Origin of the sequence: Alloalcanivorax dieselolei B5 (assembly GCF_000300005.1) — a bacterium.
In the GTDB taxonomy this organism is placed as follows: Bacteria; Pseudomonadota; Gammaproteobacteria; order Pseudomonadales; family Alcanivoracaceae; genus Alloalcanivorax; species Alloalcanivorax dieselolei.
The window spans coordinates 2579144-3040516 of record NC_018691.1 but is presented as its reverse complement, the minus strand read 5'-3'; the positions used below and the strand labels follow the sequence as shown (position 1 = coordinate 3040516).

Annotated in this window: 385 protein-coding genes, 7 tRNA genes and 1 pseudogene (2 of these 393 only partly in view); 233 read left to right on the top strand and 160 right to left on the bottom strand. The window is 62.2% G+C overall.

Annotated elements, in window-relative coordinates:
- Positions 1-213, bottom strand: the beginning of a protein-coding gene (locus tag B5T_RS13520; RefSeq protein WP_014995071.1) for a Maf family protein. 381 nt of this gene lie to the left of the window's left edge; 213 of the gene's 594 nt are visible here — the first part of the coding sequence; its start codon is at positions 211-213; its stop codon lies off the left edge, out of view.
- Between the two features lie 148 nt (positions 214-361).
- On the opposite strand from B5T_RS13520, the gene B5T_RS13515 reads away from it, so the two are divergent.
- The 15 genes from B5T_RS13515 (at position 362) to B5T_RS13445 (ending at position 14158) form a co-directional block, all read left to right on the top strand.
- Positions 362-892, top strand: coding sequence for a YceD family protein (locus B5T_RS13515; RefSeq protein WP_014995070.1), 531 nt, complete (start codon positions 362-364; stop codon positions 890-892).
- Positions 893-911: 19 nt separating this feature from the next.
- The gene (gene rpmF / locus B5T_RS13510) at positions 912-1103 is read left to right on the top strand and encodes a 50S ribosomal protein L32 (protein ID WP_014995069.1); all 192 of its coding nucleotides are present in this window, start codon (positions 912-914) and stop codon (positions 1101-1103) included.
- 141 nt (positions 1104-1244) lie between these two features.
- Positions 1245-2279: a phosphate acyltransferase PlsX gene (gene plsX, locus B5T_RS13505; RefSeq protein WP_014995068.1), complete on the top strand. Its 1035-nt coding sequence runs from the start codon at positions 1245-1247 to the stop codon at positions 2277-2279.
- Between the two features lie 154 nt (positions 2280-2433).
- Positions 2434-3360 (top strand): ACP S-malonyltransferase, encoded by a 927-nt coding sequence (gene fabD, locus B5T_RS13500; RefSeq protein WP_014995067.1) that lies wholly within the window; start codon positions 2434-2436, stop codon positions 3358-3360.
- A 9-nt stretch (positions 3361-3369) separates the two neighbouring features.
- On the top strand, positions 3370-4104 hold the full coding sequence (gene fabG / locus B5T_RS13495; protein ID WP_014995066.1) for a 3-oxoacyl-ACP reductase FabG: 735 nt from the start codon (positions 3370-3372) through the stop codon (positions 4102-4104).
- Between the two features lie 275 nt (positions 4105-4379).
- A complete protein-coding gene (gene acpP, locus B5T_RS13490; protein WP_014995065.1) occupies positions 4380-4613 on the top strand; it encodes an acyl carrier protein in 234 nt (77 codons plus the stop codon).
- Positions 4614-4896: 283 nt separating this feature from the next.
- Positions 4897-6135, top strand: a complete 1239-nt coding sequence (gene fabF, locus B5T_RS13485; protein ID WP_014995064.1) for a beta-ketoacyl-ACP synthase II — start codon at positions 4897-4899, stop codon at positions 6133-6135.
- Between the two features lie 10 nt (positions 6136-6145).
- Positions 6146-6934 carry an aminodeoxychorismate lyase gene (gene pabC, locus B5T_RS13480; protein ID WP_014995063.1) on the top strand — a complete coding sequence of 263 codons (789 nt, stop codon included), beginning with the start codon at positions 6146-6148 and terminating at the stop codon, positions 6932-6934.
- A gap of 67 nt (positions 6935-7001) precedes the next feature.
- Positions 7002-8060 carry an endolytic transglycosylase MltG gene (gene mltG / locus B5T_RS13475; RefSeq protein WP_014995062.1) on the top strand — a complete coding sequence of 353 codons (1059 nt, stop codon included), beginning with the start codon at positions 7002-7004 and terminating at the stop codon, positions 8058-8060.
- Entirely contained in the window at positions 8057-8683 is a 627-nt protein-coding gene (gene tmk, locus B5T_RS13470; protein ID WP_014995061.1) for a dTMP kinase, read from the top strand. Before mltG ends, tmk begins: the two co-directional genes overlap by 4 nt.
- Complete coding sequence (locus tag B5T_RS13465; protein ID WP_014995060.1) at positions 8680-9690, top strand: DNA polymerase III subunit delta'; 1011 nt, start codon at positions 8680-8682, stop codon at positions 9688-9690. The genes tmk and B5T_RS13465 overlap by 4 nt, the downstream gene beginning before the upstream one ends.
- A 58-nt stretch (positions 9691-9748) precedes the next feature.
- Complete coding sequence (locus tag B5T_RS13460) at positions 9749-10096, top strand: PilZ domain-containing protein (RefSeq protein ID WP_014995059.1); 348 nt, start codon at positions 9749-9751, stop codon at positions 10094-10096.
- A 67-nt stretch (positions 10097-10163) separates the two neighbouring features.
- Positions 10164-10961, top strand: coding sequence for a TatD family hydrolase (locus tag B5T_RS13455; protein ID WP_014995058.1), 798 nt, complete (start codon positions 10164-10166; stop codon positions 10959-10961).
- Positions 10961-12295, top strand: a complete 1335-nt coding sequence (gene rmuC, locus B5T_RS13450; RefSeq protein ID WP_014995057.1) for a DNA recombination protein RmuC — start codon at positions 10961-10963, stop codon at positions 12293-12295. The genes B5T_RS13455 and rmuC overlap by 1 nt, the downstream gene beginning before the upstream one ends.
- A 294-nt stretch (positions 12296-12589) precedes the next feature.
- Positions 12590-14158 carry a S1 family peptidase gene (locus tag B5T_RS13445; protein ID WP_167321217.1) on the top strand — a complete coding sequence of 523 codons (1569 nt, stop codon included), beginning with the start codon at positions 12590-12592 and terminating at the stop codon, positions 14156-14158.
- Here the strand turns inward: B5T_RS13445 and B5T_RS13440 are convergent.
- Positions 14131-14961, bottom strand: a complete 831-nt coding sequence (locus B5T_RS13440) for a hypothetical protein (protein WP_014995055.1) — start codon at positions 14959-14961, stop codon at positions 14131-14133. The two genes, B5T_RS13445 and B5T_RS13440, sit on opposite strands and share 28 nt — an antisense overlap.
- A gap of 11 nt (positions 14962-14972) precedes the next feature.
- Positions 14973-16094: an aminotransferase class V-fold PLP-dependent enzyme gene (locus B5T_RS13435; RefSeq protein ID WP_014995054.1), complete on the bottom strand. Its 1122-nt coding sequence runs from the start codon at positions 16092-16094 to the stop codon at positions 14973-14975.
- Positions 16095-16294: 200 nt separating this feature from the next.
- On the opposite strand from B5T_RS13435, the gene B5T_RS13430 reads away from it, so the two are divergent.
- The 4 genes from B5T_RS13430 (at position 16295) to nirD (ending at position 20753) form a co-directional block, all read left to right on the top strand.
- On the top strand, positions 16295-16927 hold the full coding sequence (locus B5T_RS13430; protein WP_014995053.1) for a TetR/AcrR family transcriptional regulator: 633 nt from the start codon (positions 16295-16297) through the stop codon (positions 16925-16927).
- Positions 16924-17484 (top strand): DUF1285 domain-containing protein, encoded by a 561-nt coding sequence (locus tag B5T_RS13425; protein ID WP_014995052.1) that lies wholly within the window; start codon positions 16924-16926, stop codon positions 17482-17484. Before B5T_RS13430 ends, B5T_RS13425 begins: the two co-directional genes overlap by 4 nt.
- Positions 17485-17876: 392 nt before the next feature.
- Positions 17877-20408, top strand: coding sequence for a nitrite reductase large subunit NirB (gene nirB / locus B5T_RS13420; RefSeq protein WP_041717576.1), 2532 nt, complete (start codon positions 17877-17879; stop codon positions 20406-20408).
- Positions 20409-20411: 3 nt separating this feature from the next.
- On the top strand, positions 20412-20753 hold the full coding sequence (gene nirD / locus B5T_RS13415; protein ID WP_014995050.1) for a nitrite reductase small subunit NirD: 342 nt from the start codon (positions 20412-20414) through the stop codon (positions 20751-20753).
- Here nirD and B5T_RS13410 read toward each other — a convergent pair whose 3' ends face one another.
- Complete coding sequence (locus tag B5T_RS13410) at positions 20754-21590, bottom strand: ion transporter (RefSeq protein ID WP_014995049.1); 837 nt, start codon at positions 21588-21590, stop codon at positions 20754-20756. It abuts the gene before it with no gap.
- A 211-nt stretch (positions 21591-21801) separates the two neighbouring features.
- Here B5T_RS13410 and B5T_RS22335 point away from each other — a divergent pair, with 211 nt between their 5' ends.
- Entirely contained in the window at positions 21802-22797 is a 996-nt protein-coding gene (locus B5T_RS22335; RefSeq protein WP_081586878.1) for a redoxin domain-containing protein, read from the top strand.
- Positions 22798-22919: 122 nt separating this feature from the next.
- Here the strand turns inward: B5T_RS22335 and B5T_RS13400 are convergent, their stop codons facing one another.
- Together B5T_RS13400 and cobB are read right to left on the bottom strand one after the other, a co-directional pair.
- Entirely contained in the window at positions 22920-23996 is a 1077-nt protein-coding gene (locus B5T_RS13400) for a 3-deoxy-7-phosphoheptulonate synthase (RefSeq protein WP_014995047.1), read from the bottom strand.
- Between the two features lie 281 nt (positions 23997-24277).
- Positions 24278-24988 carry a Sir2 family NAD+-dependent deacetylase gene (gene cobB / locus B5T_RS13395; protein ID WP_014995046.1) on the bottom strand — a complete coding sequence of 237 codons (711 nt, stop codon included), beginning with the start codon at positions 24986-24988 and terminating at the stop codon, positions 24278-24280.
- A 21-nt stretch (positions 24989-25009) separates the two neighbouring features.
- Here cobB and B5T_RS13390 point away from each other — a divergent pair, with 21 nt between their 5' ends.
- Complete coding sequence (locus B5T_RS13390) at positions 25010-25381, top strand: hypothetical protein (RefSeq protein ID WP_014995045.1); 372 nt, start codon at positions 25010-25012, stop codon at positions 25379-25381.
- Between the two features lie 12 nt (positions 25382-25393).
- Positions 25394-26932, top strand: coding sequence for a bifunctional GNAT family N-acetyltransferase/carbon-nitrogen hydrolase family protein (locus tag B5T_RS13385; RefSeq protein WP_014995044.1), 1539 nt, complete (start codon positions 25394-25396; stop codon positions 26930-26932).
- Between the two features lie 30 nt (positions 26933-26962).
- On the opposite strand, the gene B5T_RS13380 is transcribed toward B5T_RS13385, so the two are convergent.
- Positions 26963-27829: a LysR family transcriptional regulator gene (locus tag B5T_RS13380; RefSeq protein WP_014995043.1), complete on the bottom strand. Its 867-nt coding sequence runs from the start codon at positions 27827-27829 to the stop codon at positions 26963-26965.
- 151 nt (positions 27830-27980) lie between these two features.
- On the opposite strand from B5T_RS13380, the gene B5T_RS23405 reads away from it, so the two are divergent.
- Positions 27981-28154, top strand: coding sequence for a hypothetical protein (locus tag B5T_RS23405; RefSeq protein WP_167321216.1), 174 nt, complete (start codon positions 27981-27983; stop codon positions 28152-28154).
- A gap of 310 nt (positions 28155-28464) precedes the next feature.
- On the opposite strand, the gene B5T_RS13375 is transcribed toward B5T_RS23405, so the two are convergent.
- Positions 28465-30120, bottom strand: coding sequence for an electron transfer flavoprotein-ubiquinone oxidoreductase (locus B5T_RS13375; RefSeq protein ID WP_041717028.1), 1656 nt, complete (start codon positions 30118-30120; stop codon positions 28465-28467).
- A 573-nt stretch (positions 30121-30693) separates the two neighbouring features.
- On the opposite strand from B5T_RS13375, the gene B5T_RS13370 reads away from it, so the two are divergent.
- From B5T_RS13370 to B5T_RS13345, 6 genes are all read left to right on the top strand, one after another.
- Positions 30694-31443, top strand: a complete 750-nt coding sequence (locus tag B5T_RS13370) for an electron transfer flavoprotein subunit beta/FixA family protein (RefSeq protein WP_014995041.1) — start codon at positions 30694-30696, stop codon at positions 31441-31443.
- Positions 31443-32372, top strand: a complete 930-nt coding sequence (locus B5T_RS13365; protein ID WP_014995040.1) for an electron transfer flavoprotein subunit alpha/FixB family protein — start codon at positions 31443-31445, stop codon at positions 32370-32372. Before B5T_RS13370 ends, B5T_RS13365 begins: the two co-directional genes overlap by 1 nt.
- 265 nt (positions 32373-32637) lie before the next feature.
- Positions 32638-34077 (top strand): circularly permuted type 2 ATP-grasp protein, encoded by a 1440-nt coding sequence (locus B5T_RS13360; protein WP_014995039.1) that lies wholly within the window; start codon positions 32638-32640, stop codon positions 34075-34077.
- Positions 34071-35024: an alpha-E domain-containing protein gene (locus B5T_RS13355; protein WP_014995038.1), complete on the top strand. Its 954-nt coding sequence runs from the start codon at positions 34071-34073 to the stop codon at positions 35022-35024. The genes B5T_RS13360 and B5T_RS13355 overlap by 7 nt, the downstream gene beginning before the upstream one ends.
- On the top strand, positions 35021-35818 hold the full coding sequence (locus tag B5T_RS13350) for a transglutaminase family protein (RefSeq protein ID WP_014995037.1): 798 nt from the start codon (positions 35021-35023) through the stop codon (positions 35816-35818). Before B5T_RS13355 ends, B5T_RS13350 begins: the two co-directional genes overlap by 4 nt.
- A 16-nt stretch (positions 35819-35834) precedes the next feature.
- A complete protein-coding gene (locus B5T_RS13345; RefSeq protein WP_014995036.1) occupies positions 35835-36554 on the top strand; it encodes a proteasome-type protease in 720 nt (239 codons plus the stop codon).
- A gap of 13 nt (positions 36555-36567) precedes the next feature.
- On the opposite strand, the gene B5T_RS13340 is transcribed toward B5T_RS13345, so the two are convergent.
- On the bottom strand, positions 36568-39726 hold the full coding sequence (locus B5T_RS13340) for an efflux RND transporter permease subunit (protein WP_014995035.1): 3159 nt from the start codon (positions 39724-39726) through the stop codon (positions 36568-36570).
- A gap of 3 nt (positions 39727-39729) precedes the next feature.
- A complete protein-coding gene (locus tag B5T_RS13335) occupies positions 39730-40839 on the bottom strand; it encodes an efflux RND transporter periplasmic adaptor subunit (RefSeq protein ID WP_229682977.1) in 1110 nt (369 codons plus the stop codon).
- Between the two features lie 107 nt (positions 40840-40946).
- Between B5T_RS13335 and B5T_RS13330 the strand changes: the two genes are divergently transcribed.
- Positions 40947-41897, top strand: a complete 951-nt coding sequence (locus B5T_RS13330; RefSeq protein ID WP_014995033.1) for an AraC family transcriptional regulator — start codon at positions 40947-40949, stop codon at positions 41895-41897.
- 8 nt (positions 41898-41905) lie between these two features.
- Here the strand turns inward: B5T_RS13330 and B5T_RS13325 are convergent, their stop codons facing one another.
- The 3 genes from B5T_RS13325 to B5T_RS13315 are packed head-to-tail and all read right to left on the bottom strand — an operon-like array spanning position 41906 to position 44117.
- Entirely contained in the window at positions 41906-43000 is a 1095-nt protein-coding gene (locus B5T_RS13325; protein ID WP_014995032.1) for an NAD(P)/FAD-dependent oxidoreductase, read from the bottom strand.
- Between the two features lie 5 nt (positions 43001-43005).
- Positions 43006-43713: an RES family NAD+ phosphorylase gene (locus tag B5T_RS13320; protein WP_014995031.1), complete on the bottom strand. Its 708-nt coding sequence runs from the start codon at positions 43711-43713 to the stop codon at positions 43006-43008.
- Positions 43710-44117 carry an MbcA/ParS/Xre antitoxin family protein gene (locus B5T_RS13315; protein ID WP_014995030.1) on the bottom strand — a complete coding sequence of 136 codons (408 nt, stop codon included), beginning with the start codon at positions 44115-44117 and terminating at the stop codon, positions 43710-43712. The genes B5T_RS13320 and B5T_RS13315 overlap by 4 nt, the downstream gene beginning before the upstream one ends.
- A 149-nt stretch (positions 44118-44266) precedes the next feature.
- On the opposite strand from B5T_RS13315, the gene B5T_RS13310 reads away from it, so the two are divergent.
- On the top strand, positions 44267-45280 hold the full coding sequence (locus B5T_RS13310; protein WP_014995029.1) for an amidohydrolase family protein: 1014 nt from the start codon (positions 44267-44269) through the stop codon (positions 45278-45280).
- Positions 45281-45334: 54 nt separating this feature from the next.
- Here B5T_RS13310 and B5T_RS13305 read toward each other — a convergent pair whose 3' ends face one another.
- Both B5T_RS13305 and B5T_RS13300 read right to left on the bottom strand, forming a co-directional pair.
- Positions 45335-46207 (bottom strand): NAD(P)-dependent oxidoreductase, encoded by an 873-nt coding sequence (locus tag B5T_RS13305; protein WP_014995028.1) that lies wholly within the window; start codon positions 46205-46207, stop codon positions 45335-45337.
- Positions 46204-47277 carry an SMP-30/gluconolactonase/LRE family protein gene (locus B5T_RS13300; protein WP_014995027.1) on the bottom strand — a complete coding sequence of 358 codons (1074 nt, stop codon included), beginning with the start codon at positions 47275-47277 and terminating at the stop codon, positions 46204-46206. Before B5T_RS13300 ends, B5T_RS13305 begins: the two co-directional genes overlap by 4 nt.
- Positions 47278-47452: 175 nt before the next feature.
- Here B5T_RS13300 and B5T_RS13295 point away from each other — a divergent pair, with 175 nt between their 5' ends.
- The gene (locus B5T_RS13295) at positions 47453-48640 is read left to right on the top strand and encodes a toxic anion resistance protein (protein ID WP_041717027.1); all 1188 of its coding nucleotides are present in this window, start codon (positions 47453-47455) and stop codon (positions 48638-48640) included.
- Between the two features lie 28 nt (positions 48641-48668).
- A complete protein-coding gene (locus B5T_RS13290) occupies positions 48669-51734 on the top strand; it encodes an AAA domain-containing protein (protein ID WP_041717026.1) in 3066 nt (1021 codons plus the stop codon).
- Between the two features lie 80 nt (positions 51735-51814).
- Here B5T_RS13290 and gltA read toward each other — a convergent pair whose 3' ends face one another.
- Positions 51815-53101: a citrate synthase gene (gene gltA, locus B5T_RS13285; RefSeq protein ID WP_014995024.1), complete on the bottom strand. Its 1287-nt coding sequence runs from the start codon at positions 53099-53101 to the stop codon at positions 51815-51817.
- A gap of 682 nt (positions 53102-53783) precedes the next feature.
- On the opposite strand from gltA, the gene sdhC reads away from it, so the two are divergent.
- The 9 genes from sdhC to sucD all read left to right on the top strand — a co-directional run bounded on the left by sdhC (position 53784) and on the right by sucD (position 65372).
- Entirely contained in the window at positions 53784-54158 is a 375-nt protein-coding gene (sdhC, locus tag B5T_RS13280) for a succinate dehydrogenase, cytochrome b556 subunit (RefSeq protein ID WP_014995023.1), read from the top strand.
- Entirely contained in the window at positions 54152-54532 is a 381-nt protein-coding gene (gene sdhD, locus B5T_RS13275; RefSeq protein WP_014995022.1) for a succinate dehydrogenase, hydrophobic membrane anchor protein, read from the top strand. Before sdhC ends, sdhD begins: the two co-directional genes overlap by 7 nt.
- Before the next feature lie 3 nt (positions 54533-54535).
- Positions 54536-56311: a succinate dehydrogenase flavoprotein subunit gene (gene sdhA / locus B5T_RS13270; protein WP_014995021.1), complete on the top strand. Its 1776-nt coding sequence runs from the start codon at positions 54536-54538 to the stop codon at positions 56309-56311.
- Between the two features lie 12 nt (positions 56312-56323).
- A complete protein-coding gene (locus B5T_RS13265) occupies positions 56324-57040 on the top strand; it encodes a succinate dehydrogenase iron-sulfur subunit (RefSeq protein ID WP_014995020.1) in 717 nt (238 codons plus the stop codon).
- A 534-nt stretch (positions 57041-57574) separates the two neighbouring features.
- A complete protein-coding gene (locus B5T_RS13260) occupies positions 57575-60412 on the top strand; it encodes a 2-oxoglutarate dehydrogenase E1 component (RefSeq protein ID WP_014995019.1) in 2838 nt (945 codons plus the stop codon).
- A 31-nt stretch (positions 60413-60443) separates the two neighbouring features.
- The gene (gene odhB, locus B5T_RS13255) at positions 60444-61664 is read left to right on the top strand and encodes a 2-oxoglutarate dehydrogenase complex dihydrolipoyllysine-residue succinyltransferase (RefSeq protein WP_014995018.1); all 1221 of its coding nucleotides are present in this window, start codon (positions 60444-60446) and stop codon (positions 61662-61664) included.
- A gap of 65 nt (positions 61665-61729) precedes the next feature.
- Positions 61730-63169 (top strand): dihydrolipoyl dehydrogenase, encoded by a 1440-nt coding sequence (gene lpdA, locus B5T_RS13250; RefSeq protein WP_014995017.1) that lies wholly within the window; start codon positions 61730-61732, stop codon positions 63167-63169.
- 161 nt (positions 63170-63330) lie between these two features.
- Positions 63331-64500, top strand: coding sequence for an ADP-forming succinate--CoA ligase subunit beta (sucC, locus tag B5T_RS13245; RefSeq protein WP_014995016.1), 1170 nt, complete (start codon positions 63331-63333; stop codon positions 64498-64500).
- Positions 64497-65372, top strand: a complete 876-nt coding sequence (gene sucD, locus B5T_RS13240; RefSeq protein WP_014995015.1) for a succinate--CoA ligase subunit alpha — start codon at positions 64497-64499, stop codon at positions 65370-65372. Before sucC ends, sucD begins: the two co-directional genes overlap by 4 nt.
- A 126-nt stretch (positions 65373-65498) precedes the next feature.
- Here the strand turns inward: sucD and B5T_RS13235 are convergent, their stop codons facing one another.
- Positions 65499-66770, bottom strand: a complete 1272-nt coding sequence (locus B5T_RS13235; protein ID WP_014995014.1) for a serine hydrolase domain-containing protein — start codon at positions 66768-66770, stop codon at positions 65499-65501.
- 225 nt (positions 66771-66995) lie between these two features.
- Here B5T_RS13235 and panB point away from each other — a divergent pair, with 225 nt between their 5' ends.
- The 6 genes from panB to B5T_RS13205 all read left to right on the top strand — a co-directional run bounded on the left by panB (position 66996) and on the right by B5T_RS13205 (position 71780).
- Positions 66996-67781: a 3-methyl-2-oxobutanoate hydroxymethyltransferase gene (gene panB / locus B5T_RS13230; protein ID WP_022996014.1), complete on the top strand. Its 786-nt coding sequence runs from the start codon at positions 66996-66998 to the stop codon at positions 67779-67781.
- A gap of 129 nt (positions 67782-67910) precedes the next feature.
- The gene (locus B5T_RS13225; RefSeq protein WP_041717025.1) at positions 67911-68762 is read left to right on the top strand and encodes a hypothetical protein; all 852 of its coding nucleotides are present in this window, start codon (positions 67911-67913) and stop codon (positions 68760-68762) included.
- Positions 68763-69136: 374 nt separating this feature from the next.
- Positions 69137-69928 carry an enhanced serine sensitivity protein SseB C-terminal domain-containing protein gene (locus B5T_RS13220; protein ID WP_014995011.1) on the top strand — a complete coding sequence of 264 codons (792 nt, stop codon included), beginning with the start codon at positions 69137-69139 and terminating at the stop codon, positions 69926-69928.
- Between the two features lie 26 nt (positions 69929-69954).
- Positions 69955-70515, top strand: coding sequence for a GNAT family N-acetyltransferase (locus tag B5T_RS13215; protein WP_014995010.1), 561 nt, complete (start codon positions 69955-69957; stop codon positions 70513-70515).
- Positions 70516-70546: 31 nt separating this feature from the next.
- On the top strand, positions 70547-71299 hold the full coding sequence (locus tag B5T_RS22330; protein ID WP_014995009.1) for a DUF4328 domain-containing protein: 753 nt from the start codon (positions 70547-70549) through the stop codon (positions 71297-71299).
- A gap of 73 nt (positions 71300-71372) precedes the next feature.
- Positions 71373-71780 carry a DCC1-like thiol-disulfide oxidoreductase family protein gene (locus tag B5T_RS13205; protein ID WP_014995008.1) on the top strand — a complete coding sequence of 136 codons (408 nt, stop codon included), beginning with the start codon at positions 71373-71375 and terminating at the stop codon, positions 71778-71780.
- A gap of 112 nt (positions 71781-71892) precedes the next feature.
- Here the strand turns inward: B5T_RS13205 and B5T_RS13200 are convergent, their stop codons facing one another.
- Entirely contained in the window at positions 71893-72132 is a 240-nt protein-coding gene (locus tag B5T_RS13200; protein ID WP_014995007.1) for a PA3496 family putative envelope integrity protein, read from the bottom strand.
- A gap of 352 nt (positions 72133-72484) precedes the next feature.
- Here B5T_RS13200 and B5T_RS13195 point away from each other — a divergent pair, with 352 nt between their 5' ends.
- The 5 genes from B5T_RS13195 to sixA all read left to right on the top strand — a co-directional run bounded on the left by B5T_RS13195 (position 72485) and on the right by sixA (position 78758).
- Complete coding sequence (locus B5T_RS13195) at positions 72485-74014, top strand: LSm family protein (protein WP_014995006.1); 1530 nt, start codon at positions 72485-72487, stop codon at positions 74012-74014.
- Positions 74011-74910, top strand: coding sequence for a TIGR01777 family oxidoreductase (locus B5T_RS13190; RefSeq protein WP_014995005.1), 900 nt, complete (start codon positions 74011-74013; stop codon positions 74908-74910). The genes B5T_RS13195 and B5T_RS13190 overlap by 4 nt, the downstream gene beginning before the upstream one ends.
- Before the next feature lie 349 nt (positions 74911-75259).
- Positions 75260-77137, top strand: coding sequence for a molecular chaperone HtpG (htpG, locus tag B5T_RS13185; protein WP_014995004.1), 1878 nt, complete (start codon positions 75260-75262; stop codon positions 77135-77137).
- Between the two features lie 128 nt (positions 77138-77265).
- Positions 77266-78291: an NAD(P)H-dependent glycerol-3-phosphate dehydrogenase gene (locus tag B5T_RS13180; RefSeq protein WP_014995003.1), complete on the top strand. Its 1026-nt coding sequence runs from the start codon at positions 77266-77268 to the stop codon at positions 78289-78291.
- A gap of 2 nt (positions 78292-78293) precedes the next feature.
- Positions 78294-78758, top strand: coding sequence for a phosphohistidine phosphatase SixA (gene sixA / locus B5T_RS13175; RefSeq protein ID WP_014995002.1), 465 nt, complete (start codon positions 78294-78296; stop codon positions 78756-78758).
- Between the two features lie 268 nt (positions 78759-79026).
- Here sixA and B5T_RS13170 read toward each other — a convergent pair whose 3' ends face one another.
- Positions 79027-80118, bottom strand: coding sequence for an ion transporter (locus B5T_RS13170; RefSeq protein WP_014995001.1), 1092 nt, complete (start codon positions 80116-80118; stop codon positions 79027-79029).
- A complete protein-coding gene (gene xthA / locus B5T_RS13165; RefSeq protein ID WP_014995000.1) occupies positions 80115-80936 on the bottom strand; it encodes an exodeoxyribonuclease III in 822 nt (273 codons plus the stop codon). The genes B5T_RS13170 and xthA overlap by 4 nt, the downstream gene beginning before the upstream one ends.
- 192 nt (positions 80937-81128) lie before the next feature.
- Here xthA and B5T_RS13160 point away from each other — a divergent pair, with 192 nt between their 5' ends.
- The 6 genes from B5T_RS13160 to B5T_RS13135 all read left to right on the top strand — a co-directional run bounded on the left by B5T_RS13160 (position 81129) and on the right by B5T_RS13135 (position 86630).
- Complete coding sequence (locus B5T_RS13160) at positions 81129-81980, top strand: alpha/beta fold hydrolase (RefSeq protein ID WP_014994999.1); 852 nt, start codon at positions 81129-81131, stop codon at positions 81978-81980.
- A complete protein-coding gene (locus B5T_RS13155) occupies positions 81949-82824 on the top strand; it encodes an alpha/beta fold hydrolase (protein WP_014994998.1) in 876 nt (291 codons plus the stop codon). The genes B5T_RS13160 and B5T_RS13155 overlap by 32 nt, the downstream gene beginning before the upstream one ends.
- A 63-nt stretch (positions 82825-82887) precedes the next feature.
- On the top strand, positions 82888-83334 hold the full coding sequence (locus tag B5T_RS13150) for an Lrp/AsnC family transcriptional regulator (RefSeq protein ID WP_014994997.1): 447 nt from the start codon (positions 82888-82890) through the stop codon (positions 83332-83334).
- A 337-nt stretch (positions 83335-83671) separates the two neighbouring features.
- Complete coding sequence (locus B5T_RS13145) at positions 83672-84760, top strand: TRAP transporter substrate-binding protein (RefSeq protein WP_014994996.1); 1089 nt, start codon at positions 83672-83674, stop codon at positions 84758-84760.
- Between the two features lie 11 nt (positions 84761-84771).
- Entirely contained in the window at positions 84772-85314 is a 543-nt protein-coding gene (locus tag B5T_RS13140; RefSeq protein WP_041717023.1) for a TRAP transporter small permease subunit, read from the top strand.
- Positions 85311-86630, top strand: a complete 1320-nt coding sequence (locus B5T_RS13135; RefSeq protein ID WP_014994994.1) for a TRAP transporter large permease — start codon at positions 85311-85313, stop codon at positions 86628-86630. The genes B5T_RS13140 and B5T_RS13135 overlap by 4 nt, the downstream gene beginning before the upstream one ends.
- Before the next feature lie 256 nt (positions 86631-86886).
- Here the strand turns inward: B5T_RS13135 and B5T_RS13130 are convergent, their stop codons facing one another.
- The 6 genes from B5T_RS13130 to B5T_RS13105 all read right to left on the bottom strand — a co-directional run bounded on the left by B5T_RS13130 (position 86887) and on the right by B5T_RS13105 (position 93536).
- Positions 86887-87078, bottom strand: coding sequence for a hypothetical protein (locus B5T_RS13130; RefSeq protein WP_014994993.1), 192 nt, complete (start codon positions 87076-87078; stop codon positions 86887-86889).
- The gene (locus tag B5T_RS13125) at positions 87075-88211 is read right to left on the bottom strand and encodes a PepSY-associated TM helix domain-containing protein (RefSeq protein ID WP_014994992.1); all 1137 of its coding nucleotides are present in this window, start codon (positions 88209-88211) and stop codon (positions 87075-87077) included. The genes B5T_RS13130 and B5T_RS13125 overlap by 4 nt, the downstream gene beginning before the upstream one ends.
- 23 nt (positions 88212-88234) lie before the next feature.
- Positions 88235-90655, bottom strand: coding sequence for a TonB-dependent receptor (locus B5T_RS13120; RefSeq protein WP_014994991.1), 2421 nt, complete (start codon positions 90653-90655; stop codon positions 88235-88237).
- A gap of 69 nt (positions 90656-90724) precedes the next feature.
- Positions 90725-91741, bottom strand: coding sequence for a FecR domain-containing protein (locus B5T_RS13115; protein ID WP_014994990.1), 1017 nt, complete (start codon positions 91739-91741; stop codon positions 90725-90727).
- Positions 91738-92247 (bottom strand): sigma-70 family RNA polymerase sigma factor, encoded by a 510-nt coding sequence (locus B5T_RS13110; RefSeq protein ID WP_014994989.1) that lies wholly within the window; start codon positions 92245-92247, stop codon positions 91738-91740. Before B5T_RS13110 ends, B5T_RS13115 begins: the two co-directional genes overlap by 4 nt.
- A 95-nt stretch (positions 92248-92342) precedes the next feature.
- Positions 92343-93536, bottom strand: coding sequence for a saccharopine dehydrogenase family protein (locus B5T_RS13105; RefSeq protein WP_014994988.1), 1194 nt, complete (start codon positions 93534-93536; stop codon positions 92343-92345).
- A gap of 123 nt (positions 93537-93659) precedes the next feature.
- Here B5T_RS13105 and B5T_RS13100 point away from each other — a divergent pair, with 123 nt between their 5' ends.
- Positions 93660-94181: a DUF2505 domain-containing protein gene (locus B5T_RS13100; RefSeq protein ID WP_014994987.1), complete on the top strand. Its 522-nt coding sequence runs from the start codon at positions 93660-93662 to the stop codon at positions 94179-94181.
- Between the two features lie 95 nt (positions 94182-94276).
- Here B5T_RS13100 and B5T_RS13095 read toward each other — a convergent pair whose 3' ends face one another.
- The 4 genes from B5T_RS13095 to B5T_RS13080 form a co-directional block, all read right to left on the bottom strand.
- On the bottom strand, positions 94277-95065 hold the full coding sequence (locus B5T_RS13095; RefSeq protein ID WP_081586877.1) for an SDR family NAD(P)-dependent oxidoreductase: 789 nt from the start codon (positions 95063-95065) through the stop codon (positions 94277-94279).
- Between the two features lie 27 nt (positions 95066-95092).
- A complete protein-coding gene (locus tag B5T_RS13090) occupies positions 95093-96388 on the bottom strand; it encodes a dicarboxylate/amino acid:cation symporter (RefSeq protein WP_014994985.1) in 1296 nt (431 codons plus the stop codon).
- A 78-nt stretch (positions 96389-96466) separates the two neighbouring features.
- Positions 96467-96958: an EVE domain-containing protein gene (locus tag B5T_RS13085; RefSeq protein ID WP_014994984.1), complete on the bottom strand. Its 492-nt coding sequence runs from the start codon at positions 96956-96958 to the stop codon at positions 96467-96469.
- A 70-nt stretch (positions 96959-97028) separates the two neighbouring features.
- Complete coding sequence (locus B5T_RS13080) at positions 97029-97442, bottom strand: hypothetical protein (protein ID WP_014994983.1); 414 nt, start codon at positions 97440-97442, stop codon at positions 97029-97031.
- A gap of 165 nt (positions 97443-97607) precedes the next feature.
- Between B5T_RS13080 and prmB the strand changes: the two genes are divergently transcribed.
- The 3 genes from prmB (at position 97608) to B5T_RS13060 (ending at position 100913) form a co-directional block, all read left to right on the top strand.
- Positions 97608-98534 carry a 50S ribosomal protein L3 N(5)-glutamine methyltransferase gene (prmB, locus tag B5T_RS13075; RefSeq protein ID WP_014994982.1) on the top strand — a complete coding sequence of 309 codons (927 nt, stop codon included), beginning with the start codon at positions 97608-97610 and terminating at the stop codon, positions 98532-98534.
- Between the two features lie 27 nt (positions 98535-98561).
- The gene (gene aroC, locus B5T_RS13070; protein ID WP_014994981.1) at positions 98562-99665 is read left to right on the top strand and encodes a chorismate synthase; all 1104 of its coding nucleotides are present in this window, start codon (positions 98562-98564) and stop codon (positions 99663-99665) included.
- A 73-nt stretch (positions 99666-99738) separates the two neighbouring features.
- Positions 99739-100913 (top strand): IS3 family transposase gene (locus tag B5T_RS13060; protein WP_085942833.1). Its coding sequence is split into 2 segments (ribosomal slippage): positions 99739-100030 and positions 100030-100913, totalling 1176 coding nucleotides; the frame shifts between segments, so codons are not numbered across the junction.
- A gap of 183 nt (positions 100914-101096) precedes the next feature.
- Here B5T_RS13060 and B5T_RS13055 read toward each other — a convergent pair.
- Positions 101097-101969, bottom strand: a complete 873-nt coding sequence (locus tag B5T_RS13055) for a LysR family transcriptional regulator (RefSeq protein ID WP_014994980.1) — start codon at positions 101967-101969, stop codon at positions 101097-101099.
- 253 nt (positions 101970-102222) lie between these two features.
- On the opposite strand from B5T_RS13055, the gene leuC reads away from it, so the two are divergent.
- The 20 genes from leuC (at position 102223) to B5T_RS12955 (ending at position 126691) form a co-directional block, all read left to right on the top strand.
- The gene (gene leuC / locus B5T_RS13050) at positions 102223-103635 is read left to right on the top strand and encodes a 3-isopropylmalate dehydratase large subunit (protein WP_014994979.1); all 1413 of its coding nucleotides are present in this window, start codon (positions 102223-102225) and stop codon (positions 103633-103635) included.
- A 6-nt stretch (positions 103636-103641) separates the two neighbouring features.
- Positions 103642-104295 carry a 3-isopropylmalate dehydratase small subunit gene (gene leuD, locus B5T_RS13045; RefSeq protein WP_014994978.1) on the top strand — a complete coding sequence of 218 codons (654 nt, stop codon included), beginning with the start codon at positions 103642-103644 and terminating at the stop codon, positions 104293-104295.
- Between the two features lie 26 nt (positions 104296-104321).
- Positions 104322-105398, top strand: a complete 1077-nt coding sequence (gene leuB, locus B5T_RS13040) for a 3-isopropylmalate dehydrogenase (RefSeq protein WP_014994977.1) — start codon at positions 104322-104324, stop codon at positions 105396-105398.
- A gap of 56 nt (positions 105399-105454) precedes the next feature.
- Positions 105455-106567: an aspartate-semialdehyde dehydrogenase gene (gene asd, locus B5T_RS13035; RefSeq protein ID WP_014994976.1), complete on the top strand. Its 1113-nt coding sequence runs from the start codon at positions 105455-105457 to the stop codon at positions 106565-106567.
- A 160-nt stretch (positions 106568-106727) separates the two neighbouring features.
- A complete protein-coding gene (locus B5T_RS13030) occupies positions 106728-107741 on the top strand; it encodes an aspartate-semialdehyde dehydrogenase (protein ID WP_014994975.1) in 1014 nt (337 codons plus the stop codon).
- Positions 107742-108269: 528 nt separating this feature from the next.
- Positions 108270-111374 carry a FimV/HubP family polar landmark protein gene (locus B5T_RS13025; protein WP_014994974.1) on the top strand — a complete coding sequence of 1035 codons (3105 nt, stop codon included), beginning with the start codon at positions 108270-108272 and terminating at the stop codon, positions 111372-111374.
- A gap of 98 nt (positions 111375-111472) precedes the next feature.
- A complete protein-coding gene (truA, locus tag B5T_RS13020; protein ID WP_014994973.1) occupies positions 111473-112261 on the top strand; it encodes a tRNA pseudouridine(38-40) synthase TruA in 789 nt (262 codons plus the stop codon).
- A 262-nt stretch (positions 112262-112523) separates the two neighbouring features.
- Positions 112524-113168, top strand: a complete 645-nt coding sequence (locus tag B5T_RS13015) for a phosphoribosylanthranilate isomerase (protein WP_014994972.1) — start codon at positions 112524-112526, stop codon at positions 113166-113168.
- Positions 113169-113239: 71 nt separating this feature from the next.
- Positions 113240-114451: a tryptophan synthase subunit beta gene (trpB, locus tag B5T_RS13010; RefSeq protein WP_014994971.1), complete on the top strand. Its 1212-nt coding sequence runs from the start codon at positions 113240-113242 to the stop codon at positions 114449-114451.
- Between the two features lie 11 nt (positions 114452-114462).
- A complete protein-coding gene (gene trpA, locus B5T_RS13005) occupies positions 114463-115266 on the top strand; it encodes a tryptophan synthase subunit alpha (RefSeq protein WP_014994970.1) in 804 nt (267 codons plus the stop codon).
- A 67-nt stretch (positions 115267-115333) separates the two neighbouring features.
- Positions 115334-116206: an acetyl-CoA carboxylase, carboxyltransferase subunit beta gene (accD, locus tag B5T_RS13000; protein WP_014994969.1), complete on the top strand. Its 873-nt coding sequence runs from the start codon at positions 115334-115336 to the stop codon at positions 116204-116206.
- Complete coding sequence (locus B5T_RS12995; protein WP_014994968.1) at positions 116203-117459, top strand: bifunctional folylpolyglutamate synthase/dihydrofolate synthase; 1257 nt, start codon at positions 116203-116205, stop codon at positions 117457-117459. Before accD ends, B5T_RS12995 begins: the two co-directional genes overlap by 4 nt.
- A 98-nt stretch (positions 117460-117557) precedes the next feature.
- Positions 117558-118187, top strand: a complete 630-nt coding sequence (locus tag B5T_RS12990; protein WP_014994967.1) for an SPOR domain-containing protein — start codon at positions 117558-117560, stop codon at positions 118185-118187.
- A 249-nt stretch (positions 118188-118436) separates the two neighbouring features.
- Complete coding sequence (locus B5T_RS12985; RefSeq protein WP_026949739.1) at positions 118437-118937, top strand: CvpA family protein; 501 nt, start codon at positions 118437-118439, stop codon at positions 118935-118937.
- Between the two features lie 15 nt (positions 118938-118952).
- Entirely contained in the window at positions 118953-120476 is a 1524-nt protein-coding gene (purF, locus tag B5T_RS12980) for an amidophosphoribosyltransferase (RefSeq protein ID WP_014994965.1), read from the top strand.
- Between the two features lie 17 nt (positions 120477-120493).
- Positions 120494-121705, top strand: a complete 1212-nt coding sequence (locus B5T_RS12975; protein ID WP_014994964.1) for an O-succinylhomoserine sulfhydrylase — start codon at positions 120494-120496, stop codon at positions 121703-121705.
- A 93-nt stretch (positions 121706-121798) separates the two neighbouring features.
- Positions 121799-122707, top strand: coding sequence for an AAA family ATPase (locus tag B5T_RS12970; RefSeq protein ID WP_014994963.1), 909 nt, complete (start codon positions 121799-121801; stop codon positions 122705-122707).
- Between the two features lie 25 nt (positions 122708-122732).
- Entirely contained in the window at positions 122733-123677 is a 945-nt protein-coding gene (locus B5T_RS12965; RefSeq protein ID WP_014994962.1) for a DUF58 domain-containing protein, read from the top strand.
- Positions 123677-125701 carry a transglutaminase family protein gene (locus B5T_RS12960; protein WP_014994961.1) on the top strand — a complete coding sequence of 675 codons (2025 nt, stop codon included), beginning with the start codon at positions 123677-123679 and terminating at the stop codon, positions 125699-125701. Before B5T_RS12965 ends, B5T_RS12960 begins: the two co-directional genes overlap by 1 nt.
- 222 nt (positions 125702-125923) lie before the next feature.
- The gene (locus B5T_RS12955) at positions 125924-126691 is read left to right on the top strand and encodes a TenA family transcriptional regulator (protein ID WP_041717021.1); all 768 of its coding nucleotides are present in this window, start codon (positions 125924-125926) and stop codon (positions 126689-126691) included.
- An 82-nt stretch (positions 126692-126773) separates the two neighbouring features.
- On the opposite strand, the gene B5T_RS12950 is transcribed toward B5T_RS12955, so the two are convergent.
- The 3 genes from B5T_RS12950 to htpX all read right to left on the bottom strand — a co-directional run bounded on the left by B5T_RS12950 (position 126774) and on the right by htpX (position 129648).
- Positions 126774-127319: a YecA/YgfB family protein gene (locus B5T_RS12950; protein ID WP_014994959.1), complete on the bottom strand. Its 546-nt coding sequence runs from the start codon at positions 127317-127319 to the stop codon at positions 126774-126776.
- A 60-nt stretch (positions 127320-127379) separates the two neighbouring features.
- Entirely contained in the window at positions 127380-128471 is a 1092-nt protein-coding gene (locus tag B5T_RS12945; protein ID WP_229683008.1) for a GGDEF domain-containing protein, read from the bottom strand.
- Positions 128472-128751: 280 nt separating this feature from the next.
- On the bottom strand, positions 128752-129648 hold the full coding sequence (gene htpX / locus B5T_RS12940) for a protease HtpX (protein WP_014994957.1): 897 nt from the start codon (positions 129646-129648) through the stop codon (positions 128752-128754).
- 188 nt (positions 129649-129836) lie between these two features.
- Between htpX and B5T_RS12935 the strand changes: the two genes are divergently transcribed.
- Positions 129837-130763: a class I SAM-dependent methyltransferase gene (locus B5T_RS12935; protein WP_014994956.1), complete on the top strand. Its 927-nt coding sequence runs from the start codon at positions 129837-129839 to the stop codon at positions 130761-130763.
- Positions 130764-130866: 103 nt separating this feature from the next.
- Here B5T_RS12935 and B5T_RS12930 read toward each other — a convergent pair whose 3' ends face one another.
- Positions 130867-132096 (bottom strand): pyridoxal phosphate-dependent aminotransferase, encoded by a 1230-nt coding sequence (locus B5T_RS12930; RefSeq protein WP_014994955.1) that lies wholly within the window; start codon positions 132094-132096, stop codon positions 130867-130869.
- Positions 132097-132203: 107 nt separating this feature from the next.
- Here B5T_RS12930 and B5T_RS12925 point away from each other — a divergent pair, with 107 nt between their 5' ends.
- The 11 genes from B5T_RS12925 to tnpC all read left to right on the top strand — a co-directional run bounded on the left by B5T_RS12925 (position 132204) and on the right by tnpC (position 143070).
- Positions 132204-132872, top strand: a complete 669-nt coding sequence (locus tag B5T_RS12925) for a DNA-3-methyladenine glycosylase I (RefSeq protein WP_014994954.1) — start codon at positions 132204-132206, stop codon at positions 132870-132872.
- Positions 132873-132976: 104 nt separating this feature from the next.
- Entirely contained in the window at positions 132977-134890 is a 1914-nt protein-coding gene (locus tag B5T_RS12920; protein ID WP_014994953.1) for an FTR1 family protein, read from the top strand.
- Between the two features lie 146 nt (positions 134891-135036).
- On the top strand, positions 135037-135810 hold the full coding sequence (gene hyi / locus B5T_RS12915) for a hydroxypyruvate isomerase (RefSeq protein WP_014994952.1): 774 nt from the start codon (positions 135037-135039) through the stop codon (positions 135808-135810).
- A gap of 39 nt (positions 135811-135849) precedes the next feature.
- Complete coding sequence (gene djlA / locus B5T_RS12910; RefSeq protein ID WP_014994951.1) at positions 135850-136683, top strand: co-chaperone DjlA; 834 nt, start codon at positions 135850-135852, stop codon at positions 136681-136683.
- Positions 136684-136765: 82 nt separating this feature from the next.
- On the top strand, positions 136766-137008 hold the full coding sequence (locus tag B5T_RS12905) for a YdcH family protein (RefSeq protein ID WP_014994950.1): 243 nt from the start codon (positions 136766-136768) through the stop codon (positions 137006-137008).
- A 321-nt stretch (positions 137009-137329) separates the two neighbouring features.
- Positions 137330-138322, top strand: coding sequence for an LLM class flavin-dependent oxidoreductase (locus B5T_RS12900; protein WP_014994949.1), 993 nt, complete (start codon positions 137330-137332; stop codon positions 138320-138322).
- A gap of 247 nt (positions 138323-138569) precedes the next feature.
- Positions 138570-139265 carry a transposase gene (locus B5T_RS12895; RefSeq protein WP_081586876.1) on the top strand — a complete coding sequence of 232 codons (696 nt, stop codon included), beginning with the start codon at positions 138570-138572 and terminating at the stop codon, positions 139263-139265.
- Positions 139266-139738: 473 nt separating this feature from the next.
- Positions 139739-140287, top strand: coding sequence for a hypothetical protein (locus B5T_RS12890; protein ID WP_041717020.1), 549 nt, complete (start codon positions 139739-139741; stop codon positions 140285-140287).
- A 415-nt stretch (positions 140288-140702) separates the two neighbouring features.
- Positions 140703-141086 carry an IS66-like element accessory protein TnpA gene (gene tnpA / locus B5T_RS12885; protein ID WP_041716686.1) on the top strand — a complete coding sequence of 128 codons (384 nt, stop codon included), beginning with the start codon at positions 140703-140705 and terminating at the stop codon, positions 141084-141086.
- Entirely contained in the window at positions 141083-141418 is a 336-nt protein-coding gene (tnpB, locus tag B5T_RS12880; protein ID WP_014992698.1) for an IS66 family insertion sequence element accessory protein TnpB, read from the top strand. Before tnpA ends, tnpB begins: the two co-directional genes overlap by 4 nt.
- A gap of 74 nt (positions 141419-141492) precedes the next feature.
- Complete coding sequence (gene tnpC / locus B5T_RS12875; protein ID WP_014992699.1) at positions 141493-143070, top strand: IS66 family transposase; 1578 nt, start codon at positions 141493-141495, stop codon at positions 143068-143070.
- 338 nt (positions 143071-143408) lie between these two features.
- On the opposite strand, the gene B5T_RS12870 is transcribed toward tnpC, so the two are convergent.
- The 3 genes from B5T_RS12870 to B5T_RS12860 form a co-directional block, all read right to left on the bottom strand.
- Positions 143409-146909, bottom strand: coding sequence for an Ig-like domain-containing protein (locus B5T_RS12870; protein ID WP_014994946.1), 3501 nt, complete (start codon positions 146907-146909; stop codon positions 143409-143411).
- A gap of 9 nt (positions 146910-146918) precedes the next feature.
- Complete coding sequence (locus tag B5T_RS12865) at positions 146919-148235, bottom strand: outer membrane protein transport protein (protein WP_014994945.1); 1317 nt, start codon at positions 148233-148235, stop codon at positions 146919-146921.
- A 763-nt stretch (positions 148236-148998) separates the two neighbouring features.
- Positions 148999-149241, bottom strand: a complete 243-nt coding sequence (locus B5T_RS12860; RefSeq protein ID WP_014994944.1) for a hypothetical protein — start codon at positions 149239-149241, stop codon at positions 148999-149001.
- 284 nt (positions 149242-149525) lie between these two features.
- Between B5T_RS12860 and eco the strand changes: the two genes are divergently transcribed.
- The 5 genes from eco (at position 149526) to B5T_RS12835 (ending at position 152967) form a co-directional block, all read left to right on the top strand.
- Positions 149526-150035 carry a serine protease inhibitor ecotin gene (gene eco / locus B5T_RS12855; RefSeq protein ID WP_014994943.1) on the top strand — a complete coding sequence of 170 codons (510 nt, stop codon included), beginning with the start codon at positions 149526-149528 and terminating at the stop codon, positions 150033-150035.
- 105 nt (positions 150036-150140) lie between these two features.
- Positions 150141-150755, top strand: a complete 615-nt coding sequence (locus B5T_RS22320) for a hypothetical protein (protein WP_014994942.1) — start codon at positions 150141-150143, stop codon at positions 150753-150755.
- 388 nt (positions 150756-151143) lie between these two features.
- Entirely contained in the window at positions 151144-151833 is a 690-nt protein-coding gene (locus B5T_RS12845; protein ID WP_014994941.1) for a transposase, read from the top strand.
- 110 nt (positions 151834-151943) lie between these two features.
- A complete protein-coding gene (locus B5T_RS12840; RefSeq protein WP_014994940.1) occupies positions 151944-152606 on the top strand; it encodes an ArsR/SmtB family transcription factor in 663 nt (220 codons plus the stop codon).
- Between the two features lie 97 nt (positions 152607-152703).
- Positions 152704-152967 carry a DUF4351 domain-containing protein gene (locus B5T_RS12835; RefSeq protein WP_041717019.1) on the top strand — a complete coding sequence of 88 codons (264 nt, stop codon included), beginning with the start codon at positions 152704-152706 and terminating at the stop codon, positions 152965-152967.
- Here the strand turns inward: B5T_RS12835 and B5T_RS22315 are convergent.
- The 3 genes from B5T_RS22315 to B5T_RS12820 all read right to left on the bottom strand — a co-directional run bounded on the left by B5T_RS22315 (position 152913) and on the right by B5T_RS12820 (position 155536).
- Positions 152913-154106: a low temperature requirement protein A gene (locus B5T_RS22315; protein WP_051015480.1), complete on the bottom strand. Its 1194-nt coding sequence runs from the start codon at positions 154104-154106 to the stop codon at positions 152913-152915. The two genes, B5T_RS12835 and B5T_RS22315, sit on opposite strands and share 55 nt — an antisense overlap.
- Before the next feature lie 382 nt (positions 154107-154488).
- Positions 154489-154746, bottom strand: a complete 258-nt coding sequence (locus B5T_RS12825; RefSeq protein ID WP_014994936.1) for a hypothetical protein — start codon at positions 154744-154746, stop codon at positions 154489-154491.
- Between the two features lie 34 nt (positions 154747-154780).
- Positions 154781-155536 carry an SDR family oxidoreductase gene (locus tag B5T_RS12820; protein WP_041717018.1) on the bottom strand — a complete coding sequence of 252 codons (756 nt, stop codon included), beginning with the start codon at positions 155534-155536 and terminating at the stop codon, positions 154781-154783.
- A 407-nt stretch (positions 155537-155943) separates the two neighbouring features.
- Here B5T_RS12820 and B5T_RS12815 point away from each other — a divergent pair, with 407 nt between their 5' ends.
- From B5T_RS12815 to B5T_RS12790, 6 genes are all read left to right on the top strand, one after another.
- Positions 155944-157038, top strand: coding sequence for a DUF2855 family protein (locus B5T_RS12815; RefSeq protein WP_014994934.1), 1095 nt, complete (start codon positions 155944-155946; stop codon positions 157036-157038).
- Between the two features lie 24 nt (positions 157039-157062).
- Positions 157063-157962: a LysR substrate-binding domain-containing protein gene (locus tag B5T_RS12810; protein ID WP_014994933.1), complete on the top strand. Its 900-nt coding sequence runs from the start codon at positions 157063-157065 to the stop codon at positions 157960-157962.
- 210 nt (positions 157963-158172) lie between these two features.
- A complete protein-coding gene (locus B5T_RS12805; protein WP_202803005.1) occupies positions 158173-158994 on the top strand; it encodes an MBL fold metallo-hydrolase in 822 nt (273 codons plus the stop codon).
- A gap of 375 nt (positions 158995-159369) precedes the next feature.
- On the top strand, positions 159370-160062 hold the full coding sequence (locus B5T_RS12800; RefSeq protein WP_014994931.1) for a transposase: 693 nt from the start codon (positions 159370-159372) through the stop codon (positions 160060-160062).
- Positions 160063-160360: 298 nt separating this feature from the next.
- Positions 160361-160636, top strand: a complete 276-nt coding sequence (locus tag B5T_RS12795; RefSeq protein WP_014994930.1) for an RpnC/YadD family protein — start codon at positions 160361-160363, stop codon at positions 160634-160636.
- A 71-nt stretch (positions 160637-160707) separates the two neighbouring features.
- A complete protein-coding gene (locus B5T_RS12790; RefSeq protein ID WP_041717017.1) occupies positions 160708-161010 on the top strand; it encodes a hypothetical protein in 303 nt (100 codons plus the stop codon).
- A 99-nt stretch (positions 161011-161109) separates the two neighbouring features.
- On the opposite strand, the gene B5T_RS12785 is transcribed toward B5T_RS12790, so the two are convergent.
- Positions 161110-161343, bottom strand: a complete 234-nt coding sequence (locus tag B5T_RS12785; RefSeq protein WP_014994928.1) for an HVO_A0114 family putative DNA-binding protein — start codon at positions 161341-161343, stop codon at positions 161110-161112.
- 337 nt (positions 161344-161680) lie between these two features.
- Between B5T_RS12785 and B5T_RS23625 the strand changes: the two genes are divergently transcribed.
- Positions 161681-162133 carry a DUF4351 domain-containing protein gene (locus B5T_RS23625; RefSeq protein ID WP_229682966.1) on the top strand — a complete coding sequence of 151 codons (453 nt, stop codon included), beginning with the start codon at positions 161681-161683 and terminating at the stop codon, positions 162131-162133.
- Between the two features lie 108 nt (positions 162134-162241).
- Here B5T_RS23625 and B5T_RS12775 read toward each other — a convergent pair whose 3' ends face one another.
- Positions 162242-162544, bottom strand: coding sequence for a helix-turn-helix domain-containing protein (locus B5T_RS12775; RefSeq protein WP_014994926.1), 303 nt, complete (start codon positions 162542-162544; stop codon positions 162242-162244).
- Position 162545: 1 nt separating this feature from the next.
- Positions 162546-162899, bottom strand: coding sequence for a type II toxin-antitoxin system RelE/ParE family toxin (locus B5T_RS12770; protein ID WP_014994925.1), 354 nt, complete (start codon positions 162897-162899; stop codon positions 162546-162548).
- Between the two features lie 203 nt (positions 162900-163102).
- Between B5T_RS12770 and B5T_RS22730 the strand changes: the two genes are divergently transcribed.
- The 3 genes from B5T_RS22730 to B5T_RS23220 all read left to right on the top strand — a co-directional run bounded on the left by B5T_RS22730 (position 163103) and on the right by B5T_RS23220 (position 165596).
- Positions 163103-163288, top strand: coding sequence for a DUF4351 domain-containing protein (locus B5T_RS22730; protein ID WP_308422523.1), 186 nt, complete (start codon positions 163103-163105; stop codon positions 163286-163288).
- 192 nt (positions 163289-163480) lie between these two features.
- Positions 163481-164488 carry an Rpn family recombination-promoting nuclease/putative transposase gene (locus tag B5T_RS12765; protein ID WP_014994924.1) on the top strand — a complete coding sequence of 336 codons (1008 nt, stop codon included), beginning with the start codon at positions 163481-163483 and terminating at the stop codon, positions 164486-164488.
- Positions 164489-165104: 616 nt separating this feature from the next.
- The gene (locus B5T_RS23220; protein ID WP_148279266.1) at positions 165105-165596 is read left to right on the top strand and encodes a hypothetical protein; all 492 of its coding nucleotides are present in this window, start codon (positions 165105-165107) and stop codon (positions 165594-165596) included.
- 126 nt (positions 165597-165722) lie between these two features.
- Here B5T_RS23220 and B5T_RS22725 read toward each other — a convergent pair whose 3' ends face one another.
- From B5T_RS22725 to B5T_RS12745, 3 genes are all read right to left on the bottom strand, one after another.
- Positions 165723-167825 (bottom strand): Ig-like domain-containing protein, encoded by a 2103-nt coding sequence (locus B5T_RS22725; protein WP_167321215.1) that lies wholly within the window; start codon positions 167823-167825, stop codon positions 165723-165725.
- A 70-nt stretch (positions 167826-167895) separates the two neighbouring features.
- A complete protein-coding gene (locus tag B5T_RS12750; RefSeq protein ID WP_041717014.1) occupies positions 167896-169314 on the bottom strand; it encodes an Ig-like domain-containing protein in 1419 nt (472 codons plus the stop codon).
- A gap of 14 nt (positions 169315-169328) precedes the next feature.
- On the bottom strand, positions 169329-170660 hold the full coding sequence (locus B5T_RS12745; RefSeq protein ID WP_014994923.1) for an outer membrane protein transport protein: 1332 nt from the start codon (positions 170658-170660) through the stop codon (positions 169329-169331).
- An 832-nt stretch (positions 170661-171492) separates the two neighbouring features.
- On the opposite strand from B5T_RS12745, the gene B5T_RS12740 reads away from it, so the two are divergent.
- Positions 171493-173019 (top strand): fumarate hydratase, encoded by a 1527-nt coding sequence (locus B5T_RS12740; RefSeq protein WP_014994922.1) that lies wholly within the window; start codon positions 171493-171495, stop codon positions 173017-173019.
- A 61-nt stretch (positions 173020-173080) separates the two neighbouring features.
- Positions 173081-173917 (top strand): hypothetical protein, encoded by an 837-nt coding sequence (locus B5T_RS12735; protein WP_014994921.1) that lies wholly within the window; start codon positions 173081-173083, stop codon positions 173915-173917.
- 118 nt (positions 173918-174035) lie between these two features.
- Here the strand turns inward: B5T_RS12735 and B5T_RS12730 are convergent, their stop codons facing one another.
- The 5 genes from B5T_RS12730 to B5T_RS12710 are packed head-to-tail and all read right to left on the bottom strand — an operon-like array spanning position 174036 to position 181653.
- Positions 174036-176858 carry an FAD-binding and (Fe-S)-binding domain-containing protein gene (locus B5T_RS12730; RefSeq protein WP_014994920.1) on the bottom strand — a complete coding sequence of 941 codons (2823 nt, stop codon included), beginning with the start codon at positions 176856-176858 and terminating at the stop codon, positions 174036-174038.
- Positions 176855-177694, bottom strand: a complete 840-nt coding sequence (locus B5T_RS12725; protein WP_014994919.1) for a LutC/YkgG family protein — start codon at positions 177692-177694, stop codon at positions 176855-176857. The genes B5T_RS12730 and B5T_RS12725 overlap by 4 nt, the downstream gene beginning before the upstream one ends.
- Positions 177691-179130 (bottom strand): LutB/LldF family L-lactate oxidation iron-sulfur protein, encoded by a 1440-nt coding sequence (locus tag B5T_RS12720; RefSeq protein WP_014994918.1) that lies wholly within the window; start codon positions 179128-179130, stop codon positions 177691-177693. Before B5T_RS12720 ends, B5T_RS12725 begins: the two co-directional genes overlap by 4 nt.
- Positions 179127-179948, bottom strand: coding sequence for a (Fe-S)-binding protein (locus tag B5T_RS12715; protein ID WP_014994917.1), 822 nt, complete (start codon positions 179946-179948; stop codon positions 179127-179129). Before B5T_RS12715 ends, B5T_RS12720 begins: the two co-directional genes overlap by 4 nt.
- Before the next feature lie 13 nt (positions 179949-179961).
- Entirely contained in the window at positions 179962-181653 is a 1692-nt protein-coding gene (locus B5T_RS12710; protein WP_014994916.1) for an L-lactate permease, read from the bottom strand.
- Positions 181654-181876: 223 nt separating this feature from the next.
- Here B5T_RS12710 and B5T_RS12705 point away from each other — a divergent pair, with 223 nt between their 5' ends.
- From B5T_RS12705 to B5T_RS12675, 7 genes are all read left to right on the top strand, one after another.
- Entirely contained in the window at positions 181877-182641 is a 765-nt protein-coding gene (locus tag B5T_RS12705) for a GntR family transcriptional regulator (protein ID WP_014994915.1), read from the top strand.
- Between the two features lie 651 nt (positions 182642-183292).
- The gene (locus B5T_RS12700) at positions 183293-185431 is read left to right on the top strand and encodes a type VI secretion system Vgr family protein (RefSeq protein WP_041717012.1); all 2139 of its coding nucleotides are present in this window, start codon (positions 183293-183295) and stop codon (positions 185429-185431) included.
- 3 nt (positions 185432-185434) lie between these two features.
- Positions 185435-186802: a DUF2169 family type VI secretion system accessory protein gene (locus tag B5T_RS12695; protein ID WP_014994913.1), complete on the top strand. Its 1368-nt coding sequence runs from the start codon at positions 185435-185437 to the stop codon at positions 186800-186802.
- Positions 186792-187790 (top strand): DUF4150 domain-containing protein, encoded by a 999-nt coding sequence (locus tag B5T_RS22720; RefSeq protein WP_014994912.1) that lies wholly within the window; start codon positions 186792-186794, stop codon positions 187788-187790. Before B5T_RS12695 ends, B5T_RS22720 begins: the two co-directional genes overlap by 11 nt.
- Before the next feature lie 128 nt (positions 187791-187918).
- Entirely contained in the window at positions 187919-188269 is a 351-nt protein-coding gene (locus tag B5T_RS12685) for a hypothetical protein (RefSeq protein WP_148279265.1), read from the top strand.
- Between the two features lie 39 nt (positions 188270-188308).
- Positions 188309-189511: a hypothetical protein gene (locus tag B5T_RS23520; RefSeq protein ID WP_014994910.1), complete on the top strand. Its 1203-nt coding sequence runs from the start codon at positions 188309-188311 to the stop codon at positions 189509-189511.
- A 73-nt stretch (positions 189512-189584) separates the two neighbouring features.
- Positions 189585-190547 carry a WD40/YVTN/BNR-like repeat-containing protein gene (locus B5T_RS12675; protein ID WP_041717010.1) on the top strand — a complete coding sequence of 321 codons (963 nt, stop codon included), beginning with the start codon at positions 189585-189587 and terminating at the stop codon, positions 190545-190547.
- A 154-nt stretch (positions 190548-190701) separates the two neighbouring features.
- Here B5T_RS12675 and B5T_RS12670 read toward each other — a convergent pair whose 3' ends face one another.
- The 8 genes from B5T_RS12670 to B5T_RS12635 form a co-directional block, all read right to left on the bottom strand.
- Complete coding sequence (locus tag B5T_RS12670; protein ID WP_014994908.1) at positions 190702-191220, bottom strand: AmiS/UreI family transporter; 519 nt, start codon at positions 191218-191220, stop codon at positions 190702-190704.
- A gap of 45 nt (positions 191221-191265) precedes the next feature.
- Positions 191266-191868: an ANTAR domain-containing response regulator gene (locus tag B5T_RS12665; protein WP_014994907.1), complete on the bottom strand. Its 603-nt coding sequence runs from the start codon at positions 191866-191868 to the stop codon at positions 191266-191268.
- On the bottom strand, positions 191865-193022 hold the full coding sequence (gene amiC, locus B5T_RS12660; RefSeq protein WP_014994906.1) for an aliphatic amidase expression-regulating protein AmiC: 1158 nt from the start codon (positions 193020-193022) through the stop codon (positions 191865-191867). The genes B5T_RS12665 and amiC overlap by 4 nt, the downstream gene beginning before the upstream one ends.
- Positions 193023-193055: 33 nt before the next feature.
- The gene (locus B5T_RS12655) at positions 193056-194177 is read right to left on the bottom strand and encodes an AAA family ATPase (RefSeq protein WP_014994905.1); all 1122 of its coding nucleotides are present in this window, start codon (positions 194175-194177) and stop codon (positions 193056-193058) included.
- A 95-nt stretch (positions 194178-194272) separates the two neighbouring features.
- On the bottom strand, positions 194273-195313 hold the full coding sequence (locus B5T_RS12650; RefSeq protein WP_014994904.1) for an aliphatic amidase: 1041 nt from the start codon (positions 195311-195313) through the stop codon (positions 194273-194275).
- A gap of 306 nt (positions 195314-195619) precedes the next feature.
- Positions 195620-196933: a sensor histidine kinase gene (locus B5T_RS12645; protein WP_014994903.1), complete on the bottom strand. Its 1314-nt coding sequence runs from the start codon at positions 196931-196933 to the stop codon at positions 195620-195622.
- Positions 196926-197633: a response regulator transcription factor gene (locus tag B5T_RS12640; RefSeq protein ID WP_014994902.1), complete on the bottom strand. Its 708-nt coding sequence runs from the start codon at positions 197631-197633 to the stop codon at positions 196926-196928. The genes B5T_RS12645 and B5T_RS12640 overlap by 8 nt, the downstream gene beginning before the upstream one ends.
- 20 nt (positions 197634-197653) lie before the next feature.
- Positions 197654-198481 (bottom strand): MipA/OmpV family protein, encoded by an 828-nt coding sequence (locus B5T_RS12635; RefSeq protein WP_081586871.1) that lies wholly within the window; start codon positions 198479-198481, stop codon positions 197654-197656.
- A gap of 159 nt (positions 198482-198640) precedes the next feature.
- On the opposite strand from B5T_RS12635, the gene B5T_RS12630 reads away from it, so the two are divergent.
- Positions 198641-200797: an IgaA/UmoB family intracellular growth attenuator gene (locus B5T_RS12630; RefSeq protein WP_014994900.1), complete on the top strand. Its 2157-nt coding sequence runs from the start codon at positions 198641-198643 to the stop codon at positions 200795-200797.
- Here B5T_RS12630 and B5T_RS12625 read toward each other — a convergent pair.
- A complete protein-coding gene (locus tag B5T_RS12625) occupies positions 200773-201663 on the bottom strand; it encodes a LysR family transcriptional regulator (protein WP_014994899.1) in 891 nt (296 codons plus the stop codon). The two genes, B5T_RS12630 and B5T_RS12625, sit on opposite strands and share 25 nt — an antisense overlap.
- A gap of 141 nt (positions 201664-201804) precedes the next feature.
- On the opposite strand from B5T_RS12625, the gene B5T_RS12620 reads away from it, so the two are divergent.
- Positions 201805-202272 carry a VOC family protein gene (locus B5T_RS12620; RefSeq protein WP_014994898.1) on the top strand — a complete coding sequence of 156 codons (468 nt, stop codon included), beginning with the start codon at positions 201805-201807 and terminating at the stop codon, positions 202270-202272.
- An 11-nt stretch (positions 202273-202283) separates the two neighbouring features.
- Positions 202284-202880, top strand: a complete 597-nt coding sequence (locus B5T_RS12615) for a glutathione S-transferase family protein (RefSeq protein ID WP_014994897.1) — start codon at positions 202284-202286, stop codon at positions 202878-202880.
- A gap of 116 nt (positions 202881-202996) precedes the next feature.
- Here B5T_RS12615 and B5T_RS12610 read toward each other — a convergent pair whose 3' ends face one another.
- The 7 genes from B5T_RS12610 to pqqA are packed head-to-tail and all read right to left on the bottom strand — an operon-like array spanning position 202997 to position 210554.
- Positions 202997-205501: an insulinase family protein gene (locus B5T_RS12610; RefSeq protein WP_014994896.1), complete on the bottom strand. Its 2505-nt coding sequence runs from the start codon at positions 205499-205501 to the stop codon at positions 202997-202999.
- Positions 205498-207384: an alpha/beta hydrolase family protein gene (locus B5T_RS12605; protein WP_014994895.1), complete on the bottom strand. Its 1887-nt coding sequence runs from the start codon at positions 207382-207384 to the stop codon at positions 205498-205500. The genes B5T_RS12610 and B5T_RS12605 overlap by 4 nt, the downstream gene beginning before the upstream one ends.
- Complete coding sequence (pqqE, locus tag B5T_RS12600; RefSeq protein ID WP_041717008.1) at positions 207359-208507, bottom strand: pyrroloquinoline quinone biosynthesis protein PqqE; 1149 nt, start codon at positions 208505-208507, stop codon at positions 207359-207361. The genes B5T_RS12605 and pqqE overlap by 26 nt, the downstream gene beginning before the upstream one ends.
- On the bottom strand, positions 208479-208757 hold the full coding sequence (pqqD, locus tag B5T_RS12595) for a pyrroloquinoline quinone biosynthesis peptide chaperone PqqD (RefSeq protein ID WP_014994893.1): 279 nt from the start codon (positions 208755-208757) through the stop codon (positions 208479-208481). Before pqqD ends, pqqE begins: the two co-directional genes overlap by 29 nt.
- On the bottom strand, positions 208754-209518 hold the full coding sequence (gene pqqC / locus B5T_RS12590) for a pyrroloquinoline-quinone synthase PqqC (protein WP_014994892.1): 765 nt from the start codon (positions 209516-209518) through the stop codon (positions 208754-208756). Before pqqC ends, pqqD begins: the two co-directional genes overlap by 4 nt.
- Positions 209515-210426, bottom strand: a complete 912-nt coding sequence (pqqB, locus tag B5T_RS12585; RefSeq protein ID WP_014994891.1) for a pyrroloquinoline quinone biosynthesis protein PqqB — start codon at positions 210424-210426, stop codon at positions 209515-209517. The genes pqqC and pqqB overlap by 4 nt, the downstream gene beginning before the upstream one ends.
- 56 nt (positions 210427-210482) lie before the next feature.
- The gene (gene pqqA, locus B5T_RS22710) at positions 210483-210554 is read right to left on the bottom strand and encodes a pyrroloquinoline quinone precursor peptide PqqA (RefSeq protein WP_081586962.1); all 72 of its coding nucleotides are present in this window, start codon (positions 210552-210554) and stop codon (positions 210483-210485) included.
- Positions 210555-210761: 207 nt separating this feature from the next.
- Here pqqA and B5T_RS23620 point away from each other — a divergent pair, with 207 nt between their 5' ends.
- On the top strand, positions 210762-210950 hold the full coding sequence (locus B5T_RS23620; RefSeq protein WP_148279264.1) for a putative solute-binding protein: 189 nt from the start codon (positions 210762-210764) through the stop codon (positions 210948-210950).
- A gap of 130 nt (positions 210951-211080) precedes the next feature.
- Here B5T_RS23620 and B5T_RS12580 read toward each other — a convergent pair whose 3' ends face one another.
- Together B5T_RS12580 and B5T_RS12575 are read right to left on the bottom strand one after the other, a co-directional pair.
- Positions 211081-212073: a putative solute-binding protein gene (locus B5T_RS12580; RefSeq protein WP_014994889.1), complete on the bottom strand. Its 993-nt coding sequence runs from the start codon at positions 212071-212073 to the stop codon at positions 211081-211083.
- A gap of 316 nt (positions 212074-212389) precedes the next feature.
- Positions 212390-213313: a class I SAM-dependent methyltransferase gene (locus tag B5T_RS12575; RefSeq protein ID WP_014994888.1), complete on the bottom strand. Its 924-nt coding sequence runs from the start codon at positions 213311-213313 to the stop codon at positions 212390-212392.
- A gap of 930 nt (positions 213314-214243) precedes the next feature.
- Between B5T_RS12575 and B5T_RS12570 the strand changes: the two genes are divergently transcribed.
- The 3 genes from B5T_RS12570 (at position 214244) to B5T_RS12560 (ending at position 216719) form a co-directional block, all read left to right on the top strand.
- Positions 214244-214975, top strand: a complete 732-nt coding sequence (locus B5T_RS12570) for a transposase (protein ID WP_014994887.1) — start codon at positions 214244-214246, stop codon at positions 214973-214975.
- A gap of 33 nt (positions 214976-215008) precedes the next feature.
- On the top strand, positions 215009-215899 hold the full coding sequence (locus B5T_RS12565) for a type II secretion system protein N (protein WP_014994886.1): 891 nt from the start codon (positions 215009-215011) through the stop codon (positions 215897-215899).
- Between the two features lie 109 nt (positions 215900-216008).
- A complete protein-coding gene (locus tag B5T_RS12560) occupies positions 216009-216719 on the top strand; it encodes a DUF3239 domain-containing protein (RefSeq protein WP_014994885.1) in 711 nt (236 codons plus the stop codon).
- A gap of 107 nt (positions 216720-216826) precedes the next feature.
- Here the strand turns inward: B5T_RS12560 and B5T_RS12555 are convergent, their stop codons facing one another.
- Entirely contained in the window at positions 216827-217768 is a 942-nt protein-coding gene (locus B5T_RS12555; protein ID WP_014994884.1) for an Rpn family recombination-promoting nuclease/putative transposase, read from the bottom strand.
- A gap of 615 nt (positions 217769-218383) precedes the next feature.
- Between B5T_RS12555 and B5T_RS23210 the strand changes: the two genes are divergently transcribed.
- Both B5T_RS23210 and B5T_RS12545 read left to right on the top strand, forming a co-directional pair.
- Positions 218384-219028 (top strand): hypothetical protein, encoded by a 645-nt coding sequence (locus tag B5T_RS23210; RefSeq protein ID WP_148279263.1) that lies wholly within the window; start codon positions 218384-218386, stop codon positions 219026-219028.
- Positions 219029-219238: 210 nt separating this feature from the next.
- Positions 219239-220321: pseudogene (locus B5T_RS12545) on the top strand (IS3 family transposase).
- A gap of 130 nt (positions 220322-220451) precedes the next feature.
- Here B5T_RS12545 and B5T_RS12540 read toward each other — a convergent pair.
- The 5 genes from B5T_RS12540 to B5T_RS12520 all read right to left on the bottom strand — a co-directional run bounded on the left by B5T_RS12540 (position 220452) and on the right by B5T_RS12520 (position 229568).
- On the bottom strand, positions 220452-223868 hold the full coding sequence (locus tag B5T_RS12540) for an Ig-like domain-containing protein (protein ID WP_014994880.1): 3417 nt from the start codon (positions 223866-223868) through the stop codon (positions 220452-220454).
- Positions 223869-223882: 14 nt separating this feature from the next.
- A complete protein-coding gene (locus B5T_RS12535) occupies positions 223883-225199 on the bottom strand; it encodes an outer membrane protein transport protein (protein WP_014994879.1) in 1317 nt (438 codons plus the stop codon).
- Between the two features lie 812 nt (positions 225200-226011).
- Entirely contained in the window at positions 226012-227724 is a 1713-nt protein-coding gene (gene leuA / locus B5T_RS12530) for a 2-isopropylmalate synthase (RefSeq protein WP_014994878.1), read from the bottom strand.
- Positions 227721-228461, bottom strand: a complete 741-nt coding sequence (locus B5T_RS12525) for a GntR family transcriptional regulator (RefSeq protein ID WP_014994877.1) — start codon at positions 228459-228461, stop codon at positions 227721-227723. The genes leuA and B5T_RS12525 overlap by 4 nt, the downstream gene beginning before the upstream one ends.
- A gap of 156 nt (positions 228462-228617) precedes the next feature.
- Positions 228618-229568 carry an endonuclease gene (locus B5T_RS12520; RefSeq protein ID WP_014994876.1) on the bottom strand — a complete coding sequence of 317 codons (951 nt, stop codon included), beginning with the start codon at positions 229566-229568 and terminating at the stop codon, positions 228618-228620.
- Positions 229569-229872: 304 nt separating this feature from the next.
- On the opposite strand from B5T_RS12520, the gene B5T_RS12515 reads away from it, so the two are divergent.
- Entirely contained in the window at positions 229873-230688 is an 816-nt protein-coding gene (locus tag B5T_RS12515) for a DUF6694 family lipoprotein (protein ID WP_014994875.1), read from the top strand.
- A gap of 6 nt (positions 230689-230694) precedes the next feature.
- On the opposite strand, the gene B5T_RS12510 is transcribed toward B5T_RS12515, so the two are convergent.
- From B5T_RS12510 to B5T_RS12495, 4 genes are read right to left on the bottom strand one after another with little or no spacing between them, the layout of a single operon-like run.
- Positions 230695-231003, bottom strand: a complete 309-nt coding sequence (locus B5T_RS12510) for a DUF2149 domain-containing protein (RefSeq protein WP_014994874.1) — start codon at positions 231001-231003, stop codon at positions 230695-230697.
- Positions 231003-231521, bottom strand: a complete 519-nt coding sequence (locus tag B5T_RS12505) for a MotA/TolQ/ExbB proton channel family protein (protein WP_014994873.1) — start codon at positions 231519-231521, stop codon at positions 231003-231005. The genes B5T_RS12510 and B5T_RS12505 overlap by 1 nt, the downstream gene beginning before the upstream one ends.
- 7 nt (positions 231522-231528) lie before the next feature.
- Positions 231529-235446, bottom strand: a complete 3918-nt coding sequence (gene cobN / locus B5T_RS12500; protein ID WP_014994872.1) for a cobaltochelatase subunit CobN — start codon at positions 235444-235446, stop codon at positions 231529-231531.
- Positions 235446-237398 (bottom strand): TonB-dependent receptor domain-containing protein, encoded by a 1953-nt coding sequence (locus B5T_RS12495; protein WP_081586868.1) that lies wholly within the window; start codon positions 237396-237398, stop codon positions 235446-235448. Before B5T_RS12495 ends, cobN begins: the two co-directional genes overlap by 1 nt.
- Positions 237399-237584: 186 nt before the next feature.
- Between B5T_RS12495 and B5T_RS12490 the strand changes: the two genes are divergently transcribed.
- On the top strand, positions 237585-238034 hold the full coding sequence (locus B5T_RS12490; RefSeq protein WP_014994870.1) for a TraR/DksA family transcriptional regulator: 450 nt from the start codon (positions 237585-237587) through the stop codon (positions 238032-238034).
- Between the two features lie 125 nt (positions 238035-238159).
- Here the strand turns inward: B5T_RS12490 and B5T_RS12485 are convergent, their stop codons facing one another.
- Together B5T_RS12485 and B5T_RS12480 are read right to left on the bottom strand one after the other, a co-directional pair.
- Positions 238160-238963: a hypothetical protein gene (locus tag B5T_RS12485; RefSeq protein ID WP_148279262.1), complete on the bottom strand. Its 804-nt coding sequence runs from the start codon at positions 238961-238963 to the stop codon at positions 238160-238162.
- Positions 238964-238991: 28 nt separating this feature from the next.
- On the bottom strand, positions 238992-239570 hold the full coding sequence (locus B5T_RS12480; protein WP_014994868.1) for a TetR/AcrR family transcriptional regulator: 579 nt from the start codon (positions 239568-239570) through the stop codon (positions 238992-238994).
- A 161-nt stretch (positions 239571-239731) separates the two neighbouring features.
- Here B5T_RS12480 and B5T_RS12475 point away from each other — a divergent pair, with 161 nt between their 5' ends.
- The 4 genes from B5T_RS12475 (at position 239732) to B5T_RS12460 (ending at position 244675) form a co-directional block, all read left to right on the top strand.
- Positions 239732-240805, top strand: a complete 1074-nt coding sequence (locus B5T_RS12475; RefSeq protein ID WP_014994867.1) for a DUF418 domain-containing protein — start codon at positions 239732-239734, stop codon at positions 240803-240805.
- A gap of 209 nt (positions 240806-241014) precedes the next feature.
- Positions 241015-241707, top strand: a complete 693-nt coding sequence (locus B5T_RS12470) for a hypothetical protein (RefSeq protein WP_014994866.1) — start codon at positions 241015-241017, stop codon at positions 241705-241707.
- A 651-nt stretch (positions 241708-242358) separates the two neighbouring features.
- Positions 242359-243471 carry a ferredoxin reductase gene (locus tag B5T_RS12465; protein ID WP_014994864.1) on the top strand — a complete coding sequence of 371 codons (1113 nt, stop codon included), beginning with the start codon at positions 242359-242361 and terminating at the stop codon, positions 243469-243471.
- Between the two features lie 10 nt (positions 243472-243481).
- The gene (locus B5T_RS12460) at positions 243482-244675 is read left to right on the top strand and encodes a fatty acid desaturase family protein (RefSeq protein ID WP_014994863.1); all 1194 of its coding nucleotides are present in this window, start codon (positions 243482-243484) and stop codon (positions 244673-244675) included.
- 53 nt (positions 244676-244728) lie between these two features.
- On the opposite strand, the gene B5T_RS12455 is transcribed toward B5T_RS12460, so the two are convergent.
- The 4 genes from B5T_RS12455 to B5T_RS12440 form a co-directional block, all read right to left on the bottom strand.
- Entirely contained in the window at positions 244729-246837 is a 2109-nt protein-coding gene (locus tag B5T_RS12455; protein WP_014994862.1) for a TonB-dependent receptor, read from the bottom strand.
- Positions 246838-246949: 112 nt separating this feature from the next.
- The gene (locus B5T_RS12450) at positions 246950-249070 is read right to left on the bottom strand and encodes a TonB-dependent receptor (RefSeq protein ID WP_014994861.1); all 2121 of its coding nucleotides are present in this window, start codon (positions 249068-249070) and stop codon (positions 246950-246952) included.
- A gap of 23 nt (positions 249071-249093) precedes the next feature.
- On the bottom strand, positions 249094-252384 hold the full coding sequence (locus tag B5T_RS12445; RefSeq protein ID WP_373287358.1) for an ABC transporter permease: 3291 nt from the start codon (positions 252382-252384) through the stop codon (positions 249094-249096).
- A 5-nt stretch (positions 252385-252389) separates the two neighbouring features.
- On the bottom strand, positions 252390-253277 hold the full coding sequence (locus B5T_RS12440; RefSeq protein ID WP_014994859.1) for an ABC transporter ATP-binding protein: 888 nt from the start codon (positions 253275-253277) through the stop codon (positions 252390-252392).
- A 167-nt stretch (positions 253278-253444) separates the two neighbouring features.
- Between B5T_RS12440 and B5T_RS12435 the strand changes: the two genes are divergently transcribed.
- The 15 genes from B5T_RS12435 to B5T_RS12365 all read left to right on the top strand — a co-directional run bounded on the left by B5T_RS12435 (position 253445) and on the right by B5T_RS12365 (position 281690).
- On the top strand, positions 253445-254407 hold the full coding sequence (locus tag B5T_RS12435; protein ID WP_041717004.1) for a helix-turn-helix domain-containing protein: 963 nt from the start codon (positions 253445-253447) through the stop codon (positions 254405-254407).
- A gap of 126 nt (positions 254408-254533) precedes the next feature.
- Positions 254534-261103 (top strand): non-ribosomal peptide synthetase, encoded by a 6570-nt coding sequence (locus B5T_RS12430; RefSeq protein WP_014994857.1) that lies wholly within the window; start codon positions 254534-254536, stop codon positions 261101-261103.
- 49 nt (positions 261104-261152) lie between these two features.
- On the top strand, positions 261153-266642 hold the full coding sequence (locus tag B5T_RS12425) for a non-ribosomal peptide synthetase (RefSeq protein ID WP_014994856.1): 5490 nt from the start codon (positions 261153-261155) through the stop codon (positions 266640-266642).
- Positions 266639-268405, top strand: coding sequence for an ABC transporter ATP-binding protein (locus B5T_RS12420; RefSeq protein WP_014994855.1), 1767 nt, complete (start codon positions 266639-266641; stop codon positions 268403-268405). Before B5T_RS12425 ends, B5T_RS12420 begins: the two co-directional genes overlap by 4 nt.
- Positions 268402-270147, top strand: a complete 1746-nt coding sequence (locus B5T_RS12415; protein WP_014994854.1) for an ABC transporter ATP-binding protein — start codon at positions 268402-268404, stop codon at positions 270145-270147. The genes B5T_RS12420 and B5T_RS12415 overlap by 4 nt, the downstream gene beginning before the upstream one ends.
- Positions 270144-271253 carry a saccharopine dehydrogenase NADP-binding domain-containing protein gene (locus tag B5T_RS12410; protein ID WP_014994853.1) on the top strand — a complete coding sequence of 370 codons (1110 nt, stop codon included), beginning with the start codon at positions 270144-270146 and terminating at the stop codon, positions 271251-271253. Before B5T_RS12415 ends, B5T_RS12410 begins: the two co-directional genes overlap by 4 nt.
- The gene (locus tag B5T_RS12405; protein ID WP_014994852.1) at positions 271253-272425 is read left to right on the top strand and encodes a class I SAM-dependent methyltransferase; all 1173 of its coding nucleotides are present in this window, start codon (positions 271253-271255) and stop codon (positions 272423-272425) included. The genes B5T_RS12410 and B5T_RS12405 overlap by 1 nt, the downstream gene beginning before the upstream one ends.
- Complete coding sequence (locus B5T_RS12400) at positions 272422-274584, top strand: class I SAM-dependent methyltransferase (RefSeq protein ID WP_051015479.1); 2163 nt, start codon at positions 272422-272424, stop codon at positions 274582-274584. The genes B5T_RS12405 and B5T_RS12400 overlap by 4 nt, the downstream gene beginning before the upstream one ends.
- A complete protein-coding gene (locus B5T_RS12395; protein ID WP_041717003.1) occupies positions 274581-275771 on the top strand; it encodes a cytochrome P450 in 1191 nt (396 codons plus the stop codon). Before B5T_RS12400 ends, B5T_RS12395 begins: the two co-directional genes overlap by 4 nt.
- Positions 275717-276877 carry a Gfo/Idh/MocA family oxidoreductase gene (locus tag B5T_RS12390; RefSeq protein ID WP_148279261.1) on the top strand — a complete coding sequence of 387 codons (1161 nt, stop codon included), beginning with the start codon at positions 275717-275719 and terminating at the stop codon, positions 276875-276877. The genes B5T_RS12395 and B5T_RS12390 overlap by 55 nt, the downstream gene beginning before the upstream one ends.
- Position 276878: 1 nt before the next feature.
- Positions 276879-277586 (top strand): VOC family protein, encoded by a 708-nt coding sequence (locus tag B5T_RS12385; protein WP_014994848.1) that lies wholly within the window; start codon positions 276879-276881, stop codon positions 277584-277586.
- A gap of 31 nt (positions 277587-277617) precedes the next feature.
- Entirely contained in the window at positions 277618-279225 is a 1608-nt protein-coding gene (locus tag B5T_RS12380; protein ID WP_014994847.1) for a (2,3-dihydroxybenzoyl)adenylate synthase, read from the top strand.
- Positions 279222-280001, top strand: a complete 780-nt coding sequence (locus B5T_RS12375; protein WP_014994846.1) for a thioesterase II family protein — start codon at positions 279222-279224, stop codon at positions 279999-280001. Before B5T_RS12380 ends, B5T_RS12375 begins: the two co-directional genes overlap by 4 nt.
- The gene (locus B5T_RS12370) at positions 279988-280293 is read left to right on the top strand and encodes an isochorismate lyase (protein ID WP_014994845.1); all 306 of its coding nucleotides are present in this window, start codon (positions 279988-279990) and stop codon (positions 280291-280293) included. Before B5T_RS12375 ends, B5T_RS12370 begins: the two co-directional genes overlap by 14 nt.
- Positions 280290-281690 (top strand): isochorismate synthase, encoded by a 1401-nt coding sequence (locus B5T_RS12365; protein ID WP_014994844.1) that lies wholly within the window; start codon positions 280290-280292, stop codon positions 281688-281690. Before B5T_RS12370 ends, B5T_RS12365 begins: the two co-directional genes overlap by 4 nt.
- Positions 281691-281750: 60 nt before the next feature.
- On the opposite strand, the gene B5T_RS12360 is transcribed toward B5T_RS12365, so the two are convergent.
- The 14 genes from B5T_RS12360 to B5T_RS12300 all read right to left on the bottom strand — a co-directional run bounded on the left by B5T_RS12360 (position 281751) and on the right by B5T_RS12300 (position 296214).
- Positions 281751-281826, bottom strand: a tRNA-Thr gene (locus tag B5T_RS12360).
- Between the two features lie 58 nt (positions 281827-281884).
- A complete protein-coding gene (locus B5T_RS12355; RefSeq protein WP_202803003.1) occupies positions 281885-282586 on the bottom strand; it encodes a response regulator in 702 nt (233 codons plus the stop codon).
- The gene (locus B5T_RS12350) at positions 282579-285221 is read right to left on the bottom strand and encodes a DUF4118 domain-containing protein (RefSeq protein WP_014994842.1); all 2643 of its coding nucleotides are present in this window, start codon (positions 285219-285221) and stop codon (positions 282579-282581) included. Before B5T_RS12350 ends, B5T_RS12355 begins: the two co-directional genes overlap by 8 nt.
- On the bottom strand, positions 285218-285796 hold the full coding sequence (locus B5T_RS22305; RefSeq protein ID WP_014994841.1) for a TorF family putative porin: 579 nt from the start codon (positions 285794-285796) through the stop codon (positions 285218-285220). The genes B5T_RS12350 and B5T_RS22305 overlap by 4 nt, the downstream gene beginning before the upstream one ends.
- Positions 285793-286386 carry a potassium-transporting ATPase subunit KdpC gene (kdpC, locus tag B5T_RS12340; protein WP_014994840.1) on the bottom strand — a complete coding sequence of 198 codons (594 nt, stop codon included), beginning with the start codon at positions 286384-286386 and terminating at the stop codon, positions 285793-285795. The genes B5T_RS22305 and kdpC overlap by 4 nt, the downstream gene beginning before the upstream one ends.
- Before the next feature lie 10 nt (positions 286387-286396).
- Complete coding sequence (gene kdpB, locus B5T_RS12335; protein ID WP_014994839.1) at positions 286397-288412, bottom strand: potassium-transporting ATPase subunit KdpB; 2016 nt, start codon at positions 288410-288412, stop codon at positions 286397-286399.
- A 12-nt stretch (positions 288413-288424) separates the two neighbouring features.
- On the bottom strand, positions 288425-290092 hold the full coding sequence (gene kdpA / locus B5T_RS12330; protein ID WP_014994838.1) for a potassium-transporting ATPase subunit KdpA: 1668 nt from the start codon (positions 290090-290092) through the stop codon (positions 288425-288427).
- 79 nt (positions 290093-290171) lie between these two features.
- On the bottom strand, positions 290172-290243 hold the full coding sequence (gene kdpF, locus B5T_RS23835; RefSeq protein WP_081586961.1) for a K(+)-transporting ATPase subunit F: 72 nt from the start codon (positions 290241-290243) through the stop codon (positions 290172-290174).
- A gap of 282 nt (positions 290244-290525) precedes the next feature.
- Positions 290526-290945, bottom strand: a complete 420-nt coding sequence (locus B5T_RS12325) for a PaaI family thioesterase (RefSeq protein ID WP_014994837.1) — start codon at positions 290943-290945, stop codon at positions 290526-290528.
- Entirely contained in the window at positions 290942-292204 is a 1263-nt protein-coding gene (locus B5T_RS12320) for an MCT family MFS transporter (protein ID WP_014994836.1), read from the bottom strand. The genes B5T_RS12325 and B5T_RS12320 overlap by 4 nt, the downstream gene beginning before the upstream one ends.
- A 168-nt stretch (positions 292205-292372) precedes the next feature.
- Positions 292373-292801, bottom strand: a complete 429-nt coding sequence (gene msrB / locus B5T_RS12315) for a peptide-methionine (R)-S-oxide reductase MsrB (protein WP_014994835.1) — start codon at positions 292799-292801, stop codon at positions 292373-292375.
- A gap of 5 nt (positions 292802-292806) precedes the next feature.
- The gene (gene msrA, locus B5T_RS12310; protein WP_014994834.1) at positions 292807-293439 is read right to left on the bottom strand and encodes a peptide-methionine (S)-S-oxide reductase MsrA; all 633 of its coding nucleotides are present in this window, start codon (positions 293437-293439) and stop codon (positions 292807-292809) included.
- A gap of 74 nt (positions 293440-293513) precedes the next feature.
- Positions 293514-294164 (bottom strand): hypothetical protein, encoded by a 651-nt coding sequence (locus tag B5T_RS12305; RefSeq protein ID WP_014994833.1) that lies wholly within the window; start codon positions 294162-294164, stop codon positions 293514-293516.
- Positions 294165-294213: 49 nt separating this feature from the next.
- Complete coding sequence (locus tag B5T_RS12300) at positions 294214-296214, bottom strand: neutral/alkaline non-lysosomal ceramidase N-terminal domain-containing protein (RefSeq protein ID WP_014994832.1); 2001 nt, start codon at positions 296212-296214, stop codon at positions 294214-294216.
- A gap of 288 nt (positions 296215-296502) precedes the next feature.
- On the opposite strand from B5T_RS12300, the gene B5T_RS12295 reads away from it, so the two are divergent.
- From B5T_RS12295 to B5T_RS12285, 3 genes are all read left to right on the top strand, one after another.
- On the top strand, positions 296503-297588 hold the full coding sequence (locus tag B5T_RS12295) for an OmpA family protein (RefSeq protein WP_081586866.1): 1086 nt from the start codon (positions 296503-296505) through the stop codon (positions 297586-297588).
- Between the two features lie 19 nt (positions 297589-297607).
- Entirely contained in the window at positions 297608-299014 is a 1407-nt protein-coding gene (locus tag B5T_RS12290) for a thrombospondin type 3 repeat-containing protein (protein WP_014994830.1), read from the top strand.
- Between the two features lie 285 nt (positions 299015-299299).
- Complete coding sequence (locus B5T_RS12285; RefSeq protein ID WP_148279260.1) at positions 299300-301369, top strand: MltF family protein; 2070 nt, start codon at positions 299300-299302, stop codon at positions 301367-301369.
- Between the two features lie 213 nt (positions 301370-301582).
- Here the strand turns inward: B5T_RS12285 and B5T_RS12280 are convergent, their stop codons facing one another.
- Complete coding sequence (locus B5T_RS12280) at positions 301583-302491, bottom strand: alpha/beta fold hydrolase (protein WP_014994828.1); 909 nt, start codon at positions 302489-302491, stop codon at positions 301583-301585.
- Between the two features lie 110 nt (positions 302492-302601).
- Between B5T_RS12280 and B5T_RS12275 the strand changes: the two genes are divergently transcribed.
- The 3 genes from B5T_RS12275 (at position 302602) to B5T_RS12265 (ending at position 309665) form a co-directional block, all read left to right on the top strand.
- On the top strand, positions 302602-304395 hold the full coding sequence (locus B5T_RS12275) for a M61 family metallopeptidase (protein WP_051015602.1): 1794 nt from the start codon (positions 302602-302604) through the stop codon (positions 304393-304395).
- A 151-nt stretch (positions 304396-304546) separates the two neighbouring features.
- On the top strand, positions 304547-308410 hold the full coding sequence (gene hrpA, locus B5T_RS12270) for an ATP-dependent RNA helicase HrpA (RefSeq protein WP_014994826.1): 3864 nt from the start codon (positions 304547-304549) through the stop codon (positions 308408-308410).
- Between the two features lie 124 nt (positions 308411-308534).
- Positions 308535-309665 (top strand): beta-ketoacyl-ACP synthase III, encoded by a 1131-nt coding sequence (locus B5T_RS12265; protein WP_014994825.1) that lies wholly within the window; start codon positions 308535-308537, stop codon positions 309663-309665.
- A gap of 50 nt (positions 309666-309715) precedes the next feature.
- Here B5T_RS12265 and B5T_RS12260 read toward each other — a convergent pair whose 3' ends face one another.
- Both B5T_RS12260 and B5T_RS23750 read right to left on the bottom strand, forming a co-directional pair.
- Entirely contained in the window at positions 309716-310798 is a 1083-nt protein-coding gene (locus B5T_RS12260; protein ID WP_014994824.1) for a 6-hydroxyhexanoate dehydrogenase, read from the bottom strand.
- Between the two features lie 127 nt (positions 310799-310925).
- Complete coding sequence (locus B5T_RS23750) at positions 310926-311051, bottom strand: hypothetical protein (RefSeq protein WP_268237315.1); 126 nt, start codon at positions 311049-311051, stop codon at positions 310926-310928.
- A 10-nt stretch (positions 311052-311061) separates the two neighbouring features.
- On the opposite strand from B5T_RS23750, the gene B5T_RS12255 reads away from it, so the two are divergent.
- Entirely contained in the window at positions 311062-312525 is a 1464-nt protein-coding gene (locus B5T_RS12255; protein ID WP_014994823.1) for an NAD-dependent succinate-semialdehyde dehydrogenase, read from the top strand.
- A 102-nt stretch (positions 312526-312627) separates the two neighbouring features.
- Complete coding sequence (locus B5T_RS12250) at positions 312628-313332, top strand: TetR/AcrR family transcriptional regulator (protein ID WP_014994822.1); 705 nt, start codon at positions 312628-312630, stop codon at positions 313330-313332.
- Positions 313333-313407: 75 nt separating this feature from the next.
- Here the strand turns inward: B5T_RS12250 and B5T_RS12245 are convergent, their stop codons facing one another.
- The 4 genes from B5T_RS12245 to B5T_RS12230 all read right to left on the bottom strand — a co-directional run bounded on the left by B5T_RS12245 (position 313408) and on the right by B5T_RS12230 (position 319887).
- On the bottom strand, positions 313408-315333 hold the full coding sequence (locus B5T_RS12245) for a TRAP transporter permease (RefSeq protein WP_014994821.1): 1926 nt from the start codon (positions 315331-315333) through the stop codon (positions 313408-313410).
- Positions 315334-315422: 89 nt separating this feature from the next.
- The gene (locus tag B5T_RS12240; protein WP_014994820.1) at positions 315423-316622 is read right to left on the bottom strand and encodes a TAXI family TRAP transporter solute-binding subunit; all 1200 of its coding nucleotides are present in this window, start codon (positions 316620-316622) and stop codon (positions 315423-315425) included.
- 466 nt (positions 316623-317088) lie between these two features.
- A complete protein-coding gene (locus tag B5T_RS12235; RefSeq protein WP_014994819.1) occupies positions 317089-318285 on the bottom strand; it encodes a TAXI family TRAP transporter solute-binding subunit in 1197 nt (398 codons plus the stop codon).
- Positions 318286-318807: 522 nt separating this feature from the next.
- Entirely contained in the window at positions 318808-319887 is a 1080-nt protein-coding gene (locus B5T_RS12230; RefSeq protein WP_014994818.1) for a phosphotransferase family protein, read from the bottom strand.
- Positions 319888-320204: 317 nt separating this feature from the next.
- Here B5T_RS12230 and B5T_RS12225 point away from each other — a divergent pair, with 317 nt between their 5' ends.
- From B5T_RS12225 to B5T_RS12205, 5 genes are read left to right on the top strand one after another with little or no spacing between them, the layout of a single operon-like run.
- Entirely contained in the window at positions 320205-321992 is a 1788-nt protein-coding gene (locus B5T_RS12225; RefSeq protein WP_014994817.1) for a class I adenylate-forming enzyme family protein, read from the top strand.
- Position 321993: 1 nt separating this feature from the next.
- Positions 321994-322770 carry an enoyl-CoA hydratase-related protein gene (locus tag B5T_RS12220; protein ID WP_014994816.1) on the top strand — a complete coding sequence of 259 codons (777 nt, stop codon included), beginning with the start codon at positions 321994-321996 and terminating at the stop codon, positions 322768-322770.
- A gap of 34 nt (positions 322771-322804) precedes the next feature.
- Complete coding sequence (locus tag B5T_RS12215) at positions 322805-324055, top strand: acyl-CoA dehydrogenase family protein (protein ID WP_014994815.1); 1251 nt, start codon at positions 322805-322807, stop codon at positions 324053-324055.
- Positions 324056-324059: 4 nt separating this feature from the next.
- Complete coding sequence (locus B5T_RS12210; RefSeq protein WP_014994814.1) at positions 324060-324839, top strand: SDR family NAD(P)-dependent oxidoreductase; 780 nt, start codon at positions 324060-324062, stop codon at positions 324837-324839.
- 59 nt (positions 324840-324898) lie between these two features.
- Entirely contained in the window at positions 324899-325669 is a 771-nt protein-coding gene (locus B5T_RS12205; RefSeq protein WP_014994813.1) for an SDR family NAD(P)-dependent oxidoreductase, read from the top strand.
- Between the two features lie 22 nt (positions 325670-325691).
- Here the strand turns inward: B5T_RS12205 and B5T_RS12200 are convergent, their stop codons facing one another.
- Positions 325692-326639, bottom strand: a complete 948-nt coding sequence (locus tag B5T_RS12200) for an SDR family oxidoreductase (RefSeq protein WP_014994812.1) — start codon at positions 326637-326639, stop codon at positions 325692-325694.
- A gap of 87 nt (positions 326640-326726) precedes the next feature.
- On the opposite strand from B5T_RS12200, the gene B5T_RS12195 reads away from it, so the two are divergent.
- The 5 genes from B5T_RS12195 to B5T_RS22300 all read left to right on the top strand — a co-directional run bounded on the left by B5T_RS12195 (position 326727) and on the right by B5T_RS22300 (position 330645).
- Positions 326727-327356 carry a TetR/AcrR family transcriptional regulator gene (locus tag B5T_RS12195; protein WP_014994811.1) on the top strand — a complete coding sequence of 210 codons (630 nt, stop codon included), beginning with the start codon at positions 326727-326729 and terminating at the stop codon, positions 327354-327356.
- Between the two features lie 217 nt (positions 327357-327573).
- A complete protein-coding gene (locus B5T_RS12190) occupies positions 327574-327861 on the top strand; it encodes an HvfA family oxazolone/thioamide-modified RiPP metallophore (protein ID WP_014994810.1) in 288 nt (95 codons plus the stop codon).
- Between the two features lie 27 nt (positions 327862-327888).
- A complete protein-coding gene (locus B5T_RS12185) occupies positions 327889-328755 on the top strand; it encodes an HvfB family MNIO-type RiPP peptide maturase (RefSeq protein ID WP_041717001.1) in 867 nt (288 codons plus the stop codon).
- Positions 328752-329510, top strand: coding sequence for an HvfC family RiPP maturation protein (locus B5T_RS12180; RefSeq protein WP_014994808.1), 759 nt, complete (start codon positions 328752-328754; stop codon positions 329508-329510). Before B5T_RS12185 ends, B5T_RS12180 begins: the two co-directional genes overlap by 4 nt.
- 115 nt (positions 329511-329625) lie before the next feature.
- Positions 329626-330645: an MlaA family lipoprotein gene (locus tag B5T_RS22300; protein WP_014994807.1), complete on the top strand. Its 1020-nt coding sequence runs from the start codon at positions 329626-329628 to the stop codon at positions 330643-330645.
- Positions 330646-330658: 13 nt separating this feature from the next.
- On the opposite strand, the gene B5T_RS12170 is transcribed toward B5T_RS22300, so the two are convergent.
- From B5T_RS12170 to B5T_RS12155, 4 genes are all read right to left on the bottom strand, one after another.
- Positions 330659-331096: a tellurite resistance TerB family protein gene (locus B5T_RS12170; RefSeq protein WP_014994806.1), complete on the bottom strand. Its 438-nt coding sequence runs from the start codon at positions 331094-331096 to the stop codon at positions 330659-330661.
- Entirely contained in the window at positions 331093-332049 is a 957-nt protein-coding gene (locus tag B5T_RS12165) for a transaldolase family protein (protein ID WP_041717000.1), read from the bottom strand. Before B5T_RS12165 ends, B5T_RS12170 begins: the two co-directional genes overlap by 4 nt.
- 78 nt (positions 332050-332127) lie before the next feature.
- Positions 332128-333114: a tRNA dihydrouridine(20/20a) synthase DusA gene (gene dusA / locus B5T_RS12160; protein WP_014994804.1), complete on the bottom strand. Its 987-nt coding sequence runs from the start codon at positions 333112-333114 to the stop codon at positions 332128-332130.
- Positions 333111-333701: a TetR/AcrR family transcriptional regulator gene (locus B5T_RS12155; protein WP_014994803.1), complete on the bottom strand. Its 591-nt coding sequence runs from the start codon at positions 333699-333701 to the stop codon at positions 333111-333113. The genes dusA and B5T_RS12155 overlap by 4 nt, the downstream gene beginning before the upstream one ends.
- 116 nt (positions 333702-333817) lie before the next feature.
- Between B5T_RS12155 and B5T_RS12150 the strand changes: the two genes are divergently transcribed.
- The 3 genes from B5T_RS12150 to B5T_RS12140 all read left to right on the top strand — a co-directional run bounded on the left by B5T_RS12150 (position 333818) and on the right by B5T_RS12140 (position 338005).
- Complete coding sequence (locus tag B5T_RS12150) at positions 333818-335254, top strand: amidase (protein ID WP_014994802.1); 1437 nt, start codon at positions 333818-333820, stop codon at positions 335252-335254.
- A gap of 407 nt (positions 335255-335661) precedes the next feature.
- Complete coding sequence (locus tag B5T_RS12145; RefSeq protein ID WP_014994801.1) at positions 335662-337140, top strand: SulP family inorganic anion transporter; 1479 nt, start codon at positions 335662-335664, stop codon at positions 337138-337140.
- 10 nt (positions 337141-337150) lie between these two features.
- Positions 337151-338005, top strand: a complete 855-nt coding sequence (locus B5T_RS12140) for a universal stress protein (RefSeq protein WP_014994800.1) — start codon at positions 337151-337153, stop codon at positions 338003-338005.
- Positions 338006-338063: 58 nt separating this feature from the next.
- Here B5T_RS12140 and B5T_RS12135 read toward each other — a convergent pair whose 3' ends face one another.
- Entirely contained in the window at positions 338064-338480 is a 417-nt protein-coding gene (locus tag B5T_RS12135; RefSeq protein WP_014994799.1) for a DUF4399 domain-containing protein, read from the bottom strand.
- Between the two features lie 212 nt (positions 338481-338692).
- On the opposite strand from B5T_RS12135, the gene gltX reads away from it, so the two are divergent.
- From gltX to B5T_RS12120, 3 genes are all read left to right on the top strand, one after another.
- Positions 338693-340183, top strand: a complete 1491-nt coding sequence (gene gltX, locus B5T_RS12130; RefSeq protein WP_014994798.1) for a glutamate--tRNA ligase — start codon at positions 338693-338695, stop codon at positions 340181-340183.
- Between the two features lie 137 nt (positions 340184-340320).
- A tRNA-Ala gene (locus B5T_RS12125) sits at positions 340321-340396 on the top strand.
- Between the two features lie 5 nt (positions 340397-340401).
- Positions 340402-340477: transfer RNA gene (locus B5T_RS12120), tRNA-Glu, on the top strand.
- A gap of 64 nt (positions 340478-340541) precedes the next feature.
- Here B5T_RS12120 and B5T_RS12115 read toward each other — a convergent pair.
- Positions 340542-343676, bottom strand: coding sequence for an error-prone DNA polymerase (locus B5T_RS12115; RefSeq protein ID WP_014994797.1), 3135 nt, complete (start codon positions 343674-343676; stop codon positions 340542-340544).
- A gap of 107 nt (positions 343677-343783) precedes the next feature.
- Here B5T_RS12115 and B5T_RS12110 point away from each other — a divergent pair, with 107 nt between their 5' ends.
- Complete coding sequence (locus B5T_RS12110; RefSeq protein WP_014994796.1) at positions 343784-344365, top strand: peroxidase-related enzyme; 582 nt, start codon at positions 343784-343786, stop codon at positions 344363-344365.
- Between the two features lie 202 nt (positions 344366-344567).
- On the opposite strand, the gene B5T_RS12105 is transcribed toward B5T_RS12110, so the two are convergent.
- Together B5T_RS12105 and B5T_RS12100 are read right to left on the bottom strand one after the other, a co-directional pair.
- Positions 344568-345992 (bottom strand): Y-family DNA polymerase, encoded by a 1425-nt coding sequence (locus B5T_RS12105; RefSeq protein WP_014994795.1) that lies wholly within the window; start codon positions 345990-345992, stop codon positions 344568-344570.
- Positions 345989-346735 carry an SOS cell division inhibitor SulA gene (locus B5T_RS12100; RefSeq protein ID WP_014994794.1) on the bottom strand — a complete coding sequence of 249 codons (747 nt, stop codon included), beginning with the start codon at positions 346733-346735 and terminating at the stop codon, positions 345989-345991. The genes B5T_RS12105 and B5T_RS12100 overlap by 4 nt, the downstream gene beginning before the upstream one ends.
- Before the next feature lie 142 nt (positions 346736-346877).
- On the opposite strand from B5T_RS12100, the gene B5T_RS12095 reads away from it, so the two are divergent.
- Positions 346878-347513, top strand: a complete 636-nt coding sequence (locus B5T_RS12095) for a hypothetical protein (protein ID WP_014994793.1) — start codon at positions 346878-346880, stop codon at positions 347511-347513.
- Positions 347510-349057, top strand: coding sequence for an FAD-dependent oxidoreductase (locus B5T_RS12090; protein ID WP_014994792.1), 1548 nt, complete (start codon positions 347510-347512; stop codon positions 349055-349057). Before B5T_RS12095 ends, B5T_RS12090 begins: the two co-directional genes overlap by 4 nt.
- Here the strand turns inward: B5T_RS12090 and B5T_RS12085 are convergent.
- The gene (locus tag B5T_RS12085) at positions 349038-349559 is read right to left on the bottom strand and encodes a hypothetical protein (RefSeq protein ID WP_014994791.1); all 522 of its coding nucleotides are present in this window, start codon (positions 349557-349559) and stop codon (positions 349038-349040) included. The genes B5T_RS12090 and B5T_RS12085 overlap by 20 nt on opposite strands.
- Before the next feature lie 114 nt (positions 349560-349673).
- Between B5T_RS12085 and B5T_RS12080 the strand changes: the two genes are divergently transcribed.
- Entirely contained in the window at positions 349674-350105 is a 432-nt protein-coding gene (locus B5T_RS12080) for an acyl-CoA thioesterase (RefSeq protein WP_014994790.1), read from the top strand.
- A 143-nt stretch (positions 350106-350248) separates the two neighbouring features.
- Here B5T_RS12080 and B5T_RS12075 read toward each other — a convergent pair whose 3' ends face one another.
- The 7 genes from B5T_RS12075 to B5T_RS12045 form a co-directional block, all read right to left on the bottom strand.
- Positions 350249-351403, bottom strand: a complete 1155-nt coding sequence (locus tag B5T_RS12075; RefSeq protein WP_148279258.1) for a hypothetical protein — start codon at positions 351401-351403, stop codon at positions 350249-350251.
- Between the two features lie 76 nt (positions 351404-351479).
- On the bottom strand, positions 351480-353447 hold the full coding sequence (locus B5T_RS12070; protein ID WP_014994788.1) for an acetoacetate--CoA ligase: 1968 nt from the start codon (positions 353445-353447) through the stop codon (positions 351480-351482).
- Positions 353444-355405 carry an ATP-binding protein gene (locus B5T_RS12065; RefSeq protein ID WP_041716998.1) on the bottom strand — a complete coding sequence of 654 codons (1962 nt, stop codon included), beginning with the start codon at positions 355403-355405 and terminating at the stop codon, positions 353444-353446. The genes B5T_RS12070 and B5T_RS12065 overlap by 4 nt, the downstream gene beginning before the upstream one ends.
- 81 nt (positions 355406-355486) lie before the next feature.
- Entirely contained in the window at positions 355487-356266 is a 780-nt protein-coding gene (locus B5T_RS12060; protein WP_014994786.1) for an enoyl-CoA hydratase/isomerase family protein, read from the bottom strand.
- Between the two features lie 2 nt (positions 356267-356268).
- Entirely contained in the window at positions 356269-357879 is a 1611-nt protein-coding gene (locus B5T_RS12055) for a carboxyl transferase domain-containing protein (RefSeq protein WP_014994785.1), read from the bottom strand.
- A 2-nt stretch (positions 357880-357881) separates the two neighbouring features.
- On the bottom strand, positions 357882-359045 hold the full coding sequence (locus B5T_RS12050; RefSeq protein ID WP_014994784.1) for an isovaleryl-CoA dehydrogenase: 1164 nt from the start codon (positions 359043-359045) through the stop codon (positions 357882-357884).
- Positions 359038-359433: a MerR family transcriptional regulator gene (locus B5T_RS12045; RefSeq protein ID WP_014994783.1), complete on the bottom strand. Its 396-nt coding sequence runs from the start codon at positions 359431-359433 to the stop codon at positions 359038-359040. Before B5T_RS12045 ends, B5T_RS12050 begins: the two co-directional genes overlap by 8 nt.
- A gap of 144 nt (positions 359434-359577) precedes the next feature.
- Here B5T_RS12045 and B5T_RS12040 point away from each other — a divergent pair, with 144 nt between their 5' ends.
- Genes B5T_RS12040 through rraA form a run of 3 tightly spaced genes read left to right on the top strand, consistent with a single transcriptional unit; the run spans position 359578 to position 362996 of the window.
- A complete protein-coding gene (locus tag B5T_RS12040) occupies positions 359578-361806 on the top strand; it encodes a response regulator (RefSeq protein ID WP_014994782.1) in 2229 nt (742 codons plus the stop codon).
- Positions 361807-361808: 2 nt separating this feature from the next.
- Complete coding sequence (locus tag B5T_RS12035; protein ID WP_014994781.1) at positions 361809-362501, top strand: NAD(P)H-binding protein; 693 nt, start codon at positions 361809-361811, stop codon at positions 362499-362501.
- 12 nt (positions 362502-362513) lie between these two features.
- Complete coding sequence (gene rraA, locus B5T_RS12030; RefSeq protein WP_014994780.1) at positions 362514-362996, top strand: ribonuclease E activity regulator RraA; 483 nt, start codon at positions 362514-362516, stop codon at positions 362994-362996.
- Between the two features lie 99 nt (positions 362997-363095).
- Here the strand turns inward: rraA and B5T_RS12025 are convergent, their stop codons facing one another.
- Complete coding sequence (locus B5T_RS12025; protein ID WP_014994779.1) at positions 363096-364076, bottom strand: malate dehydrogenase; 981 nt, start codon at positions 364074-364076, stop codon at positions 363096-363098.
- A gap of 110 nt (positions 364077-364186) precedes the next feature.
- Complete coding sequence (locus B5T_RS12020; RefSeq protein WP_014994778.1) at positions 364187-364528, bottom strand: hypothetical protein; 342 nt, start codon at positions 364526-364528, stop codon at positions 364187-364189.
- Between the two features lie 124 nt (positions 364529-364652).
- On the opposite strand from B5T_RS12020, the gene B5T_RS12015 reads away from it, so the two are divergent.
- Genes B5T_RS12015 through modC form a run of 6 tightly spaced genes read left to right on the top strand, consistent with a single transcriptional unit; the run spans position 364653 to position 369967 of the window.
- Positions 364653-366191, top strand: coding sequence for a carboxylesterase/lipase family protein (locus tag B5T_RS12015; RefSeq protein WP_014994777.1), 1539 nt, complete (start codon positions 364653-364655; stop codon positions 366189-366191).
- 51 nt (positions 366192-366242) lie between these two features.
- Positions 366243-366575 (top strand): BolA family protein, encoded by a 333-nt coding sequence (locus B5T_RS12010; RefSeq protein ID WP_014994776.1) that lies wholly within the window; start codon positions 366243-366245, stop codon positions 366573-366575.
- Positions 366572-367507, top strand: a complete 936-nt coding sequence (gene trhO, locus B5T_RS12005; protein ID WP_014994775.1) for an oxygen-dependent tRNA uridine(34) hydroxylase TrhO — start codon at positions 366572-366574, stop codon at positions 367505-367507. Before B5T_RS12010 ends, trhO begins: the two co-directional genes overlap by 4 nt.
- Positions 367508-367518: 11 nt before the next feature.
- Positions 367519-368247: a molybdate ABC transporter substrate-binding protein gene (modA, locus tag B5T_RS12000; RefSeq protein ID WP_014994774.1), complete on the top strand. Its 729-nt coding sequence runs from the start codon at positions 367519-367521 to the stop codon at positions 368245-368247.
- Positions 368247-368924 carry a molybdate ABC transporter permease subunit gene (gene modB / locus B5T_RS11995; protein ID WP_014994773.1) on the top strand — a complete coding sequence of 226 codons (678 nt, stop codon included), beginning with the start codon at positions 368247-368249 and terminating at the stop codon, positions 368922-368924. The genes modA and modB overlap by 1 nt, the downstream gene beginning before the upstream one ends.
- On the top strand, positions 368921-369967 hold the full coding sequence (modC, locus tag B5T_RS11990; RefSeq protein WP_014994772.1) for a molybdenum ABC transporter ATP-binding protein: 1047 nt from the start codon (positions 368921-368923) through the stop codon (positions 369965-369967). Before modB ends, modC begins: the two co-directional genes overlap by 4 nt.
- Here modC and B5T_RS23400 read toward each other — a convergent pair.
- Both B5T_RS23400 and B5T_RS11980 read right to left on the bottom strand, forming a co-directional pair.
- Positions 369945-371057 carry a prolipoprotein diacylglyceryl transferase gene (locus B5T_RS23400; protein WP_014994771.1) on the bottom strand — a complete coding sequence of 371 codons (1113 nt, stop codon included), beginning with the start codon at positions 371055-371057 and terminating at the stop codon, positions 369945-369947. The two genes, modC and B5T_RS23400, sit on opposite strands and share 23 nt — an antisense overlap.
- 97 nt (positions 371058-371154) lie before the next feature.
- Positions 371155-371379 carry a hypothetical protein gene (locus B5T_RS11980; protein WP_014994770.1) on the bottom strand — a complete coding sequence of 75 codons (225 nt, stop codon included), beginning with the start codon at positions 371377-371379 and terminating at the stop codon, positions 371155-371157.
- Between the two features lie 202 nt (positions 371380-371581).
- On the opposite strand from B5T_RS11980, the gene B5T_RS11975 reads away from it, so the two are divergent.
- Entirely contained in the window at positions 371582-373153 is a 1572-nt protein-coding gene (locus B5T_RS11975; RefSeq protein WP_014994769.1) for a GMC oxidoreductase, read from the top strand.
- 37 nt (positions 373154-373190) lie between these two features.
- On the opposite strand, the gene B5T_RS11970 is transcribed toward B5T_RS11975, so the two are convergent.
- A complete protein-coding gene (locus B5T_RS11970) occupies positions 373191-374066 on the bottom strand; it encodes a LysR family transcriptional regulator (protein ID WP_014994768.1) in 876 nt (291 codons plus the stop codon).
- A 243-nt stretch (positions 374067-374309) separates the two neighbouring features.
- On the opposite strand from B5T_RS11970, the gene gstA reads away from it, so the two are divergent.
- The 7 genes from gstA (at position 374310) to B5T_RS11935 (ending at position 382255) form a co-directional block, all read left to right on the top strand.
- Positions 374310-374915, top strand: coding sequence for a glutathione transferase GstA (gene gstA / locus B5T_RS11965; RefSeq protein WP_014994767.1), 606 nt, complete (start codon positions 374310-374312; stop codon positions 374913-374915).
- 130 nt (positions 374916-375045) lie between these two features.
- On the top strand, positions 375046-375882 hold the full coding sequence (locus B5T_RS11960) for a class I SAM-dependent methyltransferase (RefSeq protein WP_014994766.1): 837 nt from the start codon (positions 375046-375048) through the stop codon (positions 375880-375882).
- A gap of 99 nt (positions 375883-375981) precedes the next feature.
- The gene (locus tag B5T_RS11955; RefSeq protein WP_014994765.1) at positions 375982-376860 is read left to right on the top strand and encodes a LysR family transcriptional regulator; all 879 of its coding nucleotides are present in this window, start codon (positions 375982-375984) and stop codon (positions 376858-376860) included.
- A gap of 54 nt (positions 376861-376914) precedes the next feature.
- Positions 376915-379392 (top strand): ATP-dependent helicase HrpB, encoded by a 2478-nt coding sequence (gene hrpB, locus B5T_RS11950; RefSeq protein WP_014994764.1) that lies wholly within the window; start codon positions 376915-376917, stop codon positions 379390-379392.
- A gap of 122 nt (positions 379393-379514) precedes the next feature.
- Complete coding sequence (locus tag B5T_RS11945) at positions 379515-380309, top strand: thioesterase family protein (RefSeq protein ID WP_014994763.1); 795 nt, start codon at positions 379515-379517, stop codon at positions 380307-380309.
- A 4-nt stretch (positions 380310-380313) separates the two neighbouring features.
- Entirely contained in the window at positions 380314-380955 is a 642-nt protein-coding gene (locus tag B5T_RS11940) for a 1-acyl-sn-glycerol-3-phosphate acyltransferase (protein WP_014994762.1), read from the top strand.
- 355 nt (positions 380956-381310) lie between these two features.
- Positions 381311-382255 carry an IS110 family RNA-guided transposase gene (locus B5T_RS11935; protein ID WP_014994761.1) on the top strand — a complete coding sequence of 315 codons (945 nt, stop codon included), beginning with the start codon at positions 381311-381313 and terminating at the stop codon, positions 382253-382255.
- An 88-nt stretch (positions 382256-382343) separates the two neighbouring features.
- Here the strand turns inward: B5T_RS11935 and B5T_RS11930 are convergent, their stop codons facing one another.
- Both B5T_RS11930 and B5T_RS11925 read right to left on the bottom strand, forming a co-directional pair.
- Positions 382344-384560 (bottom strand): TonB-dependent receptor, encoded by a 2217-nt coding sequence (locus tag B5T_RS11930; protein WP_014994760.1) that lies wholly within the window; start codon positions 384558-384560, stop codon positions 382344-382346.
- A gap of 81 nt (positions 384561-384641) precedes the next feature.
- Positions 384642-385877 (bottom strand): GAF domain-containing protein, encoded by a 1236-nt coding sequence (locus B5T_RS11925; RefSeq protein WP_014994759.1) that lies wholly within the window; start codon positions 385875-385877, stop codon positions 384642-384644.
- A gap of 156 nt (positions 385878-386033) precedes the next feature.
- Here B5T_RS11925 and B5T_RS11920 point away from each other — a divergent pair, with 156 nt between their 5' ends.
- Positions 386034-386297: an acyl-CoA-binding protein gene (locus B5T_RS11920; protein ID WP_014994758.1), complete on the top strand. Its 264-nt coding sequence runs from the start codon at positions 386034-386036 to the stop codon at positions 386295-386297.
- Positions 386298-386342: 45 nt separating this feature from the next.
- On the opposite strand, the gene secD is transcribed toward B5T_RS11920, so the two are convergent.
- The 5 genes from secD to B5T_RS11900 all read right to left on the bottom strand — a co-directional run bounded on the left by secD (position 386343) and on the right by B5T_RS11900 (position 391239).
- A complete protein-coding gene (gene secD / locus B5T_RS11915; RefSeq protein WP_014994757.1) occupies positions 386343-388826 on the bottom strand; it encodes a protein translocase subunit SecD in 2484 nt (827 codons plus the stop codon).
- A gap of 74 nt (positions 388827-388900) precedes the next feature.
- Complete coding sequence (locus tag B5T_RS23200) at positions 388901-389284, bottom strand: hypothetical protein (RefSeq protein WP_148279257.1); 384 nt, start codon at positions 389282-389284, stop codon at positions 388901-388903.
- Positions 389285-389443: 159 nt separating this feature from the next.
- The gene (locus B5T_RS11910; protein ID WP_014994755.1) at positions 389444-389689 is read right to left on the bottom strand and encodes a hypothetical protein; all 246 of its coding nucleotides are present in this window, start codon (positions 389687-389689) and stop codon (positions 389444-389446) included.
- The gene (locus B5T_RS11905; protein WP_014994754.1) at positions 389686-390654 is read right to left on the bottom strand and encodes a DMT family transporter; all 969 of its coding nucleotides are present in this window, start codon (positions 390652-390654) and stop codon (positions 389686-389688) included. The genes B5T_RS11910 and B5T_RS11905 overlap by 4 nt, the downstream gene beginning before the upstream one ends.
- 117 nt (positions 390655-390771) lie before the next feature.
- Complete coding sequence (locus B5T_RS11900) at positions 390772-391239, bottom strand: CopD family protein (RefSeq protein ID WP_014994753.1); 468 nt, start codon at positions 391237-391239, stop codon at positions 390772-390774.
- Between the two features lie 204 nt (positions 391240-391443).
- Between B5T_RS11900 and B5T_RS11895 the strand changes: the two genes are divergently transcribed.
- The 5 genes from B5T_RS11895 (at position 391444) to B5T_RS11875 (ending at position 396881) form a co-directional block, all read left to right on the top strand.
- Positions 391444-392205 carry a M90 family metallopeptidase gene (locus B5T_RS11895; protein ID WP_014994752.1) on the top strand — a complete coding sequence of 254 codons (762 nt, stop codon included), beginning with the start codon at positions 391444-391446 and terminating at the stop codon, positions 392203-392205.
- A gap of 185 nt (positions 392206-392390) precedes the next feature.
- Positions 392391-393521 carry a glycosyltransferase gene (locus tag B5T_RS11890; protein WP_014994751.1) on the top strand — a complete coding sequence of 377 codons (1131 nt, stop codon included), beginning with the start codon at positions 392391-392393 and terminating at the stop codon, positions 393519-393521.
- Positions 393505-394278 (top strand): DUF2334 domain-containing protein, encoded by a 774-nt coding sequence (locus B5T_RS11885; RefSeq protein WP_014994750.1) that lies wholly within the window; start codon positions 393505-393507, stop codon positions 394276-394278. The genes B5T_RS11890 and B5T_RS11885 overlap by 17 nt, the downstream gene beginning before the upstream one ends.
- Positions 394275-395270: a lysylphosphatidylglycerol synthase transmembrane domain-containing protein gene (locus tag B5T_RS11880; protein ID WP_014994749.1), complete on the top strand. Its 996-nt coding sequence runs from the start codon at positions 394275-394277 to the stop codon at positions 395268-395270. Before B5T_RS11885 ends, B5T_RS11880 begins: the two co-directional genes overlap by 4 nt.
- Before the next feature lie 87 nt (positions 395271-395357).
- Positions 395358-396881: an alpha/beta hydrolase family protein gene (locus tag B5T_RS11875; RefSeq protein WP_014994748.1), complete on the top strand. Its 1524-nt coding sequence runs from the start codon at positions 395358-395360 to the stop codon at positions 396879-396881.
- Between the two features lie 75 nt (positions 396882-396956).
- Here the strand turns inward: B5T_RS11875 and B5T_RS11870 are convergent, their stop codons facing one another.
- Positions 396957-398663, bottom strand: coding sequence for a sulfatase-like hydrolase/transferase (locus B5T_RS11870; RefSeq protein ID WP_014994747.1), 1707 nt, complete (start codon positions 398661-398663; stop codon positions 396957-396959).
- Between the two features lie 130 nt (positions 398664-398793).
- Here B5T_RS11870 and B5T_RS11865 point away from each other — a divergent pair, with 130 nt between their 5' ends.
- Entirely contained in the window at positions 398794-399726 is a 933-nt protein-coding gene (locus tag B5T_RS11865; RefSeq protein WP_014994746.1) for a LysR family transcriptional regulator, read from the top strand.
- 11 nt (positions 399727-399737) lie between these two features.
- Here B5T_RS11865 and B5T_RS11860 read toward each other — a convergent pair whose 3' ends face one another.
- Positions 399738-400157 (bottom strand): PaaI family thioesterase, encoded by a 420-nt coding sequence (locus tag B5T_RS11860; protein ID WP_014994745.1) that lies wholly within the window; start codon positions 400155-400157, stop codon positions 399738-399740.
- 174 nt (positions 400158-400331) lie between these two features.
- On the opposite strand from B5T_RS11860, the gene B5T_RS11855 reads away from it, so the two are divergent.
- Positions 400332-400913 carry a TetR/AcrR family transcriptional regulator gene (locus tag B5T_RS11855; protein WP_014994744.1) on the top strand — a complete coding sequence of 194 codons (582 nt, stop codon included), beginning with the start codon at positions 400332-400334 and terminating at the stop codon, positions 400911-400913.
- Between the two features lie 4 nt (positions 400914-400917).
- Here B5T_RS11855 and B5T_RS11850 read toward each other — a convergent pair whose 3' ends face one another.
- The 4 genes from B5T_RS11850 to B5T_RS11835 all read right to left on the bottom strand — a co-directional run bounded on the left by B5T_RS11850 (position 400918) and on the right by B5T_RS11835 (position 407323).
- On the bottom strand, positions 400918-402300 hold the full coding sequence (locus B5T_RS11850) for an MFS transporter (protein ID WP_229682927.1): 1383 nt from the start codon (positions 402298-402300) through the stop codon (positions 400918-400920).
- Positions 402301-402457: 157 nt separating this feature from the next.
- On the bottom strand, positions 402458-405058 hold the full coding sequence (gene acnB / locus B5T_RS11845) for a bifunctional aconitate hydratase 2/2-methylisocitrate dehydratase (protein ID WP_014994742.1): 2601 nt from the start codon (positions 405056-405058) through the stop codon (positions 402458-402460).
- Between the two features lie 205 nt (positions 405059-405263).
- Positions 405264-406496, bottom strand: coding sequence for a multidrug effflux MFS transporter (locus tag B5T_RS11840; RefSeq protein ID WP_014994741.1), 1233 nt, complete (start codon positions 406494-406496; stop codon positions 405264-405266).
- Positions 406493-407323 carry an alpha/beta fold hydrolase gene (locus tag B5T_RS11835; RefSeq protein ID WP_014994740.1) on the bottom strand — a complete coding sequence of 277 codons (831 nt, stop codon included), beginning with the start codon at positions 407321-407323 and terminating at the stop codon, positions 406493-406495. The genes B5T_RS11840 and B5T_RS11835 overlap by 4 nt, the downstream gene beginning before the upstream one ends.
- Positions 407324-407471: 148 nt before the next feature.
- On the opposite strand from B5T_RS11835, the gene B5T_RS11830 reads away from it, so the two are divergent.
- On the top strand, positions 407472-408050 hold the full coding sequence (locus B5T_RS11830) for a TetR/AcrR family transcriptional regulator (protein WP_014994739.1): 579 nt from the start codon (positions 407472-407474) through the stop codon (positions 408048-408050).
- Positions 408051-408062: 12 nt separating this feature from the next.
- On the opposite strand, the gene B5T_RS11825 is transcribed toward B5T_RS11830, so the two are convergent.
- Positions 408063-408965 carry a lysophospholipid acyltransferase family protein gene (locus B5T_RS11825; protein ID WP_014994738.1) on the bottom strand — a complete coding sequence of 301 codons (903 nt, stop codon included), beginning with the start codon at positions 408963-408965 and terminating at the stop codon, positions 408063-408065.
- Positions 408966-409090: 125 nt separating this feature from the next.
- Here B5T_RS11825 and miaE point away from each other — a divergent pair, with 125 nt between their 5' ends.
- On the top strand, positions 409091-409693 hold the full coding sequence (miaE, locus tag B5T_RS11820) for a tRNA-(ms[2]io[6]A)-hydroxylase (protein WP_014994737.1): 603 nt from the start codon (positions 409091-409093) through the stop codon (positions 409691-409693).
- 111 nt (positions 409694-409804) lie between these two features.
- On the opposite strand, the gene B5T_RS11815 is transcribed toward miaE, so the two are convergent.
- The 3 genes from B5T_RS11815 to B5T_RS11805 are packed head-to-tail and all read right to left on the bottom strand — an operon-like array spanning position 409805 to position 411639.
- Complete coding sequence (locus B5T_RS11815; protein WP_014994736.1) at positions 409805-410542, bottom strand: UDP-2,3-diacylglucosamine diphosphatase; 738 nt, start codon at positions 410540-410542, stop codon at positions 409805-409807.
- Between the two features lie 5 nt (positions 410543-410547).
- Positions 410548-411138 carry a peptidylprolyl isomerase gene (locus B5T_RS11810; RefSeq protein WP_014994735.1) on the bottom strand — a complete coding sequence of 197 codons (591 nt, stop codon included), beginning with the start codon at positions 411136-411138 and terminating at the stop codon, positions 410548-410550.
- A gap of 3 nt (positions 411139-411141) precedes the next feature.
- A complete protein-coding gene (locus B5T_RS11805; protein WP_014994734.1) occupies positions 411142-411639 on the bottom strand; it encodes a peptidylprolyl isomerase in 498 nt (165 codons plus the stop codon).
- A 129-nt stretch (positions 411640-411768) separates the two neighbouring features.
- On the opposite strand from B5T_RS11805, the gene B5T_RS11800 reads away from it, so the two are divergent.
- A complete protein-coding gene (locus tag B5T_RS11800) occupies positions 411769-413451 on the top strand; it encodes a glutamine--tRNA ligase/YqeY domain fusion protein (RefSeq protein WP_014994733.1) in 1683 nt (560 codons plus the stop codon).
- A 36-nt stretch (positions 413452-413487) separates the two neighbouring features.
- On the opposite strand, the gene B5T_RS11795 is transcribed toward B5T_RS11800, so the two are convergent.
- Positions 413488-413823: a YegP family protein gene (locus B5T_RS11795; protein ID WP_014994732.1), complete on the bottom strand. Its 336-nt coding sequence runs from the start codon at positions 413821-413823 to the stop codon at positions 413488-413490.
- A 168-nt stretch (positions 413824-413991) separates the two neighbouring features.
- Here B5T_RS11795 and B5T_RS11790 point away from each other — a divergent pair, with 168 nt between their 5' ends.
- From B5T_RS11790 to B5T_RS11780, 3 genes are read left to right on the top strand one after another with little or no spacing between them, the layout of a single operon-like run.
- Positions 413992-416097: an FUSC family protein gene (locus tag B5T_RS11790; protein ID WP_014994731.1), complete on the top strand. Its 2106-nt coding sequence runs from the start codon at positions 413992-413994 to the stop codon at positions 416095-416097.
- A complete protein-coding gene (locus tag B5T_RS11785) occupies positions 416087-416305 on the top strand; it encodes a DUF1656 domain-containing protein (RefSeq protein ID WP_014994730.1) in 219 nt (72 codons plus the stop codon). Before B5T_RS11790 ends, B5T_RS11785 begins: the two co-directional genes overlap by 11 nt.
- On the top strand, positions 416298-417185 hold the full coding sequence (locus B5T_RS11780; RefSeq protein WP_014994729.1) for an efflux RND transporter periplasmic adaptor subunit: 888 nt from the start codon (positions 416298-416300) through the stop codon (positions 417183-417185). Before B5T_RS11785 ends, B5T_RS11780 begins: the two co-directional genes overlap by 8 nt.
- Before the next feature lie 118 nt (positions 417186-417303).
- Here the strand turns inward: B5T_RS11780 and folD are convergent, their stop codons facing one another.
- Positions 417304-418152 (bottom strand): bifunctional methylenetetrahydrofolate dehydrogenase/methenyltetrahydrofolate cyclohydrolase FolD, encoded by an 849-nt coding sequence (gene folD / locus B5T_RS11775; RefSeq protein WP_014994728.1) that lies wholly within the window; start codon positions 418150-418152, stop codon positions 417304-417306.
- A gap of 221 nt (positions 418153-418373) precedes the next feature.
- On the opposite strand from folD, the gene B5T_RS11770 reads away from it, so the two are divergent.
- From B5T_RS11770 to B5T_RS11725, 10 genes are all read left to right on the top strand, one after another.
- A tRNA-Pro gene (locus B5T_RS11770) sits at positions 418374-418450 on the top strand.
- Positions 418451-418477: 27 nt separating this feature from the next.
- A tRNA-Arg gene (locus tag B5T_RS11765) sits at positions 418478-418554 on the top strand.
- A gap of 25 nt (positions 418555-418579) precedes the next feature.
- Positions 418580-418655 (top strand) — tRNA-His (locus tag B5T_RS11760).
- Between the two features lie 187 nt (positions 418656-418842).
- Positions 418843-420168: a trigger factor gene (tig, locus tag B5T_RS11755; protein ID WP_014994727.1), complete on the top strand. Its 1326-nt coding sequence runs from the start codon at positions 418843-418845 to the stop codon at positions 420166-420168.
- Between the two features lie 240 nt (positions 420169-420408).
- A complete protein-coding gene (gene clpP / locus B5T_RS11750) occupies positions 420409-421059 on the top strand; it encodes an ATP-dependent Clp endopeptidase proteolytic subunit ClpP (RefSeq protein ID WP_014994726.1) in 651 nt (216 codons plus the stop codon).
- A 101-nt stretch (positions 421060-421160) separates the two neighbouring features.
- Positions 421161-422441, top strand: coding sequence for an ATP-dependent Clp protease ATP-binding subunit ClpX (gene clpX / locus B5T_RS11745; RefSeq protein ID WP_014994725.1), 1281 nt, complete (start codon positions 421161-421163; stop codon positions 422439-422441).
- A gap of 32 nt (positions 422442-422473) precedes the next feature.
- Positions 422474-424870, top strand: a complete 2397-nt coding sequence (gene lon, locus B5T_RS11740; RefSeq protein ID WP_085942840.1) for an endopeptidase La — start codon at positions 422474-422476, stop codon at positions 424868-424870.
- Positions 424871-425056: 186 nt separating this feature from the next.
- Positions 425057-425329 (top strand): HU family DNA-binding protein, encoded by a 273-nt coding sequence (locus B5T_RS11735; protein ID WP_014994723.1) that lies wholly within the window; start codon positions 425057-425059, stop codon positions 425327-425329.
- Between the two features lie 10 nt (positions 425330-425339).
- Positions 425340-425416, top strand: a tRNA-Asp gene (locus B5T_RS11730).
- A gap of 195 nt (positions 425417-425611) precedes the next feature.
- Positions 425612-427528: a SurA N-terminal domain-containing protein gene (locus tag B5T_RS11725; protein WP_014994722.1), complete on the top strand. Its 1917-nt coding sequence runs from the start codon at positions 425612-425614 to the stop codon at positions 427526-427528.
- 180 nt (positions 427529-427708) lie between these two features.
- On the opposite strand, the gene nadN is transcribed toward B5T_RS11725, so the two are convergent.
- The 8 genes from nadN to gloB all read right to left on the bottom strand — a co-directional run bounded on the left by nadN (position 427709) and on the right by gloB (position 438590).
- On the bottom strand, positions 427709-429541 hold the full coding sequence (gene nadN / locus B5T_RS11720) for an NAD nucleotidase (RefSeq protein ID WP_014994721.1): 1833 nt from the start codon (positions 429539-429541) through the stop codon (positions 427709-427711).
- A 79-nt stretch (positions 429542-429620) separates the two neighbouring features.
- Complete coding sequence (locus B5T_RS11715) at positions 429621-430424, bottom strand: enoyl-ACP reductase FabI (protein ID WP_014994720.1); 804 nt, start codon at positions 430422-430424, stop codon at positions 429621-429623.
- Positions 430425-430520: 96 nt separating this feature from the next.
- Positions 430521-432125, bottom strand: a complete 1605-nt coding sequence (locus tag B5T_RS11710) for an ABC transporter ATP-binding protein (RefSeq protein WP_014994719.1) — start codon at positions 432123-432125, stop codon at positions 430521-430523.
- Positions 432122-433156, bottom strand: coding sequence for an ABC transporter permease (locus tag B5T_RS11705; RefSeq protein ID WP_014994718.1), 1035 nt, complete (start codon positions 433154-433156; stop codon positions 432122-432124). Before B5T_RS11705 ends, B5T_RS11710 begins: the two co-directional genes overlap by 4 nt.
- Positions 433156-434244 carry a microcin C ABC transporter permease YejB gene (locus B5T_RS11700; RefSeq protein WP_014994717.1) on the bottom strand — a complete coding sequence of 363 codons (1089 nt, stop codon included), beginning with the start codon at positions 434242-434244 and terminating at the stop codon, positions 433156-433158. The genes B5T_RS11705 and B5T_RS11700 overlap by 1 nt, the downstream gene beginning before the upstream one ends.
- The gene (locus tag B5T_RS11695) at positions 434245-436044 is read right to left on the bottom strand and encodes an extracellular solute-binding protein (protein ID WP_041716996.1); all 1800 of its coding nucleotides are present in this window, start codon (positions 436042-436044) and stop codon (positions 434245-434247) included.
- A gap of 135 nt (positions 436045-436179) precedes the next feature.
- Positions 436180-437736, bottom strand: coding sequence for a LysM peptidoglycan-binding domain-containing protein (locus B5T_RS11690; RefSeq protein ID WP_041716995.1), 1557 nt, complete (start codon positions 437734-437736; stop codon positions 436180-436182).
- 74 nt (positions 437737-437810) lie between these two features.
- Positions 437811-438590 carry a hydroxyacylglutathione hydrolase gene (gene gloB, locus B5T_RS11685; protein ID WP_014994714.1) on the bottom strand — a complete coding sequence of 260 codons (780 nt, stop codon included), beginning with the start codon at positions 438588-438590 and terminating at the stop codon, positions 437811-437813.
- Between the two features lie 92 nt (positions 438591-438682).
- Between gloB and B5T_RS11680 the strand changes: the two genes are divergently transcribed.
- The 3 genes from B5T_RS11680 to dnaQ are packed head-to-tail and all read left to right on the top strand — an operon-like array spanning position 438683 to position 440668.
- Positions 438683-439465 (top strand): class I SAM-dependent methyltransferase, encoded by a 783-nt coding sequence (locus B5T_RS11680; RefSeq protein WP_014994713.1) that lies wholly within the window; start codon positions 438683-438685, stop codon positions 439463-439465.
- 43 nt (positions 439466-439508) lie between these two features.
- Positions 439509-439952: a ribonuclease HI gene (gene rnhA / locus B5T_RS11675; RefSeq protein ID WP_014994712.1), complete on the top strand. Its 444-nt coding sequence runs from the start codon at positions 439509-439511 to the stop codon at positions 439950-439952.
- Positions 439949-440668 carry a DNA polymerase III subunit epsilon gene (dnaQ, locus tag B5T_RS11670; RefSeq protein ID WP_014994711.1) on the top strand — a complete coding sequence of 240 codons (720 nt, stop codon included), beginning with the start codon at positions 439949-439951 and terminating at the stop codon, positions 440666-440668. The genes rnhA and dnaQ overlap by 4 nt, the downstream gene beginning before the upstream one ends.
- A gap of 161 nt (positions 440669-440829) precedes the next feature.
- Here the strand turns inward: dnaQ and B5T_RS11665 are convergent, their stop codons facing one another.
- The gene (locus tag B5T_RS11665; RefSeq protein WP_014994710.1) at positions 440830-441927 is read right to left on the bottom strand and encodes an anthranilate synthase component I family protein; all 1098 of its coding nucleotides are present in this window, start codon (positions 441925-441927) and stop codon (positions 440830-440832) included.
- Positions 441928-442023: 96 nt separating this feature from the next.
- Between B5T_RS11665 and B5T_RS11660 the strand changes: the two genes are divergently transcribed.
- The 8 genes from B5T_RS11660 (at position 442024) to prpD (ending at position 452667) form a co-directional block, all read left to right on the top strand.
- Positions 442024-443796 (top strand): hypothetical protein, encoded by a 1773-nt coding sequence (locus B5T_RS11660; RefSeq protein ID WP_014994709.1) that lies wholly within the window; start codon positions 442024-442026, stop codon positions 443794-443796.
- Between the two features lie 97 nt (positions 443797-443893).
- On the top strand, positions 443894-444580 hold the full coding sequence (locus B5T_RS11655; protein WP_014994708.1) for a GntR family transcriptional regulator: 687 nt from the start codon (positions 443894-443896) through the stop codon (positions 444578-444580).
- 45 nt (positions 444581-444625) lie between these two features.
- Entirely contained in the window at positions 444626-445516 is an 891-nt protein-coding gene (gene prpB / locus B5T_RS11650; RefSeq protein WP_014994707.1) for a methylisocitrate lyase, read from the top strand.
- Positions 445517-445583: 67 nt separating this feature from the next.
- On the top strand, positions 445584-446726 hold the full coding sequence (gene prpC, locus B5T_RS11645) for a bifunctional 2-methylcitrate synthase/citrate synthase (protein ID WP_014994706.1): 1143 nt from the start codon (positions 445584-445586) through the stop codon (positions 446724-446726).
- Positions 446727-446795: 69 nt separating this feature from the next.
- The gene (gene acnD, locus B5T_RS11640) at positions 446796-449402 is read left to right on the top strand and encodes a Fe/S-dependent 2-methylisocitrate dehydratase AcnD (protein ID WP_014994705.1); all 2607 of its coding nucleotides are present in this window, start codon (positions 446796-446798) and stop codon (positions 449400-449402) included.
- 25 nt (positions 449403-449427) lie between these two features.
- The gene (locus B5T_RS11635; RefSeq protein ID WP_014994704.1) at positions 449428-449799 is read left to right on the top strand and encodes an endonuclease domain-containing protein; all 372 of its coding nucleotides are present in this window, start codon (positions 449428-449430) and stop codon (positions 449797-449799) included.
- A 114-nt stretch (positions 449800-449913) separates the two neighbouring features.
- Positions 449914-451101 carry a 2-methylaconitate cis-trans isomerase PrpF gene (gene prpF / locus B5T_RS11630; protein WP_014994703.1) on the top strand — a complete coding sequence of 396 codons (1188 nt, stop codon included), beginning with the start codon at positions 449914-449916 and terminating at the stop codon, positions 451099-451101.
- A gap of 81 nt (positions 451102-451182) precedes the next feature.
- Complete coding sequence (gene prpD, locus B5T_RS11625) at positions 451183-452667, top strand: 2-methylcitrate dehydratase (RefSeq protein ID WP_014994702.1); 1485 nt, start codon at positions 451183-451185, stop codon at positions 452665-452667.
- A 160-nt stretch (positions 452668-452827) separates the two neighbouring features.
- Here prpD and B5T_RS11620 read toward each other — a convergent pair whose 3' ends face one another.
- Together B5T_RS11620 and ppsR are read right to left on the bottom strand one after the other, a co-directional pair.
- On the bottom strand, positions 452828-453646 hold the full coding sequence (locus tag B5T_RS11620) for a thioesterase family protein (protein ID WP_014994701.1): 819 nt from the start codon (positions 453644-453646) through the stop codon (positions 452828-452830).
- A gap of 20 nt (positions 453647-453666) precedes the next feature.
- A complete protein-coding gene (gene ppsR, locus B5T_RS11615; RefSeq protein ID WP_014994700.1) occupies positions 453667-454485 on the bottom strand; it encodes a posphoenolpyruvate synthetase regulatory kinase/phosphorylase PpsR in 819 nt (272 codons plus the stop codon).
- 283 nt (positions 454486-454768) lie between these two features.
- On the opposite strand from ppsR, the gene ppsA reads away from it, so the two are divergent.
- Both ppsA and B5T_RS11605 read left to right on the top strand, forming a co-directional pair.
- A complete protein-coding gene (gene ppsA, locus B5T_RS11610; protein WP_014994699.1) occupies positions 454769-457141 on the top strand; it encodes a phosphoenolpyruvate synthase in 2373 nt (790 codons plus the stop codon).
- Between the two features lie 292 nt (positions 457142-457433).
- On the top strand, positions 457434-457742 hold the full coding sequence (locus tag B5T_RS11605) for a Rieske (2Fe-2S) protein (RefSeq protein ID WP_014994698.1): 309 nt from the start codon (positions 457434-457436) through the stop codon (positions 457740-457742).
- Between the two features lie 9 nt (positions 457743-457751).
- Here the strand turns inward: B5T_RS11605 and B5T_RS11600 are convergent, their stop codons facing one another.
- On the bottom strand, positions 457752-458387 hold the full coding sequence (locus B5T_RS11600) for a lytic transglycosylase domain-containing protein (protein ID WP_014994697.1): 636 nt from the start codon (positions 458385-458387) through the stop codon (positions 457752-457754).
- A 246-nt stretch (positions 458388-458633) separates the two neighbouring features.
- On the opposite strand from B5T_RS11600, the gene B5T_RS11595 reads away from it, so the two are divergent.
- Together B5T_RS11595 and gorA are read left to right on the top strand one after the other, a co-directional pair.
- On the top strand, positions 458634-460199 hold the full coding sequence (locus B5T_RS11595; RefSeq protein ID WP_014994696.1) for an FMN-binding glutamate synthase family protein: 1566 nt from the start codon (positions 458634-458636) through the stop codon (positions 460197-460199).
- A 95-nt stretch (positions 460200-460294) separates the two neighbouring features.
- Positions 460295-461373, top strand: partial view of a glutathione-disulfide reductase gene (gorA, locus tag B5T_RS11590; protein WP_148279394.1) — the 5' portion only. The gene runs 331 nt beyond the window's last position; only the first 1079 of its 1410 coding nucleotides appear in the window; it begins with the start codon at positions 460295-460297; the stop codon falls past the right edge of the window.

Below are 461373 nucleotides of genomic sequence, written 5' to 3'. Positions count from 1 at the left end.
GATGATCAGCGCGTCGGGGTGGTTGGCGGCCAGGGCCCGGGCTTTCAGCCGGGCCAGGCGAAGTACCAGCTCGGTGGCGCTTTCGCCGGGCAGGGCGGATTCGTCGATGTCCGGACTGGCGGCGGTGAAAGGCAGCCCCAGTTTGCCCAGCAGCTCACGGCGAAACGGAGAGGAAGAGGCCAGAATCAGTGTCGGCTGAGTGTCATTCACCATGGTCTCCTCGGTTTTGAAAGCAGCGAGTGTAAAAGAGGTGGGTGTGGCAGTGCACGAAAAATCCAAATTTCTCAGATGGTTAGGTGCCGGCCGCTGGCGTGATTTTCGCTTTGACAGCGCCGCGGCGCGGGCCTAGAATTGCGCGCTTATGTTTTCAGGGCAACTGCCACCGTACCTGGAACCGCGCAAGTTCGCGGACCAGGAGCGCGTCATCGAGGGCGAAGCTCGGGTTGGGGATCTTCCCCGGCTGCGAGAATATCGCGAGAGCCAGGACCAGCCGGTCCGGGTGTCGCTGGCTTTTGGCCGCGACGAGGACGGGCACCGGTGCGTTCGGGGCCAGGTGGAAACCACGTTGGTGTTGATTTGCCAGCGCTGCCTTGAACCCGTGCACCAGCGGATCCTCGCCAATGTGGACCTGACCATGGTCTGGAGCGAGGAGCAGGCAAAGGCATTGCCCGCGCACCTGGATCCTCTGCTGGTCACCGAAGAGCGCCTGCCGTTGGCGGATGTGCTCGAGGAAGAGCTGCTATTGGCAATGCCACTGGTGGCGCTGCATGATCAATGCCCGAATCCGCTGCCGGATACCCGCGACGATGGGGAAGACGGCGAGGGCCGGGACAAAGACAATCCGGATAACCCCTTTGCCGTGCTGGCCCAGCTCAAGGGTCGCCGCAAGTAACACGCCGAGGAGCTCGACAATGGCTGTTCAACAGAATCGCAAAACCCGTTCCAAGCGCGGTATGCGTCGTTCCCACGATGCGCTGTCCGCCGCCACGCTGACCGAAGACAGCAACACCGGTGAAGTGCATCGCCGTCACCACATCTCTCCGGACGGCATGTACCGCGGCCGCCAGGTTCTGCGCACCGCGGACCTGGACGAAGAAGAATAAGTCGAACGGCGCCCGTCACCCGGTTGCATCCGGCGTCTGACGGGCGCCGTTTTTCGTTCTGGGGCACTGGTCTGTGTCCGGCCTTTACCTCGGTCGGATTAGGAGTATTCTGGGTGCCGCCATGCCTCGAAGGAAATGGTCATGTCAGACGTGACTCTGGCGGTGGACGCCATGGGGGGGGATCACGGGGTACCTGTCACCGTTCCCGCCGTCAGCCGTGCGCTTTCCCGTCACTCCAGTCTCCATATCATTCTGGTCGGTAATCCCGACGTTCTGGCGCCGGCGCTGGCCAAGGCCGGTCTCGAGGGCCACGCCCGCGTTTCCATCGAGCCCGCTTCCGAAGTGGTGGCCATGGATGACCCGGTGGCGGTGGCGCTGCGCCAGAAAAAAGATTCCTCCATGCGGGTGGCCATCAATCTGGTCAAGGAAGGCCGTGCCCAGGCCGCGGTCAGCGCCGGCAATACCGGTGCCCTGATGGCGGTCAGCCGCTTCGTACTGAAAACCCTTCCCGGTATCGACCGTCCCGCCATCTGCACCGCCATTCCCTCCGCCAAGGGCCATTGCCACATGCTGGATCTGGGCGCCAATGTGGACTCCCAACCCGAGCATCTGTTGCAGTTCGCGCAAATGGGGCAGGCGGTGGTCCGCGCCGTTGACGGGCTGAGCCAGCCACGGGTGGCGCTGCTCAACATCGGCGAAGAGGACATCAAGGGCAACGAGCAGATCAAGGAGGCCGCCGCCCTGATGCAGGCCGCCGAGGACCTCAACTACGTGGGGTTCGTCGAAGGCAATGGCATCTTCCTCGGTGACGTGGACGTGGTGGTCTGCGATGGCTTCGTCGGTAACGTGTCATTGAAAACCATGGAAGGCGTGGCCACCATGATCGGCGGGATGATCCGTGAGGAGATCGGCCGGTCCTGGTGGCGCAAGCTCAGCGGCCTGTTTTCCCTGCCGGTGTTGAACGGCCTCAAGCGCCGCATGGATCCGGAGCGCTACAATGGCGCCAGTCTGGTGGGGCTTAATGGCGTGGTGGTGAAAAGCCATGGCGGCACCGGCGAAGCCGGCTTTACCAGTGCCCTGGAAGTGGCGCTGCTGGAAGCCCGCCGCAACGTGCCGGCACTGATCCGTGACGCCGTGGCGCCGCTGGTCCAGGCCTCCGAACAGCCCGCATCCTGACGGATGCCGCGCCGACGCCATTCATACTTTGTTGCAGCCCGGAACGGACAAGCCGGGCGGGTAAAGGCATACTGCCGCCAAATCCAATAACCCGACGTCCGGGGCGGGCTCTCGCGGAGTCCCACCGGCCGTCCTTCGCGAATCAGGGAAACGCATGTCAAAAACCGCTTTCGTTTTTCCCGGTCAGGGCTCGCAGAGCCTGGGTATGCTGGCCGATTTCGCCGATCACACCGCCGTGCGCCAGGCCTTCCAGGAAGCTTCCGGCGCCCTCGACATGGACCTCTGGGAACTGGCCCAGAATGGCCCCGAGGCCAACCTCAATCGCACCGAGAATACTCAGCCGTTGTTGCTGACCGCCGGTGTTGCCCTGTGGAAGGAGTGGGAGCAAAGCGGTGGCCCGCGCCCGGCGCTGCTGGCCGGGCACAGCTTGGGTGAATACACCGCGCTGACCTGTGCCGGAGTGATCACCCTGGGTGACGCGGTGCGCCTGGTGCGCACCCGCGGCGAGTTGATGCAACAGGCGGTGGCGGAAGGCGAGGGCGCCATGGCGGCGATCCTCGGTCTGGACGACGATCAGGTGCGCCGGGCCTGTGCCGAGGCCGCTCAAGGCGAAGTGGTGGAGGCGGTCAACCTCAACGCCCCCGGTCAGGTGGTGATCGCCGGCCAGGGTAGCGCCGTGGAGCGCGCCATTGCTGCCTGCAAAGCCGCTGGCGCCAAGCGCGCCATGCCGCTGCCGGTGAGCGTGCCCTCTCACTGTGCGCTGATGAAGCCGGCCGCTGAAGCGCTGGCGGAGCGCCTCGAGCAGGTCCGTTTCCACGCCCCGGAACTGCCGGTGATCAATAACGCGGACGTGGCCCGGGAAACCGACCCGGAGGCGATCCGCAGTGCCCTGATCCGGCAGCTGTACTCCCCGGTGCGCTGGGTGGAAACGGTGCAGGCTCTGGCCGCCGATGGCGTGACCACGCTGTACGAATGCGGCCCCGGCAAGGTACTGTGCGGCCTGACCAAGCGTATTGACCGGGGGTTGGACGCCAAGCCCCTGGAATCCCTGGACGCCTTTCAGGCGGCTTTGAACGGTTGAGGACGCCCCATGAGCGACGAACGTAAAGTGGCCCTGGTCACCGGTGCCAGCCGCGGCATCGGCAAAGCCATCGCCAGGAATCTGGTGGACGCCGGTTTCTTCGTGGTCGGTACCGCCACCAGTGAGAATGGCGCCAAGGCCATTGCCGACACCCTCGCAGAGAACGGTGACGGCGCGGTGCTGAATGTGTCCGATGACGCTTCGGTGGAGACGGCGATCAAGGCCATCGTGGAAAAGCACGGCGCGCCGCTGGTGCTGGTAAACAACGCCGGCATCACCCGTGACAACCTCATGTTGCGGATGAAGAGCGACGAATGGATGGATGTGATCAACACCAACCTCAATTCGCTGTACCGGGTCACCAAGGCTTGCATCAAGGGCATGACCAAGGCCCGCTGGGGCCGGGTGATCAATATCAGTTCCGTGGTGGGAACCATGGGCAACGCCGGCCAGGCCAACTATGCCGCGGCCAAAGGCGGCGTGGAGGGCTTTACCCGGGCTCTTGCCCGCGAGCTGGGCTCGCGTAACATCACGGTGAATTCGGTGGCGCCGGGCTTTATCCAGACCGACATGACCGATGTTCTGCCCGAGGCCCAGCGCGATGCGCTGCTGCGGGAGATCCCCCTGGGCCGCCTCGGCAGTCCCGATGAAGTGGCCAGCGCGGTGGCGTGGCTGGCCGGTGACGGTGGTGGCTATGTAACGGGTACCACGGTCCATGTTAACGGTGGCATGTTCACCGGGTAGGGACAAATCCTCCGGAAACCGCTAAGCTGCCGGTTCCGGTTGGAATGCGCCGGCCTTTCGGGGCTGGTTTATGCAATGGATTCGCCCGGGCCGCTGCTTCAGGGTGGCCCCCGTCGAGATGGCATTTATCGTCTCCACGGTGGGTGGGGTTCAACATATTTGGAAACGTATCCGTGAAAACGGGCACCGGCGGCGGCTTGCAAGCGCAAATCGCGTTCACCTAGAATAGCCGCTCATAGGTGCTTGCACACCATTAATAGGAGAGTAATAGGATCATGAGCAGCATCGAAGAACGGGTCCAGAAGATCATTGTCGAGCAATTGGGCGTTAAGCCGGAAGACGTGAAATCCGAATCTTCCTTCGTGGAAGACCTGGGCGCCGATTCCCTGGACACCGTTGAACTGGTAATGGCCCTCGAGGAAGAATTCGAGACCGAAATCCCCGACGAAGAAGCTGAGAAGATCAGCACCGTACAAGCAGCCGTGGACTACATCAAAGCCCACAGCTGATTTCGGTCGTAACGCTGCGCTAAGGAAAACCGCAGGCTCTGTACGGGCTTGCGGTTTTTTTGTGATCACCCTCCATGGTGATCACCGTCCATGGTGCTCACATTGCGTCTGTTAGCGTTGGAGATATGCAGTCGCGCTGTATTCGCGAGCAGGCTCGCTTCCCACGGAGAGCGCTACGGAGCTGCTGTGGGAGCTGCCCTGGCAGCGAATCGGTACGTTATAATCCGAGGGCGCCGGCGCTGATTGGTCCGGCCCCGGAATCGTCATTTTGGGAGGAATACAGGTGACACGACGTCGAGTAGTGGTAACCGGTCTGGGTATGCTCACGCCCCTGGGCGCCGATGTGAACAGTACCTGGGAGGGCATCAAGGCGGGCCGTAGCGGCATTCGCCCGATTGAGCACTTCGACACCTCGGATTTCTCCACCAAATTCGCCGGCCTGGTACCGGATTTTGAACTGGGTGACTACCTGTCCGCCAAGGAAGGCCGGAAAATGGACCTGTTCGTCCAGTACGGCATGGTGGCGGCGATCCAGGCCATTGGCGATGCCGGCCTGGATATGGACAAGGAAGACGGCGAGCGCATCGGCGCCGCCATCGGTTCCGGTATCGGCGGCCTCACCAATATCGAGGAGAACCACCGCAAGTTACTGGATTCCGGGCCGCGCAAGCTGTCCCCGTTTTTCGTGCCCAGCACCATCATCAATATGATCGCCGGCAACCTGGCCATCATGTACGGCTTCAAGGGCCCGAACTTCGCCACCGTATCCGCCTGCACCACCGGCACCCATAACATCGGTTTCGCCGCCCAGCAGATTCAGTTGGGTCTCGCCGACGTGATGATCGCCGGCGGCGCGGAAAAAGGCTCCACGCCGCTGGGCATGGGCGGTTTTGCCGCGGCGCGGGCGCTGTCTTCCCGCAACGACGATCCCCAGGCGGCCAGCCGGCCCTGGGACCGCGAGCGTGACGGCTTCGTGCTTGGCGACGGCGCCGGTGCCGTGGTGCTGGAAGAATACGAACGGGCCAAGGCCCGGGGTGCCACTATTTACGCCGAACTGGTCGGCTACGGTATGAGCGATGACGCCTACCACATGACCGCGCCTTCCGAGAACGGCGCCGGCGCCGCGTTGTCCATGCGTAACGCCCTGCGTGACGCGGGGATGGACGCCGGTGAAGTGGATTACATCAATGCCCATGCCACCTCCACCAAACTGGGCGACCTGGCCGAACTGAACGCGGTGAAGCAGGCGTTTGGCGAGCACGCCGACAAGCTGGCGGTGAGCTCCACCAAGTCCATGATCGGTCACCTTCTGGGCGCCGCCGGTGCCGTGGAAGCGATCATTTGTCTGCTGGCCATGCGTGACAAGGTGGCTCCGCCGACCATCAACCTGGACGACGCGGATGAGGGCTGCGACCTGAACCTGGTGCCCAATCAGGCCCAGGATCGCCAGATGGACGTGACCTTGTCCAACTCCTTCGGTTTCGGCGGCACCAACGCCACCCTGCTGTTCCGCCGCGTTTGAGCGGAGCGTCATGCTGTCCCGCAGTGACCGTGGTCTGGCCTACGGGGATGGTCTGTTCGAAACCCTGAGGGTTGGCGCGGACGGCCGGGTGCCATTATGGCCCCGGCACCGGGCGAGAATGCTGGCCGGCGCCCGCCGGCTGGCGATTCCGCTGGCGGCGGAAAGTCTGGAACGGACTCTGGCGGCGCAACTGCGTGATCACGACGCGGAGGCCGGCGTGGTCAAACTGGTGTTGACCCGTGGCAGCGGCGGCCGTGGTTATTTGCCGCCGGAGACGCCTGAACCCACCCTGTTTGGCCAATGGTTCCCGCTGACGGAGGAACCGCGCGATCATCTCCGGCACGGGGTCGAAATCGGTCTCTGCGATACCGTGCTGCCGGACGATCCTTTTGCCGGACTCAAGCATCTCAACCGCTTGCCACAAGTGGCGGCGCGCGCCGAGGCCGGCCGCCATGGCTGGCGCGAGGGACTGTTGCTGGACCGTCACCGGTGTCCGCTGGAAGCCACTTCGATGAATCTGTTCGCCGTGTTCGGCAACCTGCTGTGGACGCCCTCCCTGGAGCGCGCCGGAGTCGCCGGTGTGGCACGCGACTGGCTGCTCGACGTCGCCCGCGATCAGGGCTGGTCGGTTGAGGTGAGGGCGAGGCCCCTGTCACATCTGCGCCGGGCGGATGGCATTTTTCTTACCAACAGTATTGTCGGCCTGTTGCCGGTGCGTAAACTGGCGCAGTGGGTGTGGCCGATGAACCCCCATGTTCTACGGTGGCAACAGCTCTGGCGGGCGCAGTTCAACGACTGAGCGCGCGCATAACCCCGATCCCTCTCCGTGGCCAGGGATCGTCAATACAGGCATTGAAATTCAATCCATGCGTCGAAAAATACGAGTTTTTGCTCTGCTACTGGTGTTCGTCATCGTGGCGATTCCGCTGGCGGGCTTTTGGGTAAGTGGCTATTTGCATCGACCCTTGCCGGTGACCGAGGCCCGCCTGGTGCAGGTGCCGGCCGGCACCGGTTTCAGCCATCTGATGAGCAGGCTGCAAGGGGAAGGTCTGCTGGGCGGTGAGCCGGAGTCCACGCTGCGGCGGGTGGCGGGACGTCTTTACAGCCGTTTCACCGGTGTCGAAGGGCGCATGCATGTGGGGGAATATCAATTGTTCCCTGGGGACTCTCTGTTGACGCTGCTGGAGCGTATCGACCGGGGGGAGGTGATGCAGCGCAGTGTCACCCTGGTGGAGGGCTGGACCTTTCGCCAGTTTCGCGCCCGTTTGTCCGAGCTGGAAGGGCTCACCGTCACGCTGGACGGCGTGGACGACCAGGACGTGATGGCACGGCTGGGGATGCCGGATACCCATCCCGAAGGCTGGTTCGCCCCGGACACCTATTTCTACACCGCCGGTACCAGCGACATGGAATTGCTGCGCCGGGCCCTGGAGCGTCAACGCAAGATACTGGACGAAGCCTGGCTCGGCCGTGATGATAAGCTGCCCTATGACGACCCTTACCAGGCATTGATCATGGCCTCTATCGTGGAACGGGAAACCGGTGTAGCCAAGGAACGCGGCCAGATCGCCGGTGTGTTCGTCAATCGTTTGCGCCTGGGAATGCGGCTGCAAACCGACCCCACCGTGATCTATGGCATGGGCGAGCGCTACGCCGGCCGCATTGGCCGGGCTGATTTGCGTGAACCCACCCCTTACAACACCTATGTGATCACCGGATTGCCGCCGACGCCCATCGCCATGCCTGGCCGCGATGCCATTTTCGCCGCCGTGCATCCGCAACAGACCAAGGCGTTGTACTTCGTCGCCCGTGGCGACGGCAGCCACACCTTCTCCAATACGCTGGCGGAGCACCGGCGCGCGGTACGCCAATACCAGCTCAACCGGCGTGATGATTACCGCTCAAGCCCGGGAGCGGCACCGTGAGCGGCCGCTTCATCACGCTTGAGGGCGGTGAGGGCGCCGGCAAAAGCGTCAACCTGGAATGGGTGGCTGAACGCCTGCGTCAGCGCGGCAAGACGGTGCGTGTCACCCGGGAGCCCGGCGGCACCGAACTGGCGGAGCGCATCCGTCAGGTGCTGCTGGCGCCCAGCGAGGAGCCGATGGCCGATACCACCGAATTGCTGTTGGTGTTCGCCGCCCGTGCCCAGCACCTGGACGCTCTGATCCGGCCCGCCCTGGCCCGTGGCGAATGGGTGTTGTGCGATCGTTTCATGGACGCCACCTGGGCTTACCAGGGCGCCGGGCGTGGCCTGGACCACGATGCCATTGCCATCCTTGAACGGCTGGTGCTGGCCGGGGTGGCGCCGGATTACACCCTGCTGTTCGACGTGCCGGTGGAAGTGGGGCTGGCCCGCGCCGGCAAACGGGGAGAGCTGGATCGCATCGAGCAGGAGAGCCGTGACTTTTTCCAGCGGGTGCGTGACTGCTATTTGCAGCGGGCCCGCAATGAACCCGGCCGATTCGTGCAGGTGGACGCCACCCGGCCGCTGGAGCAGGTGCGCCAGCGCCTGGGCGCCTGGGTGGACGCGATTACGGAGGAGGCATGAGCAAAGCGCCGGTACAGGTACCCTGTCCCTGGCATCAGGAGGAGATGGCGCGGCTGCTGGATCAGCACCAGCGTGAGCGTTTACCCCATGCCCTGTTGCTGGCCGGTCCCGAAGGCATCGGCAAATACCGGCTGGCGCAGTCGTTGATGCAGACGCTGTTGTGCCGGCAACCCAGCGCCGGCGTGGCCTGTGGCCAGTGCGAGGCGTGCCATCTGAGTACCGCCGGTACCCACCCGGACATGCACGTGCTGACACCGGAAGGAGGCAGCCGCGCGATCAAGATCGATCAGGTGCGGCGCCTGGTGGAGTTCTGCTCCCGCACCGCCCAGTTCGGCGGCGGGCGGCTGGCGCTGTTGTCCCCGGCGGAAGCGCTCAACCGCAGTGCGCAGAACGCGCTGCTCAAGACTCTGGAAGAGCCGGGACCGGGCATGACCCTGATTCTGGTCAGCCATCAGCCCAGCCTGCTGCTGCCCACCGTGCGCAGCCGTTGCCAGCAACGGTTGTTGCCGGTGCCCGCCGCCGATCAGGCGCTCTCCTGGTTGACGCCACAGGTCGGGGAGGTGGCACCGGCATTACTGGACGCGGCCCAGGGCGCGCCTTTGAAAGCGCTGGTGCTGCAGGACGCGGACTGGTTCAGTGATCGCCGTCGTCTCGCCGAGCAGGTATTGCGAGTGGCCCAGGGGCGTCTGTCTCCGGCCCAGGGGGCGCAGGCCCTGGCGGCGTTCGAGCCGGACACCATGGCGCGGATATTGTATGGTTGGTTGGCCCGGGCGACGCGGTTGGCGGCGCTTGGGGGCGCGGCCATACCCGCCGGCGAAGGCGATGCGCAACTGGAGCCGCTGCTGCGGCAGCTGGCCGATACCGTTCCGGTGGCGCGGTTGATGCGCGCCACCCAACGGATTCAGGAAGGCCGCCGGCAGATCCTGGCCGGCGCCAACCCGAACAAGGAATTGCTCATGGAGCAATGGATGCTGGTGCTGGTGGGCGTGGACGCCGCCTTGCAGTAATCGCCCACGGAATTGGCATGCACAACAATCACAAGCAGTACCGCGACAGGGGGGTGGCATGAAGATGCCGGGGGGCCGTAGTGGCATTCTTTCACTGAGTATCAAGGACAAGGCGGCGCTGTACGCCGCTTACATGCCGTTTATCGGCAACGGCGGTTTGTTCGTGCCGACCGAGAAAGCCTATCAACTGGGGGAGGAGATCTTTCTCCTGCTCAGCATCATGGATGAGCCGGAGAAAATACCGGTTGCCGGCCGGGTGGTCTGGATCACGCCACGAGGCGCCCAGGGCAACCGCAGTGCCGGCATTGGCGTGCAGTTCTCCGACCAGGACGATACCGCCCGGCGCACCATAGAAAATCACCTCGCCGGCTCGCTGCAATCGGACCGGCCCACGCATACGATGTAGCGCCTGTCGTCCGGCACCCGGGATCCCGTTTCATGTAGAATGCCCGCAGTTCAATACGGAGTGTTTCATGTCTACGGAGACCCTTGATCTGGTGGACTCCCATTGCCACCTGGACCGCCTCAATCTGGACGCCTACCAAGGTGATTTTCAGGCCCTCATGGCCGCCACCCGCGCCGACGGCGTGGGCACCATGCTGTGCATCGGTGTCGATCTGGAGACCTTTCCACGGGTGCGGGAGATGGCTGAAACCCAGCCGGAGGTGTTCGCCACCGTCGGTGTGCACCCGCTCTACAAGGACGTGCATGAACCGGACGCGGCGGAACTGATCGGCCTGGCGGACCATCCCAGGGTGGTGGGCATCGGCGAAACCGGTCTGGACTACTTCTACGCCAAGGAGCAACGGGAGTGGCAGCAAAAGCGTTTCGTTGAGCATATCCGCGCCGCCCGCGACACCGGTCTGCCGCTGGTGGTACACACCCGCGGCGCCAAGGACGATACCCTGGCGCTGCTGCGCGAGCATGGGGAAGGGCGGGTGCGGGGCGTCCTGCACTGCTTCACCGAGGACCGCGACATGGCGGAGCAGGCCATCGAGCTGGGTTTTTACATCTCCATTTCCGGTATCGTCACTTTCCGCAACGCGGAAGCGCTGCGTGAAACCGTCGCCGCGTTGCCGGTGGAACGTTTGCTGATCGAGACCGACGCTCCCTGGCTGGCGCCGGTACCCTACCGGGGCAAGCCCAACGAACCCCGCTTCGTCGCCAAAGTGGCGGAGTGCGTGGCGCAACTGAAAGGGCTGCCGGTGGCGGAGCTGGCCCGCATTACCCGCAATAACTTCTTCCAGCTGTTCAATAAGGCGGTACCGTGATGACGGCGATGTTTGGGTGGTGGCTGGCGGCCGCCGCCGTGGCCGCGGCGGTGATCGCCGCGCTGCTGGTCTGGCTGCCGATGCGGCGGCGCCGTGCCCTGTTGGAACAGGAAGCGGAGCGGTTGGCGCTGCGGATCCAGGCACTGGAGCAGGAGCGTGACGAGCAACGCCAGCACTTGGAGCAGCAAGGTCAACAATGGCGCCAGGCGGAGGAGAAGCTGTCCGTGGCCCGCGCCGAGCAGGCCCGTCTGGAGGAGCGTTTGTCCGGCCAGCAGGACAAGCTGCGCTTCGCCGAGGAGAGCCGGGAGCAGCTGCGCAAGGAATTCGAATTGCTGGCCGCGCGCATCTTCGAGCAGCGCAGCCGTCAGTTCGAGGAGAAAAACCGCGAAGGCATCCATACTCTGCTGCAGCCGTTCCGTGAGCAGCTGACCGAATTCCGTCGCCGCGTTGACCAGATCCACGGTGATGATGCCCGTGCCCAGGCGGCGCTGACCGAGCAGCTCCAGCATCTCAAAAGTCTCAATCAGCAAATGCATCAGGACGCCCGGAATCTGACCGACGCCCTGCGCGGCCAGGTGAAGACCCAGGGCAACTGGGGCGAGATGATTCTGGAGCGGGTGCTGGAAAGCTCCGGCTTGACCAAAGGACGGGAATACGACACCCAGGTGGCGTTGCGTGGCGAGGATGGCGGCCGGCGACTGCCGGACGCCATCGTCCATCTGCCCGAGGGCAAGGACGTGGTGATCGACGCCAAGGTCTCCCTGGTGGCCTATGAGCGCTTCACCAGCGCCGAGGACGAGGAGGAACGCCGCCAGGCCCGCGATCAGCACCTGCAATCCGTGCGCGCCCATATCAAGGGGCTGGACATCAAGGATTACAGCCGTCTGGACGGGATTCGCAGTCTCGATTTCGTGTTGCTGTTTATCCCGGTGGAGGGGGCCTTCATGACCGCCATGGAAGCGGAGCCGGGGCTCTATACCGAAGCCTACGAGCGCAACATCGTGCTGGTCAGTCCCACCACCTTGCTGGTGACCCTGCGTACTATTCAGAACATCTGGCGGTACGAGTATCAGAATCGTAATGCCCTGGACATCGCCGACCGCGCCGGCCGTATCTGTGATCAGGTATCCCTGATCAGCGAATCCCTGGAGGATGTGGGAGACAAGCTCGGCAAGGCGCAACAGGCCTGGGAAACGTCCTACAAGCGGCTCACGGAAGGGCGTGGCAACCTGCTGGGGCAGGCCCATAAGTTGCGGGATCTGGGGGCCAAGGCCCGGCGCAATCTGCCGCCTCCGGTGGAGGATGACGGAGACGAGGGCATCAGCGACCAGTAAGCCACTTTTTATAGTGCTATAAATTGTAGATAAAAAACTTAAATAGGCGCCTATCGTGTGGTTAATCTGCACGAAATGGCGCCTTTTTATTGTTTTTGCACATGCCTTTTTGTGATGCGCGTCACAGTGATATATCCTTAAATAAATACTAGGTAGAATTTCTCATTAATCTGGGATTAATGTCCTGTCTCTTTGCGAAATTGCCTTGGTGGGTGTGGTGTGAATTTGCGTATCTTTGCTGCTTTCTCCTGTGTGCTGCTTTGCCTGATGCCCTTGGGGGGCCGGGCACAGAGCATGTCGCCACAGATTATCGGGGGGGAACCGATAGCAACGGCGCCGTCCTGGATGGCGGAACTGGAGGTGAGCCGTTCCGGTGATCCGGAACAGGGCTCGTTTCTGTGTGGCTCGGTCCTGGTGGCGCCCCGTTGGGTGCTGACGGCGGCACACTGCGTGCGTGGCCAGAGTGGTAGTCAATTGAAGCCGGAGCAGCTGTTCGTGGCTCTGGGCAGCGCGGACCGTGACGGGGAGCCGGCGGAGCGCTGGCCGGTGCGGGCGGTGCATGTTCATCCGCACTTCGTCTACGGTGTTTTCTACAACGATCTGGCGTTGCTGCAAATACGGGGAGAATCGGCCCTGGCCGCGCTGGACCTGGCCAAGAACCGGGAAATGCAGGCGTTGATCGACGGCGCCGCCGAGCGGGCCCTGACCGCCTACGGTTGGGGTACCACTGAGAGCGGAAGTGCTCCCCGGATGCTTCATCAGGTGGCGCTGGATTACATCACCCCGGAGCGCTGCGCGCGTCACTGGTCCAACCTTACCGATCAGCAGCTGTGCGCCGGTGAACTGCAAAGACAAGGTGAGCCGGGGCGCGATACCTGCCGGGGAGACAGCGGCGGGCCTCTGGTCTATCGCTATGACGGCCGCTCCTGGCTGGCCGGCATCACCAGCTATGGCCCGCCCCAGTGCGCCACACCGGAGGTGCCGGGCGTCTACACCCGGGTCAGTGATTACCTGGCGTGGCTGGAGAGCACCTCCGGCGATGACCTGGTGGATCTGCACAGCCGTCCGCTGGGAGGGCGCCGCTACTACAGCCCCCCGGGCGAGACTCTGACGCTGTCTTTGAGGCTGGAGAATCAGAGCCGGGTCAATGCGGCGCACCGAGTGGGCGCCCGTATCGATCATGACCAGGGGGTGCGGATCAGTGCCGATGAGCTGGCCTGCAGTGACCATGACGGTTACAGCCTGTGCCGGGGTGATGCTTCGCTGGCGCGCGGGGCCAGCAGCGGCGATTACCGCTTGCGGGTGCAATCCAGCACGGGTGCGACGGTGCAGTCCCGGTTGTGGATCTGGCCGGACAGCGCCGCCCACGATTATTACCGGCTGGAACGGGATGCGGTGACCGCCATTTTCAGCGATCAGCCGGATCTGCTGATGGCCGGAACCCAGCGACTCAACGGCGACACCGTCACCCTGGAAGCCCGGTTGATCAATCGCGCCACCCATTTCCCCGCCCAGGATGCCTGGCTGTCGTTCCGGATTCCGCAAGGCTGGTCCTGGAAGAGCCTGCCCGAGGGGTGCAGTGGTGGCGCTGTGGTTCGGTGTCAATTGGGGGACCTGGCGGAAGGGGCGCAGGCCAGTCGGTTACTGGTGATCGAAGGAGAGGGCGAGGGCCGGGTCTATTTGGATGGTGGCTCTTCCAGCGGCGATTTCCCGGCCGGCGATACCCAATTGTCGTTCCTGCCATCCCAGGCGCGGGCGGAGACGCCTCGTGCCGAAGCTGGCGGCAGCGGTGGTGGTGGCGCCCTGGGACTGGGGTGGTGGCTAATACTGTTGATTTACGGGTTATCCACCAGACTCAAATGAGAGGCGCGCTGTTCCGAGGCCATGGCGCTGGCGTTCCCTTTCCACGGAATAGCCTGAAATCCGGCGGGGACCTGATCCAGCAGATAAGGGGCCTTGATCACGTCGAAATAGGGCGAGTGATCGAAGTCGGCGGCGTGGAACAGGCGCGGCTGCAGCCGCAGCAATCGTGAGCCGTCGTCTTCCGGCCGTTTCACCAGCGGATAAACCGGGAATTGAATGAAAGCGAAGGCTTCGCCCACCAGACTGCCGCTGAGGGTACGCAGCAGCTCGGTGGCCAGGCGATTGGCGAGGCGCCGGCGCCAGCCATTTGGCATTGCGCGCCAGGGAAACAGCCAGAGCAGCATCAGCGTGCTCCAGGAGGTGGTACTGCCGGTGCCGACCCGGCTGATGGCGTAGCGCAGCGCGTCCTGACGCTCGTCCGTGGACAGATTCTGTGCCCGGCAGACGCGCAGATGCAGGCCGCTGAGCGTGCTCAATTCCCGCACCCGTAACCCTCTCTCCAGGCTGGCATCCAGCACCAGTTGGGTGTCCGGTTCGCAAGGCACGTAATCGGCCAGCAGGGCGCGCAGGGACGGGTCGGCGACGTCATGCAGGCGGCCGATATAAAACAGGGCACGGGAGAATCGGCTGCCGGTGAGCCGCCGCAGCCGCCGGTCCAGGGCGCTGTCGCTGTCCACCAGCAACACGTCGCAGGGCTGCAGCAGGACACGCTGATGGTCCAGGCTGCTTTGCGGCCAATCCTTGCTGCCGTCCTGACGTTGCAGGCGCTCGCACAACCATTGATAGAGTCGTTGGGTTCGCATGGGGCGCTATCCTACAACAGCGCCACGGCACGGTCGATGACTGACTGGTCAGTATGGAAGTGGGGCGAGAAGCGCACGCCGCCGCCGCGCTGGGCGCAGACCACGCCGCCCTGACGCAGACGTTCGAAGGTGGATTGCGGTGCCTCGCCGGGCAGCCGGAAGGTGACGATACCGGCGCGGCGGCGTGGCGCTTCCGGGGTCAGCAGTTCCGCGCCGCGCGCCTTGAGGGCGCCGATCAGGCCGGTCACGGTATCGCTCAGGCGCTGTTCCACCGAGGCCATGCCCACCTCTTCCAGTAATGACAGCGAGGCGTTGAGCGCATGGGCGCACAACAGATTGGGACTGCCGCACTCGAAGCGCCGGGCGTCGTCCGCCGGTCGCCAATCCTGGCGATCAAAGTCGCTGCTGTCGGCCACCATGTGCCAGCCGAACTGGCGCAGGCGCAGCCGGTCGCGGGCTTCCGGCCGGGCGTAAAACAGCGCCAGGCCCTCCGGCCCCAGCATCCATTTGTGGCCATCGGCAACGACGAAATCCGCATTGATGCTTTCGGCGTCGAAGACGTGAGCCCCCAGACTCTGGATCGCGTCCACGCAGAACAGCACGCCCCGTTCCCGGCACGCGGCGCCGATCGGCGCCAGATCCAGGCGAATACCACTGGCGTATTGCACCGATGACAGCGACACCAGGCGTACACGGGGGCCAAGCGCATCGATGACGCGCTGCTCGGCGTTGTCCCCGTCCACTGACACCTGGATCACTTCCACACCCTGTTCGGCCAGGGCCTGCCAGGGAATGCGGTTGGAGGGGAACTCCTGGTCGCTGATCAGCACCTGATCGCCGTCCCGCCAGGACAGCCCCTGGGCGATGACGGACAGCCCTTCGGAGGTGTTCTTGAGCAAGGCGATGTCCTCGTGTGGCACACCGCCGATCAGCGCCGCGAGGCGGCCGCGCAGGGTCTGCTCGGTGTCGAGCCAGCGCGGATAGTCCCGCGCGCCCACGGTGATGTTCTGCTCGGCGAAACGCACCACCGCGTCCCGGGTGCGTTTCGGCCAGGGTGCCACGGCGGCGTGATTGAGATAGAGCACGTCGTTTTCAAGAGGGAATTCCGCGGACAGATCCAGAGCGCTGGCCATGTGATGATCGACTCCATTGTCATTGCCGGGCGGGCGGGTATCATCCTGCCCGAAAGGGGCATCGATAATTCGCCGGAACAGATGGCTCACAGCATGACCGATTGCCGTGGCAGGTCAACCTGGCCCGTGATGCACGGTGCCCGGGGGTGGGATAAACTGTGGTGAATCGCGGGATTCACCGGTCTTGGGAGTAAGGATGAATGGCTGATCTGGAAAAAGCGACGCGTAAGGCACAGGAGTTCCGGCAACGAGAGCAACAAATCCTCGATACCGCTCTGGAATTGTTCCTGGAGCAGGGAGAGGATCGTGTCACCGTGGAAATGATCGCCGACCGGGTGGGGATTGGCAAAGGCACCATCTATAAGCACTTCGAAACCAAGAACGAGATCTATCTGCTGCTGATGCTGCGTTACGAAGAGGATCTGGCGGCGGTGTTCAACAGTATTTCCGAGGACGACGACAAGGAAAAACTGACCCGCGAGTATTTTCGTTTCCGCATCAACGATCCGGCCCGCTACCAGCTGTTCGACCGGCTGGAGAACAAGGTGATCAAGGACCACGCGGTGCCGGAACTGGTGGAGAAACTGCACAACATCCGCGAAGCCAATTTCGAACGCCTCAAGAGCATCGTCAAGGCGCGCATCAGCGAGGGGTCTCTGGAAGACGTGCCGCCGATTTATCACATTTGCGCGGCCTGGGCGCTGGCCCACGGCGCCGTGGCGCTGGTGCAGTCGCCGTTCTATATGGGACTGATTGACGAAAAGGAGGATTTCCTCGACTTCCTGATCGAGATCGGTATTCGCATGGGCAATAAAGGACAACGCCGAAAATGACTTCCGCCGATTCCCTGTTGGCCTTGCTGGAAAAGGCCGAACGGGACGAGCAGGGGCTGCCGCCGGTGCATCAGTGGCACCCGGAACATCAGGGCGAAAGCCGTATGCGCATTGCCCGTGACGGCACCTGGTACTACCAGGAATCGCCGATTGAGCGGGAACGCATGGTGCGGTTGTTCTCCACCATTCTGTTGCGTGAAGGCGGCGACTACTTCCTGATTACGCCGGTGGAAAAGTTGCGTATCGAGGTGGACGACGCGCCTTTTGTCGCCACCGACGTACAGCAGGTGAAGGACGGCGGCGTCGACAAGCTGGTGTTCACCACCAATGTGGGGGCTCACGTGGTAGCCGGCGAACGGCATCCATTACGGATAGAGCACGATCCGGACAGCGGTGAGCCGTCCCCTTATCTGCACGTGCGCGATAATCTGGAAGCGCTGATTTCCCGCAACATGTTTTATCAACTGGTGGAATGGGCCGGCCATGAAGAGCGGGACGGCGTGACCCACTTATATATCGACAGCGACGGCACCCGTTTCCCCCTCGGTTCCTTCTGATACACAACCAGACCGGACTACGAAGCCGCTGTGGGCGCTTGCCTTGCAAGCGAATCTTTTGCGCCGGAAGCCGAATTCGCTTGCAGGGCAAGCGCCTACAGCGGCCTGGTAGCGACCTCCGATTTCATGTCTCCCAGGCCAGCAAGCAGACTTTGGGGCTGGCGTTTCAGCGGGCCGCCCCACAACCGGGCCCGTTTTTGTCCCAAGATGGCGCACCATAATCTGCCTCGAAATGGGGCGCCGTTGCCCGCTGCTAAAGCGAGCGTCCCTTCCCCTGATCGTTCTACAGAGTCTTAAACCCCTTTAAATCAAGGGGTTATGCACATGGCATGGGCTTTGCTTTCTCCCTGTTCAACAGTTGGCAAGCTGAAACGGTGAAAGGGGACATTCCCATGACGAAACAAAAGGTGTTGCTGGTAGGCCACGGTATGGTGGGGCAGCGCTTTCTGGAAGCGCTGGCGGACCGTGGTGGTCTTGATCACTACGACGTGACGATCCTGTGCGCGGAGAGCCGGCCGGCCTATGACCGGGTTGGCTTGACCCGTTATTTTACCGAGCGCGATGCCGATGCCCTGTCGCTGGTGCCGGATGGCTTCATGGCACAACCGGGGCTGACCCTGAAGCTGTCCACCCGGGTGCGCGAGATCGATCGGGACGCCAGGGTAGTGATCACCGAGGCGGGAGAGCGGCTGGATTACGACAAGCTGGTGCTGGCCACCGGGTCCTACCCGTTCGTGCCGCCCATTGACGGCAACGACCGCCCAAACTGCTTTGTTTACCGCACCCTTGATGACCTGGACGAGATTATCGCCGCCGCGGATCAGGCCCGTATCGGCACCGTGGTGGGCGGCGGCCTGCTCGGCCTGGAAGCGGCCAAGGCGCTGCACGACCTGGGGCTGGAAACCCACGTGGTGGAATTCGCGCCGCGTCTGATGGCGGTTCAGGTGGACGATCTCGGCGGCGGTTTGTTGAAGGACAAAATCGAAACCCTGGGCGTGACGGTCCACACCAGCACCGGCACCCGGGCCATCGTCGACGGAGAACAACACCGCCATCGCATGGACTTCGGCGAGGACCACCACCTGGAAACCGACATCATCGTGTTTTCCGCCGGCATTCGTCCGGAGGACAGCCTGGCCCGTGCCAGCGGGCTGGAGCTCGGTGAACGGGGCGGGGTGGTAATTGATGATTACTGTCTCACCTCCGACCCGGACATTTTCGCCATTGGCGAGGTGGCGTTATGGCAGGGCCGGATCTTCGGTCTGGTGGCGCCGGGCTATCAAATGGCGGAGACCGCCGCCGCGCGCTTGTGCGCGGATTCCGAGCCCAGCTTCCAGGGTGCCGATATGAGCACCAAGCTGAAACTGATGGGCGTGGACGTGGCCTCGGTGGGGGATGCCCATGGCCAGACGCCGGGCGCCCGCAGCGCGGTGTTCTTCGACCAGAGCACCGGCGTGTACAAGAAAGTGGTGGTCAGCGAGTGTGGCAAGAAACTGTTGGGCGCGGTGCTGGTGGGCGATGCCAACGATTATGGCAACCTGCTGCAACTGTGCCTGAACCAGATTGACCTGCCCGGAGAGGCCGCTGCTCTGATCGCGCCGGCCGCCGGCGATGCGCCCATGCTCGGCGCCGACGCCTTGCCGGACAGCGCCCAGATTTGTTCCTGCAACAATGTTTCCAAGGGCGCGCTGTGCGCCGCCATCGATGATGGCGCCACCACCGTCGGTGACCTGAAAGCCTGCACCAAGGCCTCCGCCACCTGCGGCGGCTGCGCGGCCCTGGTCAAACAGGTGCTGGACAGCGAGCTGGCCAAGCGCGGCGTGGAGGTGAATAACCACGTGTGCGAACACTTCCCGTATTCCCGCCAGGAGATCTACCACCTGGTGCGGGTGGGGGAAATCAAAACCTTCGACGAGCTGTTGGAAAAGCACGGCAGCGGCGACGGCTGTGATATCTGCAAACCGCTGGTCGCTTCGGTGCTGGCGTCCTGCTGGAACGACTATGTGCTGAGCAAGCCCCACGCCGGTTTGCAGGACACCAACGATTATTTTCTCGGCAACATGCAACGTGACGGCACTTACTCCATCGTGCCCCGTGTACCCGGTGGTGAAATTACGCCGGACAAGCTCATCGTGCTGGGCGAAGTGGCGAAGAAATACGATCTGTACACCAAGATCACCGGTGGGCAGCGGGTGGATCTGTTCGGCGCCCGCGTCGAGCAGTTGCCGGAAATCTGGAAGATCCTGGTGGACGCCGGCTTCGAGACCGGCCACGCCTACGGCAAATCCCTGCGCACGGTGAAGTCCTGCGTCGGCTCCACGTGGTGCCGATACGGCGTCAAGGATTCGGTGGGCACCGCCATTCAGGTGGAGGAGCGCTACAAGGGGCTGCGCAGTCCGCACAAGATCAAGATGGCGGTGAGCGGCTGCACCCGTGAATGCGCCGAAGCGCAAAGCAAGGATGTGGGCGTGATCGCCACCGACAAGGGCTGGAACCTTTACGTCTGCGGTAATGGCGGCATGCGTCCCCGTCACGCGGATCTGCTCGCCTCCGATTTGTCCGACGAACAACTGATCAGGACCATCGACCGCTTCCTGATGTTCTACATCCGCACCGCCGACCGCCTGCAGCGCACCAGCGTCTGGCTGGAGAACCTGGAAGGTGGGCTGGATTACCTCAAACAGGTGGTGCTGGAGGATTCACTGGGCATTGGTGATGAGCTGGAAGCACAGATGCTGCAAGTGATCGACACCTACCAATGCGAGTGGAAGACCACCGTGGAAGATCCCGAGGCGGTGAAACGTTTCAAACACTTCGTTAACGACGATGTCGCCGACGACAATCTGCACTACGTCCGTGAGCGCGGTCAGCGTCGTCCGGCCTACGAACATGAACGTATCGATCTGGTGCAACAGGAGGGTTAAGGCATGAACAGTTCCGTTACCCTGGAATGGAAAGCGGTCTGCAAAGTGGACGAGATTCTGCCCGGTACCGGTGTCGGGGTGCGTCTGCCCGAGGGGCAGGCGGCGCTGTTTCGCACCCGTGACGGTCAACTCCATGCGCTGGATAACATGGACCCGTTCAGCCGCGCCAATGTGATCAGCCGTGGCCTGCTGGGCTCCCTGGGCGGCACCAGGGTGGTGGCATCACCGCTGTACAAGCAGCACTTCTGTCTGGAAACCGGGAAGTGCCTGGAGGACGAGACGGTATCCCTGACCGTGTATCCGGTCCGGCAGCGCGGCGAACTGGTGGAAGTCGCCGTCGGCTGATCAGGGCGTGTCGTCGCCGGGCTTGGGCAAACCGGTACCGCATTGCTTGCAGAAGCGGGCGTCCGGATCGTGGTCATGACGGTGGCAGTTGGGGCATTCCCGTTCATAGCGGCGGGCAATGTGCGCGGCGGAGATTTCCGCGGTGACGATGCCGGTGGGCACGGCGATGATGGCGTAGCCGGTGATCATCGCCATGGACGCCACGGCCTGGCCGAGGGGCGTCTGCGGTGAGATATCACCGTAGCCCACCGTGGTCACGGTGACGATGGCCCAATAGATGCTGCGCGGAATACTGGTGAAGCCGTTGCTTGGCCCTTCGACCACGTAGATCAGACTGCCGAAGATGATGATCACCACCAGCACCGAGAACATGAAAATGCCGATCTTGCGGCGTGTGCGGGCCAGCGCCAGGCCAAGCTGGTTGGCTTCGCTCATCAGCGCCGCCAGTTTCATGATGCGGAAGATTCTCAGCACTCGCAGAGCGCGAATGGTAAGCAGATAGTTGGCGCCGGGCACCAACAGGCTGATGTAGGTGGGGACCACGGAAAGCAGATCGACCACGCCGAAGAAACTGCGCGCGTAGCGTAGCGGCCGATCACTTACCCAAAGGCGAATCAGGTACTCGCCAGTGAACAGCAAAGTGAAGAACCATTCCACGCCATACAACCAGTCGCCATAATGCTGATGGATGCTCTGCACGCTGTCCAGCATGACGGCGGCAACGCTGCTGAGAATGGCGATGATCAGCAAGACGTCAAAACGTTGGCCCGCCGGGGTATCCGTACCGAAGATAATGTGGCGCCAACGCTCACGCCGGGATGGGGACTGGGACGACATCCTGTTGATTGCTCCGTTGCTGCCCGTGCCGGACCGGACTGGATGAGGCGATCCGGTCATTCTGATTGGCCAGGTTGCATTCTCTCTTGTTAAACCTTTCGTGACCACCTAACTTATCCCTTGTAACGCATTCTGGAACCTTGGGGAAAACGTTTCAGGGTAGATATGCGATCACCTCCGATGGCGGCGGCCAGGCCCCGCGATCCGCATAATGATAGTCAACAATAGCCAGGGGGCGACAATGATCGGTATGGCATTGGCGCGGCGAGGGCGACGCAAGGGGACGGTGTCGCGGGCTGTGGTGGTGCCCACGGACGGGGTTGGAAATGGGGATGGCAAGCGGCACGTGATGAGACGGATCCGGGCTTTCCTGATTGCCGTGCATCCAGTGGTGGCTGCGGTGATCTGCTGCCATGCTTTCTGGATGGCGGTTTCCCAGCGTCACTGGATTTGGCTTGGCCCTTTGCTGGTCAATGCACCGACCTTGTCGCTGGCGGTGTGGCTGGTGCGGCGCGGCCGTTCCGGCTGTGGTTCGCAACTGCCGGTGGTGTTGCTGTGCGCCTGGCTCGGCAGTGCCTGGACCTTGCTCGGCACCCTGTCGCTGGATGATCCCCAGCCTCTGGCCTGGATTTACACGGCAATTGGCCTGGTCGGACTGGCGGCCTGCCTGCTTTGGTATTTCCCTCAATACCGGGAACGCAACGACGGGCCCCGCCCCGGTCAGCGGTTGCCGGTGCTGACGTTTCAGGATTTGCGCGGCAATGCCGTATCCTCCACCGCATTGCGGGGCGCCCCGGCGGTACTGTTATTTCATCGCAGCGACTGGTGCCCCAAAAGCGTGGAGCTGTTGCGTCTGCTGGCGCGGCATCGTGGTGCCCTGGGGCGCCGCGGTGCCCGTATCGTTCTGATTAGCGCCGACAGCGATGCCCGCTCCTGCCGCATGGCGGACCGGCTCGGTGTACCGCTTGAACGTTGGATCGATCCGGATCTTGCCGCTGCCCGGCAACTGCAATTGCTGGATCCCGGCGGCACCCCTTTGGGGCTGGAACTGCTGGGGCATCAATCCGATACCGTGGACCCCACGGTGATCATCATCGACAGCCTGGGTGATATCCGCTACGTGGACAAGGCCGGGAATTCCCGTTACCGGTCCGAGCCGGTGACCTTTCTCAGGGTGCTGGACAGCGCGGTGCCCGCATCGCGGTAGGACGCCCTCGGCCGATGGCTACGAAGCCGCTGTAGGAGCTTGCCCGCAAGCGAATTCTTTAGACATGGTGCAATTCGCTTGCAGCGGCCCGCCGCCCGGCCAAAGCTCCTACAGTTATGGCTTCAGCGGTCGCGCCGCGGCAGTACGTCACGGACCTTGTTGGCCAGGGCGCGCACGGCGTCCTCGGTGGTCTGCCAGCCGATGCAGCCGTCGGTGACGGAAACGCCGTATTGCAGATCATCCAGGTTCTCGGGGATTTTCTGATTCCCTTCGTTGAGGTGGGACTCGACCATCAGACCGACGATGGAGGTGTTGCCCTCGAGAATCTGGTTGCCGATGTTTTCCATCACCAGCGGCTGCAGGCTCGGATCCTTGTTGGAGTTGGCGTGGGAGCAGTCCACCATGATGTTGGTGGAAACGCCGGCCTTGTGCAGGGCGCCTTCGGCCAGGGCCACGGACACCGAATCGTAATTGGGCTTGCCGCCGCCACCACGCAGCACCACATGGGCGTAGGGGTTGCCACGGGTGGTGGTCAGCGCCACGCGGCCGTCCGGGTCGATGCCCAGGAAGCGGTGCGGGTACTGCACGCTGAGCATGGCGTTCACCGCCACATCCAGGCTGCCGTCGGTGCCGTTCTTAAAGCCCACCGGGCTGGACAGACCGGAGGACATTTCCCGGTGGGTCTGGGACTCGGTGGTGCGGGCGCCAATGGCGGACCAGGCGATCAAATCCTGCAGATACTGCGGCGTGGTCGGGTCCAGTGCCTCGGTGGCCGCCGGCAGGCCCAGTTCGGCCACGTCCAGCAGCAGACGACGGGCAATGTGCAGCCCTTCCTCCACCTTGAAGGAGTCGTTCATGTGCGGGTCGTTGATCAGACCCTTCCAGCCCACGGTGGTGCGGGGCTTCTCGAAATAGACCCGCAATACCAGGAACAGGGCATCGTCGACTTCCTCGGCCAGGGCTTTGAGGCGACTGGCGTATTCCAAAGCCGCTTTCGGATCATGGATGGAGCAGGGCCCGATGACCACGAACAGCCGCGGGTCCTTGCGGTCGAGAATGTCACGAATCACCTGCCGGCCGCCGACCACCGCGTCCCGGGCGGCGTCGCTCAGAGGCAACTTTTCCTTGAGCGCCCGTGGCGTGATCAACACCTGCTGGGACTCGATATTGAGATCGTCTACCTGTCGTATCTGGCTCATGATGCTGGATTAGCCTGTGTTTTCAGTCTCTGCGGATTCGGCAGTCTAGCCGAATCCGGAGCGGTTGATAATAGTTGACAGTGGACAGTTGACAATTGACAGCGAAGATCCAAAAAGCTCAATCTTTAGCCGCTGTGGGAAGCTTGCTTGCAAGCGAATGCTGTTAAACGCCTGAAGGGCCCCATTCGCTTGCAAGCAAGCTTCCCACAGTAGCTAAGGAGCTCCTGTTGTTTTCGTCTTTCGCTGTCAACTGTCCACTATCAACCGTCAACTCGCCTTTCTTACCCGTATTCCTTAATCAACCCCTCCACATACTCCGGCACCTGTTGCGTGGCGGGGCCGTGGTGGTGTTCGTGGAAGGTGCTGAGCTGCTCCGAGGGTTCCAGGTTCAGCTCCACCGTGTGGGCGCCGCTGGCGCGGGCCTCGGCGACGAAGCTGGCGGCGGGGTAGACGTTGCCGCTGGTGCCGATGCTGATGAACCGCTCACAGCCGGCCAGCGCCGCGTAGATCCGGTCCATCTCCAGGGGCATCTCACCGAACCACACCACGTGGGGCCGCAGACAGCCGGGCACCCCGCACAGCGGGCAGGCCAGCCCGGTGCTCAGCTCGTCGTCCACGGTCACCAGGCCATCGGTGGTGCGGCAGCGGGCTTTGCACAGCTCCCCGTGCATATGGATCAGGTTGCGACTGCCGGCGCGTTCGTGCAGGTTGTCCACGTTCTGGGTGACCAGCAGCACCTGATCGGGCAGGGCGGCTTCCAGCCGGGCCAGGGCCTGATGCGCGGGATTGGGGGCAATGGCCGGACCGTGCAGTTGCCGGCGCCGCTGATTGTAGAACTGATGCACTTTCACCGGGTCGCGCTGGAACGCTTCCGGCGTCGCCACCTCCTCGATACGGTGTTCCTCCCATAGGCCGCCGTTGTCGCGAAAGGTGCGGATACCGGACTCCGCGGAGATTCCGGCACCGGTAAGTATTACAATCTTTTCCTGCATGACCCTGACCCATGGAGAATTATGGATACCATTATTGCACAGCAGGAGATTGTGTCCCTGCCGCAGCGCGGCCGGGTCAATCTGCTGCATTTTCACCAGGGCATGGTGCTGCTGGTGGGGGCGGACGCCGTCGGCCTGTACCGTGATCGCGCCTCCGTGGACGACCCGCTGGCCAATGGGCTGATCGGCTACGAGACCATTCCCGATGGGCTGCGGCCGGCTTACCGTGAAGGCGACGGCTATGTGGCGGAACAGATTTCCGGTTACGTGGCCCTGTACTCCGGCGCGGTGCTGTTCATTCGTCCGGACGGCGTGGCCCTGTACCCTGATGGCCAGAATGCCCTGCGTGACCAGCATCGTTGCTGGCTGATTCCTTTTCCCCCTCTCAGTTGAGCGGAGATCGTCATGGCGGAAGAAAGCACCCGTTTGCGGCTGCGGCAGTTGACCGCGGAAGATTACCCGGCGCTGGCCCGGTTGATGAATCAGGTCTACCACGACATTGGTGGCGCCTGGTCGGAAGACACCATCAAGGCCCTGATCCGCGTGTTCCCGGAAGGGCAACTGGTGATCGATGACAATGATGAATTGGTGGCGGCGGCCCTGACCATCAAGGTGGACTACGACCGCTTTTCCAATCCGCACCGCTATGAGGACCTGATCACCGACGACAAGATCCGCTCCCACAGCCGCAAAGGGGATGCGCTGTACGGTCTGGATGTGTTTGTCGATCCGGAATATCGCGGCTACCGGCTCGGCCGTCGTCTTTACGAAGCGCGCAAGGAATTGTGCCGTGACGAAAACCTGCGGGCGATTCTCGCCGGGGGACGGTTACCCGGCTATAACGATCAGGCCGACAAGATGTCGGTGACCGAGTACATCTCCCAGGTGGAAAGCCGGGCCATCTATGACCCGATCCTGACTTTCCAGCTGTCCAACGGTTTCGACGTCAAACGGCTGTTGACCAAGTACCTGCCCGAGGACGAAAGCTCCCGTGGCTACGCCACGTTGCTGGAATGGGACAACATCCTCTATCAGCCGGACGAGGACGGGGAATGGCCGCGACGTTCCACCGTGCGTATCGGTGTGGTGCAGCGCCGTATGCGCGCCGCCCGCTCGGTGGAGGATCTGCTCGGCCAGGTCGAGTTCTTCGTCGACTCGTTGTCCGATTACCGCGCCGATTTCGCCGTCCTGCCGGAATTTTTCAGCGCGCCGCTGATGGGACTGAAACCGGAACTCAACTCGGTGGAGGCGGTGCGTTATCTGGCCAGCTTTACCGATGAAGTCCGCGATGCCATGGCGGACATGGCGGTCAGTTACAACATCAACATCATCGGCGGTTCCATGCCGGTGGAAGAGAATGGCCGCATGTACAATGTGGCCTATCTGATGCGCCGCGACGGTTCCGTGGAAGAGCAGCGCAAAATCCACATTACCCCCCATGAACGCAAGGATTGGGCGATCCAGGGTGGCAATGAACTGCGTATTTTCGACACCGATGCCGGCCGTATCGGCATTCTGATCTGCTATGACGTGGAGTTCCCGGAGCTGGGCCGGTTGCTGGCGGAGCAGGGCATGGAAATTCTGTTCGTGCCGTTCTGGACCGACACCAAGAATGGTTATCTGCGGATACGCCACTGCGCTCAGGCGCGGGCCATCGAGAACGAATGCTACGTGGCCATTTCCGGCAGCATCGGCAATCTGCCCCGGGTGGATAACGTGGACATTCAGTACGCCCAGTCCGCGGTATTCTCCCCCAGCGATTTCTACTTTCCCCACGACGGCATCATCAGTGAGTCCGTGCCGAATACGGAAATGCTGTTGTTCGCCGATGTGGATCTGGAAAAGCTCAAGCTGCTGCACAGTGAAGGCTCGGTGACCAACCTGCGCGACCGCCGTGGAGATCTGTACGATCTGACCTGGAAAGGACTCAGAGCGCTGGACTGAGTGCTGCTGGACTCGAGGTCGGATGTCCGATTAACGATAATCCCGGAACGCCGCTTTCACCTGCTCCGCCAGGGCGTCATGGGCGGGGCCGGCGGCGCCACGCACCAGCGCGATCTGGTAGTGGCCCAGCTCTGGCAACCCGGCTTCATTGTCCAACCGTCGTAACGGCGGCTTCACCAGACTGTGTGGGAACGGTGCCACGGCCAGATCCGCCAGCATGGCGGCCTCCTGGCCGGCGCAATGTTCGCTGCTGTAGGCGATCCGGTAATCAATGCCGGCGTGATCCAGCGCCGCCAAGGCCACACGGCGCCAGGCACACCCCTGATTGGCCAGAGACAACGGCAAGGGCTGGCGCTGCACCGCCAAACCGCCATCGCGACCGGCCCACACCAGCGGCTCGCTGTGCACCACTTCCCCCAGAGTCGGCTCCAGGCCATCGTTCCCCACGGTCACCAACGTCATATCCAGATCGCCGTCATTGAGTCGCTGTACCAGATCCACACTGCGCCCGGCCAACACATCCACCTGCACCGCCGGGTGGGTACGGGCGAAACGCGCCAGCACCCGTGGCAGAATGCGGGTGCCGACATCGTCCGGCGAGCCCAGCCGTACCTGGCCGGTCAGCGCCGGCTTAAGAAAATGTCCGACGGTTTCCTCATTGAGTTTCAGCAGCCGGCGGGCGTAACCGAGCAGCGCCTCGCCCTGGGGCGTGAGCCTCACTTGCCGCGCCTCACGGATGAACAACGGCTGATCCAGCATTTCTTCCAGTCGCTTGATCTGCATGCTCAGGGCGGAGGGGGTGCGATGCACGGTCGCCGCCGCGCGGCTGAAACCGCCACTTTCGGCGATGGCGACGAAACTCCGGATTACATCGATATCGAGCAACGGCAGGTCCATTAGGGGGGGAACTCCGGGATGGATTGGTCACTTTTAATCTTTCAGTTTTATTGAAAGAAAGATGAAGGGTAATTCGTTTGATTGATCGGTGGCAACTCCTCAGTCTGGCGTTGGCCATTCATTGACTGAGCACTCACCAAAGGAGACCGCCATGACCTTCCCTGATCCCGTGGAGCACCCCGCCACCGGACGCGACGACGACGGCCCGGTTCCCGAACCCCGGCTGGCCATGCCGGCAATGCCGCCGTTGCGGCTGATTGCCCGGGTCGAGCGGCTCTGGCGCCGCTGGCGCCAAGGGGTTGAGCGCAGAGCCGGACGGGCATAGGCTGACGAAACCGCCGTCTCACAAGGGAATATCTCCCGGGAGGCACACCATTCTCCCTGCGCGGTGACCTGTTTTCCGACAAGTCCCAGACTGATATCTATTTCGGAGTACGCCGGCTGCTGGCCGGAAGCCCAGTGGGTGCTGCCGGATGCCTACTTCAATGACAAGACCGGCGCCATCACGATCTGGACGAAGTGCCCGGCGACACTCCCCCGCTAGAAAGAAAAATCGTAAGTCCGCTCTTTTAATCCTATGCATCCCAACAAAAAAGGCGCCGTAGAGGCGCCCTTCTTGTCGTTACCAACGACCGTTACATATTGGGATAGTTCGGGCCGCCGGTGCCTTCCGGAGCCACCCAGTTGATGTTCTGGGTCGGGTCCTTGATGTCGCAGGTCTTGCAGTGCACACAGTTCTGCGCGTTGATCTGGAAGCGCTTCTCGCCCGAGTTCTCGTCCTCCACCACTTCGTACACGCCGGCCGGGCAATAGCGTTGCGCCGGTTCGTTGTACTTGGGCAGGTTGTACTCGATCGGGATGCTGGGATCCTTCAACTGCAGGTGGCAGGGCTGATCCTCTTCATGGTTGGTGTTGGAGAGGAACACCGAGTCCAGTTTATTGAAGGTGATCTTGCCGTCCGGTTTCGGGTAGTCGATCTTCTTGCACTGATCCGCCGGTTTCAGGGTGTCGTGATCCGGGGTGGTATCGCGCATGGTGATCGGCAGCTTGCCGTTGAGCAGGTTGATATCCACGAAGGCGAAGGCGGAACCGATCAGATTGCCGAACTTGTGCTGGGCCGGTCCGAAGTTGCGCTGCTGGTGCAGCTCTTCGTGAATCCAGCTGTTCGCGAAGGCGTCCTTGTAAGCCACCAGTTCATCATGGCTCTGACCGTTCTTGATCGCTTCGGCCAGCAGTTCGGCGGCGATCATGCCGGACTTCATGGCGGTGTGGGAGCCCTTGATCTTGGCGAAGTTCAGGGTGCCGGCATCACAGCCCACCAGCAGACCGCCGGGGAAGGTCATCTTCGGCAGGGATTGCAGGCCGCCCTTGGCGATGGCGCGGGCGCCATAGCTGAGACGTTTGCCGCCTTCCAGGAATTTCTTGATTTCCGGATGGGTCTTCCAACGCTGCATCTCATCGAACGGAGAGACGTGCGGGTTGGAGTAGGCCAGATCGGTGATCAGACCCAGGGTGACCTGATTGTTCTCGAGGTGATAGAGGAAACCACCGCCCGGAGATCCGGACTCGGTCAGCGGCCAGCCGGCGGTGTGTATCACCAGGCCCTTACGGTGCTTGGACGGATCAATTTCCCACAGCTCCTTGATGCCGATGCCGTAGTGCTGGGGATCCGTGCCTTCACGCAGATTGAATTTTTCCATCAACTGCTTGCCGAGATGGCCGCGGCAGCCTTCGGAGAAAACGGTGTACTTGGCGTGCAGCTCCATGCCCGGCATGTAGCCGTCTTTTTTCTCGCCGTTGTGGTCGATGCCGAAATCGCCGGTGGCGATGCCTTTTACCGAACCATCTTCGTTATAGAGGATTTCGCTGGCGGCGAACCCCGGGAAGATCTCGATGCCCAGGCCCTCGGCCTGTTCCGCCAGCCAACGGCAGACGTTGCCCAGGGAAACAACGTAGTTGCCCTCGTTGTGCATGGTCTTCGGCACGAACAGGTTGGGCACTTTGGAGCCTTTCTCGGCACCGGTGAGATAGAAGATTTCATCATCGGTGACGGCAGCGTTCAGGGGGGCGCCCAGTTCCTTCCAATTGGGGAACAGTTCATTCAGGGCACGAGGTTCCAGTACCGCACCGGAAAGAATATGTGCGCCGACTTCGGAACCTTTTTCCACTACGACCACACTGAGTTCCTGTCCGCTTTCCTGGGCGATCTGACCCAGGCGGCAGGCGGTTGCGAGACCGGACGGACCGGCGCCGACGATGACAACGTCGACTTCCATAGATTCGCGTTCCACAGCCTGTCTCCTAACTATCGGTTGCGTTACAGCCCTTCTGCTGGGGCCGGTCGGGAACCCCCGAGCCCCGCACCACCTTGTTCGGTGCCGGGTTCGGCGCACATTGTTCCGGGCCCTGGTATGGCCGGCCAGTCGCTGCGGGCCTTATGGGCCGGCAGGACATAGAGCGCTGTTCAGAGGTTCGGGCGCCTGCATCCGCCAATGCGAAAAAAAGGGCGGTACAGGCCTTAGGGTGCGCGGAGTATATAAGCATCGGCTATATTCCACCACTTTCGGAATGGTTTTCCACACCAATTCAAACGAGCGTTTGGATTATCGTCGGATCAGCGGAAATGGGCAAGGGCAGGGGAGACGGAGCAACCCGGTCGTTATTGCCGGGATGACCGCAAGGTCATGAAAAATGGACGAAAATTGATGTCTATTTGCAACAAAATCATCCGGTTACGATTTTCCGGCCTATTGACCTCGTTCCGGCCAGAGTTCAAGATAGCCGCTCTCTCGCGGGGGTGGACCCGGTAACGGCGTCGTCTCGCCTCCTTCTACAAGTCATCAGTGGAACATTCCGAGGATCCTATGAAGGTTCTTGTACCCATCAAGCGAGTCGTTGACTACAACGTTAAGGTTCGCGTGAAGGCAGACAACTCCGGTGTTGATCTCGCCAATGTGAAAATGGCCATGAACCCCTTCTGTGAAATCGCTGTGGAAGAAGCGGTACGGCTGAAGGAAAAAGGCGTGGTTACCGAGATCGTTGCCGTGTCCATCGGTCCCAAGGCCGCCCAGGAACAACTGCGTACCGCCATGGCGCTGGGCGCGGACCGTTCGATTCTGGTGGAAACCGACGAGGAAGTTCAGCCTCTGGGTATCGCCAAGGCCCTCAAAGCCATCGTTGATGAAGAAAAGCCGGAGTTGGTCATCCTCGGCAAACAGGCCATCGACGGTGACAACAACCAGACCGGTCAGATGCTGGCGGCTCTGGCCGGCATGCCGCAAGGCACCTTCGCTTCCGAAGTGAACGTGGCCGACGGCAAGGTGAAAGTGACCCGTGAAATCGACGGCGGTCTGCAAACCGTTGAGCTGAGCCTGCCGGCGGTGGTGACCACCGATCTGCGCCTCAACGAGCCGCGCTACGCTTCCCTGCCGAACATCATGAAAGCCAAGAAGAAGCCGCTGGACGTGAAAGCCCCGGCTGATCTGGGCGTTGACCTGACTCCGCGCGTCACCACCGAGAAGGTGGAAATGCCGCCGGAACGCAGTGCCGGTGTCAAGGTGGGCTCCGTTGATGAGCTGGTGGATAAACTGAAAAACGAAGCGAAGGTGATCTGATGAGTGTTTTAGTCTACGCCGAACACGATAACGCTACGCTCAATAAGGTTACCCTGAGCGTGGTTGCCGCCGCCAAGGAGCTCGGTGGCGACGTCACCGTCCTGGTTGCCGGTAAAGGTTGTGGCGCCGTGGCTGAAGCGGCCGCCAAGGTTGATGGCGTAAGCAAAGTGCTGTGCGCTGACAACGACGCCTACGAGCACCAGCTGGCGGAAAACATCGCCGACCTGGTGGTTGAGCTGGCCGGCGACTACAGCCACATCCTGGCCGCCGCCACCACCACCGGCAAGAACTTCGCGCCGCGCGTGGCCGCTCTGCTGGACGCTCCGCAGATCTCCGAAATCTCCGACGTGGTCGACGGCGACACCTTCAAGCGTCCGATCTACGCCGGTAACGCCATCGCCACCGTGAAATGCGCCGACGCCAAGAAAGTGCTCACCGTGCGTGGCACCTCCTTCGACGGCGTTGCCGAGGAAGGCGGTTCCGCCAGCGTTGAGAACGTTGACGTGGTCAAGGACGCCGGTATCTCCTCCTTCGTGGGTGAGGAACTGGCCAAGTCCGACCGTCCGGAACTGACCAGTGCCGACATCGTGATCTCCGGTGGCCGCGGCATGGGCAACGGCGACAACTTCGAAATCCTCTACAAAGTGGCCGACAAGCTTGGCGCCGCCGTGGGTGCATCCCGCGCCGCCGTTGACGCCGGTTTCGTGCCGAACGACATGCAGGTGGGTCAGACCGGTAAGATCGTTGCCCCGAACCTGTACATCGCCGTCGGTATCTCCGGTGCCATCCAGCACTTGGCGGGCATGAAGGATTCCAAAGTGATCGTGGCCATCAACAAGGACGAAGAAGCCCCCATCTTCCAGGTGGCGGACTACGGTCTGGTGGCGGATCTGTTCGAAGCGGTACCGGAGCTGGACAGCAAGCTCTGAACACTCGCATTCGACGATGTCCTGGAAAGCCCGGCCTAGTGCCGGGCTTTCTGCTTTTGGGGCGGGGGAATCCATTGCCCTGCTGGCGAAGCCTTGTTGTGCCCCGATTTGGTGCCTCAAGGTCGGCCTGCTTCAGCATGGATCGCAGTCTTGCGCCATGCCGGGGCGGATGTCCCTGAATCCTTTGTCTCCGAATTGGCATATCCCTTGCTGAGCCTGTTGGTATCCCCGTCGTTGGGGAAAGGGCCACAGGGAATAACGCGCCATGCAGTCGATTACACCGCCGGCGGTGTCCGGCTTTGATGAGATGTTCGCCAGGGAAGGGGCGGTTCGCCCCCACTATTCCAGTTATCACGGCTGGTTGTTGGGGCAGTCCAATGAGCTCCTGCACCGCAAGCGTCAGGAAGCCGAGCTGTTGTTCCACCGGGTCGGCATCACCTTCAATGTCTACGGTGAGGAGAGTGGCGCGGAGCGGCTGATTCCTTTTGATGTGGTTCCCCGCATTATTCCTGAACAGGAATGGCACCACCTGGAGCAGGGCACGGCCCAGCGGGTGAGGGCATTGAACCAATTCCTCGATGACATTTACCACGGCCAGGAGATTATCCGCGCCGGCCGCATTCCCGCCGATCAGATCTATGGCAACGCCCATTACCAGCCCTGCATGCAGGACGTGGATCTGCCCAATCAGGTGTACAGCCACGTCAGCGGCGTGGACCTGATCCGTGACGGTGAGGGAACCTGGTACGTCCTGGAGGACAATCTGCGTACCCCGTCCGGGGTCAGCTATATGATCGAAAACCGGCGGGTGATGATGCGGTTGTTCCCGGAGTTGTTCGCCGGGCAATCGGTGGCGCCGGTGGAGCACTATCCATCGCTGTTGCTGGATACCTTGCAGCATAGTAGTGCCGTGGCCTATCCCACGGTGGTGCTGCTGACGCCCGGGCGTTTCAACAGCGCCTACTTCGAGCACGCCTTCCTGGCGCAGCAGATGGGGATCGAATTGGTGGAGGGGGCGGATCTGTTCGTCAAGGATGGCTTCGTCTACATGCGCACCACCGCCGGGCCGCAACGGGTGGACGTGATCTATCGCCGCATTGATGACGATTTCCTCGACCCGCTGGCGTTCAACCCGGAATCCATGCTGGGGGTGCCCGGCCTGCTGTCGGTGTACCGGCAGGGTAACGTGGTGCTGGCCAACGCCATTGGCTCCGGGGTCGGCGATGACAAGTCCATTTATCCTTATGTGCCGGAGATGATCCGCTTCTATCTGGGTGAGGAGCCGATTCTGGAAAACGTCCCGACCCGGCTATGCCGCCGTCCGGAGGACCTCCAGTACGTATTGGAGCACCTGCCGGAACTGGTGGTTAAGGAGGTCCACGGCGCCGGCGGTTACGGCATGCTGGTGGGACCGGCGGCCAGCCGCGAGGAGATCGAGGGTTTCCGTCAGCGTCTGCGGGCACGGCCCGACAATTACATCGCCCAGCCGACCCTGTCGCTGTCCACCTGCCCGATCTTCGTCGAGCAGGGCATCGCGCCCCGGCATATCGACTTGCGCCCATTCGTGCTCAGTGACGGCCGTACTACCCGCATGGTGCCCGGCGGTCTCACGCGGGTGGCGATGAATGCCGGTTCGCTGGTGGTGAACTCGTCCCAAGGGGGCGGCACCAAGGACACCTGGGTGGTGGGGGCGCCGTCATGTTGAGTCGCACCGCGTCCGACCTGTACTGGCTGTCCCGTCTGGTTGAGCGGGCCGAGAACACCGCGCGCATGCTCGACGTGGCCTGGAATCTGTCGATGATGCCGTTCGTCGCCAATCCCCGCGATGAGATGATGGCGCCGTTGATGATCTCGGGCACGCATGAGCTGTATATGAGCCGGTACGATGACGTCCAGGTGCGCGAGGTACTGCATTTCTTCACCCTGGATCAGGACAACCCCGGCAGCATTTTCAACTGCCTGCGTCTGGCGCGGGAGAACGGCCACGCGGTGCGCGGCAAGATCACCGCCGAGATGTGGGAAAGCATCAACAGTACCTGGCTGGAGTTGAAGGAGATTCACCGTGGTGGCCTGGATCAATACGGTGCCAGCGCTTTTTTTGATTGGGTGAAAAAACGTTCCCACCTGTTCCGTGGCGCCACTTACGGCACCATCATGCGCAATGACGCCTTCCGTTTTCTGCGCATTGGTACCTTTATCGAGCGGGCCGATAACACGGCCCGTATCCTCGATGTGAAATACCAGATCGGCACTCTCTACGGGAGTCTCTACGGCGTTCCTTCCGGCGGTGACGCCATGGACTTCTATCGCTGGCACGCCTTGCTGCATTCGGTGGGGGCGTATGAATCCTATCGCGAGCTTTACAGCGAGGCTATTAGCGCCGACCGGGTAGCGGAACTGCTGGTTCTCGGCGCCGAGGTGCCACGCTCGCTACGCTCGTGCATGCAAATGCTGTGCGAGTTGCTGCCGGCGATCGAGGGGCGCGCCGGGCAGACCGCCAAGCGCTTGGCGGCGGTGCAGTTCGCGCGGCTGCAGTACGGTGATCTGGAACATGTGCTGGACACCGGCTTGCACGATTACCTGACGGACTTTCTGCGTCGTATCAATGAGCTGGCGGATACCATCCGCGAGGAATATCTGGAGGTCGTATGAAACTGTCGATTCGACACAGCACCGAATACCGCTATTCCGAGCAAGTGCTGCACAGCACGCAGTATTTGCGGCTGACGCCGCGTCCGTCGGCGCGGCAGCGCATTCTGCACTGGCATCTGGACATGCCGGAGCCGGCCAGCGAGGCCTCCGACGGCTTTGGTAATATCCTGCACGTGCTGACCCTGGACCAACCCCACGAGGCCATACACCTCACCGCCACCGGCGAAGTGGAAATCGATGGTGAGGACCGTGAGGATGACGACACCCGGATCTCCCCTCTGGTTTACTGCCGCTATTCTCCGTTTACCCGCCCTGACTCGTTGCTCCATGAACTGGCCCGGAGTCATCAGCGTACCGCCGGGACCTTGACCAATCTTGAGGGGCTGAGCGAAACCATCCTGTCGCGAATGCCGTTTACGCCCGGCATCACCGATGTATCCAGCACCGCCGCCGAGGCTTATCGGTTAAGGAAAGGGGTGTGCCAGGATCATACCCATGTGTTTTTGTCCTGCTGCCGGGCCTTGGGGATTCCCGCCCGTTACGTCAGCGGCTATCTTTACAGCGATGATTCCGAGCACGTCGCCAGCCATGCCTGGGCCGAAGTCTGGTTCGATGAGCGCTGGCACACGTTTGACGTGACCAACCAGACCCGCCGTCCGAGACGCCATCTGAAACTGGCGGTGGGCTTCGACTATCTGGATGCCTGCCCGGTACGCGGCGTCCGTTACGGCGGTGGCGTGGAATCCCTGCGCGCGGCGGCCCTGGTGCGGCAGACCGGCACCGGGGACCAGTGACCGCACGGAGAAACCGATGACCTATTGCGTCGCCATGCGCCTGGAACAAGGGCTGGTGTTCGCCGCGGACTCGCGGACCAACGCCGGCGTGGATCAGATCGCCACGTTTCGCAAACTGCACACCTTCCCGGTGTCCGGGGAGCGTCTGGTGGTTCTGCTCAGCGCCGGCAACCTGGCCACCACTCAGAGCGTGGTCAGCCTGTTGCGCATGCGTCTGGACAGCGACCGGCCCAATCTCAACGGCGTCGGCTCGCTGTACGATGTGGCGGCCATTGTCGGTGCCACCAGCCGTGAAGTGCGTCAGCGCGACGCCGGCCAGACGCAGGGGTCGGTGGATTTCGGCAGCAGCTTCATCGTCGGGGGGCAGATTCGTGGTGAAGCGCCGCGGCTGTTTCTGGTTTACCCGGAAGGTAATTTCATCGAATGCACGGCGGACACGCCGTACTTTCAGATCGGCGAGACCAAGTACGGCAAGCCGATTATCGATCGGGTGGTGGAATACCGCACCTCCCTGGACGATGGCATCAAGTGCGCCTTGCTGAGTATCGATTCCACCCTTCGTTCCAATCTGTCCGTGGGCTTGCCTCTGGATGTTCTCAAGTATCCCCGCGACAGCTTTGACGACCATCTTCATTATGATGTGGATGAGCATCACCAGGGTTTCCGGGCGCTGGGCGAGGCCTGGTCCCAGGCATTGCGCGGTGCCTTTCAGGCGATGCCGGACATGCAATGGTAGGGGCGGTTTTCCCTTACCTTTTCGTGGCAAGGCGACTCCCGCGACGGCGCAGCCGCATACCGAAACGCTCCTTCAGCACCAGCGTCGTCACCATCAGGCTGGGCAGGAAAGTCAGCGTGACCACCGTGGAAAACGCGATACCGAACATCACAATGGCGCCCAGACCGCGATAGAGTTCGGTGCCTGCTCCGGGGATCAACACCAGCGGCGCGATGCCGAAGATGGTGGTCAGGCTGGACATCAGGATCGCCCGCAGGCGTGTGTGCACCGCATCGTCGACCGCCACGGTGATCGACTCGGCGCCTTCCTCCAGGCGCTTGTAGGCTTCCTGCACGATCAGGATCGGGTTGTTGACGACGGCGCCAAGCAGTACCAGGAAGCCCAGTAGCGTGATCATGTCGAACGGCTGGTGAATGCCGAAGGCGGCGCCGACGCTGTTGAGTATCGCCAGCCCGACGATCCCGCCCGCGAGGCCCAGGGGAATCGTGGCCATGACCAACAGCGGCCGGCCCCAGTGGCGAAAGATGGCCACCAACATCAGGTAGCACAGCAGCACGGCGATGATGAAATTGCCCGAGACCGCTTCGCGGGTGGCCTGCAACTGGTCGCTGGCACCGGTGATGCCGACCGAGACGCCGTGGGGAATCTCGCCGGCGACGCGCATGGCCTCGATCAGTTCGGTGCGCACGCGTTCGACACCGGTTTCCAGCGCCACCGAACGCGGCGGCACGATGTTCAGCGTGACCGTGCGGCGGCCATCCAGTCGGCGAATGCTGTCCGTGTCGACGGAATCGTGCAGATCGGCCAGCGCCGAAAGCGGCAGTACCGCACCGTCCGGTGTGGCGATGGGCAGATCGCGCAGGCGGTCCGCCCGCTGCTCGCTGCCGGCGCTGCTGAACAGGTAGATATCGACCCGGCGGTCGTCCAGGATCATCTCGTCGGCGAAGGCGCCATCGCTCAGCGCCGCCACCGAGTAGCCAAAGCGCTCCGCGTCCAGGCCGACCTCAGCCAGGCGTTCCCAGCGCGGCCGCACCTCCAGCAGCGACTGGTCCAGACTGAGCGAGCCGGGCTCGGAACCGATCTGCGCGCCGTCGAACAGCACCCCCGCGCGGGCGTACGCGAGGCCGGCGACCTGATAGATCCGAGCAAGATCGGAACCGGAGATGTTCACGTTGATGCTGCGCGTTCCGCCGTCGTTACTGGAGATGATGGAACCGCGCGAGGCGAACGCGCGCATACCCGGCCAGGCGGTGAAGCGCGCCTCCAGTGCCCCCATCAAGGCTTCCACGTCGGCCGGGTCCTTGGGATCGGTGATCACGTTGATGCCTTGGGCGTCGACGAATAGGGCGAAGAACCGCAGTGCGGGCATGTCCGTCTCGTCACTGTGGAAGCGTGCCGGTTGGTCTTCAAGACGTTGCCGCAGCTCCGGGATCAGCTCCCGCGCAATGCCCTCCATCTCCGTCAGGTTGTAGCCCGGCGGCGCGATCATGCGTGAGAAGATTCGCGCCTCTTCGCCCTCCGGCAGGTATTCCGCTGGTGGTGTCAGCCACACCACGGCCAATACCGACGCGCACAGTGTTCCGACCAGAATCGCCCCGCGGCGCTGCGGACTGCCATGGGCCCTGGCGATCCAGCGACCGATTCGGTCAAGGGCACCGTCGCTGGCGGAGTCGCCGGGCGCCAACGCCGGCAGCAGCCGCGCGGCCATGGTCGGCAGCACCGTCACCGCGACCGCCATCGATGCCAGGATGGAGGTGGAAATGGCAATCGCGATATCCGAGTAGAGTTGCCCGGCTTCCTCCTGGATGAACAGCGTGGGGGCAAACACCAGGACAGAGGTCAGGGTGCTTGCGATCACCGCCGTCCAGACCCGGCGCACCCCGGCCACGGCGGCGTCGAAGGGCTTCAGGCCACGTCGTCGCGCCTGGTCGATGCTTTCCAGTACCACGATGGTGTTGTCCAGTGTCATACCGATGGCAAACGCCACGCCGGCCAATGAGATGACATTCAGCGTGCGCCCCGCCAGCAGCAGACCGATGAAGGCCGCGATGGTACAGATCGGGACGGCGACCACCCCCACCAAGGTGCTGCGCGCCGAGCGCAGAAAGGCGTACATCACCAGGGTCGCCAGCAGCGTGCCGAGCAGAAGATTACGCCAGACGTTGGCGACCGAATCCTCGACGTAGCGTGCGTCCTCGTTGACCAAGGTCATTTCCAGACCCAGCGGCGCCAGGGTTTCGGCGCTGATCGCCTCGACCTCCGGCAGCACGGCGTACTTGGTCTGGATGACATTCGAACCGGTCTCGCGGCGCACCGCCAGGATCAGCGAAGGCTGGCCGTTGTAGAAAGCCCGGGAGCGTAGTTCGTGGTGGCTGAGCTGGATCTCGGCGAGGTCGGACAGCCGCACCAGGGCGCCGTGCCGCTCGGCGACGATCAAGTCGCCCATGTCGGTGGGTGCGCTGAAGCGGCCGAGCGTACGCACCATCACGCTGCGTTTACCGCTGTCCAGATCGCCCGCCGAGCGGTCGACGTTGCGTGCCTGCAGCGCATTGCGTACATCGGTCATGTCCAGCCCGCGTTCGGCCAGACGGTGCGGATCGACCTCCACACGGACCTGCCGTTCCTCCGCGCCCCTGATCTCCACCAGCGACACACCGGCAACGCGCTCCAGGCGTGGCCGCACCTCATCTTCCAGAAAGTTGCGTATCATCGCCAGATCGGGCTGAATCCGGCTGTCCGCCCGCGGCCCGATGCGGAAATACATGAAGGGTTCGTCCGAGGACGAAATCGTCGTCAGGGCGGGGGCATCGACGTTCTCGGGGTAGCCGGACACCTGGCTGAGCGCGTTGTTGGTACGGATCAACGCCTCATTGATGTCGACTCCGAAGGGAAATTCCAGCTCGATGGTTGCCTGTCCGATACTGGCGGTGGAAACCATGCGTCGCAGATTGGGCAGTGTCCGCAGATACTGCTCCTGCTCGATCAGGATCTCCTGCTCCACGTCCCGTGGAGACGCCCCGGGCCAGCGCGTCTCCACGCTGATGGTGCGCACCTCCAGATCGGGAATCATCTGCACCGGCACGCGCAGCGCGGCGCTGCCCCCCAGCACGCACAGGATCAGGACGGCGACGGCGATCAGAGTGCTGTGCTGGAGAACACGATCAAATCCCATGCATCAGCGCTCCACCAGGTCCACGGGCTGGCCGTCGGTCAGGGCCTCGTTGCCGCGAATCACGACCCGGGTGCCTTGTGCTATGTCGTCACCAGCAACGGCGACCCTGCCATCCTGGTCATGGAGAATCCGCACCGTGCGCCTGCGCGCCACCGGCTGGTCACCGTCGTCTTCGACGACGTACACACTGAGGCTGCCATCGGGGTGACGCAGCAAGGCGTCACGACTGATCGTCACGATGCCGGTGCCCGCTTGCGCGAGCGAAATCTCGGCACGGGCCGAGGTCCCGGGTAGCAGATGGCCTTCAGCATCGTCCACCAGCAAACGCAGCAGGAAGGTTCTGGTGCCGGCATCAGTGACGGGAACCCGCGCATCAACGCTGGCCGGCAACGGCGTGCCGCCAAGTGCATCGGCGAAAACGCGGACCCGCGCATCGTTGTCGATCTGCCAGAAGCGCTCCTGTGGCACGCGCAGATCCAGACGCACGCGGTCCGTCGCTATCAGTGACAGTACCGGTGTGCCGCGCTGTACCCATTCGCCGGTCTCGGTAAGCTTTTCGGCCACCACGCCTGAGAATGGGGCGGGCAGAGTGTGCCGCGCGACGATTTCTTCTTGCTCGCGCGTACTGGCCCGGGCGGATTCCGCCGCCGCCCGCGCAAGGTCCAGAGCGGCAGTGCGCGCCCCGAGTTCCGTGGCGGCAATGGCCCGGTGCTCGACCAGCCGCTGTGCTTCGGTGACCAGGCGCTCTGCCTCGCGCACGGCGGCGTCCGCCTCGGCGGCTTCGGCTTGGGCGCGCAGTAAGGTTTGGCGGGCGATGGCGGGATCAAGTTCGAGCAATACCTGCCCGGGTTCAACCTGATCGCCGGCATCGACATGCACCCGCGAGACGAGCCCATCGACACGTGCCGACAGCCATGCCTGACGTTCAGCGGTCAGGGTCCCGGACATGGAGAACCGCTCCGCGAACGCAGCGGATTTTGCCGACGCTACCATGACACGCGCCACCGCGACGGACGCCTCACTGACCTCCGGGGGCGGACCATCATCGCAGGCGGAAAGCAGCAGGAAGGTGAGTACTGAAGCCCAGCGTTGGGCAATTACGGGCATCTTCATAGTCGAGTCGTCATAGGCCGCTAGGCAGATGAGGACCATAGAGCCTTCCGACCATCCGATCTATGCGGTAAAGTCCGGTGTTCCTTTGTAATCGTCCAGGGAAAGGCATGGACCCGCTTTCAGACGTACTCTCGCTGCTGAAACCCCGCAGCTACGTGTCCGCCGGTTTTGATGCCGGAGGCGACTGGTCGATCCAGTTCCCGGATCAGCACAAGCTGATCAAGTGCTATGCGGTGGTGTCCGGTGGATGCTGGCTGGCGGTCGATAGTGTTCCCGACGCCGTGCATCTGAAGGAGGGAGACTGCTTCGTGCTGCCAAGCGGACGCCCCTTCCGTCTTGCCAGCGATATGGCACTGTCGCCGGAACCTTCCAGCCACTATTTACCGCCCCCACGCCCCGGCGCCGTCGTGAGGATCAACGGCGGAGGCGACGTCTTTCTCGTCGGCAGCCGGTTTGGCGTCAACGGCGGGCACGCCGATATGCTGATGAGCATGCTGCCGCCCATCGTGCACATTCACAATGAGACGGAACAGGCGGCGCTGCGCTGGTCGGTGGAAAGGATGATGCAGGAACTGCACGACCCCGAGCCCGGTGGGTTTCTGATCGCCCAGCACCTCGCCCATATGATGCTGGTGCAGGCACTCAGGCTGCACGTGAGAAAAGGAGCAGCGGGCAGCACGGGATGGCTTTTCGGCGTGGCGGACAAACAGTTGGGTCCGGCCATCGGTGCGGTGCATGCCGATCCGGCCTATCGCTGGACGCTGCAGGCATTGGCCGAGCGTGCCCACATGTCGCGTTCGTCATTCGCCCAGAAATTCAGGGAGACGATGGGCACCTCGCCGATGGAGTATGTGACGCGCTGGCGCATGCTGCTGGCGGGAGACAGGCTGGAGAACTCCAAGGATCCGGTTTCCGTTATCTCCCTGTCGCTGGGTTATCAATCCGAAAGCGCGTTCAGCACGGCGTTCAAGCGGGTCATGGGGGCCTCGCCACGACGGTATGGCCGGCGACCGCCAGCCGCGCCGAATGGCCGCGCCGGAAAACCGGCGGCAAGGTGATCGCGTCATCACCCTCGAACCCGTTCCGCCAGCGCCAGGGCGGCGGTCAGCCCCGGTGACTCGATGCCCAGCAATGCGATCAGGCCCGGCAGGCCGTGGTCGTGTTCGTCGAGCAGGCAGAAATCCGTATGGGCTTCGCCATGCAGGTGCAGTTTGGGGCGGATACCGGTGTAGTCCGGCAGCAGTGAGCCGGGAGCAAGGCCCGGCCAATAGGCGCGCACGGCGTCCTCGAAAGCGGGCTCACGTTGGAGATTGACGCGGTAATCCACCTGGTTGATCCATTCCACGTCCGGCCCGAAGCGCGCCTGGCCCGCCAGGTCCACGGTCAGATGCACACCGAGGCCATGGCGCTCCGGCAGCGGGTAGATCAAACGCCGGGTAGGGCTGGCGCCACGCAGGCGGAAATAGTTACCCCGCGCCAGTCCCTGTTGTGGAGCCAGATCCGCTGGCAGCCCGTGCAGACGTTGCAGCAACGGCACGCTGCCCAGGCCGGCGGCGATCACCAGTTGCTCGCAGTGCAACTGAAAGTCGCCATCCGGGCCGGTCACCTGTAACTCGAAGCCGTGCCGGTCTCCGCTCAGGGCGATCACACTGTGCCGCAAGCACAGTAAGGCGCCGGCTTCTTCGGCGTCGGCGGCCAGAGCGGCCATCAGGCCGTGACTGTCGACGATGCCGGTGTGTTCGCTGGCCAGCGCCAGATCCGCCGCCAGCCAGGGCTCCTCACGTTGCAGAGCTGGGCGCCCCAGCCAGTGCAAGCCTTCGGCACCGGCGGCAATGGCGTTGTCGTACAAAGTCTGCAGTTGCCGGGCCTGCTCCCCGCCCCTTGCCACCACCCATTTGCCACAACGGCGATGGGCTACCTGACGGTGTCGGCAGTACTCGTAGAGCAGGGCATTGCCACGCAGGCAGGACATGGCCTTGAGGGAGCCCGGCGGGTAATAAAGGCCGGCATGGATCACTTCGCTGTTGCGCGAGGACAGGTGCTCGCCAAAGTGCGTCTCCGCTTCCAGCAATACCGGTGCGCGGCCGGCCAGAGCCAGTTCCCGGGCAATGGCCAGGCCCACCACGCCGCCGCCGATGATCACCGTTCCCAGGGATTCCATGCTCCTCACCCGGTGACGCGGCGGATGGTCAGCACATGGGCGATGCGCTCGCCATCCCAGATGTATTCGTAGTGGGTGCTGGGAATCACCGATTCCACCAGATGCGGGGAAAACAGGGCAAAACACAGCGCTCCCGGGTCGCGTACCGAGCTGTAGGCGAGGCCATGCTCGTCGGCTTCAAACAAGCATTGGCCGAGGCGGCGGGCACCGCTGTAATCCTCGGGGTGATACCACTGATCGTCGTCGCGCAATGGGTTGTGAATGTCGCGCAGAGCGGCGGAAAAACGCACCCGCAGGCCGCGCATCACCACCCGGTCGTACTTCAACCCAATGACGTGCTGGAAGTAGTGTTGCTGGTGGTAGCGGGTTTCGGCGATGGCGGTGGCCATGCGTTCGGCGCAGTAGAGCACACCGAAGTCGCCGTCGGAGAAGCGCGAGCCGGCGGGGTTGACGTGGACAAAGGGCGCCAGCGCGTAGCTGCAGCCGGGAATGCCCCAGGGGCGGCGTTCCGGCGGTACCCGGTTCAGTTCTCCGATCTGGGTTTGCAGCCTGGGGTTGGTCAGTGCCTGTACCGCGAAAAGGGCGCCGAAATCGCGCTCGTCGGCGACATCGTCGAACAGGTCGATGGGCGGATACTTGCCATTGACCAGACGGTACGCCTCCTGATGCTCGAAGGCGCGCAGCGGCAGTTCGCGATAATCCGCTTCGTTCACCACTGGCCCCCACGCAGGCTGTCCAGATGGCGGAATACTTCGTAGAGGCTGGCGACCCGCCCGGTGCTCATGGCCTCCATGGGGCTGAGGCCGTTGAAATAGGGATTGTGGTTGGGCATGCGCACGAAGCCATAGACGTTCTCCCGGTTGCCGAACAGGGTACGTAACGCCTGATGAATATTGAGCAGATAGCTCAAACGCTCCAGCAAATCATTGGAAATGCGGGCGCTTTCCGGGCGACCCTGGTACTTATGCAGGGTGGAGCGGCCGACTCCGAGCAGGGCGGTCTTCTCCTTCTCCGTGCATTGCCACAAATCGAGCAGCTTGAGCACCGCGCGCAGGGCGGCGTGGCGAGCCTGGTCGTCCAGGGCGGGCAGATTCGGGGTGTCGTGGGCCGGTTGCATGGGGCACCTCCTGACGTTTTGTCCATGATAGGACATTTAATGTTATTTTGTCTACAAATGGATAAAAGGGTAAGACTCTGTATAATCCGTAGAACCCCTGGCGGGCTTGCCGGTCAAGGAAGGCAGGACATCATGGAGGAAAGGAAAGAATGCGATCTCTGGCCGTATTGGCGTTGCTGGCGAGCTCACCGTTGTGGGCAAGGGATGCTCATTACGAGGGGCAGTATGTGGATGCGCACCTGCATTACGTGGATTTCATGCAGGAAAGCGAAGGTATGGACGCCATGTTCAACGCCATGGACAAGGCCAGGGTGGAGCAGGCCTGGGTCTTTGGGCTGCCGGTGGTGAAAAAATGGGAGCAAAGCGCGCCGCGCCGGCCCCGTTACTTTCTTGGCGACGAAGCGCCGTTGTATTACTACAGCGCCACCGACGATCTGTTGGCCCGGGCCATCGCGGCGTTGCCGCAAGAGCACCGGCAGCGGCTGGTGCCCTTTATCAGCGGTATCAATCCCACCGACCTCAATGCCGCCCGGCACGTGGAGGCGCTGATCGAGCGCTATCCGGGCCTGTGGCGCGGCATCGGTGAAGTAATCACCCGCCATGATGATCTCACCGCCCTGACCGAAGGGGAAACGCCACGGGCCAATCACCCGGCGCTGATGAAGGTATACCGGGTGGCCGCACGCCACGGTTTGCCAGTGCTGCTGCACAGCAATCTGACTTCGCTACGCGAGAAAACGCCGATCTATCTTGAGGAGCTGGAAGACGCGCTCAAGGAAAACCCGAAGACCCGCTTTATTCTTGCCCACGCCGGCACCAGTGGCGGGGTGGAAGCGCGGCAGGCGCCTTTGGAAACGCTGCCGGCTATTATCCGCGCGCTGCTGGAACGCTACGACAACCTCTACGTGGATCTGTCCTGGAGTGTGCGGGAGCACTATCTGCTGGATGACGACAAGCCGCGCGAGGTGTGGCTGACGCTGATCAACGACCACCCCGACCGCTTCACCCTGGGCACCGATCTGGTCGGGCATTTCGACAGCATGAAGAAAATCCTCAACAGCTACCGGCCGCTGCTGAATGCCCTGCCGGAAGAGGTGGCGCGACGGTTGGCCAGCGACAACGCCAAGGCGCTGGTGCCGGAAAAGGGCGCGGCGGCGCAGTAGCTACGACGCCGCTGTGGGAAACGGCCAGACGCCTGACCTGTCACTATTCCCTGATCAATCCCGCCGCAACCGCCGCAGCAGACTGGACGTATCCCAACGGCCGCCGCCCATGGCCTGAATGTCCTTATAAAATTCGTTGATCTGCGCGGTCACCGGCAGGGGGGTACCGGTGCGGTTGGCCTCGGCCAGGCAGATCATCAGATCCTTGCGCATCCAGTCCACGGCGAAGCCATGCTCGTACTCATCGGCGATCATGGTCTGGTGGCGGTTCAGCAATTGCCAGGAACTGCCGGCACCGGCACCGATCACCTGCATGGCTTTTTCCGCGTCCAGCCCGGCATCCCGGGCAAAGGCAATGGCCTCGGCCACGCCCTGGATCGCCGCGCCCACGCAAATCTGGTTGGCCATTTTAGTGAGCTGGCCGCTGCCCGCCGGTCCCATCAGCACCACGCTTTTGCCATAGTGATCCAGCACCGGGGCGACACGCTCGAACGCCGCATCCTCGCCGCCGCACATCACCGAAAGCTGGCCGTTCTCGGCGCCTTGCTGGCCACCGGAAACCGGTGCGTCGATAAAATGCGCCCCCTGTTCACGGCAGGCGTCGTCCAGAGTTCGGGCCATGGTGGCGCTGGCGGTGGTGTGATCCACCAGCACCGCGCCGGCGGCCAGGGTACTCACCGCGCCGTCCTCGCCAAGGGTGACCTGATGCAGATCCTGATCATTGCCCACGCACAGGAACACCGCATCGGCGTCCTCGGCGGCCAGTGCCGGAGTGGCGGCATGGCGGCCGCCGTATTCCTTCACCCAGGCTTCGGCTTTGGCGCCGGTGCGGTTGTAGACCGTCACTTCCAGACCGGCACGGGCCAAGTGACCGGCCATGGGGTAGCCCATAACGCCAAGGCCGATAAATGCGACTCGGGAAATCATTGGGACTCCTCAAGGTTGTAGATGGCGAAGCTGTTGGCGGTGAGGCTGCCCAGCAACAAACGCTGGTCGACCTGCTCCACACTGGTGATAGGGGAAAACGCATCGTCACCGAGATACTGCAGGTTATGGGTGACGTTGCCGTCGGTATCCAGACCTAACACAAAGGCGTGATGGGCCGGTTGCGGCTGCATGAACTCGGGCAGACGAAAGACCACCTTGCGCAACAATGGCTTGTCGGCCATGGCATCCAGAGCGGCGTTGCGCGGTGCGAACAGGGCCACCCAGAAAGTATCGGTGCCATTACCGGAGATGCCGTCGGGAATGCCCGGCAGATTATCGATGAACACTTCATTTTCACCGGCGCGTTCGCCGCTGAGCCAATAACGCTGCACCCGGTAGCTGCCGGTTTCCACCACCAGCACATAGGACTCGTCCGGGGCCAGGGCCACGCCGTTGGCGAATTGCAGACCGTCCAGCAGGACCGTGGTGGTGTTGTTTCGCGGATCGTATTGGAGCAGCCGGCCGTGGCCGCCGTGTTCGATGATGTCGTCCCGGGCTTTCATCGCCGGACCGAACTTGCTGGAAGCATCGGTGAAGTAGATGACGCCGTCGCTGGCCACATCCACGTCATCGGTGAATTTGAAGGGCACGCCGCCGGCCTCCGCCACCAGTGCTGTGACCGCGCCGGACTGCGGATTGATACGTAACAATCCTTTGTAGCCATCGGCCACCACCAGAGTGCCGTCCGGGGCGAAATCCAGACCCAGTGGCCGACCGCCGGTATCCGCGATCAGGTCGGCGTCACTGCCGTCACCACGGAAGCGTACGATGCGTCCGTCTTCATAGCCAACATAGAGACGCCCCTCGTTATCCACCGCCACATCTTCCGGGCCATGGCCTTCGCCTTCGGCCAAACGGTGTGCCCGGCTGAGCCGGTCGTTCACGGCGTAGGGACCTTCCAGAGCCGGTGCTTTGGGAACGTCCCAGGCCACCGGCTCCACCGGTACCGGCCAGAACAACAGGTAACTGGCCAGCACCAGAAGGATCAGGATCAAAAGGGTTTTTTTCATTTGTCGTCCTTAAAAACAGGCTTTTGAAACCTCGAATGCGGGGCATAATCCGTCCCGTCGGACATGATAGGCTATCATGCCAGTGGATGGTGGCGATGACCTTCCCTCGGGGATCGCGCAAAGGACAGCGGAACGGGACGCCGGCGCCGGGATAATAGTGGATAAGGACAGCAATATGAGCAACGTAAATCCGGAACAGGGCGGTTTGCAGGTGGCGGTGCCCGACGCGCTGGCGGCGGAACTGAATTCGGCCATGCCGGTGGCGGACGATGAAAGTCAGGCGCTGGCACAACGGGCTGATCAACTGGTGGAACAGTTACTGAGCGCGTCCGCCAGCGGTGACCCGGCCCCGGCGCGCGGCGCCGTGGAAAACATGGGGCGGGACGTTCAGGCGCGCGCCGCCCGTCAAAGCCGGTTGTTGGAGGAGCCGGTGCACCGGCTCGCCAGCCGCGCCGAGGACGGCGGGCCCGTGGCCAACGCCCTGGTCGATCTGAAAGTCCAGGTGGAGTCATTGGACCCGGCGCGGGTGGATCTGTCCCCGGGCTGGTTTTCCCGGCTGGCCGGCTATCTGCCCTTCGTCGGCACGCCCCTGAAACGCTATTTTTCCCGCTATGAATCCGCGTCCACGGTGATCGCCGCCATTGTCGAGTCGCTGGAGCAAGGGCGTGAGCAGTTGCGCCGGGACAACATCACCCTGCAGGCGGATCAGAAAGACATGCGTGAGAACGGTCGGCAGTTGAGCCGGGCCGTTGCCCTCGGCGAGCAGATCGATGCGCGTTTGTCCCGTGCCCTGGAGCGTGAAATCGACCCCCAGGACCCGCGGCACCGGTTCGTCCAGGAGGAGTTGCTGTTTCCATTACGTCAGCGAATGCAGGATATGCAGCAACAGTTGGCGGTGAATCAGCAGGGCGTACTCACCACCGAAGTGATCGTCCGCAATAACCGCGAGCTGATCCGCGGCGTGGACCGTGCCACCCAGGTTACCGTCAATGCGCTGCGGATCGCGGTGACCCTGGCCATGGCCCTGGCCAATCAGCGCATCGTGCTGGACAAGATCGACGCGGTGAACAAAACCACCGATACACTGATCGCCGGTACCGCCCAGCGGCTGCGTCAGCAGGGCGCGGAGATCCATACCCGCGCGGCGTCCACGCAGCTGGATATGGATGTCCTGCGACAGGCGTTCGTTGATATCAATGCTTCCCTGGAAGACATCGCCCGGTTCCGCCGTGAAGCCCTGCCGGGCATGGCCGATTCGATTCAGAAAATGGCGGCGTTGACCCGCAAAGGGGATGACGCGCTGGCACAGTTGGAGCAAGCCGAGGCGTCCCGTTCGGCCCTCGCCATCGACCTCAATCCGTGATTCGCGGGAGGCAGTTATATTGCGTGCCATGACGCGGGGTCTGATCGCTTATTTCCGGGATTGTCTGGCGGAGGACGGCGGTGATCGTCTGATTACCGACCTGTTCGCCCAATCCGAGCGCGGCCATGTTTTCTTTCGTGCCGATGGGGAACAGGCTCCAGGGACCTGCCGGTGGCTGATACCCGAGCAAGAGGCGCAACGACTGCGCCACGAGCAGAGTGCCCAGCGTCAGGAGCGGCGTCTCATGGCGGGGCTGTTCGTGGTGAGCGTGGCGGTGGACGGAGAGGGCTCGCGGCGTGGTTACGTGCGTGCCCCCTTACTGATCGCCGAAGCAATGGTGAGCGACGAGCAAAGTGACACTGCCGCCATCGAAGTGGACGGCCTTCGTTATAACAGTGCCGTGTTGGACGCCTTGGCGGAATCGACGCCATGGGTTGCCGAGTTGGACCCGGAACAGGTGAACGCGGACACTCTGGCGCGTGTTCTGGCGTCGATGGACAACCGAGAATACGCCGATAATGCCCGAGGCTTTCCGCGCCCGCGCAGCGGCGCCCGTCCACGCTATACCCCGGCGGGCGTGGTCTGGTTGTCGGCCCGCTCGCCTTTGCAGCGCAGTGTGCTGTTCGAGCTGGAGCGACTGGCCGGGGGGGAGGTTCCTTTGTCGCCGCCTTTGCGGCAGGTGCTGGGAGAGCCGGTGCCGGCACCGGAACAGGTGCGGGCGGCCGAGCCGGACACCCTGCCGGCCAGTCTCACCCATGCCCAGCAACAGACCCTGCAAAACGCCGCCTCGCAAACGCTCAGCGTGATCAACGGCCCGCCCGGTACCGGCAAGACCTATACGCTGTCCTGCCTCACCGTGGATCGGGTCATGCGTGGCGAATCGGTGCTCATCGTATGCAGTAACGAACATGCCGCCGATGTGGTGCGCGGCAAACTGGATGGTCTGTTCGGCGAGGCCGGGGATCTGATTCTGCGTGCCGGTCGCGGTGACCATCGCAAGCACTTGCTGGAACGGCTGGATTACTGGCTGTCCGGGGAAATGGCGCTGGCGCCGGAGCCGCAACGGCCGGCTCTGTTAAAACGGATGGACTCGGCGACCCGGGCCTACCGGGAGCTGGAACGGCGATTCCGCCGGGATTTGCGCCGGGCGGAACGGGCCGGCGCGCGCACCGGTGGGCTTTGGGCTCAACTGCGGCGTTGGTGGGCGAGCCGGCGCTTACTGGCGCAACCGACGCTGGCGCAACAATGGCAGCAGTTACAGGCGTCGGTGGAGGCGCACCAGGAGCTGGCCCGGCATACCCTGGAAGCCGGTGCCAACGACAATCTGGCGACGCTGTTGCGTCAGCGTCGCAATCAACTGAGCACCTTGTCGCGGGCGCTGCGTTCCCGTAGCGGAGCGTTGCGCCAGGACCGCTTCGATAAACTGGACTGGTCGCTGCTGACCAGCACTTTCCCGGTGTGGGTGGTGTCCGCTCACGCTCTGAGCCGAAGCCTGCCGGTCAATGAAACGGTATTTGATCTGGTGGTGATGGACGAGGCCACCCAATGCAATCTGCCATTGGCGCTGCCGGCGCTGCAACGGGCACGCCGGGCGGTGGTGGTGGGGGACCCGAAACAGCTGCGCCATTTCTCCTTTCTCGCCCGTGACCGTCAGCAGGCATTGTCGATTCAGCACGCTGTCACCGAGGCGCCGCTGGACCTGGATTACCGTGACCGCTCACTGTTGGATTACGCCCTGGACGCGGTGGCCAGCCAGGAGGCGGTGGCGTTCCTCGATGAGCACTTCCGCAGCCATCCGGCGCTGATCCGCTTCAGCAATGCGGAGTTCTATTCAAACCGGCTCAAGGTGCTGACCCGCCTGGATGATCGTGAGTCGGATCAGCCGTTGCGGCTGGAGAGCTGTCCGGTGACGCTGAAGGACACCGTGAATCTGGCCGAAGTGGACCTGGTGATGGCGCGGTTGCAGGGGTTGGTCGAGGCGTGCCGGGATTTGCCGGACGACCGTTGCCCGCGGATCGGCGTGGTGGCGATGTCTCGGGCGCTGGCCACGGTGCTGGAAAACCGGCTGCTGGACCGCTTCGAGCTGGCCACGCTGGGGCGCCACAATCTTCGTGTTGGCACGCCTTACGCCTTCCAGGGGGAAGAGCGGGATTTCATGCTGGTCGCCACCGGCGTTTATCCGGGACGGTCGGCGGCGGCCTGGCGCTACCTGGAACGGCCCGATGTGTTCAATGTGGCGGTGACCCGGGTGCGCCACCGGCAATGGCTGTTCGTCGGCGAGGGGGCTCTGGATGAGCGGCCACAGGGATTGCTGGCCCGCTATGTGGCCACGGTGGCACAGCAAAATGACATTGCCATCAGCGCCTCGCCAGCGGTGGAAGCATTGCGGCGGGAACTGGTCGGGGTGCTGGAAGGGTGGGGGGCTCGTTGCGAGCTGGATTACGTGTTCGCCGGCCAATCCCTGGATCTGCTGGTGCGCCATGCCGGCGGCGCCCTGGCCATCGATGTGATCGGTGTGGGGGAGGCAGGCGAGGCGTGGCAGTGGCAGCGCTATCGACTGTTGGAACGGGCCGGGCTGGCATTGTTTCCGGTCAGTGCCCTGGACTGGAGTCATCGCCGGGACGTGGTGTTGGAACAGTTACAGGGGCGTTTGGCGCTCTGCGATGCCGAGCCGGTGAGTGCTCGTCCTTATCATTCCCTTCGCTGGCGGCTGCAAGTGTTGGAGGCGCCCCGCTTGCAGCAGTTGCTGGGTGAATTGGAGCAAGTGCATGGCCAGGTGCTGCACTGGCTGGATCAGCGCTTCCTGCCCACCGAACTGACCTACCAGCGTTACCATGACGGTGTGGAGCAATTGCAGCGCGCGGCGCTGGCCGAACTGGAAGGCGCCTGCGTGCTGCTGGAAGGGATTCGTGAGTTGGACGAGGACATCGACGCCGATATCGATGCGCGTCTGGCCGCCTGCCGCGCCGCGGTGGAGGCATTGAGCCGGTTGGGGAAAGAGCTGGCGTTGCTGCGACAGGAGGATTCCGGTCTGCAAGGGGCGCTGGATGATGTGCTGAAACTGGCGGACAGGGTGTCGTTGTACCAGCGTTAATAACGTCACTCGCTCCAGCAACAAAAACGCCGGCCCGAGGGCCGGCGTTTTTGATTGACACCGAGGTGTCTGGAGGTGCCTTACTTGCGCTCGTTGACCGGCACGAAGGAGCGCTCGGTCTCGCCGGTGTAGAGCTGGCGGGGACGACCGATCTTGTAGGGATTGGAGATCATTTCGTTCCAGTGCGCGATCCAGCCCACGGTACGGGACAGCGCAAAGATCACGGTGAACATGCTGGTCGGAATGCCAATCGCCTTGAGGATGATCCCGGAGTAGAAGTCCACGTTCGGGAACAGCTTCTTCTCTTTGAAGTACGGGTCGTTGAGGGCGATCTCCTCGAGCTTCATGGCCAGCTCGAGTTGCGGATCGTTGACGCCCAGTTCGGCCAGCACTTCGTGGCAGGATTCGCGCATCACGGTGGCACGCGGGTCGTAGTTCTTGTACACCCGGTGGCCGAAGCCCATCAGCTTGAACGGATCGTTCTTGTCCTTCGCCTTGGCGATGAACGTCTCGATCTGGGAAACGTCGCCGATTTCCTCCAGCATCTTCAGCACCGCTTCGTTGGCACCGCCGTGAGCCGGACCCCACAGGGCGGAAATGCCGGCGGCGATACAGGCGAACGGGTTGGCGCCGGAAGAACCGGCCAGACGCACGGTGGAAGTGGACGCGTTCTGCTCATGATCGGCGTGGAGGATGAAGATGCGATCCATGGCGCGGGCCAGGGTCGGGCTGATCTCGCTGTCCTCGCAGGGGTTGCCGAACATCATGTGCAGGAAGTTTTCCGCATAACCCAGATCGTTGCGCGGGTACATCAGCGGCTGACCGAGACCGTACTTGTAGCACATGGCCGCGATGGTCGGCATCTTGGCGATAAGACGGAACGCGGTGACGTCACGATGGGTGGAGTCATTGATGTCCAGCGAGTCGTGATAGAACGCGGACAGGGCACCCACCACGCCGCACATGATCGCCATCGGATGGGCGTCACGGCGGAAGCCATTGAAGAAGTTGCGAATCTGCTCGTGCACCATGGTGTGGTTCTTCACGGTGCTGACGAATTCCGCTTTCTGCTCGGCGCTCGGCAGCTCGCCGTTGAGCAGCAGGTAGCACACTTCAAGGTAGTCGGACTTGGAAGCCAGTTCCTCGATGGAGTAGCCGCGGTGCAGCAGCTGGCCTTTCTCGCCGTCGATGTAAGTGATCTTGGATTCGCAGGACGCGGTGGACGTAAAGCCCGGGTCGAAGGTAAAGATGCCATTGGCGGTGAGGGAGGACACATCAATGACGTCCTGGCCCAGGGTCGGCGTATGGATCGGCAGTTCCAGATCCTCCCGGCCCTCTACCTTGAGAATGGCTTTCTTCTCGGTCATGGGAATTTCTCCTCGGTGTATAGAGGGAGCAGCAGCGGAACCTGTGGACAGCGTCCGGACGGCGATGCCGAGCAGCGGCTGTTCAAAGGTCCCCCAAGGTCCTCCAGAGCGCGGGGGACGTTAAAGTTTTGGCCTGTCTTTGTCAACGAAGAAGGGGCCATGAGAAAAGGTGTCTTTTGCAGGGTAAACAGCTTGTTACGGCGCGCAATACCGTCATTTGCCCTGGAATGGCAAGGTGGTTGATGTAAAAGTGCCTATATAAAACAAAGCGTTAGCCTGTTTTCCGCCAGTTGGCGTTTGTTTTGCCGTCGGCGCGGCGATATACTGCCGCCCGCAAGGGAGCCTCTGACCGAGTCCCTTGCGGCACAGCAAGGTGGTGGCGTGATGCCGAGCAGTATAAGCGCAATGACAGGCGCCGCCCCTTGATTCGGGAGTTGTCAGGGAATACACAACCGACCACGCCGCCATCCTAACCCGTGGATGACAGCGGTGGTGTCGTTAGTGCATTCCGGCGACCGCCGACCGCAACGGACTTGGTCATGGATTCCCGGAATACGGGCTTCACCCCGGCCCTGGTATCACCGGATTCGCCGCCAGTCTTCATGTTGAGACGACATCGGTGATGCCAAGTTCCCGACAACCGCTCCGGCCTGCCCGGAGCCCGGCAAAAGTGTAGGCTACCGTGAACGACAAAAGACCCGTCAATCTCGATCTATCGACGATCAAGTTCCCGGTCACCGCCATTGCGTCCATCACTCACCGGATTACCGGCGTCGCCATTTTCGTGGCGTTGCCGATATTGCTGTGGATGCTGGATCGTTCCGTGGCGTCCCCGGAGAGCTTTGCGGACCTGAAACAGCTCCTTGATTCCCCCCTGGCCAAACTGGTCGTGTGGGCCATCCTCACTCCGATCCTGTATCACCTGGTGGCCGGTATCCGGCATCTGTTCATGGACGCCGGGATAGGTGAGACCCTGGAAGGCGGACGGCGTGGCGCCAAGTCGGTGTTCATCATCACCGCCGTTCTCGTTGTACTGACAGGAGCTTGGATATGGTAACCCGGGTAACCAGCGTCACCAGTCTGGGCCGTAACGGCCTGTACGACTGGCTGATTCAGCGCGTCAGCGCCGTTGTTATCGGCGTGTACTTCATCGGCATGTTGGGCTATCTGATCGCCCAGCCGAATCTCGACTATGGCACCTGGAAGGCCTTCATCGGCTCCGTGCCAATGCAAATCGCCACCACCTTGCTGGTACTTTCCGTGGCCGCCCACACCTGGGTCGGTCTGTGGGGTGTGACCACCGACTATCTCACCGGCATGACCCTGGGCAAATCCGCCACCTGTGTACGCCTTGTCGTGCAGATGGTGATTGCTCTGCTACTGATGGTCTACGTCCTTTGGGGCCTGGTAACGATTTGGGGAGGCGCTTGATCCATGTCCATTCGCACCATTACCTTTGATGCCATCGTGGTAGGTGGCGGCGGCGCCGGCATGCGCGCGTCCCTGCAAATGGCGCAGTCCGGTTTCAAGACCGCGCTGATTTCCAAAGTCTTTCCCACCCGTTCCCATACGGTGTCCGCCCAGGGCGGTATCACCTGTGCCATTGCCTCCGCCGATCCCAATGACGACTGGCGCTGGCATATGTATGACACGGTCAAGGGCTCCGATTACATCGGTGACCAGGACGCCATCGAATATATGTGCTCGGTCGGCCCGGAAGCGGTGTTCGAACTCGACCACATGGGGCTGCCGTTCTCCCGTACCGAGGAAGGCCGGATCTATCAGCGCCCGTTCGGCGGTCAGTCGAAAAACTTTGGCGAGGGCGGTCAGGCCGCCCGGACCTGTGCCGCCGCCGACCGCACCGGTCACGCGCTGCTGCACACCCTGTATCAGCAGAACCTGAAGAACGGCACCCAGGTGTACAGTGAGTGGTACGCCGCCGAGCTGGTGAAGGATGGTCAGGGCAATGTCTGTGGCGTTATCGCCATCTGCATCGAAACCGGCGAAACGGTATTCTTCAAAGCCAAGGCGACGGTCTTCGCCACCGGCGGTTCCGGCCGTATTTACGCCTCCACCACCAACGCCCTGATCAACACCGGTGACGGTGTCGGCATGGCCCTGCGTGCCGGTCTGCCGGTGCAGGACATCGAGATGTGGCAGTTCCACCCCACCGGTATCGCCGGCGCCGGGGTGCTGGTGACCGAAGGTTGCCGGGGTGAGGGCGGTTACCTCATCAACAAGGACGGCGAGCGCTTCATGGAGCGCTATGCGCCCAACGCCAAGGACCTGGCGTCCCGGGACGTTGTCGCCCGTTCCATGATGATGGAAATCCTGGACGGCCGTGGCGCCGGTCCGGATGGTGACCACGTTTTCCTCAAGCTCGATCATCTGGGCGAGGAAGTGCTGCACAGCCGCCTGCCGGGTATCTGTGAGCTGGCCATCACCTTCGCCCACACCGATCCGGTGAAGGAGCCGATTCCGGTGGTGCCCACCTGTCACTACATGATGGGCGGTATCCCCACCAATGTGCATGGTCAGGCGATCAAACTGAGCGCCGGCCACGAAGGCCAGGAGCAGTTCGTCAACGGCCTGTTCGCGGTGGGCGAGGTGGCCTGTGTGTCCGTGCACGGTGCCAACCGTCTCGGCGGCAACTCGCTGCTCGACCTGGTGGTGTTCGGTCGCGCCGCCGGCCTCTTCATTGAAGATGCCTTGCGCCAGGGCATGACCCAGTACGAGCCGAGCAACGACGATATCGACCAGGCCCTGAGCCGGGTGCGTCGCTGGGACGACTCCCAGGGTGGCGAATCCGTGGCCAGTTTGCGCAAGGAACTGCAAAGCACCATGCAGAATCACTTCGGTGTATTCCGCAAGGGTGATCTCATGCATGAAGGCGTCTCCAAACTGGCCGATCTGCGTGAGCGTGTCGCCAAGGCTCATCTGGAGGACAAGAGTCAGTCCTTCAATACCGCTCGGGTCGAAGCGCTGGAGCTGGACAACCTGCTGGAAGTGGCCGAAGCCACCGCCATCGCTGCCGAAGGCCGCAAGGAAAGCCGTGGGGCTCACGCCCGTTACGACTTCCCGGACCGTGACGATGAGAACTGGCTGTGCCATTCCATCTACGATCCGCTCACCAAGCAATTGGGTAAGCGTGCGGTGAATTTCGAGCCGAAGACCGTGGATACCTTCCAGCCCAAGGCGCGGACCTACTAACGGAGAGCTGCAATGAAAGTCAGTATCTATCGCTACAACCCGGATACCGACCGCGAACCGACCATGAAAGAGTACGACGTGGACACCCAGGGCAAGGACCTGATGGTGCTCGACGTGCTCAACCTGGTGAAGGAGATGGACCCGTCCCTGGGGTTCCGTCGCTCCTGTCGCGAAGGCGTGTGCGGCTCCGACGGTATGAACATCAACGGCAAGAACGGTCTGGCCTGTATCACTTCGCTGTCTTCCGTGGCGCCTGGCGTTAAAGAAGGTAAAAAAGCGTTGGTGCTGCGGCCGCTGCCGGGACTGCCGGTGGTGCGCGATCTGGTGGTGGACATGACCATGTTCTACAACCAGTACGAGAAGGTGCAGCCGTACCTGCAGAACAGCACGCCGGCACCGGCCATCGAGCGCCTGCAGTCCCCCGAGGACCGCGCCAAGCTTGACGGTCTGTACGAGTGCATTCTGTGTGCCTGCTGCTCCACCAGCTGCCCCAGCTTCTGGTGGAACCCGGACAAGTTCCTGGGGCCGGCGGCGCTGTTGCAGGGCTATCGCTTCCTGGCGGACAGCCGTGACACCGCCACCGAAGAGCGCCTGTCCCGGCTGGACGACCCGTTCAGCCTGTTCCGGTGCCACGGCATCATGAACTGCGTCAGCGTGTGCCCGAAAGGGCTCAACCCGACCCGGGCCATCGGCCATATCCGTTCCATGCTGTTGGAACGGGGCATCTGACCCGGACCAGAAAAGGCGGCCACGGCCGCCTTTTTTGTGGGTGTGGTGTCCGGCGATTTTGTGGCCACCGTCCATGGCGGCCACCCTGGCGGGCCATCGCTGGCGCGATGTCAAAAATCGTTCCAGACGATTTTTTGTATCTGAATGCGACCCCCGGGGGCCAATCCGGTGTGCTTCGGATAAGCTTGAAATCGCCGCGACAGCCCCGATAAACAGACTCGACCTTGGTGGCATTGAAGTTCTTCCCCAAAAGGTCGATAAGTCGGACAGCGTTGGGGGCTGAACAGGCCGGTTGGCAGGGTACGGGCCGCCGGGCCGCCCCAAACCGGCTCTAACAAAAGCCTCACAAACGTACTACACTATCGGCCGGTTCCGGAAACCCCGGAATCGGTGTACGCAGCAGGGTGGAGTGGCGCTTAAAAGGCAGCCGCTCCGGACACATTGAAAGCTCGGGAACAGGGTCATCCTCCCTGTGGTCACAGCACCATCTCATGCCACAGGCGTGACAGGCTCCCGGCTAAGGAACGAGCGACGATGCAAGACAGTTCCATGCAGCGCCAATGGCAGTCCTCCCATCTTGGGGGCGCCAACATGGCCTATGTCGATGAACTGTACGAATCCTATCTGACAGATCCCAACTCCGTGCCGGAAGACTGGCGCGCTTACTTTGAAAAACTCCCCAGCGTTAACGGTGCCGTTGAGTCCGATGTTCCCCACGGACCGGTGCGTGAGTACTTTTTGCTGGAAGCCAAGAACCGCTCCCGGGTCCAGAAGATGGGCGCCGGCGCGGTCAGCAGCGAGCACGAACGCCGCCAGGTGCGGGTTCTGCACCTGATCGCCGCTTACCGTAACCGCGGGCATCAGGTCGCCAGGCTGGATCCGCTGGGGTTGATGGAACGGGAACAGGTGGCGGATCTGGAACTGGCCCATCATGGCTTGAGCCAGGCCGACCTGGAAACCGTATTCCAGACCGGCAACCTGTTCATCGGTAAGCCGGAAGCCAAACTCCGTGAAATCGTTGACTGCCTGAAGGAAGCCTATTGCTCCTCGGTCGGTGCCGAATACATGCACATCGTCAACACCTCGGAGAAGCGCTGGATTCAGCAGCGGCTGGAGAGCGTGCGCAGCCATCCGCACTACAATGCCGAGATCAAGCAGCACATCCTGGAACGGCTGACCGCCGCCGAAGGGCTGGAGAAATACCTGGGCAGTCGCTACCCGGGTACCAAGCGTTTCGGCCTGGAAGGCGGTGAATCCCTGATTCCGCTGGTGGATGAGATGATCCAGCGGGTCGGCAGCTACGGCGCCAAGGAAATGGTGCTCGGCATGGCCCACCGGGGCCGGCTGAATGTGCTGGTGAACACCCTGGGCAAGAGCCCGCGGGATCTGTTCGGCGAATTCGAAGGCAAGAGCTTCAATGAGCAGGGCTCCGGTGACGTGAAATATCACCAGGGCTTCTCCTCCAACGTGCAGACCTCCGGCGGTGAAGTGCACCTGGCCATGGCCTTCAACCCCTCTCACCTGGAAATTGTCTCTCCGGTGGTGGAAGGGTCGGTGCGTGCCCGCCAGGACCGCCGCCAGGATCACGGCGGTGACCAGGTGGTGCCGATCCTGGTTCACGGTGACGCCGCCTTCGCTGGTCAGGGCGTGGTCATGGAAACCTTCCAGATGTCCCAGACCCGCGGTTTCAAAACCGGCGGCACCCTGCACGTGATCATCAATAACCAGGTGGGTTTCACCACCAGCCGTCAGGACGACGCCCGCTCCACCGAGTACTGCACCGATGTGGCGAAGATGGTCCAGGCACCGATCTTCCACGTCAACGCGGACGATCCGGAAGCGGTGTACTTCGTTACCCAACTGGCGGTGGATTACCGCATGCAGTTCAAGAAGGACGTGGTGATCGACCTGATCTGTTACCGTCGTCTGGGTCACAACGAGGCGGACGAGCCGTCCTCCACCCAGCCGTTGATGTACAAGAAGATCAAGTCGCACCCGACCACCCGCACCCTCTACGCCGAGGCCCTGATCAACCAGCAGGTGATCAGCGAGCAGGACGCGCAGAAGATGGTGGACGATTACCGCGACGCGCTGGACGAAGGCAACCATGTGGTCAAGGCCCTGGTGCGTGAGCCCAACAAGGCGCTGTTCGTGGACTGGTCTCCCTATATCGGCCATGAAGTGGAAGACGATTGGGATACCGGCTACCCGCTGAAAAAATTGCAGGACCTGGCCAGCCGTCTGGAAACCCTGCCGGAAGGTCTGGTGCTGCAGCGTCAGGTCAAGAAGATCGTGGAAGACCGCCGCAAAATGACCGCCGGTGCCCAGCCGTTGAACTGGGGCTACGGGGAAACCCTGGCCTACGCCACGCTGCTGGATCAGGGCTTCGCGGTGCGTCTTACCGGTCAGGACTGTGGCCGCGGCACCTTCTCCCACCGCCACGCGGTGCTGCACAACCAGAAGAACGGCGAACAGTACGTTCCTCTGCAGCACCTCTATGAAGATCAGCCCGAGTTCGATATCTACGACTCCCTGCTGTCCGAGGAAGCGGTGCTGGGCTTCGAATACGGCTACGCCACCACCACGCCGAAGTCACTGGTGTTGTGGGAAGCGCAGTTTGGCGATTTCGCCAACGGCGCCCAGGTGGTGATCGATCAGTTCATCTCTTCCGGCGAGGCCAAGTGGGGGCGGCTGTGCAGTTTGACGCTGCTGTTGCCGCACGGCTACGAAGGGCAGGGACCGGAACACTCCTCCGCCCGCCTGGAACGCTTCCTGCAGCTCAGCGCCGAGCACAACATGCAGGTTTGCGTACCGTCGACCCCGGCACAAATCTTCCACCTGCTGCGTCGCCAGGCGGTACGGCCGCTGCGCAAACCGCTGGTGGTGATGAGTCCGAAGAGTTTGCTGCGGCATAAACGGGCGATCTCGTCCCTGGAGGATCTCTCCGAGGGGCGTTTCCACACGGTGCTTGAGGATACCGCGGAGCTTGATAGCAAAGCGGTGAAGCGCGTGGTCATGTGTTCCGGCAAGGTCTACTACGACCTGCTGGAAAAACGTGAGTCCGACGACATCAAGGACACCGCTCTGGTCCGCATCGAGCAGCTCTATCCGTTCCCGGAGCAGCGGCTGCGCGAGATTCTGGACAGTTATCCGAATCTCGAGCATGTGGTCTGGTGTCAGGAGGAGCCGATGAACCAGGGCGCCTGGTACTGCTCCCAACACCACATGTTCCGGGTGGCCCGCGCGGTCAATCCGAAACTGTACGTGCAATACGCGGGCCGTGACATGGCGGCGGCTCCAGCGGCGGGTTCGATGTCCCTGCACGTGGAACAGCAGCAGCGTCTGGTCGAAGACGCCTTCAACATCAAGTAGACAGCCTAACGAACTGGTTTAAGGAACAGGCATGGCGACAGATATCAAAGCCCCGCAATTTCCGGAATCCGTGGCCGATGGCACGGTAGCCACCTGGCACAAGAAAGAAGGCGAGGCGGTTAAACGCGACGAGCTGCTGGTGGACATCGAGACCGACAAGGTGGTCCTCGAAGTAGTGGCTCCGATGGACGGTGTGCTGACCAAGATCATCAAGGGCGAAGACACCACCGTGGAAAGTCAGGAAGTGCTCGGACAGTTGGAAGCAGGCGCCAGTGCGTCCGCCTCCGCTGCCGCTGAAGAAAAACCGCAAGCCGAGGCGCCGGCCGCCGAAGCACAAAGCGGTGACGATGATGGCGACGCTCAGGCCGGGCCGGCCGCGCGCAAGCTGATGAGCGAGCACGGTCTCAGTGCCGCGGACGTCAAAGGCACCGGCGCCAAGGGCCGCATCACCAAGGACGACGTGGAAAAGGCGCTGGCCAACAAGCAGCAGAGCCAGCCCGCTTCCGGCGGTGCGCCCGCGCCGGCGGCGGCTCCCGCCCCGGCCGCCGGCGAGCGCGAGGAACGCCGCGTACCGATGACCCGCCTGCGCAAGCGCATCGCCGAACGGCTGGTGGCGGCGCAGCAGGACGCGGCCATGTTGACCACCTTCAACGAGGTCAACATGAAACCGATCATGGACATGCGCAAGCACTATCAAAGCGAGTTCGAGAAGTCCCACGGCGTGCGCCTGGGCTTCATGAGCTTCTTCACCCGCGCCTGCGTGGAAGCGCTGAAACGCTTCCCGGCGGTGAATGCGTCCATCGACGGTGACGACATCGTCTACCACGGTTACTACGACGTGGGCATGGCGGTGTCTTCCGATCGTGGTCTGGTGGTGCCGGTAATGCGCGACGCCGACCAGAAAGGGCTGGCCGAAATCGAATCCCAGATCATCGAGTTCGGTACCAAGGCCCGGGACGGCAAGCTGTCCATCGAGGACATGACCGGCGGTACCTTCACCATCTCCAACGGCGGTGTCTTCGGCTCGCTGCTGTCCACGCCGATCCTCAACCCGCCGCAAACCGCCATCCTGGGTATGCACAAGATCCAGGAAAGACCGATGGCGGTGGATGGCGAAGTGAAGATTCTGCCGATGATGTATCTGGCGTTGTCCTATGACCACCGGATCATCGACGGCAAGGAAGCGGTGCAATTCCTGGTCGCCGTGAAGAACTTCATCGAGGATCCGGCACGGCTGCTGCTGGACATCTGATTCCCGGCGCCGGCCCGGGGCCCCGCGCCCCGCGCCGGTGGCCCCGACGCATATAGGGACTGGTTATGTCAGAGAAATACGATGTCATCGTCATCGGTGGCGGGCCTGGTGGCTATGTCGCCGCGATTCGCGCCGCGCAATTGGGTTACAAGACCGCCTGCATCGAGAAGCGCATCAACAAGCAGGGCGACCCGGCTCTCGGCGGCACCTGCCTGAACGTGGGATGTATCCCCTCCAAGGCGCTGCTGGACTCTTCCTGGAAATACCATGAAGCCGAGGAAGCCTTCGCCGATCACGGTATCGGGGTTGGCAAACTGAACCTGGATCTGGACACCATGCTGCAGCGCAAGGACAAGGTCGTGCTGCAACTGACCGGCGGTGTCGCCCAGTTGTTCAAGGCCAACAAAGTGGATTGGCTGCAAGGTACCGGCCAGCTCAAAGCCAACAAGCAGGTGGTGTTCAAGCCGCTGGAAGGCGACGAGCAGACCCTGGAAGCGGAAAACGTGGTCCTGGCCGCCGGTTCCGTACCGATCGATATCCCGGTGGCGGAAGTGGACCAGCAGATCATCGTCGACTCCACCGGTGCTTTGGAATTCACCAGCGTGCCCAAGAAACTGGGCGTGATCGGCGCCGGCGTGATCGGCCTGGAACTGGGCAGCGTGTGGGCGCGCCTGGGCAGCCAGGTGACCGTGCTGGAAGCCGTGGACACCTTCCTGCCGGCGGTGGATCAGCAAATCGCCAAGGAAGCGATGAAGCAGTTCACCAAGCAGGGCCTGGACATTCACCTCGGTGCCCGGGTCACTGGCAGTAAGAAAAACAAAAATTCCGTTCGCGTTACCTATACCGATGGTGACGGCGAACACGAAGAAACTTTCGATCGTTTGATTGTGGCCGTTGGCCGCCGCCCCTATACCGAAGGCCTGCTCAGCCAGGACGCCGGTGTGACCCTGGATGAGCGTAACTTCATTTACGTGGATAACCAGTGCCGTACCGACGTCCCCGGTGTGTACGCCATCGGTGATCTGGTGCGCGGTCCGGCCCTGGCCCACAAGGCCATTGAAGAAGGGGTCATGGTGGCGGAGGTGATCGCGGGTGAGCATACCCAGGTCAACTACGACGCCGTCCCCGGGGTGATTTATACCCACCCGGAAGTGGCGTGGGTAGGTAAAACCGAGGAAGAAGTGAAGGAATCCGGGGAGCCCTACAAAACCGGGGCAGTTCCCTTCGCCGCCAATGGGCGTGCTCTGGCCGCCGGTGAATCCGCCGGTATGGTGAAGTTCGTGGTGGACGAGAAAAGCGACCGCGTTCTGGGCATGCACGTGCTTGGTCCCCAGGCTTCCGAACTGGTGCAACAGGGCGTTATTTCCCTGGAATTCGGCGCCAGCATCGAGGACCTGCAATTGATGGTGTTCGGTCACCCGAGCCTGTCCGAGACCGTGCACGAGGCGGCTCTGGCCACGGATTACAAGGCCATCCACGTGGCGCAACGGCGCCGCAAGAAATAAGAGTCGGGCCCCGGCGTGCCGCGCTGGCCGATACCGGACTTAGTGTGTTTGCACCGCCGCGCTCCCGCGGGAGCCGTCGGCGCAAACGCGGAACTTGGTCGGTTGTTGGCGTGCCACGCCGTCCCGCCTTTTGATCTTTCATCAACGACGGAATTAATGGCATGAACCTCCACGAGTATCAGTCGAAACAGCTGTTTGCTGATTACGGCCTGCCGGTTTCCAAAGGCTTCGCCTGCGACACCCCCGAAGAGGTAGCCGCCAAAACGAAGGAAATTGGTGGTGACAAATGGGTCGTCAAGGCCCAGGTACACGCCGGCGGCCGTGGTAAGGCCGGTGGTGTGAAATTGGTGGACAGCGCGGAAGAAGCGGCTGAATTCGCCAAAAAATGGCTGGGCCAGCGTCTGGTCACCTTCCAGACCGACGAGCACGGTCAGCCGGTTTCCAAAATTCTGGTGGAAACCTGCACCGACATCGCCCGGGAACTGTACCTGAGCGCGGTACTGGATCGCGCCACCCGCCGGGTGGTGTTCATGGCGTCCACCGAGGGCGGCGTGGAAATCGAGAAAGTCGCCGAGGAAACCCCCGAGAAAATCCTCAAGGCGGAAGTGGATCCGCTGGTCGGCGCGCAGCCGTATCAGGCCCGTCAAATCGCGTTCCAGCTGGGTCTGGAAGGCAAGCAGGTCAACCAGTTCGCCAAGATCTTCACCGGCCTGGCCAAACTGTTCGACGACAAGGACCTGGCGCTGATCGAGGTCAACCCGCTGGTGGTCACCGAGCAGGGTGATCTGCACTGCCTGGACGCCAAGATCAACGTGGACGGCAGCGCGCTGTTCCGCCACCCGGACATCAAGGCGCTGGAAGATCCTTCCCAGGAAGACGAGCGTGAGCGTCGCGCCGCCGAGTGGGAACTCAACTACGTGGCCCTGGAAGGCAACATCGGCTGCATGGTGAACGGCGCCGGTCTGGCCATGGGCACCATGGATCTGGTCAAACTCAAAGGCGGCCAGCCCGCCAACTTCCTGGATGTGGGCGGCGGTGCCACCAAAGAGCGTGTCACCGAAGCGTTCAAGATCATCCTCTCCGACGACCAGGTACAAGCGGTTCTGGTGAACATCTTCGGCGGTATCGTCCGTTGTGACCTGATCGCCGAAGGCATCATTGGTGCCGTGGAAGAAGTGGGCGTCGAGGTGCCGGTGGTGGTGCGTCTGGAAGGCAACAACGCCGAGCTGGGTGCGCAGAAGCTGGCCGACAGCGGCATGAACATCATCGCCGCCAAGAGTTTTGATGACGCCGCCGAGCAGGTGGTGAAAGCGGCGGGAGGTGCCAAATGAGCGTATTGATCGACAAGAACACCAAAGTGATCTGCCAGGGTTTCACCGGCAGTCAGGGCACCTTCCACTCCGAGCAGGCGATCGAGTACGGTACCCAGATGGTCGGCGGCGTGACTCCGGGCAAGGGCGGTCAGACCCATCTGGGCCTGCCGGTCTTCAACACCGTGGCCGACGCGGTCAAGGAAACCGGCGCCACCGCCTCCGTGATCTACGTACCGGCACCGTTCTGCAAGGACTCCATTCTGGAAGCGGCCGACGCGGGTATCGAGCTGATCGTCTGCATCACCGAGGGCATTCCGGCTCTCGATATGCTGTACGTGAAGGAATACATCACCCGCAAGGGCGGTGTGCGTCTGATCGGCCCGAACTGCCCCGGCGTGATCACTCCGGGCGAGTGCAAGATCGGTATCATGCCCGGTCACATTCACAAGCCGGGTAAAGTGGGCATCGTCTCCCGTTCCGGTACCCTGACCTACGAAGCGGTCAACCAGACCACCAAGCTGGGTTACGGTCAGTCCACCTGTATCGGTATTGGTGGTGATCCGATTCCGGGCACCACCTTCATCGATGCGCTGGAAATGTTCCAGAACGATCCGCAGACCGAAGCCATCGTCATGGTGGGTGAGATCGGCGGTACCGCGGAAGATGAAGCCGCTGCCTACATCAAGGAGCACGTGACCAAGCCGGTGGTCAGCTACATCGCCGGTGTCACCGCGCCTCCGGGCAAGCGCATGGGGCACGCCGGTGCGATCATCGCTGGTGGCAAGGGCACCGCGGACGAAAAATTCGCTGCCCTGGAAGCCGCCGGTGTCGTCACCGTGCGCAACCCGGCGGAAATCGGCGAAGGCGTGAAGAAAGCCACTGGCTGGTAAGGCCAGGTGGTGCCGGACCTTGAGTCCGGCCGCCAGCGCCAATGTCATCGCGGCCCGTGGGCCGCTCCCGCAGGAGATTTCGACCTCTCGCGGGAGCGGCCCACGGGCCGCGATGCTTTTTGAGGTTCAGTCAATCAGCGCCTGATAGACCAGTGAGCGCAGGGTTTGCCGGATCGGTACCAGCGTGGACGGCATCATCTGGGCCATCTGGATGACGATCAGGTCTTCACTGGGGTCGATCCAGAACTGGGTATTGGCCATGCCGGTCCAGAAATACTCGCCCACCGAACCCATGGTTTGAGCCAAGGCCGGATTGAGTACCACGCCAAAACCCAGACCGAATCCCAACCCGGCCCCCATGTGAGTATTGTTGAAACGGGGTTCGCCCATGTCGGCCATCGAGCCGGGCAGGTGATTGCTGTGCATCAATTCCACGGTCTTGCGGCCCAGCAGGCGTGCTCCGTTGAAGTTGCCACCATTGCGTAGCATCAGAGCGAAACGCAGGTAGTCGCCGGTGGTGGAGGTCAGACCACCGCCGCCGGAGAAAATTTTGGGTGGCTGAGTGAATTGCCGGCCACCGGACGCACCACTGACTTCCAGCGTGCCCCGCGGGTCAGGGGTGACTTCGGTGGGCTCGCCCTTGATGCGTGGCGGCGTGGCGCCAGCCAGGGTGTACATCTCCGCCAGCCGGTGCAATTTATCTTCGGCGACCCAGAAGGCGGTATCGTTCATGCCCAGAGGAGCAAAGATATGTTCCTCGAAATAGCGATCCAGTGATTGTCCGGAAATCACCTCCACCACCCGCCCCAGCACATCCGTGGAGATGCTGTAGTTCCACTTCGTGCCGGGGTGGAAGAGCAGCGGCATTCGTGCCGCCTGCCGGGTCATTTCCGCCAGTGAACCGTGATGTCGGCTGAAGTTGATGCCGTGCTTGCGATACAGGGCATCCACCGGTGGAATGCTGGTGAAATCGTAGGCCAGCCCGGAAGTGTGTGTCAGCAGTTGCCGCATGGTGATCAGGCTGCGCGCCGGTTCCAGCTTGGGATTCTCCTCGTCCCCGCCCACACAGACCTGCATGTCGGTGAACTCAGGCAAAAATTTTGCTATCGGATCATCGAGCTGAAACAGGCCCTGCTCGTAGAGCATCATAGCGGCGACGCTGGTGATCGGCTTGGTCATCGAGTAGATACGAAAGAGGGTATCTTCGGCGATCTTTTGCTGCTGATCCGTTTTCAGGTGGCCTGCACCGCCAAACCAGGCGCAGTGCCCGCGCCGGTAAACCAGTACGCTGATACCGGCCAGCCGCCGCGATGCCACCAGCGTCCGCATCCAGTCGGCCACGCGCTCCAATCGATTGCTTGAGATTCCCACCAGCTCCGGTGTCACCAGATCGAACATATTGTTTTTCTCCAACTCATGACGACGGCGTGGCCATCGTGGAATTGCTGGCCGCGCTGGGGAATCAGCCGCCATCGTGCAAGCATTTTGCACGATATCGGCGTCGTGAAGATAGGGCGATAAGGCTGTCTCCATGCTTTTCAACGGGCGGTGGCGCACCCGTATTGTCTGTCGCGGCGGAACATGATTAGCTCAAGCTCCGGTTTTCAGGAGGAGTGGTTTGTGATGAAAAAGCACGCACAGGCTTTGATGGAAATGAAAGGGCGGACGCCCATCGCCATGTTGACCGCCTATACCTGCCCGGTGGCCCGGGCGGTGGAACGGGCATCGATTCCGGTGATCCTGGTGGGGGATACCGTGGGCATGGTGGAGATGGGCTTCGAGAGCACCCGTGACGTGACCATCGACCACATGACCTATCACGTCGGTGCCGTACGCCGTGGCGCGCCGGAAACCCACATCATCGGTGACTTGCCCTACCTGACCGACAAGGATCCGGACACCGCGCTGTGGAACGCCCGCCGCCTGATCGCCGCCGGCGCGGACAGCGTAAAACTGGAGGGCGCCAAGACCGAGGTGATCCGGCATCTGGTGGACAACGGTATCGCGGTGGTCGGACACACCGGCCTGACTCCGCAAACCGCCAAGAGCTTCACCAAGGTGGGACGCACGGAACAGGAAGCCAGGCAGGTGCTGGAGGATGCCATCGCCATCCAGGAGGCGGGTGCCTTCATGATCGTGCTGGAACACATTCCCTACGATCTGGGCGCGACGCTCACCGACACCCTGGGGATTCCCACCATCGGTATCGGTGCCGGTCCGGACTGCGACGGCCAGGTGCTGGTGATCAATGATGCCCTGGGACTGGGCGATTACTGGCCGCCGTTCTCCAAGCAGTACGCCCACGTCAGCCGTACCATTTTGCAGGTGGCGGAGGACTTCGCCGGTGAGGTGGCCTCCCGTGAGTTCCCCAACAATATCATTGCCTTCCCCGGCTCAGGGAAAGCCTAAACTTGGGTAAGGTATTTTTATGCATTTTATATCATAAAAATGTAAGTCTAAAGAAAAGTTATAGCAACTGACTGGACTGTACGTTAGGACAGTATTTATAGTGTCCCTTTGGAATTGTGGAGGGACGTTATGATTTTGATTAGCGAGGAAGGAAAGTCACTTGTAAAGATTGAGAGGTGGCAAGAGGTTCTAGAAAGGCCTGGATATGTGGAAACAATCAATGCTGATAAAGTGAAACTGAAAAGTATTATCGGACGATATCACATTGAAACTAAAGAGCCCTGTGGCATTAGTAGTTGCAGGACTCCTCACAGCAAGGGCTATTTGGTTGTATGTGAAGGAGGTGTTGAGACAAATATTGGCAACAAGTGTGGACAAAGAATATTTGGTGTTGAGTTTAAAGAGCTTGAAACAACGTTCAAGAAAGACACTAATGCTCAACGGTTCAGAGAAAATATTGATAAAAAACAGAACGAAATCACCAAGAGGGTCATTGAGGAAATATCAAAGCTAAGAGATGGTGAAGGGAAAGCTGAATATCTATATGAAAGAGTTAACTCATACTTGACAAGGCTATTTGATGAAAAAATTTCATCAGCTCTTATTCAAAGAGCGAAACGGAAAGACCCGTTCCTTTATGAAGAGATATTACTAACGAGTAAGGAAAGGGAGGTCGCACAGGAGCTTGGCGGTAACACCTCAACTAAAAGAGAAATGGTCGGCGTGATTCAAGGCTTGTCAGCAGTTGCAGAATATAAAACCATGCGTCGATATGTTCTTCATGATCTTGGCCAAGACCTGGAAGCCTTTAAAAGTCTAAAGTCCGAGCTTTTGAGTTATGAAGAGTTGCGAAAATGGAATCGCTGGGCGAGTCAGTTTGAGAAAAAAATCAATGAAACAAAGAGGATTATGAGTGAATGTAATCGTTTCTTGGGGAGGAGTAACATTGATTTTGTTAGAGAAAATAAAGTTCTGCTATAAGTGTGCTGTGATGGTTTGTACAGTGATGGTTATTACCTGACAGCCCCCTTCTGACGGGCAGTTTCAGTTGTGCCGTTTGCACGGCGTTTTGCAACGATTTTCTTATTTGGGAAGTCTTTTAAGAACACGGCATTGAGTGTTTGTCCCTTCATGTCGCTCCCTTGATAAGAGCATTTGCTGTTGTGGCGCGTCAGATAGTTGTCGAGAACGGTTTGCGTTTCCTTGATGCTCTCGTACTACTTTTCTCCGCTTGGCGGACGTTTTTCCTTGCCATGCAATGGTCCGGGGAGGCTGGTGCGGGCACCATGAGGCGAGAAACGGACGGTTTATGCTAATGTCCTTCCTTTGTCGGCATGACATACAGGATGTCGTTGATGACGGAAAGGGAAGAAAACGATCTGGAACGCCTGCTGCGGCTGGCAGCCAGCGAACCGGCTCACCGGCCGGAGTTCTACCAGCGGCTGCTGGAATCCACGGTCTATGTGCTGGGCACCGCCAATGGCGGTGGTGGGCAGACCACCCTGGAGGCCGGCAGTCAGGTCAATCTGGCGCAATGGGAGAAGCAGGACGGGAGCTCGGCGATTCCGTTCTTCTCGTCCCTGGAGCTGTTGCAGCAAGCCATTGAGGAGGAGCAATCCTACCTGGCGCTGCCGGCCCGTTCCTTGTTCGAGATGACCGAGGGCGCGACTCTCTATCTCAACCCGCGCCTGCCCCACGGCAAGGAGTTCGTGTCGGCGGAAGTGCGGGGGCTGCTGAACGGCGGTGTTGGCGGTGCGCCGGAGCAACGCACGGTGGAGCAGGATACCGAGGTGCTGTTGGGACAGCCGGCCGAATATCCGGCCAGAATAGTGGATTCCCTGACCCAACTTCTGGTCAAGCACGGCAATGTGAAACGCGCCTTTCTGACACTGATGCATGATCGCTCCGTCAGCGAGCACCCCTCCTTGGTGGTCGGTATCGAGGCGGAAGGCGACATCGAGCCGGTGATGCGCGAATGCGGTCAGGTCATTGGTGACACCGTGAGCGAAGGGAAGGCGGTGGATCTGTATCGGATCGCGGAGAATGACGAACGGCTCAGCCGCTATTTCGTGGAGCAGGTGGAGCCGTTTTATCAGCGTCGCCGGGGATCCCGGCCGCGCATTTTTTTCAAGGCTGGAAACGCCTGAGAGAGACTATTGCCTCGGAGGGAGTGATGAAACAACCGGTTGCCGAACTGAACACCGAGCGTCTGCGTTTGCGCCAGTGGCGGCCCGCGGATCGTGCTCCGTTCGCGGCTATGAACGCGGACCCGGAAGTGATGCAATTCTTCCCCGAGACCATGAACGAGGCGCAGAGCCAGGCCATGGCGGATCATTGCGAGGCATTGATCGCCGAACGCGGCTGGGGCTTCTGGGCGCTGGAGCAACAGCAACAGAAGCGGTTTCTGGGCTTTGTCGGCCTCAATATCCCCAACGTCATGCTGCCGTTCCAGCCCTGCGTGGAAATCGGCTGGCGTCTGCGCCGCGATGCCTGGGGTAACGGCTATGCCACGGAAGCCGCCAGAGCGGTGCTCGAGTTCGGTTTTAACAACCTGGAGCTGGAGGAAATCGTTGCCTTCACCAGCGTACTGAATTACCGCTCCCAGGCAGTGATGGAGCGGCTGGGCATGGAGCGGCAGGAGGAAACCTTCGACCATCCCAGCGTGCCGGAAGGCATGCCAATACGGGAGCACTGTCTTTACCGGCTGTCCGCCGGGCACTGGCGCCGACGCTAGCGAATAGTCGAACCAAAAGGGAAGCGGATAAATGGAACAGGGAAGCCCGAATCAGGGGGAGGGGACGCCTTACGCACCGCCGCGGGCGGATCTGTCGGAAAAACCGCTGCAACCGGAGGCGTTGATTGACACCGGTGGGCTGACCAAATGGGCCATACGCTTGTTGTACGCGGATATGGCCATGGCGGCGGTGGCGGTCATCTCCGGATTGCTGGAATATCGACTGTTGATCCGGATCCGCGACGGCGTGGTGTTAAGCGATCAGGCTATTCAGACCACGGCCATTCGCCAGGGCGTGGTTGGCCTGGTGCAAACCCTCGTTCTGTTCACCGCCGTGATTCTGGTGGCCCGTTGGATCTACCGCGCCAATCAGAACTGCCGCAGGCTGGGGGCGCGGGACATGCGATTCACGCCGGGCTGGGCGGTGGGCTGGTACTTCATTCCCGTGCTCAGTATGTGGAAGCCGTTTCAGGCGATGAAGGAAATCTGGCGCGCCAGTGCCGCCCCCGCCGATTGGCGGCGTCAATCCACGCCAATGCTGATGCCGGTATGGTGGGGGATGTGGCTGCTGTCCCTGATGCTCGGGTCGGCCATCATACAACTGGCTCGTCATGCGGATTCCGTGGATGATTACCTGCTCCTTGGTCAAGTGACGCTGGTGGCCGACTTTCTGGAGATACCGCTGGCTTTCGCGTTGATCGTATTGATCCGGCGTATCCATGCCATGCAGCGGTCCGGCGCCATGTCCGCCGAGCAGGCATGGGGGGTAAATCGTACGGCGTGAAGAACCGGCTCTGCCATTGCCCTGCACGAACGTTGTTTTGACAATGTGAGAAAGACAGACGCTGGAGGGGATTATGGCGGAACCGAATGTGGTGCTGGTCTATGACAAACAATGTCCCGCCTGCGACAACTATTGCCGCTGGGTTCGCCTGCGCGATGCCGTCGGCCCCTTGCAACTGGTGGACGCGCGCGAGGACACTGAGATTCTGAGTGAGATCACCGCCCGTGGCTGGGACATTGATCAGGGCATGGTGTTGAAGGTCGGAGAGCAACTCTATTATGGTGCCGACGCCATCCACGCGCTGGCGTTGATGGGCAGCCGTTCCGGGCTGTTCAACCGCTTGAATTACTGGATGTTCCGTTCTCCCAGGATGGCATCCGTGTTGTACCCGGTGCTGCGTGCCCTGCGTAACTTGTTACTCAAGGCATTACGGAAAAGCAAAATCAATAACCTTGGCAAGGCGGACAACGAGCGTTTTTAGGTCACGGCGCCATGGCAGGGCAACCCTGCGAAAAAACAGAAAAAGATGAACAAAAAATGAAGGATACCGGCGGGCTCCGTCAGCCCCGAAGGGCGACGGAGGCCGGTGAGGTTCAGTGCAGAGTATCGTCGTCTTCAAAATCAAGGAACTCGTACTCGCTAAGCTCCCGTTTCAGACGGCGCTCCTCCAGCCGATCCTCGATACGATGACGCATATCCATGTTGAAACTGCGAGCGCGGGCGCTGCGTTCCTCCTGGAGTTCCTCATCGTTGTCGTCATCGACAAGGTCAAAATCATCATTCATCAGCAGATCTTCCGATTCATAGTCACGGTCAGCGCGGCGGTTACTCATGGGGCCTCCTTTCGGTAACGAAAGCGCCGTAAACAACCGGGTGCCAAGGGGGACTTCGTGAACGGAACTCCCAACCCGACGACCTCAGCGCCTATATAACTTCTGTTTTTCCCCGATACAAGTATTTTTTTTGTTCATCGCGGATCAACCGGGGATGGGTGTCTCCATCGGGGGGACACGGGTCTGTACGGAGGCCTTCCGGTGCCGGCGCTATGTGACCCTGGTCATAAGCCCGGGATCTCCACCCCCCGATGGCGGGGGAAACGCTGGCGGGCTCCGGGGAGGCTTTGTAAGCTGGCCTTTTGGGCGGTCGCGAGCGGCATGGACCCGGGATTTGGGGAGATAAAAGACAATGGCGGATTGGCTGGTGGTAGTGGGCGTCAGCATGGCGGTCATGGCCACGGTGGGGCTGATCAGGCAGGCGGCCTGGCGCGGCCACAGCCTGGTCCTGTTCGTATTGCCGGTGGCGGGCCTGCAACAAGTGCAGGAGAACTGGGAGGCCTATGGCCGGCTCGCGTTGCTGCGGGTGGCGGGGCTGGTGATCACCCTGGCGGGCCTGGGGCTGATGTACGTGGACTACCGCGAAAACGCAACGATTCCCCTGATGCCCGGCCAGGTGGTGAGCGGCGGCGCCGACATTACCAGCAGCCCCTTCGTACGCTCCTCGGAAGCGGCACTGCTGATGGCCCGTGGCGAGGGGCATCCGCTCACCGGCCGGTTGCACGGCACCGATCTGAAAACCCCTCAGGTGACCCTGGTCAACGGTGTTTTGACGGTACACCAGGGGGACGGTGTGCTGCCGGAGCTGTCCGTCAGTCTGCTTTTGAACTGGCCGGCGGAGGCGATCCGCGAACGCCGTACCTTGCTGGTGTCGCCCTGGGAAGAACAGGGACCGGAAGTGCATCTTTCCTGGACGCCCGCCGGCCAGCAATACCCGGAAACGCGCATCATCCGTAACGGCTACCGCCTTGATCTGGCGCTGGCGCCACGGGATCGCAGCGGCTTCAGCGGCACCATTCAACTGGTCTTGCCGGATGAGAAAAACAGCTATCTGGTGGGGGACTTCACCGCCCGCCCCAATCACTTGCGCTACCGGGACGGCAAGGTGGACGCCGCGTTTGATCACCCGGACACCCTGGCCTGGGTGGCGGAGCAGTATTTGCAGACCCAGTTCCCCGCCGGGGTACTGCAAAACGTGGAAGTGGAAAATGTGACCCTGCGCCGTGCCGCCGGCGAGGGCCGGGTGGAGGTTCGTCTGACCCGCTCCGATGGCGGCGGTGGGCGGCGTCAGCTCGGCCTGGAGAAGAACCCGGTGGGGTGGGCGGTGACACCGGGCTCCATGACCGGGGGCCGCCAGCCGTCGCCGGAACCGTCACGGCCGCCGGAATCGGCCGAACCCCGGGGACCGGACACCTCGGAGCCGCTGACCGACTTGCTAGCGCTAGCGCCACTGACCGGCACCGAACTGACGGTGCGCGAAAGCAGTGGCCGGGAGCGCACCGGTGTGCTGACCCGGGTCGCCAGCGATCGGCTCTGGCTGCGCCTGGCGCTGGGTGCCGGCAACGCCGAAATCGCCGTGGACGGCGCCCACATCGACAGCCTGGGCAGCCACGATGGCCGCCGCTGGCAAGTGGCGACGCCCTCCGTTGCCGATACGCCGTCGGCGGTGGCGCCGGGCGATGACCCGGTGGCCCCGGAGGTGCCTTATCAGGCGCTGCTGGGGCGTCAGGTACGGGTTACCACCGGGGACGGCAAAACCCAGGAGGGACGCTTGCAGGCGGTGGAAGGCGGGCGTATTACTTTGACTGTGCCGGTGGGTGCCGGCACAGTGGAATACTTCCATGCACTACCCGACATTGTGTCCATGGAGGCGGTTCGGTGAATATCCTGATGACCGGCGGCACCGGTTTTATCGGTGGCGCCCTGGGACATCATCTGCACAGTCTCGGTCACCGGCTGGTGGTGCTCAGTCGCCAGAGCCAGCAACGGGCGCTGGCGTCATGCCCGCCCGGCACCCGGATCATCGCCTCGTTCGATGACATCGCCGACGACGAGGCGCTGGATGCGGTGGTCAATCTGGCTGGCGAAAGCCTGTTCAGCCGTCGCTGGAGTGCGGCGCGCAAACAGCGGTTGCTGGACTCCCGGGTCGGCCTTACCCGGGACCTGGTGCCGCTGATGCGCCGTCTGCGGCAGCCGCCGGCGGTGATGGTCAGCGGTTCGGCGGTGGGCTTCTATGGCGATGCCGGTGACGCCGAGCTGACCGAACGCAGCTCCGCCCGGCGCAAGGACTTCGGTTACCGGCTCTGCGATGCCTGGGAGCAGGCGGCCCGTGAGGTCACCGGTCTGGGCATACGGTTGGCGATCGTCCGTACCGGCGTGGTGCTGGGCGCCAACGGCGGCATGCTGGCCAGGCTGTTGCCCGCTTACCGGCTCGGCCTGGGGATGCGTCTGGGCAACGGGGAACAATGGCTGAGCTGGATCCACCGGGATGATCTGGTGGCGATTCTGACCCGGGCGCTGGCCGCTCCCGGCGTCGAAGGGGTGTTCAACGGTACCGCACCGGAGCCGGTGACCCAGCGCGAATTTCATCACACCCTGGCCCGGGCGGTGCGGCGGCCGGCGCCCTGGGTCATGCCGGCGCCAGTGCTGAGACTGGCACTGGGCGAGATGTCGCAGCTGATGCTCGGCGGGCAGCGCGCTTATCCCCGCCGACTGGAAGAGCAGGGGTTCGTGTTCCGCTATCCCCATCTTGAGCAGGCCCTGGCCGATCTGGTGTGACTCCGGTGGAGAGGGCATTGTGGTTCGTGGCCTCGGCGGTCTCACAATTCGCTGGTACGCTTAGAGCCTGCCTACCGGCCTTGGAAACATGTACTCAGAGGTCGCTACAAGGCCGCTGTAGGAGCCAGCCCTGCTGGCGAATTCTTTGGAAGCAGCCCGATTCGCCAGCAGGGCTGGCTCCTACAGCGGCTTCGTAGACCCGTCAGTGGCAAGCTGCCTTGGCAGCCAATAACGGGTAAGCGGACCATGATGTGCTGGTTCGGCGCCCACCCCCTTGAAATACTGGCCGCCACCCCTATTTTTCTCCCATCCCAAGGCGGAACCCCACAACAAAACGGAGAACCCCTCGATGAGCAGTGACCGCGAGACCCGTGGTTTTCAGGCGGAAGTGTCCCGCCTGTTGCACTTGATGATTCATTCCCTGTACAGCAACCGGGAAATTTTCCTGCGTGAGCTGGTATCCAACGCCTCCGACGCCTGTGACAAGCTGCGCTTCGCCGCGCTGGATCACCCGGAGTGGTTGGAGGAAGACCCGGAGCCGGCCATCGATCTGGCGGTGGACGCCGACGCCGGCACCCTGACCATCAGTGACAACGGCATCGGCATGAACCGCGAGGAAGTGGTGGAGAACCTGGGCACCATCGCCCGTTCCGGCACCGAGAAATTCCTCGCCAGTCTCACCGGTGATCAGAAGAAAGACGCGCAACTGATCGGCCAGTTCGGCGTCGGTTTCTATTCCGCTTTTATCGTCGCCGACAAGGTCACCGTGGAAAGCCGCCGGGCCGGAGACAGCGCGGAGCAGGGCGTGCGCTGGGAAAGCGACGGCCAGGGCGAGTTCAGTGTGGAAACTCTGACGGTGCCGCACCGTGGTACCCGCATTACCCTGCATCTGCGTGACGACGCCAAGGACTTCGTCGACACCGGCAAGTTGCGCAACATAGTACGGCAGTATTCCGACCACGTGGCCTTCCCGATCCGCATGGCGGTGCCGGCCGGTGACGAGAAAGAGGAGGGCGCCACCGAGCTGGAAACCCTCAATTCCGCCATCGCCCTGTGGCAGCGCCCCCGCCAGGAGATCAGCGACGACGAATACCAGAGCTTCTATCGTCACGTCAGCCATGACTTCCAGGATCCACTGACCTGGAGTCACAACCGGGTGGAAGGCAACCTGGAGTACACCAGCCTGTTGTACGTACCGCCGCGGGCACCGTTCGATCTGTACCACCGGGAAGCCAGCCGGGGGCTCAAGCTCTACGTTCAGCGCGTGTTCATCATGGACGACGCCGAACAGTTTCTGCCCCTGTATCTGCGTTTCATCAAAGGCGTGGTGGATGCGCCGGGCTTGCCGTTGAATGTCAGCCGTGAATTGCTGCAGGACTATGGTCCGGTGCGCAAGATCCGCGCGGCGCTGACCAAGCGGGTACTGCAGATGCTGCGCAAGCTGAGCGGTGACCAGGAAGCCTACGCCACGTTCTGGCAACAATTCGGCCAGGTGCTCAAGGAAGGGATCGGCGAGGACGGCGATAACCGTGAAGCCATCGCCGGTTTGCTGCGCTTTGCTTCCTCCACCTCGCCAACGCCGGGGAGCGTGGGGCTGGATGACTACATCGAACGTGCCGGCGAAGAGAACAAACGGATTTACTACCTGCTGGGCGACAGCCTGAGCGCCGCGCAGAACAGCCCGCACCTAGAAGTGTTCCGCAAGAAAGGTGTCGAGGTGCTGCTGCTGGCCGAGCGGGTGGACGAATGGATGATGGGCTTCCTCACCGAGTACAAGGGCTACACCCTGGTCAACGCCGCGCGCGGTGAGCTGGACATGCCCGGCGATGAAGACGACAAAGCGGAAGATCCGCAGCAGGATGCGCCGGTGCTGGGTCGTCTGGGCGACGTGCTCAACGAGCAGGTGGAAGCGGTGCGCGCCACCGCTCGGCTGGTGGAGTCCCCGGCCTGTCTGGTGCTCGGTGCCGACGAGCTGGGCCCGCAGATGCGCATGATGCTGGAAGCCGCCGGGCAGCCGGTGCCGGAGAGCAAGCCGGTCCTGGAGGTGAATCTGTCCCATCCGTTGATGCAGCGCATGGCCGAGATCGAGGACGGCGATACCTTTGCCGAACTGACTCAGCTACTGCTGGATCAGGCGCTGCTGGCCGAGGGGCAGTTGCCGAAGGATCCGGCGGCCACCGCGCGGCGCTTGAATCAACTGCTGCAGGATCGCGCCGAACGGGCCTGATAGGAAGGCCGGACGACGGACCGGGAGCAGGAAAGTGGCCTAAGGTGGAAAGATCCGGCCCAGGCTCTTATGATGCCGGAAATTCGCGGCGCGGCCGGGGTCGTGCCGCCGGACAAAGGATGCCCTGCATGACGCAACATACCGCGGCCATTCTCGGTGGCGGCAGCTTCGGTACCGCCATGGCCAGTATCCTGGCGGAAAACGGCCACGGCACCCGGCTCTGGGTGCGCGATCCGGAAACCGCCGCGGCCATCAATGAGGACCGTGAGAACCCGCGCTATCTGCCAGGGCAGGCCCTGCCGGCCGGAGTGGTGGCTTCCGAGAGCCTGGAAGAAGTGCTCAAGGGCGCCGATCTGGTGTTCGTCGCCGTCCCCAGCAGTGCCTTTGTCGAGGTCCTCGGCCAGGCCCGCCATTGGGTGCCGGACGGCACCATCGTGGTCAGTTGCACCAAGGGTATCCTGGAGGACGGTTTCCTGCTGATGAGCCAGGTGTTGCAGCGCGAATGGCCGCACACCCGGGTCGGGGTACTCAGTGGCCCCAACCTGGCGCGGGAGATCGTCGAACGCAAATTCACCGGCACCGTCATCGCCAGTGGTGACGAGGCACTGCGCGCCACCATCCAGAAAGCCCTGAGCTGCGATTACTTTCGTGTCTACGACAATCCGGACCTGTATGGTGTGGAACTGGGCGGGGCGCTCAAGAACATCTACGCGGTGGCGTCCGGGATGGCGGCGGCCATTGGCGTTGGCGAGAACAGCCGCAGTTTCATGCTGACCCGGGCGTTGGCGGAGATGAGCCGCTTCGCCGTGGGGTTGGGCGCCAATCCACTGACCTTCCTGGGGTTGGCCGGGGTAGGCGATCTGATCGCCACCTGCTCCTCGTCGTTGTCGCGCAATTACCGGGTCGGTTACGAGCTGGGGCAGGGCAAGTCGCTGGAACAGGCGGTGGCGGACCTTGGACAGACCGCGGAAGGGATCAACACCATCAAGCTGGTGGCGGAGCGGGCCAGGGAACTGCAGGTCTATATGCCGCTGGCCACCGCGCTCTACGACATCATTTACGATCATCAGCCGCTGGAGACCATGGTGGTGCGGCTGATGAGCGGTGAACACAAACACGATGTGGAATTCAGTTTCCACGGAGCCTCGTCTTGAGAGTGTACCTGTGCCGTCATGGTGAAGCGGTGGCCAAGGCCCCCACCGACGCGGAGCGCCCGCTGACCGAACGGGGCCGGGCGGAAGTGTTGTCCCTGTGGCAAACCTTGCGTGAGGAAGGGGTCAGCGTGGGCCGCATGGTGGCCAGCCCCTACCGGCGCGCGCAGCAGACCGCGCTGTGCATCGCTCAGGCGTTCGGCGGCATGGAACAGGAATCCTGCGGTTACCTGGTGCCCGAGGCGCAGCCGGAGCGGTTTCTGGAGTGGTTGATGCTGCAGCCGGAGCAGGAAAACCTGGTCCTGGTCAGCCACATGCCGCTGGTGTCCTTGCTCACCGCCACCTGGATTGGTGAGCCGTGCTCCCGTCCGGCGTTCCGGGTCGGCTCGGTGGCGGCGCTGGATGTGGACGTGGCCGCCGCCAACGGCGCCCGCCTGCTATGGCTGCGCGGGCCAGAACGGCCCTGCTGATCCACGATACCCCACGCCCTTCGCGGCTAAAGCAGAGCGCCATCCGACCGTTTCCCACGGAGCCACTGTGGGAAGCTTGCCTGCAAGCGAATACCCGAAAACGCCGGGAGCCCTATTCGCCAGCAGGGCTGGCTCCTACAGACCATGCCACGAAGCCGCTGTAGGAGCTTGCCCTGCAAGCGAATACTTCCAACACGGGGAGACCGTTCGCCAGCCGGGTCGGCCAAAACCCTGGGGCGGTAGCTCGACCAACCCGCATTCTCGCCCATTATTGCCCGGCTTCCCGTTCGCGCCTTTCACGGCGCGCTTGGCGGGCTTGCTGCCGGCGCTTCTCCTCGAGCATGCGCTCATCCGCTTCCTCGTGTTTCCAATGCTGCACGGCAATTTGCGCCTTCACTTCCTCGAGAATATCGAGCAGGGTTTCGCGAATCAGCGTATTCAGTTGTTGCTGTTGGCCGCTGGTGGCGGTATTGATCAGATCATTGATCAGACGATCCAGCCTCTCGCGGTTGGCCGGCGCGCTGATGTCCTCCACCAATTGCTCCACCAGAGCGTCGCCGGCATCGCGCACGGTCTCGCCGAGCAGGGCGACGGCCCGGGGGCCGGCCACCGGAATCGCCGCCAGCCGGCGGCCCGCCGGGGTGCGGTTCACCGCCTCGTTGGTGAGATGGCTGAGATAATCTCCGAGTTGGTCCCGGTACTGGTCGTGACTGCGCCGGGTGGCATCGGCGATGCGTCCGCCGAGATAGTCCACCAACTCGTCGCGGCGTGGCAGCAGCACGTCCTGCTCAATACGGTGCATCAACTGGCCGCCGCTGACGATCTCCCGCTGGGCGCCTTCCAGGATGTTGATCACCACCCGGTCGGAAATCTCCTCCACCAGGATCCGGTAATACTTGAGCACGGTGCGGCCCAGATAGGTCTCGGTGAAATCCACCACGCCCCGCTTCTGCAGCCGGTACATGAGGCTGATCACACGCAGGATCCGCAACCAGCGGAAGCTGCCCACCGGGATACAGCCGAGCAGATCGTACCAATGCGCGAACGGGTAGAAGAACCAGCGATGGTAGGTGCGCCGGCCGATGGCGACGCCCCAGCGAATCACGAACTCGGTAAGGAAAATCGCCACGAACCAGAGGTCGATCTCGAGAAAATTGGCGTGCACGGTGTCCCGGTAGAAGCCGAAAAACGCCGGTGACAGCATGTGCAGAAAATCCTGCACGGCGGGGATGCGGAACAGCCAGTCGAACAGGATCAGTCCCAGATTGAGCAGAATCAGGCCGATCATCGCCAGATCGACCAGATAGCCCAGGCTGTCCAGATCCGGACGCAGCTGTTTCAGATTCAGACGCACGTTCATGAGATCGGGTCGAAGCGGCTCCACACCGGGCAATGGTCGGAGGGTTTTTCCATGGCGCGGATGTCGTAATCCACACCGCAGTCCTTGAGCTTGTCAAGCAACGGCCGGGTCGCCAGCAGGGTGTCGATACGCAGGCCGCGTCGTGGATCACGGTGGAAGCCCTTGGAGCGGTAATCGAACCAGGAGAACACGTCGTTGGTTTGCGGATTCAGGTGGCGGAAGGTATCCACCAGACCCCAGTCCACCAGCCGCTGCCACCATTCGCGCTCTTCCGGCAGGAAGCTGGTTTTGCCTTCGCGCAGCCAGCGTTTGCGATTGTCCTCGCCAATGCCGATATCCAGATCGGTGGAGGAAATATTGAAATCGCCCATGATCACCAACTGCTCATCCGGCCTGTGTTCGCTTTCCAGATACTGTTGCAGGTCCTCGTAGAACTTCTGCTTGGCCGGGAACTTGGTCGGGTGGGTGCGGTTCTCGCCCTGCGGAAAGTAGCCGTTGAGCACCGTCACCGGCGCGCCGTCGCGATCATGCAGACGGCCGATGATCATGCGCTTTTGCGCGTCCTCGTCATCGCCGGGAAAGCCATAGCGAATATCCGCCAGCGGCTCGCGGGTGATCAGGGCAACGCCGTAGTGGCCCTTCTGACCGAAATAATAGGGGTGATAACCCATATCCCGCACCGCCTGCTCGGGAAACTCGCTGTCCTGAACCTTGGTTTCCTGCAGACCGATCAGTGCCGGCTGGTACTTGTTGATCACCGCCTCCAACTGATGCAGACGGGCGCGAATACCGTTGATGTTGAAAGAAATCAGAGTCATGCCTTTTCCTCGGATCAATACCCGGCCGCTGGCGGCCGTCGGCCATCGGGGCATTGTACACGAGCGGGCATGGGTTGCGCTGGGCCCCCATCTGACCGAATCCGCCCCCCATGATGTCGTAATCGGTCCATGTGTTTCCCCGTTGGTGTGGCTATGATGTCCGGCTCGCCACGCTGGTTCTGAGGTTCATACATGACGGATACCGATAACACCGGTGAAGCCGGGCGCAAAACCACGCTCGCGTTCGCCCATGCCAACGGTGTGCCCGGTCACAGTTACGACACTTTCCTGGCGCCGCTGGCGGCGCACTATGACGTGCGGATTATCGAGTGTCTGGCGCACGATGCGCGCTTCCCGGTGGACGCCGACTGGAAAAGCCTGAGCCTGGAGCTGGAAGAGTGGATGCGGGATCTGCCCAAGCCGCTGATCGGTCTGGGCCATTCCATGGGCTCGGTGCTGATGTTTCACGTGGCCCAGCGCCACCCGGACTGGTTCAAGGCGCTGATCATGCTGGATCCGCCCATGGCCAACGGGTTCCGGGGCGTGCTCATGCGCGGCATCAAGGCGCTGGGCCTGCAGGACAGGTTCACCCCCGCCGGCCTCAGCAAAACCCGGCTCGATCATTGGGATAACTGGGAGGACGTGGAGAGCTATTTCGGCTCCCGTGGCTTCTTCAAGGCGTTCGATCCGCGCTGTCTGCGGGATTATCTGCGGGCCGGTCTGGAGCGTCACGGTGACGGCTGGCGGCTGCGCTTCCGCCCGGCAATCGAAGTGGCGATCTTCCGTGAGGTCCCCACCGGCCTCACGCGCATGCCCCGCCTCAAGGTGCCCGGCGCCCTGGTCACCGGCCAGGATTCGCCGCCGCCGTTTCATCACAGCGGCGGGCGTCACGCGCGCCGTCACCGTCTGCGCCGGCTGTTCTCGCCGGGAGGGCACATGTACCCGTTGCAATACCCGGAGCGTACCGCTGAAATGGTGCGGGAACTGATCGTGGAACTGACCGGAGCCGAGCATGCCCTCCCCGCCAACCAAAAGAGTGCCTGAAGAACGCCGCTTTTCCGCCTACGGACAAACCCTGGCGGCGCTGTATTGGGATGGCGAGGGTGAACCGATTCTCGCGCTGCATGGCTGGCTCGACAATGCCGCTTCCTATCTGCCGCTGTCCGCGCATTTGCACCGGCCCATGGTGGCGCTGGACTTCGCCGGCCATGGCCATTCCGAGCACCGTCCGGCGGAGCTGGCCACCCATTACGTGGACCATGTGCGTGACGTGCTGGCAGTGGCCGATCAACTGGGCTGGGACCGTTTCGTGCTGATGGGGCATTCCATGGGCGCCGGCGTGGCCTGCCTGTTCGCCGCCACTTTCCCCGAGCGGGTCAGCAAACTGGTGCTGATCGAAGGACTGGGCCCGCCCGCCACGCCCGCCAATGAAGTGGCCAGCACACTGCGCACCGCCATCGATCAAATGCACACCCTGCCGGAGAAGCGCAAGCCGGTTTACCGTCACATCGACGACGCCGTGGCGGTACGCCAGCCGGCGCTCGGTGGTCTGGAAACCGAGTCCGCGCGGCTGCTGTGCGAACGTGGTCTGGTGGCGGTGGAAGGCGGCTGGACCTGGCGTACCGACATGCGCCTGCGCATCGCTTCCTCGGTGCGCTTTACCGAGGAGCAGGTGGAGGGCTTTGTCCGTGCCATTGAAGCGCCCACCATGGTGATTCTGGGTGAGCAGGGGTTGGCCGGGAAAGCGAAGTTCGAGCATCGCTTCGAGTGGCTCAAGGATGGCCGCAAAGTTGTTCTGCCGGGACGGCATCATCTGCACATGGACACGCCGGAGCCGGTGGCGGCACGGATCCGCGCTTTCCTGGATCTGGAGAGATCCGGCGATTGAGCCCGGCGGTCCGAAGGGCATGAACCCTGCATGACCGGTGGCACATGGTGATGTGGACCGGTCATGAACAAACTCGACAGTGCTCTGCTGAATATCCTGATCAAGGACGCGCGCGCCTCCTACGCCGATATCGCCCGCCAGCTCGGTATTTCCCGTGCCCATGCCCGCACCCGGGTACAGGGGCTGGTGACCAGCGGCGTCATTGAGCAATTCTCCGCCGTGGTCAATCCGGAGAAGCTGGGCAAGGTGATTTCCCTCTTTATCGATCTGAAAGTGGCGCCGGCGCAGTTGGAAACGGTGTCCCAGGAACTGGCGGACTGCCAGGAAGTGGTCAGCCTTTACATCATGAGTGATTTGCAGAGCCTGCATATTCACACCCTCACCGACAGCTTCGAAAGCTTTGACGCCTTTGCCCGCCGCCGCATCTTCAACCGTCCGGAGGTCCTCTCCGTCGACTGCAAAATGCTGATGTCCCGCGTCAAGCACCGGCGTGGCGGCCCGCGTCTGTAGCGTCGGCTTCGCACTGTGCGGGTGCGCGGGTACTCAAGCGGTGCGCGCCATACATCTGTCAGCGATGGCGGCCCCCGGACTGACGATCGGACACCAATGTTTGCCGCCAGATGACAAATGGCTTCCCGGCCCGTGGTGATACGCCATTTGTCATTCGTTTGTGCGGTTGTCCGGCTCCGTACTGGGCGATGCCGGTGCTCATGGAGAATGGCTCGCCGTAAAAGAAAAAAGATAAAAATCATAGCGTTACGGTTAGCTATGGTTTGGCATGAGCCTTGCTGAGGTCGGCATTACAAATGCCTTCGGGCGCTGATCACGGAAACAGGAGCAGACCACCATGACCCTGAATCGCCGCAAGTTCCTCGCCACCGCCGGGGCCGCCGCGTCCGGTGCGATACTGGGCGCCCCCGCCATCGTTCGGGCGGAGTCGCAAACCACCTTCAACTGGAAGATGACCAACGCCTACCCGCCGGGCGCGCCGTTCTATGTGCAGGGGCCGGGCAGCCCCACTGACTTTTGCAAGAAAGTGGAAATCCTTTCCGGCGGGCGTCTGAAGATCCAGCATTTCGCCGCTGGCGAATTGATTCCCGCCATGGAAGGGTTTGACGCGGTGTCCAAGGGGTTGGTGGAGATGAACGCGGCCAATGCCTATTTCTGGGCCGGCAGAATTCCCGCCGCGCAGTACTTCACCACGGTCCCTTTTGGTATGAACACACAGGGCATGAACGCCTGGATTTACCACGGTGGCGGCCTCGAATTATGGAACCAGATCTACGCCGAGCACGGGCTGGTGGCCATGCCCATGGGCAACACCGGTACTCAAATGACGGGCTGGTTCCGCAAGCCGATTGAAAATGTCGGTGATCTGGATGGGCTCAAGATGCGTATCCCGGGGTTGGCGGGCCGGGTCTACGCCGAGCTTGGCGTGACCGTGCGCCTGTTGCCCGGCGGGGAAATCTTTCCGGCGCTGGAACGGGGCGTGATCGACGCCGCCGAATTTGTTGGTCCTTATCAGGACCGGCGTCTCGGGCTGCACAAGGCGGCCAAATACTATTACACCACCGGTTGGCACGAGCCGACCAACGTCACCGAACTGATCATCAACAAAAAAGCCTGGGACAGCCTGCCCGAGGACCTGCGGGCGGTGGTACGGACCGCCGCGCAGGCATGCAATGTGGAGAGCCACGCCTGGTGTGAAGCGGTCAACGCCGATGCCCTTACCGACCTGGTCACCAATGAAGGCGTCGATGCCCGCCCGTTGCCGGCGGACGTGGTGGCGAAGTTGAAGGAGGTCACCGCCGAAACCCTGGAAAGTCTGGCCAAGGCGGATAAGACCACACGCAAGGTGCACGACGCCTTCATGGATTTCCGTGGCAAACACGAGTCCTGGGCAGCGGTGAGCGAAAAAGCCTTCATGATGCTGTGAGAGCCTTGCTGATGGATGGGTTGTTGAACCGTTTTGTAGTGAACCGCCTTGAGCCCGTGGTGCGGGCCGCAGGCTGGGTGGCCCGTGCCGCCGTGCTGATGCTGGTGGTTCTGGTCGCCACCAATGTGCTGCTGCGTTATGTGTTGTCCTGGAGCCCGGTGGGCATGCAGGAAGCCGAATGGCATCTGGTCTCGCCGATCGCGTTGCTCGGCATGGCCTACGCGGTCTATCACCGTGCGGATGTGCGGGTGGATTTTCTCTATGAACGCTTCGGGCCGCGCACGCGTGAAGGGATCGATTTGCTCGCCAGTCTGCTAACCCTGGCCGTCGGCGTACTTATCGCCACGCTGGCGATACCCTATGTGATGCAGTCCTATCACACCGGTGAGGGATCGCCGGATCCTGGCGGCCTGCCTTACCGCTATTTGCTCAAAGTATTCATTCCATTGGGATTCGCGTTACTGGCGTTGCAGGGATTGATCGACGTGCTGCGTGCCGGGGCGCGGTTGTTTTCCCGCGCAGCACCCGAGGATAGCCGGGAGCCCCGCCCATGAGCGGTAATGAGTGGTTGATACTGGCACTGATCGGCGGCTTTCTGACGCTGATGATGATCGGCGTACCGGTGGCCATTTCACTGGCGGTATCGGGATTCACCGTCGGCTTCATCGGCTTCGGTCCCATGCTGTTTTCACTGTTGCCCGCGCGCCTCTACGGCGTGGTCACCAACTACACCATGCTGGCGATCCCACTGTTCGTGTTCATGGGCGTGATGCTGGAAAAATCGCGGGTGGCGGAGGATATGCTGGAAACCATCGGCCGTTTGATGGGGCCGGTGAATGGCGGCATGGGCATCGCCATCGTCATTGTCGGCGTGCTGATGGGGGCGTCCACCGGTATTGTCGGCGCCACCGTGGTGACCGTGGCGATGCTGACCCTGCCGACGCTGATGCGTCGCGGTTACGCCCCGTCCATCGCCTCCGGCACAATCTGCGCGTCGGGCACGCTGGGGCAAATCATTCCTCCCAGTCTGGTGCTGATTCTGCTTGCCGAGATCGTCGGTGAATCGGTGGGCACGCTGTTCGCCGCGGCGTTCCTGCCCGGCTTGGTGCTGGCGCTGGTGTACGTCGTGTTTCTGCTGATACTGGGCCGGTGGCGGCCATCCTGGGTGCCGGCGATTCCCGCCGGGGAACGGGCGACATCGGGCGGGCTGGGCCGTGACCTGCTGCGTACCGTTTTACCGCCGTTGCTGCTGATGATGGCGGTGCTGGGATCGATCATCGCCGGTATCGCCGCGCCCACCGAAGCGGCCTCCATGGGGGCGCTCGGCAGCGCCTTGATCGCGCTCGCCGCCCGCCGTATGAACGCCACGTTGCTACGCGAAACGCTGCACGGCACCTTGACCATCACCGCCATGGTGTTCTTCATCCTGTTGTGCGCTCAGCCCTTCGCGCTGGCCTTCCGTGGGCTCGGAGGCGATAACCTGGTGCATGAGCTGTTCGCGCTGCTGCCCGGGGGCGAAATCGGCGCCGTATTGTTTCTGATGTTGCTGTTGTTCGTGCTCGGCTTCTTTCTCGAGTGGATCGAGATTTCCTATATCGCGTTGCCCATGTTTCTGCCGGTGTTCCATGGCTACGGCACCGACATGGTGTGGCTGGCGACGCTGGTGGCGATGAATCTGCAAATGTCGTTCCTGACGCCGCCGTTTGGCTGGGCGCTGTTCTTCCTCAAGGGTGTGGCACCGCCGGGGATCACCACCCGTCACATCTATCTCGGTGCCTTGCCGTTTGTGTTGTTGCAGATGCTGGCGGTGATGATCCTGTTTTTCGTACCCGAGGTGGCCACCTGGCTGCCCAAGGCCATCGGTTGGTGATTCGCCGGCCTTGCACAAAAAAGATCGCGGTTCTTTTCGCAAGCGCCGGACCTCGGGAACATGAAATTAGAAGTCGCTACAAGGCCGCTGTGGGAGCCAGCCCTGCTGGCGAATAGGGCACAAAGAAAAGATTCGCCAGCAGGGCTGGCTCCTACAGAGGCTTCGTAGTTCGGTCTGTGGGAAGCTGCTTTAGTAGCGATGCGCATAAGCCAGTTGGCCCACAACGGTGCTTCATACGGGGAAGGACCGCGACGGATCAGACGCGCCGCGGACGCAGGGCGATGATGACCGGCACCGCCAGGCACAGCCAGGACAAGGCATCCCACACGCCGTCGGCAAGCAGGGCGGACACCAGCCCCACCGCGCTGATCACACCGATCCAGAACGGGATGCGGAAAATGCCCCATAACCCGGTGGGTTTTGCCACGGCTCGTTGCTGCGTGTTCATGCGGTGTCCTCCAGCAGGTAATCCGGTTCTTCTTCCGTGGCTCGTTTGTTGCCGCGTCTTTTGCCGAGCCACAAGTACAATCCGCTAACGAGCACCACGATGGTGATCAGATCCAGCACCGTCCACAGCAGTTTCAACGGCAGGCCGCCGTAGTCACCGAAGTGCAGCGGTTGTGACAGAAACAGGGTCTGGGCGTACCAGGGCATGGCGCGGGTGGCGGTGATCTCGCCGCTGGCGGCGTCCGCCAGCACCGGAGTCAGCACGCGGCTGGTCACCGGGGTATTGCCCACCAGATAGACGCCGTAGTGATGCGGGCTGGCGAACGGCGTGCCGGGAAAGGCCAGGGTGAGCAGATGGCTGTTCGGGAAAGCGGCCCGCACTTCGCCGGTAACCCGGTCCGCGGCGGCGTAGTGTTCCGGCACCGGCCGGTCCCGATGGGAGGCGCTCATCGCCGCCAGCTCGCTGGCCTGCCACATGCGCTCGATGGGCACCGCCAGGGTATTGATCATTCCAGTCAGGGTGACCACCGCGAGCCAGACCACGGTGACGATGCCCAGCAGGTTGTGCAGATCCAGCCAGCGCAGACGCCGGCTGCGTTGAGTACGTACCGTGGCAAAAGGCTGTTTGCGCATGAACGGCGCGTACAGCACCACGCCGCTGACGATGGCGATCATCACCAGCAGTCCCATCAATCCCAGGAACAGCATGCCCGGCAGCGCGGCGAACAAGTCCACGTGCAGACGCCTCATTACATACATGAAGCCTTCCGTGGGCTGGGCCACCTGCAGTTGCCGGCCATTACGCAGATCGAAGGTCTGGTAGTGGAAGGTTTCCGGGGCGCTCATCGGCGAGGCGCCGGTGGCTACGATGACCAGAGGATCCTCGTCGTCGAAGAACGCATAGAGGACGTGTTCATCCGGGCGGTTGCGGTCCGCCCGGTCGATGATGCTCTGTACCGGCACCGCCGTGTGGTCCTCGGGCAGGGTTTCCAGTTCCGGCAGCGTCAGATGTTCGATCTCATGATGAAAGATCAGCGGCAGACCGGTCAGGCACAGCATCAGCATGAAGACGGTGGCGACCAGGCTGGTCCACTTGTGCACGAAGGACCAGATGCGAAAAGCTCGGGATGTCATGGTTCTTATCTCCGCCGGTGGCCTTACAGATCCATGGTCACGGACAGGGTGAAGGTGCGCGGCACGCCGATGTTCACCCCTTCATAGCCACTCGCCCCTTGCCAGTAATCCTCGCCGAGCGCGTTTTCCAGATTGGCGCGCAGCACCACCGGCGTGCCGGAAAGATTGAGACGATAGCGGGCGCCCAGATCCACCCGGTGCCAGTCGGGAATAGTGCGGGTGTTGGCGGCGTCCAGATAAGCTTCGCCGGTGTAAATCCAGCGGGCGCCGAGACTGATTTGGCCGGACAGGTCCCAGTCGAAACCCAGGTTGGCTTGCTTGCGGGAAACGCCGGGGGCATCGTTGTCGTCATTGTCGCCGCCCTGGGTATCGGTCAGGCGAGGCTGGATATAACTCAGGCCGGAAAGTACGCGCAGGCCCTTCACGGGCTCACCGAAAAGACTCACTTCAACGCCCCGATTACGCTGTTCGCCATCGGCTTTGAAAACATTGTCACTGTTCACGTAGGCGCTGGGTTTTTTGATCTGGAAAGCGGCGAGGGTGGCACCAAACCGGCCGCTGTCGTACTTCGCGCCTACTTCGAACTGTTTGGTTTTATAGGGGGCCAGAATGGTGCCTGGATTGCTGGCGGTGAGCGGCGCGGCATCGCCGGGACTCAGCCCCTGGATGGCGTTGGCATAGAAGGTCAGGTTGTTCAGTGGCATCACCGCCAGGCCAATCAGGGGCGTCCACAGTTGTTCGTTGTAGTCGCTGGTTTTGGCGCCGGTGTTCTGGTCGTAGTTATCAGTCTTGATCCACTGACGGCGAGCTCCCAGGGTCAATTGCAGGCGGTCGTCCAGCATCAACAAGCGATCGGTGAGAGTCAGACCGCTGAATACGTATTCCTGAGTGGTGGGGATGTGGCCATCCAGGGAGGAGTAGTCCACCTCCAGATCCCTGGCTGGATCGTAGAGATTGCCGCTTACCGGTGCGCCAAATTGATAAACGACGCCTTCGCGATGTTTAAGACGATTCACGCTCACCGACCACTGATGGTTCACGGCGCCGGTGGCGAAGCGCCCGCGCAGGCCCGTCTGGGCCACCAGGGTGCGCCGTTCGGCGCGTTGGCGCGCGGAGCCGAAGTTCGACGCGCCGCTGTCCCCATCGGTAACCACAACATTGGCGGCTTCGGTGTCCCATTCATTTTCGCGACCACCGAAGGTAAGAAAGCCGGTGATATGGTCATTGAAGTCGTACTCGGCGTTGTTGGCGATGGATAAGGTCTGGGCGTCGGAGTAGGAGTTTTTCATGCCGAACAGGCGATCGGCGTCCGGTGCGTCCGGCATCGACACGCCTTCCGCCACCTGGATCGGCCGGATCACACCGTTGAGTTTCTCCTTCTGGAACAGCAGATCGGAGGACAGTCGCAAACGCTCGCCCTGATAATCCAGCGCCAGAGTCATCAACGGGAATTCCCGGCTCTGGTCTTCCAGAGCGGTGTCACCCTGACGATAGACGCCGTTGAAGCGCACGCCGAAACGCTTTTCGTCACCGAACCGTCGCCCCACATCCACATGAGTGCCGACCTGACTGTCGGAGGTGTAGTCCACGCTGAGCCGGGTCAGCGGCTGCGCCGCCGCCCGTTTGGGCACCACGTTGATGGCGCCGCCGACGCTGCCGCTGGGGGCCATGCCGTTGAGCAGGGCGTTGGGGCCGCGGATCAGTTCCACCCGCTCGGCGAACTCAATCGGTACCCGCCAATAGGGCAGCAGGCCATAGACGCCATTGAGTGCCACGTCATGGTTGTTCACCGGAAAGCCGCGAATGGTGTAGCTGTCGTTGAGGTCGCCCCGGGCGCCGGTGAGACGTACCGCGGCGCTGTTGTTGACCAGGATATCGGCGACGCTGCGCGCCTGCTGATCGTCCACCAGTTCGGCGGTGTAGGCGGTGATATTGAACGGCGCTTCCATCATATCCATGTCGCCCAGCACGCCAACACGGCCGCCGCTGGCCACCTGACCGCCGGCGTACACCGGCACCGGCATGGCGGCGCTGGAGACCGGGACATCGGCGCTGACGTCGATCGGCGCCAGACGTGACGTCGCCGGTTGGATTCGATAGCCGCCCTGGCCGTTGGTGCGTGCTTGCAACGCCGTGCCCGCCAGCAAGTGCTGGAGACCATCCGCCACCGTATAGCTGCCTTTGAGGCCGGGGCTGCGCAGATCCTTTACCAACTCGGGAGAGAACGACAGCAGGATCCGCGCCTGTTGACCAAAGCGGTTCAGGGCCGCTTCCAGGGGCCCGGCGGGGATGCTGTAGCGCTGCCGTGCTTCCGTATTGGCAGCGGCGCTCTGGGCCTGCGCGGCAACGGGCAGCAGCGGCAGGCCCAGACTGAGGATAACCAGCAGGGACCGTCCCAGGGAGGGAAGGGACCGGCAAGCAAGGGAGGTCAACGAAACGGGCATCAGGGACTCCGGATCAAGGGAGAGATAAGTGGGTTTACCTCTTATGTCCCGTGAGCTTCCGAAAACAGCTCACCCGGAAGACGATTTTGGCAAAATCCGTACCCAATAGCGGGTCAGGAAGCGCACTTCCACCGGCAGGATGCCGGGCAGGGCGGTCAGTACCTGGTCGCTGTCGGCCAGCGGATAGGTGCCGGACAGGCGCAGGTCCGCCACCGCCGGATCGCAACTCAGAGAGCCACTGCGGTAGCGGCTCAGTTCCGCCAGGAAATCCGCCAGACGCTGGTTGCTGGCCACCAGCATGCCGTGGGTCCAGGCCGCGGCGTTGTCGTCCAGCGGAGCCGCCGGCGCCACGCCAAAGGCGTTGAAGCGCCGCTGCTGGCCGGCTGGCACCCTGGCGGCCTGGTACCCCTGGTCGCGGGGATGGATCGCCACCACGCCTTCGAGCACGCTGAGACGAATGGCATCCTCCAGGACCCGCACCGTGAAGCGGGTGCCCAAAGGGCGCAGTTCTCCCTGCCCGGTTTCGACCACCAGCGGGCGGCGGTCCTGGCCGGTGGTGACCATGATTTCGCCGGCAATCAAGCGCAGCCGCCGTTCGTGATCGTCGAACAGCACATCCACGGCGCTGTCGGTATTCAGTGTCAGTTCGGTGCCGTCCTCGAGCCGGTGGGTGGCACGCTCGCCCACCGCGGTGCGCAAGTCCGCCCGCCACACCGGCCAGGCATCACGGGTGCTCCAGGCGCCGCCACCGAGAAACAAGGCGGCGACCAGCGATTGCACCACACGCCGGCGCGTGCGCGACCGGGAAGAGAGGGGAGGCGTGAGCAGGGTAGCCCGGGCCAGCGGCGCCCGGTGCGGCCCGCCGAGATCGCGCAGGCGCTGGTTGACCTGCTCGATGTGCCGCCAGGCGCGGCGGTGATCCGGATTGGCGTGGTGCCAACGGCGAAACGCCTCCTGGCGGTCGGCGGTCATGTCACCGGATTGCCACTCCACCAGCCATTCCACCGCCTGCCGAGCAATCTCCTTGGCAATGTCCGGCGGGGTGGGCAGCCCTTCCTCGGCGTCGGCGGACCAGGACTCACTCATGCACTTTCCAGAGCGAAGTAGCATTGGGCGGAGGCACGAATCAGATAGCGCTTCACCGTGCTGATCGACAGGTTCAGCTTGTCGGCGATGGCCTGATGGGTGAGGCCGTCCAACTGGGCGTAAAGAAAAGCGCGCTTCACCGGCAACGGCAGGTCGCCCAGCATCCGGTCCACCTGGTGCAAGGCTTCCAGCAGCAGGGCGTGCTCCTCCGGCGAGGGCGCCTGCGCCTCGGGCAGCGCCGCCAGACTCTTCAGGTAAGCGGCTTCCACTTGCTCGCGGCGCCAGTGGTTGGACAGCACCCGGCTGGCCAGGGTGGTGAGAAAGGCGCGCGGCTCGCGCACGGTGATGGCCTCCCGGCGTACCAGCAGGCGCATGAAAGTGTCGTGGGTGAGGTCATCGGCACGCTGATGGCAGCCGAGCTTGCGACGGAACCAGCTCACCAGCCAGCGCTGGTGGTCGCCATAAAGCCGATCGATTTGCTGGTGCCACTGGCCGCTACTCGCCATCGCGGATCGTCTTCCCCATGCCCAATCATGATAATAATAATGGTTATCATTATGCGGGCTGGCGGCGCGCCACGCAATCGGGGGAAGGCCCGCCGTCAGGCTGTTTCATGGATCTGTTCGAAACGGATACCGGCTTTGATCAGGCGCTCCAGCAATTGGTCGCGCAGCGCCATCACCGGGGTGATGACGCCGGTATCTCGCGGTTGGCCCGGATCCAGAGCCAGCGCCATGGCGGTTTCGGCGAGCATGCAGGCGGTTTCGTCATAGCCGGGATCGCCACCGGACACCTGGCACAGCACCTCGCTGTCTCCGCAACGACCGCGCAGCCGCACCTGGAACCAGGAGCGGGCACGGGTGGCCGCGTCCGGGCCGTCGCCAGCGGGGCGGCGTTGCAGCAGCCAGCGCCGCAGCGGGCCCACTTGCGCCGCGCCGATCAGCGCGCCGACGGCGGCGGCACCCAGGCCCAGCTTGAGCGGATTGCCGCTGGCCAGATAATGGCCGTAGCGGAATTGCGGGCCATAGCGCTCCAGCGCGCGGGCGGAGCGCAGCACCACCATCGGGTCGATGGTCGGCAGCGGTGCCAGCCAGCCGCCCAGATCCGTGTCATGTCGGGCCCGGAAAGGCAGAGTGGCGACCTGTCTCGGATAGTCCCGGCGCAGTTGCTCGTTGGCCTGGCGCAGGCTGTCGCGATTGGCGCCGGGGCGGGCGAAGGCTTCCAGGGCGGAATGCCAGGTGCCACCGGAAAACTGCGCCGAGGCGGTCAGCGCCCCTTCCACCGTTACCGGCTGGTCCAGCGGGCGGCCGTGGGCCTGGATCAGCCGGTTGATGGTGAACAGCACGCCGGCGTCGTGGGGAATGGAGTCGAAGCCGCAACTGTTGACGATGGCACAGCCGGCGTCGCGGGCGGCGGCATGGTGCTCCAGCAGCAGACGATTGACGAACTCCGGTTCACCGGTGAGATCACAATAGTGGGTACCCTGGCCGATGCAGGCCCGCACCAGCGGTTCACCATGACGGACATAGGGCCCCACCGTACTGACCAGCACCCGCGTCCTGGCGGCCATGGCATTAAGGCTGGTGTCGTCGTCACTGCAGGCAATCAGCAGATCCGGACGGTGACCGCGCTGCTCCAGGGCGGCGGCGATTTTCTCCAGACGATCACGGTGCCGTCCGGCGATGGCCCAGCGGACATCCCGGGGCAAATGACAGCTCAGATAGCGGGCGGTGAGCCCGCCGGTGAAACCGGTGGCGCCGTACAACACCAAGGCATAGGGACGTGTGTCGCTCATGCTGCCCCCCGATCCTGTTCAGAACTGGTATTCCAGTGTACCTTCCCCGCCGTTTCTGGCCCATCATAGAGTTCTTTGCACACCGGCTTTTTGGCCAATACGAAAAAACGTTCGGGAGACAACATGGAAATGACGGTGGAGCGCCGCTATCCGGTGGATGTGGAAACGTTGTACGCGATTCTCACCAGCAAGGCATTTTTCGAGCAGCGTTATGCCTGGGGAAGGGTGGAGGATTATCGCTTCGATGCCTTTGAGCAGACCGGGGACGGCGCGCTGATTCGCATCGTCCAGCCGATTGCCATCCGCGCCGATAAAATTCCCGGTTTCGCCCGCCGCTTTCTGCCCACCCGGGCCGACCTGACCACGGAATTCCGCTGGCACCCGGCGCCGGAAGGCGGCTACCGTGCGGAATACCGCTTCGCCCTCGGCAATGTGCCGGTGAAAGTCAGCGGCACCATGACCCTGTTACCCGGCAGCGATGGCGGCGGCGAATCCCGCCAGATCACCCAGGTGGCGGTGCGCTCCTCGGTGCCCCTGGTGGGCGGCAAACTGGAAAAACTGATCGGCCAGCGTTTTGACCAGGCCTTGGAAGGGGACTATCGAGCCACGCTGCGGTACATAAAAGAAAAGACAGTTGACAGTTGATAGTGGACAGTTGACAGCGAAAAAGACAAAAAAGCCCGATCTTTAGCCGCTGTGGGAAGCTTGTTTTCGCTGTCCACTGTCAACTGCTTATAAAGTTAACTGCGTTTTTTCCACTTGTGGAAAAAACGCATGGGGTTGCGTCGTTTGCGGCGCCAGGCGCGGCGGGCTTCTGCTTGCGGGAAGATATACAGCGGTCGTTTGGCGGCGGCGGTGAGAATGTCTTGTGCCACCGTATCAACGTCGTCGGCGGCGCGGCGCATGGCCCGTTCCAAGCGTGCCCGGCTGAGCGGGTCGGCGCCGGTGAGGCGCTGATGCAGCGTGCTGGCGAACAGGTCGGGGCAGGCCACGCTGACGGCGATGTCGGTGCCAGCCAGCTCCGCCGCCAGCGCCTCGCTGAGGCGCACCAGGGCGCCGCTGCAGGCGGCGTAGCTGCTCAATCCAGGCGGCCCGGTGATACCCGCCAGCGCCGCGATGTTGATCAAATGGCCGCTGTTCTGCCGTTTCATCTGCGCCAGCGCCGCCCGGCACACGTACACCGTTCCCATTACATTGGTCCGCCACAGCGTTTCCCAGCCGTGGTTACCGAGCGCCTCGAACGGACCGGTGTCGGCGACGCCGGCGTTGTTGATCACCACGTCCAGCCGCTCCCAGCGCCGCTGTATCCGTTCCATCGCCTGGCGCACCGCGCGTTCGTCACTGACGTCGGCATGCAGAAACAACACCTCGCCGGTACGGCCGCGCAAGGTGTTGGCCAGGGTTTGCCCGGCCAGTTCATCACGATCCAGCAGCGCCAGCCGGTAATCATCAACGGCCGCCCGGGCCAGGGCGGCGCCCAGACCGTGGGCGGCACCGGTGATCAGCATCACGGGGCTACTCTGACTCATGGCCGGTGCTCGCGCCGCGGGCCGGGTCTACACCGCATGGCGTTGGCCATCCAGTTGGCGCATCGGGGTTTGTAGCACGTTTTCCTCGCCTTCACTGCGGGCCAGCAGGACGGCGCCGACGCTGTCGCCCCACACATTCACCGCGGTACGGCACATGTCGAGAATACGGTCGGTGACCAGAATCAAACCAATCGCTTCCGCCGGCAGGCCGATGATGCCGAGGATCACGGTGATCGCCACCAGGCTGGCGGCGGGGATGCTGGCGACGCCGATGGAAGTGATCAGGGCGGTGAACACAATGGCGAACTGCATGCCGAAGGACAAATCCAGACCATAGGCCTGGGCGATAAAAATGGCGGCGGCGCATTCGTACAGCGCGGTGCCGTCCATGTTCACGGTGGCGCCCAGCGGCAGCACGAAACTGGCGGTGCGCTTGGAAACACCGGACCGCTTTTGCACGCAATCCATGGTCAACGGCAAGGTGGCGGCGGAGCTGGCCGAGGAGAACGCGGTCATCAGTGCCGGTGACATGGCCTGGAAATGGCGCCAGGGGGAGCGTTGCGCCAACACCCGGATCAGCAGTGGCATCACCACGAAGGCATGCAGGAACAGGGCGGCGAGTACCGTGAAGAAGAACCACAGCAGCGGTTCCAGGGCGTCCAGCCCGGTGCGGGTGACGGTGGCGGCGATCAGGCCGAACACGCCCAACGGGGCGAAACGGATGATTAGCATGGTGATGCTGACCATCACCTCGTAGAACCCCTCGACCATGTTGCGCAGGGTGTCGCCCGGCGCGCCGGCCAGCGTCCGCAGGAAAAAGCCGAACAGCAGCGAGAACACGATCAGCCCCAGCATCTGGCCATCGGCGGCGGCCTGCACCAGATTGGGCGGTAACATTTGCAGCAGAATCTGAGTGAACTCGCCGGCGCCCCGGCCTTCGATTTTCTGTAGCACGTCCTGGGTGTTGGCGGCGAAGCCCAGCAGGTCCCGGGCCGGTTCGCCGTCGATGATGCCCGGGGTGATGAGATTCACCAGCAACAAACCGATCAGAATGGCGATCAGGCTGGTGCTCATATAGAACAGCACGGTCTTGGCGCCCAGTCGGCCCAGGTTCTTGCCCTGGCCAACGTTGATCAGACCACTGATGATGGCGGTGGTGATCAAGGGCACCACCAGCATTTTCAAGGCATTGATGAACAACGTGCCGATCAGGTCATAGGCTTCGATAACGGCGATGCCCAATATCCGGGTATCTTCACTGGTCACCCAGCCCGCCAGCCCGCCCAAAATCATGGCGAGAAAAATCTGGTGATGCAGTTTCATAAAGTGCCCCACTGCGTTGTTTTTCTTACTTAAGCATACCGGAGGAAACGGTGGCGAGTGAAACCGCCTCTTGCCCGGTCAGGCCGCGCCGGTGGCGGATCGCGGCTCATCGGCTCCGCACAGGGTCAGAATCTGCCGGTACTGCCGATCCGTTATCTGCTGGATCGACAGTCGTGGGCGGGTCACCAGTTCCATGTCGGCAAACTCCGCGTGATCGCGGATGGTCGCCAGGGAGAGCGGTTCGGGAAAGTGGCGCCGGTAGCGCACATCCACCTGATACCAGCGCGGGTTGTCCGGGTGGCTACGCGGATCCTCGCCGGCGCCGCCGGTAATGAATTGAGAGGGATCCGGATAGGCGTCGGACACCACTTCCGCCTCGCCGACGATGGCGGGTACCTTGCAACTGGAATGGTAAATCAGAACGCGGTCACCGTTGCTCACTTCATCGCGCAACCGGTTGCGAGCCTGATAGTTGCGCACGCCATCCCAGCCGGAGGTGCCGTCCGGGGCGGCTTGTAAGTCGTTCAGGCTGAAGGCGTCGGGTTCGGTTTTGAATAACCAGATGCGCATGGCTTCCTCATTCAGTGTCCGCGAAAAAAGGAGGGCGTGATTATTATGGGCAGCGGCGATTTTTTCTTTACTACCTGCCTTTGACACTGGCGGCAAGGGGGCTATTCCCTGCGTCGGGAGGAAGTTCACTGAGTAGCCGGGTTCTCGCCTGCTCCAGCGATAACGCCGTGCTGACGGTAAACGCCGGCTTATTGAGTGTCAGCATCATGTGCGCGAAGGTTCGGTTGAGCGCGCTTTCCAGCACGATGACCTTGTGCGCGGTGATCCGCGCGAAATCGTTGCCGCAGGCGAAGCGCGCGGCACGCATGTCGAGGCTGCCGATATTGCCGCGGTAGATGACGTGCTGACGCCGTTCGCCATGCATATGAAACAGCGCCAGTCGCTGACGGTAGATACGCCACTGCACCGCCGGATCCACATCAATGCCATCGGGCAGTTCGACCAGGGTCAAGGGGCCGTCCTGACGGACGGTGAGGGAGGGCATGGGGTTATCGCATCCTGCTTATTTTGGGCAACCTTATGAGAGTGGCGCAGGTGGGCTTGGGAAATCAATCCGGTGAAAGTGCTATGTGGGCGGCCAGAGGACCGCGATCCTCCATCCCGCGCCGTTCTATGCTAATCTTGCGCGCCCATTCGTGGAGGTCCTCAGGTGATCGACGAGATTCAGCAACAACAGGCCCTGGCCACCCTGCGCACGCCCCGGGATTGTCTGCGTTGGGGCGAGAGCTGCCTGCGCCGCGGCGGGGTGTTTCTGGGCCACGGCACCGACGACCACGGTGACGAGGCGCTGGCGCTGCTGCTGCATGTGCTGGCCTTGCCCCACGACAGCGACCCCCGCATGCTCGATGCCCGTTTGCTGCCCCATGAAGTGGAAGCCTTCGTGGCCCTGCTGGCGCGCCGTGTCAACGAGCGGGTGCCGACGCCGTATCTGACCGGCCAGGCCTGGTTCTGCGGTCTGCCGTTCCAGGTGGACGAGCGGGTGCTGATCCCCCGTTCGCCCATCGCCGAACTGATCGAAGCCGGTTTCCAGCCCTGGTTGGATCCGGAGCAGCCAGTGCGTGCACTGGATTTGTGCACCGGGGGCGGTTGCATCGCCATCGCCACGGCCTTGGCCCTGGAAGACGCCGAGGTGGACGCCAGCGATATTTCCGCCGACGCACTGGCGGTGTGCCAGGCCAACATCGACCACTATGGTCTCGGGGACCGGGTGCGGGCGGTGCTTGCGGATGGCTTTGACGGCTTGCGGGGAGGTTATGATCTGATCGTGTCCAACCCGCCTTACGTGGACGCCGCCGATCTCGCCGGCATGCCCGAGGAATTCCACCACGAGCCGGAACTGGCACTGGGCTCCGGCGCCGATGGCCTGGATTTCACCCGCCGCATTCTGGCCCGGGCCGCCGATTATCTGAATGACGACGGTGTGTTGATCGTGGAAGTGGGCAACAGCGACCAACACGTGATGGCGACCTGGCCGGAGGTGCCGTTCCTGTGGCTGGAGTTCGAGCGCGGCGGCCATGGCGTTTTTCTGCTGACACGGCAACAATTGATCGACCATCGTGAGTATTTCGCCGGCTGACCGGCGTCCCCTGATCGAGGAGCACGAATGTCTGGGAACAGTTTTGGTGAACGGTTTCGGGTGACCACCTTCGGTGAGAGTCACGGCCCGGCGCTCGGGGCCATCGTCGACGGCTGCCCGCCGGGGCTGGCGTTGAGCGAGGCGGACCTGCAGGGCGAGCTGGATCGGCGCAAACCCGGCACCAGCCGTTACACCACCCAGCGGCGCGAACCGGATCAGGTGCGCATCCTCTCCGGCGTGTTCGAAGGCAAGACCACCGGCACGCCGATCGGCTTGCTGATCGAGAACACCGATCAGAAATCCAAGGATTACAGCGAGATCGCCAACACCTTCCGTCCCGGTCACGCCGACTACACCTACACCCAGAAGTATGGCTTCCGTGATTACCGCGGCGGCGGGCGCTCCTCCGCCCGGGAAACCGCCATGCGCGTGGCCGCCGGCGCCATCGCCCGCAAGTTTCTGGCTGAGCGGATCGGGGTGCGGATTTACGGCGGCGTCGAGCAGATCGGCGATATCCGTGCCGAACAGTTTGACTGGAGCACGGTCAACGACAACCCGTTCTTCTTTCCGGACGCCGACAAAGTCCCTGAACTGGAAGCGCTGATCAACGCCCTGCGCAAGGACGGTTCTTCCATCGGCGCCCGGGTCACGGTGTTCGCCGACGGTGTGCCGCCGGGCTGGGGTGAGCCGGTGTTCGACCGCCTCGACGCGGATCTGGCCAAGGCTCTGATGTCGATCAACGCGGTGAAAGCGGTGGAAGTGGGCGATGGCTTCGGAGTGGTCAACCAGCGCGGCGAACAGCACCGCGACGAGATGACCCCGCAAGGCTTCGTCAGCAACCATGCCGGCGGTGTCCTCGGCGGCATCAGCTCCGGCCAGCGCCTGCGCGCCAGCATCGCCCTCAAGCCCACCTCCAGCATTCTGATCCCGGGCCGCAGCCTGACCCTGGACGGCCAGCCCACCGAAGTGGTCACCAAGGGCCGCCACGACCCCTGCGTCGGCGTGCGCGCCACCCCCATCGCCGAAGCCATGATGGCGCTGGTGCTGATGGACCACTACCTGCGCCACCGGGCGCAGAACGCGGACGTGGTGGCGCCCTTGTCGCCGGTGCCCGGCGACAAGGGCAGTTGATAGTTGACAGTGGACAGTTGACAGCGTGAACCGGCCCCAAAAAAGTAGACACCTTCATTAACGAGGAAGGTGTATGCAATTTCGCAGCAAGCGTCGGTTTAGTGACGCGTTCAAACGCGAGGCCGTTGAGGCCTCGCTGTCCAGCCCACAGACACAAAGACAGATCGCTGCCAAACTAGGGGTTCATCCGACCTTACTGAGCCGCTGGCGGCAGGAGTGGATTGTGGGTAAGTCATCCTCCAAGAAACCGGTCCGTAATGCGGGCCCGACCAAGAGCCTTGAGGAGCTGGAGCGGGAAAATGCCCGCCTGAAGAAACAGCTGAAACGGGCGGAGATGGAGAGGGACATCCTAAAAAAGGCGGACGAGTACTTCGCCAAGCTCCAGAAATGAGGTTTGCCTTCATTGACGGGCACCGTGACCGCTGGCCAGTGACGGTGTTGTGCGAAGTACTCGACGTATCTCGGGCGGGGTATTACCGGTGGTGCCACGCCCCCTGCCGGCCCAGCGCCCGGCGCCAACGGTGGCGGACCTTGCAGACGTTCCTGCTGGAGCAGGCGAAACAACAGGATGGGGTGCCGGGTTACCGCAAGCTGTGGTTGGATGCGCAGGCGGCAGGCTTTGCCTGCGGCAAGAATCAGGTTCAACGGCTGCTACGGGCCTGCGGATACCGTTCTAGCGTGGCGACGAAACCGGGGCATCGGCGCCCCAGCAGCGGGTTGCCAGTGCTACCGAACCTGCTGAACCGTCAGTTCAATGTAGCTCACCCCAACCAGGTGTGGGTGTCGGATATTACCCAACTGCCGTGTCAGGAGGGTTGGCTGTATGTGGCGGTGATCTTGGACCTGTGCACCCGTCAGGTGGTGGGTCGAGCGCTGGGGCGGGTCAACGACTCGGGCCTGGTGCTGCGTGCTCTGGAGCAGGCCTGGGCGTGCCGTCAGCCTCGAGGAAAAGACCTGCTGTTCCACTCGGATCAGGGCGTCCAATACCGCAACGAGGCGGTGATGGGCTGGCTCAATGACCGGGATGTCACGATCAGCATGTCGCGCCCGGGCAACTGCTGGGATAACGCCTGTGCGGAGAGCTTCTTCGCCTTGTTGAAGAAGGAGTGGACGAAGCGTCTAGGGTTGATCGGCCGGGACGAAATGGCCGATGAAATCCAGTACTATACGGACCACTTCTACCCCAAAGTACGGCGCCACATGACGTTGGGAGGGCTCACCCCCAACGACTATGCGGCTACTTTATAATCGGTGTCTACTTAAATGGGGCCAGTCCAGCGAAAGTCAAAGACATTGCGATATCGCAAACTCACTTTGCACATCCGCAGACTACTGTTTTCTCTTCCCGGAAGGCCGCTCCCAATCCAAGGGTGCGGCCTCCTTATTATGGGCTGGCCCCTGTTTTGTTTTTTCGCTGTCAACTGTCCACTATCAACTGTCAACTATCTTCACCGTCTCCAGGAAGGCCCGTGCCGCATTAGACCGACTCCGCCCGGGGTGCGTCACCACCCCCAGTCGCCGTAGCGGCAGCGGCGTGTCCACCGCCAGCTCGATCACGCTCTGGTCCAGCATGGTGGCCGGCAGCACGCTCCAGCCCAGGCCGATGGACACCATCATATGGATGGTCTCCAGATAGTTGGTGGACATGGAGATGTTCAGCGCCAGGCCGTGTTCCTGAAATAATCTTTCAACGATGCGGCGGGTGAAAGTGACTGGCGAGGGCAGGATGGCACTGAAGCGGGTCAGGGTTTCCAGGGTGAGATCCGCTTGCCGGGCCAGCGGGTGTTCCGGCGCGCACATGAACACCAGCGGGTCGTCCCAGATCACCTGGCTGTGCAGGCGGGTATCCGGCTGCGGCGGCAGGGTCACCACCCCCATCTCCAGATCCCCGTGCAGCACCGACTCCCAGGCTTCCTCGGAATCAATGAAATGAATGTCCAAACGTACTTGCGGGTACTCCCGGGAGAAGCGCCGCAGCACCGGCGGCAGGCGGTGCAGACCGATATGGTGACTGGTGCCGATGCGCAGGGTACCGCTGACCTCGCCGGTTAAGTTGTTGATGGCGCGGCCCATGTCCTCCAGTTCCTGAAGCACTTTCCGTGCCCGGGGTAACAGCGCCTCGCCGGCTTCGGTGAGGCGGATGCGCCGCCCGACCCGGTCGAACAGCCGCGCGCCCAACTGTTGCTCCAGCACCGCGATGCGCTTGCTCACCGCCGGCTGGGTCAGGAACAGCCGCTCCGCCGCGCCGGAAAAGGAACCGCTCTCAGCCACGGCCATGAAAGCTTGCAGGGATTGGGTGTCCATAAAGTCTCGCTTGCACGCAACACGCTGACACGCAACACGCAAAAAATTAGGGGGTTAGCGTGCCAGCGTGTTGCGTGTCAGCGTGCCAGCGCTTCCCTTGCCTGGCCGGAAGCCCTTTGCTTTCCGGGTCTCTGCAATACTCTCAAATAACCTCCAGGAATCCAAACCATAAAAAAGATGAATTGGATTTATCTTATGCCCCCGCGTAGGGTGTGCCTATTAATAGCCCCCCAAGGCTCCAGGAGAAGCATCAATGGCAGGCAAGACCCTCTACGACAAGTTGTGGGACGCCCATCTCGTCGCCCAGCGGGAAGACGGATCGGCGTTGATCTACATCGATCGTCACATCATCCACGAAGTGACCTCGCCGCAGGCCTTTGAAGGGCTGCGTCTGGCCGGGCGGCAGCCCTGGCGGACCGGCGCGGCGGTGGCGACCATCGACCACAATGTGCCGACCACGCCGTTCAAAAGCGCCGCCGACATCACCGATGAGACCTCGCGGATTCAGGTGCAGACGCTGCAGGACAACACCCGCGAATTCGGCATCACCGAGTTCGGTATCGGTGACGTGCGTCAGGGCATCGTGCACGTGATGGCGCCGGAGCAGGGCGCGGTGGTGCCGGGCATGACCGTGGTGTGCGGCGATTCCCACACCTCCACCAACGGCGCTCTGGCTTGTCTGGCTCACGGTATCGGCACCAGTGAGGTGGAGCATGTGCTTGCCACCCAGACGCTGGTGGCCAAGAAGATGAAGAACATGCAGGTGAAGGTGGAGGGCGACCTCGGCCCCGGTGTCACCGCCAAGGACGTGGTGCTGCACATCATCGGCGTGATCGGCACCGCCGGCGGCAACGGCCACGCCATCGAATTCGCCGGCAGCGCCATCCGCTCGCTGAGCCTGGAAGGCCGCATGACGGTCTGCAACATGGCCATCGAGGCCGGCGCCCGTGCCGGCATGGTGGCGGTGGACGACACCACCGTCGATTACGTCAAGGGCCGTCCGATGGCGCCGACCGGTGAACAATGGGCACAGGCGGAAGCCTACTGGCGCACCCTGGTGTCCGATGACGACGCCGAATTCGATACCGTGGTGGAGATCGACGCCGCCGACATTCGCCCGCAGGTCTCCTGGGGCACCAGCCCGGAAATGGTGGTGGCGGTGGATGCCAGCCTGCCGGATCCGCAGGCGGAAAACGACGAAGTGAAACGCTCCGGTATGTTGCGCGCCTACGAGTACATGGGCCTCAAGCCGGGCATCAAGGTCGGTGACATTCCCGTGGACCGGGTGTTCATCGGCTCCTGTACCAACTCGCGGATCGAGGATTTGCGCGCCGCCGCCGATGTGGCCAGGGGACGCAAGAAAGCGGATTCGGTGAAGCAGGTACTGGTGGTGCCGGGCTCCGGTCTGGTGAAGAAGCAGGCGGAACAGGAAGGCCTCGACAAGGTCTTCATCGAAGCCGGCTTCGAGTGGCGCGAGCCCGGTTGCTCCATGTGTCTGGCGATGAATCCGGACCGTCTGCAACCCGGTGAGCACTGCGCCTCCACCTCCAACCGGAACTTCGAGGGCCGGCAGGGCAACGGCGGCCGCACCCATCTGGTGAGCCCGGCCATGGCCGCCGCCGCCGCGGTGGCCGGTCATTTCGTCGACGTGCGGGAATTGGGGTAAGCGATCATGGAAAAATTCGTCAAGCATGAAGGGTTGGTGGCGCCGTTGGATCGCGCCAACGTGGACACCGACCAGATCATTCCGAAGCAGTTTCTCAAATCGATCAAGCGCACCGGCTTCGGGCCGAACCTGTTCGATGAGTGGCGTTATCTGGACGAGGGCTACCCGGGCCAGGACAATGACGCGCGGCCGAAGAACCCGGATTTCGTCTTGAATCAGCCGGTTTATCAGGGTGCCACGGTGCTGCTGGCCCGCCGCAACTTCGGTTGCGGCTCCAGCCGTGAGCACGCGCCCTGGGCGTTGATGGATTTCGGTTTTCGCGCGGTGATCGCGCCGAGCTTCGCCGATATCTTCTACAACAACTGTTTCAAGAACGGCCTGTTGCCCATCGTGCTCTCCGAGGCGCAGATGGAAGAACTGTTTCAGGCCGAGGCGGCCAATCCCGGACTGCGTCTGACCGTGGACCTGGAAGCCCAGCAGGTGCGCACGCCGGACGGCAAGGCCTACGATTTCGACATCGATGAGTTCCGCAAACACTGCCTGCTCAACGGCCTCGACGAGATCGGCCTGACCCTGCAGGAAGCGGACACCATTCGTGCCTACGAGGAACGCCGCCGGGCCCGCGAGCCCTGGGTGTTCGCCGAGCACGCGAACCACTGATCAGGACAACACCACGGAAGCGAACCATGAGCCACATTCTGATTCTGCCGGGTGACGGCATCGGCCCGGAAATCGTCCAGGAAGCGGTGCGCGTACTGCGTGCCGCCGAGCAGCGTTTCGGCCTCGACATCAGCCTGGACGAGGCGCCGGTGGGCGGCGCCGCCTACGATTTGCACGGCGATCCGCTGCCGCAGTCCACGCTGGACAAGGCACGCGCCGCCGACGCCATTCTGTTCGGTTCCATCGGCGGTCCCAAGTGGGACACCATCGAACGGGACAAGCGCCCCGAGCGTGGCCTGCTGCGGCTGCGCTCCTCGCTGGGCCTGTTCGCCAATCTGCGCCCGGCGATTCTGTTCCCGCAACTGGCGGACGCCTCCTCGCTGAAACCGGAAGTGGTGTCGGGCCTGGATATTCTCATCGTCCGTGAACTGACCGGCGGCATCTATTTCGGCCAGCCGCGCGGTATCCGTGAGGAGAACGGCGAGCGGGTCGGCTTCAACACCGACGTTTATTCCGAATCGGAAATGCGCCGTATCGCCAAGGTGGCGTTCGAACTGGCCGGCCAGCGCAACAACAAGGTCTGCTCGGTGGACAAGGCCAATGTGCTGGAAGTCACCGAGCTGTGGAAAGAGGTGGTCACCGACGCCGCCAAGGACTACCCGAATATCGAACTTTCCCATATGTACGTGGACAACGCCGCCATGCAACTGGTGCGCGCGCCGAAACAGTTCGACGTGATCGTCACCGGCAACCTGTTCGGTGACATCCTCTCCGATGAAGCCGCCATGCTCACCGGCTCCATCGGCATGCTGCCCTCCGCGTCCCTGGACGAAAACCGCAAGGGCCTGTACGAACCCTGCCACGGCTCGGCGCCGGATATCGCCGGCCAGGGCATCGCCAACCCGCTGGCCACCATCATGTCGCTGGCCATGCTGATGCGCTACAGTCTGGAGCGCGGCGACGTGGCGGATGCGATCCAGGCCGCGGTGGAGCAGGTTCTCGACCAGGGGCTGCGTACCGCGGATATTTACACCGAGGGCACGCGCAAAGTGAGCACCGAGGAAATGGGCGCCGCCGTGGCCGAAGCACTGGCTCGCGGTTGATCGGCGCCTGAACCCATAGATTAAGAAGGGGCAACCCCTTCGGGAGACAAGTCTCAATGAAGAAAGTCGGTTTTATCGGCTGGCGTGGCATGGTCGGTTCCGTATTGATGGACCGCATGCGTGAGGAAAACGATTTCCAGGACATCGAACCGGTGTTCTTCTCCACCTCCCAGGTGGGCCAGGCCGGCCCGGATGTGGGCAAGGAAATTCCGGCGCTGGGCGACGCCAAAAGCGTCGATGAGCTGAAAAAACTGGACGTCATCGTCACCTGCCAGGGCGGCGACTACACCAATGAGGTGTATCCCAAACTGCGCGAAGCCGGCTGGCAGGGTTACTGGATCGACGCCGCCTCCGCGCTGCGCATGCAGGACAACAGCGTCATCGTGCTGGACCCGGTGAACCGCAAGGTGATCGACCAGGCGCTGGACAACGGCGTCAAGGATTACGTCGGCGGCAACTGCACCGTGAGCCTGATGCTGATGGCCCTGGGCGGTTTGTTCAACGCCGGTCTGGTGGAGTGGGCCAGCGCCCAGACCTACCAGGCGGCCTCCGGCGCCGGCGCCCAGAACATGCGCGAGCTGATCGCGCAGATGGGCACCATCCACGGTGCCGTGGCGGACAAACTGGCGGACCCGGCCAGTGCCATTCTCGACATTGATCGTCAGGTGGCGGACACCATGCGTTCCAGCGATCTGCCGCAACAGCATTTCGGCGCGCCGCTGGCCGGCTCGTTGCTGCCGTGGATCGACAAGGAAATGGAAAACGGCCAGAGCAAGGAAGAATGGAAAGCCCAGGCCGAGACCAACAAGATCCTCGGGCGCGGCGACCAACCGATCCCGCTGGACGGCACCTGTGTGCGCATCGGTGCCATGCGCTGCCACGCCCAGGCGCTGACCGTCAAACTGACCAGGGATGTGCCGCTGGACGAAGTCCATGCGCTGCTCAGCGAAGCCAACGATTGGGTGAAAGTGGTGCCCAACGAGAAAGAGGCGACGCTGCGTGATCTGACGCCGACGGCGGTAACCGGCACCTTGACCGTTCCGGTGGGGCGCCTGCGCAAGCTGAACATGGGCGGCGAATACCTCAACGCCTTCACCGTCGGTGATCAGTTGCTGTGGGGCGCCGCCGAGCCGCTGCGCCGCATGCTGCGGATTCTGCTGGAAAGATAAATATCGCTGGCACGCTTGCACGCCGGCACGCTGGCACGCTAAAACCCGGGGGGCGTTGCACGACCCTCATGAGCCGGGTTTGGCGTGTTGGCGTGCCGGCGTGTTGCGTGTAAGCGCTGTTCCCAACCATGGGACGGCAGTCGTCCTGGAGGAAAATGCAATGTCGATGGAACCCGGATTGGCGGTGGTTGGTGCCACCGGCCTGGTGGGCGATGCCCTGCTGGAGCAACTGGCGCAGCACAAGGTGCCTTACGGAGAGCTGTTCCTGCTGGCCTCCGAAGAGAGCGAAGGCAAGTCGTTGCGGGTGGGCGGCCGTTCGCTGACGGTGCAGCGGCTGGATGGCTTCGACTTCTCCCGCGTGGCGCTGGTGGTGTTCGCCGCCGGCGCCGCGGTGTCCCAGGAATGGGCGCCGCGCGCGGTGGATGCCGGAGCCATGGTCCTGGACCTGTCGCCGGCGTTTCGCTACGAGCCGGACGTGCCGTTGCTGGTGGCCGGGGTCAACGACGAACAGATTCCCGCCGCCCGCGAGCGTAACCTGGCCGCCGCCGCCGACGCCGCCACCGTGCAACTGATGTTGGCGTTGAAGCCGCTGATGGCGATCTCCGAATTGCAGCGGGTCACGGTGACCCAGTTGCAAGCCGCCTCCTCCTCGGGGCGCAATGGCGTGGAGCGTCTGGCCCGCCAGAGCGCGCGTTTGCTCAATGGCATGGAGGCCAGCGAAGGCGCGGAACCGCAATACGCCTTCAATCTGCTGCCTACCGTCGGGCGTCCGCAGGACAACGGCTATACCAGCGAGGAATTGAAACTGATGCTGGAAGCCCGGCGGGTGCTCGGACGCCCGGACCTGGCCGTGGATGTCAGCTGTGTGCAGGTGCCGGTGTTCCACGGCCTTTCTCAGGTGGTGGTGGTGCGTGGCAGCTTGCCCATCGGCTTGGCTCAGGCACAGGCCTGCTGGGACGAGGCGCCGGGTCTGGCCCAGGATGACGGCGGTGAGGGCGATGGTGCCTCCCCGGTGCGGCAGGTGAAGGAAGAGCCGCTGGTGCGGCTGGCCCGCGCCCGGGAAGACGTGGACGGGCAGGGCGAACTGAGCTTCTGGACCGTGGCCGATAACATCAAGGCCGGCGCCGCCCGCAATGCCGTCCTGCTGGTGGAGCAACTGCTCGCCGGAGCGTGAGCCCGCATGCACACCATTCGCTGCCAAGGCGGCTTCCCACGGACCAGACCACTCAGCCCCTGTAGGAGCCAGCCCTGCTGGCGAATGAGGGCCCGGCAAAAGATTCGCCAGCAGGGCTGGCTCCTACAAAGGCCTTGTAGCGACGTGTATGCGGGCCAGAGGCAATTCGCGGGCAAAGGAAGTGCTTACCCCCTCGACAACCCCCATCCCACCAGAATAAAGTCGTAGCTCTCGGGCCGCCCTGACGGCTCGGGATGGGGGCGTTTCAATTCACGGTTGGGCGCGCATTTTTCCGAAAAAACCATGAAAAATGCGCACTTACTAGCAATATGTGACGCAGTTTCTAGGTTTATACCCCGTCGTCGGGCACAATCGAATGCGGACTTTCTGACCAGAGCGTCTCAGAATAAGGTTTGTTTTCTCTGGATTGTTCCAGACCTTATTCCGAGACTCGCGGAAAGAAATCCGCAGCGTGCCTGCCGGCTCAGAGGGCGGGGAATACAGAATAAGTAACTGGGGTTCAACCACATGCTCCGAAAATTTGGCATAGGGTTTGTCGCGCTGGCGGCGATGACGCCGGGGCTTGCGGCTGCTCTGGGGGTGGGGGAATACGAGCTTAACTCCTATCTGAACCAGCCGCTGGAGATGGACGTCGTCCTGCATGAAACCGGACGGCTGTCGACAGAGGAAATCGTGGTCAATCTGGCCCCGCAAGCGGAATTCGACACCGCCGGGGTGGAGCGCGGCTATTTCCTCAATGATTTGACTTTCGAGGTGACCTTCACCGGCGAGGGCGACGGGGTGCTGCACATCCGTTCCCGCCAGCCGGTGCGTGAGCCCTATCTCAACTTCCTGGTGGAAATCCTCTGGCCCACCGGCCGTCTGGTGCGCGAATACACCGTATTGCTGGATCCGCCCAGCTACGATGCCGGTGGTGAGGCGGTCAGTGCCGCCCAGGTTCAACCGGCGCCGGTGCCGGTTCTGCCGCAAGCGGAGCCGAAGACGGAACCGGCACCGCCCGCGCCGGAGCCCGAAGCCCTGGCGCCCGCCGTCAGTGACCAGGAGACGGAAGGAGAACCAGGAGACGAGACGGAAACCGCCGCCGAGCCGGTGGCCGAATCCGCGGAACCGAAGCCGGAACCGGAGCAAGCGGAAGCGGACTCGGACCAGGGCGGCACCGCCAGCGGCGCGACACCGGGGCGTGGCACTCTGAACGAAAGCAATGACCGCTACCGGGTGCGCTCGTCCGATACCCTGTGGCGCATCGCCGCTGATCACCGCCCCGGCGGCGGGGTCTCCGTCCAGCAGATGATGATGGCGATTCAGGAGATGAACCCGGAAGCCTTCATCGACGGCAACATCAATCTGGTGCGGGAAGGCGCGGTGCTGCGGCTGCCCAGCGAACGTCAGGCGGCGGCGATCGCCAGCAGCGAAGCCATGCGGCGGGTAGCCGATCAGACCAGCGAATGGCGCCAGCGGCGGGCGGCTAGCACCAATGCGGAGGAAACGCTGGCGGCGGCGCAACTGGATGCCACCGAGCAAAGCGATGCCGCGCCAGTGGAGCAGGAAGACGATGGTGGCCGGGTCACGCTGGTGGCGCCGGATGCCACCGCCGCCGCCCGTGACGGTGATGGCACTGGCGATGATGGCGAGGCGGCCACCGCCGCGCTGCAGAACGAACTGGCTATCCGTGACGAGAATCTGGACCGGCTGAGCCGGGAAAACAATGAGCTGCGCAGCCGCATCGATGAGCTTGACGAGCAACTGGGCACCAGTGGCGAAATGCTGCGTCTGCAAAACGAGAAGATCGCGGCGCTTCAGGAGGCCTTGCGGCAGCTTCGGGAAGGCGAGGGCGATGGCAATGTGGATGAGGCATTGCTCGCGCCTGCGCGGATAACCCCCGCGGAGATAACCCCTGAGCAACGGGCCCCGGGAGAGCCGGCGTCAGCGGAAACAGAGGACCCGGCGGCGGCCACCTCGCCGCCGGCCGACTCCGCCGCCATGGACTCTTCTACTATGGACTCTTCTACTATGGAGAGGCCCGACGGCGCCGCCGAGGCCGCGCCGAAACCTCTGTCCCAACCGGCAAGCGGCGCTGACAGTGCCGCTTCCGTGCGTCCGCTGCCGCCGGCAACCGAGCCCGCCGCCCCGGCGTCCTCCGGCTGGCTGGACTGGGTGATGCGCAATCTGCTGTATCTGGGGGCCGCCGTGGCGGCGCTGTTGCTGCTTCTGCTGCTGGCATTGCGCCGCCGCCAGGGCGGCAAGGGTGACCCGGAGGAGGACGCTTTGCCGCCATTGATGCCGCTGACGGATGACGGCGACAACGAAGACCAAGGGCCGTCCGGGCAGGACCCGATGGTGGCGCGGACCGGCGCCGGCGACGTCGATGAAGAGGATGAATCCCGTACCGCCGCGGCCGCCAGTCAGGATCCGCTGGAAGAGGTGGAAGTCTATGTGGCCTATGGCCGCTACCCGCAGGCGGCGGATTTCCTCCGTAATGAAATCAATCAGGCGCCGGGCCGTAACGATTTGAAAGTGCGGCTGCTGGAAGTGCTCAACGAGATGGGGGATCAGGCGGCGTTCCGGCAGCAGGCGGCGCTGTACGCCGGCACCGCGGTGGAACTGGACCGAGCCATCGAACGGCTGGGCGGTGGCGGGCAGGCCGGCACGGACGAGTCCGCCCCGTTATCCCTGGACGATCTGGAACTGGATCTGGCCGGTGATTTCAGCGCGCCGGCCCCGTCGGAGCACGATCAGCACGGGGCAGGGGAAGAGGACCCGCTCAATCTGGATGACTTCGAGTTCAGTCTGGACGATGACAAGGCGCCGCCGAGCGAGGCCGATGACGACGAACCGGTGCTGATCGACGACGACCCGGAAGAGGCCTTGGCCCTGGACGAGGAGCCGTTGACCCATTCCACGCTGACGGTCCGGGACGATACCCCGGTGAGTTCGGATGGCCTGGATCTGGATGATCTGGATTTTTCTTCCGGCGCGGATGACACCGACGACAGCGATGACATCGAGGGCCTGGAGCTGGACTCGACGCCGGTGGACGCCGTTCGGGAGGAACCGGTGGCCGGGACGACGCCTTCAGGATCGGACTCGCTGGAGTTCCAACTGGACGACCTGGAACTGGAATGGGACGGCGACAAGGCCGAGCCCGCTGCCGAGTCGGTCCCTGCGCCGGCCTCCGAACTGGAGAGCGACGACCAGGGCGAAGTGGGCATTGAGGATCAGGGGGATGACACCTTCGAATTCTCCCTGGATGGCCTGGATCTGGACGATGCCGGTGCCGATGAAACTCCGGAGGAGGCGATCGAACTGACCGAGCCGGCGGCCGCCGAGGCCGGCACGGAGGCGTTCGGGGACCAGGCCTTCGAGGCTCCGGCGCCTGCTGAACCGCCGGCCAGCGAAGTTCAGGAACCGGCCGCGCCGGTGGCCGCCGACGAGGACGATGATTTCGACTTCCTGGCGGAAACCGATGAGAACGCCACCAAGCTGGATCTGGCCCGCGCCTACATCGAGATGGGGGACATGGAAGGCGCCCGGGATATCCTTAACGAGGTGATCAGCGAAGGCAGTGACAGCCAGCGGGACGATGCCCGCCAGTTGCTGGAGCGCGTCGAGTAAGGCGTATTACGTGTAAGCGAAAACGCCGTTCTGTAAAAAAAGGGGGCGATGCCGTAAGGTATCGCCCCTTCCTTTTGGCGTGAAAAAACAGGCCCATCATGACCCGGATCGCGTTGGCGGTGGAATACGATGGCAGCCGTTTCCATGGGTGGCAGACCCAGGCGGACGGCGTACGCACGGTGCAGTGGCACCTGGAGCAGGCCCTGTCGCGGGTGGCGGATCATCCGGTGACGCTGATCTGTGCCGGCCGCACCGATACCGGTGTGCATGCTACCGGCCAGGTGTGCCATTTCGATTCAAACGCCAATCGCGACATGAAGGCCTGGGTCATGGGCGGCAACCGCTTTTTGCCCGACGACGTGGCGATTCGCTGGGCGGTGCCGGTGAGCGACGACTTTCACGCCCGTTTCAGTGCCTTCCGGCGCTGCTATCGCTACGTGATTTACAATGCCGGCGCGCCGCCGGCGCTGTTCCGCCGTCAGGTCACCTGGAACCACCGGCCGCTGGATGTGCAGCGGATGGCCGATGCCGCCCGGGCGCTGCTGGGGACCCATGACTTCACCTCCTACCGTTGTGTGCATTGCCAGGCCAAGTCGCCGATCAAGACGCTGCACCGGCTGGACATTCAGCAGCGCGGCCGGATGATCATCCTGGAAGTGGAGGCCAATGCCTTCCTGATGCATATGGTGCGCAACATCGCTGGCGTGCTGATGGCCATTGGCGCCGGTCACCAACCGGTGGAATGGGCCGCCGAGGTGTTGGCCGCCCGTGATCGCCGCGAAGGCGGTGTCACCGCGCCGCCCTACGGACTGTATCTGGTGGATATCGGTTATCCGGACGAGTTTGAATTGCCGAAGGAGCCGTTGGGGCCGCTCTGGTTGGAGTAGGCCAGGGAAGGTACGCTGGCGCTGGCGTGCCAGGTCTGCCTACGAAGCCGCTGTAGGAGCTTGCCTGCAAGCGAATATCCCACGCGGAAGGGCCGATTCGCCAGCAAGGCTAACTCCTACAGCGGCTTCGTAGTTCGGAAGTGTTGAATGGCATGTTCGCGTGCCAGACCCGCGCCGCTTTGCTAACATGGACGGTCCCCGCGGGGCAGGTGGCGTCGCCTGTGGCGCTGTCCTTCGGCCCGCGTTTCCTGATAGGATTTCGATGAGCACACCTCGGGTTAAAATCTGCGGAATTACCCGTCCGGAAGACGCGGTACAGGCCGCCCGCGCTGGCGCCGATGCCATCGGCCTGGTGTTTTATCCATCCAGTCCCCGTTACGTGGATCCGCGACGTGCCGCGCGCATTCTCGCCGCGCTGCCGCCGTTCGTGACCACGGTGGGCCTGTTCGTCAACGCCGACGCCGGGCTGGTGCGCGAGTACCTGCGTGAGCTGCCCCTGGACATGCTGCAGTTCCACGGTGACGAGACGCCGGAATACGGCGCCGCTTTCCAGCGTCCCTGGATCAAGGCCCTGCGCATGCGTGACGGCGCCGACCCGGCCGGGGTGGCACGCGAGTACGCCGCCGCCGGCGCCCGCGGGTTATTGGTGGACAGCTATGTGCCGGGCACCCCCGGCGGTACCGGCGAACGCTTCGACTGGGGCCTGCTGCCTCGGGAATCGGCGTTGCCGTTAATCCTGGCCGGTGGTTTGACACCGGCCAACGTGGCCGAGGCCGTGCGCCAGGTACGCCCCTGGGGGGTGGACGTGAGCGGCGGCGTGGAGGTGCGGGCCGTGACCGGCGCCACCCTCGGCGGTATCAAGGACCGCCACGCGGTGCGGGCCTTTTTGCGCGCGGCCAAGGCCTAGCCCTTGGATCGGGCCCTTCGAGCCCGGCGCGACAATCCTGACAGTACGCTATCCCAGACGAGGAGCATGAGGTGACTGAACGTCCTGATTACAAGGCATTCCCCGACCAGCGGGGCCACTTCGGGCAATTCGGCGGACGGTTCGTCTCCGAAACCCTGATGGCCGCTTTGGACGAACTGGAAACCATGTACCGGCGTCTCAAGGATGACCCCCAATTCCAGGCCGATTTCGATTACGACCTGGCCCACTACGTGGGGCGTCCTTCGCCGTTGTATCTGGCGGAACGCTGGAGCGAACAGCTCGGCGGCGCCCGCGTCTGGCTCAAGCGTGAGGATCTCAATCACACCGGCGCGCACAAGGTGAACAACACCATCGGCCAGGCCTTGCTGGCCAAACACATGGGCAAGAAGCGGGTGATCGCGGAAACCGGTGCCGGTCAGCACGGGGTTGCTTCCGCCACCGTGGCCGCCCGGCTGGGGCTGGAGTGTCACGTGTTCATGGGCGAGGAAGACATTCGCCGGCAGCGGCTCAACGTCTACCGCATGAAACTGCTCGGCGCCGACGTGATTCCGGTGACCTCCGGCTCACGCACCCTCAAGGACGCCATGAACGAAGCCATGCGCGACTGGGTCACCAACGTGGACGACACCTTCTACATCATCGGCACCGTGGCCGGGCCGCACCCGTACCCGATGCTGGTGCGGGACTTCCAGTCGGTGATCGGCCGCGAGGCCCGTGAGCAGAGTTTGAAACAGGCCGGCAAGCTGCCGGACGCGCTGGTCGCCTGTGTCGGCGGCGGCTCCAACGCCATTGGCCTGTTCCACCCGTTCCTGGAGGACGAGGGCGTGGCCATGTACGGCGTGGAAGCCGCCGGTGATGGCGTCGACACCGGCCGCCACGCGGCGCCGCTTACCGCCGGGCGCCCCGGTGTGCTGCACGGCAACCGCACCTATTTGATGGAAGACGAGAACGGCCAGATCATCGAGACCCACTCGGTGTCCGCCGGTCTGGATTATCCGGGGGTCGGCCCCGAGCATTCCTGGCTCAAGGACATCGGCCGGGTCAATTACGTGGCCGCCGACGACCAGGAAGCGCTGGCCGCGTTCCGCGAGCTGACCCGGGTGGAGGGCATCATGCCGGCGCTGGAATCCGCCCACGCGCTGGCCTATGCGCGCAAGCTGGCGCCCACCATGAGCGCGGACCAGAATCTCATCGTCAATCTGTCCGGACGGGGTGACAAGGATATCCTGACCGTGGCCGACATCGACGGCATCGAGTTTTGAGGGGGAATGCCATGAGCCGTATTCAAGCCTGTTTCGAACAACTGAACACGAGCGGCCGCAAGGCGCTGATTCCCTATATCACCGCCGGTGATCCCAACCAGGCCGTGACCGTGCCGGTGATGCACGCGATGGTGGAGGCGGGAGCCGACATCATCGAGCTGGGGGTGCCGTTCTCCGACCCCATGGCCGACGGCCCGGTGATCCAGAAAGCCTGTGAGCGGGCACTGGAGGCCGGCACCAGCCTGCGCGACGTGCTCGCCATGGTCGCCGATTTCCGCCGCCAGGACGATCGCACTCCGGTGGTACTGATGGGCTATCTGAACCCGGTGGAAGCCATGGGTTACCAGACCTTCGCCGATGCCTGCGTCAGCGCCGGCGTGGACGGGGTGCTGCTGGTGGACCTGCCGCCGGAGGAATGCGAGGACATCGCGCCGCAATTTCGCCAGCGCGGTGTCGATCTGATCTTCCTGGTGGCGCCGACCACCACCGATGAGCGCATCCGTCGCATCGGCGAGGCGGCCAGCGGTTATCTTTACTATGTCTCCCTGAAGGGCGTCACCGGCGCCGCCACCCTCAATGTGGAGGAAGTGGCGTCGCGGGTTGAAACAATTCGCAACCTTGCCCAATTGCCCATTGGGGTAGGCTTTGGTATCAAAGACGCGGCATCGGCCCGGGCTGTCAGCCGGGTCGCCGATGGCGTGGTGGTGGGCAGCGCGCTGGTCAACCAGATCGCCGCCAACGCGCAACGCCCCGAAGCCATCGCACCGGCGGTGGCGGCCGTGCTTGCCGACATGCGCTCCGCCATGGACGAATAAGCCGGTGCCGTACTCGCTTGGAGATAAGCGGGTCCCATAAAGCGGGTCAAATACAAGGGTCTAGGTAATGAGCAACAACTGGCTGGAAAAGATTTTGCCCGCGGTTCGCCGGCCGCAGGAAAACCGTCGCAACAGCGTACCCGAAGGTCTGTGGCGCAAGTGCCCACGCTGTGACAGCGCTTTGTACCGGCCGGAGCTGGAGCGCAACCTGGATGTGTGCCCCAAGTGCGAACACCATATGCGCATCGGGGCCCGCAAACGCCTGAAGCTGTTCCTGGATGAAGGCGTCACCTCCGAGATCGGTGTGGAACTGGCGCCGGAGGACCGGCTCAAGTTCAGGGACTCGAAGAAGTACAAGGACCGCCTCACCGGCGCGCAGAAGGACACCGGCGAGAAAGACGCGCTGGTGGTGCTCAAAGGCAAACTGCATGGCCTGCCGCTGGTGGCCTGTGCCTTTGAATTCAAATTCATGGGCGGCTCCATGGGCTCGGTGGTGGGTGAGCGCTTCGTGCGCGCGGTGGAAGTGTGCCTGGAACAGCGGTTGCCGTTGGTTTGCTTCGCCGCCAGTGGTGGCGCGCGCATGCAGGAAGGTTTGTTCTCGCTGATGCAGATGGCCAAGACCTCCGCCGCCCTGGAGCGTTTGCGTGAAGCCGGGTTGCCGTTCATCTCGGTGCTCACCGATCCGGTCTATGGCGGCGTGTCCGCCTCCCTGGCCATGCTGGGTGACATCAACGTGGCCGAACCCAACGCCCTGATCGGCTTCGCCGGTCCGCGGGTGATCGAGCAGACCGTGCGGCAAAAGCTGCCGGAAGGCTTCCAGCGCAGCGAGTTCCTGCTGGAGCACGGCGCCATCGACATGATCGTGCCGCGTCTGCAAATGCGCGACACTCTGCACCGTCTTCTCGCCAACATGACCCGGGCGCCGCTGTCCACGCAATGAGCGACCTTCAACACTGGCTCGAACGTATCGAGCGGCTCCACCCCAGCGAAATCGAGCTGGGGCTGGAGCGTTTGCGCCGCGTCGCCGGAGATCTGGGCGTGCGCACCCTGCCGATGCCGGTGATCACCGTGGCCGGCACCAACGGCAAGGGCTCGGTGGTGCGCCTGCTTACCGCCATGGCGGAGGCCGCCGGGCTGCGCTGCTGTGTTTATACCTCTCCCCATTTGCTGCGTTTCAACGAACGCATCCGGCTGCCCGATGGCCCCGCCTCGGACCAGGCGCTTTGCCAGGCTTTCGCGGCGGTGGAGCAGGGGCGCGGCGATACCGCGCTGACCTATTTCGAGTTCACCACTCTGGCCGGGCTGTGGCTGTTCCAGCGCAGTGACGCCGACCTGTGCATCCTTGAAGTCGGCCTGGGCGGACGGTTGGACGCGGTCAACCTGATCGACGCCGATGTGGCGGTGGTCACCTCGGTGGGGCTGGATCATCTGGACTGGCTCGGCGACAGCCGCGAAGCGATTCTGCGGGAAAAAATCGGCATCGGCCGGGCCGGCCGGCCGCTGGTCTATGGTGAAGCGGCGTCGCCTTCTAATCTGGACTCGGAACTGGCGGCGCTGGCGGCCTTGCCGCTAAGGGCAGGGCGGGAGTTCACGCTGGGCGACGGCGAAGTGGCCGTGCGGGCTGGCGATGAGCAACGCCGCTACCGGATACCAGAGCCGGCGCGTCTGGGCGATGACAATCTGGCCACCGCGATCCAGGCCCTTGCCGCCGCGGGTTTGGCGCCGGCCCGGCATATTCCCGCCCAGGTGGTGGATACCGGGCTTACCGGTCGTTGCGACCGGCGCCGTTTCAACGGCATCGATTGCATCCTTGATGTCGGTCATAACCTGGAAGCGCTGACCCGGCTGCGGCGGCGGTTGCTGGCCTGTGCCGGCCGCCGCCGGCTGGTGCTGGGCATGATGGCGGACAAACCGGTGGAGCAGGTGGTGGCGCTGTTCGCCGCCGAGCCGCTGGAATGGTATTTGTGCCGGCCGGATCTGCCCCGCGCCGCCACCGTGGAACGACTGGCGGCGGCGATACCGGAGACGGCCCCGCAGGCAGCAGCGGTCCATCTTTGCGACAGCGTCGCCGAAGCCCTGGTGGCGGCGGTGAACGACAGCGATACTGGCGATCAGGTGGTGATCGTGGGATCCTTCTACACCGTGGCCGAAGCCCTGACGGTGATCGAAGCGGTTCCGCCGCCGGCGCGCTAGAATGCCGCCAGCGCCAGGCCGAATCGCTTCGGGGGTGGCCGGCCTGAGTCCAGGATCCATCCGTTGTTGGACCTTTTATTCGCAAGGAGCTTTCGTTCGTGCAGTCCCGCACCCGTCATCGCTTGATTGGCCTGTTGCTGCTGCTTCTGCTGGCGGCGATTCTCGCTCCCTTGGTTCTGCGCTCCCCGGATCAGGTCCGGGTGGCGCTGGATATGACCTTGCCGGAAGCGCCGGCGCTGGAAACCACCGAGGTGGAGCCGGTCATCGACGAACAGGAGCAGGAAAGCCTGGAGCGGGAGATCGAAGCGGACCAGCAGGCCGTGGCCGATGCCGGCCAGGCGGAACTGCAAAAGCCCTTGCCTGAAGAGCAGGACGGCAAGGACGAGGCGGCACCGGCCCCGGACGATCAGCCCGAACCCCAGTCCGAACCGGATCCCGAGCCGGAACCCGAGCCCGCTCCGGCACGGAACGGCACCCTGCCAAAATCGGGCTTCACCGTGCAAGTCGCCAGTTTCAGTGATCAGGCCAATGCCGAGGCCCTGGTGGAACGGCTGCGCGAGGCCGGCTACAACGCCTATTTCCGCGCCCAGGAACAGGACGGCAACCGCTGGCAGCGGGTGTTCGTGGGGCCGGAAATCCAGCGTAAGGACGCCGAGGCGATGAAACAGCGCCTGCGCGATGACAAGCGCTTCGCCCTCGACGGCCTGGTGCGCACCTTCGTGCCTTGATACTGCTTCACCCTCTCCCCCGGCCCCTCTCCCCTCAAGGGAGAGGGGAGACAAGACAAGCCTCTATTCGGTCCCCTCTCCCTTGAGGGAGGGTGAAACGGCCTTGCGGATTTTATACCAAAGCTGTACCGATATGCCCTTACACACATAGGCTCCGACGATGACGTTCATTCGAGTTCATCCATGGGCAAGCGCGGGACGCTCTGGTAAACTTTGCCGCCTGTTCCGCCCACGCCCCATCTCATGACTCTGAACCTGGCAGACGGCATCATCCTGTTCATCATCGCTGTGTCGGCCCTGATCAGCCTCCGCCGCGGTTTCACCCGGGAAGCCTTTTCTCTGCTGACGTGGGTGGCCGCCTTCGTGGTGGCGCGGTTGTTCAGTCCGGCGCTGGATGCGCTACTGGTGGATCAGATCGAGACCCCCAGTCTGCGTCTGGCGGTGGCGTTTGGTGTGCTGTTCGTCCTGACACTGGTGATCGGCGCGCTGATCAATCATTTGCTCGGCGAGTTGGTCCGGGTCACCGGCCTGAGCGGGACCGACCGGCTACTGGGCATGGTATTCGGCGCCATTCGCGGCGTCCTGCTGGTGGTGGTGCTGGTCGCACTGGGCCGCCAGCTTTTCATCGAGGATCCCTGGTGGCAGGCGTCGGTACTGGTACCGCATTTCGTCATGCTGGAGAACTGGACCCGCCAGGTGGCCGGGGATCTGCTCACTTATCTCATCAACATCAGCGCAAGCTCCAGCTAGCTCGAGGATAAGCAAATGTGCGGCATTGTTGGCATCGTGGGCCACTCCCATGTGAACCAGGCGATCTACGACGCCTTGACGGTCCTGCAACACCGTGGACAGGATGCCGCGGGCATCGTTACCTGTGACGGCGACCGGCTGTTTCTGCGCAAGGATAACGGCATGGTGCGGGACGTGTTCCGCAACCGCCATATGCGCCGGCTGGTCGGCAACATGGGCATCGGCCATGTGCGTTACCCCACCGCCGGCAGCTCCAGTTCCGCCGAGGCGCAGCCGTTTTATGTGAACTCGCCTTATGGCATCACGCTGGCGCATAACGGTAACCTGACCAACTCCGAGGCGCTGGCCGAACACATCTTCCGTGCCGACCTGCGCCACATCAACACCACCTCGGATTCCGAAGTGCTGCTCAACGTGTTCGCCCACGAGCTGCAACTGCGCGGCAAGCTGCAGCCGGAGCCGGACGATATCTTCGACGCGGTGGCGGCGGTGCATCGCCGGGTGGAGGGCGCCTACGCGGTGGTCGCCATGATCACCGGCTACGGCATTCTCGCGTTCCGCGACCCGCACGGTATCCGCCCGGTGTGCTTCGGCAAGAAGGATACCGAGCAGGGGCCGGAATACATGGTGTCTTCCGAGTCGGTGGCGCTGTCCTCCCTGGGCTTCCATCTGGAACGGGATCTGGAGCCCGGTGAAGCGATTTACATCACCGCCGATGGCCAGATGCATACCCGCCAGTGCGCCGACAACCCGCAACTGAGCCCGTGTATTTTCGAGCACGTTTATCTGGCCCGCCCGGATTCCATCATGGACGACATTTCCGTGTACAAGGCGCGCCTGCGCATGGGCGAAAAGCTGGCGGAGAAAGTCGAGCGGGAATGGCCGGATCATGACATCGACGTGGTCATCCCGATTCCCGATACCAGCCGTACTTCCGCCTTGCAAATGGCCAACCGGCTCAACGTGAAATACCGGGAAGGCTTCATCAAGAACCGCTACATCGGCCGCACCTTCATCATGCCGGGCCAGCAGATGCGGCGGAAATCCGTGCGCCAGAAACTGAACGCCATCGAACTGGAATTTTCCGGCAAGAACGTGCTGCTGGTGGACGATTCCATCGTGCGCGGCACCACCTGCCACGAGATTATCCAGATGGCGCGCGAAGCCGGTGCCCGCAAGGTCTACTTTGCCTCCGCCGCGCCGGCGGTGCAGTACCCGAACGTGTACGGCATCGACATGCCCGCCGCCGATGAGCTGATCGCCCACGACCGCAGTGTCGACGAGGTTTGCCGGATCATCGGCGCCGATCGCCTGATCTATCAGGATCTGGAAGACCTGGTGTCCGCCTGCAAGGAAGGTAATTCGCGGATCAAGGAATTCGATTGTTCCGTGTTCAATGGCGTCTATTTAGCCGGTAACATCGACCAGGACTATCTCCAGAATCTGGAGCAACGCCGCAATGACCTGGCCAAATCCGCTCGCGAACAGGCCCGGGCCCTGGCGGAAAACGAAGTCATCGACCTGCACAACTCCAATTGAGGTGAACCGAGAACATCATGAGTGATTTTTCTGATCCGAACGAACTGCATACCGATACGCTGGCGATTCGCTGGGCGCAGTTGCGTACCGATCAGATGTCGCACTCCGAGCCGTTGTTCCTGACTTCCAGCTTCGTCTATGACAGCGCCGCCCAGGCGGCGGCGCGGTTCTCCGGCGAGGAACCGGGCAACGTCTATTCCCGTTTCACCAATCCCACGGTGGCGGCGTTCGAACAGCGCCTGGCCGCCATGGAAGGGGCGGAAAAGGGCGTGGCCCTGGCTTCCGGCATGGCCGCCATCAGCAGTACCTTTTTCGCGCTGCTGACCCCCGGCGATCATATCGTCAGCTCCCGCAGTGTGTTCGGCACCACCAATGTGGTGTTCGACCGCTACCTGAAAAAATTCCAGGTCGAGACCACCATGGTGGACCTGGCGGACCTGGAGCAATGGCGCGCCGCGATCCGGCCGGAAACCAAAGTGCTGTTCCTGGAGACACCGTCCAATCCGCTCTCCGAAGTCGGCGACATTCCGGCCTTGGCGAAACTGGCCCATGACAACGGCGCCATTCTTATCGTCGACAACTGCTTCTGTACGCCCGCCTTGCAGAAGCCGCTGGCGCTCGGCGCGGATCTGGTGATCCACAGCGCCACCAAGTACCTGGACGGGCAGGGGCGTTGCCTGGGCGGCGCCGTGGTGGGCCCGGCCAAACTGGTGGATGAAGTGCATGGTTTCGTCCGCTCCGCCGGTCCGAGCATGAGCCCGTTCAATGCCTGGGTATTTCTCAAGGGGTTGGAGACCCTCGGCATTCGTATGGAAGCGCATTCCCGCAACACCCTGGTGCTGGCTGAATGGCTGGAACAACAGCCGGGCATCGTGCGCGTGCATTACGCCGGACTCAAATCCCACCCGCAGCATGAACTGGCGGCGCGCCAGCAAAGCGGATTCGGCGCGGTACTGGCGATCGAAGTGGAAGACAGCGACGGTAACCGGGACCGTCAGGCCGCCTGGCGTTTCATCGATGGCACCCGGTTGATCTCGATCACCGCCAATCTGGGCGATACCAAATCCACCATCACCCATCCGGGCAGCACCACCCATGGGCGGGTGGCGGAAGAAGACAAACAACGGGCCGGCATCACGGAAAATCTGATCCGTATTGCGGTAGGCTTGGAAGACTTGGCGGACCTGAAAGCGGATCTGTCCCTGGGGCTGAAAACGCTGGGGTTTTGAGGGAAGAGATCCGACATCGGGTGTAGCCAGCCTCTTTTGGGCTCCTGAATTGGGGGGAGCGCCGTTTTAAAAAACGACGACAAGGCCGTACCCATGCAGGCACTGGAAAAAGCCCTGGCCCAGGTGGGCCGGGTGGTATTGGGGAAACCGGAACAAATCAAACTGGCCCTGGCCTGCATGCTCGCCGGCGGCCATCTGCTGATCGAAGACCTGCCCGGCATGGGCAAGACCACCCTGGCTCAGGCTCTGGCGCGGGTATTCCGGCTCGATTACCGGCGGGTTCAGTTCACCAGCGACATGCTGCCGGCGGACATTCTCGGGGTCTCCGTATTCGATCCGGACAGCCGTGAATTCACACTCCGGGAGGGGCCGGTATTCACGCAACTGCTGCTGGCCGACGAGATCAACCGCGCCACGCCCAAAACCCAGGGGGCGTTGCTGGAAGCCATGGAAGAGCAGCAAGTGTCGCTGGATGGCCTGACCCGGCCGCTGCCTGAACCCTTCTTCGTGGTGGCCACGCAAAACCCGGTGACCCAGGCCGGCACCTTCGTCTTGCCGGAATCCCAACTGGACCGTTTTTTGATGCGCATTTCGCTCGGCTATCCGTCGCCGGAAGTGGAGCGGGATCTGCTTGCCGGCGGTGACCAGCGTGATCGGGTACGGCAACTGGAAGCGGCGATTGAGCCTTCGGGGCTGCGGAAACTCTGCCGCTTCGTCGATCAACTGCGTGCCACCCGGGAACTGATCGACTACGTACAGCGTTTGCTGGACGCCACCCGTGCCGACAGCCGTTTCGTCGCCGGCCTTTCGCCCCGTGCCGGTCTGGGGCTGCTGCGCGCCGCTCGTGCCTGGGCGTTGCTGCACGGTCGTGACTATGTGCTGCCGGAAGATGTGCAGTCGGTCTGGGCGGCGGTGGCGGAACACCGGCTGCAGCCCCGCGAAGGCGGCAACGTGGCGGCGATGACCCAGTCCCTGTTGCAGACCGTGCCGGTGGTGCGCTGACCGGCGCGAGCGAAGGAGGGCGGCCATGGTAAAACGCGCCTGGCAAAACTGGTTGGCCCGACGTCTGCCCCGCGACCATCAGGTGCAGCTGAACCAGCGTCGTATCTTCATTCTGCCCAGCGGCTATGGCGTGCTGTACTTGGTAGTGGCGCTGCTGTTGTTTCTCGGTGGTGTCAATTACGAGAACAATCTGATTCTGGCACTGTGTTTCCTGATGGTGTCGTTGTTCGTGATGGGCATCCTGCATACTTTTCGCAATCTTTCCGGTCTGACCCTGCGCGCCGGTGCCGCCCGCAATGGCTTTGTCGGCGGGCACGGCGCTCTGGCGGTGGTGCTGGTATCCCTGGGGCAGCCCCATCGCAGTGTGTGGTTGAGCTGGCCGGGGCAGGATGCCCAGGAAGTCAGTCTGGAAACCGGAGAAGAAAAAACCGTGTGGCTGAATCTGGCGCTGCCGCGGCGCGGCCCGGTTCGGCCCCAGCGATTGCGGGTGGAAAGCCGCTATCCGTTGGGCCTGTTGCGGGCCTGGTCACTGGTGGCGCTGGAGCACCATTGTCTGGCCTGGCCCAGGCCCCGGGAAGATGCCCCTTCGCCCTGGGATGGCAGCGGCGGTTCCGGCGGCATCGGCCGCCACGGCAGTGAAGCGTTCCAGGGGCTGCGTGCTTACGTGCTGGGGGATTCCCTTCGCCAGGTGGACTGGAAAGGTTATGCGCGCGGTCGTGGTATGAACACCAAACTGTTCGACGCCGAGGAAGGAGAACGGCTCTGGCTTGGCTACGACCGTCTGGAAGGCCTGCCTGAGGAACAACGCCTGGCGTTGCTGTGCCATTGGGTGTTGCTGCTGAGCGAGGCCGGGCAACCCTTTGGTTTGCGCTTGCCCGCCATGGAACTGGCGCCGGGCAGCGGTGATGAACACCGCTTGCGGGCTCTGGATCTGCTGGCGCTGCACGGCAACGAGGGAGGGCAGCGCTGATGGCCCGCCTGTATCAGGTACCCAGTCACGCCCGGCCCTGGCTGACCGCCGCCATTCTCGCCATTTCCCTGCCGCAATTGCTGCGCGGACCGTTCTGGCAGGTGTTGTTGTTGCTGGCGATCCTGCTGTGGCGGGCGCTGATGGATCGTCAGCGGGCGCCGCTGCCGGGCCGATGGATACGGGTGTTGCTGTTGCTCGGCACCGTCGGCGGCATTTATCTGAGCTTCGGCCGTCTGATCGGGCCGGAAGCGGGCACCGCTCTGATCACCAGCCTGTTCGCCTTGAAGTATCTGGAGCTGGTGGGGCGCCGCGACGCCTATGTGCTGATCATCATCGGCTATTTCGTCTGCGCCACCATCCTGCTGTTCCAGCAGGGGTTCTTCGTTTTTCTCTATGTCTGTCTGTGTCTGCTGCTGCTCACCGCCAGTCTGGTGGGGATCCACTACAACGATTCCCAGGCGCGTTCGCGCCAGCATCTGGGCAAGGCGGCGGTGTTGTTACTGCAGGCGGTGCCGTTGGCGGTGGTGTTGTTCGTACTGGTGCCGCGGTTGCCGCCATTGTGGAACGTGCATACCGATCAGGGCCAGGCGCGTACCGGCATGAGCGACACGATGGCGCCCGGACAGGTCAGCAATCTGGCCGAGTCCAGCGCGATCGCCTTTCGCGTGCAGTTCGATGGCGAGGTGCCGCCTTATCGGCAACGCTATTGGCGTGGCCTGACCTACAGCTGGTTCGATGGCCGCACCTGGAGCCAGGCGCGCCCGGACGACTGGGGTGACGAACTGACCTTCTACAGCGGCCGGGGGACGCCGCCGTTGTGGTACCGGGACCTGCTGCGGCGAGCCGCGGACCGCCCTTACTGGGACTACCAGGTGATCATGGCGCCGAGCCAGCGGCGCTGGCTGTACGCGCTCAATACCCCGGTGCCGGAGTTCGATGGTCTGGTGCTGGCCCGAGACCGGCACCTAGTCGCCACCGAACCGGTCAGCGGTAATTTCCGCTATCGGGTACGCAGTTACACCGGGGTGCCACTGAGCGAACCGCTGGCGCCGGATCAGCGCGCGTTGATGCTGAGTTTGCCGGAACAGGGGTTCCCGCGCGCCCGCGAACTGGCCAGCCAATGGCGCCGGCAATATCAGGACGATAGCGCCCTGGTGAGCGCCGCCCTGGACTGGTTTGGCAATGAGCCGTTTCATTACACCCTCAGCCCGCCCGCCGTCGGCCCGGATGTGGTGGACGGCTTTCTGTTCAATACCCGCCGGGGGTTTTGCGAGCATTACGCCAGCAGCTTCGTGGTGCTGATGCGCGCCGCCGGTATTCCAGCCCGGGTGGTGGGGGGCTACCAGGGCGGCGAAGCCAACCCCATGGGCCGGCACCTGTTGATCCGTCAGTACGATGCCCACGCCTGGGCCGAGGTGTGGCTGCCCGGACGCGGCTGGGTGGAAGTGGACCCCACCGCGGCGGTGGCGCCGGAGCGGGTGGAACTGGGCTTGCGTGGCTCCCTCAGCCAGGCCGGCGAGGCCCGGCTTCCCGGCGATGGGATCGGACGTTTGCCGGTGCTGTTTCAATTGCGGCAATGGGCGGACCTGCTCGAATTCCGCTGGCAGAGCTGGGTGCTGGGCTATGACCTGGAGCGCCAGAACCAATGGCTGTCCCGTTGGCTAGGCGCGGTGACGCCCTGGCGGCTCGCCATGCTGCTGCTGACCCTGGCGGCGCTGCTGGTGCTGGCCACGGCGCTGATCATGTTCCGGGGGCGCGGTCCCCGTTCCGCCACGCCGCTGACCCGTGAATACCGGCGGCTGGCCCGGGGGCTGAGCAAACGCGGAGTACGGGGGGCGGAGCGCCTGTCCGCCACCCAACTGTGCGAGCGGATCGCGCGCCGCTGGCCGGCGGCGGAAACGCCGGCACGGACCTGGCGGGAGGCCTTCGAACGGCTGGCCTATCAACAGGACACGGCGCCTTCCATCGGCGCGTTGCGAACTTTGCGCCGGCAACGACGGCGGTTGTTGAAGGCGTGCCGTTGACTCTTATCGGGCACCCAAGGGAAAGCACCACGAAGCCGCTGTAGGAGCTTGCCCTGCAAGCGAATTCTTGGGGCACAGCACAATTCGCTTGCAGGGCAAGCTCCTACAGCGGCCTTGTAGCGATCTTTTCAATTCATGTCTCGTCACTGGCACAACCACCAAGAGCGCAGTAGGCTTTATGCCTCGATGATCACGGGAACGGATCCGACAAAAGGGGAAAGCATGTCCGTCGCGCGTTATAAGGAAGCTCTGCAACTCACCGGACACGAACCCTGGGCGCAACGTTTTTGGCAGGCGCTGGTGCCCTACAAGGACCAGGTGGTTGAGCATCCGTTGTTCGTGGAAATGGGCGAGGGGACTTTGGCACCGGAGCGGTTCCGTGACGCGCTGCTGCACTTCTACCCCTTGGTGGAAAATTTCCCCAAATACATGGGCCTGGCATTGGCCAAAACCCGGCCGGGCATTTTCCCCGGTCACGAGGAAAGCAAGAACTGGCTGATCGGTAACATCAAGGTGGAGCAGCGGCACGCCTATTGGTATCAGGACTGGGCCGCCGGCTTCGGCATCGATCAATCCATCCTGGAGAACACCGTGCCGCCCGCCGCCATGGACGCGGTGAACCATTACCTCTGGTCCGTCGGCGAGCGCGGCACGCTGGAAGAAAGCATCGCCGCCACCAACCTGGCCATCGAGTGGGCCACCGGCGAATGGAGTCAGCGCGTGGTGAAAGGCATGACCCATTACGCGGAGCAGGGCGTGGCGCGGATCAACCGGCACACCATGGCCTGGTTACGCGCCCATGCCAGCTACGACGACGCCCATCCCCACGAAGCCATGGAACTGATCAAACGCCTGGCGATCGACCCGGAATCCCGCCGCCGCGCCTTCGCCGCCGCCCGCCGCGGGCTGGAATACTACCTGCTGGCGCTGGACGATTGTTACCGGATGGGCGGGGAAAGAGCGGAAGAGCAGACACCGGAATTTTTGTAGGAGCCTGCCCTGCAGGCGAATTACCGGGCGCTTGAAGACGGGGATGTTCGCCTGCAGGGCAGGCTCCTACGGTGCTAAAGAATTAACTATTCTCCGGGGATATGCCGCTGCCATGAAAGTGCAGCACCAGTTCTTCCAGCAGGTCCGGCAGGCCGGTGGCCATTTGTCTTACCACGGCGGAGTTTTCCCACAGTTCGTCCAGGGACGGGTCCTCGTCCACGCCGGAGATCAACACCACCGGCAGCAGCCAGTTGGCCATGGTGTCTTCGTGATCCTGATACCAGTCTTCCTCGCGCAGGAACACGCCGGCAAGAAACCCCGCGCACCAACTGGCCAGATCATTGCCATCCTCTTCCCGGTACGGATCCAGCAGGCACGGCAGAGTAGTGCGTTCACCGTTATACAGGCCGGTCAGCAGACGGCCGCGCAGTGACACCAGAGCCTCCAGGACCGGCTCCGGCAGCTCGCTCTCCAGGGCGGTGACGAAATCCTCCGGCCCCCCATAAGGCCCCACCGCCAGGGCGCAGGTCAGGCCATGAATTTCCACCCAGGTAGGGGCGTCCTCGCCCTCACTGGCGAAATGCCCTTCGATGGTTTGCTTGAGACTCGGGTTGCTGACATCGCTCATAGATTCCTCCACATGCGGGCAAGGATACCGGTTTGCGCCACGGATGGAAGCGCCATGTACCTACCCGCTGACCCGGTTGCGGCCTTCGGATTTCGCCCGGTACAGGGCCTGGTCGGCCCGTTCCAGCAAGGTGCGGGCGGTGTCGCCGGGCTGGTAGGCGGCGAGGCCGCAGGACAGGGTCACCCGCAGGTCCGGGGCGAAGGCATAGCGTGCCTCGGCGAACCGTTCGCGCAGCCGGGTGATGGCCGCCAGGCAGGCCTCATGGTGGCTGCGTGGAAACAGAATGGCGAATTCCTCACCGCCGTAGCGGGCCAGCACATCGGTGCGCCGCAGGCAGTGGCTGGCGACGTTGGCGAATCGCTGCAGCACCGCGTCGCCGGCCTGATGCCCGTAGGTATCGTTGACCGGTTTGAAGTGATCCAGGTCCACCAGCGCCAGATACAGCGGTGCCGGCTCCCGGCTGATCCGGCTCAGCTCTTCATCAAACCGTTCGAGAAAGTGGCGGCGGTTATAAAGACCGGTGAGTTCGTCGCGCACGGCGATGCGCGCGAGCCGGTCATGGGCTTGCAGCAGCGATTCGCGCTGAGCCCGGAAACGCTGTTGCAGGCTCTGAATGTGGCTGCCCATGGACACGAACCAGGTCAGGGTGAGGGCGAGAATACCCCAGTGACCGAACATCAGAGTGAACTGCCGTTGAGCCGGCTGGTGCAGCCATTCGTAGATCAGCAGCAAGGTGAAGGCGCTTTGCGCCACCAGCGCCATGGCGATCTGCCGGCGCCGGTGGATCGAGAACACACCGAAGGTCATCAGCATCAGGTACAAGCACAGCAGGGCGCCGCGCAGTTCCCGTGCGTAGTGCAGAATCAGCGTGATCATGGCGATGCCCGCCAGCATTTGCGCCACGGTCAGGCTGGGGTCCTTGAAACGCTCGCTGTAACCGCTGCGGATGATCACGAAAAACACCGCGTTGACCGCCAGCAGGACCAGTAATAAAGGCAGATGAGGCAGATCCGGCGCCACCGCGCCCAGTCTGGTGCCGATCGCCAGCCCGCCCCACATCAGCAAATAGGAGTACACCGCCATCAGCAGGCGGCGCAGGCGCAGGGCCCGATCCGGGTGATCCCGGGGTAGCAAACGAAAACCGGGTTCCAATGAATGTCGACTCAAAGACAGCGGCCAATGGTCACCCAGGGCGAAAAGGCCGGGATGCCGAGGCATGTTAGTAGTTATATAAGCGACACCCTACACGGAGCGGGGCAGGCGGGGAAGTGGAAAAGGAGGGGCGGGTTGGCCCTGGAATATGAACTCAGAGGCCGCTACAGGGCTGCTGTAGGAGCTTGCCTTGCAAGCGAATTCATGGGTAACACGCCCAATTCGCTTGCAGGCAAGCTCCCACAGCGGCTTCGTAGTCTTCTCCGCGGGGTAGGTGGCCCTAACCGTAGCGCTTATCGCTCAGCGCCTGGATCCGATCATCCAGCGGCGGGTGCGAGCGGAACAGCGCGGAGAGCCCCCGGCGCACGCCGCTGTTGATACCGAACGCCACCAGACTGTCGGGCATCTGGTTCGGTACTTCGGATTCCGCTTTCAGCCGTTGCAGAGCGGCGATCATGTCGCGGCGGTCCGCCAGCTGGGCGCCGGAGGCATCGGCGCGGTACTCACGGAAGCGGGAGAACCACATGACGATGACGCTGGCGGCGATACCGAAGATGATCTCCGCCACGAATACCACGATGTAGTAGCCGAAGCCCAGGCCGCCCTGGCCGTCGCGGCGCAGGAAGCTGTCGATCACGTAGCCCACCACCCGGGCGGCGAAGATGACGAAGGTGTTGACCACGCCCTGGATCAGGCTGAGGGTGATCATGTCGCCATTGGCCACGTGGCCGATTTCATGGGCCAGTACCGCGCGGGCTTCCTCGGGGCGGAAGCGTTGCAACAGCCCCTGGGATACCGCCACCAGAGCGGCGTTCTTGTTCCAGCCGGTGGCGAAGGCGTTGGATTGCTGGGCGGGAAAGATACCCACTTCCGGCATCTTGATGCCCGCTTTCCGGGACAGCTCATCGACGGTGGCCAGCAGCCAGCGCTCGGCGTCGTTGCTGGGCTGCTCAATCACTTGCACCTTGGCGGACCATTTCGCCATCGGCTTGGAAATGAGCAGGGAAATGAGCGAGCCGGCGAAGCCAAAGACAGCACTGAAAATCAGCAAATTGGTCAGATCCAACCCGCTGCCACTTTGCGCCAGGTAGGAATTCACCCCCAACAGGCTCAAAGTAATGCTGGCGACCACGATAACCGCCAGGTTAGTGAGCAGGAAAAGCGCAATGCGCATCATCGGTATGTTTCTCCACTGACTGATGTTGTTGGCCCTGATGGGTCCGATGCCCGGACACCAGCGTACCCGACGTGGAGGGCCCCCACATCGAGCAAACTTCAATGGAAAATGGGGGCAGGGCGGTTGCCTTCAAGGTCCGGCAGCGGAATACTCCCGCTTTTCCCGGCGTGACTGCGAATGCCCAGGCTATGACCCACTCCCATTCCATTGACCAGCTCGATCCCTATTTGGTTCCCCCGAAGGACCACCGGCACCGCCTCTTTCACGGGCGTGGCAAAACCCTGCCCGGCTGGGAGGGGCTGACTCTTGACCGCTTTCCGCCGGTGTTGATGGCGACCCTGTTCGACGACTACGACGCCGCCACTCTGGAGGCGCTGGAACAGCGGCTGCGGGCGGCGCTGCCGGAGCTGGGTTGTGACACCCTGGTGTTTCAGCATCGTCATCGCCGACCGGCCCTGACCCGGGTAATCACCGGCGCCGTGCCGGAACCGCACTGGGCCCATGAAGCGGGCCTGCGTTACCGGCTGGATTTTGAACGGGGCCAGAATCTGGGGTTCTTCGCCGATATGGCGCCGGGGCGGAGCTGGCTGCGGGAGCGGGCGGCGGGCAAGACAGTGCTGAATCTGTTCAGTTTCACCTGCGCCTTCTCGCTGGCGGCGCTGGCCGGCGGCGCCGAATCGGTGGTGAACATCGATCTGTCCGCGCCGGCGCTGGCCCTGGGGCGGGAGAACCAGGTCGCCAACGGCTTCGCCGACGCCCGCGTGCACTATCTGCCGCACAATATTTTCCGCAGCTGGAAAAAGCTGCACAGCCTGGGCCGCTATGACCTGATCGTGGTGGACCCGCCCAGCGCCCAGCGCGGCAGTTTCATGGTGGAGAAGGACTATCCCAAGGTGCTGGAGCGGCTGTCCAAGCTGCTGGCGCCGGAGGCGGAATTGCTGGTGTGTCTGAACGCGCCCTGGCTGGGACGGGACTGGATCGAGGCGCGGGTGGCGGAGCGATTGCCGGGCGCCGTTCTGGAGGCGGTACTACCGGGAGCGCCGGGCTTCGATGAAGCCGCGGAGCCGGCATTGAAAGTGCTGCACTATCGTTATCGGCGGCCGGCTCTCACATGAGTACTACGAAGCCGCTGTAGGAGCCTGCCCTGCAGGCGAATGGTGGTGGGGAAGGCAAAACCATTCGCCTGCAGGGCAGGCTCCTACGGTGAGTCGTCGTCCTCTACTTCTTGCGAATGCGATCCAGATAGCGGGCGATGCGGCCGATGGAGTCTTCCAGGTCGTCCACCCGGGGCAGGAACACCACCCGGAAGTGGTCCGGATCCGGCCAGTTGAAGGCCGTGCCCTGAACGATCAGCACGTGCTCCTCGCGCAGCAGATCCAGGGCAAAGGCCTCGTCATCCTGGAACGGGAACACCTTCGGGTCCAGCCGTGGGAACAGGTAAAGGGCGGACTTGGGCTTGACGCAACTGACCCCGGGAATGGCACTGAGCATGTCCCAGGCAATGTCCCGCTGCCGGCACAGCCGCCCGCCCGGCGCCACCAGATCATCGATGCTCTGGTAGCCCCCCAGCGCCGCCTGGATCGCGTTCTGGCTGGGCACATTGGCGCACAGGCGCATACTGGCCAGCATCTCCAGACCCTCAATGTAGCTGTCCGCCAGATGTTTGGCGCCGGAGATGATCATCCAGCCGGAGCGGAAGCCGGCGGCGCGGTAGTTCTTGGACAGGCCGTTGAAGGTAATGAACAGCAGGTCGTCCGCCAGGGAAGCGATGGAGGTGTGTTTCTCTTCGTCGTAGAGAATCTTGTCGTAGATTTCGTCGGCGAACACGATCAGGTTGTGTTCGCGGGCGATCTGCAGCATGTCTTCCAGCAACGCGCGGTCATAGTTGGCGCCGGTGGGATTGTTCGGGTTGATGATCACCAGGGCGCGGGTGCGGTCGGTGATTTTCGAGCGCAGATCGTCCAGGGCCGGGTGCCAGTCCTGCTTTTCGTCGCACAGGTAATGCACCGGGTTGCCGCCGGAGAGCCGCACCGCGGCGGTCCACAGCGGATAGTCCGGCGCCGGCAGCAGCACCTCATCGCCGTTGTTGAGCAGGGCCTGCATGGCCATCACGATCAGCTCGGAGACGCCGTTGCCGATAATGATGTCGTCCACCGAGACATCCTGAATGCCCTTGGTCTGGCTGTACTGCATCACCGCCTTGCGGGCCGGGAACAGGCCTTTGGAGTGGCAATAGCCGGTGGCGTCGGGCAGATTATGGATCACATCCTGGAGCAGTTCTTCCGGTGCCTCGAAACTGAACGGCGCGGGGTTGCCGATGTTCAGTTTGATCACCCGGTGGCCTTCATCCTCGAGCCGATGCGCTTCACGCAGCACCGGACCGCGAATGTCATAGCAAACACCGTTGAGTTTGTCCGACTTACCGATCCTGAAAGGATAACCGCTCATGGAGATCTCTCGCCCTGATCCGCGCAACAGAAGAATGGGAACCGATTCTACATGGGCGTGGAAATGCTGTATATGAAGGGGCGGCCCCAAAAAGGAGAAGCAATACCATGATCAAGTTCGAGGAACTGATGGCCCTGGCGGTCAACCGCAAGGGCGGCCTCAAAGCGGTGGAGGCGGCGCTGCCGGAAGTGAAAACGCCGGCGCAATTGCGTAAACCGGACGATGCCTTTTACTTCTCCGCCATGACCCGCCGTGTGTTCCGGGCCGGTCTTACTCACCGTCTGGTGGACGCCAAATGGCCGGCGTTCGAGCAGGCGTTCTTCGGCTTCGACCCGGAGAAACTGGTGCTGATGCCCGACACCATGCTGGAAGAGCGCATGCAGGACACCCGTCTGATCCGGCACTGGGGCAAGATGAAAGCGATTCGCCATAATGCGCAACTGGTGCTGGATCTGCGCAAGGAATACGGCGGAGTAGGGCGCTGGCTGGCCGGCTGGCCCGAGGAGGACACCGTCGGCATGTGGCAGTTGCTGAAGAAGCGCGGCAAACAGCTTGGCGGCAATTCCGGCGCCGCCTTTCTGCGCATGGTCGGCCGCGATACCTGGTATCCCACCAACGATGTCATCGCCGTGCTCAAGTCCCACCGTATCATCGACAAGCCGCCGGTCAGCCAGCGCGATCAGGCCGCCGCCCAGGCCGCGTTCAATCAGTGGCAAAAGGAATCCGGCCGCCCCCAGGCGCACATCAGCAAGATTCTGGCCTTCACCGTGGGATAAGCCAAAGTAAAGATCGCAAAGCAGAGAAGAACACTTTGACTTTTGCCCATCGGAGCGCGACCATAAATGAGAATAATTCTGCTTTCTATCGGGCTCCTTATCTCATGACCAGAACCCTTCAGCGCTGGCTGAGCGCTTTCGTTGTACTGTTTTTGCTGTCACCCCTGGCTCAGGCCGCCTCCCAGACCGCTTTGGTGCAATTGGTGGAGTACGTCGGCGCCGACTACATCAATGCGGTGCAGGACGGCACCATCGTCAGCGACGAAGAATACGCGGAGATGGAAGAGTTCTCCCGTCTGCTGCATGAAGGGATCGGTCAACTCGACGACGTGGAAGGCCGGGACACCCTGCTGGAGCAGGCCGCCGCACTGCAACAGGCGGTGGCCGACAAGGCACCGGAGGCCGAGGTGAAAGCCCTGGCCCAGTCCATACGCGGTACCCTGGTGGACGTCTACGGCATCCCGGTGATGCCCAAGGCGGCGCCGGATATGGCGCGGGCCGCGGAGGTTTATCAAAGCACCTGTGCCCTGTGTCACGGCGCCGAAGGGCGCGGTGATGGCGCCGCCGGCGCCGCGCTGGAGCCGGCGCCCACCGATTTCCATGAACTGGCCCGTTACGAAGGCCGTTCCCTGCTGGGGCTGTACACCACCATCACCGGCGGTGTGGAAGGCACCGGCATGGCCGCCTATGAAGAGACCCTGAGTGAAGCCGACCGCTGGGCGCTGGCCTTCTATGTCGGCAGCATGGCGGTGACCCCGGACATGGCCGCCAGCGGCAAGACCGCCATCAACAATGAGCAGGAACTGAAAACCGCGCTGACCCTGGACGCGGTGATCGCCAAGGCGCCGGAAGACGTGCGCAATCAGCTTGGTGACGAAGCCTATGACGCCGCCGGTTACCTGCGTACCGAGCCCAAGGCGCTGTTCAGCCAGAACCGCTTCATCGAGATCAGTGACGGCAAGCTGTCGGAGGCCGAGCAGGCCTATGCCGCCGGCGATACCGGCGCCGCCCGCGCCGCCGCGCTGTCCGCCTACCTGGACGGCTTTGAAATGATCGAGCAGCAGCTCTCCGCCGTGGACCCGGCCGTCATGCGTGGCATCGAACGCCGCTTCATGGCCGTGCGCGAAGGCATCGAGCGTGGCCTGCCGGAAGCGGAAGTCAGTGACCGGGTGGATCAGGCCCGCGCCGGTCTGCAGGAAGCGGAGGACATCCTCAGCGGTGATGGCCTGAGCGCCGCCGCCACCTTCTCCGCCAGTTTCTTCATCCTGTTCCGGGAAGGGCTGGAAGCGCTGCTGATCATCGCCGCGTTGCTGACCTTCACCCGCAAGGCCGACGCCAAGACCGCCACCCGTTATATTCATTACGGCTGGATACTGGCTCTGGTAGCCGGTATCGCCACCTGGTACGTGGCTTCCACCCTGATCAACCTGAGCGGCGCCACCCGGGAAATCACCGAGGGCGTGGCCGGTATCGCCGCCGCCGTGATTCTGTTCTACGTCGGTTTCTGGATGCACAACAACAGCCAGAGCCAGAAGTGGCTGGGTTACATCAAGAACAAGGTCGACAGTGCTCTGGATGGCGGCACGGTATGGGCCCTGGCGGTGGTGTCGTTCATCTCCGTGTACCGCGAGATGTTCGAAACCATCCTGTTCTACCAGGCGCTGTGGACCCAGGTGACCGCGGCGACCCAGTCCTACCTGTTCTATGGCTTCGGCGCCGCCGTGGTGGCCCTGGCCGTGGTCTGTGTGTTGATCTTCCGCATCGGCATGAAGCTGCCGCTGGGGCTGTTCTTCAAGGCCACCAGTCTGGTGCTGCTGGTATTGTCGGTGATCCTGCTCGGCAAGGGCGTGGCCGCGCTGCAGGAAGCCGGTATCCTGAACGCCCGCTATCTGCCGTTGCCAACCATTGAATGGCTGGGCTTCTTCCCCACCATTCAGGGGGCATTGGCTCAGGCCGCGGCGATCGTGCTGGCGGTGCTGATGTGGCTGCGTAGCCGGGGGCAGGTGAAAAGCAGCTAGAAGAGCAGTTGATAGTTGACAGTGGACAGTTGACAGCGAAAGACGAAAAACAGCGCGGCCCGGGGGATTCTCTCGGGCCGCGTTTTGTTTGTGGGGCGGGTGGGATCGGGTACCATGTGGCGGCGCTTTGGTCTGGGAATTCCCGCATGCCCCGTTTTGCCGCCAATCTGACCCTGCTATTCACTGAATACCCCTTTATGGAACGCTACGCCGCCGCTGCCCGGGCCGGCTTCAAGGGTGTGGAGTGTCTGTTTCCCTATGAATGGGGGCCGGCGGAGCTGGCGCGGAGGCTGCACGACAATGATCTGCGGCAGGTGCTGTTCAATCTGCCGGCCGGGGATTGGGACGCCGGCGACCGTGGTCTGGCCGCCTTGCCCGGCCGGGAAGCGGAATTCCGCGACGGCGTGGCGCGGGCCCTCACCTATGCCGAAGCGCTGGACTGTCCACGGGTCAATTGTCTGGCCGGCATTCCTTCCCCGGACGCCGATCCGGAACATTGCTTCGAAACGCTGGTCCACAATCTGCGTTACGCCGCCGATCAATTGGCGGAGCAGGGCAGGGAAGTGACCGTGGAGCCGATCAACACCCGAGTGGATATGCCCGGTTTCTTTCTCGCCACCAGCGACCAGGCGCTGGCCGCGATCACGGCGGCGGACCGGCCTAATCTGCGTTTGCAGTACGATCTTTACCACGCCTGGGTGATGGGCGAGGCGGTGGCGGCTTCCCTTTCCCGCTTGCGGCCCCATATAGGGCATGTACAGTTCGCCGATGCCCCCGGCCGCCATCAGCCGGGCAGCGGCGAGATTCCGCTGGCGGAGCTGTTCGCGCGGCTGGACCAGATCGGCTATCAGGGTTGGGTCAGCGCCGAATACCGGCCTCTGGGACACACCGGGGACAGCCTCGGCTGGCTGCCGGTTTAACCCGCACGCACCACTAAGGACAGGAGCAAGCGAGTCTTTATGAGAAGTTGGGGTGGCAAGATCATTGTCGGTCTGCTCGGTATGCTGGTGGGCGGCCCCATCGGTCTGGCGGTGGGAGTGTTGATCGGACACTTTCTGGATCGCGGCGTGGAACGGGTGCAGTCGTTCAACCCATTCCGGCCGTACCGGCCCGGTGAGAAGGAAGAGGTACAGGACGCGCTGATGTCGGCGGTGTTTTCGATCATGGGACATCTGGCCAAGGCCGATGGCCAGGTCAGCCGCACCGAGATCCAGCACGCCGAGGCGGTGATGGCGCGCATGCAGCTGAACCCGGAACAGCGCCGTCACGCCATCGACTGCTTCAACCGGGGCAAGGCGTCGGACTTTCCCCTGGACGCCACCGTGGTGGAGTTCCGGCAGCGTATCCGTCACCGCCGCCATCTGGTGCTGGTGTTCCTGGAAATCCTGCTCCAGACCTGCCTGGCGGACGGAGAACTGAAACCGGAGGAAGAACGGATTCTGATCCGGGTGGCCAACGGGCTCGGGGTGCCGCCGGACCAGTTCCGCCAGATCCTCAATATGCTGCTGGCCCAGGCCCGTTTCGCCGGAGCCGGCGGCGCGGCCGGCGGTGCCGGGAGCGGCCAGCCCGGCGCCAGCCGCCCCTCCATCAATGAGGCCTACGGCGTGCTGGGGGTGGAACCTTCCGCCTCCAATCAGGAAATCAAACGGGCCTACCGCAAGCTGATGAGCCAGCATCACCCGGATAAGCTGGCAGCCCGCGGCGTGCCGGAGGAAATGATTCGCATGGCCACGGAAAAGACCGCGGAAATCAGCAAAGCCTATGAAATGATCAAGACCGCGAGGGGCTTCTAGACCCCTCGACAGTACCCGGGCCCTGGGTTAGCGTTGGAGAGACCCGCCCGTCCTTGCGACCGCCCGTTGATGAGGGATCGACATGCTTGGCGAGATACACAGCATTCACCACGAATTTCCCGAACACCACGCCCGGATCGACGACCTGGCCCGCAGCGATCCAGGATTCCGCTCCCAAATCCAGGAACACGATAAACTCGATAAGCGGATCCGTGGCCTGGAGCTGCGCGAAAGCCCCATCGGCGACGAGGAAATGGAAGCACTGAAACGCCACCGGCTGCAGCTCAAGGATCAGATCCTGAAGCGCCTGCTCAACGGCGCCTGACCCCGGGCCGGCGACGAAGCCGCCGTAGGAGCTTGCCCGGTCCGTGGAAGCTTGTCCGGGCGGCGGGCCGCTGCAAGCGAATCCGTTGACCAAGAGCCCGTTCGCTTGCAGGCAAGCTCCCACAGTGACCTCGTAGCGCAAACTGTGGGAGCTAGCTTGCTGGCGAATATGGCGAGCAGCTCTATGCCCGGGCCTCTTGTAATTTAGCCGCCGATCCTTGCCCATTCCTATGCCTGGCCCCCGCCGTACCTGGCTTTCCTTTGACTTTTACCGCCAACTGCCCCATCTCTTTGCCCATCGTTTGTTCGTTCGGGAGTTTATATGACGGCCTATTCCGTTCTGGATCTCTGTCCCATCCTGCGTGGCGGGGATCCCACCCAATCGTTTCGCCATTCCCTGGATCTGGCCCGCCACGCCGAGCAGTGGGGCTACACCCGCTATTGGGTGGCGGAGCATCACAACATGCCCGGTGTGGCCAGCTCCGCCACCGCCGTGGTGATCGCCCACATCGCCGCTGGCACTCAACGCATCCGGGTCGGTTCCGGCGGTATCATGTTGCCCAACCACGCGCCGCTGGTGGTGGCGGAGCAGTTCGGCACCCTCGCGTCCCTGCACCCCGGCCGCATCGACCTGGGACTGGGCCGGGCGCCGGGCACCGACATGGAAACCGCCCGCGCCTTGCGTCGCGACCTGCAATCCAGTGCCATGGAATTCCCCCAGGACGTGCAGGAACTGATGGCCTATCTGGATGACCCGGACCCGGAACAACGGGTCAAGGCGATCCCCGGCGTGGGCACCAAGGTGCCGGTGTGGCTGCTGGGTTCCAGCTTGTTCAGTGCGCAATTGGCGGCCCGTCTCGGCCTGCCATTCGCGTTCGCCTCCCACTTCGCACCGGAAGCGCTGCACGACGCCCTGGCGATCTACCGCGACCGCTTCGAGCCGTCACGCTACCTGGACAAGCCCTACGCCGCGGCGGGTATCGGCGTCTACGGCGCCGACGACAACCGCGAAGCCCAGCGGCTGTTTACCTCGGTGCAGCAGCAGTTCACCAACCTGCGCCGGGGCCGCCCGGGGCCGCTGCCGCCGCCGCTGGAAAACATGGATGAATTCTGGTCGCCGCTGGAACGGGCCGGTGTAGAGCAGGCGCTGCGTTGTTCCATGGTCGGCGATAAAACCACGGTCACCGAAGGGCTGCGGGAGTTTCTCGACAAAACTCAAGTGGATGAGGTCATTATTACCTCAGGCATATTCGACCACGACGCCCGTTTGCGTTCATACAAAATGGCGTCGGAGATATTAAGCGAATTGCCATGATGGCGGATTGATATCGTTGATTTAAAAGGTAACCGCCATGGACGGCCGGTTACAAAAAATCGTCGGGAACGATTTTTGACGTTGCCTTGGCAACGGCCCGCAGGGTAACCGCCATGGACGGCGGTTACAAAAAAAGGGGACAGAAACTCTGGACAAAATCAATCGGTCGTTTCAAAGTAAATGACTGCACCGACGGGTTAAAATCCGTCGGCCTCGGAAAAAAATAACAGCGAAAAAGGGGACGACCATGCCACGGAGCGGGCGGTTGATTCTTCCAGGGCATCCACATCACGTCATGCAGCAGGGATTCCGTGGTCAAACGGTATTCCACACCGATGGGGATTTCCGCAAGTACCTGCGCGACATGCGCGAACTGAGAGAGGAACTGGGCGTGCGTATCTACGCCTGGTGTCTGCTCAGCAACCAGGTGCATCTGTTGCTGGACCCGGGCTCCGATCCTGAGGCCCTGCCGGAATTCATGAAGGCACTCTCCCTGCGCACCACACGCCACCGCAATCGGCGTCGTCAGCAAAACGGCAGCCTGTGGGAAGGACGCTACCGCTCCTCCCCGGTACAAACCGGCTATTGGTTTCTCGCCGCCCTGCGCGGCATTGAGCTGCAAGCCGTGGTGCACGGTGAAGCGGCCCACGTGGGCAGCTACCGCTGGTCCAGCTACCGCGAACGCATGGGCAGAGCGGAACCCTATTGCCTTGATCCCCACGCCGATTACCTGGCGCTTGGCCGTACCGATGAAGAACGGCGGGAGAGCTACCGCCTGCTGATGCGGCAAGGGCAGAGCGAGCAGGAGTGGCACCATATTGAACTGGCGCTGCGTCGCAGCCAGCCCATCGGTGATGATATGTTCACCCAATCCGCCGCCAACAAGGCATCCAGGACGGTTACATCACGTAACCGAACCCGCCCCCGAAGCCGGAAATCCTGAGTCTCCCCCCTCATCCCCCGCTCAATGAGCGGGGGCACACCTCTTCCATCTCTTGTCCGTAGACTTCTGACGCCCTGCGCGCCCTTTCCTCGGTCTGTGTTTCGGAACTTTATTTCAAATTTCCATAAAAAACAGCGAGTTAAAGAAATAAAGATGTTTCGAGAATGAGTAAACCTTTACGGCATAAATGTATCTTTTTTGCCCGGACCTTGGGCCTTTCGGGCCTTTCAGGGAAGCAAAAGGGGGACAGGTAACTGAGGCTAAGTGATTGATTTAAGAGCGCCTTTAAAATGTAACTGAACGATAAATGGCGGATTTCGAAAGATCAACTTAAGACACAACTGTGCACCGTTGTAACCTCATAGTCAGTCGGTACGGGGGGCAACACAGCGACCGGTACCGGCTACGGCAAGCCAAAGGAAGCAGTAACGACTTGCCACCAACCCAAAATATGGACTAATGAGGAATTGATCATGAAGAATATGAAGAAAGCTTTGATCATGGCGATCGGCGGTGCGGCTCTGATGGGGGCTGCTGGTGCTCAGGCGGCCAGCATCTCCCAAGTTGGCTCTAACCCCTTCACCTTTGTAGGTTCTACGGTTCTTAATCAAACTGGCTTGCCGTCAATTACTTGTACCCTGAGCCTGACCGGTAATGTAACTTCTGGTGGTGGGGCCGTGACTGTTGACGTGACTAGTGGTTCCGTCAGCGGTGGCTTCGGCTGTAGCGCAGTGGAGCTTGAATTCCCGTGGACTGCTACTACGACTACCGCTGCTGCAGCGGGTGAAGATACTGCGGTCACCTTCGACGGGGTAATTGTTTATACTACTTTGTTTGGCAAGCAGTACTGTGGTAGCTCCAGCGGTAATTCCGTGGATGCAGTATTCAACAATGGTAGTGTGGCACTGAACGCTGCGGCTTCTCAGTTCTCCTTTAATACCAACGTCGGCTCTAACTGCACCGTAAACGGCACTCTGACGGGTCAGAACTTCCCGACCCAGGACGTAGATCTGCTGCCGTAAAGCTAATGAAGAGAACTTCTCTCTTCTAATGGTTTTGTGATGGCGCCATGGTAAATTAGGTGTTGTTACGGATCCCAGTAAAAACCCCGGCCACACTTGGTCGGGGTTTTCTGTTTCTGGCGTATATGTAATGCCCTATGGTTGCTTGATACTTGCCAGCCGTTTCTTAATGAAAGCGGCCCTATATAGGGAATTTCACAGGAAGGCGACTATGGATCATGTGCTCTGGACCGGCTAAATGGAATCGGGTCATAGCCGCTTGATTGGGTTCTATGCCGAAGGCGGGGTAGGAGGCTTATATTTGGTTCATTGCGGTTTGGAGGGAACTGGAATGTAAGCGTCCGGCGACCCCATCTTGAGTCGACGGTTGCGGCCTTCACGATAGTGTCCACTTATTTCTTAGTGGACACTATCGATGGACCCGTTAAGCGTATCTCAGCCCCAACCTCAACCACGACGTCGCCGTCACTTCTCCCGTGAGTTCAAGGCGCACATCGTGGCCGCCTGTCAGGAACCGGGCGTGTCCGTCTCCCGGATCGCCCTGGACAACCAACTCAACGCCAACCTGGTCCGCCGCTGGATCCGTGAAGCCGAGCAAGCCGGCCAGACAATAACGTCACCCGCGTTTATGCCCTTGGCGGTACCGGTGGCGTCGAGCCCTCCTGACCGGTCTTGCGCCAAGGAGTCGGGTAACCGCATCCGCATTGAAGTGCCCCGCTCCGGCGGACCGGTCATCGTGGAATGGCCCGCCGAGCAAGCCCATCAGTGCCTGGCCCTGTTACGCGAGCTGCTGCGATGATCCGCATCGACGAGATCTGGCTGGCCACCGCGCCACTGGACATGCGCGCCGGACCGGACAAGGCCCTGGCCCGGGTGATCCAGGTGTTCGGTGCGGCGAAGCCACATCAGGCTTACCTGTTCGCCAACCGCCGGGGCAACCGCATGAAAGTGCTGATCCACGACGGCTTCGGTATCTGGCTGTGCGCCCGCCGGCTCCATCGGGGCAAGTTCCACTGGGGTGACGCTTGGCGCGGCGATCAGTTGCGCCTGAATGAAGAACAACTGGCCGCCCTGGTGCAGGGCCTGCCCTGGCAGCGACTGGGCGACGAGGCCGTGATCTCGGTGCTGTAACCACACCTCGTTCCCGTTGGCTATACGCCCAACCTCCAATCGCCCACCGGGCGCTGGCTTGGCATACTGTCCGCATGACCTCGCGCCCTGACCTCAACGCCCTCTCTCCCGACCAACTCCGTGCCCTGGCCACCGAGTTGTTCGATCACTTGGAGAGCAAGGATCGGGTCCTCGCCCAAAATGACCGGACCCTCAGCCAACAAGAAAAAGCGATCCGTCACCGCGACGCGGTGATCGAGAAACAGGCCCACGAACTGGCGCTGCTCAAGCGCCACAAGTTCGCCCGGCGCAGCGAGCAGTTCAAGGGCGTGCAGGGCCAGTTGCTTGACGAACTGATCGACGCCGACCTGGCCGCCATGGAGGCGGAGCTGGCCGAGTTACTTCCAACGCAGGCGCCCCCCGCCGCTGCCAAGCAACAGCCCAAGCGCGCCCCGCTACCGCCCCAACTGCCCCGCACCCTGATCCACCATGAACCCGAGGATACGCAATGCCGCTGTGGGTGTGCGCTCAAGCGCGTCGGCGAGGACATCAGCGAGAAGCTGGACTACGTGCCGGGCGAGTTCACGGTGGAGCGCCATATCCGGGGCAAGTGGGCCTGCGAGCAATGCGAGACCTTGATCCAGGCGCCGGTGCCGAGGCAAGTCATCGACAAAGGCATCCCGACGTCTGGGCTGCTGGCCCAGGTGCTGGTGGCCAAGTACGCCGATCATCTGCCCCTGTACCGCCAGGAGCGCATCTTCGGCCGGGCCGGTCTGGCGATCCCCCGTTCCACCCTGGCCGAGTGGGTGGGCACCTGCGGTGTGTGGTTGCAGCCACTGGTGGATGCGCTCAGAGCCCAGTTGCTAGCCCAGCCGGTGCTGCACGCGGATGAAACGCCGGTAGCGATGCTGGCACCGGGCAAGAAGAAAACCCACCGGGCCTATGTGTGGGCTTACTGCAGCACCTCGTTCTCTGAACTGAAGGCCACGGTCTACGACTTCGCGCCCAGCCGGGCGGGCGCACACGCCCGCGCCTTCCTGGGGGACTGGCATGGCAAGCTGGTGTGTGACGACTACGCTGGCTATAAGGCGGGCTTCGGCGAGGGCATTACCGAGATCGGTTGCCTGGCGCACGCCCGTCGCAAGTTCCACGACCTGCACGTGGCCAACAAGAGTGAGCTGGCCGCCCAAGCGCTGGAGTCCATCGGTGCGCTGTACGGGATCGAGCGAGAGGCGAAGGATCTGCCGGATAAAGACCGCCAGCGCTTGCGCAACGAAAAAGCCCGGCCCATCGCCGACGCCCTGCACCAATGGATGATCTCCCGACGGCAAAAAGTCCCGGACGGCTCGGGTACGGCCAAAGCCCTGGACTACAGCCTGAAACGCTGGGCGGCGCTGACGCGCTACCTGGACGATGGCGCGGTGCCGATCGACAACAACCGGGTGGAAAACCAGATCCGCCCCTGGGCGCTGGGGCGCAATAACTGGCTGTTCGCGGGCTCTCTGCGCAGTGGTCAACGTGCGGCCGCCGTCATGAGCCTGATCCAGTCGGCGAAGCTGAACGGCCACGATCCTTATGCGTATCTGAAGGATGTGCTGGCTCGGCTGCCGACGCACAAGAACAACGCCATCGACGAACTCCTGCCGCAAAACTGGGCGCCGACCTCCGCCTGACAAGGTGGGATTACCGGACGCTTACACTGGAATTACCCTCCATGCAGACCCGCATCCCCGATGGAGGTCCGCATTACCGTTATTCCGCGATGAATCTTATATTTTCGGGTTTTCGTTACATAGATACGACGATTATGCCTGCTCTCCAGGGTCTTCTAATCTAATGAGTGATGTGGTTCCGTGAGAGACGACTTCGTTAACTGAGAAATTTGCGAGGCGTATCGGTGATTAAATACAGGGATTTTTCAGATTAAAAGGAGACTGTTAAAAGCACTATGATTCAGCAGGTAGTAAAATATGAAAGGAAGCCCCGCATGGACGCGGGGCTCAACGAAGGTTTATTTGATTGGAGCGGATATATACTGAAGGCGGCTGCCGTACGCTGGGATTCTTAGAGGAAGGCTGCCGGCGCTTACGCCATCGTGCTGATGCAGCACGATATCGACATCGACATCGTTCGTGTTGAACTGAGAAATCATCATTCTCCCATCATCAAGGAACTGTATTTCCCCTGAAAGGTCCATTGTGGCGGGGTAGCTCATAAAGCTATGGGTTGGGTCCAGGTAAGGAAGATTGTGGCCCAGTTCGATGCCGTCCATATAGAGATCCACCGAGGTGGTTAATATTGGGGTGCCGTTGCCCTCGTCTTTGATCCAGCCTTCAATTGCTTGAGAGCGGACTCCTGACTGGCCTTTGGCATAGCGCATTCTTAGCATTTGTGCGCCGCTTTTGCTGGAGCCAAAGATTGGCCCACCGGTGAGATGGAAACGTACCGGAATAGAGGTTGACATGAACTGGCTGGGCCAGATCAGGACCTTGATGCCGCGGCCTTCCACGTACTCTCCAGTGACCTCAGCGGTAAGGGCGCCGGTAAGATAGGTGAACTTCTGTTTGGGGCATTCATAGGGAATACCATATACCGCGAAGGGAACTGCGGGGTCCCATGCAATGGCCTCTTTATAGCCACACCCAACACTGGCTCCGTTTACGACAGGGGCTGGAGGTACCTTTGTAGAATCCGGTTCAACGCCCCTTGTATCCAAGGAAAATACCTTGGCGCTGTTGGGGGGAGGTAAAACGCCATTCGGGTCGAGCAGGGGATCCGCGTTGGGATCCAAGGGTTGATCGTCAGCCCCTTTTTCTTCGGCGTAGTATTGGTAGAGGTCAGTAGCAGGGCTTGTATAGAATGCTCCTGAGCCGTCAGTGATTTGTTCGTTTTTTTCGTGCACGAAGTTTGCGTTGACATCATAGGATGGCGAATTCGCCAGGATCTGAAGCACGTTGCTATTCGTCGTATCGCCCTTAAAGTATAGAACGATGTCCGGACCACCTGCGTCATAGGGCTTTCGCTCGGTGAGGAAATTCCATTCTCTTTCTGAGCTATCAGGAAGAGGGGTTCCAGGAGGGCCGGCGGCATAGACGGGTTCAAAATCGATGTCGGCAAAGTAATCCGTTTGTATCGGGTAGCCGTCGAGATCGCAAACTGCCTGGCTGCCATCGCATGTCGCGGTGTTGGAATAGCTGTCGCCATTGGACTTAAGGGTATAACTATATAACTTGCCTTCTACCCAGGGTGTCGCCGGCGTGAACTTCAAAACCTTGCCGCTGAGAGAATAGGCCCCCTCCACAGGTGTGGAATTGCCATTCTCATCAAATTCGCTGACAAGGAAGCTGCTGCCGAGTTTGATGCTCATCGGGTCAATTTCTCTTGAAAACTGAACGACGATTGGTTTGTTTGCGGAGAGCTTCGGGACTGGCAGCAGGTCGTCTGCTTCTTTCTGGTCATATTGTGAGCCTTGATCCCACCCTGGGAATGCGCCTTCGCAACGGCCTTGTATGTCGTTGTCCAAGTCCCGGGTCGTTTCATCAATGGCACACGGAAAGCCGGGATACGTCGACAGGACGACTGGTGAGCGGTGCTCTACCGGGATAGGGCCGGTTGTAGGAGGGGGGGCTCCATTTTCTCCGGAGATGGCTTCCCTTTCCGTGACAACCAGAGGGAGAGTAATATCGTTTATTTGCGAGGGCTGTAGCGGATTGCCCGCAAGATCGGTGATTCCTGTGGGAATTGTAAGGCTATAGACATAGTCCTGCTCGGGTCTAGGATTCTTCAGGTTATTTTTGGGTTTAATGACGATAGAGGTCCCATCAGCGTAGTAGCTGATTTCTTGTTCTATGCCATTCTCATAGAATACAAATCTCTCCCCACCGATATTCTGAAGATCCAGCTTTTCGCTGAAGTTCAGAATGATAGGGTCGCCAGGCATATAGAGCTGGGATTTATCATGAACGACGCCATTTTCATCGGTGTACTCACCCAGAGTCCAGCTCTGGAGCACCGGCGGCTGGTTATCTTCCATCTCAGCCACCGCATCCACCGGCGGATTCTGTTGATCTTTGTAAGACTGCAGCTGGAAGCTGAGCAGGCCGTAGCCGTATTCCTGGCCGAGCACGTTCGGTTCCACCACGCTGACGGCGTCGATGTTGAGCACGCCTTCGGTGGTATCCACGGCGGCGGTGCCGATCAGTTCGATGTGCAGAAGGTCCTGGGTGAAGGCGCCGTTGGTGCGCGGGTCCTCGGTGGCGATGGCCACGTCCATGAACAGGTGCACGATGCGCAGGGCGTCGCTGCGGTTGCTGTTATAGGGGTTGGGCACCAGGTAGCCGGTGGCGTCGCTGAGCATGCGCATTTCCACCTGGCCGGAGGAGAAGCCCGCCGGTACGTGGCCGCCGATCAGTACGTCGATGCTGCTGCCGTCGAGCACGGTGTTGCGCGGCAGACGGATCGGGGTGACATCCGGGTACTGGGTGACGTCCGCCAGTTCCGCCATGACCGCGTTGTTGCTGGCCTGGGTAATGTTGGCGTCTTCGCCGAGCAGTACGCCGTTCACCGGCACCTCGTTGATCGGCTTGCCGGTCAGCGGTGACAGGTTGGTGCGGTTGGCGGAGTCGGTGATGCGTTGCACCAGCACCGCCGGTTCACCACGCGGTGAGGAATCCTTCGGAGTGAAGGCGATTTCGTCGCCGCCGAAGGTTTCGCCATAGACGCTGGTGATGCCGTCGCCCAGGCGCAGGGTGTAGGTTTCTCCCGGCGTCAGGTAGGAGAAATACTTGTCTTCGGGATCGTCGGACTGCGGGTTCGGGTCCACGGTCATGTAGCGGTCGTTGACCACCAGCACCGCGTCCACCAGGTTGCCCTGGCTGTCGTACAGGCCCACGTTGTCCGCCGGCGCGGTGCTGCTGGCCGGGGCGTCGCCGTAGTGCACGGTGGCCGGGTCGATGGGCTGGCTGAACTGGAAGCGGAAGGTGGAGAAGTCCATCACCGGTTCGCTGCTGCCGCCGTCCGGGATGCGCCGTTCGATGACGAAGTCGTCGCTGCTGACCACCAGGGAGCGCGGGCCTTCATGCAGCGGCCGGGTGGTGAAGCCCAGCACCTGATTGGCGGCGGTACCTTTCTCCAGTTTCAGGTTCCTGATCACCACGGTGTAGTCGGTGAGCGGTTTGAGTTTGTCGTCCGGGGTTAGCACCAGGCCGCGCGGTTCGCCGTCTACGGTGGAGAAATTGGCGGCCAGGGCGGGCCCGCTGGCGTCGCCTTCGTGCAGGGTAATGGCTGCCTCGGCATCGGCCACGGTGACGGCGCTGGAGAAGCGCAGTACCACCGGGGCCGGCGTCGGCACTTCGGTCTGGCCGTTGTCGGGGTAGGCGTAGAGCAGGCTCTGCGTTTTGCTATCGCCGGTGCCAGGGCCCGGCATGTCACTGCCGCCACCGCCGCCGCAAGCGCTGAGAATCAGAGCGGAGGCAATCAGCAGGCCCCCCCGCTTCAGGGTCAACGTATTCATGTCTACTCCTTAGAACTGCATGCTGATGGAGGCGGCGAAAACACTGACGTCACCGTCGGTCTTGACGCGGTCGTCGTTGCTTTCCTGATCGGAGAGGACCCGGAAGTCCCGCTCGCCGATGGCGTGGTACTGGTAGGCCAGATCGAAGCGCACCGGGTGTTTGAAGCCGTAGACACGGTTGGCGGTGGCGTGGAAGCCGAGGCCAAAGATGGTGCGGCGGGCATCCAGGTAGTTGATTTCCCGGTTGACGCCGGTTTCCAGCGGGGACTCCTGATAGGCGATGCCGCCGGAGAAGCCGGTGCCGGGCTCGAACTCGTATTCCACACCGATGCGCGGGGTAAAGGTGTCGCGGAACTGCAGATCACCCACGTCCTTGATGTCGTCGTGGCCAGCGGTCAATTTATCTTCCAGCTTGGACCACTCCTGGAATTCCAGGGCCACGCCAGTGCGCCATTTGCCTTTTTTCACCTGAGTGCCGAACACATAGGTGTTGGGCTGGTAGGAGTCGATGGTGCTCAGGTTGATGAACAGGCCGGGCTCTTCGATGGTTTCCGGGATGACCATGTTGGCGTCAACGCTGACCCGCGCATAGGAGTAGCCACGGAAGGCAAAGGCGGTTTCCACGCCGTTGTACCAGCACTCGGCGTCGGGGCAGAAGGTCTCCTTCCAATCCAGGCTCATGCTGAGGATGGGCCGCAGTACCGGCTTGGCGGTGACGTCCAGTTGTTCGTACTGGGTGTCGCCAGAGAGGTTGCTCCAGGCATAGAGCTTGGCGTCGGAATGCAGGGTGATGCGGGTGCCGAAGCCGATGGCCAGGCCACGCCAGATATTGGTGCCGATGCCCAGGGACAGAAACAGGGGCTCACGGCCATGGCTGAAATACTGGCCATAGGGGGCGGTGCTGGAGTTAAACGCCATCAACTCCTGGGAGTATTTCTCGGAGCCGATCAGCAGGCCGAGCACGATGGGCTGGCCCAGTTCGGTGATGTCGGAGAGATCGGTGCGCAGGCCGAGCAGGATCTGCTGGGCGGGATCGTCCTGCACCTTGTAGGTGCCGTGGTTCTGGCTGTCCGCCTTGAGGTTGGGATCGGCGTGCATCAGGCCAGCGGTCATCTCACCGCGGGTGTCGCGGGCCAGATAAGCGGGATTGTAGAAGGCGGTGGAGACCTGGGTGTTGAACATGGACAGGGCTTGCACGGTGGCGACGTCGCTGGGCATGACGCCGTAGGTGGTGGCCAGGTTACCCATGTTCGCGGAAGCGATCGCGGGGGCGAGTAACAGTGCGCCGGCGCGAAGTCCGTTTCTCAGGCGGGAGCGTGATGACATTGGTGACAATCCTCCAATTTCTTATGTGATCTTCTTGGCGTTTTTTTTATGTAGTGCCGCCTCCGGATTCGGGAGAGTAAAGGGTTGGAGCGGCGTACAAGGGGTAGGGTAGGACAGAAGTCTCTGTGTCCAGAATTTGTCATTGAAATGAGGCTCTTCAAGACACTTGACGAAATGGAAAAAATTAGCAAAAACAAATAGTTATGATTTTATTGTAAATGCCATGTAACGCTCTTTGGGGGCTAAGGTCCAAGGAAAAAAGAAACAAAAATGCCTAAAAAGTTTACCTTGGCACGGACAATATGGGGACACAAATCGTATACCCTGTTCGGCGCTGTACTCTGAAAAAGGGGACATGAACGATAGGGCGAAGGGATTAGCGCCGGAATGCCCGTAAAGTAAGGGCTTGGCTCTTGTTCCTGTCCGCCACGAATCATTGGTTTTTAAGTAAACATATGTTCACTACCGTGATGACGGCAATTTTTGTCTCGGCTGCCAACCGGTGGGGAACGGACTGCTAAGCGTCTGTAGGAGCCAGCCCTGCTGGCGAACCGGCCTCGGCATGGTGATATTCGCTTGCAGGGCAAGCTCCTACAGAGACTTCGTGGGGCGGGGCTCAGAAAGGAGAGGCGGAAAAAATACGATAAAGCCCGTTTCCCGAAGCCCGGATCGGATCTCGGGCTTCAGGCATTGTTTGTCCCCGAGACGGGTCAGTGCTGACTGCCGGTGCTGCTGCGAAGCCAGCTCAGAATCGACTCCCGTGTCAGGTAATGAGGTTTTGCGCGTGGCCGTTGGTCTTGGGCCGTTCGGGCTTTAAACGACCCAGTTTGACGTTTTTTGACGCACGCACCTCACCGTTGGAGAAGGTATAGACGTCTCCGGTTTCGGAGAGAAACACGGTCCAGTAGAGCTCGTGTTCCGGCCCATAGTCGATCAGTACATGGGCCAGTCCCTCACCCCTGGGGGTATTCAGGGGAATCGCCGGATTCAACTGAATCATCATCATGGCCAGAACCTCCATGGTTAATGCCAACACCCCGATTGTGGCGTGAGGTGAAGCGGAAACACCATAAAAGGACTGTAAAAGTAGATGAACGGTTACCTGTTTTACCGTATTTGACCGCTTTTCAGCGGTTTTCGATGCAACCTTTGCGTGGATTGCCGATCACAGGGAAACCGGGCCAGGCCATCACGCAAATTCGCACAGGCGGTTTGGAGCGGAAGCTCGAGAACGGGTAGTTTAAAAGGCGTGTCCAACGGCACCACCGCATAGTGAATGGAGGCTGAAGAATGAATTCAAGGATCAATGCTCTGCTGGGCGGCGTGCTGCTCACCGTTACCTTGCCCGCCCTGGCGGCCGAGTCGGAGCCGCGCCCGCTGGAGCCTCTCCCACTGGAGAAAGTCGCCCCTTATCCGCAAGCGGAGGAAGGTTACCAGCGCTGGGTGATCCGCCTGCCCGAAACGGAGAACCCGGCGCGCATGCAGGTGGAACTGATGCCCGGAAAAGTTCAGTCAGTGGACTGCAACCACACCTGGTTTCACGGCAAACTGGAGCAACAGACCCTGGACGGCTGGGGTTATTCCTACTGGCGGCTGACGGATGTCAGCGGGCCGGCGTCCACGTTGATGGGCTGCGGCGACGATACCCGCCGTGACGCCTTTGTCGGCGTCAACGGTGATGGCTTCGTGCTACCCTACAACAGCCGTCTGCCGGTGGTGGTGTACCTGCCGGAAGGGTTCGAGCTGCGCTATCGCCTGTGGCGCGCGGATGAGGAGCAACGGGAGGCGAAGCAGGAATAGCGCCCGAGAACGGAATCACAATTTCTACACTGTTTCACGACAACAACCGCTTGACTGGTGTTCAATGTCAGGCACGATGGAAGAAAAAAGTGCTCAGGAGGAGCCATGTCCCGGACTCAGCGTCCCGTTATAAACGGATATTTCAATTACTTCGAGCAATGCGGAGACGCCATGCGCAGCGTGTTCCGCGACAATCTCGACTGCCGCCGCTATCTCGCCAACCTGTACGAACTCAAATTGCGTTTTGAAGTGCCGATTTATGCCTGGTGCCTGCTGCCCGTGAGCGCCAGCATCCTCACCGGCCCGTTTCGCAATAGCGACGATGCCACCGAATTCATGCAGTCGCTGAGCCTGTTCCAGGTGGAGCCGCGCCGTATGCCGGCTCCGAGCACCGCCAGCCGTCGTTGGGAACAGCGTTTTCAACTGTGTCAGGTGGCCCCGGGGTACTGGCCGCTGGCGTGTATGCGCTACATGGAGTTCCTGCCGGTACGGGCCGGTGAGTGTGACATGCCCTGGAATTACGCCTGGAGCAGCTTCCGGGCGCGCATGGGCATCGAACCCAGTGCCTTGCTGGATCCCTACCTGGGCTACCTGCGCATGGGGAATGATGAAGAAGATCGCCGGGAATGTTACCGGCTGTTCATGGGGCGCGGCGTGCCGGATGGCGAGGCCGCGACCATCCGTGAAGCCTTGCTCAGAGCATCGCCGTTAAAAGGATAACGACAAAGAGTAACGACGGTTTCTGCCTTCCAAGCCAACAATGGCTCTTTCACGGCACCTCAGGGTGCCGTTTTTTTATACATAACGCTTGCGTTCGATATTTTAAAAAGCAAATTAAAGAGCGCCTTTGTTATTATCCTGGGTAGTGTATTTTGCTATTTCAGATTCGCTTTTTTATACGGAAAAACAAGGTTCGTCGCCTCTTTTAAGGTAGGTTGTCGCGGCACAACAAAAGGGGACAGATAAAATCTGTACCATGGTGCCGATTTCGGGTTGGTATTTTTAAAGTGAAGTGTAAAATTATCGAAACATAATTAAAGACTGTGCAGAGAGCATGGCTATGCCACGGAAGAGGCGTTTTATTCTTCCAGACTTCCCCTGTCATATCATGCAGCGAGCCCGAACCGGTGAGCGGATATTCCGGGAGGTGGAGGAATTTCATAAATACTTGCTGGACGTTCAGGATCTGCGCACCAAACTGGGTGTGAGGGTTTATGCATGGTGTCTGCTGAGCGATCAGGTTAACTTACTGCTTGATCCCATGGGCGATCCCCAGCGCATTAGCGAATTCATGAAATCGCTGTCGGTGAGAACGGTGCGCCGGCACAATCGCATAGCCAAGCGTAATGGCCGGCTCTGGGATGGGCGTTATCGCTCAAGTCCGGTGCAATGGGGTCCATGGTCGTTGTCCAGTATGCGTTATATCGAAACCCTGCCCTTGAGTATGGCGGGGGTGGAACATATTGATCATTACGACTGGTCCAGCCATGTCATCCGTATGGGATTCGTGGCCGGCTATCCGCTGGATGATCATCCGGATTATCTGGCTCTGCACAGCGATGAAACAGAGCGGCAGAAGCTTTACCGCCGGCTCCTGGCCCGGGAGATGGGGGACGCCGAATGGTGCCGGATCCATAACGCCATTCACCGCAGCCAGCTTACCGGTGATGAACGCTTTGTTGATCAGGTGGAAAAAGCCACCGGTGTCCGTCTGGCCAGCCGCGGACCTGGCCGTCCCAAAGGCTCGGTATCCCGAACCCCTCGCCGCCGCAAAGCACGCCGCCGCCGCCGCCGCTGAACTTTTCTCCGGCCGCTTGGCAGCGAATTGGTGACGGCAGAGATTGCGATAAAACGCGACCTTGGATAAGGTTTTATTCAATTGATTCATTGATCATTTGAGGTCCGTGCATGCCGGTATCCCGCCAGGAACTGTTTGATGTGCTCTCCCAGCTGGGTCGCGCTTTGGCAAACGGCCATCGGCTGGCGCTGTTGGAACATCTGGCGCAGAGGGACGCTCCGGTGGAAGAGCTGGCGAAGGCCAGCGGCCTGTCCATCGCCAATGCCTCGCAGCATCTCCAGCATCTGCGTCGCGCCGGGTTGGTCACCGCCCGCCGGGACGGGCGACAAAGGGTCTATCGGCTCACCGACGAGCGCATTCCGCGGCTGCTGACGCTGCTGCAGGAGGTGGCGGAAACCCACCTGGCTGAAATGGAGCGCCTTATGGGGCGGCTGTTCGCCGACGATGATGCCGGTGAAACCCTTGAGCCGATGACCCGCGCGGAATTACAGCGGGCCCTGGAGAACGGCGAGGTGACCTTGCTGGATGTGCGCCCCAATGCGGAATATCAGGCAGGCCACCTGCCTGGTGCCCTGAACGCGCCGGTAGCGGAATTGGAAAGCATGTTGTCGGCTCTGCCGCGGGACCGGGAAATCGTCGCCTATTGCCGTGGGGTCTACTGCACGTTCTCCCATGATGCCGCCCGCCTGTTGCATGAGCGGGGCTTCCAGGTGCGTTGCTATCAGGCGGGCATCCTGGAGTGGCGCGCGGCGGGACTGCCGTTGGCGGATTAGGGGCTAGCCGGGAGCCGGACATCTGTTAGACTCAAAGCCAGATCATGGAATGTCAAACGCCGTGAGGCGTGGGCGAAACTGGCAAGAGGTAACCACCATGCTGGTAGAAAGAATAAAAGAATCGCAACAACAATACCGACAGGCGGGCCTGTCCCAGGGCGTGGCTCAGCAATGGCAACAGGGCGTTGAAAAGGGCGCCACCGATGTCGCCCGGTCCATTCTGCAACGGCAACTGCAGCGCCGCTTTGGTCACATTCCCCCTCATATCGAATCCCAACTGAACGCGGCGCGCCTGGACGACCTGGATCAGTGGATCGACCGCCTGTTCGATAGTCTGACCATTGGCGAAGTATTCCGCTGAAGCGCCACATCCCGTGCCACCATGATGGCGATCACCCCCGTGGCGATGGCCGCTACCAGCATCGGTGGCAGCGGCCACAGCAACGCCACCGGCACCAGCAACGCGAATACCCCAGCCGCACCCAGACGGGCCGCCACGGCGCCGTGCCGGCGATCTCCCGCCACCACGCACAACAACAGGAAGAACGCCGCCAGCGTGGCCAGATACAGGGCCGCGTAAAGCGCGTTTGCGTGCCCGCTGATCACCGACTGGAACAGCTTGCTCTTGGCCACCGCCGAAATGATCAGCACCAACCCCAATGGCAGGTGGGCGAAAATCCAGGGGATCGGATTGCCCACGCACACCGTGCTTTCGGCGGCGTTCTCGCCATCGATGGCGGTGAAGTAAAGCCACCACAAACCAAAGAAGGTGGTGATGGCCAGCGCCGAGAACAGCCCGGCCTGGAGAGACAGGGCAGGGGCCGGGTCAACGGTGATGCTTTTGATGAAGGTTTCGCCGAGCACCAGAATGATCAAAGTGCCGAAGCGTTCCACCAGATGATGAGTGTGCACGGGAAATTGCCGCATCAGCGCCTGGAAACGGGGCATCAGCGTATTGCCGGCCTCCCACAGGAAAGTGGCGACCCAGACCAGTGGCCGCTGTTCCGGTGGCAACAGCAGTGACAGCCCCCACAATAACGCCCCCGGGCCGTGAAAATGGCTGATATGGCGGATCAGCAGTTGCCGTTGTTGCGGAGCATGGCGCAGGGAACGCAGGTACATGGCGATCATGGTCAGGCGAAAGCCGATATAGCACACCACGAACTGTGTGCTGTGATCGCCGAACGCCTGCGGCACACTCAGTCCCATCCAGGCGATGAAAAAAATCTGCACCAGTAACAGCAACCGGTGCGGCACATCATCCACGTCGAAGCGGTTCATATACCAAGCGACGTTCGCCCATACCCACCACAACGGCGCGAACAGCACCAGGACCTTGAGAAAGCCCGCCGTATCCAGATGGTGGCTGAGCAAATTGCCGATCTGAATGAAGAGGGCGACGAACACCAGATCGTAGAACAACTCCAGCCAGGTCGGTTTGGCGGCGTCGTGCTCGGACAGATGATGGCGACTGCGTGGAGGACGAAGCTGGCGGGACATTCAGGCGTCTCCTTTTCCTGAAGGGTTACTGGCATATCGGTGCCATCGGCGGCGCGCCGCTGGAAGATCAGTTTTAACAGCGTCAGCGTGATGCTGAACAGAAACAGGCCGATGGACAGGTACATGCCAAGAGACAGTCTCGGGTCCGCCGGGTCGGCCACCACGCCGCCGGCGAAGATCAGAACAAATATCACCAGAATCAGGTTGGGCCAGATCGGCTGCTCCCGCTGGCGAGCCACGGCGATGCCAAACACCAGCATGCCGGCGTAAAACACCATGTACAGTCCTTCCCAGAAAGGCCCGTACACGGTGAGAGGGAAGCCGAACTGGGCGAGAATCACCAGCAGCAGGAACAGCTTCAGGTTCAGCAGATTCCGCGGGTTCATTGTCTTGGGAGGCGTTGCTGCCGCCAGGCCCAAAGCCCGGCAAGGGCGGGAATGCCGAAAAGAAACAGATGCACCAGCAACTCTTCACCGAGCGCATAGCCGGCGCGCAGTCCCTGACTGAGGTTGACGGCACTGACCAGCAGCCACACCACGATGAACCCCAGGGCCGCGCGGCCACGCCAGTGGGGGCGGCTGAATAACAGCAGCAGACCCAGTAACAGCAGTCCCGCGGCGATGAACAGAAGCGTACGCATGGTGATTTCCTCAAATTGGCATCCCACAGAAGCCTCAGCGCGTGGTGTAGCCGCCGTTGGCGAAAATCGTCTGGCCGGTGATCCACCAGCCGTCGGTGGCGAGGAAGCGAACGATGGGTTCGATGTCCTCGATTCGGGTCAGGTCGCCATTCATCGCCTGGGATTTATGAAACTCTACTCGCTCCGGAGTTTCCTGGGGATAGAAAAACGGCGTGTCCATGGGGCCCGGGGCGATGGCGGTGACGGAGATACCACGGGAACCGAACTCCTTGGCGGCGGCCCGGGTGAAATGATCCACCGGTGCTTTGCCGCCGGCGTAGGTGGAATAGCCGTCGGTGAAGGCGCCCAGCAGGGCGGTGACGATGGTGATGATCTTGCCGTTGTCGTTCAGGTTACGGCCCGCCTCCTTGATAAAGAAATAAGCGGCCTTGGAGTTGATGTCGAACATCGAGTCGTACTCGTCTTCCGACGTTTCCAGGATCGGCTTACGCAGTACCTTGCCCACCGTGTTCACGGCGATGTCCACGCCGCCGAAGTGGCTCACGGCCTGATCGAACAAGGCGGTGACCTGGTCCGGTTTGCTCAGGTCGCCCTGTACCGCCAGAGCGTCACCGCCGGCGTCCTTGATCGCCTGTACCGTGGCGTCGGCGTCATCCTTGGAACCGTCGCTGTGATAGTGCACTACCACCTTGGCCCCGCCTTCCGCCATCTTACGGCTGATCAGGCCACCCAGGTTCTTGGCGCCGGCGCCGATCACGGCGACTTTGTTTTCCAGAGTCTGCGCGGTCATATCCATTATCTCCTTTGCTGGACTTTAGCTGCGTATGCAATACGGTGAATCCCCGAATCAAGGGCAGGGAAGGTCACCGTCCTCGTTGAGGTTAACCACCCGTTTTCCCGGGATCATGCCTCCATTCTCGACAGCAGTGTTCGAACTCAACGAACAATGCTCCGCTATCCGGCATGCCACTCGTTTCCCACTGCTGGGCCACGAAGCCGCTGTAGGAGCTTGCCCTGCAAGCGAATCTCTTCGGACCTAACGGCCAATTCGCTTGCAGGGCAAGCGCCTACAGCGGCTTTGTAGAAGTCTCTGAATTCATACCGCCCATGTTTGTTGCAACGCGGATTGCGCTTAACGCAATCGATCCGGGGGGATCGTGCCGCTTAGGATGGGCTTCCCAGAGGGAGAGTATGATTATGAACAATAGTGACCAGGTCCGTTTTTGGGTACAGCGCGACGATCCGCGTACCGTCCGCTGGCAGCGGGATCAGCGATCCCCCGCTTTGCCGGAGGGTGAAATCGAGGTGGCGGTGGAGAAATTCGCGTTCACCGCCAACAACATCACCTACGCGCGTTTGGGGGACAGCGGCCGTTACTGGGACTTCTTCCCGCAGGCGGACGGCTGGGGTTCGGTGCCGGTGTGGGGGTACGGGCATGTCATCGCCTCCCGGCATGAGGCGATCGCAGTGGGCGAGCGAGTGTACGGCTACTTGCCGATGAGCAGCCACCTGCGCCTGGCACCGGAAAAAGTGACCGCCCGGCGGTTTCTGGACGGCGCCGCGCACCGCCGCGCGCTGCCGTCCACCTATAATGAATACACCCGCGTGACGGAGCCGGAAACGGACCGGGAAAACCCCCATCTGGTGTTGCGGCCCTTGTTCAGCCTGTCGTTTTTTCTGGCCGACTGGTTACAGCAGCAGCGGGCTTTCGGCGCCGAGCAGATCCTGATCTCCAGTGCATCCAGCAAGACCGCCTTGGGATTGGGCTTCATGCTGACCGGAGCGGACCGTCCCGCCAGTGAGGTGATCGGGCTTACCGCCCCGGCCAATCGGCACTTCGTGGAAAGCACCGGACTCTACGACACGGTGCTGTGTTATTCCGATCTGGATACGATCCGGCGCCGGCCATCGGTGTATGTGGACATCTCCGGCAACCAGGGCAGCAGGGCGGCGGTGCATCGCCATCTCGGTGAGGCTCTTCGTCACAGTTGCCGGGTAGGCTTTACGCACTGGGACGCGGCCTCGCCGAACCTGCGTGAGCAGGAGCCGGATTTACCGGGACCGCCGCCGACTTTGTTTTTCGCGCCGGATCATATTCTCGCCCGGCGGCGGGCCTGGGGCGCGGAGCGCCTGGCGGAGACGGTGCGGGATCACTCCGCGCGCTTTTACCGGCACGCGGAGCGATGGCTGGAAATCCAGTCGTCCCATGGGCCGGAAGCGGTGGAACAGGTCTACCGTGAGGTGCTGGAGGGCCGGGCACGCGTCGATCAGGCAAACGTGCTTTACTGGTGACCTCTTGTCGGAGGAGATGCGAATGTGAACCGGCGCTCGCCACCCTGGGGGGCAATAGAGGCGTTCATTGTCGCCGCGCGCACTGGCGGGTTTCGTGACGCGGCGGAGAAGCTGGGGCTGAGCCCATCGGCATTCTCACGCCGCATCCAGGCTCTGGAAGAACACATCGGCGTGCAACTGTTTGATCGCTCCGGGCCCTCTCCGCAACTCACCGCCGCCGGCCGCCGTTATCTTCTGCGTCTGGAGCCCGGCTATCAGGCCCTGCGCGCCGCCACCGAATGGATGGCTCCGGATCCAACACACCGTCCATTGCGGGTGGGCATTTCCCAATCGCTTGCCATCAGCTGGCTGTTGCCCCGCCTGCATCGCTTCCAGGCCCGTGAGCCGGGTATCGAACTGATCCTGCAAACCCGCTCCGGTGATATTGATCTGGTGGGTGGTGCCGCCGATGTGGGGGTTCTCTTCGGTGACGGGAAATGGCGTCATCTGGTCTCGGAGCCGTTAATGGCGGTCACCGCCGAGGTGGTCTGCGCCGAGCGCCTGGCTTACGATTTGCCGCCGCCCGGAGGGAAAGAAGATTTGCCCCGGCACCGCCTGCTCGAAGCGGTGTACCCCGCCAATCAATGGCGCGACTGGTTTCAATGGGCGGGGCAGCCGTCCTGGTCCGGCCAGGAACGGCTTCGTTTCGACAGTTTGCAGGTTTTGTACGAAGCCGCCGCCCGCGGCCTGGGTGTCGCCCTGGGCGTTCGTCCCCTGGTGAACCCGTTTCTGGAAAGCGGGCGCCTCGCCGTGGCCTTTCCCGGCCCCTGGTCGATTCCCGGCCATTACCACATCGCCACCGCGCCCGGGCGTCGGCATGACCGGGCCGTGCAAGTGTTCTGGCAGTGGCTGAAGGAGGAAGCCGGTCTGCCGGAGAACGCCTGACGCCGACAATAAAAGATGTCAATATGCCGTTGCGTTGCTCACTGCTTTAGGGTGTCTACTGATATTGCAAGACATTCTTTCAAGAAGGTTAATAAAATGGATTCAGGCGAGACTAGAAAAGCTTCCAATATAGCCATACAGCGCGCTGACTTCGGTCGTGTTTCCGTCCTGTTTGGTGAAAAAAGCGGGAAATACCCCGATGGTAATCAGGTGCTCATACGGGGTACGGATACACGCGCGGCGTTTGACACCCCGATTGTCTCGAACTATATCGGCGCGGAGTTCGACGCCACCGAACTGGTGGTGATGGGGCATGTGCATGAAGACCATATGGCGGGGCTGCACCGTCTGCCGGAAGCCGAGGTTCATGTGCATGAGGCCGACCTGCCATCGGCGCGGAGCTGGGAGGGCCTGGTGGCCGCCTTCGGCATGACATCGGAGCAGCGTATCGAGCAGACGCTGAAGAAGTTCCAGCGAGATTTCTTCTACGCGCCCCGGCCCGATGCACAGGGGTACCAGGATGGCGCGTGCTGGGAACTTGGCGGTTCCACGGTCCGTGCCTTCCATATGCCCGGCCATACCGCGGGCCACTGTGTGCTACTGGTGGAACCCGAGGGTGTGGCCTTTATCGGTGATATCGATCTGACCGGGTTCGGCCCTTACTATGGGGACGCCTGTTCGAACCTGGGCGACTTCCGCCGCACCCTGGCGCGGCTGCCGGATATTCCCGCCAAAGTCTGGGTCACCTCCCATCACCGGGGCGTCTACACCGATCGGGCGCATTTTCTCAATGACCTGGCCGCCTTCACCGCCAAGATCGACCAGCGTGAGCAGCGGCTACTGGATCTGCTGAGCGAGTCTCCAAGGACGCTGGAACAACTGGTGGAACAGCGGCTTCTCTATCCTGCCGGGTTCAACGCCGCCTGGGTCACGGACGCCGAGAGCCGCACGATTTCCCAGCACCTGGCCGAGCTCACGACCAATGGACGGGTGATCGTGGACGAATCGGGTATCTATCGGCTGGGGGGCTGAGGTTCTCTTATATCCATTTTAGGAAAGAGCTGACTTCGCTTTTATCCTTATGATCGGAAGGGGGCTTTGGCCCCCGAACTTATTCCATTTCCTGAGAAAAATATAAAAAGAAAGGCGGGAAATTGGTATTGCCGCAAAAACCGGCTCGAAGAGAATTGCGAAAAATCGAATCGAAGAGGGGGAGCCTTGAAAAGAAGCAGAGCGGGCCCGGAAGTGATCGACGCTAAGATAATTATTTGTTATAAATTGAATTGTATAAAAATAATAGAAAATCTCAATTTCCTGTCAGCGCCATACCGGCATGAGGAAGTCAGCGCAGCCACCTGAAAACACAATGATTTCCGATAGGGCCAAAGGCGACTATGGAGCAGGGGCATGTCAAGGAAGAAACGAATTCTGGTGGTGGGGGAAGCTCATCACGTCTTTGAGGAAAGCCATAACCGGGAACCGGTATTCATCGAGGACCAGGATTACCAGGAGTACCTGCGTCTGCTGCAAGTCGCCAAAGGCCGCTTCCAGGTGCGGGTGCATGGCTGGTGCCTGCTGCCCAATGCCGCCCACTTGCTGCTGCGCCCCATGCGCAAGGCAGACGACCTGAGTTGCTGTGTTCAGTATGTGCAGCGCCGCTACAGTCAGGACTTCAACCACCGTCATGGCCGTGATGGCGCGCTTTGGCACGGGCGCTTCCGCAGCGCCCTGGTGGAACCCGGTCAGTGGCTGTTGGCGGACCTGCGCTACATGGAACTGCTGCCGGTGATGCAGGGACTGAGCAAATCAGCGGGCCGTTATCGTTGGAGCAGCCACGGGGCGAGGATGCGCGGCGACCCTCCTGGATTGCTCGATTTCAACGAAGGTTTCCTGCATTTGGGGCCGGACATCAACAGCCGCCGGGAAGCGTTCAGGGAACTGTTATCGGTGGGGTGCGAGGAGCGCGAACGGGAGCGTATCGAGGCCGCGGTGAAACGCAATCAGTACATCGGTAGCCGGGCTTACGCCGACAAGCTGGAAAAACTCACTGGCGAGCGCCTCCACTTCCGGGGGCGCGGCCGGCCCAGGAAGAAAGGATAAGAGCGTAAGTCACTCTTTTTATTGATGTTTTTTATCTGAAAAAGGTTGTTTGGCCAGGCTGGATAAGCGATAGTGATCCGTATCGATCAGGAGCCTTGTGTTTCCGATCGAGGATGAATGATTGGCTTGTACTGTTGTTTATGCACGCTCAACCAGGGCCTTCCCTGTCTCCATATTGGCCCCAAACCAATCGGCCTCTGGTTTGAGCGTCTTTTTGCCTCCGAGGATACTCAGCGAAATAAAAGGGCGTTGCTTCTATGGGGGAAGCGTCGCCGTATAGCGGTAGGACTGGAACGCCATGCTTGAAGATAACATGCGAAGATGGATAGAGGAGTTCCGCGGTGAGCAATTGGAGTTGGTACTGATTAAGATGCTCGTGGACGCTAAGAGAGAGGGTATGGATCGAGGGTCGACTGAAGAGGCTCGGAACATTCTGCGCGACCAGTTATTTCGTCGTTTTGGTCAGATCACGGAGGATATCGAAGCCCGATTGAATGACGCGGACCGGGAGCGCTTGGAGAGCTGGATTGATCGCCCTTATGAAGTAGATACTTTGGAGGCGGTTTTCGAGTGAATTTTTTCATGGGGTTGGTAACGAGGCGCCCATTATCGGGAGGCTTGTCATCTGTAGGGGCTATCGAAGCGATGACCTTTGAAGATTGGATAGAGGGGTGGAGGGAGGGTTGGATAGAGGAATGGTTGGCTCCGTTCCATGGCGAGAACATGGTTATGATGGTACTGGCAATTACCTTGTACGCTCGGAAGAAAGCCGCAGAAAGAGGGGCTGTAAGCGAGATGCGCTTTATTTTGCGCCGTCAGATAATTCGCCGCTTCGGAGAGGTACCGAAGGAGATTCAGATCAAGCTACGAGCTGCTACCCCAGAAGAACTAAAATATTGGCTCGACCGTCCTTACCAGGTAAAAAGCCTGGGCGAAGTGTTCGAGTAGAGCGCATTCAACATTTTCATTCCCCCGGTGGGAAGCTGCCTTGGCCGCGAATCGACGCGCCAGGCAAGACCATCCGAATGGCGCTTCAAAGGGAATCGGTCAGGCCGCGATGATACGGAAGCGGGCTGCTTTGGCGATAGGGCGCACCCGATTCTGTTCCCGTTTCAGATCCACGATGCCGTAATGCGACAGCGTTTTCAGAGTGCGGGACAAATTACTCACCCTTCGGCCCGTGGTTTCCGCCAAGGTGGAGATAGAGGCTGGCCGGGTTTCCATTATCACCTTGAGCAGCGCGCGATTGTCGTCACTCAGAACCTCGGCGAGGGAGCGCATGGAAGTAAACCAATTCCATACGGCTCATGGAGTGTTAGCGAATATCGAATGCCGTGCGCTACCTCAGGCGAAGGCTTTACGCCCAGGCCTTGATTTTGATCCAGTACCCGCGCTCCTGGTCGAGAACCGAGCCATCCAGATCAAGCAAGGTCGCCATGGCGGGATCATATTGCATGGAGTATATCATCTGTTGATAAGATTGGGCATGCCAGAGCCCTCGTGGATGGGGGATGGCAGAGGAGCGCAGTAGTATGAATGGTGTAGCGAACGGTATCTGTCAGCCAGCGCGGACGTTGTTGTCAGCCGAAGCAGTGCGATTGTAGGGAAATAGTGCCGAGTGAAAGAAATCTGGTCGCTGCTGCGTTCGCGACATGCTGTGCGTCATCGCGTGTTTGATGGACTGGTTGAAGGATCCAGAGCAATAATACCTCAGCAAGGTGTTTTGGAATGGCTGCGCCGCCGTCTGCCCCAATGGATGCCGGGTGTAACGATCCCGCAGCTGCTCGACCTACAGGAGATCCAGAAAATGACGCGCAATAGTGCTCAGGAATGGAAGGACATGCACCACCGGGTGGGTCTGAGGGAAGGTCTCGAACAAGGCCTCGAACAGGGCCTCGAACAAGGCTCCACCGCCGAAGCCCGAAACATCCTGCTGCGCCAGCTACGGCGCCGCTTCGGCGACGTGCCGACGGAGATCGAAATCAGGCTGAACGCCGCCAGCCGGGAACAGCTGGAAGATTGGATCGACCGCGTTTACGAAGTGGAGACAGTGGCGGCGGTTTTCGACTAGCACCACCCGCATTCACACCCCCTGTAGGAGCCTGCCTGCAGGCGAATTCTTTTCCCCAAAAAAACTTCGCCAGCAAGGCTGGCTCCTACATGGGTTGTCAGGCTGTAGCTACAACATGATTTGGTGGTGCTTCCCATCCGGTAGCTCTATATCGAGCCGGACTTTCCCTCCCGCCGCTTCGATATAGCGCTTCAGAGTAGAGAGCTTCAGGTCCTGTCCGGGCTTTTCCATACCCGCGATGGTGGGTTGTTTCACTCCGAGCGACTGGGCCATTTCAACCTGTGTTTTCCGCATCAGCGTGCGGATCTCGTTAAGGTGGATGTTGAGAAGGATGGTGTCGGCCTTCTCCTTTGCCTTTCTAACGACCTCGGGCTTTTCGGTCCTCAGAATCTGATTCAGTGTTTTACCCATTTCAACCTCCCTTTTTGAGTTGCTCCAGATGCAAAGAGAACGCTTTGTCAGCCAGAGGGATCATCGTCTGATAAAAGCGTTTTTCCTTGCCGGCTTTCATGCCCGCGCATAGCAGTACGGCTGTTCTGCGGGGATCGAAGGCGAAAAACACCCGGATGGGCCTTCCCTTGCTTTGGATGCGCAGTTCCTTCATGTTGGCGTGGACGCTTCCTTTTACCGTATCCGCGTAGGGGCGGAGCAGATAGGGTCCTTTCTGCTCCAGAACAAGCATCGCCGCGATTATATTTACCCGATCAGAATCGTCACGCCCTTTGAACCACTGGTCAAACAGATCCGTTGTTTGAACTTTCCACATTTGGACACTCGATTATAGGTTTAAGGCTATATAGGATATGGGCTATTGTCAACGCTCATGACGCTCGCTCCAATCTGCCCGTAAGGAGATGCTGTCTGGCGATACCTTCTATTTATGGAAAGAGTGTGCTGGAGGTTTGGAAGGGAATCTGTCAGCCCGCGAGGAAATGGGTGTCAGCCGTAGCAGTGCGGATGTAGGAAAAGATCTCCGGGCGAAATAAATCTGGTCGCCGCTGCGTCCACAACATCCTGCTGCGCCAGTTACGGCGCCGCTTCGGTGAAGTGCCGGCGGAGATCGAAACCAGGCTGAACAGCGCCAACCGGGAGCAGCTGGAAGACTGGATCGACCGCGTTTACGAAGTGGAGACACTGGAGGCGGTTTTCGACTAGCACCGCCCTGTATTCACACCCCTTGTGGGAAGCTGCCTCGGCTGCGAATCGGCACGCCAGGAAAGACCTGATCCGAATGACGCGCACCTTTCCTACACTCACAGTCCTTTCCCACTGACATACCTTTCCGTTTCGGCTGACAGACCAGTCCCTCATCCATCGTCATAGTGTCCTTCTGCTACTGGAGGGCACATGACGGATCATGACACCGGCTATAAATTACTGTTTTCCCATGCGGCCATGGTGAGGGACCTTCTGGAAGGCTTCATGCCTGGGGATTGGATTCAGGGACTGGATTGGCATTCCCTGGAAAAGATGAACGGCAGCTACGTTAGCGACGACTTGCGCACCCGTCACGACGACGCCATCTGGCGGATTCGCTGGGGGCGGGATTGGATTCATCTTTATCTGTTGTTGGAGTTCCAATCCAGTGTGGATCGGTTCATGTCGGTGCGGGTTCATACCTACACGGGCCTTTTATATCAAGACCTGATTCGCCGCAAGAGGCTTGAAGATAACCACCAGAAACTGCCCTTTATCTTGCCCGTCGTACTGTATAACGGAGAACCCCGATGGCGGGCTCCCATCCACGTCAGGAACCTGATCCTGCCTGGCCCCGCGGAGTTTGCCGGTCTTCAGCCGGAGCAGGCCTTTTTACTTCTGGATCAAGGGGCTTTTGATCTGGATCAACTGGCGTCCATGCGCAACCTGGTCGCCGCTCTGTTCCGGTTGGAACAACATCGCACCTTTGCCGAAGTACCCGAGGTTCTTAATGATTTGATAGACTGGTTACGTCCACCGGAACTGGCGGGTCTGCGGCACAGCTTCGTGGCATGGCTGCGCCGCCGGCTTCCCCAATGGATGCCGGGTGTAACGATCCCACAATTGCTCGACTTACAGGAGATCCAGGAAATGACGCGCAACAGTGCTCAGGAATGGAAGGACATGCACCATCAGGTGGGTCTGAGGGAAGGCCTGGAAAAAGGCCTCGCACAAGGCATTGAACGAGGTATTGAACGAGGTGTGGAACAAGGTTCCACCACCGAAGCCCGAAACATCCTGCTGCGCCAGCTACGGCGCCGCTTCGGCGACGTGCCGGCGGAGATCGAAACCAGGCTGAACAGCGCCAGCCGGGAACAGCTGGAAGACTGGATCGACCGCGTCTACGAAGTGGAGACAGTGGAGGCGGTTTTCGACTAGCACCCACCCGAGGTTTATTCCCCTGTAGGAGCCTGCCTGCAGGCGAATTCTTTTCTCCTCCCCAAGAAAACCTTCGCCAGCAAGGCTAGCTCCCACAGCGACTTCGCAGCCCACTCCCGCCTGTGGGAAGCTGCCTCGGCAGCGAATCGACGCACCCCCATCAACCGACCAGACAACGCGATCCTACCCCTCATTCCTCTTCCCAACACAAACAACCATCTTTTCCACTCGAAACGGTAAACGTTTTCCCGGAAATGTTTCCTTTTCTCCCTTTTTATTTCTGTCCCCATTTTATTTTCTGAATTTTTCCCTCAAAAAAAGCGTCGTTTTTTCGTGAGCGACACCGTCTCTTATCCAAAAAAGGTTCCAGGTACATTTTCTGTAAACCGCATGGTTACTGGGTTTGTGTTTTTGAAAAAAGAAAAAGTGCTTAAGGGGACAGGTAATCTATTGTTTTGCTGTTGTGAATCTATTTATCTGGTTCGTGCCGAAGGGTGAACAACCCGGAGGTGGCCAACGGAGCAACTCCGTTGACCGGAGGCAGGCCAGGGATGCAGTCGACCTGTTCTCCATCAAACCTAAAAACGTTCAAATGCTATAAACAGGAGACATAGCAATGAATAGCAAAACCTTTAAACCAATGATGTTGGCACTGGCTGGGGCTGTAGCGTTAGCTGGGACTGGATCCGCACATGCGGATGATCCGGAGTGGGCCCTGTATAATGGGACTTCCACTCTAACTAATAGCGATGTTGGTTCTATTACCTGCTACCTGACGATCGGTGGAACTATCACCAACGATGGAGATATTAATGTTAAGTCTGTTGGCGTAAAGCCAGGGGATCCGAACTGTACTCTCCTTCGAATCGGCAACGAGAATTGGACAGGTACTTTGGCCGGTGGGACTTTGGCGACAGGTACTGATAGTACTGTCGTATACGCCGGTGGTAGTGTGATTACCACATGCGGCGGTTTGGTTACGGGTATCACGTACGGCCCAACCGCCTCAGGGACCATCAACACTCCATCAAGTGTAAATGTTTCCGGGGCTTACGGGACTAACTGTAGTATAACCGCTGACCTGACCCTGGTCGCAGATGATAGATAACTAGCTTTTGGTGCTATGGTAGGGGGCCCGGGTTTCGACCCGGGGCCCTTTTTGAGTTTTATGTGACTGAGCGGCCATCTGATTTCCAACTATATGGTCGCTCACCTTCAAGCCTAAAATTTCAGCTTATTCCTTAATAGGCTGGGAAATATACTGTAGAAAGCTGCCTTCTTTGGGAATGATTAGATCTATAAACGTGGCAGGTTGATTGCCTCGTAAAGAAAAATTTACCTCGTTTTGGTTTATCTGCTCTGCGATCATTCTACCATCTTCCAAGAATTTAACCCCTCCAGTTAGAGAAAATGAGGTTTCGTAACTAAAGAAGTTGTGGTCTGGTCCTCCAAGCGTTCCTTGAGTATTCTGAATGTTTCTCCACAGTAGAGGAGCATCCAGATATAAGTCTACCGATGCGCTCAGTTGAGGCGTGCCCTCAGGGCTCTTTCCGATCTCGGCCTCTATGGGATAGATTCTATTATTACTGCCATCTTCGGTATATCTCATTCGCATAACTTGATACCCGCTAGGTGTAGGGACCATCGTGGTTCCTTTAATGCCACCTCTGACAACTGTTAAGAAAGATGTTGTTACTACGTGGCCAGGAAATATGTTTACTTTAATGGAGCCATCTTCACTGACTTCACTTGTTACCTCTGCAAAAAGAACACTGCTAAGATAGGTGAACTTTTCTGTGGGGCAGATTGATGGCACCGCTCTCTCTTGAGCGCAAATCGGAGGAAGGCCTGGGAATGGATTGTCTTGGCATGTTGAATCAACACCCTGAATGTTCTGATAACCACACCCCACATTCGCACCAGCATACATCGTATTGTTGATGGATAGATAAGGCCAGTCTGCATCTGGGTTTGCAACGTCAAATCTGGATGAAAGGACTTTGGCACTGTTGGGGGAAGGTTTGACTCCGTCTGGATCCATCATATAACCCCACCCCAAGTTATCTGAGTCAGTTAATGATTCAGTATTTGGGTCAGATATCATTTTAGGGCCGGGCTCCTCCAGTTCATAGATGCCATCAAAGGCGATTTCCGGCTTATAGAAGAAAGGATTGTTAGGATCCAGTCTATTCCACCCTAGGCCTTGTCTGAGTTCTTTTCGTTCCCCATCTTCGCCTCGGTAGATCCTCTGCCTGTCGCTTACTAGATTGCCATTGATGTCGGAAATGGGGGAGGTTGTCAGCATCTGAAGCACATTGGAGGTTGGTGGCGCTCCGATGAAATACTGAACTAAATTGGGACCACCTCCTGTCGCTTCATCGTATCCGAGATGCGTTTGTGGAACGATCTTGTATGGGAGAAGAAGGTGATCAGGAACTGATGGGTTGCTGAAGTTGCCCTCTTGGATTTGTATATTTGCTAAGAGCTGGGTCTGTAGAGGTAGGCCTGATAGGCTACAGAGGGTTTCTCCGCAATTTGTATCACTTGATGATAGTTGTCCATTTGACACGAGAGTGTAGCGATAGAAATCCCCCTTTTTCCAGGGGGTATGTGGATGGAAATAGACGGATCTTGGTTTTATCTCTAAGTCGCCAGGCACTGAATTAAGTACATCTCCATTTTCGGTGATGTGTTCTACAATAAAACTTGTTCCTAAATGAAAACTTGACGGATCCATGTCTTGAGAAAATGCCACTATGATTGGTCTGTTGGCAGGTAGCTCGATGATCGGCATGAGATCGTTTTCGGCTTTTCCATAATCATTTGGGTAGATTCCGCCCTTGCAACGGCCCGATATCAAACTTGCCAAATTCAAAGTGCTTTCATCCAAGACACACGGGAACCCTGGGTATAACCCAAGAATAAATGGGGATCTAAGTTGTGTGTCACTTTGAGTTCGTGCAAGTTCATTCCCATCTGAGGAATAATCAAAAGCCATCCACTTTTCGATCGTATGGGGTAGCAGAAACTCCTCATCAAAGCTCCCACTCCAATCTTCCCCCCGCAAATCCTTGATCCCACTCGCCAACTGCAAACGATAGGACGTCGGATTGGTCTCCGGGCTGTAGCGAAGTGGCTCCTTGGGCTTGATCACCAGCGCGGCACCATCGGCGTAGTAGTCAATGTCCTGAGGTACAGCGGTGTTGTTGTTGTCCGTAAGCATGAGAGACACTTTGCCGCGAACGGATTCCCGATCCAGTGGCCGATTGAAGTTGAGCACAATCGGATCGCCGGGTTTGGCCATAGCGGTCTTATCCAGACCAGTCTGCCCATCCACACCCAAGGTCCAGCTCTGGAACTCCAACGGCGTGGTGTCGGGAATAGGTGCCGGGGCGTTGAGCTGATCCTTAGGACTCCAGCTGGAAGCTGAGCATGCCGTGGGCGAATTCCTGGCCGAGCACGTCCGGTTCCACCACGCTGACCGCGTCGATTTTCAGCACGCCTTCCTGTGGATCCACTTCGCCGACGCCTATCAGTTCGATGTGTAGCATATCCTGAGTAAAGCCGCCGTTGGCGCGGGCTTCGTCGGTGGTGATGGCCACGTCCATGAACAGCCGCACGATGCGCAGGGCGTCGGCGCGATTGTGGGTGTCGTAGGGGTTGGGCACCAGGTAGCCGGTGGCGTCGCTGAGGAAGTGCATTTTCACTTCGCCGGATTCAAAGCCGGCGGGTACTTCGCCGCCGATCAGGACTTCCAGGCTGGTGCCGCTGAGGATGGTTTCAGCGGGGATGCGTACCGGGGTGACGTCCGGGTAGACGGTGACGTCGCCCAGCTCCGCGCGCACGTCGCCGCTGGCCTGGGTGACGTTGTCCTGGCCGAGCAGGGTGGCGTTCACCGGTACTTCGTTCACCGGTTTGCCGGTGAGCGGGGAGGTGCGGGTGCGGTTTTCTGAGTCGGTGATGCGCTGTACCAGGATGGCCGGCTCGCCACGCGGTGATGAGTCTTGCGGGGTGACGGTGAGTTCATGGCCACCGAATGTATTGCCGAAGGTGCTGGCCAGACCGTCGCCCAGGGTGAGGGTGTAGGTCTCTCCCGGAGTGAGGTGCTCGGGCGCGGGGTCCAGGGTCATGTAGGGCCCTTCGGTGAGCAGGCGCGCTTCCACCAGCTCGCCACTGCCGTCCACCAGGGCCACGGTGTCCGCTGGCGTGGTGCCGTCGCCGGGGTTGAGGCCGTAGCGGGCGCTGGTGGGGTCGATGGGCTGGGTGAACTGGAAACGGAAAGTAGAGAAGTCCATTACCGGTTCTTCGGTGTCACCGCTGGGAATGGCGCGGGCGAGGGTGAAGTCGTCGTCGGCCACCACCAGGGATTTCGGGCCCCGTTGCAGCGCGCGGGTGGTGAAGTGGATATCCCGGTTCGGTGCCTTGCCCACGCTCAGTTGCACGCCGCGCAGGGTCACGGTGTAGTCGGTGAGCGGTTGCAGTTTTTCCGTGGGTGTCAGCAGGATGCTGCGGCCATCGGCTTCCACTTTGCTGTAGGTGACGGGGACGATGTCCCCATCGGCGCCCCCAAGGCGCAGTTTGATGTTGTTTTCAGCGGCGGCCAGCTCGATGTCGCTGGTGAAGCGCAATACCACTGGAGCGGGGATCGCCACTTCACTTTGGCCGTCGTCTGGATAGGCATAGAGCAGGCTTTGACGTTGGGCGTCGTTGGCATCATTGCCGGGCATGCTGGAGCCGTCGCTGCCGCCGCAGGCGGTGAGGACGGTGGCACAGGCGGTGACGAATAAGGTCCCGTAGAGGGTCCGGTTAAAGGTTCCGCGAAGCATAAGGTTCTCCCCCCTTAAAACTGCATGCTGATGGAGGCGGCGAAGACGTTGACGTCACCGTCGGTCTTGACGCGGTCGTTATTCCCGTTCTGGTCGGAGAGCAAACGGAAGTCCCGCTCGCCGATGGCGTGGTACTGGTAGGCCAGATCGAACCGCACCGGGTGGACCATGCCGTAGACCCGCTGGGCGGTGGCGTGGAAGCCGATACCAAAGATGGTGCGGCGGGCGTCCAGATAGTTGATCTCTTTGTTGACGCCGGTCTCCAGCGGGGATTCCTGATAGGCAATACCGCCGGAAAACCCAATGCCGGGCTCAAACTCGTATTCCACGCCAATGCGCGGGGTGAAGGTGTCACGGAACTGCAGATCACCGACGTCCTTGATGTCGTCGTGGCCGGCGGTGAGTTTGTCCTCCAGCTTGGACCATTCCTGGAACTCCAATGCGACGCCGGTGCGCCATTTGCCTTTTTTCACCTGAGTGCCGAACACATAGGTGTTGGGCTGGTAGGAGTCGATGGTGCTCAGGTTAATAAACAGACCCGGCTCGGGGATGGTGCCGGGAATAATGGTGTTGGCGTCGACGCTGACCCGGGCGTAAGAGTAGCCACGGAAGGCGAAGGCGGTTTCCACGCCGTTGTACCAGCACTCGGCAGCGGGGCAGAAAGTCTCCTTCCAGTCCAGGCTCATGCTGAGGATGGGGCGCAACACCGGCTTGGCGGTGACGTCCAGGGTCTCGTACTGGGTGTTGCCGGAGAGGTCGGTGTGGGCGACCAGCTTGGCGTCGGAGTGGAGGGTGACGCGGGTGGCGAAGCCGATGGCCAGGCCGCGCCAGATGTTGGTGCCGATGCCGAGGGACAGGAATAGCGGCTCACGGCCGTGATTGAAATACTGGCCGTAGGGGGCGGTCTGGGAGGTGAAGGCCATCAGTTCTTCGGAGTATTTCTCGGAGCCGAGCAGCAGGCCGAGGACCAGGGGTTGGCCGAGTTCGGCGATGCCGGAGAGATCGGTGCGCAGGCCGAGTAGGATTTGCTGGGTGGGATCGTCCTGGACCTTGTAGGTGCCGTGGTTCTGGCTGTCGGCCTTGAGGTTGGGATCGGCGTGCATGAGTCCGGCGGTCATTTCGCCACGGGTATCGCGGGCGAGGAAGGCCGGGTTGTAGTAGGCGGTGGAGACCTGGGTGTTGAACATGGACAGGGCCTGGACGGTGGCGACATCACTGGGCAGGACACCGTAGGTGGTGGCTATGTTACCCATGTTCGCGCAAGCAATCGCCGGGGCAAGCAACAGCGCCGCGGCCCCCAGGCGCCGTGGCCCGAAGTGGGGCTTCAGTCGAGAACGGGAGATCATTTCAGGAAATCCTCCAAAGATTATTGTGGTCGTTATTGCGTTTTCTTTTTTGTCACGATTTTTTTTGTGTTGTTTTGGTTTTAAAGAAAGGCACGATCTGCATCGTTGGCAGCCAGAGCCTAGGAGTGGTTGGCGGGCGCCCATAACCGGCGATTGAGAACGGTCGGTCATGATTTTGTTTTTATGTCGAAAAGTTGATTAAAAACAAATGGTTGGGATGATTTTTTGAGCAAGAAAAGGGAAGCGAAAGGGAGTGTAAAAAGAATAAGAGTAAGGGATAAGTAAACAAAGTGGTGTCGTTATTCTACCGTTTTCCTGTCTTTTTCGGACAAAGGCGCGCCGCTCTGTCCTTTAATGAAGAGCGAGGACGGGATTATTAATAAGCGGGGAAACGTATTTTAAAAAGGGGACAGGAAAAAATCGCTGCCAAGCGGAGCGCCGCCCGGCCATCTTCCCTCAGCCGGGACTACGAAGCCGCTGTGGGAAGCGAGCTCGCTCGCGAATCAGCTGTGGCGTTTGGGGACTATTCGCTGGCAAGCCAGCTTCCCACGGCGGCTTCGTAGTCCGGTCTGTAGGAGCCAGCCCTGCTGGCGAATCTTTTTTCTTATGTCCCATTCGCCTGCAGGGCAGGCTCCTACAGCGGCTTCGTAGTCCGGGCTGTGGGAGCCAGCCTTGCCAGCGAATAGTCCCCAAACGCCAAAAAAGATTCGCCAGCAGGCTGGCTCCAACAGCGACCTTGTGGCGACCTCAAGCGTCATGTCCCCATGCCGTGGAGCCATGCCCGGCCATGGGCTATAATGCGCGCCCCTCGTTCCAGCCAGGAGTGCCCCCAATGACGGTGATTCGCCAGGACGATCTGATCCAAAGCGTGGCCGATGCCCTGCAGTACATCTCCTATTACCACCCGGTGGACTTCATCCGCGCGGTAAAGGAAGCCTACGAGAAGGAAGAGAGCAAGGCGGCCAAGGACGCCATGGCGCAGATTCTGGTGAACTCGCGCATGTCCGCCATGGGGCACCGCCCGATCTGCCAGGACACCGGTATCGTCACCGTGTTCGCCAAGGTCGGCATGAACGTCACCTTCGAAGCGTCCTCCGGGGAAGAGAGCATGTCTCTGGACGACATGATCAACGAAGGCGTGCGCCGGGCCTACAACCACCCCGACAACGTGCTGCGCGCCTCGGTGCTGGCTGATCCGGATGGCAAGCGCGCCAACACCAAGGACAACACCCCGGCGGTGATCAACTATTCCATCGTGCCCGGCGACACCCTGGAGATCGACGTGGCCGCCAAGGGCGGCGGTTCCGAGGCGAAGTCCAAGTTCGCCATGCTCAACCCGTCCGACTCCGTCGTCGACTGGGTGCTGGAGCAGGTGCCGAAGATGGGCGCCGGCTGGTGCCCGCCGGGCATGCTTGGCATCGGCATCGGCGGTACCGCCGAGAAGGCCATGCTGATCGCCAAGGAATCCCTGATGGACCCCATCGACATTCACGAGTTGCAGGCCCGTGGCCCGCAAACCCGGGCCGAGGAACTGCGCCTGGAGCTGTTCGAGAAGGTCAACGCGCTGGGCATCGGTGCCCAGGGCCTGGGTGGCCTGACCACGGTGCTGGATGTGAAAGTGGCGGATTACCCCACCCACGCGGCCAACAAGCCGGTGGCGATCATTCCCAACTGCGCCGCCACCCGCCATGCCCACTTTATTCTCGACGGCAGCGGCCCGGCGGATCTCAAGGCGCCGGATCTGGAAGAGTGGCCGGACATTGCCTGGGGCAACGACGAGGGCGCCAAGCGCGTCAATCTGGACACCGTGACCCCGGAAGAAGTGCAGACCTGGCAGCCCGGCGATACGCTGCTGCTGTCCGGCAAGCTGCTCACCGGCCGTGACGCCGCCCACAAGCGCATGGTGGATATGATTTCCAAGGGCGAGAAGCTGCCGGTGGACTTCACCAACCGCTTCATCTACTACGTCGGCCCGGTGGACCCGGTGGGCGACGAAGTGGTGGGCCCGGCCGGTCCGACCACCGCCACCCGCATGGACAAGTTCACCCGTACCATGCTCGAGGAAACCGGCCTGATCGGCATGGTCGGCAAGGCCGAGCGTGGCGACACCGCGATCCAGGCGATCAAGGACAACAAGGCGGTTTACCTGATGGCCGTGGGCGGCGCCGCTTATCTGGTGTCCAAGGCGATCCGCAAGTCCCGCGTGGCGGCTTTCGAGGACCTGGGCATGGAAGCGATCTACGAATTCGAGGTGGAAGACATGCCGGTGACCGTGGCGGTGGATTCCAACGGCGAATCGGTACACAAGACCGGCCCGGTGATCTGGAAAGAGAAGATCGCCGCCAAGAAGTCGGCGTAATCCTGCCTCGCTTCCGCCCCGGGGGGAACCTCTCGGGGCGGAACGCGTCAGACAGACCACTATGAATACTGTTGCGTTGTCTCGTTGGGGGGCATTGGCGTTGTGCGCCCTGCTGCTGGGTGGCTGCGCCAGTCTGCGGCAAACCGCCGGCGGCTGGCTCGGCCTGGCGCCGGCGCCGGCCATGGTGGCCGGCCTGGACTATGTCACCCAGAACCGATTGGGGGTCGCGGACCCGGCCTGTGACGAGCTGGCCACGGCCTGGCGGCAAGACCGCTGGCTGCCCAATGACCAGCGCGCAGGGTTGATCGCCCGCTGCGGCGCCAGGGTGCGCCGGGTGCTGGATGCCCGTGAACAGGATCAGGAACTGGATCGTCTGGTGTCCGAGGCCTGGGATGCCACTATTCAGGCACGGCTGGAACGTGAACGGCGCGAGCGCCGCCGCGAGCAGGTGCGCCGTGCCATCGCCCAGGCCCGGGAAGAGGCCGAGGCCCGCAACGACTCCGCCGCCGAGGACGCCATGGCGCAACTGCGCGAACGGATGGCGGACGCGCATATCCTGCAAGTGCTCAGAGAGGTGCCGGACCAGCCTCTGGCCTATGCCATCGGGCAGCCCTCGGAACGCTCCATGAAGGAATTCCTCTCCTGTCTCGAAGTGGCCTATCCCAATGAAGGTTATGAGATGCAATGGGAAGGCGACAGCCTGTCGGTGCGCGCGCTCAACGCCACCATGCCCCGGGGCGACATGGATATCGACACTCAGTTCGTCAGTGTCTGGAACACCTGGATGCTGAAATCCCTGAGTGTGGCCGAACTGCAGGCCACCAACGCCCAGGACCGCTTCATGCTGGCCCAGAATCTGGTGGCGGGGCAGTGTTATGACGTGGATGGGCGGTTGTAGGTTTATTCACCCTCTCCCCCGGCCCCTCTCCCCTCAAGGGAGAGGGGAGCTAAGACAAACCTTTCTATTCGGTCCCCTCTCCCTTGAGGGGAGAGGGACAGGGAGAGGGTGCAAAACGTCAAACCGCCGTGGTCGCCCGGTCCACCAGATACACCAGCCCGTGATAATCAATGCCGCCATGATGGCTGAGACCAATCTCGCAGGTGCGGCTGGTGGAGATGCCCTCGTCGCAGTGCCGCACGGTGTCGTGCAGATCACGCAGCGCGTGGGCGTTGAGCTCCGGGGTGGTGAAGCCCTTGTCACCGGCGAAGCCGCAGCAGTGAATCCCTTCCGGAACCACCACCTCCCGGGCACAGCGACGGGCGATATCGAGCAGACCGGCGCTTTCCCCAAGATGCTGCGTGCTGCAGGTGACGTGCACCGCCACCGACGTGTCCAGCGGTGAAAACGTGAGCCGGGAATAGAGATGCTCGCGAATGAACTTCACCGGATCATAGAGTTTCAGTCGCTTGTCCAGAGGGCCTTCCGTCAGCCGCAAGGTACAGGGGCTGGTGTCGCAATAAATTGGATCCTCGCCATCGCGGCTGGCTTTCAGCAGCGCCGCCGCCAATTGATCCCGTTTACGGTCCCCCTGTTCCGGATAGCCTTTGGAAGCGAAAGGCTGGCCGCAGCACAGGCTGTCCAGATCTTCCGGGAACACCACCTCGAAGCCTGCTTTTTCCAGCAGCGCCCGGGTTTTGTCGATCAGCGGTACTTGCTCCGGATCGCTCAGCGATGGTCCCATGGTGCGGGAGACGCAGGCGGCCAGATAGACCACGCGCGGGCGCTGCCCGGCGGAAAGAGGTTGATGGCGGGGCAGGGAGGTGGCTTGCGGCATGGCCGGCGTCCACATCGGAATACGTTCACCGGACAGTTGGCGCAGGCCCTTGGACAGCGTTTGCAGCCGTTCCCCGCCGAGCAGTTTTTGCGCGGTGGTGGCACCGCGCAGGGTAACCCGGGTGGCGGCAAGAGCGCCGCTGAAATGATCGGCCAGCCGGTCGGCGGTGCCGGTGTGCCGGGCCTGTTCGGCTCTCAATTCACGCACCAGATCGCCGGTGTTGATGCCCACCGGGCAGCGCTGGGCGCACAGGCCGGTGGCCGCGCAGGAATCGATGCCGCGATACAGATAGTCGTTCCAGAGCGCGGTGGCGCCGGCTCCGTCGCGGCGTTTGGCCTGAATGTCCCGCCACACCACGATGCGCTGGCGCGGTGTCAGGGTCAGGCCGCGGGAAGGGCACACCGGTTCGCAGAAGCCGCACTCGATACACTTGTCGACGATCTCGTTGGCGGCGGGCAGCGGCTTGAGATGTTTCAGGTGAATGCGCGGGTCCTCGGACAACACCACATCCGGGTTGAGGATACCGGCGGGGTCGAGCAGCCGTTTGATTTTCCACATCAGTTGATAGGCGTCGCGGCCCCATTCCAGCTCCACGAAGGGCGCCATGTTGCGGCCGGTGCCGTGCTCGGCCTTGAGCGCGCCGCCGAAGTCTTCCGCCACCAGTTTGGCCACGTCGCCCATGAAGGCTTCATAGCGTTGCACCTGGGCCGGGTCGTCGAAGCCCTGGGTGAACACGAAGTGCAGATTGCCTTCCAGGGCGTGGCCAAAGATGATCGCTTCGTCATAACCGTGTTTATCGAACAGGGTGAGCAGGCCGCGCACGCCGTCGGCGAGTTGTTCCACCGGGAAGGTCACGTCCTCGATGATCACCGTGGTGCCGGTGGGCCGCACCGCGCCCACCGCCGGAAAGGTGCCTTTGCGGATGGCCCAGAGTTGCTCGTTCACCGCCGCATCGGTGCTGAAATCCACCTGCTTCTCCACCGCGAAGGCGGCGAGGGCCTGGCGAATACCCTGTAATTGTTCCTGCAACAGGGTTTCGGCGGCGGCGCGGGATTCGATCAGCAAGGCGCAGGCGCCGTCGGACAGGCCCGGCACCCAGTCGGGCATGCCCGGCTGATCCTGTACCGAGCGCAGACTGCGGCGGTCGAGCAATTCCACCGCCGACACCGGTTGCTGCTTCAGCACCGGCACCGCCCGGCAGCAGGTGTCCACGTCGGGGAACACGATCAGGGCGCTGGCCCGGTGCGGGTACTCCGGCACGGTGTCGTAGGTGACCGCGCTGATGAAGCCAAGGATTCCCTCCGAGCCCACCATCAGATGGGTGAGAATATCCAGCGGATCGTCGTAATCCACCAGCGCGTTCAAGGACAGGCCGGTGGTGTTCTTGAGACGGTATTTATGGCGGATACGGCTGCTTAGAGGCATATCGGCGCGGGTCGCCCGGCCCAGTGCCGCCAGTTGTTCGAGCAGGGCCGCGTGGCTTTGCCGGAAGCGCGTGATGCTGTCCGCGTCCTCGCTGTCCAGCACGGTGCCGTCGGCCAGCACCAGGCGCATGCCGGCCAGGGTGTGGTAGGTGTTCTGGGCGGTGCCGCAGCACATGCCGCTGGAATTGTTGGCGACGATGCCGCCGATCTTGGCGGCGTTGATGGACGCCGGATCCGGGCCGATCTTGCGGCCCAGCGGCGCCAGCCAGGCGTTGGCCTGGGCACCGATGACGCCGGGTTGCAGGCGGATCTGTTCGCCGTCGTTACGAATTTCCCGGCCGTTCCACTGGTCGCCCAGCACGATCAGCACGGAATCACTGATCGCCTGGCCGGACAAACTGGTGCCGGCGGCGCGGAACGTCACCGGCACGGCATGCTCGCCGGCCAGCTGCAGCAGCGTCACCACTTCCGCTTCCGTTTCCACCCGGATCACCAGTTTCGGAATCAGACGGTAAAAGCTGGCGTCGGTGCCGAACGCCAGAGTGGACAACGGATCGTCGAAACGCCGTGAGGCGGGAATCAGGGCTTCCACTGCCCGCAGAAAAGGGGCGGGCAGCGGGCCGTGGGCGGCAGCGGTCATGCGTCCTCCAGAATCAGTACCACCAGGTCCTTGGGGCCGTGGGCGCCGTAGGCCAGTACCTGCTCGATGTCGGCGGTCTTGGACGGGCCAGAGATCAACAGCGCGTTGGTGGGCATGCCGGCGCGCCAGTTCAAGGCGCGCTGGGCTTCATAGAGATTGTCATGGATGGTGCTGGCGCGCAGTAGCGCGAAATGCACCGGCGGCACCAGACTCATCAAGCGCGGTTCGTGGCGGTCCGGGCACAGAATCAGACTGCCGGTGGCGGCGATGGCGCCGACCGTGCCGGTGAGACTGGCCGGGGTGTCATGGAACAGCTCGTGTTTCCACTCTTCCACGGGCCGGTCGTAGGCGTGCAAGGCCGGTAAATCGGAGGGCGAATGCTCCTGAGTTGAGTCCGTGCCGGATCCGGCCGCTGTTTCACCCTCTCCCCCGGCCCCTCTCCCCTCAAGGGAGAGGGGAGACAAGACAGGCCCATCTATTCGGTCCCCTCTCCCTTGAGGGGAGAGGGACAGGGAGAGGGTGGATAGTGACGCATCGGAACGGGTCGACCAGTGCGCGGTTAATTGCCGGCCATGGTCGGTCTCCGGTGCGATCAGCAGACGTGTCAGTTGCTTTTCGGCGAGCAGGGCGGCCAGCAGGTCCGGCCATTGAGTCTGGCTGGTGAGATGAATTTCCGTGCGCACCGCTTCCATCAATTCCCGCAAGCGGGCAAGGCGCTGCTCCGGCGGATAGCGCCAGGGTTCGGTGACCAGCGTCTCGTCGAAATCGTCCGGCAGCGTTTCGGTGCCGGCCAGGCTGTGCCGGAGTTTGTCGAGAATGCGGGCTTTGGCGCTCATCGGGACTGCTCCAGATGTTTGCGGGCCAGTTCGTGCAGGGAACGGGCGGCGGGTTTGGGGGCGCCGCGGTGCTCGGTCCAGGGGCCGAGACGCGAGGGTGTCAGCGCGCGCAAGCGGGTGGCGAAGAAGCGGAACAGCCGGTACAGCAGCGGGCGCGTGTACAGCGTGCGCCAGAGCGTCCAGACGGTACTCTCCAGTGCCGAGTATTTGCTGCCCTGGCCGCGCATCACCGCGTGCCCGGGGTCCGGACGGGACACGTTCTCTTCGCGCAAGCGCCGCAACAGCGATGGAATCGGAATCCGCACCGGGCAGACTTCGCCGCAGGCGCCGCACAGGGAAGACGCGCTGGGATGGTCCGGCACTTTGTCCAGGCCCACCAGGTGCGGGGTGATGATGGCGCCGATGGGGCCGGGGTAGACCTCGCCATAGGTGTGGCCGCCGACGCGGGTGTACACCGGGCAGTGGTTCATGCAGGCGCCGCAGCGGATGCAGTTCAGGGTCTGCCGCAGTTCGCTGTCGGCGAAGGCTTGGCTGCGACCGTTGTCGAGCAGCACCAGGTGGACTTCTTCCGGCCCGTCGCGCTCGCCGGCCTGGCGCGGACGGGAGATCATGTTGATGTAGGTGGTGATCGGCTGCCCCAGAGCGGAGCGGGTCAGCAGCGACAGCAGCGGCACTACATCACGCAGATGGGCCACCACTTTTTCGATGCCGGTGACGGCGATGTGCACCTTGGGCACGGTGGTGCTCATGCGGCCGTTGCCCTCGTTTTCCACCAGCACCAGGGTGCCGGTTTCGGCCACCGCGAAATTGACGCCGGAGACACCGATGTCGGCGTCGAAGAATTTTTGCCGCAGTATCCGGCGGCCAGTCTGAATCAGTTGGTTGACGTCGCGGGTGTAGGGTTCGCCCAGTTCCCGTTCGAACAACCGGGCCACCTGATCGGCATTCTTGTGGATCGCCGGCATGATGATGTGCGAGGGCTTCTCGTGATCGAGCTGAATGATGTACTCGCCCATGTCCGATTCCAGACACTCGATACCGTGGTCGGCGAGGACATGGTTCATATCCATCTCCTCGCTGACCATGGACTTGCCCTTGATCACCTGCCTGGCCTGGCGGCGCTCGGCGATGTCGAGGACGATGCGATTGGCCTGCTCGGTGGTTTCCGCCCAGTGCACCTGGATACCGTTGGCGGTGAGATTGCTTTCCAGCTGCTCCAGAAGATCCGGCAGCCGGGACAGCGCGCGGGCGCGGATGTGATTGCCCAGGGTGCGCAACCGCTCGCGCTCGTCGGCGTCGCTGAAGGCGGCGGCGCGCTTCTCCATCAGCGAGTCCATGGCACCGCGAAAATTGCGTCTGAGTTGGGCATCCCCCAGTGCATCGTGGGCGCGGCTGTTGAATTCATCCCGTAGCGGGATGCGCGCGGGCTGGCTCATGGCTGGCCTCCGGTGCGTTGCCAAAGAAAGCTGGCCAGATGCTGGCCTTGCAGGGGGGCTTGCTGTTTTTCCAGGGCGCCGTTGATGTTCATCAGGCAGCCGGCGTCCGCGCTCACCACGCGGGCGGCGCCGCTGTCGCGCAGGGAGCGGGTCTTGTCCGCCACCATGGCGCCGGAAATCTCCGGCATGCGCACACAAAAAGTGCCGCCGAAGCCGCAACACTCGCTTTCGTGATCATGATCCACCCGGCGTACCCCGGACAACTGATCGAGCAGGGCGCGACCGTGATGGTGGGTGTGCATTTCCCGGCGGGCGCTGCAGGAGGTGTGCAGGGCCACCTCGGTGGGCGGGCCCTGATCACGCAACTGGACGTGGCAAACATGCAGCAGGAACTCCGCCAGTTCGTAGGTGCGTTCCGCCACGGCCCTGGCCCGTGCCAGGGTATCCGGCTCGTCGGCGAACAGCTCCAGGTAATGATGGCGGAACATGCCGGCACAGGAACCGGAAGGCACCACCACCGGCCAGTCCTGGTCGAACAGCGCCAACTGCGCCCGCGCCACTTCGCGCGCCTGATCGGTGTAGCCGCTGGTGTACGCCGGCTGGCCGCAGCAGCTTTGCGCCTGGGGGAAAACCACCTGAATCCCCTCCCGTTCCAGTAACCGTATGGCATCCATGCCGGCCTCCGGGAAAAACAGATCCACCACGCAGGTGCCGAACAGATAAATCCGCTCGGGCTTGTGCTCGGGATAAGTCCGGGGCGCCGCGGTTGGCTCGGCGGTGCGGGTGGCCTGGGGAACGAAGGTGCGGGGAGCGTTCATGGCGGCGATTCCTTCATTGAACCAGTGGATCGGTGACACCGAGGAGGTAGAGCGCCAGCAGGGCGATCAGTCCTGTCATCATCACATAATAAAACGTCGGCCAGATGGTTTTGCGCAAAGTCGCCCCTTCCTGACCGAGCAGGCCGACGGTGGCGGAGGCGGCCACCACATTGTGGATCGCCACCATGTTGCCGGCGGCGGCGCCGACCGCCTGGGCCGCCACCATCATGGCACCGGACAGCCCGAGGCTGTGGGCGACGCCATACTGAAACTGGCTGAACATCATGTTGCTGACCGTGTTGGAGCCGGCCAAAAAAGCCCCCAGCGCGCCCACGGCGGGCGCGAACAGGGGGTAAATGCCGCCGACGCTATCCGCTACGTAGCGGGCCATGGCAATCGGCATGCTAGGCAGATCCGAGGCATTGACGCCGGAGTTGATCAGAATCCGCACCATCGGCACGGTGAACAACAACACGAACCCGGCGCTGAGCAGAACGCCGGAGGATTCCTTCACCGCCGCGCCCAGGGCGGCGGGTTTCATGCGGTGCAGCAGGAAGGTGATCAGTACCACCGCCACCAGGATGCCGCCGGGCAGATACAGCGGCTGGACGCTGGCGCTGATGCCGGTTTCTCCGAGCAGGTCGGTGCAGCCGACGGCGATGCTCTTCAGCGCCGCGCCGATTTCCGGGAACACCCGGCTGATCACCAGCAACCCCCCGACCAGCACATAGGGCAGCCAGGCGCGCAGGGTACCCATGGGGCGGCCGGTCAAATCCGCCACCTTGATGTCCAGGCTGCCCAGCCACTGATGCGGCCAGTGTTCACGGTCGGCGAAATCCCACTGCTGTTTGGGGACCAGGAAATTCAAACGAATGGCGGTGGTGACGATGGCCAGGCCGATCAGGCCGCCGAGCAGGGACGGGAACTCCGGGCCGAGCAGCAGGCCGGTGGCCAGGTAGGGCAGAGTGAAGGCAAGGCCAGCGAACAACGCGAACGGCAGCACTTCGAAGCCGGCTTTCCAGCTTTTGTCCTTGCCGAAAAAGCGGGTCAGCATCAACACCATGATCATCGGCATGATGGTACCCACCAGGGCGTGGGTGATGGCCACGCTACTGGTGATCTGCTGCAGAAACTGCTCCCAGCTGGAACCGCGCTCGGTCAGCTCGAGGCTCAGGGCGGCGCTGTCCAGACCGCTGGTGACGCCGACCACAATGGGCGTGCCGACGGCGCCGAAGGAAACCGGGGTGCTTTGCACCAGCATGCCCATCAGTACCGCCGCCAGGGCCGGGAAACCGATCGCCACCAGCAAGGGCGCGGCGATGGCGGCGGTGGTGCCGAACCCGGAGGCGCCCTCGATGAAACTGCCGAACAACCAGGCGATGACGATGGCCTGAATGCGACGGTCCGGGCTGAGTGTGGTGAAGCCCTTATGAATCACGGCAATGGCGCCGGAATGCTTGAGTGTGTTGAGCAGCAGCAGCGCACCGAAGATGATCCACAACAACCCCAGCGTGATCACCAGCCCTTGAAGCGTGGAGGCGAGCAGGCGGTTGAAACTCATGTCCCAGACCAACAGGGCCACCACGGCGGTGAACAGGTACACCACCGGCATGGCGCGGCGGGCCGGCCAGCGCAGGCCGATCAACAGCAACGCGGCGAGAACGATGGGGGAGAAAGCGAAAAGAGCAAGCAGGCCGGGTTGCATGGCGCGAACGTCTCCTTGGTATTGTTGTTTGCATCGTCGATGGGATTTGTGTAAATTGGTCTGACCAATTATCCAAACTGAAAAACTAGACTAAAAGCTGATCCTCGGTGCGTCAAGGCTGAGGGTGGGTCGACCTTTGTCTAGGGATGGTGGGCAATGGATGGCGTGAAGATTTGGAGCGTCGTAGGATAATTCAATTGGTAAGACCAATTCTGAGGTGAGTATGAATACGGGGCAAGTCCGTCATCGGCGGCTTTCCGATGAGATCGTGGAGAAGCTGGAAACGATGATTCTGGAGGGCAGTTTCAAAGCCGGAGAGCGTTTGCCGGCGGAACGTGCCCTGGCGGAGCAGTTCGGTGTGTCGAGGCCCTCTCTGCGTGAAGCGATTCAGCAACTGGTGGTGCGGGGCCTGCTGACCAGCCGCCAGGGCGGCGGCACTTTCGTGGCGGAGCAGTTGGGTTCCACTTTCAGCGATCCACTGCTGCATCTGCTGGAAAAGCACAGCGACGCCCAGCAGGATCTGCTGGAATTCCGTCATACCCTGGAAGGGGCCTGCGCCTATTACGCCGCGCAGCGGGCCACGGAACTGGATCGCCAGCGTCTGCGCGATGCGTTCGAGACCCTGCATCGCTGCTATAGCGACGCCAAGGTGGCTCGCGCCGAGGAAGGCGCCGCCGATGCCGCCTTCCATCTGGCCATTGCCGAGGCCAGTCACAACGCCGTGCTGCTGCACACCATTCGCGGCTTGTTCGAGCTGCTCAAGCACAATGTGGTCACCAACATCGGTGGCATGTACGAACAGCGGGACGAAACCCGTGACATGCTGCTGGCCCAGCACCGCCAGCTTCTCGACGCCATCCTGGAACAGCGTGCCGAGGATGCCCGCGCGGTGGCGCAGAATCACATCAGCTACGTGCGCGAAGTGCTCGATGAAGCGCGCCAGCAGGCGCAACGAGTGGAGCGGGCCGAGCGCCGGGTGCGGCGTTGAGGGCCCGGTATACCCGTTGTGGGAAGCTTGCCGGGCGGCGCTCCGCTTGCAAGCGAATGACGTTGTCCGGGACCTTTGCCATATTCGCTTGCAGGCAAGCTCCTACAGCGGCTTCGTAGCATGGTCTGTAGGAGCTAGCCCTGCTGGCGAATCTTGGCTTCCGGCGTTGCTCCATTCGCTTGCAGGGCAAGCTCCTACAGCGGCTTCATAGTGCAAACTGTGTGAACCTGCTTTGACAAACGTGACATTCATCACAAAATCAGGGCGGAGAATTTGGTTTGTGTGGCGAAGAATAGTCGCTTGACGTCTGTCGGTATTATGAAAATGTTTTATCGCCGCACTGGCAATCTTCCTCATTCGGCGCCGAAGAACCGGCGTTAGCGCTTTGATACGATTCACTTTCCTTACTGTCATCGAGCTGTCTTCAACGGATGGGATCATGACGCTTTATGGTCAGTTATAACCCCTTTATAAAGGCCTGTTCGTTGTGGTTATTTGGTTGACAAACTTGGTGGTATAAAAGAAAAAGACGAGCTGAGATATTCCTATTACGGATATGGGAATGGCACTATCAACAGGGAGCGTTTCATCTGTGATCTTTCCGCGCACTTCTTCTGATTCCCTTCTTTTCCGACAGCGTAGAGCGACGCCATGAGCATGCTTGTGCAAGCGTTTCGTTCCTTGATCAACGAGCAGCACAATCGCTTGCTGCGACTGAAGTTTCCCCATAACGATGGGCCGGATGCGGTACTGTTGCCAGAGCAATTGGATGCTACGGAAGGTCTGTGCCGGGATTTCAGCTACACGGTGACGCTGATATCCGATGATGCCCATCTGCACGCCAAAAGCTTCATTGGCCGCATGGTGACCCTGGAACTGGTGCGCAAGGATGGCTCGCTTCGTTATTTCAACGGTTATGTTTTCGAGTTTTCCCGGCGCGGTACCGATGGCGGCTACGCCACCTACGAAATGCAGCTGGGGCCGTGGCTCAGTTTCCTGAAGTTGCGTAAGGATAATTACCTGTTCCAGAACCAGACCGTGGCGGATCAGACCGCGGAGGTCTTCGCGGACTATCCGTTGCGGGACTATCGTACTCATTTCATCAAGCCGGAGGACGATGCCACGCTGACCTTCGCCATGCAGTGGGATGAATCCGACTACAACTATCTGCATCGGCGCTGGGAGGAGCGAGGTTGGTATTACTGGTACGAGCATCACGCCGACGGCCACACCCTGGTGCTCAGTGATGACTCCGCCACCTCGGAACCCGTCGATGGCTCACAGCGGGTGCGCTATCACAAGGAAGGCGGCAGCCGGGTCAGCGACGCCATCAGTGAGTGGTTCGCCCATCGCCGTCTGGCGTCCACCGCTTACAGCGCCGCCAGTTTCAACTTCAAGAATCCGCAACCGCAGATGGCCAGCGCCGCCACTGTCAATGATCAGGGCATGGTGCCGGACCTGGAGGTTTACGAATACGCCGGCGCCTATGGTTTCAAGGCGCGGGAGAGCGGAGAAATGCAGAGCCGCCGCCGCATGGAGGAAATCGAGGCCCACGCCAAGGTGTTCCAGGGCGAGGGCGATTGCAGCCGGTTGCAGCCGGGCCGCTGGTTCGGACTGGCGGATCATTTCGACCATGATGTGGAAGAGGAAAGCGACCACCAGTTCCTGGTGGTGGAGACGCATCATCAGGCGCGCAACAACTACCTCGGCAAGGAGTCGGTTTCCCAATACGAAAACCGCTTCCAGTGTCTGCGCAAGAAAGTGCCCTGGCGGCCCGGGCGTGGCTTCAACAGTCAGCAGCCCAAGCTGTACGGGCTGATGACCGCCACCGTGGTGGGCCCCAGCGGCGAGGAAATTTATTGCGACGAGTATGGGCGGGTGCGGCTGCAGTTTCATTTCGACCGCGAAGGCCAGAGTAACGAGGCCAGTTCCTGTTGGGTCAGGGTGGCATCGAACTGGGCCGGTGAGCGCTTCGGTTTCATGGCGGTGCCGCGCATTGGTCAGGAAGTTCTGGTCCAGTTTCTGGACGGTGATCCGGACAAGCCGATCATCACCGGTCGGGTCTATAACCAGGCCAATATGCCGCCCTGGGATCTGCCCGCCAACAAAACCCAAACCGGGATTCTGACCCGTTCCAGCCAGGGCGGCGGCTATGACAACGCCAATGCCATCCGCTTCGAGGACAAGAAGGGCGAGGAGCAGCTCTGGATCCACGCGGAAAAGAATCAGGATATTGAAGTCGAGAACGACGAGACCCACTGGGTCGGCCAGGATCGCAGCAAAACCATCGACCGCGATGAAACCAGCCACATCAAGCGCGACCGCACCGAAACCGTGGATCGTGATGAAACCATCACCGTGCACAACAACCGCACTGAAAGGGTGGACCGGAACGAGACCATTTCCATTGGCGCCAATCGCAGCGAGGACGTGGGCGACAATGAGAATGTGGTGATCGGCGGCAATCAGACCGAACTGATCAAACAGGCCAAGGCGGAAACCGTGGCCCTGGCCAAGGCGCTGACCATCGGCGGTGCTTATCAGGTTTCCGTGGGGGCCGCTATGAACACCACGGTGGGGCTGTCCCAGTCGGAGCAGGTAGGCATCAATAAATCCGTTCTGGTGGGCAAGCGTTTCACCATCAATGCGCGGGATGAGCTGTCCATCACCGTTGGCAAATCCTCGCTGGTGATGAAGTCCGATGGCACCGTGCGCATCAATGGCGTGCAGTTTGAGTTTGGCGCCAGCGGGCCGGTTCACATCATCGGCAAGGACGTGGATATCAACTGACCGATGGAATTCCGCAACCTCACGCCTTTCGATGCGCTTTGCTACGGTGGTCTGGATCCGGCCGGCGCCGAGCATCGCATCATCGCGATGAAGGTGGGCTACCGTCTTGTGCCCGATGACAACGAAGCCGGCGTGTTCCATGCCCGGGTGATGGACGGTGAGCCGCTGCCTTTGTGTATGGAAGACCGTTACTACGGGGAGCCGGGGTACTCCAGTGCTTTCGAGGAAAGCGACCTGGCGCCGTACAAACCCAAGTGCGATGTCTTGCTCAGAGGGCAGGCTCATGCGCCCGGGGGCAAGCCGTCCCGATCATGGCGGGTGCGCTTCAAATTGAGCCTGCCGATGACTCCCGCGGATATTCAGACGCCGCCGCCGCGGCCGTTGAATCCCCGTATGCCGTTGTCGGAAAAGCAGCGGCAGCAATGGCAATTTGAGCGTCAGCAGGCGGAACGGGAACGGCTGCAGGCGCCCACCACCCGCGTGCTGATGGACAAGGTGCTCCAGGTCACCGGGGAGCGTTATTTCAAACGCCGCTGGGGACGCTGGTGGCTGTCCCGCCCGGCCCGCGCCCGGACGGTGCCGTTGCGCTGGGAATATGCCTTTGGCGGGCGTAGTGAAGTCGCCAATCCCGGCCATGCCGGCGATCCGTCCGCGCCTTCTCATTGGCTCAATGAAGTCTGTTTCAGTAACCCTTTGGGATGTGGCTGGATCGAGCGCCGTCATCGCCGCCTCGCGAACAAGGTCGGTCAATCGCTGACCCGGCTGCCGGCGCCGCGAATTGAAGACCCGCGACAGCCATGCAGTGAGCTGGTGCAGGGCCGTCATCCGGACGGTGAACAGGACGCCAGGGCAATGGCGCGCCTGGCCGCCGGGTACGGCGCCACGCCGGCGGGGTTTGGTATTGTCGGTCGTGCCTGGGCGCCACGGCTGGCTCGTGCCGGGAGTTACGACGATGACTGGCTGAAACGGCGCTGGCCCGGCTTGCCGGAGGATTTCGATTTCGCTTATTGGAATGGGGCGCCAGCGGATCAGCAGATCGAGTATCCGCTGCCGGGAACGCACATCGAGTTGTGGAATCTGACCGACCCCTCGCAGACGCCGCGCGGCTATCTGCGAACCGAATTGCCGCAGCACAAGCCCTTTGTTTTGTTGCGAATGAGCAATGGCGCCATGGTGCCGATGCCGCTGCTGACCGACACCCTGATCGTCGATACCGAAGCCATGGAACTGCATGTGACCCACCGGATTTCCATTCCCGAGGGGACGCCGGTACGCGTGATCGAAGCCCGCTTTGAGACCGATCCGGAAGCGCCGCTGGTGAAGGTGGATCAGGCCGGGATCGAAGTGGAGGAAACCACGGATGGCGGATGATTACATCGCCCGCAAGCAAGGGGGCTGGAAGGTAGTGAGCCTGGCTCCGGATGTGTGCAAGACTCCCATGGGCAGCAGCACGCCGCCGGTGCCGTACCCGGTTACCGCCGAGCTGGCGCAGAGCGGCAAGACCGCGGCCACGGTGCGCGCCAACGGCCATGAACTGGTGCTGTTCGATGCCAGCCTGGTGTCCAAAACCCTGGGGGATGCCGCCGGCAGTGCCAAGGGGGTGAAGAGTGGTACGGTGGGGGCGGCGAGCTGGCCCAAGGGACGCAGCAGCAGTGTCTTTGTACAGGGCAAGCCGATTGTTCGCCACGACGACGAATTCTGGATGAACGGCAGCCATGGCGGAAACTGGAGCATCGCCCAACTACTGAAAGTGTTATGTCCCGAGGATAAGGACGTGGTGGACGATCTGGCCGAAACGGATGTCTACCTGGCTGACGATATCTACTACGACGACCTTATCTACGACGGTAGCGAATGGATTGTTGATCGCTTTCCTGGCGGCGGCTCCTGGAGTGGTGATTCGCTGTTGATGCTGGCCACCGGTTCCGCACAGTCCGCCGCGACCACCGCCTATCACGAGCTGATACACAAACATCAGGACCCATCCATGAGCTGGCAGGCGATGGAGGAAGATGCCTACTACAGAACCGAGGCGTGGGCCATTGAACGAGGGATGCCAGCCCCGGATATCGACGGGTTCGAGTTCCGGACCACCAACGCGGATGGCGCGCTCGTGCCTAACAGTGATGACATCGAGCGGTTCGTACAAGAGGCTTATCCTATTCCGGCGGATCCAAACGCGGCTTTTCCGGTGGGAGTGACCGCTTCCGGTGACGTGCAACTGAGCGATGGAAATACGCGACCACCGGAGAAAGGAGACCGCATAGCGGGACTGGAGGAGACGGCCCGTAAAAGAAAAGTACCCCGCTCGGTGTGGAAGTGCCCGGGTGAAGGCGACACCCCGCCTGTGGAGGAATGAATATGCTCAGGGCCATGGAGCGTTGCTCGTTTTTGTTGGGGCTCTTGTGCCTGACCGCCCTGACTCAGGCCTGCGTTGCAAACAACAACGGAAACAACAGCGGGCAGCCCCCGCCAATGGATACCACCATGATCAGTATCGAAGTGAACACCGCCGATGGCGTCCACCCGCTCACCCTGGCGGATCTGGAAGCGCTCAAAGCGAACCTGATTGAAGTCCTGTCCGAAAAAAAGCCGGAGCAGGACTACGGCTTCCTTATCGGCGAGCTGCGTGATCATTCCGCGCCCATGATTAGCGAAGACGGTGTGGCCAGGATAGGTGGCTGGCGCCTCACGGAGATTTCCGGGAGGCCGGTGTTCGAACGGCAACAGATGCCGCGGGCGCCGCTGATGCGTTTTTTCCATGCGCCGATTGCCTTGGACGAAGACGGCCGCTGGCGGATAACGGACGTCATCATCGTCAAGGTGCGGGGCCGATAAACAGCGGGACCGTAGCGGCTATGGGAAAGGATGCCTGAGATGGATGACGTCATCGTTTTGGATCCGATAACAATCTACGCGGGGCGGGAACTGCCGAACGGCGATTGGCTGCATGTGGACCCCAGAACCGAAGGGGTTCTCATGGAGGTGTTCCCGGCGGATGAAACCATTGAAACGCCGCTGTCCCGGGAACTGCTCAGCTACGATGACTACGCCGCCTATCGGGAGGCGCACCCGGAACTGGATCTGCCGGAGTTCGAACCGCCGGACGAGGAAGAAGAGGAAGCGCCTATCGGCCGCCAGAACCGCTCGATTCAGAGCCACGGCGGCGGCAACACCATAGGGCGGGTGGTCGGCGAAACCGGCGCCACCCCGGGACCGGCCAGTGAGGCCAACCCTCCGGTGGAGCCGGAAACCGAGGAGGAAGAAGGGTTCTGGTCCCGGAACGGTGAAGGTATTCTGGATGGCACCCAGTTAGCCCTGGATGGCGTGGGCCTGATTCCCGTGGTCGGAGAGGTGGCTGACGGTATCAATGCCCTGGTCAGCCTGGCGCGCGGCGATTACGCCGGCGCCGCCCTGTCCGCCGCCGCCATGATTCCCTTCGCCGGCTGGGGCGCCACCGCCGCCAAGGGCGTGCGTAAGGGAGCCGACGCCCTGGAAGGTGCGGGCAAGGGGGCCAGAGAAGCGACGGAGCAGGGGGCGAAAAGGGCGGATGAGCCTTCGACGGGCGGCGGCGGTAAAGATGGGAAAGGCGATGGCGCTAAAACCAAGGGGCGGGGGAAATGTGTTCTCAGGCCTTACCGGCCCGACACATGTAAGGCGGAAGGTAAGATTGGACATCACGTCGTTCCTGATCGAGCGTTCAGACTTGGAACTCGTAAAGGCGCTGGAAGACGTCAGATTCCTGGTGGTTTATCCGAGCCAGAGGGCCTTGTGATTTGCCTGACTAGAAGCCAGCATACCCGAGTGCACCGGCTATACGATCAAAAGTATGAGCCTGGAATCGGCGCACTGGGTTCCCCTCCGGGAACGGCCAGCCTGCTTGCTTTAGAGATGGCGGGGGCTAAAGCTGCGGCTTCGGTCACCGGTTGCAAGACATCCAGCCTCGCGGCTCAGTTACGCGCTTACCATCAGGCGAAGGGAATGGGGCCGGATTTCAAGGTCAGGGCTAATAAGAGCGGCAAACTGACGCGTGAGCTGTCGTTTGGCGACTTGGGTAGTGAAGGCCCCGGGGAATTCTAGAGAAGGCAATACTATGTCAAACACGAAAGGCTCACCGATTACATTCGTAAATGGCTGCGCAATAAATCGGGATATGTATTACATCGCTTCTTCCCCGGACGTTTGGGCCGAGTCGGAAGATACTCCTTATTCCGTGATGTTTATTTACCAGGATCAGACGGAAGAGAAATGGTTCTATCATGAGCTGCCGGACTGGGAGGTGGTCTCAACGTGTTTCCCGGAACCGATGGCCAATGAAACGCGAAAAGCCTATGCGCTCAACATAGACGGCGAGGTCGAATGCTACAGCCGGGATGGCACCATTGTTGAGGTGATCGACGATGCGGGCGATAAGGAAAGCGGCCCGAATTACGGTCCGGTGAACAGAATTCGCAAGCTGGGAAAACACCTGTACGTTTGCGGCCATGGTGGCCAGGTCTACAGGAGGGTGGATACAGGTTGGGAGCATTGTGATGCTGGTTTGCTGCAGGCTCCGGTCTCCGCTCAGCCGTCTTCGGGAATCACGGAAGAAGAGCGGCAACGCATGATCCAGAGCATGATCGATGCGATGGATAATGAGATTGCGCTTTACGACGTCAACGGTCCGGATGAGGATGACCTGTATGTCGTCGGCAGCGATGGCTTTATAGCTCACTACAATGGCAGGGAGTGGAGCAGGCTGGATCGCGTTACCGGCTCTCATCTGAATTGTATTCATGTCGCATCGCCTTCGGAACTATGGATCGCAGGGAGTGCGGGGACGATCTTGCGAGGCAACGCGCGGGAAGGCTTTAAAGTCATTGCTCGCAAGACCTCGGAGTGGGACTTTTTGTCCATAACGTCCTATGACGGTGTCGTTTATCTTTCCGCTGACGATGGTATTTATTCCATGCGGAACCTGAACCCGGAGCGTCTGGATATCAGTGACCAACTGAATCTGCGAGACGTCTCTGATATTGAAGCCAAGGATGGGGTTCTTTGGGCTCTTTCGCCGAAAAAGCTGCTTCGCTTCGACGGCAACGAATGGGAGTGCTTTGAACATCCGAATAATCGATAGAAAGACCTGACTCTCAAATGTTCTCCTGTAGGAGCCAGTCGGGGCGGCCCTCCGCCTGCTGGCGAATTTTTTAAGACGCCAGGGCGGTTCGCCTGCAAGGCAGGCTCCTACAGGAGGGGTAGAGAGGCAAGTGCCGGGTATGTATGCCGATCGATCAGGCCTGCACGACTTGTTCAAGCAGTAACAATCCCGGTATCCAGCCGGTGAATACGGCGCACAACAGAGTGAGCCATGCCACCGGCTTTTGAATGTTCCGCGACAGCCCCAACAGCAAAAAGAAACTGAACCACAGCACGGTCCAGGCTACCCAGTTGAAGGTATTCCATAGACCGAAATCGCCGCCGATGTCCGCCAGTGATTGGATCGCGATGGTGCCGGCGGTGAGGCTGACGAACAGACAGAACCAGCCCAGCCCCTTACCGTCCACATTGAGAAACTGATTGGCGGCGACCCACAGGTAGGTGAAGGCGAACAACAGGGTGAAGGCGCCGGCCTTGATCGACAGTGGGCCCGAGGGCTCGGCGAGAATCAGGAACAGGGCGATGCACAGGCTCAGTGCACCGACGAACAGATTGATGACGGCGACCTCGCGGCCGCTGATCTTGTTCATCAGCCAGAGGCTGTTGAGAAACAGCACGGCGCCGACGTACAGCAGGGTGAGTCCGAGTATCATGATGTGTGCTCCTTGTTGTTATTGGCATGATTCGGGGGCGGCTCTTTACCGTCCCGGTTTCTGTTGCAAAATCTCCCTGGCGATTTCGAGGATGGATTTCCGCTTCTTCATGGCTTCCCGGGAGAGAAAGGTATGGGCTTCCTCTTCCTCCCAGCCGTGTTGCTTCATCAACCGCACCTTGGCGCGGTTGATGTCCGCCTGATTGCCCATCCGCTCCTGGAGCTGGGCGTTCTTTTGTTTCAACTTTGCTGTTTCCTCACTGTTCCGGCGGGCGGACACCAGCACCGGCAGCACCTTATGGCTGTCCAGGGGTTGGGTAATGACACCATGGCAGCCCAGTTCCAGGATCTGTGAGAGAACGGCGGGGCTTTCGTATTCCACCAGCGCCACCACCGTGGTGCGCGGATCGCTGGTGGTGACCAGGCTGCCGATCTCCTCATGGTGGCGGCTTTGAAAGATGCCGGTGAAGATGACGTCCACCGTCACCTCGCATTTTTCCGGTGGCGGCCAGAACTGACGCACGGAACAACCGATGCGGATCAATTGCAGTACCAGAGCGTCGCTGATGTCGCCAGGCGGATTGATCACCAGGACCTGCAGGTCCCGAAGCGTATTGAGAATGGCCGCGGCGCTGGTCGGGGTGGTCATCGGCGCACCTCCCGGCCCATGCTGGCGGACCAGTCGTCCAGGTTGTGCACCACCACGTAAGGGTCTGGCCGGATCGGTTGCGGGGATTGCCATTTGACCTGGAATACGCCTCGGGCGTCGATTTCAGCGATCCGGGAGGTCAAATGGGTGTGATTGTTCTGCCGCTCGATACGGATCGGCCCCTGCGGGGCGTCCAGCTCCAGCTCATAGAGATGACGTTGAACGTCTGCCACGCGCCAACTGCCGGCGGCCCGCATTGCCCGCGCCAGCATCAGGGTCTGGCAATAGGCCGCCTCCGTCCAGGCGGTGATGGTGACATCCTCGGGGAAAAACGCATGGCAGGCATCGACGAAGGCGCGGCTGGCGGCGGTATCGATGCTGGAAAAATAGGGGGCCACCACCACATGGCCCTCGGCGGCGTCGTTGCCCATCTCCATCACTTCCGCCTCGCTGGTGGTGAGGCTGGCGATGGGTGGACGCGCGGAGGTGCTGTAGTGACGGGCAAAGGCGCGGTACAGTTCCGCCGTGCCGGTGCCCACCACGGTGGAAAACACCACATCGGCCTGCGCTTTGATGATCCGTTCCACCGCATGCATGACTTCATCGTCGGAGGGATAGAGCGGAATGTAGATTTCCTCCACCACGCTGCCGCCATGCTGCCGATAGAGATGGCGCATGACGTGATTGCTCTCGCGGGGATAGATGTAATCCGAACCGATGAAGACCACGCGCTCACCGTAGTGATTGATCAGGTAAGCGGCCAGGGGCGCGCTGTTCTGGTTTGGCGCGGGACCGCCATAGAAAATGTTCGGGGAATATTCGAAGCCTTCATACGGCGTGGGGTAGCAGAGCAGGGCATCGGCCCGTTCGATCACCGGCATCACCGCCTTGCGGGTGTGAGACATGTAACACCCCACCAGCAACTTGACGCCCTGATTGCGAATGAAGTCTTCCGCGCATAACCGGTAGCGATCCGGATCACCGCCAGGATCATGGCTGACCGATTCGATCGGGTAGCCGTTCACGCCGCCTTCGCGATTGGCCTGATCGATGGCGAGCAGGGCACCGTAGCGTTGCGAGCGCTCGATGTCGGCGGTAACGCCGGTGGCGGAGAACAACAGACCGATGGTGGGGCGGTCCCGGAGGTGGGGCATGATACGTCTCCTGTTATTGTTATGGGCCCGTCATTACAGTGGCAGGAAGACCACGCGCTGGTTTTCCAACCGGGCCCAGTACGCCGTCGGGGTATCACCATTGTCGCAGGGGTGATGATGGCGCAGAAGATACTCCGCCAACGGCACCTCCAGATGCCGGCGAACGCCACGGCGCAGGGAGCGGGCGCCAAACTGGCGATCGAACCCCTGCCGGGCCAGGAATGACACCACCTTCGGATCCACATCGAGATGGCAATGATGTTTGATCAGGCGCTGATTCAGGCGTTGGATTTCAAGCGCCACCAGTTGTTCGACGATGTCCGCTTCGATCCAGTTGAACGTGATGGTGGTGTCGATGCGGTTGACGAACTCCGGTGAGAACGCCTTGAGCAGTTTGCCGCGTACCAGTTTGTCGATGTGGTGATGGCGGCGGTCGCGCCGTCCTGGCAGCAGGGAGCGGGGAAAGCGCGCGCGTCGTTCGTCGTAATGTTGAATATCCCGGGCGCCGAGATTGCTGGTCATGAAGATCAGGGTATTGCGGAAGCTGTAGGTGCGCTCACCGGACGCCACGGTCAGCATGCCGTTGTCGAATACGTTCAGCAGCGCCTGAATCACTTCGTCACTGGCTTTCTCCAGTTCATCGAACAGCACGATGCCGGGGCGGCCCTGGGTGCCCTCCAGTTTGTCCTGGTCGAGCAGGGTGGTGCCCTCCTTGGCGCCTACATAGCCCGGTGGCGCGCCGGTCAGTGCGGCCGCGTAATGCTCCTGGGACAGGGTATTCATGTCCACCCGGCAGAACGCGTCGGCGTCACCATGCAGGGCCCGCGCCAGGGCGCGCACGATCTCGGTTTTGCCGACTCCGGTGGGGCCCAGAAACAGAGCGGTGAACAAGGGCCGGCGTGGGTCGGTGATATCGGCGCGCACCACCTTGAGAATGTCTTCCACCGCCTGCAGGGCCGGATCCTGGCCGAGAATTTCGCCGCGCAGGGTGGCCATGATGGTGCTCACATCGAAACGATAGCGGCTTTGCAGGGCGGATTGATGACGCAAATGGGCTTGCACCACATTGTGCGGCGCCGCGTTTTCATGATTCAGAGCCCGGTGTTGATCCCGTTGTCTCTGATTTTGTTCGATCATATCGTTGAGAAAGGGCATGGCGGGTCCCTGTTGTCCGGAAAAAGCTGTCCGAAAAAAGGCTGTCCGGGAAAGCAATCGCGGAGGCGGCGTGCCGGTCGGCACGCCGCCGCGGATCAGGCCTCTTTCTCCAGGCCCTCATAGGGCACGTTACCCACCGGGCATTGCGCGACACCGGCGCTGGAGCGGGTGATCTTCTCCACGTTTTCGCGCGCTTTTTCCGCGTCGTTGACCCAGGTCTTGTAGAACTCGAAGGGACATTCCGCCAGCCCCTTGTCACCGTCGCCGGAGGCATGCATGCCGCTATAGCCCCGGTGCAGGATCTTGAACAGATGATTCTGGGATTGATCGTTGGCGCGGGCATCGCGGATTTGCGACAGCGACAGCTGGGCGAACTGAATGCCCATTTCTTCCTCGCCGCATTCGCCCAGCGTGCGGCCATCGAAACCGATGAGCGCGGAATGCCCGAAGTAGGAATAGACGCCGTCGAAACCGGCGGCGTTGGCCACCGCCACATAGCAGTTATTGGCCCAGGCCATGGCCTTGGACATCAGTACCTGCTGTTCCTTGGCCGGGTACATGTAGCCCTGGCAGCGAATGATCAGTTCAGCGCCTTTCATGGCGCAATCGCGCCAGATTTCCGGATAGTTGCCATCGTCGCAAATGATCAGGCTGATCTTCATGCCTTTGGGGCCGTCGCTGACGTAGGTCTGGCCGCCGGGGTACCAGCCCTCGATCGGACACCAGGGAATGACCTTGCGGTACTTCTGGACGATTTCGCCTTTGTTGTCGATCAGGATCAGCGTGTTGTAGGGGGACTTGCGCGGATGTTCCTCGTGGCGTTCGCCGGTGACCGAGAAGACCCCCCAGGTGTTGGCTTTGCGGCAGGCGCGCGAGAAAATTTCCGTTTCCTCGCCCGGCACGGTGGCGGCGGTCTCCATCATTTCGTCGGGGTCGTACATGATCCCCTGCAGGCTGTATTCCGGAAAGATCACCAGGTCCATGCCTGGCAGACCTTGCTTCATGCCCACGATCATGTCGGCGATTTTCTGGGCGTTTTCCAGAACCTCGGCCTTGCTGTGCAGACGTGGCATTTTGTAGTTGACCACCGCCACGCCGACGGTGTCGTTGCTGCTGGAGATATCTCCATGACGCATAACTCATACCTCTTGTTGTCGTTTTCATTAGGGCAAATGGAGTGGCCGTCACGGATGACGGCCCAAAAAAAAGGCTCTTCCGGGACAAGTCCCGGAAGAGCCCATTTGCTCTGTTGGCATTGTGCAATCTGGTTGGCGTAGCCGCATCGCCGTTGATGGGCGCCACCTGTTTGTCACGTTATAGGCGCTCTTTGCCGCCCCTGTCAAGCACACCAAACCGATGTGGGAGCCAGTCGGGGCGGCCCTCTGCCAGCTGGCGGATCATTCCATCATCCACGGCAAATCATTCGCCAGCAGGGCTGGCTCCTACAGCTGTGGCGTAGCGACACTGCTACTCAGATCGAGAGTGGCCCGGGTTCCGCCGTTCGGTATCGAATCGAAATTCAGTGTCCAACCGAAATGTTCGCAAATGCGTTGGCTCAGGAAGAGTCCGAGTCCTTGGCCTGCCCCCGCCTTGGGCGAGGCCTGCAAGCGGCGTGTGTAGTTCCGGGCGACCTGTTCCGGATCAAATCCCACTCCGGTATCGGTGATATGAAGCAGCGCCCCTTCGGTGGTGGAGAGATTGACGTGAATACAGCCTTGATGCGTGTTTTCCGCCGCGTTGCGAAGCAGGTTACTCACCGCGATACGGATCATGGCGTCCGGTGCGTTCAGGGTGATGGGGGGCAGCGGCGCAAGCTGGAAGCGCACCGGTTTGTCCGACAGCAAGTGTTGATGATCGGCGATAAGTTTGGGGATGAGTTGACGCAGGTCGCAGTCGTCCAGTTCGTCGTTTCCCGAATGCTGTTCCCGTGAAAGAAACAGCAGGGCAGCCATGATCTCATGCAGGTTGTCCACGGTTTCGCGGATGCGATGAAGCGGACGGCGGGCGGTGGATGGTAACGATGGCAGGGTGTCGAGCACGTCGGCGGCGCTGGCGATGACGGCGATGGGGGTACGGAATTCATGACTGGCCTGGTCGATCAATTGCCGCTCCCGTTCAATGAAACTGTCGACCCGATCGAGGTAGCCGTTGGCCGCCACTGCGATGTGATGAATCTCGATTTCCTTGTAGTCGACCGGCAGGCGGGCGCCGGCCTGCCGCGGGTCCAGAGAGGCCATGCGTCGGGCGATGTCCTTGACCGGCGCGGAGAGACGCCGGGCCAGTGAACGCATCAGCAGGATCGCCAGCAGCAGGCTGAGCGCGGCGATCAGAGCTCCAAGCAGCGCGCCCCTGTTTTGTTGTGTTTCCAGCTCGGTGATATCCAGCGCCAGGACGACACGGCCAGGGCCATTGGGGTGCACCAGTGCCACGTAGGCACGTCCCCGCCATTCGATGTGGCGGCTCTGGAATCCCAAGGGCAAGGTGCGAAAGGGAGCGGGCGCGGGGGCTTCCGTTCCCTGCGTGGGGATGTGCCAGCCGTGCAGGGGGCCTACTTGTGGCAGCTCCCGGGTTTTCAGGGGTTTGTCGGCATCCAGGTCCGCCAGGGTGGATTCCAGAATGATGCGCCAGTACTGACTTTCCAGCAGGGACTGGGACAGGTAGCTATGGAAGGCGATGACGGCGGTCAAAAGGATGATCACCAGCAGGAAGCTGCTGTTGATCCGCCGGCGAAGACTGGTATGCCGGCAGCTATTCATGGTCTAGCTGGCACAACCGGTAGCCCACCCGTGGCGCGGTGTGAATCAGTTTTCTGCTGAACGGGCGATCCACCACCTTGCGCAGGTGGTACATGTGCGAGCGCAGAATATCCTGATCCGGTGGGCCGTCGCCCCAGAGAGTGGACTCCAGTTTTTCCCGGGGCACGACCTTGGGGGATGCCCGCATCAAAACTTCCAGTAGTCGCCGACCGGCTGGCGGCAGAGAGAGCATGCGACCGCCGCGCTTGATTTCCAGTGTGTGAGGATCAAACCGCAAGTCACCCACGCAGAGGTCGGCGGAGCCGGCATCCCAGCCCCGGCTGACCAACGCCCGCAGGCGGATTTCCAGTTCCGCCAGGGCGAAGGGTTTGATCAGATAGTCGTCGGCGCCGGCCTCGAAGCCGGCGATTTTGTCCGGCAGCTGGTCCTTGGCGGTGAGCATCAGCACCGGCGTGGCGAGGCCGGCTTCGGCGCGCAGGCGCTTCAGGAAATCGAGCCCGCTCAGGCGTGGCAACATCCAATCCAGGACGATGACATCGTAGTGGTTATGGGTGGCCAGATGCAGTCCGGACAGGCCGTCCGGTGCCGCATCCGGATAGTGGCCATGGGCTTCCAGGTAATCGAACAGATTGCCCGCCAGGGCGCTGTTATCCTCGATGATCAAAACCTGCAGGTGGTTACAGCCCGCCAACCGGATCATGGTGTCCCTCCTGTGAAGCCTTAGAAGCGGTAGCCGATGTACAGAGCCGCCCGTGGCTGAGTAGCGGAACCGTGGTCCTCCACCAGAGGGCTGTCGGCGGCGTCGCCGAGCAAACGAGCCACACCCACCTGTGCGCGCACCAGCCAATGCCGGCCCGGGGAATAGTTCAGGCCCAGGTCCAGCCCGGCGCTTTGCATACCGGCCTCGGCTTCATAGGCGGGCAGACCGGTTCGAAGCGCCTGATCCGGCGTGATGCCGAAATAGGTGTCGGTGAAATCGGCGTCGGCCCAGGTGGCGTTGGCCTCCAGTTCCAGTTGTAGACGCGGGTTGAGGGTGAAAGTTCGGCCTGCCTCCAAATCAATTTGCAGGCCGTCGTGGCTATCGGAGAGATCCTGATAGACGGCCAGTTGTGCTTTCCAGGGGCCCCGACCGACATTCAGGGCAAGCCCCCCGTCGATACCGGCATCAATTTCCTCCAAACCCTCCAGGATCGAATTGTCGTCGCTGTCGCGGGCGGAATGATAACGGGCCACCGCATCCAGCCCCCACATGCGATTGCCCCATAATCGCACGCCGGCGGTGGTACCACGCAGATAGAAGCGCTCTCCGTACTCGGCGAAGATCAACGGTACCGCGCGTGTCTCGAGGTCGTCGGAGCCCGGGTAATCGGGACGGTAAAGAGCGCCCGCGCCGAGGATAAGACTCCAGTTCGATTTACTGTCGTGCTCTTCGTCGGAAGGCGTGGGGGAAGCGAATACGGTGGGTGGGAGGGCCAATAACAGAATCAGACGGATTGCTCGCGCGTCCCGCCAGCCAGGGCGGGGGGCAAGTGTAGACGATGGGAACATGTTCTCCTCCGATCGGCCGGTGTGGCCAGGAGACTCACCCTAGCGTCGCGGGTGTGGAGAAAATGTCGTCGGCTCGCGGGGAAAGCGCCGGGCGGCGATTTTTCGTACCGGCGCGAATGCGGTAGCATACGCGCCACTTTTATCAAGGAGGATAAGGCCTTGGAGTTATTGGGACTGCTCAAACTGCTGTTCATTCTGGTGGTGCTGGGGCTTACCGTCAGCAGCCTGATCGGCTATTCATCCCGTCGCCGCCGGAGTGCGAAGGCGCTGTCCGAGGTGCGCGAGCAGGGCGGCGCGATTCGCCGATTGAGCGAAACGGAGCGGCGGGCCTTGCCGCCGGTTTACGATCCGGCCAAACCGAAGCGTCCGCTGGCGGTGGAAAGCGATGACGTGTTCCTGCTGGAAGGCGCCTATTCCCGGCACGGTCTCGAATCCAACGGAACCAGTACCTGGCACGACATTATTGGCGGTGTGGAGGTCTTTCTGCCTTACGACGCCGATCTGTTCCTGGCCGAGCATAACCGCGCCGAAGTGGTGTTCGCCGGCAAGATGGCGGTGGTGGTCGGGCTGAATCAGGAATTCGATCTGCCCGGTGCCCAGGAGCGGGACCAGCGTCGCAATACCGCTGATCAGCAATGGCAGGACGGTGCTCGCGGCGCTTTGCAGGATGTGTTCGTCGACAACGACGAAGACGACGGTGGCGATTCGGATCGGGGCAAGGAAAAGGACGAAGAGGAAGCGGCGCGTAAACGCCGGGTGGACATTTACGCCCAGCGGGACGAGACCGTGGCGGAGATCGAGGCCCGTCGTGGCCGTGGCGTGGGGCTCTTGCCGGGGTTGTTGCTGACTTTGGCGTTCATCGGCTTGGGGATCGCCACGGCCCGGACCAGTGTGTTGGCAATGTCCCTGTGGAGTGGTGCCGCCGTGCTGTTGACGGTCTGGGCGTTGTGGCTGTTCTGGCGCCGCTGGCGCCCCGGTCCGCCGCAGAAGGTGAATACGGTTACCGGCACCCTGAATCTGACGCCACTGTTGTTCGATGAAAGCAACAACCGTGTGACCGTGGCCGCCACTCTGGGCGACAAGCTGACCTTCAGCCTGCCGGAACATTGGCGTCCCCATGTGAGCTATGAGGACGGCCAGCGCCTGGAGATGGATCTGCGCGTGGACGATTACTCGGTGGTCAATTACAACCGCCAGCTGTCCCTGGACGAAGAAATCCGGCGTTTCCCCCCGGCCTATTGGGGGCGCCACTTCACCATGGCGCTGGTGGCGGGTGTGGCGCTGCTGGCGGCGCTGATGCTGTCACGGGCGCCCTGGGCCGATCTGATGCTGGCCTGGAACGCGATGTCCGGGGGCGGTTATGTGGAGGCGCGGGAAGCGTCGGATCTGTTGGCGGCGCCGCCGGGTCCCGGCACCATGGTGGACCTGTCCGGTTCGGGACGGTGCCAGGTGCGCGCATCGATGGGGGACTGGCTGTACCCCAGAGTGCACTGTGACTGGATCCGCTGGGGAGGCGATACCTCCGCACTGCCCCGGGTGGAGGTCGATGAACTCACCGATGCGCTGTTCGCCGACGAGGTGGTGAAAACGCGCCGGGATCCTTATGTGGAAATGATGGTGAAGCTGTACGGCCGGGATCCGGGTCAGGCGCCATTGGTGGTGAGCAATCCCCGGGATTTGATTGAACTGGTGGACAGCGCTTGCGGGTCGCGGCAACAGCTAGCCTGCGCTTCCCTTCGCGACACCATCGTTGAACACCTCCGTGTCGCCTTGCCGGAACGGCCCACTGATTGGCGGACGCTGCGTGAAGAGGTGGTCGGCTATGACGGTGAGAAACCTCTGCAGGCGGTAATCGGGCGCTCTCAGCTTGGTCTGGTGAAGCGTCGTTTGCGCGCGGTGGGGCGGGAACGGGCGGAACAGGCGGTACCGGATCTTGGCCGCCAGATCCATGAGAACGAAAAAGGCGGTGTGCTGGTGCACATGATCGGGGACCCGGGACTGACGCCGGCATCAATGACCGATATCCAGTTATGGCGGCGTTTCGCCGAACTGACCACGCCGGGCAGCGCGGCGCCATTCTCGGCAAAAGGGATGTTGGTTCATCGCGGCGAGGACGATTCGGGCGCGCCGATACTGGTGGTGGATGTCACCCGCCAACTGGACTGGCCCTGGCGTTCGCTGCTGCTCACATTCTGGATATTGCTGTGCGCCGTGCTGCTGCCGGTTCACGTCTGGCTGGCGGTACAACAGTACCGTGCCCGGCGGCGCCGTGAAGCGGATCTGGCCCGGCTTCATGGCTGGGCGCGGTCGTCCTGAGGCGGCGTGAGGCGCGGCGCCAGCCAGTCGATCACATAGCGTACCCGGCGTGACAGCAGTTGCGAGTGCGGGTAGGTCAACAGCACGGGGCTGGGATCCGGTTCGAAGGCTTCCAACACTCTCACCAAAGTGCCGTCCGTCAGGGCTTCCCGCACCTGATAGTGATAGAAGCGCCCGAAGCCGAGGCCGGCGATGCAGGCCTGCCGGGCGCTTTCGATCTGGTTGGTGACCAGAGTGGGATCAATCCGTACCGTCCTGTCGTGAAAGCCCCAAAGCGGCCCTTGCGGTGCGAACAGCACACAGGGCCGATGTTCCAGTTCTTGCGGCGTCAATGGTTCTCCCTTGCTCGCCAGATAGTCCGGACTGGCGCACACCACCGTCGACATGTGTCCAAGGGGACGGACGACCAGGGACGAATCCCGTGGGTGCCCGATTCGTATCGCCAGATCCAGGCCCGCTTCGACCAGGTTCACCACCTTGTCATCCAGCACCATATTGACGCGCATGGCGGGGTGGTCGCTGAGAAAGCGGTTCACCAGGGGCGCCACGTGATAGCGGCCAAAGGTTTCCGGAGCGGTGATTCCCACAGTGCCGGAAGGCCCTTTCTGACGTTCCTGCAACGCGCTTTCCGCCTCGCTCACCTCGGCCAGAATGCGCCGGCAGCGCGCCAGATAGTCCCGGCCTTCCTCGGTGAGGGACAGTTGGCGGGTGGTGCGATTGAGGAGACGGACGTTCAGGGAACGCTCCAGCGCCGCCAGGCTGCGCACCACCGAAGCCGGGGATTGTCCTTGGGCGTCCGCCGCCGCACTGAGACTACCGCCGTCGACGATACGCACGAAGGTGGCCATCGCTTTGAGTTTATCCATGCTTCGCTCTCCGGGCTGTTGGGCCGAGCTGACTTGTGCGCCGCGCGTAATAGTGTTCTGCGTTCGGGGCCATTTTTCACCTATCCAAACTAGGTCAGCATCGGTGGCCAATCAATAGGCCGAAAGTGGAGGTTTGGGACTATGCAGGTGAACGACCCGACGACGTCGCAAGACTGCCCGGTGACGGCGACCGGCTATGATCACGTCGGCATCCGGGTAACCGACCGGCGCCGGTCACTGCGCTTTTATGAACGCCTGGGATTCCGCCAAACCCACCATTTTCCCGGCGCCGAGGCCAACGAAATGGTCACCGAGGCCGGGGTGCGGATCAATCTGATTTTCAATGGCGCCCATCGGCCCGGTGGCCGCAATGTGTTGCTGGATGAACCGGTGAAACTGCCCGGTATGACGCACCCGGCGTTCCTGGTGGAGGATCTGGCCGCGCTGCAGGCCTGGCTGGAGCGGGAGGCCATCGTTATTACCGAAGGCCCCAAACGGATCGGTCCGCGCCGGGTGGCGCTGTTTATCCGTGATCCCGACGGCAATGTTCTTGAATTCAATCAACTGATTCCCGAACAGGACGGATTCTTGAACAGGACCGACTCTTGAGTAGGAGAGCAATGATGAAACTGTATGACCTGGAGCCTTCGGGCAATTGCTATAAGGTGCGTTTGTTTGCCGCGCTGGCGGGGCTGCCACTGGAGATCGAAGCGGTGGATTTTCTCGCTGGCGAACATAAAGGGGAACGTCTTGCCGCGCTGAACCCCTGGGGAGAACTGCCCATCCTCGAGGACGGTAAACTGGTGTTGCGGGATTCCCAGGCGATACTGGTCTATCTGGCCGGGCGCTATGGCGGCGAGGCGTGGTGGCCAGGGGAAGCGCACCTTCAGGGGGAAGTGATGCAATGGCTGTCGGTGGCCGCCAATGAAATTCAGCACGGTCCCAACGCCGCGCGTCTGGTCGACAAATTCGGTTATGCCCTGGACAAGGCGCTGGCGCTGGAACGAAGTGAACGGATTTTAAGGTTGCTGGACGATCATTTGGCCACTCACCAATGGCTCGCCGCTGGCCGGCCCACCATCGCCGAATGCGCGGTGTTTCCCTATCTGGCGGTGGCCTGGGAAGGTGGCGTGGATCCGCGTCCCTATCAGCATGTGAACGCCTGGATGGAGCGGATCAAGGCGCTGCCCGGGTTTCAGCCCATGCCCGGGGTTTAAGGTCGCTACGAAGCCGCTGTAGGAGCCTGCCCTGCAGGCGAATATTCCCAGCGTCAAAGTCAATTCGCCAGCAGGGCTAGCTCCTACAAACCCCACTACGAAGTGGCCGGATAAAGTCACCCGGCGATGGAATAGAGGGTAAACGGCCGGGCCATGGCGTACCGTTCCAGTACCTCGTCGCGCCAGTTCTTTGCTGTCAGACGGTCCAACAGAGGAAGCTCCGCGTCGGCTTCTGCGGGGCGCTGATAAAACGCCTGATTCCAGCGTTGTTCAAAAGTGTATCCGGAGGCGCTGTGTTCCCGGTCCACTTCCGCCCGCAGTGATCGTATCGTCCTTTGCCAGTCGTCGAGGGACGCCGCCGTCAAAAGCGCGCCAGCGTTTTCAAGAAAGCCAGCCAGGGCCGCCTGCAGCACCCTCTGCCTATGATCCGGTGACTGCACCAGCAGAAGCAGGCCGCAGCGGCCGTCCGCTTCCTCCTGATAACGGCAGTCCACCCAATAGCCCAGCTGTTGCCGCAGTCGCAATTGCTGATAAAAGGGGGCGGCCAGATGGCGTTGCAGCAATCGCCAGCACAGTCGGTCCAGTGCATGGCGATGCGGCGCCGGCAGATAAAGCAGACGAGCGTGATCGGGGTAGGCGCAGGGAATCGCCTGTTCCCCGGTGGGAATCGCCGTGGCGCCGGTGGTGTCCGTGGCCGCATCGGGAAAAAAGCGGGCGGTTATGGGGGACAGTCCCGTGGCCAGCCATGTCTCCGGCCAGGCTTGTGGGTAAGCGCAGTACCACGACGTGGGAGAGGAAAGCGGCCCCTGGTTTTCCCGCGTTACGCCATCAAGGCGATCCCGCAAAACCTGAAGCAGGCGGTGCGCCGGCGCTGCCGCGTCGTGTTGTCGACGCCAGATCCGATGCTGGTGTTCGGTCAGACGTTCCCAGCCGGCCTCCATCGGCGCGAACAGGGTTGCCAGTGTTGTCCGGAGAGCGGTGTCCTCAGCGGGAAGGTCCAGTATCAGATTGGTGCCGCTTTGATGGACACGGGCTTTGGGGCTAGTGAAAGAGGCGTGCTCCAGCAACAGGCGCCAATACACGCTCAGCCGTTCCACCGCGGTTGCCTGATCACCGGGCCAGCGCCAACCGAGCCTGAGGGTGTCCTCGGTGTCAAGCGGGACGCGGATGAGCGTCTTCAAGGAAGGCGGGGCCGCGGTGGCCGTTGCCGGTAGTGCCAGCGATGTCTGGAACAGATCGGTTGCCGCCGGCCGTTGCCGTGGAATGGCGCGGTAGGGCGTGCCGGTCCAGGGTGTGAAGCGAGTGAAGTCCCGGCCGTTGTCGTGGTCGATGACCATGGCACCGGTGTCGCTCAGCCCCCGCAGAGTGTTATGCCAGGCGGGGTCATCGGGCAGCGTCGGGGGCGCAAGCAGAGTGTTGGCGTCCGTTTCCGGCTCCCTGGCAAGGCGGCGCGCCAGATAGCACAAACGCGCCAGCGCGGAATCCGGTGGGCCTGGAAAGCCTTCCGGGTCCGGGCTCTCCAATCGCATGGTTGGCGGCCATTGGGAGGGGCCGCAGGTGGCCATTCGTGCCAGCCAATGCTCCAGAGCGGCGGCGCACTCCTGGCCGCGTCCGGGGGCGTCCAGCTCAATCAGGCACTCTCCTTGGTTTTGCCCTTGGTTTTGCCCTTGGTTCTTCCCCTGGTTCCGTCGGCGGCGCTGCCCGGTCACGGTGATCGTTGACGCCATGCCGGTGGCGCGCAGGCTGCCCAGTGCGCCGTGACGGCCGGGTTCCCGCAACCAGTGGCGCAACCAGGGCCAGACCCGTTCGTCCTCGGGCAAGGGAAACAGCAGTGTGCAACTGGTATCGGACTGCGGGGCCTGCCAGAGCCAGTCTTGTTGCCGGATGTCGCTGGGGAAAGCCGTGGCAAGAGCGGGCCGGGATGGGATCGGGCCGCTGGGCAGCAGCGAGAGCGTTTCCGCCAGCACGCTATCCACGTTGTCCGGTAGCGCGCCTTGCAGAACCAGAGTCATGTTGCCGGCGCGGAACCAGCAAGCGTGAAAGGCCCGGACCTCCCCGGTCAGGGAGGCCAGGGGGGCGCTCAGGCTGTGGGCGTTGCCGGCGGTGAAGCGGGCCAGCGGATGCGATGGCCGCGCCAGTCGCGCCAACAGCGCCTGACGATGCAGCCGCGGATCCGCCAGCCGGGTTCGGAACTCGGCGTCCAGAATCCGTCGCTCCCGTGCCACCGATTCCGCTGTCAGCAAGGGCCGGCTCAACATGTCGACCAGATGGGCCAGGCAGGGCGCCAGCCCTTCCGCGTCCACGGTGAAAAAGAACGCCATGGTGTCGTCCAGGGTGCTGGCGTTGTAGCGGCCATTCCAGCCCTGGATGCGGTGGGCGAAGTGATGGACATCGGGATAACGTTCACTGCCGGTGAACAGGACATGTTCGAGCAGATGCGCCAGTCCGGGGCGGGTTTCGGGTTCATCGTGACTGCCCACGCCGACTTGCAGCAACGCCGTCACCCGTGAGCCCGGTGCCGGTAATAGCAGGGTGCGCGGGCCATTTTCGTGCTGATAAAGGCGTGCCCGGGCATCAGAGCGTGGCAACCGTCGCGGGTCGTGGACTGTGAATGCGGTCATTGGCCGGACTCCCGGCCGACGGGGTCATGGCGCCGGTAGAAGGCCAGTTCCCGTTCCAGTACCAGTGACCGGTTGCGCGGTGAGCGGAAGCCATGCTGTTCATCGGCGAAGCGTACGCATTCCACCGGCACGCCGTTGGCGTGCAACGCCGCCACCATGGCTTCGGTTTGTTCCGGTAGCACGACGGCGTCGCGCAGGCCCTGGAAAAACAGGGTCGGAGTGCGCAGGCGGGCGGCGTTGGCCAGTGGTGAGCGAGCCTGATAACGGCCCGCATCCCGTTCTGGGTCACCGATCAGCCAGTCGATGTAGTCCGCTTCGAACTTGTGCGTTTGCCGGCGCAACCGGAGCGGATCGCTGACGCCGTACAAGCTGGCGGCGGCGCGGAAGGTCATCGGCGCGCGCACCAGAGTGTTGAGCACGGTGAAGCCGCCGGCGCTTTGTCCCCGCAAAAACAGCCGGCGCGGATCCGCCCGCCGTTCCCTTATCAGTGCCTCCACCGCGTACAGCACATCGTCCACATCGCTGACGCCCCACTGTCCGGCCAGGGACTGACGATACTCACGGCCGAAGCCGACGCTGCCACGGTAATTCAGGTCCAGCACGGCGAAGCCGCGCTGAGTCCAGAACTGTATCGCCGGATTGAACAGCGGAAAACTGGCCGAAGTCGGGCCACCATGAACCGTCACCAACAACGGCGGCGGCGCACTGTCGCCGGGGCTGGGCGGGTAATAAAAGCCCTGGCAGCGGGTGTCGTCGGCGCTGGCGAACATCAGCGTTTGCGGTTCCGATACCGTGGCCGCTTCCAGGGGCAGCGGCGCGGCATCGAGTATGGAGACATCGCCGTCTTCCTCTGTGTGCAGATGCAATAACGTGGTGCCCCGGCGTGGCCCGGCGGCGAGGCAGAACACGCCCAGGGGGCTGGCGCTGATGGCAAGAAAATGATGATAGTCCGCGGGCATCGCCGCCAGCGGGACGGCGTCTCCCGCAACGCTCAGATGGCCCCGGCCGTCCCGCCACCAGGCCGTCACCGGGCTGCCGTCCGGCTGTGTATCGTAATGGCGGGAACCGAGCAGCCAGGGGCTGGAGGTGTGATCCGCTTCCATGCCGGGCAGACATTGCCATTGGCCGTGTTCGAACCGCCATGGGCGCCAATGCCCGCTGCCGTCGAACGGGCAGAGCAAACGCCCTTGCCGGTCGAAACGGGGTTGTTGCACCGAATGCTCCGGTTTGTCGAGGCCGGGCAGGGCCGTCCCGGGCTGGCCGTCGCCGGTCAGTTTCACGTGGCGTAGGCGGCTGGCCGTCCAGGGCTGATGGGGGCGATCCCATTCCACCCAGGCCAGCTGATGGCCGTCGTCACTGATGGCGGGGGACGCATAGAAATCGGCGCCCTCGCTCAGTACCCGCAAGGTCCTGTCTCGCCCCACCGTCACCAGCCGGTGCCGTGTTTCCTGGTCCTCCCGCCATTCTTCCACGGCGATGATCCGGTCACGGTGGTGGTCGTAGGCCAGTCCGCCGTAGCGGCGATCCGGGTGGTCGGTGAGCGGATGGCACCGCGACTCGGAAAACCCCTGCCAATAAAGCTGCTGGTCGTCTTCGTTGACAAAGGCCAGGCCGTCCTGGCCCAGACACAGAGCACTGCCTCCATACTCGTAGACCCGCGAGCGCACGCTGAACCCTTCCGGCGTCAGGGTGCGGCGGCCCGCCGCTGTCCATTCCTGCACCCGAAAGCGGCCGTCGCGGGGATCGCTACGGGTCCAGATCACCCGTTGCGCGTTGCTGTGCAACTCGCCGAACTCCACCGTGGCCGCCACCGCCTGGCGGGCGCTCAGTGGCGATGGTGGCGGTGGCGGGGCCGGATCAGCCCCGGTAGATGAGCCGGGCATTGCGTTCATTGCGGTAGGTCAGTGGCGGCACCTGATCCAGGGGCGTGCCGGCCTGTTCCCGTGCCGCCACGATGGTGTGGTGATGCGGCGACTTGGCGCACACCGGGTCAGCGTTGGCGGCATCGCCGGTGAGCATGTAGGCCTGGCAGCGGCAGCCGCCGAAGTCCTCGTGCTTCTCGTCGCAGGAGCGGCAGGGTTCGGGCATCCAGGCGTCGCCGCGGAAATGATTGAAGCCGGGAGAACGATGCCAGATGGTCTCAATGGTGTGGTCCCTGACGTTGGGGAAGTCGATCGGCAATTGCCGAGCACTGTGGCAGGGCAGCGCGGTGCCGTCCGGGGTGATGGTCAGGAACATACTGCCCCAGCCGTTCATGCAGGGTTTCGGGCGCTCTTCATAATAGTCCGGTACCACGAAGATCAACTGGCAGGGATTGGCGGCGTCTTCCAGGCGGCGCCGATAGTCCGCCACCACGTGTTCCGCTCGTTCCAATTGCGCCCGCGAGGGCATCAGGCCTTGCCGGTTCAAGTGGGCCCAGCCGTAATACTGGCAGGTGGCCAGTTCCACATAGTCGGCTTCCAGGTCCAGGCACAGCTGAATGATGTCGCCGATGCGGTCGATGTTGTGCCGGTGAATGACGATATTGAGCACCATGGGAAAATCATGCGCCTTCACCGCCCGGGCCATTTCCAACTTATGCTGGAACGCTTTGCGGGAGCCGGCCATCAACTGATTGCCGGCCTCTTCGGCGTCCTGGAAGCTGATCTGAATGTGGTCCAGGCCGGCGTCCGCCAGGGCGCGGACCTTGTCCCGGTTCAGCCCCATGCCGGAGGTGATCAGGTTGCTGTAATAACCCAGTTCGCGGGCACCGGAAACCAGCTCGATCAGATCCGGCCGGGTCAGCGGTTCGCCGCCGGACAAGCCCAACTGGGCCGCGCCCATGGCCCGTGCCTGGGCGAACACGTCCAGCCATTGCCCGGTGTCCAGCTCCTGGCCCTGGTCGGCGAAGTCCACCGGGTTGGAGCAATAGGGGCATTGCAGCGGGCAGCGGTAGGTCAGCTCCGCCAACAGCCATAACGGCGGTCCCGGGCGGATCTCAGCGTTCGGTGAGCCAGTGGTTACCATGGGCGGCCTCGAGAAAATCCAACACGTCCGCTTCCAGATCCGGTACCTCCGGGAAGCGCTGATGCAAAGTGGCGACAATGTCCGCGACGCTGCGCTCGCCGTTCACCAGCGTGAGAATCTGGGCGGCGCTCTCGTTCAGTTTTACCATGCCTTCCGGGTACAGCAGCACATGGGTCTGTTGCGCCGGTTCCCATTGCAGACGGAAGCCCCGGCGCAACAGTGGAATGGCGTCCTGATGTGGTGCGCTCATTGCTGCAACCCCCGATGCCAGACGCCTTCATCGGTGACGGTATGGTAGGGCGGCCGTTCAAGTTCGTAGGCCATGCTCATGGCGTCGAGCATGGTCCACAGAATATCCAGCTTGAACTGCAGAATGTCCAACGCCCGCCGTTGGGCCTCGCGGGTGGTGAAATGATCCAGCGTGATGCGCAGGCCGTGTTCCACGTCCCGCCGTGCCTCGCCCATGCGGTTGCGGAAGTAGTGATATCCATCCTCGCCGATCCACGGATAATGCCGGGGCCAGCTGTCCAGCCGCGACTGGTGAATCCGCGGCGCGAACAGCTCGGTCAGGGACGAACAGGCCGCCTCCTGCCAACTGGCGGTGCGGGCGAACTGCACGTAGGCGTCCACCGCGAAGCGCACCCCGGGCAGCACATGTTCCTGGGAGCGTATTTCTTCGGCGCTCAGGCCCACCGCCTCGCCCAGGCGGACCCAGGCTTCGATGCCGCCTTCGCCGCCGGCGGCGCCATCGTGGTCATGAATACGCTGCACCCATTCGCGGCGGACATCCCGATCCCGGCAGTTGGCGAGGATGGCGGCGTCCTTCACCGGAATATTCACCTGATAGTAATACCGGTTCGCCACCCAGCCCTGGATTTGCCGGCGGCTGGCGCGGCCCTCATACATGGCCACGTGATAAGGATGATGGATGTGGTAGTAACGGCCCTTGTCGCGCAGCGCCTGTTCGAACTCGGCGCGGCTCAGTGGCAGGGCGGAGGCCAGCTCGCTCATAATCGAATCGCCATTCCATCGTAGGCCACCTCGACCCCCTGGCGTTCCACCCGGGCGCGCTCCTCGGAGCCGTGGTCGAGGATCGGATTGGTGTTATTGATATGGATGAGTATCCGGCGTTGGGGTTCCGGCAGACTGGCCAGCAGTTCCAGCATGCCGCCCGGGCCGCTCTGCGGCAGGTGGCCCATTTCGCTGGCCGGTTTGGTGCCGACGCCGGCGTGGCGCATTTCATCCTCGCGCCAGAAAGTGCCGTCCACCAACAGGCAATCGGCACTGGCCATCAGGGCGCGCAGTTCGGCGTCCACCTGGCCAAGGCCGGGCGCATAGAACAGGCGCTTGCCGTCAGCGTCCTCCACCAGCAGGCCGATGTTGTCGCCGGGGTGGGGATCATTACGGTGCGGAGAATAGGGCGGTGCCGCGCTGCGCAGCGGGATCGGCGTGAGGCTCAGACCCGGACAGCAGGGGATGCGGAACTCACCGGCCAACGGAATCGGGTTCCAGCGCAGCCCACCGTTCCAGTGATCCAGAATGCGGAACAGTGGAAAGCCAGAGCACAGATCCTGATGGACCATCTCGGTACACCAGACCTCATGGGGGCAGCCCTCGCGTAACATCAGCAGGCCGGTGGTGTGATCGATCTGGCTGTCCATCAGCACGATGGCACCGATGGCGGTACCGCGTTTGCCGTCCGTCCGCCGCAGTTCCGGCGTGCTTTCCAATTGGGCGCGAATGTCCGGCGAGGTATTACACAGAATCCAGTGCTCGCCGTCGTCGGACAGCGCGATGGAAGACTGGGTACGGGGCACCGCGTCGATGGTGCCCTGGCGCAGCCCGGCGCAATTGGCGCACTGGCAGTTCCACTGGGGAAAGCCGCCGCCGGCCGCCGAGCCGAGAATTCGGATATGCATGGGCGTGAGACCCGGAACCCGCGGATCCCACTAAGGTGGGCCCGCGGGAACCGGCATCAGCGATTGGAAATGTACATGGTGACTTCAAAGCCGATGCGCATGTCCACATAGCTGGGTTTGGTCCACATAGCGAGCTCCTCGATTATTATTCGTGTCAGAGATTGGCCGTGATCGGCCGATTCATTTGAACACCGCCGAGGGAGCCGGATCACTACTACTTTAGTACCGAATGGGCCGGTCCATAGGTGTCGGTTTGAACGCGCTAACACGCTTATCGCGGTCGATCGAGAGCCTCCCAGGTTTGTGGGGGAGTCGCCAATACGAGCGCCCGGGCCTTGGCATTCGGGGGCGGTATTGGATTACATCCGGTCCAGGATAAACGCGAGTACGAGATGATGATGCAGGATGCCCGTTTGACCCTGCGCGGGAAGGGGTATTACAGCGCGGATATGTTGACCCTGGAACGCAAGGTGCGCTGCAAGCTGGACCCCAATCGGGGGGAGTGCGTCAATCCGGTGGAATAGAGCGGTTGACCCGATTTCCATCTACTGTAGGAGCCAGCCCTGCTGGCGAATGCTTTTTCTCCCACCGCCAGGGTGATTCGCCTGCAAGGCAGGCTCCTACAGAAGAGAATTAATGCTTCAGCCGACAACCTCAGGTGCACTCGGCCCGGGAGGCGTCCAGTTTGCAGCGGATCTTGCGCATGATGGTCAGCATGTCCGCATCGTAATAGCCTTGATCACGGAGCTGGTCGCGGGCTTCCTGCATCATCAATTCGTATTCCGCTTTGTCTTCATCGGGGATCTTCACCCACCATTTTGAGTCCACCGCCTTTGATTCCTGTTCCACCTGCTGCCGGAAGCGGTCGAAGTTTTCATAAAAATAGCTGCGTGATTTCTGGAACATCTCTTTGGGAAAACGGTCGGTTTTAGCGATAACCTGCAGGGTCAGTTGCACCAGCGGGTAGTCGATGATGCCGCCATCGGGAGAGAGCCCCTTATATAATTCCAGGGCCTGATAGACCGCCAGGGGCGCGAAGATCACATCCACCGAGCCGTTGTTGAATTTGGTGGAGAAATTGGTGACATCGGAGTCCACCGGCGTGGCGCCCACCTGCGACACCAGGCCGGCCTGAGTTTCATCGTATTCCAACACCGCCACTTTCTTGCCAGCGGCCTTGTCCAGCGTATTGATCTTGCGATCATTGACGAAGATATAAGCGGGGCCCGCCGGAGCGAAACCGGCGACGGAGTAGTTGCCGCCTTCCAGCTTGTCCGCCATCTTCGGGCTGGCCAGAACCTGGGAGATGATGCGCAAGTGATCCATGCTGGGCACGGCACCGATGGCATCGATGGTACCGGCGAACTTATTGAACCCGCGGGCGCGGATCCCGGTCACCAGAGCGGCGTCACAGACACCGGCCTTCAGGTCCTCGGTGGCGATCAGCTCACTGGTGTAGGGCAGCAGTTCCACATCCAGGCCCCAGGACAGCGCGGTGGTTTTCCAGTCGCGGGCGCTGTTCATGATCGGCCCGGCGTTGCCGACGATGTCGAACACACACACTTTACGCTTGATCGGCTCCGCCAGGGTGGGCAGGGAGAGAGCGATGAGCAGAGGGGTAAGCAAGTACAACGCGGTTCTTTTCATGAGGGCTCCGTGATCCGAAAAGAAAAGGAAATCGGGTCTGTTTTCGCTGTCGAGAGGCTGGCTTCGCTAGGCGTGGGTGGAAACGCGTCCACGAGGGCATCGTGACGATACGCATTTGAATGTATCAGCGGGTATGGGGGCGATCAATTTACCGCACTGGCCGCATCGCCATGGAAGGGCGCAGACACAGCCAATTGCCTTGCTGGCGGGCAGGGTAGACGCGGGCCGCGGGCCGCGGGGCTGACTCACGGTGGCTTCTATCGGCATTTTGCCTCAATTGCTCATCGAAACGCTCCTTGCGGCAATGAGTAACGATTTACTGACGGATAAAACGCAGCGTCATTCGGTCGCTTTCACCGATGGCGGTGTACTTTTCCCGGCAGGCTATCTGTTTTGACGGGTCAGCCAGCTGTTTGCAGGTACGCAGGGATGGCGGCAGCGACCAGACCGCGTCCTCATGCTCGCGGCTGTCACGGGGGTTGTGATTGAGGGGGCTGGATGCCTTCAGAATGAACCCGGCCGATTCCACTTTTTTGACCAGCCATTGCTCGCGTACATAACCGGTACGCTGCTCCGCTTCCGGCGTCGCGTCCGGCTTAGCACGATGCTGAACAATGGCGAGAACACCACCGGGGCGCAGGGCCCGCCGTGAGGCGCTTAGAACCTCGTCGACAATGCCGCCGAGGATGAAGTTATGAAAGTGACGGGACAGGATGACCATGTCCGCCGTACCCGAGGGGGCGAGATCGGGATGAGCGGGAGGGTCGAAAGGGACAATCTTCACCTGGTCATACACTTGTGGATGGGCGGCCAGCTTTTCTCGGTATGCCCGGGCCATCGCCGCGCGCCAGTCTGGCTTGGCATCATCGGGAAAGTTGGCGGCGATCAGTTTGCCCCGATCGCGCAAGCTGGGGGCCAGAATCTCGGTGTACCAACCACCGCCGGGCCAGACTTCCACTACCGTCATATCCGGCTGAAAGCCCCAAAAAGTCAACGTCTCGCCCGGCTTTCTTGCGTCGTCGCGGGCCCGGTTGGCGACGCTGCGGTGATTGCCTTCCAGGGCCTGTTGAACAGCATCCGGCTGAGCGGATGTCGATCCCTCCCGCTGGCCGCCGGACAGGGCCATGGCTGGCAACATGGCCAGGAACAAGCACAGCAAAAGTGGGGCCGGGAAATCCGGTCTTCGGGTTTGATTGGGGCCGTCATGGATCTTGTCGGTTCGCGTGAAAACAGTGTTCATGGTTATCTTCCCGTGGCTGTTGGCATCTCGGTGCGGTACATGATGTGATTGATGACGAGGACACATACGAGTCAGTTGGCTACTTCCGTGTATTTCAACATTCACCGGTCTCCTGAAAATGATCCACCATCTGAAACAGGCGCGTACGAGCACGGTGCAACGGGACCCGAACATTGGATGTGTTGATCTCGAGAATGTTACAGATGGTTATGCTTTAAAGTGATGGAACAAAGGACCTTGAGTGCTGACCTCGGATCAAGGCGAGTCCCGCCACGTATTCCAGAGCACGCCATACACCCTGGAGTTTCTGGGCGATGATACGCGTTTTGTCCGCTCCGACATGCATTATACGGTCCGACCAGCCAGCTGATATCGACGGCCCTTGGCCTGCCGGCTTCAGCCCGGGGGCCTCTTTCCCTTCTTTGCGCGCCAGGAAGCGTCCCTAAAATTTCGTTACCGCTATTCAGGGGAGCTCGGGTGACCTTGTAAACCGCTCCGGTTTACCTCTCACCAGAAGAGAACAGATGGACGCTTAGTGGCATTTTCATGCTGACCAAAAGGACTAAGCGAAGACGCGCTTATTGCGATTTATTTGGTTCCTGTGTATGGACGCAAAAAACCGTCTCGGAAGACCTGAAAGCCGCGCAAAAAGGGGTATACAAAGGCGGTTTCAATATACACCGATTTGTAACCAAGTGAGCGTTTGCTAATCCCGGAATAGGCTTTAAATGGGAGGCTTAAAAAGGGGACAGGAAATACAAATTCATTGCCTTATTAAAAGTGTACGACTGTAAATATTAAAGGGTTCCTAAAGAGCTCTAAAAGCGTTAGGGTTTTAGTTTCATAACCATACCAGGAAGTAATGTTATGTAAGCCCGGCGCAGTCTGGGTCGGGGAAGCTCAGCGAAATCAATAACAAGGAGAAGCGCTATGAGCAGCAAGGAACGCGTTTTGCTGCAAGGTGTCCCTCACTATGTAGTGCATAAAACCCGAGACGGCAGCCCGATCTTTCGCACCACGGTGGACTTCAACTACTGCGAGCGGCAATTGTTGGAGTTACGCAGAGAGTACGAAGTCGAGATCCACGCCTGGTGCCTGCTGCCCGGCGAAGTCCATTTGTTGATCACCCCCACCGGGCGAGCCACGGAAGTGTCCCGCTTCATGAAGGGCTTGTCCTGTCGCACCGCGCTGTTCTTCAAGAAGATCCATGGGGAAGAGTCGCCCTGGGAAAGCCGCTTCCTGTCCACGCCGGTACAGCCCAGCCAGTGGGTACTGACCATCATGCGTATGATCGAACTGCTGCCGGTGACACGGGGACTGGTGCAGAAGATCAACCAATACGCCCACAGCAGCCTGCGCATGCGTTGCGAGAAGACTCAGACGAGTTGGCTGGACGACCCGGAAGAGTACCTGCGTTTGGGACAAGACCGGGATGAGCGGCGCCTCGCTTACCGGGATTACCTGCGGCTGGGTAATAATCCGAAGGAAGTGGACTTCATTGTCAACGCGGTTACCCGGGGGCTGGTCACCGGTTCGGATCGCTTTATCCGTGAGGTGGCGGAAAAGTACGGCGAGCGGGTCTATGGCCGGCCCCGGGGAAGACCCAGGAAGAAACCGAGGCAGGACAGCGACGGCCCCCCGGGCGACGACAGTGAAGAATAGCCGACGGCGTGCTGATCACGAGGTCCTTTGGCAATGAATCGTCCCACTCTGATCGCCGTGCTGGGCCGGGCCGGGCGTTATCTGATATCGCTGGCGCTGCTTGGCGTGCTGGTGTACCTGGTGGTATGGACCGCGGGATTGCTGATCCACGGTCCCAAGCCGCCGGAACGGATGTCGGCGGATGGCCTTCCCGTAACCGCGTCCGCGCAAGATCTGGCGCTGACAAAGGCGGAGATCGCGGGCTGGAATCTGTTCGGCGAGCACCTGTCCGAGAGCGGCACGGCCAAAGCGCATTCCGATGCACCAGAGACGCGGATGAAACTCACCTTGCTCGGCGTTTTCCATAACCGGGTGGACGAGCACGGCTGGGCGATCATCCAGCCGGAAGGTGGCGACGCAGGGCTATATCACGTGGGCGATGAGCTGGTCCGTGGCGCCACACTGAATGCCTTACGGGTGGATCACGTGCTGCTTAAGCGGGGAGGGCGCCTGGAGAAGCTGCCGCTACTGGATTGGGAGTCGATGCCGGGCATCGTGGCCTCGGCGGAGCCGGCGCCGGATGACAAGGAAGGCGACGATTCGGAAGTGGAAAAGCTGCTGAGTGACCGGGAAAAGGCCATGAAAACCATGGGAGTTGAACCGGTGAGCCCGGAGACGGCCAATGGCTACCGGGTAATCGATGACGAGGGCGACCTGGTCAAGAAGTTCGGTTTCCAAAAAGGCGACGTTATCTTTTCCGCCAATGGCTATCCGCTGGGTACCAAGGAAGACGATCTGCTGGCCCGCCGCTCCGTGGTGGATAGCGGCATCGGCGAGATCATCGTCAGGCGGGGAAGCAAGGAATTTCTGATCGAGTATCGCACCGGCAAGAGCGATATTCGAGGCATGGCGGCTCTGTCCACAAAAAAAACCGAGGGCGGCTAGCTCCCACAGATCACCAGGGTCGCAGGCACGCCGCTTTCAAGCTGTGGGGCAGTAGAAGGGTGTGCTAAGGTTTTCCCGTTCGAATCATCCCTTGTGCAAGGAGAGCGGAATGAATGATGACAGCCGGGTCGGGCAGGTCGGTGAGTCCTGGAATGATACGTTTGCCACACGGGCCATGAACATGCCGCCGGATCCCGTTCATATGGAGACCTATGACGAATACCCGAGCAAGTTCAGCCCCCTGTTTTTCGTGGTGATCGCCCTTACCGTGCTCTCCGCTGTCGGCAGTTTCGCCTCATACAAGAGTGGCAATACCACTTGGTGGCTGGTCCTGCTGGTGGTAACGTTACTGCTGCTCTTCGCTCTGCGCCGCTTTCCCAAGCCGGACGACCTCAAAGACATCGCTTATGAAAACGGCCTGCTGATCCCCGCCATCGTGATCGACACCCAGCCACTGACCTTGCTGGCCCTGGCCGATATGCGTGGCCAGGAGGATGTGGATCTGGTGTGGGGTTGTCTGAAGCTGCCCGTCAAGCAGCTGCCCCATCACACCATCGCCATTGATGAGAAAGTGCCCTGTGTGTCGATGTTTGGAATGCCGGGGAACGGTTACTGGAGTATTTTCCAGCCTCGCCCGGTGGCCTGGGGTTACGACGATCCGGCCTTGGTGAAAAAGGTGACTGAAAGCCTCACGGTGGACGACGTGGATGATGTGGATGAATGGGCGGTGCTGCGGGAACTCAAGGACGCGATGAAAGGGGCACCGAACAACAAGGTGATCTACTTCGACGCAGCGTTCCAGCAAACGGACAAGCCGTAGGAGCAAAAGGGACTCTCGTCTGGAGCTGGGAAGTCGCTGCGGCAAACTTGCTCGCAAGCGAATCCCGGCTCACCAGCCGCGATACCGAACCCGGCCCCCAAACCTGATCAGCGAAAGACGTCTTCCAGCTCTTCCACCTCGTAAGGCCGGTCGATCCAGTCCTCCAGCTGTTCTCGGCTGGCGCCGTTCAACTTGGCTTCAATACGTTCGGAAAGAGAGCCGAAGCGTCGCACCAGTTGGCGTCGCAGGATATTACGGGCTTCGTTGACGAGCCCCTCTTGCAAGCCAGCCTGGTGGTGCATGTCTTTCCATTCCTGTGCACTGTTGCGCGTCATCTCCTGAATCTCCTGCAAGTTCAGCATTTGAGGAATTGTTACGCCCGGCATCCATTGGGGCAGCCGGCGGTACAACCACGCTACGAAGCTGTGCCGTAGGCTCGCCAGTTCCGTTGGGCGCAGCCAGTTTATCAAATCATCAAGAACCTGGGGCACCTCGGCAAAGGAGCGATGATGCTCCAGACGGAACAGAGCGGCGACCAAGTTGCGCATTGATGCCAGTTGATCCAGATCAAAAGCGCCTTGGTCCAAAAGCAGAAAAGCCTGCTCTGGCTGAAGTCCCGCAAACTCCGCCGGGCCTGGCTGAATCAAATTCCGGACATGAATCGGAGCCCGCCAACGGGATTCTCCATTATACAGCACGACTGGCAGAACGGAGGGGAGCTTCTGGTTGTCATCCAGCTCATGGCGGCGAATGAGATCCTGGTACAGCAATCCGGTGTAGGTATGAACCCGTACCGGCATAAACCGTTCCACGGTGGATTGAAATTCCAGCAGCAGATAGAGATGAACCCTGTCCCGTCCCCATCGCACCCGCCAGACCGCGTCATCGTGACGGCTGCGCAGATCATCACTGACATAGCTGCCGTTCATCTTTTCCAGGGAATCCAGATCCAGTGTCCTGAGCCACTCTCCGGAGACGAATCCCTCAAGAAAATCCCTGACCATCCTCGGATGAGAGAACAGCAGCTTGTAACCGGTATCGTGATCCATCGTGCCCCCCCTTCCACATCACCGGGGCAGTATGGCGTGGAGACGAAGGCGGGTCTGTCAGCCCTGACGGAATACTCTGTCGGCGGGAAGACGCGGGTAGTGTAGGAAAACCCCCCCTCGAATAGCACACCACCTCACTACAACGCCGCTGTAGGAGCTTGCCCTGCAAGCGAATAACCGCCGCTCTTCTCTCTCAAACATCCCGATAGCCAGCCATAACACTTTTTTTGCCGATTTCCAGAAAAACAATAATTACCCCAGAAGTCCCGGCAACTTCTGGGGTAATTAAAATGCCCGAAAAGATCCAAAAAATACCCCAGAAGTTCCCTGAAAATGGCGCAGAAGTGAAAGGTTAAGTGTCTGATTTTAAAAGGGTCTTTTCTGTTACATAAATAAAGTCTGGTTTGCATCTGAATTTAATCGAGTTACGTATTGTTAATTTTTTGGGGATTGGTACGGTCGTAATGGCTTGGCTTCAAGGAAGGTCCGTAAGGGCTGAGTAGGGCGCTTCAGAGAAGCGTGGGAACAAAGCAGTAAGGCAGCCGAGGGTCGCCTTGAGCTTGGCAGGAAATAACAAATATTCCTCATGTGAAATGGAAATAAAGGAGAAAGATTATGAAAGCGAAAATCATCATGTTGTCGGTACTGGGTGTCGCATCATTTGGGCTGACTCAGGCGGCTAATGCTGGTTGGGATTCTGGTGCTTGTGCCGGTGGTGGCCCTGCTCCCTGTATCCAGTGGAGTGATGGTTCCAGTACCCAACACTTCAACGGCTCTGGAGGCCACGCCGATGTTTGGCATGGTCATCCCAGCGGGGGTGATTTTACCTTCTCGGGCACGACAGACCTTTCTTGTCCGTCCCTGCCCGCAGCTGTTTGCACGTTGACGCTAAATGGTCAGGTGAAGAAATTCCAGGATCCTAATAACGACTGGCGTGTTGGCATCCGAGTAAATAGTGGCAGCGTATCGGGCTCGGGGTTGCTATGCGGCATTATTACAGTTGGCGGTTTCCCTTGGTATCTCGCAGAAAATAATACAACTACGTTTGATGAAGATAGTGGTGTTGTGTATAGCGGTCCTGGCCCGTACACTGGCGCCTTTGGTGAGATCGATGTCAATGTGGTGGGAAGCGATTTGCGCATTAATAATGTAGTCTATGATAACAGTACTTTCTCTTTTGATGATGCGCTCCTTCCCAGTGACTGTACCGTTGAAGGTGATCTTGTCTTGGATAATGGCGAGACACTGGAGATTTTTTGATTATACAATAAGTTAAAAAATGGCCGCCTGAGCTAGTCGTTCAGGCGGCTTTTTTGGGCATGGCGAAAGTTGAACTTGGGATGCAGATTAAGCACTTGTTGTATTTATTGTTGGCCGGGTATTTATGGCGCGACTGAGTTGTAATTCCCCCGAAAAGTAATCGAGGTTTTGAGTAGAGACTTTTACACTGATCGCATTGAGGAGCGAAGGATGAAGAAGTCTCGATTTTCCGACAGTCAGATAGTAGCGATTCTGAAGCAGCACGAAGCCGGGGTTCCGGTGGCGGAACTGTCCCGCGAACACAACGTGAGTACGGCGCTGATCTATCAGTGGCGGTCGAAGTTTGGCGGCATGGACGCGTCGCTGATGAAGCGGCTGAAGGAGCTGGGGCGGAGAACGCCCGTCTGAAGAAGATGTATGCGGAAGAACGGCTCAAAGCGGAGCTGCGCCAGGAAGCCCTGGGGGAAAGTTGTAAGGCCATCTCAACGCCGGGAGATGGCCATGAAGGGCGTGGTCAAGCGCGGGATCAGTATTCGGTTGGCCTATGTGGTGTCCGGCATTAGTGAGACCTGCTACCGCTACCAGGCAAAGCTCAGCGGCGACAACGCCCTGATTGCGCACTGGCTGCTCAAGCTCACGCAGGCCCACAAGCGCTGGGGCTTCGGGCTGTGTTTCCTGTATCTTCGTAATGTGAAGGGGTATACCTGGAACCACAAGCGGGTGTATCGGATCTACCGGGAGCTGGAGCTCAACCTGCGGATCCAGCCCAGACGTCGGATCAAGCGGGATTATCCGGGCGAATTGGCGGTGCCGGCGGCGCCGAATCAAGTCTGGTCGATGGATTTCATGGGCGACCAGCTCGTCAGCGGCAAGTCGCTGAGAACGTTCAATGTGATCGACGACTACAATCGGGAAGGGCTTGGCATTGAAGTTGACCTGTCACTGCCTGCACAACGGGTGATACGTGCGCTTGATCAGATCATAGAATGGCGGGGAAAGCCCGCCGCTCTACGCTGTGACAACGGCCCGGAATATATCTCACAGGCGCTGGTCGAGTGGGCCAACCGGGAAAGGATAACCCTGATCTATATCCAGCCAGGCAAATCGACCCAGAACGCTTACATTGAGCGGTTCAACCGAACCGCACGGCACGAATGGTTGGATCGGCATGAGTTCACCAGCGTTGCCCACGCCCAGCTATTAGCGACCCAATGGCTCTGGCATTACAATCACGAGCGACCGAACTCGGCTATTGGCGGCGTGCCGCCGGCCCAACGGCTACAAACCGGTTAACCTCTACTCAAACCGGCGGTTAAAAATGGGGGAATTACAGAGGGATATTGTTAATGAATATTTTATTGTTAACTAAAGTGTTGCTCAGACACCACCTCTCTAGATGGAAAGGTGGTGTTATTCTGGGTGCCTATTTCATTGATTCTGAAAGGAAATTTAATCGACTGCCATAGGCAGGTATAAAAGTGTCGGCATAGCCTGTGCCTGTACCATTTTTTGCGTTATGGAAACGTATGAGTATATCTACATCTTCGGTGTTGTACTGCTCGACAACCATACGGCCATCATCCATAAAACTAATCCCACCAGTTAGACTCATACTTATAGGATAAGATCGAACATTGGTAGTATTGCCATCGTTTGAGGGGGGCAAGCCTGTTTCGGGTACGGATGGTGCATCCACGTAAAGGTCCAGGCTTGCATTCATAATAAGCTTCCCTTCTTGTTCCGTAATCCAGCCTGTAATTGGCCGATTTCGGTATTGTGAAGACGTGTCTTCGTCGAATCGCATCCTCAGTATTTGAACTCCTGTAAAGCCCGGTATCGGAAGATCAAAGGCTGGAAATGCGGTTCGAGCGTATAGATTAAGAGAAGTAGTCAATACCTGGGATGGCCATATCTTTACTTCCAATCCTTGATCGGTAACAACATCTGTAACCTCTGCAACCATACCGCTGATGAGATAAGCAAACTTGTGTTCAGGGCACTCCATTGGAGTTAAAGGGGTTACAAAGGGAATGCCCGTGTAGGAGCACCCAAAGTTTAGTCCTTTGACAGCACCAAAGTTCTCCGGTTGTGAGGCGTATCTGGATAAGATCTTGGAGCTGTTGGGGGCTGGTTTCAGTCCGCCGGGGTCGAAGTCGGGGTTGCTATCATCGGCTAAGACACTTGGCCCATACTCTTCAACGTTAAATAAGTATTCTCCTAACCCATTTGGGTCTCCATTGGCTGTTCCGATATTAGAAAAGTCATGATAAAAATTACCATTTACATCGGATATGGGTTGGGTGCTCAGAACTTGGATAACTGTATTTCTCTTCGGGGCGCCGCGAAAGAATTGAACCATAGGCGGGCCGCCCGCTGTGTATGCTGTAGCTGTTGTCAGGACCGCGTAGTCTCGTTGTTCACCTGTCGGGCCGATATAAGAAATGGATGTTTCACCGATAGGCTGAGTTTGGAGAGGCAGTCCCTCAGTGTCACAGATGCTAGTCTCCCCGCATTGATAGTTGTCAGCTGCGTAAATTTTGCGCGCCCCGGTACTGTCTTCGGCAATCGTATATCCTGACGAAGATAGAGTGTAACGATAGAGAGCCCCTTCCTCCCAGGGTTCCTCGGGAATGAACTTTACTTGCCTGGAGGTTGCTTCTAGTTGGCCCTCAACAGTCCCTTGGACTTGCCCGTCCTGATTTAGTTTTTCTACGAAGAAGGTGTCTTTGTTAATACTCTCCGTATCCATATTTTTAGAGAATTGAACGATAATCGGGTGGTTGGTAGGAAGTGGAATTACCGGAATGATATCGTCTTTGGATTTGTTATCGATCTCTGTCCCGGGTGTTGGGAATTCAGGGGATGGGCCCTCTCCGATACCAGGAAAGCCACCGGCACAACGTCCGGCGAAATTCATGCTTAGATCACGATCATTCTCCGATAGTGCGCAAGGGAAGCCGGGATATACGGATAATACAATGGGCGATTTTGGAGAGCTCATGAAATCATCTAAAAAGCCACTGGGGCTCGGTGGAATTATTATCTCCTTGTTTTCAACTAACATTGGTAGCTGGAAGCTCTTCTCCAGCGTTGTGGTGAGGATGTTGCCCAAAGTATCACTAACTTGATTGTTGATCTCTAGCCGATAGAGAGTTTCGCTATTCTCCGGGCTATAAACCAAATCCTCCTCCGGCTTCACCACGATCGCCGCGCCATCCACATACACCTGCGCTGGCATTTCCTCTTCCGCTCCACCGTTCACGGTTTTATAGAGGGTGACATTGCCTTCCACGCTCTGCGGATCGATCGGCTCATCAAAGTTCAAAATAATCGGATCCCCCGGCTTGGCCAGCAGGGACTTGTCCTCGCCGGTGATGGTATCCGTGCCCAGGGTCCAGCTCTGCAGGGTGGGGCCGGTTTTGTCTTCCGGGGCGGTGGGGGTGTTCATCTGATCCTTGTAGGACTGCAGCTGGAAGCTGAGCAGGCCGTAGCCGTATTCCTGGCCGAGGATGTTGGGTTCCACCATGCCGACGGCGTCCAGGTTAAGGACGCCGGCGTCGGTGTCCACTTCGGCCACGCCCACCAGTTCGATGTGCATGATGTCCTGGGTGAAGCCGCCGTTGGCGCGCGGGTCCTCGGTGGCGATGCCCACGTCCATGAGCAGGTGGACGATGCGCAGGGCGTCGGCTCGGTTATGGACGTTGTAGGGGTTGGGCACCAGGTAGCCGGTGGCGTCGCTGGTGAGGCGCATGTCCACGGGGCCGGAGCCAAAGCCGGCGGGGACTTCGCCGCCGATCATCACCATTTCGATGGCGCTGCCGGTGAGCTTGGTGCCACGGGGCAGGCGGATCGGGGTGACGTCCGGGTATTCGGTGACGTCCGCCAGTTCGGCGACGACAGCGTCGGCGCTGGCCTGGGTGACGTTGACGTCTTCGCCGAGCAGGGTGCCGTTGACGGGCACCTGGTTGATGTTCTTGCCGGTGAGGCGGGACAGGCCGCTCTGGGTGATCCGCTGCACCAGCATGGCCGGTTCGCCACGCGGTGAGGAGTCCGCTGGGGTGAAGCTGATCTCGGTGCCGGCGAAGGCTTCATCAAAGGTGCTGGTGAGGCCGTTGGTGAGGCTCAGCGTGTAGTTCTGGCCGGGTGTCAGGTACTCCGGTTTCGGGTCCACGGTCATGTAATGGCCGTTGATCAGCAGTGTGGCTTCCACGGTGTCGCCGCTGCTGTCGGTCAGCACCACGGTGTCGCCGTAGCGGGCACTGGCGCGGTCCACCGGCTGGGTGAACTGGAACCGGAAGCTGGAGAAATCCATGACCGGCTCGTTGGTGTCGCCATTGGGCATCTGCCGGTCGATGGCGAAGCCTTCGTCCTTGACCACCAGGCTTCTGGGCCCTTCGGCCAGTGGCCGGGTGGTGAAGCGCAGGGTGCGGTCGGCGGAGGTGCCGTTGCGCAGGCGCAGTTTCTTGATGGCGATGGTGTAGTCGGTGAGCGGGCTCAGCGATTGCGCCGGTGTGAGGATCACGCCGCGCGGGTCCGGGCCCACGGTTTCGGCGGTGTAGTCCAGGTTGCCGCCTTCGGCGTCACAGCACAGGGTGACGCTCTGTTCCACGTCGCCGAGTGACACGTCACTGGTGAAGCGCAGCACCACCGGCGCCATGGTGGGGACTTCGGCCTGTCCGTCATCGGGGTAGGCATAGAGCAGGCTCTGTCGTTGGGCGTCGTTGGCATCATTGCCGGGCATACTTGAGCCGTCGCTGCCGCCACAGGCGGTGAGGACGGTGGCGCAGGCGGTGGCGACTAAGGTCCCGTAGAGGGTCCGGTTAAAGGTTCCGCGAATCATAAGGTTCTCCCCCCTTAAAACTGCATGCTGATGGAGGCGGCGAAGACGTTGACGTCACCGTCGGTCTTGACGCGGTCGTTGTTGCCGGTCTGGTCGGAGATCAAACGGAAGTCCCGTTCGCCGATGGCGTGGTACTGGTAGGCCAGATCGAAGCGCACCGGGTGCTTGAAGCCATAGACCCGCTGGGCGGTGGCGTGGAAGCCCAGGCCGAAGATGGTGCGGCGGGCGTCCAGATAGTTGACCTCTTTGTTGACGCCGGTCTCCAGCGGTGACTCTTGATAGGCGATGCCGCCGGAGAAGCCGATGCCGGGCTCGAACTCGTACTCCACGCCGATGCGGGGAATAAAGGTGTCCCGGAACTGCAGATCCCCCACGTCCTTGATGTCATCGTGGCCGGCGGTGAGTTTGTCTTCCAGCTTGGACCATTCCTGGAACTCCAATGCGACGCCGGTACGCCACTTGCCTTTTTTCACCTGGGTGCCGAACACGTAGGTGTTGGGCTGGTAGGAGTCGATGGTGCTCAGGTTGATGAACAGACCGGGCTCGGGGATGGTGCCGGGAATGATGGTGTTGGCGTCGACGCTGACCCGGGCGTAGGAATAGCCCCGGAAGGCGAAGGCGGTTTCCACGCCGTTGTACCAGCAGTCGGCGTCGGGGCAGAAGGTCTCCTTCCAGTCCAGGCTCATGCTGAGGATGGGCCGCAGCACCGGCTTGGCGGTGACGTCGAGGGCCTCGTACTGGGTGTTGCCGGAAAGGTCGGTGTGGGCGACCAGCTTGGCGTCGGAGTGGAGGGTGACGCGGGTGGCGAAGCCGATGGCGAGGCCACGCCAGATGTTGGTGCCGATGCCGAGGGACAGGAACAGCGGCTCGCGGCCATGGCTGAAGTACTGGCCATAAGGCGCGGTTTGCGAGGTGAAGGCCATCAGTTCTTCGGAGTATTTCTCGGAGCCGAGCAGCAGGCCGAGGACCAGGGGCTGGCCGAGTTCGGCGATGTCGGAGAGATCGGTGCGCAGGCCGAGGAGGATTTGTTGTGCGGGGTCGTCCTGGACCTTGTAGGTGCCGTGGTTCTGGCTGTCGGCCTTGAGGTTGGGATCGGCGTGCATGAGTCCGGCGGTCATTTCGCCACGGGTGTCGCGGGCGAGAAAGGCCGGGTTGTAGTAGGCGGTGGAGACCTGGGTGTTGAACATGGACAGGGCCTGGACGGTGGCGACATCGCTGGGCATGACGCCGTAGGTGGTGCCCAGGTTACCCATGTTCGCGCAAGCGATCGCCGGGGCAAGCAACAGCGCCGCGGCACCGAGGCCACGGTTCAATACGGGGCTTAGTGTCATTGCTGACAATCCTCCTGATTATCTTCTTATCGTAGTGATGTTTTATTGTTTGAGAGGCCGGCGCTTGCCCATCCCCGGGCGGCTTCTCCGGTTCAATGGAGAGTACCCCATAAGAATGGGGGCACGTAACAAGTTGGCACTAAAGTTTCAAACAGTGAGTTGTACCCTGAAAATAAGGCCTTATAAATCAATGAGTTGACCTTTATCTTCTGCGCCATTTAAAAGCGGAGAGCACGATTTGCAATGATTTTTAAAGGGGAAAGGACGGCGCGCTGGCCTTTTGCAAAAGCAATTTTTGATTGAGAAAAAGCAGGTGCTACCAATCTGCACCTGATGCGCCAAAAAAAGGGGACAGGAAAGATATCGGCCAATATTCCTATTGGGCCGTTTTTCTTTTAAGGGGATGCGAGGAGGTATTTGTACGGCAGCGGTTTATAACCAAAAAGTAAACGGATGTGCACGGAGTGTTGAGTGGCTGTGGAGAGCTATTGATTCTGGAGATATGGATTCGCGCTGTATTCGCCGCCAAGGCAGTTCCCACAGCGGCTTCGTAGCACAATCCGTGGGAAGCTGGCTTGCCAGCGAATGGATCAAGCACCTACAGGGACTTCATAGCGTAAGCAGGAGAAGGAGGAAAAAAGAGATGGCCGTTCTTGGGGGGGGGGGATTAGAACGGCCATGCTTTCAATACCTGAAAGAAGGGGTCTCACTGATTGGCACCCGTTGGGGGCGGGTGTGACCGAATCCTTGGTCGCCAGCGAGGACACTACTGTCTCACAAGTGACGGTAACTGTGTGTAAAATGCCTATAAATCAGTCTTTTAGTGTTATGCGTGTCACATTTTGGCGGCTTTCCAAGGCCAGCCATCCTTTGCCGATCGCCCGGTTGAGGGCGCAGACCAGGGCCTGAAGGGAGGCGGTGAGCACATTCTGGTCCCGGGCCACGCCGAACAACTGCCGGGTACCCACCCGGATTTCCACGTAGGCGTAAGCTTCCGAGTCGGCGCCATCACCGGCGGAATGCTGGTGGTAGTCGGCGATGTCGAAGGCCAGCCCCAGTCGGGCGCAGGCGTCCACCAGTGCCGATAACGGTCCGTTGCCGCTGCCCTGCAGGGTGAATTCGCCCTCCGGCGTTTGCAGGGCACCACGCAGACGGGCCCGGCCGTCGGCGGTGGTCACCACCGGATCCCGTAGCGCCAGGGGCGCCGCGTCGAACAGGTACTCCTTGCGGAAGCACTCGAGAATCATGTCGCCGGTGATTTCACGGCCGGTTTGGTCGGCGATCAATTGCACCGCGGTACTGAATTCCATCTGCAGACGGCGGGGCAGGGTGATGCCGTGCTGTTCCATCAGATAGGCCACGCCGCCTTTGCCGGATTGGCTGTTGACGCGGATCACCGCTTCATAGCTGCGCCCCAGGTCGGCCGGGTCCACCGGCAGATAAGGCACTTCCCAGAACCCTTGCGGGTTGTTGGCGCGGGCGGCGAAGCCTTTTTTGATGGCGTCCTGGTGGGAGCCGGAGAAGGCGGTGAAAACCAGATCACCGGAATAGGGGTGGCGCGGATGCACCGGCAACTGGTTGCAATATTCCACTTCCCGCTGGGTGTGGTGGATATCGGAGAAATCCAGGCCCGGGCTGACGCCGGCGGCGTACAGGTTCATGGCCAGGTTGAGCAGGTCCAGATTGCCGGTGCGTTCGCCGTTGCCAAACAAGGTGCCTTCGACCCGCTCGGCGCCGGCCAGCAATGCCAGTTCCGCGCTGGAAACGCCGGTGCCACGGTCGTTGTGCGGGTGCACGCTGATGATGATGCTGTCCCGCCGGGAAACGTGACGGCAGAACCACTCGATCTGGTCGGCGAACACGTTGGCGGTGGCGACCTCCACGGTGGTGGGCAGGTTGAGGATCATTTTGTGCCGTGGCGTGGGTGCCATCACGTCCATCACCGCCTCGCAGATTTCCAGAGCGAAATCCTGCTCGGTGAAGCAGAAAGTTTCCGGGGAGTACTGGAAAGTCCAGTCGGTGTCCGGATAGCGCGCCATCTGTTCCCGGATCCGCCGGGTGGCGTGGGTGGCGATGTCGATGCAGCCCTGGCGGTCCACATTGAACACCACTTCACGGAATACCGGGGCGGTGGCGTTGTAGACGTGAACAATGGCGCGGGGCACGCCTTGCAGCGCCTCGAAAGTGCGCTCGATAAGATCTTCCCGGGCCTGGGTCATCACCTGGATGGTGACGTCATCGGGGATGGCGTTGGTCTCGATCAGCTCGCGGACGTAGTCGTAATCGATCTGCGAGGCCGCCGGGAAGCCCACCTCGATTTCCTTGAAGCCGGTGCGTACCAGCAAATCGAAGAAGCGCCGCTTGCGTTCCAGGCTCATGGGGTCGATCAGGGCCTGGTTGCCGTCGCGCATGTCCACGCTGCACCAGACCGGTGGGTGCCTCTGAACCCGGTCGGGCCACTGGCGGTCCGGCAGTTGGACGGTCTGGAAGGGGCGGTATTTGCTGGACGGGTCCTTCAACATCATTTCGATTCTCCTGCGATTCGGGGGGCATCACCCGCGGGTGACTCCGCGTTGTCCTGATCCGCCAGATAGTGGCGGATGGCTTGTTCGGCCTGGCTCAGATGGCGGCGTAGCAGTGCCAGGGCACGGCTCTCGTCGCCACTCCGCGCGGCATCGAGCAGGGCATCGTGGTCATCGCGGGCCTGGTGGCCGGTGCCCATGGCGGAAAGATGGAAACGCAAAAAGCGCTCTTCCTGCTCCAGTTCCTGTTCGATCAGGTACAGCAGACGGGCGTTGCCGGCCCGCCGGTAGAGCGCCATATGGAACTCCCGGTTGAGGCGGGCGAGGGTGGCGCTGTCCCTGGCGCTTCGCAGGGAGGCCAGACGAGCGGAGGCTTCGGCCAGATCGGTGTCGCTCAGATGCGGTAGCGATAGACGCAAGGCTTCCGGTTCCAACAGCAGGCGCACGCCGTAGGTGTCCATGGCGTCCTGGTTGATCAGTGCGGTTACCACGGCACCTTTGTACGGCTGGATGTGCAGCAGCCCCTGAGACTCCAGCCGGCGCAGGGCTTCGCGCACCGGCATGCGGCTGACGCCGAACAGGGCGGCGATTTCTTCCTGGCGCAGTGGGGTTTCCGGCGGGATGCGGCCGTCCATGATTGCTTCGCGCAGCGCGCTTTCGATCACGTCCCGTGCCAGATGAGCCGGGGTCTCGGTGGGCGTGAAGACACCGGAGAGCGTGGGAATGGGTTTGCGGGGCACGGTGCACCTCTAAATTGGATCCTGGATCCAATTTAGAATATGACGATAAGGCGGTGGCTGTAAACAGGAGAGGAGTGCTTTGCGTTCGCTGCCTTGGCAGCGAATACAGCACAAGCTCATCGCTCGTAAACCAATAGACCGGCCACGGCTATGGCGTCAGCGGCAGTTACCGGCCTTGCGGTAGCCGGCGGCGCGGGCGGCGGCTTCGCTATCGAAGTTCACCCGGTTGCTGGGTTTCATGGCGTTATAGCTGGGGCAGCCCTGGGGCAGATGATAGACCTTGCTGTTGCGGTTGCCGTGAATGGGGCCTGTGGGCCGGACGCTTTCGGCGTTGGCCGGCGGCCGGGAATCGGCGATGGAGGAGACCAGGCCCTCGCGGCTGTTGCGGTGGTTCAGCGTCCAGCTTCGTTCGCCGGTAACGAACGGATTGGAGTGCCCCATGATCGCGGCGATGCGGCGGTCCCGCTGGCGCTCCCAGGCGGACACCGGATGGCCACGGTCCCAGGCCATCAATAGCCGTTGCTGTTGTTTGCTCAGGCGCAGATCATAGCGGTCGGCCATGTAGAAATAGACGCGGGCGACCTGGCCGCGCAGTGCCGGTGGCGGTTGCGCGGTGCGGTGTTTGAAATCGACCTTGAAATCGCAGGCGCCATATTGAGCCGCCACGTTCCGAACCGGTCCGAAGTTGTAGTTGCTGCGATCACCGTTGACCTCGCCTACCACCGGGGTGAGGTTGTGCATGTCCGCTTCCATGACGCGGAATACGGGATCTTCCGATACGCAGTTGCGGCGCCCGCCGTTTTGCCAGCACTGGCGTTGGCGGCCGAAGTTGGAGGCGGGAACGATATGTTCCCATTCAATGCGCGCGGCCCGATTGGCCTGCGCGCGCACCTGGTAACCGCATTCCCGCAGATGCACCCGGCCGCCGGTGCGGCCGGTCCAGTCCCAGGTGCATTGGCAGTAGGCGTCGCCGACCTGATTGCGATCGTTGTAAACGTGATCGCGCAGTTCTTTTTTGGCTTCGGCGAAGTGTTGTGGCGCGGCCAGCGCCGATAAGGTGAAAAGACAAACAAACAGAGCGAGGAGCCCGCGTTTCAACAATGTCATTAACAAAAAAGCCTTGTTTTACAGTGTGGGAACGGCATGAAGTGAGCGGCGCGCAGTATAGCGATTTGATCGGCCGGGGAAAGGGGAATATGACAATGTAAAAGCGCGATCAGAAGGGGTACGAAGCCGCTGTAGGAGCTTGCCCTGCAAGCGAATCTTTTGGCCCGGAAACCGAATTCGCTTGCAGGGCAAGCTCCTACAACGGCTTTGCCGGATCGGTAAGAGGATCTGCGTTGTGCGCCCGGTATGGTTCGTTTTTACGGCGGGGTGCTATAGTCCGGCCTGCACTGATCACGGAGGTTCTATGAAAGGAATATCCCGATGCCGTGGCGCTCTGCTGGTGGCCGTCGCCACGGTGGCATTGACCGCCTGCTCCGAGCCCACCATTGATGGCGGCTCCGAACAGGCATTGCAAACGTCCATCGCCCAGGTCCGCGATGGTTTGCCGCCGGAGCAGGCTGATCGTTTCGAGCAAGCGCTGCAGGTGGTCGCCTCCGACAAAGTGACTTTCGCCGCCTCCGTGGAAGGCGATCCGGAAGACGTGAAAGAGATTTTGCGGCTCGCTCTGAATGGCAAGACCGGTAAGGCGGTGATCGCTCAGGCGGATCGCATTCAGCAAACCCGGGAGCAGGCTCGCCGGGACAAGGCGGAGGAAGAAATCAAAGCCCTGGAGGCGGAGAAAGCCAGAGCCGACCAGGACCGGGCGGCACTGTCCCGGTTTCAGGTGGCCTCGGCGAATTTCTTCATGAAGGACCGCAAGATGTTCGGCAAGGAACCGGTCATTGAACTGTCAGTGACGAACGGTACCGATAAGCCGGTGTCCCGGGCGCATTTCCAGGGGCGTTTCATCAGCCCGGATCGCAGCGTGCCCTGGTTCGAGGACGATTTCAGCTACGAGATTCCCGGTGGTCTGGAGCCGGGAGAGAAAGCCACCTGGAGCCTGTCACCGAGCCGTTTTGGCCCCTGGGGTGACCCGGATGTTCCCGAAGACGCGAAGTTCAGTGTCACCGTGGTGGGGCTGGACGGCGCGGAGGGCGAGCCGCTGTTCGATGATCATGCGTTCAGCGAAACCGCGGGGCAGCGTCTGGCGGAGCTGAAGGAACAGTACCGGGCGGAATAGTCCGGTTCATTCCTCCGGCACGTAGATCATGCGCCCGTCATCGAGGCGGTAGGTGATGCCGGCCCGTGATCCCTGGCCTTGGCCGACTTCGCCGTTGGATTCGTAGCGCGTCAGTTCCTGCCCGTCCTTGATGGTGATGCGCATGTCCGCCTCGCCCGGGTTTTCCACTACCACCACCTTGTCCCGCGAGAACGGATTCAGCGGGTTCTGCGCGATCACCACCATCAGCATGCCGATGATGACCAGGAAAAGGTCGATCAGATTGACCACCGAGAGCATCGGATCGTTGGCGTCCTCGTCGTCCAGAAAGCGCATCAGTGCCGCCCCTCCTGGTGGCGTTGCTGTTCCAGTTCGAGCAGGTCCTGCAGCAACCAGCGCCGGCGAACGGTGAGGATGAAAAAGCAGATGCTGGCCGCCAACAGAGCCAGGATCACGGCGGAAAACGCGGCCACCATGTTTTTGCCGACGGCGCCGGCGTCGTTATTCCCCAGTGCCAACAGCGCCGGCCCCATGGGGATCATGGTGGCGATCAGGCCGAGCATGGGCGCGGTGCGGGACACGATGCGCAGCCATTCCAGGCGCCTCATGATCCACAGTTCCAGATCGTCGCTGGCCGGCTGTCGTTTCGCCTCGTCCGGGCCGATATCTTGCCGGGCGAACGCGAACAGCTCCCCGGTATGATCACCACGGTGGCGTTGCCACGTTTCCACCAGGAAGGCGCCGAGCATCACCAGGGCATAGCCCAGGGCGAGGGCGATCAGGGCCAGAACCGGTGCCAGAAAAATACGGGAGACGGCGTAAAGCAGGGTTTCGATGTCAGCAAAAAAGGTCATGAGATTCTCAGGATTCGATTTTCCGGGAAAGTAACCGCGGTGCACGTTGGCCACGGGCCTGCCACAGGGCGCCGGCGCCGATCAGAAGCCCCATCAGTGTTAGCGCCCACAACAGGCGGGGCGCGTCCGGGGACTCAGCGGCGACTGCCTCCATGACCCGCCCTTGAACCGCCTGCGGTGCATCGGACTCGTCGGACGGCGACGGCTGCGCCGGGTTGGGGGCAGCGGCGGTGTCCGGTTTGGCGCCGCCATCAAGCCCGAAGCCGCGCGCCATGTCGGCGATGAAGCGGCGGGTCACCTCGGTGCCGGTGTCCACTTCGAGCTGCTCCGACAGGGTTTGCCAGCGTTGCGCCAATTGGCGGCGGATTTGCTCGGAGGCGTCCCAGTAGCCCTTGCGGATGGCCTCGGCCATGCGTTCCAGCATTTGCGCCTGAGCAGTGGGATTGTGCTGCTCGAACCACTCGTTGGTGCCCAGTTCACGGCTGTCGGTCACGTAGGTATCGAACAGTGACTGCCACTGGTCGTCGCGCACGGTGTTGGGATCCATCACCTGCCAGCCGAACAGATTATTGGTGGCGTTGAGGACTTGCAGGGTGCCGGCGTAGCCTTCCTGCTGCATGGCGCCGATCCATTGCGGGTTGAGGTAACGCACGCGCAATTCGTTGGCGAGGAAGCGATCCAGGCCGGTGGTGTTGACGGCGCCGCCGCGCAAGTCGGAGATCAATAACTGCGGCGCCTTGCCGTCCAGATGACGAATGGCCGACGACAAGCCGCCAAGAAATTCAAAGGGATGGTCGGTGGACAGCACGCCGTGCAGGTTCGACGAGCGTGACATGATCGCCGCCTCGGTGCCGCGCAGTTGCTCGGCCAGCAGGTTGGCCGTCCCGGGACTGTCACCCCAGCTTTGGCCACCGTAAGCGTGGCGGCTGCTGGCGAGGAATTGCCGTGCCAGGGCGTCGTCGTCTTCCCACTCGGTGGAACGCAGGGCCAGATCGGGCACACCGGTACCGTACTTGCCGGAGGCATTGCCGAAGAGCCGATAGCGTGCGGCGGCTTCCGCTTCGGCGTCCGACAGGCCCTGTTGCCGCAAAGCGGCGGCGATGCGTTGATTGTTGGCGGCGATCGGGTTGCCGGGCTCGTCCCGTTCGGCGAGTCGTGTCAGCGCATCGTCGAGCAGTCGCATGAAGCTGTCGAATTGATCGCGATAAACGCCGGTGACCTGCACCACCACGTCGGTCCTGGGGCGCCCCAGTTCCGCGGCGGGAATGATCTCCAGCTCGGTGACCCGGCCGGCGCTGTCCCACACCGGCCGCAGGCCCAGCGCGTGCAGGATTTGTGCTTCGGTCACGCCGAGATGACGAATCGCTTCCGAAGCCCACAGGCTGAACGCCAGCTTGCGCGGCGAGGCGCCGTCATGCTCGGCGTGGAAGGCCTGCACCAGTTGTGTATAGGCGGTGCCGGCGGCGTCGTAGGCGGCCCGGGCCGGGATCTTGTCGGCTTCGAAGGCGTACAGATTACGGCCGCTGGCCACGTCCGGATTGCGGATCGGATCACCACCAGAGCCGGGCTGCATGAAGCGGCCCGCCAGCCCGGCCAGCAGCGCTTCGTTCTCTCGGGTATTGATCAAGTGCTGATTCAGTTGCCGCGCTCGACCGGCAAAGTCCGCAAGGTCATCGGGCGTATCCCGCGAGGCTTCGGGGTCGAGGAAACGACGCACCGTTTGATAGGGGAGAGTGGTGCTCAAGTCATCCTGGTCGACGGCGAACAGTTCTTCATGGTCTGTTCCCAGGGCGGTGTAGAACGGCTCGCCGAGTTGCTGCATGACAGTGCTGATGCGATGTTCGTCCTTGGCGGGTTCGCCAAAGGTATGCAGCCCCAGCGGCATGGCGGCGCGCGCCAGCTCGTGCAGATGATCGTGCAGCTGTTGCAGGAAAGTGGTGAAGTCCTGCTCGGTCTGTTGCGCCGTCCAGCCCAGATCTTCATGCAGGTGCGCGCTGATGGCGGTTTCACGGATACGCGCACTGACTTGCTCACGCACCATGCCGGGATCCAGTTGCTGATATTCATGAATCAGATGGTGCAGGTCACGTAGCTGGTCGTACAGCCCGGCCGGCGCGAACGGCGGTGTCTGATGACTGATGGTGACGGCGCGGCCACGTCGCTTGGCCTGGATGGCTTCGCCGACGTTGTCCTGAATGTAGGGATAAAACACCGGCAGATCGCCCACCGCCAGCCAAGGGTAATCGCTGGCGGCGAGACCGCGGTCCTTGCCGGGCAGCCATTCCTGGGTGCCGTGGGTGCCCAGATGGATCAGCGCGTTGGCCTGGTATTGCCGTTGCAAATACAGATAGGCGGCCATATAGAGAGGATCGGGGATGCTGTCGGTGTCATGGTAATGTGCCGATGGATCTCCGCTGCGCGGCATTTGCGGCATCACCAGCAGCTGCCCGAGCCGCCAGCGCGGAATGACAAAATAGCGCTTGCCGTCCACCTCCCGCACAGCGTCATGGCGTTCGGGTTCACCGCCGCGCTTCAGTTCGGCTCGACGTGATGACGGCAACCGCGCCAGCCACTGCTGGTATTCGTCCACGGGGAACAGCGCGGCCATGTCCTCGGCCAGCAACTCGTCCAGCGATACCGTGCCGTACAGAGCGCCGAGCATGCGCTGGCCGGCGGCGATCACCTGCTGCTCGGTCACCGGTTCACCCACCGAGTATCCCGCCTCGGCCAGGGCAGTCTGAATGGACACAATACTGCGTGGAAGGTTGAGGTTCGATGCGCCCAGGTTCTTCTCGCCAGCCGGGTAATTCCAGTACATCAGCGCCAGTTTCTTGTCCGCCGCCGGTATATGGCGCAGCGCCACCAGACTGCGCAGTTTGCCGATCAGCGCATCGGTTTGTGCCGGCAACAGATCGTCCACGCCGCCGGTGGTGGCGGAAAGCACGGTGGGATCGCTGATGCCCCAGCCTTCGGGGGTAGCCAGAAACACGGCGGTAGTACGTGGAGCCACGCCGCTTTTGGCGTCGGGCCAGTCGCTGGCTTCCCCGTCACGGAACCGCAATGTCTGGATCACCGGAATGTCCAGTGCGAGGAAATCCCGGCGGCGCGCCTTGCCGTCACGCAGGTGGGTGAGGTTGACCAGTACATCCACCTGCCCGTTGCCGAGGACGCCGCTCAGCCCTTCCGAACCGGCGGCGTCGAACCAGAATACGATCGGCAGCAGACCGGCGGCTTCGCTGCGGGCGATCAGGGTATCCACTTCGCGGGTGAGCAGGTCGGAGACCACGCCCCGGTGAATCAGGAACGCCACCCGGCCTTCGGGCCGGCTCTGCCGCTGTGTGCCATGCCAGCCAAGATAGTCGCCAATGTGCTCGAAAACACGGGGCGCGCGCGGGTGGTAGAAGCCGTTGCCGGGCAAGGATTCGGGGGCCTCGAGCAGATGCGCCGGGGTCGGGGCGCCGCCTTGCAACGCTTTGGCCAGAGCAAAGAAACGACGGAAATTGTGCTCGCCTCCGGCGACGTACAGGGCGCTCAGGACGCCGCCGTGGCGGGGCTGTAACTGTTCCCAGTCGGGGCGGCCGCCACCGATGATCAAGAGGGGGCGTTCGCTGTACTCCGGAATGACGTCCAGCTTTTGCGTCACCATCACGCGATCATTCGGGCGCGGTACGTCCAGGACGATCAGCGCGGCGGAGCGTGCCGCTTGCCGCAGTGTGGCCGCTGTGCTGGTCTCCACGTTCAGGTGCCGCAGCGCCATGCCTTCCTGTTTGGCGAAGGTTCGCAGCTGCTGAAATTTTTCCGCCGACACGAAATCGTTGTGAAAGACCTGTATCAATGGTTCGGCGGTGGCGGCGGCCGCTCCTGACAGGCTGATCAGCAGGCAGGTCAGGAGCAACCGGAAATAGTGCAAGGGCTGTGCGCTCATCAGAATGTGGCCGTCAGGCCGACAAAGTACCGCCGCCCTTCGTCGGCACGGTCGTAGAGATCGGGGTCATCATTGGCCAGGCGCTCGTCGGTAAGGTTTTCGACACCGGCGTGCAGGCTGATCCCGGGGCTGAAGGCGTAGTCCACATTGCTGTACAACAAGGTGTGATCCGGCCGGTCGCGCTCGGTGTCGGAACGATACTGGGAACCGACGTACTCGGCGCGGACACGGGTGCTGATCCGGTCGGTGGTCCGCCAGATCAGTGTGGTGTTGGCGCGGTGCCGGGAACGGTCGGCCAGGCGTTCGTCGTTGGTACGGTCGCGGGCATCCAGATAGGTGTAGTTGGCTTCCAGCCGCCAGCGTTCGAGCAGATCCACCGCGGCGGTCAGCTCCAGTCCGCGCAGGCGCGCCTTGGCGATGTTGTCGTATTCCAGACAGACATAACCGGGTTCGAAGCAGGTCGGCTGGCGCACGGTTTCGATCAGGTTGCGCACGTCGTTGTGGAACAGGGTGGCACCGGCGGACCAGCGGTCCTGAGTGAGCGTGGCACCCAGTTCAAAGGAACGGTTGGTCTCCGGTTCCAGGTTCGGGTTGCCCCGGATGATACCGCGCCCGCCCATGGCGGCACGGGATTCGAATTCCGGCGACAGTTGTTTCAGGGTCGGTGCCTTGAAGCCGTGACCGGCGCCGGCCTTGAACGTCAGCTGTTCGCTGGCATGGAACATCAGATAGGCACGTGGGCTGGTTTCCCAGCCGAAGTCCTGGTGATGATCAAAGCGGCTGCCGAGCACCAGCTCCCATTTTTCACCGAGAAAAATCTCGTCCTGGGCAAAGGCGGCGTAGTGAGTCAGGTCGTCCTTGCCCTTGCGGTTGATATTGGGATCTTCCAGTTCCTCGTGCCGGACTTCACTGCCGACGGTGAGCTTGTGCATGCCGCCGGCGATCCAGCCCACGCGCCCGTCCAGCACAGTGTCGGTGAACCGGTTGGGGCCGGTGGTATCCGCGCCGTCACTGCGGTAGGTCTCGCGATCCAGGGTGCTGCGATAGAGCCGGACCTGACTGTTGCCCCAGCCCCAATCGCCCCGGTGGGAGAGAGAATAACGGCGGCGCTGGACGTCATTGTCGGATTGGTAGGGGCTGGCGCGGCTGCTGCCGCGAACGCCTTCCAGATCCTCGTTGCCGGCGTCCACGGAGAGATCGATGCGTTGATAGGGATCCGGTGTCCAGGTCAGGCCCACGTGGCCGCTGGTGGCGCGCTGTTCGTCCAGGGCGGTGAGTTCGGGGTCGGTGGCGTCGAGCAGGGCGTCGCGGCGGCGGTATTCACCCCAGACGTTGACCCCCAAGGTTCCTGGTACCAGTGGGCCTCCGGCGTAGAAACCGCCTTTATAGTGGTTCCCGTCCAGGCTGTGATCGCTGATCAGGGCCTGGCTGCTGAACGATCCCTGCCACTGATCGGTGGCGGAACGGGAAAGGATATTGACCACGCCACCCAGCGCTTCCGAGCCGTACAGCGACGACATCGGCCCGCGCACCACCTCCACCTGTTCGATGGCTTCCACCGGCATCCAGCCCAGCTCGAAGTCCGAGTGGGCGATGGCGGAGGCGGAGTTGCTGATGCGCTGGCCGTCGATCAGTACCAGGGTGTGTTCGGAGCTCATGCCCCGGATCGAGATGCCGCGTCGGCCGAGACCGACACTCTCCACGTCGATGCCGACGGCATCCCTGACCGCGTCGGAAAGATCATGAACGGGTCTTTGCCGCAGGTCATCGCCATTGATCACCGATACGCTGGCGGGGGTATCCGCCTCGTTCCGCTCCGAGGCCGTGGCGGTGACCACAATGGCGGGCAGGGTGGCGACTTGATGGCGCGGCGGGGACTCCTTACCGAGGGCCGGACTGGCGGTGACAAGGGCAGAGAGCGGCACAAGGGATACCAGCGAACGTCGGAACATCGGAGCCTCACGAGAAGGGCGCCAGGTGGCGCCAAAAAAGAATAACGGCGGCAAAAGGCTCTGTTCCTCCCCCGAGGAAAGAGCACGGTGGACCGGTTCCAAGGGTGGTTCCGGATCTCAATTTAAATTATGTTATATCATAACAATTGAGAAACCAACACCATCCTTCCTGAACAGGAGTGCCTCATGTCTGATGCCACCGCCACGTCTTCCATGGACCAGCCGCCGACGGAAGCGGCGCTGCGGCGGATGCCCAAACGGGACTACATGAACCGGCGCCAACAGATGTTCTTCCGGCAGCGTTTGCTGGCGATGAGAGAGAAGATTGAAGTGGATCTGGCCACTTACCGCCTGGCGTTGCAGTCCGATGAGCGGCAACCGGACGACTTCGACCTGGCCAGTGCGGAGGAAGATCGGCGCTATCTGTTGAGGACCATTGAGCGTAACATCGGGTTGCTGAAAAAAGTGGATGGCGCCTTACGGCGGCTGGCTACCGGAGACTATGGTTACTGCCTGGAAAGCGGCGAACCGATCGGTATCGAGCGGCTGCTGGCCAGGCCGACGGCGGAGTATTCCATCGACGTGAAAGCACGCCAGGAAAGCCGGGAACGGCATTACGTTCATCACCGTTCGTGATCGGAGCACAGGCCTCTTGATTCGGGGCAAGCCAGAGTCAGTTGTTGGAAATCGGGGCACGGTCCGTGGTTTCTTCCATCCTTCAAGGAGAAATGAACCGGCCCCAACGGCGGGGAGGCGGGCGGCTATTCCATCAGCGTGACTTGATAGTGGCCCTCTTTGTCGGTGCCGGTCTCCTGAACCAGAAGCGCCTGACCATTTTTCCGCGCGATCCAATACACGCTGCTTTTATCCCGATTATGGATTTCCACTTCCTGGCATCGGTAGCGTGTGCCGGCGAGGTCGATGTATTTTTCGCCGCGGGCGGTCAGGGTGTAAGTCAGAATCTCCATGTTCTCGGGTTCAAAAACTCTTACGGCGGTCTCATTGAACCGGTAATCGTGATCGTGAATGTAATCCGGCAAGGCTTCATCGACCACGTCGAAGCTGGTCAACGGCACCATGATGCCCTGATCCGAGTCCTCGCCGCCGAACACGGAGAGGAAGCCCAGCTCAGGGAAGAACTCGGTCAAGATGGAGAACGATACGTCGACGACCTGCTCATCCTCTCTTTGCCGGCCGCTCTTGACTTCGGACGCGGTCACCCACAACTGCCCTTCATATTCTTCCCCGTGAATATAGAATCCCTTCCCGTTTTTGAAGAGCTTCATATCCAGACTGACAGGTTTGTGATTCCGCAGGCGACTTCGTATCTGATACTTGCGTGACCAGCTTCCCCACCATCCGGAGAGGGACAGGTCGCCACTGACCGAGATCACTTTATCCTTGCTGTTCTCTGTACCGGACCGTTCTTCCAAATGAACAATCTCACCGAGGTATTTGTCGTCGGAGAGTACCGAGTAACGCACGCTGTCCCGTTCCGCCGCCGCGACGGAGGCGGAGCACATTCCCATATACGCGGCCCAAAGCACTTTTCCCATCCTGGTCATTCTCGTTCTCCCCACGGTCGAATCCCTTTCACTGCTCTGCACCACATTCCAGAGCGAACGCCTTGCGCAAGTGCTTTTCCGCCGAATCGGGGCTTACCGGGCTGATACCAGAGATCAACAGCCCGGCCAGGCCATCGTAAAGAGCACCCAGTCGAAGCGCGCTTGCCTCGGGATCCGGCAGTCGCCATGAGCCGGACTCACAGCCGTCGCTGAGCACCCTGGCCAAGCCGTCCTGCATACGCGCCTGGATGGACTTCAAAGCGTTTCTCATCGGCTTGTCGCTCGCCGCCAGTTCGGTGGCTTCGATCCACAGCCGCCAATAGGGACGAGCGGCCTCGACAAAGGCCTCTCGGAAGTAACGTTCCATGACGATTTGTGCTGTCTGCTCCTGTTCGAATTGATCCTTGGCCACTTCCTCGAACAGGGCTTGCCAGGCCGCGGCACGCAACTCGGGCCAGCGAAAGTAGTGATTGAGCAGCCCGGTGCCGACACCGGCCCTCTGAGTGACCGCCCGTGTCGTCGCGGCCGTCAGCCCACTTTCGACGAGTACCTCGATGGTCGCGTCAATCAACGTCGCCTGACGTTCCCGGGATTTTCGGGTGCTCATTTTTCTCTCCCGTCTTGACAGAGTTGAACATACGCTCAATATTAATTGAACAATCGCTCAAAATCGAGACCCTAATCGTGTTTTCACAACCACAGCCCACATCCATGCCATCCTCAGGACACCGGTCATCCGGACGTAATCCCCATCCGGACGCGGTACGCGTGACCGCGTTGATGGGCATCTGCATCGTCAACGTGCCGTTCATGGCGTTGCCGGTGGAAGCCAGTCTGGTCCCGCCGTCAGCCGCCTTGGATCAGGTGGCGGCCTTTCTGGTGGAGGGGCTCTTTCAGGCGAAATTTTTCTTGCTGTTTTCTTTCTTGTTCGGCTGGTCCCTGCATCAGCAAGCGCAATCCGCTCAAAAAAAGGGCGTCTCCTTCAATCGTCGCTACGCCCGGCGCTTGTCGGGCCTGGCGGTACTTGGCGTACTTCACGCGGTCTTGGTTTTCAATGGGGATATCCTGTTGCTCTACGTTTTGCTGGGCCTGGTGATCTGGCCTCTGCGTCAGCGCGACCCGGCCACGCTGATACGCATCGCGCTGACCATGGTGCCGCTGGGCGTGGTGTCGTTGACCTCTCTGGGAATATTGCTGCCGGACACATTGTCCTCGGGCACGACATTGGGTGGGGGATATTGGGAGGCGACTCGGACCCGCTGGCTTGATTGGCCAGGGACATTTGCGTTTCTGTTGCTGTTCCAGGGACCGTTGGCGTTCGCGGCCTTTGCTTCCGGTCTTGCCGCGGCCAAGAGCGGCTTCTTTGAAACGCCGTTGAACCGGGGGCGTGTCTCCCTGAACAAAGGGCTGCCCTGGCTGATTTTCTTCGGCGTTACCTTCAATCTCTACTACGCCGCCGCCATGAGTTGGATGATTCCCCCTGAGCGGGGCCTGCACTCGCTGGCCGGCCTGGTCGTCCTGGTGCTTGGTGCTCCACTGCTTTCCGCCGCTTATCTGGGACTGCTGCTGAAGCTGACCGAGCGGTACACGCTGCCAGACTGGTTGATGAGGGCGGGGCGTAACTCGCTTTCAGTGTATGTGCTGCAAGGTATTCTCGCCGGTGCCGTGTTCGGCGGCTACGGACTGGGGCTGTTCGGGACGATGGGGCAGGGCGCGCTGTTCTTCGTCGCCATCGCGGTGGCGGTGATGTCGATGGCGATTGTCAGTGTCCTGGCGAAACGGTTTGAACGCGGCCCTCTTGAGGCGCTGTTGCGAGCCTGGACGTACGGCGGCACGCCGTGACCGGCCGCTGGGTTCGGTTCCATTTGATGTGAAAAAAGCGTGTAAAAACGTAAACGGGGCAGCAAAAGGAACGTAAAAATGGCCAAAGATGCACTACACTACCGTTTACGGTAAAGGAGGTTTGATTCGCTGGGACGCGGTTGAATCGTCAATCTGTCGCCAGGGCCGGTGTGATCCCGGTGGGCGGCGAAACGAGGACCATCACGTCAATGATTGAGTATTTTGCCCCAGGCGAACACCCGCGCGGTTTCGTCGGGTTCCTGGTGACGGCCCGTATCGACGGTCATACCAGAAAAGCGACGTTCTCCACCCGGACAGCGTCATCCCAGGAGAAATCCAACCTATGGGTCCAATACCAGTGGTTAAGCGCCGTGGGGATGGACCTGGAATGGAAAATCGAGAAACGGGAACGGCACTATCAGCGATTCGTGACCAGCGATCACCCCGACACACGGCCGGGACGCGGCCTGGGTGTTCATGGCCTCACCGCCGCCTTTTATGCGTCCGGAGACGACTGGATTCCGGCCTTCTCCGTGGCACGCAACCCGGATGTGCTGGGGCGTCCGCAAGCGGATCGGCGCTTCACTTTCGAGCACGCTCCGTACTCCGCGGTCTGGCGGGACGCGGTGATGTTCTGGGCCGAGGAACACGCCATCGAGGATACCGACCGGGAGCGTTTACTGACGCGGACTCCGGAGCCGGCGCTCTTTTCGGCGTTGCGGCGGCGGATGAACGATGAAGGGAACGACATCCCCACGGAAGCCTTATCCTCGGTATACCGCGAGCAACGCGATGCGCTGGCGGCCACAAGAGCACCGGCACAGGCTTTGGAAGCGGCACTCACCGACGATCTGAACGACTGGCAGCGCCGTTACAAAAAGCGCGGAGAGAGCGCCGCCTGACACGGATCATCATCGGCGTCCAGGTCGTATCACTGATACTCGAATCAAGGGAATCGGGGTTGAAGCGGACTGCCAGGGAGGGGCGGATGGTGCCGCCAAGCCAGTGAGGATGGCGATTTAGACCGTGGCTACCTTCAATGGAAACCACGTCGAGATCCAGGTCGCAATGCTCGCCGCACTCCAAACCCCAGCGATCATAGGCCAACTGCGCGTAGGTGCAGGAAAATCCATTGTGGCCCACTGGCGTTGAGTTTCGTTGGCTTTGCGCCTGGGCGGTCGCGCTGACCGCCAGTGCCGCGGAGCAAAAAGCCAAGGTTGTCACCAGCCCTATGTTTTTAGACGATCGGGTTGGATCAATATTAATTCTCTTCACTCCCAAGGAAGTGCCGTTATTGACAAATATTAGGTAGGGAATGGACAGCGCTTCTCGTGCCGGTATCGCTCATCCTTTAAGGTCATTGCCCTTGGTCAGGCACGCTGGGCCTTTGCGGTCTCGGAATCCCGCGGTTCGCCGGGGCGCCTCACCATCCGTTTTCACAGGATGTTCAGGGCGTCCGGTTTTGGCATTTGCATAAAATTGCCTCTTTCCAAGGGGATTACCTCACTATAGAGTGCACAAGTGTACACATTTGAGGTAAAAGGAGCCCAGGCATGACCACCCAGGAACCCGAACATAGGCCCGGCAAGGGCTGGCTGGCCGGGTTGGCGACCCTCACTGACCTGTTCGCCTACCCATTGCGAACCTCTCATTATGTGGAGCTGGTGAACCCGCTATGGACCACCCATCGCATGCATGCCCGGGTGGTGGCCGTTTGGGATGAGACCAGGGACGCCCGCACCATCACACTGAAGCCCGGGGCCAACTGGCGGTTACACCGCCCCGGTCAGCATGTTCGCGTGGGCATTCCGGTGGACGGGCGGCACTATACCCGCACGTACACGATTTCCTCACCACCGGAACGGGACGATGGTTGCTTCACCATCACCGTCAAGAAGATCGACGGTGGCCGTTTGTCGCACCACATTGTGCGTCATCTGAAGGTGGGGGATTACGTTCCGGTGGGGTTGCCTCAGGGGGATTTCTATCTGCCGGACGCTTCGCCGATCCAGCCGTTGTTCATTACCGCCGGCAGCGGCATCACACCGATAATGAGTATGTTGCGCAGCCTGGTATTACAGCAGCGTCTGCCGGACACGGTGCACATTCACTACGCACCCCACGAGTTCGACACCATCTTTGGTAAGGCACTGCGCGAGTTGAGCGCCGAACAGTGCCATTACCGTCTGCACGAAATACATACCCGAAAGCAAGCCGGCAACATGGCTTACTTCAGCCGCGAAGCGTTGGAGCGGTTCTGCCCGGGATGGCGTGAACGGGATTGTTACGCTTGCGGTCCGCCGGGCCTGTTGGCCGTGCTGGAAGAAACCTGGGCGGAAGCCGGCCTGTCGCAACGGTTGCATATCGAACGTTTCCGCGCCGACTTCGCGCCTATCCCGGACAATGCCGAAGGCGGCCTGGTGCGTTTCACGCAAAACAATATCGAGGTCAATGCCGACGGCCAGGCCAATTTACTGAGTGTCGCCGAGGACGCTGGGCTCAACCCGGCCCACGGTTGCCGTATGGGAATTTGCCACACCTGCAACACCACGCTGAAATCCGGCTGCGTTCGCGATCTGCGCAGCGGTGACTTCATCAATGAACCGGGGGCGATGGTGCAGATATGCGTCTGCGCGGCCGCCGGTGACTGTGAATTGGATATCTAGGGAGCCAGGTATGACGACACGACGAGGCTTGCCGGTGGACCTCACCGAAGAACAGATCGACGAGTTCGGGCGTGAAATGGATGCCATCTATTACGAAACCCTGGAGTCCCGGGGGGAGAGGGATCGGCGTTATATCCTGCGTCTGATCCGCATTCAACGCAGTCTGGCGCTGATTGGCCGGCTGACTATCTATGCCAGTCTGTTGCTGTTGCCGGCCTGGCCCCACGCCCTGGCCGGTTGGGGCGCCACGCTGATCGTCATGGCGCTTGGCGTGATTATGCTGGGCGTCGCCAAGATCCTTGAAAACATGGAGATCGCCCACAACGTGCTGCATGCCCAGTGGGACTGGATGAAAGATCCGGAGATCCAGTCCAACACCTGGGAGTGGGACACCATGAGCCCCTCCGATCGCTGGATGCATTCGCACAATGTGGTGCACCACACCTGGACCAATGTGCTGGAGAAAGACCTGGACGTGGGGTATGGCATCATGCGCGTGACACCCCTGCAGCCCTGGAAGCCGGCTTATCTGCTGCAGCCTATTTATTTCGTGCTGTTGATGCTGCTGTTCGAGGAAGGCGTGGCATTGCACGAGCAGGCGATCGTCGACGTCATGGAGCGCAAGAAAAAGCACCGGGAAATCCTGCCGCTGATGAAGCACATCGGCCGGAAAATCTGGGGCCAGGTGCGCAAGGATTACATCATGTGGCCCGGCCTCGCCGCCCTGGTGTCGATCCCGATTTCCCTTTACGTGCCGGGGGCACCGCTGACGGTGTTTCTGTTGGTGGCCGGGGCCAATGCCGTCGCCAATATCATCCGCAACATCTGGGCGTTCGTGATCATCTTCTGCGGGCATTTCCCCGCCGACGTCTACAACTTCACCGAGGAGCAGGTGGAAGGCGAATCCCGTGGCCAGTGGTACATCCGCCAGTTGCTCGGTTCCGCCAACATCACCGGCGGCCCGTTTTTCCACGTGATGTCCGGCAATCTCAGCCATCAGATCGAGCACCATCTGTTTCCGGATTTGTGCAGCAACCGCTATCCGGAAGTGGCGCCACGGGTGAAAGCGCTGGCGGCGCGGTACGGTCTGCCGTACAACACCGCGCCGCTATGGCGGCAGTTCGGGACCACTTGGCTGAACAACCTGAGGCTGGCATTCCCGGGCGGGAAGTTGCCGCCGGAGCCCGCTCGAGCTCGCGCTTGAGCGGGCTGGCGATCCTTGACGCAGGGTTGATACCGATTGGCTGGAAGGCGCTGCTAGAAGTAGTAACCGGCACCAACGCCGATGATACGGCCGCGGTGCATGGCCCCGGTGCGCACGCCCGGGGCCAGTTGATAGCCGGACAGCTCGTAGCGTTCATTGAGCAGGTTGTCGCCATAGACATAAAACTCGGCGTTCCCGGTTAGTAACGTCACCCGTGTGTCCACCAGATCATAGTGATCCAGGTCGAAATGATTCTGTGGATCGGCGGGGCGCGTGCCCACATGATGGTAACCCGCGCGGGCTTTCAGCATCGGATAGGGCAGGCCCAGGAATTCCGGCAGTTCGCGCTGGTAGGTGAGCGCCAGATCGCCACTCCACCGCGCGGCCTGGGGAACCCGGTTGCCGGACGCCACGTCTCCGCCCTGCACACCGGGGGCATCGCTGGTGATTTCCGCGTCGATGTACGTCACCGAGGCGGACAGTGCCAGGGCCGGGGTCAGCGCCAGGGTGCCTTCCAGCTCCGCGCCTTGGCTGCGGGTGTCCGCGTTGATCGCGCTGGTGGCCTGGGTGGCGGCATCGTAGCCCAGCAAATGGTCGTCCTTGACGCGGCTGATGAACACCGCGCCATTAATCGCGTAGCGCTGGTGCGCCGGTTCCAGCTTGAAGCCGATTTCCAGGCTGTTCACCTTGGCGGCATCGGTGGGCTTGCTGTCCTCGACCTGGGTGGCGTAGTCGCTGAACAGTCCGGATTTGTAGCCCCGCGCCAACATGGCATACAGGTTCAGGTCTGGTATGACGGCAAAGGACAGGCCAGTGCGTCCGGTGGTGTAGTCATCGTCCAGGTCGCGCTTGTCATGTTGCCACGAGCCACTGAAGTAATCCGCTTCGTAGGTTTTCCGGTCCCAGGTGTGGCGCAGGCCGAAGGTCCAGTCCAGGCGATCGGTGAGGGGATAGGTCGCTTCGCCATAGAGGGCGGAACTGCGGGTGTCGTAGTCACGGTTCTGCCGGTTGCCGGTGGTTTCGAAGAACGAATCGAAATTGCGACGGGAATCGGAAGCATAGAGACCGGCAACCCAGAACACCCGGGCACCGGGCAGTGAGGACAAATTCAGGTCCTGACTGACCACACGCTGGTCGGAGTCGTCCTCTTTCATGAACTCCATGGGAGCGCCATAAAGTATTTCGGAGATGCGGCGCCCATAGCCGGTGACCAGGCTCATGTCGGTTCGAACCAGAGCGGTGGTGGAAGTAAGGCGGCTGCCGGCGAAGTCGTGTTGGACCTCGGCGGAATAGCGTTCCACGGTGTTCTGGTTATCATCGAAGCGCCCCGACGTCATGTCGATCCCGGGGGGATCGCCGAACGGGTAAAGCACCTGGACGCTGGCATCGTGCCGTATGCGCTGCCGTTCGGCGATGAATAACATGGACGTGCGCTCACCCACATCCCAGAGCAGGCTGCCACGAAACGCCAGGGAACGGGGCTGGGATATGGGATCGCCGTCGTTGACGTTTTCCACCCAGTGGTCCTCCCCGCTTTGCCGCACCGCCAGACGACCGCTGAGCCGTTCACCGAGCGGACCACTGAGCGCGCCTTCAAGGCGGTATTGGTTGTCCTGGCCGTACTCCCCGCGCAGATAACCCTCACGATAATCGGTGGGTCTGCGGCTAACCACATTGATCGCGCCGGCCTCGCTATTGCGGCCGAACAGGGTGCCCTGTGGTCCTTTCAGCACTTCTACCCGTTCCATATCCAGGGTCGCCAGGGAAATCTGACGGGCGGACAGCGCGACGCCGTCCACATTCAGCACCACGGAACCGTCCTCCTGGCTGATCTGATTGAGCGACCCCACGCCACGGATCAGCACATTGGCGTCATAGGGGCCGGACGAACTGATGTTGACGCCGGCGGTATCCCTCAGGACCGTTTCCAGGTCGGCGTTTCCTTTGGACTCCAATGTCTCGGCGTCGATCACACTGAGGCCGAAGGGGACCTCCTTGGCCTGTTCCTCGCCGCGACGGGCGGTAACCGTGACGCTTTCCAGCTCGTGAGGGGCAACGGATTCAGCACCGTCCTTCCGAGTGTCGGCGTGTGACGACAAGGGGGGCAGGGCAAGCCCCATCAGCAGGGCGACGACCGTAGGATGACGACGTAAGGGAAACATGTCTGATAGCTCCAAATACGTTATAACGTAACATTAAAAGATTGGCGCAAAAATATAAAATGCGAGCGGCGGGGGGCCTCGCCGCCGAGCGCACGGCGGCGAGGCCGGATCGTCAGAAGTAGTAGCTCAAGCCCGCGCCAACGGTGCGTCCCCGGCCGGGGGCGCCGTACGTTACGGTGCTGGATTCGTAGTACCCGTAGAGATCATAGGTTTCGTCCAGCAGGTTTTCCCCCCACAAATAGAGTTCCACCGCGCCACTGGCGATGCCCAGGCGCGCGTCGAGCATGCCGTAGTCATCCAGATCAAAGTGGTTTTGCGGGTCGGCGGGGCGTTCGCCCACATACTGATAGCTGATCCGGGCGTTCAGGGCCGGTGCGTACAGGCCGATGAAGTTATCCGGCAGCGGCCGGTCGTAATGGATCGCGGCATACCCGCTCCATTCGGAGACGTCCGGCACCTGATTGCCGGAATGGACGTCGCCACCGCTGATCCCGATAACGTCATCGGTGATTTCGGCATCGATGTAGCTGACCGAACCGGCCAGGGACAAGCCGCCGCCGAGCCGGTAACGGCCTTCCAGTTCGGCGCCGCGGCTGCGGGTGTCGGCGTTGACCGCCCGCGAGGCCCAGGTGAGGACGTCATAATCGATCAGGTGCGCGTCCTTGACCCGGGTCAGGAAGACGCTGCCGTTGAGCATCAGCCTGTCTGTTTCGGTCTTGAAGCCGAGTTCCCAGGAGTGGGCGGTGGCGGCGTCGTAAGGTTCGCTATCCGCTCTCTGCGACGCGTAATCGTTGAACCCGCCGGGGTTATAGCCGCGCCCGATCTGGGTGTAGAGATTGGTGCTCGGCGTCAGCACATAAGTCAGTGCCAGACGGCCGGTGGTGAAGTCGTCGTCCAGATCCCGCTGGTCCCGCACGGCCCCGGCGCTGGAACGGTACACCGCGTCGTATTCCTTGCGATCCCAGGAATGCCGTGCCCCCGCCGTCAATTTGAGATCGTCGAGCAAGGGCCAGGTGATCTCACCGTAGAGGCCGTATTGTTCGGTGGTGAAATCACGAAACTTGGCGCTGGACGGGTCACGGGAATCGTAGGTGGTGTCATAGCCCCGTTCGGAGCGGGCAACGCTCAGCCCGCTGGTCCAGAACACCGGGCTGGAAGGCAGGGAACCGATACGCAGATCCTGGCTGTAGGTGTGCTCGTCCGCTTCTTTGTTCAACCAGGCCACCATGGGGGTGCCGTACATGGCTTCCATGATGTCGCGGTCGTAGACCACCGGGTCGGTGAGATCCATGCGCGTCATCGCGGTGACCGAGGTGATCCGGCTGTTGGCCAGATCGTGATTGATCTCCATGGAATAGCGCTCCATGGTTTTCTCGTTGTCGTCGAACAAGCCCGGGGTCAGATCGTTGGCCGGGTCGTCGCCGTAGGGCCGCAACACCAGCACGCTGGTACGGCCTTCCACTTTCTGCCGCTCGGCGATGAACAGCGCGGTGGTGGCGTCGTGATTGTCCCAGAGCAGGCTACCGCGAAAAGCCAGATCCTCCTGATCGGTCAGTGGATCGCCGGTTTGTTTGTTGTTCACCCAGTTGTCGGCCGCGGCATGGCGGAGGGCGAAGCGGCCGCTGAACCGGTCACTGAGCGGTCCGCTGATCACCCCCTCCTGCAGCCACTGCTCATCCTGTCCGCCTTCCAATCGCAGATACCCTTCCCGGTGACGGGTGGGGCGGCGGCTGACCACATTGATGGCGCCGGCCTCGGCGTTGCCGCCGAACAGTGTGCCCTGGGGGCCTTTCAGCACTTCCACCCGTTCCACATCCAGAGTGCCCAGGGAGATCGAGCGAGGTGACAGGGTCACGCCGTCCATGATCAGGGCGACCGAGTTGTCGTCCATGTTCATCTGATACAGGGACCCGACCCCGCGAATATAGACGTTGGAATCGTTGGCGCCGGCGGAGGAGTTGATATTGACGCCGGGCACCGAGCGCAAGGCGTCCTCCACATTGTCGAGCCGTTGGTCGGTAAGCGTGCCGCCGTCGACCACACTGATCGCGAAGGGCACATCCTTGGCCCGCTCCTCGCTTTGACGCGCGGTCACGGTGATGGCGTCCAGTTCATGGTTATTGTCGTCCTGCGCGGCGGCCAGAGGCGAAAACAGAAACAGCATGGAGAACGTCGCGGCCTTCCCGGCCTTGCCAAAGCTCCCCACGGTCTTGGGCAATCCTTTTTCTAACATCGGTGTCTCCTGTGGATGAGGTGTCATTTGTTATCGTGGTGTTGTGGAAACCGGGGATACGCCGGCCAGCGGTCGAGTAACAGACCCGGCTCATCGGCGGGGCCTGGCTTTGAAACGATCCGGCCATCGTGGCGTATCAGGCTTTGGTAGCGGGCGGGGGTGGTCAGCGGCTGCCAGCCACCTTCACGCCAATGCCAGCGTTCGCCGTCAGGACCGAACGCCAGGGGCGGGCCGAGCAGGTGCTGGGTGGTGTCGGATCCCAGTCGTGCGGCCAGCGCCTGGTCCACGTCCCCCTGTTGGCGAATATCCGCGAGCAGGGCGGTCAGGTCGGAGGCGCTTTGCCGGGCCGTCCAATCGAGGCTGGCCAGGGGCGCGTAGAGGGACACCCAGCCTTGGCCGGGCGCGGTACGCAGCGACGTAATGGGAATATCACTGTTGGCGAGGCGTTGAGTGGTGTCTTGCGCCTGGCGTTCGACCACCGCCCGCAGAGCGTTCATGCCGTCCGCGTCGCCCACGCACAGCAGGCCGATGGCGCCGGCCACGCCCTCGCTCAGCCACGCGGCCCCGGGGCCGCGGCGCAACTCGGCGGCCTCGACCAGATGTTGCCGGGCCAGGGCCGTGGCGATGTGGGCTTGTCGCCGCCAGCGGCCCACGCCTTGATCGGCCACGTCCCAATCCGGGTCCTCCGCCAGCCTGAGCACGCCCTGGGCGAAGCCAGTGACCCGCTGTCCTCGCGGCCACTGCTGTACGGTATCGACCTGGATATCGCTCCCCAGCCGGCGCGACACGCAGGCTTGCATCCGTCGCACATCGTCGGCGACGCCGCGCGCGGCGGCGGTACGCCCCGGGTCACTGATGACGGTCAGCCCCTCCAACGTCTGTTCGCGGGCTCGATGCGGTAAATACAGACTGAAATCAAGGGCTCCAGCGCTTTGGCCTTGTTCGGAATGTCCGCCCTCTTCGAGATCCGCGCTCAGTCGCCAGCGCCAGTGCCCGGCGGGAGCAATACCGGCAACGGAGGCGGTGGCCTCGGCCGGTGGCACGGCGTAATTCTCGGGCAGGCCGTAGCGGGTTCTGGCGTTCGCGCCGCGTAATGCCCGGTCCGGATCGATGCCGAGCCGGGGGGCGACCTGGCTGGCCCGCAGCCAGATGCCGCTCTCCGCCAGCGCCGGCGGGGAAGCGTCCGCCGGCCAGGCGGTAAAGGACACACGCCAGGTCAGTGCCACGTCGCAGCCGTCAGCGGCGCAGTGGTCCAGGGGCAGGGTCAAATGATCGTTGCCCTGATCGGTCCGGACCGCCTGGCCGTCGACCCGTGACGACAACAATGAAAAGCCCGGCGGCAGTTCCGCGTGGAGCACACCGGTGTCGGGCCGCACGGTTTTCAGCAACCAGCGGCCAGTAGCTTCGCGACGATGAGCGTTGAGTTCCAGGGTCAACTCGCCGCCCTCCACGGTAAAGGCGCCGGCGCTGGCGGCGGTGTCCTGTTCCCAGTCGACCTGCTCCTGGCGCTCACTTTCGGCGGTACGGTAGCTGCCCGCCAAAACCAGCTTCTGGTGCAGCAGAGCACCGCCACCGATGATCCCGGCCAGGGCGACCAGAGCTGTCCCGCCGATGGGGCCGGGCAGCCGGGTGGCGATTTCACGCAGCCGCCCCAGATGGCCACGCGGCAGAACCAGGCCCGCCACCGCGACGCAGAGCAGGGCGACGCTCAGCTTGTAGCCGTCCAGGGTCAGCAGGTAATCGCGCCAGGGCGCCCAGCCGGCGAGGCTGGAAAGGGAAATCTGCGCGGCAATGCCGAGCTTGTAAGGCGGGTAGGTGACCAGCGCCAGTTCGTTATTGAGGACCAGTACGAAGGTCACGAACATGGACGCGGCGTAGGCCAGCCCGGGGCGCCGTATCAGGGCGTGAATCAGCAGTGCCAGCATGGCCAGTTCCAGCAGCGCCGGCGCCATCACCAGGATCTGATAAAGCAGGACGGTGACGGGAGCGAGGCTGTCCGGCAATACCAGAGCGGTGACGATCAACGCGGAGACGCCGGGAAGCAGTGCCAGAATCAGGGTCACCGCCAGTAGCGCCAGGGCCAGAGCGAACAGGCGCACGAACGGCGGCACCGGCGCCGCGTCGAGCATATCCCTGAACCCTTCCACGTCATCCTGGCGTGACATCAGCCCGGCACTGGCCGCCACCAGAAAGGCGATCACCAGATACAGCGTCGTCATCAGCAACGGCAACAACCGATCCGGGTGGGGCAGGAACGGCCCCTCCGCGTGCCAGATCACGTGCACGAACGCGGCCATCACGCCCACCGCCACCAACAGGACCGTGCCGACCAGGAAGGCGCGCGTGCGTACCGTCCGGCGTAGCCGCCAGCCGGTTTCGGCGATGACCGTTCGCCACCATCGAAACGCGAAGACCGGTCCGGGCAGAGTGTGTGGACGCACGGCCTCCGGGGGCGGGGGCGCTGTCCTGCGGGAAGGTTTCCGGGCATTTTCCCGGATCAGGCTCTCGCGGCGTACCCGGGTGACCATCCACACCAGGCCGGACATCGGCAGCACGCACCAGAATCCCCGGTTCAGCAGGAACTCCTGATTGACGGGCAACAGAGCCTGGGTTTTTTGAGCGGGCGTCCAGCTTTCCACCTGGGCATGGGTGAAGGTAAACAGGGAGGGGTCGAGGATGGCCGAGAGAACGGGATTGATATGGCCGCCTTCCAATACCACCACCGCCACCATCCACAGCAACATGAGCAACGCGGACAGGGCGAAGGCCGCCGCCACGCCACGGGTTTTCAGCGTCACCATGAAGTACAGGGCGCCGACGCCGAAGGCGATCGGCAACACCAACCACAGCCAACTGAATGCCAGGGCGCGCCAGGCGGGCGGCGCGATGGCGTCGGCGGGCACCAGGCCCAGCCAGGAAAGGATGGGCGTGCAGAGAAACCCGACCATGACCGAGGCACCAAGCAGGGAGGCCAGCAGCGCGGCGCCGAGAAAACGTCCCAGTAGCAGGGCGGGCAGGGAAATCGGCGCCGAGAGCACCACTTCATGAAGATTGGCGTGGCGGTCGCGAAGCAAAGGCTGGGCGAACACCCAGGCCCAGGCGAAGAACAGGAAGAACATGCAGCCGGTGGCCATCAGATAGATCAGGCTGGGGGCGTTGCGCGGAATATCCGTGGCCCCCATCTTCTCCATGTATTCGGCGTTGGTGAGGGACATCAGCAGGTACAGCGTCAGCCCCACGAACACCAGCGAGACAATGCCGCTGCGCAGGCCCGCGCGCAGTTCGCCGGCGGCCTCATGAAACATCAGACGCATCGGGTTCACGCGGCCGCCTCCCGCCGGGCGTTTTCCAGCGCCAGGTAGTAGACGTCCTCGAGACGCGGCGGGCGGGCGACGAAACGGTCATCCGGCGCCTGTTCCGCATGACAGATAACACGACGGCCGCCGGGCCGGGGCAGGACACGTAGCGCCTCTTTCGGCACCGGCTCATCCCGTTCGAACGACGCCTCCCAGAGCACGCCCTGATAAGGGAGGGCCAGAGCGGCGGGCGTGCCTTCGGCCAACAATCGGCCATTGGCGAGAATGGCCAGACGGTCGCACAGATTTTCCACGTCCTCGACGATGTGCGTGGACAGCAGTACCACGGTGTTGCTGGCGGTGTCGGCCAGAACCCGGTGGAACTGGTTGCGTTCCGCCGGATCCAGCCCGGCGGTGGGCTCATCGACGATCAACAAACGCGGCGAACCGATCAGCGCCAGGGCAATGCCGAAACGCCGCAACATACCGCCGGAAAACGTGGAGGCGGGGCGGTGCGCCACCTCCCGCAAGTTGACTTTCTCCAGCAGGTTTTCCACTTCGTCCCGGCGTTCCGAGCGGCGATGGCGGCCCTTCAGCCAGGCAAAACGGTCCAGCAGGTCACGGGCCGGAACGCCGGCATAGGCACCGATCTGCTGCGGCAGATAACCAAGCCGTTGACGCAGATGGTCCGGCGCGGCAAGAACGTCCTCGCCGTCGAGGAAAAGACGGCCACGGTCCGGCTCCTGTAAAGTGGCAAGGGTGCGCATCAGCGTGCTTTTGCCGGCGCCGTTGGGGCCCAGCAGCCCGTACATTCCAGGGGCCACCTCTAGTGAGACGCCGTCCAGGGCACGCACGCCATTGCCATAGGTTTTCGCCAGGTCCTCGATGACCAGGCCGGTGGAATTCGCCATAACGCGGGTCCCCAAAAAAGGAAGCCTTGATGGGTGGCAAGGCCTTGAAGTCGACAAGAAGAACGAAACCGTATAAAAGATAATGGTTCTCATTTGTAAATCCGCCCGAATCGGTTCCATTTATGCCCGAATCGGGTTTTCCCATGGCCATGGAATGGAGTGACGGTATGTCCGTGTATCAATCGATCCTGGAACGCAAAGAGCTCTCCGCGCTCGCGTTGCTGTCCGATACCTCGGTGATCGAGCTGGCGCCGTTCTCGCGGTGCCGGTTGCTTCGGGTGCCGTTGCTGGAGGGGGTGGAACTGGCGGTATGGCGGGGGAATTTCGCTGAACCGGTGACCATGAACGTTCGGGACGACAGTGAACGGATTCACTTCTCCTACTCGTTGCGCGGCCATTTCCAAAGCTGGTTCGATGACGGTGACCCGGATCATGTTCATACCGTTCACGAAGGTGGCGGGTGCATTAACTACAATCCGGGGCGTGCCGGTGGCTTTCGTCAGTACGGGGACTTTGAAAGTGTCATCGTCATGATTCGCCCGGACAGTTTGTATCAATGGGTGGGTGAGCCGGACGTCATGCTGCAACGACTGTTCGACTCGGGGCGCTGCTTTGCTCATTGCTTGCGCTGTAACGCGGAACTGAAGGCGACGGCTCAAGCACTCAGCAAGGCGCTGCGGGTCGCCGATCTGTGCCCGGACGACGGCAGCAATCGGGGGCCGTTGTGGTTGTTCGGGACCAGCCTGGTGTTTGTCGGTTTGTTGCTGGAAAGTCTCGACCCCGGTTCGCACTGTGCCTGTGATCTGTCGATCCCGGACCGGGAAAAGTTGCTCCGGGCGCGGGACTTTTTACTGGCGAATCTCAGTCAGGCGCCGACCATCGAAGAGCTGGCCCGGGCCTCGGACTTGAGTGTGATCAAGCTCAAGCGCGGTTTCCGGCAACTGTTCAATAGCAGCGTTTACGGCCTGTTTCAGCGTGAACGGATGCATGAAGCGCGTCGTCGCCTGGGTTCCGGCGGCCAGTCGGTGCTCCAGGTGGCCGCGGAATTGGGGTATACCAACGCCAGTCATTTCGCCGCTGCGTTTCATAAGGAATTCGGCGTTAAGCCGTCCGCGCTGAAACGCCGGTGACGTGACGCAATCCGGTTTCGCCATCGTGAACGGATCCGGGCTCAAGTCATCCTGATTCGGGTAGAGCCGATACCGTAGTTGGATATCATTTGCATTTCCGAATGATCCCATGACTGACGGTGAACCATGGATGACGTCACTGATGTGCCCGACGTGCGTGCGCGTGTCGCGGCGGTGCTGGAACTTCCCGTTGCCTCCGTCAGCGACGACGGCAACCTCATCGAAATGGGGATCGACTCGATCACCATGATGCGCCTGGCCAGCGAGTGGCGCCGGCAGGGGCACGACATTTCTTTTGCCCGCATGGTTTCCAATCCCAGGCTGTCCGCCTGGTGCACGCTGCTTGGTGCCGATGTAGGAACCGATGAAGCGGAAACATCGCCACCGGAAACGATGAGCCGGCACCTGGACGAACAGGCGCCTTTCGAGCTGGCTCCGATGCAGCATGCGTATTGGGTCGGGCGCTCCGGCGACCAGCAGCTTGGCGGCGTTGCCGCTCATTTCTATAACGAATTCGATGGCACCGGCGTGGACGCCGACCGGCTGGAACGGGCGGTTAAGGCGCTGATCGAGCGTCATGGCATGTTGCGGGTGCGTCTCACCGATGACGGTCGTCAGTGTATTGCCACGGACAGTGTCTGGCCCGGCCTGAAGGTACATGACCTGCGAGCGATGCCGGTGGAGGACGCCGAACAGGCGCTGGAACGACTACGCCAGTCGCTGTCTCACCGGCACATGGATCTGGCGGCGGGAGAGGTCTTCGACGTTCAGCTGTCCTTGTTGCCGGATGCCGTGCGCGCGAACGGCACCCGTATCCATTTCAATCTCGACATGGTCGCCGCGGACGCCCTGAGTTTGCGCGTGCTGCTGCAGGATCTGGCCTGCCTGTATCGCGGTGACGCGTTGCCGCCCATCGGCTACAGCTATCCCCGTTACCGGGCCGATCATGACGCGGCCATGGCCGGGGAAGGGCGTCGTGCCAGATGGCATCGCGACCGGGACTATTGGCGTGACCGGCTCGCCGATCTGCCGGCGGCGCCACGCTTGCCGATCGCGGGCGGGGGAAGAGCGCAACAGGCGACTCGCGTGATCCGGCGTCACGGCTGGCTGCCTCCCGAGCGGGTCGCGGCGTTTACGACGACGGCGCGTGCGCACGGTCTGACGCCGGCCATGGCGTTGGCCGCGGTGTTCGCCGAAGTGCTCACCGCCTGGAGCGCCGAGCCGGATTTCCTGATCAACCTGCCGCTGTTCAACCGGGAACCGCTGCACGCCGATGTGGACCTGTTGGTTGGTGATTTCACCTCCTCGGTGTTGTTGGCATGGCAGGGTTCCGTGCCGGGCACCTTTGTCGAACGCGCCACCGCCCTGCAGGACCGTTTTCACGCCGACGTCCAGCACGGCACCTTCGCCGGCGTGGACGTGCTGCGGGAACTGTCACGTCATCATGGCGAACAACGATTGGCGCCGGTGGTGTACACCAGCGCCCTGGGGTTGGGGGCGTTGTTTTCCGACACGGTGCAGACCTGCCTCGGGCGACCGAGCTGGATTATTTCACAGGGCCCGCAGGTATGGCTGGACGCGCAGGTGACGGAACTCGACGACGGCCTGCTGGTGAATATGGACGCGCGCGAGGACGCTTTCGAGCCGGGCGTTCTGGATGCCCTGTTCGAGGTCCACGAGCGATTGCTGTCGGCATTGATCGATTGCCCGGACGCATGGTGCCGGCCGGTGCCCGCCTTGTTGCCGGACAGCGCGCTGGCGCGCCGGGCCTCCATCAATGGCGTGTCCCGACCGTTGTCCGGCCGCCGGCTCCACGAAGGTTTCTTCCACGTCGCCGACACCAATCCGGATGCCCCCGCCCTGCTGTGGGAAGAACGCGAAACGTTGTCCTATGGCGAACTGCGACGGCGGGCGATGAACGTGGCCGGCTATCTGGTGGGCGAGGGCGTGCAACCGGATGACGTGGTGGCGGTGTCGTTGCCCAAAGGGCCCGAGCAGATCATCGCGGTGCTCGGGGTGCTGGCGGCCGGGGCGGCGTATCTGCCGATCGGCGTGGACCAGCCCGAGGCCCGCCGCCGGCGTATCCTCGGTGCGTCCGGTGCGCGCCTGACGCTGGAGGCGCTGCCCGAGGCGTCGGCGCCCTTGTCGGTACCGGTGCCGGGCAGTGAGCGGGATCTGGCCTACATTCTCTACACCTCCGGTTCCACCGGTGAGCCCAAGGGCGTGGAGGTGCCGCATCGGGCGGCCATGAACACCATCGAGGATCTGATTGATCGTTTGGATCTGTGTGGCGAAGACCGGATTCTGGCGCTGTCCGCGCTTGAGTTCGATCTGTCGGTGTTCGATATGTTCGCCGCGCTGTCCGTTGGCGCCGCCGTGGTGTGCGTGACGGAGAAAGAGCGGCGTGATGCCATGGCCTGGCATTGCCTGATGCGGTGTCACCGGGTCACGGTGCTCAATTGCGTGCCGGCGCTGCTGGATATGATATTGAGCGCGGCGGACGCCGAGACACCGATGACACTCAGAGCGGTGTTGCTGGGCGGCGACCGGATTCCCCCCGAGCTGCCCGGCAGGCTGGCCCGCCAGGCCCCGGATTGCCGTTTCATCGCTTTGGGCGGCACCACGGAAACGGCCATTCATTCCACCTTTTTTGAGGTTAAGGAAACCCGGCCCCGGTGGCACTCCGCGCCGTACGGCACACCCCTGGCGAACGTGCGCCTTCGGGTGGTGGATGCCCTGGGGCGCGATTGCCCCGATTTTGTCGCCGGCGAACTGTGGATCGGCGGGGAGGGCGTGGCCCGGGGATACCGGGGCGATCCGCGCAAAACAGCGAGCCGGTTTGTTGAACGCGATGGGGTGCGCTGGTACCGCACCGGTGATCAGGCTCGCTATCGGCCGGATGGCAACGTGGAGTTTCTCGGGCGGCTGGATCATCAGATCAAGGTGCGCGGTCATCGCATCGAGCTGGGCGAGGTGGAAGCGGCCCTGGCCGGTGCGCCTGGCGTGGGGCAGGCGGCGGCGGTGGTCGGTAAGCCGGGGCTGGTGGCGGTGGTGACCCTGGCCGCCGCGCCGCGCGACCGTGACCAGGCGTGGGTCGATCTACGGGCTCTGCCGGCGGTGTTTGAATCATTGCGTGATCATCTGGCAGCGACCCTCCCTTCAGTGATGATTCCGGTGCGTTTCTATGGCTGCGCGGCGCTGCCGCTCACCGCCAACGGCAAGATCGACCGCAAAACCCTGGCCCGCCGTGTCGAGGAGCAGGAAAGGCGGCGTGAACCCGCCGCCGTGATGCAGCCCGAGGGTGAGGTGGAACGCCGGGTCGCCGAGGTTTGGTGCCGTCTTCTCGAGTTGCCCCGGGTGGGGCGCGATCAGAATTTCTTTTCCCTGGGAGGCGATTCCCTGTTGGCCACCCGAATGATACGCCGGTTGAGTGAAGAGGGACTCACCGGCGTACGTCTGGCGGCGCTGTTCGAGAAGCCGGTGCTGTCGGCGTTTGCCGCCACGCTGGAACTCGGTGACGGCCCGGTCTCACGGCGACAGTGGCACGCGGATATCGAAAACCGCTACCAGCCGTTCCCGCCCACCGAAGTGCAACGCGCCTATTGGATAGGGCGGGACCCGGGGCTGCCGCTGGGTGGGGTGAGCTGCCACTTTTACCGGGAATACGACGTGGAGGATCTGGACGTCGCGCGTTTGCAGGACGCGCTGAACCGGTTGATCGACCGTCACGAGATGTTGCGGGCGGTGTTCGACGATCAGGGGCACCAGCGAATCTTGCCGGACGTGGCACGCTTTTCCATTCCGGTGGAAGAGGTGGAAGGCGATTGGGACGCGGCCTGTGAGCGGCTGCGGGAGGAGGCCGCGCACCGGGTCTTCGATCCCACGCTGTGGCCGCTGTTCGATATTCGGGCGGTCCGTTCGGGGACTCGAACCCGCCTGGCGATCAGTCTGGATAACCTGATCCTGGATGCCTTGAGCATTCTGATGTTCTACCAGGAACTGGATCTTCTCTACCGGGAGCCGCACACCGAACTGCCACCGGTGTCCTTGTCGTTTCGCGATTACCGGCTCAACAGTGCCCCCACGGAACAGGAGCGGGATCAGGCGCGGGCATTCTGGCTGAAGCAACTGCCGCAATTGCCGCCGGCGCCGCAACTGCCGCTGGCCCGTCGTCCGGAAGACATTGACCGGCCGCGTTTCGTCCGGCATCAGGGGACGTTGGACGCGGACACCTGGTCGCGTCTGACCGCGCGGGCGCAAAACGAAGGGGTGACGCCCTCGGCACTACTGCTGACCGCGTTCGCCGAGGTGCTGGGACGCTGGAGCGCGCAGCCGCGGCTGACCCTGAATCTGACCTTGTTCGACCGTCAGGAGGTTCACCCGGATATTCATCGGGTGATGGGGGATTTCACTTCCCTGACTCTGCTGGGCTACCGGCCGGAGCCCGGCGATTCATGGCTTGAACGTCTTCGCCGCACGCAAACAGCGCTGGGCGAGGCGCTGGATCATCGTGCCTGGTCCAGCGTGACACTGCTGCGCGAACTGGCCCGTGACTCCGGGGAAGGCTTGGCGTCGATGCCGGTGGTGTTCACCAGCGCCCTGGGCGTTCCGGGAGGCACCGCCGCGCCGCAGGAGGGACCGTTCCGCCGGCAGGTCTGGGGCCTCACCCAGACCCCCCAGGTCTGGATCGATCATCAGGTGGTGGAAGCGGATGGCGGCATCGCCTTGAACTGGGATGTGGTGGAAGCGTTGTTCCCCGACGGCCTGATCACCGACATGTTCCAGGCCTATATGCGTTTGCTCGATGAGCTGGCCGGGATGGACTGGCGAGCGCCGGTGCCGGATGTGATGCCTGTGTCGCAACGCGCAGTGCGCGATCAGATCAACGACACCCGGGCGCCGTTACCAAGCGACACTCTTCACCAAGCCTTCTTTCAGCACGCCCGAGACCACGGCGAGCGGGTTGCCCTGTACTGGGGCCAGAACGGCACACGAAGCCATGGCGAGCTGGCGGACCACGCCTTGCGGATCGCCGCGCGACTGCAACGGGCCGGCGTGTCGCCGGGGGGCGTGGTGGCGGTGCAATTGCCCAAGGGGCCGGATCAGATCGCCGCGGTTCTGGGGGTGCTGGCCGCCGGCGCCGCTTATCTGCCGCTCGGCATGGAGCAGCCGCCGGCGCGGCGCGACCGGGTATTGAAGCGCGCCGCGGTGCGGTGGGTGGTGACGGCTTCGGAGTACAACTGGCCCGAATCAGTAACGCCCTGTTTCCTGGAGGATGCCCGGTCCATGGCGCCGCTGTCCGGGCCGCTGCCGGTGGACGCCGACCAGCTGGCCTATGTGATCTTCACCTCCGGCTCCACCGGTGAACCCAAGGGCGTGGAGATCACTCATCGTGCCGCTTTGAACACGGTGCTCGACATCAATCGCCGTTTCGACGTGGGGCCGGACGACCGGGTCCTGGCCGTGTCCGCTCTGGATTTCGACCTGTCGGTGTACGACATCTTCGGGCTGCTGGGTGCCGGCGGTGCCTTGATTCTCGTCGACGAGCAGGGGCGCCGCGAGGCACGGGACTGGCATGCCCTGATGCGGCGATACGGCGCCACCATCTGGAACAGTGCCCCGGCGCTGCTGGAGATGCTGATGGCCGTCAGTGATCCGGCGGAGCCGCCGGGATCGTTGCGGCTGGCGCTCGCCTCCGGCGACTGGATCGCGCTGGATCTGCCGGCACGGGTGGCTGAATGCTGCCCGGGGTGCCGTTTCGTGGCGCTGGGCGGCGCCACCGAGGCGTCGATCTGGTCGAACTTTTATCCGCTGCAAGAATTGGCGCCGGACTGGTGTTCGATCCCCTACGGATGGCCGTTGACCAATCAGCGTTTCCGGGTGGTCGATGGCGAGGGGCGCGACTGTCCGGACTGGGTCGCCGGCGAATTGTGGATCGGCGGCGACGGCCTGGCGCTGGGTTACCGGGCCGACCCGGAACGCAGTGCCGACCGCTTCGTAAGGGTCGAAACCGGGGAGGCGCGGCGGGACGGCCGCTGGTATCGCACCGGCGACCGGGCGCGCTATCGGCCAGGCGGTTTGCTGGAGTTCCTCGGCCGCATCGATGGCCAGGTGAAGATTCGCGGACACCGCATCGAGCTGGGCGAAGTCGAAGCGGCGCTGGCCGCGTTTGCCGGTGTCGAGCGTGCCGTGGCTTTGCTGCGGCGTGGTCCGGCTTCGGCCATGAAACTGGTCGCCGCCGTCGTGGCGCCGGGCGAACACCCCGATGCCGAGCGGTTGCGGTCGCATCTGGCGGGGCTGCTGCCGCCACCCATGATCCCCGAACGCATCGATGTCCTGGCGGCGCTGCCGTTGACCGCCAACGGCAAGGTGGACCGTGCCGCGCTGGCCGCGCACTTCGCGCAGTCCGGCGACGAGGCGGAGCAAACCGGACCGCCGCGGGGTGAATGGGAAACGCGGGTGGCGGAACTGTGGGCGGAGTTGCTGGAGATTAATGCGCCACAACGGCAGCACAGCTTCTTCGAGCTGGGCGGGGACAGCCTGTTGGCGACCCGGTTCAGCGAAATCGTTCGCCGCCGCCATGGCGTGGCCCTGTCGCTTCGTCATTTGTTTGCCCATCCCGTTCTGGCGGATGTGGCGTCGGCGCTGCAAGCGGAAAGCGCGAGAACCGCGGATATGGAAGAGGGCGCGTTATGAATCCGCGGCCCCGGCTTCCGACCCGGCAAGACACCCGAAAGGAGACGTTATGAACGCCAATGCCTTGATCGAGGAACTGCAGGGGCTCGGAGTGGAACTCTGGGCGGAGCGGGAGCAATTACGGTTCCGGGCCCCGAAGGGGGTGCTCACCGAGGAGCGGCTTGCCGCGTTGCGCTCGTTCAAGACGCAGATCGTCGATCTGCTTCGGGGAGCGGCTCCCGACACGGTAACCGCCGACATCGAAGGCCGCCATGAGCCCTTCCCGTTGACCGAGGTGCAGGAAGCCTATCTGCTGGGGCGCAACGAGTCCTTCGGCTTTGGCGGGGTGGCCTGCCACGGTTATCTGGAAGCGGTGTATCCGGTGTTGGATCCGCAACTGTTGGAGGACGCCTGGAATCAGCTGATCGTGCGCCACGACATGCTGCGTGCGGAGGTCAGCGCGGACGGTTACCAACGGGTACTGCCGGAGGTGCCGCGCTACCGCATTGCCATCGAGGATGGGCGCGACAGGTTGCCGTCGGAATTGGAGCGGCATTTGCAGGCGACCCGTTCGGAAATGGATCATCGGCTCTATCCGATCGGACAATGGCCCATGTTCGAACTGCGTCTGACCCGGACGCAGGGCGCTGACATCCTTCACTTCTCCCTGGATGCGCTGGTCGCCGACTGGGCCAGCGCGGGGATTCTGTTCTCCGAACTGAATCAGTTGATCCACGGGCATGGCAACGCCTTGCCCGAGTTGGAAATCAGCTTTCGCGATTATGTCTTAACGCAGCGGCGCATGCGTGACGGCGCCGCTTATCGGCAGGCCCGTGATTATTGGCTGGCGCGGCTGGACGACCTGCCGCCGGCGCCGCGGCTGCCGACCCTGTCACTGCCCGCCGCTGAACCGGCCCGCTTTCATCGACATCACTGGCGGTTGCCCGCCGGGCATTGGCAAGCATTGCGCCAGCAGGCGGCCGAGCAGGGGCTGACGGCGTCCAACGTGGTGCTGGCCGCTTACGTCGCGGTGCTGCGGCGCTGGAGTCGCGGCCCGGATTTTTCTCTGAACCTCACCTTGCTCAATCGCCCGTCTCTCCATCCGCAGGTCCACGCCCTGGTGGGGGACTTCACTTCGGTGAGTCTGCTGGAAGTTCGCGGCGCGGGCGATCAGCCCTTTCACCGGAGGGCGGCGGCGTTGGGCGAGCAGCTTTTCGCCGACCTGGATCACCGGCTGTTCTCCGGTGTGGAAGTGATTCGCGAGATCGGCCGGCGGCACGGGCGTGAAGCCGCGTTGATGCCGGTGGTGTTCACCAGCGCCATCGGCCTGGGCGGCACTGGCGAGGCGGAGATTGGTTGCCGTCTGGAGAATGGCGTTACCCAGACGCCCCAGGTGTTCCTGGATTGTCAGGTCCGCGACGACGCCGACGGCCTCGAGGTGAACTGGGATGTTCGCCAGGGCGTGTTTCCGGCCGGGCTGGTCGACGATATGTGGGAGGCCTTCCAGACCCTGCTGCTCGACCTGGCCGGCGGCGAGCGCTGGTCGGCCACGGAGCCGGTGGTATTGCCCGCCTGGCAGACGTCGACCCGGGCCCGGGTGAACGATACCGAGGCGCCGGTGCCGGACCGGCTGCTGCACCAGGCCGTGTTGGAGCAGGCCGCGCTGACTCCCAACGCTGACGCCGTGGTGGCCCCCGGGGAAACGCTTTGCTATGGCGATCTGGTCCGCCGTGCCGGGGCCGTGGCCGGCGCCTTGCGGGACCGGGGCTGCCGCGCCGGCGATCACGTCGCGATCGTGATGAGCAAGGGCGTGGAACAGGTGGTGGGCGTCCTCGGCGTATTGCTGGCCGGCGCCGCCTACCTGCCTCTGGAGGTTACACAGCCCGCGAAACGTCGCGACAAGGTGCTTGCCGACGCCGCCGTCGCGGCGGTGCTGGTGCAATCACCAAACCGGCCCCGGGATCTGCCCGAAGGGCTGCCGGTCATCGAGGTCGACGGGCTCGACGCCACGGAAGACAGGCCGGCGGCCGCTGGCGGCGACCCGGATTCCCTGGCCTATCTGATTTATACCTCGGGTTCCACCGGCGATCCAAAAGGGGTGATGATCACTCACCGTGCCGCGCTCAATACCATCGAGGATATCAATCGCCGCTTCGAGGTCACCGGTGCCGACCGGGTGCTGGGGCTGGCGCAATTGGGTTTTGACCTTTCCGTTTACGATATCTTCGGCCCGCTGTCACGCGGTGGCGCGCTGGTGCTGCCGGACGCGCAACGGGGTGCCGATCCGTCTCATTGGGCGGAATGTGTTGTCAGACACGAGGTCACGCTCTGGAACTCTGTGCCGGCACAACTGCGGATGCTGACCCATTACCTCGACGCGGAACCGGCCACCTTGTCCAGCCTTCGTCTTGCTCTGGTGTCCGGGGACTGGGTGCCGCTGTCGTTGAAAGCGAATCTTCACCGCCACGCCCCGGACTCGTCCCTGGTGGCCCTGGGCGGCGCCACGGAAGCGGCGATCTGGTCCAACTATCATCGGGTGGAGACGGTGGACCCGGAATGGACCAGCATCCCCTACGGGCGACCGCTGGCGAATCAGGGTTTTCGGGTGCTTGACGCGGACTTTCGTGACCGTCCGGTGTGGGTGCCCGGCGAGCTGTATATCACCGGAATGGGGCTGGCCACCGGCTACCTGGGTGACGCGGCGTTGACCGGAGCACGCTTTTTCCACCACCCGGTGGATGGACAGCGGCTGTATCGCACCGGTGATCTGGCCCGCTATCTGCCGTCCGGCGAGCTGGAGTTCCTCGGCCGCGATGACGGTCAGGTCAAAATCCGGGGACATCGTGTGGAACTCGGTGAAGTGGAGGCGGCGCTGTCGGCTTATCCGGACGTGGCCGCCGCCGCGGCTGTCGTCGCCGAGAACGATAACGGTGACCGGACCCTGTTGGGGTTCGTCGAAGCGAAGCGGGGGACGGCGCCGGAACCCGCCTCCCCGCCGGTTGACGCGGCACGGCGCCTGGCCGGGCACCAGCTGCGGGACACGGACACCGAAGACGCGGCGGACCAGGTCGATGCCCTGCATCGTGCCGCTTTGGCTTCGATGCTGTGGTTGATGCGGGAACACGGGTTGTTCGCCGACCGGGAAAGCCGCGCCACCCTGGATCAGGTGCTCGAGACCCTGGCGGTGACGCCACGTCACCGTTGGCTGGTGCGCCGCTGGCTGGCGTTGCTGGTGGCGCGGGGCTGGCTCGCCGGTGACGACGTCGGCGGCTACCGTCGCACCACGGCGCTGCAGGCCGGTGACGTGGAGCGGGCATGGCGGCGTGTCGGCGACAGCGCGGCGCGGCGGGACGGCGGTGCCGGGTTCGTCGCCTACCACGAAGCCCATGTGGCGCGGCTGCCACAACTGCTGAGCGGCGAGCAGAACCCGTTCGAGTTGCTGTTTCCCGAAGGCGCCCAGGAACCCGCCCTGGCCTTGTACCGTGATGATCCGGTCGCGCGCTACAACAACCACGCGGTGGCCGCGTTCGTGAACCGGCTGGCGGTGGCCAATGAGCGGACGGAGCCGCTGCGCATTCTGGAGATCGGCGCCGGTACCGGCGCCACCACCGAAGCGGTGGTGCCGATGCTCGACGGCTGCCGGGTGGAGTACCTGTTCACCGACCTGACCCCGTTTTTCCTCTCCGCCGCCCGCCAGCGTTGGCGGGCGCTGCCCTGGATGCGTTTTGGCCTGTTCGATCTGGACCAGGATTACCGGATGCAGGGGCTGGCCGCGAACTCGCTGGACGTGGTGATTGGCGCCGGGGTCCTCAACAGCACCCGGGATCCGGGGGTGGCGGTGGACCGCATCGTCGAACTGCTGGCACCGGGAGGCTGGCTGATCCTTACCGAGCCAACCCGGGAACACCCACACATCATGCTTACCCAGGGTTTCATGATGGAACCGGCCGGGGATCGGGAAACCGGCGCCGCTCCGTTCCTGTCCCATGACGGCTGGCTCCACCTGTTGGCCAGCAAGGGAGGAAAGGATCACGTCTGTTTGCCGGATTCGTCGCATCCCATGTCGGCGTGGGGCATGAACATGATCGCCGCCCGTTTCAAAGCGGAGCGCGCGCCGCTGTCCTGCGAATCGATCCGCGCGTTTCTGGCCGGGCGATTGCCAAAGTACATGATCCCCTCGCATCTGCAGGTGCTGGATGGTCTGCCGTTGACCGCCAATGGCAAAGTGGACCGCAACACCCTGGGCGGCTGGCTGCCGGCGCCAATGATGGGAGAGGACCCCGCCGTCGAGGCGCCCTCGGACGACCCCCTGGAAGACAGTCTGAGGGCGCTGTGGGCAGCGGCTTTGGGCTTGCCCGGCATCGGCCGTGACGACAACTTCTACGATCAGGGCGCCGATTCCCTGGTGTTGGCGAGAGTCGCCGGACAGATCCGCGACACCGTGCCGGAGGCGGAGGGCCTCACCTATGACGCCTTGCTTCGACAAATGCTCAACGAGCCGACGGTGGCGGCGCTTGCCGCGGCCTTGCGCTCGCCGGCGGACGAAACAACGGCCAAGCCGACGGACGGCGAAGCGCCCGCCGAAGCGGGAACGGCACAAGCACGGCCCGGCAGCAACGCGCTGATCGTGCCGTTCGGCGGTGGTGACGGCCCGGTCCGGGTGCTGTTCCACGCGGCGCTGGGCACCATGGATTATTTCCAGCATCTTGGCCGCGCGCTGGCCGCTCAACAGGCCGGGCCGGTGGTGGGCTTGGCGGTGGCGGATGCCGAGCAGTATGTGTCCATTCCCCATCAGGAACTGATCGACCGGGTCGCCGACGATTACGCACTGCGTTTGCTGGACGAAGGCTATCACCGCTTTCAACTGATCGGTTATTGCCTGGGAGGGCTGCTCGCCATGGAGGTGTCCCGCCGCTTGCTGGAGCGCGGCGTGGAGGTCATCGACCTGACCTTGGTGGACAGTATTCCGATGTTCATCAATACCGATGAGGAACTCGCCTTCGAGGCGATTTTCGCGCCGAATCTCAATCTCGATCCGGTCAAGGATGTGTTCGGCGAGGGGCTGAATGAGGCGGATGTTTATCGCGCCATCGAAACACTGATGCAGCGCCATGAGCGGCATATTCCCGCCGGCGCCATGGCGGCGCTGGACGGCGACGAGGGGCTGCGGGCGGTGGCCGAGGCGGTGCGTCGTCGCTCGATGATTCCCCAGGACGAACGCCTCGCCGAATACGCCCGCGTCGCCGCCGGTAAAGCCGGTGTGCCGGTGGGGCCGGAACTGATTCCCGCCTTGTTCCGGGTATGCCGGCACAGTATGCGGGCGGCCTGTGTCGATCCGGCGCCCTATGTGGGCGACATCAATTACCTGCGTTGCCAGGAACAGCAGTCCTTTGGCATTACCGCCGGCGTGGGTCATTACGCCGCGCCGTTCTGGCAAAACGCCTGCCTCGGCGAGTTCAACCTGATCGACGTGCCGGGCAATCACTTCAGCGTGATCGAGCCGCCCCATGTGGACACCGTGGCCGCTCACCTCGCCGAGACATTACGGAGAGCGCTGTGAGCCGAAAGACCAACGACCCCTTGCACCAGTTGCGGCATCCGGTGGCGGGGCTGATCCGGCTCGGGGTGCTGCTGGGCGGCGTGGGCGCGCTGACCTCACTGCTGCCGTTTGTCGCCATCGTCGAGCTGGGTCGGGTGCTGTTGTCGCCGGGTCCGCTGGATATCGTACGGACGGAAATCACGGCGCTGGTGATCGCGCTGGCATTGGCGCTGGGCTGGCTGTGCACCGGGCTGGCGCTGTGGGCCACCCACCTGGCCGATCATCGCATGCAGGCGGCGTTACGCCGTGATCTGGTGCGGGTGTTGGGGCGGGTGCCTTTAGGCTGGTACTCGGACAAGACCTCCGGCGCCATTCGCAAGGCGGTGCAGAACGATCTGGAGGAGCTGCATCACTTGGTGGCGCATCATGATGTGGAACGGATTGCCGCCCTGGTGTTGCCCGCGTCGGGGCTGCTCTATCTGGGCTGGCTGGACTGGCGTCTGATGGTGCTGGCGGTGGTGACCTTTCCGGTGTACGCGGTGGCCTACGCCTGGATGATGCGTGGGTTCGGCGACAAGATGGAACAACTCGACGCCAGCTTTTCACGGGTCAGCGCCGCCATCGTCGAATTCGTTCACGGCATTACCGTGGTCAAGGCCTTCGGACAGACCGGACGGGCTTATCAGGGCTACCGGGAAGCGGTCCACGATTTCAGTGAACGGTATGCCGGCTGGGTGCGCCCCCTGCTGCGGCTGGAAGCCCTGTCGTCCCTGGCGTTGTCGGCGCCGGTGATTCTGTTGGCCACGCTCGCCGGTGGCGCCTGGTTCCTGGCCCGGGACTGGGTCGGACCGCTGGATGTGATGGCCGCGACCCTGGTGGCCATGGCCCTGCCGCAAACCTTATTGACGCTGAATCAAGGCATGGTGGCGCAGCGCAACGCCCAGGCCGCGGCGAAGCGTATCGCGTCGTTGCTCGCGGCGGAGCCGTTACCGGAAAGTCGGCACCCACGCCAACCCGCTGGTAGCGCGGTGGAGTTCGAACAGGTGTCGTTCCGTTACGGCGATGGCCATGAGGTGCTGTCCGATATTTCCCTGCATTGTCGGCCCGGCACGGTGACCGCCTTGGTGGGGCGCTCCGGTGCCGGCAAGTCCACCCTGGCCACTCTGGTGCCCCGCTTTCACGATGTCAGCGCCGGGACAGTGCGAGTGGGCGGCGTCGATGTCCGGCAAATCGCCCCCGAGGTGCTGTATCAAAAAGTGGGGTTCGTGCTGCAAAACGCGCAGCTGGTGCGCGGCACGGTTCGCGACAACCTCTGTCTGGGCCGACCCGACGCCGAGGAGGCGGCGATCATCGAAGCCGCTCGTGCCGCCCGGATTCACGATCGTATCGTGGCGCTGCCGCGCGGCTATGACAGCGTCATCGGTGAGGACGCGGTGTTCTCCGGCGGCGAAACGCAACGGCTGTCGATCGCGCGAATGCTGCTCGCGGATACGCCGATTCTGATCCTGGACGAGGCCACCGCTCACGCCGATCCGGAATCCGAGGCGCGGATCCAGGACGCCTTGTCGGTGCTGGCGAAGGGGCGGACCGTGCTGGTGATCGCCCACCGCCTGGCGTCGGTGATGACCGCGGATCACATCGTCGTGCTCGACGGTGGACGGATTGCCGAGCAGGGCGGTCATGAAGCGTTGCTGCGGCGCGATGGGCTGTACGCGCACCTGTGGCGATTGCAGACCGGGCCGGTGGAGGAAGCCGGTGAATGGGAACGGGAGGCACGGGCATGATCGGTGACCTGCTGAAAATACTGGGCCCCAGGCACGCCGGGGATCTGCGTCGCTATTTGCTGTGGCTGGGGGCTTACGCGGTCCTTCAAGGTGTGGCCACCGCCTTTCTGGTGCCAGTGCTGGCGGCCATGATCCACGGTGACATGGAGCGGGCCGGTTACGGTCTCCTCGGTCTGGCATTGACGGTGCTGCTGGTGGCGGTGGCCCATTACCGCCAGGCGATGAAAGGGTTCTCCCTGGCGCTGGTGGTGTTGACCACCTTGCATGACCGGCTCGGCGCGAAACTGGTCTCGCTGCCATTGGGGTGGTTTTCCTCCGAACGGGTGGGGCGGCTGTCACGCAGCGCCACCGGTGGCACCATGATGGTGACCAATGTGTTCGCGCATCTGCTGACACCGGTGGTGACCGGGGTGCTGACCCCCGCCACCACGGCTCTGGCGTTGCTGTTTTTCGACTGGCGTTTGGGCCTGACCGTGCTGCTGGCGGCGCCGGTGATTTATGCGTTGCATCATTGGTCGGCGTCCTGGATCGCGCGTACCGAACAGCGGGTTGATGCGGCCGGCGTTGAAGCCAGTAACCGGGTGGTGGAATTCGCCCGTCTGCAACCGGTGTTGAGGGCGTTTGGTCGTACCCGTGAAGGCTACCCGCCGCTGGATCAGGCCATTGATGCGCAACAGCAGGCCGGCGGCGACCGGCTCGGCGCCACTTTCCCCCGGCTGCTGGTGGCGGGCCTGAGCGTGCATCTGGCGTTTGCCGCCCTGCTGGTGGTGGGGGTGATGCTGGCGCTTGCTCATGCCATCGACACCGTGGAACTGGTGGCGCTGCTGGCGTTGTCCGCCCGCCTGGCGGGACCGCTGGCGGAAGCGGCGGCGCGCAGTGGCCAGTTACGCATGGCGGCCAATGATCTGCGGCGCCTGGCCGATATCTTCGATCAGCCGCCGCTGCCGGAACCGGCGCGTTCCCTGCCGATCAGCGACCCGGGAGCGGTGTGCCTCTCCAATGTGGTGTTCGGCTATCGGCCGGAACAGGCAACCATCGACGGTGTATCGCTGCGGGTGCCGGCGGGCACCATGACCGCCATCATCGGCCCGTCCGGATCCGGCAAGACCACCCTGACCCGGCTGATCATGCGGTTCCATGATGTCGATGGCGGCGCGGTACAGGTCGGTGGCGCCGATGTCCGTGGTTTGACCAGCGCGGATCTGATGGCGCAGATCGCGCCGGTGATGCAGGACGTTTATCTGTTCGACGATACCCTGGAAGCGAATATCCGCATCGGCGCGCCCGACGCCAGCGACCAGGATGTGCGCGAAGCCGCCCGCCTGGCCGGTGTCGATGAAATCGTGGAAAGACTGCCGCAAGGCTGGCGCTCGCCGGTGGGCGAGGGCGGCGGTGCCTTATCCGGTGGCGAACGGCAACGCATCTCCCTGGCCCGGGCGCTGTTGAAAAAGGCCCCCATCGTGATTCTCGACGAGGCCACCGCCGCCCTCGACGCCGAGAACGAGCGTCACGTGCAAAACGCGCTTCGCACCCTGCGGGCGCGCTCCACCTTGATCGTGGTGGCCCATCAGTTGTCGACGATCCGCTCGGCGGACCAAATCGTCATGCTTGAACACGGGGCCGTGGTCGCCGCCGGCACACACCAGCAATTGAGTACCAGCGAACCCAGGTACGCGGCATTCTGGCGCGAGCGTCAGCGTGCCCGGGGCTGGCGTCTCGCCGACGGGGAGGCGTTGTCATGATCGCGGTGTTGGGCGGTTATGGTGAAGTGGGCCGGGCGGCGGTGCGCGCGCTGCTGGCGCTGGGGCTGGGCCCTCTGCGGATCGGCGGTCGCGACCCGGACAGGGCCGGGGCGTTCGCACGCACCCTGGCTCAAGGAGCGGTGGATGTCGTGACAGTGGATATGAACGACGCGGGCTCTCTGCAGCGTTTCGTCCACGGCTGCAGTGTCCTGGTGAACTGCGCGGGTCCTTCCCACCGGATCGGTGAGGGGCCGGCCCTGGTCGCCTTGCGCGTTGGCGCGGATTACGTGGATGTGGCTGGCGATGAGCGCTTGCACGCCCGGCTCGATGACCGGGGCTGGCGGGAACAGGGCCGCCGGGCACTGCTCTCGGCGGGTCTGCAGCCCGGGCTGACCGCGCTACTGCCATTGTGGCTGGCGCGCACCGGTTTTGACCGGGTGACGTCGCTGACCAGCTATTTCGGGTTACGGGATCTTTTCACCGCGGTAGCCGCCGAGGACTACCGGCAAAGCATCGAGGACGGCGTCGGCCAGTCACGGGCGGCCTGGCGGAACGGTGGCGCCCGCACCGGGGTGCTGGTCCGCGAGAACGGGGTGGCTCTGCCGTTCTTCCCCGGCCCGGTAACGGCCTTGCCGTACTTGAATCAGGAGGCCGAGCGGGTGGCCACCGCCCTCGAACTGGAACAGGGGGACTGGTACACGGTACTGACCGACGGCCATATGCGCTCGGTATTCGATCGGCTTCATACCTATTCACGCGAAGACGCCTGTCTCCAGCTACAGCGTATGAGCCGGCTGGACCTGGCCGGCCGGGCGCCTTTCGTGACGCTTTTACTGCGGATGACGGGGCATTGGGAGGGCGGGGAGAGAACCCGTTCATTGGCGTTGCGGGGACATCGCAACGCGGACCTCTCCGGTGCCCTGGCGGCGGTGGCGGCCGCCGCGCTGGCACGGGGCAATGTCCCGCCCGGCCGTCATTTCGCCGCCATGGTATTGGAGCCCGAGGCCGCGGTGGAGGCGCTGCTGGCCACCGGGATGACCGCCGGACTGCCCGTCGTGGACGGTCCCCTGGAGGCGTTCAACGAGGCCGAGGAGGGGGTGTTGTGATGATCATCGAACCCGCCGACGCCCATTTGGCCGGCGTTGCCGGCGTGCGCCGCCATGGACGTCCGGTTGTCGAGCCCGAGCGGATTCCGGAGGTCATGCAACACCTGGAAGCGCTCGGTCGCCTGGCTATCCGCGACGGTCTGCACCGGTGTGGCTGGCACCACAGTGAGCGTCTGCCGCGTCGGGATCTGACGGCCAGACTCGGCGTGGCGCACCGGCACGCCGGACTGCTGCGCTCCTGGCTTTCGGCTCTGATGTCGGCCGGAATGCTGGAGGACACGGACGGTTCTCTGGGCTGGCGGGATGGCGCTCCGTCACCGGATTTCAGCGTCACCGCGCCAAGTGAATTGGAGTGGGCGTATGCCGATCTGGGGTTCCCGCCGATCATGGCGCGGGTGCATGCGCGCGCGCTGGCATCGCTGCCGGCTCTGCTCCGCGACACCCTCGGTATTGAGCAGGTGCTGTTCGCCGACGGCCGGGTGCTGGAGGCGCTGGCGGCCTACCAGGACAACCTGTTCACCACCTACCTCAACAGCGCCTGCGCCCATTTGGCGAGGCGCCTGGCCGAGGCGCGAGCGGCCGGTCCGCTCAGGGTGGTGGAACTGGGCGCCGGGGCCGGCCTGACCTCGGCCGCTGTCCTGCGGGAATTGGACGGCATCGAGGTGGACTATCTGTTTTCGGATCTGTCGCGGCTGTTTACCGTCGCCGCCCGGGATCGGTTTTCCGCGACGCCCGGAATGCGCTACGGCCTGCTGGACATCAACACGGCCTTGACCGCGCAGGGTGTCACCGCCGCCGGCGTTGATCTGGTGGTGGCCGGTAATGTGCTGCACAACGCTTGTGATCTGCGCCAGACCCTCGCGCACATTCGTCAGGTTCTGGCGCCGGGAGGGGGGCTGTTGTTCACCGAATCCTGCCGCGACAACCATGCCGTACTGACGTGCATGCAGTTTCTGCTGTCGCCGGCGCCCGGTGTCGCCGCGCCGGGCTCATCGGATCGGCGCGGGGCGTCCGGCAGCCTGTTCCTGAATCTCACTGGCTGGCGGGACACGTTGCGGGAGGCGGGGTTCGAACCGCTGCTGGTTCTGCCGGAAACGGCCTCCCCCTTGGCCGCCGCCGGCCAGCACCTGTTTCTGGCCCGGGTGGGTGACTGGGACATGGGGGCCGTATGACGACGCCTTTTTATCAGAGCCTTCTTGAGCGCCTGGCAAGGTGGCGTGATGACATCGTGCTACGCGACGGGAGCGGCGCGTGGAAGGGGGCTCGGATGCTGGATGCCGTGCAGAGGTACCGGGCCCTGCTGGACCATCACGCGCCGGGGGCCGGACACCGTCTGACCTGGGCGGGTGACGAAGGGGGGGAAGTGCTGGCATTGCGCATCGCCGCGCTGGCCCACGGCTGCCGCTTTGCCGGCACCTCGCCACCCGCGGGCACGGACAGCATGGGGGAGGAGGTCGCGGTTGAAGTAGCCCCGGCTGTTTTCGCCGAAAGTGCCCTGGATGATTACGGCGGCACCCTGGATACGCTGCGGCAAGAGCTGGAAGGCGCGCGCCGCCTGGCGGTGTTGTCTCCTTTGTCCGGGTTTGGCGGTGACCTGTCCCTGGCCGCCTGGGACGTGCCGGCCACGGTGATGTGCTGCGGTGTTGAACAAGCCGCCGGAGTCTTCGCCTTCCTGGAATCCGCCGGAGCCGACACGCTGGTGCTGTCGGAGGCTCAGCTTCGTGCTTTGTCGGCGCATCCGGCCGCGTTGCTGGCGGGGCCCGTGCCCTTGCAATCCTTGTTCATTGAGAGCCGCGCCGATACCGACCAGCAGGAGTTGATGACACTGCTTGCCAACGGCCCTTTCCAGGCGCGCGGGACCCGCTTTCTGGTGCCATCCGATCAGGGACTATTGACACCGGAAGAGGCCCGCGCGCGACGTTGCCAACAAGCACGGGAACTGGAGCAGGCCGCCGCCACCCATCCGCGGGTGAGTGAGGCGAGGGCGCAGGAGGACGACGCCGACACCTGGGCCCTGGCGGTGGTGGCGGCGGAACGGACCCCCGTGCCGGCGGAGGATACGCTCTGGCGTGACCGTGTTTTGACCTCGCTGGACGGGTATTTCGCCGACACCGACTGGCACGGCGGCGTGGCGGCGACCCGGCGCCTGACGGATATCGCCTTGCGGTCCATGTTGAATGCGCTGACCCACAGGGGCGTCTTCAACGCGCCGGAGACGGGCTACCCGGAAGAACGCGTGCTGGCCTGTGCCGCTGAACGTCACCGTCCATTATTGCGCCGTTGGCTGGTGGTGCTGGAGCAGCAGGGGTTGCTCCGCCGTGATGGTGATCAACTGGCGGTACCGGCGCGGACCGGACGTTATGACGACGCGGTCCTGGCGCGGGCCTGGGACGAGATGGCGGCGTTCTGGCGAACCGTGACCGGTGCTTCCGGCACCATTGACTACGCGCGGGAAAACAGCGCCGTGCTGGCCCAATTGCTGGCCGGGGAACGTCAGGCCGTCGAGGTGCTGTTCCCGGCGGGGCGTACCGAACGGGCGGAGGCCCTGTATCGGGAAAGCCCGGCGGCCCGTTATCAGCATCGCGCCGTGGCCGCGCTGCTGGCGGAGATCGCCGCGCCCCGTGAATCCAACGATCCGCTGTGTGTTCTGGAAGTCGGTGCCGGCACCGGGGCGACGTCCGAGGTGGTTCTGCCGGCCCTGGCGGGTAAGCCGCTCCACTACGTTTATACCGATGTTTCCCGCTTTTTTCTGGACCAGGCCGCCGAGCGCCTGGACCGGGACCCGCGGGTGACCTTCGCGCTCTACGACATCGACTGTCCGCCACGACAACAGGGCTTTTCATCCCATCAATTCGATGTGGTCATCGGTGGTGGCGTGTTGAACGCGGCCCGCGACACCGACGCCTCCGTGGGCTGGCTGCGACAGTTGTTGCGGCCGGGAGGCTGGCTGGTGATCACGGAGCCCACCCGGGAGGAATTCTGGGTGATGGCGTCCCAGGCGTTCATGTTGGCGGACGCCGGCGACGAGCGCGCGCGCTCGGGACAGACTTTCCTGGATCGGGAGCAGTGGTTGCGGGTGCTCGACCGGGCCGGTCTCGACCGCGTGCTCGATTTGCCGCCGGAGGATCATCCGTTAACGGCGTTGGGGCATCGGGTCTTCGCCGCCCGGACCAGGGCCGACCGTGCCGATGTCCGGCCCGACGAGGTGCGGCGCCACTGCCAACGGACGTTGGGAATGATGGTATCCCGGGTGGAGATCGTGGACCGGCTTCCCGAACCGGGTGAAGACGGGATTTATGATTCGGCCCGCACCGCTGGGGAGGTGAAATGACAAACACGATGGAACCGCCGCTGTCCTATCCGTTCAACCGCTTCGATGGCCTGGAACTTTCGGAGCGGTATGCCCAGGCGTTGAGCCGGACGGGATTGACCCGTATCACGCTGCCGTTCGATGGCGACGCCTGGTTGGCGACACGCTATGAGGATGTTCGTCTGGTGCTTTCAGACCGCCGTTTCAGCCGGGCGGAAGCGACGCAGCGGGAACGGGTGCCACGGGCTTTTCCCCGTGTCGCGGGCGGGATCGTGATCATGGACCCGCCGGAGCTCACCCGTTTGCGCAAACTGGCTCTGCAGGCGTTCACGGTGCGCCGCGTGGAAGGCCTGCGGCCCCACGTGCGAGAGGTCGCCGACGGCCTGATCGACGACATGCTTCGCCGTGGCGCGCCGGCGGATCTGGTGGCGGATTACGCCTTGCCGATCCCCATGTCGGTGATCTGTGAGTTGTTGGGGGTGCCGCTGGCGGATCAACCCCGTTTCAAGATCTGGAATGACTCCCTGCTGTCCACCAACGCGCTGTCCGCTGAGGAGACACAGCAGAACCTGGGTGAGCTGTCTCACTACATCATGGCACTGATCGACGAGCGGCGGGCGCGGCCCCGGGACGATCTGATCTCCGCCATGATCCAGGCCCGGGACCAGGACGACCGTCTGTCCCAGGGGGAACTGGTGCTGCTGTGCATCGCCATTCTGGTGGCGGGTTACGAAGGGGTGTCCTCCCATATTCCCAACTTCCTTTACACCCTGCTGTCGCGGCCGGACACCCTGGACCGGCTGCGCTCGGACCCGGACCGTATGGCTGACGCGGTGGAGGAATTGCTGCGTCTGATTCCGCTCGCCTCGGCGGCGATGTTCGTGCATTTCGCCCGCGAGGACGTGCAAGTGGGGGACACCCTGGTGCGCGCCGGGGAAGCGGTATTTGCGTCGGTTGGCGCGGCCAATCGGGATCCGCACCGTTTCCACCAACCGGACCACCTGGATATTGATCGGGATGCGTCCGGGCACTTCGCTTTCGGCCACGGCATGCACCATTGCATCGGCGCCGGGCTCGCCCGGGTGGAGCTTCAGGAAGCCCTGGGGGTCTTGTTGCGGCGCTTGCCGGAGATTCATCTTTGCGGAGAGATTGAATGGAAGACGAAAACTTTCTTTCGCGGTCCGCGACGGATGCCGGTGGCATGGTGAGCCGGCACGGCGGTGGGCGACGCCGGGTGGTGGTGGCGGGCACCGCTTTCGGTCGCATTTACATTGATGCGGTGTTGTCCCGCCCGGATTGTTTTCAATTGGCGGGCCTTCTCGCCAAGGGCAGCGAGTACTCCCGCGCCCTGGCCGAGCGCCGGGACGTGCCGCTGTTCACCGATCCGGAACAGATTCCCGATGACGTCGATATCGTCTGCGTGGTGGTGCGCTCCGGCGCCCTCGGTGGAGAGGGATCCGAACTGGCGTGCGGATTGCTCAAACGGGGGTTCCATGTGTTGCAGGAACACCCGGTGCACGGTACGGAAATCATCGACTGCCTGCGCGCCGCCCGCGCCGGAGACGCCGCCTACGCGGTGAATACGCTGTATCCGACCCTCAAGCCGGTTCGGCGGATGCTGGCCGCCGCGGCTCATCTGTGCCGGCGGCAGCCTCTGGCCTTTATCGACGCCGCTTGCAACAGCCAGGTGGCGTATCCCCTGATCGACATCCTCGGACGCGCGGCCGGCGGGTTGCGGCCCTGGTCGTTTCAGGCCGGGCCGGAGCCGGCCGGTATCGCACCGACGCCTTTCCGGTCCTTGAACGCGACCATTGGCGGCGTGCCCACCACGCTGCGCATCCAGAACCAGGTGCATCCCGATGATCCGGACAACCATTCCTACCTGATGCACCGCATCACGCTGGGTTGGGAAGGCGGGGTGCTGACGCTGGCCGAGACTCATGGGCCGGTGCTTTGGAACCCGCGCCTGCATGCGCCCCGCGATGACACCGGCCGTTTGTTAATGGCGGGGCCGGGGACCGACCGTCTGGCGGTGCCCAGCACCGTGACCTTGAGTGATCAGGCGCCGGGGGACTATCACCGGGTGTTCGCCGACGTCTGGCCGGAGGCGGTGGCGTCCGCTCTGTCGCGCCTGTGTCGGGATATCGAGGATCCGGCGCGCCGGGCGGGCAGTGGCCAATGGGCGTTGGCGGTGTCACAGGCGTGGAAGGATATGACGGCGCAGGTGGGGATGCCGGAATTGATCCGCCCGGGTGAGCCCCGGGAAGTGTGTCTCGATGCGCTGCGGGCGGCGGCGATCGAGGAGGAGGGGTGAGATGAGTCTGTCCTGCAGCCATGTGCTGCTCTGGGTGCGTGATCTGCATCAGGCGGTGGTGGATTTCCGGGCTCTCGGGTTTCAGGTGGACTACGCCACCGACCCGGAAAAAGCCCAGCACGCGCACATCTGGTTTTGTCGTGGACCGGTGATCGAATTGCTCACCACGCCGGCCAATGCCCGTTATTTCAAATGGCCCATCGATCTGATGGCCGGGCGTGGCGCCGGCGAACGCATGGTGCGCTGGGGGGAGGCCGGGGAAGGGTTTTGTGACGTGGCGGTGGTGACCAATGATGACCCCAAGGCGGTGACGGCCAGACTGAAACGCTGCGGCATCGCCCTCGGCCGTTTCGTGCCCTGGCGGCGTACCCGTCCGGACGGCCAGCGCACCCGCTTCCGTTTCGCCTATCCGCGCCACAGCCGGCTTCCCTTTTTGGTGACGCCCTACGATCCGCCGCAGCATCCGGCCACCGTGCGACACGACAACGGCGCCACGGCATTGCGGCGCGTGCGTCTGGGGGCGCGGGCGGAGGACCGCGTGCTGTTGAACAATCTGGTGGGCGACGATCCGGTATTTTCCGTCGAAGCGGCGGAGCGCACCGGCGTGTTGTGGATCGAACTGGAAGGCCTGTCCCGTGCACTGGACGGGACTTTGACACACGGTGCCTCGATTCGTCCGGCCGGGGTTCCGGCCGGCGCGATGGGGTGACTGACCTCTGTTGACCGCAAAGGAGGCAACCATGTTGGAAGGCTGTGTACCCTGGCCGCCGCGAACGGCGGAGCGTTACCGGCGCAAAGGTTATTGGCGCGATCTCGATCTGGGCAGCTGGTGGCGCCGCCGCGCCGCCGATTTCGCTGACCGCCCCGCGCTGGTGGACGGTGACCGGCGCTGGAGTTACCGGGAACTGGACAGCTGGGTGGAACGGCTGGCGGCGGGGGTGCTGGCGGCGGGATTCAAAGCCGGCCAGCGAATCCTGCTGCAGTTGCCCAACCGGGCGGAATTCGTCGCGTTGAGCCTGGCGCTGTTCCGAGTCGGCGTGATCCCGGTGTTGGCGTTGCCGGCACACCGGGAAAATGAAATCCATCATCTGGCGCGGCTTTCGGGGGCCCGGGCCTATGTGATCGCCGATACGCATCTGGGCTTCGATTATCGTCCGATGGCGCGGACACTGTTGGAGCAGGTCGATACCCTGCGTTCGGTGTTCGTGGTCGGAGACGCCGGCGACTTCCAACGTTTTGCCTCCCTGGACGCCGAGCCGCGTCCGATCGCCGTGCCCGCCGCCGATGACGTTGCCGTGCTGCTATTGTCCGGCGGCACCACCGGCTTGCCCAAACTGATTCCCCGCACGCACAACGATTATCTGTATAACGCCCGCGCCAGCGCCGAGCGGACCGGGTTCCGCGGCGATACCCGTTATCTGGCGGTGTTGCCCGTGGCGCACAATTTTCCCCTGGCGTGTCCGGGATTGTTGGGAACGTTCGAAGTGGGGGGCACGGTGGTGCTGTGCCCCGACCCGAGCCCCGATACCGCCTTCGAGCTGGTGGAGAGCGAACGGATAACGGTGACCGCTCTGATCCCGACACTGGTGCGCGTGTGGCTGGAGTTCGCGCCCCATGCCGGCGCCGATCTGAGCAGTCTGCGTCTGTTACAGGTGGGCGGCGCCCGTCTCAAAGCCGAGGTGGCGGCGCGGGTCGGCGAGGTCCTGGGGTGCGGTTTGCAGCAGGTCTACGGCATGGCGGAGGGCCTGTTGTGCATGACCGCGCCGGATGATCCACCGTCGCGGATCCTCGATACCCAGGGCCGCCCCCTGGCCGAGGACGACGAGGTCCGGGTGGTGGACGAACAGGGCCGGGATCTGCCCGACGGTGAAGTCGGCGAACTGCTGGTCCGGGGGCCCTACACTCTGCGCGGTTACTACCGGGCGCAGACGCACAACCGGCGGGCCTTCACCGAGGAGGGCTATTACCGCAGTGGCGACCGGGTGCGGCGTCTGGACGGCGGTTATCTGGTGGTGGAAGGCCGGGACAAGGACGTCATTAATCGGGGCGGGGAAAAGGTTCCGGTGGAGGATGTGGAGAACCACCTGCTGTCGCACCCGGCCATCGCCGATGTGGCGCTGGTTGGTCTGCCTCACGAGACGCTGGGCGAATGCAGCTGTGCGTGCATCATCGTCAAGGGCGAAGCGCCGCGATTGCCGGAATTGAATGCGCATCTGTCCGCCTCGGGGCTGGCGGCTTACAAGCTGCTGGATCGGCTCGAAGTCGTGGACGGCTTTCCATTGACGCGGCTGGGCAAGATCAATCGACGGCAACTGGTCGAGCGGCTTGTTGCCGGGGAGGCCTCATGATGACCGCAAAGGCAAGGCACCCGGCTATTCGCTGTTTTCGTCTCAGCGAACAACCGTCGGCGCGCCTGGTGTGCCTGCCGCACGCCGGCGGCAGTGCCAGTTGCTACCGCGATTGGGGCAAGGTGCTGCCGGATCATCTCGATCTGTTGGCGGTGCAGTATCCAGGGCGGGAGGAGCGCTACCCGGAACCGTTCGCGGACTCCCTGGAAGCGCTGGCCGATGACATCACCGAGGCGCTGGCGCCGTTCGCCGGGGTGCCGCTGGTGTTGTTCGGGCACAGTCTGGGTGCTGCTCTGGCCTATGAGGTGGCGCTGCGGCTGCGACGCCGGAAGCTGTCACTGAGCCGTCTGGTGGTGTCCGCCCATCCCGCGCCTCACCGGCAACGTGACAGCGCGCTCCATCAACAGGGGGACGCGGCATTGCTGGAGGACATAAGACGTCTTTCCGGTGGCCGCACGCCGCTTGATGAACCGGCCATGCGGGAGTTGTTCATGCCCATGCTGCGCAACGATTACCGGCTGATCGAACGATACACGCGCGACTGTCCCGAATCGGTTGGCGTGCCCGTGGACGTCTGTTTTCCCCTTGATGACGCTGAGATCAACGAGGACGAGGTGCGGGCCTGGCAGGACGTCACGCCCTGGACACTGGGGATCTTGCCGTTTCACGGCGGCCACTTCTATCTGCGCGAGCAGTACCCGGACCTGGTCGACAGAGTGCTGCAACGCCTGGATTTTCCGATCAGCCAAGGAGGGAGAAGGTATGTTACGACCTGACGAGTGCACCGGCCTTGCCGATATCCGCCACGCCATCGATACGCTGGATCATGAAATGGTGACGCTTCTGGGCAAACGGATGGGTTACGTATTGGCCGCGTCACGGTTCAAACCGAATGAACAAAGCATCCCCGCGCCGGACCGGGTAGCGTCGATGTTGGAAGCGCGTCGCCGCTGGGCAAAAGAAAACGGACTCGATAGCGATTTCGTCGAATCCTTGTTTGAACACCTGATTCCCTGGTTCATCGCTCGCCAGGTGGAGTACTGGCGGTCACGGAGAGGACAAGCATGAATATGATGACACGGGTGGGAGATTTTGAATCCGTGTTCGCCAAGGCGCGAAAACAGGCCCGGCAATCCGGCCGGCCGGTACTGGCGGTGTTGGCTTTTCCCTGGTCCGGCGCGGACCCGATGGCGTTGTACCAGCGGTTGGAAACCATGGGCGGTGACTGCCTTTACTGGGAAACCCGGGAACCGGAACTTGTGTTGCTGGGGATTGGCCGCGCGCTGGAATGCGTGCCCGATGCCGATTCCGGTTTGGCGGGGCTGCAGCGGCGCTGGCGGCGGCTCAATGACGAAGCGGTCATTGAAGGCACGTCGGGGGCCCGGGCCATCGGTGGGCTGCGTTTCGACCAGGCGGCGGACCGGCACTGGCCCTGGAGACGATTCCCCGACGCTTGCCTGACGGTGCCGCGTCTGTTGCTGGAGTGCACGGCGCGGGAAAGTCGTTTGATCTGCCATAAGCTGGTGCGGCAGGACGACGACCCGGTGGTCGAAGGCCATCGCTATCGGCGTGATATCGAGACGCTCCTGCTTGGTGAACGGGCGGCGTTGTCGTCCCCACCGGCGCCGACGTTGATACGGGAGCAAGGGATCGGCGCGCGGCAATGGCAGGCGAAGGCGGAAACGTTGATCGCCGCGATCCGGGCGGGCCGGATGAACAAAGTGGTGTTGGCGCGCCATCTGCACCAGACCTACTCGGAGCGGTTGTCCGCGGCCACGGTGCTGCGCCGCTTGCGTGACACGGACTCGCACTCCCATCTCTTCGCCGTCCGTCATGGCGGTCTGTGCTTTTTAGGGGCGACACCGGAACGTCTGGTTTCCGTGAATGACGGCAGGGTGGAGACCCACGCCCTGGCGGGCACGGTACGACGGGGAAGCGACCCGGAGGCCGACCAGCGTCTGGGGGAACAGCTGCTGGCCTCGGCCAAGGACCGGCACGAGCATGAATGGGTGGTCCAGGCCATCCGTGATGCACTGCGGCCGCTACTCGACGAGTTGCGGGTGTCTCCGGAGCCGGTGCTGCATCGCCTGCCGGTGATGCAGCATTTGAGCACCCGGATCGAGGGCCGTGTCGCCGCTGGCGCCGGAGTTCTCGAACTGGTGGAGGCCATGCAGCCGACCCCCGCCGTGGCCGGTTATCCGAAACACGAGGCCCTGGCCTGTATTCGCGTCCACGAGGGCTTTGACCGCGGCTGGTACGCGGGGCCTCTGGGCTGGATTGACGGCGCCGGCAATGGCGACTTCGTGGTCGCGTTACGCTCGGCCCTGATCAGTGGCCGGGAATGCCACCTGTTCGCCGGTTGCGGGCTGGTGGCGGATTCGGTACCTGAGCAGGAATATGGGGAAACCAGCCTCAAACTGTCTTGTATGCAGAGAGCGTTGGCAGGCGATGGGCGTGAGGGTTGATCATCGTGTCCGCCTAAAAGGCCATCACTCCCACATTGGAAAATGACCGCCTTTATAATCTGGTGCCGGAAAGAGGAATCGAACCTCCGACCTACTGATTACGAATCAGTTGCTCTACCGACTGAGCTATTCCGGCATGGACCTGTAACGGCGCGGTAGTTTAGCAGGAATGGGAGTGGAGGCAAGGGTGGGGGTCAGCTGACGCGGGTCTCAAAGCGGTAACCAACGCCAGGTTCGGTGTGGAGATAAGTCGGGGCCACCGGGTCGTCTCCCAGTTTATGGCGCAGGCGGCCAATAAGGATACGCAGGTAATGGCTGTCGTGCTGGTGACTCTCTCCCCACACTTGGCGCAGCAGCTGTTGTTGAGTAATGACCCGGTCGGCGTTGCGGATCAGGATACCGAGGACGTTGAATTCTTTGGGGGTGAGTTTGACCGGTTCACCGGCCAGTTCCACCTGGTGCCGGGCGAGGTCGAAGCGCAGGTGGCCGTCGTCGTACTCGTTGCGGACGACGCCGGCGTCGTTGACGTGACCGAGGTGCCGGCGCACCCGGGCAAGGAATTCCTGAACGCCGAAGGGCTTGGTGACATAGTCGTTGGCGCCGAGATCCAGGGCGCGCACTTTTTCGCCTTCGTCATCGCGGACTGAAAGAATGATCACCGGCACGTTGCTGAAGGCCCTGATCCTGCCAAGCACATCCTGCCCATCGAGATCGGGCAGGCCCAGGTCCAGTACGATCAGCGCGGGCTGGCTGGTTTCGGCCAGGGCCAGGCCGTCGCCGCCGGTGGCGGCTTCGTTGACCTGATAGCCTTCGGTTTGCAGGCTGATGCGCAGAAAGCGACGGATTTGCACTTCGTCGTCGATGATCAGAATGCCGCCGGCGGCGGGACTAGACATGGTTCGGTCCATCGGGCTGTTGTTCCATCAAGGGCAAGGTTATCACGATGTGCGCACCGCTACCGTTGACGGGCGGCAGGGCCTCGATGGTACCGCCATGGGCGCCGACCATGCCCCGGCAAATGGCGAGGCCCAGGCCGCTGCCGTAGGGCCCCCGATCGCCGTCGCCGCCGGTGAAGAACATGTCGAAGACTTTCTCTCGTTGATCCTCTGGAATGCCGGGGCCCTGATCGCTGATTTCGACCACGATGCGGTCAGTGTCGGCCCGGGCGACAAGGGTGATTTCGCCGCCGGTGGGGGAGAATTTGGCGGCGTTCTCGATCAAGTTCACCAGGGCCTGCTCGATGAGCGCGGGGTGTACGAACAACAGCGGCAGGTCCGCTTCCACCTGACGATGGAGTGTCAGATTGGCGGTAAGCGGTGCGGTGCGTTTCAGTGCGGCGGCGATCAGATCCGCCGGCGCGATCCAGTCCCGTGCCAGTTTCAGGGTGCCGTGGCCGAGCCGGGTCATATCCAGCAGATTCTGGATATAGCTGTTCAGCCGGTGCCCCTCGTTGAGGATGGCGTCGAGCAGTTCCCGTCGATGTTCTTCACTGAGCAGTGAGGCCTGATCGCGCAGGCTGCTGGCGGCGCCGATCATGGAAGACAGCGGGGTACGCAGGTCGTGGGAGATGGAGGAGAGCAGGGCCGAGCGCAGGCGCTCGGTTTCCTCGGCGACGCGGGAGGCTTCCAGGGTGGCACTGAGTTGAACCCGCCACAGGGCCAGGGCGACCTGGTTGGCCAGTGTTTCCATATGGCTGAGCACAGCGGTGTCGAGCCCTTCCAGCTTGTCCGCGCTGAGCAGCAGCACACCAAGGCTTTGGTCGCGGAAACGCAGTGGAAAGATACGTTGTGGCAGATCGCCCAGAGTATCGGTGCCACGTCCGGCTTGTTTGCCGCTTTCCAGAGCCCATTGGGCGGCGGTGCGCAATGATCCGGTGAGCCCCTTGTCCTGATCCAGGTCCTGGGACGGCACCACTTTGACCACGGTGGCGAACTCCCGGCTCAGGTACTCTCCGGCCTCCCGTTGAACGTCCTGAATACCGGTGGCTCCGCCCAGCTTCCGGCTCAGTCGCAGCAGTGAGCGGTTGTGGTCGCCAACGCGGCGCAGGTTCACCACCTGATTGCGCAATCGGCTGGCCAACCGACCGGTGACCAGGGCGATGACCAGGAAGAACGCCACGGTGAGAATATCCTGGGTGTGGTACATCGCCAGACTGAAAAACGGCTCGGTGAAGAAAAAATTATAGGTGAGCAGGCTGAGCACGGCGGCGAAAGTGGCGGCGCGCATGCCGGTGCGGCTGGCCACCAGCAGGACGCCGGTAAGAAAGATCAGCGACAGGTTCGGCAACGCCAGGAAATGGTCCGCCACCGCGGCGGCCAGCACGCTCGCCGCCACCACCGACAGCGCCAGCCACAGTTGCCGTGCCGGCGGCCAGCCCGGCGCACGCCAGCGCCGACGGTGGTGCGGCGGTGCGCTGGCGATGCAGGTCAGCTCGAAATCCTGGCCCCGGCGCATCAGTTTCTGACTCAAGGTACGACCGAACAAGCCAGCCAGCGGACGGTGGCGGCTGCGGCCGAAGACAATGCCGGTGACGTTGTGGTGGCGGGCATGGTCCAGGGCCATGCCGACCACATCGTGGCCGTGCAGGGTGACGGTGTCGCCGCCCAATTGCTCGGTGAGTCGGAATACCGCTGCCAGGTTCTGCTTTTGCGTATCGGGCGGCGCTTGGCCGGTGTCCACCCAAAGAGTGGTCCAGGGTGCCCGGCGCCGTTGCGCCATGCGCGCGGCGGCGCGCACCACCGCTTTGTCATTGCCGCGCCCGTCCACCAATACCAGCAGACGCGGACGTACCGGCCAGGGACCATCGACGCCCTGGCTGGCCATGGAGGTGAACACGTCGTGGTCGATACGATTGGCCACGGTTTGCAGCGCGAGCTCGCGCAGGGCGGTCAGATTGCTCCGGTTGAAAAAGTGGTCCATGGCCGCGCGGGCCTGCTCCGGGACATACACCTTGCCCTGGCGCAGCCGTTCCAGCAGTTGATCCGGCGGCAGATCCACCAGGATCAGATCGCGGGCCGATTGAACCAGGGCGTCGGGCACGGTTTCGCGCATGCGCACGCCAGTGATACGGGCGATGTGATCGTTGAGGCTTTCCAGGTGCTGGACGTTGACCGTGGTCCACACGTCGATGCCAGCAGCAAGCAGATCTTCAATGTCCTGATAGCGGCGTGGATGGAGACTGCCGGGAATGTTCCGGTGAGCGAGTTCGTCCACCAGAATCAGAGAAGGGCGTTGTTGCAGCGCCTCCTGCAGATCGAACTCATGAAAGCTGTGCCCCCGATACTGGATCGGACGCAAAGGCAGGCGCGGAAGGTTGGCGCACAGCGCCTCGGTTTCGCCGCGGCCATGGGATTCGATCACGCCCAACAGTACCGGCTGGCCCTGGCGGGCCAGTTCCCGCGCCGCTTGTAGCATGGCGTAGGTCTTGCCGACCCCCGGGGCGGCGCCAATGAAAATCTTCAGACGCCCCCGGCCAGTGTCGTCGTTGACCGCCAGCAGGGCGTCCGGATCCGGTGTTGTCGGGTCTTTCATAGGCTCCATTGCCAACTGAGCACCAGTCGGGGCCGGTTGCGATGGCGATCATCGTCGGCGTTATTGCTCTCGACGCCGAGGCTGAGAGCGCCACGGTCGATCAGGTCGCGGCTCAGCGCCAGTGCCACGTGTTGGTAACTGCCGTCCTGGTCGGTGGCGTCTTCCACATGGCCCACCGTCCAGGAAACGCCGTAATCATCGCTGAGCGGATAGTCGCCGCCCAGCGCCACGTACTGATCGTGAGTGTCGCCGTCGTGGTTCTCCTTCCACAAGGTAACAGCATAGCGTATTTGCAGAAGGTCCGGCCCCAAGGTGATAAACCCTTCGCCGACATCGCTGCTTTGTTCCGCCAGCGGGTAAGCGTAGTAGATTAGGCCGGCATCCACCGGCAGCGGCCCGGCCTGGAAGCGGTGGCCCGCGGTCAGGTCCATTTCATAACCGGCGTCGTCACCGTCGTCGATGGTGGAGAACCAGGCGCCGGCATAGCCACCGGAAGAGTGCTGGCTTTCCAGGCCGGCCGGTACCGCCGAGATAAAAAGAGCAGGGAGAATGAACAGCGAGTATTGAGTTTTCATGGGTTTATTCTCTCTGCTTGATCCAGTGCCACATTGAGGGTGAGGACGTTGACGTAGGTGGGGCCGAACACGCCGAGGAAAGGCGCTTGAGTGTTTTCGGCGATGATCCGCCTGACCTGATCCATGGGTAAACCGCGAGCCGCCGCCACGCGGGGGGCCTGCAGTTCGGCGGCGGCGGGGCTGATGTGCGGATCGATGCCGGAGCCGGAGGCGGTAACCAGATCCACCGGCAGTTTTTCAACGGGAACGTTTTCCTGATGGGACAGGGCGGCGGCGTCCCGCGCTACTCGCTGGCGCAGTTCCGGGTTGCTCGGCGCCAGATTGGAGCCGGACACCCCGGTGGGATCGTAGTCGGCGGCGGATGGGCGGCTATGGAAATAGCGCGGCTCGCTGAAGGACTGAGCCGCCAGCCGCGATCCCACCGCCTCGCCATGCAGATAGACCAGACTGCCGTGGGCCTGTTCGGGGAACAGCGCTTGCCCCAGTTGTGTACTGATCAGCGGATACAGGCCGCCGCACAGCAGCATCAACACTATTGCCAGGCGCAGGACAGAGAACCAGGACGTGGTGGTCAAAGTTCGGGAATTCATAGTTGGACTCCTAGAGCATCCAGGCCAGAGCCAGGTCGATGAGTTTTATCGCGGGAAAGGGCAGCAACAGACCGCCAAGGCCAAAGATCAGGAGATTGCGGCGCAGGGTGGCGTCGGCGCTGCCGGGACGCACCTGGACACCACGCAGGGCGAACGGAATCAGCGCCGGAATGACCAGGGCGTTGAACAATACCGCCGAGAGAATGGCACTGTCCGGGCTGTGCAGTCCGAGCAGATTCAGTACGCCCAGGCTGGGCAGCGCCACCACGAACAGGGCCGGCAGAATGACGAAGTACTTGGCGACGTCGTTGGCCAGGGAGAAGGTGGTCAGAGCGCCACGGGTGATCAGCAACTGCTTGCCGATCTCCACCACCTCCAGCAATTTGCCGGGATCGGAATCCAGGTCCACGATGTTGCCGGCTTCCTTGGCGGCCTGGGTGCCGGAGTTCATGGCCAGACCAAGATCCGCCTGGGCCAGGGCGGGGGCATCGTTGGTGCCGTCGCCCATCATCGCCACCAGTCTGCCTTTGCTTTGTTCTTCGCGGATCAGTGCCAGTTTGCGTTCCGGTGTGGCCTCGGCCACCACGTCATCGACCCCGGCCTCGGCGCCGATGGCGGCGGCGGTGAGCGGGTTGTCGCCGGTGATCATGACGGTGCGAACACCGGCTTCGCGCAGCCGGGCGAAACGTTCCCGGATGCCCGGCTTGATCACATCCGACAATGCGATGACGCCGAGCACTTGCCGGTTTTCCGCCACCACCAGCGGCGTGGCGCCTTTGCTCGCGACTTGTTCCACCAGACCATCGGTGGTGTCCGGGTAGTGGCCGCCCTGTTCCTCGACGAAGCGGCGAATGGCGTCGGTGGCCCCCTTGCGCACTTGCCGCCCTTCCGGCAGGTCGGCGCCGGACAGCCGGGTATGGGCGGAGAATTCGATGAAGTCGGCGTGTTCGTTGGCGGCCACCGTGGTGCCCTGGTCCAGGGCCAGAGTGAGAATCGAGCGGCCTTCCGGGGTGGGGTCGGCGAACGAAGCCAGGCAGGCGGCCTCCCTCAGCGCGCTTTGTTCAACGCCGGGCAGGGGCAGAAACGCGGTGGCGCGACGATCGCCCAGGGTGATGGTGCCGGTCTTGTCCAGCAATAGGGTGTCGATGCTGCCGGCCACTTCCACCGCCTTGCCGGACTTGGCCACCAGGTTGGCGCGCAGGGCGCGTTCCATGCCGGCGATGCCGATGGCCGGTAACAAGCCGCCGATGGTGGTGGGGATCAGGCAGACCAGCAACGCCACCAGTAACGGCACGCTCAGCGGCGCGCCGAGAAAATCGCCCATCGGCACCAGGGCGGTGACCACCACGAGAAAGATCAGTGTCATCGCCGCCAGCAGCACCGATAGTGCCAGCTCATTGGGGGTGCGTTGACGCTTGGCGCTTTCCACCAGAGCGATCATGCGATCCAGCAGCGAGTCACCAGGGTCATTGCTGACCTTGATTACGATGCGGTCGGTGAGCACCTTGGTGCCAGCGCTGACACCACTATTATCGGTGCCGGCCTCGCGCAGAACCGGGGCGGACTCGCCGGTGATGGCGGACTCATTGATGGTGGCGGCGCCCTCGACGATGTCACCGTCGGCGGGAATCAGCTCCCCCGCTTCCACCTCGATCAGGTCGCCCCGGCGCAGTGCATCAGCACTGATTTCGTCGACACCGCCATTGGCATTGCGGAGCCGGGCGGTGAGGTTTTTCCGAGTCTCACGCAGGCTGTTGGCGTGGGCGCGCCCACGGGATTCGGCCAGGGCTTCGGCGTCGTTGGCGAACAGCACGGTGGCCAGCAGAATCAGGAATAGCACCATCTCCAAACGCCAGGGCAACCCCTGGCTGTAGTGCAACAGGGCGAATACGAAAGTGATTATCGTGCCGATGGCAACCACCATCATCACCGGGTTACGCGCCAATGCCCACGGTGCCAGGCGTTTACAGGATTCCAGAAACAGCGGGAAAGGCTTAATGCCGGTCAGCAGAGAACGGGAACTCATGATGACAACTCCTTAAAGCGCTTCGGCGATGGGGCCGAGCACCAGCGCGGGTAAAAAGCTCAGCAGGGCGAACAGTACGATGACGCCGAGGGTGAGCACGGCGAAGGTGGGGGTATCCACATTCAGCGTTCCCCGGCTTTGCGCGCTGGGACGTTTGCTCGCCAGGGAAGCGGCGATGGCCAGCGGTGCCAGCATGGGAATGAAACGGCCGCCCACCAATGCCAGGGCGCAGCTCAGATTCCACCAGACGCTGTCATCGCCCAGTCCTTCGAAGCCGGAGCCGTTGTTGGCGAAGGCGCTGGTGTATTCGTAAAGCACCTGGCTGAGGCCATGGGGACCGGGATTGCTGGTGCCGGCCCAACCGGGCACGGCCAGGGTCACCGCGGTGAGGCCGAGAATCAGGATTGGCTGCAACAGCAGGGCCAGGCTGGCGAGCTTCATTTCCCGGGTTTCCAGCGGCCGCCCGAGAAACGACGGCGCCCGGCCAATCATCAGGGAGCCGATGAACGCGGCCACGAACATGAACAGCAGATAACCGATCAGGCCAACGCCGATACCGCCGAAGGTGACGTTGAGGAACATGTTCATCAGCTCGCTCATGCCACCCAGCGGATTAAAGGAATCGTGCATACCGTTCACCGAGCCGTTGGAGGTCTGCGTGGTCCAACTGCCCCAAAGCGCGGTGAGGTCGGTGCCGAAGCGCACTTCCTTGCCTTCCATGTTGGGCCCCTGGATGCCGGCGGCGGCCACCGCCGCATTGGGCTGGCGCTCGGAAAATACGTTGAGCGAAGTGGACACCAAGGACAGAGCGAACATCACCGCCGCCACGCACCAGCCGAGCCGGCGCCGCCGGGCCATGAAGCCGAGCATGAAGACCAGGGCCATGGGGATCAGCATCAACGCGGTGGTTTCCACCAGGTTGGAAAAGAACGTGGGGTTCTCCAGTGGTACTGAACTGTTGGGACCAAACCAGCCGCCGCCGTTGGTGCCGAGCTGTTTGATCGCCACCATGGCTGCCACCGGACCCAGCGGCACGGTTTGCGTGGCACCGTCCTGCAGGGTGCTGACCTCGGCGGCGCCCTGGTAAGTGCTGGGCACGCCCTGGCTGGCGAGCAGCAGGGAGGCGATCAGCGACAATGGCAGCATCACCCACAGCACCGACCGCAGCAGGTCGCGATGGAAGTTGCCCACGGACACGGTTTCCCCGGATGGGGCTTTGCTGAACAAGGTACGCAGGATTGCCACCAGGGTCGCCAGACCCGCCGCCGGTGTTACCACTTGCAAGGTCACGATGCCGAGCGTATGGGCGAAATAGGACAACTGCGCCTGCCCGGAATAGTGTTGCTGATTGGTGTTGGTGAGGAAGGAAATCACCGTGTGCAGCGCCAGATCCCAGGACATGTTGGGAATGTGATCAGGATTCAAGGGCAGCCATTGCTGCAGGGTGAGAACAAGAAAAATAACGATCGCCAGAAGCAAATGCAGCTTGAGCAGCACGCGCGCGTAATCGCTCCAGGACATGTCGGCGTTCGGGTTGATGCCGGCCAGACGCAACAGCCCGTTTTCCACCGTGGCGATTCCGCCTGACACGGACCGTTCGCCGAAAAGCCAGCTCAGGTAACGGCCCAGAGGCCAGGCCAGGCCGAGGGTGACGAGGTAGATGAGAGCCACCTCTTTCATAGCCGTTTCTCCAATTCCAGAAAGGCGAAACACAAGCCGAGCAGAGCGGCGATGATGACGATGCCGAGCAGTATCATGATCAGAATTTCTCCGGCCAAAGCAGGGCGGCCAACAGATACGCGGCTACCCCCAGAACGATGAGTAACAACATGGAACGGATCCTTGATATCGCTGATGGAAGATGGAGAGAAGGGTAGGAGCAGGCGGCGTAAAAAATCGATTCAGAGAAAACGGAAGGAGCATAAAAAAGGCGTAAAAATCGCCTTGGAAGGGGGGGCGTCTATTGGTCTTGGAGGTATGAATTCACACTGTATTCGCTGCCAAGGCAGCTTCCCACAGAAGGCTACGAAGTCGCTGTGGGAAGCTGCCTTGGCAGCGAATACGGTGCGTGTAGGCAAGTGGGTGACGAGTTGCGATTGGGGGGAAAGACGATTCAGCCTTTCGGGTAAAGCACCATCTGCGTGCAGCGGAACAGCGCGATGACCTTGCCGCTGTCCTGGTGACGCACTTCCGCGTCCCACAATTGCGTGGTGCGGCCAAGGTGGGCCGCCTTGGCTTCGCAGGTCACCACGCCTTCGCGGGCGGTGCCGATGAAGTTGCTTTTCAATTCCACGGTGGTGAAGCTGACGGCGCCTTCCGGTAGCGAGGTCTGGCAGCCGAAACCGCAGGCGGAGTCAGCCAGGGCGATCACCGAGGCGGCATGCAGATAGCCGTTGGGGGCCAGGTGGTGGCGGGCCACGGTGAAGTGCCCGCGTATCAGGCCGGGCTCGGCGGTGTCCCATTCCAGTCCCATGTAGCCAGGCAGGAAGCCGGCTTGGCGTTGGCTGATCTGGTCGTTCTGGTTGTTGCTCATGTTTCTTTTTCCAAAGCAGGTGTTGAACAGGACGGTACGGATCGCACTTTCGGGATCCGGGTCATAATCGCGGCGGCAAGGATATTGGTGGCGATACTGGCAAGGATGGGCACCGTGTAGCTGTGGCTCAGGTCGAAGATGTAGCCGGCGGCGGTGGGGCCGATCAGGGTGCCCAGAGCGACGCTGGTGTACAGCACGCCGATAATACTGCTGATGTGGCGGCCGCCGAAATAATCCATGGCCAGAGCCGGTATCAGGGCCACGAAGCCGCCATAGAACACGCCGAACACGAAGCCGAATAACGACAGTCCCCAGAAGTCCCGGGAAAACAGCCAGATCAGGAGGGACAGTGCCATGCCCATGAACATGGCCATCAGGGTGACCTGACGGCCCCATTTGTCCGCCAGGCTGCCCAGCAGAAAACGGCCGGCGGTGCTGCCGACGCCGACGGCACCGAGCAGCAGGGCGGCGGATGCGGAATCGATACCATGATCGCGGGCATACGGCACCAGGTGCACGAACGGCACGAACAAGCCGAAGGAAGCAATCAGCCCCGCCGCGTACAGCAATAGGAACCGTTTCGAGCGGATCGCCTCGCCGACCTGCATGCCGTCGGAGACGGTGCCCGGCGGCGGGGCCGGGTCGCCATCGGGATAGAGTCCGCGGTCACGCGGGTCGTTCTGGATCAGCAGCGACAGGACCAGACCGAGCACCAGAGTGACGGCGCCGATCAGCAGGTAGCTCTGACGCCAGCCCAAGGCCTCGATCAGCAGCGCGGCGATGGGCGGCATGAACAGGGTGCCGACGCCGATGCCGCTCACCGCCAGCCCGGAAGCGAAGCCCCGGCGCCGGGAGAACCAGCGCTGTACCGCGCCCACCGCCGGCACATAGGAAAAGCCGATACCAAGTCCGACACCGAGCCCGTAGGCCAGATACACCTCCATCAGGTTGCGGGCCAGACCGGCCAGCATCAAGCCGGCGCCGGTGAACAACATGCCGATAATCGCCATGGTTCGCGAGCCCCAGCGGTCGGCAAGGGGGCCGCTGATGACGCCCAGGGCGAAATAGAGAAAACCGGCCAGGGAAAAGACCAGGGACACGGAGCCGCGCGAGGCCTCGAAATCGGTTTGCAGCGAGTCGACGAAAGCACTGAAGGTATAGGCACTGCCGAAGCCGAGGAAGGTAACGGCGAAAGCACCAGCGACCACATACCAGCCGGGAAAAAGGCGGGAAGGTGGCGTCGGGGTTGGCGTGGGCACAACGGACTCCTTTTTATTGAACTGCGGGTTATTCGACCGCGGGCCGGTTGATCAGGCCGTGTTCCATATTGGGGCAGTGTCCGTTTGGAGACAAACGGGTTTTTCTAAGGCGGGGGGCATAGAAAAACTAAACATAGAGGGGCGCGGCTCGTGAGCCGCGATTTTTTTCTATCCGACTTTGAACACCAATGACGCCGAGTTGAGGCAGTGCCGCTCGCCGGTGGGAGGCGGGCCATCGGGGAACACATGTCCCAGGTGACCGTCGCAGCGGGCGCAGCGGATCTCGGTGCGGATCATGCCGTGGCTGTGGTCTTCCAGGCGGCGGATATGGGTGTCGTCCACCGGTTGATAAAAACTCGGCCAGCCGGTGCCGGATTCGAATTTGGTGGCGGAGTGGAACAGCGGCAGGTCACACAGCTTGCAGTGGTAGACGCCGTCTTCCTTGTTGTCCAGCAGCCCGCCGCAGAACGGTGGCTCGGTGCCCTGATTGAGCAGGATGCGCTGTTCTTCCGGGGTGAGAGCGGCGGCTCGTTGCTGTTTTTCCTGATCAGTCAGCGGTGTCAGATCGTGGCCGCTGGGGGACAAATGCTCACTCATGATGTTCAGTCCGCCTCCGGGGTTTTGAGGGTGTCGGGAAAGGCCGTCCGCAGTTTCTCCACTTTCGGGTGCGCCACGTGGGTGATGTACGGCTGGGTGGGGTGACGCCGTGCGAAATCCTGGTGGTAGTCCTCCGCCGGGTAGAACATGTCCAGCGGCTCCAGGGTGGTGACAATGGGCGCGATGAAGGCGCCGGCCTGGTTGAGTTGGTGGATATAAGCGGCGGCGGCCTGACGCTCCGGCTCGCTTTGATAAAAGATGGCGGAGCGGTATTGCGGGCCGCGGTCGTTGCCCTGCCGGTCCTTTTGCGTGGGGTCATGGGCCACGGCAAAGAACAGTTTGAGTAATTCGCCGTAACGGATCACGGCCGGGTCGTAGCGGATTTCGATGGCTTCGGCGTGGCCGGTGCGGCCGGTGCAAACCGCTTCGTAGTTGGCGTGTTCGGCGTCGCCACCGGCGTAGCCGGAGATCACCGAATTAACCCCGTCCAATTGCAAAAACACCGCTTCGGTGCACCAGAAACAGCCGCCGGCGAGGATCGCGCGACCCGGGTCCTGATCCCGTGGCAGATCATCGGCGGGATCGGGGAAGCGTTCCGGGTGCAGGGCCAGACTGGTTCCGGGAATGACTGCGCTCATTGCGGGACTCCTCATTCGCATCGTCGCGTTCGCATCTTCTCGTTGGCATCTTCGTGGCGGACCGGCTCCAACGCTTATTTGGGGATCAGGCCGCGATCCGTCAATACCTCATGCAGAGCGCGGCACTGACTGCGTGCGATGGCTTTACGGTTATTGGCTTCATGGGTGCGCGCCACGCCGGTCCACAAAGGGCGGCCGCTTTTGTCGAAAAATTCCGCTTCATAACTTTGTTCCGCGTCCGGCTCCTTGGACTTTTCCAGTTTGCCGCCGATACCAATCTGCCAGGTGGGTTCCTGGCGCATGTCACTGTTCATCGGATTGAGATCCCGGGACTCGGTCATGCGCGGCGGCGACAGCAACAGAGCCGTCAGATCGACGACCAGGGCACGGTCGTAGGGTTGATCGCGCAGCCAGCGCAACAAGGCCTGTTTGCCGCCGTCTTCATACCACACCGGTCGCACCTGATGGGCCAGATGCACGGCCAGGGCATTGCTTTGGAAAATCGGCTGGCACACTTCTTCCCAGACGCGGCGGGTGGCCGGTTCCGGGCTTTGTGCCACCAGCAGCAACGAACGCGCCGGGGAGGCGCCTTCGTTATTGCTGTGGCGGGTGGTGATTTCGGTGGTGCTGGCGCAACCGGTCAGGATCAGCGCGGCGGTGGGTGCGGCGATCCAGCGCCGGGCGTGGAAGAGAAAACGTGACAATCGGGACCGAGGGAAACTCACCGAACACTCTCCTATGGGCGCGTATCAAGATAACGTCAGTGTAGCCGCTTCAGAAGATCGGGGACACCAGACGTGGCGCCGCACCGGCGAGAATGTGAAGGGCTCTGTCACCGGAATGGCCGGGTTTGGGCGGCGTGTACCAGCGCACTTCATAGAGCGCGCCGCCCAGGCCCTGATCCTCCACCAGCAACAGCTGCAGGTCGCCGCTGTCGTCGTCCACCAACACCTTGCCGCTGGCCTCATCCACCACCGCCATCAGCGGCTGGTGCAGTGGCAGCGCCGCCGCGGGTTCACCGCGAAAACGCCAGCGCCAGTAGGGCTCATGAGTGGTGTCGCCCTCGCTATAACGGGCCTCGCCCTGCCATTGCCGGGACCAGGTGCGCTCAGGCGGTGGCTCGGGCCAGTAACGATGACTGCGCAGTACGAACGTGGCGTGGCCCGGATGCTGATTCTGATTGCCTTTCTGGAACAGGTCGTCGCTGAGCCGGGCGCTTTGGGCACTGAGGAAATCCACGGTGTGGGGACCGTAAAGCGTGTGCCCGCCCTCGTAATACTGGGCTCCGTATTCCTCTTCCGTGGTGGCGTAGCCAAAGTAGCCGTTGGCCAGGCTGCTGATCACCACGCTCCAGTCCGGATCCGGCAGTGTCGCGCTGACCGCGGCGCGGATCCGGTTGCCACTTTCCAGGGTGATTTCCCAGGGCAGGGCCACCAGCACCAGATCGTTGACTCGCAGCACCTGGAACAGGGCCCGGTGAGGGTAGCGGGCCGGTGCCAGAGCCAGTTGCAGCTTGGACAGCATCCATTGCTTCACGCCCTGGCAGCCATCGGTGAATACGGTGCGCGGCCAACCTTCCTTCAGGTAGGGCAAATAGGAAATCGGAAACACTTCATCGCCGTTGGCGGCACCGGCCACGGCGGCGCCGACGACCGGGCGCTCACACAGGCCGTGGCGCTGCTCTTCGTCGAGCGTGAGCAGGTCCAGTTCCCGGCTCGCCACCGCGGTGTGCAGGTCGTCCCGCAGCTCATTGCCCAGGCGTTGGAACAGGGCGTTGGCCTGCCCCCCCAGGGCGGTGCCGATTCGGCGTGCCTCGCGGTCACCGCGCAACCCCGCCGTCCAGGCGGGATTGTTGTCGCCGTGGGTGGCCTGGACGGTGCCGTGCACGAAGCGCCAGGGCAACGGCTTCCCGGCGGGTTCGATGCCTTGCGCCAGCCAGTGCCAGACGTCGGCATGGTAGGGACGGGTAAAGGCGGGGATGGCGGTGCCGTGGATGGAGAACAGAGTCAGGGCGCCGGCCGGATAATAGCGGCCATCATCGGCCATCAGGTCGATACGCAGCTGGCTCATGCGCGGGTTTACCGCCTCCAATGCCCGTTCTTCGGTCCATTGTTGTTCCGGGAGCCGGTGATTGCGGGCCCAGGCCCCCAGGGAGCGATTGCGGGTCAGTCCCCACACCTCGCTTTGCCCGCTGGCGAAACGGGCCGGCCGGCGCGCGCGATAGGCCTCGATTACCGCCTGGCTGATGCGCTCGGCGAGAAAGTCGAACAGCACCGGGTCAAAGCCGGGGCTTTGACTGCCAAACACATTGTAGAAGTCACTGCCCAGGTATTGGCCGGGCCCGGAATGGGTATGAGTGACCAGCAGACTGAGGGCGTGGGCGGGAATGTCGGTGGTGGTGGCGATCCGTTCCGCCACCGCGTACTGGAGCGGCAGCGAACCGGCCCCCAGGTCCAGTTGCACCAGGGCCATGGGCGTCTGACCGGCGCCATGCAGATAGAAGGCCCGGGCTTTCAGGCGGGTGCGGAAGCCATTGGCGCCGCGGGCCCAGGCGGAATAGCCGAACTTGGGCAGGCCGATGGCCGGGGTGATGTCCACTTCGGCCACGCCGGCCAGGTTGCCGTTCTGGATGGTGGCGGGCCTCGGTGCCGGGATGTCAAAGCTCAAGGTGGTGGTGGGATAGAACAGAAATGGCCAGGCAGCGTGCAGCAGCCCACCGATAGCGATCAGCAGCACCAGCAGTAATAGCCGGGGCCAGGTGAAAAGGCGGCGCAAAAGGCGGAGTGTCATGGCGCGGGAAGGTGATGAAACCGCATCGGCGTAATTATCATTTTTTTGGCACGAAGGTCCAAAATATACTCGCAACTTACTTTTAAGGCAATCGATCGGGCGGGCAGCGTACATAACGACACAAACCGATACGATTTCGTGGTGTTGTGAAATGGATCAGAGAAACTCTCAACACTATTCCAACCGGTTTTCACCGGATCCCTGTTTTTTTTAAAGCCCACAGTTATTCCAATGATTGCACTGTAACCCGTTGACACCCGAGGGGGAAAGACGATGAGAGCAATCTGGAAGCTGTCCACGCTAGGTATGGCTGTAGCGCTTGCCAGCCATGTGGCTGTGGCTCAGGAACGCGAGTACGTGGAACAGGCAAAACCCAATCAATACATCGGTGGCATGGCGCATTATATCGATGTCGAGGACGACTGGCAGGCCGGTGACCGCGGGGCGGGCGGTACCATCTTCTATGGCCGCAAGTTGCACGATCACGTTTGGTGGGAATCCGAGGCCGGCGTTTATGGTATTGAGTCCAATATCAAAAACGGACAGGACTTCTACCAGTATCCGGTGACCACCGGTCTGTCCTTCACTCTGGGAGACCGGACCGGCTTCACCCCTTATCTGGTGATGGCGGTTGGTGGGATCTACAACGATGTCTACATCGACGATGATGACGGTTGGGATTTTCACGCCAACGCCGGTCTGGGCGCGGTGACCGGGCCGCTGTTCAATAACGGTCTGAAAGTCCGTGCCGAAGCCCGCTATCTGTATAACGATTTCGACGGTACCGGTGACTCCGCCGGCGACGGCGGTTTCGGTGATTACCGCTATTCCCTGGGTCTGGAAGTGCCCATGGGTTACACCAAGGTGGTGGAAAAAACCCGGGTGGAAACCAAGCAGGTGGCGGTACAGCAGCCGGTGATCGACTCCGACGGCGATGGCGTGCCGGATAACCTGGATCAGTGTCCGGATACCATGCCGGGCGCGAAGGTGGACGGCAAAGGCTGTCTGCTGGTGAACCAGACCGTTACCTTCAACAACATCAACTTCGAGTTCGATTCCGCTGAGCTCACCGCCTCTTCCCGTCCGCTGGTATCACGCATTGCCCGCTCGCTGACCGCGGAAAACAACAACATTCGCGTGGAAGTGGCCGGCCATACCGACAGTGTTGGCTCCGCCCAATATAACGAAGGCCTGTCTCAACGCCGCGCCGATTCCGTACGTAATTACCTGGTTCGCGAAGGTGTGGACAGTAGCCGAGTTACGGCTCGCGGCTACGGTGAAAGCCAGCCCATTGCCGACAATGACTCCGCGTCCGGTCGCGCTATGAACCGCCGCGTTGAATTCCATGTGACTGAGTAGTAATAGGAGGGACCTTAAAATGTCACGTTTGAAAACGATCAGCCTGTTGTTGCTGGTGGCCGTGCTCGGCCTCGGCGGCCTGTATGGCTGTAAGGCCAGCGGCGGCGGCGGCGGAGGAGGTGATCCCACCCCCAACGTCCAGGACGACGATAATGACGGTATCCCCAATAATGAGGATAACTGTCCCAACATGCCGAACCACGAGCAAGGCGACATTGACCAGGATGGCATCGGCGATGTCTGTGACGATGACCGTGACGGGGATGAACACGATAACGACCAGGACAACTGTCCTTGGGAGTACAACCCCGATCAGGTGGACACCGACAACGATGGACTGGGTGATGCCTGTGACACGGATAACGACAGTGACGGTGACGGCTTCGATGACGGCGAGGACAACTGCCCGAACACGCCCAACCCGACCCAGTCGGACATCGACGGTGATGGCATCGGCGACGCCTGCGATGACGACATCGACGGCGACGGCATTCCCAATGGGGAAGACAACTGCCCCTACGTGGCCAACCACGATCAACTGGACACCGACGGTGATGGCGTAGGCGATGCCTGCACCGATGACAAGGATGGGGACGGGGTTGTGAACGAGCAGGACAACTGCCCGATTGTGCCCAATCCGGACCAGGCGGATATGGACCAGGATGGTTTCGGTGATGTCTGTGACGATGACCGCGACGGTGACGGTGTGGAAAACGGTCACGACGACTGCCCGGATGAAGCCGGTCCCGCCAGCAATAACGGTTGTCCGGTGGATAACCCCATCGACACCGATGAAGACGGCATTCCTGATGACGTGGACAACTGCCCGTTGATCCCCAACGCGGATCAGGCGGATGCGGACGGCGACGGTATCGGTGATGTTTGCGATGACGACGGCTTCACCTGTAGTGAACTGTCCAACTATCAGCCGTTGCTGGCCGATGATGGTTATCAGGCCGCGGATTCTGCAAGCGGGATTTGTCTGCTCTGCAACGTGATGAATCTGGACAACATGATCGATGGCCAGGATGACACCTACGCGACCATGAGCATTCCCTTGAATGTGGCGGGTAGCCTGGAAGCGAAAGTGGTGGGAACAACGCCGATCGTTGGTACCAATCGAGCCGGTTTCGTGATCTCCATACCCGAAGCGATTTTGCGCCTGGATCTGCTGCAAAACAGCTCGATTCGATTCTATAAGGGAGACTTGGAGGTGGGCTCTGCCAATGTTGATGGTGATGTCCTGCAATTGGATCTTCTCGGGCTGTTAATTCAGGGCGATGAGCGGTTCCTGTCCGCGGAAGTGGATAACACTCTGGAGTTCGATAGCATCGGGATCCGTTATGGCGCCTTGGTAGGGTCGAATATCCTTGGCGGTGGCATGCGGGTGCATCGGGCCTGCGTGGGTGTTGATCCCAATCTCTAATCCATAACTTTGTCCTTTTGGATGAACCTTCAGGGGCGCGAAAGCGCCCCTTTTTTGTTTCCTTACATCGTAAAACTCAATAATACTATTCTCACCGTCCGAGCAGGGGCATTCCTTTACTCGAGCTCACCCGCCCGGTACCGGTGGCCTAGGCGATTCTCCAAAAGTAAAATTCTTGGTTATCTTCCCTGCGTGGTGTGATTCGTATCTCGGCATCGGTGATACTGCTTCGCTTAAGAGTAGATAGACATCCCTGGGTGGGGTGAACGGTGGTGGGAGAGTGGGATGCACCGAGCAGGGCACGTATGGATTTGGCTGTGGCTTTGTTTGCTGGGGTTGACGGCTTGTTCTGATTCCACGGATGGTCCTTTTCGCAATTACACCGAAACTGGTGACCTGGCGGATATTCGTGAGCACGGCGTATTGCGGCTGCTGGCACCGCGTTTCGATGCCGAGGAGGAATTCGTCTGGGAGGGTGTGCCCACCAGCGAATACCGTCGCGAAGCGGAGGCCCTGGCCGAATCATTGGGGTTGAAGCCGCGATGGGTGTACGCGGATGATTTCGCCGAATTGTCGGTGATGCTCAACGCCGGGCAGGCGGACCTGATCGTTACCCATTACAGTCGTACCGACCGGCGTCGCGAGCGGCTGTCGTTCTGCACCCCTCTGGCCGTGGTGCGGGAAATATTGGTGCTGCCGACGGATCGGGTCGGCACGGCACTGGCGGACCTGGGGCCGCTCACCATTGCCGCGCCGCGCGGCACCGCCTATCTGGAAACCGCTCAGAATCTGGCCCATCGCTACGACAACGTTGAAGTGGACAGAGTCAGCGGAGAATTGTCCGAGGACGAGTTGCTGCGCGGCATAATCCGTGGCCAGTATGATGCGGTGATCATGGATGAGCCGTTGTTCAAGGCCTTGTCCATTGATTATCCACAGCTGCGCGCCGGGCCGGTGGTGCAGCCGCGCCGGGCGATTGCCTGGGCGGTGCGCAAAAGCAACCCGGACCTGCGTGAAGCGGTGAACCGTTACATCGTCGCGCATCGTATCAAGGCGTCACAACAGGACCATGAGCGGCGTGACTGGCCCGCTATCCTGAATAGCGGCGTGCTGCGGGTGATCACCTCGAACAACCCGGCCAGTTACTTCATGTGGCGTGGCGAGCTGATGGGATTTGACTACGACCTGATCCGCGACTTCGCCCAGCGTTATGACCTGCGTCTGAGCATGATAGTGCGTGACAGCCCGACGCGGATGCTGGCTGCTCTGGAAAACGGGGAGGGGGATGTGATCGCCGCTTCCATGAGTGTCACGCCGGCGCGGCACGGGAAGGGGTGGCATTACTCCGAGCCTTATCTGGAGGTGCGCGAACAAATCGTCGGGGCGGCTTCTGCGTCGCCCTTCGAGGATCTGTCGGCGCTTGCCGGACGAACGGTGACAGTGGCCGCCGGCAGCGCCTTCGTGGAAACCTTGCGCGCGTTACAGAACGACGGCATCAGCGTGGAAATCGAAGTGCGTCAGAACGTGTCCACCGAAATATTGATGGACCGGGTGGCAAGAGGAGAGCTGGATCTGACCATGGCCGACAGTCATCTGGTGGCCATGGAGCAGGGCTACCGGGATGATCTGAAAGTGCTGTGGACCCTGCGACAACCCCGACAGATCGCCTGGGGGGTGCGGGAGAATCAACCGCAACTGCGCCATCAATTGAACGACTATATTAAACGGGTGCGCGACGGACAGTTCTACCGTGCCACTTTTGATCGTTATTTCCAGACGGAGCCCGCACTTTTGTCGCACTCCGCGGAAAGGGTGGAGCCGGGCAAGCCGATCTCGCCCTACGATGATCTGGTGCGCGAGCAAGCGCTCAAGCATGGTTTCGACTGGCTGATGATCACCGCCCAGATGTACCAGGAAAGCCATTTTGATCCGCGCACCCGTTCGTTTTCCGGCGCCGAAGGGCTGATGCAGATCATGCCGTTGACCGCGCGCCAGCTGGGCTATGAGAACCTGACCGACCCGGCCCAGGGCATCGGTGCCGGCGTCGCTTACCTGGACTGGCTGGAGGGCCGTTTCCCGGCCCGTTTGGATCTGGCGGAAAAAACCTACTTCGGACTGGCCGCCTACAACGCCGGGTTTGGCCATGTGGAAGACGCGCGCCGTCTGGCCCAACGGCTTGGCAAGGATCCCGACCGCTGGTTTGGCAATGTGGAGGAGGCCATGGCGCTGCTGTCCCACCCTCGCTACGCCCGCCAGGCGCGTTACGGTTATGTGCGGGGCCAGGAAACCGTGCAATACGTCCGCGACATCCGCGCTCGCTACCTGGGGTATTTGAGCGCAACAGAAAAACAGTGAGGCGAGTTGACAGTTGATAGTGGACAGTTGACAGCGCAAAAACCGAAAAACGAAAACAGATAATCTTTAGCCGCTGTGGGAGCTTGCTTGCAAGCGAATATTGCTCGACGCCTGAGCGAACCCCATTCGCTTGCAGGCAAGCTCCCACAGATAACACATGGGTCGGTTTTTTGCTTTCGCTGTCAACTGTCCACTATCAACTGTCAACTGTTTTCAAAGATTGGCCAGCCACTGCAGCAGCGTCTGACGCACTTCCGGGGCGCAGTAGTCGTTGAGGATTTCGTGCCGGCCGGAGGGGCAGTCGAGTCGTTCCAGGTGCTGATGGCGGCGCTTCAGGATTTGTTCCAGGCGGTCCATGCCCTTGCCTTTATTGCTCATCGGGTCCTGACGACCACCCAGCAGCAATATCGGCAGCAGGGAAGGCAGACGCGCCAGCTGCTCGCTGGATTGGACTTGCGCCAGCGCCGAGATCAGTGCCAGCCAGGTGCCGGTGGTGCATTCGAAGCCGCAGGCGGGATCGGCGATGTAAGCGTCCACCTGATCCTGGTCGGTGCTGAGCCAGTCGAACTCGGTGCGAGCATCGGCGATGCTGGCGGCCCAGGTCTCGAAGGTCATCTTGTGCACCAGCGGACTGTGACCGCGAACGCCGTGGCGGCGGCGCTGCCAGCCCATCAATAGCGTCATGGCGCGGTAAAACCAGGGGGAATGGCTGTCACTGCCACACAGTACCAGGCCGCCCAATTGCTCCGCGGCCTGTTCGGCGGCGGCCAGGGCCAGGAACGAGCCCATGCTGTGCCCGCCCAACACCAGTGGCCCCCGGTCCGGCTTTACCTGCTCCAGTACTTGCAGAATATCACCGATGACCTTGTCCCAGCCGTCCTCATCGGCGAAGTGCCCCTGGGGCGCGTTGTCGTCGATGCTGGTGCCATGACCGCGATGGTCCGGGCAATACAGATTCCAGCCGTGCTCACTCAGGGTTTCTCCCAGAGCGTCGTAGCGGCCGCCATGTTCCGCCATGCCGTGCAGCCAGACCAGCGTGCCAGCGGCATCCTGCGCCGGCCAGTGATGGACCCCGATAACATGATTGTCGGTGGCGGTGATGGACAACAGCTGTTTGGACATGGCGACCCCCTGTGAGTGGCACGAACATGCGGCATCCCTTTGGTTTCGTCAAGACGGGCCTGTATCATGAGGTTTTCCCGCCGTCCTTGTTTCGCTATTCGGGAGCCACCTTGATTCGTTATCAGATTTGTCCGGTCCATCCGCAGGCCCATATTTTTGAGATCACCCTGACCGTGGACCGGCCGACGCCGGAAGGCCAGGCCTTTACCATGCCGTCGTGGATTCCCGGCAGTTATATGATCCGCGATTTCGCCCGGCACGTGGTGTCGCTGGACGCCCGGGCCGGAGACCGGCCGCTGGCGGTGGCCAAGATCGACAAGCAGACCTGGCAATTGCCGCCGGTGGACGGTCCGGTGACCGTGACGTACCGGGTTTATGCCTGGGATCTGTCGGTGCGCGGTGCCCATCTGGATACCACCCACGGCTACTTCAACGGCCCCTGCGTGTTCCTGGCGGCCATGGGACACGAGGATCAGCCCTGCGAAGTGACCATTCTGGCGCCGGCGGGAGCGGAGTTCGCCACCTGGCGCCTGGCCACGGGCATGCCGCGGCTAGCCGGCGCGGAGCTGGATTTCGGTGTGTTCCAGGCGGACAACTATGACGCGCTGATCGACTATCCGGTGGAGATGGGGCATTTCGAACACGCCCGCTTCGAGGCCTGCGGCGTGCCCCATGATGTGGTGCTCACCGGCCGTTTCCGCGTTGATCTGGAGCGTCTGTGCCGAGACCTGAAGCCGATCTGCGAGCACCATATCAAGCTGTTCGGTGAACCGGCGCCGGTGGACCGGTATCTGTTCATGACCCTGGTCACCGACGGTTATGGCGGTCTTGAGCATCGCAACTCCACCAGTCTGATGAGTCCGCGCGGTGATTTGCCCATGCCCACCGACGGGCCTCGCCAGGTGCGCGACGGTTACCGCGGCTACCTGGGGCTGTGCAGCCACGAATACTTCCACACCTGGAACATCAAGCGGATCAAACCGGAGGCGTTCACGCCTTTTGATCTGAGCCAGGAGGTGCATACCGAATTGCTGTGGGCGTTCGAGGGCATCACCAGTTACTACGATGATCTGGCTCTGGCGCGCACCGGGCTGATTTCACCGGAGAGCTATCTGGAATTGATCGGCCAGACCCTGACCCGGGTGCAGCGCGGGCAGGGGCGGCTCAAGCAGACCGTGACCGAGTCCAGTTTCGATGCCTGGACACGCTTCTATAAGCAGGACGAGAACGCGCCCAACGCCATCGTCAGTTATTACGCCAAGGGCTCGTTGGTGGCCCTGGCGCTGGATTTGACCCTGCGCGAGCGCAGTGATGAACAGGTGACGCTGGATCATCTGATGCATGCGTTATGGCAACGCTACGGCGAAGACAGCGGCGGCGTGCCCGAGCAGGGCATTCAGGCCTTGGCCGAGGAACTGCTGGGCGAGAGCCTGGATGCGTTCTTCCAACTGGCGCTGTACAGCACCGGGGATCTGCCTCTGGCGCCGTTGTTGGCGGCGCGCGGGGTGGTGTTGCATTGGCGGCCCGCCGCTGGTCATGGCGACAACGGCGGCAAACCGGCCAAGGGCCCGGCGCCGGTGCATCTTGGCCTGCGTGCCGCCGCCGATCCGCTCGGCGCGCGGGTGCAGGTGGTGTACGAACAAGGCGCGGCGATGGCCGCCGGGCTTTCCGCCGGTGATGTGATCATCGCCGTGGGTGGCATCAAAATCGATGCCGCCGGTCTGGACAGCCGTTTGCAGGGTTACCAGGAAGGCGAGGTCGTGGAGGTGCACGTGTTCCGCCGCGACGAACTGCTGCGCTTCCGTGTCACCCTGGCGCCGTCGGAAGCCTCCACCGCGTACCTGACCCTGGCCCAGGGCGGGCTCACCGACAAGGGCCGGGCGTGGCTGCTGAATAGCAATTGACAGTTGATAGTTGACAGTTGACAGCGGAAAAAAGGTGATCTTTAGCCGCTGTAGGAGCTTGCCTTGCAAGCGAATGGGGCCTCGACTGTGAAACACCAGCGGTCCTTTTCATACCGAAAAGGACCGCGATCTCTCTCCGAATTCGTGAATTATGACTGACCTTTCCCTGAAGGATTTACAGCGTCGTCTTGATGAGGTGCGCGGCGCCGATCGCGGCCGTTTGCGCAAGCGCCTGGAAGGCTTGCGCCGCCGTCCCAATGACGCGACGCGGGCCAAGCTGGCGGCGGCGATCGAGACCTCGGTGGCGGAGCGTCAACGGCGTGCCTCGTTGGTGTCCGAATTGCGCTGGCCGGACCTGCCGGTGGTGCATCACCGTGAGGAACTGGCCGAGGCGATTGGTGATCATCAGGTGGTGGTGGTGGCCGGCGAAACCGGTTCCGGCAAGACCACCCAACTGCCGAAAATCTGTCTGCAACTGGGGCGAGGCGTGGACGGCTACATCGGCCATACGCAACCCCGTCGCCTGGCGGCCCGGTCCGTGGCCGCGCGTTTGGCCGAGGAACTCGATACCCGGGTGGGCGGGCTGGTCGGCTACAAGGTCCGGTTCGCCGAACAGGTTGGCGCGGACAGTCTGATCAAACTGATGACCGACGGCATGCTGCTCAGCGAGATTCAGCATGACCGGCAACTGCGCCAGTACGACACGCTGATCATCGATGAGGCCCATGAACGCAGCCTCAATATCGATTTCCTGCTCGGCTATCTGAAGCAACTGCTGCCGCGCCGCCCGGATCTGAAGGTGATCATCACCTCGGCCACCATCGACCATCGCCGTTTCGCCAATCATTTCAATGGCGCGCCGGTGTTCGAGGTGTCCGGCCGCACCTATCCGGTGGATATTCGATACTGCCCGCCGGAAGGAGAACGGGAACTGGGCTGGCAGGTGGAAGAGGTGCTGCGGCGGATCGACAGCGAGGAGCGCCGGGACGGCCGCCCGGTGGCTCGCGACGTGCTGGTGTTTCTCAGCGGCGAACGGGAAATCCGCGATGTGCACCATCACCTCAAGCGTTGCGATTTCCGTGACACTGAACTGCTGCCGTTATACGCCCGCCTGAGCGCCGCCGAGCAGCAACGGGTGTTTTCGTCGCACCGTGGCCGCCGCATCGTACTGAGCACCAATGTGGCGGAAACCTCGCTGACGGTGCCGGGCATTCGCTATGTGATCGATGCCGGCACCGCGCGCATCAGCCGGTACAGCGTGCATTCCAAGGTCCAGCGTCTGCCGGTGGAACCGGTATCCCAGGCCAGTGCCGACCAGCGTTCCGGCCGCAGCGGGCGGATCATGCCGGGCATCGCCTACCGCTTGTACAGCGAGGACGATTTCATCAACCGCCCGGCGTTCACCGACCCGGAAATCCAGCGCACTAACCTGGCCGCGGTGATCTTGCAGATGGCGGATCTGGGGCTGGGCCGGGTGGAGGACTTCCCGTTCATGGAGCCGCCGGATGGCCGCTTCATCCGCGACGGCTATCGCCTGCTGGAAGAACTGGGCGCGCTGGGCGGCGAGCGCCGGCTCACCACTCTGGGCAAACAGTTGGCCCGTTTTCCGCTGGACCCGACGCTGGCGCGCATGCTGGTGGCGGCGGCGGAGAAACAGGCGTTGCGCGAGGTGCTGCCGATCGTCGCCGCGCTGGCGGTGCAGGATCCGCGCGAGCGTCCACGCGAAAAACAACAGCAAGCGGATCAGGCTCACCAGCCGTTCCAGGATAAGGAATCGGATTTCCTCTGGTTTTGGAATCTCTGGCAGTGGGCGGAACAGCAGCGCGAGGAACTCAGCCGTGGCCAGTTCGAGAAACGGCTCAAGAAAACCTTTTTGGCGCCGTCACGGATGCGCGAGTGGCGGGACACGCACCGCCAATTGCTGCTGCTGGCGAAACAGGAAGGCTGGGCTCTCAATGACAGCCCGGCGGAATACGAAGCGATTCACCGGTCCTTGCTCTGTGGCTTGCTCGGCAACGTGATGATGCGAGGCGAGGAGGGCGAGTGGCTCTCCACCCGCAACCGCAAACCACTGGTCTGGCCGGGTTCGGCACTGAGCAAAGCCGCCGGCAAGAAGAACGGCGCGCGCTGGCTGATGGCGGCGGAGCAAGTGGAAACCAGCCGCCTGTTCGCCCGTTGCGTGGCCAGAGTGGAACCGGATTGGATCGAGGCGGAAGCCGGCCATCTGGTGAAGCGTCAGTATTATGAACCGCACTGGTCAAAACGGCGCGGCTGCGTGATGGCACGGGAGCAAGTCAACCTGTTCGGGCTGATTCTGGCCTCCGGCCGCCGGGTGCATTACGGGCCGATGGAGCCGGAGCTGGCGCGGGAATTGATGATCCGTGAAGGGCTGGTGGCCGGTCAGCTCAGCCGTGAGCCGGCTTTCGTCAAGACCAACCGGGAACGCTTGGAAGCGCTGGAGGAGATGGAGCACAAACTGCGCCGCCGTGACATTCTCGCCGACGAGCAGACGCGCTTCGAGTTCTATCATCAACGGTTGCCGGAATCGCTTCATACCCTCACGCATCTGGAGACCTGGTATCGCAAGCACGCTTCGGAAGCGGAACGTCAGGCCCTGATCATGGGGGACGACGTGCTGCTCTCCCGCACGCCGCAATGGCAGCGTGACGCTTTCCCCGACGAATTGGTGGTGGAGGCCATGCATCTGCCGCTGGAATACAGTTTCGACCCCACCGGGCAGCGTGATGGCGTCACACTGGTGGTGCCGCTGGCGGCGTTGAATCAGATTCCGGAAGAACGGCTGGCGTGGCTGGTACCGGGGTTGTTGCAGGAGAAGCTGGAAGCGCTGCTGCGCGGTCTGCCGAAAGCGCGTCGCCGGCATTTCGTGCCGGTGCCGGATTACGTCAACGCGCTGATGGAAGCGTTGACGCCGGATCAGCCGCTACTGCCGGCGATGACCCGGGAATTGCAGCGTATGACCGGGGTGCGGGTGGAGCAGGAAGAATGGCGCGAGGATCAGTTGCCGGATTATTTGCGCATGAATTTGCGTGTGATGGACGGCGACCAAGTGGTGGTGGAAGGCCGCGATCCGGCGGATTTGCGCCAGCGCTTGCGCGGGCGGACGCCGACGCAAGGCGAAGTGATCGAGGAGACACCCGCGCCGGAAAGCCGTGAATGGGATTTCGGCGAGGTGCCGGAATGCGATGAGCGGCAACGCGGCGGTATCGTGCTACGCCGTTACCCGGGGCTGCGGGATCTGGAAGATCGGGTGCGGCTGGACTTTTTCGATGACGCCGAGGAAGCTGCCTGGCGCCATGGTCATGGCTGTGCCCGCCTGGCATTGTTGCGCCTGCCGGATCAGCTCCGGTCTCTGAAACGGCAGGCCGGCGCGACGATTGGCTGGCAAAAACTGAAAAGTGAAAAAAGTGCCATGGCGCGGCAGGCGCTGGAACACGTATTGTTGCGGACCGCCGCGGACCATTTCCGCTTTCATGCCGAGCCGGTCCGCGATCAGAGCGCGTTTCGCCACCGCCTGGACTCCGGCCGTGGCGACTTTGTACCGGCGGCGGAACGCGCCGTTCGCCATTGGGGCGAGGTGTTCGCCTGCTATCGTGGCATCATGGCGCGGCTGGAAAAGGGCTTCCCTCTGGCCTGGGCCCATGCCCACCGGGATTTGAAGACGCAGCTTTCGGCGTTGTTTGAAACGGATTTTCTGCTGTCCGTGCCTGGCGAGTGGCTGTCGGAGTACCCGCGTTATCTGAGCGCTATCGAGCAGCGTCTGGACAAAATGGGCGGGCAGCTGGGGCGTGACCGGGCGCAGGTGGCGGAATTGGAGGCATTCTGGGAAAAGTTCAGCCGCCGGGCCGGGGAAACGCCGCACTGGCGCCTGCCTGAGCCGCTGGCGCTGTTCCGCTGGATGCTGGAGGAATACCGGGTCAGCCTGTTCGCGCAGCCGCTGGGGACCCGTATGTCGGTGTCGGCCAAGCGTTTGAACCGGCAGTGGGAAGCTTGCTGAGTCGCCACCGAGCGCCTTCAGCCCGCTCTTGAAACATCGGTTTTGCGCCCACGGGGCTGAATCCGGATAATGACATCATTTACTGTCGCGGCGCCCGGTGCGCCTTTGCAGAGAGGACAGGTTAGTGACCCAATCCGTAGTGATCAGCGGAACCGGGCTGTGGACCCCGCAGCAGTCCATTAGCAACGACGAACTGGTGGCGTCGTTCAACCAATACGTGCAGCTCTATAACGAGAGCAACGCCGCCGCCATCGAGGCCGGTGAACTGGAAGCTCTGAGCCCTTCGAGTACCGGTTTCATCGAGAAAGCCTCCGGCATCAAACAGCGCTATGTGCTGGATAAGGAAGGCGTGCTGGATCCCGAACGGCTGTGCCCGAGCATTCCCGAGCGTTCCGATGACGAGCTGTCGGTGCAGGCGGAGATCGCCGTCAACGCCGCCCGTCAGGCGTTGGGAAACGCCAAATTGACAGCCGACGATCTGGATGCCGTGCTGGTGGCCTGTTCCAATATGCAACGCGCCTATCCGGCCATGGCGGTGGAAGTGCAACAGGCACTGGGCATGGAGCATGGCTGGGGCTATGACATGAACGTGGCCTGTTCCAGCGCCACCTTCGGTATCCAGGCGGCGGTGGACGCGGTGCGCAATGGCTCCGCCCGGCGTGTGCTGATGGTCAATCCGGAGATTTGTTCCGGCCACCTGGCCTGGCAGGATCGCGATTGTCACTTCATCTTTGGTGATGTGGCCACCGCGGTGATCGTGGAGCGGGCCGAGGACGCCACCAGCGACAACCGCTGGGAGATTCTCGGCACCCGCCTGCAAACCAAATTCTCCAATAACATCCGCAACAACTTCGGCTTCCTGAATCGGGCTGACCCGTCCGGCATCGGCGCCCGTGACAAACTGTTCCGCCAGGAAGGCCGCAAGGTGTTCAAGGAAGTTTGTCCCATGGTGGCCGAGCAGATCAGCGGCCATTTGAGTGACCTGGATCTGCCGGTGGAAGAGCTGCGCCGGATGTGGCTGCACCAGGCCAATCTGAGCATGAACCAGTTCATCGCCCGTCGGGTGCTGGGGCGTGACCCGAGCGAAGAGGAAGCGCCGGTGATCCTGGACGAGTACGCCAACACCAGTTCCGCCGGCTCCATTATCGCTTTCCACAAGTACAACGCCGACCTGCCGGTGGACAGCAAGGGGGTGATCTGCTCTTTTGGCGCCGGTTATTCCATTGGCAGCGTGGTGGTCAAGCGGGTGCAGTAAACGGCGAGGCTGTTTCACCCTCTCTCTTGAGGGGAGAGGGTGAAACTGAGTCAGTTCCCTGCGTCGAGAATCACCCGACCCGCCACTTGGCCTTTTTCCAGATCCGCCACGGCTTGAGCGGCGCCTTCCAGCGGACGGTGCTCGATGTGAATGGGCGGCAGGTTTTTCGCCTTGGCGAACGCCACCAGATCCTCCAATTCCTTCAGTGTGCCCACATAAGAGCCGATGATGCTCACTGCTTTGTTGGTAATGACCGGCAGCGGGTAACGCAGTTCGCCGCCGTGCAAACCCACCGGTACGTATTTTCCGCCCTTACCCAGCAGGCCCAGCGCCAATTGGGCGGTCTGCTCATTGCCGACGAAGTCCAGGGCCGCCTGCACCGTGCCCGGACAGGTTTCCGCCACCACCCGGTTCAGTTTCGGGGTGTTCGGGTCGAAGCTGTGGCGGGCGCCGCTTTCCTGCGCCAGCTTGCGTTTCTCCTCGGACAGATCGATACCGATCACGTTGCCGATGCCCATGGCCTGGAGGATGCGCAGGGCCATCTGGCCCAGGCCTCCGCAGCCGATCACCACGATCCACTGGTCATCCGCCAGCGGCAGCACTTTGTTGATGGCGGAGAAGGTGGTCAGCCCGGAGCAGGCCAGGGTGGCGGCGTCGCCGGGGTTGAGGCCGCTGATGTCGAGCAGATAGCGGGAATGGGGCACGACAATGTGGTCGGCGTAGCCGCCAGGCTTGTTCACGCCCAGGTGAGCCGGAGTGACGCACAGGTTTTCTTCGCCTTTCTGGCAGGCACCGCATTTGCCGCAACCGATCCACGGGTAGATCAGGCGTTGATCGCCGGGTTTGGCGTCGGTGACCTGGTCGCCCACCGCCACCACGGTGCCGATCACCTCGTGGCCCAGAGTAAGCGGCAGTGGCATGGCGAAGTTGAGGCGTTTGTCGCCGCCCAACTCGAAATAGCCATCGTGAAGATGAACGTCGCTGTGGCAGACGCCACAGTAGTTGACCTTGAGCAACACTTCGTTGCCGGCGGGGGCGGGGAGCTCGTAGCTTTGCGGTGCGATCGGACCGCCGAACTCCTGGAATTCGAAGCGGCGACTGTCCGATACACCGTTTTGTTGTTCTGCAGTCATGGCTGGCGTCCTTGTAGGTAACGTCATTGGGGGCCGGTCATGCGGGTTGGCCGCACCGACGGGTCTTTGTATGTTGTATATCGTATAAAGCAAGTTGGTGGGAAGGGACATCGTCCGTGAAGACGATTTACACTGTCCCGCCTTCCATGGCGCCTTCCATGGCGCTTTCCATGGCGCTTTCCATGGCGCTTTCCATGGTACTTTTCATGCCACCACTGTTATCCAGGCTCCATACGGGGCTGCCCCTACCCACGGAGACGGCTATGTCCGCGGAACTTCAGGATTCGACTTTGCTGTGTGACCAGTCACTGATCGACGGTGTCTGGTGTGACGCGCGCTCCGGTCTTGCTTTCGACGTCAAGAATCCGGCCAGCAGCGAGGTGCTGGCTCAGGTGCCGGATATGGGGGCCGTTGATGCCCGTACCGCGGTGGAAGCGGCGGCGGCCGCCTTCAAGGACTGGCGCCGCCGGTCGGCCCGCGAGCGCATGGCGATTCTGCGCCGCTGGCATCAGCAGATCATTGACAACGCCGATGACCTGGCGCTGCTGCTTACTCTGGAGCAGGGCAAGCCATTGGCGGAAGCCCGGGCGGAGGTGCTGTCCGGCGCCAATTTCGTCGATTGGTTCGCCGCGGAGGCGATGCGGGTGATGGGGGACATTCTGCCGCCGGCGGACAACAGCCGCCGTGAGTGGTCAACGCGCCACCCCATCGGTGTGGTGGCGGCGATTACCCCATGGAATTTCCCGTCCTCCATGGTCACCCGAAAAGTAGCACCGGCTCTCGCGGCCGGCTGCACCGTGGTACTCAAACCCGCCGAGGACACGCCGCTGTCGGCACTGGCATTGGCCGTGCTGGCGGAACGGGCCGGGGTGCCGGCGGGCGTTTTCAATGTGGTCACCGCATCCCATGGCGCGGAAGTGGGCGGAGAACTGACTTCCAATCCGCAAGTGCGCAAGCTGTCGTTTACCGGTTCCACCGCGGTGGGCAAATTGCTGATGGCTCAGTGCGCGGCCACGGTGAAGAAGGTGAGTCTGGAACTGGGCGGCAACGCGCCGTTCCTGGTATTTGAAGACGCGGATCTGGACGAGGCGGTGCGCGGCGCCATTGCCATCAAATTCTATAACACCGGTCAGACCTGCATCTGCGCCAATCGCATCATGGTGCACGAGCGCGTCTACGATGCCTTCCTGGAACGGCTTGCCCGGGCGGTGGGAGCACTGACGTTGGGCGAAGGGACCGGGGATGGCGTGACCCAGGGGCCGTTGATCAATCCGGCGGCGTTTGCAAAGGTTTCGTCGCTGGTGGAGGACGCGGTGTCGTCGGGTGCCACGGTGGTGACCGGTGGTGGCGGTGATGCCGGTCTGGGAGGCACTTTCTACCCGTTGACCGTGCTGGGTGACGTCACCCCGGCGATGAAAGTGTTCAATACCGAGATCTTTGGTCCGGTGGCGCCGGTTTATCGTTTCAGCGATGAGGATGAGGCGATCCGGCTCGCCAACGATACCCCTTATGGCCTGGCGGCGTATGCCTACACCCGGGATCTGGGGCGGATTTTCCGCCTCAACGAGCAGCTTGAATATGGCATGGTCGGCGTGAACACATCGCGCTTCGTTTCAGAGACGGTTCCCTTCGGCGGCGTCAAGGAATCGGGTATTGGCCGTGAAGGCTCGGTGTACGGCATCGACGAATTCCTGGAAACCCGTTATTTGTGTCTGGCCGGATTGTAGGGGCGTGGCGGCTGGCATGCCTTGCCTGCCGCCACTGTTTCTTCCGCCTCCTCAGGGGCTGTGCTAACCTCGAAAAACCCTCATTTCTTTTGGAGAAAACGCTTGTCAACGGATAAAAAACGGGGCGCGAAGCAGACCTCGAACGGCGAGCAGTTGGCGGAAGCCGTGGTTGATGGCGTTCAGGATACGACACTGATTGAGACGCGCCGCAATCAAATTTGCGATGCCGCTCTGGAACTGTTTCTGGAGAAGGGCTTCGCTTCCACCACGATTCGCGATATCTGTGCCCGCTCCGGTGTCAACCAGGCCAGTATTTACGATTACATCGCCAATAAAAACGACATCCTCCGGCGTTTGTTGAACAAGCTTTGGTTTCGTCCGGATGTGCCGACGCTGGCTGAACGTCTGGATCATAGCGGTGACACGCCGTTCGCGGACACGGTGGCGGATTATCTGCACGACACCTGGACCAAGAAGCGCCGAGGCACTTTGCTGATCTACCGTTCGGTGCCGTATCTACAGGAGGATGACCGGCGCGCCATGCGCGCCCGTGACCGGGCGGTAATTGAAGGGCTGGCGGCGCATCTGCGTCAACGGGCGCATTTGTCCGAGGAAGACCCTCGCGCGGAAGTGCTGGCCAATCTGATTATTTTTCTCGGTGCCTTCGCACCCATGCGGGACTGGCTTAACAAGGACGTGGATGACGAGGTCATCCTGCGAACGGTGTCCGCGGGGGTGGCGGCCATGCTGGATCAGCTGGCGCAGGAGCGCTCCGCCGGCAACTTGTCCGGCAAAGACAGCGCCTGACGTCAACGAAGGGGTGTCATATACCGGTGCCCGCGGCGTTATCGCCGCGGGCACTTTGGTTCTGGCTATGGTGGATTACGCGCTCTGTGTCAGTCGACGATTATCGTTCCAGACCAGCGCTACCAGCGCCGCCGAGGCGAGACCACCGATAATGGTGGTCATCAGCCCCGGAAAGCTGAAGGCGAAGCCCGCCGCGATCAACGGAAAACGCAGCCAGGGGCGCACCCGGCCGGCGCCCAGCAGATACCCCTCCAGACCGCCGGAGATCAGCATGATGCCGATGATGATCGAAGGCAGCACGTAGATCAGCGGCGTCAGATCGCCCTGCAAGACCAGTGCCGGTTGAAACAGGAAAAACAGAGGCACGAAGTAGATCACCACGCCCAGGCGCATGGCGGTGAAGGAGGTCTGCATCGGCCGTCCGCCGGCGATGGTGGCGGCCAGAAACGCAGCAGCGCCGACAGGGGGCGTGATGGCCGACAACATGGCGTAATAGACGATAAAGAAGTGCACGGCGATGGTATTGAGTCCGCCCACATTAATGATCGCTGGTGCCAGGGTCACTGCCAGGAAGATATAGGCGACGATGGCAAGTCCGGCCATGCCCATGATGAAACAGGCGAGGATGCCGAAGAGCAGGATCAGAAATACATTCCCTCCGCCCATACTGACCAGGCCGGATGTCAGCGCTCCGGTTACCCCGGTGATGGTGAGTGCGCTGACCACGAAGGCGATGGGCAGGATGATGGCCGCGGTCTGGGTGACCAAAACGCCGATCTGGCGGATGGTCTGGTACAGCCTTCTCGGGGTCATGCGGGTGTCTTTTTGCAGGAACGACAGCGCGACCATCAGCACACAGGCGTACCAGGGTGCGTAGTACTCCCAACGCATGTACATCAGACCCCAGATCAAGAATACCAGCACGGAAATGAACGGCCAGCCTCGCTTGAGAACCTCTTTTACCGCAGGGAGCTGATCCCGAGGCATGCCTTTCAGCCCGGTACGGGCGGCGTAGGCATCCACTTGTAAGAGCAGCCCGAAGTAGAACAGCAATGAGGGCAGAATGGCCGCGACCATGACAGTGGCATAATCCACCCCGATTGTGATGGCCATGACGAAAGCGATGGCCCCCATAACCGGAGGCATCAGTACCCCGCCGGTGGAAGCGCAGGCTTCGATGGCTCCGGCGTAATGAGCGGGGTAGCCGACTTTTTTCATGGTCGGAATGGTGATCGAACCGGTACCGGCAATATTGGAAAATACCGAGCCGGAGAGGCTGCCGAAAAAGGCACTGGCGACCACGGACACCTTGGCCGGCCCACCCCGGTAGCGGCCAAAGCTGGCATTGGCCAGATCAATGAAGAAGGCCCCCCCACCAGTGGCGATCAGGACGCCGGCAAAAACCAGGAAGCCAAGGATGATTTCCGCCACAATTTTGGTGGTAATCCCCATCATGCCCTCGGCGCGGAAAACATGCGCCTCGATCATGCGATCAAAACTGTAGGGAATGCCCATCAACAAACCGGGCAGCCGGTCGGATATCAGCGGGTACAGCCCCAGTCCAACTACCACCAGCAGGAACGGCAGGCCACCGCTACGCCGTGCTACCTCGAGCATCAGTAGCCACATCACCGTGCCGAGCGGAACATGGCTCCAACTGGACTGGACCATATCCCAGGCATAGTTGGAGAAGTAAACGCTGATGCCCAGGGCGGCGGCGGCGGCGATCAAATCATAGAAGGGAATCCGGGTTTGTCCGCGCCGCGCGGGTAAGGCGATAAAGGCGGCAGCCACGAACAGGCCGATGAATAACCAGTAGTACTGGCCTTCCAGAAGGCGTTCGCCGTTCCAGGTAATACCGAAAATATAAACTATGCCGATGCCCAGACCAGCGATAGTGAGAAGCACGAACAGCAGGCTTTGCCAGGAGTACTGTTCACCCAGGCGGGTGGGTTCCGCTTGCGCGGCGCTGCTCTCCGATTCTGTGGAGGTGTTGTTCATGGTATTCCGCTCAGCAATGGAAATGACGGATCATTCGGCTTTGGGCTGCCGTGGCGACCGGGGCCGGTCCTCCACGGCATCCAGTGCGGTCAAAGGCGAGACCGGAAGCGCTCAAGACCCTGGGTGTGTTTGTTGAGAATCTCGACGAAATCCGGGTTTTCGAAGTCGATCTTGACGCGAGCCTTGCTTGCTTCTGCTTGAGCGGCTTGGCGTGCCTGCATCCACTGTTCCATTTTCTTCGCGGCCGCCTCGTTCCAGGCATCGTCTTCCTCGGTCCAGGCGCCGACTTCACGCAAATACTTTACGGTGCCCTCATGAATCGGGAGAGGAGAGCGGTCCAGGTAAGCGCGGAACTGCTCCAGTGACATCCGGGCCGCCATTGGATGGGAGCCCTTATAGGCGTCGTAGGACTGATGAAACCACTTGACCAGGTTGTATACGAAGTCTTCTTCAGTATCGGCCGGGACAGCGTAGAGGAAGTTGGAAGTGGCGCCATCAATGCCACGGGCGGTAGTGACGCCAAGACTGATCTCCGTTGGAATCAGCATCGGACGGTGCTCAAGAAAGGCGTTCCAGCCTTCTGTATTGTCACTGTCCAGTGGCAGCCAGCGAATGCTGCCCGGTGCGCCTTCCAGTTCGGACATCACTGAACTGATTGGTGAGCACCAGGCGACGTCGGCCTTGCCTTCCACCACGGAACGGCAGTTTTCAGCGTAGCTCCCCGCGGGCACGAAACGCAGAGTCTGCTCTCTCTGTTCCTCGGAAAGGCCAAGATAGGCTCCCAACCCGTCAGTGACCGCGGAAATCATGGCGGGAGAAAACATTCCCTTGGCCACTTGATAGCCGCCGTCCTTCAGATCTTCCACGGTTTGCAACTTGGAGTCACCGGAAACCACCAGCCCCCAGGGGGTGTCGTTGTGGTGCCAAATGATCCGCTGCGCAACGGGCTTGGTTGGCGCATAACCTCCAATACCTTCGATCTGATACAGCATTTCCGAGCCGGCCACGGAGGAAAGGGCGATGTCGCGGCGGTCGGTGAGCCGGCGATAGCGCATGGATTCGTTATCCTCCGGCACCACCCTGACGACGGCTCCCACCTCTTTCTGGAGAATCGGTGCCCAGCCATTGGTGGACGCGAAACTGGCCGAGCCGGTACCCGGCGTGCCCACGACCAGTAGCCTTGGCCATTCGAAGTTATCGGTGTCATCGGCGCTGGCGATAGGGGAGGTGAGAAGGGCCGCGGCGGACAATGCCGGGACCAAGGTTTTGAACAGAGCGGAATGTTTCATCGAATGATTCCTTGTTCTTCTAAAAGATACAATTTTTATCAGTGTCCCCTTGCCCTGAGCGCGGGGTAGACAGTGGCTTGGTATGTTTGGCTAGCTGGTGAGTACTCGGTGTGCTTCGGAGTGTTGGTATGAGGCTCCCGCGAATTCGGTAATTGAGTGGTGATTGGTTTTTTGAAACACTATTTCAAAAATATCGAGTGTCCCAGATTAAACTGTCGGGTGTCCAGAATTCAAGCCATACCATGCGTATCGACCCCAAAAAACCTACCTGAAAGAAGGTCGATTTTGTTTACTGATTTTTCAGAAAAATAAGGTCAGCTTTCCTGATCTTTTTATGGCGCCCATGGAGAAGGAAGATGCCCCTTGTGCAGCTCGGCTGCATTAGGCCAAGAACATCACAAGCAAACCGCCCCAGGCCGAAGGTGAGCCTCTTTCGGACTGAAGCGGTTCGCTGGGTCAGGCAGTCTCACAGGCGGGATCGGAAACCTTCAAGATCCTGCGTATGTTTGTCTTGAATATCGAGGAAAGCCTGATTCTCGAAGTCCACCTTGACGCCATTTTTATTGGCTTCCTGCAAAGCCGCCTGGCGGGCTTGCACCCAGTGGTCCATCTTGGCCTTGGCCTGTTCGTTCCAAACGTCGTCTTCCTCACTCCAGGCGCCGATTTCTCGCAAATATTTCACGGTGCCTTCGTGTATCGGCAGAGGCGTGCGATCCAGGTAGGCGCGGAATTGCTCAAGGGACATACGCGCGGCCATGGGGTGGTTGCTTTTGTAGTCGTCATAGGACTCATGGATCCATTTGGCCATGTGGTAAACGAAATCCTCATCAGCATCGGTGGTTACGGTGTAAACGAAGTTGGAGGTGGCACCATCCACGCCCCGGGCGGTGGAGACACCCAGCTCGATCTTGGTGGGGACCAGCATGGGCCGGTAGCTCAGATAGCCCTCCCAGCCTTCCTTGTTTTCGTGGCTCAGTGGTAACCAGCGGATACCGCCGGGAGCACCTTCCATCTCAGACAGCACTGAGCTCACCGGCGCGCAGTAGGCCACATCGGCTTTACCTTCCACGACTGAGCGGCAGTTTTCCGCGTAGCTGCTGGCGGGAATATAGTTGATCTTGCTCTCGGCCTCTTCTTCGGACAGGCCGATGAACGCCGGAAGGGCCTGGGTGGCGGCGGCGATCATGGGGGGAGAGAACATGCCCTTGGCCACCCGGTATCCGCCGTCTTTCAGATCCTCCAGGGACTTGAGCTTGGAATCGCCGGAAACCACGAATCCCCAGGGGGTGTCGTTATGATGCCAGAGCACGCGCATGGACGCCGGTTTGGTGGCGGCGTAACCGCCGATGCCTTCGATCTGGAAGCGCATTTCGGCGGCGGATACTGAACTGATGTTGAGATCGCGGCGATCGGTAAGACGGCGATAACGCATGGCCTCGTTGTCTTCCGGCACGGCGCGGACAACGGAACCGGTTTGTTTCTGCAGCACTGGTGTCCAGCCATTGGTGGAGGCGAAGCTGGCGGAAGACGTGCCCGCCGTGCCGATCACCAGCAGCCGGGGCCATTCGAAATCGCCGCCCTCGGCGGCGAAAGCAGCGCCGGATACCAACAGGGCGCTGGACAGGGCAGGGGCGAGCACTCTGCGCAGGGTACGATGTTTCATCGGTGACTCCTTATTGTTCTCTAATGGTTCACTTTTTGATGATTCAGTACATGTTATTGAGCTATTTGTATATGGAATTCGGCTGCTTGTGAAAACTCTCCCGAGTTAACCGTCGCCGGTTGTTTGCCAGGGCTATGCGCTCCTATGAATCCCTTGTTTTAAAAGGATATTGTTTGCGCGGGCCCGAGTTCGGCTTATCCGCCTGACGTATGTCAGGTTAAACCGCCGATAATCGGAATTTCAAGCGATAAAAACGACGTTTTATTAAAAACCTACTAAAAAGAAGGTCGACTTTGTTTACCTGTTTTAAAAATCGTCGGGAGCGATTTTTGACGTCGAAAGGCTCGGGGGAATGAATCAAGGAAGGCGGGAAATAACCAAAATCGGGTATTCGCTGGCAAGTCAGTTTCCCACAGCAGGAACTACGGAGCGGCTGTGGGAAGCTGGCTTGCCAGCGAATCAGCGTGTTGCATGTAAGCGGACTGTTTCACAACTGTGGGACAGCGATGATTGGTTACCGCATCATCCGAGCGAGCGGGCGATCCGGGCGCCGACTTCCGCCACCCGGCGGGCGCGGGCGCCATCCCGGATCGGATCGGCGCTGGCGCTGCTGACGTTACCCTGGGCCGCGCGCGCCGCCACCCCTTGAATAATGGCGGCGCTGCGGAAGCAGGAAAACGCCATGAAAATCGGCCATTCCGGAATACCGTCCCGGCCGGTACGTTGGCAATAGCGGTCCAGCAATTGTTGTTCCGGCGGCAGACCGGCCTCAAGCAGGTCCCGGGCATCCGGTTCGCTGCCTGAGGTGTGGTAGGGCATGCACAGATAGGCGAGGTCCGCCAACGGGTGGCCCAGTGTGGACAATTCCCAGTCCAGTACCGCGATCACGCGAGACTCTTCAGGGTGCAGGATCATGTTTCCGAGGCGGAAATCGCCGTGCACGATGGCGGTCTCGTTGCTCACATCGGTATGTTCCAGCAGCCAGTCCCGCAGCCAGTCCATCTGTGAATAGTCGAAGTCCGCAGGCAGTGCCTCCTTGGCGCCTTCGTACTGTCCCGCCCAGCGCGCGGTCTGGCGTTTGAGATACCCTTCCGGCCGCCCGAAGCGCTCAAGGCCGGCGGCTTTCCAGTCCACGCTGTGCAGTTGTGCCAGTGTATCGATCAGGGCATGAGCAATGGCCGGGCGCTCTTCCCGGGCCACCGGGTCCATGGAGGGCGGCGGAATGATGCGCCCTTCCACGAACTCCATGACGAAGAACTCGGCGCCGATCACTTCGGGATCCTCGCAGTAGGCCAGCATGCGCGGCACCGGCACCCCGGTATCGGCCAGCGCATGCATCACCGCGTGCTCGCGGTCCACCGCGTGGGCCTTGGGCAGCAGTTTGCCGGGGGGCTTCTTGCGCAATACGTAGCGTTTGCCGCTGGCACTGGTGATCAGGTAAGTGGGGTTGGACATGCCGCCCTGGAATTGCTCGACAGTCAGGCCCTGGGCGGCCTCCGGCAGGGCATCGCGCAGCCAGTGCGCCAGCGCCTCGGCGTCGATGCGGTGGGCGGGCAAGGGCGCGACCAGCTGCGGGCCCGCGGTGGTGGCGTTGTTATTCATATCCCTTTCCTTCCAGTGGGAGCCTTTGAATCAATAAGGCATCGAACGACGATCGGGATTGAGCGCCTGTTCCTTGATACCGAACGGCGCCGTGTCACCGGTCGGACGTGCACGGCTGACGTTTGTCAGGATGAGATACTAGGAACGGACGGAGCCCGGGTCAATGCATTCGAATGATTCTTCGCCGGGGTGCATGGGTCGCGCTTGACATCACCTTCGGATCCGCCGTAGCGTTTCCCTGACAAACGTCAGCCCGCGACCTTCGGGCCGCGAGATGCGGACGGGCCCCTCCGGGAGAGCAGAGAGAGAACAACAAAATGTCAGGATGGGACAATAACCCGACCGCCGCCCAGGAGGCCCCGGTTACCGATACGCCGGCGCTGACTCTGGAGCAGGCGGTGGACCATATCACCAGCACGGATCCACGTTTCGCCGTTACCGAAGCGGACATTCGCGGACAGCGGTATCCGGTTTTCGCCAACACCCCGGCGCACTTGCGCGAGGTACTGCAGTCGGTGGAGGCGATTTATGGCGATCGTGATGTGCTGGTGTATCGAGACGAACGCTGGGATTACCCGCGTCTGGTCGACGAGGCCAACCGGCTCGCCAGGGCCCTGAGTGAGCTTGGTGTCCAGCCCGGTGATCGGGTGGCTCTGGCCATGCGCAACTATCCGGAATTTCCGCTGTTACTACTGGCGGCTACCGCCATCGGCGCGGTGGTGGTACCGATGAACGCCTGGTGGTCCGGTGAGGAACTGGCGTTCGCGCTGGAGGATTGCGGCGCCCGGGTGGTGTTCGCCGACAACGACCGTTACCGGCGTATCGAACCGTTCGCGCAACGTCTGGGGCTGGTGCTGTTCGCGGTCCGCGATGTGGAGGGAGAACACAACTATTCGGATCTGTTGGCGCGGGTGCCGGAGGCGTCCTGGCCGACGGTGCCGGTCGATGCTGACGATGATTTCGCGGTGTTGTACTCGTCGGGCTCCACCGGCCGTCCCAAAGGCGTGGTGCTGACTCACCGGGGGCTGGTGTCGGCGGTCTATTCGCTGATCATGCTGCGGTTACTGCCGGCGCTGATGGATCCGGAGCAGCCGGCGCCGACGCGGCCGCCCTGTTCATTGGTGGTGACGCCGCTGTTTCATGTCACCGCCCTGAATTCAAATCTGATTCAGGGACTGGCCGCCGGCGCCACCCTGAACCTGATGTACAAATGGGATCCCGAGGAGGCGATTCGTATCATCAACGCCGAGCAGGTGACCCGCTTCGTCGGCGTACCGACCCAGTCAGCGGAATTGATGGAGGTTGCCCGGGGTCTGGACCAGCCGTTGCCCTCGCTGGAATTCATCGGCGGTGGCGGCGCCAAACGTCCGGCTGCCCAGGTGGGACGTTTGGCCAATGCTTTTCCCGCCGCCAGCATTGCCTCCGGCTGGGGCATGACCGAAACCAACGCGCTCGGCATCATTATTTCCGGTGATCCCTATGTGGAGAATCCGGAAGCGGCCGGTCGCCTGACGCCGCCGCTGCAGGAAATGCGCATCGTCGATGAGCAGGACCGGCCGCTGCCGCCGGGCGAAGTGGGTGAATTGCTGGTGCGCAGCGCCGCCAACATGCGTTGCTATCTGAACCAGCCGGAAGCCACCGCCGCGGCGATGCGTGACGGTTGGCTATACACTGGTGACATGGCCCGCGCCAATGAAGACGGCCTGGTGTATATCGTCGACCGCAAAAAGGACATCATCATTCGCGGCGGCGAGAACATCGCTTGCCTGGAAGTGGAAGACGCTTTGTATCAGCACCCCGAGGTCGCCGAGGCCTGTGTGTTCTCGGTACCGGACGAGCGCCTGGGCGAGATCGTCGGTGCTATTGTGGTGTTGAAACAGGGGATGGTGTTGAAACAGGAGGGCGCGGTGGGCGAGGCGGAATTGAAGGCCTGCGTCGCCGAACACCTTGCCCATTTCAAAGTGCCGGAACGGTTCTGGTGGCAGAGCGGTCCGTTGGCCCGTGGCGCCACCGACAAGATCGACCGGCGCGCGATTCGTGCCGCATGCCTGTCCATGCCGGATACAGATAACAATGCAGCTGGAGCTGCCGCTCAAGGAAACTGACATGGCTTATGAATTCGTCAAAACCGAACGCCGGGGTCCGATTCTGATCGTCACCATGAACCGGCCGGAAGTGTACAACGCCGTGCACGCGCCCATGCACAATGAGATGTCCCGCGTGTGGGACGACTTCGCCGCCGACGATGATCTGTGGGTGGCGGTGCTCACCGGTGCCGGCGAGAAGGCGTTTTCCGCCGGTAACGATCTCAAGTACACCGCCCAGGGCGGCAAGGGCACGCCGCCGCCCACCGGCTTCGCCGGCCTGTCGACGCGCTTCGATCTGGAAAAGCCGCTGATCGCCGCGGTGAATGGCTTCGCCATGGGCGGAGGATTCGAAACCGCTTTGTGCTGTGACATTCTGCTCGCCGCCGACACCGCTCGCTTCGCTTTGCCGGAGGTCAAGGTCGGCTTGTTCGCCGCCGCCGGCGGCGTGCAGCGCCTGAGCCGGCAGATCGGCCGCAAACAGGCGGTGGAAATGATGCTGTCCGGCCGTCAGGCGAGCGCCGCCGAGGGCAGGGAGCTGGGCTTCGTCAATGCGGTCTATCCGCAAAATGAACTGATGGACGCGGCCCTGGCCAAGGCCGAGGAAATCTGTGCCGTATCGCCGTCATCGGTGAAGGCGACCAAACGGGTTCTCAATCATCTGGATGAGCTGGAACGTTTGCAGCAAAGTCTGGCGTACAGTCGCGAGGTGATCGAGGATTTGCGCCATACCGAGGACTTCAAGGAAGGCGTCAACGCCTTCGTGGAAAAGCGCCCGCCGCAGTGGAAGAACCGCTGATCGCGCCGACCCCATTATATTGAGGAGTAAAACCATGGGTAACGATACCAATCTGAATAATCTCGCCATGTCCGAAGAGGCGCAGCCGCTGCTGGACGCGGTAAAAAAACATATTCGTGAGAATGTTGATCCGATCACCGAGGAATACCACCGTCTCGGTGAAGGTCGCGCCGAGCGCTTCAGTCATGCGCCGGGCCAGTTGGAACTGCTGGAAGAAGCGAAAAGCAAGGCCAAGGCCAATGGGCTGTGGAACTTCTTCCTGCCCAACGCGGAAACCGGGGAAGGCCTGTCCAACCTGGATTACGCCTACATCGCTTTCGAACTGGGCAAGAACCCGCTGGCGTCCCAGACCCTGAACTGCTCCGCGCCAGATACTGGCAACATGGAAGTGCTCGAGCGCGTGGGTACTCCGGAACAGAAAGAAAAATGGCTCAAGCCGCTGCTCAATGGCGAGATCCGCTCCTGTTTCGGTATGACCGAACCGAAAGTGGCCTCCTCCGATGCCCGCAACATTGAAACCAGCGCGGTGCTGGACGGTGATGAGTGGGTCATCAACGGCGAGAAATACTACATTTCCGGCGCCGGCGATCCGCGTTGCAAGATCATGATCTGTATGGTCAAAACCAGCCCCGACGCGCCGACGTTCCGTCAGCAGTCGCAGATCCTGGTGCCCATGGACACTCCCGGCGTGAACATTGTCGGGCCGATGTGCGTGTTCGGTCATGACCACGCTCCGCACGGTCATATGCACATCAAACTGGAAAATGTGCGGGTACCCAAGGAGAACATCCTGTGGGGCGAAGGCCGCGGCTTTGAGATCTCCCAGGTTCGTCTCGGCCCGGGCCGGATCCACCATTGCATGCGCTCCATCGGTTCGGCGGAAAAAGCCCTGGATTTGATGATGGAACGTGGCCTCAACCGCGAAGCGTTTGGCAAGAAGATCCTCGATCTGGGCAAGAACATGGAAACCGTTTCCCGTGCCCGCATCGAAATCGAGGCAATGCGAATGATGGTGCTCAAGGCGGCCAAGGCAATGGACGTGATGGGCAACAAGGAAGCGCGTATCTGGGTATCCATGGCCAAGGCGATGGTGCCGGAGAAATGCTGCCAGATCATCGATCAGGCCATGCAGATCCACGGTGCCACCGGTATCAGCCAATGGTCTCCGTTGTCCGAAATGTACATGCAGCAGCGCACCCTGCGTTTCGCCGATGGCCCGGATGAAGTACATCACAATGTCATCGCCCGTAACGAGGTCACCCGCTACAACCAGTCCGGGGGCTGATGTCATGGTCGATACCTCACTCTTCGACCTGAGCGGCAAGGTGGCGCTGATGACCGGCGCCTCCAAGGGCATGGGCAAGGCGATGGCGCAAGCCCTCGCCGCCCACGGCGCCACCGTGGTGATCTCCGCGCGCAAGCAGGAGACCCTCGACCAGGCCGCCGCTGATATCAATCAGGCGGTGGGCGTGGAACGGGTGCACGCGGTGGCGGCCAATGCCGGTCGCAAGGAAGAACTGGAAGCGCTGGTGGAGAAAACCCACCAGCTCGCCGGGCCGGTGGACATTCTGGTCGGCAATGCCGGGGTCAATATTTTCTACGGCAAGATTTCCGAGATTCCCGACGACGCCTACGAAAAGACCATGAAAACCAACGTGCAGGCCAACCTCTGGCTGGCGCGTCTGGTGGCACCGGACATGGTCGCCAAGGGCAACGGTTCGATGATGTTCACCGCCAGCGTCGGCGCCTACAAACCTTCCGATACGCTGGGTTTGTACGGTACCTCCAAACTGGCGCTGATCGGTCTGGTGCGTAATCTGGCGTTGGAATACGGCCCTCAAGGGATTCGCGCCAACGCCATTTGTCCGGGCCTGGTGCGCACCGATTTCGCCAAGGCGCTGTGGGACAATCCGGAAGCGGAAGCCCGTGCCAATTCGCAGATTCCTCTGCGCCGTTTGGGTGAACCGGAGGATTTCAGCGGTCTGTCGGTATTCCTCGCCTCCGACGCCAGCCGTTACATGACCGGGCAGGCGCTGACTGTCTGCGGCGGTACGCATATGTGGGCCTGAGGTTGAGTGGGCCCGATTCCGGTCGGGTCCTTTCCAAATAACAAACAGCGAGCGAAGGCATGGAAATTAAAGACCGGATAGTCGTGGTCACCGGCGCCGCCGGTGGTATCGGTCGCGCGCTGGCGGAGTGTTTCGCCAAGGCCGGCGCCAAGCGTGTGATCTGCGCCGACCTGGACGGCGAAGGCGCCCAGGCCACCGCCGACGCCATCGGTGGCATCGGCCGACGGGTCAATGTCGCCGAGGAAAGTGAGATCCAGGCGTTGATCGATGAGGTGGAAACCAGCGAAGGGCCGATTGATCTGTTCTGCTCCAACGCCGGCATTTCCACCCGTGGCGGGCCGGAAGTGAGCAACGACGTATGGCAGAGAATCTGGGACATCAATGTCATGGCCCACGTCTACGCCGCACGGCACCTGGTGCCGAAGATGACCGCCCGTGGCGGCGGTTATTTGCTTAATACGGCTTCCGCCGCCGGGCTGCTGTCGCAAGTGGGATCCGCGCCCTATGCGGTGACCAAACACGCGGCGGTGGGGCTGGCCGAATGGCTGGCGCTGACCTATGGCGATGACGGCATCAAGGTATCGGTGCTGTGCCCGCAGGCGGTGCGCACCGCCATGACCAAGGGCAAGGAAGATGGCGTCGCCAGTATCAATGGCATGATGGAGCCGGAACCGGTGGCCCAGGCTTGCCTGAAAGCGATCCAGGAGGAGACCTTCCTGGTTCTGCCGCACCCGGAAGTGCTGGAATACATGCGCAACAAAACCGCGGACTACGATCGCTGGATCGGTGGCATGCGCAAGCTGAACCGCCGTTATAACGACCCGGTTTAGGCTGAATCCGGGAACACGCTGCTCAGAGGTTATCGGCTCCCCGCGCTTCTTCAATAATGGGAAAAGTGACTCCGGTCTGCCGTTCCGACTCGTTCCATAGCCTTTCCGCGGCGCTGATATCCAGTGCTTGCGGAGGGACTGTGGCGACAGTGGGATAGCCGCGGATTTCACCAAGCTTGTCCGGGCCGTAATAGACGCCGCCCTGAGCCTGTGGCGATGTCGCGGCAAAGAGCGTCGGCAATGCCCCCTGTGCCGACGGCTGGAACAGGAACCACAGGAAACGACGAGCCAGAGCCGGAGCGCTCCATGCGCCGGTGCCATTGGGCAGCAGTTCGGTGCGCGAAATACCGGGATGGGCGGCGACGCTCTGGATACCCCAGCCGGCGGCATCGCTACGGCGTTGCAATTCAAGAGCGAACATCAGGCAAGCCAGTTTCGATTGGCTGTAAACGGGCATTGGCTTGTAGTTCCGCTGCGCTTGCAGATCCTCGAAGCTGATCGTGCCGCTGCGGGCAGCGACGCTTGAGAGGCTGACGACACGCGGCTTGTTGCCTTTGCACAGCAACGGCAGAAGTCGGGCGGTCAAGGCAAAGTGCCCGAGATAGTTAGTGCCGAATTGCAATTCGAACCCATCCTCGGTTTGCTGTCGTTTCGGTGGCATCATTACCCCCGCGTTATTGATCAGCAGCTCCAGACTGTCGCGTGAGCTTCGCAGTTCGTCGGTGAAGGCCTCGATGGAGTCGAGACTGGCGAGATCCAGTGCCTGGAAAAGCACGCTCGCGCCGGGAACGCTTTGCCGAATCTGATCCACGGCCGCGCACCCTTTCGAGGGGTTTCGGCCTGCTATGATGACGTTGGCGCCGGCACGGGCCAGTGCCAGCGCATCCTGGAATCCCAGGCCGCCTGTTCCAGTGACGACCGCCGTGCGGCCGCGTTGAGAGGGAATGTCGGAGACTGTCCAATGGGTCATGGCGCTTGCCTGGCTGAGAGTGGGAAAGATAAACTGAGTGCATGAATTTGTGCACTCGGTGCAATTTATAATGCACTTGGTGCATTTTTGCAACAGGTCATCGAAATGTCAGCAAATACTCCTGCCGTGAAACCCGCGCCCACGGAGAGCCCGCGGGAACGCAAACGCCGCGAAACCCGTCAGCGCATCGCCGAAGCTGCGCAACGCCTGTTCCTCGCCAATGGTTACGAGGGCACGACGCTGGACGCTATCGCGGCGGAAGCCGGCATCTCACGCCGTACCTTTTTTTCGTACTTCAAAGCGAAGGATGACATCATCTTGTTCTGGCGTGACGCCGATTCCGCCAGCCTGTATGCCGATCTGCTAAGAACATCCCCCGATGTGCCGCCGCTTGATGCTGTCCGCGATGTGATGGTGAAGCACATTGAGCGTTATACCACTGAGCAGATGACGGCCGTCGACAATCTGATGCGCTCAAGCGAGGCGCTTCTCACGCGTAAACAAGCCTATTACGCGGATCAGGAACAAGTGCTTTTCGATACGCTGTGCGAAGTCTGGCGGCAACCCGAGCGCCGGGCGGCACTGCGCATGGTGGCAATGGTTTCCATCGGAGCAATGAGACTCGCGCTGCAGGCGTGGAGGGAGCAGAACGGGCAGAGAAAGTCGGCGGCCAGCTTTCTGCGGGACGCTTTCGACAGACTGAAATCCGAACTTTGACGGAGCACCGGGTTTCGTCGCCGGCCGGCTTCTCGGTGCCAGTACCCGATGCAGGCGCGCTTTCCCCAAGGTGGCCGGCCCTGGTTTGCTCCTGGATATCATATCTTCATGTAACGTTTACTCCCGTCGTGCATCACTATAGTGTCGAAATCATGAACCGGGCCATTCCGGGTCTCGGTGGTGTTTCGACCCCATCAGCGAATCAGGAGAAGATGACATGGCTAAAGCCAATAAACTCAGTCCTCTGGCGGCCACCGTTGGCGCCGCTTTTGTCGCATCGGCGATGTCCCTGCCGGTGACCGCCCAGGCGGTTGAAAATCCGTTCGCCGCCTCCGATCTCGGAGCGGGCTATCAGCTGGCCGACAAGCACGGCGAAAAAGGCGCCGAAGGCCGTTGTGGCGGCGACAAGAAAGGTGAGGGCAGCTGTGGTGCTGACAAGGGAGACAAAGGCGAGAAAGGCGCCGAAGGCAAATGCGGCGAAGGGAAGTGCGGCGGAGCCGCCTGATCCCCAATCCCCTCATATAAGAGTGCCATGATGACAGCCCTTGCCCCGGTCCACGGGATCGGCCTGGGATTACGGCGGGCCCTGATGGGCCCGCTTTCCCAATGCGAGACCGTGCCGTTCCAGTTCATGGAGGTGGCGCCGGAAAACTGGATTCCCATGGGCGGTCGCCTGGGCCGGGAATTCCGTCGTTTCACCGAACGCTTCCCGTTCGTCTGCCACGGCCTGAGCCTGTCCCTGGGTGGGCCCCATCCGCTGGATTTCGAACTGCTGGCCGCGGTCAAACGGTTTCTCGATGAGCATCAAATCCGCTGTTATACCGAACATTTGAGCTACTGCAGCGACGGTGGCCATCTTTATGATCTGATGCCGATACCGTTTACCGGCGAGGCGGTGCGTTACGTCGCCGATCGTATCCGGCAGGTGCAGGCGTTTCTTGAACGTCCGATCGGCATTGAACACGTCAGTTATTACACGCCGCCCGGCGGTCCGGCCGAAATGACCGAGCTGGAGTTCATTCGCGCGGTGCTTGAGGAGGCCGATTGCGGTCTGCTGCTGGACGTCAACAACGCCTATGTGAACGGCATCAACCACGGTTACGACCCGTACCGCTTCATTGACGGCCTGCCCGGCGAGCGGATCTGCTATGTGCATATCGCCGGCCACTACGACGAGGCCGAGGATCTCAAGGTGGATACCCACGGCAGCGCCGTGATCGAGCCGGTGTGGTCATTGCTGGAACACACTTATCAGCGCTTCGGGGTGCTGCCAACGTTGTTGGAGCGAGATTTCAACTTCCCCGACAACGACACCCTGTTCGCGGAGTTGAGCCGCATCGGCGCTACCCAACGGCAGACGGAAGGTCAGGCCCGGAAGTCGGGCAGGAGCTCCGCATGAGCGAGCCGCACTTTATTGCCGTACAGCGGCGTTTCGCCGCCCATCTGCGCGACCCGGACCGGCACGCGGCGCCGGAAGGGTTGGAGGATCGCCGGCTTGCGGTATACCGCGACCTCTTTTTCAATAATGTGCAGGGCATCCTGAGCCAGGGCTTTCCGGTCCTGCATGGTGTCTTGCCGGAAGCCCGCTGGCGGGCCCTGGTGCGCGCTTTTTTTCATTCTCACCACAGCCACTCACCCTACTTTCTGGAAATTCCCGGCGAGTTCGTTGCTTTTCTGGCCGGAGAGTATCAGCCCGATCCCCAGGACCCTCCCTATCTGGCGGAACTGGCCCATTACGAGTGGATGGAGGTGGTCCTGGACACCGCCACCGAGGAGATTCCCCAACAGGGCTATGACCCCGACGGCGATCTGCTCGCCGGGGTGCCGGTGCTCAATCCCCTGCATGTGTTGCAGGGTTACCGCTTCCCGGTTCACCGGATCGGTCCGGACTATCGTCCTGATCAGCCCCTGGCGGAGCTGGTGTGGCTGCTGATTCACCGGGATCGGGGCGATAGAGTCCGCTTCACCGAATTGAACCCGGCCACCGCCCGCATGCTGCAATTGATGGCCGCCTGTCCTGAAGAGCAGGGCGAGGCTGTGTTGACAAGACTGGCGGAAGAGTTGAACTTTGCCGACCAGAGTGCGCTGCATGGTTTCGCCGTTGAGTTGCTGGAGCAACTGCGCGGCAAGGACGTGATCCTGGGAGCACGCTGAATCGCGCTCTTGTCCGGTTTGGCTCTTGTCCGGTTTGACAGGGGCTGTGTCCGATCCTGGGAGTGATGGCACCGACGTGCCTATAATGCGCTCACCAACGAACAGAGGATTGCTTGTGCGTAAATGGATTCTGCTGGCTTTCGCTGGCCTGGTGGTTGGGTGTGCGCAGACGCCCCGGGATAACAGCGAAGCCCGGGCGCCGTTGGCGCCGCCGGAAGCGGTGCGCGCCGCCGACGCCGAACGCGGCAAGGTGGAAAGCACGGTGGAAAGCACCGTTGATGACGCTCCGGACGCCTTGCCCACCGGGTCCGCCGCTGATGGTGGGGACGATTGGGGGGAAAGCGCTCCGGCCGCGGATGACGGCTGGGGTGAAGGCGGCGACGACTGGGCCGGCTCCGGCTCCGGCTCCGGTTCCGGTGACCTGGACGACCCCTTCGCCGGCCCCGCCATGGACTGGGAAGAGATTGATCCCTGGGAAGGCTTCAACCGCAAAATGTTCGGTTTCAATGAGTTCGTGGATCGCTACGCGCTGAAGCCGGCGGCCAAGGGGTATCGATTCGTTACTCCGCAATGGCTGGACGATACCTTTACCCGTTTTTTCGCCAACCTGCAGGACTTCCGCAGCGGGCTGAACAATGTGCTCCAGTGGCGCTGGGGGCAGGCGCGGGACAATTTCGGCCGCTTCTCGGTGAACACCACTCTGGGGCTGGCTGGCCTGTTTGACGTGGCGTCCGAGCTGGACATTCCGAAACACAAGACTGATCTGGGCCTGACTCTGGGACGCTGGGGCGTGGACTCCGGCCCCTATCTTGTGCTGCCGTTGTTCGGCCCGTCCACGGTCCGGGATGCCGCCACTATCTGGCCGGAAGACTATATGCGGTTGTCTCACTATTTGCTGGAAGACACCACGGATCGTCTCATCTTCAGCGCGGTTTACGCGGTGGATCTGCGCGCCGATCTGCTCGATCTGGAACGCAACATCATCGGCGACCGTTACACCTTCATCCGTAATTTCTACATTAACCAGCGCATGAAGGGGGAAGGACTGAGCCGGGTGCCGGGACCGGCGCCGAAAGCCGAAGGGCAAGCGGCGCCGTCAGAAGAGCAGGGGGCGGAATCGGAACCGCAATGGTGATCCGCGCGGATTACTATTCGCCGGTGGCGGCGAGTTTGGCGCGAATATAATCGCCGTGAGACACGTAGAGCAGGTCCGCCACCCGGCGGATCAGATGCTCTTCGTACACGTCCACCTTGCCGTCGGCGGCGGCCACGGCCCACATGTCCTCGATCAAACGGGCCCGGGGTTCCGGGCCCCAATGTTCACGCAACGGACTGGTGAATTCATATAGATCGGTGGCGCCTTCCACCTGTTCATGCAACTCAGCGACGATCTCCTCCAGTTCGTCGCTGTCCAGTTGCCAGCGCTGGCGCACCGCCTTGAACAGGCTTTGTTTTTCGCGATCATCAATGCGGCCGTCGGTGCGCGCCACTTCCAGCAGCAGGGCGGCGGCGGCCCGGTGCAAATCCAGCTCCGTTACCGGTTCCCGGGTGGTCTGGGGTTCGAACAGGCGGGCAATCCAATTCACGCGGCACGTTCCTCCTCGCTTAACAAAGTTTCCAGCGCGACCTGATCCGCGGCGAAGCGGCGGATGCCATCGCTGAGCAGGTCGTTGGCCATGGGGTCTTGATTCATTGCCCAGCGGAAACCGGCCTCGCTGATCGGTGTCCAGTCTTCGTCCGGTTCCACGTCGGCGGCGTCCAGGGCCTGGGTCAGCGGATTTTCGTCGGCGGCCAGGGTTTCCAGCAGGGCCGGGCTGATGGTGAGACGGTCACAGCCGGCCAGGGCGCGGATTTGATCGGCGTTGCGGAAGCTGGCGCCCATGACGATGGTTTCCAGCCCGCGTGCCTTGAGGGTACGGAAAATACCGCATACCGACTGTACGCCGGGATCGTCGTCGATGTGCTGGATGTCGAGGCCGCGTTTGACGTGCCAGTCCTGGATCCGGCCAACGAACGGGGAGATCAGCGTGGTGCCGGCCTCGGCGGCGGCCAGGGCCTGGGCCAGGGAAAACACCAGGGTCAGGTTGCAGCGGGTACCTTCCTCTTCGAGGAGACGGGCGGCCTCGATGCCCTCCCAGGTGGCGGCGATTTTGATCAGGATGCGATCCGGATCCACATCCAGTTCCCGGTACAGCGCCATCAGCCGCCGCGCCCGCTCCACCGTGGCGCGGGTGTCAAAGGACAGGCGGGCGTCGACCTCGGTGGAAACCAGCCCTGGAACGTGCTCCAGCACCGCTTGCCCGGCGAGACAGGCGTAGGCGTCACTGCACCAGGTCAGGTCGTGACCGCGGCCCATTTCCGCGGCCAGGCTCCGGGCCTGGGTCAGCAGGGACTGGTAGCGGCTGTCCCGCGCCGCCGCCAACAGCAAAGAGGGATTGGTGGTGGCGTCACAGGGGGCGAGAGCGGCGATCATCTCCATATCGCCGGTGTCCGCCACCACGGTGGTCCATTGCTCCAGTTGCTGCCGCTGATTCGCCATGATCCGTCCCATTAACCAAAAAAACGTGAGTGAGCATTAGAGCATAAGAACCCGGGAAGGTTCTTGCCAGTGCATTCCTTAGCTCACCAGCGCCAGCGCATCCTCGAACACCTTCGGGGTGGTGTCCGCTTTGTGCATGTTCTCGCTCAGATGACGGCGGTAGGCGCGGGCGCCGGGTATGCCCTGAAACAGGTTCAGGGCGTGGCGCAGCACATGCTTGGGGTGACAGCCGCCCGCGTAGCGCTGCTCCAGATAGGGGAGGAAGGCTCGTGCCACCTGGTGGCGATCCGGTTGTGGCGCGGGATCACCGAACACGGTGGCGTCCAGACCGGCCAGGCACCAGGGGTTGCCGTAGGCTTCCCGGCCTATCATCAGACCATCCACCTGATCCAGATGGTGCAGCACGGAAGGCAAATCGCGCAGGCCGCCGTTGAGAATGACCTCAAGATGCGGGAATGCCTGCTTGATGGCGTAGGCCCGCTCATAGATCAGCGGGGGAATTTCCCGGTTCTCCTTCGGCGACAGGCCATTGAGGATGGCCTTGCGGGCGTGAATGGTCAGACTGCGGCAGCCGGCGGAATCCATGCGGGCGACGAAGCGCTGCAGGAACGGATAGTCGTCCTGGTCATCGATACCGATGCGGGTCTTCACCGTGACCGGCACCGCGCTGACCCGGGCCATGGCCTCCACGCAACGGGCCACCAGATCCGGCTCCGCCATCAGCACCGCGCCGATCTTGCCCTGCTGCACCCGGTCCGAGGGGCAACCCACGTTCAGGTTGATCTCATCATAGCCGTAGTCGGCGCAGATGCGCGCGGCCTCCGCCAGTTGCGCCGGGTCGCTGCCGCCGAGCTGCACCGCCACCGGGTGCTCGGCGTCATCAAAGCCCAGCAGCCGCTCGCGATCGCCATGGATCACCGCCTGGGCCACCACCATTTCCGTGTACAGCAGCGTGTGACGGCTGATCAGCCGCGCCAGATAACGGTAATCGCGGGTGGTGTAGTCCATCATCGGCGCCACGGATAGCCGTCTATCCGGCTCGCTGCCGGTAAATCCAGAATTCATACGGTGTTCGCCGTTATTGCGGTGAGTTTTTCCCGAATCATCCTGATGAGGTTTTCACCGACGCCGGCGATGCTTTTGTTCTGCGAAACGACCTGAGCCCCCTCCATCAGGTAAGTGAGCTCCATCGCCGCTTCTTTCGGCTCGGGCAGACCCGCCTCGGTACAGAGAGTCGCTAACCGGAGGAATTGGCGCTTTTTATGTTCTTCGATGAGTCGGCGGGCGGGATTGTCTGGCTCAGGTATTTCCGCCAATGAATTGGTGAAAGGACAGCCCCTGTAAGAAGCAGTCGAAAGGTCATGCGCGATGAACTTGGCCAAGCCGAGAATCTGCGCCTTGGGGTCACCGGTGTACTGTGCCGAAAGCTCTTCGAAGACCTCGGAATATTTATCGACGAGCAATCGTAACCACTCAAGAACGAGCGCGTCTTTCGAATCGAAATGCCGGTAGAGGGTCATCTTGGTGGATTTGGCCTTTGCCGCGATGGCATCCACCGTAACCCGACTGATGCCTTCAGTAAGAAACAGCTCCTCGGCTGCATCGAGGATCCTTTCTTTGGGGGGCAACTGTGGAATTCGTTCGGGCCGCATGGTGTTCTCCGCTTGACAGCGATACTTTTCAGTATCTTGCTATACTAGTAAGTATCGTTCGATACTGACAAGTACAATCATACCGCTTTTGCCAAGTAAATGGCTCGGAGAATTTGATGAGAACCGCTGAATATGCCGAATACGATGCACTGGGTCTTGCTGAGCTGATCGCCAGCGGTCAAGTCACCCAAGCCGAAGTCAGTATCGCGGCGCTGTCCGCCATTGAGCAACTCAATCCGAAGATCAATGCGTTGGTTGAGGTTTGGAGGAGTGAACCCCGGGCCGCTACCGGGCCGTTCAAGGGCGTGCCCTTTCTGGTCAAGGACTTGGGGCTTACTGCCAAGGGGCACCTGAATGAGCTGGGCAGTCGCTTGGCGGCCGGGTGCATCGCCGACGAGGACTCTAACCTGATGGTCCGCTTGCGGCAGGCAGGTCTGGTTACCATCGGCAGAACCACTACTCCGGAATTGGCTGCCAGTACAACCACCGAGTCGGTATTTTCGGGGCCGACCCGCAATCCATGGGATCTGAGCCGCAGCGCTGGCGGGTCAAGTGGCGGCTCGGCGGCTGCCGTAGCAGCTGGTCTGGTACCGGCGGCGCATGCCACCGATGGCGGTGGTTCCATCCGTGTACCTGCAGCCTCTACCGGACTATTCGGGCTTAAGTCCAGCCGCGGCAGAATTTCCATGGGGCCGGCGGTGGACGAGGTGTGGGCCGGGCTTGCCGTACACGGTGTGGTCAGTCGAACAGTGCGCGATAGTGCCGCTTTACTGGATGCCATCGAGGGCGGAGCCGTGGGTGATCCCTTTGAGATCGCCAAGCCGCGCCATTCCTATTTATCGGAAACCACTCGTGAACCTGGGTCGCTGCGGATTGGCCTTCTCCTGCATCCGCTGAGCAACAGTCGCTCCGTCGAACCGGTCGTAAACGCGACTCGCAATGTTGCGATCCAGCTCCAAGGCATGGGGCATAGTGTGGACGAGGTCTGTTTGGACATGGGGGTAAGCTGGGAAAGCTTTGTTGAAATGAATGCCCGGTTCTGGTCAGCAAATACGGCTGCCTGGATCGACGCCATCGCTGCGGAAACAGGCCGACCCATTGATGCCGGCACGCTTGAGCCCGCCACTCTTTCGTTGCATCGGATGGGGCATCAACTCACCGCCACCGATTTGCTGGAGGCCATGCATTCAAGAAATCTTGTTACTCGCAGCATGGGGCATTTCTTCTGCAAATACGACATCCTGCTGAGTCCGACTCTGCCAGAGCTGCCCCCAGCAATAGGCAGTTATAACGTAGGTCAGGAGCATCTGGATGGTAGGAGCTGGATAGATCGCGTATTCAGCCACTCGCCGTTCGCCGCATTGGCGAATGTGACTGGATCCCCTTCTATGTCCATGCCATTGGCGTTTGATCCGGAAACGGGTCTTCCTATAGGCATACAGTTCTCAGCGGGCTTTGGTCGAGAGGACATGCTGCTGCGTCTGGCGGGTCAGCTAGAGCGCGCTTTGCCTTGGGCTGCACGCAAACCTGAGGTATGGGCTGGAAAGTCATAGCACGGCTGCGTGCGATGGTCATTGTGGCCACAGTCCAGCGGCGGCGGCACGGACAGGCATTGGTCGGGCCGGGGCAAAGCCGGATCCGAGGTGGGAATAGCCGGCGCGGGCTGGTAGACTGCGCCGCTTTCCATGACGGGTAATGTCTGATTTTCATGTTTCATTCGCATTCCTCCGCCATCCTTGATGGCCTGACTCCGCCCTAGCGCGCGGATCTTCCGACACCCGGCAGGTGCTTCTCGCGCCGGCCCGACGGTGTTCATCCCCGGAACTTCCTGGTTCCCGCGGGACTCTGGTCCCGTATTCGCGATTTATCGCCTGTTTTTATGCCCAAATTGCTTCAGGCAATTTTTGTTGCCGCCTTTTGTGGTGTTGTTTTTTGCATACGTACATGGGGTTTTCCGTTAATGATTGCTTCCCTTAAAGAGCATTGGTTCAGCAATGTTCGCGCGGACGTGCTCGCCGGCATTGTCGTGGCGCTGGCATTGATCCCCGAGGCCATCGCTTTTTCCATCATCGCCGAGGTAGACCCCAAAGTGGGTCTTTACGCATCGTTCTGTATTGCCGTGGTCACCGCCTTCGCCGGTGGCCGGCCCGGCATGATTTCCGCCGCCACCGGCGCCATGGCGCTGGTGATGGTGACCCTGGTCAAGGAGCATGGCCTGGAATATCTGCTGGCGGCGACGATTCTGGCTGGTGTGCTGCAGATCATCGCCGGCTTTCTGAGGCTGGGGCAACTGATGCGATTCGTATCCCGGTCGGTGGTCACCGGTTTCGTCAATGCCCTGGCGATCCTGATCTTCGTGGCTCAGTTCAAGGAACTGGTGGACGTGCCGTGGCTGGTCTATCCGTTGGTGGTCGGCGGCCTGGGGATTATTTATCTGTTTCCGTTGCTAACCAAAGCGGTGCCTTCGCCCTTGATCTGCATCATCGGTCTTACCGTGTTGTGCGTGGCGATGGGCTGGGACGTTCCCACGGTGGGGGATAAGGGCGACCTGCCGGACAGCCTGCCGGTATTCCTGCTGCCGGATATCCCGTTGACCCTGGAAACCCTGAAGATCATTTTCCCGGTATCCCTGACGCTGGCGATAGTGGGGCTGCTGGAGTCGATGATGACCGCCGCCATCATCGATGAACTGACCGACACCGAGAGCAATAAGAACCGCGAGTGCAAGGGGCAGGGCATCGCCAATATTGTCGCCGGTTTCTTTGGCGGCATGGCCGGTTGCGCGATGATCGGCCAGTCCATGATCAACGTGAAATCCGGTGGCCGTACCCGCTTGTCCACGCTGGTGGCCGGTGTGGTGTTGCTGATCCTGGTGGTGTTTCTCGGCGATCACGTGTCGCGGATTCCGATGGCCGCCCTGGTGGCGGTGATGGTCATGGTGTCCATCGGGACGTTCAGTTGGGAATCGCTGGTGAACCTGCGCCGCCATCCGCCCAGCAGCACCATCGTCATGCTGGCCACGGTGGTGGTCACCGTGGCCACTCATAACCTGGCCCTGGGGGTTGCCGTTGGCGTGGTGCTGAGCGCGCTGTTCTACGCCAATAAAGTCGGGCGGGTGTTTTATGTGCGTTCGGAACAGGACGCCCCCGGCGAACGTACCTATCATGTGGTGGGCCAGGTGTTTTTCACCTCATCGGAACAGTTCCTGGACGCCTTCGATTTCCGTGAGGCCCTGGAAAAAGTGGTTATCGATGTACATCGGGCCCACTTTTGGGATATCACCGCCATTGGTGCTCTGGATAAGGCGATCATCAAGTTCCGCCGGGAAGGCACCGATGTGGAACTGATCGGCCTTAATGAGGCCAGTGCCACTCTGGTGGACAAATACGCGGTGCACGATAAGCCGGATGCCGTGGAAAAACTGATGGGCGGACATTGAGGAAAACAACATGAGCAAAGTCGTTGCCTGTATTGATGGGTCAGTGGCCGCCAGCGCGGTATGTGATGCCGGGGTTTGGGCCAGCCGGCGCCTGGACGCGCCGCTGAAGCTGCTGCATGTGCTGGATCAGCAACGTTATCCGAGCACCCCCACGGATTTGAGCGGGTCCTTGAGCCTGGGCGCCCGTGAACATCTGATGGAAGAGCTGGCCGACCTGGATGCCCGCCGTAACCGGGTGGCCATGGAACAGGGAAAGTTGATGCTGGACGCGGCCAAGGCCCGCGCGATGGACAAAGGCATTGAGGAGCCGGAGTTGCAGCAACGCCATGGCGATCTGTTGGAAAGCCTGCTGGCACTTCAGGACGAGACCCGGCTGCTGGTGATCGGCCGGCAGGGCACCGAGCATCAGGGGGCGTCCGCCAAAGTGGGGGATAACGTGGAGCGGGTGGTCCGGGCGGTTTACCGGCCGATACTGGTGGTGCCCGAGACGTTCTCCGAACCCGGCGTGATCATGCTGGCTTTCGACGGCAGTGATACTTGCCGCAAGGGTGTGGAAATGCTGGCCGCCAGTCCGCTGTTCCGTGGTCTGGAGTGTCATCTGGTGACCGTTGATGACGGACAGCATGCCCGTCATGAAGAGCTGGCCTGGGCCGGGGAGCGCTTGTCCGAAGGTGGTCATCAGGTCTTCACCGCCATCCTGGAAGGCGAAGTGGAACCGGCGTTACATCGTTATCAGCAGGAGCATGGTATCGAGCTGCTGGTGATGGGCGCTTACGGCCATTCCCGTATCCGGGAATTCCTGCTGGGCAGTACCACCAATGAAATGCTGCGAGAGGCGAAGGTGCCGCACTTGCTGTTGCGTTGATAGCGGAGAAGGCAACACAACGGCGGGGCGGGGCGGAGAGCCCCGCCGCGGAACCGGTTTACTTCACCGTGATGGTGATTTCCTCGCTGGTGATGGAAGGCTCGAACGGCACGTGGCGGGCATCGCCCATGATCAGTTGCAGGGTATGTTCGCCCGGTGGCAGATCCAGCGTGGTTTCGGTCTGGCCGCCGCCGAAATGGCGCACGTTGTCATTACTGGGCAGAGGCTGATCCTCGTTCACCGCCTCCTTCAGATCCACCAGGAGGTGGTGGTGCCCGGTGTTGTCCTGGGTGACGCCGGCGGGGGCCACGCCCATGCCTTTGAGACCGAATTTCACGGTGACCGGCCCGGAGACGGTGTCACCGTCCTGTGGTGTGATGAAATACACCTCGGCTTCGGGCGGCGCGGGAGTGCGCTCGATGGCGGCGGCGAACGGTGCCAGCACCAGCAGCGCGGCGGTCAGTAGTACTTTCATTTCAGGCCCTCCTTGATTACGGCGAAGAAAGTAACAGCGTCAAAGTCGGTCGGCATGGATCCAATGCCAGACAGACCGGATACAAAAAGGTCCTCCTGTTGCCGTTTTTTGTCAAATAGGGAAGGTGCCGGGCGGCGGGCGAATAGCATGTTGCATGTCGGCGTGCCGGCAAATGCCGTATAATGCCGCCTTTTTCCGGCCGTGGAGTTGTCATGACCGTTCGTACCCGGGTAGCCCCGTCCCCCACTGGCGATCCCCATGTGGGCACCGCCTACATTGCTTTGTTCAATCGTTGTTTTGCCCGTCAGCACGGTGGTCAGTTCATTCTCAGGATCGAGGACACCGACCAGGTGCGCTCCACCGCGGAGTCGGAGCAGGCGATCCTGGATTCCCTGCGCTGGCTGGGGCTGGATTGGGACGAGGGGCCGGACGTCGGTGGCCCTCACGCGCCTTACCGCCAAAGTGAGCGCGGCGATATCTATAGTCAGTACGCCGAGCAATTGGTTCAGGCCGGCCACGCCTTCAAGTGCTACCGCAGCGCCGAGGAACTGGACACGTTACGTGCCCGGATCAAGGAGAGCGGTGAAAACCGGGCATTGAAACCCCGTGATCTGGAGCTGGATGAGACCGAGCAGGCCCGCCGTGAAGCGGAAGGGGCGCCTTACGTGATCCGTATGCGGGTACCGGAGGATGGCCGCTGTGCCATCGAGGACATGCTGCGCGGTACCGTGGAGCTGGATTGGGCCCTGGCCGACGCGCAGGTCCTGCTGAAATCCGATGGCCTGCCCACCTATCATCTGGCCAATGTGGTGGATGATCATCTGATGGGCATCACTCATGTGCTGCGCGGTGAGGAATGGCTGAACTCCGCGCCGAAACACAAGCTGCTGTACGAGTATTTCGGCTGGGACATGCCGGCGCTGTGCCACATGCCGCTGCTGCGTAATCCGGACAAATCCAAGCTCAGCAAGCGCAAGAACCCCACCAGTATCCATTTCTATCGTCGCATGGGCTTCCTGCCGGAAGCGCTGGTGAACTACCTCGGCCGCATGGGCTGGTCCATGCCCGATGAACGTGAGCGCTTCTCTCTGAGTGAGATGGAAGCGGCTTTCGACATCAACCGCGTGTCCCTGGGCGGGCCGGTGTTCGACGTGGAGAAACTGAGCTGGCTCAACGGCCAGTGGCTGCGTGATTTGTCCGACGAACAGTTCCTGCAACAACTGATGGGCTGGGCCTTCAATCGGGACTACGTAATGCAGGTGCTGCCGCACATCAAGCAGCGGGTGGAAACACTGAGTGACGTGGTGGACAAGGCCGGCTTCTGTTTCTCCGGGATGCTGTCCATCAGCGAACAGGATTTTGAGCATAAGCAGTACAGCACCGAGGATATGAAGGAATGGCTGCAGTTCTTCCTCTGGTCCTGCGAGGCCCAGCGCAGCTGGAACCGGGATAATCTGTTCGCCGACGCCAAAGCCCTGGCGGATGCTCTGGATGTGAAAATCCGCGACTTCCTGTTTCCGGTGTTCGTGGCGATCGCCGGCACCAGCGCCAGTTTCTCGGTGGTGGACAGCATGGCATTGCTGGGCGCGGATATCAGCCGGGCGCGATTGCGTCACGCGGTGGAGGTGCTGGGTGGGGTCTCCAAGAAGCAAACCAAGAAGCTGGAGAAGGCCTACGCGGGGCTGTTATCCCAGGCTGATTAAGATTCCGGCAATTTGACCAAGGGATGAACAGACGGGGCAAAAACCGTGAAAAACCGCCGCTAAGTGCTTGACAGGATAGGGCCCCTGGGTAGAATACGCCGCACCACACGGGACGCACATACCGGTGGTCAGAATCTGGGGCTATAGCTCAGCTGGGAGAGCGCTACAATGGCATTGTAGAGGTCGGCGGTTCGATCCCGCCTAGCTCCACCAAATACGTCCCCTTCGTCTAGTGGCCTAGGACACCGCCCTTTCACGGCGGTAACAGGGGTTCGACTCCCCTAGGGGACGCCACTATAAAAACCCTCGCTCATTGAGCGGGGGTTTTTGCTTTGGAGCGGATACTCTTGCTGCCCTCTTAGCGAAAATCCCGCGACTTGATATTCAATTCCCTGAGTGCATCACCGGCATCGATCAAGGCTCCGGCCATCAGATGCACGATACCCTCCGGACTGATTTCCAGAGTGCCTTTGACGATCACCAGAGGACTGCGCAGCAGGGTTTTGCGGAACCGCTCCTGAATGGCGTTCCAGATCACCACGTTGGTGTTGCCGGTCTCATCCTCCAGTGTCATGAACAGCGCGCCTTTGGCGGAGCCGGGTCTTTGCCGGTTGGTCACCAGTCCGGCGACCCGGATCAGTTGCCCCTGGCGGCCCCGCTTCAATTCCCGTGCCCGGCGGCAGCCGCGAAAGCGGGGCAGATGGCGGACCAGGGCCATGGGATGACGGCCCAGGGTCAGACCCAGGTGACGGTAATCCTGCAGCAGATTGGCGTGCTCCGAAGGGGCGTCGAGGTAGACCCCGTCATGGTCCTTGCCGGCCCCGCGCTCCGTTTCAAGCAGCGGGCGCGGCGCTTCCAGTCCCTGGATTTCCCAGTGGCCCTGGTGGCGGTGGCCGCTGAGAGCGCGCAGTGCGTTGCCGGCCACCAGCGCTTCCCGTTCCCGTTGATTGAGACGGGCCCGCTGGCACAGGTCACGCACACTGCTGAAAGGGTGCTCGGCACGGGCCCGCACCAGGCGCTCGGCGGCTTCCGGATTGAATCCTTTCAACTGACGAAACCCCAGCCGCAAGGCCGGCTGTACCCCGAGCTTCTGTCTTTGTGTCTCTTCCAGAGTGTGGTCCCAGTGGCTGTGCCGTACGTCCAGGGGGCGCAGTTCAATGGCGTGGCGGCGCGCGTCCTGAAGGATTTGCGAGGGGCTGTAAAAGCCCATCGGCAAGCTGTTGAGCAAGCCGCAGTAAAAGGCGCTGGTGTGATGGCGTTTGAGCCAGGCGGACACGTACACCAGCAGGGCGAAACTGGCGGAATGGGATTCCGGGAAACCGTAGCCGCCGAAGCCCTTCATTTGCTCGAACAGGCGCTGGGCATAGTCCTCGCTGTAGCCGTTGGCGCGCATGCCCTGGATCACCTTGTCCTGGAACTGCATCAGTTCGCCGCTCTTGCCCCAGCGGGCCATGGCCCGGCGTAACTGATCCGCCTCGCCGCCGGAAAATTTCGCCGCCACCATGACCAGTTGGATCACCTGCTCCTGGAAGATGGGGATGCCCAGGGTGCGTTTCAGTACCGCTTCCACTTTCGGGTCCGGGTAATCGGGTTCTTCCAGACCATCTCGACGGCGCAAATAGGGATGCACCATGTCACCCTGAATCGGGCCGGGGCGAACGATGGCCACCTCGATCACCAGATCGTAGAACTTGCGTGGCCGCAGCCGCGGCAGCATGTTCATCTGCGCCCGGGACTCCACCTGGAAGACCCCCAGGCTGTTGCCCTTGCAGAGCATGTCGTAGGTGGCGGGATCCTCGGTGGGGATGTCCTGCATGATCAGCGGCCGGCCGCGGTAGTGACCGACCAGATCCAGGGTTTTGCGGATCGCGGTGAGCATGCCCAGGGCCAGCACGTCCACCTTCATCAGCCCGAGGGCTTCCAGGTCGTCCTTGTCCCATTGGATCACGGTGCGATCGGCCATGGCGGCGTTTTCCACCGGCACCAGCGTAGGCACCGGATCGCGGGTAATGACGAAACCGCCCACGTGCTGGGACAGATGCCGGGGAAAGCCGACCAGTTCAAACACCAGCGCCCGGTACTGCCGGCCCAGGGCGGTATCGCCCAGACCCACTTCACGGAACCGCTCCTGCAGATCGGCGGGTTTGTCCCACCAGGCCAGATTGGTGCTGAGCCGCTCGATGATCGACAGATCCACGCCCAGGGCCCGGCCCACGTCGCGCACCGCCGAACGGGTGCGGTAATGGATCACGGTGGCGGCAAGGGCGGCGCGGTCCCGGCCGTATTTGCGGTACAGGTACTGCATCACCTCCTCGCGGCGCTCGTGCTCGAAGTCCACGTCGATGTCCGGCGGCTCCCGCCGTTCCTTGGAAATGAAGCGCTCGAACAGAAGCTGGCTGCGCTCGGGGTCCACTTCGGTAACGCCCAGGCAGTAACACACCGCGGAATTGGCGGCGGACCCGCGGCCCTGGCAAAGAATGCCCTGGCCGCGGGCGAAGGCGACGATGTCGTGGACGGTGAGAAAGTAATGGGCGTATTCCAGTTCGCGGATCAGCGCCAGTTCCCGTTCCAGCAGCGTCTGTACGGAGGCGGGTACGCCCCCGGGATAACGTTGCGCGGCGCCTTGATGGGTTAGGGCGGCCAGATAATCGTCGGCGTTCTGACCCGGCGGCACGACTTCTTGCGGATACTGGTAGCGGATTTCGTCCAGCTCGAACTCGCACTGGTCGGCGATCCAGGCGGCCTCGCGAAGCAGGGTTTCCGGGTAAATATCGGCCAGGGTTTCCAACGGACGCAGATGCCGCTGATCATTCTGGAACCGGCGGCGGCCCAACTCGTACACCGAGGTGTTCAGTCGCAGCGCGGTGAGCACATCCTGCAGTCTTTGCCGCTCGGCGCGATGATAATGCACATCGTTGGCGGCGCTCATGGCGAGCTCGAAGCGGTGCGCCAGATCCAGGCAATAGCGATAGTGCAGGGCGTCGTTACGGTCCTGCAGCAATTCGCAGGCAAGCCAGAAGCGATCGCCGAAATGAGCCTGGAGCAAGGCGGCATGATGGGGATCGCGGCCATCGCCGGCGGGGAACCACAGGCACAGGGCATGGCGCTCCAGCCGTGTCAGATCCCGCCAGTGCAGTTGGTATTTTCCTTTTTCCGCCCGCCGTCGTCCCTGGGTGATCAAGGTGGCGATTTCGCCGTAGGCGCGCCGGTTCCTGGCCAGTAATACCAGATGCAGCGCGCCCTGATCGGTATCCAGGTGAAAGGCGCTGCCAATGATCAGTTTCAGGGCGGTGCCGCTGCCGTCCCGCAATTCCTTGTGCGCCCGCCAGGCCCGCACCACCCCGGCCAGGGAGGCGTCATCGGTGAGCGCCAGAGCCCGGTAGCCCAGTTCGTGGGCACGTTGTACCAACTCCTCCGGCTGGCTGGCGCCGATGAGAAAGCTGAAGGCACTGGTGCAATGCAGCTCGGCGAAGGGCAGGGAATCCGGGGTCATGCGTGACTCCCTGATGTCCCTCGATCTTGCCGTCGAGGGATGGACATCAACCTGACGTTAACGTTAACTGGAAATCCTGTTTCACTCGTTTGCCTTGGGATACCACCATGACTCTGAATAACAAACGCTTTCCCATACCGGAAAGTCTGGACAACCTGCCTGAAGACATCCGCGAGGTGATTCTTGGCGTGCAGGAAAAAGCCGGCTTCGTGCCCAATGTGTTTCTCATGCTGGCCCGCCGCCCGGCGGAATTTCGCGCTTTTTTCGCTTATCACGATGCTCTCATGGAACGCGAGTCCGACACCCTGAGCAAAGCGGAAAAGGAAATGATCGTGGTCGCCACCAGCGCCCGGAATCACTGTCTGTACTGTGTGGTGGCCCATGGCGCTCTGCTGCGGATCTACAGCAAGAATCCGCTGGTGGCGGATCAGGTGGCGATCAACCACCGCACCGCGCCGATCAGTGAGCGTCATCGGGTGATGCTGGACTTCGCGTTCCATCTGGCCCTGGAACAGGGGGAGATGAACGACGACTGGGAGGCCCGCTTGGCGGAGGTGGGCTTCACCACCGAGGACATGTGGGATATTGGCGCCATCGCCGCCTTCTTCGGTATGTCCAATCGCTTGGTCAATCTCACCGGAACACCGCCCAACGAGGAGTTCTACCTGATGGGACGGGTGCCACGTTGACGGGAAACGCTGGCACGCGAACACGCTGGCACGCAACACGTGGAAGCCTCTGTGGTCGAAAGGGTCATCCTCTTTCCGTTGGCAAAAGGCTTTCCCGGCTGTCCACAGAGTTAGTAAGCATGGCGTGTAAGCGTGTTGCGTGCCAGCGTGGTCGAGCGGTGGCCGGGTGATAACCTCCGGGATAACCGTATGGCCCCAGGCCCTAGAAAAACCCATGTAACCACCACTGCTGTCGGGCGTCCTGGAACAGCCAGCAGCATTCCCCCTGGGGATGATGCGCCAGCCGATAGTGGCGGGGCATCGTTCCCCGCCAGGGCTGGCTGAAACGCTCCTGTTGCGGAAACAGTCGCAGGGGCCGCCCCCGCCATATCGGTACACCGTTATCCTGGTGCAGTCTCAGCGGGGATTCCAATAACCACAGGGGGCGGTCCTGATCCGCCTGATCCTGTTCAGGCTCCCGTGGTTTCACGCCAAACGGGGGCTGACGGCATTCGCTGTATTCCGGCAAGTGATCGTCGGCCAGGGCCGGGCGATAAAGCGCCAGCCCGGGAGTGTCCACCAGCTTTTCCAGCAGGCCAGTCAGCGGAGCGCGGGCGCCGGGTTCCGGGAACAGGGCGGCAAGGCCGGGGTTCAATGGTCGTGGCCGGCTGGTATCCAAACCCAGTCCCAGTACCGCGCCGTCCAAAGGCTGGTTCTCCAGGCGACGCAGGCTCAGATCGAGCCAGCCGGCGGCGTCATGGGCCGGCTGGGCCCGGCGCACCAGCAGGGTGTGCCGTTCGCGATTGTCCAGACGCAAATGCCAGCGTATCGCCAGCACCTGCTCCTGATAGCGCCTCAGGTGTTGCTCCATCTGCTCAAGCAGCGCCGCCATGGGGATTTTGAGCAGGGCCTGATCATTTATCGGATCATCGAATTGCTGTTGTTCCCGGAACGGTGCGGGAGCGGGAATCGCCCGGCGCACGTCCGCTTTCTCTCCGAGCAGGCGTTGCAGCCAGTCCAGAAAGGAAACGCCGAATCGTTTGCCGAGCGCGGCCCGCGGCAGTGCGAACAGATCGCCGAGGGTGTGAAAGCCCGGGGCCCGCAGACGCTCTTTCACGGCGTCTTCCAGGGCCAGGGTGTCGATTGGCAGAGTCGCCAGCCAGGCCTGAAAACGGCTGCGCTCGGGCAGGTGTTCAAGGCTAGGCAGCTCGGTGAGATGCCAGGCCGCCAGTGGTGTGGGGCCAAGGCCCAGATGGCTGGTTAGCGGGCAGTGCAGGCGGTATTGATCCACTCGTGACAGCAACTCGCTGAAGCCGCCGAACAGGCTCAGGCAGCCGCCGACTTCCAGCAGCAGGGTATGAGGTGGCGCCAGGCAGACTTGTGGTGTCATGGCCAGTAAGTGACGAGCCTCCCGTAGCAAAGCCCGTTCCTCCTGCTGGGGGTCGGCTTGTTGCACCTGGAGGTCGTCGCATAAAGCACGGGCCGTGCCCAGGCGTAATCCGGCGCTCACTCCGGTGCCGCGGGCGGCGGCATTGGCCAGGATGATCCGTTGCTGTTGCACCAGCACACGGGGCTCGGGGCTCGGGCCATTCACGGCTTCCAGAGCCAGCAAAGGAAAATGCAGGGCCAGCCACAAAGGGGGATTCATGGACGGACCTCCGATGTTGGCGCCGGCAGTGCCAGCAGAGAGGGCGCCGTGGCGGTCTCCGGGCGGCGGGTCCGGGCCGCCATGGTGGCGCAGGGCGGCGGGGGGTGGCGCAGATGCTCGGGCAGCACCACCAACTGGCACTGCTGACCGTGGCGGCCACCGGGCTGCTTGCCAATGGTGACGGTCAGCTCGCCGGGTTGACCGGCGTCCAGCAGCAGACGCAGAGGCGCCGGGCTGGGTTGTTTCGAGGCCCGCAGTGGGCGCACCAGCAGAAACAGACAACGGCCCTGCTGCGCGGCCATGTGCAGACGGCGCAGGGTCCCGGTGGGCAGAGCGCCGCCCGGTGCCCACAACACCAGGCTGTCCAGAGTGTCGCTGGCGGCGGCTTCCAGGCAGGCACGCAACAGCGTGGCGCGTTCCCGGGCCTGCAGCACCAGGATTTGCTCCAGTGGCAGCCCGGCCCGCTTCAGAGCGGCGGCGGAAGGCCGGGCCGGGGGATTGGCGATGATGCGGGCGCCGTCCTCACGGCGACGTAACAGGGGCAACAGCAAGTGCAGCAATGACGGACAAGGCAGCGGACAGAGCAGTTCCACCAGCCCCTGATTGGGCCAGCCACCTTGCCAGAGCAGGCGGTCCAGGGCCGGGAAACCGGTATGCCGACGTTCTTCGCGGGCGGCTTTCCGGCCGGGGCCTTGCCAGGTGTCCTGGCGACGAAGTAGTTGTTGCAGGGCGTCCGCATTCATGAGGGGCTATCCGGAATACTGTTCTTATGTACAGTATCTTGGTGTGCCGATCGGGTCAATCTTTCTGCTGGATGGTATACATGTTGTCTCCGGCTGCGGGGCTGACTATGTTGAGGGCTTGATTCCTTCCGTGAGAGCGACGATGACACAACAATACAGCGCGCCGTCGGGGCCGGAGTGGCTGCAACAGGGCTTGGCGCGCCGCCGTTTTCTCAAATGGACGCTGGTCGCCAGTGCCGGGATGACCGCCGCCGCCGCGGGCGGTTTTCTCTGGCTGCGCCGCTCCCCCCTGGACCAGCAGCGGATCCCGGATTGGGCAGGCGAACTGAGTGCCCAGGAGTTTCTGCTGCTGGACCGTTGCCGACGGGTGCTATTGCCCACCGAAGGGCGGGACCTGCCGGATACCGAAACCGTGCCGGTGGTGGCCAACGTGCAGCGCACGCTGTCGCTGATGGCGCCGGCCCTGCGCCAGCAACTGTCGCAGGGGTTGGGATTGTTCGATAACGCCGCGGTGTTCCGTCATGGCTGCCGCTTCGTCGATCTCGACGACGAAACGGCGTGGGACTATTTCGATCGCTGGGGGCGGGGGCTGGTGTTGCAACGAACTCTGGCCACGGTGATCAAGCAACTGCTGTACAGCGCTTATTGGCGCGACGAACGTACCTGGCCGGCTCTGCAATTCGACGGTCCGGTTTCGGATCGCTGGGGATTGGCGTATCTGGGCAACGCGCCGATGCCGGAGGAGCAGGGGAATGTACCGACGGGAGGGCCGGAATGACAACGGCACTTTGGCGGGACTCCGGTCTGGCGGTAACCCAGGCGAAGGACATCCGTGAGCCGCGAATGGATTTGCAGGCGGATGTGGTGGTGGTCGGCTCCGGCGCCGGCGGTGCCGTGGTGGCCTATGAACTGGCACGGCGCGGCAAACGGGTGCTGGTGCTGGAAGCGGGGCCCTATGTGCCGTCGCGGGATTTCAGCGAACGCTTCCCGGAGGCCATGGAGCAGCTTTATCAGGACCACGGAAGCCAGACCAATCGCAGTGGCGATCTGCTGATCCTGCAGGGGGCTTGTGTCGGTGGCTCCACCGTGGTCAATGCGGGCGTCTGTTTTCGTACCCCGGACTTCATCCTGCGGGACTGGCAGCGGGATTTTGGGCTCACCGGTCTCACCCGCGACAGCATGAGGCCCTATTTCGAGCGGGTGGAAAAACACCTGGGCGTGCATGAAAACGGTGAACATGAGATTGCCGCCCATGCTCGCCTGATCCGGGCGGGTGCCAATAAGCTGGGCTGGTCGGTGAAGCCGTTCCAGCGCAATATCCGCGATTGCGCGCTCACCGGGCACTGCCTGTCCGGCTGCAAGACCGAGCGCAAGCAATCCATGCTGGTCAGCTATCTGCCCTGGGCGGTGGCCCACGGCACGCGCATTTTCGCCGACACCCGGGTCACCGGCATCCTCACCGATAATGGTCGCGCCACCGGCGTCCGTGCCCAGGTCACCGGCAGCGATGGTGAACCGGTGGCTTCGGTGACGGTGACGGCGCCAAGGGTGGTGCTGGCCGCCGGTGCGGTACAGACGCCGCTATTGTTGCTGCGCAGCGGATTGGCCAATGGCTCCGATCAGGTCGGGCGCCACTTCGCCTGCCACCCGTCGCTGTACGTCAGCGCCCGTTACCCGCAACCGGTGCACGCCTGGCGCGGTGCCATGCTGGGGGTCTACGTGGATGAATTCATGGCCCCGGAGGACGGCGGTTTCGTGCTGGAGGACGGCGGCGCCGGGATCGTGGAACTGTCGATGACGGCGGAGCCGGGCACCGGCGCGCCGTTCATGGATTTCATGGAGGAGACCCGTTATCTGGCCGGGCTGGTGACCCTGATTCACGATCATAATGTGGGCCGGGTGCGCTGGGACGGGGACAACAAGGTGATCGATTATCAACTGGACGATATTGATTTCCCGTCCATGAAAAACGCGCTGAAAGCAGCGGCGCGCCTGCATCTGGCCGCCGGGGCGGAGCAGGTCCATGTACCCACCAGCGAACCGCTGGTAATACGCCGGGAAGCGGACATCGATCCGATGGTGGAGGGCCTGGAGAACCAGCCGCACCACCTGCGCATGGTCAGCTATCATCCCCAGGGCAGTTGCCGCATGGGCGCGGATCCGGCCACCAGCGTGGTGGCGGAAAGTGGAGAAACCCATGAAGTGCCCGGACTCTACATCGCCGATGCCAGCCTGTTGCCGACCTCGATCATCGTCAATCCGCAGATCACGGTTTACGCTCTGGCGACCCGCATCGCCGAGGCTATTGCTGCATCAGCCTGACACGGTGCACGGTGCCGGGCACCTTGTAGTCGAGAATGTCCTGCTCCCTGAGCATGCACACGCCATGTTCAGGGTTGAGGCGGCACCAGCGGGTCTGGTCGCCGCCGCCGGGTACCACGCTGAAGCGGGTGGCGTAACCGCTTTCCTTGTTCAGGCCCAGCCATAACTGGTTGAAGCGCCAGCCGCAGAGCGGGTCGTCGAACCGGTCCAGGTAAACCGTCATGCGGTAATTCAACCCCTGCGGTTCCAACGGCACGTCGGTGCCTACCTGGCGCAGGGGACACTCTGGTTTGCTGGGCACGTACAAGGCTTCCACCCGCACCTCGCTGGCCGGCAGCGCCGGTTCGATATCCAATAAATAAAACCAGGTCTTGGCGGGTGCGGGGTTCAATTTCGGAGTATGGGGGGCAACGGTGACACAGGCGCCGAGCAGAGCGCTCAGCATCAGCGGCACGATGAGGCGGAGGCCGGAACGAACGGTGGAGGAAGCGGCGCTTTCCATGGCTTTCCCTGTGCGATGATCGCGACAACGCGGTGACGTAAAGATCTTGAACGGGCTGTTAGGCTATCATTGCCATTCGCGGCTGTCGCGCCGCAAATCCACACAGGAGAAACCATGACTGACGCGAACACACGTCCGCAACGGGACGCCTTTGGTTACCTTTGCCCCCTGGACACCCGGTGGTCCGACAACGATCTGTACGGCCACGTCAACAACGTCACCTACTACAGCTACTTCGATTCCACCATCAACCGCTACCTGATCGAGCAGGGTGGTCTGGATATTCATCAGGGTGATGTGATCGCCTATGTGGTCAGCTCCGGTTGTGAGTATTTCGAGGCGGCGGCTTATCCGGAGTCCCTGGCGGTGGGCATGCGCGTGGACAAGCTGGGTAACAGCTCGGTGCGTTATGGCCTGGCGGTGTTCGGCGCCGAAGGCGCGGCCAAGGCCCTGGGCCATGTGGTGCATGTGTTCGTCAATCGTGAAAGCGGCCGCCCGGTGGCGATTCCGGAACCGCTGCGCAAAGCATTGGAAAAACTGGCGTAAGAGGCTGGGCTGAGGGGAATCAGGGAGCCTCTTGTCAGGGGAGGAGAGCCGGCTCTCCACGAGCTCTGAAATCGTTCGCTTCGAATCACTTGGCTACGAAGCCGCTGTGGGAAGCTGCTTTAGCAGCGAATGGGCTGGTCAGATCACGGCAAGGCGGAAGAGAACCACAGTTCGGCGATGACGTAATACTCCTGCCCGAATGGCAGATCCTTCAGTAAAAAGCCCACTTCCGGCTCCTGGCCGGGAAACCGTTCCGGTGGATCGGGCCGTTGCGGATCGTCTTGGTAAATAAACCGCACCGGTGTGTCGAAACCTTCCATGAAACGCAGGCGGGCACGTAGCGCAAACCCTTTGCCGGTATCGAACCAGACAGTGTTGTCCCGTGGCACCGTGCTGCCACGCATGGCCTTCTCCGTGTCACTGAGCACGCCGTCCACCACCGCTTCCCGTGCGCCGGTCCAACTGGTGCGCAGGCGCGCCCCTTGCAACCGATAGCCGTCCACGGTGATGCGGGCGCTGGGTTCGCGCAACACGGCGGCGGCCACCGCCGGCAGGGTAAAGCGGCTGTGCACCACCACGCTGTCGGCGCCGACGATGAAATAGTTATGCACGGTGAGCACGCGCAGTCCCGCCACCCGTACCCGGGTAGTGGCGTACACCAACGTCGCCAGCGGGCCGGCGATGACCTGCCGGATCACCGGGTCGAGGTTGTCGTTGTCCAGAGTGACCCGCGCGTTACGTAACAACAGGCCGGCGCTGAGTCTTAACTTCAGGCCATCCAGCAAGGTGCCTTCACCGTCCCAGCCCTGGTAAGTGAAATCCCCCCAACGGAACAGATTATCGTCAACAAAGGCGAGCCGGAAGCGATCGCCGCTGATCGCCAAGGGGTCGCGCTCGAGCGTGGCTGCCGGAGCGAAAGTGGCGCGGGGCCGGGCTCGCAGAACATAGAAAACGCCGTCGCCGTCGCCGTCGCCGTCGGCAATGGGCAGCGTGGCAAGAACCTCCGCCGGCAAGGGCATGGGATGAACTTCTCCGGCGTCCCCGGAGCGCAGCAGCAAACGGTCTCCGGCGGCGACCCTGTCTACCGGAGCATCCCGACGGGCGTCGCGATCTTCCTGGAAATAGGGCTGATGGCCGAGGGTCCAGGGCAGCCACTGGTGCCGCACTTCATGAAAAGCGCCGTCCCGGTAGTGGACCAGCATCAACTGATCCCGGGCCGCTCCAATCAGCGGGCTGTGTTCATCGATGGGGAGAGTAAGCAGGGCGGCGTGGGCGGGAAGGGAGAAAACAAATAACAACAGGCAGGCCAGTCCGCGCCGCCCGCATTGCCTATATAAAAACAGCAATGCGGGCGGCGTGGCGGTCGGCAACGGCTTATTCCGCCAGTTCCGGCCGGTCGACGAAATGCGCCAGCGCATCCGGATTGGCCAGGGCGTTGCGGTTGCGGACTTCGCGTCCATGGACGATGTCCCGTACCGCCAGTTCCACGATCTTGCCACTGACGGTGCGGGGAATTTCCGGCACTGCCAGGATCACCGCCGGCACATGGCGTGGGCTGGCGCCGGCGCGGATGGTCTGGCGAAGGGTTTGTTTGAGATCGTCATCCAGGACCGCGTCCCCGGCCATCACCACGAACAGCACCACGCGCACATCGCCCTGCCACTGCTGGCCGATCACCACCGCCTCGCGAATCTGCGGCAGGGTTTCCACCTGCCGGTAGATTTCGGCGGTGCCGATGCGCACGCCGCCAGGGTTGAGCACGGCGTCGGAGCGGCCATGGATGATCAGGCCGTCGTGCCCTTGGTGGGGAACGGTTTCGGCATAGTCGCCATGGGCCCAGATGTCCATGCCAAGGGAGGCGAAACGCTCGAAGTAAGCATCGTGGAAACGCTGGCCGTCCGGGTCGTTCCAGAACGCCACCGGGCAGCACGGGAACGGCGTGCGGCACACCAACTCGCCTTTTTCTCCGCTGACTGCCTGGCCGTCGTCGTTGAACACCGCCACATCCATGCCCAGCCCCAGACACTGCAGTTCACCGCGATAGACCGGCAGCATGGGATTGCCGAGCGCGAAGGTGGAAATGATGTCGGTGCCGCCGGAAATCGAGCTGACCAGCAAATCCGCTTTCACTTTCTGGTAGAGGAAATCATAGCTTTCGTGCAGTAACGGAGAGCCGGTGGAATACAGTACCCGCAAGGTTTCCAGGCTATGACTCTTGATCGGTTCAATGCAGGCCTTTTCCACCGCCTGCACGAATTTGGCGCTGGTGCCGAAGTGGGTAACGCCCTCGGTGTCGATCAGATCGAACAGCCGGGAGGCGTCCGGGTAGGCCGGGTTGCCGTCGTACAGCACCAGGGTGGCGCCGCTCTGCAGACCACCCACCAGCCAGTTCCACATCATCCAGCCGCAGGTGGTGAAGTAGAACAGCACGTCATCGGCGCCCAGGTCGCCGTGCAGTCGGTGCTCCTTGGCGTGCTGAATCAGCGTGCCGCCGGCGCCATGGACGATGCACTTGGGGGCGCCGGTGGTGCCGGAGGAATAGAGAATGTACAGCGGATGGTCAAAGGGCAGGGCGGCGAATTCCGGCGCCGGCCCGGCGGCGTCCAGCCATTCACTCCAGGGCAGCGCCGCATGCACATTGCTGGCCTTGCCGCGGCCGGGAACCACCACCAGCAATTCCGGTTTCAGTTGTTCGCGCAGGGTTTGCAGGCGTTCGCTCAGATCGATCCACTTGCCGTTGTACTGATAGCCGTCACAGGCGAACAGCACCTTCGGTTCGATCTGGCCGAAACGGTCGAGCACACCCTGGACACCGAAATCGGGGGAACAGGACGACCAGATCGCGCCAATCCAGGCGGCACCGAGCGCGGCGACAATGGTCTCGATCCGGTTGGGCATATAGCCGGCCACCCGGTCGCCGGGACGCACGCCGGCGTCGTGCAACTGCGCCGCCACCTGGCCGGCGGCCACGCGCAGTTCGCTGTAGCTGATTTGATGCCGTTGGCCGGCTTCGTCCACGCTGATCAGAGCGGTGTGATCGTCATGACGGGGCAGCAGATTTTCCGCTGCGTTCAGGCGGGCCCGGGGAAACCAGCGGTGGTCGCGGAAGCGTTCGGCCCGCTCCAGCACCTCGGTGCCTTTTTCGCCTTGCAGTGCGGAGAAGTCCCAAACCAGATTCCAGAACGCTTCCGGTTCGTTCACCGACCATTGGTGCAGGGCGCGATAGTCCGGCAGGGGCTGGCCGGACAGGGCGCGGGCCTGTTGCCAGAAGCGATTCAGCGCGCTGTGTTGCAGGCGCTGTTGATCCGGTTGCCAAAGCGGTTGTTGATCAAGGGTTGTCATTCTTGCTCCACTTCAAACTCCACCAGCAGGGTGCCCTCGCTGACGCTGTCACCGGCGCCCACGTTGAAACCATGAACGGTGCCGTTGTCGCCGGCGCGCAGGGTGTGTTCCATCTTCATGGCTTCCAGTGTAATCACGGCGTCGCCGGCGGCAACGCGGTCACCGGGGTTCACATGCAGGGCGACGATGGTGCCGCTCATGGGGGCGGTGAAATCGCCGTGTCCGGCATCATGCTCGCTCTCCCGCGCCGGATGCAGGTCGACCGCATAGTCCTGACCGGCCACGAACAACCACAACCGCTCCCCCTGATCGACAAAGCGTCCGGAAAGGGTCATGTTGTCAACGAGTGTGCCGCCATCAATGCCGAGATGGAAGCGCCCGCCATCGCTATGGAACTGGAAGGGCAGAGGGACGCCATTCACGCTGGCCTGATTGTCCTCCAGGATCACGATCAGGTTCTCGTCCAGCACTTTGAGCGGCACCAGCGTCTGGCGCCGGCCTAACGGCCGCCAGCCGTTCAAGGCCTGCCAGGGATCGCTGCCGGTTGCCGGCCGTTGTACCACCAGCGCCGCGGCGGCCACCGCCAGAGCCGGTACCGGCACGCTCACCGGTTCCAGTAAATCCGGATGTTTCTCCAGCAGGCGGGTGTCCAGCTCCGCCTGGCTGAACGGCTCGCTGCTCAGTACCCGGTGCAAAAAGGCACTGTTATGGTGAATGCCACCGAGCATCAGGTTTTCCAGGCCGAGCACCAGGCGGCGGCGCGCCTGTTCCCGGTCGGCGCCGTGGCAGATCAACTTGGCGATCATCGGATCATAGTGATCGCTGACCGTGTCGCCGGCCTCGAAGCCGGCGTCCACTCGCACGCCTTCCGGCCACACCAGAGGTTGCAGAGTGCCGGAAGATGGCAGGAAATGCTGATAGGGGTTTTCCGCGTAGAGACGCACTTCCATGGCGGCACCGTGCCGCTGGATCTGGTCCTGGCGTTTCGGCAGTGCGCGCCCTTCGGCCACGGCGATCTGCCAGGCCACCAGATCCTCGCCGGTGATCATCTCCGTGACCGGGTGCTCCACTTGCAGGCGGGTATTCATCTCCATGAAGAAGAATTCACCGTCCGGCGCCAGCAGAAATTCCACGGTACCGGCGCCGACATAGTCGATGGCGCGAGCGGCCTGCACCGCCGCTTCGCCGAGCCGTTCACGCAGCGCCTCGTCCAGCCCCGGGGCGGGGGCTTCCTCGATGATTTTCTGATGACGGCGCTGCACGGAGCAGTCCCGCTCGAACAGATGCACGGCGTTGCCGTGCTGGTCGGCGAACACCTGCACTTCCACGTGGCGGGCGGTGGGCAGGTAGCGTTCCAGCAGCACCCGGTCGTCACCGAAGGCACCCTTGGCCTCGCGGCGAGCGGAGGCCAGCGCTTCGTCGAAGCGGTCCGCGCTTTCCACCACGCGCATGCCTTTGCCGCCGCCGCCGGCCACCGCTTTGATCAGCAGCGGAAAACCAACCCGTTCCGCTGCGCTCGCCAGGGTGGCATCGTCGGCGCCTTCCTGATCGAATCCGGGCAGCACCGGCACCTTGTTTTCATTCATTAACTGCCGGGCGGCGGCCTTGTCACCCATCACCCGGATGGCGTTGGCGCCGGGGCCGATGAAGATCAGGCCGGCCTCGTCGCAGGCGGCGGCGAACCCGGTGTTCTCCGACAAAAAGCCGTAGCCGGGGTGCACCGCCTGGGCGCCGGTGGCGCGGGCGGCGTCGATCACCTTGCCGATATCCAGATAGCTGTCCCGGGCCGGCGCCGGCCCGAGACAAACGGACTGATCCGCCTCACGGACATGGGGCAGCTCGGCGTCGGCTTCGGAATAGACCGCCACGGTACGAATACCTTGTTCGCGACAGGTTCGGATGATGCGGCGGGCGATCTCTCCGCGGTTGGCGATCAGCAGTGTGGTGATGTTGGTCATTCTTATATCAGCCCTTTTATCGATCTCTTTATGACACTCCCGGGATTCGACCGTCTCCGGGGTTCCGTGGTCACCAACCAATCAGGAGGCGCTCCAGGCCGGCGCGCGTTTTTCAAGGAAGGCGGCGAGCCCCTCCTGGCCTTCGTCTCCGGTGCGCAGGCGGGCGATCAGTTCGGCGGTATAACCGATCAAGTTCTCGTCCAGTGGCTGCTCGTCGCTGCGCCGTACCAGATCACGGGCCTCCAACTGAGCTTCCGGAGCGCCTTTCAACAGAGCGTCAACCAATGCCTCCACGGTGGCGTCGAGCTGATCCTCGGCCACCACTTCATGGACGATGCCCAGTTCCCTGGCGCGCGGCGCGGCGATCACTTCGGCGGTCATGAAATAGCGGCGTGCCTGGCGGGGGCCCAGCGCACGGACCACATAGGGGGCGATCACCGCGGGTAGAATGCCGAGCTTGACCTCGCTCAGACAGAAGCGCGCGTTGTCCGCCGCCACCGCCATATCGGCGGCGCAAATCAATCCCAGCGCACCCCCGAAGGCCGCGCCCTGGACCCGGGCGATGACCGGCTTGCCGGCCTGATCGATGCGCGCCATCAGCGCCGCCAGCCTTAACGCATCGCGCTGATTCTCTTCATGGTCCAGTTGGCCCATGGCTCGCATCCAATTGAGATCGGCACCGGCGGAGAAGTGTTTGCCGGCGGCATCGAGCACAATGACACGAGTCTGGTCGTCGGCACCGGCCCGGTCGAAAGCGTCGATCAGGGACTCGATGACGGTGTTGTCGAAAGCGTTGCTTTTTTCCGGCCGGTTCAGGGTGATGTGGGCCACCGGCGCTTGCAGGGTCAGTTCTACACTCATGATTACATCCGGAATACGCCGTAGCGGGTATCTTCAATAGGCGCGTTGAGGCTGGCGGACAACGCCAGCCCCAACACGTCGCGGGTGTCCACCGGGTCGATGACGCCGTCGTCCCAGAGCCGGGCGCTGGCGTACCAGGGCGTGGCCATGGACTCGTATTGAGCGGTCATCTCGTCCTGGAAGGCCTGCGCCTGTTCCTCACTCCAGCTCTCGCCTTTCTTTTTCAGCGAAGCCACCTTGACCTGGGTGAGCACGCTGGCGGCCTGTTCTCCGCCCATCACCGAGATGCGGGCATTGGGCCACATGAACATGAAGCGCGGGTCGTAGGCGCGGCCACACATGCCGTAGTTGCCGGCGCCGAAACTGCCGCCGGTGATCACGGTGAATTTCGGTACCCGGGCGCAGGCTACCGCGTTGACCATCTTGGCGCCGTGCTTGGCGATCCCCTCCGCTTCGTATTTCTTGCCGACCATGAACCCGGTGATGTTCTGCAGGAACAGCAACGGAATCTTGCGTTGGTTGCACAGCTCGACGAAGTGAGCGCCTTTCAGCGCCGACTCGGAATAGAGCACGCCATCGTTGGCGAGAATGCCCACCGGTATGCCGTGAATACGGGCGAAGCCGGTGACCAGGGTGGTGCCGTAGCTGGCCTTGAACTCATCCAGCTCGGAGGCGTCGACGATGCGCGCGATCAGCTCCCGTGCCGGCATCGGTGAGCGGGTGGTGGGCGGGATCAGTCCGTAGAGTTCCTGGGGATCATAGGCCGGCGCGCGGCTTTCGCGGAGGTCGAGCTGTTCCGGTTTGCGCCGGTTGAGCCGGGCGATGCAGCGTCGCGCCAGATCCAGCGCGTGGGGTTCGTCCTCGGCCAGATGATCGGCGACGCCGGATTGCTCGGCGTGCAGCGCGGCACCGCCCAGTTCCTCGGCGCTCACCACCTCGCCGGTGGCGGCCTTGACCAGCGGCGGGCCGGCCAGAAACACAGTGGAATGATTACGCACCATGATCACTTCGTCGGCCATGGCCGGCACATAGGCGCCGCCGGCGGTGCAGGAACCCAGCACCACGCTGATTTGCGGGATGCCGCTGGCGGACATGTTGGCCATGTTGAAGAAGATGCGGCCGAAGTGCTCCCGGTCCGGGAACACCTCATCCTGGCGTGGCAGATTGGCACCGCCGGAATCCACCAGATAGACGCAGGGCAAGCGGTTTTCCGCGGCAATGGCCTGACAGCGCAGATGCTTCTTCACCGTCAACGGATAGTAGCTGCCACCTTTCACGGTGGGATCGTTGGCGACGATCATGCACTCCACGCCGCTGATACGGCCGATGCCGCCGACGCAGCCGGCGGCGGGAACGTCCTCGCCGGGGTAAACCCCGTCGGCGGCCAGCGCCGACAGCTCCAGGAAGGGAGAACCGGGATCCAGCAAGTACTGGATGCGTTCCCGCACCGGCAACTTGCCTCTTTCCCGCAACCGCGCTTCCGCCGCTTCACCGCCGCCGTGGGCGATGTGCGCGAGCTTTTCCTGCAATTCCCCGCGCAGCGTCAGGTTGTGCTCGCGGTATTGGTCAAACTCCGGCGCGCTCTTATTAAGATGACTGATAATTCTAGGCATTATTAGGCGCTCTCGTTGAACAATTCCCGGCCAATCAACATGCGGCGGATTTCACTGGTGCCGGCGCCGATTTCATAGAGCTTGGCATCGCGCAGCAGACGGCCGGTGGGGTATTCATTGACATAGCCGTTGCCGCCGAGACACTGGATGGCGTCGAGAGCCATCTTGGTGGCGTTTTCCGCGCAATACAAAATGACACCGGCGGCGTCCTTGCGGGTGGTCTGGCCGGCATCGCAGCAGCGGGCCACCTGATACAGATAGGCGCGGCTGGCATTCAGGGTCACGTACATGTCGGCGAGTTTGCCCTGCATCAACTGGAATTCGCCAATGGCCTTGCCGAACTGTTTGCGTTCATGCACGTAGGGCACGACCACATCCAGACAGGCCTGCATGATGCCGGTGGAGCCGCCGGAGAGCACGGTGCGTTCGTAATCCAGACCGCTCATCAAAACGCGAACGCCTTCGTTCAGTTTGCCGAGGATGTTTTCCTCCGGCACTTCGCAGTCCTCGAACACCAGCTCGCAGGTATTGGAGCCGCGCATGCCCAGCTTGTCGAGCTTCTGCGCCCGCGAGAAACCAGGGAAATCCCGTTCCACCAGGAAAGCGGTGATGCCACGCGGTCCGGCGTTGATATCGGTTTTGGCGTAGATCACATAGGTGTTGGCGTCCGGTCCGTTGGTGATCCACATCTTGTTGCCGTTGAGTATGTAACGATCGCCTTTCTTCTCCGCGCGCAGGCTCATGCTCACCACGTCGGAGCCGGCGCCGGGCTCGCTCATGGCGAGGGCGCCAATATGCTCACCGCTCACCAGCTTGGGCAGGTATTTGGCTTTCTGCGCTTCGTTGCCATTGAGAAAAATCTGATTCACGCAGAGATTGGAATGGGCACCGTAGGACAGGCCGATGGATGCGGAGGCGCGGGAAATTTCTTCCATCACCAGGGTATGGGCCAGATAGCCCAGGCCGGCGCCGCCATACTCCTCGGAAACGGTGATGCCAAGCACGCCGAGATCACCGAGTTTTTTCCACAGTTCGTTGGGGAACAGATTGTCGCTGTCCACCTGGGCGGCAATGGGCGCGATTTCGCGCCGGGCAAAGGCGCGAACGCTGTCGCGCAGGGCATTCAGGGTTTCGTCGAAGTGAAAGTCCAATCCACCGTCATACATTATTGTTCTCCAATTGCATCATGGCCTCACGGGCCCGTTGTTCAGCCTCATCCATTTCCTGCTGCATGGCCTGGATGTCTTTGAGTTGCTGCTCGAGCATGGCCCGCTTTTCGGCGATTTTGCCGAGCAGGGCTTGTAATTGATGGCGGTTGTCCCCGGCGGGGATGTACAGCTGGATCAGCTCGCGGGACTCGGCCAGGGACAGTCCCAGCCGCTTCCCGCGCAGAATCAGTTTGAGCGCGACGCGGTCGGAAGGTAGATAGATCCGGGTCTGGCCGCGCCGTTGTGGGTGCAGCAGGCCCTGATCTTCATAAAAGCGAATGGTGCGCGTGGTGATCTGGAATTCGCGGGCCAACTCGCCGATGCTGTAGGTCTTTTGTGTTGTCATGGTGGCAGCATAGGGGAAGTTTACGTAAACGTAAAGATGTTGTGGGTGAGTGCCTGACGGCGGACCTTCTTTGACCCGCGCGTCATTACGGTTGAATTTAATGACGGCAAGGCCTAACTTACGCCTGATCCGTATGTCGGCAGAATGACGGTGATATACAGAAAAGATCGCAAGGTCCTCAAGCGAGTGGATTACGGGGCCGCCAAGAACTCCCTGATGGGGGTGTTGGCGGCCCTTCTGGTTTATGCCCTGGTGACGGCCTGGGGCGGGGTATACCGGGCCCACGAACTGGAAACATTGATTGCCGGCGGCGCGGTGGTGCTGGTCACGGCCTTCCGGTTGTGGCTGATCGCCCGATTCGACGCTCTGTACGGCGCTGGTCCGGCGCGCTGGCGCAAGCTGTTCGGCGCCGGACTGATCCTGCACGCCCTGGTCTGGGGCGTGATGCCGGTGTGGCTGCTGTGGCGCACTGGCGCCGGCTTCAACTTCTTCGTGGTTATTCTCTACAACGTTGGTGTCACCACCGCTCTGGGCAGCTCCTGGATGGCGGGATTGCGTGTGCGCCAGCTCTATATCGTGCTGATGTTCGTGCCGATCCTGCTCGGGCTGTTCTTCTATGGCGGCGTGAAAGAGTGGCTGCTGGTGGTCCTGGTCGGCGCCTACACCTTCTATTTATTCCGTCTGTACCGGGGCCAGTATGAGCTGTTCTGGCACGCGGTGACCCGTGAACGGCGCGGCGAACAGCACGAGCGGCGGCGGGATCAGCATGCCGGTACCGACATCCAGTTGAGCCTGGTCTACCGCCTGGCCCATGAGCTGCGCACACCGATGAACTCGGTGATGGGCATGATGTCGCTGCTGGAAGAAACCAAACTTTCCGATGAGCAGCGTGAATATATGCAAGCGGCGGGGCAGAGCGGAAAACTGATGCTGGCGCTGATCGACGACGTGCTGGACTACTCCCGTATCCTCACCGGCCGTATCGTGCTCAGCCCCGACTATTTCGATCTGCGCGGCACGCTGGAACAGGCATTGGAAGCGTTCGGCCCCATGGCCCAGAGCAAGGGGTTGGAATTGTCCGCGATGATTGATCGCATGCTGCCCCGGCGGGTACGCGGCGACCGTGACCGTTTCATGCAGGTGCTGACCAATCTGCTCAGCAACGCGGTGAAATTCAGTGACAAAGGCGAGATACGCCTGGACGTGGATTTCACCGAAGAAAGCGACAGTGAAGGCGTGCTGCGGGTCAGAGTCAGCGACCAGGGCAGGGGCATGGATACCGATACGCTGCGCACCCTGTTCCAGGATCATTTCCTGGACGGCGCCCAGGACGCCTTCGCCGCCAAGCACATCGGCTTCGGTTTGTTGGTGTGCAAGGGGCTCACCGAGGCCATGGGCGGTTCCATTGGAGCGGAAAGCGTGGAAGGCGAGGGAGCCACCTTCTGGTTCACGGTTCGTTTGGGCATGCAGAGCGACATGAATGAACCGCAGAAACTGCTGAGCGCCATGGACGGTTTGCAGGCGCTGGTGGTGGGCAGCGCGGGCGGTGCCCTGGCCGGCTTGCAGGAAGAATTCGAGGCGCTCGGCTGTCAGTGCCAGGGGGCCCATGATTACGACCACGCGCTGCAGGCGTTACGGGCCGGACAGCGCGAACAATCCGAGTTTCATCTGTTGCTGGTGGATACCAGGGAACGGCAGGAACTGGCCCTGAATCTGTGTCACAACGTGCTGGTGGATCCGGCCCTGAGACCGGTCAAGCTGATTCTGATGTGCACCATCGAGGAACGGGCCCAGCCAGCGATCCAGCGCCTGGTGGAACGCCATGGCCTGGTGGTGCTGGTGAAGCCGGTGCATCGCAGCGTCCTGCGCGGGGCTCTGGAGCGTCTGCTGGGGGTGCCGAGGGCCATGCCGGTACGGGATCTGCCGCTGGAAAACGCGGAGGCTCTGGAGCGCCGCAGACATTTCCGCTTGCTGTTGGTGGAAGACAACGAGGTCAACCAACTGGTCACCAAGGGCATGCTGGCGAAGCTGGGGTATCAGGTAAAGACCTTCAGCAATGCACCGGCGGCGTTGTCCTTGCTGCAGCGCGAGACCTATGACCTGGTGTTGATGGATTGCATGTTGCCGGGAATGGACGGATTCGAGGCAACCAGGGTGATGCGCGAAAGCGAACGCCAGGAAGGCCGTGCGCGCACGCCGATCATCGCGATTACCGCCAACACCGCCGAGGGCGTTCAGGCCCGCTGTCTTGCCGCCGGCATGGATGACTTTCTCGCCAAGCCGGTGCATCTTGAAGAGATGGAAACGGTATTGCGCCGCTGGCTGCCGTTGGGATCGGCGAGCGACAATCACGAAGAAGGCGAAGGAGAATAATAATGACCCGACGTGCTCTGGTGCTGGGCGCCACCGGGCTGGTGGGCCGGCACTGTGTGAGATTGCTGCTGGGTTGTAAGGCCTACGATGAAGTGCGGGTGCTGACCCGGCGTGAGGTGGAGGTGAAACATTCCCGCCTGCGGGAAAAAGTCATCGATCCGGAGCAGTTGGAGCAGGAAGGTGACTTCTTCAAGGTGGACGACGTGTTCTGCTGTTTGGGCACCACCATGAAGCAGGCGGGTTCCCGGGAAGCCTTTGAACATGTGGACCACGAATTGGTGGTGCGCTGCGGGCACATGGCCAAGCAGGCCGGTGTGCGACGTTTCATGGTGGTGTCCGCGGTCAACGCCAATGCCCGTTCCTCGTTTTTCTATGCGCGGGTAAAAGGGCGCATGGAACAGGATCTGGAGGCGCTTGGCCTGCCGCTGCTGGTCTTGATTCAGCCGTCCTTGCTGCGCGGCGATCGGCCAGAGAAGCGGTTGGCGGAAGACGTGGGCAATCTGCTCTCCCGGCTGCTGGAACCGGTGACCCGCTGGACCGACGCGCATTGGTTGCCGGTGCCGGCGGAACGGGTGGCGCAGGCCATGGTGGGCATGGCCCTGATGGGGCCGGACACCGGCGTCTACCGGGTGCGGTACCGGGATTTTCAGGTGTTCGCCGGCAAATTCCAGGGCCAGTTCCCGGCTCTGGCCTGACAAGGAGTGAATATGACGTTTGTAACCTGCGATCTGTGTGACGAGCATGCCGACAAAGTGTCCGTGGTCACCGGGCTTAACTGGTTCAGCTACGGTGGCCGCCAGGCGTTTGGCGGCGAGATCGTAACGGTAAAGTGTTTCGAGGATAACTCCCGTGTGAAGGAGCAGCTGGCCACCGACGGCAAAGGCAAGGTGCTGGTGGTGGACGGTGGCGGCAGCCTGCGCAATGCCCTGATCGGCGACATGATCGCTGAAAACGCGGTGAGCAATGGCTGGGAAGGCGTGATCATTTACGGCGCCTGCCGTGACGTGCGGGAACTGGCCAAACTGGACCTTGGCGTGGTCACCCTGGGGTGCGTGCCGATCAAATCGGTGCGCCGAGGTGAAGGTCAACTGAACATCGACGTCACTTTCGGCGGCGTTACTTTCCGCCCCGGTGATTTCGTCTACGCCGACGCCAATGGCGTGATCAGTTCCACCGAAGCATTGCTGTGAATTGAGACCGCCCAGGGGCTGCCGCTGGAAAATCGTATTTCCGGGTGAGACCGGTTCACCGGGCCCGCGAGCGCGGGTCCGGTAAACACGGAGAGGCGATTACGGCAGCAGGTGGCTTACCGCGTCGCGCTCTTCGGCCAGTTCCTGCTCGGTGGCCTGCATCTTGGCTTTGGAGAACTCGTTGTTTTCCAGGCCCTGGACGATGCTCCAGTCGCCGTCCTTGCAGGTGCAGGGGAAGGAGTAGATCAGACCTTCCTGGATACCGTAGGAACCGTCGCTGTAGATCCCCATGGAAACCCAGTCACCTTCATCGGTGCCCAGCGCCCAGGAGCGCATGTGGTCGATGGCGGCGTTGGCGGCGGAAGCGGCGGAGGAAGCGCCACGGGCCTTGATGATGGCGGCGCCACGCTGTTGCACGGTGGGGATGTAGTCCGCTTCGTACCAGTCCTGCTCGATCTGATCGACGGCCACTTTACCGTCCACTTCGCAGTGATGCAGATCCGGGTACTGGGTGGAGGAGTGGTTGCCCCAGATGGTCATCTTCTTCACGTCGTTGACGGTCTTGCCCAGCTTGTTGGCCAGCTGCGCCATGGCGCGGTTGTGGTCCAGACGGGTCATGGCGGTGAACTGACGCGGGTCGATGTCCGGCGCGTTGCGCTGGGCGATCAGGGCGTTGGTGTTGGCCGGGTTACCCACCACCAGCACTTTGATAGCTTTGCTGGCGTTGTCGTTGATGGCCTTGCCCTGGGCGGAGAAGATCGCCGCGTTGGCTTCCAGCAGATCCTTGCGCTCCATGCCCGGGCCACGGGGACGGGCACCTACCAGCAGGGCGTAGTCGGCGTCCTTGAAGGCCACATTGGCGTCGTCGGTTTGCACAATACCGGCCACCAGCGGGAAGGCGCAGTCTTCCAGTTCCATCACCACCCCTTTCAGGGCTTCCAGAGCGGGGGTGATTTCCAGCAATTGCAGGATTACCGGCTGATCCTTGCCGAGCATGTCGCCGGAAGCGATGCGGAACAGCAGGGAGTAGCTGATTTGACCAGCGGCGCCAGTCACCGCCACGCGTACAGGTGCTTTCATGAAGGTCTCCTAGATCGTGGGGAGATGAAGTCGGCGCGCATTATAGAGGACCGCGCCGCCAAGCGCACGGACGGAAGGAAAAGAGAGGGGTAGGTCGGACGTCCAACGTCTCAGCCGGCGGCTTTCTGCTCGCGGGCGATTTTGTTGACCTTGCGGCTGATGCGGTCCAGCTTTTTGCCCAGCGCGTCCATCTCGTCGCGAGTGGGCAGGCCAAGCACATGGGCCAGATTGGCACGCCAGTCCTGCGGGGCCACGGCCTTGGCCTTGTCACCGGCCTTGTCGCGCAGCGCTTCACCGGTTTCCACCAACTCATTCAGCAGGCGCTCACCGTTTTCGGTAATCCGATTCACGATTCCCCGGGCGGCTTTGTTAAGCTTGTCCGTTGTGGCGGACAGGCGCGTGCGCAGGCCGGTGGCTTCGGTTTGGGCTTCTGCTACGTCATGTTCACTCATTGAATGGCTCCTGTGCCAAGTCGTAAGCGTCGTGATAACGGCTACAAGTGTACGTTGAGTGCATTCAGGGCTCTTTTTTTCTGTCGAACAATTCGACAACCAGCCAAGTGCTAAGGAGAACAAGGTGGCGAATGAACAGACCGTGACCCTGTCGCAGGGCCGCTATCAGGGCGTAGCGGGGGAGGGTGTCCACGAATTCCGGGGCGTGCCTTATGCATTGCCACCGCTGGGCGAACGCCGCTTCAAGGCGCCCCAGCCGCTGCCCGACAGTGATCAGGCACAGCGGGCCGATCGCTATCCGTTGCCTTCCCTGCAGCGCCGCAACCCGCTGATGGGCGTGGAGGAATCCGGTGAGGACTGCCTGTATCTGAACATCTGGGCCCCCGAAGGCGAAGGGCCCTTTCCGGTGATGCTGTGGTATCACGGTGGCGGTTACACCGCCGGATCGGTATCGCAGATGCTGTATAACGGCGCCGCGCTGGCCCGGAATGGCAAGGTGGTGGTGGTCAACGCCGCCTATCGGCTGGGCGCCCATGGCTTCGCCGATTTCGCTTCAGTATTGCCGGGCGCGGACAGCAACCTGGGCTTGCGTGATCAGATCGCCGCGCTGGAATGGGTGAATCGTCACATCGAAGCGTTCGGCGGCCGGGCCGACCAGGTGACCATTTTCGGCGAATCCGCCGGCGGTTTCAGCGTCGCCTCGCTGATGGCGGCGCCACGGGCGCGACCACTGTTCCAGCGCGCCATCATCCAGTCCGGCGGCGCCGATTTCGTGCTGTCGCCGGAGGAGTCGCGGCGCGTCACAGAGGCGTTTCTGGCGGCGTTACCCGGCGAGGGCGATGTCGCCGATCGTCTGCGGCAGGCCGACGGTGACGCCTGGCTGGCGGCACAGGGGGAGGCGCTGCGTACGTCGGTGGCGCGGGGATTGCGGGATTCCACACCCCAGTTCGGGATGAATTTCCTGCCGATGGTGGACGGCGACCTGCTGCCGCAGGTTCCGATCCAGGCCATGGCCGACGGCGTCTGCGCGGATATCGAACTGCTCGCCGGGGTGTGCCGGGACGAATGGAATTTCTTTCAATATTCCGGGCCGTTGGCTGGCTTCCCCACGGTGGAGCAAATGCGCGCCATGGATGAGGCCGAGATTCAGCGCCGCTTCGAACGTGCCGCACCGGGCAACGGCCAGCGCCTGTTCGACTATTATCGCGCCCACGTTACCCCGCACCCGCAGCGCAGCAATATGGACTGGTTTTCCGCCATGGAGAGCGACCGTCTGTTCCGGGTGCCGACTTTGCGTTTGCTGGACGCCCAGTCTTCCCGGCAGCCGCGCACCTGGGGGTTCCAGTTCACCTGGCCGAGCACCCAGTTCGGCATCCCCATGGGGGCCTGTCATGTGGTCGACGTGCCGTTCGTATTCGGCATTACCGATACCCCGGTGGGGCAGTATTTCACCGGTGGTGGCGAGCAGCCGAAACAACTGGCCAGCCGGGTGCAACAGGTGTGGAGCGACTTCTCCCATGGCCGTGGCGCTGACTGGGCTGCCTGGAGCGAAAACCGCCAGGTGCACCAGTTCGGGCCCGGCGACAGCGAAACCGCGCTGCTGGACCAGGAGGGCGAAGCCCTGTGGGAGGCGGTTATTCCACGCCCGGAGACTGCAAAATGATCAGCAAAACCGTAGAATAGCGTCCCCAGACCCGATTCCACGGAGAGCAGTATGAGCGTGGCTCAAGCCATTGAGCGCAAAATCCGCGACGCCATGCCGGTCGTCCAGGTCACGGTGGAGAACGAAAGCCACCGCCACAACGTGCCGGCCAACTCGGAAACCCACTTCAAACTGACGGTGGTGTCCGAGTCGTTCTCCGGCAAGATGCCGGTGCGTCGTCATCAGGCGATCTACGCGGTGCTGTCCGAGGAATTGGCCGGTCCGGTGCATGCACTGGCCCTGCATTTGTTCACCCCTGAGGAATGGAACGCCCGCAATGGCGAGGTGGCGGCCTCGCCGGATTGCCGTGGCGGCAGCAAACATGATCCGGAGTTCACTCGATGAACGATGTCATCGTGGTGGCGGCGTTGTACCGCTTTACCCGTCTCGACGATTACCAGAACCTGCGTGAGCCGTTGCTGGCGTGCATGACTGAGGCCGGCGTGCGCGGCACCCTGTTGCTGGCCCGTGAAGGCATCAACGGCACCATCGCCGGCAGCCGGGAAGGCATTGACGCGGTGCTGGCCTGGCTGGCGGCGGACGGTCGCTTTCAGGGGTTGGAGTACAAGGAATCCTACACCCACGAACCGCCGTTCCTGCGCACCAAGGTGAAACTCAAGAAAGAGATCGTCACCATGGGCGTGGAGGACCTGGACCCCGACGCCGAACGCGGCACTTACCTGGAGGCGGAGGACTGGAACCGGGTGATCGCCGACCCGGAAACCCTGGTTATCGACACCCGCAACGACTACGAGTACGAAGTGGGCACCTTCGCCGGCGCGATCAATCCGCACACCAAGGCGTTCCGTGAGTTTCCGGATTATGTGCGCGAGAATCTGGATCCGTCCCGCCACAAACGGGTGGCGATGTTCTGCACCGGCGGCATCCGCTGTGAAAAATCCACCGCCTATTTGCGCCAGCAGGGGTTCGAGGAGGTTTATCACCTCAAAGGCGGGATCCTCAAATACCTGGAAGACGTGCCCAAGGACGAGTCATTGTGGCAGGGCGAGTGCTTCGTGTTCGATGAGCGGGTTACCGTCGATCACGACCTCCAACCCGGCCAGTATCAGCAGTGCCACGCCTGCCGCCGGCCGATTTCCGATCAGGATAAGCTGTCCCCGCAGTACGAGCCGGGCGTGTCCTGCCCGCGTTGCTACCACGAGTCCACGGCGGATCAGAAGGCCCGCTTCGCCGAGCGGCAGCGCCAGATCGAACTGTCCCGTCAGCGCGGCGAGGCCCACCTCGGACAAAACCCCCGGGAGTCCGGATCACGTTAACGGAGACCGGCATGTTCCGCTTCGCCTGCTGTGCTTTGCTAATGGCGCTTCCGTTACTGGCGTGGCCGGAAGCGCCGGTGCGGGTGGCGGTGGCCGCCAATTTCGCTGGCCCCATGCGGCAGCTGGTGGCGGATTACCAGTCCCGGCATGCCGGGGCCGAGGTGGCCGTCAGTGTGGGTTCCACCGGCAAACTCTATGCGCAGATACGGCAGGGCGCGCCGCTGGACCTGTTCCTCGCCGCCGATGAGGCCCGCCCGCGTCAGTTGGAGCAGCAGGAACGGATTGTCGCCGGCAGCCGCCGCACCTATGCCCTGGGCGTGCTGGCACTGTGGAGCCGGGAGCCGGGGCTGGCGCTGGGGGCGGCGCTTTTGAATGGCGGTGAGCTGACGCCGCTGGCGCTGGCCAACGCCCGCACCGCGCCTTACGGCGGCGCCGCCGAGGCGGTGCTGACCACTCTGGCGTTGCCGGACTCCGTCACCCTGGTGCGTGGCGAGAACGTGGGGCAGACCTTTCAGTTTATCCAAAGCGGTGCCGCCCGGGCCGGGTTCGTTGCGCTGTCCCAGGTTCGGGAAGCCGGCGGCAGTCTCTGGCTGCCACCGGCGGCGTCCTATCCGCCGATTCGCCAACAGGCGGTGCTGCTGGATGACCGGCCGGCGGCTCGCGCCTTCTATGATTTCCTGTTCAGTGACGCCGCCCGGCAACGGATCGAAGCGGCGGGATATCGGCTGGAGACGCCTTGATGCTGGCGGCCGGCGACACTCTGGCGTTATGGGTGAGTGTCAAACTGGCGCTGATCACCACTGTGATCCTGTTGCTGCTGTGCACGCCGCTGGCCTGGTGGCTGGCCCGCCGCTTCCGGCCCGGCCAGGCCCTGCTGGAAGCGCTGCTGGCGTTGCCGCTGGTGCTGCCGCCCACGGTGCTGGGCTTTTACCTGTTGCTGTTTCTTGGCCCGGACGGTCCCGGCGGTTGGCTTGGTCCCCTGCTGGAGCGGCCGGGACTGGCGTTCTCCTTTGCCGGTCTGGTGATCGGCTCGGTGGTTTATTCACTGCCGTTCGTGCTGCAGCCGTTAAAGAACGCTTTCGCCGCCATCGACAAGGATATCCTGGACATGGCCGCCGCCGCCGGCGCTGGCCCTCTTGATCGGTTCTTCTCCGTGGTGCTGCCACTGGCGCGCCCTGGTTATCTGTCCGCCGCGGTGCTTGGCTTCGCCCATACGCTTGGGGAATTCGGTGTGGTGCTGATGATCGGCGGCAGCATCGCCGGCGAGACCCGGGTCGCCTCGGTGGCGCTGTATGAGCACGTGGAGGCCGGTGATTACGCCAGTGCCCAGCGTCTGGCGCTGGTGTTGGTGGTGATGTCGCTGGTGCTGCTGTGGGCGGTGTTCCGCTGGCAGAAGAAGGCGCGGGGGCCGCTATGAGTCTGTGCCTGGATATCGCCCTCCGTCGCGGCGCTTTTGAGCTTTCGGTGCAGGGGACATTGCCGGAACGGGGCGTGACCATCCTGTTCGGTGAGTCCGGGGCCGGCAAAAGCAGTCTGCTGCGGGCGGTGGCGGGTCTTGAGCCTTGTCAGGGACGCATTAAATTCGACGGCGAACGTTGGCAGGGTTCTGCCGGAACGTTGCCGGCCCATCGCCGGCCGGTGGGGCTGATGCTGCAGAAACCGACGTTGTTTCCCCATCTGGATGTGATCGGCAATCTCCGCTATGCCGCGCGGCGGGCGCCGGTGCCGGCACAACGTTGGGAAGAAGTGCTGGAGTTGCTGTCATTGGCGCCGTTACTGTCGCGCCGGGTGCAGGGACTTTCCGGTGGCGAGGCCAGTCGGGTGGCGCTGGGGCGGGCCTTGTTGAGCGCGCCGCGACTGTTGCTGCTGGATGAGCCGCTGGCGGCCCTGGATCAGGCCCGACGCCAGGCGCTGATGGAGGTGATCGGCCGGGTGGCGAAGACCATTCCGGTGTTGTATGTCAGCCATCATCTGGATGAGGTGCTGACCCTGGGAGAGCACCTTTGGTGGTTGCGTGACGGCGCCCTGGCGGCGCAAGGCGAGGTCAACGATGTGCTGGCCGGCCCCGGGTCTCCGCTGGCGGAACATCGGGACGCGGCGGTGGTACTGCGCACCCGCCATCTGCGTTATGAGCAGGATCATCATTTGCTGGTGCTGGCCCTGGGCGCCTGTGAGGTGAGGGTGCCGGCCTCCGGGCCCGGCGGTGACACGCCGCGTCTGCGGGTGGCGGCGCGGGACGTGAGCCTGACGTTGTCGCCGGCCTTGGACTCCAGCGTGCTGAATATCCTGCCTGCGGTCGTCGACGAGGTGCGATCATTGCCCCAGGGGCAATGCTTGGTGCGGTTGCGGTGCGAACAGCAATGGCTGCTGGCGCGCTTGTCCAGCTATTCCCGGGACCGGTTGGGTCTGGCCCCGGGAAGCCGGGTCCATGCCCAGATCAAGGCCGCCGCGCTGGTGTAGCCAGCGGTGGCTCGGCCTCGCTATCGCAACCGGCCTGCCCGCGCCAGTCCGGCGCCAGACCGAAACGCAGTTCCCCGGTGGTGATGGTGCTGGTGCCGGAGAACAGGAACATGCCCACCGTCACCAACTGCAGACAGAGAATCATGCCCGGTTGCCACAGGGTGGTCAGACCGGCGCTCAAGACCGGCATGGCGGTGTCGCCGCCCGGTAGCAGCAGGCTGATCAGCAGACCGTAGAGCGCCGCCAGACTGGCCATGGTCTGGTAAACGGTAAAGCGCTTGCCACCGCGGAAATCCGCCCGTAAAAACTCCGAGTACACCCGCCACAATTGTCCGCCGGTCAGCGTCAGAGCGAAGGCGATGGCGTACAGTCCGTGGAAGTATAAGGCCATGCCCACCAGCGCCAGCAGAGTGTAGAACACACAAGTGAGGGCCTGGATCGGAACCACCCGCACCGCTTCCATGTTCCCGGCGAAGGCAATCTTCTTGGTGAAGCCGTGAAAGACATGGTGCAAGCCGGCGAAGCAACGCCGGGCCCAGGCCGGCGCCTGCTCCAGTGATTTGCCGTAACAGCAGCCAAAACTGATACAGGCAAGCCGGCCAACCCCCTCGCCAAGCACATAAGCGATGGTCATGGCGGCCAGCAGCGGCATCACCGGCAACGGCTGTTGCCACCATTGCCGGGATAATTCATCGGCGCCCCACAGTAACAGCGGCGCCAGCAGGATACCGACGAAACTGGCACCGCCCACGGTAAAGCCGTGGCGATTCTTTTCCACCACCGTGGCGATCAGCTTGGCCGCCGGCAGACACACCGCCAGAATGCCGGCGGTGAGTCCCAGGGCGATGCCCAGAGGGACACCGGAGGCGGCGGTAAGCAAGACGAACGCGGCCACGCCGAAGCCGCCGGCCAGACCGGTGAACAGTCCGTAATAAGTGAGATTCAGCGTGCGCCAGGTGCCGTCACGGTTTTTCGCCAATGGCAGGCAGGCAACGAATTGCCAGCGTTCCCGTGGCAGTGCCCGGAACAGTATCCGATAGCTCAGTGCGAACAGTACCGCCAGGGCGAGCACAAAGAGATCCGCGTCCATGATTGTCCCTCCGCTTGTCCGATTCTACGGCAGGCTACGAAGAGGCGGGGACGGATCAGTGACGGATTATTGACGGTTTGGTGAAGGAGGCCGGCGCTTATAACTTGCGCAGGTAATATTCCGCCGCGTGAACGATCAGATCGGTGACCGAGCGATCCTCGCGCAGGGCCTGCATCTTCAGGCGCTTGTGCAGGTCCGCAGGAATGTCGGCGGTGAGGCGGCGGTGGCCCGCCCGTACCGAGCCGGTGCGGCGCATGCGCGGTGCCCGTTGCGGAGTGGTCGGGAGGCTCTGTTGCTGGTCGACGAAATCGATCTGTTCCATGATGAGAAGCTGGCGGGGCTGAGATGCGCGAAGGATAATACATAGCGCCGCGGATGGACAGGAATTTACTTTCAATCCATCATGCAAGTGTTTGAAAAGCATAGGGAATAAATCGGCCTATTTGCCATTGCCTGGGGGCGCGGCATCGTCGCGGGGCTTTTGGGGGCTGTCCGGATTGGGAACGGAGCAAGGGGGAAGCGCCATGGAAACAGTGGCGACACTGATTATCGGCAGTGGGTTCGGCGGGTCGGTGATGGCCTGCCGGCTGGCGGAACGCGGGGAACAGGTGGTGGTGCTGGAGCGGGGACGCCGCTGGCAATCGCGGGACTACCCCAGCGTCAGCCAGGACAACTGGTTATGGGATGAGGACGAGCCCGAGCATCAGAATGGCTGGCTCGACTTCCGCTACTTCGGCGACATGAGCATCGCCATGGGCGCGGGCGTGGGCGGCGGTTCGCTGATCTATGCCAACGTCAGCCTGGATGCCCGGCCGGAGATGTTCGAACAGGGGTGGCCGGAAGCCATTCGCTACCCGCAATTGAGCCGCCATTACCACACCGTCGGTCAAATGATGGGGGTGCAATCGCTGCCGGACAATCAATGGACACCGCGTACCCGCCTGATGCACGAAGCGGCGGAAAAGCTCGGCCACGGTGGCCGTTTCAAAGTGGTGCCGCAAGCGATCCAGTTCGATCCGGACTGGCATGCCGGCCTCGATGACGCCTACGACTATCGCCACAGTAAAACCTGGACCAACGCCCACGGCCGTGAGCAGGGTACCTGCGTGCATTGCGGCAATTGCGATCTGGGATGCCCGGTGAGCGCCAAGAACACCCTGGATTTGAACTATCTGGCGCGGGCCGAGCAGCACGGCGCCGATATCCGCCCGTTGCACCATGTGCGCTGGATACGCCCGCTGGAGGATGGGCGTTACGAGGTGGGCGTGCGTGATCTGCTGGCCGGTACCTGGCGCCGCTACCGCGCCAACCGGGTGATCGTCGCCGCCGGCAGTGTCGGTTCCACCGAGTTGCTGCTGCGTTGCCGCGATCAGTACCGCACCTTGCCGAAGCTGAGCCGGGCGTTGGGACGAAATTGGAGTTGCAACGGCGACTTCTTCACGCCGGCGCTCTATTCCGATCGCGAGATCGCGCCGACCCGCGGCCCCACCATCACCAGCGCCATCGATTACCTGGACGGCAGCGACAATGGCGCCCGCTACCTGGTGGAGGACGGCGGTTTACCGGACCTGCTGGGTAACCTGCTGGAGCACACCGCCCGGCACCCGCGGCTGGCCCGCACCCGCCTTGGCGCGGCGATGCTGGAATATGGCGAGGACAGTAACCCGTTCCTGCGCATGATGCCGTGGTTCGGCCAGGCCGTGGACGACCCCGGCGGCCGTTTCCGCCTGGGCCGGCGCTGGTACGCGCCCTGGAAAAAGGACCGGCTGCGGCTGAAATGGGATTACCGCAAGGCGGAAAAAGCGGTGCAGGCGCTGGCCGACCGCCACCTGGCGTTGACCGAAGCCACCGGCGGGCGGGGCATGACGCCGGCCACCTGGAAGTGGTTCAAGAATCTGGTGACCCCCCATCCGCTGGGTGGCTGCGGTATGGCCGACGACCCCAAGCAGGGGGTGGTGGATCACAGCGGCGCGGTATTCCACTATCCCGGCCTATACGTGGTGGACGGTGCCATGGTGCCCCGTGCCCTGGGATTGAACCCGTCCAAGACCATCGCCGCCCTGGCCGAGTACGCCGCCACGCGAATGCCGGATTAACGCTTCGCCGTGCCGTCACTGATGACGCGGACGCGGCTCAGATCGCGGCGGCCAGATGCTCCCGGAGTGCCTGCGCGGCTGGCGACGTTTGTCCCCGTGCCGAGCAGACCAGGCCGAACTCCCGCCGGATTCCAGGATCCAGGGGGAAATGCCGCAGTCCACGCAGGTTGTCGGGCAGGCTGGATTCCGGCACCAGGGAAACCCCCATGCCTTCGCGAACCAGCGCACAGGCGCTTGCCCAGTCCCGCACGGTGACGCGCACATCGGCCAACTCAAGACCGGCCTGGCGGGCCAGGCTGTGCCCGTTCACCTTGCAACCGCCGGTGGCGAGAATAAATGGCTGTGCCGCCAGCTCCGCCAGCGTGATGCCCCGCGAGGTGGCGCGGCGGGCAAGTTCATGGGTGCCGGGAACCAGCGCGACCCAGGCATCACCGCCGAGCAGCAGCGCCTGACGCCCGGGGGCGGGATTTAACACGACCCCCAGGTCAATGGCGTCGTCCGCCAACCAGGCTTCCACTTCCTCATCGGTGCCTTCCAGGGAAACCACCTCGATGCCGGGGTGGCGCAGCTGGAAATCACGCAGCATGGGTGGCAACAGCGTCGAGATGACCGAAGGAAAACTGCCCAGGCGGAGACGCCCATGACGCAGGCCGTGGCTGTCATCGACCAGCGCGCGGATCGCGTCCAGATGGGCCAGCATGGCGCGGGCATGCTCCAGCATCGGTTCCCCCAGGGCGGTAACCCGAACCTGCTGTCGGGAACGGACGAACAGCGCCAGGCCGAGCGTCGATTCCAGCCGGGTGATGGCCTGGCTGGCGGCGGACTGGGTCATGCCCGACTGTTCGGCGGCGTGGGTGATGTTGCCGGTGTCGGCGACCGCCACCATCAGGCGCCAATGGCTGAGGTTCATCATCGTCAGTAGTCAGGCTAATGATTGGGAAATCGAATATTAATTTCTCAGCTTTTCCGCGGGGACGCAAACTGCCGGCACTGTTTCCCGATGAGTAGGGAGCCTCTGAAAAACGTCATGCCGGACTCGATCCGGCATCCCCCTCTACGAAGCCATGCGCCCTGTAGATGGAGATCCCGGGTCAAGCCCGGGATGACGGGGTGTTGTTCAGAGGTTCCTTGGTTTACCAATGCCTTGGAGATGCCGATGAAGCTCTATGACGCCCCGCGTACCTGTTCCTTGTCGCCGCACATCGTATTGCACGAGCTGGCGCTGCCGTTTGAACGGATTCTGGTGGATAACCGCACCAAGAAAACCGCCGATGGCCGCGACTTCCTCACCATCAATCCCAAGGGCTATGTTGCCGCCCTGGAACTGGACGATGGGCGGGTGCTGACTGAAGGCGCGGTGATCGTCCAGTACCTGGCGGATCTGCGACCAGAGCAGGGGCTGGCACCGCCGGCCGCTACCTGGGAGCGGGTGCGATTGCAGGAATGGCTCAACTTTGTCACCTGTGAAATCCATGCCGGCCTGGCGCCGTTATTCAACAGGGCATTAGCGGAGACCGCGGGAGGGCATTTCGTCGAGCGGCTGCGCCGGCGTCTGGATTATCTGCAGCCGATTCTGGCGGAACGTCGTTATCTGATGGAAAGCGGTTACAGCGTTGCCGATATCTATTTGTTCACGGTGTTGCGCTGGTGCCCGCTTTTTTCCATCGACCTGAATCCCTGGCCGGCGCTGAAACGGTACCTGGAACGTGTCGGTGAACGCCCGGCGGTGCGGGCGGCACTGCGGGGGGAAGCCGCTTCATAGCCAACGCCGCCGGGCTCGGGACAAGGGGGTATTCGTTTTGCCGGGGGTGGCCCTCGGCAAAAACGATTGGATGGCGTGGGCCGGCGTCGGCACACTCCCGGGTTTCAGGCAGAAGAAGCAGGGGAAGTGAATGAGCGATGCATTGCAATCCCGGGATTGGGCCAATGGGCGAGGCGGTAAATGGCAGGCTCAGCTGGGCGCCATCGAAGCCATGCTCAAACCGGTGGACAGGCCCCTGCTGGACGCCATGGATCTGAGCCGGCCCGGCCGTATCGCCGATATCGGTTGCGGAGGAGGGGGCACCAGTCTGGCCATCGCGGCACGGGCGGCCGCCGGCAGCCAGGTGTATGGTTTCGATATCGCCCCGGAACTGGTGGCCAGTGCCCGTGAGCGTGCGGCCGCCGCGGACGCTCCGGTGCTCTTCGAGCAGTCCGATGTCACCGTTGTCGATCTTCCCTTCCCCCGGTTTGATCAACTGGTGTCCCGCTTTGGCATTATGTTCTTCGCTGAGCCGGCGGCGGCGTTCGCGCGATTGGCGGACTGGTTGACACCCGGCGGCGGTTTCACTTTTGCGGTCTGGGGACCGGCGGATGACAACCTGTGGATGGACGGGGCGCGCCGTGAGGTGGCCGCGGTGATGAATCTGCCGGAGCCGGACTGGCGGGCGCCGGGACCGTTTCGTTACGGCGATCCCGATCCGTTGCTGGCGCTGCTGGCGGCCGCCGGCTTCAGTGGCTTGCATGTGGAGGAATGGCGCGGGCGGTTGCCGGTGGGGGGCGGACTGGCGCCGGAACCGGCGGCGGATTTCGCCTTGTCCAGTTTCGCCATCTCGGAGCGTCTGGCGGAGGCGGATGAGGCCCAGCGCCAGACCGCCCGGGAACGGCTGACGAAGCGGTTCCGCGCCCATGTGAGCAACGGCGAAGTATGGATGGGCGCGCGGGTCCACCTGGTCAGCGGACGGCGCTGAAGGTCCGGCGAGCTTCTCAACGCTATCCGATTCGGGCCATGATGCGGATCTGGCCGAAAGTCCAATCGGTCGGATAAAGAGCGATCGGATAAAGAGCGAATGGATCTGCAGCAACTGACCGTATTCGTGACGGTGGCCCGGGAAGGCTCCATCACCCGCGCCTCCCGCCGTCTGTGCCTGAGCCAGCCGGCGATCAGCGCCCGCGTTCAGGCGCTGGAGCAATCCCTGTCACTGACCCTGTTCCAACGTACCCCCCGGGGCATGAGCCTCACCGCCGACGGTGAAATCCTGCTGACCAGGGCGGAAGCGGTGCTGGCGGCCCGCCAGGACCTGTTGCGGCAAGCCGCCCGCCTGGGCGGTGGGCCGGCGGGCCGGTTGCGGCTGGGTGCTGGCCATAACATTCAGCCGGCACCGTTACGGCGTTTGCTTACCGAATTGGCGCGCCATCATCCCGATGTGGACGTGGCGCTGGAATACGGTGCTTCCCGGGACCTCGCCGAAGCGCTGCAGCGAGGAGCCCTGGACGCGGCTTTCTATCACCGCGCCGGGCCGGCGGAGGAAGGCCTGATCGCCTGGGAACTGGCCCGCTTCAGCATTCAGTTGGTGGCGCCGTCGGATTGGGTGACACCGGGGCCGCTCGATTGGCGGCGTCTGGAGACGTTGCCGTGGATTTGTCCCGGCGCCGATAGCGGCTGCGGCCGGGCGGCGGAAGCGCTGTTCCGGCGGCACGGCATCCGTCCCCCGCGCATCATCCGGGTCGACAAGGAAAGCATGACCCGGGGCCTGGTCGCCGCCGGTGCCGGATTGGGCCTGGTGCATGAAGGCGGCACCGATGAGGCACGGCGGCAGGACGGAGTGACCGTGCTCTGTGAAGCGGGCCCGCCAGTGCGCCTGGTATTCGCCCATCGCGCGGACCGGGCGGACGACCCGTTGCTGAACGTGGTCAGCGCTCTGGTGGACGGCGCGCCTGTGCACTGACGGGGCTTCAGCGCCACTGCCCGCCGGGCGGGTGCGTCTGTATCATGACGCGCCATGACCACGAATGCTTTTATCCCATCCGATTCCCTGCCGGTGGACGAGGTTCTGCCGGACCTGCTCGATGCCCTGCGACAGCACGGCGGTGCCGTGCTGGAAGCGCCGCCGGGAGCCGGTAAATCCACCCGGGTGCCGCTGGCCCTGCTGGATGCCGACTGGCGCCAGGAGCGCCGCATTCTGATGCTGGAGCCGCGCCGGGTGGCGGCCCGCTCGGTGGCCACTTATATGGCGTTGCAACTGGGCGAGCCGGTGGGGCAGAGAATTGGCTATCGCACCCGGCTGGACAGCCGCGCGGGCAAGGACACGGTGATCGAAGTGGTCACCGAAGGTGTGCTCACCCGCATGCTGCATGAGGACCCGGCTCTGGAGCGGTATGCGGCGGTGCTGTTCGACGAGTTTCACGAGCGTTCCCTGCAGGCGGATCTGGGCCTGGCCCTGGTGCAGGAAGTGCGGCAGGCGTTGCGCGAGGACCTGCGTCTGTTGGTGATGTCGGCGACCCTGGACGCGGAGCCGCTGGGCGAAGGGCTGGCGTTGCCGGTGGTGCGCAGCGAAGGGCGGCAGTATCCGGTGGAGGTGCACTATCGGGCGCCGGGACGGGAGCGCCATTGGCTGGATCATTGCGCCGACTGCGTGCGTGAGGTGGCGGGGGAGGGCACGGTGCTGGTGTTCTTGCCCGGCGCCGGGGAAATTCGCCGATTGAGCGAGGCCCTGGCCGGACTCGACTGCGCGGTGGAGGTTCTGCACGGTCGCCTCGATGGTGATGAGCAACAGCGGGTCCTGCGCGCCAGTCAGGGGCCGCGGGTGGTGCTGGCCACCAATGTGGCGGAGACCAGCGTGACGTTGGACGGCGTTACCACAGTGGTGGACAGCGGTTTGCAGCGTAGCCCGCAATACGATCCACGGCGCCATCGCAGCCGCCTGACCACCCGGCGTATCAGCCAGGCCAACGCTGACCAGCGCGCCGGGCGCGCCGGGCGGCTTGGGCCGGGCCAGTGCCTGCGGTTGTGGTCCCGGGAGGAAGTGCTGGCCCGTCATATCGAAGCGGAGACCAGCCAGGTGGCGCTGGACGGTTTGGTGCTGGATCTGGCCCGCTGGGGGTGTCGCGACCCTGGTGAATTGTTCTGGCTGACGCCACCGCCGGCGGGGCCCTGGCGGGCGGCGCGGGCGCGGCTGCAACGGTTGGGCGCGCTCGATGAGAAGGGCGCGCTCAGCGAGCTGGGCCGAGCGCTGGCGACGCTGCCAATGGATCCGGAGCAGGGGGCTTTGGTGGTGCGCGGTCATCAACACGGCTGCTCGGAAAGCGCGGCGATACTGGCGTTGCTGATTCAGGACGCGCCGGCGGGGCTGGACCGGGAAGTGGATTTGCAACGGCGTTGGCAGCGGTATCGAGCCCGCCCCGGGGATTGGCCGTTGCTGCGTAAAGCGTTGAGGCGTTTACGCGGCGTGCAAGCGGATCGACAAGAAGCCGATGCCAATCTGTTGGGACGGGTGTTGGCGGAGGCCTTTCCGGACGGCCTGGCCCGCCGGCGGGAGCAAGGCACAAGTCGTCATAGCGTCGCTGATGGTGCTCGTTACGTTCTCGCTGACGGCTCTGGCGCCCGTCTGCAACCGGGCTCGGCGCTGGCCGGCCATGAATGGCTGGTGGTGCTGGACACCGACGGTGATCCCAGGGAGGGCCGGATCCGGTTGGCTTGGGGATTGGACGGGGAAGCGCTGGCCACGGTCCTGGAGTCGGCTCCCTGGAAAGAACGGGTGGGATGGGACGAGCACCGCGAGCGGGTAGTGGCCGAGCGGATACGCGTCCTGGGTCAGCTGGTGATTGAGCAGCGTCCGTTGCCCTCGCCACCGCCGGCGATGATCGAACAGGGTTTGCTGGCCGGTATTCGTCAGCGGGGACTGGCGGTGCTGCCGTGGGAGCCACGCTGGCGCCAGTGGCAGGCACGGGTGAACTGGATGCATCGGCTGCGCCCGCAAGAGTGGCCGGCGGCGGACGACGGCAGCCTGCTCGCTACGCTGGAATCCTGGCTACTGCCGTTCCTGGCCGGGCACCGTGGCTTGCGGGATCTGCGTGCTTTGCCGCTGGGGCAGGCGTTGTCCCTGTGGCTTGGCCACGAACGGCAGGCGCGGTTGGATCAGTGGCTGCCGGAGCGCTGCACGGTGGCGTCGGGGCGTTCGGTACCGATCGATTATTTGCCCGACGGCGGCCCGCGCCTGGAGGTAAAGTTGCAGGAGTGTTTCGGCATGGAAGCGCTGCCGTCCCTGGCTGACGGGCAACTGCCTCTGACCGCCTCGCTGTTGACCCCGGCCGGACGTCCGGCCGCCATCACCGGGGATCTCGGCCGTTTCTGGCGGGAGGGCTACGCCGAGGTCCGCAAGGACCTGCGCGGCCGTTATCCCAAACACCCGTGGCCGGAGGATCCGCTGCGGGCCGAGGCGACGGCAAAGACGAAGAAGAGGAAGGCGTCGGACGTCTGACGTCCGACTTGTCCATGTCGCTATTAGCCTGATTGACCACGCATCCCGCAGTGTGATCGTTTCGGCCCTTTCCCTGGAACACGCCCTCTGCTATCAATAGCCGCTTTCGGAGGGAGCGAAATATGAAATTTGATTCCATTATGGTTGCGGCTGAAGCCAATGAAATGATTCTGCCCGAAGGTTGGGGGCAGGGCCGTGCCACCTTTGGCGGTTTGATGGGCGCTATTCTGATCCGCCACATGCAGGCTCATCTGGCGCGGGAACTGCCGGAGCCGCCGCCGTTGCGTTCGTTCGCCCTGACTTTTGTCGGTCCCGCCGTTCCGGGGCCGCTGGCGCTGGACGCGGAAATCCTGCGCAGCGGAAAATCCGTGACCCAGATGCAAGTGACCGCCCGTCAGGACGGCCAGGTAGTGAGCACCATGCTGGCCAGCCTGGGCCATGCCCGTGAGTCTTCCATCCGGGTCCAGGGACCGGCGGCGCCGGACTGGAAACCCGCCGAAGACTACCACGCCATTCCGTTCATGGAAGGCGTCTCCCCGGATTTCCTGCGCGAGTTCGAAATGCGCCCGGTGACCGGCCAGTTTCCCTACTCCGGCAGCGACAAGCCGGACTTCGAAGGCTACATGAGCTTCCGTGAGCGTCCACAACGCCAGGATGCCGCCTGTCTGGCCTGCCTGGTGGATGTCTGGCCGCCGTCGGTGATTCCGATGCTGACCAAGCGGGTGCCTTCCAGCTCCATGACCTGGATCATGGAATTCCTGGAGGACCCGGCCGAGCTGCCCTGGACTGATCATTGGCAGTACACCGTGCACACTGACAGCTTCGCCGACGGCTACGGCCAGAATCGCTCGGTGATCTGGGATGGCGAAGGCCGTCCGGTGGCGTTCAGCCGCCAGACCATCGTGGTGTTTGGCTGATTCCATGAGCGGGCTTGAGCTGCCTCCTCTGCATCCGGCGGACCTGGGAGCGCGGGTGCCGCGCCGCGGCAGTGCGCCGATGGCGCTGCTGGGCCGCTGGATTCTTCGCGCCATCGGCTGGAAAGTGGTCGGGCGTTTGCCCGATATTTCGCGGGCGGTGATGATCGCCGCCCCGCACACGTCCAATTACGACGGGCTGGTGGGCATCAGCGCGATCCAGAGCCTGCGCCTGGACATCCGTTTCATGGCCAAGCACACCTTGTTTCGGGGCCCCACCGGTGTGCTGCTCAAGGCACTTGGCGGTATCCCCGTGCACCGGGACCGCGCCGGCGGGCTGGTGGAGGAAACGCAACGATTATTGGCGGCAGGCGATCCGTTCTGGCTGGGCATCACGCCGGAAGGCACCCGCACCGGGGCGCAAGAATGGAAGACCGGTTTCTATCGGATTGCTGTGACGCTGGAACTGCCGATCATCGTGGTGACGTTCTGCTACCGCCGCAAGGAGGCACGGATCCTGGACGCGTTCTGGCCCACCGGCGATGTGGAGAAGGATCTGGAAGCGATTTACGCCTTGCTGGACGATGTCGAACCGCGCCATCCGGAAAGGTTGTCGGCGCCGCTCAAGCGCCGCCGGCAACATCTGTGAAAAAACTCGCGCTCGGACAGATCCCAGGGACATGAATTCAGAGATTGCTACAAGGCCGCTGTAGGAGCTTGCCCTGCAAGCGAATCGGGCTTTCGGGCCCCAGAAATTCGCTTGCAAGGCAAGCTTGTATGGTTTCCCGGCAAGTCTTAGAAAGAAAAGACTTGTCGGGGTGGAGGGACCAGGCAAGCTTCTGACCCTAGGGTACAGACTGTGGGAGATATGGCCCCACCCCGCACCTTCAAACGCCGATAAGGAATCCATCGGCTGAGCGCACACTCAGACCGACGATACTCTGCAAGCCAGCGTTACGGTGCGCCCCGACAAGCCCATTTAACCTAGCTGACAGGGGTGCCCCATGGCAATGCCGGCAAGCCGCCCGGAGATCGGGATTGATGTGGCCAAAGACGACCTGGTGATTCACCTCCAGGACCTGAACCAAACCGTCACCATCGACAATACCCCCCAGGCCATCCGCCAATGGCTGGCCACCCTCCCCAAGGGCTGCGATATCGCCATTGAGGCGACCAGCACCTATCACCTGGACATTACCGAGCGCGCACACGCCAAGGGCCACCGGGTCTATGTGGTGGACGGCTACCGCCTCAGCAACTACCGCAAAGGCGTTGGAGGGCGGGCCAAGACGGATCTGGCCGATGCCCAGTTGCTGGCCCGCTATCTGCGCAGGGAGAAAGACGAGTTACGCCCATGGAGCCCACCCCCAAAGGCGTACCGGGTGCTGCAGAGCCTGCTGCGTCGCCGCGCCGCCTTGGTTAAGGCCCGCACGGCATTACGCCAGAGCCTGAGCGGAGAACCGGAGCTCAAGGCCCCGCTACAGGCCCTGATCGCCGAAATGGACCGGATTGACACTCTGATCCAGAAACGGCTCAAGAGTGCGGTGAGGGCCGCAGGCTTACAGACCCAGGTCCAACGCTGCGACGCCATCGATGGGGTCGGCGAGCTCACCGCCACCGCCTTGGTCATGGCCTTCCTGAGAGGGGACTTCAAGAACAGCGATGCCTTCGTGGCCTTCCTGGGGCTGGATGTCCGAGTGCGTGACTCTGGTAAACTCACAGGCAAGCGTAAGCTGACCAAGCAAGGGGATACCGAGGTCAGGCGACTGCTGCACTGTGCCGCCATGAGCGCCTCTCGACACCCGGTCTGGCGCGCCTTCTATCAGCGCTATCGGGATCGGGGACTGCACACCACCCAAGCCTTGGTGATCCTGGCCCGGAAGATCGCCCGCACCGCTTTCGCCCTGATGAAGCAGCAACAAGAATATTGCCCCGCAAAGCTCTTTTAAGGGTTGCGGGGCACCATAGAATCTCCTACAGCGGCTTCGTAGCGTGTAGGTGTGTTAGAAAGTCATCTCAAATAAAGGGTCACGGTGCTCAGTACTTGACCGAGTAGGAGAGGGTGTAGGTCCGCCCCCGGCCACGCTGATCGAACATGGCATCCGGGCCGTAGTAACCGCCGTAGAACAGTTGCGCCCGCTGGCCCCAGATGGTGCCGTAGTCGCGATCGAACAGGTTCTGGATGCCCACGGACACGGTGCCCACCGGCAAGCGCTGGCTGGCCATCAGATCCACCAGGGTATAGCCGTCGATCTCGTTATCGTAGTCGTCGTCCAGATCGTGGACATAGGTGCTCTGCACGCGGGCACGGGTGCCGCGCTGCTGCCAGCCGAGGTAGGCGGTGGCTTTTGACAGGCTGGCGGTGGTGGCCAGCTGCGGGTCCCATTCGCCGTCGTTCTTTTCTTCTGAACGGACAATATGGGCGTTGCCGCCGAGGCTCCACTGGTCGGTGAGAGAGTAATCCAACTGAGCTTCGATGCCGTAGTTGCGCTTCTTGTCGTCTTCCACGTCCACCGACAGATCGCCGCTGTTGATCTGCAGCGTCTTGTCCGACCAGCTGTAGTAAACCGCGCTCTGCGCGTTCCAACGCTCGCCGTAGCCGCGCCAACCCAGTTCCACCTGCTCGGTCTTGATCGCATCCATGGGCTGGCCGTCCACGTCGATGCCGCGCTTCAGTTCCGCGTAACCGCTGCTCTCGTCGTAGCTGCCACGGCCATAGTACTTGGCCGGATCGGCCAGTTCGAAGCCCTGGCTGTAGTTGATCCAGAGCTGGTGACCGTTGTTCAGCTCCTGGATAAAGCCGGCATTGAACAGGGTGGCGTGGTAGTCATTGCTGCCGCCGGGGATGGCGTCGGCGCCACTTAATTGGCCGCGTGCGATTTTGACCTGCTGAGCCACGGCGATGAAGTCATCCACCTCCACGTCCATGCGCTGATGGCGCAGCCCGCTGCTGAAGCGAAGCGTGTCGGTGATCTGCCAGTCGGCCTGAACGAAGGCAGCCAGGCTGTCCACCTGATAGTCGGGATAGCGGCCCAGTTTGTTGACCCGGTCCAGATCGAGGCCACCGCTGTCCAGCACCCGCTGGAAGTCGAACAGCATCTGGTCGGAGTCGAAAGTTTCACGGTCGTAGTCCACGCCATAGGACACCCGGAACCGGTTCCAGTCCTTCACCAGCATGGCCTTGAGGCCGGCCAGGTCGGTGTTCTGCCGGGACGCCGAATAGTATCCGGTGGGGGCGTTCGGGTCGCTGCCCCGGTCCAGATAGGGGAAGGGGTGGAAATCCATGGTTTCGCTGCGGGTGAAGGCTTGCAGATACAAAGTCTGGCCGAGCACGTCGCCATGGCGGTAATTGGCGCTGAGCTGGTAGCGGCGCGTGGCGGGTTCCCGGTCGGAGTTGAAGCCGGAGCGCACGTCGAACGCTTCCGGATCGGCGCCGGTCACCGCCGACAGGTTCTCGCCCAGATACAATCCTTTGTCACCGTCGTAACCGGAATCATAGAACTGACCGAGCAGTTGCAGGTTCTGGTTTTCGTCCGGCTGCCATTGCAGCGAGCCGAGCAGGTCCACGCTGCGGTTCTCCTGCAGGTCGGTCTGGCTGATGTCGGGCAGCACGGCGTCACCGTTGCCGTCGTAAAAGCTGCCGTTCTTCTGCACCGCCACGCCGAGGCGGCCGTGCAGGGTGTCGTTGCCGCCGGAAATGGACTGGGCGGCGCGCAGGTCGCGATCGTCGCTGTTGTTGAAGCCGCTGGTCACGCCCAGTTCGGTTTCATAGACGGCCGGCCCGCCCTGGCCCTTCTTGGTGATGATGTTGACGATGCCGCCGGTGGCGCCGCCGCCGTAAATCGCGGAGGCGCCGGAGAGCACCTCTATGCGCTCGATGTTGAACGGATCGATGCTGTCGAACTGGCGGCTCAGTCCCCGGGAAGAGTTCAGCGACACGCCGTCGATCATCACCAGCACCGAGCGGCCGCGCATGTTCTGGCCATAGTTGGTACGGCCCTGCGGGCCCACGTCCATGCTCGGGATCAGCGTGCCCAGAGCTTCCTTCAATGATTTGCCGGAACGGACCTGCTCTTCGATCTGTTCCTGATAAACCACATGGATACTGCCGGGCACCTGGCTGATCTGCGTCGGCGCCCGGGAGCCGGTGACCACCACGCTGTCGAGACGGTTCTCGGCATGGCTGGCGGCGGTCACGGCCAGCAGTAACGGTGACAGGACGGCAAGGCCCTTGAAGGTGTTCGCACGTGACATTGGCACTCCCCAGGTCAGCTTTGTAATTCGCCGGGGAGGATAGGGGCATTGATAATGGTTATCAATGCGAAAATGAAGGTCTTATGTCACGGTACCTTGCGGTTGCTGTTTCTCCCGGGCGCGGCGGATGAAGGACTCCCGGCCGAGGGCCGCGATCATGGCGTAACCCAGCGGCGTGGCAATGGCGTCACAGGCGGAACGAACGTGTTCATCGAACGAGTCCAGGGACGCCAGCTCCAGGATGCCAAGGGTGTGTTTGCCCTGCCGGATCGGCAGGAACAGCACCTCGCCGGGGCGGATCTGGCTGTGGCCGGTTTCCAGGTCCATATAGCCGCCGGGCACCTCGTGGCGCACCGAGGCGCCCTGAATCTCCAGGGCCGAGGCGAGAAAACCATCGGTTTCGACATGGGACTGTTCCCGCGCCGTCTGGCCGAGGCCGCGTGCCGCTTCCAGGTGCAGGCCGTCCTCCTCCAACCGGTAGCCGGCGCCGGCCACCGCCGGGGTGTTTTCGATCAGAAACGCCAGTGCCTTGTCGAGCAGTTCGGTGACGCGCGGATTGCCGGCGATGTGGGCGGTGAATTCATTCAGCAGACGCTGCCGCCGGGCTTCCCGGTCGGCATTGTCGCGCCAGCGCCGCAGCCGTTGTGATTCGGCGTTGCGCAGCAGCATGTTGGCGAAGTTGCTGCGGGCGCTGGCGTCGAGCATGTAGCCGTTCAGGGCGCACACCAGCAGCGGGAAGCCGTAGTACAGCAGCAGTGAGATCGGCGTGATGCGCCAATCCTGATAAAGCGCCACGCCCAGGGCGATGATCAGGGCGCCGAGGGACCAGAACAGGGTGCGGGTCGGAGGCAGCCGCAGAATGGAGAAGCCGATGATCAGTACGTAGATCGTTTCAAACGCCGCCACCTGGCCGAGGAAATGGTCCTGCAAGTGGATCGCGCCGATCAGGGTGCCGGTCAGCGAGATCATCAGTGCCAGCCCGATCAGCGTGGCCACCAGCCGCTGTACCGCGGGGACATGGATGGCCGCCAACAGCAACGCCAGTGAACAGGCAATGGGATAAACGCCGAGCGCCTGCCAGCGGCCCAGCGATGGGTCCTTCACCAGCAGCGATACCGGCACCACCACGATCAGGAAAATCGCCAGCAGGATGTACACCGATCGCCGGATCAGCTTGGTGGCGCGATGTTCCGCGTAGACGATGTAGTCGTCTTCCAGGGATCCGGGAAAACGTACCCAGAGAGTGCTCAACGCGCGTTTCAGGGCGCGTTCCTGTTCCGCTTCCAGAGGTCGCGTCTGGGTGCTGTCAGTGGCCATGGAGTCCCCCGTTCTTTGACGTTGCTGCTTATTATGTGGTCGCTGCCCGGTTGCTTCCGTTGGCGGGTGCGGACACTATTTGCCGAACCGGAGCATGATAGCGCGCCGGGCAACGGACTAATGATAAATGGGTAACACAACCTGAAGGTACGAATAATGGCGTATGAAGAGCAGTTTGAACAGGCCCGGAAGGACGTACAGACCCTGTCACGCAAACCGGGCAACGATGACCTGTTGTATCTGTACGCCCATTTCAAGCAGGGCAGCGTCGGCGACGTCACCGGCAAGCGGCCGGGCATGCTGGATATGGTGGGGCGCGCCAAGTACGACGCCTGGGCCAAGCTCAAGGGCATGGACCAGGACAGCGCGCGGCAAAACTACATCAGCAAAGTGGAAGCGTTGCAGAAGAGTCACGGTTGAGAGCCGGCCGCCGGATGCCTTTCCGGCGTCCGGCGGCCTTGCCTCTCAAGGCCGCTCCGCCAACACCTCCGTGTCAGCCCGTGGCGTCGGTCGCCAGCGCGCCAGGAACAGGGCCATGGGCGCGGCGATGTACATGGAAGAAGTGGTGCCGACAACAATGCCGAACAGCACCGGCAGGGCGAAGCTGGCCACCGCGCCACCACCCAGCAGCCCCATCGGCAGCAGCGCCAGGAAGGTGGTGGCGGAGGTGAACAGCGTGCGGGTCAGCACCTGGGTCAGACTGACATTGAGCAGCGTCTCCAGCGGCTGATCCGGATTGAGCTTCTGGTTTTCGCGGATGCGGTCGAAGACCACCACCTTGTCGTTCACCGAGTAACCGATCAGCGTCAGCAAGGCGGCGATGGCGGTAAGATTGAATTCCACGCCGGTCAACACGAAGAACCCCAGTGTCTTGCTCACATCCAGCAGCAGGGTGATCAGCGCCGCCCAGGCGAAATGCCGTTCGAAGCGTAGCCGCAGGTAGGCGAACATGCCCGCCCCGGCCAGCAGCACCGCCAGAATACTGGCTTCGACGAAGCCGCCGCTGACCGCCGGGCCGACCATATCCACCCGTGGGAAACGGCTGTCGGCGTGCAGACCGCTGATCGCCGTCTTCGCTGTTTCCACCACCGCGTTACCATCGTCACTGGCGGGCATCCGCACCAGAAAGTGGCCGTCATCGGCGAACGGCTGCAACGCCGCGTCGGTGAGGCCGGCGTCCCGCAATGCCTGCCGCAGAGCGTTCTCCGACAGCGACGAGGGCACCTGAACCTCCATGGCGATGCCGCCGAGGAAATCGATGCCCTGATTCAATCCCGGCCAGGCCAGAGAGCCCAGGGACAGTACCGACAGCAGCACTGACAGCGTGATGCCCAACGCCTTCACACGCATGAACTGGATCGGCTGTTGGCGTTGCCGCAGGCGCTGAAATCCGGGTACCTCCGGCAGGACCAGCGGTTGCCGCTGCCGCCGTCGCAGCCGCCACTCCATCAGTAACCGGGTCACCGACACCGAGGTGAACATGGACACCAGCAGCCCCACCGCCATGGTCACGGCGAAACCGCGCACCGGACCGCTGCCGAAACCGAACAGCAGTCCCACAGCGATCAGCGTGGTGATGTTGGCGTCGACGATGGTGGCGAAGGCGCGCTGGAAGCCGGCGCGCAGCGCCGCCATGGCATTCTTGCCTTTCTCTGTTTCCTCGCGGATGCGTTCATTGATCAGAATATTGGCGTCCACCGCCATGCCGACGCCAAGGATCAGACCGGCGATGCCCGGCAGCGTCAGCGTCGCGCCGAAACTGGCCAGTAAACCCAGTACCAGCAGAACATTGATGGCCAGAGCGGTATTGGCGATCACACCCCAGCGGCGATAAATCGAGATCATGAACACCAGCACCAGAGCCGCGCCGAGGGCACCGCTGAGCACGCCCATGCGAATGGTGTCGCCGCCGAGTTCCGCGCCCACCGTTCGCTGCTCCACGACGTGCAGCGGGGCGGGCAAGGAGCCGGCGCGCAACAACATGGCCAGGTCACCGGCCTGCCGCGGGGTGAAGTTGCCGCTGATCTCGCCGCGACCGGCGGTGATCGGGGTACGGATGACCGGCGCGGTAATCACTTCGCCGTCCAGCACCACCGCGAAGGGCCGCCCCACGTTGTGGGTGGTGATGTCGCCGAACAGGCGGGCACCGTCGCCGTCCAGCGTGAAGTTCACCACCGGCTGATGGGTGCGGCTGTCGAAGCCCAGCCGGGCGTCGGCCAACTGGCCGCCGTCCAGTAAAGGTGTGGCTTCGACCTGGTAACGCCGGCCGTCTTCCGCGCCCGGCAGCACCAGGGGGCGATCCGGGCCGCTGCCATCGGCGACCAGATGGAAGGTCAATCGCGCGGTGCGGCCAAGCAGGGCGGTGATGCGTTCCGGATCGGTGACGCCGGGCAGTTGCACCAGAATGGCATCGTCGCCCTGGCGGGTGACCCGGGGTTCCACCACGCCGGTTTCATCAATGCGGCGGCGCACCACATCCAGACTGCGTTCCACCGCATCGCTGACCACCTGTTGCGACAAACTGGAAGAGGGCCGCAACACCAGGGACGGACCGTCGTGGGTCACGGAAAGCTGGCGGCGGCCCTGATCATCCCGGATGTCCGAGGCAAGCCGCAGGGCGGCCTCCATGGCGGCAGCCGGGCGGATGGCCAGGCGCACATGATCACCATCGACCACCGGGCGGCCGTGTTGAATGCCGTTGCGGTCCAGGCGCTGCCCCAGTTCCTGCGCGATCTTGCGGGTTTTCTCCGCCAGCAGTGGTCCTTGTTCGACTTTCAGCAGCACATGGGAGCCGCCCTGGAGATCCAGCCCCAGGGACAGATGGTGCTGGCGATACCAGTCCGGCGCCTGTTGCAACGCCGCCGGCGGCAGGATACTCGGCAGCGCGGCGAGCACACCAAGCAGAATGACGAGGGCATAAGCCGTCGCCCGTAAGCGAAATCGGTTCAAGTTCGTTCTCCATTAAAACCACTCTCCGCCGGGCGCGCACGCGAAGGTGCCGCCGTGTGGCGGTGTTGTTGGGGTCAGAGCGTGGAGAACGCGGGTGGGGCGCGGGGAGCCTGTGGCCGGTAGTGCTCAGCAACCACCGCCAGGGGGCGGTTCAGGGAAAGCGGGCCGGGGCGCGACGGTGTCGGCGTTGCCGACGGCAGCCACGGTAATAGAGCCGCGTTGCCGTCGTCGTGGTGATCAGTGGCAAAAGCGTCGCTACGGACCTGATAGCCGGAGGGCAGAGCAAGTTGAGCGGCCCCGTCGAGGGGTTGGGTGTGCGGCCCGCCTTCGCGGGCGTCAAACGCCTGACCGGAATGCGGCGTGGCAAGCAGCATCAGCACCCATAGCAGATGGGCGAGCAGGCTCCCGGCCGGTTCACGGCGGTTGGGGCGCAAGCTACGGGATGACGGTGCGGCCAAGTCGGGTATCCGGTGGTGGTGGATTCAGGATCGCCGGGTTAAACCGGCCCAATCCAGCCCAATAGAGTAGCGCCATCAAATGGGGGCGGCGAGCATCGGCTTCAACGGGGGTAATGGAAAATCGAAATCGTGATATAGAATTGGCATTAATAAGATTGTCTATATCATTGAAATTAAAGCAATTGAAATTCCAATCAACATCATCATCAAAAGCAACGTGGCCGCCATCGACAGCCCCCGGGCCCACAGCGTGGAGGGGCGCCCCACCGCATCCATGCGGCCCGCCGCCATGGCGTCCAGATCCTTTTGCGCCCACCACCAGACCACCGGCCCCAGGGGCGCGAACAGCAACAGGCTGACCACCGCCAGTGCCAGCAGCGTGCCGCCACGATCCGGCTGGATCACGCGCGGGCTGCCCGGCGCTGATCGACCCAACGTTTGAGCACTCGCCGTATCGCGCTCCAGCGGTTCACCAGTAGCGCCAGGAAGATCATCGCGCAACCGCCCAACTGGGTGGCGTTCATGGTTTCGCCGAACCACAGCGCCGCCAACAGCGCGGTCCACATCGGCTCCAGGATCATGATCACCACGCCATGACTGTGCATGGACAGGCTCTGCGCGTAGGTCTGCAGAAAGAAACGCGCGGCGGTACCCAGGGTGGCGCTGGCGATCACCCAGGCGGCGATCACCAGTCCCAGTTCGCCGGAATGGAAAGTGGGGCTCCAGGGCTCCAGCAGCAAGGACGCGGTGCCGGTGACCAGGCCCACCGTGACCAGCACCACCGAGGTCAGCGCCAGTGCCGGCACCCGTTCTCGGGTGGTGGTCCGGCCGCCGGTAGCGGTGATGGTGGCGTTATTGGCGGCGCGGGTGTTGAGGGTGAAAAACAACGCGAAAATCATCGCCGAGGCAAGGAAGAACAATTGCCCCAGTTCGCCCTGGAAGCCGCCGTCCAGCGACAACAGCGCCAGCCCACACACCGCCACCGGCAGCGCCAGCCAGGTGCTCAGCGGCGGATGCTCCTTGAACACCAGGCGCGCCATGACCGGGACCAGCACCACGCCAAGGCTGGTGATGAAAGCGCCTTCACCGACGTGATTGCCGTAGTGCAGCCCCATGATCCAGAAACTCATGGCGGCGCCGAACACCATGCCTACCTGGATGCTGCGCCAGTACTTGTCCCGATTCATGCGGCGCAATTGCCGCTGTCCCACCAAGGCCAGAATCAGGCCGGCCAGCAGAAAACGCAGACACATGAACAAAAGCGGCGGCATCAGCAGCACCGCCTCCTTGGAGAACATCCAACTGACTGCCGCCAATAAGGTCACGCAGACCAGCAGAAGATCCGATTTGGTCGAACTGGGAAGGGCCATAACTCCGCTACAAGTGTGGGACCGCATTGCACGGCGATGCGGATTCTAGCACGGCGGCATGGCGGCTTCACCGGCCACGAACCTGGCCGTGGCGCCTGTTTCGTTACATGCAGGCTCTTAGAAATAGGGGCCGGCGGCGGCGATGCTGATCACCAGCAGACCCAGCAGCAGGTTGATGCCGACAATGCGCCGGATCTGTCCGATCTGAAAAGCGGCATCGGCGTTATGACGGACCGTTACCGCCTGGCGCAGACGGCGAAAGGGCGCAAAGTAGACGTGAGCGAACAGCGCCATCATCACCAGGCCCAGTGCCAGCATGGTGTGCACATAGGCGCCGGTGGCACCCATGCCGCCATAGACGCCGAATACCATCCACAGACCGGTGACCAGCAACACCGCCACGCAACCCCACACCCAACGGAAAAAACGGTCCAGAGTGTGAAGCCACAGGCGTGGCCGGGACTGCGGATCCAGAGTGGCGCCCATGGCGGGGCGCAATGCCATGTAGGCGAAAAACATGCCGCCGACCCAAATCACCGCCGCCAGTATATGCAGCACCAAAGGCACGGCCATGGACAACACCATTGTTTTCTCTCCCGGGGATAAAAGCGCTAACACGGATGCAGGAGCGGAGTGTAGCAGGCGGCGGGGTGGGCAGCACGACAATCGCGGTCCGCGCGCCTGGGTTTTGAAACAGCCTGCAATCGTTCCGTGCTTGTACGTGTGGCGGGAACGGGGCAAGCTGCCAGAGCGCTTCCGCGCGACCCTGTTCCATCTGCTGGACCTCTCATGTTCGACCGTACCCGTCTGTGGCTGGAAAACCGACGTTTGGCCCGTTTGCCGGTGACCCGGGCGCAATGGGAAGACGCCATCGCCGACTGGGCGCCAGCACGGCGTTACCAGGGAGAGCGCCGCGAGCGGCTGTTCCAGCAGACGCTGCGTTTCCTGTTGCGTAAGGAGTTTCGTGGCGGTGGCGATTTCCAGGTGACCCCGGCCATGGAACTGAAGATCGCCACCATGGCGGTGGTGATGATCATGGGCCTGGACCTGGGTTGGTATGACGGCTGGTACACAGTGATCGTCTACGAGGACGCTTTCGTCACCCCCGGTGATGAGATGGACGAGTTCGGTATTGTTCACAGTGAGGGGCGGGTGCTGGCCGGGGAAGCCTGGGACCGGGGACCGGTGCTGCTGTCCTGGCAGGATGTGCAGGCGGCGTCATCGGAGCCGGGGTTCAATGTGGTGCTGCACGAGATGGCGCACAAGCTGGATATGCGCAGCGGCGGTGCCAATGGCGCGCCTCCTCTGCATCACGGCATGGACGCGCGGCTCTGGCACGACACCTTCACGCGGGCCTGGAGCGCGCTGGAACAGGCCGAGCGGGAGGGGGAGCCTTTCCTCGATCCCTACGCCCTGCAGGATCCGGGGGAGTTTTTCGCGGTGATCACGGAAAGCTTTTTCGAGACTCCGGAGCCCCTCGAACAGATTCTGCCGGAGGTCTATGGCCAGCTGGCACTGTTCTATCGCCAGGACCCGCTGCACGCCCATTGATGCGTTTTACAACCCTTTACCAGCCCGACCCCAGGGAATTCGCGGGCTTGTGAAATTTTTCCTCCTTTTCTATTGAACGCTTGCGCCGTTCGTCCTATCACAATATTGAAACCCCCGGGTCATTACCGGGTCACAAATCGGTGCTGTCCCGGGCGCTCACCACAGGCGAGAGAAAGGAGTCACGCTTGAGAGTCGTCGATACCACTTTGTTTTATGCGCAATCCAGCGGCGGGGTGCATACCTATGTGGACAGCAAGCGCAAGGGACTGTTGGCCAGGGAGATGGAGCACAAGGTGGTGTACCCGGGCGCGGAGACGGTACTGCAGGGTGATTTCATTCAACTGCCGGCACTCAACCTGCCGATGGCGCCGGGCTTTCGTTTTCCCACCCGGGTGGGGCTGTGGAGTCATATCATCGCCGGTTTGCAACCGGATCTGATCGAGGCCGGCGATCCCTATACGCCGGCCTGGGCGGCGCTCCGGGCGGCCCGAATGCTGGACGTGCCGGCGGTGGCGTTTTACCACTCCGATCTGATCACGCTCCTGCACAACCGCATCAGCCCGATGCTGGACGGTGCCACCCGTGCCTACCTCAGGAAGCTGTACGACGGATTCGACCTGGTGCTGAGTCCATCCCGGGTGATGGCCGAGCGGCTGTGGGACTGCGGGCTGCATAACGTGGAGGTCCAGCCGCTGGGCGTGGACGCTCATACTTTCCATCCCAATCGTGCCGACCCTCTGGCCCGGGCGCGGTTGGGGCTCGGTGAGCACGCACGTTTATTGGTGTTCGCCGGCCGCGGCTCCCAGGAAAAACATCTGCCGGTGCTGTTCGACGCCTTGCGGCAACTGGGCCCGGGTTATCACCTGTTGCTGATCGGCACCGGGCCGCAACCGGACGCGCCGGGTAATACCACCGTGTTCGAGGACTTCCTGCCGGCGGCGCAAGTGGCGGCCTGGCTGGCGTCATCGGATGCGCTGCTGCACGCCGGGGATCAGGAAACCTTCGGGCTGGTCGCGCTGGAGGCAATGGCTTCGGCCATCCCGGTGATTTGCGCCGACGGTGGCGCCTTGCCGGAAGTCGTGCCGGCGGGTTGCGGGTTAAGAGTGCCGCCCCATGACGGGGTGGCCATGGCGGCGGCGGTGCGCGCCTTGTTCGAGGAGCACGATCCGGTGGCCATGGGCGAGCGCGCCCGCCGCCATGTGGAAGCGGAGCACGGCTGGGACAAGGTGGTGGACAGTCTGGTGCGCCACTACCGCAGGCTGGTTGGCGCCCGTCCTGAAACGCGGATATCGGAACACCATGGCCCCCAGACCTGATTCCCGCCCCGACAGTGCCTTCCTGTTGTCGCTGCACGATGTGTGTCCGGCGACCTGGGCGGATTATCAACCGTTGTTGCGTGCCCTGGAGCGCCACCCGCGAATTCCGCTGACGTTGCTAGTGGTGCCGGACTTTCATGGCGGCGGGCGCTTTACCGAGGACAAGGCCTTTTGCCAGGCGCTGGAACAGCGCCGCCAGCGCGGTGACGAGTTGGTGTTGCACGGCTATTTCCATCATGACGACAGTCCGCCACCGATCACGCCGGGGGACTGGCTGCGTCGGCGTGTGTTGACCCACGAAGGCGAGTTCGCTGCCCTCGATGGAGAAACGGCGGCAGCGCGAATACAGCAAGGACTGGCGATGTTTCACCAACTCGGCTGGCCGGCCCACGGATTCGTGCCGCCGGGGTGGATGACCAGCGCCGGTTCCCGCGCCGCCATCGCCGAAGCCGGATTTACCTATTGGACCGACCGGGACGGCTTCCATTGCCCCGGCAGCGGCCTGTTTCTGCAGACACCAACGCTGGTATGGTCGGCCCGCTCGCCGTGGCGCCGCGGGCTGTTCCAGGGGGTCAATCGGGCACGCGAATGGGCGCATCGCGCCGCCCCTGTATTGCGCCTGGCGGTGCACCCGGTGGACATGCGCCATCAACGTTCACGGCGCGCCTGGATCGCCACCATTGAGCGGCTGGCCGGCTGTCGCCGGGCGTTGACCAAATCCCAATGGCTGGACGAGTTGACCGGGGAGGCCGCGTGAGGCGCCGCTGGTGGCTGTTGCTCCTGGCTCTGGGGCTGGGGGCTCTGGTGCCGCTGCTGCTGGGGGGCGCCGGCGCCTTTCACGGGCTGGCGCGTGTTCCGGTGGGCTGGTTGCTGCTGATGGCGGCGATGATCTTCCTGTGCTGGAACCTCAATGCGTGGCGATTGCGCATCATGTTGGCGGACCGTGCCCTGGGGTTGGGCCACGGTGGCGCGCTCGTCACGGTGATGGCCACCGAATGCGTGCTCAACGCCACCCCCGGCGGTAGCGGCGCGCCCTTTACGCTGGTGGCGCTGTTGCGCCGTTACCAGGTGACACCGGCCACCGCCACGGCGGTGTTCGCGGTGGATCAGATCACCGACCTGGTGGTGTTTCTGGTGTTGCTGCCAACGGTGGCGCTGTACGGGCTGAGCCGTTATCTGAATCTGGAAGGCTGGTGGCAACTGGCATTGCCGATGGTATTGCTGGGGCTGGCACTGTTGTTGTGTTGGGCGGTGGCGAACCGGTTCAGTGACATCCTGCGATTGACCGACCCCTGGCTGGAACGCTGGCAGGTGCCGCTGCGGCGGCGTCGCGCCCTGGCCCGGGCGTTGCTGCGCTTTCGCCAGAGCATGGCGGAAACACTGCGGGTGCCGCGCCGTCGGTTGATGGCCTTGTTCGGTCTGTGTCTGGCGCACTGGCTGCTGCGTTATTCGGTGATTTATCTCACCGTGCTGGCACTGGACGAACATGTGGACTGGGTGTATGGCTTTTTCGTGCAGATGATGGCGATGGGAGCAGGGTATCTGACCTTGCTGCCCGGCGGCGCCGGCGGGGCGGAGGTCGCCGGCGCCGCCTTGCTGACGCCCTGGCTGGGAGCGGTGACCACCGCCACGGTGTTGCTGGTGTGGCGTTTCATGACCTTTTATCTGTATTTACTGGTCGGTGGCGGCTGTCTTCTGGTGCTGGCCGGCCGCGAGGCCACGGTGATGCTCGGCCATGGGGAACGCTGACTTTGTGATTGACGTCACATTTTGTTCCGTGCTCTATTCAGGGCGGGAATGACTAAAACCACATAACAACACAATAAGGATTTCACCATGCCAGCCACCCGCGAAGTGACTGGCCGGGCCCGTTTGTCAGGTGTATTGCTGCTTGCCGTCAGCCTGATGATGTTGTCCGGCTGTGCCCGGCTTTTCCCCAAACCCCAGTACGATCAGGGCGACCCCAACCGTCTGCACCATATTGGCAGTGATCTCAACGGGGCCTATGACCCTTACTCACGCGAGCACGAAGCCAATTTCAAATCCGTTGAGCGCTTCAACGCGGAGCGTTTCAAGGCGAAGAAAACCGAGGCGGAGAAAAGCAGGGCGGCGACGGATGATGCTGGCAACCGCGCCCTTTATGCACAGTATCAGTCTCTGCTCGATGACATCGAATTGGAGATGCTGGGGCAGGCGTGGCAGGAAAAGGGGCGCGGTGGTGACACTCTCAAGGTGCTGCTGTTTTTTCATGGCGGCCTCAATCATCCCCGTTATAACGATGAACGCCTGGACCATTATCTGAAAGATATGGAGGCCGACGGCTTCTATCCGCTCTATGTCAGTTGGCGTTCCGGTGCTTTCGTGTCGTTCTGGGACCGCTTCACCGCGGTGCGCAATGGCGGCATCGCCACGGGGCCGGTGGCGCCGGTGCGCGGTACCATCTATACCCTCAGTGATGCTCTGAGCGGTTTGGCGAAAGCGCCGGAAACCGGCTGGGATGCGGCGGCCGACAGCTTCGCCGCCGCCGATGCGAGACGGCGGGGCGTGGACCGGGACCGCTCTGATTACCTTCCGAGTGATGCGCTCTACTGGCCGGCCAGTGACTCTTATTCCTTCCTGGATCAGACCTTGTATCGCACCGGCCTGGTATTGCCGGGCGTGGTCCGTCTGGTCACCACGCCGGCGGTGCAGGGCCTGGGCACACCGGCCTGGAGCATGATGCTGCGCCGCACCAAGCACTTGACCACCATGGAAGCGGACGTGCTTGGCTATAACGAGGATTATTGTGGTGACGCTTGCGCAGTGGAAGGCAATGGCGTGGTGGCGGTACTGGCGCGGCGTCTCGATGCGATGAATCAGCGTTTGCCGGCGGGCATGACCATGGAAATCACGCTGGTGGGGCACAGTATGGGCGCCATCGTCGCCAACGAGTTGGTGTCTCTGTACCCGCAGCTGCCGTATAAAACCATCATTCATATGGGCGCCGCCGACAGCAGCCGCAACTGGATCGACAAAATGTATCCCTGGCTGAAAGACCACGCCGATGATCCGGACGTGGCGTTTTATAATCTGGTCTTGCATCCCACCAGTGAAGAACGGGAGGTGCGCGGCTATTTCCTGATTCCCAACGGCAGCCTGCTGGTGTGGCTGGATGACATGCTGACACAACCGGATCACATGCTGGATCGCCGCTCCGGCCGCTGGACCAACGCCCGTCACCTGCTTCCGTTTTACGAGGACGCGGGCAATGCCTACCTGAAAGTGTTTCCCGCCAACGACGACAGCGTGCCGCAGAATCACGGCGACTTTGGCAAGTTCCGTTATTGGCGGGAGGACTTCTATTGGGGACGGGAAGGTTAAAAAAAACGGTCCCATGCCGTTTCACAGGGGACCGCCATAAAAAGCACCGCGGGGGAGCCGCGGTGTTGTTCTCCGTTAAAGTCGGTAAAGAAACGTCGGACCGGGGAATTCCTGGCCCTCGTCCTTGCCAATCTCGGCGGCCACCAGTTGGTTGGTCTTTTCGTTCATGGCCATCAGCAGAGGCTTTACCTTCTCCGGGTCGGCCGCGAGATTGTTGAGCTCATCCGGATCGGAATGAGTGTCATACAACTCCAGATCGTTATGTGCTCGCAGCGTTTCCCAGTCCGTCGGCGTGTGATGGCTGTCGGGACTGAAATAGCGCGCGAACTTATAGCGGCCGTCGTGCACCCCCCTATGCAGGCCCCGATTACCCAATTCGGGGCCCAGGCGCAGTTGCTTGAAAAAGTCGGCGAGCATGGCCATGGGGGTGATCTCGTCGCCCTCTTTGGCCAGCCGCCGGGTGGCTTCCGGATCGGTATAAAGCAGCACGCCATAGGCAAACAGCACGCCCCGATCATCGCGTTCGGTATTCTTGCCGTTGAGTGCCGGGCTCAGGTCAACCCCCGGCGTTTCGCTCTTGTGCTTGCCCGCGCTGGCGAGCCCCACCAGGGTGGGCAGCAAATCCACCGTGCTGCCCAGGTTGTCCACCCGGCGTCCGCCCTGCACATCCGGATGGCGGATGATCAGGGGCACGCGGCTGTTTTCCTTGTAGATCAGCGGGCCTTTCTGGCGCAGTCCCTGGGCGCCGGCCATTTCGCCGTGGTCGGCGGTATAGACGATGATGGTGTTGTCCCACTGGCCGCTGGCCTTGAGCGCCTGCAGCACGTGCTCCACCTGGCGGGACACATCGCGAATGCAGTTGAAGTAGTAGCTTTGGTTGGCGCGCCAGGCGGCTTCGTCCTGTTTGTCGATGTGGCCATAAATGGCATCGAGCACCTGGGCGTAGGAGCGGTGGCACCAGGGCTTGTCCATCAGATTGGCGTGGTGGAAGGAGCGCGGTAGCGGAATATGCCGCCAATCCGCCTCGTACACCGGGTCGTTGGGCGGCGGCCGCAGCGGCGCCATGAAATCCGGATTGACCCGCGACTGTTCCTGCCGGGCGCCACTGGAGAAGAACATGATGTCGTGGGGATTGACGAAGTTCACCGCCAGCATCCACGGTTTGTCCAGTTGATGACTGCGCCGCGCAAGCCAGTGGCTGGCCTCGCCGGCCACCATGCGGTCGGCCAGATAACCCTGCCATACCGAGCCGTGCACATCGCCGGTGAGGTTGTAGTCGTGGAAGCCGTGCTCCTCCAGAGCTTTGTCACGGCTCGGGTAGCTGCCATAGAGCAGACCCGGGCCGTCCTCGATATCCGATAAATGCCATTTGCCCTTGTAAGCGGTGTGGTAGCCCATCTCTTGGAAGAAATGGCCGACGGTGGGCAGGTCCGGATTCAGAGTAGGAAAGGGCGGCGCATGCAGGTTAGCGGTCATACCGGTGTGCATGGTGTGTTGTCCGGTGTACATCACCGAACGCGATGGTGAACACGGCGAGGTGTTCACATGATATTGATTGAAACCCACCCCCTCGGCGAGCAGGGTCCGATGGGCCGGCAGGTCCAGCTCCGCCGGCAAATCCATCCACGACCGCTCCTGATCCGACACCAGTAGCAGTACGTTGAGCGGACGGTCGCCGCGGACCGGCGATGGTGCGCGGGCGCCGGCGCGGCGGCTGACTCCCAGCGCGGCGGCCCCGAGGGCCAGTTGTTTGAGAACGGTGCGCCGATCCGGTCCGGTCATGATGTTCCCTGTTATTGATTATTGGATGAGCGGAGTATGCCGGGATCATTGATAAACAGGGTGAATGAATCCATTCTCTTTACTTATGATTATTCTTGCGTGCCATGAGTGACCATTAAGGAGAGCAACGATGTGGCCTCTACAGCAGCTGGTTCAGTTCCGGGCGGTGTACGAGCACGACAGCCTGTCGGCGGCGGCGCGCGCCCTGGGCATGTCACAGCCGGCTTTGAGCCACAGCCTGAGTAAGCTGGAGGCGCGTGTGGGCGGGGCCCTGTTTCAGCGGCACACGCGTTCCTTGCGCCCCACGGAATTGGCGCGAGCACTGTATAAACAGGCGGGCAGGGTGCTCGACGAAGTGGCCGGGCTGGACCTGCTGGTAGCCCGTTTCCATGAAGGACGCAGTGGCCTGGTGCGGATCGGCTGCGGGCCCTTCGCGCCGGATATTCTCGGCCAGAGTCTGGCCGGGCCGTTACGACGTGAGGGCAGCGGCATCCGGCTGGATCTGCACGCGGATCAGTTTGATGCTCTGCAAGAAGGGCTGTACGCCTACCGGTACGACTTTCTGGTCTATGACCGCCCGCAATTGGAAACCCTGGCGGATCAAGCTGATACGGTGGTTCAGCCGTTGCGCCATTTGCCGCTGCGGGTGGTGGCGCCGGCGGCCTGGGTCCGTGGGGAGAAAGAACCGGTCGGAGAGGATCCTGCCGCTGCCCGGGCATTCATGGCACGGATGCCATGGGCATTGCCGATTGTGCCCATGGAGTATCGGCAAAGGCTGTCACCCTGGTTCCAGGCCTTGCTGGAGCAGCGCAAGGGCGCCGAATACCAGATGGCGGCGATCAGTTCCTGCCTGGCATTGTGCCGGGCCGGCCAGGCGATCACGGTGGCGCCGGATCTGCTGATCGAGGCGGATATCGCCTCGGGACATCTGCTGACGCTGCCTTTGGATACCGGTGTGCGAGTCGATGTCAGTGCCTGCCGGCTGCGCTCTCATCCGTTGTCCGACGCCGCGGCCCGGGTCTGGCAACTGCTGGTCAAAGGCGGCGATTCACCTTGGCGCTAATGCCGCCGGTCTCAATTGGCGGGCGGCGGACTGCGGACGATGGTGCCCTGGGCCGCCACGCAGAGTTTGCGCTGCTCCTCACGGCAATCGTAAATGTCGCAACGGACCACGGCCTGATTGCGGCCGGCATGAATCACCGTGGCCTCCGCCAGCAGGGTGTCGCCGCCGGCGGGGCGCAGGTAATTGATCTTGAATTCCGAGGAAAACACCAACGGTTCCAGCACCGTGCCGCCGGCGAACGCCAGCGCGTTATCGGCCAGATAGCTCAGCACGCCGCCATGGACGAAACCGTATTGCTGGCGCAAATCGTCCTTCACCTTCAGGCGCAAAACCGCTTTTTCCCGCTGGTATTCCAGTAATTCCGTCCCCAGCAGGGCGCTGAAAGCCTGCTCGGCCAGGACCTGCCGGGCCTGCTGCAAAGAGGCGTGCATGGAGAGTCTCCCGGGTTCGGGGCATCACCGGCATGGCGATACCGTGTGTGGAGTATTACTCTAGATATTTGCTCCAATGGCGTCAATCCTCTCAGGTTGTGCCTTGTTGCGAATCGCATTAGGGTGCTTTGCTCTCCACTTTCTACTTTCCACCCCCACTGCCGAGGGCCGGGAATGCCGAGTTCGGACACACGTGACAAGATCGTTGCCGCCGCACTGGCCACTTTCGTGGAAAAGGGCGTGGCCAGCGCCACCATGCAGGCGATTCGTGAGCGCGCCGAAGTGAGCAATGGCAGCCTGTTTCACTTCTTCGCCAACAAACAGAGTCTGTGCGAGGCGGTTTACCTGGAGGGGGTCCGGGACTATCAGAGCGGCCTGGCGGCACAGTTGGATCAGGGCGGTGGCGCTCGTGACGTCGTGGCGGCGGTGTTGCGTTACCACCTGGAATGGACCGAGGGAAACCGGGACTGGGCGCGATTCCTGTCCGAGCGCGGCTACACGGGATGGGGCGAGGATCTGGCCCGTCAGGTGGAACAGGCCAATACCGCTTTGATGTCGACGGTTTCCGCCTGGGTGCGGCGGCACGTGGCGGAGGGCACACTCAAACCCGTGTTGTCCCCGGAGGTGGTGGTGGCCACTCTGCTGGGTCCGGCCCAGTTGCTGTGCCGGGCCTGGCTGGCGTCGGAGAGCGCCGCGGCGCCAACCACGCATCTGCGGGAATTGGTGGCCGTGACCTGGAGTGCGTTGGCCGCCTGACCGGCTACAGCCGGGGTGTGGAGCGGATCCGGAACAGGCTGATCGCCGCGGCGACGGCGGCAAAGGCGGCGGCCATGAACAACGCCGGGGTGATGCCGTGTGCCAATTGCCCGAACATCAGAGCGGTGAGTGCCGCGCCCAGGGTTTGTCCGATCAATCGGGTAGTGCCTTGCATTCCTCCTGCGCCGCCACTGCGCTCCCGTGGCGCGGAACCGATCATGGCGCGATTGTTGGGCGCCTGGAATAGTCCAAAACCAATGCCGCACAACGCCATGGAGCCCAGCAGTGCCGGTAAAGGCGGTTGCTCCGGCAGCAGGGCCAGCAACACCAGTCCCGCCATTTGCAGTACCAGCCCCGTCGAGCACAGCACACCGATGGGATAACGATCCGCCAGCCGTCCGGCGATGGGCGCGGTGATCGCCACCGCCGCCGGCCAGGGTGTCATCAGCAGCCCGGTTTCCACCGCGCTGTAGCCGAGAATGTCATGCAGATAAAAGGGCAGGGCGATGAACGCCGCCATTTGGCTGGTGAAGGCGCAAAACGAGGTGCCAATGGCCAGCGCGAACGGCGGAATACGTAGTAGATCCACCGGCAGCAACGGCGAGGACTGGGACAACTGTCGGCGTACCAGCAGCGTGATCACCACCAGCGAGGCGGCCAGCGCCAGCGCCGCCACGGTGCCGCCCATGCCATGGGCGAGACTGTCCACCGCCATGACCAGCAAGCCGATGCCCAGTGCGTTGAGGAGCGCGCTGCCCCAGTCAAAGCGGCGCGGGGCCTGTCCGGTCTCGGGAAGAGTGTGGCGGGCCAGTACGAAGGCCAGACAGCCCAACGGGATGTTCACCGCGAACAACCAGGACCAGGATCCCACCGACAGAATACCGGATGCCACGGTGGGGCCGACCGCCGAGGATAAGGCCACCACCATGGCGATCAGGCCGATGCCCCGGCCCAATAAGCGTGACGGATAGATAAAACGCACCAGAGCGGCGTTGACGCTCATTACCCCGGCGGCGCCCAGCCCCTGAAAAAAACGGGCGGCGGTGAGTGTCACCAGGGAATCAGCAAGCGTGCATACCAGGGACGCGATGGTGAACACCGCCAGCCCGGTCTGGTAGACGCGGCGATAACCGACGATGTCGCCCAATGACGACAGCGGCAGCAAGGTGGTGGCCACGGCGAGCAGATAGGCATTGACGATCCACACCGATTGCGAGGGACTGATCTCCAGGTCCCGGGCAATGGTGGGCAGCGCCACGTTGACGATGTTGCTGTCCAGCACCGCCAGGCCGACGCTGACCACGATAGCGAACATGGCCCGGCGCCGTTGTTCCGTGGGCAGGCCGTCCTGGTCCGAACGGTGTTGGCCCGATGTACTGTCAGGCAAGAAAAAAGCTCCTGGCGCAAGCGTTCAAAAAGGTCACAAAAAAAACATCATACCCGGTTGAAGGTGGGGGCTCCATTTGGGGGATGCGGGTTTGTATGGCGGCCATAAAAAAGCCCGGCGCGAGGCCGGGCTTTTTATCAACAGCGAAGCGTTTCCATCACACCGCCTGGGCTACCGGAATCTTCACCGTGTCCGCTACTTCCTGATACTCCTCCATCTGGTCGAAGTTCAGGTAGCGGTAGATCTCACCGGACATGGAATCGATGGTATCCGCGTATTCCATGTACTCCTCCACGCTCGGCAGCTTGCCGAGAATGGAAGACACCGCCGCCAACTCCGCGGACGCCAGGTAAACGTCGGCGCCTTGCCCCAGACGGTTGGGGAAGTTACGGGTGGAGGTGGACACCGCGGTGGACTTCGGCGCGATCCGGGCCTGGTTGCCCATGCACAGGGAGCAGCCGGGCATTTCGGTACGGGCACCGGCGCTGCCGAAGATGTTGTAGTAACCCTCTTCGGTGAGCTGACGCTGATCCATCTTGGTCGGCGGAGCGATCCACAGACGGGTCGGCATGGTGCCGCTTTCCACTTTCTGCAGCAGCTTGCCGGCGGCGCGGAAGTGGCCGATGTTGGTCATGCAGGAACCGATGAACACTTCGTCGATCTTGGCGCCGGCCACGTCGGACAGGGTCTTGGCGTCGTCCGGATCGTTCGGGCAGCACAGTACCGGCTCCTGGATCTGATCCATGTCGATTTCGATGACGGTATGGTACTCGGCATCGGCGTCGGCACGCATCAGGCTCGGGTTGGCCAGCCACTCTTCCATGCCCTGGATACGGCGCTCAATGGTACGGGCGTCGCCGTAGCCATTGGCGATCATCCACTTGAGCATGGTGATGTTGGACTTCAGGTACTCGGTCACGCTGTCCTCGGACAGGGTGATGGTACAGCCCGCGGCGGAGCGCTCGGCGGAAGCGTCGGACAGCTCGAACGCCTGCTCCACGGTGAGATCTTCCAGGCCTTCGATTTCCAGGATGCGGCCCGAGAACACATTGACCTTGCCGGCTTTGGCGACGGTCAGGTGGCCTTCCTTGATGGCCTGCAGCGGAATCGCATGGACCAGGTCACGCAGGGTGATGCCCGGCTGGCGTTTGCCTTTGAAGCGCACCAGTACGGATTCCGGCATATCCAGCGGCATCACACCGGTGGCGGCGGCGAAGGCCACCAGACCGGAGCCGGCCGGGAAGGAAATGCCCATCGGGAAACGGGTATGGGAGTCACCGCCGGTGCCCACGGTGTCGGGCAGCAGCATGCGGTTCAGCCAGGAGTGGATGATGCCGTCGCCCGGACGCAGGGAGACACCACCACGGTTCATGATGAAGTCGGGCAGGGTGTGCTGAGTTTCCACGTCCACCGGTTTCGGGTATGCGGCGGTGTGGCAGAAGGACTGCATCACCAGATCCGCCTGGAAGCCCAGACAGGCCAGGTCTTTCAGTTCGTCACGGGTCATCGGACCGGTGGTGTCCTGGGAGCCCACGGTGGTCATCTTCGGCTCGCAGTACATGCCGGCGCGCACGCCTTCCATGCCACAGGCCTTGCCGACCATCTTCTGGGCCAGGGTGTAACCCTTGTCGGAATCGCCGGGCTGTTCCGGTTTGCGGAACAGTTCGGACGGAGCCAGCCCCAGAGCTTCACGCGCCTTGGTGGTCAGGCCGCGGCCGATGATCAGGTTGATCCGGCCGCCGGCGCGCACTTCGTCCAGCAGCACTTGAGAGCGCAGCTCGAACTCGGCGATCACTTCGCCGTTTTTCTCCACCTTGCCTTCGAACGGGTAGATGTCGATCTGGTCGCCGGTTTCCATTTTGGAAACGTCACACTCGAACGGCAGAGCGCCGGAATCTTCCATGGTGTTGAAGAAGATCGGAGCGATCTTGCCGCCGATGCAAACACCGCCGGCGCGCTTGTTCGGCACGTAAGGAATGTCGTCACCGAAGTGCCACAGCACGGAGTTGGTGGCGGACTTACGGGAGGAACCGGTGCCGACCACGTCGCCCACATAGGCAACGGGCAGGCCTTTGGCCTTTAGCTCTTCCATTTGCTTGAGCGGGCCGATTTCGCCGTCTTTCTCGGGGAAGATGCCTTCACGGGCATTCTTCAGCATGGCGTTGCCGTGCAGCGGGATGTCCGGGCGGCTCCAGGCATCCTGGGCCGGGGACAGATCGTCGGTGTTGGTTTCGCCGGTGACCTTGAACACGGTCAGAGACATTTTCTCGGCCAGGTCCGGGCGTTTGGTGAACCACTCGCCTTCGGCCCAGGATTCAATCACTTCCTTGGCTTTGGCGTTGCCAGCTTTCATTTTGTCTTCCACGTCGTGGAAGGCATCGAATACCAGCAGGGTGTGCTTGAGTTCGTCGGCGGCGATTTCCGCCAGCTCGGCATCGTCCAGCGCTTCCACCAGAGTGGCGACGTTGTACCCGCCCTGCATGGTGCCCAGCAGTTGAACGGCACGTTTGCGGTCGATCAGGGGAGAACTGGCTTCGCCTTTGACGATCGCGGTCAGGAACGCGGCCTTGACATAAGCAGCCTGGTCCACGCCCGGCGGAACGCGGTTGACGAACAGATCCTGAATGAACTCCTCTTCGCCGGCCGGCGGGTTTTTCAGCAGTTCAACCAGTTCGGCAACTTGCTGCTCGTTCAGCGGCTTGGGCGGCACACCTTCGGCGGCGCGCTCTTCGACATGTTTGCGATAGGCGTCTAGCACAGCGTATCCCTCGTTTCGTCTTGGCCGATTTCTTTTGAAAATCAGCTGGTTAGGGTGTCTCTGGGGGTCGGAATTGCGCGCGGAGTATAGCGGAAACCCCATCATCTGTTAAGCCAAACGGGGCCTGCAGCCATTCATGAGATGAATGTTCGTAATCACTGGGGGAAGAGATGGGAAGCCGGACGCCAGACACCGGCGTCCGGCGTTAACCGTTGTTCCCTCGGCTCCGGTACAGCAGAAAAGCGGCCAGGGCCAGCGCCGAGACCGTGGCCAGAATCGCCCCCAGAGCCGTTACCGGTGGCAGCGGCAGTGCCGAGACCAGCGCCGTCATCGCCGCCGCGCAACTCATTTGCAGACAACCGAGCAGCGCCGAAGCCAGCCCGGCTCTGTCGGGAAAGGGATGCAGGGTGAGGGCGGTGCCCAGCGGATTGATCAGCCCCATGCCGAACAGAAAAACGGTGATCGCCAGGGAAAACGGGATCAGCCCCTCGGCGCTGGCGGGCAGCAGAGTGAGGCCGCCGATCAGGGCAATGAGAATGCCCGCCAGCCCCACCTTGACGACGCCGAACCGCCGAGCGAAGCGCGGGGCCAGTAAACCGGCGGCAAACACCACGAAGACCGTGGCGGCGAAGAACCACCCCAATTGCAAAGCACTGAGCCCGAGGTGCCCCATCAGAATCGCCGGCGCTGCGGCGAAGAAACTGTACAGGCCGCCGATCACCAGACTCACCGCCAGGGCTGGCAGCAGAAAACGCGGATCGAGCAACAGGCGCAGGTAACCCGGTGCGGCGGTGGCCAGCGCCTTCCGGCTGCGGCGGGATGGCGGCAGGGTTTCCCCCGCGCCTGACAGATAAAGAGGAATCAGGGCGGCGCCAAGCACGGCCACCATCAGAAAGTTGGCCCGCCAGCCAAGAGCCTGCTCCAGAGCACCGCCCAGCAACGGCGAGAAGCCGGGGGCCGCGGCCATCGCCACCATGGTCAACGCCAGGGCCCGGGTCAGAACCTCACCGTCAAACAGATCACGGGCAATGGCCCGGGACAGAACCGAGGCCGCGCATACCCCGAGCGCCTGAATCACCCGGCCCAGGATCAGTTCATTGATATCGTCGGCACGGCTGCACCAGAGACTGCCGGCGATGAATACCGCCAGTCCCAGTACCACCAGGGGCCGGCGGCCATAACGATCGGATAATGGGCCGACCAGCAGCTGGCCGATGGCGAAGGCGGCGAAAAAACTCGACAGCAGCAGTCCCAGTTCCCGCGCCGGCACGCCGATATCGGTGGCCATGGAGGTAAAGGAAGGCAGAATAATGTTGGTGGAAAGGGTGCCAATAGCCGCGAGACCGGCGAGTAATATCAATAAGTTACCGCCGAATTCTCGAGTGGTTTCCAGAGCCAGCCCGGAGGCGTCACCACGCTCGGATATCGGACCGGTCACGCTTCGCCTCCCGCGTTCACCCGCGTCATCTCCCGGGATCCAGCGGTGGCGATGAAGTCGCTGCAAAGCCCGATCATCGCGGGCTCCCGCAGCAGACGCCGGTGTCCCAGCCCGTCGGCACGGATCAGCTCGGATTGCGGCCAGTTTCGATGCAAGGTGTCGGCGGCGCTGAACGGCACGGTGTCGTCTTCCGGGTCATGCACGATCAATCCGGGATGACGCAGGCCATCCTTCAAGATTTCAAGATCCAACGCCGCCAGCGGATGGCCGATGAAGTCCTCCACCCATTTCTCGAAAGCGGCGGTGCCCGCCTGATCCAGCCCCACGCCAATGGCCAGCTGTCGCACCATTGCCGACAACGAGACGGGGCCGCCCAGATGGATACTGGCGTGAACGCTCAGCCCGCGATGAAACGCCCACAGGGCCGCGGCGGAGCCCACTGAATGGGCGATGACGCCATGCACCGGTTCCCATTCCCGGGCCAGTGCCAGCAGAGCTTCTCCCAGGTGCACCACGCTGGCCCGTTCGCCACTGGATTCGCCGTGGGCCGGGCCGTCGAACAGCGTGACACTGTAGCCGGCGGCAAGCAGCGGATCGACGAAACCCAGCAGGTGCGCAGCGCGGCTGCTCCAACCGTGCACCAGAACCACCCGGGGGCCGACGCCGAAGGTCCAGCTAACCAGGGTGCCCATGGCGGTGGAGTGCGTTTTTTTTTCGGCACGGCTGAGCTTGTCCAGCTCCGACGGCATCAAGGGCGGACGCTCCGGCACCGCGAAGGCGTTGATGAGGGCCGGTGGCATGGATGTTGGCTGTTGCGGAGAGGGCATGGGGCCTCCTGAAGAGAGCTCACAGTGACGAGCTGGTTAAATGATGGGTGACATGTTTGATTAAATGTCGCTCATCATTTAAAATGCGTCAAGCACTTTCTGACCGATGGGCGGGGCGATTTCCGCTCCGCGGCAAGGAGGATGGATCATGAGGGTCACTCGGGCTCAGGCCGAAGAGAACCGTGAGCGGGTCATCGAAACGGCGGGACGATTGTTCCGCGAAAAAGGGTTTGACGGTGTTGGCCTGAACGACCTGATGCAGGCGGCCGGGCTGACCCGGGGCGGATTCTACGGGCAGTTCGAGTCAAAGCTGGATCTGGCGGTGCGGGCTTTGAGCCGGGCCCAGCAGCACAATCTGGAGCGCTGGCGTCCGTTGGCGGAGCAACCCCGGCAACAGGCTTTGCAGAATCTTATCGGCGGTTATCTGTCGCGCTATCACCAACAACACCCGGAAGATGGCTGCGCTCTGGCGGCGCTGGCGGTGGACACGGCCCGCCAGCCGGAAGCATTGAAAGAGGCGTTCACCGATAACCTGCGGACCTTCCTGGAGTTCGTGGCCGGGTTGTGCGACGGCGATGGCGAGGAGCAGCGCCAGGAGCGGGCCATGGCGGTGCTGTCGACCTTGGTGGGGGCCCTGGTACTGTCCCGCGCCACCGACGATGCCGATCTGGCCCGGGGCCTGCGGCGAGCCGCATCGGCGGCGGCGCTGGAGGCGGGACGCAAGTAGTGTGAACAGGCCCTAGTACGGCAGCGTGCCGCCGGGGGGCTGGCGGCGAAAACGCTTGTAGCTCCACAGATACTGCGAGGGTTCTTCCAGAATCAGCGCTTCAATGGACTGGTTCATGGCCTTCAGTGCGTGATCCAGATCGCTGTCGTGAATGTCCTGGTGGGCCGGGCGCACGCGGATTTCGAAACCGCCGGTGCCGGGCAAACGGCGGGCCCAGGCCATGAACACCCGGGCACCGGTCTGTTGCACCAGCTTGCAACTGAGCGTGCCGGTGTAGGCGGGCTGGCCGAAAAACGGCGCGAACCGGCCGCTGCGGCGGTCCGCCACCTGATCCGGCAGAATCGCGGTCATTGCCCCTTTGCGCATGGCCCGTACCAGACCGGCGACACCACGGGCGCTGGCCGGGTACATGGTGGAACCGAAATGCTCGCGGCCCTGCTTGATCAGATCGTCCACCTCGGCCATGCCGGAAGGGGCGAACATCACATGCAGTGGGAAATCCCGCGCCAGCCAGAAATTCAGCACCTCCCAGCAGCCGATATGCGGTGCCAGGATCAGTACCGGCTGACCGGCGTCCACCGCTTCGCGCAGCGGGCCGTCGCCATCCACCGACACCACCCGGTCCAGGCCTTCCTCCGGGCGACGCCAGAACAGGGCGATCTCGAACGTGTTCTTCACCGTTTCCACCAGGGAATCCCTGGCCAGTTGATCCGGGTTCGGCTGATTCGGCAGACACAGCGATAAATTGATGCGGGTGACGCGCCGGGCCTCGGTGGGCAGGGCGGCGAGCAGGCGGCCCACGGCGGTGGCGAGCGCCCGGTTCAGGCTGAAAGGCAGCAGGCCGAGCAGGCGCAATCCGGCCACCGCCAGATTCCCTTTCAGTTTTTGTATGCGTGGATTGGTTCGACGTCCCATGGCGGGCAAGTATACGGCGCTGGGCGCGGGACGCCAGAGGGAATGCCAGAGGGAATGGTTGTCGGCTGTAGAGACGTTGGCGCCGACGTACCGCTATAATCGCCGCCGGAGCAAACGAGGACGCCATGACCGATATTTCCGCCCTGCAAGCCTTTCTGCCTTGTGCCACGCCCCGGGCCTGGATCGACTGGGCGCTGGAAAACCCCGATCTGCTGATGATCGACCACGCCCACTGCGAGAAAAAGGCGGCGTCCACGGCGCTCAACCTGATGTTCCGCTATGTGGACCGGCCGGAACTGCTGGATGCCTTGAGTCAGTTGGCCAGGGAGGAACTGCTGCATTTCGAACAGGTGGTGAAAATGATGCGCGAGCGCGGCGTGCGTTATGACCACCTGTCGCCGTCACGCTACGCTCAGGGGTTGCGCCGTCATGTGCGCACCAGTGAGCCCGGGCGACTGGTGGACACCCTGATCATCGGCGCCCTGATCGAAGCCCGCTCCTGCGAGCGCTTCGCCGCGCTGGCCCCCCATGTGGACGAGGAACTGGGCCGCTACTACCGCTACCTGCTGAAAAGCGAATCCCGTCATTTCGAGGATTACCTCGACCTCGCCCGCCGCTACAGCGACACGGACATCGAGGACCGGATGGCGTTCTTTAAGGAGAAGGAAAGGGCGTTAATCGAGGAGCCGGATGAGGCCTTCCGCTTTCATTCCGGAGTACCGGAATGAAAGCGGAAGGCCAAATTGACAGTGGACAGTTGATAGTTGACAGCGAAACCCAAAAATCAGCCTGTTCTCGTTTTTTGTTTTTTTTCGCTGTCAACTGTCCACTATCAACTGTCAACTATCTCTACTGAGTTCCCAGCTTTCCAGCCGCAGTCCCGTCTCGTCGGCAATGATCCACCAGCCCAGGTCGCCCCAGTCGCCGAGTACCCAGCGGGTGCCGGTGCCGCCGGAGAGGGGAACCTCATGGACATCAGGGCGGTGGGTGTGGCCGTGGATCAGGTGTTTGACGCCGGCCTCATCCATCACCCGGATCACTTCCTCCGGGGTCACGTCCATGATGTTCTCGGCTTTGTTGGCGTTGTTGCCCTGGCTCTGCATGCGCATGCCCTGGGCGATGGCGCGGCGTTCTTCCAGGGGCTTGGCCAGCATTGCCTGCTGCCATTGCGGATTGCGGGCCAGCGTCCGGAACTGCTGATAGGCCGTATCCAGGGTGCACAGGCTGTCGCCGTGCATGAGCAGGGCGCGGGTTCCGTACAGATCCACCACGGTGCCTTCATCCAGCAGCCGGCCACCACACTGGGCGGCGAACTGGTCGCCCAGCAGGAAGTCGCGATTGCCGTGCATGAAATAGAGACCGCTGCCAGTGTCGCTGAAGCGGCGGAAGGCGTCGATGGCCTGGCGGTTGAAGGGGGCATCGTCGTCGTCGCCGATCCAGGCCTCGAACAGATCGCCGAGCACATACAGGGCGTCGGCCTTGCCGGCGTGCTCTTCCAGCAAGCGTTCCAGGGCGGCCAGATGCTCCGGCCGTGCCGGGTCCAGATGCAGATCGGAGATAAACAGCGTATAGCTCATGGTGCTCAGTCGGCCTGGCCGTCTTCATCCAGGCGCATCGCCCGCTCGATGATCACCGGGGTGCTGGGCACGTCGCGGACGCTGTGGGCGCCGTTGAGGCGGCCGGCGCCGGTGCGCACCTTGGCGATCCGGTCCACCGTGTCCATGCCGTCCACCACCTTACCGAACACTGCGTAGCCCCAGCCGCGCGGGGTCGGGGCGGTGTGATCAAGCATGGCATTGTCCTTGAGGTTGACGAAGAACTGGGAGGTGCCGGAATCGGGGTTGGAAGTGCGTGCCATGGACAGGGTGCCGCGCTCATTCTTCAGACCGTTGTCCGCTTCATTCCTGATCGGAGCGTGGGTCTTCTTTTGCTGCAGATCGCGGTCAAAACCGCCGCCCTGGATCACGAATCCCGGCACCACGCGGTGAAACACGGTGCCGTCGTAGAAGCCCTCGTCCACATAGCGCAGAATGTTCTTCACCGTTTCAGGCGCCTGTTCCGCGAACAGCTCGATGGTGATGTTGCCCATGGAGGTCTGCAGGCGCACCTGAGGGTTGGCGGCCCAGGTCAGGGAGCTTATCAGCAGGGCGGACAGAGCGATCAGCAGACGCATGGATCAGTCCTCGATGACTTGGGCGGATTCGATCAGCACCGGATCCTGCGGCACGTCCTGATGGAAACCGCTGCGGCCGGTGGGTACTTCCTTGATCTTCTCCACGGTTTCCATGCCTTCCACTACCTTGCCGAACACCGCGTAGCCCCAGCCGTCCGGGGAGCGGGCCTGGTCCAGAAAGTGGTTGTCCGCCACGTTGATGAAAAACTGAGCGGTGGCGGAGTGCGGATCGGAGGTGCGCGCCATGGCGATGGTGCCGATCTCGTTGGAGAGGCCGTTGGCGGCTTCGTTCTCGATCGTCGCCTGGGTCGGTTTTTGTTCCATTTGCGTGGTGAAACCGCCGCCCTGGATCATGAAGTTGCCGATGACGCGATGGAAAATGGTGCCGTCATAGAAGCCTTCCCGCACATAAGACAGGAAGTTTTCCGTGGTTTTCGGCGCACGTTCGCTATCCAATTGCAGAGTGATCTTGCCGTAGGTGGTCGTCAGCACCACTTTCATGGAGTTCTCCTTGGTGGGAGCCGGAAGGTCTGGCGCGTCTGGGGGCGCTTCGACCGACTCCTGAGTCTTTGACTGTAAAGGGGCGCACTGTACACTAATGCCCCCCGTATTTCAGCCGCAGGCGGCTTAATGAGTGACGTGAAAGCGCCCAGTAATTTTATCAGACAGATCATCGATCGTGACCTCGCCGAAGGTAAAAACGACGGCCAGGTGGTCACCCGGTTCCCACCGGAACCCAATGGCTACCTGCATATTGGTCACGCCAAGTCCATCTGCCTGAATTTCGGTATCGCCGAAAGCTATGGTGGCGCCTGCCATCTGCGCTTCGACGACACCAATCCGGAGAAGGAAGAGGAGGAGTACATTGTCTCCATCCAGCGGGACGTGGAATGGCTCGGGTTCCAGTGGGCCGGACCGGTGCGTTTCGCCAGTGGCTATTTTGATCAACTGTATCAATATGCGCTGCAGTTGATCGACAAGGGCCTGGCCTATGTGGACACCCAGAGCCCGGAGCAAATCGCGGAAATGCGCGGTAACTACAACCGGCCGGGCCAGAACAGCCCGCACCGGGAGCGGTCCGTGGAAGAGAACCGGGCCTTGTTCGAGCGCATGAGGGACGGCGGCTTCGAGGAGGGCGAGGCGGTGTTGCGGGCCAGGATCGACATGGCCAGCGCCAACATCAACCTGCGTGACCCGATCCTGTACCGGGTGCGCAAAAAAGCGCACCACCAGACCGGTGACAAGTGGGTGATCTACCCGATGTACGACTTTACCCACCCGCTGTCGGACGCCATCGAGGGCATCACGCACAGTCTCTGCACCTTGGAGTTCGAGGATCACCGCCCCTTGTACGACTGGCTGGTGGAACACGTGGAAGTGTCCGCGCGGCCCCGGCAATACGAATTCGCCCGGCTCAACCTCAATTACACCGTGACCAGCAAGCGTCGCCTCAAACAACTGGTGGACGAAGGCCACGTGGCCGGTTGGGACGATCCGCGCATGCCCACGCTCAGCGGCCTGCGCCGCCGTGGTTTCACGCCGGCCTCGATCCGCGGGTTCTGCGAGAATCTGGGTGTCAGCCGCGCGGACTCGGTGATCGACATGTCGATCCTGGAAGACTCGGTGCGCGATGACCTCAATCAGCACGCGCCCAGGGCTTTCTGTGTGCTCAATCCGCTCAAACTGGTGATCCGCAACTGGCCCGAAGACAAGACCGAGTGGCTGCAGGCGCCGGTGCATCCACAAAACGAGACCATGGGCACCCGGCAAATGCCGTTGACCCGCGAGGTCTATATCGATCGCGAAGACTTCCGCGAAGAAGCCAACAAGAAGTACAAGCGGTTGGTGCTCGGGGATCGGGTGCGGTTGCGCTATGGCTATGTGGTGCGCGCCGACGAGGTGGTGCGCGACGATGCCGGGGAGATCATCGAGATCCACTGCAGCTATGATCCGGACACGCTTGGCAAGAATCCGGAGAACGATGAAGGGCAGGGCAAACTGCGTGGGGTGATCCACTGGGTCAGTGCTCCTCTGGGGCTGCCGTGTCAGGTTCGTCTGTACGACCGTCTGTTCAAGGTGCCGATGCCGACCCGGGTGGGTGAGGGCGAGGACTTTCTTGATCACATCAACGAAGCGTCCCTGCAGGTGCTGGACCACTGCGTGGTGGAGCCGGGCCTCAAGGGGGTACTGCCGGAAACCCGTTACCAGTTCGAGCGGGAAGGGTACTTCTGCGTGGACACGGACAGCGATGAGAATGGTCTGATCTTCAATCGCACCGTGGGGTTGCGCGAATCCTGGCCTCGCGAGGCCTGAATGGATGTAAGGGGCGGCCGCCGCCGCCCCTGAACATCAGTCGGTAAGATCGTCCACGGCGGCGCCCGGAGCGTTGCTCTTCACCGAGTCGATACCGTTTTCCATGCCACCGGTGTCCTTGTACATCTGGCTGGTGCCGATGACCTGATGGTTGCCGGCCAGCAGATTGAAGTAATGCCGGCCATCCTTGGCTTCCTTGCGTTGATAACGCTCATCCTTGGCGGCGTTGGTCTGCACCGACTCGATGCCGTTCTTGCAGGCCTCCTTGGTGGTGTACTGCTCGCTGCCGAGAATGACCTGACCGTTGGCGGCTTTCAGCCGGAAGATGAATTGTCCATTGCTGGCTTTATCCAGTTCAAACTTTCCTGCCATGGTGTCTCTCCTTGGTTCGCGCCTCCGGAAGCGGGGGCTATAAGAGAGTGTGCCATTGTGCTGTGACAAGGGTTGTAAAAGTGTTTAGCGTTGGTTTCGCTTCGTAGAAGCGCCAGCGTCGCCTCGTTGTATACTGCCGCAACGAGGACCGGGAAAGGGGAAGCGCGGATGATCTTGGCGGTGCCGGCGTTCATACGCGAATCCGGGCGCAAGGAGTGGCACTTCGCCGTGCGGACTTTTGCCGCCGGCATGCTGGCACTGTATCTGGCGCTGCTGTTGGGGCTGGATCAGCCCCAGTGGGCGCTGATGACGGTGTACATCGTCGCCCAGCCGCTGGGCGGCATGGTGATCGCCAAGGGGTTGTCACGGCTGGTGGGCACGGTGCTGGGCGCGGCGATGGCGCTGATGTTGGTGGGCGGGTTCGCGCAGCAGCCGCTACTCTTCTTTATCGCCATCGGGGCCTGGCTGGCCCTGTGTACCTACCTGGCCAATCTGCTGCGCAACTTCCGCTCCTACGCCTTCGTGCTTTCCGGTTACACCGCGCTGATCATTGGTTTGCCGGCCCTGTCGCAGCCGGACCAGATGTTCACCGTGGCGGTGGCCCGGGTCACCGAGATCGGCCTTGGCATCCTCTGTGCTTCCGCCGCCAGTGTGCTGATCTGGCCCCGTTCCGCCGCCACCGCCTACTTGCACCGGTGTCGGCAGCAACTGCGGGATTTGATCGCACTGGTGGCGGACACCGCCGGCGGTCGCGCGGACAATCGCACCCTGCAGCAGCGCCGGCGCGAACTGATCGCCAGCGGCATGGCACTGGAAGCCCTGCGTGAGAATGCTCTGTTCGACTCCCAACAGCTGCGGCGGCGGGCCGGGCTGTGCCGCCGCCTCGGTCACGAGATGCTGGCGCTGATTTCCTCGGTGGGGCCGTTGGGAACCTACGTCAATCGTTATGCCTCGGTGCATCAGCAGGACCGCCTCGACGAGTTGCTGCGTGGCATGTCGGAGCTGGATGGCGAACTGGATCCGGAAAGCCTGCGGGTGTGTCTCTCCGGACTCCACGACCAGGCCCGGGATCTGGCCCGCGGTCTGCGCAAGGAGGCGGTGGGCGACAACGAACACCGCTTCCATGCCTTGCAACTGGCACTGGAACACTGCGGCGAGCTGTGCGATCGCCTGCGCTCCAGTGTCGTGCTTTACGCCATGCTCAGCGATCAGGCCCTGACGCAGTCGTGGCGCTCCGGCACGTCACGATTGCACCTGGATCACGGCCAGGCGTTGCGCAGCGCCGCGCGTACCGCGATTGCCATCGCCGCGGCCCTGAGCCTGTGGTTCTGGAGCGCCGCGCCACTGGATCAAGGCACTTTGATGGTGATCCAGACCGGGGTGGTCTGCGCGCTGTTCTCCACCCGGGACGATCCGCTCAAGGCGGTGTCCGGGTTCCTCAAGGGGGCGTCCCTGGCGGCGGTATTGGCCACGCTTTATCGTCTGGTTCTGCTGCCGGGCACGGAAGGCTTCGCCGCTCTGGTACTGTGGCTGGCGCCGGTGTATCTGCTGGCCGGTCTGGCCATGACGCGGTTGCCGAGCATGGCCATGGGGACCGCCACCGTGATCTTTTTCCCGATCCTGCTGGATCTCGGGCCGCAACAGGACTTCTCGGCTCTGCCGCTGTTTAACAACATGCTCGGGCTGGCGATGGGGTTAATATTGCCGGTGCTGGCATTTCTGCTGATCTGGCCCGGCGATGACGCGGCCACCGCTCGCAACCGGCTGTGCCGGGATCTGTGCCGCACCCTCGGGCGCTGGCCCATGTACCGCCGCCGCCCCCGTCACGAAATGGAAACCGTACTGTACGATCGCATTGCCCGAACCCTGCCGCGACTGAGCCCGGAGAACGAAAAGGACGGGGAATTGCTGCACGGCGCCATGGCGGCGGTGACGCTGGGGCTGGGGTTGCTGTTTCTCGACGCCCTGTGTCGGCGCGGTGTGCCCGATCCGATCCGGCTCGCTCTGACGCGGCTGATCCGGGATACCCAGAGAGTGTTGAGAGACGGTGACGAGGCCCGTTGGCGGCAATTATCGGCGGACACCGAGCGGGTATTACGGCAGTGCCAGCAGGCCTATAACAAAGCGGAAGGCGAGGGTCAGCGGCGCCGGCTGGTGCGGGCGGTGGTGCGCCTGCGTATGCAGATCAATATGATCGGTAACTACGGCGGCTTTTTCCTGGCCGGGTCCGGAGCCGGTCGCTGGCAGGGGTTGGAGACAGCACATGCTGTATGAGATTGAGCTGGGCGGCGTGTTGCTGCCGCCCTTGGTGCCGCAGGTGCTGCTGGCCCTGCTGTTGTTTCTGCCGGTGCACGGCCTGATCAGTCGTTTTGATGGCTACCGGTACCTTTGGCATCCGGCCCTGGCCGGATTCTGCGTGTTCTTGATCGTGCTCGCCCTGGTGATGGGGGCGTGGCTGTCGCTGGGGAGTATGCATGGCTGATAATAAGGAAGGCGGTCGCTGGCGCGCTTATCTGTTCACCGCGCTGCTGGTGGCGGCCGCGGCGGTGGCGGTGTGGTATCTGTGGCGCCACTATTTCGAGGATGTCTGGACCCGGGATGCCCGGGTGCGTGCGGTGGTGGTGAGCGTGGCCCCGGATGTGTCCGGAGCGATCCAGTCCCTGAAGGTGGTGGATAATCAGTACGTGGAGGAGGGTCAAACCCTTCTGCTGGTGGATCCGCGCCGTTATCAACTGGCGCTGGATCAGGCCCGGGCGGAGGTGGCGCACCGGCGCCAGGAACTGAATCTGCTGTCCCGGGAGGCCAGCCGCCGCCGCAGTCTCGGGCGCGCCATTTCCCAGGAGGAACGGGAGGAAGCGGATAACAAGGCGGCCTTGGCGCGGGCCGATCTGCAAGCGGCGGAGGCGGCTATGGCACGGGCGGAGCTGGATCTGGCGCGCAGCGAGGTAAAGGCGCCAGTGGCCGGCTTTGTCACCCATTTGCTGGCGCATACCGGCGATTACGCCCAGATCGGGCAGCCGGTGGTGACACTGGTGGATGACCAGTCGTTCTGGGTCGAGGCCTATCTGAAGGAAACCCAGGTGCATCAGATTAGGGTGGGGGATGTGGCCCGTATCCATCTGCTGGGCGCGGGCAAGGCGCTGACCGGCAAGGTCACCGGCATCGGTCGCGGTATCGCCAACAGCAACGCGGTGACGGCGGACAAGGGACTGCCTTCGGTGGCGCCGACCTTCGAGTGGGTAAGGCTGGCGCAGCGGATTCCGGTGCGGGTGGAGTTCGATGAGATCCCGGAAACGCTGCTGCTCAGTGCCGGCATGACCGCCAGCGTGCAGGTGTTGCCGGAAAAGACGCAGACACGCTGACACGCAACACGCTTGCAGGCGAAATGAGATGGCGGCCGGATGGCCGCACTGACTGCTTTAGGGGCGGGCGTTGACGGACGGGGCAGACCCGGCACGCTTTACCTGCGTGTTGCGTGTCTCAGTCGTTCAGCGCTTTCTCCGCCGCTTCCAGGGTCTGAAAAATCAGCGTATTGATGGTCATCGGACCAACACCGCCGGGTACCGGAGTATACGCGGCCACACGATCGATCACCGGTGCCAGCTCGATGTCGCCGCACTTCTGCGGATGGTAACCGGCGTCCACCACCACGGCGCCGTCCTTGATCCAATCGGCCTTGATGAATTCCGGTTTGCCCACCGCGCCCACCACGATGTCGGCCTGTTTCACCAGCTCCGGCAGATTGCGGGTCCGGCTGTGGCAAATGGTGACGGTGGCATTGGCGCCCAGCAGCATCATTGCCATCGGTTTGCCGAGAATGGCGCTGCGGCCTATCACCACGGCATGCTGGCCCTCCAGCGGCACCTGATAGTGCTCCAGCAAACGCATGATGCCCTTGGGCGTGGCACAGCCATAGGCGTGCTCGCCCATGGCCATGCGGCCAAAACCGAGGCAGGTGACACCGTCCACGTCCTTGCCCAGGGCAATGGCGTCAAAGCACAAGCGCTCGTCGATCTGTTCCGGCACCGGGTGCTGCAGCAGAATGCCGTGCACGTCCGGATTGGCATTGAGTTCCTCAATGCGCTGCAGCAACTGCTCGGTGGTGGTGTCCTGGGGCAGCTCGATGGCCTGGGAATCCATGCCGACGCGGCGGCAGGCATTGCCCTTCATCTTTACATAGGTGGCGGAGGCCGGATCGGCGCCCACCAGAATGGTGGCGAGAATCGGCGTGCGGCCGCCGGAGGCGGCTTTCAGGGCTTCCACCCGTTGTGACATCTCTTGCTCGAAGCGTTGAGCCAGGGCCTTGCCGTCCAGAATCTGCGCGCTCATGGGTCTCTCTTGGTCCTTGGAACATATAAAAGGAAAGCGGTGGGGATCGCGCGGCGATTCTCGCACGGTCGGCGGGCTGGAGCAAAAGGCGGCTTCGCCGCCGAAAGGCTCGTTCGCAACCCGGTTGTTTATAATTCCAGCGAACGGGCCGGATAGCCGGTTCGCGGCGTTGACGCTCCAGGAGGCGGCGAGTATTATGCCGCCTCGCTCGACCTGCTCGGCGGGGTGTAGCGCAGCCTGGTAGCGCGCCTGCTTTGGGAGCAGGATGTCGGGGGTTCGAATCCCTCCACCCCGACCAACTCAGCGAAGGTTGAGAGGTAGCTAAGCGCCTGTAGCTCAATTGGATAGAGCAACGGCCTTCTAAGCCGTCGGTTGCAGGTTCGAGCCCTGCCAGGCGTGCCATCGCTGGCGGCTCAAGCGATTAATGGTGACTGTAGCTCAGTTGGTAGAGCCCCGGATTGTGACTCCGGTGGTCGTGGGTTCAAATCCCATCAGTCACCCCATACATGGAGCCTTCGGGTGAAAACCCGGAGGCTTTTTTTGTTTGAACGGAACATTCCGCAGGGCGCCGCGCCGCCGATGGGCGTAGGCAGGGCGGCTGCCATTGATTATAATTTGCGCCCTTCATACGGGGTCCATCCGTACACCGGGGACCGCGGGATTTGAAAAGTCTTTTAAATAGAGGATGTTATGCAGGTTTCTGTAGAAACGACTTCAGGTCTGGAACGGCGCATGACCGTTGGTGTCCCCGCGGATAAAGTGGATCAGGCGGTGGAAAGCAAGCTGCGCGAAGCGCAGAAAAACATCCGTCTGGACGGTTTCCGCCCTGGCAAAGTGCCGTTGCGTGAAGTAAAGCGTCGTTTTGGCGCCGCCGTGCGTAACGAAGTGCTGGCCGATGTGATGCGCGAGTCCTTCCTGGAAGCGGTTGAGAAGGAAAACCTGCAACCCGCCGGTCTGCCGGGTTTCGAAGCCACCCGTAACGAAGGCGGTCAGGACCTGGAGTTCGTGGCCACCTTCGAAGTGTTCCCGGAAGTGGAACTGGCCGATCTGTCCACCATCGAGGTGGAGAAACCGGTAGCGGAAATCACCGACGCCGACGTTGATGAAATGATCGAAACCCTGCGCACCCAGCGCTCCGACTTCGCTGAAGTGGACCGTGCCGCTGAGCAGGGTGATCGCGTCAATATCGACTATAAAGGCCTGAAAGACGGCGAAGCCTTTGAAGGCGGCAGCGCCGAAGGTCAGAACCTGGAGCTGGGCTCCGGCAGCATGATCCCCGGCTTCGAGGATGGCATCGTCGGCATGAAAGCCGGTGAAGAGAAGGACATCAACGTGACCTTCCCGGAGGAGTACCACTCCGAGGAATTGAAAGGTCAGGCGGTGGTGTTCCAGATCAAGGTCAACAAAGTGGAAGCCAAGGCGCTGCCGGAAGTGGACGCCGAGTTCATGAAGGCTTTTGGCGTTGAAGACGGTGATCTTGACACCTTCAAGACCGAGGTTCGCAACAATATGGAACGCGAGCTGAAAAACGCCGTCTCCGGCAAGGTGAAAGAACAAACCATGGACGGGCTGGCCAAGCTGCACGAGTTCGACCTGCCGGCGGCGCTGATCAAGCAGGAAGTGGACCGTATGCGTCAGCAAATGGTGCAGCAGTTCGGTGGTGGTCAGCAGTTCGATGCGTCCATGCTTCCCGAAGAGCTGTTCCGTGACCAGGCCGAGCGTTCCGTTCGTCTGGGCCTGGTGGTGCGCACTATCCTCGAGAAGAACGACCTGAAACCGGATGCGGATCGCGTCAAGGCCCGGGTGGAAGAGATCGCCGCTCAGTACGAACAGCCGCAGGAACTGATCAACTGGGTCTACAGCAACCCGCAGCAGCTGCAGCAGATCGAGGGCGCGGTGCTGGAGGACCAGGTGGTGGATCTGGTGCTGGAAGGGGCCAAGGTCGAAGAGAAGACCATGTCCTACCAGGAGGCGGTGAAACCCCGCCAGCCGGAGCAGGCCGACGAGACGGCCTGAGCCGAATAGACCTACGAAGAGCGGGGCCTTTTGGCCCCGTTTTGCTGTGAAAGTAACCGTATTGAGCAAGTTTTGCGCAGTTAACCCACTTCTGGCACCGCCTTTGTGGACGCCCTGCCGAAGGGCGTCATAGTATCGGAAAAAACGGGCAGGCCCTTGTGATTCGAGGGTGCCGCCCCAACACCCGCGGTATCATGCCGGGCACGTTGCCCCTGATCCCGTAGACAAAGGAAACGCTAGATGATCGATCTGAGCCGGATTACCTCCCTGACCCCGGAGATGAAAACGCTGATGGCCGACCCCACCGCCACGGGGCTGGTGCCAATCGTGGTGGAGCAAACCTCCCGGGGCGAGCGGCAGTTCGATATATACTCCCGACTGCTCAAGGAGCGGGTGATCTTCCTGATTGGCCAGGTGGAAGACTACATGGCCAACCTGATCGTGGCGCAGATGCTGTTTCTTGAGTCCGAGAACCCGGACAAGGATATTCATCTGTATATCAACAGCCCGGGCGGTTCGGTAACCGCCGGGATGTCCATTTACGACACCATGCAATTCATCAAGCCGGAGGTTTCCACCATGTGCGTGGGGCAGGCGGCCAGCATGGGCGCTTTCCTGCTCGCGGCTGGCGCCGAAGGCAAACGCCTGGCGTTGCCGCACTCCCGGGTGATGATTCACCAGCCGCTGGGCGGCTTCCAGGGTCAGGCTTCCGATATTGAGATCCACGCCAAGGAGATTCTCAAGATCAAGGCCCAGCTCAATGAGCTGCTGGCCAAACACACTGGCCAGCCTCTGGAAGTGCTGGAGCGTGACACCGACCGCGACAATTTCATGTCCGCGGAGCAGGCGAGGGAATACGGTCTGATTGACCAGGTGGTCCATCGGCGCTGAGGGTCTGGAGCGCTCCGGGGCACCTCCCCGGAGCTTCCGGGCTTGAAAAAAGCGGGTTCTCCCTGCATCTTCAAAGTTAAATCAGGTTCAGAGGCGATTCGATGACCGATAACACCGGAAAGAGCGACGACGGCAAGCTGCTGTACTGCTCGTTCTGTGGCAAGAGCCAGCACGAAGTCCGCAAGCTGATCGCGGGCCCGTCGGTCTTCATCTGTGATGAGTGCGTGGATCTGTGCAATGACATCATCCGCGAGGAAGTCCAGGAAGACGGCGACAACAGTGGTCAGGAAAGCCTGCCCAAGCCGGACGAGATCAAAAACACGCTCGACGAGTACGTGATCGGTCAGGAACGGGCGAAGAAAGTGCTTTCCGTGGCTGTATACAACCACTACAAGCGGCTCAACAGCACCCTGCGCGGTCGTGACGACGTGGAACTGGGTAAAAGCAACATCTTGCTTATCGGTCCTACCGGCAGCGGTAAGACATTGCTGGCCGAAACCCTCGCGCGCCTGCTCAATGTTCCCTTCACCATCGCCGACGCCACCACGCTGACCGAAGCGGGTTATGTCGGTGAGGATGTGGAGAACATTATCCAGAAGCTGTTGCAAAAATGTGATTACGATGTGGAGAAGGCCCAGAAGGGCATCGTCTACATTGACGAGATCGACAAGATCTCGCGTAAATCCGACAACCCCTCCATCACCCGTGACGTGAGCGGGGAAGGGGTGCAGCAGGCCCTGTTGAAGCTGATCGAGGGCACGGTGGCCTCGGTGCCGCCCCAGGGCGGGCGCAAGCATCCGCAGCAGGAATTCCTGCAGGTGGACACCTCCAATATCCTGTTCATCTGTGGCGGCGCTTTCGCCGGCCTGGACAAGGTCATTCGGGACCGTTCCGAGAAGGGCGGCATTGGGTTTTCCGCCGAGGTGAAGAGCAAGGAAGGGGACCGCAATGTGGGCGAGACCCTGGTCGGCGTGGAGCCGGAGGATCTGGTCAAATACGGCCTGATTCCGGAATTCATCGGCCGTCTGCCGGTGGTGGCGACCCTGGAAGAGTTGTCCGAGGACGCCCTGGTGCAGATTCTCACCGAGCCGCGCAATGCCCTGACCAAACAGTACATGCGCCTGTTCGAGATGGAAGGGGTGGAACTGGACTTCCGCGAGGACGCTTTGCGTTCCGTGGCTCGCAAGGCGATGGAACGAAAGTCCGGCGCCCGTGGTCTGCGTTCCATCCTGGAAAGCGTTTTGTTGGATACCATGTACCAGGTGCCTTCCATGGAGGGCGTGGTCAAAGTGGTGATCGACAGCGCCACCATCCAAGGTGAATCGGAGCCGTTGCTGATCTACGAAAACAGCGAGCAAACGTCCCGAGTGGCGCCCGATTGATCGGGCGCCCCGTGAACCGATAGAGGCCCTAAGTGCTGAAAGACATTCCTTTGCTTCCGCTCAGAGACGTGGTGGTGTATCCCCATATGGTGATCCCGCTGTTCGTCGGGCGGGAGAAATCCATCGCCGCTCTGGAAGCGGCCATGAGCGACGACAAGCAGATCATGCTGGTCGCCCAGCGCAATGCCTCGGACGATGACCCCGGCGAGGACGATATCTACCGGGTGGGCACCGTTTCCACCATCTTGCAAATGTTGCGACTGCCCGACGGCACCGTGAAGGTGTTGGTGGAAGGCGGCGTGCGCGGTCATGTCACCCGCGCCCGCTTCGACGAGCAGGGCGGGGTGGCGGATGTACGGGAACTGGATGACCAGTTGCCGTCGCTGAGCGAGCAGGAAGCCCTGGCCCGTTCGCTGCTGGCGCAGTTCGAGGAATACGTCAAACTGTCCAAGAAAGTGGCACCGGAAGTGATGAGCTCGGTGCAGTCGATCGAGGACATCAGCCGTCTGGCGGATACCATTTCCGCCCATCTTCAGCTGAAGCTGGAAGAAAAACAGGACGTGCTGGAAATGGCCGATGTGCGCGAGCGGGTGGAGCACCTGGTGGCGCTGATGGAATCCGACATGGATGTGCTGAAGATGGAAAAGCGCATCCGTGGCCGAGTCAAGAAGCAGATGGAGAAGAGCCAGCGCGAGTACTATCTGAATGAGCAGATGAAAGCGATTCAGAAAGAACTCGGTGATCTGGACGACAGCGGCAACGAGCTCGAGGATCTGGAAAAACGCATCGACAGCGCCGGCATGAGCAAGGATGCCCTGGAGAAATCCAAGGCCGAATTGAGCAAGTTGCGCATGATGTCGCCAATGTCCGCCGAAGCCACGGTAGTGCGCAGCTACCTGGACTGGATGACCTCGGTGCCGTGGAAAAAGCGCAGCCGGGTGCGCCACGATCTGGCCCATGCCCGTGAAGTGCTGGACCAGGATCATTATGGTCTGGAAGAAGTGAAGGAACGGATTCTGGAGTTCCTCGCCGTGCAAAGCCGGGTTGGCAAGGTCAAAGGGCCGGTGCTTTGTCTGGTGGGACCACCGGGGGTGGGTAAAACCTCCCTGGGCCAGTCCGTGGCCAGAGCCACCAACCGCAAGTTCGTGCGAATGGCGCTGGGCGGTGTCCGTGATGAAGCGGAAATCCGTGGCCACCGCCGTACTTATATTGGCTCATTGCCGGGCAAGGTGATCCAGAAGCTCTCCAAGGTGGGCGTGCGTAATCCGCTGTTCCTGCTCGACGAAGTCGATAAGATGGGCATGGATATGCGTGGTGATCCCGCTTCCGCGCTGCTGGAAGTGCTGGATCCGGAACAGAACAACACGTTCAACGATCATTATCTGGAAGTGGATTACGATCTCTCCGAGACGTTGTTCATCTGCACTTCCAATTCGATGAACATTCCCGCGCCGTTGCTGGATCGTATGGAAGTGATTCGTCTTCCCGGTTATACCGAGGAAGAGAAAGTCAATATCGCATCTCAATACCTGATTCCGAAACAGATCAAAGCCAACGGTCTGAAGAAGAACGAAGTGGCGCTCAGCGACGACAGTCTGCGTCATATCGTTCGCCACTATACCCGTGAGGCCGGGGTGCGTGGGTTGGAGCGGGAGATCAGCAAGATCTGCCGCAAGGTGGTTAAGGAGCATTCGCTGAGCCGTTCCACCAAGACGGTGACGTTGTCCGAGGACAATCTTGATCACTATCTGGGGGTGCGCAAGTTCACCTACGGCCTGGCCGAGGAACAGGACCAGATCGGCCAGGTTACCGGCCTGGCCTGGACGTCCGTCGGTGGTGAGCTGCTGACCATTGAGAGCGTGTCCACACCGGGTAAGGGCCGTGTCACCACCACCGGCTCCCTGGGGGATGTGATGCAGGAGTCGATCCAGGCGGCCTGGACGGTGGTGAAGAGCCGTTCCCGGATGCTGGGGATTCGCCGGCGGCAATTGGAGCGTAATGACCTGCACATTCACGTGCCGGAAGGGGCGACCCCGAAGGATGGCCCCAGTGCCGGGACCGCTATGTGCACGGCCTTGGTTTCGGTATTGTGTGGTATTCCGGTTCGCGCCGATGTGGCGATGACCGGGGAGATCACACTGCGCGGTCAGGTTCTGGCCATCGGTGGACTGAAAGAAAAACTGCTGGCCGCGCACCGCGGCGGCATAAAAACCGTCTTGATTCCTCAGGAAAATGAGCGCGACCTGAAGGAAGTGCCGGAAAATATCAAAGCGTCATTGGATATTCGTCCGGTAAAATGGATCGATCAGGTGCTGGAAGTAGCTTTAACGCAAACGCCGACGCCTTTGAGCGAAGCGGAAGTGGAAGAGGATCTGGCCCTGGCCGATGAAAAAGCGCAGCGAGAATCAGAGCGGCCAAGCACCCATTGAGCCGCCTTTTTTTCCGCGTTTAACAGTTTGATTTGGCAGACTTTTTTACAATCACGTGAGTTGTCGGTATAGCGCCTTTCCTTTCTTGACGCCTGCCTAAAGCCATTGGTATAAAGGCGGCTTCGTCGTAAGGAGAGTGCGTTACGCCTCGACCACGAAACCGGGAAACAGCAAAAGGGGAATTTTGTGAATAAATCAGAACTGATTGATGCGATCGCAGCGGCTGCTGACATTTCCAAAGCCGACGCGGGTCGTGCTCTGGATGCGACGCTGGAAGCGATCACCGGTGCACTGAAGAAAGGCGATAGCGTTTCTCTGGTTGGCTTCGGTACTTTCTCCGTGAAGCAGCGTGCCGCTCGTGAAGGCCGCAATCCGCAGACCGGTGAAACCATCAAGATCGCCGCAGCCACCGTGCCGGGCTTCAAAGCCGGCAAGGCACTGAAAGACGCGGTGAACTAAACTGGTTTCGGGAGCGGTAGTTCAGCTGGTTAGAATACCGGCCTGTCACGCCGGGGGTCGCGGGTTCGAGTCCCGTCCGCTCCGCCAGTTCCAGGAAGCGTATCCGGAGAGCGGATGCGCTTTTTTGCTTTGAGAACCTGTTCATGATTTTTATCTCGCGTTTTGATTTCCGCATGCTGAGCTAAAAATCATGAACAGACTCTCTGGAACCGGGAACCGTCTGGCGCCTTGGTGTTCCAAATAAAAACGAATCGATTGATCGGTATCTCTTTGGAGTGAAGCATGCAGGAGTTCAGGCGATTTGTCCGCGGGCCCGTGGGCAAGGTTCTGCTCGCCGCCATTATTCTCCCTTTTATCATTTCCGGGTTTTATGGGTATTTCACCGGTGGGGGTGACTCGGTCTCGGTGGCCGAGGTGGACGGCAACAAGATTTATCGCAACTACGTGGCCGCGAGAACCGAGCGGTTACGGCAGATGCTGCGTCAGCAAAGCCCGGGTGCCAGCGAGGCCATGCTTGATGCCTATGTGCGTCCGGAAATGGTGCTGGAGGGCATCATCAGCGAGCAGCTGACTTTGTCCGCCGCCAACGACGCCGATATGGCGTTCAGCGAAGTGCAGGCCGCGGCGGAGATCCGTTCCAATCAGGCGTTCTTCGAGAACGGAAAATTTTCCGACGAACAGTTCGAACGTTTGCTGCGCAGCCAGGGCATGACCCCACGTGGCTATCTCGATGGCTATCGTCAGGACCGGCTGACCCAACAGTATCGGTTCGCCTTCACCGGCACCGACTTCGCGTTACCCGGTGAGCTTGCCGAACAGCGACGCCTTGGCGAGCAGACCCGTGATCTGCGTTACGTGCAGTTGTCCCTGACGGATCTGGAAAGCCAGTTCAACGCCACCGACGAGCAGGTGGCGCAGTATTACCAGGATCATCAGGACCAATTCATGCGCCCCGAGCGGTATCGCATCAGCTATCTGGTGCTGAGCCCGGAGCAGTACGCCGGACAGGTTGAAGTCAGCGATGATGACATCCGCGCCGAGTACGAAGCCCGCCGCAGCATGGCGGAGAGCCGCGCCAACGGTTCCAAGGAAGTGGCCCACATTCTCATCGGCACGGACGACCGCAGTGCCGATGAAGCGCTTGAACGCGCCGGTGAAGTGCGCCAGGCCATTGAAGGCGGTGAGTCTTTCGCCGATGCCGCGAAGACCTATTCTGACGATCCGGGCAGCGCCGATAACGGCGGTAATCTGGGCATGCTGGCTCCCGGCTCGCTGCCGGAAGCACTGGATGAGGCGCTGAAGACCTTGTCCGTGGGAGACGTTTCCGAGCCCGTGGTGTCTGAATCCGGCGTGCATTTGCTGACCGTGCTGCGAGAGGACAAGCAAACCTTCCCGCCGCTGGACGAAATGCGCGAGAGTCTTGTCGCCGATCTCAAATCCGCCCGCGCTCAGTCCATGATGATGGACGCGCTGGCGCAGATGGAAGAGCTGGTGTTCGAGCATGGTGATCTGCAAACCCCGGCGGAGCAACTGGGTCTGAAAGTCGAGACCACCGATTGGGTGGCGCTCAACGACCTGCCGGCGGCGTTGAATTCACCGAAGGTGCGTGACGCCTTGAATGCTCCCGCGGTGAAGGAACAGGGCCATAACAGCGACGTGCTGGAGCTGGATGGCGGACGTTATCTGGCGGTGCACCTGGAGGATCGCCAGGAGCCGGAGCCGATGCCGCTCGAGCAGGTTGCGGACCGGATTCGCGACACTGTTAAAGGGCAACAAGCACGGGAAAAAGCACTTTCTCTGGCTGAGCAGGCTCGCGCACTGGCGAAGGAAGGCAAGGCGATGGATGAGATCGCGGCGCTGGCGAATGTTCAGGTCGAAGAACAAAGTGCGGTACATCGCGGCGCCCGGCAACCGGCGCCGATGGTGGTACAGCAAGCCTTCACGTTGCCATGGACGCAGGAGCAGGGCGCTTCTGAAATTCAGGTGGCGGATCTGCCCAACGGTGGCTGGGTGGCCTTCCAGGTTACCGGTGTTACTGATGGTGGTCAGGAGTCGCTGCCGGAGAGCCAACAGAAGCAGGCTTTGCTGCAACTGGGTGAGATGGAAGGCGAGCGCGACTTCGAGCAGGTCATGGCGTTCCTGCGTGATACCCGCGACGTTACCATCCATGCCGACGAGCTGCGCGCCAAACCGGAATAAGCCGACACGATCACGGCGATAATAAAAAGCCCGCTCTTGAATCAGAGCGGGCTTTTTTATGACCGCCATCCATGGCGGTCACCCTCCGGGCCGTCGCCAAAGCGACGTTAAAAATCGTTCCCGACGATTTATTTATGGCCGCCCGTCCATGGCGGTCATCCTGCGGGTCGTCGTTGAAGCTTAATCCGCCGCCGGGGTGTAGTGGCGGGTGGAGTAAGCTTCCAGGGCAGGCTTGCCGACCGTGCCGACTTCCATCATGTAGTCGACAAAGGACTGCGCGTAATCGAGGAAGGTGTCCTCGGCGCGCCCGTCGTCGCTGACCGTACCGAAAGTGACGTAGCCATCCTGGCCGCTGGCGGTGAAGCTGTTGCTCACCACGGTCAACGCGGTACCGTCTTCCAGTGGCTGCCATTCGCCATCGTTGCGCACACGGTATTCCACGTCGTAGAGACGTTCGCCCTCCGCCCGGTTCATGTCCACGTACCAGCGCAGTCCGGAGGCATAGGGATAGGCTCCGGAAGAGTCGCTGTGAGCATAATCCACCGCCTCGTTGAGCACCTGGCGGATTTCCGCGCCGGTCATCTCCAGGTTGGTGAGGGTATTGCCGAACGGCAGCAAGGTGTAGGCATCACCGATGGTGATGGCGCCTGCCGGGATGTCGATGCGCACGCCGCCGGCATTCTGGATGGAGACATCGGCCTCCTTGCTCATGAACAGGAAGGCGTTGGCCACCACATTGGGAATATCGCCGCCACGATCGGGATCCTCACTGGGGCAGGGATCGCCATAGTCCCGACCGGGGATCCGGGCCAGACACAGGTCTTCGGTGGCGGTGCCGATCTCGATATTCTGGAACTCGTCCAGTTGTTCGGTAAAACCGGCGAGCAGCGTCTGGGCATTGAGGTCGGGGCTGGTCTGGCTGAGCTGAGCGTCGGCATCAACGGCGGCCAGGATCTGTTGCCGTTCCGCGCCCTCGGGCTCATAGGATTCGTCATCGGCGGTTTTGCGGGTGATCGACTCTCCCAGCAGCAGGTGCGGCACGCCCGCGCAGGCGGTGACGTTGCCGTCGGCATCCCATTCCACGTTCAGCTCTCCCACCACCTGGGAGTACTGCCAGGCCTGGGCGACACAGGCCTGATCGCCATCGGCGTTGGTCACAATGGTGGGGTAATCACCGGAGGCGGCCAGGCCGTAATCGGCGAAATCGCCCAGCAGAGTGTGTGAGTCACCACCGATGACCACATCGACGCCGGACAGATTGGCGGCCATTTCCAGATCATTCTGATACTGGTAGTGGGTCAGCAGGACAATTTTATTGACGCCCTGACCGGCCAGCTCGTCGATCATGGCCTGGGCGGTTTCCTGCTCGTCCAGGAACGCCGTGGTATCCAGCGGGCTGGAGCTGTTCTGGGTCTTGCCGGCGATATCGATGCCGATGATACCGACCTGTTGCCCGTTCACTTCGTGGATCACGTAGGGCTTGATGTAGTCGTCTTCGGCATTGGGCGCCAGCGGCGTACCGACCTGAGGTTTGACATTGGCGGCCAGAACCGGGGTGCCACAGCTGCCTTCGGCCAGATAGTCGAGAAACTTCTTGAGGCCAGCGTCACCGCGGTCGAATTCGTGATTACCCAGCGCGAAGGCGTCGAAACACACCTGGTTCATCAGTTCGGCATCGGCCTGACCCTCGAAGCTGGAGAAGTACAGGGTGCCGGTGATGGCGTCCCCCGCATGCAGCTTGAGGACATTGTTCAGCGCCGCTTCACGTTCGGCGATCTTGGCCACCACGCGGGGAAAACCGCCCGACTCAAAGGTGGTTGCCGCGCCGGCGATATCCAGCGTCAGGCTCGACGCCTCCAGATTGGAGTGATGATCGTTGATATGAAGGAGGGTCAGAGACAGCGGCTCCCCACCGCCGCTGTTATCGTTATCGCTGCTGTCGCCACCGCAGCCCGCCAGGGCCAGTGCGGATACCAGCGGCAACAGGGCCAGAGACGTTTTCAGGCTCACCATCAGGCTCCTTTGTTGATCGGTTCGGAGCCGCCAGCCTGACAGTCGAATATGTCAGCTTGGTGATGGTGGAGGGCGAGGATCAGTCCTCGCCCGGTTCCTCGAACGGCATGGAAACGGTGGCGGCGCCAGCGTCCACGTAGGTGATTTCGCCGGTGATGCCGGAAGCCAGATCGGAACACAGGAAGGCGGCGGTATTACCCACTTCCTCGATGGTGACGTTACGGCGCAGCGGTGCCTTGGCGGCGTTGTACTCCAGCATGGTGCGGAATTTCTTGATGCCGGAGGCGGCCAGGGTGCGGATCGGACCGGCGGAAACGCCGTTCACGCGAATACCTTCCGGGCCCAGGCTGGAAGCCAGATAGCGCACCGAGGCTTCCAGGCTGGCCTTGGCCAGGCCCATGACGTTGTAGTTCGGCACGGTTTGGCGGGAAGCGTGATAGGACAGCGTCAACAGGGCGCCGTTGCGGCCTTGCATCAACGGCCGCGCAGCTTGGGCCAGCGCCACGAAGCTGTAGGCGGAGATATCGTGGGCGATGCGGAAGCCTTCCCGGGTGGCGACCTCGGCGAAGTTACCATCCAGTTCGTTGGCGGGAGCGAAGCCCACCGCATGCACCACGCCGTCCAGGCCGTCCCACTGTTGTCCCAGATCGGCGAACACCTGGGTGATTTCCTCATCAGAGGTCACGTCGCAGGGGAAGCACAGGCTTTCGTTGCTGCCGTAGGCTTCGGCGGCTTTCAGTACCCGCTTTTTCAGTTTGTCGTTCTGATAGGTGAAGGCCAGTTCGGCGCCTTCCCGGTGCATGGCTTCGGCGATACCGGTGGCGATGGAACGATCACTGGCGATGCCGACGATAAGGAAGCGTTTGCCCGCGAGAAAACCCATGGTCTGTCCTCGAATATTGGTGTTAAAAAATACGATATAAAGCGCCGTTGGCCCAAGTATAGAGAAAACCGGCCGTGGATAAACGGCGGGGGCCTTTCAATGTGCAACGGCGTGTTTCTTCTCGGTGCTGAAAGCGGCGTCGATCAGGGTGCGCGTGTAGTCGTGAGCAGGCCGCTGGAAGATGGCCTCGGTGTCGCCATGCTCGACCACCTGACCCTGGCGCATCACCAGCAACCGGTGGCTGAGGGCGCGCACCACCTTGAGGTCATGGCTGATGAAAAGATAGCTGAGCCCGTGCCGACGTTGCAGATCGCGCAGCAGATCCAGCACCTGGGCCTGCACGCTGCGGTCCAGGGCGGAAGTGGGCTCGTCCAGGATCAGCAGATCCGGTTTCATGATCAGGGCCCGGGCAATGGCGATGCGCTGGCGCTGACCACCGGAGAACTCATGGGGGTAGCGCTCCAGGGCATCGGGGTCCAGCCCCACTTCCCGTAGCAACTGCCGGACCCGGTCCCGGCGCTGGTCGCGGCTCAGATCCGGTTGGTGCACGCGAAGTCCTTCCTCCACGGCTCGCAGTACCGTCAGACGTGGATTCAGACTGCCGAACGGGTCCTGGAACACCACCTGCATATGACGTCGCCACGGACGCAGGGCGCCGCCACGCAGGCGGGTGAGATCCTGATCCAGCAACATGACGCGCCCCTGACAGGCGACCAGCCGCAGCAGGGCCAGCGCCAGGGTCGATTTGCCGGAGCCGGATTCGCCCACCACGCCCAGGGTTTCGCCGCGACGCAGTTGAAAAGAAATGCGGTCCACCGCCCGGGTTTCCTCCCGTGGGCCGAACCAGCCACGGCGGCTGCCTTTGAAGCTCACCTCAAGATCACCCGCCCGGAGCAAGGTTGGGGCGTCATCCGCCACCGGTACCGCGGTACCGCTTGGCTCGGCGTCGATCAGATGACGGGTGTACTGCGCTTGTGGCTGGCTCAACACCTGCTCCGACGGGCCGCTTTCCACCACCTTGCCGTGGTGCATCACCGCCACGTCCTCGGCGAACCGGCCCACCAGTCCGAGATCATGGCTGATCAGCAGAATGCCCAGATTGCGCTCGTGCTGCAGGCGTTTGAGCAAGTCCATGATGGTTTCCTGGACGGTCACGTCCAGGGCGGTGGTGGGCTCGTCGGCGATCAGTAACTCCGGATCATTGGCCAGCGCCATGGCGATCATCACACGTTGACGCTGCCCGCCGCTGAGCTGGTGGGGATAGCGCGACAGCATGGCTTCGCTGGCGGGCAGCTCCACCTGGCTCAGCAGCGACAGACTGCGCTGGCGCGCGGCGGCACCGCTGAGCCCCTGGTGAATGCGCAGCGTTTCACCGATCTGTTTTTCCACCGTGTGCAAGGGATTCAGCGCGGTCAGCGGTTCCTGGAATATCGTCCCGATACGGCCGCCGCGCAGCCGCCGCCGTTCCATCGCCGACCAGGCCAGTAGATTCTCGTCATCCAGGCGCAGGGCCGTGGCCTCGCGGGTAGCGCTGGCGGGCAGCAGGTCGAGGATCGACATGGCGGTCAGTGATTTGCCGGAACCGGATTCACCCACCAGCGCCAGCATGCGGCCCCGTTCCAGTTTAAGGCTGACCTGATCCACCACCGGCGCGGCGTCACCAAAACGGACCGTGAGTTGCTCCAGTTCCAGCAGACTCATGACAGGAATTTCCTCGGGTCGAAGGCATCGCGCACGGCTTCGCCGATGAACACCAGCAGAGACAGCATCAACGCCAGGGTGACGAAGGCGCTGAGTCCCAGCCACGGGGCCTGCAGGTTGGCTTTGCCCTGGCCCAGCAACTCACCCAGTGACGGCGAACCCGGCGGCAGGCCGAAGCCGATGAAATCCAGGGAGGTGAGGGTGATCACCGCGGCGTTGAGCACGAACGGCAGATAGGTCAGGGTGGCGACCATGGCGTTGGGCAGCATGTGTCGAAACATGATTACCGGGGTGCGCACACCGATGGCCTGCGCGGCGCGCACGTATTCCATGTTGCGGCAACGCAGGAACTCGGCGCGCACCAGATCCACCAATGTCATCCACGAGAACAGCAACATGATCACCAGCAGGCTCCAGAAACTGGGAATCACGAAACTGGAGAGGATGATGATCAGATAGAGAATCGGCATGCTCGACCAGATTTCGATGAAGCGCTGCCCGGCCAGATCGGTCCAGCCACCGTAATAGCCCTGGATGGCGCCGACCATGATGCCAATGGCGCTGGCGCTCAGAGTCAGCATCAAACCGAACAGCACCGAGGTGCGGAAACCGTAGATCAGGCGCGCCAGCACGTCCCGACCCTGATCGTCGGTGCCGAGCCAGTTCTCCGCCGAAGGCGGTGCCGGTGCCGGCACGGTGAGTTCGTAATTGATGGTGGTGTAGTGGTAGCGGATCGCCGGCCACAGCATCCAGCCCTTTTCCTCGATCAACTCCCGCACCACCGGATCCCGGTAATTGGCTTCGGTCTCGAAGAAGCCGCCAAAGGTGGTTTCCGGATAGGTGTGCAGCACCGGGGTATAGAAAGCGCCGTCATAACGAATCAACAACGGCTTGTCGTTGGCGATCCATTCCGCGCCGAGACTGAGCACAAACAGCACCAGGAACACCAACAGGGACCAGAAGCCGCGGCGGTTGCCTCGGAACGCCCGCCATTGCCGCCGCCAAAGAGGCGCGCTTGCCGTTGCCATCATCAGTGGGCCCTCCGCTCGAAATCGATACGCGGGTCCACCCACATGTAGGTCAGGTCGGAGACCAGTTTCAGCAGCATGCCCAGCAGGGTGAAGATGAACAGGGTGCCGAACACCACCGGATAGTCCCGGTTGATCACCGATTCGAAGCCAAGCAGCCCGAGACCGTCCAGGGAGAAGATATACTCGATCAACAACACGCCGGTGAAGAACACACTGACGAACGCGGCGGGAAAGCCGGCGATGATGATCAGCATGGCGTTGCGGAAAACATGGCGGTAGAGCACCTGCTTTTCCGTCAGTCCCTTGGCCCGGGCGGTTTGCACATACTGCTTGCCGATCTCGTCGAGGAACGAGTTCTTGGTCAGCATGGTGAGGGTGGCGAAATTGCCGATGACGATGGCGAGGGTGGGCAGGGCGATGTGATGCAGATAGTCGATGATCTTGCCGAACCAGGACAACTGTTCGAAATTGTCCGAAGTCAGGCCGCGCAGCGGGAACCACTCAAAATAGGAACCGCCGGCGAACAGCACCACCAGCAGAATGGCGAACAGAAAACTGGGAATGGCGTAACCGATGGCGATGGCGGTGCTGCTCCAGACATCGAACCGGGAGCCATCCTTCACCGCTTTGCGAATGCCCAGCGGAATCGACACCAGATAGGCGATGAGCGTGCTCCACAGCCCCAGTGATACCGATACGGGAATACGTTCGATGATCAGATCCGACACCGGACGATCACGATAATAGGACTCGCCGAAGTCGAACCTCAGGTAATTGCGCAGCATGATCCAGAAGCGTTCCAGGGCCGGTTTGTCGAAGCCGTAGAACTGCTCGATACGGGCCACCAGTTCCGGTGACAGCCCGGTGGAGCCACGATAACCGGAATGCCCGCCACCGCCGATGGTATCGGCCGTGGTGCCGGCGAAGCCGCCGCCGGGGCCCGCGCCACCGCCCTGACCCTGGAGCTCGGCGAGCACGCGCTCCACCGGGCCGCCGGGGGCTGCCTGCACCACCAGGAAGTTCAGCAACAGAATGCCGAACAGGGTGGGGACGATCAGCAGTAGTCGTTTGAGAATATAGCGTGGCATTTATTCCGCCGTGGTATCCCACCAAAGATCCAGGGCCCCGTCGACGCCAAGGTACGGCGGCAAATCAGGATGGGCCAGCCGGGAGCGGTAGGCGAAGCGGTGGTAATCCATCCCCCAATTGGGGATGACATAGAATCCCCACTGCAGGGCGCGATCCAGCGCCCGGCTACTGGTCACCAGAGCGTCGCGGTCCTTGGCGGCAATCAGGGTTTTTACCAGGCTGTCGATGGCCGGGTCCTTGATGCCGGCGTAATTGCGGCTGCTGGGCCGGTCCGCCGCCTCGCTGGACCAGAAGTCCCGCTGTTCGTTACCCGGGGAGGAGGACTGGCCCCAGCCGCCGACGATCATGTCGAAATTGAAATTTCGCACCCGCTGCAGGTACTGGGATTCATCCACGCGGATCACATCGGCGCTGATACCCAGAGCCTTGAGGTTGCGGGAGAACGGCAGGACCACACGTTCGAACGCCGGACTGTAAAGCAGAAACTCGAATTTCACCGGCTTCCCTTCGGGATTGAACAACTGACCGTTACGCACCTCGTAGCCGGCCTTCTTGAGCAGGGTCTGGGCGGTGCGCAGATTCTCCCGCGGACGGCCGGTGCCGTCGGAGACCGGCGGCTGATACTCCTCGGTAAAGACCCGCTCCGGCAGTTGATCGCGCAACGGTTCCAGCAGTTTCAGCTCCGCTTTCGAGGGCAGGCCGGTGGCGGCCATTTCCGAGTTCTGGAAATAGCTTCGAGTGCGCTTGTACTGGTTATAGAACAGTTGTTTGTTGGACCATTCGAAGTCCAGCGCATAGGCCATGGCCTCGCGTAACGCCGGGTCCTGGAACAGCGCACGGCGTGTATTGAAGATAAAGCCCTGCATGCCCGAAGGGTTCTGGTGATGGATTTCTTCCTTGACCAGCTTGCCGCTGTTGAAATCCCGTCCGGTGTAGGCGGTGGCCCAGAGTTTGGAGTTCATCTCGAAGCGGAAGTCGTAATCGCCTTTCTTGAAGGCCTCCAGGGCCACGGTCTGATCCAGATAATACTCAAAGATCACCCGGCCGAAGTTGTACTGGCCCTGGATAACGGGCAGGTCCCAGGCCCAGTAGTCATCGCGGCGCTGGTACACCACCTGCTTGCCGGGCTTGAAACTGGCGATGCGATAAGGGCCGGAACCCATCGGTACGGTGAGATCGGCCTGAGTGAAGTCCTTGTCTTTCCAAAAGTGCTTGGGCAATACCGGAAGCTGGCCGACGATCATCACCAGTTCCCGGTTGTCTCCGGGTTTGAAGGTGAACTTCACCTTACGCTTGGAGAGCGCCTCCACTTTTTCCACATCGGCGTAGTAGTAGGCGTAAAGCGGCTGGCCATGTTCGGTCAACTGATTGAAGCTCCATACCACGTCCTCGGCGGTGACCGGGTGGCCGTCGGCGAAGCGGGCTTCATCACGCAGGGTAAAAGTGATCCAGCTGCGATCGTCCGGCCATTCCATGCGTTCGGCGAGCAGGCCGTATTCGGTGAACGGTTCGTCCAGGCTGCGCACGGTCAGGCTGTCGTAAATAAAGCTGGGGCCGAGACCGCCGACGCCGGCGGCGGCGCTGCCCTTGGGCAGGTAGGGCATGAAGCTGTCGAAGCCGCCGATCACATGGAGCTTGATCTGACCGCCTTTGGGGGCGTCGGCATTGACGTAGTCGAACTGACGGAAGGAAGGGCCATACTTGGGAGCGTCGTACATGGTGATGGCATGGCCGCTGTGCACTTCGGCGAAGGCCGGCAGGGCCAGCAGCAAACCCAACAGAATGGTGACGGCTCTCATCGTTATTATCCACTCCTGATCGTCATCGAATCCCACATTAGAGCCTGTCGAAGGCTTGGGTGCCAGCTTTCGGCGCCTTCGACAGGGTATAGACCATGAGCGGCGCGCGGCGTTCCGGCGGCCCGCACGGTTCGATCAGGGGGCGTCGCGAATGTCCACGAACAGCGTGACACGATCACCGGGACGCAGGTAGCGGCGCTTGCTCAGGGTATTATTCCAACTGCGAATGTCGTTCACGGACACATTAAAGCGATTGGCGATGGTGTACAACGAATCACCGTGGCGTACTGAGTAGCGGACCTGGCGGACCATTTCGGAACGTTGCGTCTGGCCGCCGTCTTCGTCGCCACTCCACACTTTCAGGGTCTGCCCGACCCGCAGTGGATCCTTGGGGTCGAGATCGTTCCATTGGGCCAGGTCACGTACCGCCACCTGGTAACGCCGGGCCAGATCCCACAGGGTATCGCCATCACCAACCTTGTGTGCCAGCCGCCGGCCCCGCGGATTGCTGTCGTCCCCGGCCGGAGCGGCGCTGCCTCGGGCGGATTGAGGAATCAACAGGGTTTTGCCGGCGATGATGGTGTTGCCCTTGAGGTGATTGATCTCGCGCAGTACCTGCACCTTGGTACGGTGGCGGCGGGCGATGCTTTGCAGATTGTCGCCGCGGGCGATGGTGTAACGCTGCCAGCGCATCCGTTGGCCGGCGGGCAAGTTGGCCAGACCGGCCTTGAACCGTTCCGCCTTGTCCGCCGGTACCAGCAGACGGTGCGGTCCGGCGGGGGCCGTGGCCCAGCGATTGAAGCCGGGATTAAGCAAATACAGCTCTTCCATCGGCACTTCGGCCAGTCTGGCGGCCTGGGTCAGGTCCAACTGCCCACCGGTGTCGACGCTGATGAAGTAGGGCACATCGGTGATCGGGTGCAGAGCCACGCCGTATCGCTTCGGATTTCTGACGATATCCGCCACCGCCAGCAGCTTGGGCACATAGGCGGTGGTCTCAGTGGGTAGATCCAGGCTCCAGAAGTCCGTGGGCCTGCCCGCCGCTTCGTTGCGTTTCTGTGCCCGGAGAACGGTACCGGCACCGGCATTGTAGGAGGCCAGCGCCAGCAGCCAGTCGCCGTCGAAACGGTCGGCGAGCTGTTGCAGATAGGTCAGGGCGGCGCGGGTGGACGCGATGATGTCGCGGCGGCCGTCGTACCACCAATCCTGGCGCAGGCCGAAATGCTGGCCGGTGGAGGGAATGAACTGCCAGGGTCCGGCGGCGCGGCCGTGGGAATAGGCGAAGGGGTCGAAGGCGCTTTCCACCACTGGCAGCAGAGCCAGTTCGGTGGGCATGTGTCGCGCTTCGGCTTCGTCGATGATGAACTTCAGGTAGCGTTCCGCGCGCGTGGTGACCCGGGTGAAATAGACCGGGTGGCGGGTGTAGAACACCCGCTGTTCTTCCACTCGGGAATTGTCCACCCGGGGCAGGCCGTACCCTTCGCGCAGCCGCGCCCAGAGATCCTGGTCTTGTTCCGCCGGCTCGGCGATGGCGAGGCCGGGTGTGCCCGCCTCTGGTTCTGGTATTGGTTCCGGTTCTGGCTCCGGTGCCGCCGGTGGCATGGGCGGCAGTTCATCCACGGATGGTGTCAGTGAGCAGCCCCCGCCAAACCACAACACCCCCAAGGCAAAAACGCCTAGAAGTCTATGCATGTCAATTATATGGCTATTGAAATTCCGGTGAATTCTAGGGACCGGGAAAGGTTACGGCAAGGTTAAATCCGGCGTCAGCCGCTGTCCTTCCAGCGCCGCAGGGCGGCGAAGCTGTCCACCGGGGTGTCCAGCGGCGCCTCGAAGTGGCGCTCACAGGACTGGCGCAGAGCGGGCTCGGTGGCGCGCAGGAACGGATTGGTGCGGCGCTCCACGGCGATGGTGGAGGGCAGAGTGATGCGCCCGGCATCGCGCAGCGCCTTGACGTCGTTGAGGCGCGTGCGCACATCCGGGTCCTCCGGCGTCACCTTGGCGGCGAAGGTGAGATTGGCCAGGGTATATTCGTGGGCGCAAAAGACCTGGGTGCCTTCGGGCAGCGCTGCCAGTCGTGACAACGAGTGGTGCATCTGCTCCGGAGTGCCCTCGAACAGGCGCCCGCAGCCGCCGGCGAACAGAGTATCGCCGCAGAACAACCAGCCCGGCTGGCGGGCATGGTAGGCGATGTGTCCCAGGGTGTGGCCGGGTACGTCCAGTACTTCCAGTTCCAGATCCAGATCCAGATCGGCCAGCTTCACCCGGTCGCCGTCATTGAGAGGGTGGGTGAGGCCGGGAATGGTTTCCCGGGCCGGGCCGTATACCGGGATATCCCGGTGTTCCAGCAAGGTGTTGACGCCGCCGACGTGATCGGGATGGTGATGGGTGATGAGGATGCCGGTCAGAATCAGACCCTGCTGGCGCAGCCAGGCTTCCACCGGAGCGGCGTCGCCGGGGTCAACCACCACGCAGTGCTGGTCACGGCGCAGGGCCCAAATGTAATTGTCCTGGAAGGCGGGAATCGCCGTAGGGGTCTGAAGCATGTCGTGCTACCCTTATTTGGAACTGATATTTGGCACTGAACGTCAGCGTTAAGCCTACCACGGAGTCGAGCCTACCAGGGAGAGTGTCACGGATGCAGTTACCCCCCTTGCCCCGCGGCCCTTATCGGCGTCATCCCCAGGATATGCCGCATCGCTTTGATCGCTGGCTGGACAGCGACGCCGGCCGCGCCCTGCTCCACGAGGAGCGCGAGTTGCTCGCCGACTGGCTGCCCAGGTTGGTGGGGCAGCGGGCGGTGTCGGTGGGTTCCTGTGCCTGCCGGGATATGCTGGAAGGCATTCGTATTCCCTGGTGCTGCAACGTCACGCCGCCGGAGCTGGGCCGAGGGCAGGTACAAGCGCAGGCCAAGGCCTTACCCATCGCCAAGAACAGCGTGGATGTATTGTTACTGCATCACGGTCTCGAGTTTCAGGACGAGCCGCATCAGGTGCTGCGGGAGGCCGCTGGCTGCGTGGCGCCGGGCGGCATGATCGCGGTGGTGTCGTTTCAACCGGTCAGTCTGCTGGGGCTGGCGCGCTGGTTCCGGCCCGGCGCCCGTCGCCGGCCGGGCTGGGTGGGACGTTACTTCACCCCCTATCGAGTGAGTGATTGGCTGCAGGTGCTGGGGTTTGAAGTGGAAGGCCTGGCCAGCGGCTTCCACAACCTGCCGCTCGGTGAGCGTGGCCGCCGCCGGTTGGCGTGGCTGGAATGGCTGGGGCGGCGCCTGTGGTGGCGCCACGGCGCCTGTTATCTGTTGGTGGCGCGCAAGCGGGCCGCCATGGTGCGGCCGCTGGCGCCGTCGTTCCGGCGCGGCGAACCATCACGTCCAACGGTCATTTCCGTGCCCGTGGCCCGCTGGCAACGCAATGTGGAATGAATATCGAAAGAATGAATATTGAAAGTAAGTGGAGTAGTGGTTCTTGAAGACAGTGGAAATTTTTACCGACGGTGCCTGTCGTGGCAATCCGGGGCCGGGAGGCTGGGGCGCGTTGCTGCGCCATGGCGAGCACGAGAGGGAACTGTTCGGCGGTGAGCCGTTGACCACCAATAACCGCATGGAATTGATGGCGGCCATCGTTGCTCTGGAAACCTTGAAGTCACCCTGCCGGGTGGTGCTGACCACCGATTCCCAGTATGTGCGTCAGGGCATCACCGAATGGATGGCCAACTGGAAGCGGCGCGGCTGGCGCACCGCTTCCCGGCAGCCGGTGAAGAACGCCGATCTGTGGCAGCGCCTGGATCAGGCCGCCGCCCCCCACGAGGTGGAATGGCGCTGGGTGCGAGGCCACAGCGGGCACGTGGAGAACGAACGGGCCGACCGCCTGGCCAACCGTGGAATTGATCAGATGAGTGTGGACGGATGAGACAGATTGTACTGGATACGGAAACCACCGGCCTGGAGCCCGCCGCCGGCCACCGTATTATCGAGATCGGTTGTGTGGAGGTGATGAACCGCCGCATTACCGGTAACAACCTGCACCTGTACATCAACCCGGAACGGGAGATCGACCAGGGGGCGATGGAGGTGCACGGCATCACCCTGGAATTCCTCGCCGACAAGCCGGTGTTCGCGCAAGTCGCCGAGGAATTCGTCAATTTCATCGACGGCGCCGAGTTGGTGATTCACAACGCGCCTTTCGATGTCGGTTTTATCAATCACGAGTTGAAGCTGCTGGGCGCCAGGTGGGGCACGGTGGAGCAGCGCTGCCGGGTGCTGGATACCCTGCGGCTGGCGCGGGAAATGCACCCCGGGCAGAAGAACAGCCTGGATGCGTTGTGCCGCCGCTACGACGTGGACAATGGCCACCGGGAATTGCACGGCGCTCTGCTTGACTCCGAGATCCTCGCCGACGTTTATCTGGCCATGACCGGCGGCCAGACCAACCTTTCCCTGGACGGGCAGGATGGCAGCAGTGGCGGTCAGCGGCAGGCGGAGGCAATTCGCCGGTTGAGCGCGGACCGCCCTTCGCTGCGGGTGGTGTCGGCTGATGGCGGCGATCTTCAGCGCCATCTGGACAAGCTGCGCTCCATGGCGGAGCAGAACGGCGAGCCGACCCTGTGGGGGACTGAGGAGGGCTGACTCGGCATCGCGAGCGTTGCAGGCATGCATTCACAGACGGCCAGGAAGCCACTGTAGGAGCCAGCCTTGCTGGTGAATCTGGGTCTGTAGGTCCATTCGCCAGCAGGGCTGGCTCCTACGGTGGCTTTGACATTCGGCCGGATGGGAGGCGGCGTTTGGCGTTACAACACCGCCATCAGCTTTTCTACTTTAAAGCGGCTTTCCCGATATTCTTCCTCGGTGGTGGAATCGACCACGATGCCGCCGCCGCCGTGGCAGTGCAGTGCGTCGCCCCGGGTGTAGAGGGTGCGAATCAGAATGTTGCTGTCCAACCGTCCCTGATCGTCCTGCCAGAACAATGTGCCGCAATAGGGGCCACGCGGTACCGATTCCAGTTCCTGAATGATTTCCATCGCCCGTTTCTTCGGCGCGCCGGTGATGCTGCCGCCGGGAAAGGCACTGATCAGCGCGGCCAGGGGCGTCACGTCCGGGCGCAGGCGGCCGTGCACGGTGGACACCAGATGCTGCACGTTGCTGAAGCGGCGCAATTCGAATAGCGGGTCCACCGTTATCGAGCCCGGCTCGCAAACCGCCCCCAGATCGTTGCGTAACAGATCCACGATCATCAGGTTCTCGGCGCGATCCTTGGGATTGGCCAGCAAGGCCTCGCCCAGACGCCGATCCTCTTCCTCGCCATCGCCGCGCGGCCGCGAGCCCTTGATCGGCTCGGTAACCACGTCGCGGCCGTCCACCCGCAAGAAGCGCTCCGGCGATACGCCGAACACCGCCTCGCCCCGATCACGGAAAAAACAGGCATGGGGCGCGGGGTGCGCGTGCACCAGCCGTTGGAAGGCGATCAGCGGGTCGCCTTGGAAGCGGGCATCGAAACGTTGACTGTAATTTACCTGATAGCAATCTCCGGCTACGAGATAGCAACTGATCCTTTGCAGTGCATAGGCATACTTATCAGCAGTTTGCTGTGCCTGGAATGGCCGGGTCAGACGGAAGGTGCCTGGTTGCTGGTGGAACGGCCGCGGCATGGACCGGTAAAGATGCACCACCGCTGGTGTATCGCAGCCGCCAATACCGTGCAGGGCCAGGCCCGCGGCATAGGGGAGCAGGCCGCAGGCGAACCGGTAACCCTGGGCAAGCGCATCGGCGACCCGTTCCGGCAGGGCTTTCAGGGCTTCCCGGTCTTGCGCGTACAGGGTGTGATCGGGCGGCCCGAGGGCCAGCAAACGGCCATTTTGATGAAAGACGACGTGAACGCTATCAAGCATGAGGTGTCGGGAAAGGCTCGCGGGCGGCGAAAACAGGCCGGCTAGTGTAGCGCTCCCGGCGCCGGGCGGCGAGCCGTGGCGAAGGAATAAACGCGCATGAAAAAACTGTTGTTGATGTCCGCTTGTCTGGCCTTGGCGGCCTGCGGCGGCGGGGGCAAAAGCTATGCCGAGCATGATGTGGGGGTCTGTCCCTCCACGGCGCGGTGTTTGCTGGAACCCGGCGGAGAGCATCGGGTGACGCTGGAAGGCACCGTGGCGACCAATCTGTCCTACGAGTGTGGCCGCGCTCTTTACTATGTACTGGACACCGCCACCGAGCAGTTGCCGGCGAACCAGGCCCTGTGCCCATCGAACGCTGAAAGCATCGCTTTCTTTCTGGGTGATCGCCGTTACGAAGGGCGCTGGGTTACCCTCGGCGAAGCCTACTTGCCGCAACGGCTGACAACCCGCGACTATCGTTTCACTCTGGCCGATATGGTGGAGGCGCCACGGCGGATCGACGCCGGCGACTATCGGGTGCGTAACCGGGCGGCGCTGCTGATGGCGCTGGACAGCGATCCGGCCACTTCCCGGCTGGAGTTGCCCGAGGTGGTCAACGAACTGGTCAGCGAGCATTTCGACGCCCTGGTGCCGGCGTTGGAATTTGATTATCCGGACTACGCCGCTTTCCGTACCGCCTGGCAGCCGTTGCTGGGTGCGGTGTCCGCCGAGGTCCCGGTCTCTGGTTTTCCAGCGGATCCGTCCACGGTGACCGCCCGGATCAGTAACGCCAATAGGGCGACGCGCGCAGGGGAGTATGCCCTGGAGACCTGCCAGGACGGGGCCGCGCCCTGTGATCAACCCGAGGCGTTCGACACCAATCAGAGCGCCTTGCGCATGGAAGCCCTGGTACTGCCGGATGGCCGCGTGCTGGGCCTGGGACAACTGCAAAAAGGGGATCCGGACAACGGCGGCGGCGAGGATCTGGTGACCTGGGAGGGCGTCCCCACGCTGACGGCGGGACTGACTTTCCAGCAAGGGCATATCGTCGGTCTGCTGAACAGCAGCGCCGCCAGCACCGATGCCACCCTGACCGGGCGTCTGCTGGGGCATCGCGCGCTCTATATCAATCAGCGCGTGGCGGGCGGTTTTGTCACCGACTTCGCACTGGATCTGCCGGGCAGCCCGTCCGCGCCGGGTGGCGGTGAAGCCGGGCGAGTTCAGGGGAGTGTACTGGGCTCCGGCAACCTCGGCCTGAGTGTCCGCGCCACGCAGACCGGGCCGATGATGGTGAACGGCGATGGCGCCAGCGTGGCCGCCGGCTATTACTCGGTGACCCTGAAACGGGCCTGTACCGGCAGTTCGGAGCAGTGCTCGGATTTTATTCCCACCAAGGAACTGGGCAGCAACGGCAACTATCCGGCGTGCCTGCATGACAGCAGCGGCGGCTGTCGGACGTTGGAACCGAACCAGGCCCGTGAGCGTAATCGGGCCGATGAGAACCAGATTGAAACCTTCGTGGTGCGTATCTCCGCCGACGGCGCCGCTTACGCCGCCGCGTCCTGCGAGGATGAAGTGGTGCCCGCCGGACTGGTCACCGCCGCCAGCCAGAGCCGTGCGACAGTGACCTTGCTGCTGGCGCCCGGGGCCGCCAACAAGGCCGGTACGCCTCATTTTGGCACCCGCATTGATGGCACTCTGGATCTGACCAGCGGCAACCGCCCGTTGTATCGCACGGACCGCTACAGTGAGCGACTGCGCGGTATCTGGCGTGATCTATACCGCCCGGCACAGTTGCGGGCCGCCGGAAGCGATGACCTGGAGCGTCAGGACTCCGAAAGCCGCGGCTCGGTGGAATGGCGCTATCAGGGCAGTAGCTGCGCTCTCTGAGCTTGCTCTGGCACCATTGTCGACAATAACCATTGAAAGATCAGAGGGTGACGGGTAAAGTCGCCACCTGATCCTTCAATTGTCGACAATGAATGCCATGACCCACACCCTCGACGATAACGTAAGAACCCTGGCGGATCGGGTGTTTGCCCGTCTCCAGGACGATATCGTGCGCGGTGTGATCGCACCCGGCACCAAAGTCAGCGAAACCGATCTCGCCAACCGCTACGGCGTCAGTCGTGGCCCTTTACGCGAAGCCCTGCGCCGCCTGGAATCCCGCAAGTTATTGGAACGGGTGGTCCATGTGGGCACCCGCGTGACCTCCCTCAGCTTCGACGATCTGATCGAAATCTACTACGTGCGTGAGGCGCTCGAAGGCATGGCCGCACGCCTTGCCGCCGAGAATATGAGTGATGAGGAAGTGCGCGGGCTGACCGCGTTGCTCGGTCAGCATGAACAGCAGCAGGACCTGCGCGAGGACACCGCGTACTTTCAGCGCGAGGGCGACCTCGATTTCCATTACCGCATTATCCAGGGCAGCCACAACGCCACGCTGATCCAGATGCTGGTGGGCGGGCTGTATCACCTGGTGCGAATGTACCGTTACCAGTTCAGTACCGTGTCCAACCGGCCGCAGAAGGCCCTCAACGAGCATCGCCGTATCGTCGAGGCGATCGAAGCGCGGGACGCGGACCTGGCGGAGCTGTTGATGCGCCGCCATATCAGCCGGGCAAGAGAAAATATCGAACAGCAGGCGAAGCGGAGAGAGCCGGACGCCGTCTGAGCGTCACGCGCCGCGAGCCGGGTGGAACCGACACAGGAGATGACAATGAGCCAGCCGAACAGCGCCGGCGCCCGTTTTCGACGGGCACTGGCCGAAGAAAAGCCCCTGCAGATCATGGGCACCATCAATGCCTACTGCGCCATGATGGCGGAACAGGTGGGCTACCGGGCGATCTACTTGTCCGGTGGTGGCGTGGCCAACGCCTCCTATGGGTTGCCGGATCTGGGCATCACTTCCATGAACGACGTGCTGGAGGATGTTCGCCGGATTTCCGCCGCCAGCGAGGTGCCGCTGCTGGTGGACATCGACACCGGCTGGGGCGGGGCCTTCAACATTGGCCGTACCGTCAAGGAAATGATTCGTGCCGGCGCCGGCGCCGTGCACCTGGAAGATCAGGTAGCGCAGAAACGCTGCGGCCATCGTCCCAACAAGGAAATCGTCTCCCAGGAAGAAATGGTGGACCGCATCAAGGCCGCCGCTGATGCCCGCACCGACGATGATTTCTTCATCATCGCCCGTACCGACGCGTTCCAGAAAGAAGGGCTGGACGCGGCGGTGGAACGCGCCCGCGCCTGTCTGGAAGCCGGGGCTGACGGCATCTTCGCCGAAGCCGTGCACACTCTGGATGACTACCGGGCCTTCGCCGATGGCATTGGTGGCGCGCCGTTGCTGGCCAACATCACGGAATTCGGTGCCACGCCGCTGTTCACCCGTGAAGAGCTGGCCGATGCCGGCGCCAGCATGATTCTGTATCCGCTGTCGGCGTTCCGCGCCATGAACCAGGCCGCGCTGAAGGTGTATCGCGAAATCCGCGAGAACGGTACCCAGCAAGAAGTGGTCGACACCATGCAGACGCGTATGGAACTGTACGATTTCCTCGGCTATCACGACTACGAGCGCAAGCTGGACGAGTTGTTCGCCAAGGGCAAGGGCTGATGACAACGCCTCTCCCGGCCGAGGAGAGGGCAGACGTAAACACCGGAATTGAAGCAGGAGAATGATAATGGCAGAAGGCAAGAAACTGGCGGGCGCCGGCCTGCGAGGCCAGGTAGCAGGTAAAACCGCTCTGTCCACCGTGGGCAAATCCGGTTCCGGGCTCACTTACCGGGGCTATGACGTGAAGGACCTGGCGGAACACTGCCAGTTCGAGGAAGTGGCTTACCTGATTCTCAAGGGCGAACTGCCCACCCAGGCGCAACTGGACGAATACAAGGCCAAACTGAAAACGCTGCGCGGTCTGCCCCAGGCTCTCAAGGAAGTGCTCGAGCGTATTCCCAAGGACGCCCATCCGATGGATGTGATGCGCACCGGCTGTTCCATGCTCGGTAATCTTGAGCAGGAAGACACCTCGGTTCTGGGCGTGTTCCCGAACCAGGAAGACTGCGTTGACCGCATGCTCGCCTGTTTCCCTTCCATCATCTGTTACTGGTACCGCTTCAGCCACGACGGCGTTCGTGTGCAAGAGAACACCGATGATGATTCCATCGGCGCCCATTTCTTGCACATGCTGCGTGATGAAGCCCCCAGCGAATTGCATGAGCGGGTCATGAACGTGTCTCTGATCCTGTACGCGGAGCACGAGTTCAACGCCTCCACCTTCACGGCCCGGGTGTGCGCTTCCACCCTGAGTGACATCCACAGCTGCGTCGCCGGCGCCATCGGCAGCCTGCGCGGCCCGCTGCATGGCGGCGCCAACGAAGCGGCCATGGACATGATCGAGAAGTTCAAGGACGCCGACGACGCCGAGCAGGGCATGATGGGCATGCTCGAGCGCAAGGAAAAAATCATGGGCTTCGGCCACGCCATCTACAGCGAGTCCGACCCGCGCAACGCCATCATCAAGGGCTGGTCCGAGAAGCTGGCCGCCGATGTGGGCGATACCGTGCTTTACCCGGTTTCGGTACGTTGCGAGGAAGTCATGTGGCGGGAGAAAAAGCTGTTCTGTAATGCTGATTTCTTCCACGCTTCCGCGTACCACTTCATGGGGATCCCGACCAAGCTGTTCACTCCGATTTTCGTGATGAGCCGCCTGACCGGTTGGGCCGGTCATGTCTTCGAGCAACGCGCGGACAACCGTATTATCCGCCCGAGCGCCGAGTACACCGGTCCGGAGATTCGCAAGGTAACCCCGATCGCGCAACGCTGATCCGGGAAGGGGAGCGGTGCGCCGCTCCCTCGACCCAGCCCGCCAACCCGACTCGATTGATGCCTAGCCATGAACACTGATTACCGCAAACCGCTGCCCGGTACCGATCTCGACTACTTCGACACCCGTGCCGCGGTCGACGCCATCCAGTCCGGCGCTTACGACAAACTGCCTTATACCTCCCGCATCCTGGCCGAACAGCTGGTTCGCCGCTGTGAACCGGAATCGCTCACCGATTCCCTGAAGCAGTTGATCGAACGCCAGCGCACCTTGGATTTTCCCTGGTACCCGGCTCGTGTGGTGTGCCATGACATTCTTGGCCAGACCGCGCTGGTGGACCTGGCCGGTCTGCGTGACGCCATCGCCGAAAAGGGCGGGGACCCGTCCAAGGTGAACCCGGTGGTGCCGACTCAGCTGATCGTGGATCATTCCCTGGCGGTCGAGCATCCGGGGTTCGAGAAAGACGCGTTCCAGAAAAACCGGGACGTGGAAGAGCGCCGTAACGCGGACCGTTTCCACTTCATCAACTGGACCAAGACCGCGTTCGATAACGTGGATGTGATACCGCCGGGTAACGGCATCATGCACCAGATCAACCTGGAGAAAATGTCTCCGGTGGTGCAGGTCCGTTCTGATGGCAGCGGACGGAGCGTGGCTTATCCGGATACCTGTGTGGGTACCGACAGCCACACGCCGATGGTCGATGCCCTGGGCGTGATTTCCGTGGGCGTGGGCGGTCTGGAAGCCGAAAACGTGATGCTGGGCAATCCGTCCATGATGCGCCTGCCCGACATTGTCGGCGTGGAACTGACCGGCAAATTGAAGCCGGGCATCACCGGTACCGACCTGGTGCTGGCATTGACCGAATTCCTGCGCCGCGAGCGGGTGGTCGGTGCTTATCTGGAATTCTATGGTGAAGGCGCGGACAGCCTGTCCGTGGGCGATCGCGCCACCATCGCCAACATGACCCCGGAATACGGCGCCACCGCCGGCATGTTCTTCATCGACGATCAGACCATCGAGTATCTGAAGCTGACCGGTCGCGAAGACGACCAGGTGGCTCTGGTGGAGACGTTCGCCAAGGTAACCGGCCTGTGGGCGGACAGCCTGAAGACCGCCGAGTACGAGCGCGTGCTGAAATTCGATCTGTCCGGGGTTGAGCGTAACCTGGCCGGCCCGTCCAACCCGCATGCGCTGCTGCCGGTGTCCCAGTTGCACGATCGCGGCATCGCCAAGGAATGGGAAGAGGAAGAAGGGCTGATGCCCGATGGCGCGGTGATCATCGCGGCCATCACCAGCTGTACCAATACGTCCAATCCGCGCAACATCATCGGCGCCGGTCTGCTGGCCCGCAACGCCAACAAGCTGGGCCTGGTGCGCAAGCCGTGGGTGAAGAGCTCCCTGGCGCCGGGCTCCAAGACAGTGAAGATGTACCTGGAAGAATCCGGTCTGCTGCCCGAGCTGCAGAACCTGGGCTTCGACGTGGTGGCGTTCGCCTGTACCACCTGCAACGGCATGTCCGGTGCTCTGGATCCCGAGATCCAGAAAGAAGTGATCGAGCGTGATCTGTACGCCACCGCGGTGCTTTCCGGAAACCGTAACTTCGACGGCCGGATTCATCCCTACGCCAAGCAGGCGTTCCTGGCCTCGCCGCCGCTGGTGGTGGCCTACGCCATCGCCGGCACCATCCGTTTCGACATCGAGAAGGATGCGCTGGGCAAGGATCAGGATGGTAACCCGATCTATCTGAAGGACATCTGGCCCTCCGATGAAGAGATCGATGCCATTGTGAAGTCGGCGGTGAAACCCGAGCAGTTCCGCAAGACCTACATCCCGATGTTCGAGAAGAAGGGCGACGGCGCCCGTGCCGCCAGCCCGCTGTACGACTGGCGTCCGCAATCGACCTACATTCGCCGCCCTCCCTATTGGGAAGGCAACATGGCGGGGCAGCGTCAGATGAAGGGGATGCGTCCGCTGGCGATCCTGCCGGACAACATCACCACCGATCACCTGTCGCCTTCCAACGCCATCCTGCTGGACAGCGCCGCCGGCGCCTACCTGCACAAGATGGGCTTGCCGGAAGAGGACTTCAACTCGTACGCGACGCACCGGGGCGATCACCTGACCGCTCAGCGCGCGACACTGGCGAACCCGAAACTGTTCAACGAGATGTGCCGTGATGACAACGGTGACGTGATCCAGGGCTCGCTGGCACGGGTGGAACCGGAAGGTCAGCAGATGCGTATGTGGGAAGCCATCGAAACCTACATGGAGCGCAAGCAGCCGCTGATCATCGTCGCCGGCGCGGATTACGGGCAGGGCTCGTCCCGCGACTGGGCCGCCAAAGGGGTGGCGCTGGCCGGTGTGGAGGTGATCGCCGCGGAAGGCTTCGAGCGGATTCACCGTACCAACCTGATCGGCATGGGCGTGATGCCTTTGCAGTTCGAGGAAGGTACCACCCGCAACACGCTCAAGCTCGACGGCACCGAAATTTATGACGTGGAAGGTGAGCTGGCACCGCGTGCGACCCTGACGCTGGTGATTACCCGCAAGAATGGCGACGTGGATCGCGTGCCGATGATCTGCCGGTTGGATACGGCGGAGGAAGTGTCGGTGTACGCCAACGGCGGCATCCTGCAGAAATTCGCCAAGGAGTTCATGGCGGAAGCGGGATAAATCTTGTCAGCACAGGAGGCCGGTAATGGACTACCGCCACCGTTTCGCAAAGGATTTGCGAGCTAACATGACAGACGCCGAGCGTCTGCTGTGGAAGCATCTGAGAGCCCACCGGCTGGCTGGCGGCAAATTTCGCCGCCGGCAACCGATCGGCCCTTACATCGTGGATTTCGTGCACTTCGGTGCCCGGCTGATCGTTGAAGCGGACGGTGGTCAACACAGTGATAGCGCTGGCGACCGGCAGCGGGATCGTTGGCTGGAAGAGCGAGGCTATCGTGTCCTGCGTTTCTGGAACAATGACATTCTGAAGAGTACGGAAGCGGTGTTGGAGACGATCTTCAAGGCCGTTTCACCCTTTCCCTGTCCCTCTCCCCTCAAGGGAGAGGGGACCGAATAGAAAGGTTTGTCTTGTCTCCCCTCTCCCTTGAGGGGAGAGGGGCCGGGGGAGAGGGTGAGGCTACAAGGTATAAGTGTTCCCGTTGGGGAAATCTGATAAAACAGGAAGACAATCATGCCCCACGTACCGCAAATAAAAATTCCCGCCACCTACATGCGCGGTGGCACCAGCAAGGGCGTTTTCTTCAATTTGAAGGATCTGCCGGAAGCGGCGCGGGTTCCTGGCGAGGCCCGGGACAAGCTGTTGCTGAGGGTGATCGGCAGCCCCGATCCCTACGGCAAGCACACCGACGGTATGGGCGGCGCCACGTCCAGCACCAGCAAAACGGTGATCCTGTCGAAAAGCGAAAAACCGGACCACGATGTGGATTATTTGTTCGGTCAGGTTTCCATTGATCAACCCTTTATCGACTGGAGCGGCAACTGCGGCAATCTCACCGCGGCGGTCGGTTCCTTCGCCATCAGCAACGGCCTGGTGGATCCGGCGCGCATTCCGGAAAACGGCACGGTGGTGGTGCGGATCTGGCAGGCCAACATTGAAAAGACCATTATCGCCCATGTGCCGGTCACCAACGGTGAGGTACAGGAGACGGGGGATTTTGAACTGGACGGCGTCACTTTCCCGGCGGCGGAAGTGCGGATCGAATTCATGGATCCGGCGGATGGCGACGGCGCCATGTTCCCCACCGGCAATCTGGTGGATGAACTGGACGTTCCCGCCAATGTGGTGGAGGGGGGCAAGCTGAAAGCGACGCTGATCAATGCCGGCATTCCCACCATTTTCGTCAACGCGGCGGACATTGGTTACACCGGCACCGAACTGCAGGGCGACATCAACGAGAACGCCGAAGCGCTGGCTCGTTTTGAAACCATTCGTGCCCACGGTGCCGTGCACATGGGCCTGATCAAGGACGTCAGCGAAGCGGCCGCGCGCCAGCATACGCCCAAGGTGGCCTTTGTCGCACCGCCGGCCGAGTACACCTCTTCCAGTGGCAAAGCGGTGAGTAGCGATGATGTGGATCTGCTGGTACGTGCTCTGTCCATGGGCAAACTGCATCACGCCATGATGGGGACGGCGGCGGTAGCCATTGGCACCGCCGCGGCGATTCCCGGCACCCTGGTGAATCTGGCCGCCGGTGGCGGTGAACGTAACGCGGTGCGTTTCGGCCACCCCTCCGGCACCTTGCGGGTCGGCGCCGAGGCCGCCGAGGTCAACGGTGAATGGACCGCCACCAAGGCCATCATGAGCCGCAGTGCGCGAGTGCTGATGGAAGGCTGGGTGCGGGTGCCCGGATCGGATTGACCGGGCAACGCCCATCCCGCATCTTGAACGTCGGATAGCCGCCGCCATTCCGCCTTGGATAATGGAAAAGGAGTGAGTCCGATGAGTAGTAACGTCGATCAGAACCAACGCCCGGACTATGACCCGGAAATTCAGGCGATTGTCGATTACGTCCTCAATTACCGCGTCGAGTCCCCGGAAGCCTGGGATACCGCCCGCAATTGTCTGATGGATACGCTCGGCTGCGGGTTGCTGGCACTGCGTTTCCCGGAGTGCAGCAAACATCTGGGCCCGCTGGTGGAGGGAACGGTGGTGCCCCATGGCGCCCGGGTGCCGGGCACGCCGTTCCGGCTGGATCCGGTGAAAGCCGCCTGGGACATCGGCTGCATTGTCCGCTGGCTGGACTACAACGATACCTGGCTGGCGGCGGAGTGGGGCCATCCGTCGGACAATCTTGGCGGCATCCTGGCGGTGGCGGATCATCTTTCGCAAAAGAACCTGGCCAATGGCAAGCCGGCGCTGACCATGAAGACGGTGCTGGAGGGCATGATCATGGCCCATGAGATCCAGGGTGTGCTGGCACTGGAAAACTCGTTCAACCGGGTCGGTCTGGATCATGTGGTACTGGTGAAGGTCGCCTCCACGGCGGTAGTGGCGAAGATGATGGGCGCGGATCGTGAGCAGCTGTTGTCCGCGGTGTCCCACGCCTGGGTCGACGGTCAGTCCCTGCGTACCTATCGGCACGCGCCCAACGCTGGTTCACGCAAGTCCTGGGCCGCCGGTGACGCCACCAGCCGGGCGGTGCGGCTGGCGGACATCGCGCTGCGTGGCGAGATGGGGATCCCCGGCGCGCTCACCGCGCCGCAGTGGGGTTTTTATGATGTGTTGTTTTCCAAAACCAACAAGGATCAGAAGCTGAAGCCGGAAGGCGAGCGCCGTTTCCGCTTTCAGCGGGAGTACGGATCCTATGTGATGGAAAACATTCTGTTCAAGATCAGCTTTCCAGCGGAATTCCACAGCCAGACCGCCTGCGAAGCCGCCGTGACCTTGCACTCGCAGGTAAAGGATCGCCTGGACCAGATCGACCGGATCGTCATCACCACCCACGACTCGGCGATCCGCATCATCTCCAAAGAAGGGCCGCTGGCCAATCCGGCGGATCGGGATCACTGCATCCAGTATATGACGGCGGTGCCTTTGATCTTCGGCGACCTGGTGGCGGAAAATTATGAGGACGATTTCCACGCTGCTCATCCGCTGATCGACGAACTTCGTGACAAAATGCAGATCGAGGAAGACGAACGCTACACGAAGGATTATTATGACCCGCTGAAACGATCCATCGCCAACGCCATTCAGGTGTTTTTCAAGGATGGTTCCTGCACCGACAAGGTCGCCGTGGAATACCCCATTGGCCACCGTCGCCGTCGCGCGGAAGGCATTCCGCTGCTTGAAACCAAGTTCAAGCGTAATCTGGAAACCCGGTTTCCGAGCGGGCGGGTCAGGGCGGTATTCGAGCTGTGCAAGGATCAGGCGACGCTGGAAAGGACCCCGGTTAACGACTTCATGGACTTGCTGGTGATCTGACTCGGTCCCCGTACCGCACCACCGGTAAGCCGCCCAAGACTGGCGGCAACCCCGCCAACCCCAGCGACGCCGAGGCGTCGCACCCAGGCCCGGCCACAAGCTGGGCCTTTTTTATTGTCCATCGAGCCGTGATACCGATGGCATTCAGTCGCAGGGTCCTTTACCCGCCGCTATAAACCGGCATTGCCAGCGTCGCCTGCAGCACCCGGCCCACCGGACCGTGCTCATCGAACAAGGTGGTTTCCACCAGGCCGTTGCCGTTGTCCTCCATGCGGGAGACGGCGTCGAGTCCCAACCAGTCGCCCCGTGGATCGCGATGCAGGTAGAGGCTGATATCGGCATTGATAGAGCCGATGTCCGAGGCCACCTTCAATTGCCCCACACCGTTGCCGAAATCCGACAGGGTGGCGGCCTGCACCACGGTGGAGCAGGGCATGTCGTCGATGACCGGGACCGGCAGCCGCATCCAGGCCCGTCCCCGTCCGCGCCCTTCAACGCCATCGATCAGTGCCACCTCCACGGTGCTGTGCAGGCCGGGCAGCGTCAGACGCGGCTTTTCCTGGTCGCGCTCGGCCACCGCGATCAGTGACGCCACCGGCCGGTTGTCCCTGGCGGGCAGGTTATGATCGCCGAAGCGGGCATCGGCGGGCACGGTCACCGGTGTGCGTTCCAGATACAGCCCGGTGGCCCGGGCGGTGACCACGCCGTCCGCCATCAGGGTGCCTTGCAGCACCCGCAGGCGCCGCCCGGCACGCACGGTTTCCACCGTGGCCTGCAATGGCTGGCTGGGTACCGGGCGCAGCAGGTCCAGGGTGAAGCGGGCCAGGCGCAGGTCGGCGCCGTCCATGGCGTCCTCCATTACTGCCGCCAACAGGCCGGAAGGGGAGCCTCCATGTAGAAAATCGGGGCTCCAGGGGCCCAGCGCCGCCTGGTTCGGGTGATAAAGGTCGCCATCGCGACGAAACAGTCCAAGGGTCATGTTGTTGTCCTTTTCTTTGCTTACTGCAGCCGTCGGGTCAGGCCTTTCATGGCCAGGATGCGAGTGCTGATTTCCTCGATGGACAGCTCGGTGGCGTCCAGATGGGGAATATTGAATTTGTTGTATAGGGCCTGCAGGGCGCGGACCTCCATCTCACATTGGCGTGGCGACGCGTAACGGCTGCCCGCCTTGCGTTCGCTGCGGATGGCGCTGAGCCGGTCGGGATTGATGGTCAGCCCGAACAGCTTGTCCTTGTGCGGGGCCAGACTGTCGGGCAGACGCAGGTCGTCGAAATCGTCCTCGGTGAGCGGATAGTTGGCGGCGAACAGGCCGAATTGCAGCGCCAGATACAGGCAGGTGGGGGTCTTGCCGGAGCGCGATACGCCGATCAGGATGACGTCGGCCTGATCGTAGTGGCGGGTGCGGGCGCCGTCGTCGTTGTCGAGGGCGAAGTGCACCGCGTTGATGCGAATCCGGTAGGCCTGCTGGTCACGGATGGCGTGGCTCTGGCCCACCTGGTGGCTGGAACGCACCCCCAATTCGTCTTCCAGCGGCTGCAGGAAGGCGGTGAACAGGTCCAGCACGCGCCCCTTGCAAGTGTGCAGGATCTCACGATGGTCATCGTGGACCAGAGTGGAGAACACCACCGGCGCGGCGTCATCGCGCTCGGCGGCCTGGTTGATCCGCGTTACCGCTTCGCGGGCGAGGTCATTGGACTGGACATAGGGGATGGTGGTCTGGCTGAATTCGACACTGCCGAATTGGCTTAGAAGACTGTGACCCAGCGTCTCGGCGGTGATTCCGGTGCCGTCGGAGACGTAGAATGCGGATCTTTTCATGCAGTGAGGCTCCTCGTGGGTACAGATAGCGGGGCGCAAATGCGGGCCCGCGGCGGTCGGTTGGCCGTAACGCCGGCCCGGCCATAAACGAAAGTCGTAACAGTTTACCCAATCCATGCGGGCAAACCGCCTTGGTTTTGAGTAGAATGGCGGCTCGGTTCAATCCGGTAAAGGAACTCCTGGTTAATTTTTCTCCACGGTTCCGGGCGCCCCCGGCCTGGACCGGGATGTATTAAACAGTGGGTTTCCACAGTATCGGCCAGCAATATCTAAGGAGACGACCTTGGCGGAGTACGTAGTCTGGTTTAAGGATCTGGGCAAGGGAGACGTGGAACGCGTCGGTGGTAAAAACGCCTCCCTCGGCGAGATGATCAGCAACCTGGCGGCGGCCGGTGTGTCCGTTCCCGGCGGTTTCGCGACCACCGCGGAAGCCTTCCGCGAGTTTCTGGAACACAACGACCTGACCACCAAGATCAATGACGCGCTCAGTAGCCTGGACGTGAACGACGTGGTAGCGCTGGCGGCGACCGGTGAGCAAATCCGTAAATGGGTGGTGGACGCGCCGTTCCAGCCAGCCCTGGAAGCCGCCATTCGCGACGCCTACGAACAGATGTGTGAAGGCAACGGTGATCTGCCGGTGGCGGTGCGCTCTTCCGCCACCGCGGAAGATCTGCCCGATGCCTCCTTTGCCGGTCAACAGGAGACCTTCCTCAATATCCGCGGCCTGGACAGTGTCATGGTGGCGGTCAAGGAAGTGTTCGCGTCCCTGTTCAACGACCGTGCCATCAGCTACCGGGTGCATCAGGGCTTTGACCACAAACTGGTGGCCCTGTCCGCGGGCATCCAGCGCATGGTGCGCTCCGAGACCGGCGCCGCCGGTGTGATGTTCACCCTGGACACCGAATCCGGCTTCCGTGACGTGGTCTTCATCACCGCGTCCTATGGCCTGGGCGAAATGGTGGTGCAGGGCGCGGTGAACCCGGACGAGTTCTACGTTCACAAGAAAACCCTGCTCAACAAGCGCCCGAGCATCCTGCGCCGTAACCTCGGCAGCAAGATGCAGAAGATGGTCTACGGCAGCGAAGCGGTGGCCGGCAAGTCCGTGCAGACCGTGGACGTGAGCGCCGAGGACCGCCTGCGCTTCTGTCTCACCGATGCCCAGGTGGCGGATCTGTCCCGTCAGGCCATCGAGATCGAAAAGCACTACGGCATGCCCATGGACATCGAATGGGCGCTGGACGGCGACGACCAGAAACTGTACATCGTGCAGGCCCGTCCGGAGACGGTGAAGAGCCGTTCCGACGCATCCGTCATGGAGCGCTACCTGCTCAAGCAGACCGGCAAGGTGCTGGTGGAAGGTCGCGCCATTGGCCAGCGTATCGGCGCCGGTCCGGTGCGGATCGTTTCCAACATCAAGGAAATGGAAAAAGTGCAGCCCGGTGACGTTTTGGTCACCGACATGACCGACCCGGACTGGGAACCGGTGATGAAACGGGCCGCCGCCATTGTTACCAACCGGGGTGGCCGGACCTGTCACGCCGCGATCATCGCCCGCGAGCTGGGTGTGCCGGCCATCGTCGGCTGTGGCGACGCCACCGAGCAGCTCACGGACGGCCAGAAAGTGACCGTGTCCTGCGCCGAGGGTGATACCGGCAACATCTATGAAGGCATGCTGGACTTCGATGTTCAGCGTAACTCCATCGAGTCCATGCCGAAGCTGCCGTTCAAGATCATGATGAACGTGGGCAACCCGGACCGTGCTTTCGATTTCGCCGCGCTGCCGAACCAGGGCGTGGGTCTGGCCCGTCTCGAGTTCATCATCAACCGCATGATCGGTGTGCACCCCAAGGCCCTGTTGAACTACGACACCCTGCCGCGGGACGTACAGCAGGCCGCCGACAAGCGCATCGCCGGTTATACCGATCCGGTGAATTTCTACGTGGAAAAACTGGTGGAGGGGATTTCCACCCTGGCCGCCGCTTTCCACCCGGAAAAAGCCATCGTGCGTCTGTCGGACTTCAAGTCCAATGAATACGCCAACCTGATCGGCGGCAAGCTCTATGAGCCCGAGGAAGAGAACCCGATGCTGGGCTTCCGCGGCGCCAGCCGTTACATCAGCGAGAACTTCCGCGACTGCTTCGAGCTGGAATGCCGCGCGCTGAAGAAAGTACGCGATGAGATGGGCTTCACCAATGTGGAAATCATGGTGCCCTTCGTGCGTACGCCGGGCGAAGCCGAGCAGGTCATCGATCTGTTGGCCAAGAACGGTCTGAAGCGGGGTGAGAACGGTCTGCGCATCATCATGATGTGTGAGCTGCCCACCAACGCGCTGTTGGCGAATGACTTCCTGAAGTTCTTCGACGGCTTCTCCATCGGCTCCAACGACCTGACCCAGCTGACCCTGGGCCTGGACCGTGACTCCGGTATCGTCAGCCATCTGTTCGATGAGCGCGATCCGGCGGTGAAGGCGCTGCTGAAGATGGCCATCGACGCCTGCAATGCCCAGGGCAAGTACGTGGGTATTTGCGGCCAAGGCCCTTCCGATCACCCGGATCTGGCCAAGTGGCTGATGGAGCAGGGCATTTCCTCAGTGTCGCTGAACCCGGATTCGGTATTGGATACCTGGTTCTACCTGGCGGAGAAACACGGCCACTGATCGGTCCGTGCTGAACGAAAAAGCCGTGTCCCGAAAGGGGCACGGCTTTTTTTGTGGCCTTATATCGGCTTATATCGGCACGCCCATCGCGGTTTTTCTCACGAAGGGGGGGCTACGAAGCCGCTGTAGGAGCTTGCCCTGCAAGCGAATTCGTCTCCCGAGCTCCGACAAGAGATTCGCTTGCAGGGCAAGCTCCTACGGCGGCTTTAGAGACCTTTGGCCCACGGACGGAGATGGCTATTGCCTACACAAACCCTCTCCGTGCTATCGTTCCCGAAAAAGAGGGAACAGCATGTTTCACCGCATCATTCGCACTCTGGAGCTGTACGACGGCCTGCGCCTGCCGGTGCGGGTGGCCGGGGTGGAGCTGTTGCTGGTGCACGATGACGGACGTACCTGGCTGATTCAGCGCCGCTGTCCCCATGGTGACTTTCCTTTGGAGCGGGCCACGGTCCATCGCGGCGTGCTCCGTTGCCCGGGGCATGGTCTGGAATTCTCTCTGGACAGCGGCCGCTGCCCGGGACAGAGCTACCAACTGCGCCGCTACCATATCGATTATGAGGGGCCCTGGCTGGGCGTGTGGGTGGCCGACGGGGACTGATGCTGTGGATCAGCGGACCGCCAGGGCGTCGTCGTCCTGATCGGAGCGGGCGGCCAACTGCACCTGATAGCGCAGTCTCAACTCTTTCACTTTCCGCACATAGGCCCGGGTTTCGGCAAAGGGCGGGATGCCGTCGTAGCGGCGAACGTTGCCTTCTCCGGCGTTGTAGGCCGCCAGCACCCGATCCAGATCGTCGAAGCGGCCCTGCAGATAGGCGAGGAAACGGGTGCCGCCGTCGATGTTCTCGTCGGCATCGAAGGGGTCCAGCACCTGAAGATAGCGGGAGGTTTCCGGCATCAGTTGCATCAGCCCCTGGGCGCCGACCCGGGATACCGCCAGGCGATTAAACAAGGATTCGGCGTGGATCACCGCTTTGACCAGCGCCGCCTCCACATTATGGGCGCGGGCGGCGCGGGCGATGACGTCGTCATAGCGGTCACGCTGGGCCGCGGTGAGCCCGCGGGGCACGTAATTCCAGCCCTTGCGGACGGACAACAGGGTATACTCCGGACCTACCCGGTCACGGGGCTGATCGGTGAACAGAATGCTGCCGTCGGCGGCCCGGTATTTATAGATGTCCCGGGCCCAGGATGGTGATCCGGCCATCAGGATCAGAAGCAACCCGAATACCCCAAAGCGTGTCATATCTCGTTATTCAATCCGTGCTGTTATTGTTGAACGGTATTGTTTATCGGCCCACTACCACGTCGACCGTTCCCCCCAAGGGTCCTTTGATACCACAGCGGACGGGCATGGGGTAGAGGGCAACCACTGGCCTCTGAACCAGGTCTCACCTTTCCCGGAGGTGCGCCTGCCAGTACTCTTTATAGATAGTCTTTACAGATACTCCATACAAAGAGCGGCCTGTCCCCGAATCGTCAAGGAGGAAGTATGTTGTCTCCACAGCTGCAGTCCTGGCTGGATACCTTCATTACCTGGCTGGAGCTGGGGTTATTGCTGGCTCTGGTGATCGCGCTGCTGACTGCTCTGGTGCTGTGGTTTCAGGATCGCTACCTGCAAACCGCCCACTCGATCCGCCGTAACTATCCGCTAATCGGCCGTTTCCGTTATTTCTTCGAGCACCTGGGGGAGTTCTTCCGCCAGTACTTCTTCGCCATGGACCGGGAAGAGCTGCCGTTCAACCGCGCCCAGCGCAGTTGGGTGTATCGGGCGGCGAAGAATTTGAGCAACACCGTGGCCTTCGGCTCCACCAAACAGAATGGCGCCGGGCGGATGGTGTTTCTCAATACGCCGTTTCCGACCCTGGAGAAGAACGCGGCGGAGACCATGCCGGTGATGATCGGGCCACACGCCCGCCAGCCTTACGTGGCCCGCAGTTTCTACAATATTTCCGGAATGAGCTTCGGCGCCTTGTCCAAACCGGCGGTCAGGGCCCTGTCCCACGGCGCCTCGCTGGCCGGGTGCTGGCTGAACACCGGGGAAGGGGGGCTGGCGCCCTGGCATCTGGAAGGTCACTGCGACGTGATTTTCCAGATTGGCACTGCCCGCTACGGTGTGCGCGATGCCGACGGCGGCCTGGACGATGCCAGATTGGAGCAGGTGGCCCAGCGTCCGGAAGTGAAAATGATCGAGATCAAGCTCAGCCAGGGCGCCAAACCGGGCAAGGGCGGCATTCTGCCGGGACCCAAGGTGACCGAGGAAATCGCCTCGATTCGCGGCATCCCGGTGGGGCAGCCGTCGATCAGTCCCAACGGCCAGCCGGATGTGGGCAATGCCGCTGATCTTCTCGACATGATCCATCACGTCCGTGACGTTACCGGCAAACCCACGGGTATCAAAGCGGTCATCGGTTCCTGGCAGTGGCTGGAGGACCTGTTCATGGAGATCCACGAACGCGGCCTGGATAGCGCTCCGGACTTCATCACCATCGACAGCGGTGACGGCGGCACCGGCGCCGCGCCGATGTCGCTGATGGACGATGTCGGGCTGAATTTGTCGGAATCGCTGCCGCTGGTGGTGGATTTGCTCGACGGCTTCGCCCTGCGGGAGCGGATCCGGGTGATCGCCTCCGGCAAGCTGATCACGCCGAACATGGTGGCCTGGGCCATCGCCATGGGCGCGGATTTTTGCGTCTCGGCGCGCGGCTACATGTTCGCTTTGGGCTGCATCCAGGCCATGCAGTGCAATCGCAATACCTGTCCCACCGGCGTCACCACGCACAACCCCCGTTTGCAGCGCGGACTGGTGCCGGCGGAAAAAGCCCAGCGGGTGGCCTACTTCCATGCCAATCTGGTCAAGGAAGTGGAAACCATCGCCCACTCCTGCGGCGTCGGTGAGCCGCGGGAATTGCGCCGCCATCATGTTCGTCTGGTCAATTCCAACGGCGATTCGATTCCCATGGAAGAGCTGTGGCCGCCGATTGAACGCGGCCTCTACCTGACCGAGGGGCGACCCAGTCTGCATGCGCCCTTTGCCCGTTTCCGCGTGGGCGCCTGATCGCCGTCCGCTATCGGCGTCATTGTCAGCGCCGGCTTGTGATTCCCGGGACAGACGCCAGAATAACGGCATCCTCGGGGCCCAATGCCGGCGCCCTGGTTCAACACGAATTTAAGGAGCAGCTTGTGTCCGCTGAATTTGATCTGGTAGTGATCGGCGCGGGATCCGGCGGTGTGCGTGCCGCGCGGATGGCCGCCGGCCATGGTGCCAAAGTAGCGATCATCGAGGAGCGCTTTTTCGGCGGCACCTGCGTCAATGTGGGTTGTGTGCCGAAGAAACTGTTCGCTTATGGCGCGGGGTTCCGTGGTGAGTTCGAGCTGGCCGCCAGTTATGGCTACAGCGTGGGGGACTGGTCGTTCGATTGGCCCACCTTGCGGGACAACAAAACCCGTGAAATCGAGCGTTTGAACGGCATTTACCGCAAGCTGCTGGACGGCGCCGGCGTGCAAATCTTCGAAGGCCATGGCCGGGTCGAGAGCAGTGGCACGGTCAGCGTGAACGGCGAGACCCTGCTGCAGGCCCGCAACATTCTGATTGCCACCGGCGGCAAGCCGTTCGTGCCGGATTTTCCCGGCCGTGAACACGTGCGTATCTCCGACGATCTGTTTTACCTGGAACAGTTGCCGAAGCGGGTGGCGGTGGTGGGCGGTGGTTACATCGCCAGCGAGTTCGCTTCCATTCTTAACGGTCTGGGTGTGGCGGTGACGCAACTGTATCGCCGCGACCTGTTCCTGCGCGGCTTCGACAAGGACGTGCGGGAGTTCGTCGCCGAAGGCATGCGCCACGCCGGCGTGGACTTGCGTTTCAACACCGACGTGACCGCCATTGAGGAGCAGGGCGGAGAGAAGGTACTTCGCCTAACCGACGACTCCGAACTGCACGTGGACGAAGTGTTCTACGCCACCGGCCGGGTGCCGAGGCTGGACGGACTGTTCGCCGACGGGGTGGCGGTGCAAACCAACGAGCGCGGCGCTATCGAGGTGAATGACCGCTTCGAGACCAGCGTCGCCAATGTTTACGCCCTGGGCGATGTGATCGACCGGCTGCAGTTGACACCGGTGGCCCTGGCCGAAGGCATGTGGCTGGCGGCCTTCCTGTTCGGTGAACAAAAACCGGAAGGACCGGTGGTTTACAGCGACGTGCCCACGGCGGTGTTCTGCCACCCCAATATCGG

What these genes read in the sequence shown, in the direction of transcription:
- B5T_RS13515 (WP_014995070.1), top strand. Translation starts at nt 362, where the DNA reads ATGTTTTCAGGGCAACTGCCACCGTACCTGGAACCGCGCAAGTTCGCG.
- rpmF (WP_014995069.1), top strand. Translation starts at nt 912, where the DNA reads ATGGCTGTTCAACAGAATCGCAAAACCCGTTCCAAGCGCGGTATGCGT.
- plsX (WP_014995068.1), top strand. Translation starts at nt 1,245, where the DNA reads ATGTCAGACGTGACTCTGGCGGTGGACGCCATGGGGGGGGATCACGGG.
- fabD (WP_014995067.1), top strand. Translation starts at nt 2,434, where the DNA reads ATGTCAAAAACCGCTTTCGTTTTTCCCGGTCAGGGCTCGCAGAGCCTG.
- fabG (WP_014995066.1), top strand. Translation starts at nt 3,370, where the DNA reads ATGAGCGACGAACGTAAAGTGGCCCTGGTCACCGGTGCCAGCCGCGGC.
- acpP (WP_014995065.1), top strand. Translation starts at nt 4,380, where the DNA reads ATGAGCAGCATCGAAGAACGGGTCCAGAAGATCATTGTCGAGCAATTG.
- pabC (WP_014995063.1), top strand. Translation starts at nt 6,146, where the DNA reads ATGCTGTCCCGCAGTGACCGTGGTCTGGCCTACGGGGATGGTCTGTTC.
- mltG (WP_014995062.1), top strand. Translation starts at nt 7,002, where the DNA reads ATGCGTCGAAAAATACGAGTTTTTGCTCTGCTACTGGTGTTCGTCATC.
- B5T_RS13465 (WP_014995060.1), top strand. Translation starts at nt 8,680, where the DNA reads ATGAGCAAAGCGCCGGTACAGGTACCCTGTCCCTGGCATCAGGAGGAG.
- B5T_RS13460 (WP_014995059.1), top strand. Translation starts at nt 9,749, where the DNA reads ATGAAGATGCCGGGGGGCCGTAGTGGCATTCTTTCACTGAGTATCAAG.
- B5T_RS13455 (WP_014995058.1), top strand. Translation starts at nt 10,164, where the DNA reads ATGTCTACGGAGACCCTTGATCTGGTGGACTCCCATTGCCACCTGGAC.
- rmuC (WP_014995057.1), top strand. Translation starts at nt 10,961, where the DNA reads ATGACGGCGATGTTTGGGTGGTGGCTGGCGGCCGCCGCCGTGGCCGCG.
- B5T_RS13445 (WP_167321217.1), top strand. Translation starts at nt 12,590, where the DNA reads ATGTCGCCACAGATTATCGGGGGGGAACCGATAGCAACGGCGCCGTCC.
- B5T_RS13440 (WP_014995055.1), bottom strand. Translation starts at nt 14,961, where the DNA reads ATGCGAACCCAACGACTCTATCAATGGTTGTGCGAGCGCCTGCAACGT.
- B5T_RS13435 (WP_014995054.1), bottom strand. Translation starts at nt 16,094, where the DNA reads ATGGCCAGCGCTCTGGATCTGTCCGCGGAATTCCCTCTTGAAAACGAC.
- B5T_RS13430 (WP_014995053.1), top strand. Translation starts at nt 16,295, where the DNA reads ATGGCTGATCTGGAAAAAGCGACGCGTAAGGCACAGGAGTTCCGGCAA.
- B5T_RS13425 (WP_014995052.1), top strand. Translation starts at nt 16,924, where the DNA reads ATGACTTCCGCCGATTCCCTGTTGGCCTTGCTGGAAAAGGCCGAACGG.
- nirB (WP_041717576.1), top strand. Translation starts at nt 17,877, where the DNA reads ATGACGAAACAAAAGGTGTTGCTGGTAGGCCACGGTATGGTGGGGCAG.
- nirD (WP_014995050.1), top strand. Translation starts at nt 20,412, where the DNA reads ATGAACAGTTCCGTTACCCTGGAATGGAAAGCGGTCTGCAAAGTGGAC.
- B5T_RS13410 (WP_014995049.1), bottom strand. Translation starts at nt 21,590, where the DNA reads ATGTCGTCCCAGTCCCCATCCCGGCGTGAGCGTTGGCGCCACATTATC.
- B5T_RS22335 (WP_081586878.1), top strand. Translation starts at nt 21,802, where the DNA reads ATGATAGTCAACAATAGCCAGGGGGCGACAATGATCGGTATGGCATTG.
- B5T_RS13400 (WP_014995047.1), bottom strand. Translation starts at nt 23,996, where the DNA reads ATGAGCCAGATACGACAGGTAGACGATCTCAATATCGAGTCCCAGCAG.
- cobB (WP_014995046.1), bottom strand. Translation starts at nt 24,988, where the DNA reads ATGCAGGAAAAGATTGTAATACTTACCGGTGCCGGAATCTCCGCGGAG.
- B5T_RS13390 (WP_014995045.1), top strand. Translation starts at nt 25,010, where the DNA reads ATGGATACCATTATTGCACAGCAGGAGATTGTGTCCCTGCCGCAGCGC.
- B5T_RS13385 (WP_014995044.1), top strand. Translation starts at nt 25,394, where the DNA reads ATGGCGGAAGAAAGCACCCGTTTGCGGCTGCGGCAGTTGACCGCGGAA.
- B5T_RS13380 (WP_014995043.1), bottom strand. Translation starts at nt 27,829, where the DNA reads ATGGACCTGCCGTTGCTCGATATCGATGTAATCCGGAGTTTCGTCGCC.
- B5T_RS23405 (WP_167321216.1), top strand. Translation starts at nt 27,981, where the DNA reads ATGACCTTCCCTGATCCCGTGGAGCACCCCGCCACCGGACGCGACGAC.
- B5T_RS13370 (WP_014995041.1), top strand. Translation starts at nt 30,694, where the DNA reads ATGAAGGTTCTTGTACCCATCAAGCGAGTCGTTGACTACAACGTTAAG.
- B5T_RS13365 (WP_014995040.1), top strand. Translation starts at nt 31,443, where the DNA reads ATGAGTGTTTTAGTCTACGCCGAACACGATAACGCTACGCTCAATAAG.
- B5T_RS13360 (WP_014995039.1), top strand. Translation starts at nt 32,638, where the DNA reads ATGCAGTCGATTACACCGCCGGCGGTGTCCGGCTTTGATGAGATGTTC.
- B5T_RS13355 (WP_014995038.1), top strand. Translation starts at nt 34,071, where the DNA reads ATGTTGAGTCGCACCGCGTCCGACCTGTACTGGCTGTCCCGTCTGGTT.
- B5T_RS13350 (WP_014995037.1), top strand. Translation starts at nt 35,021, where the DNA reads ATGAAACTGTCGATTCGACACAGCACCGAATACCGCTATTCCGAGCAA.
- B5T_RS13345 (WP_014995036.1), top strand. Translation starts at nt 35,835, where the DNA reads ATGACCTATTGCGTCGCCATGCGCCTGGAACAAGGGCTGGTGTTCGCC.
- B5T_RS13340 (WP_014995035.1), bottom strand. Translation starts at nt 39,726, where the DNA reads ATGGGATTTGATCGTGTTCTCCAGCACAGCACTCTGATCGCCGTCGCC.
- B5T_RS13335 (WP_229682977.1), bottom strand. Translation starts at nt 40,839, where the DNA reads ATGAAGATGCCCGTAATTGCCCAACGCTGGGCTTCAGTACTCACCTTC.
- B5T_RS13330 (WP_014995033.1), top strand. Translation starts at nt 40,947, where the DNA reads ATGGACCCGCTTTCAGACGTACTCTCGCTGCTGAAACCCCGCAGCTAC.
- B5T_RS13325 (WP_014995032.1), bottom strand. Translation starts at nt 43,000, where the DNA reads ATGGAATCCCTGGGAACGGTGATCATCGGCGGCGGCGTGGTGGGCCTG.
- B5T_RS13315 (WP_014995030.1), bottom strand. Translation starts at nt 44,117, where the DNA reads ATGCAACCGGCCCACGACACCCCGAATCTGCCCGCCCTGGACGACCAG.
- B5T_RS13310 (WP_014995029.1), top strand. Translation starts at nt 44,267, where the DNA reads ATGCGATCTCTGGCCGTATTGGCGTTGCTGGCGAGCTCACCGTTGTGG.
- B5T_RS13305 (WP_014995028.1), bottom strand. Translation starts at nt 46,207, where the DNA reads ATGATTTCCCGAGTCGCATTTATCGGCCTTGGCGTTATGGGCTACCCC.
- B5T_RS13300 (WP_014995027.1), bottom strand. Translation starts at nt 47,277, where the DNA reads ATGAAAAAAACCCTTTTGATCCTGATCCTTCTGGTGCTGGCCAGTTAC.
- B5T_RS13295 (WP_041717027.1), top strand. Translation starts at nt 47,453, where the DNA reads ATGAGCAACGTAAATCCGGAACAGGGCGGTTTGCAGGTGGCGGTGCCC.
- B5T_RS13290 (WP_041717026.1), top strand. Translation starts at nt 48,669, where the DNA reads ATGACGCGGGGTCTGATCGCTTATTTCCGGGATTGTCTGGCGGAGGAC.
- gltA (WP_014995024.1), bottom strand. Translation starts at nt 53,101, where the DNA reads ATGACCGAGAAGAAAGCCATTCTCAAGGTAGAGGGCCGGGAGGATCTG.
- sdhD (WP_014995022.1), top strand. Translation starts at nt 54,152, where the DNA reads ATGGTAACCCGGGTAACCAGCGTCACCAGTCTGGGCCGTAACGGCCTG.
- sdhA (WP_014995021.1), top strand. Translation starts at nt 54,536, where the DNA reads ATGTCCATTCGCACCATTACCTTTGATGCCATCGTGGTAGGTGGCGGC.
- B5T_RS13265 (WP_014995020.1), top strand. Translation starts at nt 56,324, where the DNA reads ATGAAAGTCAGTATCTATCGCTACAACCCGGATACCGACCGCGAACCG.
- B5T_RS13260 (WP_014995019.1), top strand. Translation starts at nt 57,575, where the DNA reads ATGCAAGACAGTTCCATGCAGCGCCAATGGCAGTCCTCCCATCTTGGG.
- odhB (WP_014995018.1), top strand. Translation starts at nt 60,444, where the DNA reads ATGGCGACAGATATCAAAGCCCCGCAATTTCCGGAATCCGTGGCCGAT.
- lpdA (WP_014995017.1), top strand. Translation starts at nt 61,730, where the DNA reads ATGTCAGAGAAATACGATGTCATCGTCATCGGTGGCGGGCCTGGTGGC.
- sucC (WP_014995016.1), top strand. Translation starts at nt 63,331, where the DNA reads ATGAACCTCCACGAGTATCAGTCGAAACAGCTGTTTGCTGATTACGGC.
- sucD (WP_014995015.1), top strand. Translation starts at nt 64,497, where the DNA reads ATGAGCGTATTGATCGACAAGAACACCAAAGTGATCTGCCAGGGTTTC.
- B5T_RS13235 (WP_014995014.1), bottom strand. Translation starts at nt 66,770, where the DNA reads ATGTTCGATCTGGTGACACCGGAGCTGGTGGGAATCTCAAGCAATCGA.
- panB (WP_022996014.1), top strand. Translation starts at nt 66,996, where the DNA reads ATGAAAAAGCACGCACAGGCTTTGATGGAAATGAAAGGGCGGACGCCC.
- B5T_RS13225 (WP_041717025.1), top strand. Translation starts at nt 67,911, where the DNA reads ATGATTTTGATTAGCGAGGAAGGAAAGTCACTTGTAAAGATTGAGAGG.
- B5T_RS13220 (WP_014995011.1), top strand. Translation starts at nt 69,137, where the DNA reads ATGACGGAAAGGGAAGAAAACGATCTGGAACGCCTGCTGCGGCTGGCA.
- B5T_RS13215 (WP_014995010.1), top strand. Translation starts at nt 69,955, where the DNA reads ATGAAACAACCGGTTGCCGAACTGAACACCGAGCGTCTGCGTTTGCGC.
- B5T_RS22330 (WP_014995009.1), top strand. Translation starts at nt 70,547, where the DNA reads ATGGAACAGGGAAGCCCGAATCAGGGGGAGGGGACGCCTTACGCACCG.
- B5T_RS13205 (WP_014995008.1), top strand. Translation starts at nt 71,373, where the DNA reads ATGGCGGAACCGAATGTGGTGCTGGTCTATGACAAACAATGTCCCGCC.
- B5T_RS13200 (WP_014995007.1), bottom strand. Translation starts at nt 72,132, where the DNA reads ATGAGTAACCGCCGCGCTGACCGTGACTATGAATCGGAAGATCTGCTG.
- B5T_RS13195 (WP_014995006.1), top strand. Translation starts at nt 72,485, where the DNA reads ATGGCGGATTGGCTGGTGGTAGTGGGCGTCAGCATGGCGGTCATGGCC.
- htpG (WP_014995004.1), top strand. Translation starts at nt 75,260, where the DNA reads ATGAGCAGTGACCGCGAGACCCGTGGTTTTCAGGCGGAAGTGTCCCGC.
- B5T_RS13180 (WP_014995003.1), top strand. Translation starts at nt 77,266, where the DNA reads ATGACGCAACATACCGCGGCCATTCTCGGTGGCGGCAGCTTCGGTACC.
- B5T_RS13170 (WP_014995001.1), bottom strand. Translation starts at nt 80,118, where the DNA reads ATGAACGTGCGTCTGAATCTGAAACAGCTGCGTCCGGATCTGGACAGC.
- xthA (WP_014995000.1), bottom strand. Translation starts at nt 80,936, where the DNA reads ATGACTCTGATTTCTTTCAACATCAACGGTATTCGCGCCCGTCTGCAT.
- B5T_RS13160 (WP_014994999.1), top strand. Translation starts at nt 81,129, where the DNA reads ATGACGGATACCGATAACACCGGTGAAGCCGGGCGCAAAACCACGCTC.
- B5T_RS13155 (WP_014994998.1), top strand. Translation starts at nt 81,949, where the DNA reads ATGCCCTCCCCGCCAACCAAAAGAGTGCCTGAAGAACGCCGCTTTTCC.
- B5T_RS13150 (WP_014994997.1), top strand. Translation starts at nt 82,888, where the DNA reads ATGAACAAACTCGACAGTGCTCTGCTGAATATCCTGATCAAGGACGCG.
- B5T_RS13145 (WP_014994996.1), top strand. Translation starts at nt 83,672, where the DNA reads ATGACCCTGAATCGCCGCAAGTTCCTCGCCACCGCCGGGGCCGCCGCG.
- B5T_RS13140 (WP_041717023.1), top strand. Translation starts at nt 84,772, where the DNA reads ATGGATGGGTTGTTGAACCGTTTTGTAGTGAACCGCCTTGAGCCCGTG.
- B5T_RS13135 (WP_014994994.1), top strand. Translation starts at nt 85,311, where the DNA reads ATGAGCGGTAATGAGTGGTTGATACTGGCACTGATCGGCGGCTTTCTG.
- B5T_RS13130 (WP_014994993.1), bottom strand. Translation starts at nt 87,078, where the DNA reads ATGAACACGCAGCAACGAGCCGTGGCAAAACCCACCGGGTTATGGGGC.
- B5T_RS13125 (WP_014994992.1), bottom strand. Translation starts at nt 88,211, where the DNA reads ATGACATCCCGAGCTTTTCGCATCTGGTCCTTCGTGCACAAGTGGACC.
- B5T_RS13120 (WP_014994991.1), bottom strand. Translation starts at nt 90,655, where the DNA reads ATGCCCGTTTCGTTGACCTCCCTTGCTTGCCGGTCCCTTCCCTCCCTG.
- B5T_RS13115 (WP_014994990.1), bottom strand. Translation starts at nt 91,741, where the DNA reads ATGAGTGAGTCCTGGTCCGCCGACGCCGAGGAAGGGCTGCCCACCCCG.
- B5T_RS13110 (WP_014994989.1), bottom strand. Translation starts at nt 92,247, where the DNA reads ATGGCGAGTAGCGGCCAGTGGCACCAGCAAATCGATCGGCTTTATGGC.
- B5T_RS13105 (WP_014994988.1), bottom strand. Translation starts at nt 93,536, where the DNA reads ATGAGCGACACACGTCCCTATGCCTTGGTGTTGTACGGCGCCACCGGT.
- B5T_RS13100 (WP_014994987.1), top strand. Translation starts at nt 93,660, where the DNA reads ATGGAAATGACGGTGGAGCGCCGCTATCCGGTGGATGTGGAAACGTTG.
- B5T_RS13095 (WP_081586877.1), bottom strand. Translation starts at nt 95,065, where the DNA reads ATGAGTCAGAGTAGCCCCGTGATGCTGATCACCGGTGCCGCCCACGGT.
- B5T_RS13090 (WP_014994985.1), bottom strand. Translation starts at nt 96,388, where the DNA reads ATGAAACTGCATCACCAGATTTTTCTCGCCATGATTTTGGGCGGGCTG.
- B5T_RS13085 (WP_014994984.1), bottom strand. Translation starts at nt 96,958, where the DNA reads ATGCGCATCTGGTTATTCAAAACCGAACCCGACGCCTTCAGCCTGAAC.
- B5T_RS13080 (WP_014994983.1), bottom strand. Translation starts at nt 97,442, where the DNA reads ATGCCCTCCCTCACCGTCCGTCAGGACGGCCCCTTGACCCTGGTCGAA.
- aroC (WP_014994981.1), top strand. Translation starts at nt 98,562, where the DNA reads ATGTCTGGGAACAGTTTTGGTGAACGGTTTCGGGTGACCACCTTCGGT.
- B5T_RS13055 (WP_014994980.1), bottom strand. Translation starts at nt 101,969, where the DNA reads ATGGACACCCAATCCCTGCAAGCTTTCATGGCCGTGGCTGAGAGCGGT.
- leuC (WP_014994979.1), top strand. Translation starts at nt 102,223, where the DNA reads ATGGCAGGCAAGACCCTCTACGACAAGTTGTGGGACGCCCATCTCGTC.
- leuD (WP_014994978.1), top strand. Translation starts at nt 103,642, where the DNA reads ATGGAAAAATTCGTCAAGCATGAAGGGTTGGTGGCGCCGTTGGATCGC.
- leuB (WP_014994977.1), top strand. Translation starts at nt 104,322, where the DNA reads ATGAGCCACATTCTGATTCTGCCGGGTGACGGCATCGGCCCGGAAATC.
- asd (WP_014994976.1), top strand. Translation starts at nt 105,455, where the DNA reads ATGAAGAAAGTCGGTTTTATCGGCTGGCGTGGCATGGTCGGTTCCGTA.
- B5T_RS13030 (WP_014994975.1), top strand. Translation starts at nt 106,728, where the DNA reads ATGTCGATGGAACCCGGATTGGCGGTGGTTGGTGCCACCGGCCTGGTG.
- B5T_RS13025 (WP_014994974.1), top strand. Translation starts at nt 108,270, where the DNA reads ATGCTCCGAAAATTTGGCATAGGGTTTGTCGCGCTGGCGGCGATGACG.
- truA (WP_014994973.1), top strand. Translation starts at nt 111,473, where the DNA reads ATGACCCGGATCGCGTTGGCGGTGGAATACGATGGCAGCCGTTTCCAT.
- B5T_RS13015 (WP_014994972.1), top strand. Translation starts at nt 112,524, where the DNA reads ATGAGCACACCTCGGGTTAAAATCTGCGGAATTACCCGTCCGGAAGAC.
- trpA (WP_014994970.1), top strand. Translation starts at nt 114,463, where the DNA reads ATGAGCCGTATTCAAGCCTGTTTCGAACAACTGAACACGAGCGGCCGC.
- accD (WP_014994969.1), top strand. Translation starts at nt 115,334, where the DNA reads ATGAGCAACAACTGGCTGGAAAAGATTTTGCCCGCGGTTCGCCGGCCG.
- B5T_RS12995 (WP_014994968.1), top strand. Translation starts at nt 116,203, where the DNA reads ATGAGCGACCTTCAACACTGGCTCGAACGTATCGAGCGGCTCCACCCC.
- purF (WP_014994965.1), top strand. Translation starts at nt 118,953, where the DNA reads ATGTGCGGCATTGTTGGCATCGTGGGCCACTCCCATGTGAACCAGGCG.
- B5T_RS12975 (WP_014994964.1), top strand. Translation starts at nt 120,494, where the DNA reads ATGAGTGATTTTTCTGATCCGAACGAACTGCATACCGATACGCTGGCG.
- B5T_RS12970 (WP_014994963.1), top strand. Translation starts at nt 121,799, where the DNA reads ATGCAGGCACTGGAAAAAGCCCTGGCCCAGGTGGGCCGGGTGGTATTG.
- B5T_RS12965 (WP_014994962.1), top strand. Translation starts at nt 122,733, where the DNA reads ATGGTAAAACGCGCCTGGCAAAACTGGTTGGCCCGACGTCTGCCCCGC.
- B5T_RS12960 (WP_014994961.1), top strand. Translation starts at nt 123,677, where the DNA reads ATGGCCCGCCTGTATCAGGTACCCAGTCACGCCCGGCCCTGGCTGACC.
- B5T_RS12955 (WP_041717021.1), top strand. Translation starts at nt 125,924, where the DNA reads ATGTCCGTCGCGCGTTATAAGGAAGCTCTGCAACTCACCGGACACGAA.
- B5T_RS12950 (WP_014994959.1), bottom strand. Translation starts at nt 127,319, where the DNA reads ATGAGCGATGTCAGCAACCCGAGTCTCAAGCAAACCATCGAAGGGCAT.
- htpX (WP_014994957.1), bottom strand. Translation starts at nt 129,648, where the DNA reads ATGATGCGCATTGCGCTTTTCCTGCTCACTAACCTGGCGGTTATCGTG.
- B5T_RS12935 (WP_014994956.1), top strand. Translation starts at nt 129,837, where the DNA reads ATGACCCACTCCCATTCCATTGACCAGCTCGATCCCTATTTGGTTCCC.
- B5T_RS12930 (WP_014994955.1), bottom strand. Translation starts at nt 132,096, where the DNA reads ATGAGCGGTTATCCTTTCAGGATCGGTAAGTCGGACAAACTCAACGGT.
- B5T_RS12925 (WP_014994954.1), top strand. Translation starts at nt 132,204, where the DNA reads ATGATCAAGTTCGAGGAACTGATGGCCCTGGCGGTCAACCGCAAGGGC.
- B5T_RS12920 (WP_014994953.1), top strand. Translation starts at nt 132,977, where the DNA reads ATGACCAGAACCCTTCAGCGCTGGCTGAGCGCTTTCGTTGTACTGTTT.
- hyi (WP_014994952.1), top strand. Translation starts at nt 135,037, where the DNA reads ATGCCCCGTTTTGCCGCCAATCTGACCCTGCTATTCACTGAATACCCC.
- djlA (WP_014994951.1), top strand. Translation starts at nt 135,850, where the DNA reads ATGAGAAGTTGGGGTGGCAAGATCATTGTCGGTCTGCTCGGTATGCTG.
- B5T_RS12905 (WP_014994950.1), top strand. Translation starts at nt 136,766, where the DNA reads ATGCTTGGCGAGATACACAGCATTCACCACGAATTTCCCGAACACCAC.
- B5T_RS12900 (WP_014994949.1), top strand. Translation starts at nt 137,330, where the DNA reads ATGACGGCCTATTCCGTTCTGGATCTCTGTCCCATCCTGCGTGGCGGG.
- B5T_RS12895 (WP_081586876.1), top strand. Translation starts at nt 138,570, where the DNA reads ATGCCACGGAGCGGGCGGTTGATTCTTCCAGGGCATCCACATCACGTC.
- B5T_RS12890 (WP_041717020.1), top strand. Translation starts at nt 139,739, where the DNA reads ATGAAGAATATGAAGAAAGCTTTGATCATGGCGATCGGCGGTGCGGCT.
- tnpA (WP_041716686.1), top strand. Translation starts at nt 140,703, where the DNA reads ATGGACCCGTTAAGCGTATCTCAGCCCCAACCTCAACCACGACGTCGC.
- tnpB (WP_014992698.1), top strand. Translation starts at nt 141,083, where the DNA reads ATGATCCGCATCGACGAGATCTGGCTGGCCACCGCGCCACTGGACATG.
- tnpC (WP_014992699.1), top strand. Translation starts at nt 141,493, where the DNA reads ATGACCTCGCGCCCTGACCTCAACGCCCTCTCTCCCGACCAACTCCGT.
- B5T_RS12870 (WP_014994946.1), bottom strand. Translation starts at nt 146,909, where the DNA reads ATGAATACGTTGACCCTGAAGCGGGGGGGCCTGCTGATTGCCTCCGCT.
- B5T_RS12865 (WP_014994945.1), bottom strand. Translation starts at nt 148,235, where the DNA reads ATGTCATCACGCTCCCGCCTGAGAAACGGACTTCGCGCCGGCGCACTG.
- B5T_RS12860 (WP_014994944.1), bottom strand. Translation starts at nt 149,241, where the DNA reads ATGATGATGATTCAGTTGAATCCGGCGATTCCCCTGAATACCCCCAGG.
- eco (WP_014994943.1), top strand. Translation starts at nt 149,526, where the DNA reads ATGAATTCAAGGATCAATGCTCTGCTGGGCGGCGTGCTGCTCACCGTT.
- B5T_RS22320 (WP_014994942.1), top strand. Translation starts at nt 150,141, where the DNA reads ATGTCCCGGACTCAGCGTCCCGTTATAAACGGATATTTCAATTACTTC.
- B5T_RS12845 (WP_014994941.1), top strand. Translation starts at nt 151,144, where the DNA reads ATGCAGCGAGCCCGAACCGGTGAGCGGATATTCCGGGAGGTGGAGGAA.
- B5T_RS12840 (WP_014994940.1), top strand. Translation starts at nt 151,944, where the DNA reads ATGCCGGTATCCCGCCAGGAACTGTTTGATGTGCTCTCCCAGCTGGGT.
- B5T_RS12835 (WP_041717019.1), top strand. Translation starts at nt 152,704, where the DNA reads ATGCTGGTAGAAAGAATAAAAGAATCGCAACAACAATACCGACAGGCG.
- B5T_RS22315 (WP_051015480.1), bottom strand. Translation starts at nt 154,106, where the DNA reads ATGTCCCGCCAGCTTCGTCCTCCACGCAGTCGCCATCATCTGTCCGAG.
- B5T_RS12825 (WP_014994936.1), bottom strand. Translation starts at nt 154,746, where the DNA reads ATGCGTACGCTTCTGTTCATCGCCGCGGGACTGCTGTTACTGGGTCTG.
- B5T_RS12820 (WP_041717018.1), bottom strand. Translation starts at nt 155,536, where the DNA reads ATGACCGCGCAGACTCTGGAAAACAAAGTCGCCGTGATCGGCGCCGGC.
- B5T_RS12815 (WP_014994934.1), top strand. Translation starts at nt 155,944, where the DNA reads ATGAACAATAGTGACCAGGTCCGTTTTTGGGTACAGCGCGACGATCCG.
- B5T_RS12800 (WP_014994931.1), top strand. Translation starts at nt 159,370, where the DNA reads ATGTCAAGGAAGAAACGAATTCTGGTGGTGGGGGAAGCTCATCACGTC.
- B5T_RS12795 (WP_014994930.1), top strand. Translation starts at nt 160,361, where the DNA reads ATGCTTGAAGATAACATGCGAAGATGGATAGAGGAGTTCCGCGGTGAG.
- B5T_RS12790 (WP_041717017.1), top strand. Translation starts at nt 160,708, where the DNA reads ATGACCTTTGAAGATTGGATAGAGGGGTGGAGGGAGGGTTGGATAGAG.
- B5T_RS12785 (WP_014994928.1), bottom strand. Translation starts at nt 161,343, where the DNA reads ATGCGCTCCCTCGCCGAGGTTCTGAGTGACGACAATCGCGCGCTGCTC.
- B5T_RS12775 (WP_014994926.1), bottom strand. Translation starts at nt 162,544, where the DNA reads ATGGGTAAAACACTGAATCAGATTCTGAGGACCGAAAAGCCCGAGGTC.
- B5T_RS12770 (WP_014994925.1), bottom strand. Translation starts at nt 162,899, where the DNA reads ATGTGGAAAGTTCAAACAACGGATCTGTTTGACCAGTGGTTCAAAGGG.
- B5T_RS12765 (WP_014994924.1), top strand. Translation starts at nt 163,481, where the DNA reads ATGACGGATCATGACACCGGCTATAAATTACTGTTTTCCCATGCGGCC.
- B5T_RS23220 (WP_148279266.1), top strand. Translation starts at nt 165,105, where the DNA reads ATGAATAGCAAAACCTTTAAACCAATGATGTTGGCACTGGCTGGGGCT.
- B5T_RS12750 (WP_041717014.1), bottom strand. Translation starts at nt 169,314, where the DNA reads ATGCTTCGCGGAACCTTTAACCGGACCCTCTACGGGACCTTATTCGTC.
- B5T_RS12745 (WP_014994923.1), bottom strand. Translation starts at nt 170,660, where the DNA reads ATGATCTCCCGTTCTCGACTGAAGCCCCACTTCGGGCCACGGCGCCTG.
- B5T_RS12740 (WP_014994922.1), top strand. Translation starts at nt 171,493, where the DNA reads ATGACGGTGATTCGCCAGGACGATCTGATCCAAAGCGTGGCCGATGCC.
- B5T_RS12735 (WP_014994921.1), top strand. Translation starts at nt 173,081, where the DNA reads ATGAATACTGTTGCGTTGTCTCGTTGGGGGGCATTGGCGTTGTGCGCC.
- B5T_RS12730 (WP_014994920.1), bottom strand. Translation starts at nt 176,858, where the DNA reads ATGACCGCTGCCGCCCACGGCCCGCTGCCCGCCCCTTTTCTGCGGGCA.
- B5T_RS12725 (WP_014994919.1), bottom strand. Translation starts at nt 177,694, where the DNA reads ATGAGCGCCAAAGCCCGCATTCTCGACAAACTCCGGCACAGCCTGGCC.
- B5T_RS12720 (WP_014994918.1), bottom strand. Translation starts at nt 179,130, where the DNA reads ATGAGCCAGCCCGCGCGCATCCCGCTACGGGATGAATTCAACAGCCGC.
- B5T_RS12715 (WP_014994917.1), bottom strand. Translation starts at nt 179,948, where the DNA reads ATGAACGCTCCCCGCACCTTCGTTCCCCAGGCCACCCGCACCGCCGAG.
- B5T_RS12710 (WP_014994916.1), bottom strand. Translation starts at nt 181,653, where the DNA reads ATGCAACCCGGCCTGCTTGCTCTTTTCGCTTTCTCCCCCATCGTTCTC.
- B5T_RS12705 (WP_014994915.1), top strand. Translation starts at nt 181,877, where the DNA reads ATGAATACGGGGCAAGTCCGTCATCGGCGGCTTTCCGATGAGATCGTG.
- B5T_RS12700 (WP_041717012.1), top strand. Translation starts at nt 183,293, where the DNA reads ATGAGCATGCTTGTGCAAGCGTTTCGTTCCTTGATCAACGAGCAGCAC.
- B5T_RS12695 (WP_014994913.1), top strand. Translation starts at nt 185,435, where the DNA reads ATGGAATTCCGCAACCTCACGCCTTTCGATGCGCTTTGCTACGGTGGT.
- B5T_RS22720 (WP_014994912.1), top strand. Translation starts at nt 186,792, where the DNA reads ATGGCGGATGATTACATCGCCCGCAAGCAAGGGGGCTGGAAGGTAGTG.
- B5T_RS12685 (WP_148279265.1), top strand. Translation starts at nt 187,919, where the DNA reads ATGATCAGTATCGAAGTGAACACCGCCGATGGCGTCCACCCGCTCACC.
- B5T_RS23520 (WP_014994910.1), top strand. Translation starts at nt 188,309, where the DNA reads ATGGATGACGTCATCGTTTTGGATCCGATAACAATCTACGCGGGGCGG.
- B5T_RS12675 (WP_041717010.1), top strand. Translation starts at nt 189,585, where the DNA reads ATGTATTACATCGCTTCTTCCCCGGACGTTTGGGCCGAGTCGGAAGAT.
- B5T_RS12670 (WP_014994908.1), bottom strand. Translation starts at nt 191,220, where the DNA reads ATGATACTCGGACTCACCCTGCTGTACGTCGGCGCCGTGCTGTTTCTC.
- B5T_RS12665 (WP_014994907.1), bottom strand. Translation starts at nt 191,868, where the DNA reads ATGACCACCCCGACCAGCGCCGCGGCCATTCTCAATACGCTTCGGGAC.
- amiC (WP_014994906.1), bottom strand. Translation starts at nt 193,022, where the DNA reads ATGCCCCACCTCCGGGACCGCCCCACCATCGGTCTGTTGTTCTCCGCC.
- B5T_RS12655 (WP_014994905.1), bottom strand. Translation starts at nt 194,177, where the DNA reads ATGCCCTTTCTCAACGATATGATCGAACAAAATCAGAGACAACGGGAT.
- B5T_RS12650 (WP_014994904.1), bottom strand. Translation starts at nt 195,313, where the DNA reads ATGCGTCATGGAGATATCTCCAGCAGCAACGACACCGTCGGCGTGGCG.
- B5T_RS12645 (WP_014994903.1), bottom strand. Translation starts at nt 196,933, where the DNA reads ATGAATAGCTGCCGGCATACCAGTCTTCGCCGGCGGATCAACAGCAGC.
- B5T_RS12640 (WP_014994902.1), bottom strand. Translation starts at nt 197,633, where the DNA reads ATGATCCGGTTGGCGGGCTGTAACCACCTGCAGGTTTTGATCATCGAG.
- B5T_RS12635 (WP_081586871.1), bottom strand. Translation starts at nt 198,481, where the DNA reads ATGTTCCCATCGTCTACACTTGCCCCCCGCCCTGGCTGGCGGGACGCG.
- B5T_RS12625 (WP_014994899.1), bottom strand. Translation starts at nt 201,663, where the DNA reads ATGGATAAACTCAAAGCGATGGCCACCTTCGTGCGTATCGTCGACGGC.
- B5T_RS12620 (WP_014994898.1), top strand. Translation starts at nt 201,805, where the DNA reads ATGCAGGTGAACGACCCGACGACGTCGCAAGACTGCCCGGTGACGGCG.
- B5T_RS12615 (WP_014994897.1), top strand. Translation starts at nt 202,284, where the DNA reads ATGATGAAACTGTATGACCTGGAGCCTTCGGGCAATTGCTATAAGGTG.
- B5T_RS12610 (WP_014994896.1), bottom strand. Translation starts at nt 205,501, where the DNA reads ATGACCGCATTCACAGTCCACGACCCGCGACGGTTGCCACGCTCTGAT.
- B5T_RS12605 (WP_014994895.1), bottom strand. Translation starts at nt 207,384, where the DNA reads ATGCCCGGCTCATCTACCGGGGCTGATCCGGCCCCGCCACCGCCACCA.
- pqqE (WP_041717008.1), bottom strand. Translation starts at nt 208,507, where the DNA reads ATGGTAACCACTGGCTCACCGAACGCTGAGATCCGCCCGGGACCGCCG.
- pqqD (WP_014994893.1), bottom strand. Translation starts at nt 208,757, where the DNA reads ATGAGCGCACCACATCAGGACGCCATTCCACTGTTGCGCCGGGGCTTC.
- pqqC (WP_014994892.1), bottom strand. Translation starts at nt 209,518, where the DNA reads ATGAGCGAGCTGGCCTCCGCCCTGCCACTGAGCCGCGCCGAGTTCGAA.
- pqqB (WP_014994891.1), bottom strand. Translation starts at nt 210,426, where the DNA reads ATGCATATCCGAATTCTCGGCTCGGCGGCCGGCGGCGGCTTTCCCCAG.
- B5T_RS12580 (WP_014994889.1), bottom strand. Translation starts at nt 212,073, where the DNA reads ATGAAAAGAACCGCGTTGTACTTGCTTACCCCTCTGCTCATCGCTCTC.
- B5T_RS12575 (WP_014994888.1), bottom strand. Translation starts at nt 213,313, where the DNA reads ATGAACACTGTTTTCACGCGAACCGACAAGATCCATGACGGCCCCAAT.
- B5T_RS12570 (WP_014994887.1), top strand. Translation starts at nt 214,244, where the DNA reads ATGAGCAGCAAGGAACGCGTTTTGCTGCAAGGTGTCCCTCACTATGTA.
- B5T_RS12565 (WP_014994886.1), top strand. Translation starts at nt 215,009, where the DNA reads ATGAATCGTCCCACTCTGATCGCCGTGCTGGGCCGGGCCGGGCGTTAT.
- B5T_RS12560 (WP_014994885.1), top strand. Translation starts at nt 216,009, where the DNA reads ATGAATGATGACAGCCGGGTCGGGCAGGTCGGTGAGTCCTGGAATGAT.
- B5T_RS12555 (WP_014994884.1), bottom strand. Translation starts at nt 217,768, where the DNA reads ATGGATCACGATACCGGTTACAAGCTGCTGTTCTCTCATCCGAGGATG.
- B5T_RS23210 (WP_148279263.1), top strand. Translation starts at nt 218,384, where the DNA reads ATGAAAGCGAAAATCATCATGTTGTCGGTACTGGGTGTCGCATCATTT.
- B5T_RS12540 (WP_014994880.1), bottom strand. Translation starts at nt 223,868, where the DNA reads ATGATTCGCGGAACCTTTAACCGGACCCTCTACGGGACCTTAGTCGCC.
- B5T_RS12535 (WP_014994879.1), bottom strand. Translation starts at nt 225,199, where the DNA reads ATGACACTAAGCCCCGTATTGAACCGTGGCCTCGGTGCCGCGGCGCTG.
- leuA (WP_014994878.1), bottom strand. Translation starts at nt 227,724, where the DNA reads ATGATGTTGAAGGACCCGTCCAGCAAATACCGCCCCTTCCAGACCGTC.
- B5T_RS12520 (WP_014994876.1), bottom strand. Translation starts at nt 229,568, where the DNA reads ATGACATTGTTGAAACGCGGGCTCCTCGCTCTGTTTGTTTGTCTTTTC.
- B5T_RS12515 (WP_014994875.1), top strand. Translation starts at nt 229,873, where the DNA reads ATGAAAGGAATATCCCGATGCCGTGGCGCTCTGCTGGTGGCCGTCGCC.
- B5T_RS12510 (WP_014994874.1), bottom strand. Translation starts at nt 231,003, where the DNA reads ATGCGCTTTCTGGACGACGAGGACGCCAACGATCCGATGCTCTCGGTG.
- B5T_RS12505 (WP_014994873.1), bottom strand. Translation starts at nt 231,521, where the DNA reads ATGACCTTTTTTGCTGACATCGAAACCCTGCTTTACGCCGTCTCCCGT.
- cobN (WP_014994872.1), bottom strand. Translation starts at nt 235,446, where the DNA reads ATGAGCGCACAGCCCTTGCACTATTTCCGGTTGCTCCTGACCTGCCTG.
- B5T_RS12495 (WP_081586868.1), bottom strand. Translation starts at nt 237,398, where the DNA reads ATGTTCCGACGTTCGCTGGTATCCCTTGTGCCGCTCTCTGCCCTTGTC.
- B5T_RS12490 (WP_014994870.1), top strand. Translation starts at nt 237,585, where the DNA reads ATGTCTGATGCCACCGCCACGTCTTCCATGGACCAGCCGCCGACGGAA.
- B5T_RS12485 (WP_148279262.1), bottom strand. Translation starts at nt 238,963, where the DNA reads ATGACCAGGATGGGAAAAGTGCTTTGGGCCGCGTATATGGGAATGTGC.
- B5T_RS12480 (WP_014994868.1), bottom strand. Translation starts at nt 239,570, where the DNA reads ATGAGCACCCGAAAATCCCGGGAACGTCAGGCGACGTTGATTGACGCG.
- B5T_RS12470 (WP_014994866.1), top strand. Translation starts at nt 241,015, where the DNA reads ATGATTGAGTATTTTGCCCCAGGCGAACACCCGCGCGGTTTCGTCGGG.
- B5T_RS12465 (WP_014994864.1), top strand. Translation starts at nt 242,359, where the DNA reads ATGACCACCCAGGAACCCGAACATAGGCCCGGCAAGGGCTGGCTGGCC.
- B5T_RS12460 (WP_014994863.1), top strand. Translation starts at nt 243,482, where the DNA reads ATGACGACACGACGAGGCTTGCCGGTGGACCTCACCGAAGAACAGATC.
- B5T_RS12455 (WP_014994862.1), bottom strand. Translation starts at nt 246,837, where the DNA reads ATGTTTCCCTTACGTCGTCATCCTACGGTCGTCGCCCTGCTGATGGGG.
- B5T_RS12450 (WP_014994861.1), bottom strand. Translation starts at nt 249,070, where the DNA reads ATGTTAGAAAAAGGATTGCCCAAGACCGTGGGGAGCTTTGGCAAGGCC.
- B5T_RS12445 (WP_373287358.1), bottom strand. Translation starts at nt 252,384, where the DNA reads ATGCGTCTGATGTTTCATGAGGCCGCCGGCGAACTGCGCGCGGGCCTG.
- B5T_RS12440 (WP_014994859.1), bottom strand. Translation starts at nt 253,277, where the DNA reads ATGGCGAATTCCACCGGCCTGGTCATCGAGGACCTGGCGAAAACCTAT.
- B5T_RS12435 (WP_041717004.1), top strand. Translation starts at nt 253,445, where the DNA reads ATGTCCGTGTATCAATCGATCCTGGAACGCAAAGAGCTCTCCGCGCTC.
- B5T_RS12430 (WP_014994857.1), top strand. Translation starts at nt 254,534, where the DNA reads ATGGATGACGTCACTGATGTGCCCGACGTGCGTGCGCGTGTCGCGGCG.
- B5T_RS12425 (WP_014994856.1), top strand. Translation starts at nt 261,153, where the DNA reads ATGAACGCCAATGCCTTGATCGAGGAACTGCAGGGGCTCGGAGTGGAA.
- B5T_RS12415 (WP_014994854.1), top strand. Translation starts at nt 268,402, where the DNA reads ATGATCGGTGACCTGCTGAAAATACTGGGCCCCAGGCACGCCGGGGAT.
- B5T_RS12410 (WP_014994853.1), top strand. Translation starts at nt 270,144, where the DNA reads ATGATCGCGGTGTTGGGCGGTTATGGTGAAGTGGGCCGGGCGGCGGTG.
- B5T_RS12405 (WP_014994852.1), top strand. Translation starts at nt 271,253, where the DNA reads ATGATCATCGAACCCGCCGACGCCCATTTGGCCGGCGTTGCCGGCGTG.
- B5T_RS12400 (WP_051015479.1), top strand. Translation starts at nt 272,422, where the DNA reads ATGACGACGCCTTTTTATCAGAGCCTTCTTGAGCGCCTGGCAAGGTGG.
- B5T_RS12395 (WP_041717003.1), top strand. Translation starts at nt 274,581, where the DNA reads ATGACAAACACGATGGAACCGCCGCTGTCCTATCCGTTCAACCGCTTC.
- B5T_RS12390 (WP_148279261.1), top strand. Translation starts at nt 275,717, where the DNA reads ATGGAAGACGAAAACTTTCTTTCGCGGTCCGCGACGGATGCCGGTGGC.
- B5T_RS12385 (WP_014994848.1), top strand. Translation starts at nt 276,879, where the DNA reads ATGAGTCTGTCCTGCAGCCATGTGCTGCTCTGGGTGCGTGATCTGCAT.
- B5T_RS12380 (WP_014994847.1), top strand. Translation starts at nt 277,618, where the DNA reads ATGTTGGAAGGCTGTGTACCCTGGCCGCCGCGAACGGCGGAGCGTTAC.
- B5T_RS12375 (WP_014994846.1), top strand. Translation starts at nt 279,222, where the DNA reads ATGATGACCGCAAAGGCAAGGCACCCGGCTATTCGCTGTTTTCGTCTC.
- B5T_RS12370 (WP_014994845.1), top strand. Translation starts at nt 279,988, where the DNA reads ATGTTACGACCTGACGAGTGCACCGGCCTTGCCGATATCCGCCACGCC.
- B5T_RS12365 (WP_014994844.1), top strand. Translation starts at nt 280,290, where the DNA reads ATGAATATGATGACACGGGTGGGAGATTTTGAATCCGTGTTCGCCAAG.
- B5T_RS12355 (WP_202803003.1), bottom strand. Translation starts at nt 282,586, where the DNA reads ATGTCTAGTCCCGCCGCCGGCGGCATTCTGATCATCGACGACGAAGTG.
- B5T_RS12350 (WP_014994842.1), bottom strand. Translation starts at nt 285,221, where the DNA reads ATGAAAGACCCGACAACACCGGATCCGGACGCCCTGCTGGCGGTCAAC.
- B5T_RS22305 (WP_014994841.1), bottom strand. Translation starts at nt 285,796, where the DNA reads ATGAAAACTCAATACTCGCTGTTCATTCTCCCTGCTCTTTTTATCTCG.
- kdpC (WP_014994840.1), bottom strand. Translation starts at nt 286,386, where the DNA reads ATGAATTCCCGAACTTTGACCACCACGTCCTGGTTCTCTGTCCTGCGC.
- kdpB (WP_014994839.1), bottom strand. Translation starts at nt 288,412, where the DNA reads ATGAGTTCCCGTTCTCTGCTGACCGGCATTAAGCCTTTCCCGCTGTTT.
- kdpA (WP_014994838.1), bottom strand. Translation starts at nt 290,092, where the DNA reads ATGAAAGAGGTGGCTCTCATCTACCTCGTCACCCTCGGCCTGGCCTGG.
- B5T_RS12325 (WP_014994837.1), bottom strand. Translation starts at nt 290,945, where the DNA reads ATGAGCAACAACCAGAACGACCAGATCAGCCAACGCCAAGCCGGCTTC.
- msrB (WP_014994835.1), bottom strand. Translation starts at nt 292,801, where the DNA reads ATGAGTGAGCATTTGTCCCCCAGCGGCCACGATCTGACACCGCTGACT.
- msrA (WP_014994834.1), bottom strand. Translation starts at nt 293,439, where the DNA reads ATGAGCGCAGTCATTCCCGGAACCAGTCTGGCCCTGCACCCGGAACGC.
- B5T_RS12295 (WP_081586866.1), top strand. Translation starts at nt 296,503, where the DNA reads ATGAGAGCAATCTGGAAGCTGTCCACGCTAGGTATGGCTGTAGCGCTT.
- B5T_RS12290 (WP_014994830.1), top strand. Translation starts at nt 297,608, where the DNA reads ATGTCACGTTTGAAAACGATCAGCCTGTTGTTGCTGGTGGCCGTGCTC.
- B5T_RS12285 (WP_148279260.1), top strand. Translation starts at nt 299,300, where the DNA reads ATGCACCGAGCAGGGCACGTATGGATTTGGCTGTGGCTTTGTTTGCTG.
- B5T_RS12280 (WP_014994828.1), bottom strand. Translation starts at nt 302,491, where the DNA reads ATGTCCAAACAGCTGTTGTCCATCACCGCCACCGACAATCATGTTATC.
- hrpA (WP_014994826.1), top strand. Translation starts at nt 304,547, where the DNA reads ATGACTGACCTTTCCCTGAAGGATTTACAGCGTCGTCTTGATGAGGTG.
- B5T_RS12260 (WP_014994824.1), bottom strand. Translation starts at nt 310,798, where the DNA reads ATGACTGCAGAACAACAAAACGGTGTATCGGACAGTCGCCGCTTCGAA.
- B5T_RS12255 (WP_014994823.1), top strand. Translation starts at nt 311,062, where the DNA reads ATGTCCGCGGAACTTCAGGATTCGACTTTGCTGTGTGACCAGTCACTG.
- B5T_RS12245 (WP_014994821.1), bottom strand. Translation starts at nt 315,333, where the DNA reads ATGAACAACACCTCCACAGAATCGGAGAGCAGCGCCGCGCAAGCGGAA.
- B5T_RS12240 (WP_014994820.1), bottom strand. Translation starts at nt 316,622, where the DNA reads ATGAAACATTCCGCTCTGTTCAAAACCTTGGTCCCGGCATTGTCCGCC.
- B5T_RS12235 (WP_014994819.1), bottom strand. Translation starts at nt 318,285, where the DNA reads ATGAAACATCGTACCCTGCGCAGAGTGCTCGCCCCTGCCCTGTCCAGC.
- B5T_RS12230 (WP_014994818.1), bottom strand. Translation starts at nt 319,887, where the DNA reads ATGAATAACAACGCCACCACCGCGGGCCCGCAGCTGGTCGCGCCCTTG.
- B5T_RS12225 (WP_014994817.1), top strand. Translation starts at nt 320,205, where the DNA reads ATGTCAGGATGGGACAATAACCCGACCGCCGCCCAGGAGGCCCCGGTT.
- B5T_RS12220 (WP_014994816.1), top strand. Translation starts at nt 321,994, where the DNA reads ATGGCTTATGAATTCGTCAAAACCGAACGCCGGGGTCCGATTCTGATC.
- B5T_RS12215 (WP_014994815.1), top strand. Translation starts at nt 322,805, where the DNA reads ATGGGTAACGATACCAATCTGAATAATCTCGCCATGTCCGAAGAGGCG.
- B5T_RS12210 (WP_014994814.1), top strand. Translation starts at nt 324,060, where the DNA reads ATGGTCGATACCTCACTCTTCGACCTGAGCGGCAAGGTGGCGCTGATG.
- B5T_RS12205 (WP_014994813.1), top strand. Translation starts at nt 324,899, where the DNA reads ATGGAAATTAAAGACCGGATAGTCGTGGTCACCGGCGCCGCCGGTGGT.
- B5T_RS12200 (WP_014994812.1), bottom strand. Translation starts at nt 326,639, where the DNA reads ATGACCCATTGGACAGTCTCCGACATTCCCTCTCAACGCGGCCGCACG.
- B5T_RS12190 (WP_014994810.1), top strand. Translation starts at nt 327,574, where the DNA reads ATGGCTAAAGCCAATAAACTCAGTCCTCTGGCGGCCACCGTTGGCGCC.
- B5T_RS12185 (WP_041717001.1), top strand. Translation starts at nt 327,889, where the DNA reads ATGATGACAGCCCTTGCCCCGGTCCACGGGATCGGCCTGGGATTACGG.
- B5T_RS12180 (WP_014994808.1), top strand. Translation starts at nt 328,752, where the DNA reads ATGAGCGAGCCGCACTTTATTGCCGTACAGCGGCGTTTCGCCGCCCAT.
- B5T_RS12165 (WP_041717000.1), bottom strand. Translation starts at nt 332,049, where the DNA reads ATGGCGAATCAGCGGCAGCAACTGGAGCAATGGACCACCGTGGTGGCG.
- dusA (WP_014994804.1), bottom strand. Translation starts at nt 333,114, where the DNA reads ATGAATTCTGGATTTACCGGCAGCGAGCCGGATAGACGGCTATCCGTG.
- B5T_RS12155 (WP_014994803.1), bottom strand. Translation starts at nt 333,701, where the DNA reads ATGCGGCCCGAACGAATTCCACAGTTGCCCCCCAAAGAAAGGATCCTC.
- B5T_RS12150 (WP_014994802.1), top strand. Translation starts at nt 333,818, where the DNA reads ATGAGAACCGCTGAATATGCCGAATACGATGCACTGGGTCTTGCTGAG.
- B5T_RS12145 (WP_014994801.1), top strand. Translation starts at nt 335,662, where the DNA reads ATGATTGCTTCCCTTAAAGAGCATTGGTTCAGCAATGTTCGCGCGGAC.
- B5T_RS12140 (WP_014994800.1), top strand. Translation starts at nt 337,151, where the DNA reads ATGAGCAAAGTCGTTGCCTGTATTGATGGGTCAGTGGCCGCCAGCGCG.
- B5T_RS12135 (WP_014994799.1), bottom strand. Translation starts at nt 338,480, where the DNA reads ATGAAAGTACTACTGACCGCCGCGCTGCTGGTGCTGGCACCGTTCGCC.
- gltX (WP_014994798.1), top strand. Translation starts at nt 338,693, where the DNA reads ATGACCGTTCGTACCCGGGTAGCCCCGTCCCCCACTGGCGATCCCCAT.
- B5T_RS12115 (WP_014994797.1), bottom strand. Translation starts at nt 343,676, where the DNA reads ATGACCCCGGATTCCCTGCCCTTCGCCGAGCTGCATTGCACCAGTGCC.
- B5T_RS12110 (WP_014994796.1), top strand. Translation starts at nt 343,784, where the DNA reads ATGACTCTGAATAACAAACGCTTTCCCATACCGGAAAGTCTGGACAAC.
- B5T_RS12105 (WP_014994795.1), bottom strand. Translation starts at nt 345,992, where the DNA reads ATGAATCCCCCTTTGTGGCTGGCCCTGCATTTTCCTTTGCTGGCTCTG.
- B5T_RS12100 (WP_014994794.1), bottom strand. Translation starts at nt 346,735, where the DNA reads ATGAATGCGGACGCCCTGCAACAACTACTTCGTCGCCAGGACACCTGG.
- B5T_RS12095 (WP_014994793.1), top strand. Translation starts at nt 346,878, where the DNA reads ATGACACAACAATACAGCGCGCCGTCGGGGCCGGAGTGGCTGCAACAG.
- B5T_RS12090 (WP_014994792.1), top strand. Translation starts at nt 347,510, where the DNA reads ATGACAACGGCACTTTGGCGGGACTCCGGTCTGGCGGTAACCCAGGCG.
- B5T_RS12085 (WP_014994791.1), bottom strand. Translation starts at nt 349,559, where the DNA reads ATGGAAAGCGCCGCTTCCTCCACCGTTCGTTCCGGCCTCCGCCTCATC.
- B5T_RS12080 (WP_014994790.1), top strand. Translation starts at nt 349,674, where the DNA reads ATGACTGACGCGAACACACGTCCGCAACGGGACGCCTTTGGTTACCTT.
- B5T_RS12070 (WP_014994788.1), bottom strand. Translation starts at nt 353,447, where the DNA reads ATGACAACCCTTGATCAACAACCGCTTTGGCAACCGGATCAACAGCGC.
- B5T_RS12065 (WP_041716998.1), bottom strand. Translation starts at nt 355,405, where the DNA reads ATGACCAACATCACCACACTGCTGATCGCCAACCGCGGAGAGATCGCC.
- B5T_RS12060 (WP_014994786.1), bottom strand. Translation starts at nt 356,266, where the DNA reads ATGAGTGTAGAACTGACCCTGCAAGCGCCGGTGGCCCACATCACCCTG.
- B5T_RS12055 (WP_014994785.1), bottom strand. Translation starts at nt 357,879, where the DNA reads ATGCCTAGAATTATCAGTCATCTTAATAAGAGCGCGCCGGAGTTTGAC.
- B5T_RS12050 (WP_014994784.1), bottom strand. Translation starts at nt 359,045, where the DNA reads ATGTATGACGGTGGATTGGACTTTCACTTCGACGAAACCCTGAATGCC.
- B5T_RS12045 (WP_014994783.1), bottom strand. Translation starts at nt 359,433, where the DNA reads ATGACAACACAAAAGACCTACAGCATCGGCGAGTTGGCCCGCGAATTC.
- B5T_RS12040 (WP_014994782.1), top strand. Translation starts at nt 359,578, where the DNA reads ATGACGGTGATATACAGAAAAGATCGCAAGGTCCTCAAGCGAGTGGAT.
- B5T_RS12035 (WP_014994781.1), top strand. Translation starts at nt 361,809, where the DNA reads ATGACCCGACGTGCTCTGGTGCTGGGCGCCACCGGGCTGGTGGGCCGG.
- rraA (WP_014994780.1), top strand. Translation starts at nt 362,514, where the DNA reads ATGACGTTTGTAACCTGCGATCTGTGTGACGAGCATGCCGACAAAGTG.
- B5T_RS12025 (WP_014994779.1), bottom strand. Translation starts at nt 364,076, where the DNA reads ATGAAAGCACCTGTACGCGTGGCGGTGACTGGCGCCGCTGGTCAAATC.
- B5T_RS12020 (WP_014994778.1), bottom strand. Translation starts at nt 364,528, where the DNA reads ATGAGTGAACATGACGTAGCAGAAGCCCAAACCGAAGCCACCGGCCTG.
- B5T_RS12010 (WP_014994776.1), top strand. Translation starts at nt 366,243, where the DNA reads ATGAGCGTGGCTCAAGCCATTGAGCGCAAAATCCGCGACGCCATGCCG.
- trhO (WP_014994775.1), top strand. Translation starts at nt 366,572, where the DNA reads ATGAACGATGTCATCGTGGTGGCGGCGTTGTACCGCTTTACCCGTCTC.
- modA (WP_014994774.1), top strand. Translation starts at nt 367,519, where the DNA reads ATGTTCCGCTTCGCCTGCTGTGCTTTGCTAATGGCGCTTCCGTTACTG.
- modB (WP_014994773.1), top strand. Translation starts at nt 368,247, where the DNA reads ATGCTGGCGGCCGGCGACACTCTGGCGTTATGGGTGAGTGTCAAACTG.
- modC (WP_014994772.1), top strand. Translation starts at nt 368,921, where the DNA reads ATGAGTCTGTGCCTGGATATCGCCCTCCGTCGCGGCGCTTTTGAGCTT.
- B5T_RS23400 (WP_014994771.1), bottom strand. Translation starts at nt 371,057, where the DNA reads ATGGACGCGGATCTCTTTGTGCTCGCCCTGGCGGTACTGTTCGCACTG.
- B5T_RS11980 (WP_014994770.1), bottom strand. Translation starts at nt 371,379, where the DNA reads ATGGAACAGATCGATTTCGTCGACCAGCAACAGAGCCTCCCGACCACT.
- B5T_RS11975 (WP_014994769.1), top strand. Translation starts at nt 371,582, where the DNA reads ATGGAAACAGTGGCGACACTGATTATCGGCAGTGGGTTCGGCGGGTCG.
- B5T_RS11970 (WP_014994768.1), bottom strand. Translation starts at nt 374,066, where the DNA reads ATGATGAACCTCAGCCATTGGCGCCTGATGGTGGCGGTCGCCGACACC.
- gstA (WP_014994767.1), top strand. Translation starts at nt 374,310, where the DNA reads ATGAAGCTCTATGACGCCCCGCGTACCTGTTCCTTGTCGCCGCACATC.
- B5T_RS11960 (WP_014994766.1), top strand. Translation starts at nt 375,046, where the DNA reads ATGAGCGATGCATTGCAATCCCGGGATTGGGCCAATGGGCGAGGCGGT.
- B5T_RS11955 (WP_014994765.1), top strand. Translation starts at nt 375,982, where the DNA reads ATGGATCTGCAGCAACTGACCGTATTCGTGACGGTGGCCCGGGAAGGC.
- hrpB (WP_014994764.1), top strand. Translation starts at nt 376,915, where the DNA reads ATGACCACGAATGCTTTTATCCCATCCGATTCCCTGCCGGTGGACGAG.
- B5T_RS11945 (WP_014994763.1), top strand. Translation starts at nt 379,515, where the DNA reads ATGAAATTTGATTCCATTATGGTTGCGGCTGAAGCCAATGAAATGATT.
- B5T_RS11940 (WP_014994762.1), top strand. Translation starts at nt 380,314, where the DNA reads ATGAGCGGGCTTGAGCTGCCTCCTCTGCATCCGGCGGACCTGGGAGCG.
- B5T_RS11935 (WP_014994761.1), top strand. Translation starts at nt 381,311, where the DNA reads ATGGCAATGCCGGCAAGCCGCCCGGAGATCGGGATTGATGTGGCCAAA.
- B5T_RS11930 (WP_014994760.1), bottom strand. Translation starts at nt 384,560, where the DNA reads ATGTCACGTGCGAACACCTTCAAGGGCCTTGCCGTCCTGTCACCGTTA.
- B5T_RS11925 (WP_014994759.1), bottom strand. Translation starts at nt 385,877, where the DNA reads ATGGCCACTGACAGCACCCAGACGCGACCTCTGGAAGCGGAACAGGAA.
- B5T_RS11920 (WP_014994758.1), top strand. Translation starts at nt 386,034, where the DNA reads ATGGCGTATGAAGAGCAGTTTGAACAGGCCCGGAAGGACGTACAGACC.
- B5T_RS11905 (WP_014994754.1), bottom strand. Translation starts at nt 390,654, where the DNA reads ATGGCCCTTCCCAGTTCGACCAAATCGGATCTTCTGCTGGTCTGCGTG.
- B5T_RS11900 (WP_014994753.1), bottom strand. Translation starts at nt 391,239, where the DNA reads ATGGTGTTGTCCATGGCCGTGCCTTTGGTGCTGCATATACTGGCGGCG.
- B5T_RS11895 (WP_014994752.1), top strand. Translation starts at nt 391,444, where the DNA reads ATGTTCGACCGTACCCGTCTGTGGCTGGAAAACCGACGTTTGGCCCGT.
- B5T_RS11885 (WP_014994750.1), top strand. Translation starts at nt 393,505, where the DNA reads ATGGCCCCCAGACCTGATTCCCGCCCCGACAGTGCCTTCCTGTTGTCG.
- B5T_RS11875 (WP_014994748.1), top strand. Translation starts at nt 395,358, where the DNA reads ATGCCAGCCACCCGCGAAGTGACTGGCCGGGCCCGTTTGTCAGGTGTA.
- B5T_RS11870 (WP_014994747.1), bottom strand. Translation starts at nt 398,663, where the DNA reads ATGACCGGACCGGATCGGCGCACCGTTCTCAAACAACTGGCCCTCGGG.
- B5T_RS11865 (WP_014994746.1), top strand. Translation starts at nt 398,794, where the DNA reads ATGTGGCCTCTACAGCAGCTGGTTCAGTTCCGGGCGGTGTACGAGCAC.
- B5T_RS11860 (WP_014994745.1), bottom strand. Translation starts at nt 400,157, where the DNA reads ATGCACGCCTCTTTGCAGCAGGCCCGGCAGGTCCTGGCCGAGCAGGCT.
- B5T_RS11855 (WP_014994744.1), top strand. Translation starts at nt 400,332, where the DNA reads ATGCCGAGTTCGGACACACGTGACAAGATCGTTGCCGCCGCACTGGCC.
- B5T_RS11835 (WP_014994740.1), bottom strand. Translation starts at nt 407,323, where the DNA reads ATGCCCTCTCCGCAACAGCCAACATCCATGCCACCGGCCCTCATCAAC.
- B5T_RS11830 (WP_014994739.1), top strand. Translation starts at nt 407,472, where the DNA reads ATGAGGGTCACTCGGGCTCAGGCCGAAGAGAACCGTGAGCGGGTCATC.
- B5T_RS11825 (WP_014994738.1), bottom strand. Translation starts at nt 408,965, where the DNA reads ATGGGACGTCGAACCAATCCACGCATACAAAAACTGAAAGGGAATCTG.
- miaE (WP_014994737.1), top strand. Translation starts at nt 409,091, where the DNA reads ATGACCGATATTTCCGCCCTGCAAGCCTTTCTGCCTTGTGCCACGCCC.
- B5T_RS11815 (WP_014994736.1), bottom strand. Translation starts at nt 410,542, where the DNA reads ATGAGCTATACGCTGTTTATCTCCGATCTGCATCTGGACCCGGCACGG.
- B5T_RS11810 (WP_014994735.1), bottom strand. Translation starts at nt 411,138, where the DNA reads ATGCGTCTGCTGATCGCTCTGTCCGCCCTGCTGATAAGCTCCCTGACC.
- B5T_RS11805 (WP_014994734.1), bottom strand. Translation starts at nt 411,639, where the DNA reads ATGAAAGTGGTGCTGACGACCACCTACGGCAAGATCACTCTGCAATTG.
- B5T_RS11800 (WP_014994733.1), top strand. Translation starts at nt 411,769, where the DNA reads ATGAGTGACGTGAAAGCGCCCAGTAATTTTATCAGACAGATCATCGAT.
- B5T_RS11795 (WP_014994732.1), bottom strand. Translation starts at nt 413,823, where the DNA reads ATGGCAGGAAAGTTTGAACTGGATAAAGCCAGCAATGGACAATTCATC.
- B5T_RS11790 (WP_014994731.1), top strand. Translation starts at nt 413,992, where the DNA reads ATGATCTTGGCGGTGCCGGCGTTCATACGCGAATCCGGGCGCAAGGAG.
- B5T_RS11785 (WP_014994730.1), top strand. Translation starts at nt 416,087, where the DNA reads ATGCTGTATGAGATTGAGCTGGGCGGCGTGTTGCTGCCGCCCTTGGTG.
- B5T_RS11780 (WP_014994729.1), top strand. Translation starts at nt 416,298, where the DNA reads ATGGCTGATAATAAGGAAGGCGGTCGCTGGCGCGCTTATCTGTTCACC.
- folD (WP_014994728.1), bottom strand. Translation starts at nt 418,152, where the DNA reads ATGAGCGCGCAGATTCTGGACGGCAAGGCCCTGGCTCAACGCTTCGAG.
- tig (WP_014994727.1), top strand. Translation starts at nt 418,843, where the DNA reads ATGCAGGTTTCTGTAGAAACGACTTCAGGTCTGGAACGGCGCATGACC.
- clpP (WP_014994726.1), top strand. Translation starts at nt 420,409, where the DNA reads ATGATCGATCTGAGCCGGATTACCTCCCTGACCCCGGAGATGAAAACG.
- clpX (WP_014994725.1), top strand. Translation starts at nt 421,161, where the DNA reads ATGACCGATAACACCGGAAAGAGCGACGACGGCAAGCTGCTGTACTGC.
- B5T_RS11725 (WP_014994722.1), top strand. Translation starts at nt 425,612, where the DNA reads ATGCAGGAGTTCAGGCGATTTGTCCGCGGGCCCGTGGGCAAGGTTCTG.
- nadN (WP_014994721.1), bottom strand. Translation starts at nt 429,541, where the DNA reads ATGGTGAGCCTGAAAACGTCTCTGGCCCTGTTGCCGCTGGTATCCGCA.
- B5T_RS11715 (WP_014994720.1), bottom strand. Translation starts at nt 430,424, where the DNA reads ATGGGTTTTCTCGCGGGCAAACGCTTCCTTATCGTCGGCATCGCCAGT.
- B5T_RS11710 (WP_014994719.1), bottom strand. Translation starts at nt 432,125, where the DNA reads ATGAGTCTGCTGGAACTGGAGCAACTCACGGTCCGTTTTGGTGACGCC.
- B5T_RS11705 (WP_014994718.1), bottom strand. Translation starts at nt 433,156, where the DNA reads ATGATGGCAACGGCAAGCGCGCCTCTTTGGCGGCGGCAATGGCGGGCG.
- B5T_RS11700 (WP_014994717.1), bottom strand. Translation starts at nt 434,244, where the DNA reads ATGCCACGCTATATTCTCAAACGACTACTGCTGATCGTCCCCACCCTG.
- B5T_RS11695 (WP_041716996.1), bottom strand. Translation starts at nt 436,044, where the DNA reads ATGAGAGCCGTCACCATTCTGTTGGGTTTGCTGCTGGCCCTGCCGGCC.
- B5T_RS11690 (WP_041716995.1), bottom strand. Translation starts at nt 437,736, where the DNA reads ATGCATAGACTTCTAGGCGTTTTTGCCTTGGGGGTGTTGTGGTTTGGC.
- gloB (WP_014994714.1), bottom strand. Translation starts at nt 438,590, where the DNA reads ATGCTTCAGACCCCTACGGCGATTCCCGCCTTCCAGGACAATTACATT.
- B5T_RS11680 (WP_014994713.1), top strand. Translation starts at nt 438,683, where the DNA reads ATGCAGTTACCCCCCTTGCCCCGCGGCCCTTATCGGCGTCATCCCCAG.
- dnaQ (WP_014994711.1), top strand. Translation starts at nt 439,949, where the DNA reads ATGAGACAGATTGTACTGGATACGGAAACCACCGGCCTGGAGCCCGCC.
- B5T_RS11665 (WP_014994710.1), bottom strand. Translation starts at nt 441,927, where the DNA reads ATGCTTGATAGCGTTCACGTCGTCTTTCATCAAAATGGCCGTTTGCTG.
- B5T_RS11660 (WP_014994709.1), top strand. Translation starts at nt 442,024, where the DNA reads ATGAAAAAACTGTTGTTGATGTCCGCTTGTCTGGCCTTGGCGGCCTGC.
- B5T_RS11655 (WP_014994708.1), top strand. Translation starts at nt 443,894, where the DNA reads ATGACCCACACCCTCGACGATAACGTAAGAACCCTGGCGGATCGGGTG.
- prpB (WP_014994707.1), top strand. Translation starts at nt 444,626, where the DNA reads ATGAGCCAGCCGAACAGCGCCGGCGCCCGTTTTCGACGGGCACTGGCC.
- prpC (WP_014994706.1), top strand. Translation starts at nt 445,584, where the DNA reads ATGGCAGAAGGCAAGAAACTGGCGGGCGCCGGCCTGCGAGGCCAGGTA.
- acnD (WP_014994705.1), top strand. Translation starts at nt 446,796, where the DNA reads ATGAACACTGATTACCGCAAACCGCTGCCCGGTACCGATCTCGACTAC.
- B5T_RS11635 (WP_014994704.1), top strand. Translation starts at nt 449,428, where the DNA reads ATGGACTACCGCCACCGTTTCGCAAAGGATTTGCGAGCTAACATGACA.
- prpF (WP_014994703.1), top strand. Translation starts at nt 449,914, where the DNA reads ATGCCCCACGTACCGCAAATAAAAATTCCCGCCACCTACATGCGCGGT.
- prpD (WP_014994702.1), top strand. Translation starts at nt 451,183, where the DNA reads ATGAGTAGTAACGTCGATCAGAACCAACGCCCGGACTATGACCCGGAA.
- B5T_RS11620 (WP_014994701.1), bottom strand. Translation starts at nt 453,646, where the DNA reads ATGACCCTTGGACTGTTTCGTCGCGATGGCGACCTTTATCACCCGAAC.
- ppsR (WP_014994700.1), bottom strand. Translation starts at nt 454,485, where the DNA reads ATGAAAAGATCCGCATTCTACGTCTCCGACGGCACCGGAATCACCGCC.
- B5T_RS11605 (WP_014994698.1), top strand. Translation starts at nt 457,434, where the DNA reads ATGTTTCACCGCATCATTCGCACTCTGGAGCTGTACGACGGCCTGCGC.
- B5T_RS11600 (WP_014994697.1), bottom strand. Translation starts at nt 458,387, where the DNA reads ATGACACGCTTTGGGGTATTCGGGTTGCTTCTGATCCTGATGGCCGGA.
- B5T_RS11595 (WP_014994696.1), top strand. Translation starts at nt 458,634, where the DNA reads ATGTTGTCTCCACAGCTGCAGTCCTGGCTGGATACCTTCATTACCTGG.